394 protein-coding genes, 1 tRNA gene, 1 other RNA gene, 12 pseudogenes and 1 riboswitch (2 of these 409 running past the window's edge) are annotated in these 458989 nt (G+C 63.3%); of the genes and pseudogenes, 223 read left to right on the top strand and 185 right to left on the bottom strand.

Annotation, left to right across the window (positions count from 1 at the left end; genetic code table 11):
* From BcanWU425_RS35670 to pdeM, 4 genes are all read left to right on the top strand, one after another.
* Positions 1-607, top strand: partial view of a methyltransferase domain-containing protein gene (locus BcanWU425_RS35670; RefSeq protein WP_018460030.1) — the 3' portion only. It extends 320 nt beyond the left edge of the window; the window shows 607 of its 927 coding nt (coding positions 321-927); the start codon falls outside the window, past its left edge; its stop codon occupies positions 605-607.
* 114 nt (positions 608-721) lie between these two features.
* Positions 722-1951 carry an ABC transporter substrate-binding protein gene (locus BcanWU425_RS35665; RefSeq protein WP_204513195.1) on the top strand — a complete coding sequence of 410 codons (1230 nt, stop codon included), beginning with the start codon at positions 722-724 and terminating at the stop codon, positions 1949-1951.
* A 272-nt stretch (positions 1952-2223) separates the two neighbouring features.
* On the top strand, positions 2224-4800 hold the full coding sequence (locus tag BcanWU425_RS35660) for a ligase-associated DNA damage response DEXH box helicase (protein ID WP_204513196.1): 2577 nt from the start codon (positions 2224-2226) through the stop codon (positions 4798-4800).
* Positions 4801-4853: 53 nt separating this feature from the next.
* Positions 4854-5525 (top strand): ligase-associated DNA damage response endonuclease PdeM, encoded by a 672-nt coding sequence (pdeM, locus tag BcanWU425_RS35655; protein WP_018460027.1) that lies wholly within the window; start codon positions 4854-4856, stop codon positions 5523-5525.
* On the opposite strand, the gene BcanWU425_RS35650 is transcribed toward pdeM, so the two are convergent.
* Entirely contained in the window at positions 5522-6385 is an 864-nt protein-coding gene (locus tag BcanWU425_RS35650; RefSeq protein WP_204513197.1) for a LysR family transcriptional regulator, read from the bottom strand. The genes pdeM and BcanWU425_RS35650 overlap by 4 nt on opposite strands.
* A gap of 99 nt (positions 6386-6484) precedes the next feature.
* Here BcanWU425_RS35650 and BcanWU425_RS35645 point away from each other — a divergent pair, with 99 nt between their 5' ends.
* A complete protein-coding gene (locus BcanWU425_RS35645; RefSeq protein WP_204513198.1) occupies positions 6485-7396 on the top strand; it encodes a DMT family transporter in 912 nt (303 codons plus the stop codon).
* A 12-nt stretch (positions 7397-7408) separates the two neighbouring features.
* Positions 7409-8185, top strand: a complete 777-nt coding sequence (locus tag BcanWU425_RS35640) for an MBL fold metallo-hydrolase (RefSeq protein ID WP_204513199.1) — start codon at positions 7409-7411, stop codon at positions 8183-8185.
* Between the two features lie 143 nt (positions 8186-8328).
* Here BcanWU425_RS35640 and BcanWU425_RS35635 read toward each other — a convergent pair whose 3' ends face one another.
* From BcanWU425_RS35635 to BcanWU425_RS35620, 4 genes are all read right to left on the bottom strand, one after another.
* Positions 8329-9099 carry a TIGR02186 family protein gene (locus BcanWU425_RS35635; RefSeq protein ID WP_018460023.1) on the bottom strand — a complete coding sequence of 257 codons (771 nt, stop codon included), beginning with the start codon at positions 9097-9099 and terminating at the stop codon, positions 8329-8331.
* Positions 9096-10013, bottom strand: coding sequence for a sulfite exporter TauE/SafE family protein (locus BcanWU425_RS35630; protein ID WP_018460022.1), 918 nt, complete (start codon positions 10011-10013; stop codon positions 9096-9098). The genes BcanWU425_RS35635 and BcanWU425_RS35630 overlap by 4 nt, the downstream gene beginning before the upstream one ends.
* 317 nt (positions 10014-10330) lie before the next feature.
* Positions 10331-13783 (bottom strand): tetratricopeptide repeat protein, encoded by a 3453-nt coding sequence (locus tag BcanWU425_RS35625; protein WP_204513200.1) that lies wholly within the window; start codon positions 13781-13783, stop codon positions 10331-10333.
* A gap of 226 nt (positions 13784-14009) precedes the next feature.
* Positions 14010-14600 (bottom strand): PadR family transcriptional regulator, encoded by a 591-nt coding sequence (locus BcanWU425_RS35620; protein ID WP_018460020.1) that lies wholly within the window; start codon positions 14598-14600, stop codon positions 14010-14012.
* A 200-nt stretch (positions 14601-14800) separates the two neighbouring features.
* Between BcanWU425_RS35620 and BcanWU425_RS35615 the strand changes: the two genes are divergently transcribed.
* The 4 genes from BcanWU425_RS35615 to BcanWU425_RS35600 are packed head-to-tail and all read left to right on the top strand — an operon-like array spanning position 14801 to position 20514.
* Entirely contained in the window at positions 14801-15187 is a 387-nt protein-coding gene (locus BcanWU425_RS35615; RefSeq protein WP_018460019.1) for a nuclear transport factor 2 family protein, read from the top strand.
* Between the two features lie 38 nt (positions 15188-15225).
* Positions 15226-17016: an acyl-CoA dehydrogenase C-terminal domain-containing protein gene (locus tag BcanWU425_RS35610; protein ID WP_204513201.1), complete on the top strand. Its 1791-nt coding sequence runs from the start codon at positions 15226-15228 to the stop codon at positions 17014-17016.
* 57 nt (positions 17017-17073) lie between these two features.
* Complete coding sequence (locus tag BcanWU425_RS35605; RefSeq protein ID WP_018460017.1) at positions 17074-18282, top strand: acetyl-CoA C-acetyltransferase; 1209 nt, start codon at positions 17074-17076, stop codon at positions 18280-18282.
* An 18-nt stretch (positions 18283-18300) separates the two neighbouring features.
* On the top strand, positions 18301-20514 hold the full coding sequence (locus BcanWU425_RS35600) for an FAD-dependent oxidoreductase (RefSeq protein ID WP_085351979.1): 2214 nt from the start codon (positions 18301-18303) through the stop codon (positions 20512-20514).
* Between the two features lie 71 nt (positions 20515-20585).
* Here the strand turns inward: BcanWU425_RS35600 and gstA are convergent, their stop codons facing one another.
* Entirely contained in the window at positions 20586-21200 is a 615-nt protein-coding gene (gstA, locus tag BcanWU425_RS35595; protein WP_018460015.1) for a glutathione transferase GstA, read from the bottom strand.
* A 126-nt stretch (positions 21201-21326) separates the two neighbouring features.
* On the opposite strand from gstA, the gene BcanWU425_RS35590 reads away from it, so the two are divergent.
* From BcanWU425_RS35590 to BcanWU425_RS35580, 3 genes are all read left to right on the top strand, one after another.
* Positions 21327-21821, top strand: a complete 495-nt coding sequence (locus BcanWU425_RS35590; RefSeq protein ID WP_007599417.1) for a MarR family winged helix-turn-helix transcriptional regulator — start codon at positions 21327-21329, stop codon at positions 21819-21821.
* 99 nt (positions 21822-21920) lie between these two features.
* Positions 21921-23291 (top strand): glutamate--cysteine ligase, encoded by a 1371-nt coding sequence (locus BcanWU425_RS35585; protein ID WP_018460014.1) that lies wholly within the window; start codon positions 21921-21923, stop codon positions 23289-23291.
* Positions 23292-23402: 111 nt separating this feature from the next.
* Positions 23403-23975 carry a PAN domain-containing protein gene (locus tag BcanWU425_RS35580; protein WP_018460013.1) on the top strand — a complete coding sequence of 191 codons (573 nt, stop codon included), beginning with the start codon at positions 23403-23405 and terminating at the stop codon, positions 23973-23975.
* A 6-nt stretch (positions 23976-23981) separates the two neighbouring features.
* Here the strand turns inward: BcanWU425_RS35580 and BcanWU425_RS35575 are convergent, their stop codons facing one another.
* The 5 genes from BcanWU425_RS35575 to BcanWU425_RS35555 form a co-directional block, all read right to left on the bottom strand.
* Complete coding sequence (locus tag BcanWU425_RS35575; RefSeq protein WP_085351978.1) at positions 23982-24548, bottom strand: nucleotidyltransferase family protein; 567 nt, start codon at positions 24546-24548, stop codon at positions 23982-23984.
* 8 nt (positions 24549-24556) lie between these two features.
* The gene (locus tag BcanWU425_RS35570) at positions 24557-24904 is read right to left on the bottom strand and encodes an MmcQ/YjbR family DNA-binding protein (protein WP_018460011.1); all 348 of its coding nucleotides are present in this window, start codon (positions 24902-24904) and stop codon (positions 24557-24559) included.
* Between the two features lie 9 nt (positions 24905-24913).
* Positions 24914-25690: a signal peptidase I gene (gene lepB, locus BcanWU425_RS35565; RefSeq protein ID WP_018460010.1), complete on the bottom strand. Its 777-nt coding sequence runs from the start codon at positions 25688-25690 to the stop codon at positions 24914-24916.
* Positions 25687-27114: a metalloprotease TldD gene (gene tldD, locus BcanWU425_RS35560; RefSeq protein WP_026233924.1), complete on the bottom strand. Its 1428-nt coding sequence runs from the start codon at positions 27112-27114 to the stop codon at positions 25687-25689. Before tldD ends, lepB begins: the two co-directional genes overlap by 4 nt.
* A gap of 118 nt (positions 27115-27232) precedes the next feature.
* Positions 27233-27778: an invasion associated locus B family protein gene (locus BcanWU425_RS35555; RefSeq protein WP_204513202.1), complete on the bottom strand. Its 546-nt coding sequence runs from the start codon at positions 27776-27778 to the stop codon at positions 27233-27235.
* 449 nt (positions 27779-28227) lie between these two features.
* Here BcanWU425_RS35555 and coxB point away from each other — a divergent pair, with 449 nt between their 5' ends.
* The 9 genes from coxB to BcanWU425_RS35510 all read left to right on the top strand — a co-directional run bounded on the left by coxB (position 28228) and on the right by BcanWU425_RS35510 (position 35318).
* Complete coding sequence (gene coxB, locus BcanWU425_RS35550; RefSeq protein WP_018460007.1) at positions 28228-29067, top strand: cytochrome c oxidase subunit II; 840 nt, start codon at positions 28228-28230, stop codon at positions 29065-29067.
* A gap of 87 nt (positions 29068-29154) precedes the next feature.
* Complete coding sequence (gene ctaD, locus BcanWU425_RS35545) at positions 29155-30780, top strand: cytochrome c oxidase subunit I (RefSeq protein WP_007605061.1); 1626 nt, start codon at positions 29155-29157, stop codon at positions 30778-30780.
* 60 nt (positions 30781-30840) lie between these two features.
* Positions 30841-31785, top strand: coding sequence for a heme o synthase (locus BcanWU425_RS35540; protein ID WP_085357795.1), 945 nt, complete (start codon positions 30841-30843; stop codon positions 31783-31785).
* Positions 31782-31958 carry a hypothetical protein gene (locus BcanWU425_RS35535; protein ID WP_026233922.1) on the top strand — a complete coding sequence of 59 codons (177 nt, stop codon included), beginning with the start codon at positions 31782-31784 and terminating at the stop codon, positions 31956-31958. Before BcanWU425_RS35540 ends, BcanWU425_RS35535 begins: the two co-directional genes overlap by 4 nt.
* A gap of 5 nt (positions 31959-31963) precedes the next feature.
* Positions 31964-32614 (top strand): cytochrome c oxidase assembly protein, encoded by a 651-nt coding sequence (locus tag BcanWU425_RS35530; protein WP_204513203.1) that lies wholly within the window; start codon positions 31964-31966, stop codon positions 32612-32614.
* Positions 32615-32692: 78 nt separating this feature from the next.
* Positions 32693-33589, top strand: coding sequence for a cytochrome c oxidase subunit 3 (locus BcanWU425_RS35525; RefSeq protein WP_085351973.1), 897 nt, complete (start codon positions 32693-32695; stop codon positions 33587-33589).
* A 98-nt stretch (positions 33590-33687) separates the two neighbouring features.
* Positions 33688-34089: a DUF983 domain-containing protein gene (locus BcanWU425_RS35520; RefSeq protein WP_018460002.1), complete on the top strand. Its 402-nt coding sequence runs from the start codon at positions 33688-33690 to the stop codon at positions 34087-34089.
* Entirely contained in the window at positions 34086-34838 is a 753-nt protein-coding gene (locus tag BcanWU425_RS35515; protein WP_085351971.1) for an SURF1 family protein, read from the top strand. The genes BcanWU425_RS35520 and BcanWU425_RS35515 overlap by 4 nt, the downstream gene beginning before the upstream one ends.
* A 114-nt stretch (positions 34839-34952) precedes the next feature.
* Entirely contained in the window at positions 34953-35318 is a 366-nt protein-coding gene (locus BcanWU425_RS35510; protein ID WP_026233921.1) for a nuclear transport factor 2 family protein, read from the top strand.
* Positions 35319-35409: 91 nt separating this feature from the next.
* On the opposite strand, the gene BcanWU425_RS35505 is transcribed toward BcanWU425_RS35510, so the two are convergent.
* Complete coding sequence (locus BcanWU425_RS35505) at positions 35410-36750, bottom strand: histidine kinase (protein ID WP_204513204.1); 1341 nt, start codon at positions 36748-36750, stop codon at positions 35410-35412.
* Between the two features lie 85 nt (positions 36751-36835).
* Here BcanWU425_RS35505 and BcanWU425_RS35500 point away from each other — a divergent pair, with 85 nt between their 5' ends.
* The 5 genes from BcanWU425_RS35500 to BcanWU425_RS35480 all read left to right on the top strand — a co-directional run bounded on the left by BcanWU425_RS35500 (position 36836) and on the right by BcanWU425_RS35480 (position 42179).
* On the top strand, positions 36836-37480 hold the full coding sequence (locus BcanWU425_RS35500) for a response regulator transcription factor (RefSeq protein WP_204513205.1): 645 nt from the start codon (positions 36836-36838) through the stop codon (positions 37478-37480).
* A 589-nt stretch (positions 37481-38069) separates the two neighbouring features.
* Positions 38070-39488, top strand: a complete 1419-nt coding sequence (thrC, locus tag BcanWU425_RS35495; protein ID WP_018459997.1) for a threonine synthase — start codon at positions 38070-38072, stop codon at positions 39486-39488.
* Positions 39485-40774 carry a M16 family metallopeptidase gene (locus tag BcanWU425_RS35490; protein WP_007599446.1) on the top strand — a complete coding sequence of 430 codons (1290 nt, stop codon included), beginning with the start codon at positions 39485-39487 and terminating at the stop codon, positions 40772-40774. Before thrC ends, BcanWU425_RS35490 begins: the two co-directional genes overlap by 4 nt.
* A gap of 39 nt (positions 40775-40813) precedes the next feature.
* A complete protein-coding gene (locus tag BcanWU425_RS35485) occupies positions 40814-41401 on the top strand; it encodes a GNAT family N-acetyltransferase (RefSeq protein ID WP_007599447.1) in 588 nt (195 codons plus the stop codon).
* A 121-nt stretch (positions 41402-41522) separates the two neighbouring features.
* The gene (locus BcanWU425_RS35480) at positions 41523-42179 is read left to right on the top strand and encodes a hypothetical protein (RefSeq protein WP_018459996.1); all 657 of its coding nucleotides are present in this window, start codon (positions 41523-41525) and stop codon (positions 42177-42179) included.
* 200 nt (positions 42180-42379) lie between these two features.
* Here the strand turns inward: BcanWU425_RS35480 and BcanWU425_RS35475 are convergent, their stop codons facing one another.
* From BcanWU425_RS35475 to BcanWU425_RS35455, 5 genes are all read right to left on the bottom strand, one after another.
* Complete coding sequence (locus BcanWU425_RS35475) at positions 42380-42865, bottom strand: F0F1 ATP synthase subunit B family protein (protein WP_018459995.1); 486 nt, start codon at positions 42863-42865, stop codon at positions 42380-42382.
* A gap of 5 nt (positions 42866-42870) precedes the next feature.
* Positions 42871-43434 carry a F0F1 ATP synthase subunit B family protein gene (locus tag BcanWU425_RS35470; protein ID WP_018459994.1) on the bottom strand — a complete coding sequence of 188 codons (564 nt, stop codon included), beginning with the start codon at positions 43432-43434 and terminating at the stop codon, positions 42871-42873.
* A 60-nt stretch (positions 43435-43494) separates the two neighbouring features.
* Positions 43495-43725 carry a F0F1 ATP synthase subunit C gene (locus BcanWU425_RS35465; protein WP_007599451.1) on the bottom strand — a complete coding sequence of 77 codons (231 nt, stop codon included), beginning with the start codon at positions 43723-43725 and terminating at the stop codon, positions 43495-43497.
* A gap of 53 nt (positions 43726-43778) precedes the next feature.
* Positions 43779-44528, bottom strand: coding sequence for a F0F1 ATP synthase subunit A (locus BcanWU425_RS35460; protein WP_204513206.1), 750 nt, complete (start codon positions 44526-44528; stop codon positions 43779-43781).
* 114 nt (positions 44529-44642) lie between these two features.
* Positions 44643-45017 (bottom strand): AtpZ/AtpI family protein, encoded by a 375-nt coding sequence (locus BcanWU425_RS35455; protein ID WP_018459992.1) that lies wholly within the window; start codon positions 45015-45017, stop codon positions 44643-44645.
* A gap of 390 nt (positions 45018-45407) precedes the next feature.
* Between BcanWU425_RS35455 and BcanWU425_RS35450 the strand changes: the two genes are divergently transcribed.
* Together BcanWU425_RS35450 and BcanWU425_RS35445 are read left to right on the top strand one after the other, a co-directional pair.
* The gene (locus BcanWU425_RS35450) at positions 45408-45938 is read left to right on the top strand and encodes a hypothetical protein (protein ID WP_026233920.1); all 531 of its coding nucleotides are present in this window, start codon (positions 45408-45410) and stop codon (positions 45936-45938) included.
* Positions 45939-46071: 133 nt separating this feature from the next.
* The gene (locus tag BcanWU425_RS35445; protein WP_026233919.1) at positions 46072-46545 is read left to right on the top strand and encodes a secondary thiamine-phosphate synthase enzyme YjbQ; all 474 of its coding nucleotides are present in this window, start codon (positions 46072-46074) and stop codon (positions 46543-46545) included.
* Positions 46546-46606: 61 nt separating this feature from the next.
* On the opposite strand, the gene BcanWU425_RS35440 is transcribed toward BcanWU425_RS35445, so the two are convergent.
* A complete protein-coding gene (locus BcanWU425_RS35440) occupies positions 46607-48232 on the bottom strand; it encodes an MFS transporter (RefSeq protein WP_018459988.1) in 1626 nt (541 codons plus the stop codon).
* A 343-nt stretch (positions 48233-48575) separates the two neighbouring features.
* On the opposite strand from BcanWU425_RS35440, the gene BcanWU425_RS35435 reads away from it, so the two are divergent.
* On the top strand, positions 48576-49247 hold the full coding sequence (locus tag BcanWU425_RS35435; protein ID WP_204513207.1) for a response regulator transcription factor: 672 nt from the start codon (positions 48576-48578) through the stop codon (positions 49245-49247).
* 935 nt (positions 49248-50182) lie between these two features.
* Here the strand turns inward: BcanWU425_RS35435 and BcanWU425_RS35430 are convergent.
* Positions 50183-53023 carry an ATP-binding protein gene (locus BcanWU425_RS35430; protein WP_204513208.1) on the bottom strand — a complete coding sequence of 947 codons (2841 nt, stop codon included), beginning with the start codon at positions 53021-53023 and terminating at the stop codon, positions 50183-50185.
* Positions 53024-53220: 197 nt separating this feature from the next.
* Here BcanWU425_RS35430 and BcanWU425_RS35425 point away from each other — a divergent pair, with 197 nt between their 5' ends.
* The 3 genes from BcanWU425_RS35425 (at position 53221) to BcanWU425_RS35415 (ending at position 55331) form a co-directional block, all read left to right on the top strand.
* The gene (locus tag BcanWU425_RS35425; protein ID WP_204513209.1) at positions 53221-53640 is read left to right on the top strand and encodes an organic hydroperoxide resistance protein; all 420 of its coding nucleotides are present in this window, start codon (positions 53221-53223) and stop codon (positions 53638-53640) included.
* Between the two features lie 36 nt (positions 53641-53676).
* Positions 53677-54708, top strand: a complete 1032-nt coding sequence (locus BcanWU425_RS35420; RefSeq protein WP_204513210.1) for an alpha/beta fold hydrolase — start codon at positions 53677-53679, stop codon at positions 54706-54708.
* Positions 54709-54827: 119 nt separating this feature from the next.
* The gene (locus BcanWU425_RS35415; protein WP_085348235.1) at positions 54828-55331 is read left to right on the top strand and encodes a cytochrome P460 family protein; all 504 of its coding nucleotides are present in this window, start codon (positions 54828-54830) and stop codon (positions 55329-55331) included.
* Between the two features lie 10 nt (positions 55332-55341).
* Here the strand turns inward: BcanWU425_RS35415 and BcanWU425_RS35410 are convergent, their stop codons facing one another.
* The 6 genes from BcanWU425_RS35410 to BcanWU425_RS35385 form a co-directional block, all read right to left on the bottom strand.
* Positions 55342-58851, bottom strand: a complete 3510-nt coding sequence (locus tag BcanWU425_RS35410) for a PAS domain-containing hybrid sensor histidine kinase/response regulator (RefSeq protein WP_204513211.1) — start codon at positions 58849-58851, stop codon at positions 55342-55344.
* A 398-nt stretch (positions 58852-59249) separates the two neighbouring features.
* Entirely contained in the window at positions 59250-60479 is a 1230-nt protein-coding gene (gene hemA, locus BcanWU425_RS35405) for a 5-aminolevulinate synthase (protein WP_085349285.1), read from the bottom strand.
* Positions 60480-60680: 201 nt separating this feature from the next.
* Positions 60681-61742 (bottom strand): MBL fold metallo-hydrolase, encoded by a 1062-nt coding sequence (locus BcanWU425_RS35400; protein ID WP_204513212.1) that lies wholly within the window; start codon positions 61740-61742, stop codon positions 60681-60683.
* 95 nt (positions 61743-61837) lie between these two features.
* Positions 61838-63991, bottom strand: coding sequence for a methyl-accepting chemotaxis protein (locus BcanWU425_RS35395; protein WP_018458162.1), 2154 nt, complete (start codon positions 63989-63991; stop codon positions 61838-61840).
* A 165-nt stretch (positions 63992-64156) separates the two neighbouring features.
* On the bottom strand, positions 64157-64882 hold the full coding sequence (locus BcanWU425_RS35390; protein WP_204513213.1) for an outer membrane protein: 726 nt from the start codon (positions 64880-64882) through the stop codon (positions 64157-64159).
* Positions 64883-65105: 223 nt separating this feature from the next.
* Positions 65106-65426, bottom strand: coding sequence for a hypothetical protein (locus tag BcanWU425_RS35385; protein WP_027570057.1), 321 nt, complete (start codon positions 65424-65426; stop codon positions 65106-65108).
* Positions 65427-65633: 207 nt separating this feature from the next.
* Here BcanWU425_RS35385 and BcanWU425_RS35380 point away from each other — a divergent pair, with 207 nt between their 5' ends.
* Entirely contained in the window at positions 65634-65924 is a 291-nt protein-coding gene (locus tag BcanWU425_RS35380) for a hypothetical protein (RefSeq protein ID WP_018458165.1), read from the top strand.
* A gap of 134 nt (positions 65925-66058) precedes the next feature.
* Here the strand turns inward: BcanWU425_RS35380 and BcanWU425_RS35375 are convergent, their stop codons facing one another.
* Together BcanWU425_RS35375 and BcanWU425_RS35370 are read right to left on the bottom strand one after the other, a co-directional pair.
* A complete protein-coding gene (locus BcanWU425_RS35375) occupies positions 66059-66268 on the bottom strand; it encodes a hypothetical protein (RefSeq protein WP_007605116.1) in 210 nt (69 codons plus the stop codon).
* Positions 66265-66429 (bottom strand): hypothetical protein, encoded by a 165-nt coding sequence (locus BcanWU425_RS35370; RefSeq protein ID WP_018458166.1) that lies wholly within the window; start codon positions 66427-66429, stop codon positions 66265-66267. Before BcanWU425_RS35370 ends, BcanWU425_RS35375 begins: the two co-directional genes overlap by 4 nt.
* Positions 66430-66775: 346 nt before the next feature.
* Here BcanWU425_RS35370 and BcanWU425_RS35365 point away from each other — a divergent pair, with 346 nt between their 5' ends.
* Positions 66776-67045, top strand: coding sequence for a hypothetical protein (locus BcanWU425_RS35365; RefSeq protein ID WP_083926507.1), 270 nt, complete (start codon positions 66776-66778; stop codon positions 67043-67045).
* 18 nt (positions 67046-67063) lie between these two features.
* On the opposite strand, the gene BcanWU425_RS35360 is transcribed toward BcanWU425_RS35365, so the two are convergent.
* The 5 genes from BcanWU425_RS35360 to BcanWU425_RS35340 all read right to left on the bottom strand — a co-directional run bounded on the left by BcanWU425_RS35360 (position 67064) and on the right by BcanWU425_RS35340 (position 73948).
* Positions 67064-68680, bottom strand: coding sequence for an ABC transporter ATP-binding protein (locus BcanWU425_RS35360; protein WP_204513214.1), 1617 nt, complete (start codon positions 68678-68680; stop codon positions 67064-67066).
* 2 nt (positions 68681-68682) lie between these two features.
* Positions 68683-69522 (bottom strand): ABC transporter permease, encoded by an 840-nt coding sequence (locus BcanWU425_RS35355; RefSeq protein WP_018458168.1) that lies wholly within the window; start codon positions 69520-69522, stop codon positions 68683-68685.
* Positions 69519-70490: an ABC transporter permease gene (locus BcanWU425_RS35350; protein ID WP_085349289.1), complete on the bottom strand. Its 972-nt coding sequence runs from the start codon at positions 70488-70490 to the stop codon at positions 69519-69521. Before BcanWU425_RS35350 ends, BcanWU425_RS35355 begins: the two co-directional genes overlap by 4 nt.
* 91 nt (positions 70491-70581) lie before the next feature.
* The gene (locus BcanWU425_RS35345; RefSeq protein WP_204513215.1) at positions 70582-72132 is read right to left on the bottom strand and encodes an ABC transporter substrate-binding protein; all 1551 of its coding nucleotides are present in this window, start codon (positions 72130-72132) and stop codon (positions 70582-70584) included.
* A gap of 265 nt (positions 72133-72397) precedes the next feature.
* Positions 72398-73948: a winged helix-turn-helix domain-containing tetratricopeptide repeat protein gene (locus BcanWU425_RS35340; protein WP_026233517.1), complete on the bottom strand. Its 1551-nt coding sequence runs from the start codon at positions 73946-73948 to the stop codon at positions 72398-72400.
* Positions 73949-74082: 134 nt separating this feature from the next.
* On the opposite strand from BcanWU425_RS35340, the gene mddA reads away from it, so the two are divergent.
* A complete protein-coding gene (mddA, locus tag BcanWU425_RS35335) occupies positions 74083-74868 on the top strand; it encodes a methanethiol S-methyltransferase (RefSeq protein ID WP_018458172.1) in 786 nt (261 codons plus the stop codon).
* Positions 74869-75096: 228 nt separating this feature from the next.
* Positions 75097-75519, top strand: coding sequence for a GFA family protein (locus tag BcanWU425_RS35330; protein WP_026233518.1), 423 nt, complete (start codon positions 75097-75099; stop codon positions 75517-75519).
* A 43-nt stretch (positions 75520-75562) separates the two neighbouring features.
* Here BcanWU425_RS35330 and BcanWU425_RS35325 read toward each other — a convergent pair whose 3' ends face one another.
* Positions 75563-77122: a winged helix-turn-helix domain-containing tetratricopeptide repeat protein gene (locus BcanWU425_RS35325; protein WP_085349292.1), complete on the bottom strand. Its 1560-nt coding sequence runs from the start codon at positions 77120-77122 to the stop codon at positions 75563-75565.
* 427 nt (positions 77123-77549) lie between these two features.
* Between BcanWU425_RS35325 and pcaB the strand changes: the two genes are divergently transcribed.
* The 4 genes from pcaB to BcanWU425_RS35305 all read left to right on the top strand — a co-directional run bounded on the left by pcaB (position 77550) and on the right by BcanWU425_RS35305 (position 81365).
* The gene (gene pcaB, locus BcanWU425_RS35320) at positions 77550-78911 is read left to right on the top strand and encodes a 3-carboxy-cis,cis-muconate cycloisomerase (protein ID WP_204513216.1); all 1362 of its coding nucleotides are present in this window, start codon (positions 77550-77552) and stop codon (positions 78909-78911) included.
* Between the two features lie 113 nt (positions 78912-79024).
* The gene (locus BcanWU425_RS35315) at positions 79025-80281 is read left to right on the top strand and encodes an aminopeptidase (protein ID WP_204513217.1); all 1257 of its coding nucleotides are present in this window, start codon (positions 79025-79027) and stop codon (positions 80279-80281) included.
* Positions 80282-80312: 31 nt separating this feature from the next.
* Positions 80313-80768, top strand: a complete 456-nt coding sequence (locus BcanWU425_RS35310; protein ID WP_231189516.1) for a hypothetical protein — start codon at positions 80313-80315, stop codon at positions 80766-80768.
* A gap of 141 nt (positions 80769-80909) precedes the next feature.
* The gene (locus BcanWU425_RS35305) at positions 80910-81365 is read left to right on the top strand and encodes a cupin domain-containing protein (RefSeq protein ID WP_018458179.1); all 456 of its coding nucleotides are present in this window, start codon (positions 80910-80912) and stop codon (positions 81363-81365) included.
* Positions 81366-81461: 96 nt separating this feature from the next.
* Here BcanWU425_RS35305 and BcanWU425_RS35300 read toward each other — a convergent pair whose 3' ends face one another.
* From BcanWU425_RS35300 to BcanWU425_RS35280, 5 genes are all read right to left on the bottom strand, one after another.
* Complete coding sequence (locus BcanWU425_RS35300) at positions 81462-82511, bottom strand: amidohydrolase family protein (protein ID WP_204513219.1); 1050 nt, start codon at positions 82509-82511, stop codon at positions 81462-81464.
* 117 nt (positions 82512-82628) lie between these two features.
* Positions 82629-83150, bottom strand: a complete 522-nt coding sequence (locus tag BcanWU425_RS35295) for a hypothetical protein (protein ID WP_018458181.1) — start codon at positions 83148-83150, stop codon at positions 82629-82631.
* A 62-nt stretch (positions 83151-83212) separates the two neighbouring features.
* On the bottom strand, positions 83213-84025 hold the full coding sequence (locus BcanWU425_RS35290) for an MBL fold metallo-hydrolase (RefSeq protein ID WP_085358033.1): 813 nt from the start codon (positions 84023-84025) through the stop codon (positions 83213-83215).
* A gap of 122 nt (positions 84026-84147) precedes the next feature.
* Positions 84148-85674 carry a permease gene (locus BcanWU425_RS35285; RefSeq protein ID WP_204513221.1) on the bottom strand — a complete coding sequence of 509 codons (1527 nt, stop codon included), beginning with the start codon at positions 85672-85674 and terminating at the stop codon, positions 84148-84150.
* The gene (locus BcanWU425_RS35280; protein WP_085383890.1) at positions 85671-86420 is read right to left on the bottom strand and encodes an ABC transporter ATP-binding protein; all 750 of its coding nucleotides are present in this window, start codon (positions 86418-86420) and stop codon (positions 85671-85673) included. The genes BcanWU425_RS35285 and BcanWU425_RS35280 overlap by 4 nt, the downstream gene beginning before the upstream one ends.
* A gap of 263 nt (positions 86421-86683) precedes the next feature.
* On the opposite strand from BcanWU425_RS35280, the gene BcanWU425_RS35275 reads away from it, so the two are divergent.
* The 6 genes from BcanWU425_RS35275 to BcanWU425_RS35250 all read left to right on the top strand — a co-directional run bounded on the left by BcanWU425_RS35275 (position 86684) and on the right by BcanWU425_RS35250 (position 93506).
* Positions 86684-87559: a branched-chain amino acid ABC transporter permease gene (locus tag BcanWU425_RS35275; protein ID WP_018458185.1), complete on the top strand. Its 876-nt coding sequence runs from the start codon at positions 86684-86686 to the stop codon at positions 87557-87559.
* A 4-nt stretch (positions 87560-87563) separates the two neighbouring features.
* Complete coding sequence (locus BcanWU425_RS35270; RefSeq protein ID WP_018458186.1) at positions 87564-88715, top strand: branched-chain amino acid ABC transporter permease; 1152 nt, start codon at positions 87564-87566, stop codon at positions 88713-88715.
* Positions 88712-89470, top strand: coding sequence for an ABC transporter ATP-binding protein (locus tag BcanWU425_RS35265; protein WP_018458187.1), 759 nt, complete (start codon positions 88712-88714; stop codon positions 89468-89470). Before BcanWU425_RS35270 ends, BcanWU425_RS35265 begins: the two co-directional genes overlap by 4 nt.
* A 4-nt stretch (positions 89471-89474) precedes the next feature.
* The gene (locus BcanWU425_RS35260; RefSeq protein WP_204513223.1) at positions 89475-90263 is read left to right on the top strand and encodes an ABC transporter ATP-binding protein; all 789 of its coding nucleotides are present in this window, start codon (positions 89475-89477) and stop codon (positions 90261-90263) included.
* A gap of 125 nt (positions 90264-90388) precedes the next feature.
* The gene (locus tag BcanWU425_RS35255) at positions 90389-92227 is read left to right on the top strand and encodes an AMP-dependent synthetase/ligase (protein ID WP_204513224.1); all 1839 of its coding nucleotides are present in this window, start codon (positions 90389-90391) and stop codon (positions 92225-92227) included.
* Between the two features lie 79 nt (positions 92228-92306).
* The gene (locus BcanWU425_RS35250; RefSeq protein WP_026233521.1) at positions 92307-93506 is read left to right on the top strand and encodes an ABC transporter substrate-binding protein; all 1200 of its coding nucleotides are present in this window, start codon (positions 92307-92309) and stop codon (positions 93504-93506) included.
* Positions 93507-93666: 160 nt separating this feature from the next.
* On the opposite strand, the gene BcanWU425_RS35245 is transcribed toward BcanWU425_RS35250, so the two are convergent.
* Positions 93667-94791 (bottom strand): lysozyme inhibitor LprI family protein, encoded by a 1125-nt coding sequence (locus tag BcanWU425_RS35245; protein ID WP_085349300.1) that lies wholly within the window; start codon positions 94789-94791, stop codon positions 93667-93669.
* A gap of 100 nt (positions 94792-94891) precedes the next feature.
* Positions 94892-95623 carry a transglutaminase-like cysteine peptidase gene (locus tag BcanWU425_RS35240; RefSeq protein WP_204513225.1) on the bottom strand — a complete coding sequence of 244 codons (732 nt, stop codon included), beginning with the start codon at positions 95621-95623 and terminating at the stop codon, positions 94892-94894.
* Positions 95624-96243: 620 nt separating this feature from the next.
* Here BcanWU425_RS35240 and BcanWU425_RS35235 point away from each other — a divergent pair.
* Together BcanWU425_RS35235 and BcanWU425_RS35230 are read left to right on the top strand one after the other, a co-directional pair.
* A complete protein-coding gene (locus BcanWU425_RS35235; RefSeq protein WP_445818646.1) occupies positions 96244-104670 on the top strand; it encodes a VCBS domain-containing protein in 8427 nt (2808 codons plus the stop codon).
* Positions 104671-104749: 79 nt separating this feature from the next.
* Positions 104750-106981, top strand: coding sequence for a CHASE2 domain-containing protein (locus tag BcanWU425_RS35230; RefSeq protein WP_018457599.1), 2232 nt, complete (start codon positions 104750-104752; stop codon positions 106979-106981).
* 255 nt (positions 106982-107236) lie between these two features.
* Here the strand turns inward: BcanWU425_RS35230 and BcanWU425_RS35225 are convergent, their stop codons facing one another.
* Complete coding sequence (locus BcanWU425_RS35225; protein ID WP_018457598.1) at positions 107237-108832, bottom strand: ABC transporter substrate-binding protein; 1596 nt, start codon at positions 108830-108832, stop codon at positions 107237-107239.
* A 210-nt stretch (positions 108833-109042) separates the two neighbouring features.
* On the opposite strand from BcanWU425_RS35225, the gene BcanWU425_RS35220 reads away from it, so the two are divergent.
* From BcanWU425_RS35220 to BcanWU425_RS35160, 13 genes are all read left to right on the top strand, one after another.
* Entirely contained in the window at positions 109043-110701 is a 1659-nt protein-coding gene (locus BcanWU425_RS35220; protein WP_204513227.1) for an ABC transporter substrate-binding protein, read from the top strand.
* A 195-nt stretch (positions 110702-110896) separates the two neighbouring features.
* Positions 110897-111850: an ABC transporter permease gene (locus tag BcanWU425_RS35215; RefSeq protein WP_085349306.1), complete on the top strand. Its 954-nt coding sequence runs from the start codon at positions 110897-110899 to the stop codon at positions 111848-111850.
* Positions 111851-111852: 2 nt separating this feature from the next.
* Positions 111853-112755, top strand: coding sequence for an ABC transporter permease (locus BcanWU425_RS35210; protein WP_018457595.1), 903 nt, complete (start codon positions 111853-111855; stop codon positions 112753-112755).
* 2 nt (positions 112756-112757) lie between these two features.
* Positions 112758-113819 carry an ABC transporter ATP-binding protein gene (locus BcanWU425_RS35205; protein WP_085383889.1) on the top strand — a complete coding sequence of 354 codons (1062 nt, stop codon included), beginning with the start codon at positions 112758-112760 and terminating at the stop codon, positions 113817-113819.
* On the top strand, positions 113816-114010 hold the full coding sequence (locus BcanWU425_RS35200) for a hypothetical protein (RefSeq protein WP_018457593.1): 195 nt from the start codon (positions 113816-113818) through the stop codon (positions 114008-114010). Before BcanWU425_RS35205 ends, BcanWU425_RS35200 begins: the two co-directional genes overlap by 4 nt.
* A complete protein-coding gene (locus BcanWU425_RS35195) occupies positions 114007-115422 on the top strand; it encodes an Asp-tRNA(Asn)/Glu-tRNA(Gln) amidotransferase GatCAB subunit A (RefSeq protein ID WP_018457592.1) in 1416 nt (471 codons plus the stop codon). Before BcanWU425_RS35200 ends, BcanWU425_RS35195 begins: the two co-directional genes overlap by 4 nt.
* Positions 115419-116396, top strand: a complete 978-nt coding sequence (locus BcanWU425_RS35190; protein WP_204513228.1) for an ABC transporter ATP-binding protein — start codon at positions 115419-115421, stop codon at positions 116394-116396. Before BcanWU425_RS35195 ends, BcanWU425_RS35190 begins: the two co-directional genes overlap by 4 nt.
* Positions 116397-116493: 97 nt before the next feature.
* Positions 116494-116763, top strand: a complete 270-nt coding sequence (locus tag BcanWU425_RS35185; RefSeq protein WP_007605178.1) for a GlsB/YeaQ/YmgE family stress response membrane protein — start codon at positions 116494-116496, stop codon at positions 116761-116763.
* Between the two features lie 260 nt (positions 116764-117023).
* Positions 117024-118769 (top strand): type I secretion system permease/ATPase, encoded by a 1746-nt coding sequence (locus BcanWU425_RS35180; protein ID WP_085358019.1) that lies wholly within the window; start codon positions 117024-117026, stop codon positions 118767-118769.
* On the top strand, positions 118766-120100 hold the full coding sequence (locus BcanWU425_RS35175; RefSeq protein ID WP_085354331.1) for an HlyD family type I secretion periplasmic adaptor subunit: 1335 nt from the start codon (positions 118766-118768) through the stop codon (positions 120098-120100). The genes BcanWU425_RS35180 and BcanWU425_RS35175 overlap by 4 nt, the downstream gene beginning before the upstream one ends.
* A 100-nt stretch (positions 120101-120200) precedes the next feature.
* A complete protein-coding gene (locus BcanWU425_RS35170) occupies positions 120201-121670 on the top strand; it encodes an AMP nucleosidase (protein WP_204513229.1) in 1470 nt (489 codons plus the stop codon).
* Between the two features lie 85 nt (positions 121671-121755).
* Positions 121756-122022 carry a DUF1488 family protein gene (locus tag BcanWU425_RS35165; RefSeq protein WP_231171036.1) on the top strand — a complete coding sequence of 89 codons (267 nt, stop codon included), beginning with the start codon at positions 121756-121758 and terminating at the stop codon, positions 122020-122022.
* Between the two features lie 239 nt (positions 122023-122261).
* Positions 122262-123632, top strand: a complete 1371-nt coding sequence (locus BcanWU425_RS35160; RefSeq protein WP_204513230.1) for a hypothetical protein — start codon at positions 122262-122264, stop codon at positions 123630-123632.
* Positions 123633-123659: 27 nt separating this feature from the next.
* Here BcanWU425_RS35160 and BcanWU425_RS35155 read toward each other — a convergent pair whose 3' ends face one another.
* On the bottom strand, positions 123660-124748 hold the full coding sequence (locus BcanWU425_RS35155; RefSeq protein WP_204513231.1) for a Zn-dependent alcohol dehydrogenase: 1089 nt from the start codon (positions 124746-124748) through the stop codon (positions 123660-123662).
* 44 nt (positions 124749-124792) lie between these two features.
* A complete protein-coding gene (locus BcanWU425_RS35150) occupies positions 124793-126577 on the bottom strand; it encodes an acyl-CoA dehydrogenase family protein (RefSeq protein WP_204513232.1) in 1785 nt (594 codons plus the stop codon).
* A 231-nt stretch (positions 126578-126808) separates the two neighbouring features.
* Between BcanWU425_RS35150 and BcanWU425_RS35145 the strand changes: the two genes are divergently transcribed.
* A complete protein-coding gene (locus tag BcanWU425_RS35145) occupies positions 126809-127510 on the top strand; it encodes an SDR family NAD(P)-dependent oxidoreductase (protein WP_204513233.1) in 702 nt (233 codons plus the stop codon).
* A 111-nt stretch (positions 127511-127621) separates the two neighbouring features.
* Positions 127622-128452, top strand: a complete 831-nt coding sequence (locus BcanWU425_RS35140) for an enoyl-CoA hydratase (RefSeq protein ID WP_204513234.1) — start codon at positions 127622-127624, stop codon at positions 128450-128452.
* Positions 128453-128505: 53 nt separating this feature from the next.
* Here the strand turns inward: BcanWU425_RS35140 and BcanWU425_RS35135 are convergent, their stop codons facing one another.
* Positions 128506-129129: a GNAT family N-acetyltransferase gene (locus BcanWU425_RS35135; RefSeq protein ID WP_018457580.1), complete on the bottom strand. Its 624-nt coding sequence runs from the start codon at positions 129127-129129 to the stop codon at positions 128506-128508.
* A gap of 79 nt (positions 129130-129208) precedes the next feature.
* Positions 129209-129412, bottom strand: coding sequence for a DUF1127 domain-containing protein (locus BcanWU425_RS35130; protein WP_007599575.1), 204 nt, complete (start codon positions 129410-129412; stop codon positions 129209-129211).
* 110 nt (positions 129413-129522) lie between these two features.
* On the opposite strand from BcanWU425_RS35130, the gene BcanWU425_RS35125 reads away from it, so the two are divergent.
* A complete protein-coding gene (locus tag BcanWU425_RS35125) occupies positions 129523-130422 on the top strand; it encodes a transcriptional regulator GcvA (protein ID WP_204513235.1) in 900 nt (299 codons plus the stop codon).
* A gap of 37 nt (positions 130423-130459) precedes the next feature.
* On the opposite strand, the gene BcanWU425_RS35120 is transcribed toward BcanWU425_RS35125, so the two are convergent.
* From BcanWU425_RS35120 to BcanWU425_RS35110, 3 genes are read right to left on the bottom strand one after another with little or no spacing between them, the layout of a single operon-like run.
* Positions 130460-130873: a Rieske (2Fe-2S) protein gene (locus BcanWU425_RS35120; protein WP_018457577.1), complete on the bottom strand. Its 414-nt coding sequence runs from the start codon at positions 130871-130873 to the stop codon at positions 130460-130462.
* Entirely contained in the window at positions 130873-131982 is a 1110-nt protein-coding gene (locus tag BcanWU425_RS35115; protein WP_018457576.1) for an amidohydrolase family protein, read from the bottom strand. The genes BcanWU425_RS35120 and BcanWU425_RS35115 overlap by 1 nt, the downstream gene beginning before the upstream one ends.
* Positions 131983-132005: 23 nt before the next feature.
* The gene (locus BcanWU425_RS35110; RefSeq protein ID WP_204513236.1) at positions 132006-133064 is read right to left on the bottom strand and encodes an amidohydrolase family protein; all 1059 of its coding nucleotides are present in this window, start codon (positions 133062-133064) and stop codon (positions 132006-132008) included.
* A gap of 169 nt (positions 133065-133233) precedes the next feature.
* Between BcanWU425_RS35110 and BcanWU425_RS35105 the strand changes: the two genes are divergently transcribed.
* Positions 133234-133713, top strand: a complete 480-nt coding sequence (locus tag BcanWU425_RS35105) for a CinA family protein (RefSeq protein WP_204513237.1) — start codon at positions 133234-133236, stop codon at positions 133711-133713.
* A gap of 57 nt (positions 133714-133770) precedes the next feature.
* Here BcanWU425_RS35105 and BcanWU425_RS35100 read toward each other — a convergent pair whose 3' ends face one another.
* The 9 genes from BcanWU425_RS35100 to BcanWU425_RS35060 all read right to left on the bottom strand — a co-directional run bounded on the left by BcanWU425_RS35100 (position 133771) and on the right by BcanWU425_RS35060 (position 142849).
* Entirely contained in the window at positions 133771-134124 is a 354-nt protein-coding gene (locus BcanWU425_RS35100) for a nuclear transport factor 2 family protein (protein WP_018457573.1), read from the bottom strand.
* 10 nt (positions 134125-134134) lie between these two features.
* Positions 134135-135607 (bottom strand): amidase, encoded by a 1473-nt coding sequence (locus BcanWU425_RS35095; protein WP_231189511.1) that lies wholly within the window; start codon positions 135605-135607, stop codon positions 134135-134137.
* A gap of 230 nt (positions 135608-135837) precedes the next feature.
* Positions 135838-136809: an iron exporter MbfA gene (mbfA, locus tag BcanWU425_RS35090; protein ID WP_018457571.1), complete on the bottom strand. Its 972-nt coding sequence runs from the start codon at positions 136807-136809 to the stop codon at positions 135838-135840.
* 62 nt (positions 136810-136871) lie between these two features.
* Positions 136872-138023: an alpha/beta hydrolase gene (locus BcanWU425_RS35085; RefSeq protein ID WP_204513239.1), complete on the bottom strand. Its 1152-nt coding sequence runs from the start codon at positions 138021-138023 to the stop codon at positions 136872-136874.
* 134 nt (positions 138024-138157) lie between these two features.
* Positions 138158-139027 carry an MBL fold metallo-hydrolase gene (locus tag BcanWU425_RS35080; RefSeq protein ID WP_085361661.1) on the bottom strand — a complete coding sequence of 290 codons (870 nt, stop codon included), beginning with the start codon at positions 139025-139027 and terminating at the stop codon, positions 138158-138160.
* Positions 139028-139141: 114 nt separating this feature from the next.
* Complete coding sequence (locus BcanWU425_RS35075; RefSeq protein WP_231189509.1) at positions 139142-140236, bottom strand: serine hydrolase domain-containing protein; 1095 nt, start codon at positions 140234-140236, stop codon at positions 139142-139144.
* Positions 140237-140261: 25 nt separating this feature from the next.
* Positions 140262-140873, bottom strand: a complete 612-nt coding sequence (locus tag BcanWU425_RS35070; RefSeq protein WP_018457568.1) for a glutathione S-transferase family protein — start codon at positions 140871-140873, stop codon at positions 140262-140264.
* A 156-nt stretch (positions 140874-141029) separates the two neighbouring features.
* Positions 141030-141872 (bottom strand): fumarylacetoacetate hydrolase family protein, encoded by an 843-nt coding sequence (locus BcanWU425_RS35065; RefSeq protein WP_085361660.1) that lies wholly within the window; start codon positions 141870-141872, stop codon positions 141030-141032.
* Between the two features lie 128 nt (positions 141873-142000).
* Positions 142001-142849: an MBL fold metallo-hydrolase gene (locus BcanWU425_RS35060; RefSeq protein ID WP_204513240.1), complete on the bottom strand. Its 849-nt coding sequence runs from the start codon at positions 142847-142849 to the stop codon at positions 142001-142003.
* Positions 142850-142985: 136 nt separating this feature from the next.
* Here BcanWU425_RS35060 and BcanWU425_RS35055 point away from each other — a divergent pair, with 136 nt between their 5' ends.
* On the top strand, positions 142986-143462 hold the full coding sequence (locus BcanWU425_RS35055) for a DUF3775 domain-containing protein (RefSeq protein ID WP_018457565.1): 477 nt from the start codon (positions 142986-142988) through the stop codon (positions 143460-143462).
* Between the two features lie 12 nt (positions 143463-143474).
* On the opposite strand, the gene BcanWU425_RS35050 is transcribed toward BcanWU425_RS35055, so the two are convergent.
* From BcanWU425_RS35050 to BcanWU425_RS35040, 3 genes are all read right to left on the bottom strand, one after another.
* The gene (locus BcanWU425_RS35050) at positions 143475-144464 is read right to left on the bottom strand and encodes an NADPH:quinone reductase (RefSeq protein WP_085361658.1); all 990 of its coding nucleotides are present in this window, start codon (positions 144462-144464) and stop codon (positions 143475-143477) included.
* Entirely contained in the window at positions 144461-145243 is a 783-nt protein-coding gene (locus tag BcanWU425_RS35045) for an SDR family oxidoreductase (protein ID WP_085361657.1), read from the bottom strand. The genes BcanWU425_RS35050 and BcanWU425_RS35045 overlap by 4 nt, the downstream gene beginning before the upstream one ends.
* A gap of 127 nt (positions 145244-145370) precedes the next feature.
* The gene (locus BcanWU425_RS35040) at positions 145371-145883 is read right to left on the bottom strand and encodes a CvpA family protein (protein ID WP_018457563.1); all 513 of its coding nucleotides are present in this window, start codon (positions 145881-145883) and stop codon (positions 145371-145373) included.
* A gap of 118 nt (positions 145884-146001) precedes the next feature.
* On the opposite strand from BcanWU425_RS35040, the gene BcanWU425_RS35035 reads away from it, so the two are divergent.
* On the top strand, positions 146002-146763 hold the full coding sequence (locus BcanWU425_RS35035; protein WP_085361656.1) for an SDR family oxidoreductase: 762 nt from the start codon (positions 146002-146004) through the stop codon (positions 146761-146763).
* 64 nt (positions 146764-146827) lie between these two features.
* On the opposite strand, the gene BcanWU425_RS35030 is transcribed toward BcanWU425_RS35035, so the two are convergent.
* On the bottom strand, positions 146828-148420 hold the full coding sequence (locus BcanWU425_RS35030; protein WP_085385072.1) for a GMC family oxidoreductase: 1593 nt from the start codon (positions 148418-148420) through the stop codon (positions 146828-146830).
* Between the two features lie 120 nt (positions 148421-148540).
* Positions 148541-149997: pseudogene (locus tag BcanWU425_RS35025) on the bottom strand (coniferyl aldehyde dehydrogenase).
* Positions 149998-150309: 312 nt separating this feature from the next.
* On the opposite strand from BcanWU425_RS35025, the gene BcanWU425_RS35020 reads away from it, so the two are divergent.
* A tRNA-Met gene (locus BcanWU425_RS35020) sits at positions 150310-150386 on the top strand.
* 117 nt (positions 150387-150503) lie between these two features.
* On the opposite strand, the gene BcanWU425_RS35015 is transcribed toward BcanWU425_RS35020, so the two are convergent.
* Entirely contained in the window at positions 150504-150815 is a 312-nt protein-coding gene (locus BcanWU425_RS35015) for an ArsR/SmtB family transcription factor (protein ID WP_231189508.1), read from the bottom strand.
* 93 nt (positions 150816-150908) lie between these two features.
* On the opposite strand from BcanWU425_RS35015, the gene BcanWU425_RS35010 reads away from it, so the two are divergent.
* Positions 150909-151661: an SDR family NAD(P)-dependent oxidoreductase gene (locus BcanWU425_RS35010; RefSeq protein WP_085361679.1), complete on the top strand. Its 753-nt coding sequence runs from the start codon at positions 150909-150911 to the stop codon at positions 151659-151661.
* Positions 151662-151942: 281 nt separating this feature from the next.
* Positions 151943-152842, top strand: coding sequence for an alpha/beta fold hydrolase (locus BcanWU425_RS35005; RefSeq protein ID WP_231189505.1), 900 nt, complete (start codon positions 151943-151945; stop codon positions 152840-152842).
* Positions 152843-152991: 149 nt separating this feature from the next.
* Here BcanWU425_RS35005 and BcanWU425_RS35000 read toward each other — a convergent pair whose 3' ends face one another.
* Positions 152992-153483 (bottom strand): hypothetical protein, encoded by a 492-nt coding sequence (locus BcanWU425_RS35000; RefSeq protein ID WP_204513241.1) that lies wholly within the window; start codon positions 153481-153483, stop codon positions 152992-152994.
* Between the two features lie 263 nt (positions 153484-153746).
* On the opposite strand from BcanWU425_RS35000, the gene BcanWU425_RS34995 reads away from it, so the two are divergent.
* From BcanWU425_RS34995 to BcanWU425_RS34985, 3 genes are all read left to right on the top strand, one after another.
* Positions 153747-156803, top strand: a complete 3057-nt coding sequence (locus tag BcanWU425_RS34995; RefSeq protein WP_204513242.1) for an ATP-binding protein — start codon at positions 153747-153749, stop codon at positions 156801-156803.
* A gap of 314 nt (positions 156804-157117) precedes the next feature.
* Positions 157118-158335, top strand: a complete 1218-nt coding sequence (locus BcanWU425_RS34990; RefSeq protein WP_204513243.1) for an OpgC domain-containing protein — start codon at positions 157118-157120, stop codon at positions 158333-158335.
* 46 nt (positions 158336-158381) lie between these two features.
* Positions 158382-158870, top strand: a complete 489-nt coding sequence (locus tag BcanWU425_RS34985; RefSeq protein WP_204513244.1) for a DUF2059 domain-containing protein — start codon at positions 158382-158384, stop codon at positions 158868-158870.
* A 49-nt stretch (positions 158871-158919) separates the two neighbouring features.
* Here the strand turns inward: BcanWU425_RS34985 and BcanWU425_RS34980 are convergent, their stop codons facing one another.
* Positions 158920-160122, bottom strand: a complete 1203-nt coding sequence (locus BcanWU425_RS34980) for an ABC transporter substrate-binding protein (RefSeq protein ID WP_231189502.1) — start codon at positions 160120-160122, stop codon at positions 158920-158922.
* Between the two features lie 211 nt (positions 160123-160333).
* Between BcanWU425_RS34980 and BcanWU425_RS34975 the strand changes: the two genes are divergently transcribed.
* Complete coding sequence (locus tag BcanWU425_RS34975) at positions 160334-161947, top strand: acyl-CoA synthetase (protein ID WP_085351829.1); 1614 nt, start codon at positions 160334-160336, stop codon at positions 161945-161947.
* Between the two features lie 10 nt (positions 161948-161957).
* Here the strand turns inward: BcanWU425_RS34975 and BcanWU425_RS34970 are convergent, their stop codons facing one another.
* The gene (locus tag BcanWU425_RS34970; protein WP_204513246.1) at positions 161958-163160 is read right to left on the bottom strand and encodes an MFS transporter; all 1203 of its coding nucleotides are present in this window, start codon (positions 163158-163160) and stop codon (positions 161958-161960) included.
* A 190-nt stretch (positions 163161-163350) separates the two neighbouring features.
* Here BcanWU425_RS34970 and BcanWU425_RS34965 point away from each other — a divergent pair, with 190 nt between their 5' ends.
* From BcanWU425_RS34965 to BcanWU425_RS34955, 3 genes are all read left to right on the top strand, one after another.
* Positions 163351-164154: an MBL fold metallo-hydrolase gene (locus tag BcanWU425_RS34965; protein WP_204513247.1), complete on the top strand. Its 804-nt coding sequence runs from the start codon at positions 163351-163353 to the stop codon at positions 164152-164154.
* Between the two features lie 155 nt (positions 164155-164309).
* The gene (locus BcanWU425_RS34960) at positions 164310-165326 is read left to right on the top strand and encodes an alpha/beta fold hydrolase (protein WP_204513248.1); all 1017 of its coding nucleotides are present in this window, start codon (positions 164310-164312) and stop codon (positions 165324-165326) included.
* 15 nt (positions 165327-165341) lie between these two features.
* Positions 165342-166289, top strand: coding sequence for a fatty acid desaturase (locus BcanWU425_RS34955; RefSeq protein ID WP_204513249.1), 948 nt, complete (start codon positions 165342-165344; stop codon positions 166287-166289).
* 68 nt (positions 166290-166357) lie between these two features.
* Here the strand turns inward: BcanWU425_RS34955 and BcanWU425_RS34950 are convergent, their stop codons facing one another.
* Both BcanWU425_RS34950 and BcanWU425_RS34945 read right to left on the bottom strand, forming a co-directional pair.
* Positions 166358-166591: a hypothetical protein gene (locus BcanWU425_RS34950; protein WP_018459448.1), complete on the bottom strand. Its 234-nt coding sequence runs from the start codon at positions 166589-166591 to the stop codon at positions 166358-166360.
* A gap of 99 nt (positions 166592-166690) precedes the next feature.
* Entirely contained in the window at positions 166691-167710 is a 1020-nt protein-coding gene (locus tag BcanWU425_RS34945) for a helix-turn-helix transcriptional regulator (protein WP_204513250.1), read from the bottom strand.
* Positions 167711-167791: 81 nt separating this feature from the next.
* On the opposite strand from BcanWU425_RS34945, the gene BcanWU425_RS34940 reads away from it, so the two are divergent.
* Together BcanWU425_RS34940 and BcanWU425_RS34935 are read left to right on the top strand one after the other, a co-directional pair.
* On the top strand, positions 167792-168436 hold the full coding sequence (locus BcanWU425_RS34940; protein WP_204514051.1) for a glutathione S-transferase family protein: 645 nt from the start codon (positions 167792-167794) through the stop codon (positions 168434-168436).
* Between the two features lie 17 nt (positions 168437-168453).
* Entirely contained in the window at positions 168454-168888 is a 435-nt protein-coding gene (locus tag BcanWU425_RS34935; RefSeq protein WP_204513251.1) for a DUF6157 family protein, read from the top strand.
* Here BcanWU425_RS34935 and BcanWU425_RS34930 read toward each other — a convergent pair whose 3' ends face one another.
* The 4 genes from BcanWU425_RS34930 to BcanWU425_RS34915 all read right to left on the bottom strand — a co-directional run bounded on the left by BcanWU425_RS34930 (position 168889) and on the right by BcanWU425_RS34915 (position 172709).
* The gene (locus tag BcanWU425_RS34930) at positions 168889-169674 is read right to left on the bottom strand and encodes an enoyl-CoA hydratase/isomerase family protein (RefSeq protein ID WP_204513252.1); all 786 of its coding nucleotides are present in this window, start codon (positions 169672-169674) and stop codon (positions 168889-168891) included.
* 30 nt (positions 169675-169704) lie between these two features.
* Entirely contained in the window at positions 169705-170814 is a 1110-nt protein-coding gene (locus BcanWU425_RS34925) for a cyclic nucleotide-gated ion channel (protein ID WP_204513253.1), read from the bottom strand.
* Positions 170815-170922: 108 nt separating this feature from the next.
* Complete coding sequence (locus BcanWU425_RS34920) at positions 170923-171141, bottom strand: hypothetical protein (RefSeq protein WP_018459453.1); 219 nt, start codon at positions 171139-171141, stop codon at positions 170923-170925.
* A gap of 122 nt (positions 171142-171263) precedes the next feature.
* Positions 171264-172709: a TAXI family TRAP transporter solute-binding subunit gene (locus tag BcanWU425_RS34915; RefSeq protein ID WP_204513254.1), complete on the bottom strand. Its 1446-nt coding sequence runs from the start codon at positions 172707-172709 to the stop codon at positions 171264-171266.
* A gap of 401 nt (positions 172710-173110) precedes the next feature.
* Between BcanWU425_RS34915 and BcanWU425_RS34910 the strand changes: the two genes are divergently transcribed.
* Positions 173111-173458 carry a DUF3307 domain-containing protein gene (locus BcanWU425_RS34910; RefSeq protein ID WP_018458457.1) on the top strand — a complete coding sequence of 116 codons (348 nt, stop codon included), beginning with the start codon at positions 173111-173113 and terminating at the stop codon, positions 173456-173458.
* A 308-nt stretch (positions 173459-173766) separates the two neighbouring features.
* Positions 173767-174165 (top strand): hypothetical protein, encoded by a 399-nt coding sequence (locus BcanWU425_RS34905; protein ID WP_007599645.1) that lies wholly within the window; start codon positions 173767-173769, stop codon positions 174163-174165.
* A gap of 73 nt (positions 174166-174238) precedes the next feature.
* On the opposite strand, the gene BcanWU425_RS34900 is transcribed toward BcanWU425_RS34905, so the two are convergent.
* Both BcanWU425_RS34900 and BcanWU425_RS34895 read right to left on the bottom strand, forming a co-directional pair.
* Positions 174239-174568: a YkgJ family cysteine cluster protein gene (locus tag BcanWU425_RS34900; protein ID WP_018458459.1), complete on the bottom strand. Its 330-nt coding sequence runs from the start codon at positions 174566-174568 to the stop codon at positions 174239-174241.
* A 2-nt stretch (positions 174569-174570) separates the two neighbouring features.
* A complete protein-coding gene (locus BcanWU425_RS34895) occupies positions 174571-175269 on the bottom strand; it encodes a helix-turn-helix transcriptional regulator (RefSeq protein ID WP_007599649.1) in 699 nt (232 codons plus the stop codon).
* 112 nt (positions 175270-175381) lie between these two features.
* Here BcanWU425_RS34895 and BcanWU425_RS34890 point away from each other — a divergent pair, with 112 nt between their 5' ends.
* Together BcanWU425_RS34890 and BcanWU425_RS34885 are read left to right on the top strand one after the other, a co-directional pair.
* Complete coding sequence (locus BcanWU425_RS34890) at positions 175382-175687, top strand: hypothetical protein (protein ID WP_085351693.1); 306 nt, start codon at positions 175382-175384, stop codon at positions 175685-175687.
* A 38-nt stretch (positions 175688-175725) separates the two neighbouring features.
* Positions 175726-176454, top strand: a complete 729-nt coding sequence (locus BcanWU425_RS34885; RefSeq protein WP_204513255.1) for a glutathione S-transferase family protein — start codon at positions 175726-175728, stop codon at positions 176452-176454.
* Positions 176455-176631: 177 nt separating this feature from the next.
* Here the strand turns inward: BcanWU425_RS34885 and BcanWU425_RS34880 are convergent, their stop codons facing one another.
* The 9 genes from BcanWU425_RS34880 to BcanWU425_RS34840 form a co-directional block, all read right to left on the bottom strand.
* A complete protein-coding gene (locus tag BcanWU425_RS34880) occupies positions 176632-177783 on the bottom strand; it encodes an ABC transporter substrate-binding protein (protein WP_204513256.1) in 1152 nt (383 codons plus the stop codon).
* A 78-nt stretch (positions 177784-177861) separates the two neighbouring features.
* Complete coding sequence (locus BcanWU425_RS34875; RefSeq protein ID WP_204513257.1) at positions 177862-178293, bottom strand: acyl-CoA thioesterase; 432 nt, start codon at positions 178291-178293, stop codon at positions 177862-177864.
* Between the two features lie 10 nt (positions 178294-178303).
* A complete protein-coding gene (locus tag BcanWU425_RS34870; RefSeq protein WP_204513258.1) occupies positions 178304-179065 on the bottom strand; it encodes an SDR family NAD(P)-dependent oxidoreductase in 762 nt (253 codons plus the stop codon).
* A gap of 26 nt (positions 179066-179091) precedes the next feature.
* Complete coding sequence (locus tag BcanWU425_RS34865; RefSeq protein ID WP_204513259.1) at positions 179092-180975, bottom strand: feruloyl-CoA synthase; 1884 nt, start codon at positions 180973-180975, stop codon at positions 179092-179094.
* Positions 180972-181781, bottom strand: a complete 810-nt coding sequence (locus BcanWU425_RS34860; protein ID WP_018458466.1) for a crotonase/enoyl-CoA hydratase family protein — start codon at positions 181779-181781, stop codon at positions 180972-180974. Before BcanWU425_RS34860 ends, BcanWU425_RS34865 begins: the two co-directional genes overlap by 4 nt.
* A 254-nt stretch (positions 181782-182035) precedes the next feature.
* The gene (locus tag BcanWU425_RS34855) at positions 182036-182497 is read right to left on the bottom strand and encodes a DUF3237 domain-containing protein (protein WP_204513260.1); all 462 of its coding nucleotides are present in this window, start codon (positions 182495-182497) and stop codon (positions 182036-182038) included.
* Positions 182498-182509: 12 nt separating this feature from the next.
* Positions 182510-183829: a TRAP transporter large permease gene (locus BcanWU425_RS34850; protein WP_018458468.1), complete on the bottom strand. Its 1320-nt coding sequence runs from the start codon at positions 183827-183829 to the stop codon at positions 182510-182512.
* A 2-nt stretch (positions 183830-183831) separates the two neighbouring features.
* On the bottom strand, positions 183832-184341 hold the full coding sequence (locus BcanWU425_RS34845; RefSeq protein ID WP_018458469.1) for a TRAP transporter small permease: 510 nt from the start codon (positions 184339-184341) through the stop codon (positions 183832-183834).
* Positions 184342-184474: 133 nt separating this feature from the next.
* The gene (locus BcanWU425_RS34840; protein ID WP_018458470.1) at positions 184475-185491 is read right to left on the bottom strand and encodes a TRAP transporter substrate-binding protein; all 1017 of its coding nucleotides are present in this window, start codon (positions 185489-185491) and stop codon (positions 184475-184477) included.
* Between the two features lie 214 nt (positions 185492-185705).
* Here BcanWU425_RS34840 and pobA point away from each other — a divergent pair, with 214 nt between their 5' ends.
* Together pobA and BcanWU425_RS34830 are read left to right on the top strand one after the other, a co-directional pair.
* Complete coding sequence (gene pobA / locus BcanWU425_RS34835) at positions 185706-186875, top strand: 4-hydroxybenzoate 3-monooxygenase (RefSeq protein WP_026233588.1); 1170 nt, start codon at positions 185706-185708, stop codon at positions 186873-186875.
* A gap of 234 nt (positions 186876-187109) precedes the next feature.
* Positions 187110-187529, top strand: a complete 420-nt coding sequence (locus tag BcanWU425_RS34830; RefSeq protein WP_018458472.1) for a PaaI family thioesterase — start codon at positions 187110-187112, stop codon at positions 187527-187529.
* A gap of 5 nt (positions 187530-187534) precedes the next feature.
* On the opposite strand, the gene BcanWU425_RS34825 is transcribed toward BcanWU425_RS34830, so the two are convergent.
* Positions 187535-188419 carry a LysR family transcriptional regulator gene (locus BcanWU425_RS34825; RefSeq protein ID WP_018458473.1) on the bottom strand — a complete coding sequence of 295 codons (885 nt, stop codon included), beginning with the start codon at positions 188417-188419 and terminating at the stop codon, positions 187535-187537.
* A 120-nt stretch (positions 188420-188539) separates the two neighbouring features.
* On the opposite strand from BcanWU425_RS34825, the gene BcanWU425_RS34820 reads away from it, so the two are divergent.
* Entirely contained in the window at positions 188540-189163 is a 624-nt protein-coding gene (locus BcanWU425_RS34820; RefSeq protein ID WP_018458474.1) for a pyridoxamine 5'-phosphate oxidase family protein, read from the top strand.
* A 181-nt stretch (positions 189164-189344) separates the two neighbouring features.
* Here the strand turns inward: BcanWU425_RS34820 and BcanWU425_RS34815 are convergent, their stop codons facing one another.
* Genes BcanWU425_RS34815 through BcanWU425_RS34805 form a run of 3 tightly spaced genes read right to left on the bottom strand, consistent with a single transcriptional unit; the run spans position 189345 to position 192890 of the window.
* The gene (locus BcanWU425_RS34815) at positions 189345-190076 is read right to left on the bottom strand and encodes an ABC transporter ATP-binding protein (RefSeq protein ID WP_018458475.1); all 732 of its coding nucleotides are present in this window, start codon (positions 190074-190076) and stop codon (positions 189345-189347) included.
* On the bottom strand, positions 190073-191842 hold the full coding sequence (locus BcanWU425_RS34810) for a branched-chain amino acid ABC transporter ATP-binding protein/permease (protein ID WP_018458476.1): 1770 nt from the start codon (positions 191840-191842) through the stop codon (positions 190073-190075). The genes BcanWU425_RS34815 and BcanWU425_RS34810 overlap by 4 nt, the downstream gene beginning before the upstream one ends.
* Positions 191843-191849: 7 nt before the next feature.
* Positions 191850-192890: a branched-chain amino acid ABC transporter permease gene (locus BcanWU425_RS34805; protein ID WP_026233590.1), complete on the bottom strand. Its 1041-nt coding sequence runs from the start codon at positions 192888-192890 to the stop codon at positions 191850-191852.
* A 176-nt stretch (positions 192891-193066) separates the two neighbouring features.
* Here BcanWU425_RS34805 and BcanWU425_RS34800 point away from each other — a divergent pair, with 176 nt between their 5' ends.
* On the top strand, positions 193067-193588 hold the full coding sequence (locus tag BcanWU425_RS34800; protein WP_007605305.1) for a MarR family winged helix-turn-helix transcriptional regulator: 522 nt from the start codon (positions 193067-193069) through the stop codon (positions 193586-193588).
* A gap of 198 nt (positions 193589-193786) precedes the next feature.
* Here BcanWU425_RS34800 and BcanWU425_RS34795 read toward each other — a convergent pair.
* The 10 genes and pseudogenes from BcanWU425_RS34795 to BcanWU425_RS34750 all read right to left on the bottom strand — a co-directional run.
* Positions 193787-195745, bottom strand: a pseudogene (locus BcanWU425_RS34795) (putative bifunctional diguanylate cyclase/phosphodiesterase); the annotation flags it as partial.
* A gap of 222 nt (positions 195746-195967) precedes the next feature.
* A complete protein-coding gene (locus BcanWU425_RS34790; protein ID WP_085351707.1) occupies positions 195968-197251 on the bottom strand; it encodes a glycerate kinase type-2 family protein in 1284 nt (427 codons plus the stop codon).
* 192 nt (positions 197252-197443) lie between these two features.
* The gene (locus tag BcanWU425_RS34785) at positions 197444-198673 is read right to left on the bottom strand and encodes an ABC transporter substrate-binding protein (protein ID WP_204513262.1); all 1230 of its coding nucleotides are present in this window, start codon (positions 198671-198673) and stop codon (positions 197444-197446) included.
* 239 nt (positions 198674-198912) lie between these two features.
* Positions 198913-200139, bottom strand: a complete 1227-nt coding sequence (locus BcanWU425_RS34780; RefSeq protein WP_018458480.1) for an ABC transporter substrate-binding protein — start codon at positions 200137-200139, stop codon at positions 198913-198915.
* A gap of 121 nt (positions 200140-200260) precedes the next feature.
* Positions 200261-201496 carry an ABC transporter substrate-binding protein gene (locus BcanWU425_RS34775; protein ID WP_026233592.1) on the bottom strand — a complete coding sequence of 412 codons (1236 nt, stop codon included), beginning with the start codon at positions 201494-201496 and terminating at the stop codon, positions 200261-200263.
* Positions 201497-201527: 31 nt separating this feature from the next.
* Positions 201528-202544, bottom strand: a complete 1017-nt coding sequence (locus BcanWU425_RS34770; RefSeq protein WP_026233593.1) for a branched-chain amino acid ABC transporter permease — start codon at positions 202542-202544, stop codon at positions 201528-201530.
* Positions 202545-202546: 2 nt separating this feature from the next.
* Complete coding sequence (locus tag BcanWU425_RS34765) at positions 202547-203425, bottom strand: branched-chain amino acid ABC transporter permease (protein ID WP_007599708.1); 879 nt, start codon at positions 203423-203425, stop codon at positions 202547-202549.
* 12 nt (positions 203426-203437) lie between these two features.
* Positions 203438-204151 carry an ABC transporter ATP-binding protein gene (locus BcanWU425_RS34760; RefSeq protein ID WP_007599709.1) on the bottom strand — a complete coding sequence of 238 codons (714 nt, stop codon included), beginning with the start codon at positions 204149-204151 and terminating at the stop codon, positions 203438-203440.
* Positions 204148-204945 (bottom strand): ABC transporter ATP-binding protein, encoded by a 798-nt coding sequence (locus BcanWU425_RS34755; RefSeq protein ID WP_007599710.1) that lies wholly within the window; start codon positions 204943-204945, stop codon positions 204148-204150. The genes BcanWU425_RS34760 and BcanWU425_RS34755 overlap by 4 nt, the downstream gene beginning before the upstream one ends.
* A gap of 66 nt (positions 204946-205011) precedes the next feature.
* Entirely contained in the window at positions 205012-205878 is an 867-nt protein-coding gene (locus BcanWU425_RS34750; protein ID WP_018458483.1) for an IclR family transcriptional regulator, read from the bottom strand.
* A 126-nt stretch (positions 205879-206004) separates the two neighbouring features.
* Here BcanWU425_RS34750 and BcanWU425_RS34745 point away from each other — a divergent pair, with 126 nt between their 5' ends.
* The 9 genes from BcanWU425_RS34745 to BcanWU425_RS34705 all read left to right on the top strand — a co-directional run bounded on the left by BcanWU425_RS34745 (position 206005) and on the right by BcanWU425_RS34705 (position 219793).
* Entirely contained in the window at positions 206005-208101 is a 2097-nt protein-coding gene (locus BcanWU425_RS34745; RefSeq protein ID WP_204513263.1) for a 3-hydroxyacyl-CoA dehydrogenase NAD-binding domain-containing protein, read from the top strand.
* A 217-nt stretch (positions 208102-208318) separates the two neighbouring features.
* On the top strand, positions 208319-210013 hold the full coding sequence (gene pimA / locus BcanWU425_RS34740; RefSeq protein ID WP_204513264.1) for a dicarboxylate--CoA ligase PimA: 1695 nt from the start codon (positions 208319-208321) through the stop codon (positions 210011-210013).
* Entirely contained in the window at positions 210010-211197 is a 1188-nt protein-coding gene (locus BcanWU425_RS34735; protein ID WP_085351713.1) for an acetyl-CoA C-acyltransferase, read from the top strand. Before pimA ends, BcanWU425_RS34735 begins: the two co-directional genes overlap by 4 nt.
* A gap of 155 nt (positions 211198-211352) precedes the next feature.
* Complete coding sequence (pimC, locus tag BcanWU425_RS34730) at positions 211353-212543, top strand: pimeloyl-CoA dehydrogenase large subunit (RefSeq protein ID WP_085351714.1); 1191 nt, start codon at positions 211353-211355, stop codon at positions 212541-212543.
* Positions 212544-212675: 132 nt separating this feature from the next.
* Positions 212676-213818: a pimeloyl-CoA dehydrogenase small subunit gene (pimD, locus tag BcanWU425_RS34725; protein ID WP_204513265.1), complete on the top strand. Its 1143-nt coding sequence runs from the start codon at positions 212676-212678 to the stop codon at positions 213816-213818.
* Between the two features lie 148 nt (positions 213819-213966).
* The gene (locus tag BcanWU425_RS34720) at positions 213967-214740 is read left to right on the top strand and encodes an SDR family NAD(P)-dependent oxidoreductase (protein ID WP_204513266.1); all 774 of its coding nucleotides are present in this window, start codon (positions 213967-213969) and stop codon (positions 214738-214740) included.
* 368 nt (positions 214741-215108) lie between these two features.
* Positions 215109-216611, top strand: a complete 1503-nt coding sequence (gene glpK, locus BcanWU425_RS34715; RefSeq protein WP_204513267.1) for a glycerol kinase GlpK — start codon at positions 215109-215111, stop codon at positions 216609-216611.
* A 46-nt stretch (positions 216612-216657) separates the two neighbouring features.
* The gene (locus BcanWU425_RS34710; RefSeq protein ID WP_204513268.1) at positions 216658-219105 is read left to right on the top strand and encodes a penicillin acylase family protein; all 2448 of its coding nucleotides are present in this window, start codon (positions 216658-216660) and stop codon (positions 219103-219105) included.
* A 94-nt stretch (positions 219106-219199) separates the two neighbouring features.
* On the top strand, positions 219200-219793 hold the full coding sequence (locus tag BcanWU425_RS34705; RefSeq protein WP_018454707.1) for a GNAT family N-acetyltransferase: 594 nt from the start codon (positions 219200-219202) through the stop codon (positions 219791-219793).
* A gap of 151 nt (positions 219794-219944) precedes the next feature.
* On the opposite strand, the gene BcanWU425_RS34700 is transcribed toward BcanWU425_RS34705, so the two are convergent.
* Together BcanWU425_RS34700 and BcanWU425_RS34695 are read right to left on the bottom strand one after the other, a co-directional pair.
* Entirely contained in the window at positions 219945-220523 is a 579-nt protein-coding gene (locus tag BcanWU425_RS34700; RefSeq protein WP_018454706.1) for a hypothetical protein, read from the bottom strand.
* Between the two features lie 54 nt (positions 220524-220577).
* Positions 220578-221525, bottom strand: coding sequence for a threonine/serine dehydratase (locus BcanWU425_RS34695; protein ID WP_204513269.1), 948 nt, complete (start codon positions 221523-221525; stop codon positions 220578-220580).
* 157 nt (positions 221526-221682) lie between these two features.
* On the opposite strand from BcanWU425_RS34695, the gene BcanWU425_RS34690 reads away from it, so the two are divergent.
* Complete coding sequence (locus tag BcanWU425_RS34690; protein WP_018454705.1) at positions 221683-222312, top strand: glutathione S-transferase family protein; 630 nt, start codon at positions 221683-221685, stop codon at positions 222310-222312.
* 6 nt (positions 222313-222318) lie between these two features.
* Here the strand turns inward: BcanWU425_RS34690 and BcanWU425_RS34685 are convergent, their stop codons facing one another.
* The 3 genes from BcanWU425_RS34685 to metF form a co-directional block, all read right to left on the bottom strand.
* Positions 222319-223326 carry a DUF3592 domain-containing protein gene (locus tag BcanWU425_RS34685; RefSeq protein WP_088930619.1) on the bottom strand — a complete coding sequence of 336 codons (1008 nt, stop codon included), beginning with the start codon at positions 223324-223326 and terminating at the stop codon, positions 222319-222321.
* 448 nt (positions 223327-223774) lie between these two features.
* Positions 223775-227638: a methionine synthase gene (gene metH, locus BcanWU425_RS34680; protein WP_204513270.1), complete on the bottom strand. Its 3864-nt coding sequence runs from the start codon at positions 227636-227638 to the stop codon at positions 223775-223777.
* Positions 227639-227644: 6 nt separating this feature from the next.
* The gene (metF, locus tag BcanWU425_RS34675) at positions 227645-228565 is read right to left on the bottom strand and encodes a methylenetetrahydrofolate reductase [NAD(P)H] (RefSeq protein ID WP_204513271.1); all 921 of its coding nucleotides are present in this window, start codon (positions 228563-228565) and stop codon (positions 227645-227647) included.
* Between the two features lie 399 nt (positions 228566-228964).
* Between metF and BcanWU425_RS34670 the strand changes: the two genes are divergently transcribed.
* Entirely contained in the window at positions 228965-229978 is a 1014-nt protein-coding gene (locus tag BcanWU425_RS34670) for an LLM class flavin-dependent oxidoreductase (RefSeq protein ID WP_085351722.1), read from the top strand.
* Positions 229979-230023: 45 nt separating this feature from the next.
* Here the strand turns inward: BcanWU425_RS34670 and BcanWU425_RS34665 are convergent, their stop codons facing one another.
* Both BcanWU425_RS34665 and BcanWU425_RS34660 read right to left on the bottom strand, forming a co-directional pair.
* Positions 230024-230869 carry a prephenate dehydratase gene (locus BcanWU425_RS34665; RefSeq protein WP_018454700.1) on the bottom strand — a complete coding sequence of 282 codons (846 nt, stop codon included), beginning with the start codon at positions 230867-230869 and terminating at the stop codon, positions 230024-230026.
* A gap of 21 nt (positions 230870-230890) precedes the next feature.
* Positions 230891-231631 (bottom strand): 3-deoxy-manno-octulosonate cytidylyltransferase, encoded by a 741-nt coding sequence (locus tag BcanWU425_RS34660; protein ID WP_204513272.1) that lies wholly within the window; start codon positions 231629-231631, stop codon positions 230891-230893.
* Positions 231632-231850: 219 nt separating this feature from the next.
* On the opposite strand from BcanWU425_RS34660, the gene BcanWU425_RS34655 reads away from it, so the two are divergent.
* The 6 genes from BcanWU425_RS34655 to BcanWU425_RS34630 all read left to right on the top strand — a co-directional run bounded on the left by BcanWU425_RS34655 (position 231851) and on the right by BcanWU425_RS34630 (position 240340).
* Positions 231851-232405: a c-type cytochrome gene (locus BcanWU425_RS34655; RefSeq protein ID WP_018454698.1), complete on the top strand. Its 555-nt coding sequence runs from the start codon at positions 231851-231853 to the stop codon at positions 232403-232405.
* Positions 232406-232614: 209 nt separating this feature from the next.
* Positions 232615-234516: an extracellular solute-binding protein gene (locus BcanWU425_RS34650; protein WP_026232797.1), complete on the top strand. Its 1902-nt coding sequence runs from the start codon at positions 232615-232617 to the stop codon at positions 234514-234516.
* A gap of 14 nt (positions 234517-234530) precedes the next feature.
* Complete coding sequence (locus BcanWU425_RS34645; protein ID WP_085361625.1) at positions 234531-236411, top strand: extracellular solute-binding protein; 1881 nt, start codon at positions 234531-234533, stop codon at positions 236409-236411.
* A complete protein-coding gene (locus tag BcanWU425_RS34640; protein WP_204513273.1) occupies positions 236408-237517 on the top strand; it encodes a microcin C ABC transporter permease YejB in 1110 nt (369 codons plus the stop codon). The genes BcanWU425_RS34645 and BcanWU425_RS34640 overlap by 4 nt, the downstream gene beginning before the upstream one ends.
* On the top strand, positions 237517-238698 hold the full coding sequence (locus BcanWU425_RS34635; protein WP_018454694.1) for an ABC transporter permease: 1182 nt from the start codon (positions 237517-237519) through the stop codon (positions 238696-238698). The genes BcanWU425_RS34640 and BcanWU425_RS34635 overlap by 1 nt, the downstream gene beginning before the upstream one ends.
* Positions 238699-238702: 4 nt before the next feature.
* On the top strand, positions 238703-240340 hold the full coding sequence (locus BcanWU425_RS34630) for an ABC transporter ATP-binding protein (protein WP_204513274.1): 1638 nt from the start codon (positions 238703-238705) through the stop codon (positions 240338-240340).
* A 6-nt stretch (positions 240341-240346) separates the two neighbouring features.
* Here the strand turns inward: BcanWU425_RS34630 and BcanWU425_RS34625 are convergent, their stop codons facing one another.
* A complete protein-coding gene (locus BcanWU425_RS34625) occupies positions 240347-241237 on the bottom strand; it encodes a C40 family peptidase (RefSeq protein WP_204513275.1) in 891 nt (296 codons plus the stop codon).
* Positions 241230-242603 (bottom strand): leucyl aminopeptidase family protein, encoded by a 1374-nt coding sequence (locus BcanWU425_RS34620; protein WP_204513276.1) that lies wholly within the window; start codon positions 242601-242603, stop codon positions 241230-241232. Before BcanWU425_RS34620 ends, BcanWU425_RS34625 begins: the two co-directional genes overlap by 8 nt.
* 202 nt (positions 242604-242805) lie before the next feature.
* On the opposite strand from BcanWU425_RS34620, the gene BcanWU425_RS34615 reads away from it, so the two are divergent.
* The 4 genes from BcanWU425_RS34615 to BcanWU425_RS34600 all read left to right on the top strand — a co-directional run bounded on the left by BcanWU425_RS34615 (position 242806) and on the right by BcanWU425_RS34600 (position 245718).
* A complete protein-coding gene (locus BcanWU425_RS34615; protein WP_018454690.1) occupies positions 242806-243009 on the top strand; it encodes a hypothetical protein in 204 nt (67 codons plus the stop codon).
* Between the two features lie 276 nt (positions 243010-243285).
* The gene (locus BcanWU425_RS34610; protein WP_231189499.1) at positions 243286-244353 is read left to right on the top strand and encodes a metallophosphoesterase family protein; all 1068 of its coding nucleotides are present in this window, start codon (positions 243286-243288) and stop codon (positions 244351-244353) included.
* Between the two features lie 68 nt (positions 244354-244421).
* Positions 244422-244796: a hypothetical protein gene (locus tag BcanWU425_RS34605; RefSeq protein ID WP_231189496.1), complete on the top strand. Its 375-nt coding sequence runs from the start codon at positions 244422-244424 to the stop codon at positions 244794-244796.
* 94 nt (positions 244797-244890) lie between these two features.
* Positions 244891-245718, top strand: coding sequence for a tetratricopeptide repeat protein (locus BcanWU425_RS34600; protein WP_204513277.1), 828 nt, complete (start codon positions 244891-244893; stop codon positions 245716-245718).
* 74 nt (positions 245719-245792) lie between these two features.
* Here the strand turns inward: BcanWU425_RS34600 and BcanWU425_RS34595 are convergent, their stop codons facing one another.
* The 10 genes from BcanWU425_RS34595 to BcanWU425_RS34550 form a co-directional block, all read right to left on the bottom strand.
* On the bottom strand, positions 245793-246767 hold the full coding sequence (locus BcanWU425_RS34595; protein ID WP_018454686.1) for a type II secretion system F family protein: 975 nt from the start codon (positions 246765-246767) through the stop codon (positions 245793-245795).
* A gap of 9 nt (positions 246768-246776) precedes the next feature.
* Positions 246777-247754, bottom strand: a complete 978-nt coding sequence (locus BcanWU425_RS34590; RefSeq protein ID WP_026232794.1) for a type II secretion system F family protein — start codon at positions 247752-247754, stop codon at positions 246777-246779.
* Positions 247755-247770: 16 nt separating this feature from the next.
* Entirely contained in the window at positions 247771-249234 is a 1464-nt protein-coding gene (locus BcanWU425_RS34585; protein WP_204513278.1) for a CpaF family protein, read from the bottom strand.
* Between the two features lie 21 nt (positions 249235-249255).
* Complete coding sequence (locus tag BcanWU425_RS34580) at positions 249256-250524, bottom strand: AAA family ATPase (protein ID WP_204513279.1); 1269 nt, start codon at positions 250522-250524, stop codon at positions 249256-249258.
* Positions 250521-251258 (bottom strand): CpaD family pilus assembly protein, encoded by a 738-nt coding sequence (locus BcanWU425_RS34575; RefSeq protein WP_018454682.1) that lies wholly within the window; start codon positions 251256-251258, stop codon positions 250521-250523. Before BcanWU425_RS34575 ends, BcanWU425_RS34580 begins: the two co-directional genes overlap by 4 nt.
* Positions 251259-251275: 17 nt before the next feature.
* Positions 251276-252751, bottom strand: a complete 1476-nt coding sequence (locus BcanWU425_RS34570; RefSeq protein WP_026232792.1) for a type II and III secretion system protein family protein — start codon at positions 252749-252751, stop codon at positions 251276-251278.
* A gap of 11 nt (positions 252752-252762) precedes the next feature.
* Complete coding sequence (gene cpaB, locus BcanWU425_RS34565) at positions 252763-253560, bottom strand: Flp pilus assembly protein CpaB (RefSeq protein ID WP_018454680.1); 798 nt, start codon at positions 253558-253560, stop codon at positions 252763-252765.
* Between the two features lie 127 nt (positions 253561-253687).
* Positions 253688-254212 (bottom strand): A24 family peptidase, encoded by a 525-nt coding sequence (locus tag BcanWU425_RS34560; RefSeq protein ID WP_018454679.1) that lies wholly within the window; start codon positions 254210-254212, stop codon positions 253688-253690.
* 122 nt (positions 254213-254334) lie between these two features.
* Complete coding sequence (locus tag BcanWU425_RS34555; RefSeq protein ID WP_162496356.1) at positions 254335-254475, bottom strand: hypothetical protein; 141 nt, start codon at positions 254473-254475, stop codon at positions 254335-254337.
* Positions 254476-254548: 73 nt separating this feature from the next.
* The gene (locus tag BcanWU425_RS34550; protein WP_007599783.1) at positions 254549-254713 is read right to left on the bottom strand and encodes a Flp family type IVb pilin; all 165 of its coding nucleotides are present in this window, start codon (positions 254711-254713) and stop codon (positions 254549-254551) included.
* 261 nt (positions 254714-254974) lie between these two features.
* Between BcanWU425_RS34550 and BcanWU425_RS34545 the strand changes: the two genes are divergently transcribed.
* The 4 genes from BcanWU425_RS34545 to BcanWU425_RS34530 all read left to right on the top strand — a co-directional run bounded on the left by BcanWU425_RS34545 (position 254975) and on the right by BcanWU425_RS34530 (position 257922).
* On the top strand, positions 254975-255802 hold the full coding sequence (locus tag BcanWU425_RS34545) for a sterol desaturase family protein (protein ID WP_085351734.1): 828 nt from the start codon (positions 254975-254977) through the stop codon (positions 255800-255802).
* Positions 255803-255954: 152 nt separating this feature from the next.
* A complete protein-coding gene (locus BcanWU425_RS34540; RefSeq protein ID WP_204513280.1) occupies positions 255955-256449 on the top strand; it encodes a pilus assembly protein N-terminal domain-containing protein in 495 nt (164 codons plus the stop codon).
* 256 nt (positions 256450-256705) lie between these two features.
* Positions 256706-257278, top strand: a complete 573-nt coding sequence (locus BcanWU425_RS34535; RefSeq protein WP_085351837.1) for a TadE/TadG family type IV pilus assembly protein — start codon at positions 256706-256708, stop codon at positions 257276-257278.
* A gap of 5 nt (positions 257279-257283) precedes the next feature.
* On the top strand, positions 257284-257922 hold the full coding sequence (locus tag BcanWU425_RS34530; protein ID WP_085351735.1) for a TadE/TadG family type IV pilus assembly protein: 639 nt from the start codon (positions 257284-257286) through the stop codon (positions 257920-257922).
* A 101-nt stretch (positions 257923-258023) separates the two neighbouring features.
* Here BcanWU425_RS34530 and BcanWU425_RS34525 read toward each other — a convergent pair whose 3' ends face one another.
* The 3 genes from BcanWU425_RS34525 to BcanWU425_RS34515 form a co-directional block, all read right to left on the bottom strand.
* Complete coding sequence (locus BcanWU425_RS34525; RefSeq protein WP_007599788.1) at positions 258024-258236, bottom strand: cold-shock protein; 213 nt, start codon at positions 258234-258236, stop codon at positions 258024-258026.
* A gap of 269 nt (positions 258237-258505) precedes the next feature.
* Positions 258506-258793, bottom strand: coding sequence for a translation initiation factor IF-1 (infA, locus tag BcanWU425_RS34520; protein WP_007599789.1), 288 nt, complete (start codon positions 258791-258793; stop codon positions 258506-258508).
* 23 nt (positions 258794-258816) lie between these two features.
* Entirely contained in the window at positions 258817-260358 is a 1542-nt protein-coding gene (locus BcanWU425_RS34515; RefSeq protein ID WP_204513281.1) for a DEAD/DEAH box helicase, read from the bottom strand.
* A gap of 478 nt (positions 260359-260836) precedes the next feature.
* On the opposite strand from BcanWU425_RS34515, the gene urtA reads away from it, so the two are divergent.
* The 15 genes from urtA (at position 260837) to BcanWU425_RS34440 (ending at position 274856) form a co-directional block, all read left to right on the top strand.
* Positions 260837-262159, top strand: coding sequence for an urea ABC transporter substrate-binding protein (gene urtA, locus BcanWU425_RS34510; RefSeq protein ID WP_204513282.1), 1323 nt, complete (start codon positions 260837-260839; stop codon positions 262157-262159).
* Between the two features lie 84 nt (positions 262160-262243).
* Positions 262244-263851, top strand: a complete 1608-nt coding sequence (gene urtB / locus BcanWU425_RS34505) for an urea ABC transporter permease subunit UrtB (protein ID WP_204513283.1) — start codon at positions 262244-262246, stop codon at positions 263849-263851.
* The gene (urtC, locus tag BcanWU425_RS34500; protein ID WP_204513284.1) at positions 263848-265026 is read left to right on the top strand and encodes an urea ABC transporter permease subunit UrtC; all 1179 of its coding nucleotides are present in this window, start codon (positions 263848-263850) and stop codon (positions 265024-265026) included. Before urtB ends, urtC begins: the two co-directional genes overlap by 4 nt.
* Positions 265023-265784 (top strand): urea ABC transporter ATP-binding protein UrtD, encoded by a 762-nt coding sequence (gene urtD, locus BcanWU425_RS34495; protein ID WP_204513285.1) that lies wholly within the window; start codon positions 265023-265025, stop codon positions 265782-265784. Before urtC ends, urtD begins: the two co-directional genes overlap by 4 nt.
* Positions 265785-265787: 3 nt before the next feature.
* Entirely contained in the window at positions 265788-266483 is a 696-nt protein-coding gene (urtE, locus tag BcanWU425_RS34490) for an urea ABC transporter ATP-binding subunit UrtE (protein WP_007599806.1), read from the top strand.
* 30 nt (positions 266484-266513) lie between these two features.
* The gene (locus BcanWU425_RS34485) at positions 266514-267344 is read left to right on the top strand and encodes an urease accessory protein UreD (protein WP_204513286.1); all 831 of its coding nucleotides are present in this window, start codon (positions 266514-266516) and stop codon (positions 267342-267344) included.
* 24 nt (positions 267345-267368) lie between these two features.
* Positions 267369-267671: an urease subunit gamma gene (locus BcanWU425_RS34480; protein ID WP_018454667.1), complete on the top strand. Its 303-nt coding sequence runs from the start codon at positions 267369-267371 to the stop codon at positions 267669-267671.
* Between the two features lie 9 nt (positions 267672-267680).
* Positions 267681-267986, top strand: coding sequence for an urease subunit beta (locus BcanWU425_RS34475; RefSeq protein WP_007599812.1), 306 nt, complete (start codon positions 267681-267683; stop codon positions 267984-267986).
* A 57-nt stretch (positions 267987-268043) separates the two neighbouring features.
* The gene (locus BcanWU425_RS34470) at positions 268044-268583 is read left to right on the top strand and encodes an HD domain-containing protein (protein WP_204513287.1); all 540 of its coding nucleotides are present in this window, start codon (positions 268044-268046) and stop codon (positions 268581-268583) included.
* A 37-nt stretch (positions 268584-268620) separates the two neighbouring features.
* Positions 268621-270336, top strand: a complete 1716-nt coding sequence (ureC, locus tag BcanWU425_RS34465; protein WP_085351739.1) for an urease subunit alpha — start codon at positions 268621-268623, stop codon at positions 270334-270336.
* A gap of 142 nt (positions 270337-270478) precedes the next feature.
* Positions 270479-270778 (top strand): putative quinol monooxygenase, encoded by a 300-nt coding sequence (locus tag BcanWU425_RS34460; protein ID WP_007599815.1) that lies wholly within the window; start codon positions 270479-270481, stop codon positions 270776-270778.
* A 14-nt stretch (positions 270779-270792) separates the two neighbouring features.
* Positions 270793-271410, top strand: a complete 618-nt coding sequence (locus tag BcanWU425_RS34455) for an urease accessory protein UreE (protein ID WP_018454664.1) — start codon at positions 270793-270795, stop codon at positions 271408-271410.
* Positions 271391-272119 carry an urease accessory protein UreF gene (locus BcanWU425_RS34450; protein ID WP_018454663.1) on the top strand — a complete coding sequence of 243 codons (729 nt, stop codon included), beginning with the start codon at positions 271391-271393 and terminating at the stop codon, positions 272117-272119. Before BcanWU425_RS34455 ends, BcanWU425_RS34450 begins: the two co-directional genes overlap by 20 nt.
* A 158-nt stretch (positions 272120-272277) precedes the next feature.
* Positions 272278-272901, top strand: a complete 624-nt coding sequence (ureG, locus tag BcanWU425_RS34445) for an urease accessory protein UreG (protein WP_026232785.1) — start codon at positions 272278-272280, stop codon at positions 272899-272901.
* Positions 272902-273197: 296 nt separating this feature from the next.
* Positions 273198-274856, top strand: coding sequence for a CHASE domain-containing protein (locus BcanWU425_RS34440; RefSeq protein ID WP_018454661.1), 1659 nt, complete (start codon positions 273198-273200; stop codon positions 274854-274856).
* A 7-nt stretch (positions 274857-274863) separates the two neighbouring features.
* Here BcanWU425_RS34440 and BcanWU425_RS34435 read toward each other — a convergent pair whose 3' ends face one another.
* The 5 genes from BcanWU425_RS34435 to BcanWU425_RS34415 all read right to left on the bottom strand — a co-directional run bounded on the left by BcanWU425_RS34435 (position 274864) and on the right by BcanWU425_RS34415 (position 278974).
* Positions 274864-275493 (bottom strand): TetR/AcrR family transcriptional regulator, encoded by a 630-nt coding sequence (locus BcanWU425_RS34435; RefSeq protein WP_026232784.1) that lies wholly within the window; start codon positions 275491-275493, stop codon positions 274864-274866.
* Between the two features lie 67 nt (positions 275494-275560).
* The gene (locus BcanWU425_RS34430; protein ID WP_204513288.1) at positions 275561-276703 is read right to left on the bottom strand and encodes an OpgC domain-containing protein; all 1143 of its coding nucleotides are present in this window, start codon (positions 276701-276703) and stop codon (positions 275561-275563) included.
* A 176-nt stretch (positions 276704-276879) separates the two neighbouring features.
* Positions 276880-277335 (bottom strand): hypothetical protein, encoded by a 456-nt coding sequence (locus BcanWU425_RS34425; protein ID WP_018454658.1) that lies wholly within the window; start codon positions 277333-277335, stop codon positions 276880-276882.
* Between the two features lie 76 nt (positions 277336-277411).
* Entirely contained in the window at positions 277412-277783 is a 372-nt protein-coding gene (locus tag BcanWU425_RS34420; RefSeq protein ID WP_026232783.1) for a DUF883 family protein, read from the bottom strand.
* A 78-nt stretch (positions 277784-277861) separates the two neighbouring features.
* On the bottom strand, positions 277862-278974 hold the full coding sequence (locus tag BcanWU425_RS34415; protein ID WP_026232782.1) for an AI-2E family transporter: 1113 nt from the start codon (positions 278972-278974) through the stop codon (positions 277862-277864).
* Between the two features lie 210 nt (positions 278975-279184).
* Here BcanWU425_RS34415 and BcanWU425_RS34410 point away from each other — a divergent pair, with 210 nt between their 5' ends.
* Positions 279185-280003 (top strand): L,D-transpeptidase, encoded by an 819-nt coding sequence (locus BcanWU425_RS34410; protein ID WP_204513289.1) that lies wholly within the window; start codon positions 279185-279187, stop codon positions 280001-280003.
* A gap of 17 nt (positions 280004-280020) precedes the next feature.
* Positions 280021-280674 (top strand): DUF2865 domain-containing protein, encoded by a 654-nt coding sequence (locus BcanWU425_RS34405; protein WP_204513290.1) that lies wholly within the window; start codon positions 280021-280023, stop codon positions 280672-280674.
* Positions 280675-280722: 48 nt separating this feature from the next.
* Here BcanWU425_RS34405 and BcanWU425_RS34400 read toward each other — a convergent pair whose 3' ends face one another.
* On the bottom strand, positions 280723-282816 hold the full coding sequence (locus tag BcanWU425_RS34400) for a methyl-accepting chemotaxis protein (protein WP_204513291.1): 2094 nt from the start codon (positions 282814-282816) through the stop codon (positions 280723-280725).
* A gap of 273 nt (positions 282817-283089) precedes the next feature.
* On the opposite strand from BcanWU425_RS34400, the gene BcanWU425_RS34395 reads away from it, so the two are divergent.
* Positions 283090-283245 carry a Thivi_2564 family membrane protein gene (locus BcanWU425_RS34395; RefSeq protein WP_007599832.1) on the top strand — a complete coding sequence of 52 codons (156 nt, stop codon included), beginning with the start codon at positions 283090-283092 and terminating at the stop codon, positions 283243-283245.
* 97 nt (positions 283246-283342) lie between these two features.
* Here the strand turns inward: BcanWU425_RS34395 and BcanWU425_RS34390 are convergent, their stop codons facing one another.
* The 3 genes from BcanWU425_RS34390 to cysD all read right to left on the bottom strand — a co-directional run bounded on the left by BcanWU425_RS34390 (position 283343) and on the right by cysD (position 288515).
* Entirely contained in the window at positions 283343-285508 is a 2166-nt protein-coding gene (locus tag BcanWU425_RS34390; RefSeq protein WP_204513292.1) for a malate synthase G, read from the bottom strand.
* 294 nt (positions 285509-285802) lie between these two features.
* Positions 285803-287701: an adenylyl-sulfate kinase gene (cysC, locus tag BcanWU425_RS34385; RefSeq protein ID WP_204513293.1), complete on the bottom strand. Its 1899-nt coding sequence runs from the start codon at positions 287699-287701 to the stop codon at positions 285803-285805.
* 19 nt (positions 287702-287720) lie between these two features.
* Positions 287721-288515: a sulfate adenylyltransferase subunit CysD gene (cysD, locus tag BcanWU425_RS34380; RefSeq protein WP_026232781.1), complete on the bottom strand. Its 795-nt coding sequence runs from the start codon at positions 288513-288515 to the stop codon at positions 287721-287723.
* Positions 288516-288760: 245 nt separating this feature from the next.
* On the opposite strand from cysD, the gene cysG reads away from it, so the two are divergent.
* The 12 genes from cysG (at position 288761) to BcanWU425_RS34320 (ending at position 299978) form a co-directional block, all read left to right on the top strand.
* Positions 288761-290185 carry a siroheme synthase CysG gene (gene cysG, locus BcanWU425_RS34375; protein WP_204513294.1) on the top strand — a complete coding sequence of 475 codons (1425 nt, stop codon included), beginning with the start codon at positions 288761-288763 and terminating at the stop codon, positions 290183-290185.
* Positions 290182-290499 carry a DUF2849 domain-containing protein gene (locus BcanWU425_RS34370; protein WP_007599842.1) on the top strand — a complete coding sequence of 106 codons (318 nt, stop codon included), beginning with the start codon at positions 290182-290184 and terminating at the stop codon, positions 290497-290499. The genes cysG and BcanWU425_RS34370 overlap by 4 nt, the downstream gene beginning before the upstream one ends.
* Positions 290500-290510: 11 nt before the next feature.
* Positions 290511-292166, top strand: coding sequence for a nitrite/sulfite reductase (locus BcanWU425_RS34365; protein WP_018454649.1), 1656 nt, complete (start codon positions 290511-290513; stop codon positions 292164-292166).
* Positions 292153-292668 carry a DUF934 domain-containing protein gene (locus tag BcanWU425_RS34360; RefSeq protein ID WP_018454648.1) on the top strand — a complete coding sequence of 172 codons (516 nt, stop codon included), beginning with the start codon at positions 292153-292155 and terminating at the stop codon, positions 292666-292668. Before BcanWU425_RS34365 ends, BcanWU425_RS34360 begins: the two co-directional genes overlap by 14 nt.
* Positions 292665-293396: a phosphoadenylyl-sulfate reductase gene (locus BcanWU425_RS34355; RefSeq protein ID WP_204513295.1), complete on the top strand. Its 732-nt coding sequence runs from the start codon at positions 292665-292667 to the stop codon at positions 293394-293396. The genes BcanWU425_RS34360 and BcanWU425_RS34355 overlap by 4 nt, the downstream gene beginning before the upstream one ends.
* Positions 293397-293504: 108 nt before the next feature.
* Positions 293505-294518, top strand: a complete 1014-nt coding sequence (locus tag BcanWU425_RS34350; protein WP_018454646.1) for a sulfate ABC transporter substrate-binding protein — start codon at positions 293505-293507, stop codon at positions 294516-294518.
* 87 nt (positions 294519-294605) lie between these two features.
* The gene (gene cysT, locus BcanWU425_RS34345) at positions 294606-295391 is read left to right on the top strand and encodes a sulfate ABC transporter permease subunit CysT (RefSeq protein WP_231190982.1); all 786 of its coding nucleotides are present in this window, start codon (positions 294606-294608) and stop codon (positions 295389-295391) included.
* A 10-nt stretch (positions 295392-295401) separates the two neighbouring features.
* The gene (gene cysW, locus BcanWU425_RS34340) at positions 295402-296313 is read left to right on the top strand and encodes a sulfate ABC transporter permease subunit CysW (RefSeq protein WP_085361616.1); all 912 of its coding nucleotides are present in this window, start codon (positions 295402-295404) and stop codon (positions 296311-296313) included.
* A complete protein-coding gene (locus tag BcanWU425_RS34335) occupies positions 296303-297340 on the top strand; it encodes a sulfate/molybdate ABC transporter ATP-binding protein (RefSeq protein WP_026232778.1) in 1038 nt (345 codons plus the stop codon). The genes cysW and BcanWU425_RS34335 overlap by 11 nt, the downstream gene beginning before the upstream one ends.
* A gap of 90 nt (positions 297341-297430) precedes the next feature.
* Positions 297431-297934 (top strand): CAP domain-containing protein, encoded by a 504-nt coding sequence (locus BcanWU425_RS34330; protein WP_085351841.1) that lies wholly within the window; start codon positions 297431-297433, stop codon positions 297932-297934.
* A gap of 78 nt (positions 297935-298012) precedes the next feature.
* Complete coding sequence (locus BcanWU425_RS34325; protein WP_204513296.1) at positions 298013-299188, top strand: DUF3734 domain-containing protein; 1176 nt, start codon at positions 298013-298015, stop codon at positions 299186-299188.
* 1 nt (position 299189) lies between these two features.
* A complete protein-coding gene (locus BcanWU425_RS34320; RefSeq protein ID WP_085351753.1) occupies positions 299190-299978 on the top strand; it encodes a 3-hydroxybutyrate dehydrogenase in 789 nt (262 codons plus the stop codon).
* Between the two features lie 46 nt (positions 299979-300024).
* Here BcanWU425_RS34320 and BcanWU425_RS34315 read toward each other — a convergent pair whose 3' ends face one another.
* The 3 genes from BcanWU425_RS34315 to BcanWU425_RS34305 form a co-directional block, all read right to left on the bottom strand.
* The gene (locus BcanWU425_RS34315; protein ID WP_027515482.1) at positions 300025-300849 is read right to left on the bottom strand and encodes a sulfite exporter TauE/SafE family protein; all 825 of its coding nucleotides are present in this window, start codon (positions 300847-300849) and stop codon (positions 300025-300027) included.
* Positions 300850-301044: 195 nt separating this feature from the next.
* Positions 301045-302403: a flippase gene (locus tag BcanWU425_RS34310; protein WP_204513297.1), complete on the bottom strand. Its 1359-nt coding sequence runs from the start codon at positions 302401-302403 to the stop codon at positions 301045-301047.
* A gap of 137 nt (positions 302404-302540) precedes the next feature.
* Entirely contained in the window at positions 302541-303380 is an 840-nt protein-coding gene (locus BcanWU425_RS34305; protein WP_204513298.1) for a protein-disulfide reductase DsbD domain-containing protein, read from the bottom strand.
* Between the two features lie 141 nt (positions 303381-303521).
* Here BcanWU425_RS34305 and BcanWU425_RS34300 point away from each other — a divergent pair, with 141 nt between their 5' ends.
* On the top strand, positions 303522-304166 hold the full coding sequence (locus BcanWU425_RS34300; RefSeq protein WP_018454636.1) for a YqgE/AlgH family protein: 645 nt from the start codon (positions 303522-303524) through the stop codon (positions 304164-304166).
* 157 nt (positions 304167-304323) lie between these two features.
* On the opposite strand, the gene BcanWU425_RS34295 is transcribed toward BcanWU425_RS34300, so the two are convergent.
* Positions 304324-305211 carry a TauD/TfdA dioxygenase family protein gene (locus BcanWU425_RS34295; protein ID WP_018454635.1) on the bottom strand — a complete coding sequence of 296 codons (888 nt, stop codon included), beginning with the start codon at positions 305209-305211 and terminating at the stop codon, positions 304324-304326.
* A 201-nt stretch (positions 305212-305412) separates the two neighbouring features.
* Positions 305413-306192, bottom strand: coding sequence for an SDR family NAD(P)-dependent oxidoreductase (locus BcanWU425_RS34290; protein ID WP_018454634.1), 780 nt, complete (start codon positions 306190-306192; stop codon positions 305413-305415).
* Positions 306193-306291: 99 nt separating this feature from the next.
* Here BcanWU425_RS34290 and BcanWU425_RS34285 point away from each other — a divergent pair, with 99 nt between their 5' ends.
* Positions 306292-307029 (top strand): SDR family NAD(P)-dependent oxidoreductase, encoded by a 738-nt coding sequence (locus tag BcanWU425_RS34285; RefSeq protein WP_018454633.1) that lies wholly within the window; start codon positions 306292-306294, stop codon positions 307027-307029.
* A 73-nt stretch (positions 307030-307102) separates the two neighbouring features.
* The gene (locus BcanWU425_RS34280) at positions 307103-307471 is read left to right on the top strand and encodes a CsbD family protein (protein ID WP_018454632.1); all 369 of its coding nucleotides are present in this window, start codon (positions 307103-307105) and stop codon (positions 307469-307471) included.
* Positions 307472-307645: 174 nt separating this feature from the next.
* Here the strand turns inward: BcanWU425_RS34280 and BcanWU425_RS34275 are convergent, their stop codons facing one another.
* Together BcanWU425_RS34275 and BcanWU425_RS34270 are read right to left on the bottom strand one after the other, a co-directional pair.
* On the bottom strand, positions 307646-309334 hold the full coding sequence (locus BcanWU425_RS34275) for an SGNH/GDSL hydrolase family protein (RefSeq protein WP_204513299.1): 1689 nt from the start codon (positions 309332-309334) through the stop codon (positions 307646-307648).
* A gap of 201 nt (positions 309335-309535) precedes the next feature.
* Complete coding sequence (locus BcanWU425_RS34270) at positions 309536-310933, bottom strand: lytic murein transglycosylase (protein WP_204513300.1); 1398 nt, start codon at positions 310931-310933, stop codon at positions 309536-309538.
* Between the two features lie 203 nt (positions 310934-311136).
* Between BcanWU425_RS34270 and BcanWU425_RS34265 the strand changes: the two genes are divergently transcribed.
* Entirely contained in the window at positions 311137-312012 is an 876-nt protein-coding gene (locus BcanWU425_RS34265) for a UTP--glucose-1-phosphate uridylyltransferase (RefSeq protein ID WP_026232775.1), read from the top strand.
* A 106-nt stretch (positions 312013-312118) separates the two neighbouring features.
* Here the strand turns inward: BcanWU425_RS34265 and BcanWU425_RS34260 are convergent, their stop codons facing one another.
* A complete protein-coding gene (locus BcanWU425_RS34260; protein WP_085351759.1) occupies positions 312119-313615 on the bottom strand; it encodes a sensor domain-containing diguanylate cyclase in 1497 nt (498 codons plus the stop codon).
* Positions 313616-313759: 144 nt separating this feature from the next.
* On the opposite strand from BcanWU425_RS34260, the gene BcanWU425_RS34255 reads away from it, so the two are divergent.
* Positions 313760-314029: a DUF7662 domain-containing protein gene (locus tag BcanWU425_RS34255; RefSeq protein WP_018454627.1), complete on the top strand. Its 270-nt coding sequence runs from the start codon at positions 313760-313762 to the stop codon at positions 314027-314029.
* A 12-nt stretch (positions 314030-314041) separates the two neighbouring features.
* Here BcanWU425_RS34255 and BcanWU425_RS34250 read toward each other — a convergent pair whose 3' ends face one another.
* Positions 314042-316918, bottom strand: a complete 2877-nt coding sequence (locus BcanWU425_RS34250; protein ID WP_026232774.1) for an EAL domain-containing protein — start codon at positions 316916-316918, stop codon at positions 314042-314044.
* A 154-nt stretch (positions 316919-317072) separates the two neighbouring features.
* Complete coding sequence (locus BcanWU425_RS34245) at positions 317073-318071, bottom strand: NAD(P)H-quinone oxidoreductase (RefSeq protein WP_018454625.1); 999 nt, start codon at positions 318069-318071, stop codon at positions 317073-317075.
* A 111-nt stretch (positions 318072-318182) separates the two neighbouring features.
* Here BcanWU425_RS34245 and BcanWU425_RS34240 point away from each other — a divergent pair, with 111 nt between their 5' ends.
* Both BcanWU425_RS34240 and rcdA read left to right on the top strand, forming a co-directional pair.
* Positions 318183-318374, top strand: coding sequence for a DUF1192 domain-containing protein (locus BcanWU425_RS34240; protein ID WP_018454624.1), 192 nt, complete (start codon positions 318183-318185; stop codon positions 318372-318374).
* 530 nt (positions 318375-318904) lie between these two features.
* Entirely contained in the window at positions 318905-319414 is a 510-nt protein-coding gene (gene rcdA, locus BcanWU425_RS34235; RefSeq protein WP_007605503.1) for a protease adaptor protein RcdA, read from the top strand.
* Between the two features lie 87 nt (positions 319415-319501).
* Here rcdA and rpmE read toward each other — a convergent pair whose 3' ends face one another.
* Complete coding sequence (gene rpmE / locus BcanWU425_RS34230) at positions 319502-319729, bottom strand: 50S ribosomal protein L31 (RefSeq protein WP_018454622.1); 228 nt, start codon at positions 319727-319729, stop codon at positions 319502-319504.
* A 219-nt stretch (positions 319730-319948) separates the two neighbouring features.
* Here rpmE and BcanWU425_RS34225 point away from each other — a divergent pair, with 219 nt between their 5' ends.
* The 4 genes from BcanWU425_RS34225 (at position 319949) to BcanWU425_RS34210 (ending at position 322924) form a co-directional block, all read left to right on the top strand.
* Entirely contained in the window at positions 319949-321775 is a 1827-nt protein-coding gene (locus tag BcanWU425_RS34225) for an ABC transporter ATP-binding protein/permease (RefSeq protein WP_204513303.1), read from the top strand.
* Between the two features lie 422 nt (positions 321776-322197).
* Positions 322198-322407: a hypothetical protein gene (locus BcanWU425_RS34220; RefSeq protein WP_018454620.1), complete on the top strand. Its 210-nt coding sequence runs from the start codon at positions 322198-322200 to the stop codon at positions 322405-322407.
* Between the two features lie 25 nt (positions 322408-322432).
* Positions 322433-322606 carry a hypothetical protein gene (locus tag BcanWU425_RS34215; protein WP_162847278.1) on the top strand — a complete coding sequence of 58 codons (174 nt, stop codon included), beginning with the start codon at positions 322433-322435 and terminating at the stop codon, positions 322604-322606.
* A 147-nt stretch (positions 322607-322753) separates the two neighbouring features.
* On the top strand, positions 322754-322924 hold the full coding sequence (locus BcanWU425_RS34210) for a hypothetical protein (protein WP_157642917.1): 171 nt from the start codon (positions 322754-322756) through the stop codon (positions 322922-322924).
* A gap of 15 nt (positions 322925-322939) precedes the next feature.
* On the opposite strand, the gene BcanWU425_RS34205 is transcribed toward BcanWU425_RS34210, so the two are convergent.
* The 4 genes from BcanWU425_RS34205 to BcanWU425_RS34190 form a co-directional block, all read right to left on the bottom strand.
* Complete coding sequence (locus BcanWU425_RS34205; RefSeq protein ID WP_018454617.1) at positions 322940-323158, bottom strand: hypothetical protein; 219 nt, start codon at positions 323156-323158, stop codon at positions 322940-322942.
* A 110-nt stretch (positions 323159-323268) separates the two neighbouring features.
* The gene (locus BcanWU425_RS34200) at positions 323269-323715 is read right to left on the bottom strand and encodes a GNAT family N-acetyltransferase (RefSeq protein ID WP_204513304.1); all 447 of its coding nucleotides are present in this window, start codon (positions 323713-323715) and stop codon (positions 323269-323271) included.
* The gene (locus BcanWU425_RS34195) at positions 323715-324743 is read right to left on the bottom strand and encodes a peptidoglycan -binding protein (protein WP_018454615.1); all 1029 of its coding nucleotides are present in this window, start codon (positions 324741-324743) and stop codon (positions 323715-323717) included. Before BcanWU425_RS34195 ends, BcanWU425_RS34200 begins: the two co-directional genes overlap by 1 nt.
* A 4-nt stretch (positions 324744-324747) precedes the next feature.
* Positions 324748-325767 carry a flagellar motor protein MotA gene (locus tag BcanWU425_RS34190; RefSeq protein WP_018454614.1) on the bottom strand — a complete coding sequence of 340 codons (1020 nt, stop codon included), beginning with the start codon at positions 325765-325767 and terminating at the stop codon, positions 324748-324750.
* 216 nt (positions 325768-325983) lie between these two features.
* On the opposite strand from BcanWU425_RS34190, the gene BcanWU425_RS34185 reads away from it, so the two are divergent.
* Positions 325984-327003, top strand: coding sequence for an SAM-dependent methyltransferase (locus BcanWU425_RS34185; RefSeq protein WP_204513305.1), 1020 nt, complete (start codon positions 325984-325986; stop codon positions 327001-327003).
* A 41-nt stretch (positions 327004-327044) separates the two neighbouring features.
* Here BcanWU425_RS34185 and BcanWU425_RS34180 read toward each other — a convergent pair whose 3' ends face one another.
* The gene (locus tag BcanWU425_RS34180; RefSeq protein WP_231189493.1) at positions 327045-327647 is read right to left on the bottom strand and encodes an SRPBCC family protein; all 603 of its coding nucleotides are present in this window, start codon (positions 327645-327647) and stop codon (positions 327045-327047) included.
* A 150-nt stretch (positions 327648-327797) separates the two neighbouring features.
* Here BcanWU425_RS34180 and BcanWU425_RS34175 point away from each other — a divergent pair, with 150 nt between their 5' ends.
* The 4 genes from BcanWU425_RS34175 to BcanWU425_RS34160 all read left to right on the top strand — a co-directional run bounded on the left by BcanWU425_RS34175 (position 327798) and on the right by BcanWU425_RS34160 (position 334726).
* The gene (locus tag BcanWU425_RS34175; protein WP_204513307.1) at positions 327798-328724 is read left to right on the top strand and encodes a LysR family transcriptional regulator; all 927 of its coding nucleotides are present in this window, start codon (positions 327798-327800) and stop codon (positions 328722-328724) included.
* Between the two features lie 247 nt (positions 328725-328971).
* A complete protein-coding gene (locus BcanWU425_RS34170; RefSeq protein WP_085351844.1) occupies positions 328972-330165 on the top strand; it encodes an efflux RND transporter periplasmic adaptor subunit in 1194 nt (397 codons plus the stop codon).
* Between the two features lie 6 nt (positions 330166-330171).
* Positions 330172-333324, top strand: a complete 3153-nt coding sequence (locus BcanWU425_RS34165; protein ID WP_204513308.1) for an efflux RND transporter permease subunit — start codon at positions 330172-330174, stop codon at positions 333322-333324.
* Between the two features lie 262 nt (positions 333325-333586).
* Positions 333587-334726, top strand: coding sequence for an AAA family ATPase (locus tag BcanWU425_RS34160; RefSeq protein ID WP_085361605.1), 1140 nt, complete (start codon positions 333587-333589; stop codon positions 334724-334726).
* Positions 334727-334759: 33 nt separating this feature from the next.
* Here the strand turns inward: BcanWU425_RS34160 and BcanWU425_RS34155 are convergent, their stop codons facing one another.
* The 9 genes from BcanWU425_RS34155 to BcanWU425_RS34115 all read right to left on the bottom strand — a co-directional run bounded on the left by BcanWU425_RS34155 (position 334760) and on the right by BcanWU425_RS34115 (position 344680).
* Positions 334760-335545 (bottom strand): inositol monophosphatase family protein, encoded by a 786-nt coding sequence (locus BcanWU425_RS34155; protein ID WP_018454609.1) that lies wholly within the window; start codon positions 335543-335545, stop codon positions 334760-334762.
* An 85-nt stretch (positions 335546-335630) separates the two neighbouring features.
* Positions 335631-336725: a tetratricopeptide repeat protein gene (locus BcanWU425_RS34150; RefSeq protein ID WP_204513309.1), complete on the bottom strand. Its 1095-nt coding sequence runs from the start codon at positions 336723-336725 to the stop codon at positions 335631-335633.
* Between the two features lie 8 nt (positions 336726-336733).
* Positions 336734-337408: a thiamine phosphate synthase gene (locus BcanWU425_RS34145; protein WP_018454607.1), complete on the bottom strand. Its 675-nt coding sequence runs from the start codon at positions 337406-337408 to the stop codon at positions 336734-336736.
* Between the two features lie 3 nt (positions 337409-337411).
* The gene (locus BcanWU425_RS34140) at positions 337412-338437 is read right to left on the bottom strand and encodes a class I fructose-bisphosphate aldolase (protein ID WP_204513310.1); all 1026 of its coding nucleotides are present in this window, start codon (positions 338435-338437) and stop codon (positions 337412-337414) included.
* A gap of 274 nt (positions 338438-338711) precedes the next feature.
* On the bottom strand, positions 338712-339779 hold the full coding sequence (gene fba / locus BcanWU425_RS34135; RefSeq protein ID WP_007599942.1) for a class II fructose-bisphosphate aldolase: 1068 nt from the start codon (positions 339777-339779) through the stop codon (positions 338712-338714).
* A gap of 67 nt (positions 339780-339846) precedes the next feature.
* Positions 339847-341043, bottom strand: a complete 1197-nt coding sequence (locus BcanWU425_RS34130; protein WP_204513311.1) for a phosphoglycerate kinase — start codon at positions 341041-341043, stop codon at positions 339847-339849.
* A gap of 152 nt (positions 341044-341195) precedes the next feature.
* On the bottom strand, positions 341196-342203 hold the full coding sequence (gene gap, locus BcanWU425_RS34125) for a type I glyceraldehyde-3-phosphate dehydrogenase (protein WP_018454603.1): 1008 nt from the start codon (positions 342201-342203) through the stop codon (positions 341196-341198).
* 147 nt (positions 342204-342350) lie between these two features.
* Positions 342351-344336 (bottom strand): transketolase, encoded by a 1986-nt coding sequence (tkt, locus tag BcanWU425_RS34120; protein ID WP_018454602.1) that lies wholly within the window; start codon positions 344334-344336, stop codon positions 342351-342353.
* Between the two features lie 185 nt (positions 344337-344521).
* Complete coding sequence (locus BcanWU425_RS34115) at positions 344522-344680, bottom strand: hypothetical protein (protein ID WP_204514110.1); 159 nt, start codon at positions 344678-344680, stop codon at positions 344522-344524.
* Here BcanWU425_RS34115 and BcanWU425_RS34110 point away from each other — a divergent pair.
* From BcanWU425_RS34110 to BcanWU425_RS34090, 5 genes are all read left to right on the top strand, one after another.
* The gene (locus BcanWU425_RS34110) at positions 344649-344969 is read left to right on the top strand and encodes a DUF4164 domain-containing protein (RefSeq protein WP_026232773.1); all 321 of its coding nucleotides are present in this window, start codon (positions 344649-344651) and stop codon (positions 344967-344969) included. The two genes, BcanWU425_RS34115 and BcanWU425_RS34110, sit on opposite strands and share 32 nt — an antisense overlap.
* Positions 344966-345349 carry a cell division protein ZapA gene (locus BcanWU425_RS34105; protein WP_007599950.1) on the top strand — a complete coding sequence of 128 codons (384 nt, stop codon included), beginning with the start codon at positions 344966-344968 and terminating at the stop codon, positions 345347-345349. The genes BcanWU425_RS34110 and BcanWU425_RS34105 overlap by 4 nt, the downstream gene beginning before the upstream one ends.
* A gap of 48 nt (positions 345350-345397) precedes the next feature.
* A non-coding RNA gene (gene ssrS, locus BcanWU425_RS34100) (6S RNA) lies at positions 345398-345557 on the top strand.
* A gap of 207 nt (positions 345558-345764) precedes the next feature.
* Positions 345765-346361: a 5-formyltetrahydrofolate cyclo-ligase gene (locus tag BcanWU425_RS34095; protein WP_204513312.1), complete on the top strand. Its 597-nt coding sequence runs from the start codon at positions 345765-345767 to the stop codon at positions 346359-346361.
* On the top strand, positions 346339-347163 hold the full coding sequence (locus BcanWU425_RS34090) for a TIGR00282 family metallophosphoesterase (RefSeq protein ID WP_166517682.1): 825 nt from the start codon (positions 346339-346341) through the stop codon (positions 347161-347163). The genes BcanWU425_RS34095 and BcanWU425_RS34090 overlap by 23 nt, the downstream gene beginning before the upstream one ends.
* Positions 347164-347353: 190 nt before the next feature.
* Here BcanWU425_RS34090 and BcanWU425_RS34085 read toward each other — a convergent pair whose 3' ends face one another.
* The 5 genes from BcanWU425_RS34085 to BcanWU425_RS34065 form a co-directional block, all read right to left on the bottom strand.
* Positions 347354-348697 (bottom strand): cytochrome c, encoded by a 1344-nt coding sequence (locus tag BcanWU425_RS34085; RefSeq protein ID WP_204513313.1) that lies wholly within the window; start codon positions 348695-348697, stop codon positions 347354-347356.
* Positions 348694-350871 carry a xanthine dehydrogenase family protein molybdopterin-binding subunit gene (locus BcanWU425_RS34080; RefSeq protein WP_204513314.1) on the bottom strand — a complete coding sequence of 726 codons (2178 nt, stop codon included), beginning with the start codon at positions 350869-350871 and terminating at the stop codon, positions 348694-348696. Before BcanWU425_RS34080 ends, BcanWU425_RS34085 begins: the two co-directional genes overlap by 4 nt.
* 8 nt (positions 350872-350879) lie before the next feature.
* On the bottom strand, positions 350880-351344 hold the full coding sequence (locus BcanWU425_RS34075) for a (2Fe-2S)-binding protein (RefSeq protein WP_018454596.1): 465 nt from the start codon (positions 351342-351344) through the stop codon (positions 350880-350882).
* A gap of 448 nt (positions 351345-351792) precedes the next feature.
* Positions 351793-353697 carry a sensor histidine kinase gene (locus tag BcanWU425_RS34070; RefSeq protein ID WP_231189490.1) on the bottom strand — a complete coding sequence of 635 codons (1905 nt, stop codon included), beginning with the start codon at positions 353695-353697 and terminating at the stop codon, positions 351793-351795.
* Between the two features lie 366 nt (positions 353698-354063).
* A complete protein-coding gene (locus BcanWU425_RS34065; protein ID WP_083926372.1) occupies positions 354064-354399 on the bottom strand; it encodes a hypothetical protein in 336 nt (111 codons plus the stop codon).
* A 175-nt stretch (positions 354400-354574) separates the two neighbouring features.
* On the opposite strand from BcanWU425_RS34065, the gene BcanWU425_RS34060 reads away from it, so the two are divergent.
* On the top strand, positions 354575-354838 hold the full coding sequence (locus BcanWU425_RS34060; RefSeq protein ID WP_083926371.1) for a hypothetical protein: 264 nt from the start codon (positions 354575-354577) through the stop codon (positions 354836-354838).
* Positions 354804-355193 (top strand): hypothetical protein, encoded by a 390-nt coding sequence (locus BcanWU425_RS34055; RefSeq protein ID WP_231191003.1) that lies wholly within the window; start codon positions 354804-354806, stop codon positions 355191-355193. The genes BcanWU425_RS34060 and BcanWU425_RS34055 overlap by 35 nt, the downstream gene beginning before the upstream one ends.
* 734 nt (positions 355194-355927) lie before the next feature.
* On the opposite strand, the gene BcanWU425_RS34050 is transcribed toward BcanWU425_RS34055, so the two are convergent.
* Together BcanWU425_RS34050 and BcanWU425_RS34045 are read right to left on the bottom strand one after the other, a co-directional pair.
* On the bottom strand, positions 355928-357352 hold the full coding sequence (locus BcanWU425_RS34050) for a methyl-accepting chemotaxis protein (RefSeq protein WP_204513315.1): 1425 nt from the start codon (positions 357350-357352) through the stop codon (positions 355928-355930).
* A gap of 109 nt (positions 357353-357461) precedes the next feature.
* Complete coding sequence (locus BcanWU425_RS34045; RefSeq protein WP_204513316.1) at positions 357462-359210, bottom strand: methyl-accepting chemotaxis protein; 1749 nt, start codon at positions 359208-359210, stop codon at positions 357462-357464.
* A 205-nt stretch (positions 359211-359415) separates the two neighbouring features.
* Between BcanWU425_RS34045 and BcanWU425_RS34040 the strand changes: the two genes are divergently transcribed.
* From BcanWU425_RS34040 to BcanWU425_RS34015, 6 genes and pseudogenes are all read left to right on the top strand, one after another.
* Positions 359416-360162, top strand: coding sequence for a YebC/PmpR family DNA-binding transcriptional regulator (locus BcanWU425_RS34040; RefSeq protein WP_085361596.1), 747 nt, complete (start codon positions 359416-359418; stop codon positions 360160-360162).
* Between the two features lie 71 nt (positions 360163-360233).
* Positions 360234-360761: a crossover junction endodeoxyribonuclease RuvC gene (gene ruvC / locus BcanWU425_RS34035; protein WP_018454591.1), complete on the top strand. Its 528-nt coding sequence runs from the start codon at positions 360234-360236 to the stop codon at positions 360759-360761.
* The gene (gene ruvA / locus BcanWU425_RS34030; protein WP_018454590.1) at positions 360758-361375 is read left to right on the top strand and encodes a Holliday junction branch migration protein RuvA; all 618 of its coding nucleotides are present in this window, start codon (positions 360758-360760) and stop codon (positions 361373-361375) included. The genes ruvC and ruvA overlap by 4 nt, the downstream gene beginning before the upstream one ends.
* A 20-nt stretch (positions 361376-361395) precedes the next feature.
* On the top strand, positions 361396-362430 hold the full coding sequence (ruvB, locus tag BcanWU425_RS34025; RefSeq protein ID WP_018454589.1) for a Holliday junction branch migration DNA helicase RuvB: 1035 nt from the start codon (positions 361396-361398) through the stop codon (positions 362428-362430).
* 128 nt (positions 362431-362558) lie between these two features.
* On the top strand, positions 362559-363476 hold the full coding sequence (locus tag BcanWU425_RS34020) for a metallophosphoesterase (protein ID WP_204513317.1): 918 nt from the start codon (positions 362559-362561) through the stop codon (positions 363474-363476).
* Positions 363477-363545: 69 nt separating this feature from the next.
* Positions 363546-363626, top strand: a pseudogene (locus BcanWU425_RS34015) (acyl-CoA thioester hydrolase); the annotation flags it as partial.
* Here BcanWU425_RS34015 and BcanWU425_RS34010 read toward each other — a convergent pair.
* Both BcanWU425_RS34010 and BcanWU425_RS34005 read right to left on the bottom strand, forming a co-directional pair.
* Positions 363608-365311: a recombinase family protein gene (locus tag BcanWU425_RS34010; RefSeq protein ID WP_085385089.1), complete on the bottom strand. Its 1704-nt coding sequence runs from the start codon at positions 365309-365311 to the stop codon at positions 363608-363610. The pseudogene BcanWU425_RS34015 and the gene BcanWU425_RS34010 overlap by 19 nt on opposite strands.
* 841 nt (positions 365312-366152) lie before the next feature.
* Positions 366153-366313, bottom strand: a pseudogene (locus tag BcanWU425_RS34005) (IS256 family transposase); the annotation flags it as partial.
* Between the two features lie 1406 nt (positions 366314-367719).
* Between BcanWU425_RS34005 and BcanWU425_RS33995 the strand changes: the two are divergent.
* Positions 367720-370824, top strand: coding sequence for an efflux RND transporter permease subunit (locus tag BcanWU425_RS33995; protein WP_007605558.1), 3105 nt, complete (start codon positions 367720-367722; stop codon positions 370822-370824).
* Between the two features lie 1374 nt (positions 370825-372198).
* Here the strand turns inward: BcanWU425_RS33995 and queD are convergent.
* Positions 372199-372560 (bottom strand): annotated as a pseudogene (gene queD, locus BcanWU425_RS33990) (6-carboxytetrahydropterin synthase QueD).
* Between the two features lie 754 nt (positions 372561-373314).
* Between queD and BcanWU425_RS33985 the strand changes: the two are divergent.
* Positions 373315-374256: pseudogene (locus BcanWU425_RS33985) on the top strand (MATE family efflux transporter); the annotation flags it as partial.
* Positions 374257-374294: 38 nt separating this feature from the next.
* Here the strand turns inward: BcanWU425_RS33985 and BcanWU425_RS33980 are convergent.
* Positions 374295-374607: pseudogene (locus tag BcanWU425_RS33980) on the bottom strand (transposase); the annotation flags it as partial.
* 61 nt (positions 374608-374668) lie between these two features.
* Between BcanWU425_RS33980 and BcanWU425_RS33975 the strand changes: the two are divergent.
* Positions 374669-374842: a hypothetical protein gene (locus tag BcanWU425_RS33975; protein WP_204513318.1), complete on the top strand. Its 174-nt coding sequence runs from the start codon at positions 374669-374671 to the stop codon at positions 374840-374842.
* An 836-nt stretch (positions 374843-375678) separates the two neighbouring features.
* Here the strand turns inward: BcanWU425_RS33975 and BcanWU425_RS33970 are convergent.
* The 3 genes from BcanWU425_RS33970 to BcanWU425_RS33960 all read right to left on the bottom strand — a co-directional run bounded on the left by BcanWU425_RS33970 (position 375679) and on the right by BcanWU425_RS33960 (position 381009).
* The gene (locus BcanWU425_RS33970; protein WP_204513319.1) at positions 375679-377079 is read right to left on the bottom strand and encodes an aspartate ammonia-lyase; all 1401 of its coding nucleotides are present in this window, start codon (positions 377077-377079) and stop codon (positions 375679-375681) included.
* A 100-nt stretch (positions 377080-377179) separates the two neighbouring features.
* Positions 377180-378235: a LysR family transcriptional regulator gene (locus tag BcanWU425_RS33965; protein WP_204513320.1), complete on the bottom strand. Its 1056-nt coding sequence runs from the start codon at positions 378233-378235 to the stop codon at positions 377180-377182.
* Between the two features lie 1568 nt (positions 378236-379803).
* A complete protein-coding gene (locus BcanWU425_RS33960) occupies positions 379804-381009 on the bottom strand; it encodes an MFS transporter (RefSeq protein ID WP_231189487.1) in 1206 nt (401 codons plus the stop codon).
* Positions 381010-382001: 992 nt separating this feature from the next.
* Here BcanWU425_RS33960 and tnpA point away from each other — a divergent pair.
* The 3 genes from tnpA (at position 382002) to tnpC (ending at position 384446) form a co-directional block, all read left to right on the top strand.
* Positions 382002-382403: an IS66-like element accessory protein TnpA gene (gene tnpA, locus BcanWU425_RS33955; protein WP_085383740.1), complete on the top strand. Its 402-nt coding sequence runs from the start codon at positions 382002-382004 to the stop codon at positions 382401-382403.
* A complete protein-coding gene (tnpB, locus tag BcanWU425_RS33950; protein ID WP_204513322.1) occupies positions 382400-382747 on the top strand; it encodes an IS66 family insertion sequence element accessory protein TnpB in 348 nt (115 codons plus the stop codon). The genes tnpA and tnpB overlap by 4 nt, the downstream gene beginning before the upstream one ends.
* 45 nt (positions 382748-382792) lie before the next feature.
* Positions 382793-384446, top strand: a protein-coding gene (gene tnpC, locus BcanWU425_RS33945) for an IS66 family transposase (protein ID WP_231189485.1) whose coding sequence is annotated in 2 segments (ribosomal slippage) — positions 382793-383527 and positions 383529-384446 — 1653 coding nt in all. Because the reading frame shifts where the segments join, the coding sequence is not laid out codon by codon here.
* Between the two features lie 48 nt (positions 384447-384494).
* Here tnpC and BcanWU425_RS33940 read toward each other — a convergent pair.
* Both BcanWU425_RS33940 and BcanWU425_RS33935 read right to left on the bottom strand, forming a co-directional pair.
* Positions 384495-384807, bottom strand: a pseudogene (locus BcanWU425_RS33940) (transposase); the annotation flags it as partial.
* A 1189-nt stretch (positions 384808-385996) separates the two neighbouring features.
* Positions 385997-386203 carry a cold-shock protein gene (locus BcanWU425_RS33935; RefSeq protein ID WP_204513325.1) on the bottom strand — a complete coding sequence of 69 codons (207 nt, stop codon included), beginning with the start codon at positions 386201-386203 and terminating at the stop codon, positions 385997-385999.
* 408 nt (positions 386204-386611) lie between these two features.
* Here BcanWU425_RS33935 and BcanWU425_RS33930 point away from each other — a divergent pair, with 408 nt between their 5' ends.
* Entirely contained in the window at positions 386612-386917 is a 306-nt protein-coding gene (locus tag BcanWU425_RS33930; protein ID WP_007605576.1) for a hypothetical protein, read from the top strand.
* A gap of 614 nt (positions 386918-387531) precedes the next feature.
* Here BcanWU425_RS33930 and BcanWU425_RS33925 read toward each other — a convergent pair.
* The 3 genes and pseudogenes from BcanWU425_RS33925 to BcanWU425_RS33915 form a co-directional block, all read right to left on the bottom strand.
* Positions 387532-388736 (bottom strand): annotated as a pseudogene (locus BcanWU425_RS33925) (IS91 family transposase).
* 22 nt (positions 388737-388758) lie between these two features.
* A complete protein-coding gene (locus BcanWU425_RS33920; RefSeq protein ID WP_204513326.1) occupies positions 388759-389622 on the bottom strand; it encodes a tyrosine-type recombinase/integrase in 864 nt (287 codons plus the stop codon).
* A 428-nt stretch (positions 389623-390050) separates the two neighbouring features.
* Entirely contained in the window at positions 390051-390740 is a 690-nt protein-coding gene (locus BcanWU425_RS33915) for an IclR family transcriptional regulator (RefSeq protein WP_085383736.1), read from the bottom strand.
* Positions 390741-390903: 163 nt separating this feature from the next.
* Between BcanWU425_RS33915 and BcanWU425_RS33910 the strand changes: the two genes are divergently transcribed.
* The 6 genes from BcanWU425_RS33910 (at position 390904) to BcanWU425_RS33885 (ending at position 396901) form a co-directional block, all read left to right on the top strand.
* Entirely contained in the window at positions 390904-391695 is a 792-nt protein-coding gene (locus tag BcanWU425_RS33910; RefSeq protein ID WP_007605580.1) for an ABC transporter ATP-binding protein, read from the top strand.
* Positions 391679-392452, top strand: a complete 774-nt coding sequence (locus tag BcanWU425_RS33905; RefSeq protein WP_007605581.1) for an ABC transporter permease — start codon at positions 391679-391681, stop codon at positions 392450-392452. Before BcanWU425_RS33910 ends, BcanWU425_RS33905 begins: the two co-directional genes overlap by 17 nt.
* Positions 392385-393506: an ABC transporter substrate-binding protein gene (locus BcanWU425_RS33900; protein ID WP_231189483.1), complete on the top strand. Its 1122-nt coding sequence runs from the start codon at positions 392385-392387 to the stop codon at positions 393504-393506. The genes BcanWU425_RS33905 and BcanWU425_RS33900 overlap by 68 nt, the downstream gene beginning before the upstream one ends.
* Before the next feature lie 50 nt (positions 393507-393556).
* Complete coding sequence (locus BcanWU425_RS33895) at positions 393557-394822, top strand: CaiB/BaiF CoA transferase family protein (protein ID WP_085383734.1); 1266 nt, start codon at positions 393557-393559, stop codon at positions 394820-394822.
* Positions 394823-394877: 55 nt separating this feature from the next.
* Complete coding sequence (locus tag BcanWU425_RS33890; protein WP_007605586.1) at positions 394878-395705, top strand: citryl-CoA lyase; 828 nt, start codon at positions 394878-394880, stop codon at positions 395703-395705.
* Between the two features lie 167 nt (positions 395706-395872).
* On the top strand, positions 395873-396901 hold the full coding sequence (locus BcanWU425_RS33885; protein ID WP_311979623.1) for an SMP-30/gluconolactonase/LRE family protein: 1029 nt from the start codon (positions 395873-395875) through the stop codon (positions 396899-396901).
* Positions 396902-397130: 229 nt separating this feature from the next.
* Here BcanWU425_RS33885 and BcanWU425_RS33880 read toward each other — a convergent pair whose 3' ends face one another.
* Entirely contained in the window at positions 397131-397346 is a 216-nt protein-coding gene (locus BcanWU425_RS33880; protein WP_231189482.1) for a hypothetical protein, read from the bottom strand.
* A 60-nt stretch (positions 397347-397406) separates the two neighbouring features.
* Entirely contained in the window at positions 397407-397667 is a 261-nt protein-coding gene (locus BcanWU425_RS33875; RefSeq protein ID WP_231189480.1) for a hypothetical protein, read from the bottom strand.
* 546 nt (positions 397668-398213) lie between these two features.
* Between BcanWU425_RS33875 and BcanWU425_RS33870 the strand changes: the two genes are divergently transcribed.
* The 3 genes from BcanWU425_RS33870 (at position 398214) to metE (ending at position 403610) form a co-directional block, all read left to right on the top strand.
* Positions 398214-399428: an EAL domain-containing response regulator gene (locus BcanWU425_RS33870; protein WP_231189479.1), complete on the top strand. Its 1215-nt coding sequence runs from the start codon at positions 398214-398216 to the stop codon at positions 399426-399428.
* Between the two features lie 577 nt (positions 399429-400005).
* Positions 400006-400209, top strand: a complete 204-nt coding sequence (locus BcanWU425_RS33865; protein ID WP_007600001.1) for a 4Fe-4S binding protein — start codon at positions 400006-400008, stop codon at positions 400207-400209.
* A 786-nt stretch (positions 400210-400995) separates the two neighbouring features.
* Positions 400996-401195: riboswitch (cobalamin riboswitch) on the top strand.
* Between the two features lie 99 nt (positions 401196-401294).
* Complete coding sequence (gene metE / locus BcanWU425_RS33860) at positions 401295-403610, top strand: 5-methyltetrahydropteroyltriglutamate--homocysteine S-methyltransferase (protein WP_231189478.1); 2316 nt, start codon at positions 401295-401297, stop codon at positions 403608-403610.
* Positions 403611-404428: 818 nt separating this feature from the next.
* Here metE and BcanWU425_RS33855 read toward each other — a convergent pair.
* Positions 404429-405496 (bottom strand): cytochrome-c peroxidase, encoded by a 1068-nt coding sequence (locus tag BcanWU425_RS33855; protein WP_326952279.1) that lies wholly within the window; start codon positions 405494-405496, stop codon positions 404429-404431.
* Positions 405497-407037: 1541 nt separating this feature from the next.
* On the opposite strand from BcanWU425_RS33855, the gene istA reads away from it, so the two are divergent.
* Positions 407038-408345 carry an IS21 family transposase gene (istA, locus tag BcanWU425_RS33850; protein WP_231189123.1) on the top strand — a complete coding sequence of 436 codons (1308 nt, stop codon included), beginning with the start codon at positions 407038-407040 and terminating at the stop codon, positions 408343-408345.
* Positions 408345-409205, top strand: a complete 861-nt coding sequence (gene istB / locus BcanWU425_RS33845) for an IS21-like element helper ATPase IstB (protein ID WP_231189121.1) — start codon at positions 408345-408347, stop codon at positions 409203-409205. Before istA ends, istB begins: the two co-directional genes overlap by 1 nt.
* Before the next feature lie 868 nt (positions 409206-410073).
* Here the strand turns inward: istB and BcanWU425_RS37880 are convergent.
* Positions 410074-410541: a hypothetical protein gene (locus BcanWU425_RS37880; protein WP_445818645.1), complete on the bottom strand. Its 468-nt coding sequence runs from the start codon at positions 410539-410541 to the stop codon at positions 410074-410076.
* Positions 410542-411179: 638 nt separating this feature from the next.
* On the opposite strand from BcanWU425_RS37880, the gene BcanWU425_RS33835 reads away from it, so the two are divergent.
* Positions 411180-411401: a hypothetical protein gene (locus BcanWU425_RS33835; RefSeq protein ID WP_143273815.1), complete on the top strand. Its 222-nt coding sequence runs from the start codon at positions 411180-411182 to the stop codon at positions 411399-411401.
* Positions 411402-412196: 795 nt separating this feature from the next.
* On the opposite strand, the pseudogene BcanWU425_RS33830 reads toward BcanWU425_RS33835, so the two are convergent.
* A pseudogene (locus BcanWU425_RS33830) lies at positions 412197-413395 on the bottom strand (IS256 family transposase).
* Positions 413396-414462: 1067 nt separating this feature from the next.
* On the opposite strand from BcanWU425_RS33830, the gene nifD reads away from it, so the two are divergent.
* From nifD to BcanWU425_RS33775, 11 genes and pseudogenes are all read left to right on the top strand, one after another.
* Positions 414463-415965, top strand: coding sequence for a nitrogenase molybdenum-iron protein alpha chain (nifD, locus tag BcanWU425_RS33825; RefSeq protein WP_085383728.1), 1503 nt, complete (start codon positions 414463-414465; stop codon positions 415963-415965).
* An 81-nt stretch (positions 415966-416046) separates the two neighbouring features.
* Positions 416047-417606 (top strand): nitrogenase molybdenum-iron protein subunit beta, encoded by a 1560-nt coding sequence (gene nifK, locus BcanWU425_RS33820; protein WP_085383745.1) that lies wholly within the window; start codon positions 416047-416049, stop codon positions 417604-417606.
* A gap of 115 nt (positions 417607-417721) precedes the next feature.
* On the top strand, positions 417722-419365 hold the full coding sequence (gene nifE, locus BcanWU425_RS33815; protein ID WP_231190980.1) for a nitrogenase iron-molybdenum cofactor biosynthesis protein NifE: 1644 nt from the start codon (positions 417722-417724) through the stop codon (positions 419363-419365).
* A gap of 5 nt (positions 419366-419370) precedes the next feature.
* Positions 419371-420753, top strand: a complete 1383-nt coding sequence (gene nifN, locus BcanWU425_RS33810) for a nitrogenase iron-molybdenum cofactor biosynthesis protein NifN (protein WP_085383726.1) — start codon at positions 419371-419373, stop codon at positions 420751-420753.
* Positions 420754-420775: 22 nt separating this feature from the next.
* Positions 420776-421171 (top strand): nitrogen fixation protein NifX, encoded by a 396-nt coding sequence (gene nifX, locus BcanWU425_RS33805; RefSeq protein ID WP_231189477.1) that lies wholly within the window; start codon positions 420776-420778, stop codon positions 421169-421171.
* 10 nt (positions 421172-421181) lie between these two features.
* Positions 421182-421652, top strand: a complete 471-nt coding sequence (locus BcanWU425_RS33800; RefSeq protein WP_231189476.1) for a NifX-associated nitrogen fixation protein — start codon at positions 421182-421184, stop codon at positions 421650-421652.
* Between the two features lie 7 nt (positions 421653-421659).
* Positions 421660-421860 (top strand): CCE_0567 family metalloprotein, encoded by a 201-nt coding sequence (locus BcanWU425_RS33795; protein ID WP_085383723.1) that lies wholly within the window; start codon positions 421660-421662, stop codon positions 421858-421860.
* Between the two features lie 14 nt (positions 421861-421874).
* On the top strand, positions 421875-422159 hold the full coding sequence (gene fdxB / locus BcanWU425_RS33790; protein WP_231189474.1) for a ferredoxin III, nif-specific: 285 nt from the start codon (positions 421875-421877) through the stop codon (positions 422157-422159).
* A 1454-nt stretch (positions 422160-423613) separates the two neighbouring features.
* Positions 423614-425074 carry a M16 family metallopeptidase gene (locus BcanWU425_RS33785; protein WP_231189472.1) on the top strand — a complete coding sequence of 487 codons (1461 nt, stop codon included), beginning with the start codon at positions 423614-423616 and terminating at the stop codon, positions 425072-425074.
* Positions 425071-426450, top strand: a complete 1380-nt coding sequence (locus BcanWU425_RS33780; protein WP_231189470.1) for a M16 family metallopeptidase — start codon at positions 425071-425073, stop codon at positions 426448-426450. Before BcanWU425_RS33785 ends, BcanWU425_RS33780 begins: the two co-directional genes overlap by 4 nt.
* 585 nt (positions 426451-427035) lie before the next feature.
* Positions 427036-429133: pseudogene (locus tag BcanWU425_RS33775) on the top strand (prolyl oligopeptidase family serine peptidase).
* Positions 429134-429410: 277 nt separating this feature from the next.
* Here the strand turns inward: BcanWU425_RS33775 and BcanWU425_RS33770 are convergent.
* From BcanWU425_RS33770 to BcanWU425_RS33755, 4 genes and pseudogenes are all read right to left on the bottom strand, one after another.
* Positions 429411-430439, bottom strand: a complete 1029-nt coding sequence (locus BcanWU425_RS33770; RefSeq protein ID WP_231189468.1) for an aspartate-semialdehyde dehydrogenase — start codon at positions 430437-430439, stop codon at positions 429411-429413.
* Positions 430440-431147: 708 nt separating this feature from the next.
* Positions 431148-432302, bottom strand: a complete 1155-nt coding sequence (locus BcanWU425_RS33765; RefSeq protein ID WP_231189455.1) for a TlpA disulfide reductase family protein — start codon at positions 432300-432302, stop codon at positions 431148-431150.
* A gap of 774 nt (positions 432303-433076) precedes the next feature.
* Positions 433077-434038, bottom strand: a pseudogene (locus tag BcanWU425_RS33760) (IS630 family transposase).
* 238 nt (positions 434039-434276) lie between these two features.
* A complete protein-coding gene (locus tag BcanWU425_RS33755) occupies positions 434277-434867 on the bottom strand; it encodes a hypothetical protein (RefSeq protein ID WP_204513344.1) in 591 nt (196 codons plus the stop codon).
* Positions 434868-435191: 324 nt separating this feature from the next.
* Between BcanWU425_RS33755 and BcanWU425_RS33750 the strand changes: the two genes are divergently transcribed.
* The 10 genes from BcanWU425_RS33750 to BcanWU425_RS33705 all read left to right on the top strand — a co-directional run bounded on the left by BcanWU425_RS33750 (position 435192) and on the right by BcanWU425_RS33705 (position 442221).
* Positions 435192-435512, top strand: coding sequence for an iron-sulfur cluster assembly accessory protein (locus BcanWU425_RS33750; protein WP_085383472.1), 321 nt, complete (start codon positions 435192-435194; stop codon positions 435510-435512).
* 33 nt (positions 435513-435545) lie between these two features.
* Positions 435546-435839, top strand: a complete 294-nt coding sequence (locus BcanWU425_RS33745; RefSeq protein ID WP_204513346.1) for a NifU family protein — start codon at positions 435546-435548, stop codon at positions 435837-435839.
* Between the two features lie 18 nt (positions 435840-435857).
* On the top strand, positions 435858-437051 hold the full coding sequence (gene nifS / locus BcanWU425_RS33740) for a cysteine desulfurase NifS (RefSeq protein WP_231190978.1): 1194 nt from the start codon (positions 435858-435860) through the stop codon (positions 437049-437051).
* Complete coding sequence (gene nifT / locus BcanWU425_RS33735; RefSeq protein WP_085383474.1) at positions 437048-437272, top strand: putative nitrogen fixation protein NifT; 225 nt, start codon at positions 437048-437050, stop codon at positions 437270-437272. The genes nifS and nifT overlap by 4 nt, the downstream gene beginning before the upstream one ends.
* An 860-nt stretch (positions 437273-438132) precedes the next feature.
* Positions 438133-439686, top strand: a complete 1554-nt coding sequence (nifB, locus tag BcanWU425_RS33730; protein ID WP_204513348.1) for a nitrogenase cofactor biosynthesis protein NifB — start codon at positions 438133-438135, stop codon at positions 439684-439686.
* A 15-nt stretch (positions 439687-439701) separates the two neighbouring features.
* Positions 439702-439926 (top strand): 4Fe-4S binding protein, encoded by a 225-nt coding sequence (locus tag BcanWU425_RS33725; protein ID WP_007600032.1) that lies wholly within the window; start codon positions 439702-439704, stop codon positions 439924-439926.
* Between the two features lie 1090 nt (positions 439927-441016).
* Positions 441017-441337, top strand: a complete 321-nt coding sequence (locus tag BcanWU425_RS33720; protein ID WP_204513349.1) for a nitrogen fixation protein NifZ — start codon at positions 441017-441019, stop codon at positions 441335-441337.
* Positions 441334-441573 (top strand): nitrogen fixation protein NifZ, encoded by a 240-nt coding sequence (locus BcanWU425_RS33715; protein WP_085383480.1) that lies wholly within the window; start codon positions 441334-441336, stop codon positions 441571-441573. The genes BcanWU425_RS33720 and BcanWU425_RS33715 overlap by 4 nt, the downstream gene beginning before the upstream one ends.
* 11 nt (positions 441574-441584) lie before the next feature.
* Positions 441585-441944 carry a DUF3024 domain-containing protein gene (locus BcanWU425_RS33710; protein ID WP_085383481.1) on the top strand — a complete coding sequence of 120 codons (360 nt, stop codon included), beginning with the start codon at positions 441585-441587 and terminating at the stop codon, positions 441942-441944.
* Between the two features lie 10 nt (positions 441945-441954).
* Positions 441955-442221: a hypothetical protein gene (locus BcanWU425_RS33705; protein ID WP_085383482.1), complete on the top strand. Its 267-nt coding sequence runs from the start codon at positions 441955-441957 to the stop codon at positions 442219-442221.
* A gap of 1807 nt (positions 442222-444028) precedes the next feature.
* On the opposite strand, the gene BcanWU425_RS33700 is transcribed toward BcanWU425_RS33705, so the two are convergent.
* Positions 444029-444583 carry a peroxiredoxin gene (locus tag BcanWU425_RS33700; RefSeq protein ID WP_007600041.1) on the bottom strand — a complete coding sequence of 185 codons (555 nt, stop codon included), beginning with the start codon at positions 444581-444583 and terminating at the stop codon, positions 444029-444031.
* 531 nt (positions 444584-445114) lie between these two features.
* Here BcanWU425_RS33700 and nifH point away from each other — a divergent pair.
* The 7 genes from nifH to BcanWU425_RS33665 all read left to right on the top strand — a co-directional run bounded on the left by nifH (position 445115) and on the right by BcanWU425_RS33665 (position 452728).
* Positions 445115-446005, top strand: a complete 891-nt coding sequence (gene nifH, locus BcanWU425_RS33695) for a nitrogenase iron protein (protein WP_007600043.1) — start codon at positions 445115-445117, stop codon at positions 446003-446005.
* A 66-nt stretch (positions 446006-446071) separates the two neighbouring features.
* Positions 446072-446797 (top strand): nitrogen fixation protein NifQ, encoded by a 726-nt coding sequence (locus BcanWU425_RS33690; protein WP_204513350.1) that lies wholly within the window; start codon positions 446072-446074, stop codon positions 446795-446797.
* Between the two features lie 694 nt (positions 446798-447491).
* Positions 447492-447824, top strand: coding sequence for a nitrogenase stabilizing/protective protein NifW (gene nifW / locus BcanWU425_RS33685; protein ID WP_085383484.1), 333 nt, complete (start codon positions 447492-447494; stop codon positions 447822-447824).
* A 1140-nt stretch (positions 447825-448964) separates the two neighbouring features.
* Positions 448965-450080 (top strand): electron transfer flavoprotein subunit alpha/FixB family protein, encoded by a 1116-nt coding sequence (locus BcanWU425_RS33680; RefSeq protein ID WP_409363682.1) that lies wholly within the window; start codon positions 448965-448967, stop codon positions 450078-450080.
* Positions 450081-450091: 11 nt separating this feature from the next.
* Positions 450092-451399, top strand: a complete 1308-nt coding sequence (locus BcanWU425_RS33675; protein WP_204513351.1) for an FAD-binding protein — start codon at positions 450092-450094, stop codon at positions 451397-451399.
* A gap of 40 nt (positions 451400-451439) precedes the next feature.
* Positions 451440-451736 carry a ferredoxin family protein gene (locus BcanWU425_RS33670; RefSeq protein ID WP_085383486.1) on the top strand — a complete coding sequence of 99 codons (297 nt, stop codon included), beginning with the start codon at positions 451440-451442 and terminating at the stop codon, positions 451734-451736.
* A 575-nt stretch (positions 451737-452311) separates the two neighbouring features.
* Positions 452312-452728, top strand: coding sequence for a hypothetical protein (locus tag BcanWU425_RS33665; protein ID WP_231189452.1), 417 nt, complete (start codon positions 452312-452314; stop codon positions 452726-452728).
* A gap of 985 nt (positions 452729-453713) precedes the next feature.
* Here the strand turns inward: BcanWU425_RS33665 and BcanWU425_RS33660 are convergent.
* Positions 453714-454127, bottom strand: a complete 414-nt coding sequence (locus BcanWU425_RS33660) for an RMD1 family protein (RefSeq protein WP_231189449.1) — start codon at positions 454125-454127, stop codon at positions 453714-453716.
* 264 nt (positions 454128-454391) lie between these two features.
* Between BcanWU425_RS33660 and BcanWU425_RS33655 the strand changes: the two genes are divergently transcribed.
* From BcanWU425_RS33655 to BcanWU425_RS33645, 3 genes are all read left to right on the top strand, one after another.
* Complete coding sequence (locus BcanWU425_RS33655) at positions 454392-455135, top strand: energy-coupling factor ABC transporter permease (protein ID WP_231189447.1); 744 nt, start codon at positions 454392-454394, stop codon at positions 455133-455135.
* A gap of 67 nt (positions 455136-455202) precedes the next feature.
* The gene (locus BcanWU425_RS33650) at positions 455203-455598 is read left to right on the top strand and encodes a hypothetical protein (RefSeq protein WP_204513352.1); all 396 of its coding nucleotides are present in this window, start codon (positions 455203-455205) and stop codon (positions 455596-455598) included.
* Positions 455586-456107 carry a thermonuclease family protein gene (locus BcanWU425_RS33645; protein WP_204513353.1) on the top strand — a complete coding sequence of 174 codons (522 nt, stop codon included), beginning with the start codon at positions 455586-455588 and terminating at the stop codon, positions 456105-456107. The genes BcanWU425_RS33650 and BcanWU425_RS33645 overlap by 13 nt, the downstream gene beginning before the upstream one ends.
* A 658-nt stretch (positions 456108-456765) precedes the next feature.
* Here the strand turns inward: BcanWU425_RS33645 and sugE are convergent.
* Together sugE and BcanWU425_RS33635 are read right to left on the bottom strand one after the other, a co-directional pair.
* Positions 456766-457080 carry a quaternary ammonium compound efflux SMR transporter SugE gene (sugE, locus tag BcanWU425_RS33640; protein ID WP_204513354.1) on the bottom strand — a complete coding sequence of 105 codons (315 nt, stop codon included), beginning with the start codon at positions 457078-457080 and terminating at the stop codon, positions 456766-456768.
* 92 nt (positions 457081-457172) lie between these two features.
* Positions 457173-458045 (bottom strand): radical SAM/SPASM domain-containing protein, encoded by an 873-nt coding sequence (locus BcanWU425_RS33635; protein ID WP_210350941.1) that lies wholly within the window; start codon positions 458043-458045, stop codon positions 457173-457175.
* An 834-nt stretch (positions 458046-458879) separates the two neighbouring features.
* Between BcanWU425_RS33635 and BcanWU425_RS33630 the strand changes: the two genes are divergently transcribed.
* Positions 458880-458989, top strand: partial view of an IS5 family transposase gene (locus BcanWU425_RS33630; RefSeq protein WP_007605691.1) — the beginning only. Its footprint extends 1237 nt past the window's final position; only the first 110 of its 1347 coding nucleotides appear in the window; it begins with the start codon at positions 458880-458882; the stop codon falls past the right edge of the window.

Below are 458989 nucleotides of genomic sequence, written 5' to 3'. Positions count from 1 at the left end.
CTTGTTCGATCAATACGCCCCGCGCTTCGAGCACGTGCTGATCAACGATCTCGGCTATCGCGCGCCGTCGCTGATCTTCAAGGCGGTGGTGGCTGCCCGCGTCGCCGCGAAGAAGCCCGCCCTGTTCAAGCGCGCCATCGATCTCGGCTGCGGTACGGGGCTCGCGGCCGCCGCCTTCGCCAAACAGGTCGACCAGTTCATCGGCATCGATCTGTCGCCCGGCATGGTCAAGGAGGCGCGAGCCACCGGCCTCTATGCCGAGCTCGAAGTCGCCGACATGATCGAAGGCCTGCGCAGCAGGAGCGAGGCGAGCGCAAACCTCGTCGTCGCTGCCGATGCGTTCGTCTATCTCCCCGATCTCGCACCGGTGCTCGGCGAAGCCAGGCGCGTGCTCGCGCCCGGCGGCGTGCTTGCGTTCACGCTGGAGACCCATGACGGCAGCGGCATCGTTCTCGGCGAAGGCCTGCGCTATGCCCATTCGGCGGAATATGTGCGCGATGCGATGGCGAAGGCCGGCCTCAAGCTCCTCACATTGGAGCAGGCCTCGCCACGCACCGAGAACAACGAACCGGTGGGCGGCCTCGTCGTGGTCGCCGAGAAAACTTGAGTTTAGGCGCTATAAGCGGCGCTTTAAGCGTCATTGCGTCGCAAAGCCGCGACTTCCCACTTGCGAGCCGTGCGGCGATGCCAGCACAATGCGCGCACCAGGGAGAAACAAACAATGACCAGGAATCCATCGCGGCGCGATTTCAGCGCCGCCGCGCTCGCGACCATCGCGGCCTCCACCTTGCCCGCGCCCTCAGTCTGGGCCGCGGAGAAGAAATACGATTCCGGCGCCAGCGACACCGAGATCAAGATCGGGCAGACCGTGCCGCATTCCGGCCCCGGCTCGCTCTACGGCGTGCTCGGTCGCGTCGGCGAGGCCTATTTCCAGATGCTGAACGAAAAGGGCGGCATCAACGGACGCAAGGTCAAATTCCTCACCATGGATGATGCCTACAGCGCGCCGAAATGCGTCGAGGCGACGCGGCGCCTGGTCGAGCAGGAGGAGGTGCTCGCGCTCTACGGCTCGCTCGGCACCGCGCCGCAGACCGCCGTGCACAAATACCTCAACTCGAAGGGCGTGCCGCAGCTGCTGCTCAACACCGGCGCGTCGAAGTGGAATAACCCGAAAGAGTTCAAATGGACGATGGCGGGCTTGCCGCTCTATCCGACCGAGGCGCGGATCCTGGCGCGGCACGTCGCCAGCGTGAAGCCGAACGCGAAGGTCGGCATCCTGTACCAGAACGACGATTTCGGCCGCGACTTCCTCGGCCCCTTCAAGAAGGTTCTGGAAGACGCCGGCGGCACCGCCAAGGTGATCATGGAGCAGACCTACGATCTGACCGATCCGACGGTCGATTCCCAGCTCATCAACCTCTCGAAGTCGGGTGCGGACGTCTTCTACAACATCTCCACCGGCAAGGCCTCGTCGCAGTCTATCCGGAAAGTAGCCGAGCTCGGCTGGAAGCCGCTGCAGCTGCTGTCGGCCGGCTCGACCGGCCGCTCCATCCTCAATGCCGCGGGCCTCGAAAACGCCGCCGGCATCGTCGCCATCCGCTACAACAAGGAAGTCGGCCTGCCCAAATGGGAGAAGGACCCCGACGTCATGGCGTTCGAGGAGCTGCGCAAGAAGTACACGCCGGCGATCGATCAAGACAACACCATCGCCTTCGCCGGCTACGGCCAGGCCGTCACCATGGGCGAGATCCTGCGCCGCTGCGGCGACGAGCTCACCCGCGCCAACGTGCTGAAGCAGGCTTCCAACCTCAAAGGCTTCCACTCGCCTTATTTCCTCGACGGCGTCACTTACGACTACACGCCTGACGATTACACGCCGATGAAGACGCTCTTCATCTCCACCTTCACCGGCAAGGACTGGGACATCTCCGACAAGCCGATGTCGGAGTAGGGGCGCTTTCTTCTCCCCTTGTGGGAGAAGGTGGCGTAGGCGGCCTCCGGCCGCCGTTCTTAAGAACGCCGAAGCGTAGCTTCGGCTATAGCGCCGGATGAGGGGGCTTTCTCCGCGTACTCGAACGATGCTCTTTTGCGGAGAGATACCCCTCACCCCTCTCGCCGCTTCGCGGCGATCCACCCTCTCCCACAAGGGGAGAGGGAACGGCAGTATCGCCCTCGTCGTTCACCCCCTCGACGAACCCGTCCCCACGGCTTACCTGTGATGCCGTGCCGCCCCGCATCCGCAAAATCCCGGCCGAACCTGCCGCGCTGTTGCCCGACCGCTTCAAGGCGTGGTTCGCGGCCCGCGGCTGGTCGCCGCGCGCGCATCAATTGGCGCTGCTGGAAAAGGCGCGCGAGGACCGATCCGCATTGCTGATCGCGCCCACCGGCGCCGGCAAGACGCTGGCGGGATTTCTGCCGACGCTGGTGGAGCTGAGCTCCGCGCCCAAAGCTTCGGCGAAATCGGTGATCTCCACCGGCCGCAGTCTGCAACGCACCGGCGGCCTGCACACGCTCTACATCTCGCCGCTCAAGGCGCTCGCGGTCGATATCGCGCGCAACCTCGAGCGTCCCGTCGCCGAGATGGCGCTGCCGATCAAAATCGAGACCCGCACCGGCGACACGCCAACGTCGCGGCGGCAGCGGCAGCGGCGCTATCCGCCGGACATTTTGCTGACGACGCCGGAGCAGCTTGCGCTGCTGCTGTCCTCCGACGACGCGCCGTTCCTGTTCTCGTCGCTGAAGCGCATCGTGCTCGACGAGCTGCACGCGCTGGTGACGTCCAAGCGCGGCGATCTGCTGTCGCTTGGACTCGCGCGGCTGTGGCGGTTGGCGCCGCAGATGCGGGCGATTGGCCTGTCGGCGACCGCGGCCGAGCCTGAATCGCTGGCGCGCTTCCTGGTGCCGCAGCCCGGCGGCAAGGAAGCGGCGGCCGACATCGTCCTTGCCGGCGGCGCCGCACCGCCGCTGGTCGAGATGATGGACACGCGCGAACGCCTGCCCTGGGCCGGCCACAGTGCGCGCCACGCACTTCCCGAGATCTACGAGCTGATCAAGGCGAACAAGACCACGCTGGTTTTCGTCAACACCCGCAGCCAGGCCGAGATGCTGTTCCAGAATCTCTGGAGCATGAACGACGACAATCTTGCCATCGCGCTGCATCACGGCTCGCTCGACGTCGCCCAGCGCCGCAAGGTCGAAGACGCGATGTCGGCGGGCAAACTGCGCGGCGTGGTCTGTACCTCCTCGCTCGATCTCGGCGTCGACTGGGGCGACGTCGATCTCGTCGTCAATATCGGCGCGCCCAAGGGCTCCTCGCGCCTGATGCAGCGCATCGGCCGCGCCAACCACCGGCTCGACGAAGCCTCGCGCGCGGTGCTGGTGCCCGCGAACCGATTCGAGGTGCTGGAGTGCCGCGTCGCGATCGACGCCATCGCGGAGAATGCGCAGGACACGCCGCCGCTGCGCTTGGGTGCGCTCGATGTGCTGGCCCAGCACGTGCTCGGCTGCGCCTGCGGCGAGCCGTTTTTCTCCGACGAGCTTTACGGTGAGGTGCGCACCGCCGCGCCCTACGCCGATCTCACGCGGCAGGACTTCGACGACGTGGTCGATTTCGTCGCCTCCGGCGGCTACGCGCTGAAGACCTATGAGCGTTTCGCGCGTATCAAGCAGGACAAGGAGGGACGCTGGCGCGTCGCCAATCCCAGGGTGCGGCAGAGCTACCGGATGAATGTCGGCACCATCGTCGAGGACGACATGCTCAAGGTGCGGCTGGTGCGCTCGCGCGGCGGAGGTCAAGGAAAAGCAGGCGGGTCGACCGGCGTGATCGCGCGCGGCGGCAGGCTGCTCGGCGAGATCGAGGAAGCCTTCATCGAGGGTCTCAGCCCGGGCGACACCTTCGTGTTCTCAGGCGAGGTGGTGCGCTACGAAACCCTGGTCGAAGACCAGGTCTATGTCTCGCGCGCCAACGACAAGGACCCGAAAGTGCCGTCCTATATGGGCGGCAAGTTTCCGCTCTCGACCTATCTTGCCGAACGGGTTCGCCGCCTGCTCGATGACGGGCGCGCGTGGGGCGCCTTGCCGGAGCAGGTGCGCGACTGGCTGTCGCTGCAAAAGGACGTCTCGCGCGTGCCGGCGGTGCGCGAGCTGCTGGTCGAGAGTTTTCCCCGCGCCAACAAGCATTACATCGTCTGCTATCCCTTCGAAGGCCGTCTCGCGCATCAGACGCTCGGCATGCTCTTGACGCGCCGGCTGGAGCGCGCCCGCGCCCGGCCGCTCGGTTTCGTCGCCAACGAATATGCGATCGCGGTCTGGGCGCTCGGCGACATGTCCTCCATGATCCGGGACGGCAGGATCGACCTCGACGCGCTGTTCGATCCCGACATGCTCGGCGACGACCTCGAAGCGTGGCTTGCCGAATCCGCGCTGATGAAGCGCACGTTCCGCAATTGCGCGATCATCTCCGGCCTGATTGCGCGGCGGCACACCGGTGAGGAGAAGAGCCGCCGTCAGGTGCTGTTCTCGACCGATCTCGTTTACGACGTCCTGCGCAAGCACCAGGCCGATCACGTGCTGTTGCGCGCCGCCCGCGCCGATGCCGCCACTGGCCTGCTCGATCTGCGCCGCCTCAGCGACATGCTCACCCGCATCCGGGGCCGCATCACGCATCGGGAACTCGACCACGTCTCCCCGCTCGCCGTCCCCGTGATGCTGGAAATCGGCCGCGAGTCAGTCTATGGCGAAGCTGGAGACGAGCTCCTGGCGGAGGCCGCCGACGAGCTCGTCAAAGAAGCGATGGGATAACAGCAGGTTTTGACGTGGGGGCAGGCGCGCTGGTTTCAGGGGATATCGAGGACATGCGCGTTTCGAATGTCAGCATCAGCAGCGTGACCTTCGCGGCCGATCTCTCCGGCGCGCTATTCTGGGAAGAGCAGCGCCTGCTCGTCGTCTCCGACCTGCATCTGGAAAAAGGTTCCAGCTTCGCCATGCGCGGCGTGCTGTTGCCGCCTTACGACACCATCGCGACGCTCAGTCGTCTCGCTGCTGTCATCTCCCGCCATGATCCCCGAATCGTCATCGCGCTCGGCGACAGTTTTCACGATCGCACGGCGCATGGACGGCTGTCGGCGGAGGATCGCGACGCGGTCGCCGCCTTGCAGGCTGGCCGCGACTGGATCTGGATCTCAGGCAATCACGATCCGGCGCTGCCGCGTGATCTCGGCGGCACCGTCGCCGACGAAGTTGCGATCGGTCCGATCACCTTCCGCCACGAGCCGACGGGCGCGAGCGGCGAGATCGCCGGCCATCTGCATCCCAAGGCGCGTGTCTCCGCGCGCGGCCGCTCGATGGAGCGCCGCTGTTTCGCCTGTGACGGCGAGCGTGCCGTGATGCCCGCCTTCGGCGCCTACGCCGGCGGCCTCAGCATCCGCGATGTGGCGTTTGCAAAGATCTTTCCAATGAACGGCTTTGTCGCGCACCTGCTCGGCGACCGCCGCGTCCACGCGATCGCCGCGTCACGGTGCAGCTAAGCCGCTTTCGCCTGCACGTCGTCGCAGAACTCCGCCAGCCGATCTGCCAGCCGCAACGTCGCGGGACTTGCGCCCGGCGCGGCCATCAGCGCCACTTCGGTTCGGTTGATCGGCGCAAAGCCGTCCTTCGCGCTCAGCACGCGGTGGTCGGACTGGATCGCCATCTCCGACAGGATGCTCAAGCCCATGCCGGCCGCGACCGCGGCCTGGATGCCGGCGAGGCTCGATGACGTATAGGACATGTGCCAAATGCGGCCCGCGCTTTCCAGCGCATGGATGGCGCCGGCGCGGTAGAGGCAGCCGAGCGGAAAGCCGATCAGCGGCACGGAGGCGACATCGGCGTGGATCGGATGGCTCTTGCTGGTCACCCAATGCACCTGCTCCGGCCACACCGCAATCGCGCCTTTCTCACCGGCCGAGCGCTTGAACAGCGCGAGATCGAGCTCGCCGCGATCGAGGTCGCGGGCGAGATTCTTGCTCTGGTCGGCGCGCACATCGAGCCGCAGGCCCGGATGCGAGCGCGAGAACGCGCCGAGCAGTTTCGCCAGCCGATACGCCGCAAAGTCCTCGGGGATGCCGAGCCGGATTGCGCCTTCGCCGTCGGGCTGGCGCAGCACGTCGCGCGCCTCTTCCGCAAGCGACAACAACCGCCGCGCATAGGACAGCAGCCGCTCGCCGGCTTCGGTGGGGCGCACGTCCTTGCCGTCGCGATGCAGCAGGACCTGGCCGACATCCTCCTCCAGCCGCTTGATCTGCTGGCTGACGGTCGATTGGGTGCGATGGACGCGCTCGCCGGCGCGGGTGAAGCCGCCGGCATCGACCACCGAGACGAAGCTGCGCAGGAGCTCCAGATCGAGCATGGGCGCCTCCATTCGAAAATCCACTGGCAGTAAGTTAATCATTTAATTTCCAAATGGCAAGTCGGCTCCCTAGATCGAGGGCTCAGGAGAATGTCCCTCATGTCGCTCGCCCCCTCGCTTGCCGTTCCCCGCAGCCGCTTCAACACGCTTCCGCTTGCGATCGGCCTGTTCTGCCTGCTCTGGAGCTACGCCTTCGTCGCCGGCAAGATCGGCGTGACCCATTGCCCGCCGCTGATCCTGCTCGCCGCGCGCTTCTCGCTCGCCGGCATCTTGATCATCGGTGCCACGCTGGTCCGCGGCGACGACTGGTCGCTGTCCTGGCGCGATGCTGCGATTTTCGCCGCGCTCGGCGTCGCCAACAACGCGCTTTATCTCGGCCTCGGCTACACCGGCCTGCAGTCGGTCTCCGCAGGCCTCGGCGGCCTGGTCGTGTCGGCCAATCCGGTGTTCACGGCGGGCCTCGCCACGCTGCTGCTCGGCGAAAGCATGACCTGGCGCAAGGCGAGCGGCCTCCTGCTCGGCATCATCGGCGTGACCTTGATCGTCTGGCACCGCCTTTCGGTCGGCACCGACTCGCTGCACGGCATCGTGTTCACGCTGGCCTCGCTCGCCTCCCTCGTCGCCGGCACCATTTTGTTCAAGCTGCTCGCGCCGAAGGGCTCGCTGTGGATCGGCAATGGCGTGCAGAATCTCGCCGCCGGCATCGTGCTGACGCCGGTGGCGCTCACCTTCGCCGATGTTCATGCCATCGATTTCACGCCGGGCCTGATCGGCGCCTTCGCCTTCCTCGTGCTCGGCGGCTCGATCCTGGCGTACTGGCTCTGGTTTCATCTCCTGAAAGTGTGTGGCGCGACGGCTGCCAGTGCCTATCATTTCCTGATGCCGCCGCTCGGCATGCTGTTTGCGTATCTCGTGCTCGGCGAGCACGTCGAGGCGCGCGATCTGCTCGGAATCATCCCGGTCGCACTCGGCATCTACCTGGTGACGCGGCCCGCCAAATCCGTCTCGTAAGAGGAGTCCATCATGCCCATTTCCATCACCCTGATCGGCGGTCCCACTGCGCTGATCGAGATCGATGGCTTCCGTTTGCTCACCGATCCGACCTTCGATGACGCGCACACCGCCTATCAGCTGCCGCATGTGAAGCTGGAGAAGACGATCGGCCCTGCGCTCAAGGCCGATGCGATCGGCCCGATCGATGCCGTGCTGCTCAGCCACGACCAGCATTCCGACAATCTCGACAATTCCGGCCGCGACTTTCTCAAACATGTGAAGCGCGTGCTGACCACCGAGGCCGGCGCGCAGCGCCTCGGCGGGCATGTCGAAGGTTTGGCGCCGTGGGGCACGGCGCATCTGAAAGATCGTGACGGCAACTCGCTGACGATCACCGCGACCCCGGCGCGTCACGGCCCGGCCGGCATCGAGCCGCTGTCAGGCGACGTCATCGGCTTCGTGGTGTCGTCGAGCCGGACCGACACCACATCGGTCTACATCAGCGGCGACACCACCTGGTTCGACGGCGTCGCCGAGGTCGCGCGCCGTTTCAAATGCGGCGTGGTGATGCCTTTCGCCGGCGCCGCGCAAACGCGCGGGCCGTTCCATCTGACCATGGACACCAACGACACCATCGAGACCGCGCGCGCCTTCCCCGATGCGATGATCGTGCCGGTTCATACGGAGGGTTGGGCGCATTTCCGCCAGAGCAGCGAGGATCTGCGCAAGACCTTCGACGTGCTCGGCTTCGGGACGCGGCTGCGATTGCTCGAGCCCGGCGTGCCGACGGTGGTGCAGGCGCCGTAGCCCCGACTGTCATGCCCCGGCTTGACCGGGCATCCAGTACGCCGCGGCGGTAATTGTGAGAGCGAGTCGCCTAACGCAGGCCTCTGGAATACTGGGTCGCCCGGTCGAGCCGGGCGACGACGAGAGGAGAGAGCGTAGTCTCCTCAATCCTTCCGAAACACGATCGAGGCCATCCATCCCGTCATCAGCGCCATCGCCGCCGTAACCAGCCCGTAGATCAGGCCGTTCTGCCGCGCCGTGGTCGCGACGAACTGCTCGAAGCCGACCTTGACGATCTCGAACGCGGTCTCGGTCTTGCCGATGAACGCGCCGTCGGCAAACAGCTTGATCTCCACCTCATAGGTGCCGATCGGCACCTCCGCCGGCAGTGGAATGCCGGTGCGGAACAGGGTCGGTGTCAGGAACGTCACCGCGCTCGGATCCTCGCGGTAGAGACCGCGCTGGGTGCGCAGGCGGATGAAGGCGGAGCGGAACACGTCGTTCGGCACCACATCGGCATAGTCGCCGCTGACACGCTGGGTCAGCAGCACGTTGTTAAGCCCGATCTGCTGGCGCCGCGCGATCTCGGGCGAGGTGATGACATCGAAGGAGCGGTTGGCAAATAGCGCGAGATAGCTCGGCACCTCCAGGAACTGGCGGTAGTCGGTGTTGATCCAGATCCCGAAGGTGCGCTCCTTGCGCCGCGTCACCATCTCGGCGCGCGGGCCCATCACGGTGACGACGAGATCGTAGCTCTTGCGATCGGCGGGCGTGGAGGCGTCCTTCTCGACCGAGCCGAACAGCACCAGCTCCTCGCCGGAATAATTCGGCGTCACCGTGACGCGATGGTTGGAGACCGACACGATCAGCCGCTCGGCGCGTGCGACGGAGCCGAGCAGCAGAACGAGCAGGACCGCGAGAGCTGTGCGCATCATCCGTTCACCCCCAGCTCGCGGATGGTGAAGAGGTCTTCGGGCCGGATCACCAGCTCGATGGCGAAGCGAACGCCGACCGAGAGGATCAAGAGGCCGAGCAGCAGCCGCAGCTGCTCGCCGCGGATCTTCTGACCGGCGCGTGCGCCGAACTGCGCGCCGGTGACACCGCCGACCATCAGGATCAGCGCCAGCACCGCGTCGACGAGGTGATTGGTCACCGCATGCAGCAGGGTCGCAAACAGCATCGTGACCAGCGTCAGGACCATCGAGGTGCCGATCACCGTCGAGGTCGGCACCCGCAGCAGATAGATCATGATCGGCACCAGGATGAAGCCGCCGCCGATGCCCATGATGGCGCCGATGAAGCCGATCAGGACGCCGATGATCACGACCGGAATGACCGAGAGGTATATCTTGGAACGCTTGAACCGCATCTTCAGCGGCAGGCCATGGATCCAGTTGTGGGTGCGTCGCGGCGGCACCGCGCCGCGCCGGGTCCGCATTAGGGCGCGCAGGCCTTCGGAGAACATCAGGCTGCCGACGGTGGTGAGCAGCACGACGTAGGACAGTGCGATCATCAGATCGAGCTGGCCGAGCGCACGCAGCTGCGTGAAGGTCCACACGCCGAGCGCCGTCCCGGTCACGCCGCCGCATAACAGCACGCTTGCCAGCGCCGGGTCGATCGCGCGTCGCCGCCAATAGGCGAGCGCGCCGGAAAAGGACGAGGCGGCGATGTGGCTCGCGACGGAGGCGACCGCGACCGCCGGCGTGATGCCGATGAAGATCAAAAGCGGCGTCATCAGGAAGCCGCCGCCGATCCCGAACATGCCGGAGACGAAGCCGACCGCCGCGCCCATCGCTAGCACGAGGAAGACATTGACCGGAAGATCGGCGATCGGGAGATAGAGCTGCATCGAGAGACCACGCTTCCCGCGAGACGGATCGATTGCGCGGAATGCTCGCAGGAGGGCAGAACGATTGCCGCGCCCTTCAATAGCGGAATTCGGTGGCCGGCGGGACCAGGAATTTCGGGCGTGGTGAATGGGCTTAGAGAGATCAGATCACGGCTCGCAGCGAACCGAGCATTCCGCCACCTTCTCCGCCGTCATGCCCCGGCTTGACCGGGGCATCCACTACGCCGCAGCTTCTCCGTATCCAACCGACGCCTCTGGAATACTGGGTCGCCCGGTCAAGCCGGGCGACGACAAGAGGAGAAAGCGTACTAAACCGATTAATGCACAGCCGAGGCCGCGCGCTTGGCGGCAACCGGCTTCGGCGCAGGCTTCGCGTTGGCCTGCGGGGCGCTGTCCCAGCCGCCGTTCGGGGCCGCAACATTGACAGCGTCGTCGGGCTGCGGTTCGGCGCTGAAGGTCTGGATCGCGAGCTTGGCGGCGGCGAGCGATTGCGGGTCGAGCCGCTTGGCGACGTCGTCGCGCTTGCCGGCCGCGTCCGCATCGCCCTGGGCGGCGGCGAGCGTGAACCATTTATAGGACTCGGCGAGGTTCTGCTCGACCCCGATGCCGCGGGCATAGAGGATGCCGAGGTTGAACTGGCTGTCGGCGACGCCGCGGTCGGCGGCCTTCCGGAACCACAGTGCCGCGCTCTTGTAATTGGCTCCGCGTCCGCCGCCATCGGCGTCGAGCACCGCGAGATTGTGCATCGCCTTGGCGTTGCCGCGCTCGGCCGCCTGCGTGTAGTAACGGCGGGCGATGTCGGCGTCCTTCTTCACGCCAAGACCCTTTTCGTAGAGTGTCCCGAGGCGGAAGGTTGCGGGCACGACGCCGGCCTGCGCCGCACGGTCGTACCATTTGGCGGCTTCGTCGTAATTCGCGGCCACGCCCTTGCCCTCGGCAAAGCGCACGCCGATCTCGTAGGCCGCGGTCGCATCGCCCTTCATCGCGGCGGTGCGCAAGCCGGGGCCACCGATGCCGTCAGGCAGCTTTTCGGTCGGCGGCACCTGGATCATCGCGAGTTTCGCGCGGCTCGTGCCCGACAGCGCGCCGGTGACGTCGCTCGACGCCGCAGGCGGGGTTGGCGCCGCGGTTTGCGGGATTTCGACCGAAGCGGTGCCGCTCGGGCTCGTCACGGACCCCGGCGCGGCATTGTTCTGCGACTGCTTTCCGATCGGCGTCGGCGAGGTCATCGAGGGCGTGACCTGCTCTGGCGCGGCGGGCTTGTTCTCAATGGACGGCAGGGCTCGCGGCGCGGGCTCGCTCGACGTATTCTCCATCGCCTGCGGCGCTGGCGACGAGCTGCTGCCATCGAGCAGGTTCATCGCCATCTTGAAGGTGCCGAGCACGATCACGACCACGCTCGCGCCGACCAGCAGCGAGCGGATCTTCGAGGTGATGGTCGACCCGCCTTCCTGGCCCTTGTCCTTGGCGCGGCCGGCAGACGCCTTGGCGGCCCGGCCGGTTTTCTCGGGTGGCTGCGCGGCGGCGGCTTGCGCTGCGCGGCGCGCGGCAGCGATGAAGCTCGACGACGACACCGGCTCCTTGGGCGCGGCCGGGATTTCGCTGATTGCGCTTTCGGACGCAGCGATGCGCTCGGACGGCGTGGCGATGCGTGCACCCGGCCTTGTGCCCGGCTCGAGCGGATGATCCGGCGGCAGTTCGGGCGCAAGCGCGGCGCGCGTGGGCGCGGTATGCGGCTCCAGGATTTCGCTGATCGCGCGTGGCGGAAGCGGGGGTGCCATCGGCATCGGTGGCGGCGCCGCCGGCGCGGCGGCTTGGAATTCGCGCGGCGCGGCGGCGAAGGCGGCCTGCGCCGCCTGCGCGGCGGCCGGATTGGGCAGCTCGGGTTTCGGATCGTATTTCGGGTGCTGCTGTTGCTGCGGCCGCGGCTCGCGCGCCATCGGCGCGGGCTCCATGGGAGCGGCCATCGGCATCGGCATCGGCTGCGCCGCAGGGGCGGGCGGTGCGGTGCGCACATTGCGAAGATCGCCCTCGATCATCGAGAGACGATCGACGACGTGGCCAAGGGCGTTGTGGACGGCCTCCAGCGAATCCTGGGTGGTCCGGTTGGTCTCGGCCTGGCTGAAGCGGATGTCGGAGAGCTCGCGCTTGACGAGATCGACCATGCCGGAATCGGCGGGCGGCGCGGAGTTGCGGCTCTCCGCCAGCGCGGAATAGGTCGCCTGCTGCCGCTCCAGGTGGCGCAGGATGTCGTGCAACCCATCCTCGACGCGGCTGAAATTGCCGTTGCGCGGATCGGAGGCGGCCTCGAGCCGCTCCAGCAGATACGAGACCCGCTGTTCAAGATGAGCGAAGGTCGAAGCCGAGTCGTTGCCGACCTGCATGCGATCGAAACGGTCGGACAGGGCGCGGATCGCGCTTTCGAGTTGCTCGCTGCTCTCGGATGGCTGTGGGCGCTCGCGCGTTTCCAGAGCGGCGGTGAGCGCCGCGATGCGCTGTTCCAGCACCGCAAAACTGTCGCCTTGGCCGGACGCACGGGTGACCTGGTCGACCTTGGACGACAGCAGCTGCACGTCGTCCGAGAGCCGTGCCAGCGCTTCGTTGGAGGCAACGTTGGAGACGATGCCACGCAGCGCCGAGATCGCGCCTTCGAGCTGGCGGACCGTGGAAGGATCGTCATTGGCGCGCAGGATCAGATCGAGCTTGGCGCCGAGATTGCGGATCGCCTCGTCATAGCCGGTGAGCTGCTCGGCCGGCGTCAGCGTGCGGAGCACCTGCTTGATCTCGGACAGCGCGTGCTCGATGCCGGACAGGACCTGACCATCGGTGCCGTTGGAGCGGGTCTCGTCGATGCGCCGATGCAGCGAGCGGATCTCGTTCTCGATCGATTCGATCGCGCGGCGCGGCATCGCCTCGGTGATGGCGTTGCGGATCTCCGCAAGCTCGCTGCGGAAAGTGTTGATCGCCTGCTCGGTATTGTCAGGGCGCTGCAGCGATTCGATCTGGCTCGTGATCTTGAGCAGATGGCGCTCGAGCGCAGAGAAATCCGGCCCCGGCTGGGGTGGCGGCGGAGCATAGGCAGGCGCTGGCGGCGCCATCGGGGGCGCGTAAGGAGCTGCGGCGGGCGCGATCGGCGGCGCGGCGCGCGGCGGCATCTGCCTGGGCGTAAAGCCGTCGAGCTCGCTCTGCCGTGCGGTGATCTCGGCCACCGCGACGTCGAACGAAGCGGGGCTCAGGGGCGGTGAGTTGCGATAGACCTGTGCTGCCGCGCGCTCGACCGCATCAGCCTGGCGCTGGCGCGTTTCAACGGGGGCCTGTCGCGGTGCCGGAGCCTGCTGCGGCTTTGAGATTTGCGACAGCCTTGCATCGAGCCGCGAGATCGCGTCGTTGAGCTGGCGCGCAACGCCCTGCTCGCGCGAGACGTCTGGCCGCGAAGTGTCTTGCCGCGAAGGATCTTGGCGCGAAGAATCTTGCCGCTGCGCCGGCTTCGAAATCCGTTCGATCTGCTGGGTGATGGCGTCGAGCCGCTGGTGGATGTCGGCGACTTCGCGGCTTTCCGGGCTCGGCACGTGACTCGGGACTTGGCTCGGAACCTGCTGGGCTTGCGGACGCTGGTCGTAAAGTCCGCGAAAGTTTGGCGGGTTGGTCTCGCCGAGCGTGGAGTTCAGCCAATCGTTGAGTGACATGCCGGCGCGACGCGCAGCAGCTTCGGCCCGCTCCCGGACGGATGGATCAATGCCGTCAACACTCCACGATACGCGCGAATTCATGACTCTGTCCGGTTCCGACTCCGGCGCCCACCCGGCGCCTCCAGTCTTCCCTCGCGTGCCGGTTGCAAAGACAATCGGATTTGGCGCGGGTCGTCTGCCTCGAAAACCGACTTTTGTCTGTTACGGTAAATAACGGGTTAAGGAACCCGTTGACGGTGTCTTAAAGTTGGGCGGCGGGGTGCGGGTGGCTTGCACACAAGCGCGGCCATGACGAAGCAGAGACACCTCAGCCCTTGCCCTCGCGCTTGCCATCCTCCAGCGGCACAACGGTGCCGCTTGCGCTCATCGCCGACAGGGCCTCGAGCGCTTCTTCGCAGAAATCGGCCACCATCTGCTCGTGCCGGGCGCCGAGCTGAAGCAGGAGGAGATTACCGAGGTCGAGCACGCCGGACGCCGCCCCTTCCGGAAAGCGCTTCTTCAGGATGCGCTCGTAGTTCTCGTGGCGATCGCGGTGGTGCTCGAGCCGGGCCATCAGGTCGGTGCGCATGGGCTCGAGGCCGATGCTGTCCAGCGCATGCAGCCGCACCAGGAGGTCATCCTTGATGGAAGGGGGCGTGCTTGGCCGCGCGGCCCAGTGCCGCAGCGCTGTTCGACCCTCCGGAGTCAGCGTATAGATCAGTTTATTGGGTTTGCCGGTTTGCACGACCTCGCGGCCCTGGATGTAGCCGCGGTCGCGCAGCTTGGAGAGCTCGCGGTAGATCTGCTGGTGGTCGGCCTTCCAGAAGAAGCCGATCGAGGAATCAAATGTCTTGGCGAGCTCGTAGCCCGTCATTGGACGTTCCGTCAGGCAAGCGAGGATTGCGTCGCCCAAAGCCATGACCCGGTCCTCCTGTTGTCGATCTTAACCAATTGGCTTGACTTTATGCGCATCGGCGCATATGCGTCAATGTGCATATGAGGCGACCCAATAACGAGGGCAAAACCGCCCCGAAAACCCCAATGGAATCAACCTTCGCGCTACTGTGCATGGGGTTGTTTTCGCGTTTTTTTGCCCGAGCCTTTTAGGGAGGCACCTGAATGACCGGCCTCGAGTCCTGGTACGGCTACATGAAGTCGCATGACCGGGCAGCGCTCTGGGACTTGCTGCATCCCGACGCCGTCTTCGAAAGCCCCGTCGTGCACGCGCCGCAGCGCGGCCGCGACATCACCTTCAAATATCTGGCCAGCGCTGAGAAGGTGCTTGGCGGTCCCGGCTTCAGCTATGTCGGTGAATGGAAGAGTGAGAGCGGCGCCGTGCTCGAATTCAAGACCATGATCGACGGCATCGAGATCAACGGCGTCGACATCATCAGTTTCGACGGCGAGGGCCGCATCACGCATTTCAAGGTGATGGTGCGGCCGCTCAAGGCCATCAACATGCTGCATCGCCTGATGGCCGAGCAGTTGGCCGCCACTCAATCCTAAGCCAACACCGTCACTTCAAGGCCTGCCGGGAGACCACCATGCCGATCTACAAAGCCCCCGTCGAAGACGTGAACTTCCTGCTCAACGACGTCTTCCAGATCGACCGCTACGACAATCTGGCCGGCTTCTCCGATGCGTCGAGCGACGTGCGCGAAGCCATTCTCGGCGAAGCTGCCAAGCTTGCCGAAGAAGTGCTGCAGCCGCTCAATCGCGTGGGCGATCTCGAAGGCTGCAAGCGCGCGGATGACGGTAGCGTCACCACGCCGACGGGATTCAAGGAGGCGTTCAAGCAGGTCGCCGAGGGCGGCTGGCTCGGCCTGTCGGCACCAACCGAGTTCGGCGGTCAGGGTCTGCCGGTGACGCTGAGCCAGGCGGTCAACGAATTCCAGATCTCCGCCAACATGGCGTTCTCGATGTATGGCGGCCTCACCATGGGCGCGACCGCGGCGCTGATCGTCCACGGCACGCCGGAGCAGAAGCAGACCTACGTGCCGAAGATGGTGGCGGGCGAGTGGACCGGCACCATGAACCTGACCGAGCCGCATTGCGGCACCGATCTCGGCATGCTCCGCACCAAGGCGGTGCGGCAGGCCGACGGCAGCTTCAAGATCACGGGCACCAAGATCTTCATCTCGGCCGGCGAGCATGACCTCGCGCCCAACATCATCCACCTCGTGCTTGCCCGCATTGAGGGCGCGCCCGCCGGCATCAAGGGCGTGTCGCTGTTCGTGGTGCCGAAATTCCTGGTCAATGCCGATGGTTCGGTGGGGCAGCGCAACGGCGTGGTCTGCGGCTCGATCGAGCACAAGATGGGCATTCACGGCAATTCCACCTGCGTGATGAACTACGACAACGCCACCGGCTGGCTGATCGGCGAAGAGAACAAGGGCATGCAGGGCATGTTCGTGATGATGAACGAGGCCCGCCTCGGCGTCGCCGTGCAGGGTCTCGCGCAGTCGGAAGTGGCCTATCAGAACGCGGTCGCCTATGCCCGGGATCGCATCCAGGGCCGCTCGCTCACCGGCGCCAAGGCGCCGGACAAGCCGGCCGATCCGATCATCGTCCATCCCGACGTGCGTCGCACGCTGCTGTCGATCCGCGCCTTCAACGAGGCCGCGCGCGCCTTCGTGATGTGGACCGCGCTGAAGAGCGACGTCGCCCATCGCTCCGAGGATCCCAAGGACCGCCAGGCCGCCGACGATCACATGGGCCTGATGACCCCGGTTCTGAAGGGCTTTCTCACCGATTACGGCTTCGCCAACGCGGTGCAGGCGCAGCAGATGTATGGCGGCCACGGCTACATCGCCGAGCAGGGCATGGAGCAGTTCGTGCGCGATGCGCGCATCGCCATGATCTACGAAGGCGCCAACGGCATCCAGGCGCTCGACCTCGTCGGCCGCAAGCTGCCGCGCGAGGGCGGCCGCGCCATCATGGCGTTCTTCGGCGAGGTCATGGCCTTCGCCAAGGAGAACGGCGGCGACGAGGCGATGAAGCCCTACATCACTCCGCTCTCGGCCTCGCTCGGCCATCTCCAGCAGGCCACCACCTGGCTGATGCAGAACGCGATGGCCAAGCCCGACAATGCCGGTGCCGCCGCAACCGATTACCTCAATCTCTTCGGCTTCGTCGCGCTCGGCTATATGTGGGCGAAGATGGCGAAGGTGACGCAAGCCAAGATTGCCGAGAGCGGGACGACGCCCTATCTCTCGACCAAGCTCGTCACCGGCCGTTTTTTCATGGAGCGGATGCTGCCGGAGACCGCCGCCAATCTCGCGCGCATCCAGGCCGGCTGCGCCACCATCATGGAACTGCCGGCGGAAGCGTTCTGAAGCCGCTTTCGCTGCGACCGGATCACGACCACAAGATCATCACATCAGGAGGGCGTCATGCCTGAGGCATTCATCTACGACCACGTCCGCACCCCGCGCGGCCGCGGCAAGGCGGACGGCGCGCTGCACGAAGTCACCGCGCTCGCGCTCGCGACCGTGCCGCTCAAGGCGCTCAAGGACCGCAACAACCTGCCCGAAGATTCCGTCGATGACGTCATTCTCGGCGTGGTCGATCCGGTCGGCGAAGCCGGCTCCGACATCGCGCGCTTTGCCGCGCTGAAGGCGGGCTTGGGCGAAGCGGTGCCGGGCGTGCAGATCAGCCGCTTCTGCGCCTCCGGCCTCGATGCCGTGAATTTTGCCGCAGCCCAGGTGATGAGCGGCCAGCACGAGCTCGTGATCGGCGGCGGCGCCGAATCGATGAGCCGCGTCGGCATCGGTGCTTCCGGCGGCGCCTGGCCGATGGACCCGTCGATGGCAGTGCCGGCCTATTTCATGCCGCAGGGTGTCTCGGCCGATCTGATCGCGACCAAATACGGCTTCTCGCGTGACGACGTCGACGCCTATGCGGTGCAGAGCCAGCAGCGTGCGGCGAAGTCCTGGGAAGAAGGCCGCTTTGACAAGTCGGTCGTCCCGGTGAAGGACATCAACGGCCTCACCATCCTCGCCAAGGACGAGCATATGCGTCCTTCGACGACGATGCAGTCGCTGGCGCAGCTGCAGCCGGCGTTCACGATGATGGCGCAGATGGGCGGCTTCGATGGCGTCGCGGTGCAGTCGCATCCGGAAATCGAACGCGTCAATTACGTGCACCACGCCGGCAATTCGTCGGGCATTGTCGATGGTGCCGGCGCCGTTTTGCTCGGCAGCAAGGAAGCCGGCGGCAAGTACGGACTGAAGCCGCGTGCAAGGATCCGCGCATTCGCCAATATCGGCTCGGAGCCCGCGATGATGCTGACCGGCCCGGTTGATGTCACCGAAAAGCTGTTCGCGCGCTCGGGCATGAAGAAGTCGGACATCGACCTGTTCGAGCTCAACGAGGCCTTCGCCTCGGTTGTGCTGCGCTACATCCAGGCCTTCGACATCGACAACGCCAAGATCAACGTCAATGGCGGTGCGATCGCGCTCGGCCATCCGCTCGGCGCGACCGGTGCCATGATCCTCGGGACGGTGCTCGACGAGCTCGAGCGCACCAACAAGGCGACCGCACTGGTGACGCTGTGCATCGGCGGCGGCATGGGCACCGCGACCATCATCGAACGCGTCTAAGGGCAGGGAGCAACCAGCATGGCTTACAAGAACTTCAAGGTTGAGACCGATTCCGACGGCATCGCGCTCGTGACCTGGGACATCCCGGGCCGTTCGATGAACGTGCTCGACGAGACATCGACCAGCGAGCTCGACGCGATCGTCAAGGCGACCACGGCCGACGCCGTGGTGAAGGGGGTCGTCATCACCTCCGCCAAGGAGGCGTTCTGCGCGGGTGCCGATCTTTCCATGCTCGAGGGCATGAATCAGGCCTACGCAAAAGTGTTTGGGGAGCAGGGCGAGACGGCCGCGAACCAGATGCTGTTCGAGCAGAGCCGGCGCTTCTCGCAGGTGCTGCGCTCGATCGAAACCTCCGGCAAGCCGTGGGCGGCGGCGATCAACGGCCTCGCGCTCGGCGGCGGTTTCGAGATTACGCTGTGCTGCCACTATCGCGTGGCGGCGGAGAATCCCAAGACCCGCCTCGGTCTGCCCGAGGTCAAGGTCGGCCTGTTCCCGGGCGCCGGCGGCACGCAGCGCGTGCCGCGCCTGGTGCCGCCGCAGGACGCGATGACGATCCTGCTCAAGGGCGATCCGGTCACGATCGAGAAAGCCAAGGCGCTGAATCTGATCCACGCCATCGTTCCCGCCGCCGACCTCGTCAAGGCGGCAAAGGACTGGATCAAGGGCGGCGGCAAGGCTGTTGCGCCCTGGGACGAGAAGGGCTTCAAGCTGCCGGGCGGTCCGGTGTTCTCCAAGGCCGGCATGATGATGTTCCCGGCCGGCAACGCGATCTATCGCCGCGAGACCTACGACAATTATCCGGCCGCACGCGCGATCATGAGCTGCGTCTACGAGGGCCTGCAGCTGCCGATCGACGCCGCGCTCCGTGTCGAGTCGCGCTACTTCACCTCGGTGCTGCGCTCGAAGGAAGCGGCTGCGATGATCCGCAGCCTGTTCCTGTCGATGCAGGAGCTCAACAAGGGCGCGCGCCGTCCGAAGGATGTGCCGCCGACCAAGGTGAAGAAGATCGCCGTGATCGGCGCCGGCTTCATGGGCGCGAGCGTCGGCTATGTCTCAGCCCGTGCCGGTCTCGACGTCGTCCTGATCGATCGCGACCAGGAGAGCGCCGACAAGGGCAAGGCGCATGCGCAAAAGGTGATCGAGGAGCAGATCAAGAAGGGCCGCGCCAAGCCCGGCGACGCAGAAGCGCTGCTCGCGCGCATCACGGCGACCGCGGACTATTCCGCGCTCAAGGACGTCGATCTCGTCATCGAGGCCGTGTTCGAGGACCGCAAGGTCAAGGCTGATACCTTTGCCAAGGCGCAGGAGCACATGAAGCCGGACGTGATCTTCGCGTCCAACACCTCGACGCTTCCGATCACCTCGCTGGCGGAATCCTTCAAGGACCAAGGCAGGTTCGTCGGCATCCACTTCTTCTCGCCGGTCGAGAAGATGATGCTGGTCGAGATCATCCAGGGCAAGAACACCGGCGATCTCGCGATCGCGACCGCGCTCGACTACGTCCGGCAGATCGGCAAGACGCCGATCGTCGTCAACGACTCCAGAGGCTTCTTCGCCAATCGCTGCGTCGGCCGCTACGTCGCCGAGGGCAACGAGATGTTCCTCGAGGGCGTGCCGCCGGCGATGATCGAGAACTGTGCCAAGATGGCCGGCATGCCGGTCGGCCCGCTCTCGCTGTCGGACGAGGTCGCGCTCGACCTCGGGCTCAAGATCATGAAGGCGACGGAAGCCGACCTCGGCCCCAACGCCATCAATCCCGATCAGAAGAAGCTGATGGTGGAGATGGTCGAGAAGCAGGGCCGTCTGGGCCGCAAGAACAGCAAGGGTTTTTACGATTACCCCGAGAAGGGCAAGGGCCAGAAGAGCCTGTGGCCGGGCTTGTCCGCGCTGCAGCCCAAGCAGCTCGATCCCGATACCCTCGACGTTGAGGAGTTGAAGCAGCGCTTTCTGGTAGTGCAGGCGGTGGAGGCCGCGCGCACCGTTGAGGACCACGTCATCACCGATCCGCGCGAAGCGGATGTCGGCTCGATCCTCGGCTTCGGCTTCGCGCCGTTCACCGGTGGCACGCTGTCCTATATCGACTTCATGGGCCCGAAAAAATTCGTCGAGCTTTGCCACAAGCTGGAAGCGAAATACGGCTCGCGCTTCACCCCGCCGAAGCTCCTTGAGGAGATGGCCGCGAAGGGAGAAACCTTCTACGGCCGCTTCGCTCCGAAGAAGGCGGCGGCGTGATTCTCTGAACCCGTAGCCGGGATAAAAAATGCGAAAGGCCGGATTTTCGATCCGGCCTTTCGCATGTGCGCTCAGGCAGCCTGGATCAGCCCTTCCTTCTTCATCGCTTCCTGCACCTGCGGCCGCGCCGCGACGCGGGTCTTGTACGCGGCAAGGTTCGGCATCGCGGAGAGGTCGAACTTCATCCGGTCGCCCCAGGTCAGCATCGTGAAGAGATAACCGTCGGCCACCGTGAACTGCTTGCCCATGAGGTAGTCGCGGCCGGCGAGCTGGCTGTCGATGTATTTCAGCTTGCCCATGACGCGGTCCTTGAAGAAGGCCTTGGCCTCGTCGTTCAGCGTCGGCGCGAACATCGGGCCGAAGCTCTTGTGGACCTCCGAGGTGAGGAAGTTCAGCCATTCGAGCAGCTTGTAGCGCTCGGCGCTGCCGTGGGCCGGCGCCAGCGCCTTGGCTGAGGCCTGATCGGCGATCATCTGGACAATCACCGGGCCTTCGGTCACGATCTCTCCGCTATCGAGGCCCAGCGCAGGGACCTGGCCCTTGGGGTTCAGCTTCAGATAATCCTCACCGTTTTCGAGCTTCTTGGCCCGAATATCGACCTTGACCAGTTCATAGGGCAGGCCGGCTTCCAGGAGCGCGATATGGGGGGACAGCGAGCACGCACCGGGCGAATAGTACAATTTCATGGAATTTCCTCCTCTTGTTGCTTGGTTCAGGCGAAAGAACGACTACATGCATCTGCTTGAAATAGTCAAGATTGATGCAGGTGCATCGAATAGGGTAAGAGACGGGCGACGAGCTTGAGCGGGACCATGAAACGCAAACCATCGACCGAGGCGACTTCCGCCTGGATCCGCTTGATGCGGGTGCAGAGCCGTGTGCTCAATTGCGTCGAGCAGGACCTGAAGAAGGCCGGCTTCCCGCCGCTCGCATGGTATGACGCGCTGCTCGAACTGTCACGGGCGCCCTCGGGCGAGCTCCGGCCGGTCGAACTCGAACGGCAGATGCTGATCCCGCAATATTCGACATCGCGGCTGATCGACCGCCTGGTCGACGAAGGCCTCGCCTCGCGGCGTGAATGCAAGATCGACAAGCGCGGCCAGTTCGTGGAGATCACGGAAGCCGGCCGCGAATTGCAGAAGCGGATGTGGGGCGCCTATTCGGCCGCGATCGAGAAATATGTCGGTTCGAAGCTGTCCGATGCGGATGCCGTGAAGCTCAGCGGTCTGCTCGACCGTCTGGGCTGCTCGTGCGGCGAGATGAAACTGCCGCCTGCCCACGTCAACGAAACCACGCCGTTGCGATGATCGCGCGGCAAACCAGCTCGTCCGTGCAGCCGGTGGCTGCGCGGACCATCCCTGCCACCCACGCGCGTTCGATCGAAGCGCTTTTGATTAGAGTCTGATATGGCGCGAGACCAGATCGATATGACGCCGCTGCAATCGCGCGACGAACTCGTCGCGTGGTTCGAGGCTGGTTGCAAGGACCCGTCCGAATTCCGCATGGGCACCGAGCACGAGAAGACGCCGTTCACGCTCGAAGGCCACCGTCCGGTGCCCTACGAGGGCGCGCGCGGTATCGGCGCGCTGCTCGAAGGCATGAAACTCCTGCTCGGCTGGGAGCCGATCATGGAGAAGGGCAACATCATCGGCCTCTACGACGTCACTGGCGGCGGCGCGATCTCGCTCGAGCCTGGCGGGCAGTTCGAACTCTCGGGTGCCCCCGTCGAGAACGTGCACCAGACCCAGAGTGAGCTGATGGCGCATCTGGCGCAGGTGCGCGAGATCGCAACGCCGCTCGGCATCGGCTTCCTCGGCCTCGGCATGACGCCGTCCTGGTCGCGCGCCGACATCCCGGTGATGCCCAAGGGCCGCTACAAGATCATGACCAATTACATGCCGAAGGTCGGCCAGTACGGCCTCGACATGATGTACCGGACCTGCACGGTACAGACCAATCTCGACTTCTCCTCCGAAGCGGACATGGTCAAGAAGCTGCGTGTCTCGCTCGCGCTCCAGCCGGCCGCAACCGCCTTGTTCGCCAATTCGCCGTTTACCGAGGGCAAGCCAAACGGCTTTCTCTCCTTCCGGTCCGAGATCTGGCGCGACACCGACAACGCGCGCGCCGGCATGATGCCGTGGGCATTCGAGGACGGCATGGGCTTCGAGCGCTATGTCGACTACGCGCTCGACGTGCCCATGTATTTCGTCAAGCGCGACGAGGACTACATCGACGTCTCGGGCTCCTCGTTCCGCGCCTTCTTCGATGGCCGCAACAACAATTTGCCCGGGGAACGCCCGACGCTGTCGGACTGGGCCAACCATCTTTCGACGATTTTCCCGGAGGTGCGGCTCAAGCGCTATCTCGAGATGCGCGGCTCCGACGGTGGCCCGTGGGGCCGTCTGCCGGCGCTATCGGCGTTCTGGGCCGGGTTGCTCTACGACGATGTGTCGCTGGATGCCGCCTGGGACCTCGTGAAGCACTGGACCGCGCATGAGCGTCAGGCGCTGCGCGACGACGTGCCACGCTTCGGGTTCAAGTCGCGAATCAAGGACCGCTATCTGTTCGAGATCGCCAAGGAGTGCCTCGTTCTGGCGCATGCCGGCTTGCGCCGGCGCGGCCGGATCGACCAGCTTGGCCGCGACGAGACCAGGCATCTGGAGCCGCTCGATCGCATTATCGATTCCGGCCGCACGCCGGCTGAGGAGATGCTCGACAAGTTCAACGGTCCCTGGAACCGCTCGGTGGAACCGGCCTACGCGGAATACGCGTTCTAGACCCAAGGCAAAACGATCGGACTCGGGCCGTTCATCGCCCGTACAGGTTTGCGGCGATCAAATGGCCAGCTGAAAAACCCGAGCGTCGTCAATAACTCGAAAGCTGTTCCGATGGGGAAGGGCCGCCTGGCCGTCATGGCAAGCGTCCTGGCAGGCGTCGTAGCCTGCGCCGCGTTGCTTTCGCTCGTGTTTGCGAGCTGGCCTGCGCGCGCCCAGACGGCGTTCGACCGGCCAGGCGGAGATTATTTCAGCTCTCCGGTCACGTCGGGCGATCCCGAGGATTGCGCGCTGCTGTGCGAGCGCGACCGCCGTTGCCGCTCGTGGAGCTTCAACTATCCTGACATCGAAGGCGGCTCGGCGGTGTGCTGGCTGAAGAACACGGTGCCTGCGCGCGTGCCGGGAAGCTGCTGCATCTCCGGCGTGCGCGGCGCCGGTGTGATCGAGCCGCGTGTCGAAGGCGTGGAGACCTCCATCGACCGCCCCGGCGGCGATTTGCGCAATTTCGAGATGAAGGACGGCGAAGGCGAAGAAGCCTGCAAGGCCGTCTGCACCGCCGACAACAAATGCCGCGCCTTCACCTATGCCCGCCCGGGCTACACGGGACGCGAAGCGCGCTGTTTCCTGAAAAAGGAGATCAAGCCGCCGCGGCGGAAGGCGGGATTCACGTCGGGCGTGGTGAGATAGCTCGGATCATTCCGGCGCAATCACCGTAAGCTCGGGCCACAACGCCCTCCATCTCGCGGCCTTTACCGCGTAATTCGCTGCGGAGAAATTCGGGCTTGGATTGGGGCGTGCAATCAAGCCGGCCACGTCATCGAAGCCGTGCGGCGCATAAACGTCGAAACCGTCGTCCGAGCGCCGCACGCCCACTTGCGTGTTCTGTGTGAGGAAACGGTCGATACCGTCAGTCGAGCACGACAGCGGCGGATAGGGCAGGCCGTGCTTGGCCGGATACCACAGATGCACGCGTGCCTGGTTGCGGGTCTCGATCTTGACGCCGAGATGATCGAGGCGCGCTTGCAGCTTGCGGATCACGACGTCCTCCGCGTCCCAGGAGGTGTCAGGGTCGAAGTAGAAGACGTCGTAATCGGCAATGCCGTAATCGATCGCACGGCCGGTGAGCACGTTCCAAACCGATTGCACGAGACATCCCGAGACCAGCCACGCATCGGGCAGCGCGAGCTGGTGGAGCTCATCGAGAATCGCGACGTTAATCGGGTTCTTTAGCGCCAGCGCGAGGAAGCGGGCCTCATCCATGACAGTCGTCACGCGCTCACGCGTGCATCATAATCCGCTCGCGCCGCCTTCGAAGCCAGCGCGCGCCAACGCCGCCGCAGCAGCGACTCCACGATCGCGCGCTTTGCCTTGGACAGGCGGATCAGCACTATCGGATAATCGGCGTAGTGATCGGTGAAGTAGAAGATTTTTGGCTGGCTCTCGACCAGCATCGCGCGCTCGTCGACCGGGACGTCCGGCATCACCAGGCTGTCGCCATCTTCCTTCAGACGCGCCAGCATCTTCTTGCGCACCTTTAGTGCGGGCGTGCCGTAGGAGGTACCGTCCTCGACCTCCGGCCACGTCAGTGCGAATTTTCTGACGTCGTCGAAGGTCATGAGATCGGTTCAATGCACGGCGGTGAAAAACCGCGCCATGCGAAATCCGGACAGCCAGGTCCACACCGGCTGGCCCCGGATACCGAGATCCCAGGATCCGAGCACGGCGTCTGCGCGGCCGACCAGATTGTCGATCGGCAACATGCCGACGCCGCCGGAGCGCAAGGGCACGCGGCTGTCGGCGGAATTGTCGCGGTTGTCGCCGAGCACGAAGAGATGGCCTGCCGGCACCGTCACTTCCTGCGTGTTGTCGAGCGGACCGTTGTCACGCATCTTGAAGATCAGATGCGAGACGCCGTTCGGCAGCGTCTCGACATAGCGATAGGCGGGTTCGCTGCCGCCATTGTCGTCCTCGGCGGCACCAACGCCGTCCGGCTTCAACTCGGCGGGGCGATCGTTGACGAAGAGCTGGCCCTGGCGCAGCTGGATGCGGTCGCCGGGCAGGCCCACGACGCGCTTGACCCAGGCCTGCGAGCGGTCGCCGGGCCAGCGGAAGACCACGACGTCGCCCTGCTTCGGCGTTTCCGCGAAGACGCGGCCGCTCTCGGGCAGGTTGATCTGGATCGGCAGCGACGAGGTGCCGTAGCCGTAGGGGAATTTCGAGGCGATCAAGGCGTCGCCGATCAACAGCGTCGGCTCCATCGAGCCCGACGGCACGTAGAACGGCTCGGCCAGCGCACCCTTGGCGATGAACACCGCCGCGACGATGCCGGCGAGCTGCACCAGCTGGCCGCCCCAGCCGCTGCTCTTCCGCTTGGTGGTGACAGTTATCTTCTCGACGCTCATCCGCCTGTTCCACCCACCGTAATGCGTTCCATCAACAGCGACGGCTGGCCGACGCCGACCGGCACGCCCTGACCGTTCTTGCCGCAGGTGCCGATGCCGGTATCGAGCGCGAGGTCGTTGCCGATCATGCGGATGCGATGCAGGTCGGTCGGCCCGTTGCCGATCAGCATGGCGCCCTTCAGGGGCGCACCGATCTTGCCGTTCTCGATCTTGTAAGCCTCGGTGCACTGAAACACGTATTTGCCCGAGGTGATATCCACCTGGCCGCCGCCGAAATTCGCGGCGAAGACGCCGTTCTTCACCGACGCGAGGATCTCGGCCGGATCGCGGTCGCCCGCCAGCATGTAGGTGTTGGTCATGCGCGGCATCGGCACGTGGGCATAGCCCTGGCGGCGGCCGTTGCCGGTCGGCTTCATGTTCATCAGGCGGGCGTTCTGACGGTCCTGCATGTAGCCGACCAGGACGCCGTCCTCGATCAGCACGGTGCGGTTGGTCGGCGTTCCCTCATCGTCGATCGACAGCGAGCCGCGGCGCGAGGCAATCGTGCCGTCGTCGACCACGGTCACGCCCTTGGCCGCGACCTGCTGGCCCATCAGGCCGGCAAACGCGGACGTCTTCTTGCGGTTGAAGTCACCTTCGAGGCCATGGCCAACCGCCTCATGCAGCATCACGCCGGGCCAGCCGGCCCCGAGCACGACGTCCATCTCGCCGGCGGGGGCGGGAATCGATTCCAGGTTGACCAGAGCCTCACGCAACGCGCCATCGGCGGCGTCGCGCCAGTTCTTGCTTTCGATGAATTCGGCGTAGCCGGCGCGGCCGCCATAGCCCTTGCTGCCGCTCTCCTGGCGGTCGCCCTGACCGGCGACGACGGAGACGTTGACGCGCACGAGCGGGCGGATGTCGCGATAGCTCTCGCCGTCGGGCCGCAGGATCTCGACCACCTGCCAGGTCGCGCCCAGGCTGACGCTGACCTGCCGCACCCGCGGATCCTTGTCGCGCAGATAAGCGTCGATCTCGGCGAGCAGTTTGACCTTGGTCTCGAAGCCGGGGGCATCGAGCGGATTGTCGTCACTATAAAGCCGCACGTTGGTATGCGCAGGAGGCGCGGCGAAGCTGCCGGAATAACCGCCGCGCACGGCCGCGACCGCGTCCGCAGCGCGAATCAGCGCCGGCAGCGACACGTCGGAGGAATGCGCGTAGCCGACGGCGTCGTCCTTGACGGCGCGCAGGCCAAAACCCTGCGAGGTATCGTAGGTCGCCTGCTTCAGCCGGCCATTGTCGAACATCAGCGCTTCGGTCTGGCTGTATTCCAGGAACAATTCGCCGTCGTCGGCACCGGCAAGCCCGCGCGCGAGCTCGTTGCGAACCTGGTCGCGGTCGAGATTGGCGCGGTCGAGCAGGGAGGTTGTGGCAGGGTTGGTCATGCGTCCGTCCATTATCGGGGGATGTGAGGGAAGATAATGGTTTCCCGGCACTTCCGCGAGGGCGCCAAGTCTCACATTACGGAAACAATAGGATTCGCGGGCCTAACCGCCCTTCGCACTACGGCAGCTTGTCATAGCCCTCGCCGAGCCCGTTCAGGCTGAGCGGGAAGCCGATGCCTTCTTCCGGGGTCTCGAAGATGATGAAGGTCGCGGTCTTGGCAGTGCGGAGCTGGCCGAGCAGCTTGTCGTCCATGACGACCTCGGCGACGCAGCCATTGGGCAGGCAGCGGACAAAGCCGGCACGGCCTACGTCCTGGTTGTCGAGCTTGAGGCCGAGGCCGGAGGGCAGGAGAACGCCGAGGGGGGCGACCACCCGCATCAGGCGGCTCTTCTGGTCGGCGGTCTTGAGAACGATCACGGTCAGGCCGGCGTTGGAGCGGTCTTCGGCCACCACGCTCTGGATCAGGGCGCATTGCTCGGACTGGGCGCCCGGCGGGGTGTCGCAGCGGATCTGCCAGTCGCCATGGACGGAGCGCACCGCGCCCTGCGCATGGGCGAGGCCCGGAAGCGCCAGGACGACGACCGCCGCCAGCAGAGCGGCCAGCATCGTGAGGCTGCCACCCTGGCTTTTAGCCCGCCTTGCCATGGATCTCGAAAACCCCATCGGGTCGGTCCCTCTGCTCGCCTGGGTCGCTCGCGTCAGGCGGACTGATACGGGAATGACGGCGTCTTGAAGGCGATTCGCAAGCAAATTCCACGCCGCCCCGGCCGCAATCGCCCGCACGAATCAGGTTCCTGTGCGGCTGTGCGCCAAGTGCCTACCGCGGGCAATTCCGCTGTCAAGCGGCAGCATCCCGGGAAATGGTATTTTTGTCTGATGTTACTAGGAAATATCTTGCGGGTGATGGCTGACAGACGAGGCTCAAGACTGCATTGCGATAGATCAAGAATTATGGTTTGAGAGGCTTGATTTCGGCGTTCTAGCGATCTGGCCCCAATTCCTCTTAGAGGTATTCTTGCGCGGCGGTTTGTCAGACGGGGGGATCGAATAAAGCGTTTCCCGAAAATAGGGGAATGCACTTGGGGTGATTTCGTTAGGGGAGCGCGAACGGCATGAAGATGTCGATGGGCCCGGTGGGCCGGCACTTGCTGGGATTGGCCGTGGCGGGTCTGACGCTGGCGACGGGCGGTGCGGCATTTGCCGAGCTGGGGCAGCCGGCTGCGTGGGAGTGGACGCTTCAGCAGTCCGGGTCCCCGGTGATGGACAACATCGTCTGGTTCCACAATTTCCTGTTCGTGCTGATCACGCTGATCACGCTGTTCGTTCTGGCGCTGCTCGTGATCGTTGTCGTGAAGTTCAACGCGAGAGCCAATCCGGTGCCGTCGCGGACCACGCACAACACGCTGATCGAGGTGGCGTGGACGCTCGTGCCGGTGTTGATCCTGGTCGGCATTTCGGTGCCGTCGTTCCGCCTCCTGTTCCTCGAGCTCGACGTGCCGAAGGCGGATCTGACCATCAAGGCGACCGGCAAGCAGTGGTACTGGTCCTACGCCTATCCTGATAACGGCAAGTTCGAGTTCGACTCGCTGATGGCCCAGGACAAGCAGCCCCGTCTGCTCGGCGTCGACAATGAGATGGTGGTGCCCGTCAACAAGGTGGTTCGGGTTCAGGTGACCGGGGCCGACGTGATTCATGCCTTTGCGCTGCCGGCCTTCGGCGTCAAGATCGACGCCATTCCGGGCCGGCTCAACGAAACCTGGTTCAAGGCCACCAAGACCGGCATGTTCTACGGCCAGTGCTCGGAATTGTGCGGCAAGGACCACGCCTTCATGCCGATCGCGATCCGTGTGGTGAGCGACCAGGAGTTCGCCTCCTGGGTCGAGACCGCGAAGAAGAAATATGCGAGCGGCGGCACCAGCACCTACGCCTCCACGGCCGGCCCGACGCAGTGAGCGCCGGGCGCAGGGTTCGAGGAAACTGAAAGCGACATAAGGCGGGACCTCCAGAGGTCCGATCGGGACGCAAGGCAGGATTAGAAAATGGCAACGAGCGCAGCGGCACACGGCGATCACGCGCAAGACCACGGACATGACGAGCACGCCCATCCGACCGGATGGCGGCGCTACGTCTATTCGACCAACCACAAGGACATCGGCACGATGTACCTGATCTTCGCGGTCATCGCCGGCGTTATCGGCGCCGCGATGTCGATCGCGATCCGTGCCGAGCTGATGTATCCGGGCGTGCAGATCTTCCACGAAACGCACACCTACAATGTGTTCGTGACCTCCCACGGCCTGATCATGATCTTCTTCATGGTCATGCCCGCGATGATTGGCGGCTTCGGCAACTGGTTCGTGCCGCTCATGATCGGCGCGCCCGACATGGCGTTCCCGCGCATGAACAACATCTCGTTCTGGCTGCTGCCGGCCTCGTTCGCGCTGTTGCTGATGTCGACCTTCGTCGAGGGCGAGCCGGGCGCCAACGGCGTCGGCGCCGGCTGGACCATGTACGCGCCGCTGTCGAGCTCGGGCCATCCGGGCCCGGCGGTGGACTTCGCGATCCTGTCGCTGCATCTGGCGGGCGCTTCCTCGATCCTGGGCGCCATCAATTTCATCACCACGATCTTCAACATGCGCGCGCCGGGCATGACCCTGCACAAGATGCCGCTGTTTGTGTGGTCGATCCTGGTGACGGTGTTCCTGCTGCTGTTGTCGCTGCCGGTGCTCGCCGGTGCGATCACGATGCTGCTCACTGACCGCAATTTCGGCACGACGTTCTTCAATCCGGAAGGCGGCGGCGATCCCGTGCTGTTCCAGCATCTGTTCTGGTTCTTCGGTCACCCCGAAGTGTACATCCTGATCCTGCCCGCCTTCGGCATGGTCAGCCAGATCGTCTCGACCTTCTCGCGCAAGCCCGTGTTCGGCTATCTCGGCATGGCCTACGCCATGGTCGCGATCGGCGGCATCGGCTTCGTGGTGTGGGCGCACCACATGTACACGGTCGGCATGTCCTCGGCGACGCAGGCCTATTTCGTCGCCGCCACGATGGTCATCGCGGTCCCGACCGGCGTGAAGATCTTCTCGTGGATCGCCACGATGTGGGGCGGCTCGATCGAGTTCCGCGCGCCGATGATCTGGGCGGTGGGATTCATCTTCCTGTTCACCGTCGGCGGCGTCACCGGCGTGGTGCTGGCGAATGCCGGCGTCGACCGCGTGCTCCAGGAGACCTACTACGTGGTCGCGCACTTCCACTACGTGCTGTCGCTCGGTGCGGTGTTCGGAATCTTCGCCGGCTGGTACTACTGGTTCCCGAAGATGTCCGGCTACATGTACAATGAAGGGCTCGCCAAGGCGCACTTCTGGGTCACCTTCATCGGCGTGAACCTGGTGTTCTTCCCGCAGCACTTCCTCGGTCTGTCGGGCATGCCTCGCCGCTATGTCGATTATCCCGACGCGTTCGCGGGCTGGAACCTGGTCTCGTCGGTCGGCTCCTATATCTCCGGCTTCGGCGTGCTGATCTTCCTCTACTGCGTGATCGACGCCTTCGCGAAGAAGGTGCCGGCTGGCGACAATCCGTGGGGTGCAGGTGCGACCACGCTGGAATGGACGCTGCCCTCGCCGCCGCCCTTCCACCAGTTCGAAGTGCTGCCCCGCGTGCAGTAAGCCAATGCTCGCGGCGCCCGTGACGGGCGCCGCGGCTCGACAACCAAGCGAGTCAGTCTAGTGTCCGTCCTCGACCACAACGCCATCGACATCAATCCCCGCATCTCCGAAGCGGAGGTTGGCGATTACATCGCGCTCCTGAAGCCGCGGGTGATGTCGCTGGTGATCTTCACCGCGCTGGTCGGAATGGCGATGGCGCCCGGGCATTTCCACCCGGTGCTGGCCATCACCTCGCTGCTCTGCATCGCGGTCGGCGCCGGCGCGTCCGGCGCGCTCAACATGGCGCTCGAAGGCGACATCGATGCCAAGATGTCGCGCACGGCGAACCGGCCGATTCCGCGCGGCCGCATCACCCGTCCCGAGGCGATGACCTTCGGCATGACGCTCGCCTTCTTCTCGGTGATGACGCTCGGCATCCTGGTCAACTGGATCGCGGGCGCGCTGCTCGCCTTCACCATCTTCTTCTACGTCGTGATCTACACGATCGGCCTGAAGCGCTGGACCGCGCAGAACATCGTGATCGGCGGTGCCGCCGGCGCGCTGCCGCCCGTGGTGGCCTGGGCCGCGGTCACAGGCACGGTCGATGTCGAGCCGCTGCTGCTGTTCGCCATCATCTTCTTCTGGACGCCGCCGCACTTCTGGGCGCTGGCGCTGTTTCGCTCCGACGATTACGCGCGCGCCGGCATTCCGATGCTGCCCAACGTCGCCGGCCCCGACGCGACGCGGCTTCAGATCCTGCTCTACACCATCGTGCTGATCGCGGTCGCGGCCGCGCCCTGGGCGCTCGGCTACTTCGACGCCATCTACGGCATCGTCTCGCTAATCCTCGGCGCCGGCATGCTGGGGTTCGCCATCAACGTCTATATCCGTCGCGAGCGCAGCCAATCGCTGCGGGCGACCCGCAAGCTTTTTGCGTTCTCCATCCTTTATCTGTTCGCGCTGTTTGCGACCTTGCTGGCCGAGGTCGTGTTCCGGGCGCTTGCGCCGATGGTAGGGGGCGCATGATCACAGGGATGGCCGACAAACCCGAGATAGACGGAATCGTCCTCACCGAGGCGCAGAAGAAGAGCCGTCGTCAGCGCTCGATCGCGATCGCACTCGCGCTCGGCGTGCTCGTAGTGCTGTTCTTTGCCGTGACCATGGTCAAGGGGCCGGCCGTGCTCGTCCGGCCGATGTAGGAAACATGGATCAGAAGCCGACCATATCGCGGGATCAGAGCCGGACGGCCACCAAGGGGCGCAGGCCTGCCAGGGGGCTTGGCCGCGACGCGGTGGTCGCCTCGATCTGCGGCGGCGTGGTCGCGCTGATGATCGGCGCCTCCTACGCGGCGGTGCCGTTCTACAACTGGTTCTGCCGCGCCACCGGCTTCAACGGCACGACCCAGGTCGCGACCTCGGCGCCGGCCAGCGGCCCGATCGCACGGAAGATCGCGGTACGCTTCGACTCCAACGTCGCGCCCGGTCTGCCCTGGAAGTTCGAGCCCGAGCAGAGCGAGATCGAGGTCAATATAGGCCAAGTCGTGACCGTCTTCTACACGGTGACCAACCAGGCCGCGCGGACCACCGCAGGCCAGGCCGCCTACAATGTCGCGCCGCTGACGGTCGGATCCTATTTCCAGAAGATCAACTGCTTCTGCTTCACCGAGCAGACCATGGCGGCGGGCGAGAAGCGCGAGATGCCGGTCGTGTTCTATGTCGATCCGTCGATTGCCGACGACCACGAGAACGACGGTCTCAACACGATCACGCTGTCCTACACGTTCTATCCGGTGAAGGATCCGGTGGTGAAGCCGCTCGCGGCCAGCGAAGACGACAAACGCAAGGGAAATCTCTGATCTCCGGACTCACGCGCCGGGGTTGGAAATAAGGGGATAAGTGCCTGACAGGCACGGGATTGAGGAGCAAGACCGCAAATGGCAACGGCGCAAACCAAGCATCACGACTACCATCTGGTCGATCCCTCGCCATGGCCCGTCGTCGGCTCCATCTCGGCCTTCATCATGGCGGTCGGCGCGATCACCTGGATGCACCACATGTTCTCGGCTGCGCCGATCATCTTCGGTGTCGGCACCGTCGGTGTGCTCTACACCATGGCGAGCTGGTGGGGCGACGTGATCAGGGAAGCCCAGTACAAGGGCGACCACACCCGCGTCGTGCAGCTGCATCACCGCTACGGCATGATCCTGTTCATCGCCTCGGAGGTGATGTTCTTCGTCGCCTGGTTCTGGGCCTATTTCAACGCGGCGCTATTCCCGGCCGACGCCGTCCACGCTACCCGCGATGCGGTGTTCGGCTGTGGTCTCGGGACCGCGGCCGGCGCCTGCACCGTGCCGGGCACCTGGCCGCCGCACGGCATCGAGACCTTCGATCCCTGGCATCTGCCGCTCCTGAACACCCTGATCCTGCTCACGTCAGGCACCACGGTGACCTGGGCCCACCATGCGTTGCTCGAGAACGATCGCCAGGGCCTGAAATATGGCCTGATCCTCACCGTCGTGCTCGGCGCGCTTTTCACCTGCGTGCAGGCCTATGAGTACAGCCACGCGGCATTCTCCTTCGGCGGCAACGTCTACGGCGCGACCTTCTTCATGGCGACCGGCTTCCACGGTTTCCATGTGCTGGTCGGCACCATCTTCCTGCTGGTGTGTCTGTTCCGCGCCTACGCCGGCCACTTCACGCCGACCCAGCATCTCGGTTTCGAGTTCGCCGCCTGGTACTGGCATTTCGTCGACGTGGTCTGGCTGTTCCTGTTCCTCTGCATCTATGTCTGGGGACACGGCGCCGAGACCATGGCTCACGGCGCGCACTGAGCGGGCTGGCTTCGGATCGAGAAAGGGCGGCCCCGGGCCGCCCTTTTGCTTTTTTGCGCGCAGGGGTTTCGGCAGAAACTGTGATAGACCCTTTTGCCATGAACGAAGCCGCCGATACGTCCGAGCCGCAAGCCACCGTCCTGCAAAGCGCGCTGCGCGGGCTTGCCTGCAAATGCCCGCGCTGCGGCCAGGGCAAGCTCTATGCAGGCTTCCTGACGCTTGCGCCTTGCTGCGAGCGTTGCGGCCTCGACTACGCCTTCATCGATTCCGGTGACGGTCCGGCGATCTTCATCATCATGCTGGCCGGCGCGATCGTCGTCGGCTGCGCGCTCGTCATCGAGGTCAAGTACCAGCCGCCGTACTGGCTGCACGCGGTGCTGTGGCTGCCGCTGATCCTTGCGACTACCCTGCTGCCGTTGCGCGCGATGAAGTCGCTGCTGATCGCACTGCAATTCCACCATAAGGCGGCGCCGGGCCGGCTGGTCGACCGCGCGAAATGAACGAGACCGCGCGCAAGCCCCGCGTGGCCGGCTTCGCGCTGTTCACGCTTTTCCTGACCGCGGTCTGCGTCACGCTCGGCGTCTGGCAATTGCAGCGCCGCATCGCCAAGCACGAGCTGATCGCCGCACTGACCGAGCGCCTCGCGGAGGCACCGGTCGCTCTGCCGCCGCCGGCACGATGGGCCGCGCTAAGTCCCGCGCGCGATGAATTCCGCCGTGTCAGCTTTACCGCGACCTACGCGCCGTTGCCCGATGCGATGGTCTATTCCTCCGGATCCGCCGTGCGTAAGGACGCGTCGGGCCCCGGCACTTGGGCCTTCCTGCCGGCGCGGCTGCCGAGCGGCGAGACGGTGGTGATCGATGCGGGCTTCGTCGAAAACACCATGCAGGATCGCAGCGTCGAGGATCGCGCGGTCAGGAAGCTCGTCACCGGGCAGGCGGTCTCGTTCACCGGCTATCTGCGCTTCCCCGAGGCACCGGGCTGGCTGACCCCGGTGGAGAACCGCGGCAAGCGGCTGTGGTTCGTGCGCGATCACGTGGCGATCGCGAGCGCGCTGGGCTGGGGCGCGGTTGCGCCGTTTTATGTCGACCTCGAGCAGCCGGCGCCCGAGAACGGCATTCCGCGGCCGGGGCCGCTCGACGTCCATCTCAAGGACGATCACCTGCAATACGCCATCACCTGGTTCACCCTTGCAGGCGCCGTGCTCATCGCCTTCGCCGTGTGGGCAAGAGGGCGGCGGCGGGGCTGAGCTCCGTAGATCCACTTAGGGAACCCGGTATCGCCCGGGGTTTACCATTCAGCGCACATTCACGAGTGTGGTCCTAAGCCGCCAGTAATTTTCCGCGGCAGACAGGATTGCAGCGTGAGTGATTTCGACCAGATGGGAATTGTCGTCGATTGGGTGGATGCCTGCAGGAAGGGCGACCTCGCGACGCTCCTCGACCTCTATGCGGATGACGCCCAGGTCGAATGCACGTGCAACGGCACGCAGCGCTATCGCGGCCGGAGCGAGCTCGAAGCCTATTGGCAGCCGCGGCTCAGCGCTTTCTCGTCGGCCGGTTTCGGGTTGGAGGAAATCCATCCTGCACCCCACGGCGTCGATCTCGAATATTCCGTCGCCGGCGCGCTGCGCATTCGCGCCTCGTTTTGTTTCAGCCCCGACGGCAAGATCCGCACCACGCTGTGCGAGCCGGCGCGACAGAACGCGCAGCTTGGCTGTGCGTGCTAGAGTTTCCGTTCTGATTAATCAGAGCCGAACACCAGATTCTGTTTTGGCGTTTTCTTCACGCGAACCGGTATCCACTTCGCTCGAAAGCGCTTCAATCGCTGACCGGTGCCTCGCGTGCCGGTTCGGCGGGAAGGCGGCAGCGCACATATGTTCTGTCGTCCACGCGCAGCAGTGACAGCGATCCGCTGAGTGCGCGCACGCGCTCATGCATGCCGGTCAGGCCGCGGCCGAACAGATTCCCTTCGGGAAAGCCGCCGCCGTCGTCGGAAATCTCGATGACGACCGTCTCGCCGGCGAAGGTCGCCTGCACATGGGCATGGCTGGCGCCGGCATGACGCAGCACGTTGGTCAGCGCCTCCTGAATCACGCGATAGACGGTTTGAGCCAGCGGCCCGTCGATCGCGTTGAGATTCGGATCGACCGTGTCCGTCAGGTCGATAGACGGCGCCTGCTTGCGAAAATTTCGGAGCAGCGTCTGCACACTGGTCTCCAGACCCAATTCCTCGATGTAGAGCGGTCGCAACCGGTCGAGGATGCGGCGGTTGGTCTGCTGGAGCGCCTCGACCGATTGCAACACCTCCTGCGCCGAACTGCTGAGATTTCCCGCCGGGGGCGAGGCATCGACCAATGCGATCGTGCCGACGCGGATGCCGAACAGCAGCGGACCGAGTTCGTCGTGCAGTTCGCGCGCGAGATCGCGCCGCTCGTCGTCCTGGAGCGAGACCAGGCGGTGCAGCAGGTCGCGATTGTCCTGGCTCAACTGCGCCAGCGTTTCGGCCAGCGCATTGGCCTCCTCGCAGCTTTGCCGGATTTCCGACGGTCCCCCGACCGAGATCGGTGTTGCGTAGTCGCCGCGTCGTAGCCGCGTGAGGCCTGCGCCAAGATCCTGCAGTGGTCGCAGGGCTGATCCCGCAAACACATAGGCGACGACCCCTGTCAGCCCGGTCAGCGCGACGACGAAGCCGGCCAAGGCGAGGAAGCCCACCCAGGTCTCGAACAGCGCTGCGGACAGGTCCGGCACAAACACGATGTCGCCGAAATGCTCGCCGTTGAGGGATACCGGAAATGCGATGTGCAAGTCTGGAATGGAAAGGAGACTGACGAACCATTTTGGTGGGCCATGCGAACCTTGCAGGCCCCTCGACGCAAAGGGAGGAGCAACCGCTCCTGCAGGAAGGAATTGAATATCTGAGGACTCGTCCAGCATCCGGACGAAGTCATCCAGGGTCCTTCGCGGATGGTCGGATGAACGCAGAGCGTTGTTGAGGGCCTCGGCCACGGCTTTGGTCGATCGCTGGGCCGGCTGGTTCTCCTCGGCGAGCTGACCGGTCGTGAAGACGTGCAGCAGGACGCCGCCCATGATCAGCGCCGCCATGAACAGCAGGCCGAGCGGCAGAAACAATTGTGTACTGAAGGACAGCCGTTGCCACATTAGGTCAATTCTAACGCGCGTCAGGGGATTTTGCTCTTTCCATTTGTTCCCGTCGGTTTATGAATCGAAAAACTAGAGAGTTACAATGCAAGATACTGCCAAGCCGGCGACCCGCGTCCTGATTGTCGACGACCATCCCGTGGTGTTGTCCGGTTGCCGCACCCTGTTCGCCTCCGACCATTCGATCCGGATCGACGAGGCGACCGACGCCAAATCCGGGCATCGCGCCTATGTCAGCAGGCGGCCCGACGTCACTGTGATCGACATCAGCCTGCCCGACGTCTCCGGCTTTGAACTGATGCGGCGCATTCGCAAGGACGATCCCGACGCCAAGATCATCATGTTCAGCATGAACGATGATCCAGCCTTCGTGGTGCGGGCGGTCGAGCTCGGGGCCCAGGGCTACGTCTCCAAGGGCGACGATCCCCGGATCCTGCTCAAGGCGGTGCGCAAGGTGGTTGCTGGCGACAATTTCATCTCACCGCAGCTCGCGGAAGCCGTGACGTTTTCCGGCGCGGCGATCAAGGCCAATCCTGCCTCGCAGATGACGCCGCGGGAGCTCGAGATTCTTCGCTTGTTGGGGCGAGGCGACAAGATCGTCGAGGTCGCCGAGGCGCTCGGCATCTCCTACAAGACCGTCGCCAACACCACCTCTCTGCTCAAGCAGAAGCTCGGTGCCAAGAACCATTCCGACCTGATCCGGATCGCGGTGGAAATCGGGATGAACTGACGCCTTGGGGCACCGAACCGGCTGCACCAGGATGCTGCCGGTTCGGCGGGCGGACCGGTCTCGGCGCTCAGCCGGGCAATGCATGGATAGCGCCGACACCATCCGCCGACACAATGAGCGCAGCCGTCGTTCGTTCCCGAACTGTGCTGTCGTTCGGGATATAATGGTAATGCGTGACGCCAAGCTGCTGGCGAACGTTTGCCCGCGCCGAAACGTGTCGGGAAAAACAGGAACATTTTCTCAGACATTCCGTTTTGTCCCTTGACGATATCGTGACAGCCGACGAAAGCTTGCGCGAACAGTTTTTGCGGGTCGGTGACCCCAAGACGCCAAACCGGTCTGCACACAACGACAGACCTTCCAAGAGAGGGCTGCGGCATTGCCGCAGCCCTTTTCGTTGGCAGCGCTTTTCGTTGGCAGCGCTTTTCGTTGGCAGCCTTTTTCCTTGGACGGCCCCAGGCGCGAAGCGGTTTCCTGATGCCGCAAAACACTTTATGGTGGCCCAAAGCCTCTGGCTGTTAACAAGTAATTTCGTAAAATCAAAGGCTTGCGGACCGAGTCCAGGCTCGGCCGGCCTTTGGAGGGCAGTTTGACTCGTTATATCTCGACCCGGGGCGAGGCCCCCGAACTCGGCTTCTGCGACGTGATGCTGACCGGGCTCGCTCGCGACGGCGGCCTGTATGTGCCGGCCACCTGGCCGCAACTCTCGCCTGACGCCATCGCCGGCTTTTTCGGGCGTCCCTATTGGGAGGTCGCGGTCGAGGTGATCCGCCCTTTCGTCGCCGGCGAGATCTCGGACGCCGAGCTCGGCCGTATGGCGAACGAGGCCTACGCCACCTTCCGCCATCCGGCGGTGGTGCCGCTGCGCCAGATGGCGCCGCACCAGTTCGTGCTGGAGCTGTTCCACGGCCCGACGCTCGCCTTTAAGGACGTGGCGATGCAGCTGATCTCGCGGCTGATGGACCACGTGCTCGCCCAGCGCGGCCAGCGCACCACCATCGTGGTCGCGACCTCGGGCGACACCGGCGGTGCTGCGGTCGACGCGTTCGCAGGACTCGAAAATGTCGATCTCATCGTGCTGTTCCCGCATGGCCGCATCTCCGAGGTGCAGCGGCGAATGATGACGACGACGGGCGCGGCCAACGTCCATGCGCTTGCCGTCGAGGGCAATTTCGACGATTGCCAGGCCCTCGTGAAGGCGATGTTCAACAACCATCGCTTCCGCGATGCGACGTCGCTGTCCGGCGTCAATTCCATCAATTGGGCGCGCATCGTCGCCCAAGTGGTCTACTATTTCACCTCCGCCGTTGCCGCCGGTGCACCCGCGCGCGCGGTGGACTTCGTCGTGCCGACCGGCAATTTCGGCGACATCTTCGCCGGCTATGTCGCCAAGCGCATGGGTCTTCCGGTGCGGACCCTGGGCATCGCCGCCAACGTCAACGACATCCTGGCGCGCACGCTGAAGACCGGGATCTACGAGGTGCGCGAGGTCCACGCGACGGCTTCGCCGTCGATGGACATTCAGATCTCCTCGAATTTCGAGCGGCTGCTGTTCGAGGCTGGCGGGCGCGATGCCGCCGGCGTGCGCCGTCTGATGGATTCACTGAAGCAATCGGGACGCTTCGTGCTGCCCGATGCGACGCTGGCCGCGATCCGCGAGGGGTTCGACGCAGGCCGGGCCGACGAGACCGAGACCGCGGCCGCGATCCGCGCCGCCTGGCGCGAGGCCGGCGAGCTGGTCGATCCCCACACCGCGGTCGCGCTTGCGGTCGCCGACCGCGACACCACGGACAGGACGGTTCCCAGCATCGTGCTGTCCACCGCCCATCCGGCCAAATTCCCCGATGCGGTCGAAGCGGCCTGCGGCCAGCGGCCGCAACTGCCGGCCTGGCTCGATGGTCTGATGACCAAATCCGAACACATGAAGGTGATGAAGAACGACCAGACCGAGGTCGAGCGGTTCGTGCTGTCGGTCAGCCGCGCCGCGAAACAGGGAGTTGCCGGATGAGCGTCGAGATTTCCAAGCTTGCGTCCGGCCTCACTGTCGTCACCGACAAGATGCCTCATCTCGAGACCGCGGCGCTCGGCGTCTGGGCCGGCGTCGGCGGGCGCGACGAGAAGCCCAACGAGCACGGCATCTCGCATCTTCTGGAACATATGGCATTCAAGGGCACGACGAAGCGCTCCTCGCGCGAGATCGTCGAGGAGATCGAGGCGGTCGGCGGCGACCTCAATGCCGGCACCTCGACCGAGACCACGTCCTATTATGCGCGGGTGCTGAAGGCCGACGTGCCGCTCGCACTCGACGTGCTCGCCGACATCCTGGCCAATCCCGCCTTCGAGCCCGACGAACTCGAGCGCGAGAAGAACGTCATCGTGCAGGAGATCGGCGCGGCGCAGGACACGCCTGACGACGTCGTGTTCGAGCATCTCAACGAGCTCTGCTATCCCGACCAGCCGATGGGCCGCTCGCTGCTCGGCACTGCGAAGACCTTGCGTGCCTTCAGCCGCGACTCGCTGCGCGACTATCTGTCGACGCACTACCGCGGCCCCGACATGGTGGTGGCGGCCGCCGGCGCGGTCGATCACAAGCAGGTGGTCGCCGAGGTCGAGCAGCGCTTTGCCAGTTTTGAGGGGACAGCGGGTCCCAAGCCGCAACCCGCACAATTCGGCAAGGGCGGCACCAAGGTGGTGCATCGCGAGCTCGAGCAGGCGCATCTGACCTTGGCGCTGGAGGGCGTGCCGCAGACCGATCTGTCGCTGTTCTCGCTCCAGGTCTTTACCAACATCCTCGGCGGCGGGATGTCGTCGCGGCTGTTCCAGGAGGTGCGCGAGAAGCGCGGCCTCTGTTACTCAATCTACTCGTTCCATGCCCCCTATACCGACACCGGCTTCTTCGGCCTCTACACCGGCACCGATCCGGCCGATGCGCCCGAGATGATGGAGGTCGTGGTCGACATCATGAATGATTCGGTCGAGACCCTGACCGAGGTCGAGATCGCGCGGGCCAAGGCGCAAATGAAGGCGGGGCTGCTGATGGCGCTGGAGAGCTGCTCGTCCCGCGCCGAGCAGCTTGCTCGGCATGTGCTGGCCTATGGCCGGCCCCAGACCGCCGAGGAGCTGGTGGCCCGAATCGACGCCGTCAGCGTCGAATCGACCCGGGATGCGGCGCGTGCGCTGCTTTCGCGCAGCCGCCCTGCGGTTGTCGCATTGGGCAGTGGCAGGGGTCTGGACACGGCGGTGTCTTTTGCGGAAGGATTGACCCGGGCACGCGCCAAGGCGCGGCTGCATTAGGAGCCGCGCACGGGTTGATCCGCCCCGGGAAGCATCACCATGGCCCTCTTTCGCCTGCCATCCAGTGGACCCGCCGCTCTCGCGCCGCGCGGCAACGGCCTGTTGCTACGCGCGCCGCAGATGTCGGACTTCCTGCAATGGGCCCATCTGCGCGAGTCCAGCCGCGATTACCTGACCCCCTGGGAGCCGATCTGGCCGTCGGATGATCTCACCCGCTCCGGTTTCCGCCGTCGCCTGCGCCGCTATTCCGAGGACATCGCCGCGGACCGGTCCTATCCCTTTCTGATCTTCCGGGAGCTCGACGGCGCCATGGTCGGCGGCATCACGCTCGCCAATGTCCGCCGCGGCATCGTCCAGGCCGGCACCATCGGCTATTGGGTCGGCAAGCCCCACGCCCAGCGCGGCTACATGACGGCCGCGCTGCGGGTGCTGCTGCCGACGCTGTTCGGCGAGCTCAATCTGCACCGGGTCGAGGCCGCCTGCATCCCGACCAATGCGCCCTCGATCCGGGTGCTGGAGAAGTGCGGTTTCTCCCGCGAGGGACTGGCGCGCCGCTATCTCTGCATCAACGGGGTCTGGCAGGACCATTTGCTGTTCGGCCTGCTGCACGAGGATTTCCGCGGCTGAGCCCGTTGATTGATGCGGCCAAAGTCTCCTTGTTTGCTGCCTTGGGTTCGCCGGTTTTGACGATATAACGGCGCAACCCGGCCGGTGATCGGCCGGGATGTCGTCAGGAGTATGGGTGTTGATGGTGCAGGAGCTTCGGTCATCGCGGAATGCGTTGCGGCGGGGGGCGGCGGTCGCGCTGGCGTTGTCAGTTGCGCTCGTCTCCATCTCGCCGGTCGCGGCGCAGTCGCTGACCGATCGATTCAAGGGCCTGTTCGGCGGCAAGTCGGACGAGCCGGCCCAACCCAAGCCGGCGCCTGCGCCGGGCCAGCCGGCGGCTGATGACGATCTTGATTGCCCGCAGGTCACGGTGCGTGCCGGAGCCTCCACCTACGCGGTCGGTGCCACCGGGAAGCCGGCCGTCGGCAACGAGATCCGCTTCCAGGCCACCATCACCAAGATGGCGCGCGAATGCGCCCGCAATGGCGGCGATATCACGGCCCGGATCGGCATCCAGGGCCGCGTCATTGCCGGACCCGCCGGCGCGCCTGCGAGCGTCGAGGTGCCGCTGCGCGTCGCCGTGGTGCAGGGCGGCGTCGGCGAGAAGGTGATCGCTTCCAAGGCCTACCGGACCACGGTCGGAATGTCGGAGGGCGGCAGCGTGCCGTTCACCTTCGTGGCCGAGGATCTGGTCTACCCGATGCCTTCGGCCAAGGACGCCGATAGCTACATCTTCTATGTCGGCTTCGATCCGCAGGCGCTATCACCCGAGCCGAAGGCGCGGGCGAAGAAGAAGTAACCACGTCAAGATGGTCGTCATGCCCCGCGAAGGCGGGGCATCCAGTACGCCGCGGCTTCTCGATCTATCAGGGCTGTCTCTGGAATACTGGATCGCCCGCCTTCGCGGGCGATGACATCAGATTTGCCGATGCAGTGCCCGACAAACAAAAAAGCCGGCGCTGATCGCGCCGGCTTTTTGATAGGTGAAGGCGATATCCCTCAGTTCAGCTTCTGCCTGACTTCGGTGATGCCCTTGGCGAGCAGATCGTCGGCGACCTGGCCCCTGACCGACTTCGACAGGATCGTGGAGGCGGCCTGGACGGCGGCTTCGGCCGCTGCGGCGCGAACATCGGCCACCGCCTGAGCCTCGGCGAGCGCGATCTTGCCCTCCGCGGTCTTGGTGCGGCGAGCGACGAAATCTTCCACCTTGGCCTTGGCCTCGGTTGCGATGCGCTCGGCTTCGCTCTTCGCGTTGGCGATGATGTCGGCGGCCTCGCGTTCGGCCGAGGCGGTGCGCGCCTTGTAGTCGGCGAGCACCTTGGCGGCTTCCTGCTTGAGGCGCGTCGCGTCGTCGAGCTCGGCCTTGATGCGATCGGCGCGATGGTCGAGCGCAGTCATGGCCTTCTTGAAGACCCCGAGATAGCCGAACACGACCATCAGGATCACGAAGGCGATGGCGACCCAGGTTTCAGGATCGAAGAACATATCGATTAACCCTTCAAGGACGCATCAACGGCGGCATTGACCAATGCGGCGTCCGGAACCACGCCCGTGAGCTGCTGCACGATGGTGCCTGCCGCATCGGCCGCGATGCCGCGGACGTTGCTCATGGCGGTCGCACGGGTCGAGGCGATGGTCTTCTCTGCCTCGGCGAGCTTGGCCGCCAGCTGCTCTTCCAAGGCCTTGCGCTCGGCGTCCGCCTGCGCATTCGCCTTGTCGCGGGATTCGTTGCCGATGGCCTGCGCGCGCGAGCGTGCCGAAGCAAGCTCGTTTTCATAGGCCTTCAGCGCCGCTTCGGACTGGTCCTTCAGCTTCTGCGCTTCGGCGAGGTCGCCCTCGATCTTGTTCTGACGCGCCTCGATCGCACCGCCGACGCGCGGCAGAGCGAGCTTGGACACGATCACGTAAAGCGCGACGAAGAAGATCGCGAGCGACACCAGCTGTGAAGCATAAGTGCCGCTCTCGAACGGCGGAAAACCGCCACCGTGACCGCCTTCGGACCCGGTGTGGGCGCCCGCCGCCGGACTTTTCGCCCCGCCATGACTTTCAGCCATGGAGTACTCCTGTTGCAGTCATGCGCGTCGCCTCGGTTGAAGCGGCGCGAAAAATCGTTCTCAGAGCGGAACGAACAGCAGCAGCAGCGCGATCAGCAGCGAGAAAATGCCGAGCGCTTCGGTCACGGCGAAGCCGAAGATCAGATTGCCGAACTGGCCCTGAGCGGCCGAGGGGTTGCGAACGGCCGCGGCGAGGTAGTTGCCGAAGATCACGCCGACGCCGACGCCCGCGCCGCCCATGCCGATGCATGCGATGCCCGCGCCGATAAGTTTTGCTGCTGCCGGATCCATTTTAGACTCCTTGGAAGAAAGATTGGGTTTTGGGTGGAAATTCCCCGGACCGCTCAGTGTCCCGGATGAATGGCGTCGTTGAGGTAGATGCAGGTCAGGATCGCAAACACATAGGCTTGCAGGAACGCGACCAGAATCTCGAGAGCGTACAGCGCGACCGTGAGCGCCAGCGGCAGCACGCCGCCGATCCAGCCAAGGGCGCCGAGCGAGAAGCCGAGCATGGCGACGAAGCCCGCGAACACCTTCAGCGCGATGTGGCCGGCCAGCATGTTGGCGAACAGACGGACGCTGTGGGAAACCGGCCGCAGGAAGAACGACAGGATCTCGATGAACATCACCAGCGGCAGGATGTAGCCGGGGACCCCGTGGGGCACGAAGATCGAGAAGAATTTAAGGCCGTTCTTGGCAATGCCGTAGATCAGGACCGTGAAGAAGACCAGCAGCGCGAGCGCCGCGGTGACGATCAGATGGCTCGAGATCGTGAAGGTGTAGGGGATAATGCCGACCAGGTTCGAAACGCAGATGAACATGAACAGCGAGAAGATCAGCGGGAAGAACTTCATGCCTTCCGCGCCGGCGGTCGAGCGGATGGTGGAGGCGACGAACTCGTAGGAGATCTCGGCGACCGACTGCAGCCGGCCGGGAACCAGCTGCGTGCCGCTGGCGAGCATCAGGATCGAGATGATCGCGACCGCCACCAGCATGTAGAGCGACGAGTTGGTGAAGGCGATCGTGTGGTTGCCGATATGGCCCAGGGTGAAGAGAGGCTCGATGTTGAACTGGTGGATCGGATCGATTTTCATCAGCGCGGCATCTCTTGGTCTGCCGGGCGATGCCGGCGGGTCTCGGTCTGCCGGTCGGGCCCGGCCCGTACCGGCACGAGCCGGCACGATCATTCCTCTCCTGGTGTGGACCGCCTAAGAACCACCGCGCCTGTTTTGACCCGCGCCTGCCGTTCTCACCACATTCACCACGCCGGCGACGAAGCCCAGCAGCAGGAACACGATGAATCCGAAAGGCGACGTCGACAGCAAGCGGTCGAAACCCCAGCCAATCCCCGCTCCGACAACGACCCCGGCGACCAACTCGGAGGATAACCGAAAACCAAGCGCCATCGCCGAGGCTCTGGCCGCTCTGTCCTCACCGTCACCTGCGGGTTGCTCGGTCTTGACGTGGCGGCCGCGAAATTCGGACAACCGCTGATCAAGATTTCCGAGCCGTTCGGAAAGCGCAGCTTCCTCGGGCGATCTATCGCGATCTCCATTCTCGCCGTGTCCCGTGCCCTGTGTCATGCAACGAAGACCCGAAACGCCGCGGTTGAATGGAAATTACGCCCGCCACCCTCAAAAGCCGCGCGGACCATACTGATGGCCCATAATCAAGTCAAGCCAAGTCACGATTGTGTCCATTCCTGTTATGTATTTGATTTATCTTACAATATCGGCGCGGGCGGCAGCGCTGCACACAGCGTGACGCCGCACCGCAGCAGGTCTCCGCTGGATCGGCGGATGCCGTCGCCATTTCGCCCGGCTGCCGGGATCAAAGGGGGCGCCGTGATCGTTCATGTCAAAGGCGCGTTTTGGGCGGCGGATCGCCTTGCCGGGGTGTAGAATTGCGAGACGTGCCACCTTTATGAGCGCCATCTTTGGACGTGCTACCTGCGCGTCGTGGCGGAGAACGCGATGAGAGCAGCGAATTCATCCACAGCATCATGGCTGGCGGCGGCGGCGTTCGCCGCGGTGTTGACCATCAGCGGCGGCTGCCTCGTCGCGCAATCCGCGCCCGACAGCGAAAACGGCCGCTACAGCATGACGCCCATCCCCGAGGGGGTGCTGCGGCTCGACAGCCGCACCGGCACGGTGTCGACCTGCACCCGCAGCGGCGCCGGCTGGGCCTGCTACGCGGTGCCCGATGAACGTACCGCGCTCGACGCCGAGATCGGCAGGCTCCAGGCCGAAGTCGAGACGCTGAAGGGACGGCTTGCGGCGGGGCCGACCGTGTCAGGCAAGATCGACGAGGCGCTGCCGAAAACGGATCCGCTCAAGAAGGCGGAGCCGCAAGCACCAAAGGCCGCCGAGGGCGAGCGCAGGATCGAGATCCCGCTGCCGAGCGACCAGGACGTCGATCGCGTGATGTCATTCCTGGAAAGGGCCTGGCGCCGGCTGATCGACATGGCCAACCGCGTGCAGAAGGACGTGTCGGGGAAGATTTAGCACGTGGCGAGATGCGGTAGGGTGGGCAAGGCCGCGACGCGCCGTGCCCACCATTTTTGTTTTCGTTGCGTGAGTCGGTGGGCACGCTTCGCTTTGCCCACCTATGGCAGCTTTCCGAATTGAGAGAGTGATGATGACATCAGCCAAATCCATCACGCGCTCGGCGCCATCGTCGGTGCAAGCCACCACCATCGCATCGTCGCTGCTGACCGTGCAGACGCCCGGCCGCGGCTTCACCGATCTCACCGCTGAAGCTGCGAAGTTCGTGGCGGAGGCAGGCGCGCGAGACGGCGCGTTGACGCTGTTCGTTCGTCACACCTCCGCATCGCTGACGATCCAGGAGAACGCCGACCCTTCCGTGCTCGTGGATCTCACCACGGCTCTGTCCCGGCTCGCGCCCGAGAACGCCGGCTGGACGCATGATGCCGAGGGACCGGACGACATGCCGGCGCACGTCAAGACAATGCTGACCCAGACTTCGCTTCATGTGCCGGTCCTGAGCGGCAAGCTCGCGCTTGGCACCTGGCAGGCGATCTATCTGATCGAGCATCGCGCCCGCCCGCACCGGCGCGAGGTGGTGCTGCAATTCCTCGGTAGCAATCAGTAGGCCAAAACAAAACCGGCCGCGGAGACCGCGGCCGGTTGGTGTTGATCTCGATCTGCGTCGATCAGGTCGACTTGATATCGACGTCCTTGGTCTCCGGCAGGAAGAACAAGCCGATCACGACGGTAATCGACGCGAAGATGACCGGATACCAGAGGCCCGCATAGATATCGCCCGTCGAGGCCACGATCGCGAAGGCGGTCGCCGGCAGCAGGCCGCCGAACCAGCCGTTACCGATGTGGTAGGGCAGCGACATCGAGGTGTAGCGGATGCGGGTCGGGAACAGTTCGACCAGCATCGCGGCAATCGGGCCGTACACCATGGTGACGAAGAGCACCAGGACGAACAGCAATCCGACGACCGCGGCCACCTGCGGACGGAAGATGTCGAACGGATGCGCCATCTTCACGATGCCCGCATCTCCGGCCTTCGGATAGCCGGCTCCCTGCACGGCGGCGAGCACTGCCGGATTGCCGTCCTTGGCGTTGGCGTAGGGAACTTCCTTGCCGTTGACCATCACCTTCACGCCGGAGCCTGCCGCACCTGGCGTGGTCGAGTACTTGACCGACGACTGCGACAGGTAGGCACGTGCCGTGTCGCAAGGCGAGGTGAAGACGCGGGTGCCGACCGGATTGAACAAGTCGCCGCAACCTGCGGGATCTGCCACCACGTCGACCTTGACCGACTCGATCGCCTTTTCCAGCGCCGGGTTGGCATTGGTGGTGATCATCTTGAAGATCGGGAAGAAGGTCAGCGCCGCGATCAGGCAGCCGCCGAGGATGATCGGCTTGCGGCCGATCTTGTCGGAGAGCACGCCGAACACGATGAAGAAGCCGGTCCCGAGCAGGAGCGACCAGGCGATCAGCAGGTTGGCGGTGTAGCCGTCGACCTTGAGGATCGATTGCAGGAAGAACAGCGCGTAGAATTGGCCAGTGTACCAGACCACGCCTTGGCCCATCACGCCGCCAAACAGCGCCAGCAGCACGAGCTTGCCGTTCTGCCAGTTGCCGAAGGCTTCCGTCAGCGGGGCCTTCGAGCTCTTCCCCTCGTCCTTCATCTTCTGGAAGATCGGGGATTCGTTGAGGCGAAGCCGGATCCAGACCGAAACGCCGAGCAGCAGCACGGAGACCAGGAACGGAATGCGCCAGCCCCATGCCGCGAAGTCGGGTTCGCCGAGCGCGGAGCGCGTGAACAGGATCACCAGCAGCGACAGGAACAGGCCGAGCGTCGCCGTGGTCTGGATGAAGGAGGTGTAGTAACCGCGCTTGCCGTTCGGAGCATGCTCCGCGACGTAGGTGGCCGCACCGCCATATTCACCGCCGAGCGCGAGGCCCTGGGCGAGACGCAGCGCGATCAGGATGATCGGGGCCGCGATGCCGATGGTGGCAGCGTTGGGCAGCAGGCCGACGATGAAAGTCGACAGACCCATGATCAGGATGGTGACGAGGAAGGTGTATTTGCGGCCGACGATGTCGCCGACACGGCCGAACACGATCGCGCCGAACGGGCGCACCAGGAAGCCGGCCGCGAAGGCCAGCAGCGCGAAGATGTCGCGGGTTGCCGGCGGATAGGCCGAGAAGAACTGCGCGCCGATGATGCCGGCCAGCGAACCGTAGAGATAGAAATCGTACCACTCGAAGACGGTACCGAGCGAGGAGGCGAGAATGACGAACCGTTCGTCCTTCGTCATCCCTCCCGCGCCTGCTTGAGACACAGCCATTGTCGACATGTTGAGTCGCTCCCCGAAAAATCGTTTCCTCGCGCCCTGGATGTCCGGTCATGCCGGATCAACCCAAGCCTTGCCCCCAAGGTAACATTGGCGTGAAACCCGCCCCAATACGACTTTCGGCCTTTCACACTGACGCTCGCCTGACACTGCGAGCCTTCCATCCGGCAACATAGTGCCGGCCTGTGGATTAACCCCGTTGCCGCAAAGGGATAATGTCCACTTGCATGCCACGGCTGGTCGGGAAAGAATTGACCAGGGCCCCGCGCCGGCTTACTGGCCCGGTGCGATTGCCAGCAAGAGAACGATGAACGCTCCCTCGACCCATCTCGTCATTGCCGATGACCACCCATTGTTCCGCGACGCGTTGCGGCAGGCGGTGACGGGCGTCCTGAGCTCGGCCAGGATCGACGAGGCTGGATCGTTCGAGGATCTGACCAAGCTTTTGGAACAGACCTCCGACGTCGACCTGATCCTGCTCGATCTGTCGATGCCCGGAATCTCCGGCTTTTCCGGCCTGATCTATCTGCGCGCGCAATATCCGGCCATTCCGGTGGTGATCGTCTCCGCGTCCGACGACAGCGCCACCATCCGGCGCTCGCTCGACTTCGGCGCCTCCGGTTTCATCCCGAAGCGCTTCGGCGTCGACACCTTGCGCGACGCCATCCTCAAGGTAATGGAGGGCGACGTCTGGGTTCCCGCCGACACTGATCTGTCGGCAGTCGCCGACCCCGACATGACGCGCCTGCGCGACCGGCTGGTGACGCTGACGCCGCAGCAGGTCCGGGTTCTGATGATGCTGTCGGAGGGATTGCTCAACAAGCAGATCGCCTATGAGCTCGGCGTCTCCGAGGCCACCATCAAGGCGCATGTCTCGGCGATCCTGCAAAAGCTCGGCGTCGAAAGTCGAACCCAAGCCGTGATCGCCGCCGCGAAAATCGCCGGCGGCCAATGGAAGCAGGGTACCCCGACGGGGTGAGCCTGTAGCGAGCGCCTCTCGCAGCCTGTAGCCCGGATCAGCGAAGCGACATCCGGGACCGCTAGTGCGGCTAGCTAGCGAAAACCCCGGATATCGCTTCGCTCATCCGGGCTACCTGTGTCGCCCCCGTCAATCCGCCGCCGCAAAAATATTCTACTTTACCGAAATTCGGAAATGGCGTATGTGTCGCCCATCCCGGCTCATCCTTGAGGGGCGATCTTGTGGTCGTCATGTTCGCGAGCCGGGCTTGCGGTGGACGCGGCAGCGTTCGGGTGCGAGAGGCTAAGGGCAGGGCGGATTGCTCTCCGTGAGCCCAAGGCTGCGTTCCGACGAGCGGCGCTGCTAGGCTTCGTCTCGTCTGTAAGTTTTCGGCTCCGTCGACAGGGCTGGGAAAACTGCGGCGAAATGGCGAGCCGTGCGTACGGCAAAACCGTGTGGTCCTGGCCGTCGTTGCTACGGTCAAGCCCTGGCGAATGCGGCATCTGCGTCAACCGGCGCGGTGCCGGTGACTTTCGCTGGGACGAGGGAGGCCAGAACGAACTCGGCTCCCGGGAGAGCACGGCATAAGCCGTCCAACCATCGCGCAGGGAAGGCCGAGTGATTGGCTACACCTGTATGCTGCTGTGCGGTTTCCTTGCGCTACATTTTCGCGCAGCGGACCGCGGGTGCCAGCCGGCACCCGGTCTTCCCTGCGCCCTCTTGGCTTTGAGGGTGGAATGACCAGGCAAAGCTCGGGCGAAACGCGCCGCGAGGACGCGAAGGCATGTCTGCAAGTTGAACCTGAATTGGAGGATGGCGATGCTGCCCTTTGCTCCGTCATTGCGAGCGTAGCGAAGCGTTCCAGCGTCTTACCGCGGAGAGATTCTGGATTGCTTCGCTGCGCTCGCAATGACGCTTTGAGAGAGTGCGCGCCTCACTCCGCACCAGAGTCCGCGTCACAATGTTTGCAACAACTTCTCGGCAGCCTTGATATCCGCTGTTTCCGAGCCCTGGGCGAAGCCTTCATACGCCAATTGAAGCCACCGCTTCGCTTCCTCGCGCCGGCCCCGTTCGGCAAGGAAACCGGCGAGATCGATCGCGGCCCGCAGCTCCCAGGCCTTGGCACCTTTGCGACGACTCAATGCCAGTGATTGCACGAAATGGGCTTCCGCTTGATCGGCCTCGGGCTGGGCTCTGGCCAAGAGAACCCTGCCCTTCATGCGCAGCAGCTCGGGCATGTACAGATGATCGCCGCTTTGCTCGACGAGGCGGATCGCGTCGTCGAGCAGGCGCGCGCTCCGCTCGATCTGCCCAAGCGTCATCAAGCCCTGAACAAGCGCGATGTTGAACGTCGTGGTGAGCAACTCGTAACCGGCATCGTGGAGCTCACGCAGACACGTCCCGATCGTCTCGACGCCTTCGGCGGCATTGCCGCGCCGGATCGCCAGCTCGCCTTTGACGCCGCGGCCGACCGCAAGATAGGGCCCCATGGAGCGCGATTCGGCATGGGCGATGAAGCGGTCGATGTTCTCTTCCGCGGCATCGAGGTCTCCGCTCCAGAGATCGATCGAGACCGCCCAGATCAACGCAATGCAGAGCGTGATCGGATGGTCCATCTGGGCGGCCTCGACGACCGTCTGCCGGGCCAGTTGCATCGCATCCGCGGGGCGGCCCTGCAACCAAAACTCGCGCGCGAGCGAGATGCCGGCCCGGTTGCGGTGATCGAAGCCATAGACGGTGCTGATCCGTTCCGTGCCCGGCCCATGCCAGGCGGTCTCCAGCATCGTCAACGCGTCGCGATGCTCGCCGGCAAGATGCAAGGAGACACCGAGGAGCGAATGGGCGAGGGCGAGGGAGGCGGCATCGCCGAGTGTCCCGGCGACCGTGAGGCTTTGCTGCGCATAGCCGAGCGCGGCGTCGAACTGTCCCATCCGCTCGTGGAAGATATGCATGCGCCCGAGCAGCTGGAGCTGGTTCGGCGCGTCGCCGCGCGCCTCGGCGATCGCAAGGCTTCGGCTCAACGCGGCACGCGCCGCTTCGCTGCCGCCGCGCGTGAACATCAAGGTCAGTCCGAGCGCGGCCTGGATGTGCATTTCCTCGGCGCCGCCGCGCGAGGAAGGATCGAGCGCAAGCAGCGCCCGTTCAGACCAGCGCCGGCACTCGACCAGCAACGACATCGCGAGAAAGATTGGCGCTGCAGCTGCGGCCAGTGCAATGCCGATGCTGGCATCGCCGTCCGTGCCAAAACACCAGTCCAGCGCCGCGCGCACGTTGTGAAGCGCGGAGAAGTGGATCGCGCGCTCGTCGGCGCTCGGCACCGTGGCCCATGTCGTGCCGGCCTGCTCCAGCCATTGCCGGTAATAGGTCGCGTGGCGGGCGGCGAGCGCCGCGTCATCAGGTTCGATCTCGAGCAGATAGGCGCGCGTCGTGTCGAGCAGACGGTAACGCATCATGGCGCCAATCGGCCGCGCCGCGACCATCGACTTGGCCACCAGGCCGTCGATGGCATCGAACAGGCGGGAGCGGTCGACGCGTTCGTCCGGCACGATCTCGAGTGCGGCGTCGATAGTGAAGTGACCGGCGAAAACCGCGAGCCTGCGCAGCACGAGACGTTCGATATCGGACAAGAGCCCGTAGCTCCATGCCAGCGTCGCCTGCAACGTCTTCTGTCGCGGCGGCGCCGTGCGCTGGCCCTGCCAGAGCAGATTGAGGCGCTCGTCGAGCAGTGCCGCGGTCTGCTCCAGGCCGTAGGCTTCGACCCGGCCGGCGGCGAGTTCGATTGCCAGCGCCATGCCGTCCAGCTTGCGGCAGATCCCGGCGACGATCGCTGCATTGGCATCGTCGAGCGCGATCTGCGCGCCACCGGCCGTGGCACGTTCGAGGAAGAGTTGAAGTGCAGGATAAGTCTGCGCCGCGGCCGGCGTCAGACCGGGATGGTCGGGCGGAACGGCAAGCGGCGCCAGCCGATACACCTGCTCGCCCTCGACCCGCAGGGCTTCGCGGCTCGTCGCCAGAATGTAGATATTCGGTGCGGCGTGGAAGATCTCGGCGGCCAGCGGGGCCGCGGCTGCGATGACGTGTTCGCAATTGTCGAGGATCAGCAGCATCCGCTTGTCCCGGAGATGCGCGAGCAGCGCAGGCAGGGGATCGTCGGTTTGCGCCGGCAAGCCCAGCATCAGCAGGATCGAGGTGATCACGAGATCGGGATCGCTCAGCGCGGCAAGATCGACGAAATGTGCGGCGTCGGAGAATGTCGCGAGCAGATCGTGAGCGATGGCAACGGCAACGGCGGTCTTGCCGACACCGCCCGGGCCGACGATCGTGACGAAGCGCGAGCGGATCAGCCTGTCGGAGACGGCGGCGACCGCATCGTCGCGCCCGACCATTCGTTGCAGCCGGTTCGGCAGTTTGACGGGCGGCAATTCCGTTCGCGCTACGGTGCGCCGATCTGCCGCGATAGCCGCCTGCGAGATCGGCGCCACGAAGCAATAGCCGCGGCCGGAGAGCGTGGTGATGTAGCGGGCACCGTCCCTGCCGTCGCCAAGGGCCTTGCGAAGTGCCGCGACGTGAAAGCGCAGATTGGCGTCCTCGACTGTCATGCCGGGCCACACCAGCGCCATCAGATCATACTTGCTGACGACCTGGTTCGGCCGCGACATCAGCGCGAGCAGCGTGTCGAAGGCCTTTGCACCGAGCGGCAGCGCGACGCCGTCGCGCATGATGAGTCTTTCGTGCGGCGTCACAGTGAATGGCCCAAACGAGAGGGTTCCCGTTGCGGTGCCGGCCGGCTCGGTCATGGCGGAATCCTGATCTTTTGGAACGGACCGGATAGCCAGATGATCGCAATCCGGCAAGGCCGTCCCACGCCGCGATCGGACCGCGGATGCAGGTCCTGTGAGGCGCGCGAACCGAGACCTCACAACTTCTCACAAGTCCCAACGGGTGTGTCGCGGCAGCCGCTGCTAGTGAGTTGCGCGATGGCAAGGAGACATTCATGACCCAAGCGGCAAAATTGCTCTACACGGCCCGGACCCGCACCAGTGGCGGGCGGCAGGACGGGATATCGCGCAGTTCCGACGGCCGTCTGGATGTCAAGCTGTCGCCGCCGGGCGGCAACGGCATCGGTACCAATCCCGAGCAATTGTTCGCGGCCGGCTGGTCGGCCTGCTTCGAAGGCGCGATGGAAATCGCGGCCCGCAAGCGGAAGATCGAGCTCCCCAGGAAATGTGCGATCGATGCGGAGATCGACCTCGTGCTCGACGAGGGCGCCTATTCGCTCAGGGCACGCCTCGATGTCAGCCTGCCCGGCCTCGATCGCGAGATCGCGCGCGGCCTCGTCGATGAGGCGCATCAGACCTGTCCCTATTCCAAGGCCGTCCACGGCAACATCGACGTCACGGTCGCACTGATCTGACGCACCACCTCCAACTATCAGAAAGGTAGCAGCATCATGAAACAGATCATCGATCAGCACCGCCGCCAGTTTTTCGGCATCGCCGCGGGAACTGTCGCCGCCGGCCTCGGCGTGATCGGCCTCGCCCGCGCCGAATCGCAAGCGACGCGCTCTTCCGCAACGAATGCGTCGTTCGGCGCGATCAAGCAGATCGATGCCGGCGTCCTCAACGTCGGCTACGCGGAGGCCGGTCCTGCGAACGGCCCCGTCGCGATCCTGCTGCACGGCTGGCCCTACGACATTCACGCCTTCGTCGACGTCGCGCCAATCCTGGCAAAGGCCGGCTATCGCGTCATCATTCCCTATCTCCGTGGTTACGGCTCGACCCACTTCCTCTCCGCCGAGACGCCGCGCAACGGCGAGCCCGCGGCAATGGCAGCCGATATCATCGCGCTGATGGACAAGCTCGACATCAAGAAAGCGGTGGTCGCCGGTTTTGATTGGGGCGCGCGCACCGCCGACATCATCGCCGCGCTCTGGCCGGAGCGCTGCCGCGCGCTGGTCTCGGTCAGCGGCTATCTGATCTCCAGCCAGGCCGCGGGCAACGCGCCGCTGCCGCCGTCGGCCGAGCTGCAATGGTGGTACCAGTTTTATTTCGCGACCGAGCGCGGCCGCGCCGGATACGAGAAGTACACGCATGATTTCGCAAAACTGATCTGGAAGCTCGCTTCGCCGCAGTGGAAGTTCGACGACGCCACTTTCGAGCGCAGCGCGGCGGCGCTGGACAACAAGGATCACGTCGCGATCACCATCCACAATTACCGCTGGCGGCTCGGACTCGCCCAGGGCGAGGCGAAGTACGAGGAGCTCGAAAAGAAGCTTGCCGCAGCTCCCGTCATCAGCGTCCCGGCGATCACGATGGAAGGCGATGCCAACGGCGCGCCACATCCCGATCCAAGCGCCTATGCCAAGAAATTCTCGGGCCGGTACGACTATCGCCTGATCACCGGGGGCATCGGCCACAATCTGCCGCAGGAAGCACCGCAAGCCTTTGCCAAGGCCGTCATCGACGCCGACGGCGGCGCCTGAGGATTTTGGCAGCGCCTCGGTCCGGCAAGGCCGGACCGAGGCCTGACATGCGAACGCAGTTCAATGAAGCGTCAGCGAAAATGAAATCCGAAAAGTCAAAAGTTCCGTCTTCTACGACGATGATCGTGCTTGCCGTGCTCCTCCTCGTCGTTGTCCTGACCTGCGTGCCCTATCTGGTCACGATCGCTTTCGCGCAGGGCCCGGCGGATGCCTCGCCCATCTTCGGCGTCACTGTGCCGGAGGGCTACAAGCAGTGGGAGCTGATCGCGCCGGCCGAGGAGGCGGCTCCCCTGGACGAGCTGCGTGCCGTCGTCGGCAACAGGACCGCGATCGATGCTTATCAAGACAACAAGCTTCCGTTCCCGGACGGCACAATTCTGGTCAAGCGGGCCTGGAAGCGGAAACAGTCGCCCGAATTTGCGTCCGCGACGATTCCCGGTGAAGCCACCACCGTCCAGGTGATGGTCAAGGATTCCAAAAAATATGCCTCGACCGGCGGCTGGGGATTTGGTCGCTTCATCAACGGCAAGCCGGTCGACGAGGCCCAGCATCGCACCTGCTTCGCGTGCCACGAAGCTCGTGTGAAGAGTCGCGACTACGTGTTTACGAGGCTTGCGCCCTGAGTGCGGAGTTTCACTCCGCAGCCACCATCTGCTGCGTGCGCCACTGGCCGAGCAGGGCGCGCAGCGAAGCCGGCTTGACCGGCTTGTTGAGCACCGCAACCTTTTCGTCGCGCGCAGCCATTTGCACGGCGGGGCTGCGGTCGGCGGTGATCAGGATCGCGGGGATGCCGTCACCGAAGCGGCGGCGGATGTCGCGGATCGCGGCGATGCCGTTGCCGCGGTCGAGATGGTAATCGACCAGCAGGCCGGTCACGCGGCGGCCCGCAGTCTCGATTGCGGCGATCGCGGCCTCGGGATCGGCGACCGCGATCACCTCGGCGTCCCACGCCTTCAGCAGCGTGCGCATGCCGTCGAGGATCGCGGCGTCGTTCTCGATGCAGACGATCAGGGTACCCGAGATCGAGGTCCGTGCGAGCGGCGTCGCACTGGTCACGGCCGCGGTGTGAGTGATCGCCTTCGCCGTCGGCACCGTCACGGAAAACACCGAGCCGCCGCCGACATTGGAATCGATGGCGATGTCGTGCTTGAGCACGCGCGCCAGCCGCTCGACGATCGACAGGCCCAGGCCGAGGCCGCGGGCAATTCGCGCGCCCTGCTCCAGGCGGTGGAATTCCTTGAAGATCTCGCCGCGCTTGACCGTCGGGATACCGACGCCGGTGTCGTAGACGCAGATCTTCAGCGTGGCGCCGCGGCGGCGGCAGCCGACCAGCACGCGCCCGCGTGGAGTATATTTGATCGCGTTGGAGATCAGGTTCTGGAGCAGCCGCCGCAGCAAGAGACGATCCGACTCGACGGGCAGCGAACACGGCACGAACACGAGCGCCAGATTCTTCGCGCGTGCGATCGGCGCGAACTCGATCTCCAGCGAGCGCATCAGATCGGCCATCTTGAAGCTCGAGATCGAGGTCGTCATCGCGCCGGCGTCGAGCCTGGAGATGTCGAGCAGCGCGCCGAGAATTTCCTCGATCGCCTGGAGCGATTCGTCGATGTTCTCGACCAGCCGTGTCTCCTCGCCGCTGTGCTGACGCTCGACCAGGCTCGTGACATAGAGCCGCGCCGCGTTCAGCGGCTGGAGAATGTCGTGGCTTGCGGCGGCGAGAAAGCGGGTCTTGGAGATGCTGGCGTCTTCGGCCGCGCTCTTGGCCAGCGCCAGCTCGGAATTCAGCCGGGTCAGCTCCTCGGTGCGGTCGCGCACCCGCTTTTCCAGCGTCGCATTGGCCCTCTCCAGCGCTTCGGCCGCCTCGAACGTGGGCGTGACGTCGGTGAAGGTAATGACGAAGCCGCCGCCGGGCATGCGGTTGGTCAAGATCTCGATCACCATGTGGCGGTCGGGCAGGCGCTCGAGATAAGGCTCGCCGTCGGTGGTGTAAGCCACCAGCCGGCGCTCCAGCATGGCCTCGCGCTCGATCGGATCGGCCGGCTCGCTCACGCCCATGAATTCCAGGATTTCACGCAATGGCGTGCCGAACTGGATGAAATGCGGAGGAACGTTGAGGAGATCGCCGAACTGCCGGTTGGAGCAGATCAGTTGCAGATCGGCATCGAACACCGCGATGCCCTGGCGCACATGGTTAAGCGCGGTCTGGAGGATCTCGCGGTTGAAATGCAGCGCCGCATGGGAATCGTCGAGCAGTTTTAGCGCAGCCTTGGCGGAGACCGTCCGTTTGCGCAGCAGCAGCGACATTACGAGACGCGAGGAGGCTGCGCCGATCGAGGAGGCGATCAGGTGCTCGGCGTGCTGCAGCAGCTCGAAATCGGCGGGCGCCCCGGACTCCAGCCGCACATTGCGCCGCGCGGATAAGGCGTCGAACGAATGCCGCGCGCGGTCAGGCCCGAGATATTGCGCTACCGTGGTCTGGATGTCCTGCACCGTGACCGTGGTGCGCCAGCGGCGGAAATTCGGGGAAATCGGCGCGAGCGTGTTGGGGACGAACAGATCGGCCTGGACCAGCTCGATCGAAGACGGCCGGCGCGCCAGCGACAGCAGCACGTAGGTGAGGATGTTGAGCGACAGCGACCAGACCACGCCGTGCATCAGCGGCGGCAAATCGGCGCCGAACAACGCCTGCGGCCGCAGCGCCTCGATCCCGAACGGGCCGTGCTGGAGCAGCAGGATGCCCGCCGTCGAGGTATCCATGAAGCTCGGGATGAAGAGCGTGTAGAGCCACACTGCGAAGCCGACCAGCATGCCGCCGATCGCGCCGCGCGCGGTCGCGCGCCGCCACAGCAGTCCGCCGAAGAAGCTTGGTGCAAGCTGGGCGATGGCGGCAAAAGACAGCAGGCCGATCGCCGCGAGCTGGGTGTTGCCGAGCGCGCGGTAGTAGAAATAGGCCATCACCATGATGGCGAAGATCGCGAGCCGGCGCGAACGCAACAGGAAGTCGCTGAAATCGGCGCCGCCGGTGCGCCCCTCCGGCCGTCGTTGCAGCACCAGGGGCACCACGAGGTCGTTCGAAACCATGATGGAGAGCGCGACGCATTCGACGATCACCATCGCGGTCGCCGCCGACAGCCCGCCGACGAAGACGGCGACGCTGAGCAGATCCGCGCCGCCCTCCATCGGCAGCGCCAGCACGTACATGTCAGGATCGGCGGCGCCGAACGGGAAGCTGACGAGGCCGGCGAGTGCGATCGGGATCACGAACAGATTGATGGCGACGAGATAGAGCGGAAACAGCCAGCGCGCGCGACCGACCTCGGCGTCCGAGGAATTCTCCACCACGCTGACGTGGAACTGGCGCGGCAGCAGCATGATCGCGCACAGCGACAGCAGCGTCATGGTCAGGAAGTTGCCGATCGACGGCGAATAGTTGATGACGCGCACCGCCTCCGGTGTCTTCATCGCGCGCTCGATCAGTTCGTGCGGCGAGAACATCCAGAACGTGACGAAGATGCCCGCAGCGAGGAAGGCGACGAGCTTGATGATGGATTCGGTTGCGACCGCCAGCATCAGGCCGTGCTGGTGCTCGGTGGCGTCCGTCTGCCGCGTGCCGAACAGCACCGCGAAGGCCGCCATCGCCAGCGTCACGATCAGCGCCACGTCGCCGATGATCGGGATGTGGGAGAAGGCCTGGTCTTCGCTCAGGATGGTTTCGAGCGAGGAGGCGACCGCCTTGAGCTGGAGCGCGATGTAGGGCACCGAGCCGATGATGGCGATCAGCGCGACGGTTGCCGCCACCGCCTGGCTCTTGCCGTAGCGCGCGCCGATGAAGTCCGCGATCGAGGTGATGTTGTGGGCCTTCGCGAGCTGGATCACGCGGCGCAGCACGCCGGCTCCGAGTCCGATCATCAGGATCGGGCCGACATAGATCGCGAGGAAGTCGGTGGAGGTGCGGGTGGCGAAGCCGACCGAGCCGAAGAAGGTCCAGGAGGTGCAGTAGATCGCCAGCGACAGCGGATAGATCAGCCCCGAGGCGCGGCCTCGCCCGGCCGGCGAGCGGCGGTCGCCATGGCTCGCCACCAGGAACAGAAAGCCGATATAGCCGAAGGCGGCGGCGATCACGCCCCAATCGTGCAGCATGGCGAGCGTGCTTCTCCCGGGGCGCGCGCTGGCCGCGCCCAATCTCATTTTCCCTGTAAATCTAGCGCGTTGGACGGGTGGAGGCGACAGCGAAATGCCGTGCCACGGCGGGAACCGGAGTTGTCGTTAAGCGGTGCGCAGTCTTAAAGCTGCGCTGCTTCTGGCTTACCGAGAGAGTCCCCGCGTGGTACCCCCCTCCCTGACCCGCCCCCACAAGGAGGGAGGGAACGGAGAGACCGTCCGCGTTGCAGGAAATTCGAGACCGACCGCTACGCTGTGGGGCTCCCCCGACGTAAGGGAGGCGCAACTCTCTCGCTCCCTTTCCCCCTGTGGGGGAGGGTGGGGAGGGGGAAGCTCCGGGACGGTGAAACTTAGATCGAAAGAGAAGGCGAAGAAGCCTATTCCGCCGCCAGCGACTTCTCGCGGAGCGGCAGACCCAGGCGGTCCCACACCTGCAGCAGGGCTTCGGCGAGTTGATCGATCAGGCCGTCGTCGTGATAGGGCGAGGGCGTGATGCGCAGGCGTTCGGAGCCCTTGGCGACCGTCGGATAGTTGATCGGCTGGATGTAGATGCCGTGCCGTTCGAGCAAGAGGTCGGAAGCCTGCTTGCATTTCTCGGCATCGCCGATGAACAGCGGGACGATGTGGGTGTCGCTCGACATCACCGGCAGGCCGGCGGCGTTGAGGATCGCCTTGACCCGGGCGGCGCGGTCCTGGTGACGCTCGCGCTCCCAGCTTGACGTCTTCAGATGCTTGATCGCGGCGGTCGCGGCCGAGCAGATCGCCGGCGGCAGCGCGGTGGTGAAGATGAAGCCGGGCGCATAGGAGCGCACGGCGTCGATGATCTGACCGTTGGCGGCGATGTAGCCGCCGAGGCAGCCGAACGCCTTGGCAAGCGTGCCTTCGAGAATGTCGATGCGATGCATCACGCCGTCGCGCTCGGCGATGCCGCCGCCGCGCGGGCCGTACATGCCGACGGCGTGGACCTCGTCGACATAGGTCATCGCGCCGTACTTCTCGGCGAGGTCGCAGATCTTGGCGAGCGGGGCGATGTCGCCGTCCATCGAATAAAGACTCTCGCAGGCGATCAGCTTGGGCCGGCTCGGGCCCGCAGCCTTCAACAGCGCTTCGAGATCGGCGAGGTCGTTGTGGCGGAACACGACCCGCTCGCAGCCGGACTGGCGGATGCCCTCGATCATCGAATTGTGGTTGAGCTCGTCGGACAGGATCAGGCAGTTCGGAATGAGCTTTGCGATGGTCGCAATGCCGGTCTGGTTCGAGACGTAGCCGGACGTGAAGAGCAGCGAGGCTTCCTTGCCGTGGAGATCGGCGAGCTCGGCCTCGAGCTGCACCAGCGGATGATGCGTGCCGGCGATGTTGCGGGTGCCGCCGGCGCCGGTGCCGACGCGGGTCGCGGTCTCGACCATCGCGCCCACCACCTTCGGGTGCTGGCCCATGCCGAGATAATCGTTGGAGCACCAGATCACGACGTCGCGCTTGCCCTTGGGCGAGTGCCAGAGCGCATGCGGGAACCGGCCGGCAATGCGCTCGAGATCGGCGAACACGCGGTAGCGCCGCTCGGTGTGGAGACGATCAAGGGCGGAATTGAAAAACTGGGCGTAATCCATCGTCAAACCTGCAGCGGAACCGACCAAAGATCCGCATATCCTTAGAGCTTTTCCAGCTCCAATGTCTATGCGCTATCCCACATTTGGACCTGCGGGGCATTTGGGCAAAATGCCCTATCGTGCGATTTGAAACTTGATCCGGATCAAGTTCGCGCGAGATGCAATGTTGCTCTGCACCATCCGCTGAATTGAAGTCAGCGCTCAGGTCGTCCTGAACTGCAACACGCCGTCCTGCGTCTCGGCCGTCAGCCGGCCCTCGACGATCATGTAATTGACGTGGGCGACCAGTTCGCCGGCAGCGAAACCCATCTGATGTTCGTCCAGAACGTGCTTGTTAAACACCACGGGCACCAGGGCGCGCGAGGTCTGCGGCACCTCGCGGCAGGCTTCCGCGATCAGGCGGCAGCGCTCCTCATGGTGATCGGCGAGCTGCTTGATGCGGGTCTTGAGCCCGTAGAACGGCACGCCGTGGCCAGGCAGCACCAGCACGTCATAGGGGAGAGTCGTGGTGAGGCGGGCGAGCGAGGCCAGATATTCGCCGAGCGAGTTCTGGTCGGGTTCGACCGCCCACACGCTGACGTTCGGCGAGATCTTGCTCAGCACCTGGTCGGCCGAGAGGAACAGCTTGTCGTCGGCGCAGTACAGCATCACCTGGTCGAGCGCGTGACCGCCGCCGGTGATCACCTTGAAGCGGCGCGTGCCGATCACGACGTCCTCGCCATGCGAGATGCGGCGGTAGGACGGCGGCAGCACCGAGACGCGCTTGAGATAGTCCTGGCCGCGGCCGAGCAGTTTTTCGGTGAGCGACTCGTCCATGCCATGGCGGCGGAAGAACAGCCGCTGCGCTTCCTGCCGCTCCTCGGTGCCGCGGTTCTGGTGATAGACCGATTGCAGATATTCGACCTGCGACATCACGAGCGGGCAGTTGAACCGCTCGACGATCCACCCGGCCAGACCGACATGATCGGGATGGGAATGGGTCACGATCAGGCGCGTGATGTTGACGCCCTTCAGCGGCCCGTCGAACAGCTTCGTCCAGGCTTCGATCGTCTCCTCATTGCCGAAGCCGGCATCGATCATGGCATAGCCGTCACCATCGGCGAGCAGGTAGATGTTCACATGGTTGAGGCGGAACGGCAGCTTCAGCCGCGCCCACAACACGCCTGGCTTCACCTCGACGACCTGTTCGGGGCCGGGATGCTGTTCCCAGGGATAGCGCAGGGCGTCGGCGGAGGACTGCACGGTGTCGGTCTTTGCGTTCATCCTACCGGCTTAAACCCGCCCGTCACGGCGCGCCAGCCGAAAAAGAACGCTGGCGCGGCCCGCATAGCGGTCATTCCGGGCTACGGAACGGCGCCTTACGCAGCCCGCATGTTGTTGAGGAACGCGTCGATCTCTCCGCGCAGCATGTCGGCTTCGCGGCGGAGCGCGTCGGAGGCGCCGAGCACTTCGTTCGCCGCTGCGCCGGCTTCCGCCGAAGCCGTGGAGACGCCGACGATGTTGCTGGAAACCTCGCTGGTGCCGCCGGCCGCATGCTGGATGTTGCGGGCGATCTCGCGTGTCGCCGCGCCCTGTTCCTCGACGGCGGCGGCGATCGTCGTAGTGACGTCGTTGATCTCGCCGATGATCCGGCCGATGCCCTGGATGGCGCCGACCGCCGACGTCGTCACTGACTGCATGCTGGCGATCTGGCTACGGATCTCCTCCGTGGCCTTGGCGGTCTGGCTCGCGAGGCTCTTCACCTCGGAGGCGACCACCGCGAAGCCGCGGCCGGCTTCGCCCGCGCGCGCCGCCTCGATGGTGGCGTTGAGCGCCAGCAGATTGGTCTGCGAGGCGATGGTCTGAATCAGGTCGACCACCACGCTGATGCGGCTCGCGCTGTCGGCGAGGCTCTGCACGGTGGCGTCGGTCGCGCCCGCTTCGTCGACCGCCTTCCTGGCGATCGCGGCCGAGGTGACGACCTGCTTGCTGATTTCCTCGATCGAGGACGAGAGCTGCTCGGTGCCTGACGATACGGTCTGCACGTTGACCGAGGTCTCTTCGGCTGCGGAGGCAACCGCGTTCACCAGCGCATTGGACTGGTCTGCCGTGGTCGACATGCTCTGCGCGGTCGATTGCATCGAATTGGCCGACTGCGCGAGATTGTCGAGTGCGGAGCGCACCGTACTCTCGAACCCGGCGATCTTCGCCTCCATCTGCGCCGCACGCTCGGCCTTGGCGATGCGATCCCTGTCCTGCTCGCTCGCAAGCGCCCGGGCTTCGATCATGCTGTCGCGGAACACCGTCAGCGTTTCCTTCATCGCGCCGATCTCGTCGTTCTGCCGGGAGCGGACGATCTCGGTGTCAAGGTCGCCGGCCGAGAGCAACTGCATGGCGCGTTGAAGCTCGCGAATGCGGCGCAGGATGTTGCGGCCGACATAGAGCCAGACGAACAGCGCCGAGCCGACCAGCGTCAGTGCGCCGAGCGCCAGCATCGCGGTGGTCGCGAGCGAGATCTCCTGCCGCGCCTGGAAGGTCGACGCGTTGGTCTCCTTCTGCACACCCTCGACCAGCTGCTGCACGCTGATGCCGAGGCCGACATTGAGCTTGCGGGTCTCGTCCAGGATGGTCTGGCCGTAGTCGATCGCGTCGAGCTCTTTCTGGCGGATCTTGAACACGCCGGACTTGCCTTCGCCGAAGGCGAACAGCTTTTGCACGGTGTCGCGCACCGCCTGCATCGAGGCCATGTTCGGCAGGTCCTCGAGGTTCGACTTGACACGGTCGCGCGTCGCCTTGAACTCCTTCTCGATCGCCTCCAGCGTATCGCTGTTGTTGGCCGACAGCGCCGCCATCATGTCGGCGGCCATCAGATTGCCGTTGGCGGAGATGGTCGCGACCTGGGAGACGGTGCGGGCGGCTTCGGTGGCATCGTCAGCGGAAACTTCCGCCGCACCGAGGATCGCGTTCAGACGCGTCTGCGCATCCAGCATGGCAGGACCGGCCGCACCGACGAAGGTGAGCTGCGCCTTGCGGAGTGCTTCATATTGCTTGTCATGCAGCGCGCCGGTATCGAGCCGCTCGCGCGCGGCTGACACCAGGCTCTGGGTCGCCTCGTCGATGCTCTTGGCGGTGTCGCGCAACGCGGTTGCGATCTGCTTGTCGGCGCCGAGCTCGATGATCTCGCCAAGCTTGGCCATGGCAAGCTGCTGGATCTCCTGCACCTTCTTGGTGCGTTCGTTCAGCGCCTCGTCGGACGGCGACGCTAGCAGGCCCGGCCCCTGCGCCGCGAGCGTTGCGCTTTGCGATGCGAGTTGAAGGCTTGCGGAAAGGCGCGGGATATCGCGGCCGCTCAGGTCCATCATAGTGCTGCCGAGATGGTTGAAGACGAAGCCGGCGCCGGCCGCGATCACGAGACCCATGCCCGCGATCACTGCGAAGGCCGTGAACAGGCTGCCGCGCACGCCCCATGTCGGCATTTTGAAACGAGGCCGGATACCACCAAGCAAACGGCCAAGGCCCAGACGGATCGCCATCGAAATTCCCCCACGCATGATCTTTATGTTTTCGCGGCGGAGTATCCTCGGGGCAGGTTAAAAAATCGCAAGTTGCTCAATTGGTTGCGTTGCGTTCCGCACAGCGAAAAAAGAAGGGCCGGCAACGATGCCGGCCCTTCATCATGATAAGGCTTTGATAACCGTTCAGTAGCGCGCGACCGCCGAGTTGGCCCAGTTGAAGCGGTAGTTGACGCCCGCCTTGATGGTGTGGTCGTCGGTGGTGAAGTTGCCGGTTCCCGCCAGCGGGCCCGCGGTGAAGTGGGCGTCGCCGAAATTGTAGTACTGGTACTCGGCCTTGGCTGACCAGTTCGGCGCGAACATGTATTCGAGGCCGGCGCCGACGGTGTAGCCGTTACGGTGGTCGCCGCTGATGATGAAGCCGGTCGGCACGCCGCCGACGGTCACCTTCTCGTTGTTGTCGGAATAGGCGTAGCCGCCCTTCACGTAGAGCAGGCCCGGACCCCAGGTGTAGCCGACGCGGCCGGTGATCGAGCCGAGACCGCGCTGGTCGTTGGTGTAGGCGACGCCGCCTGGGAACACCGCGCCGACGCTGCCGGAGAGCCAGGAATACTGGCCTTCGACGCCGACAACGAAGTTCGGGTTGAACTGCCAGTCCGCACCGGCCTGCAGACCGCCGAGGAAACGGCCGTTGCCGTTATTGCCGGTGGAGAGGCCGCTGAAATTGTTGTCGCTGGAGAACGCGCCGCCGACATGGCCGCCGATATAGAAGCCGGTCCAGTTGTAAATCGGGGCGGCATAGGCGGGCGCGGGCGCCTTATAATAGTTGCGGTTACCGAGATCGGCACCGACCGCCGGTGCGGCAGCGCCCACCACGAGCAGCGCAACGGTCGCGAACAGAATCTTCTTCATAGTCCAAACTCCAACACTTAAGTCCCCGGCAGTCGCGCTTTCCGCGCCGTCGTTGGTTCTGCAGATAGCTCGCTTTTGACGAAAATGCTGTCACATCCATGGCACAGCGGCAGCCAACGTAACTTATTGGGCTGTAAATGATTTTTGTGCTTAATGTCGGCTTAAGAAGTGCTGAAGGAAAGCTTAACTCGGCGCTATCAGGCTAACTTGCGCGCGCATCTCATTAACCAAGACGGCGCCGCGCCTCATCGCGCATCTGTTCGCGGAATGCAGCGCGCTTTGCGGGCCGGTCTTCCTCGCGCACGTCATGACGATCGAAGACGTCGAACTTCTCCAGGATCGGATAGCGCTCGCTCGCCATCGCGAGCACGCGCAGCACCTTGGTCGCCGACGGCGTCGGGCCGCTCACTTCCCAGCGCCGGATGGTGTCGGCGCCGCCCTTCTCCGGCAATCCGCAGAGCCGGGCCATGTCGGCCGCGGTGAGCTTGCGCTCGAGGACCTCCGAGAGATCGTTGCGGAGTTGCTTCAGTTCGGGACCGGTCATGTCGCCTCAATACACGAAGTCGATGAGGTGAATGCACTAGCGCTGATTCGGGTCCATCCGAAGGCGAGGCACGCGAGCGGGCGTGCTAGTCGTGCGACCGCTCCCCGGCGCCTCCGCCCGCGCACGGAGTTATGAACGGCTGCCTATGGAAATCCGCGGCTGAATGAACAGATGGCAAGGGGCCCACAGCGAATGAAGGGATCAGCCATGACAAGCATCAAACCCGCCATTGCCGCCCTAGTCACCGTCGGGTTGCTTGCCGCGCCGATCGCGGCTGAGGCCAAGAAGCACCGGTCAAGCCGAGCTTACAGCACCGGCGTGGTGGCTCCGAGCTATGGGAGCGCCGGATCGTTGGCAGCACAGCCCAGAGCCTACGGGTCGAGCGGACAGTCGGTTGGGACGGTCACGGCGCCGTCGGTCGGTACGTATAACTGGCCGTCGGTCGGCGTGACCAACGCAGTCCCGACCTGGAGCAACACCAACCCGCCGGTCAGGTAGGCGCGCCTGTCTGGCGAGCCAATGCCGGTCACCTGTGACGGTCGCAAGGCCAAAGAAGATGATAAAGTGCGACCAGCAATGATCATGGCGGTGGACCAGACATTGCGGATCGTTCAGGGAGAGCCCGTCCGATCCTAAATTCCCCGCCCGGCCTGTTGGCCGATCACGCAGCGCCACCCGGCGAGGCGCTCGGCCGGATGCTGGTTCATCCATTCGGCGAGTTGCGGCGCGCCCATCAGGCAAGATTGCATCGAGACGTCGGCGAAGTCGGATGTGGTGACGGTCTGCTCATGACAGTTCGCCGGAGAGGCGAGGTTGCAGAGCACGGCGATGATTTTGATCACGCGAGGTTGCCCCCGTCGCTGCGACGTGCGGCGGCTCCGCCTGATCTCTCGCTCATCGGATCAGTCGGCGGGAAGATGCTGTCGTAGATCGCGCGCGCTTCCTGGATGAGGCGAATGCGCTCGCGCTCGGATTTCGAGACAAACTGAATAATCTGGCCCATGTCGGCTCCAATTAGATCTTCAATCCACCATCACATGATGGAAATCATTTCATGCGGATGTGGGGTGCCGGCTTCGGCTTTGCAGCCATGCGGGCGGTCACGAGGGATAAAAAGCCCGTGACTATTCCGTTCCTGAGGTGGAACGGGGTACCTTCAGCGATGCGCCGATGGCACGGCGCATCCGTTCGGCGGGGACCGCTTCGTAGCATCGTGATGAAGAGTTGAGCCGACGGGATGATGGCACTGCGGCACATTTTCTCGCGCGTGGAGTTGTAAGGTCAGTCAGTGCACGGTCGCCTCGACGAACGGCATTGCGATTGAGAGACCGCGCCCGAAAGGATCAGCCATGACAAGAACAAAACGCACCATTGCTGCACTTATTGCTCTCGGATTGGCTGCCGCGCCACTTGCTGTAAACGCACAAACATCGGGGACGGGTACACCAGGCAGCACGAGCGGACGCACCGGAGCGCCGGTGCAGCAAGGGACCATCGGAAGTTCCGGGCAGACCGTCGGGACCGTGACGGCGCCGTCGATCGGAACGTCCAACCAGCCCTCCGTCGGCGTAACAAACTCAGTCCCCACCTGGAACAACACGAATCCTCGAACGAAGTAGAAACCGCGGTCGGCTGACTTACGCCGGCGCGCGCTCTCTCTGCCCCGGGACTGCTGCGAGCAATTCGCGTGTATAGGCATGCTCGGGCGCGGCGAACAGCTGCGCGGTCGGCTTCAGCTCGACGATGACGCCGCGCTGCATCACGGCGATGCGGTCACAGATTTGCGCTGCGACTCGCAGGTCGTGGGTGATGAACAGCATCGAGAGGCCGAGGCGGGCCTTGAGGTCTTCGAGCAGCCTTAGGACCTGCGCCTGCACGGAGACGTCGAGCGCGGAGACGGCCTCGTCCGCGACGATGATCTCGGGCTCGAGCGCGAGCGCGCGCGCAATGCCGATGCGCTGGCGCTGGCCGCCGGAGAATTCATGCGGATAGCGTTCGAGCGCGCCGGCATCGAGCCCGACCATCTTGAGGAGATCGCGGGCGCGGTCGAACGCCACTTTCGGATCGGTGCCGGCCGCGATCGGGCCGTCGGCGATGATATGACCGACCTTGCGGCGCGGATTGAGCGAAGCGAACGGATCCTGGAAGATCATCTGGATGCGAGGGCGCTCGGCGCGTAGCGCCTTGCCCGCGAGCTTTGTGAGATCGGTCTCGCCGATCCGCACGGTGCCGCGGTCGGCCTCGATCAGCCGCATCACAAGGCGGGCCACCGACGATTTGCCAGAACCGGATTCGCCGACCAGGCCGAGCGTCTCGCCTTTGAGGATGTTGAAATTAACCCCGCGCGCGGCATCGACGCGGCGGTCCTCGCGAAACCAGCCGCCCGAGGTGACGTAGGTCTTGTCCAGTCCGATCACCTCGACCGCCTTGGCCTGGTCGTCCAGGGGGCTGCGGGCGGGTGGGTCCATCGAGGGCACGGCGGCGAGCAGCGCCTTGGTGTAGTCGTGTTGCGGCGCGTTGAAGACCGCCGAGGCGGGGCCTTCCTCGACCACCTTGCCATGGCGCAACACCACGACTTGGTCGGCGATGTCGGCGACCACGCCGAAATCATGGGTGATGAACATCACCGCCATGTTGCGATTGCGCTGGAGGTTGCGGATCAGTTTCAGGATCTGCGCTTGCGTGGTGACGTCGAGCGCGGTGGTCGGCTCGTCCGCAACCAGCACCGCCGGTTCGAGCGCGAGCGCCATCGCGATCATGGCGCGCTGGCGCTGGCCGCCGGAGAGCTGGTGCGGATAGGCGCGCACGATGCGCTCGGGGTCGGGGAGGCCGACTTCGCGCGCCAGCGATAGCGCCTTTGCGCGCCGCTCCCTCGGCGTGAGCAGCCCGTGCGCCTCGAACATCTCCGCCATCTGGTCGCCGATCCGCATCAACGGATTGAGCGCGGTCATCGGTTCCTGAAAAATCATCGCAAGCCGGCGGCCGCGCAGATCGCGCCAGCATTCGTCGTCGAGTTTGAGCAGGTCGCGTCCTTCGAACTGGATCTCGCCGGAGGTGACGGTGACCGTGTCCGGCAACAGGCCCATCAGCGCATGCGCGCACATCGACTTGCCGGAGCCGGATTCGCCGACCACGCAAACGATCTTGCCGGGCCGCAAATCGAGCGAGATGCCGTCGACCGCGAAGGGACGCTCGGCGCCCTTGGGCAATGCGATCCGCAGATTCTTGACGGAGACGGCGGGCGGTGCGGTCATGATCAGCGGCCCTCCCGCGACAGCCGCGGATTGAGCGCGTCGTTGAGGCCTTCGCCGATCAAATTGAGCCCGAGCACCGAGATCAGGATCGCGACGCCGGGAAACACGGTGATCCACCAGGCCTGGCGGATCACGGTGCGGCCGGCACCGACCATGTAGCCCCAGGAGATCAGATTGGGATCGCCGAGGCCGAGGAACGCCAGCGAGGATTCCAGCAGGATCGCGGTCGCCACCATCAGCGAAGCCAGCACGATCACCGGCGACAGCGTGTTCGGCAGGATTTCGCGCAGGATGATCCAGGTGTTGCTCTGGCCCGTGACCACCGCGGCCTGGACGTACTCCCGCGTGCGCAACGACAGCACCTCGCCGCGGACGAGGCGCGCGACCGGCGGCCAGCTTACCAGCGCGATCGAGGCGACGATCGAATAGATCGAGGGCTGCAGGATCGCGACCAGGACGATCGCGAGCGCAAAGCTCGGAATGGTTTGGAAGAACTCGGTGAAACGCATCAGGGCGTCGTCGACCCTGCCGCCGAAATAGCCGGCCATGGCGCCGATCGGAACGCCGACGACCAGCGCAACCAGGGTGGAGACCATGCCGACGAGCAGCGAGACGCGTGCGCCGAAGATCATGCCGGCGAACACGTCGCGGCCGAGTGCATCGGTGCCGAGCGGCACGGTCGCGAGCGTGAACGGCGGCAGAAACGGCCGCTGCACCATGCGCCAGGGCGAGTTCGGGAACAGCATCGGACCGAACAAGGCGACTGAGATCGCAAGGAGCAGGATGATGAGCCCGATGACGCCGCTCGGGCTCCTCAACATCGATTTCCAGAACTGTTTCATGTGGAGAATTCGATGCGCGGGTCGACCAGGCGATAGACCAGGTCGGTGATGAGGTTGAAGATCAGGACAATGGCGGAGCAGATCACGAAGACCCCGAGCAGCAGATTGTAGTCGCGCTGGAGCAGGGCGTCGTACATCAGGCGTCCGATGCCGGGCCAGGCGAACACGGTCTCGGTGATGACGGCGCCGCCGATCAGGGTGCCGGAGTGGACTCCGGCGAGCGTCACGACGGGCAGTAGCGCGTTGCGCAGGACGTGGCGACGCTGGATCACGGCGTCGGACAGGCCTTTGGCGCGCGCGGTCTTGACGAAGTCGAGACGCTTCACTTCGAGCATCGAGGCTCGCGTCATGCGCGTATACGTCGCCATAAAAAACAGGCCGAGCGTCATCGCCGGCATAATCAGGTGCCTTGCGACGTCGACCACATGGGCAGGGCCGGAAAGGTTGGCGCCGACCGTCTCGTAGCCGAAGCTCGGCAGCCAATCCATGGTGACCGAGAACAGCAGGATGCTCATGAGCGCCACCCAGAAGATCGGCATGGCGTAAAAGATCAGCGCAAAGACGGTGATCGCGGTGTCGAGAAAGGTTCCGGCAAAGCGCGCGGCGAAGGTGCCGAAGAGAATGCCGAGCACGAGCGAGATCGCGAAGGCCGTCAGCGTCAGCAGCAATGTCGCCGGCAGCCGCTCGCCGATCAGCTTCGCGACCGGCGCCTGCTGGCGGAAGGAGAAGCCGAGGTCGAGGGTCACGATGCCCTTGACGTAGATGAAGAGCTGCTCGGGCAGCGGCTTGTCCAGGCCGAACTTCTCCCTGAGCTGCTGGACGAAGATCTGGTCGCTGGCGCCGGCCTCGCCCGCCATCACGACGGCGGGATCGCCGGGCGCGAGCCGGATCAGGAAGAAATTGAGGACGACGATCGCAAGCAGGACGATCACGCCCTTCGCGACACGCTGAGCGACAAAGGAGAGCATCTAGAGGATCATATCGGTGGTGTGACCTGGAGCGACAGAGACGGAGCGCCCACCTCTCCCCGCAAGCGGGGAGAGGTGACGGAGGTAGCCCTCACCTGTCGAGCCATGCATCCTTGAAGCCGTCGTTGACTCCGATCCCGGTGGTGATCAGGTTCTTGACCTTGCAGCGCATGATGGTCGGGAATTGCAGCTCGAGCATCCAGGCCACCGGCACGTCCTCGACCAGGATCTTCTGCGCCTTCTCGTAGATCTCCTTGCGCTTGGAGTCCGGCGTTGCCACCGCGCCCTCGGCGAACAGCTTGTCGATCTCAGCGTTGGAGTAACCCTCGACGTTGTTGAACACCTGGCCCTTGGCAATCGCGCTGGAGACGTAATTGCGGCCGACGCCGAGCGCGGGGTCGCCGTACTGGTAGAGGTAGGTGAAGGCGATGTCGTAGTCCCAGTCGCCGATCTTCTGGTTGCCGCCGGCGACGTCGGTGGCGATGGTCTCGATGTTCATGCCGACGTCCTGGAGGTTCTGCTTCACGGCTTCACCCCAGCGCTGCCAGGTCTCGCCATAGGCGAGCGGCAGAAGGCGGATCTTCTCGCCCTTGTAGCCGGCTTCCTTCAGCAGCGCCTTGGCCTTGGCGGGATCGTAAGGGTACTTCGGCACGTCGTCGGTGTAGTATTTGATGGTCGAGGCCGACGGGCCGGTTGCGACCTTGCCGAGCCCGTTCCAGATCACGTCCTTGGCGAACTCGCGGTCGATCGCAAACATGACCGCCTGCCGCACCCGCTTGTCGGCGAGCGGACCCTGCCGGTTGTTGAGCCACAGCCAGGCCAGCGGCGAGAAGAACTCCCAGCCGGCGCCGGTGACGCAGGTGTCCTTCAGCTTGGAGAGCCGGGGCACGTCGAAATTCTCGACCGAGCCGCCGGGCAGCACGTCGACCTTGCCGGTCTCATACGCCACCGAGCGCGCCGCGGCATCGGGAATGATCTGCCAGTAGATCTCGTCGAGATAGGGCTTGCCCTTCTCGTAATAGTTCGGGTTCTTGACCAGGCGGATGAAGGAGCCTTTCTGCCATTCCTTGAACATGAAGGGGCCGGTGCCGACTGGGGCGTTGTTGTAGGGATTGGTCTTCCAGTCGGTGCTTTCATAGAGATGCTTCGGCACCATCGGCATCGAGCCGACCTCGAAGATGCCCAGGAACGGACCGAACGGCTGCTTCAGCGTGAACACCACCGTGTAGTCGTCGGGGGCCTCGACCTTGTCGACCTGCGCGAGGTTGTTGCGAGCGCGCGCATGCGTCTGTTTCAGCATCTCGAGCGAGAACAGCACGTCGGCGGCGGTGAAGGGCTTGCCGTCATGCCAGGTCACGCCCTTCCTGAGCTTGAATGTGTAGGTTTTTGCGTCCTCGCTGACGCTCCAGCTCTCGGCGAGCTCCGGCTGCGGTTCGAGCTTGGGGCTGTAGCGAAGCAGGCCTTCGAAAATGTTGCCCGACACCATCTGCACCGGGCCGTTCTGGACCATCGCCAGCATCAGGCCGGGCGGCTCGGGCTGAATCACGGCATTGATCGCTCCACCCGCCTTCGGCTCTTGCGCCAGCGCGGGGGCCGCAAGGCCGCAAGCCAGGAGGACACCAAGCAACACTCGTTTTGACATGTCGTATCTTTCTCAAGCGAGACCAGCCGCAAACGCTTCGCACGTCGTGGCGCGCAAAGCTACGGCCGGCCCATCCCAGTCCCCATCCGGGATCGAGGCTCACACGGTCTCATTCGGCGCCGCAAGATGAAAGTCTCGACAATGTTCGCACAAAAAATGTACAGCGCGTCCTGTTATGGTGTTTGGCGGCCAATCCGGCGCCGCAGCGCCGCGCGATCCGTCCATCTGCGCCGCAAGCGCGACGCGAACCCGGCATGAGGATCGTCTAGCGCAAGCCCGCCCGCCGGAATCCTTCCAGATAGTGCTCGCGGTCGGCCTCATTGGCCCATGGCAATTGCGTCGAAATCCAGTGCAGCGAGATGTTGGGCTGGGTGCGGCGGAGCTCGCCCAGCGCCATCTCCCCAAGCACGCCGTCTCCGGTCATGCCGGCAGAAACCGCGAGCACGCGGTAGGCGCCGGTGAGATCGCCGCGATGGCGGATTGCCTCGCGCGCGAGCGCGATGGCCTCGGCATAGCGCCGCTCGGTGAAGCGGGCATAGCCGGCGATGCCGTGATAGATCGCCAGGGATGGATCGCGCGGCGACAGCCGCATTGCCCTCTGCGCTGCCTCGAATGAATCCTTCGGCCGCCCGGCATAGGACAGCGCCAGTGCGTAATAGCCCTGCGCCAGCGAGAAGTTCGGATTGAGTGCGAGCGCCTGCTCGAACTCGGACAGTGCGTCCGCGAGTCTTCGCGTCGAGAAGTAGACGCTGCCGAGCGCGGCGTGCGCCCAGGCATCCTCATGGTCGCAGCGCACCGCGGCGAGCGCGGCGGCTTCCGCCGCTGGCGCCACCATGGCAAGCTCGGCCCAGCCGAGATGCACGCCGAACATGTGGTTCGCCGCGAGCACCGACAGCGCCTGGCCGTAGTTCGGGTCGATCCCCACCGCGCGTTCCAGCAGCGCCCGTGCGGTCTCGTGATCCCGCCGCGTCACGCGCCAGTAATGCGACAGCGCCCGCATCAGGAGATCCCAGGCATCCAGGCTCGCGGGGGGCTTGCGATGGGCGCGAAAACTTTCCGCCGCATGGATCTGCGGCTCGATCGCCGCAGCGATCGCATTCGTGATCTCGTCCTGCACGGCGAACACGTCGACCAGCTCGCGGTCGTAGCGCTCGGCCCAGAGATGGCTGCCCGTCGTGGCGTCGTTGAGCTGCGCGGTGATGCGCACCCGGTTGTCCGACTTGCGCACGCTGCCTTCGACGACGTAGCGGACGCCCAGTTCCTCGGCAATCTGCCGGATGTGGACCGCGCGCCCCTTGTAGGTAAAGGACGAGTTGCGGGCGATCACCATGAACCAGCGCTGCTTCGACAGCGCGGTGAGGATGTCCTCGCTGATGCCGTCGCCGAAATAGTCCTGTGCGGGATCGCCGCTCATGTTCTCGAAAGCGAGCACCGCGACCGCCGGACGGTCCGTCAGGACGCGCGGCAGGGCAGCGACGGGCTGCGCGGGTGCAGTCGTGGCTGCCACTTCTTCCCGGACTTCGCCGACGAAACGAAAACCCTTGCGCGGAATGGTCTTGATCAGCCGCTGGCTTGCGCCATCGTCGCCGAGCGCCTTGCGGGCGGCGTTGATCCGGCTGTTCAGGGCGGAATCCGAGATGATCCGATCGCTCCAGATCTGGCTGATCAGGTCATCCTTGCTGACCACACGCGTGCGCTGCGCCACCAGATAGAGGAGGAGATCGAACACCTGCGGCTGCAACGGCACGGCGGCTCCGCTGCAAGTGAGTTCCCGCAGGTCGCCGTCGAGCACGTTGTTTTCAAAGCAAAATCGCACGTTTTTGTCGTCTCAAGCAAAAATCAAAGTCGTCTCAGGCGAAAATCAACCGTCCGCGAAAGTCTTGGGACCTCCGGTGCGGCATGGTGCAGCGACCAATGAAGTGCCGGCGTTTTGGCACAACGGAGCTGTTTATGACCCAAATTGATCATCAGGTTCATCCTATCGGCCCGGTTGCGGGCTCACGCATTTTCAAGTTCATCGCCTTTCTGTACGGAATTGCGGCGTATCTCGTGTTTTTCATCACCATTCTCTACGCCATCGGTTTCGTCATGGGGCTGGTGGTGCCGAAGACCATCGATACCGGGACCGACACGCCCGTGGCCGAGGCCATCATCATCAATCTGCTCCTGATGGCCCTGTTTGCGGTCCAGCACAGCGTAATGGCGCGCCGGCAATTCAAGGCCTGGTGGACGCAGTACGTCCCCAAGCCGGTCGAGCGCAGCACCTATGTGCTGTTTGCGAGCCTATCATTGCTCCTCCTGTTCTGGCAGTGGCGTCCGCTGCCCACGGTCATATGGGACGTCGCGAATCCGGATATCGCTGTGACGATCGTCACGCTGTCGCTGGCGGGCTGGGTCCTGGTGTTCACCTCGACCTTCATCATCAATCACTTCGAGCTGTTCGGCTTGCATCAGGTGACCAATCATCTCGTCGGCAAGGAGGCGTCGCCGCCGCGATTCAAGACGCCGCTGCTCTACAAGTTTGTCCGTCATCCGATCTATCTCGGCTTCATCATCGCGTTCTGGGCGGCGCCGGTCATGACCGCGGGCCATCTGCTGTTCGCCGCCGTGACCACGGCCTACATCTTCGTCGGCATCGCGCTGGAGGAGCACGACCTCGTCGATCTCTTCGGCGACGAGTACCGGCAGTACAAACAACGGGTGTCGATGCTTATTCCCTGGCGCAAGTCGGTATAGCTTGCGCGTCGTTCCGTCGCGTCCGCCGAAAGGAGGACGCGCGGCGGCGCCGAGGCGCGTAACGGATCGTGCCGGACGCAACCTTCAACGTTTCTCGGGGTGAATCCCCTCACCCCGACGCTATCAGTGCGAGCAAAGCTCGTCGCGACCCCGCATTCGTTTTTGCCGAGTTCTCGGCAAACAGGAGCGGGGGGAGGAATCTAAACCATCATCAACGGAGACGACCTAATGAAACATGTTGGAAACTGCTTCTGTGGCGCAGTCACGATCGAGGTCACAGGTGCACCGGAGGCGATGGGCTATTGCCATTGCAGCTCGTGCCGCTCGTGGTCGGGCGGTCCGGTGAACGCCTTCAGCCTGTGGAAGCCCGAAGCCGTGCGCATCAGCGAAGGTGCAGAGAATGTCGAGACCTTTGCGAAGACGCCGCTCAGCCAGCGCAAATATTGCAAGAAGTGCGGCGGTCATCTCATGACCAACCATCCGCCGCTCGGCCTGATCGACGTCTTCACTGCCACCATCCCCACCCTCGCGTTTGCACCAGGCGTCCACGTCAATTACGCCGAGACGGTGCTGCCAATGCGCGACGGACTGCCCAAGCTCAAGGATTTCCCGGCCGAATTCGGCGGCAGCGGCGAGATGATGCAGGAGTAGCGGCGCCCTTCTCCTCTCCCGCAAGCGGGAGACGAGAAATTAGCTACCTCATCCCCGCGCGCCGCAATCCCTCGAGATAATGCTCGCGATCCTCGTCCCGCAGCATCGGCAGCTCGCGTGTGATCCAGGCCAGCGAGATGCCGGGCTGGGCGCGGCGCAAGCCTTCCAAGGCGGAAGCCGCGCGCGCGGAATCCCCTGACATACCGGCGGCGGCCGTCAGCACCCGATGCGCGCCGACGAAATCGGCGCGCTGCCGCATCGACTCGCGCGCCATCTGTGCGGCGCCTTCGTAATCGCGGCCGATGAACCGGGCATAGGCCGCGACGCCGCAATAGATCGCCGCGAGCGGGTCGCGTGGGCTCAGCCGCAGCGCGCGGCGCGCGGCGACATCGCCGTTCTGCCATCGTCCCGCGTAGCACAGCGTCACGCCGTAGAAGGCGTGCGCCATCGCAAAGTTCGGATTAAGGTTCAGCGCCAGCTCGAATTCCGCCAGTGCGTCGTCGAAGCGGCGGCGGAATAAATAAGTGTATGCCAGGCCGTGATGGGCCCAGGCATCCTCACGATCGGCCTCCACCGCCGCGAGCGCGGCGTGCTCGGCGACCGGCACGGTCGCGGCCATCTCAGACCAACCCATATGCGCGCCGAAGATGTGGCTGGTCGCGAGCAGGCCGAGCGCCTTGCCATAGGCGGGATCGAGCGCGACGGCCTTCTCGAGCAGTCCTTGCGCGGCGGCATTATCCTCGCGGGTAATACGCCAGTAATGCGACAATGCGCGCATCACGAGGTCCCAGGCATCCAGGCTTCCCGGCGGCTTCTGCTGGGCGCGAAAACTCTCGGCGGTATAGAGCTGCGGCTCGATCGCGGCGACGATCGCCTCGGTGATCTCGTCCTGCACCGCGAAGATGTCGGCAAGCTCGCGGTCGTATCGTTCGGCCCAGAGATGGCTGCCGGTCGAGACGTCGTTGAGCTGCGCGGAGATACGCACGCGATCGCCGCTCCGCCGCACGCTGCCTTCGAGCACGTAGCGCACGCCGAGCTCGCGCGCGACCTCGTTCATGTGCACGGCGCGGCCCTTGTAGACGAAGGAGGAGTTGCGCGCGATGACGAAGAACCAGCGCAGCTTCGACAGCGCGGTGATGATGTCCTCGCTGATCCCGTCGGAGAAATAATCCTGCTCGCGGTCGCCACTCATATTGGTGAAGGGGAGCACCGCGATCGCCGGCCGGTCCGGTAGCGGCAGCGGGGCCCGCAGAAGCTTCGCTCCGAAATCGGATTCCGGCGCAGTCGCCCCACGCTTGGTTTCGACGTCGCCGACGAAACGAAAACCCTTGCGTGAGATGGTGCGGATCAGCGCCTGGCTCGCGCCGGTGTCTCCGACCGCCTTACGTGCCGCATTGATCCGGCTGGTCAGGGTCGATTCGGAGACGCTGCGCCCGTGCCAGATCTTGTCGATCAGCTCGTCCTTGCTGACCACCCGGTCGCGGTTCTCCATGAGGTGGACGACGAGATCGAAGACCTGCGGCTCCACGGCAACGGGAACCTGCTCGCGGCTCAGCTCGCGCAAGTCGGTATCGAGCAGGTGATCCCGGAACAGAAACTGCACGTCGAAAACTCAGACCTCAAGGCAACATCGGGCAATGATGGACGCAAAACGGATTTCGGCTGATGTCTGTGAGTCCACCGAGGGGCCTGCCCGGTTCACCACGATCGAGTGATGGCAGGCATGCAGTTTACGGGAAGGAATGCAATCTGGATTAGAATAAAGCCGTTTCGGCCGGATTGTCGCGATTTCCTCACGTCGTTGCGAGCGCAGCGAAGCAATCCAGCCTGTCGCCGCGGAGACAGCGTGGATTGCTTCGTCGCAAGGGCTCCTCGCAATGACGGTGTCGAGGCAATGGCGTGCGGCAGCTGCCCACGTTGTCCTGGCCTTCGCGACGGCATCGAATGTGTGACGAATAGTGAATGTCCATTGCCGAACAGTTCCGTGTGCGTAAAGCTGCCCTCACACAAAACACCACGAAGAAACGCCCATGCCCGCTTTTCATGCCTCGACCACCGTGCTGGATTCCATGCTGTTCCGCGATGCCTTCGGCACGCCGCAGATGCGGGAGGTGTTTTCCGATATCGCGACGGTCGCGCGCTATGCCGAGGTCGAGGTGGCACTGGCGAAGGCGGAAGCGAAGTGCGGGGTGATCCCGCAGGAGGCGGCCGATCAGATCGCGGCGCGGACCGATGCTGCCGCGCTGGATTTCGATCTGTTGCGGCAGGAGACCGATGTCGTCGGCTATCCGATCCTGCCGCTGGTGCATCAGATGGTGAAGCAATGCGGCGATGCCGGCCGCTACGTGCATTGGGGTGCGACCACGCAGGACATCATGGACACCGCCCTGGTGTTGCAACTGCGCGCAGGGCTTGAGATCGTCGAACGGGACATCGCGGGCTTGCGCAAGATCCTCGCCGATCTATCGAGGCGCTACCGCGACACGCCGATGGCGGGCCGCACCCATCTCCAGCAGGCGCTGCCGGTCACCTTCGGCTACAAGACCGCGATCTGGCTCGCGATGTTCGACCGCCACGCCGAGCGGATCAGTGAGTTGAAGCCGCGCGTCCTGGTCGGTCAGTTCGCCGGCGCCGCCGGCACGCTGGCCTCGCTCGGCGACAAGGGGTTCGAGGTGCAGGAAGCGCTCTGCGCCGAACTGAGGCTCGGCGTCCCCGCTTCGACCTGGCACGTCGCACGCGACGGTTTTGCCGAGGCCGTGAATTTCCTGGCGCTGGTCACCGGCTCGCTCGGCAAGATCGCGCTCGACATCATGATCATGGCGTCGACCGAATTCGCCGAGGTCTATGAGCCCTTTGTCAAGGGACGCGGCGCTTCCTCGACCATGCCGCAGAAGCGCAACCCGATCTCCTCGGAACTGATGCTCGCGGCGTCCAAGGCGGTGCGCCAGCATGCCGGCCTCATGCTGGATGCCATGGTGCAGGATTTCGAGCGCGCCACCGGGCCCTGGCACGCCGAATGGATGGCGATCCCCGAGAGCTTCGTGCTGACCGCCGGCGCGTTGCACCAGGCGAAATTCGCGCTCGCCGGCCTCATCGTGGATGAAAGCAAGATGAACGAGAATCTCGCCGTCAGCCGCGGTCTGATCGTGGCCGAAGCCGTCATGATGGGGCTTGCGCCGCAGATCGGACGGCAGGAGGCCCATGACGTGGTCTATGATGCCTGCCGGCTCGCCAATGAGAAAGGTCTTACGCTGGCGGACGCGCTGTCTTCCGACGCCCGCGTCTCTGTCAGAATCGACCGTGCCACGATCGAGGCGCTGACATCACCGAAAAATTACCTCGGCCTTGCTCCCGCCATGGTCGACCGGGTGCTGAAATCGGCAACGCGTTGAAAACCAAAATGCGCGAAACTGCCTATCTTTGGGGTGTCGCAAGGCACTCGCGCACTTGTGTCTCGCGATGCTAGACTTAAATTGAGCAAGAGACGTTCGGCAGAGGACCCGGCATGACTGATCAACGCATCACCTCCACTCCCATCGATCCCGTGAAGCTCGACCGGCTGGCCGAGGTGGCGGTGAAGGTGGGCCTGGGCTTGCGGCCGGGCCAGGATCTGCTCTTGACGGCACCTGCGATCGCGTTGCCGCTGGTGCGGCGGATTGCCGTGCATGCCTACAAGGCCGGCGGCGGCATCGTGACGCCCATTCTCTCCGACGAAGAGATGACGCTGGCGCGCTACCGCCACGGCCACGACGACAGCTTCGATCGCGCCGCCAACTGGCTCTACGAGGGCATGGCCAAGGCGTTCTCCAACAACACCGCCCGTCTCGCCATCGTCGGCGACAATCCGATGCTGCTGTCGGGCGAAGATGCTTCCAAGGTCGCGCGCGCCAGCAAGGCCAATTCCATGGCCTATCAGCCGGCGCTGGAAAAGATCGTCAATTTCGATACCAACTGGAACATCATTGCGTATCCAAGCCCATCCTGGGCAAAGCAAGTCTTTCCGAACGATCCTGAAGAGGTCGCGATCGGCAAGCTCGCGGACGCGATCTTCGCGGCGTCCCGCGTCGATCGCGACGACGCGCCGGCCAATTGGGCGAGCCACAATGCGGTGCTGCGCGAGCGCACCAACTGGCTCAACGGCCAGCGTTTCCGCGCGCTCCAGTACTCGGGACCGGGCACTGACCTCACCATCGGGCTCGCCGACGGCCATGAATGGGAAGGCGGCGCTTCGCTCTCCAAGAACGGCATCAGCTGCAACGCCAATATCCCGACCGAAGAGGTCTTCACCACGCCGCATTGCCGGCGCGTCTACGGCCATGTCGTGAGCTCGAAGCCGCTGTCCTACCAGGGCACGCTGATCGACAACATCGCGGTGCGTTTCGAGGACGGCAGGATCGTCGACGCGAAGGCTTCGCGCGGCGAGGAGGTACTGAACAAGGTGCTCGATACCGACGAGGGCGCGCGCCGTCTCGGCGAGGTGGCCCTGGTGCCGCATTCCTCGCCGATCTCGCAGAGCGGACTGTTGTTCTACAACACGCTGTTCGACGAGAACGCGGCCTCGCACATCGCGCTTGGCCAGTGCTACTCGAAGTGCTTCGTCAACGGCGCGCAGCTCACGCCGCAGCAGATCGCCGCGCAAGGCGGCAACCAGAGCCTGATCCATATCGACTGGATGATCGGCTCGGCCGAGACCGACATCGACGGCATTCTCGCCGACGGCAGCAAAGTGCCGGTGTTTCGCAAGGGCGAATGGGCGAAGTAACTACGCAGCCGGGTTGCGCGGCATCGGGCTGTTGTCGATGCTGAAGCGGGTTGAACAACGTCGTGAACGGGCTGCCGTCGGTGGCCCGCACGACGGCGTCGGAGGCCGCCACCGCATCGTAGAGCGCACCGACCGGATCATTCGCCTCGGGCAGGTCGAGGCCCCTGCGGATTTGCTCGCGGGCCTCGTTGACGTCGTCCTCGTCGTCGAGTGTCGCCTCGAGCGCATCCGCCGCCCGCCGCATCTCATGGAGGTCACTGCCGATCTGCCGAGGGCTTTCGATGCCGCCAACGGTGAACCAGGGCTCCTCTTCGGTTGCGAAGGAGACATCGAGGCTGCCGAGCCAGGCGACGACCTCGCCGTGAGCTTTGAGAACCTCCGGGGTGAGGGGCATCGGCAGGGCTCCTTCAGACGCTTCGCGCACTTTGTCGCACCCCGGAAAAGAAGGGTTCATGTGCGCGAAATTGCAGGGAAATTGCGACGTTAACCGTTTCGCGTCTGCAACTTGCGGCTGATTGTCGGGCCCTCCGTAAGAAAGAATTAAAAATCGGCTACTAGCGTTCCCGCCATCTTTGAACAATCCGGGCCGAGATCCGGGCAGGTCATATTTTATCCCCTGAGGAAACAGATGTCGCGCACATTGATTGAAATCAGTCATTGCAATGTAGATCTCGAGCTCCGGCCGATCGAGCCGTCCTGGATTATCGAAGGCAATCCGGTGTCGCGCTCGCACATCCTGTCCACCAGCGCCGACGGCACCGCTTCGACCATCATCTGGGCCTGCACCGAAGGGCGCTTCAACTGGTACTACGATATCGACGAGACGATCATGATCATGGAAGGATCGATCGTGCTCGAAAGCGACGGCATGCCGCCGAAGCGCTACGGCCCGGGCGACGTCATCTTCTTCCGCGACGGCGCACATGCCAAATGGCATGTCGAAGGCCACGTCAAGAAGATCGCCTTCTGCCGCAAGACCAATCCCGTGATGATCGGCTTCCTGATCCGCGTCGTCAACAAGCTCAAGAAGATCTTCGTCGCCACCGGCGAGCGCCGTCCGGCCTCGCTGATGGGCGCAAATTAGAGTTCAAACAGTTCAAGGACGCTTCCCAGCGGTCACGACGGAACAGGGGCCGGGATCAACATCCCGGCCCCTGTTCTCGTCATGGTGCCAATCCCTTTAAGGCAAATCGAGCCGGTAGAAATTGCTCGCGGTCTGCGAGAACAACGCCGTCTTCTCGGTCTCGCTCAGGGGCGCCGCGATACGCTTGAACGTGTTGAAGATCACCTGGTAGCTGCACTGGCCCTTGTCCGGCGGGAAGTTGCTCTCGAACATCGCGCGCTCGGGTCCAAACGCCTCGATGCAGGTTTCGATGTAAGGCCGCCACGCCGCGGCAAGCTCCTTGGATGATGGCGGACTCGCGCGCAAATGGAAGTCGTAGCCGAGCAGGCACATCGCGAGCCCGCCGAGCTTCACCACCACGTTCTCGCATTTGGCGATCTCCCGGATCGAGGCGCGCCATTGCGGAAACACCTCCTCGCGTCGCCCGGCAAAGCGGCCGATTCCGGCCGGGCCGCCGCAATGGTCGAGCACGATCCTGGTGTCGGGAAATGCGCGGGCGAGCTCGGTCAGCTCGCCGATTTGCGGATGGAACAGCCAGGCGTCGAAGCTCAGGTTGAGCGGCGCGAGGCAGGCAAAGCCCTTGCGGAAGGTCGGGTCCTGCAGCAATCCCTGCGGCCGGCTCGCATACATGCCGGCGATAGCAGGATCCTGGTCCCAGGCCGAGGAATGCCGGATGCCGCGGAAGCGACCGTTGCCCGCCGCGATCTCGGCCTCCAACACCGGTTGTGCGGCATCGCCGAGCAGCAGATTGACGTGGCTGACGATGCCGGCGCAAATCGCGGCCTTGCCGTAACCGCCGCTGGCGCTCATCGCGGCGACGCCATTGGCGAACTCGACTTCGCCAACCGGCCGGAACGCTTCGGGCCCGTGCGCGCGATACATCGAGCGGCAATCGACATAGACGGTGGCGATGACGTTGTGGCCGGAGGCGATATCGGCCGCCATCTGCTCGATCAGATAGCGGTGCCCGCGATTCCAGAGATGGTGATGGGGATCGACGATCGGCCGTGAGGGATCGATGATCTCCTCCTGATGCAGCGCGAGCCAGTCCTCGCGCGGCTCGACGAATAGCCCGCTCGTGTTGGCGGGCAAACCGCTTGCAGCCATCGGCGTGCGCTCCCTTGATGTATGCTTCTTGTTTTGGGGAGCCTAGCACCTCGTCCTCGCATGCACCAACGCGCGTTGCGCAATCGCGCCCGTCATCGCGGTACAGCGGCGCCGGCGTCAACCCTTGCGCCGCTTCGCCCTCACATCGACCACCAGCCGCCAATCGGTTGCGGTGGCCGGCTTGACCTCGCCGAGCCAGTGGAAGAAATCCTCGGTGACTTCCGTAAAACTCCAGCGCGTCAGGTCGCCGGCTTCGGTCGTGCCTTCCTGCACGATGTCGGCATCGCGTGGACGGCCGATCTGCTGGCGGAATATGCAGCGGCCGGGATCGAACCATGAAATCCGCCAGGCATCGATGGTCGGATCGTAGACCCGCAGCGTCGTGCCGTACCAATTGCCGGCGATCGGCAAGGCCGGGCTGCCGGCCGGGCGCGGAATGATCCAGACGTCTTGCACGGCGCGGCCCTCCAGCACCCAGCCGAAATGGATTTCGCCGGGCGCGGTGTGTTTCGTTCCATCGGGTCCATGGGCGGTGATCTCGGCGTCCCAATCGCCGACGAAGCGGCCATAAAGCTGGAGTGCCGCCGCGTGCTGGGGGTTCGGTCCGTCCGCGTGCAATAATCTCGCAAAGTCGGTCATGTCGATCTCCCTTTGCGGGAGATCAGCACGACCGGCCGGCGGCCGACTTGGAGAAAATTGCGTCACACCCCGTCGAGGATGATCACCGTCGGCTTCGACGGCAACGCATCTCGGGACATCCGGAAACTTCGTTCCATGCGCCGGTCGATCTCGAACTGCTGGCCGATGCGTTGCATGAAATCGTCGAGCGGGGTGGCGAAGCGGTGCATCGGCAGCACCACCGAGGCGCGCAGCCGCTTGGTGATCTCGGAGACGCCGTCGAGCGACATGGTGTAGGTGCCGTCGATCGGCACCATCACGATGTCGAGCCGCCCGATCTGGGCGAAGTGGCTGTCATCGAGCTTGTGGTGAAGATGGCCGAGATGGCCGATGCAGAGGCCCGCCACCTCGAAGATGAAGATGGAGTTGCCGTCACGGATCATGTCGGCGCCGGCATCGTCGCCGAAATAGCGACGGATGTCGGTCGTGACGTTGCGGATGAAGGTGTCGCCGATGCGCTCCGACACGATGGCCGGCTTGCCGTCCTCGCCCCAGCCATGCAGCACACGAGGAATGCGCTTGTCGGGATATAAAGAGTAGTGCGTGCTGTGGGCCCGGTTCATGGTGACGACATCGGGCAGCCGGCCCACCTGGTAGGCCCCGCTATAGTCGGTGGCGATGCGTAAGCCGCCGGGCGTGTCGATGAAATAGGTGGAATGGCCGGCATAGGTGATCTCGACCTCGGGCGCAGCCGCCGCCTGCCTGAACGCGACCGACATGAGGCGCGGCGCAGCATTCGCCATCGCCAAGCATTCGCTGCGCTGCGACTGCTGGGCGGTGGCAGGTGAGAGGAATGCGCCGAACAGCGCCAGAGCCGCCGAAACCAGTCGCCGCATGAATCCATCCCCGATGACTTCAGGGGAAAGTCTAGCTTGCAATGCAGCGCGTGGCCAACAGCGCGCGATCAACAGCGCGTCAGTGTCGCACCGTCACGCCCGCCCTATGATTCGCGCCTTTACTACTCCCGCCGCGGGCTGAACTTCCAGGTGAGGGCGACGAGGCTCGCGGTGATCAGGCTGCTGACGAGGCCGACGATGGGCAGCGTGAGCACCAGCGCGGCGCTGGCAGCCCAGCCGATCGAGGAGAACGCCTCGGCAAAGGTCGCAAGCCGCGACGAGGTCTGGCGGCGGCGGAATTGGCTGCGCCGGGCTTGCACCCGGAACCAGAGCTGGATTGCGGTGGCGGAGGCCGCACTGACGATGACCGCACCGGCGCTGACCGCGGCCTGGAACGCCGAGGCGAAAGCGAGCGCCGCGATCAGCGGGCAGAAGATGACGCCGATCGCGATCAGCACCACCTCTATCTTGGCGCGGATGACGCTGGACGGCGGCAATGGCGCGGTCGCAACCAGGTCGGGCGCGTCCTCGCCCGAGAGCGTCAGCCAGGCAAGCCCGCCGGCGAGTTGTCCCGCCGCCATGACGATGACCGGCGTGATCAGCGTCAGCGCCGCGGAGCTGTCGGCAAAGTTGCGCCAGAGCAGCAATGCCGGCGGCACCAGATAGAGCAGCTGCATCAGCGTCTGCGAGATCAGCCAGGGATCGCGCCAGAGCAGCGAAAATTCCTTGCGCCGTAGGGCATGCTGCCGCGATCCGCCGCGGAACGGGCGCTCCTTCGCGCTGCGACGGCCGGACGCGCCATAGGCGGCGGCATCGATCGCCGTGTCCGCAAAGCGGCCCGAGAAGATCGCCATGACGCCTCCGAGCAGCATGAGGCCGAGCGCCAGGAGCAGCAGCAGCGCTTCGGCGTCCCCCATCGCCGCCCGCGCCGGCCACCACCAGATGCTGTCGGCATCGGGCGCGTAAGCGGCCAAGCTACCCGAGGTCAGGATGGTGAAGCGCGACAGCGTGCCGTAGGACATGATCGCCGCCACCTGGAGCGCGATCACGAAGCCGGCGCCGATGATGGCGGCGAGGATCTGGGCGACGAACCGTGTCCGCGCCGGACCGATCAGGCGGAACAGCAGGATGGTGACGGCGATCGCGATCGCTGCGGCCGACAGGCCCATCGCGACGACGACGCCGAACGCTGCAAGCCAGCGCGCGCCGCCCCCGAACACCAGCACGTCGATGAAGGGTGTCGAGAACAGCAGCGCCATCACCGTGATGGCGAGCGCGATCGCGGCGATGCGCACCGAGAACAGATTGGCCAGCGTCGCGGGTGAGGACATGATGAGGTCGAGATCGGCGCGTGCGTAGAACACCCGCGTCACCGATTCGATCGCCTGTGACAGCATCAGCGTCCAGGCGAGAAAAATTGTCGCCGAAATCACGATCAGCGAGGATTTGTCGAGCGGCAATTGCAGGTCGGCGAAGCGGCCGATCACCGCCCAGGCCGGGACGTGCAGCAGCGCCGCGAAGAACAGCAGGCCGATCACCGCGGCACGCGTTCGATTGCGCCGCCCGCCGGTCATCATGGCAAGCCATTCGCGCCAGGCGAGCCGGAGCTCGTGGCGGGCGAACCAGGACAGCGCGGTGGCCGAGCTCATGCGGCTTCCTGGAGGGTCACCAGCGCGATGAAGAGATCTTCCAGGCTGGTATCGGCGTGCCCGTTTTGCTGCCGGAGCTCAGTCAGCGTGCCCTCGGCAACCAGGCGGCCGGCTGCGATCACGCCGATGCGGTCGGCCATGCGTTCGGCGACCTCGAGGATATGCGTGGTCATGATGACGGTGCAGCCGGCGCGGACGCGCTCGCTCAGGAGTCCCTTGACATGGCGGGCGGAGACGGCGTCCAGTCCCGTCAGCGGCTCGTCGAGGATGATGAGGCGGGGATCGTGCACCAGGGCGCCGGCGAGGGCGACCTTCTGGCGCATGCCCTTGGAAAAGCCCTCGCAGCGTTCGTGCCGGTGCAGCTCGAGCCCGAGCGAGTTCAGGAGCTCCGTGGCGACCGGTTCCGAGGCCGATGGTGCGATGCCCCACAGACCGGCTACGAACTCGAGATATTCGAGCGGCGTGAGCTTGTCATAGATCATGGGCTCGTCGGAGACCCACGCCATCACCTGCTTGGCGGCGACGGGGTTTTGGAGCGCATCGATGCCGAAGATGGAGACCGAGCCGGCATCGGGCCGCAAAAGGCCTGCAACCATGCGCAAAGTGGTGGTCTTGCCGGCGCCGTTGGGGCCGACCAGCGCATAGAATTCGCCGGCATGGATGGTGAGATCGAGGTTATCGACCGCCAGACGGTCAAAACACTTCGTTAACCCCATGACTTCGAGCGCCGAGTCGTCCCGCTTCATCACGGCCACACCTTGCGGTTTTGCATCGCTCGCGACCATGCCCCGAAGATGTTTCGGCACCGTGAATCGCGCTGCCGCAAATTCCGTCATCCGGATTGGACTAATGGCAAGTCACCGTTTGTTGACAGCGCTTGGCGGTTCAGGCTGAATTGGTGAAGGGACGAATGGCGCGAACGCAGCGAAACGACTGCGTAGCGACTGAACACAAAATGCGGCAAGGCGGTCAGGAAGAACCGCCGGTTGTATCGGGAGGATGCGCGACGATGCTGGATTTCGTTCAGCAGCTGGTCAGCGGTGTTGCGCTCGGCTGCGTCTACGGCCTGATCGCGCTCGGCTTCGTGCTTGTCTACAAGGCCACCGAGGTCGTCAATTTCGCCCAGGGCGATTTGATGATGCTGGGCGGCTTCTTTGCCTTCACCTTCATCGGCATGATGGGGCTGAACTACTGGATCGGCTTTGCCGGTGCGGTGGCGGCGATGGCGCTGTTCGGCATGCTGGCCGAGCGCGTGGTGGTGCGGCCGATCCTCGGCTATCCGCAATTCTCCATCATCATGGCCACCATCGGGCTCGGCTATTTCCTGCGCTCGATCGCAGGCATGATCTGGGGGACCGATGATCTGAAGATCGAGACGCCGTTTAGCCAGGGCGTGCTGCGCATCGGCCCGCTGGTGCTCGCCTACGACAAGCTCTCGGTGATCGCGGCGACCATGATCCTGTGCACGCTGCTCTATCTGTTCTTCAACAAGACCACGCTCGGCACTGCGATGCGCGCCAGTTCCGAGAACATGCTCGCGGCCTATTACATGGGCATTCCGGTCAAGCGCGTGGTGTCGATCGTCTGGGCGATTAGCGCGGCGGTCGCGACCTGCGCCGGCGTGCTGCTGGCGCCGATCACCTTCATCCATTCTAATGTCGGCCTCGTGCTCGGCCTCAAGGCGTTTCCGGCCGCCGTGCTCGGCGGCTTCGGCTCGATCCCCGGCGCCGTGGTCGGCGGCGTCCTGATCGGCGTCATCGAGAGCATGGCGGGCTTCTATCTGGCCGAGGGCTGGAAGGACGTCGCGCCCTACATCGTGCTGCTCGCCGTGCTCTTGCTCAAGCCCGAAGGCCTGTTCGGCCTTCACGTCCGCAAGAAGGTCTGAACGCATGCGCTTCCTGTTCAAGACCGACTACGAGGACGACATCAGGCTGTTTCCGCATTCGGGCTATTACGTCTCATACGGTCTCCTGCTGGCCGTGCTGCTGATCGCGCCCTATGTGCTCTCCAGCTATCTGATGAGCCAGCTCGTCTTCGTCTGCATCTATGCGACCGTCGGCGTGGCGCTGCTGATCCTGACCGGTTTCACCGGGCAGGCCTCGCTCGGGCACGCGGCGTTCCTCGCGATCGGCGCCTACACGGCGGCGTACTTGCAGACGTACAACGTGCCGTTCCCGGTCTACTTCCTCGCCGCAGGCCTTCTGTCCGGTTGCATTGGCGCGTTGGTCGGCTTTCCCGCGCTGCGGCTCCAGGGCATCTACCTCGTCATCGCCACTATCTCCTTCGCCTTGATCGTCGAGGAGATCCTGGCGCGTTGGGAGAGCGTGACCCACGGCAACGAGGGCATGCGGGTGAAGACGCTGTCGCTGCTCGGCGTTGCGGTGCCGCGCGACAGCCCCACTTTCTATTTCCTCTGCCTCGCCGTGCTGGTGCTGACCATCGTCGGTACGCTCAATCTGCTGCGTTCGCCCACCGGGCGCGCCTTCGTCGCGATCCGCGACAGCGAGACCGCTGCGCGCAGCATGGGCGTCAATGTCGCGCTGTACAAGGTGAAGTCCTTTGCGATCTCCGCGGCGATCACCGGCTTCGCCGGCGTGTTGTTTGCGCACAAGCTCTCCTTCATCTCGCCGGAGATGTTCACGCTCCAACTCTCGATCGAGTTCATCATCGTAATCCTGATCGGCGGCACCTTCAGCCTGCACGGCGCGGTGCTGGGGGCAATCTTCATCGTGATGATCGATCCGTTCCTGACCTACCTCAAGGACGACATGCCCGGCATCATCGCCGGCATTGCAGCGACCTTCGGAGCGGGCACGCAAGCCGCAGCCAATGTCCAGTCCAAGGTCGCGGCCTTTGCCTCGCTCAACGGCCTGAAAGGCGCGATCTACGGCATCATCATCGTATTGTTCGTGCTATTCGAGCCGCTCGGGCTTTACGGCCGCTGGCTCAAGATCAAACTCTTCTTCCAGCTGTTCCCGCTCTATAAGCGCGCCACCTTCAAGCGGCAGAAGATCTACGTGAAGTCGGAGCGCAACCGATGAGCTATTTTCGCGCCGAGAACTTGTCCCTGCATTTCGGTGGGCTGAAGGCCGTCGATGCGGTGTCGTTCGCGGTCGAGAAGGGCGAGATCCTCTCGATCATCGGGCCCAACGGTGCCGGCAAGAGCTCGATTTTCAACCTGATTTCGCGGATCTACCGCCCGACCTCGGGTCGCATCTTCTTCGAGGACCAGGACATCACGGAGCAGCCGCCCCACGACATCGCAAGGCTCGGCATCGCCCGCACGTTCCAGAACATCGAACTGTTCGAGAATGCGACGGTGTTGTCGAACCTGTTGGTCGGCCGCCACCGGCATTCGACCACGCAGCTTTGGCAGGAGCTGTTGTTCCTGCCGGGCGTGCGCGCCGACGAGAAGGTGCATCGCCGCAGGGTCGAACAGGTCATCGAATTCCTCGATCTCGAGCCCTACCGCGACAAGCTGATCTCGGGTCTGCCTTACGGCGTGCGCAAGGTGATCGAGCTGGCGCGCGCGCTGTGCTCGGAGCCGAAGCTGATCCTGCTCGACGAGCCGTCCTCCGGCCTCAACGTGGAGGAGACCGACGACATGTCGTTCTGGATCCGCGACCTGAAGAGCGAGCTCGGCGTCACCGTGCTCATGGTCGAGCACGACATGTCGCTGGTCAACCGCGTCTCCGACCGCGTCATCGCCCTGAACTACGGCCGGGTGCTGGCGATGGGCTCGCCCGCCGAAGTGCAACAGCACCCCGATGTCGTTGCCGCCTATCTGGGAGCCTGACGCGATGGATGCCGTGGTAACACCAGACATCATCCTGAAACTCTCCAACATCGAGAGCTATTACGGGCCGATCATGGCCATCCGCGGCATCTCGCTCGAAGTGCCGCGCGGCCGCATCGTCACGCTGCTGGGCGCCAACGGCGCCGGCAAGACGACGGTGCTGAAGACGATCTCGGGCATTCTCGATCCGCAGAAGGGCGCCATCGAGTTCATGGGCAAGTCGATTCAACGCATGGAGGCGGACAGGATCGTGCGGCTGGGCCTCAGCCACGTGCCGGAGGGACGCGAGGTGTTCCCGTTCCTCTCCGTGCGCGAGAACCTGATGATGGGGGCCTATCCGCGCAAGGATCGTAACGGCGTTGCGGACGATCTGGAGCGCGTCTACGGCTATTTCCCGCGGCTGAAGGAGCGCATCAACCAGCCGGCCGGACAGCTCTCCGGCGGCGAGCAGCAGATGCTCGCGATCGGCCGCGCGCTGATGAACCGGCCGACTCTGTTGCTGCTCGACGAGCCCTCGCTCGGGCTGTCGCCGATCCTGGTGAAGGAAATCTTCGCGATCATCCGGCGCGTCAACGAGGAGCAGGGCATGTCGATCCTGCTGGTCGAGCAGAACGCCAAGGTGGCGCTGGAGACGGCGCATTATGGCTATGTACTGGAGATCGGCCGGATCGTGATGAACGACAGCTGCGACCGTTTGATGCATTCGAAGGACATCCAGGAATTCTATCTTGGCGCCAAGGAAGCGGGCGCACGAGGCGAGCGGCGCTGGAAAAAGAAGAAGACTTGGCGTTAGAGGAAGACTTGGCGTTAAGGGAAGACTTGGCGTTAGAAAAAGCCTTAAATACCAATGCCCATCCGCCAATATAGACCGCCGGCAAGGCAGGCAGCGGAGGGGAACGCGACAGGGAGGAGACGTGCATGGCCCGACCGGCGGTGCTGACGGTCGCTGACACGATCGCGAAAAGCTTTTTGCGCGCCGCGGAGACGCGGGGCGACAGGCCGGCTATACGCGAGAAGAAATTCGGGATCTGGCAGCCGACCAGCTGGCGCGAATGGCTGGAGATCTCGAAGGAGGTCGCCTACGCGCTGCATGCCATCGGCGTCAGGCCCGGCGACGTTGCTTCCATCATCGCCAACGCCGTGCCGGAATGGGTCCATGTCGACATGGGCATTCTGTGCGCCGGCGGCGTCTCTTCCGGGATCTATCCGACCGATGCCTCATCCCAGGTCGAATATCTCGTCAACGATTCCCGGACGAAGGTGATCTTCGCCGAGGACGAGGAGCAACTCGACAAGATCCTGGCCTGTCGCGCACGCTGCCCGTCTCTGCGAAGGATCATCGTGTTCGACATGGAGGGCCTCAGCGGCTTCTCCGATGAGATGGTGATGTCGCTCGACGAGTTTCGCGCGCTCGGGCGCAACCACATGGCCGGCCGCGAGGCGCTGTGGCAGGAGATGGTCGACAGTCGTAGCGCAAGCGATCTCGCGGTCCTCGTCTATACATCCGGCACCACGGGTCCGCCCAAGGGCGCCATGCACGCCAACCGTAGCGTCACGCACCAGATGCGGCACGCCAACGATTTCATTCCGGCGCGCGAGAACGAGGACCGGCTGATCTTCCTGCCGCTTTGCCACGTCGCCGAACGGATCGGCGGCTATTACATCTCGGTCGCGCTTGGCTCGGTGATGAATTTTGCCGAGAGTCCGGAGACTGTGCCGGACAATCTGCGCGAGGTGCAGCCGACCATCTTCCTCGCGGTGCCGCGGATCTGGGAGAAATTCTATTCCGCGATCACCATCGCGCTGAAGGATGCGACGCCGTTGCAGCAATGGGTCTACCGCCGCGCCATCGACATCGGCTATCGCATGGTCGATTGCAGGATTGAAGGCAAGCCGCCGCCGCTGCCGTTGCGCCTCGCCAACGGCATCGCTTACCGGCTCGTCTTCCGCAACATCCGACGCATGATCGGGCTCGACCGTTGCCGCATCGCCTTCACCGGCGCGGCGCCAATCGCGCCGGAGCTGATCCGCTGGTATCTCGCGCTCGGCATCGACATTCACGAGGTCTACGGCCAGACCGAGAATTGCGGGGTCGCCACCATGATGCCGGCGGAGCGGATCAAGCTCGGCTCGGTAGGCAAGGCGGTTTCCTGGGGCGAAGTCGCGCTGTCACCCGAGGGGGAAATCCTGATCAGGGGCGACTTCCTGTTCATGGGCTACCTGAACCAGCCGGAGAGGACAGCCGAGACCATCGACCATCGCGGTTGGCTGCATACCGGCGACGTCGGCACCATCGACAATGAGGGCTTCGTCCGCATCACCGACCGGATGAAGGACATCATCATCACCTCGGGCGGCAAGAACGTCACGCCGTCCGAGATCGAGAATCAGCTGAAATTCTCGCCCTACATCTCGGATTCCGTGGTGATCGGCGACAAGCGGCCATACCTCACCTGCCTCGTGATGATCGACCAGGAGAATGTCGAGAAATTCGCGCAGGACCACGACATCCCCTTCACCAATTATGCCAGCCTGTGCCGCGCGGCGGAGATCCAGGACCTGATCTGGCGCGAAATCGAAACGGTCAATGCCAATTTCGCCCGCGTCGAGACCATCAAGAGATTCTATCTGATCGAACGCCAGCTCACCCCGGAGGACGAAGAGCTGACGCCAACCATGAAGCTGAAGCGCGGCTTCGTGAACAAGCGTTATGCCGCCGAGATCGACGCGATGTATCCGGCGCGGGCGGTGGCTTGAACAATCTTGTTTGAATAACAGCGAAGGAGTGAAGGCCCCACCCTTCGCATCATAAGGGCCCCAAGGAGAGGAGACTTCAATGTCGAGATCGTTGAAAACGTTCGGCTTTGCGGCAGGCGCGGTGGTGCTCACCTGTCTGCCTGCCGCGGCGCAGACCAAGGTCACCAATGAGGGCATCTCGGCCTCCGAGATCGTCATCGGCACCCATCAGGATCTGTCGGGGCCGATCAAGGGCTGGGGTGTGCCAGTCTCGAACGGCATGAAGATGGCGGTCGAGGAGATCAACGCCGCCGGCGGCGTCCAGGGGCGAAAGATTCGGCTTGTCGTCGAGGACAGCGGCTACGATCCGAAGAAGGCCGTGCTCGCGTCGCAGAAGTTGATCGAGCGCGACAAGATCTTCGCGATGGTGGGGCCAATGGGCTCGCCGACCGTGCTGGCGGCGCAGGATATCCTGCTCGACGCCGGCGTGCTTCAGCTCTTCCCGCTGACGGCGGCGGAGTTCACGTTCAAGTTCGATCCCGCCAAGCCGCAGGAGCGGCTGAAGTTCAACAATCTGCTGCCCTATGTCGAGAGTACGCGGGCGGCGCTGAAATACATGATGGAGTGGAAGAACTTCAAGAAACCCTGCATCATGCATCAGGACGACGAGTACGGGAAGAACGTGCTCGACGGCTTCAACCAGCAGCTTACTGCCATGAAGGTGCAGCCGGCCTCGATCACGAGCTACAAGCGCGGTGCCTCCGACTTCAGCGCGCAGATCGCCAAGATGAAGTCCGACAGCTGCGACCTCGTTGTGCTCGGCGCTGTGCTCCGTGAGCCCATCGGCGCGATGACGGAAGCCAAGAAGCTCGGCTGGGAGGTCACCTTTCTCGGCGCGACGCCGACCAACGTGATGGAGGTGCCCATGCTCGGCAAGGAGGCGGTCGAAGGCCTCTATGCTGCGTCCGGATTCGAGATTCCCTATGAGGACACCGCAAAGGGCAAGGTGAAGGACTGGCTGGTCAACTACAAGAAGATGTTCAGCACCGATGCCAACACGCAGGCCATCATTGGCTACAATGCGGTGATGACGTTCGCGTTTTACGCCAACAAGGCGGGCAAGGATCTGACCGGCCAGAAGATGCTGGACGCGCTGGAATCGGGCGACAAGTTCCTCGACATCTTCAACTCGCCGCCGACCAAATTCTCCAAGACCGACCACCTCGCCAACACCATCACCCAGGTGCAGCAGGTCAAGGGCGGCCGCTGGGTTCTGGTGAAGGACAATCTGATGTTTTGATTTCTTCGCCTCTTCCCGCATGCGGGGAGAGGCGGGAATTTGCGCAGCAAATCCGGGTGAGGGGGCTCTCCCAAGAGTCTAACTGTCACCGGATTCGCTGAAGCAGCCGCTCACCCCAACCCTCTCCCTGCGAAGAGCGGGAGAGGGAGAGCACACAGCCCTACGATCCTCCACCCGCGGTGCCTGAATTCACCGGGGCCAGTTCGTCTTCCCGGCAGCGCCAGCCATCGGCGGCTTTGACAAATGCAAACGTGCGCTGGATCCGCAGGCGGCGTGTGACGTTGAAGGCGTCCGTGGAGCGCTCCTTGTTGCCGACGCCGGGCTGCGGACGACCCGTTCTGGCATCCCAGCAGGTGCCCGTACAGGTCGTGGCGATCTTGCTGCAGGTGGCGAAGGGCGCCAGCACGGCCATCTCGATCTCGCCCGTGACCTGCGCCTCCTGCTCGCCCACCTGGCTGTCGAGTGCGTAGACGCGGTTGATGCGGAGGAAGTTGCCGCAGGAATTGGCCGCGTGGATTCGCGCGGCGCAGAAATCGACGGCATCGGTGTCGGGCGAGTGGGCTGCGACCTGCCGGCCGAACACCTTCTTCGGATCGCCTTTCGCCGTGCCAATCTCGTCAGCCTTGTGCTTCAGATAGCCGGCGAGACAGTCCTCCGCGGACTCGAGCTCCCCGAGCGGCACGTTCTCCTTGCCAACCAGATTGCATTTGCGATCGCGCTCCCGCGTCCACCGGCCGTATTCGGCGAAGGCAAAGCGCGCCGCGGTCGGATCGAGCTTGCCGATCAGGCCGAGAACCTGGCTGTTCAACTCAGTCTCGGCCAGCGCCAGCGACGGGTCCGCACAGATCAGCGCGCCCGCGGCGGTGTTGGCGGCGAGACAGTCGAAATCCGGATCGCGTACGATCGCTGCGCGCTCATCGGTCACCTTGAGAAGACATGCCTTCACCCGGTCGAAATCTTCGGCGCGGATCGCGGTCTGGCCGACGATGCCGCAACCGAGATTGCGCTGGCGGATCCAGATCGCGTTCTCCTCGATCCCAGGCAGGCGATCGGGCAGGCGGGCAAGCCGCGCCTCGATTCCCGTGCTCAGCTTCTCGGCGGCGGCGGCAAGCTCGGCATCACCGCAGAACAATTGATTGCCGGGATCGCGGATCTGCTGGCAGTTGTTCTTGGCAAACAGCGGCAGCCTGTCGGCGACGGAGCGGTCGGACGGGCTGGATTGCGCGAAGCCTGGAGCCGCCGGCAAGGCCAGCAGCGCAAGCATAGTCAGCACGATGAACCGCATTCCAGTCGCCCCCGCATAGCCGCGGGCATGCTAGCGTCCCGAATCGCGCGGCGAAATGGCTTTGTGGGGTAAGCGTACTTTTTACCGGGCTACAACAAGATCAACGCGCCTCGGCGGCGATCATCGAGAACCGCACGGGCTCGTCGACATATTTCAACACGGCCGACTGGTAGAGCACGAACAGCGGCTGGTAGCTCCGTGCAGCGTCGTCCTCGACCATTGCCATGCGACGGTTGTCGAGCATCAGCCAGTGGCCGTCGAGCCGTGCAGCGGCAATTGCATGCTCTTCGCCGGCCCTGAGGTCGCGCACCACGACGATGCGGAGATCTTCGGCGGCAATGCCCGCGAGCTTAAGAGCGGCGAGCTTGGCAATGGCATAGTCCTCGCAATCCCCGGCGCCACGCGCGAAGGTCGCGAGCGGCGAGCTCCAGACGTCCTCAGAACCGTCATCGGCGGCGCGGATGCCGAGGTTGATGGCGCGATTGGTTTCGCCCAGCCGGGCGCGGCCGTCACGGCTGCGGGCCTGGTCGACGATCGCGAGCAGTTTCAGCGCAGCGGGCGAAGCGCAATTGTTCCGGTCGCCGTCGCACAGCGCGAGCTGCACCATGTCATCGTCGAGCCTGGACCTCAGCGCGAGCCATTTCTCTTGCAGGCTGCCGGCTGAGATGGCGAAGGCGAACACGCCGAACGGCTCGGCGGATTTGCGCACGAGGACGCCGGCTCCCGGCGATAGTAGCGTGCCAGCGCGAAGCTCGGCGGCCGATCCGAGTAGGATCAATCCGCACAGCACAAGGATAGCGCGCCAAGCGCGCGAACGAGCAGCGGTCTCCATCTGACATCCCCTTCCGGCTTCGCCAGGTCCCCCTCGACCTGCACGTGCCGGGCTTTGTTGCTTTCGCGGAGATAGTGCGAGGCGGGCGGTTTTGTTCTGCTTAACGCGCCCGGCTGGGGTCCCAAAACCGGGCAACAGGCTGAAACGGGCCTGCTCATATTGCGTAAAATTTTACGATTCGCCGGCTAGGAGGGCGGCGGTTGCCGCGAAGAGGGACCAATTGCAGGCAGAAGTTGTCGTGGAACTGATTCTCCGCCCTATGGCTAACGGTTGGCTATTTCGCAAGTTCTGTTAGCTGGATCACAGATTTGGCCCCGTATTTGCCGCAGGGTCGTGCGGGGCACCACGAACAAAAGATGACAGAAGTATCTATTGCCAGATTTCTGCAATAGAATACATGAGGTTACTGAAAATGAGCGAAAATAAGCGCTACTTTACTTATGAGTATTTGAAAGATTACTTTGGCTTCCCTGCAGGTGCCCAGCCGTCCGAGAGCATCGACCGCTTGGTGATGCGAAATCACACAAGCAATAGGTGGTTTCGCTAAGGACTTGGTAATGATATGCAAGTTTAGGCGAGCGATACTTACTTAGATTTTAACTCCTTTTTTGGTGCCCGGATTGAATTACGCTGGCAAATTTGACGCCGCGATTTCCTTGGACGGCTTGGGTTCCCGATCGCCCGCCGATGGCCATGTCGATTCCTTTACTGCGAAGGCACACGGCCACGTGCCCGATGGCGCATTCGTGGTTCCCGACCCGAACCTGATCTTCAACGGCGATTTCAAGCGCGCCGGTCTCGATCTCGTGCTGTCCCATGATGGGCACGATTTCGTCGTTCACGATTATTTCAGGGGCGACAAGCGCGCGGCGATCGCCTCGCCCGACGGCGCGCACCTCACCGGCGACGTCGTCAACGCACTCACCGGCCATGTGCAATACGCGCAGGCCGCCTCAGGCATTGCCGCCGCGCAGGTCATCGGCCACGTCACCAAGCTCTCCGGCAGCGCGACCGCGGTCCGTAACGGCGTCTCCGTCATCCTGAACAATGGCGACAACGTCGAGAAGGGCGACGTGGTCTCGACCGGCGGCGACTCGACGCTCGGCATTACGTTCATCGACGGCACGGTGTTCGGCCTGTCCTCCAATGCGCGGATGGTGCTGAACGATATGGTCTACGACCCCAACGGGTCGAACAATTCCTCTCTGCTCAGTCTGGTCGCAGGCACCATCACTTTCGTTGCCGGTGAGACCGCTAAGCACGGCGACATGAAGGTCGACACGCCGGTCGCCACCATGGGCATCCGCGGTACGGCGGTGCTGAGCCAGATCAACTTCGTCGTTCCCGCTGGCGGCGGCGATCCGCAGCCGCAGGCAAGCTTCCAGGTGCTGGTCGAGCCGAACGGCACGACGGGCTCCTACATCCTGTTCGACAAGGTCACGCTGCTGCCGATCGCGACGGTCAACCAGGCCGGCCAGATGATCCAGATCAGCGGCGGCAACGTCTCGATCTCCAATGCGCTGATGTCGCCGGACATCCAGAAGCTGATCACGGACGTGTTCACGCTGAAGTTCACGGACAACAACAGCAACACCAAGCTGACCCAGAACTTCACCGACTCGATCACGCAGACCGGCAACATTGTCTTCATCAAGACGGATACCGGCGCCACCGCGACCGCGACCTTTACGCATCTCCCTGAGCCGGGATCGCAGGGGACCGGCCATAATCCGTCGACCAGCACCCGCATTCCCGGCCCGCCCGTTCGTCAAAGCCTCGATCTCAACGGCAATGTGAAGACGGCGTTCGAGATGATCGAGCGCGCGGGCACGACCGGCGACACAACTCATTACGATACCATCTCCGGTCGCATCACCTTCGTCGATCAAAACCTGGCCGATCTGCCGACGGTGAGCATAGACCTCGGCGATGCGCCGAACTTTGTCTACAAGAACGCCGGCCAGCAGGATGTCACCGGCGCGCTCTCTGCACTCCAGAAGCAGGACATCGCGGCAACGCAGATCCAGCTCAGCGTCGCCGCAGCCGCCGGTAACAACAACAACGGCTCGGCGGTCTGGACCTACACGATTCCCGACCACGTCTTCGACTTCCTCGCGGCGGGCGAAACGTTGACGCTGACCTACAAGGTCCGCGTCAACAATAATTTCTCGGTCAATCCCGAAACGTCGACTATCGACATCACCATCACGATCACCGGCACCAACGACAAGCCGGTGATCACCACCAGCGTTCCGACCATCATCTTCGAAGGCGGCACCAGCGTGCCGGGTGGCCCGCTCACCAGCGATGTTCCCACGTCGGGCACGCTGAGCTTCGACGACGTCGATCTCACCGACAAGCATACGGTGTCGGTGGCGTTGACCAGCGCGACCCTGCCTGACGGCACCGTTCCGCCGGGGCCGCTTGCGGCGTTCCAGAGCGCGATGTCGGTCGCGATCGCGGCGGGCGCCGATAGCACCGGAGACGGCACCGGCACCATCAACTGGTCGCTGGCTGACCTGCCGGTCTATCTCGCCGACTTCATCCCCAACGGTGAGGTGCTGACGCTGGTCTACACCGTGACGCTCAAGGACGCGCAAGGCGCCACCTCCCAGCAGACCATCACCGTCACGATCACCGGCACCGACGCTCCCGCCGTGGTGTGGATCGCGACCGACAAGCCCGGCGCTCCCTCGGGCGGCTTCTGGAAGGATGCGGCCAACTGGGCAACCGGCACGGTCCCGACCATCAATGACGACGTCATCGTCATCACCGACCAGCTGCATGGGCTGACGCCGTCCTATCCGGTGACGATCGACACGGCAGCCTACGCCAAGTCGATCACGATGAACGACTACGACACCGCGGTCGGCCACAAGGCGCCGGAAGTCATCAACAAGAGTGCGTTGACGATTGCGGGCGAGATCAGCCTCAAGGCCGATTCGAAGCTCACCAATTTCACGGCAAGCACGATCTCGGTTGGTGGCAAGGCTGAGTTCCTGGACAGCAGCGTGCTCACCAATGCCGGCTACCTGACGCTCAAGGGCGGCGGCGATTTCGCCAACGGCACCACAATCACCAATTCCGGCACGATCGAGCTGTTCGGCGGCACGCTGAAGACGCTCGCCGGAATTAACAATGCCGGCGGCACGCTGAAGGCCGATGCCGGCACGACGCTGATCGTCGACACCGCCACCATCAGCGGCGGCACGGTCACCATCGCCGGCACGCTGGAACTCGACGGCTGCAGCGTCCTCAAGAACGGCACGCTGAACAATTCAGGGGCGGTCAACGTCAAGGGCACGGCGGATTTCGCCCACGAGACCGTCGCAAACACGTCCGGCGGCACGATCAAGGTGCTGGCGAATGGCTGGCTGACGATCGACCAGGGCTCCGGCGTCGCCAACACCGGCAACGTCACGGTGGACGCCACCGGCAAGCTGACGGTCAACGGCGCCACGATCAGCGGCACCGGCACGGTCACCGGCAACGGTGAGATTGATCTCACCGGCGCTGCGGTGCTGAGCGGCGGCATCCTGAACAACAACGCGGTCTTTAAAGTCAGCGGCAGCGGCAACGCGCTGGACCACGAGACGGTCACGAATGCGAGCACCGGCACGATCGAAGTGCTGGCGAACGGCGCGCTGACGATCGACCAGGGCTCTACGGTTGCGAATGCCGGCAACGTCACGGTCGATGCCAACGGCAAGCTGACAGTCAATGGCGCCACGCTCAACGGTGCCGGGACTGTCACCGGCAACGGCGAGATCGACCTGACCGGCGCTGCCGTGCTGAGCGGCGGCATCCTAAACAACAACGCGGCCTTCAAGGTCAGCGGCAGCGGCAACGCGCTGGACCACGAAACGATCACGAATGCGACGACCGGCACGATCGAAGTGCTAGCGAACGGCGCGCTGACGATCGACCAGGGCTCGACGGTTGCGAATGCCGGCAACGTCACGGTCGATGCCAACGGCAAGCTGACGGTGAACGGCGCCACGATCAATGGTGCCGGCACGGTCACCAGCAATGGCGAGATCGATCTGACCGGCGGCGCGGTTCTGAGCGGCGGCATCCTGAACAACAATGCGGCCTTCAAGGTCAGCGGCACCGGTAATGCGCTCGACCATGAGACGATCACGAATGCGAGCACCGGCACGATCGAGGTGCTGGCGAACGGCACGCTGACGATCGACCAGGGCTCGACTGTCGCGAATGCCGGCAACGTCACGATCGATTCCGCTGGCAAGCTGACAGTTAACGGCGCCACGATCAGCGGTACCGGGACTGTCACGGGCAATGGCGAGATCGATTTGACCGGCGCTGCGGTGCTGAGCGGCGGCATCCTGAACAACAACGCGGCCTTCAAGGTCAGCGGCACGGGTAACGCGCTAGACCATGGAACAATCACGAACGCGAGCACCGGTACGATCGAAGTGCTGGCGAACGGTGCGCTGACGATCGACCAGGGCTCGACGGTTGCGAATGCCGGTAACGTCACGGTCGATGCCAACGGCAAGCTGACGGTCAACGGGGCGACGATCAACGGCACCGGCACGGTCACCGGCAATGGCGAGATCGATTTGACCGGCGCTGCGGTGCTGAGCGGTGGCATCCTGAACAACAACGCGGCCTTCAAGGTCAGCGGCACCGGCAACGCGCTGGACCACGAGACGGTCACGAACGCGAGCACCGGTACGATCGAAGTGCTGGCGAACGGTGCGCTGACGATCGACCAGGGCTCGACGGTTGCGAATGCCGGTAACGTCACGGTCGATGCCAACGGCAAGCTGACGGTCAACGGGGCGACGATCAACGGCACCGGCACGGTCACCGGCAATGGCGAGATCGATTTGACCGGCGCTGCGGTGCTGAGCGGCGGCATCCTGAACAACAACGCGGCGTTGAAGGTCAGCGGCACCGGCAACGCGCTGGACCACGAGACGATCACGAATGCGAGCACCGGCACGATCGAGGTGCTGACGAATGGCGCGCTGACGATCGACCAGGGCTCGACGGTCGCGAATGCCGGTAACGTCACGGTCGATGCCAACGGCAAGCTGACAGTTAACGGCGCGACGATCAGCGGTGGTACGATCAACGGTCTCGGCACGATCGATGTCACCGGCGCCAGCAAGATCGATCAATCGGCGACGCTGAGCACCACTGCCGTGACGGTCGAGAGCGGCGTCATCCTGACGCTGGATGACGTGATAGTTGCGGGCACCGCAATCGCCAATCATGGCACGGTCAAGGTCGATGCAGGCAGCAAGCTGACATTGAACGGTGCGAGCCTGACAGGCGGCGCGCTCACCGTTTCGGGCACGCTGAATTCGACCTGCACAACTGCGATTACCGACGCCAACATCTCGAACAACTATCTGATCGAGGCAACCCTGGGCGCGTTGACGCTGCTGGCGACGACCTCCGCAAGCTCGATCGCGAATGGCGGCATCCTCAGGGCCAATGGCGCCGAGCTCGACATCAACGGCGAAGCCATCGCAAACACCGGCACGCTGGCGGCGATCAATCATGGGACACTGAAGCTGATCGGGATGACGGTGACCGACACCGGCAGCGGTAGTGTCTCGGTCGAGTCCGGCTCGACACTCGATCTTCAGGGCGCGACCATCGACGGCGGCACGGTGACGATTGCCGGTACGCTGGAATCGACCGGCACCAGCGCCATCGACAATGCCGACATTACCAACACCGGCACGATCACGGTCACCAGCGGTACGCTGACGATTGATCCCGCCACGCTTCACGCCATCACCAATCACAATCTCATTCAGGCGAAGGGCGGCGTGCTCGACGTCTCCGGTGAGGATATCTCCAACACCGCGGCTCTTGAGGCGGTCAACCACGGCACGCTGAAGCTGGCAAATCTCACCGTTAGCAACAGCAGTGCTGGGTCGATCACGGTCGACGGCACCTCGAAGCTCTATCTGACCGACGTTTCGATCAACGGCGGCAGCCTGAGCAATGCCGGCAATCTCTACAGCGCCGGCGTCGATACGGTCACGGGCAGCGTCACCAACACCGGCATCATCGAGGTCCAGAGCGGCATTCTCGACCTTGCGGGCGGCATCGCCGGTTCAGGCAAGGTAATCGTCGATGTTGGCGCGACGCTGGAGTTTTCGGGCGCGACCGGTTCGATCCACATCGTCAATTCCGGCTCCATCGTGGGCGCCGGTGGCAATGCGGCGATCCACATCCAGCAGGATACGACCGGTTCGGTGATCAACAATTCCGGCACCATCGGGCCGCCCGCCGCTTCGAGCGTGACCTCCGCGACCGATGCGATCATCGAGATCGGTGGCAGCCTCACGATCAACAACACCGGCCACATCAACGGCAATATCTCGGTCGCCAGCGCGACCTTCAATAACGAGTCCGGCGGCACCTGGACGGTCGCCGGCACGAGCGTCTTCGGCAATGCGTCGTCGATCGTCAATGACGGTGTCATCGATCTCCTCAACGGCGCCTCGATCTCCCTGGGTGGGCCTGGACTCGTCAATCACAGCCACATCGACAGCTGGGGCACGGCGTCGATCTCGGGCACCATCAGCAATACCGGCAGCATCGAGGTCCATGATGGCGAGCTGTCGCTGTTCGGCTTGCTGACCGGCACGGGCTCGGTCACCGTCGATGCCGGTGCGCTGCTGAAGCTCGAAGGCACGGTCGCGCAGACGATCAACCTCGCGGGCGACGGCGCCGCGGTTGAGATCGATACGGATACGTTCGGCGGATCGATCGCGGAGCTGTCCGCGAACGACACGATCGACCTGTCGACGATCAAATACGGGCTCGGCACCAGCGCGGTCTATGTTGCAAACTCCAATCCCGCGACCGGCGGCGTGCTGACGGTGACCGATGCGGACGGCAATCACATCAGCCTGAACCTGGCCGGCGCCGACTACAGCAATGCCCATTTCGCCGGGAGCGACGACGGCACTGGCCACACGCTGATCACGATGACCGATGACCACGCCCCGGCCTTCACCGCCGGCGGCGTGCTGGCGGGGGGCGTCTCCGAGCAGGCGGACGCCACCGGCGACTTCGCCACCTCCGATACCTCAACGCCTGCGACCGGCGCGATTGACTTCACCGACATCGACCTGACCGACCTGCCGTCGGCACAGATCACCGGCCAGGACGTGACCTCGCTTGGCGCCGATCACAGCACTAACCTCACCTCGTCGCTCTCGCTTGACGAGATCGCGGCGCTCAAGAGCGGGCTGACGCTTCTGCCGCAGGCCGGGCTGAACAATGGCATCGTCACCTGGAGCTATTCGATCGCCGACGGCGCGCTGGACTTCCTCGCCAAGGACCAGACCGCGAAGGTGGTTTCTACCATCACGAGCACGGACGATTACGGCGAGACCGCCACAACCGACGTCACGGTCACGATCACAGGCAAGAACGACGCGCCGACCTTGGCCGCGGTCACTACGGATCCGCTCGTCGATACCTCCGCCGCCGACAGCTTCTCGGACGTCACGGGAACGCTGGTCGGAACCGACGCCGACCATGGCGAGACGGCGGGGCTGACCTATGCCGTTCTGAACGCGGATAGTCATGGGACGACGGCTGGCCTGTACGGCTCGCTGACGGTCAACGCGAACGGCACCTACACCTACGTTCCCGATGCGGCTTCGATCAACGCGCTTTCGGAAGGCCCTTGTTCGGACGTCTTCACGATTCAGACCACGGACGCGCAAGGTGCTGTCGGCACGGCATCATTCACGGTTGCCGCAACAGGCGCCAACGACGCTCCGGTGTTGACCGATGGTAGCATCGGGCAGCTCACCGATACGTGCGCAGCGGATAATTTCTCTGACCTCACCGGACAGGTGGTCGGGACCGATGCCGACTCCGGCGATACGCTGACCTACACCTTGCTGAACGCAGATCACCAGGCAGTCGGAGAGGTCACGGGTCACTATGGCGCGCTGGCGCTCAACACGAACGGCACCTACACCTACGTTCCCGATGCGGCTTCGATTAACGCGCTGCCGGGCTGCTTGCACTATTCCGACAGTTTCACGGTCCAGGTCACGGATGCACATGGCGCCGCCTCCACGGCGATATACACGGTGGACCTGGCGGGCGCCAACGACGTGCCAACGCTGTCCGCTCTCAACCTCGGCAAGCTTACGGACACGGCGGCGACCGACACCTTCTCCAATCTCACCGGAAATCTCGCGGGCACCGACGCCGATGCCGACGAGACGGTGACGCTGACCTATTCTGTCCAGGATGCGGATAGTTGCGGGACGGCTCCAGGACACTACGGCGCGCTGACGGTCCACTCTGACGGCAGCTACACCTACGTTCCCGACGCGGCTGCGATCAACGCGTTGCAAGAAGGGCCCTTCGCGGATACGTTTACGGTCCAGACGACGGACGCGCATGGCGCGACCGGCACTGCGATACTCACGGTGGACGTGGACGGCGCGAACGATGCGCCGGTAATGGACGTCAACCAGATCAGCCTCACGCATGACGGCGCTCAAGTCACTGTGCACGGTATCTCGTCCACCGACTCCGATGCGGCTGCCAATGAAACCTTCACGCTCGTTGCCTCCGGCTCCGGTAGCAATTTGAGTCCGGCGTCGACGTCAGATACCTTGGCGCATATCAATTCCGCGCTGCAGACCGTGACCTACACTGATGCAAGTGAAGGTGCGGCCATACAGACGGTCACGCTCACCGTGGCCGACAGTCACAACGCAAGCAATACGGTTAGCCTGCTCTTTGGCACGGCCGGGCAAGATGACTTCATCGGGACAGGCCATCAGGACCAGTTCGTGTTCGCCGCCAGTTCCAACAACGATACGATCACCAATTTCACGCCCGGTCAGGACCATATCGACTTGTCGGCAGTCGTGACCGCCAGCGATTTTGGGGCATGGATGGCGCAGCACGTGGCGGCTTCGCCGACCAACTCCGCTGACACCCTGATCACGATCAACGCTTCGGACACCATCCTTCTGAAGGGTGTCGCCCACCTCCAGGCGAGCGACTTCATCGTCCATGCCTGATTGCTGCATGATGGGCCGCGATCGTCGGCAGGCCCGATCCACGCTGCCGTTCACCGCCAAAGCGTGATATCCAGCCACCATGAAACGTCTCAAGATCCTGCGGCGGTGGTTTGCGCGCAAGTTCGGGTTTGCGCGGCTGATGTGCCTTGCGCTGCTGGTCGTATTTGCCGGCGCTCGGCTCTGGGATCCGCCTCCGATCCAGGAACTGCGGCTGCGCACCTTCGACATGTTTCAATTGATCGATCCGCGCCACAAGACGGCGCGGCCGGTCACCATCGTCGACATCGACGACAAGAGCCTCGCCAAGCTCGGCCAGTGGCCGTGGCCGCGGACGCGGATCGCCGACATGATCCAGAACCTCACCAATCACGGCGCGGTGGCGATCGGCTTCGACGTCGTGTTCTCGGAGGCCGACCGGCTCAACCCGGATCTGGTCGCGAGCCAGATGCGCTACCTGGACGACGCCACCCGCGCCAAGCTGCGCGAGCTGCCGAGCAACGACCAGATCCTCTCCGAAGCGATCAAGCGCTCGCGCGTGATCCTGGGCGAGACTGGGCAGCGGGCGATTTCGTCCGAGGTCGACAAGTCGCTGCCCTTCACCGGCGTCGCGACGGTCGGCGAGGAGGGCGCTGAGCGCTTCCTATTCGAATTTCCCGGGCTGTTGCGCAACGTGCCCGAGATCGAGAAGGTCGCGGCCGGCCGCGGCCTGTTCTCGATCAAGACCGAGCGCGACGGCCTGATCCGGCGCGTGCCGATGATCATGCGCGCCCAGGGCATGGTCATGCCTTCGCTGAGCCTCGAGATTTTGCGCGTCGTCACGGGCACGCCGACCTTGCTGGTTCGGACCGACAAGACCGGCGTGCGGGCCGTGCGTCTCAAGGGCGTGGAGATCCCAACCGACAGGAACGGTCAGCTCTGGGTGCATTACGCGCGCCAGGATCCCTCGATCTACGTCTCGGCCGCCGACGTGCTCGACAATACGGTGCCGCCTAACAAGATCGCCGGCAAGCTGGTGCTGATCGGCACCTCGGCGGTTGGGCTCAACGACATCAAGACCACGCCGGTGTCCTCGACCATGCCCGGCGTCGAGATCCACGCCCAGGTGCTGGAGAGCGTGCTGAGCGGCGCGGTGATCTCCCAGCCGAACTATGCGCTCGGCGTCGAGCTGCTCGCCGCGCTCGTCATCGGCTTGCTCGTCATCATCTTCACGCCGAACCTCGGACCAGTTCGCCTCGTGCTTGCCGGCGCGACCTTCGCCGCTATCCTGATCGGAGTGTCCTGGTTCTTCTATGCGCAGCACCGCTATCTCATCGACTTCACTTATCCGCTGCTCTCGACCACCGCGATCTATCTGACGCTAATCTTCGCCAGCTTCGTGCGCGAGCAGCGCCAGCGCGTGCAGATCCGCGGCATGTTCGCGCAATACATGTCGCCGGTGCTGGTCGAGCAACTCGCGCAGTCACCGGAAAAACTCGTCCTCGGCGGCGAGGAGCGCGAAATGACGATCATGTTCTCCGACGTGCGCGGCTTCACCACCATATCGGAAACCTACAAGCACGATCCGCAGGGCCTGATCGCGCTGATGAACCGCTTCCTGACTCCGCTGACCGACGTGATCATCGATCAGAAGGGCTATATCGACAAATATATGGGCGACGCCATCATGGCGTTCTGGAATGCGCCGCTCGACGATGCCGAGCACGAGGTCAACGCCTGTGAGGCCGCGATCCAGATGTTGGAGAAGATCGACGCGGTGAACAAGGACCGCGAGCAGGAGGCCATTGATGGCGGTCACGTCTACATCCCGCTCAATGTCGGTATCGGTCTCAACACCGGCATCGGCGTCGTCGGCAACATGGGCTCCGACCTGAAGAAGAACTATTCGGTGCTCGGCGACAGCGTCAACCTGGCCTCGCGCCTGGAAGGCCAGTCGAAGGAATACGGCTTTCCCATTATCGTTGGCTCGCGCACCGCGCTCGCGGCCAAGGACAAGTTCGCGATCCTCGAACTCGACTTCATCATGGTCAAGGGCAAGACCGAGCCGGAGGTGATCTATGCCATCGCCGGCCGCGAGGATGTGATGCTTTCAGGCGCCTTCCAGCGCCTGCGCAACGTCACCATCGAAATGCTCGCCTGCTATCGCAGCCGCGACTGGCAGGGCGCGCTGGACGCGATCGACCGCGGCCGCAGGAGCGAGGATGCCGACACGCTGGAAAAGCTGTTCAAGCTCTATGAAGTGCGCATCAAGGAATTCCAGGTCAATCCACCGCCGGAAGGTTGGACCGGGGCCTATGCGCTGCTGACGAAATAAGGGAGGCGCTTGCTAGCGGCTAAACCCTCGGTGTCGTCCCGGCGCAGGCCGGGACCCATACTCCGCAGCAGAAGCTGTACGCCAGATCGGAGTTGGCTGTCGTTGCCGAATTCAACTCGGTGGTTATGGGTCCCGGCTACGCCGGGACGACAGCGGTGTTCGACGCCGCAGGCCGTCGCCTTAATAAGAGGTGTCGTCCTGGCTTTCGCCAGGACGACAGTGGTGTTTGCGGAAGCGGGGTGCCGACCTTGAGCCTCACTCCGCCCCGATCGTCGTGAGATCCTGGAACCAGTGCTGCGCCTGCACGAACTGCTTGACCTTGGGCGACAGCGCATGCGGGTTGGTGTCGTGCACCACCCATACCAGCGTGGCGTCGTCGACGATCAGCGCGTGCGCCTGCGCCAGCAACTCGTCCTGCTTGGCGCTGTCGAAGGTCTGCTTGGCCTCGTCGATCAGCGCGTCGGCCTTCGGGTTTTTGTAGCCGCCCCAGTTGACGCCGACCGGCGCGATCTGGCTCGAATGGAAGAAGCGGACGATGGCGTAGAGCGGGTCAGAGGTGACATAGGCGATGTTGTTGGCGGTGATGCCGGCGTTCATCTCGTCGGCCGCGCCCTTGCGCCAATGCGTATAGAGTGTCTCGAGCTCGACGACCTTGAAATCGATGTCGATGCCGGTCTCCTTGAAGCTCTGCTGCAAAAATTCGTTCATCGGCAGCGACAGCATCTGGCCGGTGCCGCCCTGTGCGATGATGAAGGTCGCTTTCAGCGGCTTCGCCTTGGAGTAGCCGGCTTCCTCGACCAGCTTCTTGGCGGCTGCGACATCGTATTTCAGCTCGAAGCTCGGCTTGCCGAACCAGGGGCTCGACGGATCGACCTGTCCCTTGGCGGGTTTCGCAAGGCCATTCATCAGGCCCACCACGGCTTCACGATCGATCGCGAGGTTCAGCGCCTTGCGCAGGCGGATGTCGGTCCAGGGCGAACCCGGCAGCACGCTCAGATGATAATTCCAGACATGCGGCGTAACGTTGTCGACGAGCTTCATGCCGGCGGCCTTGAGCTGCGGCACGGCATCCGGCGCCGGCGTCTCGATCAGATCGACCTGCCCGGCCAGCAGCGCATTGGTGCGCGTCAGCGCTTCCGGCATCGGCACCAGCACGAGCTTGTCGACCTTGGGAATACGCTTCTTGTTCCAATAATCCGGATTCTTCGTGAGCTCGGCGAGTTCGCGCGGCACCAGTTTTGTCAGTTTGAACGGGCCGGTCCCCGAAGGCTGGCTCGCGAACTTGTCCCAGTCCTTACCGAGCTTCTCGTATTGCGCCGGGCTGGAGACCAGGAACCACAGCATCTGATAGGGAAAGAAGGAATCGACCGTCTTGGTGGTGATCTCCACCGTGAAGTCGTCGATCTTGGCGTAGCTCGCGACCGAAGGCAGGCGGGTCTTGACCTGCGCACTCTGGCGCTTGTCGAATTGCGGCGCCTTGTCATTGAGCACCTTGTCCAGATTCCAGATCACGGCGTCGGCATCGAACTCGCTGCCATCGTGAAACTTCACGCCCTTGCGCAAGGTGAAGCGCCATTTGGTCTTGTTCTCGGCATCGACCCTCCACTCGGTGGCCAATCCCGGCACCAGCTTTCCCGGCCGGTCGGCGACGTCCATCTCCCACGCCACGAGCGGATCGTAGATGGTGTAGGCCGTGAACTGATAGGCGCCCGCGCCGCGATCGGGCTGGCCGGTCGTCAGCGGGATGTCCGCCATCGAGATGCCGTAGCGCAGCACCGTTTCGGCGCCCGCCGGAATCGCGGACAACGCCAGTGCAAGCACGGCGAAACAGGTCGATAGTCGGATACGCATGGGCCAAAGCTCCAAGGAAGAATTCAAGGACAATCGGAGCCAAACCTGCAATCTTGATGCCAGAATAGGCAGCGAGGTGCTTTCGCCGACGTGTCATCACAAGGACTTGTCGTCGCAGGGGCAATTTGCAGAATAAGTTTCCCCATTGGCATAGGCATTGCATACGATTGCATCAAAATTAGTCATCGAAGCCGGAAAAGGATTGAGTCAATGTTGATCAAGAAAAACAAGACCCGCGCGGCGCTGATCGCGTTGCTGGCGCTCAGTAGCGCGGCTGCGTGGCCGCGCGCGGCCACTGCCGAAACCGTGCTGCGCATCGCCATGACGGCTGCCGATATTCCGCGCACGCTGGGCCAGCCCGATCAGGGCTTTGAAGGCAACCGCTTCACCGGCCTCACCATGTATGACGCGCTCACCGGCTGGGACCTTTCCTCGGCCGACAAGGCGAGCGTGGTGATCCCCGGCCTTGCTACCGAGTGGAAGGTCGACGATGCCGACAAGACCAAATGGACTTTCAAGCTGCGGCCGGGCGTCACCTTCCATGACGGCTCGCCGTTCAATGCGGACGCCGTGGTGTGGAATGTCGAGAAGGTGCTGAAGCAGGACGCGCCGCAATTCGACGCCAGCCAGGTCGGTGTCACGGCCTCGCGCATGCCGACGCTGGCATCAGCGAAGAAGGTCGACGACATGACGGTCGAGCTCACCACCAAGGAGCCCGACAGCTTCCTGCCGATCAACCTCACCAATCTCTTCATGGCGAGCCCGGCGAAGTGGCAGGCCTTCTACGACAAGGCGGAGGGCGCCGACGCCAAGGCCAAGTCGCAGGCCGCATGGACCGCGTTTGCCAAGGACGCCGCGGGCACCGGCCCGTGGAAGATGGCGGGCTTCACCCCGCGCGAGCGGCTGGAGCTGGTCAAGAATGCGAGCTACTGGAACAAGGACCGCGTGCCCAAGGTCGACAAGATGGTGCTGTTGCCGATGCCGGAGGCCAACGCGCGCACCGCGGCGCTGCTTTCCGGGCAGGTCGATTGGGTCGAGGCGCCGGCGCCGGACGCGTTGCCCGAGCTCAAGCAGCGCGGCTTCAAGCTCTACGCCAACGAGCAGCCGCACGTCTGGCCGTGGCAGTTCTCGCGCGTCGAGGGCTCGCCCTGGAACGACATCCGCGTGCGCAAGGCCGCGAACCTCTGCGTCGATCGCGAAGGCCTCAAGGACGGCCTGCTCGCGGGGCTGATGGTGCCCGCGACCGGCACGTTCGAGGTCGGCCATCCCTGGCGCGGCAAACCGACCTTCGAGATCAAGTACGACAAGGCTGCTGCACAGAAGCTGATGCAGGAGGCCGGATTCGGCCCGAACAAGAAGCTGACGGTGAAGACCCAGACGTCTGCGTCCGGCTCGGGCCAGATGCAGCCGTTGCCGATGAACGAATATATCCAGCAGGCGCTGGCCGAATGCTATTTCGACGTGCAGCTCGATGTCATCGAGTGGAATACGCTGTTCACCAACTGGCGCCGCGGCGCCAAGGATCCCAGTGCCAACGGCTCGAACGCGACCAACGTCACCTATGCGGCGATGGACCCGTTCTTCGCGCTGGTGCGCTTCCTGCAATCGGGCATGGCGCCGCCGGTCTCGAACAATTGGGGTTTCATCAACAATCCCAAATTCGACGAGCTGGTGAAGAAGGCGCGGCAGACCTTCGATCCCGCCGCGCGTGACGCCGCGCTCGCCGAACTGCACGCGGCCTCCGTCGATGACGCGGCCTTCCTCTATGTCGCCCACGACGTCGGTCCCCGCGCCATCAGCCCGAAGGTGACAGGCGTCGTGCAGCCAAAGAGCTGGTTCATCGACTTCTCACTGGTGTCGATGCAATAGTTCGCGCCTCATACGCAGTGCACCCTCTCCCCTTGCGGGAGAGGGTGGCTTCGCGCAAGCGAAGCCGGGTGAGGGATCTCTTTCCGCGGATGACCCTCTCTCTTTTTCGTTAACACTGCATCCGGGGTTAGAGCCCTCATCCGGCGCTTTGCGCCACCTTCTCCCACAAGGGGAGAAGGGAAGAAAAGAAACAACGTGCTCGCCTATATCGCCAGACGCATCGTCTACGTCATCCCGATCGTCATCAGCGTCGCGCTGGTGTGTTTTCTGCTCGTGCACATCACGCCGGGCGATCCGCTCGTCGCGGTGCTCCCCGCAGACGCCTCGCAGGAGCTCGCCGCGCAGCTCCGGACAGCCTATGGTTTCGACCGCCCGCTGCCGGTGCAGTTCGGGCTTTGGCTGCTCCGCGCGCTTCATGGCGATCTCGGCAATTCCATCGCCACGGGCCGCCCGGTGCTCGCCGAGGTCATGCGCGCGGTCAGCAACACGGTCACGCTGGCGATTGCGGCGGCGATCATCGGCTTCACCATGGGCATCCTGCTCGGCCTGATCGCCGGCTATTTCCGCGAGACCTGGATCGACAAGCTGGCGACCTCCTTTGCCATCGCCGGCGTTTCGGTGCCGCATTACTGGCTTGGCATGGTGCTCGTCATCATCTTCTCGGTCCAGCTGAACTGGCTGCCCGCTGTCGGCGCCGGACCCGGCGGCTCGGCCGCCTGGGCCTGGGACTGGGCGCATTTGCAATATCTCGTGCTGCCAGCGATCACGACCTCGGTGATCCCGATGGGCATCGTCACTCGCACGGTGCGCGCGCTGACCGGCGACATTCTCAGCCAGGACTTCGTCGAGGCGCTGCGTGCAAAAGGCCTGCATGAGCGCGGCGTGTTCCGCCACGTCATCAAGAACGCCGCCCCCACCGCGCTCGCGGTGATGGGACTTCAGCTCGGTTACATGCTCGGCGGCTCGATCCTGATCGAGACGGTGTTCTCCTGGCCGGGCTCGGGCTTCCTGCTCAACTCCGCGATTTTCCAGCGCGACCTGCCGCTGCTGCAGGGCACGATCCTGATCCTGGCGCTGTTCTTCGTCTTCCTCAATCTGATGGTCGACATCGCGCAAGCCGCGATCGACCCGCGCATCAAACGGGGTTAGCGATGAGCGAGCTTCCGTTGTCCGTCACCAGCGATACGGCGCTTCAGTCCGCGCCCGCGACCAAGGCGCGCGGCTATTGGGCGACCGTCGGCCGTCGTATCTGGCGTGACAAGGTCAGCATGGTCTGCGCGCTGGTGCTGCTGCTGATCTTTCTCTCCGCGATCGTTGCGCCGTGGCTCGGTCTGGAAGATCCCTACAAGGGCTCGATGATCCGCCGCCTTCGGCACATTGGCACATCCGGCTACCCGCTCGGCACCGACGAACTCGGCCGCGACATGCTGGCGCGGCTGATCTATGGCGGCCGGTTGTCGCTTCTCATCGGCATTTTGCCTGTGATCCTCGCCTTCTGCATCGGCACCTCGCTCGGCCTCGTTGCCGGCTATGTCGGCGGCAAGCTCAACACCGCGATCATGCGCACGATCGACGTGTTCTACGCGTTTCCGTCCGTGCTGCTGGCGATCGCGATCTCGGGCGCGCTGGGCGCGGGCATCCTCAATTCCATCGTGTCGTTGACCGTCGTGTTCGTGCCGCAGATCACCCGCGTTGCCGAAAGCGTCACGACGGGGGTGCGCAACATGGACTTCGTCGACGCCGCGCGCGCCTCGGGCGCGGGACCGTTCACCATCATGCGCGTTCATATCCTCGGCAATGTGCTCGGTTCGATCTTCGTCTACGCGACCAGCCTGATCTCGGTCTCGATGATCCTCGCGGCAGGCCTGTCGTTCCTCGGCCTCGGCACCAAACCGCCGGAGCCGGAATGGGGCCTGATGTTGAATACCTTGCGGACCGCGATCTATGTCAACCCCTGGGTCGCCGCGCTCCCCGGTGCAATGATCTTCGCGGTCTCGATCTGCTTCAACCTGCTCTCGGACGGCCTGCGCAGCGCCATGGACATCAGGAACTAGCCATGAGCGAAACCAACCTCTCCGTCGCAATGCTGGAGCCGATCGAAGACCTCGGCGGCGTCGCCCAGCCGCTGCTCCAGGTCAACGGCCTCACCAAGCATTTCCCGGTTCGTGGCGGCCTGTTCGCCGCAAAGCGCACCGTGCGGGCGGTCGATAATGTCTCGTTCACCGTCGCCAAGGGCGAGACCGTCGGCATCGTCGGCGAGTCCGGTTGCGGCAAGTCGACCACCGCGCGGCTGCTCATGCATCTGATGCCGCGCGACACCGGTGACATCATCTATGACGGCATGAGCGTCGGCCAGTCGCTCTCCTTGCGCGAGCTGCGCCGCGGCATGCAGATGGTGTTCCAGGATTCCTACGCTTCGCTCAACCCGCGCCTGACCATCGAGGACTCGATCGCCTTCGGCCCAAAGGTGCACGGCATGGCCGACGGCGCCGCGCGCGCGCTGGCGCGCGAGCTGCTGGGCAAAGTGGGCCTGGTTCCTGCAAACTTTGCCAACCGCTACCCGCATGAGATCTCCGGCGGCCAGCGCCAGCGCGTCAACATCGCGCGTGCGCTGGCCCTGTCGCCGCGGCTGGTGATTCTCGACGAAGCCGTCTCCGCGCTCGACAAGTCGGTCGAGGCGCAGGTGCTCAATTTGCTTGCCGATCTCAAGAGTGAGTTCGGCCTGACCTATCTCTTCATCAGTCACGACCTCAACGTCGTGCGCTATATCAGCGATCGCGTGCTGGTGATGTATCTCGGCGAGGTCGTCGAGCTCGGCCCGGTCGACCAGGTCTGGGACCAACCGGCGCATCCCTATACGCGCGCACTTCTTGCCGCGATGCCGTCCTCGGATCCGGACCGCCGCACCGAGACGCCGCCGATCACGGGCGATCCGCCCAATCCGATCGATCCACCCTCGGGCTGCCGCTTCCACACCCGTTGCCCGTTTGCGGAGCCGCTCTGCGCAAATGCGACACCAAAACTCACCGCGCTCGATAGAATGGGCCACGAGGCCGCGTGCTACATGGCGATCCCGGGTTCAGGCCATAGCCGCGCGCCGAAGGAGGAAACCGCATGAGACCGACGACAAAAGAGATCAAGGCGACGGCACAGGTCGCCGGCGTTCCCGTCGACGACGAGATCGCGACGCGCATCTCCAATTCCATCGGACCGGCCTTCGAGGGCTTTGCAGCCATTGCCGGCACGTTGCCGTTCGATCTCGAGCCCGCGCTTTATCCGATCGCGCAGACTGCCAAGGTCTCGAAATGAGCACCGAGCCCGCATTGATGACGCTCACCGAGGTCGCGCGCGCGATCGCGATGAAGCAGGTGTCCTCGCATGAGGTGACGCGTGCGCTGCTGCATCGCATCGCGCAGTGGCAGCCGCACCTCAACGCCTTCATGTCGATCGAGGCAGAGGCAGCGCTGAAGGCCGCCGATGCCGCCGACGCCGAACTCGCCAAGGGGGAAGTCCGCGGTCCGCTGCACGGTGTGCCGCTCGCGCACAAGGATATGTATTACGACGCAGGTCACGTCGCGACCTGCGGCTCGTTGATCCGCCGCGATTTCGTTCCGACCGTCACCTCCACCGCCTTGCAGCGGCTGAAGGACGCCGGCCAGGTTCGCCTCGGCACGTTGCATCTCGCCGAATTCGCCTATGGCCCGACTGGCCATAACGCCCATTACGGCCCGGTTCGCAATCCCTGGAACGCTGCGCACATCACCGGCGGCTCGTCGTCGGGCTCGGGCTCGGCGGTCGCGGCGCGACTGACCTATGCGGCGCTCGGCTCCGACACCGGCGGCTCGATCCGCATGCCCGCGCATTTCTGCGGCGTCACGGGATTGAAGACCACCGTCGGCCGGGTCAGCCGCGCCGGCGCGATGCCGCTATCGCAGTCGCTCGACACGGTCGGCCCGCTCGCCCGCACCGCCGAGGATTGCGCGCTGCTGCTGGCGCTGATGGCCGGCCCTGATCCTGAGGATTCGACCTGCAGTCATGAGCCGTTGTCTGACTATGTCGGCGCGACCAAGGGCTCGCTGAAGGGCCTCAAGGTCGGCGTCCCCTCGTCCTTCTATGTCGATGATCTCGACGGCGAGGTCGCGCGCGTGCTGGACGAGACCGTCGCGGTGCTCAAGCGTGAGGGCGCCGACATCGTCACGGTCGAGCTGCCCGACCAGCGGCAATTGTCCTCGGCAAGCCAGCTCGTGCTCGCAGCCGAAGCCGCCGCCTTCCACAAGCGCTGGATGATTGAGCGGCCGCAGGATTATGGTCCGCAGGTGTTGATGCGGCTCCAGAACGGCCTCGCGGTCCCCGCCATCACCTATCTCGAGGCGATGCGCTGGCGCGGACCTGCGCTCGCTGCGCACAACGCTGCGACATCGGGCGTCGACGCGATGATCGCGCCGGCGTCCCCCGTGCCGGCGCCAACGATCGAGGAGAGCGACGTTGGCGGCGGGCCGAATGCGCCGGCGCTGTTGCAGCGGCTGACGCTGTTCACCCGTCCGGTGAATTACCTCGGCCTGCCGTCGCTCACGGTGCCCTCGGGCTTCACCAAAAGCGGTCTTCCGATCGGCATGCAGCTGATCGGCCGTTCGTTCGATGAAGCGACCTTGCTCACCATCGGCGCCGCGTTCCAGCGCGCCACCGACTACCACGAAAGGCTGCCGAAACTTCCGTCATGACAAAGCTCGTCGAGATCTCAGGCCTTAACATCCGCTTCACCGGGGAGCGCACGGTCTATGCCGTGAACGATCTCAGCCTCTCGCTCGGCGACGGCGAGGTGCTGGGCCTGCTCGGAGAGTCCGGCTCGGGCAAGAGCGTGACCTTGCGCGCGCTGATGCGCCTGTTGCCGAAGAAGCGCACGCAGATCACGGGCAAGGTCAACGTCATGGGCTGCGACGTGCTCGCCATGAACGACGAGCAGCTGTCGTCGTTCCGCGGCCAAACCGTGTCGATGATCTTTCAGGAGCCGGCGCTGGCGCTCGATCCGGTCTACACCATCGGCGCGCAGATCGCCGAAAGCGTGGTGCGTCACGAAGGCAAGTCGTATGCGGAGGGCAGGGCGCGCGCACTCGAAATGCTCGAGGTCGTGCGCATTCCTTCCGCAAAACGGCGGCTCGATGCCTATCCGCATGAGATGTCCGGCGGCATGCGTCAGCGCGCGATGATCGCGCTGGCGCTCGCGTGTCGTCCCAAGATATTGCTCGCGGACGAGCCGACCACGGCGCTCGATGCCACCGTGCAGATCCAGATCCTGCTGCTGTTGCGCGAGCTGCAGCGCGAGTTCGGCATGTCCGTCATCTTCGTCACCCATGACATCGGGGTCGCCATCGAGATCTGCGACCGGGTCGCGGTGATGTATGCCGGCCAGATCGTGGAGCAGGGCACGCTTCGCGACATCGTCCGCTCGCCGGTGCATCCCTACGCCAGGGGCCTGCTCGCCTCGACCGTCCACGGGGCCAAGCGGGGACAGCGGCTCGAGACCATCCCCGGCACCCCGCCGTCGCTGGGCGAGCGGCCGCACAACTGCTCCTTTGCGCCCCGCTGCGCCGCTGCCCAGCCGCGCTGCCTGGAGCAATTGCCTGGGAATGTGGAGGTCGGGCCGGGCCGGGCAGCACGCTGCGTGCTGGCGGAGCCAGTCACCGCGCTGTCATGATATTTGGACCGCCAGCGGGGAACGGGGGAACAGCATTCAGACCTCGTTCATCCCGGTTCCGCTTCCATGGAACCGTTCACGGAGAGGGACCTCATTTATGTACATTTCGAATGAAGGCTTGCTTGTCATCCTGTTCGTCGGCCTCGTCGCTGGTTGGCTGGCCGGCAAGGTGGTGCGCGGAACCGGGTTCGGCATCATCGGCGATATCGTGGTCGGCATCGCCGGCGCGCTGGTGGCAAGCTTCCTGTTTCCGAAGCTCGGCATTCACATCGGCACCGGGCTGATATCGGAGATCATCTATTCCGCCATCGGCGCGGTCATCCTGCTGCTGGTGGTGCGGCTGGTCCGCGGCGGCGGCCGATTCTAATGGCGCCCGGGTTCAATTGATCGAACTTTTGACCTCTCCCCGCCCGGGGAGAGGTGACATGTCTGCAAGAAAAAGCCGCAAGATCGTGAGATTCCGGACTTGCGTGCAAGGTCGGTCGGGGGTGATGTGGGCCATAGGGGTCCCGGGTGTTCGACTGCGTTGAGCGATGAGCGCAAACGCGATGTTAATCCGGGTCAATTACTCCTGAATTTGCCTTTGAAATCAGGGACTTTGGCCCCTACCCGAAAGAGATCAGACTGATGGCAGCCGTTCCCGGCGTCCGCCGCTCAGAGCTCGGTGATGCGCTGCGCGCCTGTCGCACGGCGTTTGTCGGCGTCGGCTTGATGAGCTGCATGATCAACCTGCTCTATCTGACCGGGTCGATCTTCATGCTGGAGGTCTACGACCGGGTGCTGCCGAGCCGCAGTATTCCGACCCTGGTCGGCCTGATCGTCCTCGCCGGTTTCCTCTACATGGCGCAGGGCGTGCTGGACATGATCCGCAACCGGATCTTGGGCCGGGTCGGTACCGCCCTGGACGAAGCCTTGAACAAGCGGGTGTTCGACACCATCGTGCGCCTGCCGCTGCTGGTTGGCAGCCGCAACGAGGGGCTTCAGCCGCTGCGGGATCTCGACAATGTCCGTTCCTTCCTCGGCGGCATGGGACCGAGCGCGTTCTTCGACCTGCCCTGGCTGCCGCTCTATCTCGCCATCTGCTTCGCCTTCCACGTCATGATCGGCGTCACCGCGCTGGTCGGAGCCGTCATCCTGGTCGGGTTGACGCTGGTCACCGAGTTGATGTCCCGCCAGCCGGCGCGCGAGGCGATGGGGCTCGCCGCCCAGCGCAACGATCTCGCCCAGGCCAGCCGCCGCAATGCCGAAGTCATGGTGTCGATGGGCATGGCCGGCCGGATGAACGCGCGCTGGAGCGAGGCCAACGAAAAATATCTCGACGGCAACCAGCGTGCGAGCGACGTCGCCGGCGGTCTCGGCGCGGTCGCAAAAGTGCTGCGCATGATGCTGCAATCGGCCGTGCTCGCGGTCGGCGCCTATCTCGTCATCCACCAGGAGGCGACCGCCGGCATCATCATCGCCGGCTCGATCCTCTCGGCACGCGCGCTCGCGCCGGTCGACCTCGCGATCGCGCACTGGAAATCCTTTGTCGCGGCACGCCAGAGCTGGCATCGTCTGACCCGCCTTCTCGAGCAGATGCCGGCGCAGACGATGCCGACCCAGTTGCAGGCGCCCACCAGCCGCCTCTCGGTCGAAGGTATCGCCATGGTGCCGCCGGGCGACCAGCGCCTCATCGTGCAAGACATCACCTTTGCGCTCGAAGCCGGCAATGGCCTCGGCGTGATCGGACCGAGCGGCTCCGGCAAGTCGTCGCTGATCCGCGCGCTGGTCGGCGTCTGGCAGCCGGTCCGCGGCAAGGTGCGGCTCGACGGCGCGGCGCTCGACCAGTGGTCGTCGGACATGCTTGGCCGCCACATCGGCTATCTGCCGCAGGACGTCGAATTGTTCGGCGGCACCATCGCGCAGAACATCAGCCGCTTCGATCCCGAGGCCACGTCTGACGGCATCATCGCCGCCGCCAAGGAAGCCGGCGTGCACGAGATGATCATCAAGATGCGCGAGGGCTACAACACCCAGGTCGGCGAGCAGGGCACGGCGCTCTCCGCGGGCCAGGCGCAGCGCGTGGCGCTGGCGCGCGCGCTCTATGGCAACCCCTTCCTGATCGTGCTCGACGAGCCCAATTCCAATCTCGATACCGAAGGCGACGAGGCGCTGACCCGCGCCATCCGCGCGACGCGCGAGCGCGGCGCCATCGTCATCGTAGTGGCGCACCGTCCGATCGGCGTGGAAGCGGTTGACCAGATCCTGGTGCTGCGCGACGGCCGCATGCAGGCCTTCGGGCCGAAGGAACAGGTGCTCGCCCAGGTGCTCCAGCCGCGCGTGACGCCGCCGGCGCCGATCAAGATCGTCAGCGAAGGCGGAGCCAAGGCATGAGCACGATGGCGCTCGGCGGCGCGAAGCCTGCCGCGAAGAGGACCGTACGGCAGTCGATCCGGTTTCACTTGATGCTCGGGCTTGGGATCGTGCTGGTCCTCCTGGTCGGCCTCGGCGGCTGGGCTTCGACGGTGCAGATTTCGGGCGCGCTGATCGCGCCGGGTCAGATCGTCGTCGAGTCCAATGTCAAAAAGGTGCAGCATCCGACCGGCGGCGTGGTCGGCGAGGTGCGTGCGCGCGATGGCGACGTGGTCAAGGCCGGCGACATCGTGGTGCGGCTCGACGACACCGTCACCAAGGCGAATCTCGCCATCGTCACCAAGAATCTCGACGCGGCGCAGGCGCGTGCGGCGCGGCTCCAGGCCGAGCAGCGCGGAATCGACAGGATCGACTACCCGCAAGCGTTGCTCGATCGCGGCAACGATCCCGACGTCAAGGCGCTGCTCTCCGCCGAAACCAAGCTGTTCGACGTCCGCGTCAACGGACGCGCCGGCCAGAAGGCGCAGCTGCGCGAGCGCATCCAGCAGCTCAACGAGGAGATCGAGGGCCTCTCCGCGCAGGAGCGAGCCAAGGACAGGGAAATCTCGCTGGTGCAGCAGGAGCTCGTGGGGGTCCGCGATCTCTATGACAAGCACCTGGTGCAGATCTCCCGTCTGACCACGCTCGAACGCGACAGCGCCCGCCTCAACGGCGAGCGCGCGCAATACATCGCCTCGCGGGCGCAGGCCAAGGGCAAGATCACCGAGACCGAGCTCCAGATCATCCAGGTCGACAAAGACATGGTCAGCGAGGTCTCCAAGGATCTGCGCGAGACCAACGACAAGATCGGCGAAATGATCGAGCGCAAGGTCGCCGCCGAGGACCAGCTTCGCCGCGTCGACATTCGCGCGCCGCAGGACGGCATGGTGCTGCAATCGACCGTGCATACCGTTGGTGGCGTCATCACCGCCGGCGACGCCCTCATGCTGATCGTGCCGCAGGCCGACGATCTCCAGGTCGAAGCCAAGGTCAATCCGGTCGATATCGACAAGCTCCAGATCGGCCAGAAGACGCTGCTGCGCCTGTCCGCCTTCAACCAGCGCACCACGCCGGAGCTCAACGGCGTCGTCAGCCGCGTCTCGCCCGACGTCACCACCGATCAGCGCACCGGCCAGAGCTACTACACCATCCGCGTCTCGCTGTCCGCGGAGGAGGTCGCCAAGCTCGGGGACTCCAGGCTGATCCCCGGCATGCCCGCGGAAGCGTTCGTCCAGACCGGTGATCGCACCATGCTGTCCTACCTGATGAAGCCGCTGCACGACCAGTTCATGCGGGCGTTCCGGGAGAAGTGACGCGCGAAAGCGCGTCATCCCATCCGTCATTGCGAGCGATGACGGCGAGGCGTCATTCTTGCTATAGTTCGATTCAGCCCCAGCAACCCGGCGTCGAACAATGCAATCTCCACCTACCATCGCCACCGAATCCTATTCCGACGCTGGCCTCGCCGTCGCCCGCCTCGAAGAGATCTACGAGCGCAACACGAAGTTCCTGCGTGACCGGTTCGAAGCTTACGTCAACGGCGAGTTAATCACGACGCGGGTGCGAGCCTTCTACCCCTTCGTCCGTATCACCACTGCGACGCATGCGCGGCTGGATTCGCGGCTCGCCTACGGCTTCGTCGCGCGGCCCGGTGTGCACGAGACCAGCGTCACGCGGCCGGATCTGTTCCGGACCTATCTCACAGAGCAGATCGGACTGTTGATCCAGAACCACGGCGTCCCGGTCGAAATCGGCGAGTCCAGCGAACCGATCCCCGTTCACTTCGCCTATCGCCGCGACATCAACATCGAGGCCGCCATCACCACCAGCGAGAATTCGCCGGTGACGCGGTCGCTGCGCGATGCGTTCGACGTGCCTGATCTGGCCACCATGGACGATGCCATCGCCGACGGCACTTTCGAACTTCAGCCCGGCGCGCCCGAACCGCTGTCCCTGTTTCGGGCAGCCCGCGTCGACTACTCGCTGCGCCGGCTCTACCACTACACGGGTACGGATCCAGAGTACTTCCAGAACTTCGTGATCTTCACCAACTACCAGTTCTATGTCGACGCCTTCGCGCAGCTTTGCCAGCAGCGGCTTCAGGCTGGCGAGGCGGGCCTCGATGCCTTCGTCGCTCCAGGCAATGTGATCACGCGCAGCGGCGGCGCGACGACGGGCGTTGCGCCCGCGCGCACGCCGCAGATGCCTGCCTTCCACCTGGCCGCGCCCGGCTATCGTGGTATCACCCTGATCAACATCGGCACCGGTCCGTCGAACGCGCGCAACGTCACCGACCATGTTGCCGTGCTGCGGCCCCATGCCTGGCTGATGCTCGGCCATTGCGCGGGCCTGCGCAACACGCAGCGGCTCGGCGACTACGTGCTCGCCCATGGCTATGTGCGCGAGGACCATGTGCTCGATCGTGAGTTGCCGCTTTGGGTGCCGATCCCGGCGCTCGCGGAGATGCAGGTGGCGCTCGAGGAGGCGGTCGAGGACGTCACCGGGCTCGAAGGATTCGAGCTCAAGCGCCTGATGCGCACCGGCACCGTCGCGAGCGTCGACAACCGCAATTGGGAGATCAGCGGGCCCGATGTCATTCGCCGCTTGTCGCAATCGCGCGCGGTTGCGCTCGACATGGAATCGGCCGCGATTGCCGCCAACGGCTACCGCTTTCGCGTCCCTTACGGCACGCTGCTGTGCGTCTCCGACAAGCCTCTCCACGGCGAGATCAAGCTCGCAGGCATGGCCAGCGAATTCTACCGTCGCCGCGTCGGCCAGCATCTCGAGATCGGCTTAAAGGCGCTGGAACGGCTCAAGCAGCAGGAATCCGAGCGACTGCATTCCCGCAAGCTCCGCAGTTTCGCCGAAGTTGCATTTCAGTAGGCCATGGATTGCCTTTGCTGCTGACAAGCAGCGGGATTTTCGGCATTTTCGGCGCGGGGGTCGACGGGACGAATTGATGCCACTCATGCGCGACAGGATCATTGGCCATGATCTCGAACGGCTCGCCTTTCGCTTCACCATGCTGAACGACGGCGAGGTCGTGCAGTGCCAGATCAGCGACGCCGCCATGGACGAGCTTGCGGGCATGCAAGGCACCGAAAGCAGCGCGCGGCAGGCCCAGTTCCTGTCGCTGCGCGAGACCATCGAGCGGCTCGCCTCAGACCTCTACGACGAGGCGCCGCGGGTCAGGGGCCATGTGGTGCGGATCTTCACGCGACATTTGCAGCGATAGTGCCGCTCCAGCCTCCGCAATCATGCTCCAGGACAGTTCATCAGTTGGTCAAGATTTGGTCTTGCCGGGCTTACCTTCCCGCGGCAGCCATTTCGACGAGCGTCAATTCCTCTAAAGCATTCGCTAACCAAGCAACCGTTTCGCGGCAATCTTAAGACCTGCGAAACCAGACGTTATCCAGCTATGAATTGATGGCCCGTAGAGGTTGGGTCACGAAATGGAGCCTCACGAGTGATCGCGTGACAAAAGACATTGTTGGAATCGACGCGATCCGCGGGCCCGGCCATGACGTCAATCCGAACAAGACGCAGCCAGAGAGTTGGCGGCTTGCAATCGCCGTCGCGATCGGATGTGGACTTGTCGGCCTTGCGCTCCGCTACGTTGCCCGGGAACACGCGACCGATGACGCCATTCAGCATCTGATCCCCTGGTATGTCTTTGCTCGCGATCACGGAGTCGCCGGGCTGGCCGAAGCCTTTACCAACTACACGCCGTTCTACAGCTACCTCCTGCTGATTGCCGCCCGATTTGATTGGCTAGGCGAGCCACTTTCCCTCGTGAAAGCGATCTCGGCAGTATTCGAGTTGGGCTGCGCGATCACTGTGGCCCAGATCGTCTGGCGAGCGACAAAGCTGCCGTTGCGAGCTTCCCTGGCCTTCTGCGCTGTCTGGCTTGCACCGACGGTGATCTTCAACGGCGCGGTGTGGGCGGAGAGTGATTCGATCTGGACGTACTTCACGCTGGTTTCCATCGCGCTGTTCATGCGGGACCGAAATGGCGTTGCGTCATTTGCGATGGCATTTTCGGTGAAGGCTCAGGGCGTGTTCCTGGGACCCTTCGTGCTCGGCATGATTCTGCGCCGCAGGATCCACCCGGCATGGCTCGCCACCGTTCCCGGGATCTATGTGGTTCTCGCCATTCCGGTTCTGGTCGCCGGTAGATCTTTGGTCTCCGTGTTCGCGGTCTATCTGGACCAAGCTCACACCTTCAATCGCCTCACCATGAACGCAGCGAACATCTGGGTGCTGGCTGGCGGACTGCCGTACGCGATCGGAGTCGCCGTCGGCATGGTGCTCGCGGCCGCGAGCGGGCTCGCCTTGTCGATCTTCATCGCGCGCTCTCGACGGGCGGGGCCGGAGTTTATTCTGCTCGCCGCCTGTGTATCGCTCATGCTCATGCCGTATCTGCTCCCGAAGATGCACGAGCGGTACTTCTACGCGTTCGAGCTTGCGTCGATCGCGCTGGCCTGCCTCAATCCGCGCTATGTGCCCTTCGCGGTGATGGCTCAGGTCGACGGCGTGTTATCCTATCTCGCGTTCGAAAACGGAATCGTCCTGGGCGTGCTGCCGGCGGCACTCTGCAACAGCCTTCTCGTGTACTACCTCGTGCATGATCTTTGGCGCGGCGAACGTGGATTTCGCTTTCCGAAGCTTGCTTGGCTCGGCTTCATCGCGTCGACCGCGGGATTGTTCTCCTATCTGGTCATCGAAGGGCCCGGTTTGAACATATCGCCCCTGTACCTGCTCGCCACGGGTCTCGTGACAGCTGCGGCGCTGCTGCTCCTGAAAGAGTCGCGTGGCGACTTGGCCGGCCCGGACCAGTTGCCTTAATCCTGGGCGACCCGCGTCATCGAGCCATCAGCTGTCAAACATGATCACGCTGCGCAGCGTCTTGCCGGCCTTCATGTTGGCAAACCCTTCGTTGATCTCGGAGAGCTTCAGCTTGGCCGAGATCCAGTCTTCCAGATGCAGCCGGCCGCGCAGGTAGAAATCCACCAGCCGCGGCATGTCGACGCGAAAATGGTTCGAGCCCATCGATGAGCCCTGGATCCTGCGCTCGCGCAGGAAGTCGAAGCCGTGCAGCTCGATCTTCTGGCCGAACGGAATCATGCCGACGATGGTGGCCGTGCCGCCCGAGGCGAGCATGCCGAAGGCCTGCTCCGCGGTCTCCTTGCGGCCGAGCACCTCGAAGGAATGATGCACGCCGCCATTGGTGAGATCGCGCACCTGCTTCACGACGTCGCCGTCTGCCGGATTAATGATGTCGGTGGCGCCCAGCTTGGTCGCGAGCTGGAGCTTGGCCGGGTTGGTGTCGATGGCAATGATGCGGCCGGCGCCCGCGATCTGCGCGCCGTTGATCGCGGCCATGCCGACACCGCCGCAGCCGATCACGGCCACGGTCTCGCCGGCCGTCACCTTCGCCGTGTTCACGACCGCGCCGTAGCCGGTGATGACGCCGCAGCCGATCAGCGCGGCCAGATCGAGCGGCATCTCCTTGCGGATTTTGACGATCGCGTTCTCGTGCACCAGCATCTGCTCGGCGAAGGACGAGAGGTTGAGGAACTGATGCAGCTTCTCGGAGCGAGCCCATTGCATCCGATTGGACATCCCCGGCAGCAGTTTCACCGTGGTGTCGGTGCAGAGCACCGTGCGGCCCGTGGTGCAGTTGTCGCAGGTGCCGCAGAATACCGAAAGACAGGTGACGACATGATCACCGGGCTTCACATAGGTGACGTCGGAGCCGACCTGCTCGACGACACCGGCCGACTCGTGCCCGAGCACCGCGGGCAGCGGATGCGGATAAAGGCCTTCCATGAAGTGCAGATCGGAGTGGCAGAGACCTGCGACCGAGGTCCGGATCAGGACCTCGCGCGGGCCGGGCTTCGGCAGGCTGACATCCTCGATGACTAGGGGCTTGTTGGCTTCATGGAGGACGGCGGCCTTCATCGAGCACTCCCTATCGCTTTTTTTGCTTCGAACGTGGGTGCAGCCTACGCTGCCAGGACCAGTTCGCCAACCTCGCTCATGCTGCCTGCACGATCGCCGAGCAGCAGCGCCGCGATCTTCTGCTGCACGGCATTTTCCGTCAGCCGGAACGGATCGCTCGGCGACACCCGGTGATCGATCACCAGCCGCGACAACAACAGCCTGCGCGCATCGCCCCGCAGGTCGTGAATACGATGCGCCTCCCAGGCGAGCGCGACGGCACTGGGGACATGATAGAGCAGGCTGGTGGCGCGGCGCGCATCGGCCTCATTGTCGGCCTTTCCCGCGACCTCGCGTGCGAAGCCCACCGCACGATCGGTGAGCGTGTGCAGCCGGTCGCGCCAGGCCTGCGGCACCGAGGGGCTGTCATCGAGGCGAGCATGCAGATCGGCGGCCAGCGCGGATTCGGCGCCGTGGCGGCCGACCGCACGCCTCAGCGCATCGATCGCGACGATGTTGCCGGTGCCTTCCCAGACCGAACCGAGATGCGCGTCCCGGAGCAGGCGGGCGGTCGCGAATTCCTCGATATAGCCGATGCCGCCGCGCATCTCGAGCGCATCGCCGCAGACCTTTCGCGCATCGCGGGTGGCGCGGAATTTCAAGGTCGGCGTCAGGATGCGCAGCAGTGCGGCCGCATCCTGGCTGCCGGCCTCGGCGCGGTCGAGCGCGTCCGCAGTGAGAAAGCTCATCGACAACGCCTGCTCGACCGGCAGCATGATCTTCAGCATCTGGCGCCGACCTAGCGGCAGGTCGATGATGCGGTTGCCGAACACCACGCGGTTTTTCGCCACCGTCATCGCGTCATGGTAGGCCCGCCGCATCAGCGCGGTGGATTTGACGCCATTTGAGAGCCGCGACGAGTTCACCATCTCGGCCATCTGCACGAAGCCGCGGTCGAGCTTGCCGACCGCGTAGGCGATCGCGCCTTCGAGCTTGATTTCACCCGAGGCCATCGAGCGCGTGCCCAGCTTGTCCTTCAGACGCACGATCCGGTAGTGGTTCTGCGAGCCGTCGTCGAGGAAGCGCGGCATCAGAAACAGGCCGACTCCGCGCGTGCCGGGGCCGGCACCTTCGGGGCGCGCCAGCAGCATCACGATCTTTGCGTCGGCGTTCGAGCAGAACCATTTTTCGCCGGTGAGGCGCCAATGGTCGCCTTCCTGCACGGCCGTCGTGGTCAGCGTGCCGACATCGGAGCCGCCTTCCTTCTCGGTCATGAACTGGCCGCCCTGGGTCAGCTTGCTCATGTCGGTCTGGGTTAGTCCGTCGAGATATTTCGCCTTCAGCGCCTCGCTGCCGAAATTCGCGAGCAGCTTGGCGCAGCCGTCGGTTACGTTGATCGGGCAACCCATGCCGAATTCGGTCTGGTTGAACAGGAAGGTGAAGGCGTGCTTGGCGACGACAGGATATTTGTCCGGCCAGCCCATGATGCCCTTGCGGATCGAGAGCGCGTGGATGCCGAACTCGCCGAAGGCGGCCTTCTCCAGCTCGCGATAGGCCGGGTGGTATTCGATCCACTGCACGTCGCGACCGAACTTGTCGCGCTGGTGCAGCACCGGTGTGTGCCGGTCGGCGAGCCGCGCGCATTCATCGAGCACGCCGCCGGCGAGTTCGCCCAGCCGATCGAGATGCGGCTCGATGTGGCGGAATAGCGTCTCCGGTAGATGAATGCGCAGGAGATCGGTGAGTGCCTGATCGGCGCGGTAGAAATTCATGCCGGTGGTATCGGGAGCCAGCAGTCCGGATGGTGCGGCCGCGACCTGTTTTGGCTGCGCGGGGGCCGGCTGTCGCATGATCGTCCTCTTCGTTTCCGCCTTGCGGTCATTTTGCGCTGATTTGGCGCTTGCCGCTTGGGATGATGTCGATCATGCTCCAGTCGCGAAAGCGGATAAAGCCGCAAATTGTCAGGGAGGCATGATCGCCGTGAGGGCGCAATTCGCTCTGCGGAATTGTGATCGTCCCGGCTGGTTGTCCGCGCGGACCGTGCATAGATCAGCGGCTTCCCGTCTTCGAGAGATCACGCCATGGAACACCCGAAATACAAGAAGGCCCTCATCGTCGGCGCCGGCGAAGGCCTGAGCGCCTCGCTGGCGCGGTTGTTGTCCGCCCAGGGCATCCGCGTCGCGCTGGCCGCGCGAAAAATCGAGAAACTCGGCGCGCTCTGCAGCGAGACCGGCGCCAAGGCCTATGCCTGCAACGCCACCGAGCCTGATGAGGTCGAACGCCTGTTTGGCCTGGTCGAACGCGAGATCGGCATGCCCGACGTGGTCGTCTACAACGCCAGCGGCCGCGCGCGCGGGCCGTTCGTCGATCTCGTTCCGGCCGACGTGGCGAACGCCATTGCGGTCAGTGCCTATGGCGGCTTCCTGGTGGCGCAGCAAGCGGCCAGGCGCATGCTGCCGAACCAGCACGGCGCGATCCTGTTCACCGGCGCCTCGGCCAGCGTCAAGGGCTATGCGCAGTCCGCGCCGTTCGCGATGGGCAAGTTCGCACTGCGCGGGCTGGCGCAGAGCATGGTGCGCGAATTGTCGCCGCAAGGCATCCATGTCGCCCATTTCGTGATCGATGGCGGCATCAGGAGCGCAGCGCGCACGGAAGCGCCGGACAAGCCGGATTCGATGCTCGATCCCGATGCCATCGCGGAGAGCTACTGGAACGTGTTGCAGCAGCCGCGCAGCGCCTGGAGCTGGGAGCTGGAGCTGCGGCCCTGGGTGGAGAAGTTTTGAGGCAAGCTGCCGTAGGGTGGGCAAAGGCGCAGAGCGCCGTGCCCACTATCAACGACGAAACAGCAATTGGTGGGCACGCTTCGCTTTGCCCACCCTACAAGGGCGGGAATTATGTCCACGGAAACCACCATCGATACCGGCACCAGTGAACTCCTCTGCGTGATCCGCGATCGCGTCGCATTGATCACGCTGAACCGGCCCGAGGCGCGCAACTCGCTGTCGGACGCGCTGACCCCGGCGCTGCGTACGATGATCCGCTCCTGCGGCGAGAACCCCGATGTCGGCGCGCTGCTGATCACCGGCGCCGGCGAAGCGTTCTGCGCCGGCGGCAACGTCAAGGGCATGGGCGCGCATCGCGACCCGAAGAAGCTGGAGATGTCCTTTGACGACAAGGTCACCGATCTCCAGGAGCGGCAGCGCCTGCTCACCGGCGCGCTGGTGTCGGTGCGCAAGCCGACCATCGCGGCGCTGCCGGGGCCGGCGGTCGGCGCGGGGCTCGCCATCGCCATGGCCTGCGATATCCGCATTGCCGCGCAATCGGCCTTCGTGGCCACCGGCTATGCGCGCATCGCGCTGTCCGGCGACTACGGCATCGCGTGGCTGTTGACGCGCCTCGTCGGCACCGCGCGGGCGCGCGAGCTGCTGTTCACCGGCGATCGGGTCGATGCTGCCAGGTGCGAGGCCATCGGCCTCGTCAACCGCGTGGTGCCCGATGACAAATTGCAGGCGGAGGCCTTTGCACTGGCAAAATCCCTCGCTGAAGGTCCGCGCCTCGCGTTGCGCTACATGAAGGACAATCTCGACGAGGCCCTGCTGTTCGACTTCGAGACCGCGCGCGACCACGAGGCCGAACGTCTGGTTCGCCTGACCACGACCGCCGATCACAAGGAAGCGGTGCAGGCCTTCATCGAGAAACGCAAGGCGGTGTTCACGGGGAAGTAGCGGCGAAAAAAAATGCCCGGCTCTGGTTTTCGCCAGGCCGGGCTCGAGTGGTGTCAGGCCGAGGCTGAGGGGCTATCGGCCTGACGGGAAAGAGCGACGAGGCGCCAGCTCGCGCAGGGAATGTCTTTCGGTGCGACGGAGATCTCCTTGTCGAAGCGCACTAGCTTCCAGTCGTCCGGATGGTTGACGAAGGCGAAGTCCGATTTACGCGCGACCGAGATCATGGCGGCGTTGGAGCGCAGCGTGTCGCCGAACATGTGGTCGGCGCCGAGCGCGGCCGCGCGGCATTCAAGATTCTTCATCAGCACGGTGGCGATGCCGTGGCCCTGCCAGCGGTCGGCAACCGACAGACCGAATTCAAGCGTCGCGGTTTCGGCATGCAGCGCATAGCGCGCTTCGGCGACGATGGTCTCGAAGCCGTCGACCATCATGGTCGCCACCACGGTAAAACGTTCGCGCTCGCCGATTTGAAGGAATTCGTGCAGCAGGCCCTGCGGCAGTTCGCTGATCGCGCCGAAGAAGCGGTTGTATCGGGACCGCGTCGAGAGCGAGCGAAAATAGTGCTGGAGCTCCTCGGTGTCGCGCGGCTCGACGAAACGAACGCGCAGCGCCTCGCCGTGTCGCGTGCGCAGCGTGTCCGAATATTGCTTCAGATCTTCCAGGCGAAGGGTGCTCACGATACGCGCCCCCAAGGGGACCAAAGGGGAAAGGGACCGCCGGCGCCCCACAGTCAGGCGGCGCCGGCCTGGCGGCCAATCAGGCCCGCCAGAAGGGTTTGTCGGCCTCGTAGGCGACATCGCTCCAGGACAGTCCGACGTCCTGAAGGTCGCGCGCGGACCAGTTGGTGAGCTCACGCCGGGTCCGGTAACGCTCGTGCCAGACGTGAAGGGTCTCGCCGATCTGGTGGATCAGCCCTGGTGCATGATGATTTGTCATCGAATTCTGGGTCAAAGTAGACATTGTCAGCTCCTGGAGCTAAGTTGACCGCTAATATCTGCTTGCGGGTGCGTTGCGACAAACGACAATTTGTACTCTTTCGCATGAAATAACGTCATGTATCCTGCTGCCAGATGACTTCCAGATTGCCCTCCCTGAATGGATTGCGGGCCTTTGAGGCCGCCGCGCGCCATCTCAGCTTCACGCTGGCGGCGTCCGAGCTGAACGTGACCCAGACCGCGATCAGCCATCAGATCCGCAGGCTCGAGGAGGAGCTCGGCATCCGCCTGTTCGTCCGGCAGAACCGCGCGCTGGCGCTGACGGCCGAGGCGCGCGACTATCTGCCGGGCGTCCGCGCCGCCTTCAACGACCTCCGGCTTGCCACCGATCGGCTGCTGCGCAAGGACGATGACAAGGTGCTGACGGTCTCGACGCTGGCTTCGCTCGCCGCAAAATGGCTGCTGCCGCGGCTGACCGATTTCCAGGAGCACCATCCCGGCATCGACGTCCGTATCACGACCTCCACCAGCCTCGTCGACTTCCAGCGCGACAATGTCGATGCCGCGATCCGCTACGGGCGCGGCCAGTGGCCGGGCTTGCGCGCCGACTGGCTGATGGCGGACGAGCTGTTTCCGGTCTGCAGCCCGTCTCTGCTGCGTGGCGACAAGCCGTTGCGCTGTCCCGAGGACCTCAAGAGCCACATGCTGCTGCACACCTCCAACGCCAACAGCGACGACTGGCGGCTGTGGTTGACGGCGGCGGGTCTGCCGGCCGACATCGCCAGGCAGCCCGGCATCACCTTCGACATGATCTTCATGACCATCCAGGCCGCGATCGACGGCATCGGCGTGGCGATGGGGCGGACCTCCTATGTCCAGGACGACATCGCCAAGGGGCGACTAGTGGTCCCCTTCAAGATCGCGCTGCCGGCCGATGCCGGCTTCTACCTGGTCGCGCCGGAGGGGCGCCGCGAAGCGCCGAAGCTCGCCGCATTCCGTGAGTGGATGATCGCGGCAACGCGGAATAAGGCCTGAAATCGTGCCGGCGCATGTCCGCGCAACCTGCTTCTCGCTACAGCTCCACCACGACGTAGTCGCTCTCGATCTTCACGGGTATCGTCTCGGCGACATACGGCCCCTTCACCACGCTTGCACCCGGCTCGACATGGGCCGGGTAGGCCTTCACGCGGAAGCGGCGAGGGTCGCAGTAGGACTGGCCGGTGCGGATGTCGAACTCCCAGCCATGCCAGGGGCAGCGAATGATCTCGCCGAGCTTGGTATATTCGATCTCGCCCGGATCCTTCGATTGCGCGAGCCCGATCAAGGGTCCCTCGCACAGCGCAGCGCCCTGATGCGGGCAGCGGTTCATCAGGCCGAAATATTCACCCTTGATGTTGAAAATTGCGATCGGCCGTCCGTCGATCTCCAGAAATTTTCGCGTGCCGGGCGGAAGCTCGTCGACCGCGGCAATCACATGCCGCGCCATCAACTGATCCCGTACAGCTTCTTCGCATTGCCGAGATAGAAGGCCTCGCGGTCGTCGTCGCTGACGCCCGCGGGCAGCACGCGCGACGGCTCGTCGTAATCCCAGTGCGGATAGTCGGTCGCGAACAGTAGCCGGTCCCAGCCGATCCACTTGATGACGTCGAACAGATCCTCGCGCCGCTCCGGATCCTCCATCGGCTGCGTCGTCCACCACACCTGCTCGCGGATATATTCGGACGGCGGCCGCTTGACATGCGGCACCTCGCTGCGCAGGCGCTGCCAGACTTTGTCGAGCCGCCATGCTAGCGACGGCGCCCAGCCGAAGCCGGCCTCGATCATCACCATCTTCAACTTCGGGAAGCGCTCGAACACGCCCTCCAGCACGAGGCTTGCGAGCGCCGATTGCTGGCACTGCGAGTGGCCGACCATCTCCTCGATGTAATAGGAGGGCCAGCCCGACGGCGTGATGGGGTTGCCGCCGAAGCCGAAGGCGTGGACGCCGACGGGAAGGCCGGCCTCTTCCGCAGCCTGATAGATAGGCCAGTAGCGACGCTGGCCGAGCGGCTCGACATTGCGGCTGAGCAGCAGCACCTGCACGAAATTCTTGTCGCCGGCACGCTCGCGGATTTCCGCGGCGGCTGACAGCCCGTCCTCATTGCCGACGACGATGGACGCCTTCAGCCGCTTGTCCTTGCTGGTCCATTTGTCGATCTGCCAGTCGTTGATCGCCGAGCACAAGGCCGCCGAGAGCTCGTGATTGCGGATGCCTTGCCCGGTGTTGAGCGGATTGAGCACACCGAGCTGCACGTTGTTGGGATCGAGCAGCTGCTTCTGCATGAAGGACAGCGAGGAGCCCTGCGGCCCGCCTTCCGGCGGATAGGCGTCGCGGCGCGAGGCGTTGGGCTGGGCCTTCGGATAGGGCGGGCCTTCCATCATGCCCTGATAGGCATGGACGCCGTACACTTCGAGATGATGCTGCCAGCGTTTGGCCAGGTAGGGATAGAGCTCGGCGCGGGTCGCGCGTGCCGGATGGATGTCGCAGTCCGCGATCGCGGTTTTGACGGCCAGTGGGGAAGCGGCTTCGGAGCTTTCGCGGAACTGAATATTCATCGCCTTGCCTCCTTTGGCAGCGGCTAAGTCAGGCGGGGATAGGTCGCATGCGGATTATCGATCATGATCTTGCGCACGAGATCGGGGGTGAGACCTGCGGGCAGCGCCTCCTGGCCGTCGAACTGCCAGTGCGGATAGTCGGTGGAGAATACGACCAATTCGTCGGACTGCATATGATCAAACAGGCGAATTAATGTCGCCTCATCCGGCGGTGCATCGAATGGCTGCAACGAGAAGCGGATGTTGCTGCGCACAATGTCCAGCGGCGCGCGATCAACCCACGGCGTCTCCATCCGCACCCCACGCCAGAACTTGTGCAGGCGCCATAGAAACGGGGAGATCCAGGACACCCCGGATTCAAGCATCACCATCTTCAGCCGCGGATATTTGACGAACACGCCCTCGACGATCAGGCTGGTGAGCTGGGTCTGGAACGCCTGGGCCTGACCGGCATAATCCTCGATGTGGTAGGAACCCCAGCCCACGGCGGTCGGCGGATTGTGATAGGCGGAACCGGCATGAATGCCGATCGGTAATTCCAGCCGTTCCGCCGCCTCGTAGATCGGCCAGAGCGCGCGCTTGCCGAGCGGCGTATCGCCCATCACGAGCATCAGCACCTGCACGAAGCGGCGGTCCGTCGCACAGCGCTCGATCTCGGCGACGGCCTTCTCGACGCTTTGGGTGGGGATCACGATCGAGCCGCGCAGCCGCGGATCGCGATCGAGCCATTCCTTCACGAGCCAGTCGTTCAGCGCGCGGCCGAAGGCGGCCTGCAGATCCTCTGAAAACACCATCTGCACGCCGTAGAGCGGATTGCAGATGGCGTGCGAGAGCTGGAAGGGATCGAGCACATGGCGCTGCATGTCCGCCAGGCTTTCACCCGGCTTGCCGCTTTCGGGGCGCCAGTCGGGCCGCGCCGTGATCGGCGAGTTCTGCGGGTAGGATTGCGAGATGAGATCGACCATGCCGCGCGTCGTCACCTGATCGCGCCAATAGTCGTTCAGGTACGGCAGCAGGCTGGTCAGATGCGGCACGGCCGGATGCACATCGCAATCCACCCCGCCGGCGATCAGGGACGCCATGACGTGTCCTTCACGTTTCCTCGTCGCGTCTTTCCCGCGGGCAGAGCTTGGCCGCTCCGCCCTTTGGCCGCCATTCAAGCAGGCCTGCCCGTTGGCTGCAACTCGGCCAACGGCGCTGTCATATGCTAGAAAGGCCGAGCTCGGTTGCGAAGCAATAAGGGGTCAAGGAATGAAAGAGCTCGTCGGCATTGCGGAACAGGTCGCAGCGAAGCTGATCGCGCGCAAACAGACCATTGCTGTTGCGGAATCCTCGACCGGCGGCCTGATCTCGGCCAGCCTTCTCGCGGTGCCCGGCGCGTCCGCTTATTTCCTCGGCGGGGCCGTGGTCTACACTCGCGATGCCAGGCGCGTGCTGATGGATATTTCGGACGAAGGAAAGGGCTTTCGTTCCTCCTCGGAGCCCTACGCGCAATTGCTGGCCGGGCAGATGCGCAGCCGTTTCAACTGCGATTGGGGCCTGTCGGAGACCGGGGCGTCCGGTCCCACCGGCAATCGCTACGGCGATGCGGCGGGCCACAGCTGCATGGCGGTCGCCGGGCCCGCAGTCGAGGTGATGACGCTTGAGACGGGCAGCAACGACCGCTTGGCCAATATGCAGACCTTTGCAGCGACAGCGCTGAAATTGCTGCTGAAGAATCTGGAGCGGTGAGCTCGCGGCCTCCCGAATATCTGGCTGTGCCGGAGAATGTGTGGTGTGACGCGCTCTTTACCGCGACACGTGCGCCGACACCGCGAGCCACGTCCCGTTCGTCTTCGCCCAGCAATCGGTATAGCGCCCGGTGGCCTGCTGGCCGTCCGCATTGGTGTAGCTCGTTGCCGCGTGGATGATGGCGAAATCACCCATGATACGGATGATGACGTCGTGCTCTCTGAGGTTTCGGATCGCAATCGGCCGCGCCGTCTGCTTCAGGAAGGCCTCGCGATCAACCAGCGTCTTGTCGGGATTGGAGCAGTAGAACTCCGGCGCCAAAATCTCGTCGAAGCGCTTGACGTCGCAATTCTGCACTGAGGCCACATAGTCGCGGTTGAGTGCGGTGAGCTGTTCGAGGTCGTTGCTCATGGGGTTTCTCTCAGTCATTGAACAAGGGCGGCGGCACGAACCCGCCGAACTCGCGTTCGATCAGCTCGGCGAGCTTCAACGGCGTGCGGTCCTCGAGGAAGGGCCCGATGATTTGCACGCCGACCGGCAGGCCACCCTTCGACAGACCGAGCGGAATAGCCGTTGCCGGCAGGCCCGTCAGCGTGGCGATGCCGGGCCACGCAAGCTGGTCCGGATAGGCGTGGTCCTTGCCATCGATGTTGATTCGGCGCTTTTCCTGCTCCGGCGAATGATCATGCGGATAGGCCGGCGTGGGCATGATCGGACAGATCACCGCATCGAATGTCTTGAACAATTGCCGCCATTGCGCGCGCAGGCCGGCGCGGGCGCCCTCGTCGAACACCCAGGCCTGATGCGTGCTGGTGATACCACGCAGCCGTTCGGCAGCGAGGCTCTTGTCGTCGGGTGAGAGCTGCGCTGCACCGGCACGCGCGCCCGCGAGATTGTCCGGCGGAAGGAAGGCGCCGAGGAAGCTCATCAGCATGCGCATGTAGAGGCGAGAAGCCTCCGTGAAGTCCGGAAACAGCGGACTTTCGCGCGCGACGCGCGCGCCCGTGCCCGTCAATTGCCCCGCCAGTTTTTCGATCGCGCCGCGAATATCTGCATTCGCAGGCAGCAGCGGATGGCTGTCGATCACCAGCACCCGGAAATCCTTCAGCGCGCGGTGTCGCGCCTCCGGCAGCGCGAGCTTGTATCCCATGCCCAGGTCCAACGGATCGGGGCCTGCCATCACGTCCAGGAGCAAGGGCAGGTCGACTGCGCTCCGCGCCATCGGACCGATCACCGCCATATCGCGCTCCATCGGGATGGCTGGAAAGGGCGGCGGCGTGTGGCCACGCGTTGGACAGAGATTGTAGGTCGGCTTATGCGCATAGACCCCGCAATGGAAGGCGGGCACGCGCAACGAGCCGCCGATGTCGGACCCAAGCGAGAGTGGTCCGTAGCCTGCCGCGAGCGCCGCAGACGAGCCGCCCGACGAGCCACCCGGCGTGCGGCCGAGATCGAACGGATTGTTCGTCGTGCCGTAGATCTCGTTGTAGCTCTGCCAATCCGCCAAGCCCACGGGGACGTTGGTCTTGCCGAGGATGACGCCACCGGCCTCCTTGACCCGGGCGATCGACAGCGCGTCCTCCGCCGGCTTGAAATCTTTCTGCGGCGTCCAGCCCCAGGTCGTGGGCAGGCCGGCGATGTTGTAGGATTCTTTCACAGTGATGGGGAGACCGAGCAGCGGCTTTCGCTCGCCGCGCGCCAATGCGGCGTCTGCCTCGCGTGCGGCGTCCAGCGCACGGTCGAAATCCCGGAAGCAGATCGCGTTGACCTTGCTGTCGTGCCGTTCGATGCGGTCGATCGCATCCTGCGTGAGCTCGACCGCGGAAACCTTCTTGGCCGTCAGTGCCGCCGACAGCTCGACCGCGCTCTTGAAGCTCCATTCGGATTTGGCCATCCCGCATCTCCTGTTCTTAGCGTGGAACAATGATGCGCAGTTTGGCCCAGCACCGCAACCGCCGTTTGATCGCGATTGACATCTGAGCAAGACGGAACGCGGTGAGCCAAGCAACCACTCGCAGTCATCGCCCGGCTTGACCGGGCGATCCAGTATTCCACCGGCGCCGATTGGACACGGACAGGTCGCGGCGTGCTGGATGCCCGGTCAAGCCGGGGCATGAAGGCGTCCTACGCCGCTCCGATCAATATCCCCACCGCCAGCACGATCGCGCCGCCGAGCACGATCTGGAACACGGCCTGGAGGAACGGCGTGTCCATGTAGCGCGCGCGGATGAAGGCGATCGCCCACAATTCGAAGAACACGACAATTCCGGCGATTCCCGTCGCGATCCAGAATGCGTTGGCCCAGCTATCGGGCACGAGATAGGGCAGGGTGTGCCCAAGCCCGCCGAGCGTCGTCATCAAGCCGCAGGTGAGACCGCGCAGCCAGGGCGAACCACGCCCGGTCAGCGAGCCGTCGTCGGACAGCGCTTCCGCAAAGCCCATGCTGATGCCGGCACCGATCGAGGCGGCGAGGCCGACCAGAAATGTTTGCCAATTCTGATGCGTGGCGAAGGCAGCCGCAAACAGCGGCGCCAGCGTCGAGACGGAGCCGTCCATCAGGCCGGCGAGACCTGGCTGCACATATTGCAGCACGAACATGCGCCGGTTGGTGCGGTCTTCCTCGGCGCGCACGTCTGAACTCAGGATCCGGTCCGTCAGCTTCGCCGCCACCTCTTCGTGGCCCTTCTCGGCCTCGGCCAGATCGCCGAGCAGGCGGCGCACGCCGACATCCTGCGCCTGTTCAGCGGCCTTCACGTAAAAGCGCTCGGCCTGCAATTCCATTGTCTCGACCTCCTTGCGGATGGTGTCGAGCGACAGGTTTTTGGTGAGCCAGACCGGACGGCGGCGCAGGAAGCCTTTGACGTCCTCGCGGCGGATCGGGGGCAAATGCGGACCGAAGCGCTGCTCGTACATTTCCAGCAGCATGTGGCGATGGCCGCGCTCTTCCTCGGCCATCTGTTCGAAGATCTTGGCGGAGTCCGGATAGCGCTCCTTCAAGTCTTCGGCGAAGCTCATGTAGATGCGGCTGTCCTCCTCCTCGGAGGAGATTGCGACCGCAAGCACCTCGCGCTCGGTCAGATCGGCAAAATTCTTCACGGCGGCCCTGTCTGATTAGTTTAGAATAATTCTAAACTATATAGGGCGCTTAGGTTCCCGGGTCAAACCACGCCGCGGCTCTTCGCCAGGAAATCGAGCAGCAGGCGGCTCACCTCGGCCGGCTGCTCCTGCTGCACCCAGTGACCGGCGCCATCGACGAGGTGGCAGCCCAGCAGCTTCGTGCAGGCCCGCGCCTGCATGGCCTCGAATACGCCGGGACGCTGATAGGTGCCCCAATCCTGCTTGCCCGAGATGAAGCAGGAGGGGATGTCGATGTTGCGGCCGGCCAGCAATTGGAGCTGGCTGTTGAATGCGCCCGATGTGCCGCAGCGGTACCATTGCAGGCCGCCCTGGAATCCAGTGCGGCCATATTCGGCGCCGTAGTAGCCGAGCTCGCGGTCGGGCAGCCATTGATTGGCGGCGATTGCGGCCTGCGAGGGCATCTCCTTCGCGACCGTCTCGGCCATGGTCTCGTTCAGGTCCATCACATAATAGGTCGGCAGCTTCGCAAGCTCGTTCGCCGACCAGGATTTCAGCGGATATGGCTTGTTGTCGGTCCAGTCCGCGCTCTTGTGATGATAGTAGGCGCGCAGGAAATCATGCACGCCCTGTGGCGCGCGGTGCATGTCGGCATTGGCCGGGCGTGTCGCATAGTACCATTGATAATGCTTGCGTGGACGCGGCAAGGCGGCGAGCTCGCGATGCACGGGGTCTTCGGCCGCTGGCTTTACCGGCGTGTCGACCGTGTTGAACGGCAGCGGCGGCGCTCCGCCGAATGGCGCGCTCATCATCGTCACCGAACGAAATACGTCGGGCCGCATCAGCGCGCACCAGGCCGCGACTGGGCTGCCGAAATCATGTCCGACCACGTCGACTTGCCTGTAGCCGAACGCCGACACCAGCCCGAGCGCATCCCGCACCAGGTTGAAGAGCGAAAAGGGCGCGAGATCGCCGTCATACTCCGCGCTCCATCCCGTCGTCCGGCCATAGCCGCGCTGGTCCGGCGCGATCACGTGATAGCCAGCCGAGCTCAGCGCCGGCATCACCTTTCGCCAGGAGAAGGCAAGCTCGGGAAAGCCGTGCAGCAGCAGGGTGCAGGGCCGCCCCTTGGTCTCGAAGCCGGCCTCCAGCACATGCATGCGCAGGCCGTTGATATCGTCGACATAGCGTGAGCGGATGCCGGCGGGGAGCGGGATGTCGGGGAGCATTGTCATTTGCTTTCTCCACACGGGTGGAATCGTAAGGTGGGCAAAGGCGCGCTTCGCGCGCCGTGCCCACCATCATTCTACAACGCGTTTGGCATGGTGGGCACGCTTCGCTTTGCCCACCCTACGATTGCGCCATTCGACTACACCGCCGCGCATACGAAGCCACTGCCCTTGCGCCGGATATTCCCAACGGACGGCGAGGGGAAATGCGCGGTGCAGCACAACGTGTCGGTATCGCAATAGCGTTCCAGGAAGCTGCGGCGCGTCGTTGCCGCCTTGGCCTGATCGAGGTCGAACTTGACCGACAGCTCCGGATAGAGCGTCTGCAACGGCGAGTGCATGAGGTCGCCGGAGAACACGGCGTCATCCCTGCCGTGGCCCATCGTGATGGCGATATGGCCCGGCGTGTGGCCCGGCGTCGGCAGAATACGAACGTGGTCGCCGATCTGGTGATCGTTGCCGACAAGCTCGTGGCGTTTGGCCTCGACCACCGGCAGCACGCTGTCGGCGAAGGGCGGCACCTCCGCCTTCGCGTTCTGCTCGGTCCAATGATCGAACTCCTGCTTGGCGAAGACGTAGCGCGCTTTCGGGAAGGTCGGCACCCAGCGGCCGTTCTCCAGACGCGTGTTCCAGCCGACGTGATCGACATGCAGATGCGTGCACATCACGAAGTCGATGTCGTGAGGCGAGAATCCGGCAGCGTTGAGTCCGCGCAGATAGGTGTCGTCGGTCTTCATGTTCCATTTCGGGCGCTGCGGCCGCGGCTTGTCGTTGCCGATGCAGCTGTCGACCAGAATGGTGTGGTGCGGCGTCTTGATCACATAGGACTGGAAGCACAGCATCAATGTGTCGCTGTCATCCAGGGCTTTCGCCTCCCTCATCCACGCGCGGTTCTCGGCCAGCAGCTCCGGTGTCAGCCCCGGCAACATCTCCAGCGCCGGGACGAACGAGGTTTCCTGCTCGATGATGCGATGGATGGTGAGATCGCCGACCGCGTATTTCAGGCTCATGCTCGCTTCCTTGCACTCAGCGTGCGTCACGCACGGACGGAATGACGATGTTGGAGAGGACGTCGATCGCGGCCAGCCCTTCCTTCGGCTGGCCGTATTGGGCAGCGGTGGTCATCATGACGAGGTCAAGCTCAGGCACGATGAAAATGCGTTGTCCGCCCCAGCCGAAGGCGCCAACCCATTTGATTTCCATCCCGCCGGCAGCGAGCGGCCCATCCACCATTGATAGCCGTAGAACAGCGTGCCGCCGAAATAGCCGATCGCCTGGAAGCGCGGCGCGATCGATTGTGCAATCCAATCGGCCGAGACGATTTGTTGGCCGTTCCACTGGCCGCGATCGAGCACGAGCTGGCCGAGCTTGGCGGCATCTCGCGGACGCAAGCGCAGGCCGGCGGCCGCCGCGATCTTGCCGTTCTTCGGGTAGGCCTTCCACTCGAAATCGGTGATCCCGAGCGGCTGGAACAGCACCTCGCGCGCAAACGTCTCTAGCGGCTTGCCCGAGACGCGTTCGAGGATGTTGCCGAGCAGTTCAGTCCCGCCGCCATTATAGGTCCAGAGTACATCCGGCGGTGCGGCGATCGGTCTTGCGAGCACATAGCTGATCGGATCGGCTTCAAAGGTGAGATGCGGCTCGTCGTTGTTCGGATCGGTCCATGCTCGCGCCTCGTCCCATTTCATTCCCGAGGACATCGTCAGCAGATGGCGCAGCGTGATGGCCTCCCAGCCCGCTTGCTTCACCGCCTGATGATCGGGGAAGAACTTGAGCACAGGCTCGTCGACGCCTTCGATCAGCTTGCGATCGATCGCGATGCCGACGAGCAGCGAAACGATGCTCTTCGATGCCGAACGGATGTCGTGCTTCGTCGTCGCGGTGAATTCGCGCTGGCCTTCCGGTTGTCCCCAGGGTTGGTCGTAGCCGGCGAAGTATTGCTCGAAGACGAGCTTGCCGTGGCGCGCGACGACAACCGAATGGACCGAAGTCGCGCGTTGCCCGAGTCGGGCGGCGATGCCGCAAAGTTGCGCGCCGTCCATGCCGACGCTGTCGGGCGACGCAGTCATCCAGCCGTCGTCGGTTGACGATGGCGGTTCGCAGGCGAGGTTTCGCTGTCCAGGCACCATGCCGTCGGCTTGCACGGAAGTGGTTGAGACGGTCAACGCGAGCATGAGGCTCGCGCCGAGAATGCCGAGGCGGGGGAAGCGATCGAGCATCATCCTTCTCCCCGCCGTCGCGATACTACGCCGCTGGCGGCACTGAGATCTTCACGGAGGGCCGCTCCAGCATTTTCTGGTGGAACGCGTCGAGCTTCGGATAGGCCTTGCGCCAGCCGCAATCGGCGAAGCGGAAGTCGGCATAGCCGAGCACGCAGACGAGGCCGATCTGCGAGATGTCGAACGGACCGTTGAGGACATCGGGCATGTTCTCGAAGCGCGCCATGCCGGTCCAGGCCCGGTTCCAATGGTCGTCCGACCACGCCTGCCATTGCAGGCCCTGCGGCCGCACCATCTTCTCGTAGCGGCACAGCAGCATGGAATCGAGCATGCCGTTGATCAGGGAATGATTGGTCTTGGCCTTCCAGCGCCGCGGACCGTAATCGGGGATCAGGCTGCCGCCGGCCATCTCATTGAGATATTCGACGATGACATACGAGTCCAGGATGACGTCGCCGTCATTGGTGATCAGCACCGGCAGCTTTTTCAGCGGCGTGATGCGTGAATAGTCCTCGTTGGCCGTGCCGGGCGCGACGCTCGCCGGCGTGAGTTCGATCTTGTCGATCAGCCCGAGCTCGATCGCGGCGATGCGCACCTTGCGGGCAAAGGGCGAGGCGGGGGAGAAGGTGAGCTTCATGGGACAATTCCCTGCGATCGGTCTTGAGCAAATGGTGTCTCGTCCGTCATGGCCGGGCTTGACCCGGCCATCCACGCGCGTCCGCGTGGATAGACTGTGAGACGTGGATGCCCGGGACAAGCCCGGGCATGACGACGAGTGTGCGCTGGCCGCGGCTTACGCCGCGACGATCTCCTGGCGCTGCTCGCCGAGGCCCTCGATGCCGAGCGTGATGACGTCGCCGACATTGAGGAAGGTCGGCGGCTTCATGCCGAGGCCGACGCCGGGCGGGGTGCCTGTCGTGATGATGTCGCCCGGCAGCAGCGTCATGAACTGCGAGACATAGGAGATGCACTTGGCCATCGAGAAGATCATGGTCTTGGTCGAGCCGGTCTGACGGCGCTGGCCGTTCACGTCGAGCCACATCGGCAGGTTCTGCACGTCCTTGATCTCGTCCTTGGTGGCGAGCCAGGGACCGAGCGGGCCGAACGTGTCGTGCGACTTGCCCTTGGTCCACTGACCCAGGCGCTCGATCTGGAAGGCGCGCTCGGAGACGTCGTTGCAGACGCAGTAGCCGGCGACGTGGTTGAGCGCGTCGGCTTCCGAAACGTATTTTGCGCGCGTGCCGATGATCGCGGCGATCTCGACCTCCCAGTCGAGCTTGGTCGAGCCGCGCGGCTTCTCGATGGCGTCGTTCGGGCCGGACAGCGAGGTGTTGGCCTTCATGAAAATGATCGGCTCGCTCGGGATTTCCGCGCCGGTCTCCTTGGCGTGGTCGCTGTAGTTGAGGCCGATCGCCACGAATTTCGACATGCCGATAACGGGGGCGCCGAACCGCGGCTTGCCGGAGACGGCGGGCAGCGAGGCCGGATCGAGCGCCGCCAGCTTCTTCAGGCTCTCGGGCGAATAGGCCTCGCCGGTCAGGTCCTTCACATGCGCCGACAGGTCCCGCAACTGGCCGGATTTGTCGATCAGGCCGGGCTTTTCCGCACCCTTCTCGCCATAACGAACAAGCTTCATTCTCGTTTCTCCCTGGAATGGACCGATCGGTTAAACAGCTTCATGGAACAGGGCGGCGGGAAATTCAACCGCTCAAAGAGGGCGCATTGCAGCCCTCTCGATTCGGGAGGTTCGTCCGGGGCACGAGACTAGGCCAGCGCCTCGAACCTGAATGCGTCCCCATCCCGCTTGATGTGCCCGGCCGAAAAGTGCCCGCCGATCACCAGCGTCGGGGTGTCGGCAAACCGGCCGAACAATTCGCGCCGCGTCGCGGCAGATTGGCTCTGATCGGAATCCGCGTTCGAGGACCAGCCGAGATGCGCCATCTGGCAGGGATGATGGGCGACGTCGCCCGTCAGCAGTCCCTGCTCGCCGTCCGACCGGATCAGAACGCTCATATGCCCGGGGCTGTGGCCGGGGGTTGGGATCATGCTGATCTCCTCGCTGAGCCGGTGGTCGCTCGCGACCAACTCCGCCCGGCCGGCATCGACGATCGGCTTCACGGAATCGACAAACACGGCCTGCTTGTCCGGCTCGGTGGAGTGGTCGCGCCAGTGCTGGTATTCGGTCTTGCCGAAGACGTAGCGCGCGTTGGGGAAGCTCGGCACCCATTTGCCGTCGACCCATTTCGTGTTCCAGCCGACATGATCGACATGAAGATGCGTGCACAGCACGGTATCGATGCTGTCGGGCGGAAAGCCCGCCGCAATCATCGTCTCCAGGAATGGTGTGGTGCGATTGTTCCAGGTCGGGACGTTGCGGCCCTGCTTGTCGTTGCCAAGTCCGGTATCGACCACGATGCGGCGCGAAGGAGTTTCGAGCACCAGCGAATGGATCGATATTTTCAGCCGGCCTTCTTCCGTGGCGAAATGCGGGATCGGCCAGGGCAGCTTCCGGATTTCATCGTTGGTTGCTGCCGGGAGGATGAAGCGGGTTGAACCCACCGTCTCCATCTCGACGAGTTTGGTGATCTTGACCCTGCCGACTTTCCACTGCATCCGGCGCATCCCCATGTTCTTGTTTGATGTTCTTGCTTTGCGGGGGAACATGCGCAGTTTCGCCCTCAGGCGCAATGGATCATCTGACGCCGTGCGGCGTTATCGCGGGAACCCAGGGAAAGACAAAGGGCCAGCCATGCCAGAGCTTGCGATTTCCGCGGAGAAGGTCGCCTTCATCATCGAAAAGGCGCGTGAATTCGACGTCAAGCAGGCGGATTCCGATCCGGATTCCGGCTCGAATGCGACTGATGACGATGCGGTCGACGTCCTCGAGGATGACGGCTCCGATCCGGTCGTCAACGAACTCGGAAGTTTCATCGTGGCCATGAACGAGGACGAGCAGATCGATCTCGTCGCGCTGACCTGGCTCGGCCGCGGCGACGGCACGATCGACGATTGGGACGATTTGCGCGCACGCGCCGTGGAGGCACGCGCGGAGTATCGCAGTCCCCGGCGCGAGACGGCGCATTATCTGCTCGGTGAGCCGATGCTGGGCGATCTGCTCGCCGACGGGCTCGATGAATTCGGCGTCGACTGGACCGACGGAGACCTGGTGGCCGATTCATCCGCTCCAAGCCAGCGGGACGAAGACGAGATCACCAAGCAGCGGTGATTCCGGCCGATATCAGCGCGCGCAGTCGACCACCACGGTGCCGAGCTTGTCGCCTTTCTCGACGGCGACATGGGCCTGCGCCGTCTCCGACAGCGCAAACTGCGCCGCGACATTGTGGATTCGCGGCCCCGCTGCCAGCCATTTCGAGATGTCGGCCTGCGCCGCCGCAAGCAGCGCCGGCGGCAGCGCGAACAAGACGAGCGAGCGGAGCGTAATGCACTTCTCCATCAGCTCGCGCATCGGCACGGTCGGCGTGCGGTTGCCGTTCGTGGCGTAGACCGCGATTGTCGAATTCATGGCCATCAATTTCAGGGTCGTCGCGATGTTGCCGCCGAAATCGACATCGACCAATTGGTCGACCCCGCGTCCGCCGGTGAAGGCCATGGCCTTGGCAACGACATCTTCGTCCCTGTAATTGACCACGAGATCGGCACCGGCTTGTCGCGCATGCTCGCCTTTTATCGCCGAGCTGACGGTCGCGATCACCTGCGCGCCGCCCCATTTCGCGAGTTGCACGGCGTAATGCCCGACTGCACCCGCGCCGCCGGTGACCAGCACCGACTTGCCGACGATCGGCCCGTCCGCAAACAGGGAGCACCACGCCGTCATTGCGGGAATGCCCAGCGTCGCGCCTTGCGCAAAAGAGAGATTGTCCGGCAACGGCGTCACCAGATGCTCGGCAAGCGCGATATATTCGGCCGCGGTGCCAAAGGCGCGGCCGTTGCGCTGGCCGTTGAACAGCCAGACCCTGTCGCCGATCTTGAACCGCGTCGCGCCATCGCCGATCTGGTCGATAAAGCCCGCGCCATCGCTGTTCGGAATGACGCGCGAAAATTCCTTGGCGCGATAGCCGCCCCCGCGCCGGCCGACATCGGCCGGATTGACGCCGGAGGCTTCCAGGCGAATACGAACTTCGCCTGGACCTGCGACCGGCGTGGCCATCTCACCATAGGTGAGGACGTCCGCCGCCGGTCCTGTCTCCTCGTACCAGACCGCCCTCACAGCGTTCCCGGGAAGGCACCGCCATCGAGCAGAAGGTTCTGCCCGGTGATGAAGCCGGCCTTGGCGCCGCACAGGAATGCGCAGGCGTAGCCGAACTCCTCGGGATCGCCGAAGCGGCCCGCGGGATTGAGCTTGGCGCGCTCGGCCAGAACCTGGTCCGGCGTGATGCCGCGCTTCTCGGATTCCCCCTTCGCGGTGCTGCGCAGGCGATCGGTCTCAAACGGGCCCGGCAGCAGGCCGTTGATGGTGACGTTGTTGATCACGGTCTTGCGCGAGAGGCCGGCGATGAAGCCGGTGAGGCCGGCGCGCGCGCCGTTGGAGAGACCGAGGATGTCGATCGGCGCCTTCACCGCCGCCGAGGTGATGTTGACGATGCGGCCGAACTTGCGGGCCATCATGCCGTCCACCGTCGACTTGATCAGCTCGATCGGGGTCAGCATGTTGGCATCGATTGCCTTGATCCAGTCGTCGCGGGTCCAGTTGCGGAAATCGCCGGGCGGAGGTCCGCCGGCATTGTTGATCAGGATATCCGGCTCGGGGCAGGCCTTCAGCACCGCCTCGCGGCCCGCCGGCGTCGTGATGTCGCCGACGATCTCGGTGACGGTCACACCAGGATAGGCCTTGCGGATGTCGTCGGCCGTCTTCTTCAGGGCCTCGGCGCCGCGCGCGGTCAGCGTGACGTGAACGCCGGCCTCGGCCAGCGAGATGGCGCAGGCGCGTCCGAGGCCTTTGCTGGATGCGCAGACGATGGCGCGGCGGCCTTTGATCCCAAGATCCACTGTTTCACTCCCGTAATGTCAGGCAGGTTTTTAGAGCCGCTATTCTAGCCAACCTTGGCGCCGCTGATAAGGGATTGGCTCGCATCAAAATGCATGCACGCTTGCGCGGCGATGCAAATGCGCCTCATCAGATGCGCCGCTCCTGCTTGAGACGGTCGATCGCGGAGGCCGCCTCCGGCGGCAGCGACTTGAAGCCCATCTGGCCGACCGTCGAGAACAGCGGCCGCAGATGCGAACCGGCGAGGAACGGCGGCTGCCGGTTGGCCGGCACGATCTGGTCGAACACCAGCACCAAGGTGGTGGCGACGAGGCCGACCCTGATGGCGCCGAGCGCGGCGCCGCCGAGGCGGTCGCCGATGCCGGCGTCGCGTATCGTGTCGCTCAGCGCCAGCCGGCCGAGATGTCCAAACAGCATGCCGACCACCACGAAGATGCCGAAGAACCAGATCCAGTTCTGCAGCAGCGGCGCATTCGGATTGCCCGCGACCTGCGGGACGATCAGCGGCATCAGCGCAACCGCGATGGGGGCGGCGAGGAGATAGGCCAGGATCGTCATGGCGCTGCCGAGCAGGCCGGTCCTGAAACCGAAGCCGATCGCGATGGCGAGCGCCGCATAGACGGCGAGATCGAAACTGTTCATGCGCGGGAGCCTGCCATGGAACGAGTGAACGCAGAACCGATCATTCCGGTTTCAGATCGTTAAAATCGTCTGTATTGATGGCCAAAACCGATGACCCCAAAGCTCAGGGACGCGCCCAATGTCAGACCTATTCGACGTCAGTCGAGAAACCATCCTCGTCACAGGTGCGAGCCAGGGCTTGGGGCGGCAATTTGCCCGGGTGTTGGCGGCACATGGCGCGGCCGTCGCGCTCGCGGCGCGGCAGACCGACAAGCTGAAGAGCCTGGAAGACGAGATCCGCGGCAAGGGCGGCCGCGCCGCCGCCGTCGCGCTCGACGTCACCGACATCGCATCGATCGCCAGGGCCGTCGATGCCACGGAAGCCGCGCTCGGCCCGGTCACGGTGCTGATCAACAATGCTGGCATCGCGATCGAAAAGCTCGCGACCGAGCAGACCGAGGCCGATTGGGACGCGGTGATGGGCGCCAATCTCAAGGGCGCCTATTTCCTCGCGACCGAGATCGCGCGCCGCATGATCGCGCGCAAGCAGGCAGGCAACATCGTCAACATCGCCTCCGTGCTCGGCACCGGCGTGCTGAAGGCGGTGTCGCCTTACGCGATCTCCAAGGCCGGCATCATCCAGGCGACCAAAGCGATGGCGCTGGAGCTTGCGGGGCAGAACATCCGCGTCAACGCGCTGGCACCCGGCTACATCGACACCGAGATGAACCACGCGTTCTGGGCGACGCCGCCGGGCGAGCGCCTGACCGAGCGCATTCCCCAGCGCCGCATCGGCGCCGAGTCCGATCTCGACGGCGCGATCCTGCTGCTGGCCTCGAAGGCCTCGCGGTACATGACGGGCAGTGTGGTGACGGTGGACGGCGGGTTCTTGCTGAATTGAGAAGCTGCTATCGTCCCAGCCCCCCATGCGCAATTGCGCACTAGGCCGGGACGACGAGGTAGAGTCACCGCATCTCGCCCCTGATCATATCCGCCGCCTTCTCGCCGATCATGATCGCCGGCGCATTGGTGTTGCCGCCGATCAGTGTCGGCATGATCGAGGCGTCGACGACGCGCAGACCTTCCACGCCGTGCACCTTCAGCGCCGGATCGACCACGGCCATCGCGTCGGTGCCCATCTTGCAGGTGCCGACGGGGTGATAGACGGTGTCGACACGCGCGCGCAGGATGGCGCGGATATCGTCGTCCGTTCTCACATCGGACGTGAACATGTCCTTCTTCTGCAACGCGCGCATCGCGGGCGTCTCCATCAGCCTTCGCGTCGTCTTGAAGCCCGCGACCATCGTCTCGAGATCCTCCGCCTCGCCCAAGAAATTCGGATCGATCAGCGGCGCTGCCAGCGGATCGGCGCTTTTCAGCCAGACGCTGCCACGGCTCTTCGGCCGCAACAGGCAGACATGGCACGAGAAGCCCGCCTCCTTGTGCTTCTTGCGGCCGTGGTCGTCGAGCGTCGCGATGATGAAGTGCAGCTGGATGTCGGGCACATCGAGGTCGGCCCGGGTCTTCAGGAAGCCGCCACACTCGGCGAAATTGGTGGTCATCAGGCCGCGCCGCTCCCGGCGGTATCGTTGGATGGCGCGGAGCAGGGATGGTAGCCGGCCGAGCGACGAATGGACGAAGTGTGGATAGTCGGAGGCGTAGACGAACACGAAATCCGGATGATCCTGCAGATTGCGTCCTACGCCCGGCAAATGATGCACGACGTCGATCCCGTGGGCGGCAAGCGCCTTGCCGTCGCCTATGCCCGACAGCATCAGCAATTGCGGTGACTGGAAGGCGCCGGAGGCGAGGATCACCTCGCGACGGGCGCGTAGCTTCTTTGTCTGCTTGCCCTGGACATATTCGATGCCGACCGCGCGCCCACTTTCGAACAGGATGCGCGTGGCATGCGCCTGCGTCTCGACACGCAGATTGGCGCGCTTGTCCATGTGGGGATGCAGATAGGCGCGCGCCGCGCTCCAGCGCTCACCATTGTGCTGGGTCACCTGGTAGCTGCCGAGCCCTTCGTGATCCTCTTCATTGAAGTCCTCGCGGATGCGGAACTGCGCCTCGCGGGCGGCCTGATGGAAGATGTCGTGGATCGGATTGTCCGCGCGCAGTCTGTTGACATGCAGCGGGCCGCCCTTGCCATGATAGGCGCCGTCGAAATCGGCGTTGTTCTCCGAGCGCTTGAAATAGGGCAGCACGTCCGCATATGACCAGCCGGCATTGCCGAGCGAGGCCCAGTGGTCGTAGTCCCATTTGTTGCCGCGGATATAGACCATGGCGTTGATCGCCGAGGATCCGCCGAGTCCCTTGCCGCGCGGTTGATAGCCGATCCGGCCGTTCAATCCCTTCTGCGGCACGGTATCGAAACCCCAGTTCGCCGCCTTGTATGGCAAAGCCAGTCCGAACGGCGTGGTGATCCGCCAATTGTCGTTCCGACCGCCGGCATCGAGCAGCGCCACGGATGTCCCCGCATCCTCCGACAGCCGCCCCGCCACCGCGCAGCCGCCGGAGCCCGCGCCCACGACGACGAAATCGAATGTGTCCGTCACTGATGTTTCCCCCTGCATTCATTCTTTCCGTCATTGCGAGCGCAAGCGAAGCAATCCAGACCTTTGCCGCGGAGGGATTCTGGATTGCTTCGCTGCGCTCGCAATGACAGGTGCTGAAACCTACGACATGAATCGCATCATCTTCTCCAGCCGCGCGATCTTGCCGCCATAGGGTGGATAGAGGTCGGCGAGGCGGTTGAATTTCGAGCGATAGAACACCGGCTTCAGCTTGCTGAACGTGCGAAAGCCCCATTCGCCATGATAGGCGCCGGTGCCGGATGCGCCGACGCCGCCCATCGGCTGGTTGATCTGCGCGAAGTGGAACAGGCAGTCGTTGATGGTGACGCCGCCGGAGACGGTGCGCGCCAGCACCTCGTCGCGCGCAACGCGGTCCTTGCCGAACCAGTACAGCGCCAGCGGCCGGTCGCTGGCGTTGACGAAGGCGATGGCATCGGCCGGTTCGCGATAGCCGAGCACGGGCAGTACGGGGCCGAAAATCTCCTCCTGCATCACCGCCATGTCTTCGGTTGCGCCCACGATCAGCGTCGGCGGGAATTTGCGGTGCGCCTTCCAGTTGGGATCGTCCGGTTCCGCCGGCTGCAGGATCTTTGCGCCGCGGCCTGCCGCATCCGCGACGAGATTTTCCAGCCGCGCATAATGCCGGTCGGAGATCACGGAGGTGTAATCCTTGTTGGCGGGATCGGTGCCGTACATGCGCCGCATCTGCGCGCGAACTTTTTCGGCGAAGGCCTGCAACGCGCGCTCGGGCACCAGCACATAGTCCGGCGCGATGCAGGTCTGCCCGGCATTGAGCAGCTTGCCGTAGGCGATGCGCTCGGCGGCCTCTTCGAGGTCGGCCGAGGCGTCGATGATAACAGGCGACTTGCCGCCGAGCTCGAGTGTGACGGGCGTCAGGTTACGCCCCGCGGCCTCCGCCACCAGCCGCCCCACCCGGGTCGAGCCGGTGAACACGAGATGATCGAACGGCAGATGCGCGAAGGCCTTTGCGACCTCGTCTTCGACGCCGGTGACGAGCAATTCCGCAGCGTCGAACCGCGCGGCGACCGTCTCCTTCAGCAGCGCTGAGAAATGCGGCACGAGCTCGCTCGGCTTGATGATGACGCGGTTGCCGGCGGCGAGCGCGCCGATGGCGGGCGCGAGCGTCAGCTGCAGCGGATAATTCCAGGGCGCGATGACGCCGACGACGCCGAGCGGCTGCGGCATCAGCCGGTTGCGCGCGGGCAGGAATTGCAGCGCCGTCGAAACGCGCTGCGGCGCCATCCAGCTCTTGAGGTGCTTGGTGGCATGACGGATCTCGGAGAACACCATCATGGTCTCGGCGATATTGGTCTCGACCGCGCAGCGTGACCGAAATCGGCCGAGATCGCCTGCCGGAAGCGCTCCTCGTTGTCGGCGACGACAGTGCGCAACCGCGCCAGCCGGTCGAGCCGCTCGGCGAGGCCAGGCGCCGGCTCGGCCCGCGACCGCTCGACCATGGCATGGAAGGCGTCTTCGAGGCCCCGAAGCGGGGCGCTCGGCGGGGGGCGATCTGAGGGGCGATCCAAGGCGTGGTCCATGGCGTTCTCCCCCATTAAGTGGCGTTTCCGCCTGGTTTTGTTGCCGCAAGCTGGCCCCTTGTGGAACTTCTGGCAAGGGCCGGCCAAATAGGCTGCAAATTCGTCCACCGCGCTGTCATAAAGTCGAAAAAAACGTCCCCACAGCCCTTTCCAAAGGCACCCCGGGTTGGTACATACCGCCCGCACCCAACGGGCTTTGCCCGGGGTTGCCTTCCAAGGAAGCCTTCGGGACGGACGAAGCAAGCCACGCGAACAGCGCCGGCCCTTCATTCACCGTCCCCGGCGCTTTCACGAAGGCAAAGCAACGGTTAACGCGGGGTGGAGCAGCCCGGTAGCTCGTCAGGCTCATAACCTGAAGGTCATAGGTTCAAATCCTATCCCCGCAACCAAGTTCGGACCTTACCGGTCCCGATCCGAAAATGGCCCGCTTCACGCGGGCCATTTTTGTTTTGGCCGCGCTCCGGTGGAAACGTCGGTCGCACCTTGCGCAAGAGTGGGGGAACGGCTCACTCCGGATAGCTCAGGATCATCTTCAGCAACTTCGGAAACCGCGCGTTGATGTCCTCCTCGCGCAGGACATTGCGGTGCTGGACGCCTTGCTTTGACGTCCGGATCAGGCCGGCCTCGCGCAGGATGCGAAAATGGTTCGACAGGGTCGACTTCGCCATGTCAGGGCAGCGCGCCGCCTCGGTGCACGACATGCAATCACTCTGTGCGGCCAGGCTTTTGACGATCCGCAGCCGCATAGGGTCCGCGAGCGCTCCCAGCACCCCAGCCAGTGAAATCTCGCTCCGCGATGGGTGAACGAACTGCACCATGCACAAAATATAGCACCTCCCTTGAACTCATTCAATAGTTCACTAGTATTGAACTATTGAATATCGGCGTCGCGCCGGATGATGGAGAATGTGATGACCAAGAGACTCGAAGGAAAAGTTGCGCTCGTGACCGGCGCATCCAAAGGCATCGGTGCCGAAATCGCCGCGCGGCTCGCAGCCGAGGGTGCGGCGGTCGCCGTCAACTACAGCGCCAGCAAACAGGCCGCCGACAGCGTGGTCGCCGCCATTGTCGCCAAGGGCGGCAAAGCGATCGCCGTTCACGGTAATCTGGCCGATGCCAAGGACGTGAAAAGCGTAGTCGCGGATACCGTGAAGGCGCTCGGTGCGATCGACATCCTCGTCAACAACGCGGGCGTTTACGAGTTCGCGCCGCTCGAGGCCATCACGCCGGAGCATTTCCACAAGCAGTTCGATCTCAATGTGCTGGGCCTCCTCCTGGTCTCAGGAGAGGCGGCGCGGCACTTCAACGCCAATGGCGGAAGCATCATCAACATCAGCTCCGCGGCGTCGACCCTCGCGCCGCCGAACGGCGCCGTCTACTCCGCCACCAAAGCATCGGTGGATGCGATCTCCGCCGTGCTGGCCAAGGAACTGGCGCCGCGCAAGATCCGCGTCAACGCCGTCAATCCCGGCATGATCGTCACCGAGGGGGTCGTGTCCGCCGGCCTGCACGAGGGCGACATGCGAAACTGGATCGAATCCACCACTCCGCTTGGCCGAGTCGGCAAGGTCGAGGAGATCGCTGCCGCGGTGGCCTTCTTCGCTTCGGACGACGCATCCTACGTCACGGGCGAGACGCTTCACGTCGCCGGCGGCCTTCGCTGAATTTGTTGGTTTACAGAAGGAAATGGCACGCCTTGCGCGCGCCATTTTTTGTTTTGGGGGGTCCTCGATCATGCATGTCCTGCTTGGCTGAGCTTGGGTTCGTTCGGACCATGCCGAAGCGCATCCCGTCGCCGTCGGTGGAGCTGCCAAGCGTAAGCGCGATCAGCCCAGAGCATGCCATCCGGGAAGGAACCCAGGATGGCGCCGGGCGTCAACACGAGGACACCGGGCCCGTCCGGTGCTCGCTTGTTGGCTTGCCGTCGTTCGGAAGGAGAGGGCCAATGCAGTTCGAGGATTTCGACGCCGCCGATGTTCAGGCGGACGAGGCCCGGATCTTCATCCGTCGGGCCGGTTCGGGGCCGGCCGTTCTCCTGTTGCACGGATTTCCGCAGACGCATCTGATGTGGCGAGACGTTGCGCCGTTGCTCGCGCAAAACTTCACCGTGGTCTGCGCCGATCTTCGCGGATATGGCCGGAGCGATTGTCCTCCCTCCAGTCCGGACCATGCGCCATATGCAAAACGAGCAATGGCAAACGACATGGTGTCCGTCATGACGAAACTCGGCTTCGACCGTTTCTCGGTCGCGGGCCATGATCGTGGCGGCCGTGTCGCCTTTCGGCTCGCGCTTGATCACCGCGAACGCGTGCAGCGGCTTGCCGTCCTGGATGTCGTTCCTATTGCCGACGCCTGGGAGCGCGCCGACAAGAACCTGACGGTCGGCTATTGGCCGTGGTCGTTGCTTGCGCAGCCTGAACCTCTTCCCGAGCGGTTATTGTCGGCAGCCCCCGACGCCATCATCGACAATGCGCTGCATGGCTGGGGGTCTTCGGCCGGCAGCTTCAGTCCGGCGGTGCGAGCAGCCTATATCGACGCGTTGAGCGATGAGGCGCATGTTCACGCGATCTGCGAGGAATATCGTGCGGCCGCGACACTCGATCACGCGCACGATGTGGCGGACCGTCGTTCCTGCCGCCGAATTGACTGCCCTGTGCTCGTGCTCTGGAGCGGTCGCGGCCCCCTCAACGCGTGGTATGCGAGCGAGGGCGGCCCCTTGGGGCTCTGGCGGGCGTGGGCAGATGACATCGACGGAAAGCCGCTTGATGGCGGGCACTTCTTCCCGGAGGAGCTTCCGCAGCAGACTGCGTACGAGCTGAACCGGTTTTTTGGAGGCGGTGGATAGGACCAGCGTCTTGGCAGTGCTGCTTCCTTCGACAGCACGGTCTTGGCAAGCGCGAGGGCTGCCCCCTTGGGGCGAACGGCGATCGGAAGCAAACATTACGCCCGCGCCAGTCGCGCGGGCGTGATGCGTCTTGCGTACTACAGAATGCGTCAGGATCTGTGCGGACAGACCATCGTCAGATTGAGCAGCGTCGGCTTGTCCGAGCCCTTCTTGTAGTCCCACTCCAGCCGGATCTCGTGCCGGTGCGCGAAAGCGTCGCTGGCTTCGTGGGTGATGATCTTCGTCTTCATCGGGATTGGCGGCTCGGAGTTGAAGCATTTCCGGACGCAGGCATCGAGCAGATCGCATCGCGTCAGCGGAATGACGCCCGGCTCATCCCTGGACAGGGGGACTGTGTTCGGCTGGGTGCTGAGGTCGACGCAGGCCCGGCCCTTTTCCTTGTGCCAGTACTTGGCGCTGCCCTGCGGCCAGTTCGATGCCGGGTTCAGAATCAAATGGTACTGGCCGTATTCCAAGGTCGGCAGGTCGATGTCCTCGGACTCCTTGAGCTTCGCGACGCTCTTCTTCATGTTCGCCAAAGGATAGTAATTGCTATTCATCAAGTCTCGAAATGCCTTGCCGCTATATACCAGTCCGGCCATCGCCTCTTTCCTTCATATGTCTGTTTGTCAAAATCTCTGGTGCGGTGGCCGAAAATACGCGTCACGCTACGGCCGATCACGCTGTTTGTTGTGCGCCCTCAACGCTACCACTCAGGAATGTATTTCGTCCAGAGAGCCTCCATCCCGTAACGTCGCCTATGTCGCAAGCCCAATTGCCATGCACTTTCCTATAGGTATTGTTGGGTCGAACGCCTCGCGGGGATTGGGGTGAGGCTGCCGAGGCAGTGGTTGAAGGCGCTGGAATGCATTGCTTCGCTTGTCAGTCGGCGATTGGTCCGGGCGACCGCTGGTGCTCCAAATGCGGAGCGGCGGTGCGCCAGCCCGTCGACCCCGACAGCGAACGACGCTTTGTGACGATTCTGCGTGCCGACGTCGTCGATTCCACAGGTCTTGTTGCCGAACTGGAGCCGGAGGCGGCGGTGTCGCGCCTCGAGCCTGCTCTTGCGGCGATGAGAGGCGCGGTGCGCCAGTTCGGCGGCATCGTCAGCAAGGAGTTGGGTGACGGGTTGGCCGCCGTCTTCGGCGCCCCGATCGCCGACGACAACCACGCGCCCTTAGCCTGCCACGCGGCCATCGAGCTGGTCCGGCGTGTTGGCAGTCTGGGCGATCCAGGACTTCAAGTCCGGGTCGGCCTGCACTCGGGTCATGTGGTGGCCTACATGGTCGCGAGCGAATTTTCCAAGGTCTACGAGATCGGCGGCGCAGCCCAGCACCTCGCGGCTCGGCTGGAGACGGCAGCCGAGGCGAACCAGATCTATGTCTCCGAAGCCTGCCAGGAGCTGGCGGACGGACACGTCCGCTTTGAATTCCTTGGCCGCAAGGCGCTCCGTGGTTTCGGCGAGCCCCTGCCTGTCTACCGGGTGATGGGTGCGAGTGATCTGTCGAGCTGGCGGGTCCGACGTGCGCGGAGCGTTTCCAGATTCGTCGACCGCACGACGGAGCGGGCGTTGTTGTGGCGCGCTGCGGATAGGGTTGCTGCCGGCCGGCAGACGGTTCTGCTGATGGGTGACGCCGGCATTGGCAAGTCTCGGCTTGCGCATGAATTCGCGCAGGACCTCCGGGCTGGCGGCTGGCGGCTGATCGATGTCGAGTGCAGCCCGAATCTCCAGGGTGCGCCGTACAGCGCGCTCAAGCGCCTGTTGCTCTCGATCCTCGATACGTCAGCAAGAGATCAGACCAAGACGGATGATCCCAGAGACGAATTGCCGGTGGTGCAACAGCGGGCTCTCGACGCGATCCTGGATTTGCCGGTTTCCGATCCGCAATGGGATGAATTGGAGCCTCACGCGCGCGGTCGTGCGATTTCAGACGCAAGCTGTGCGATCATCGAGAGCGTCGCCCGTCGTCAGCGTACGATCCTTTTGATTGAGGACCTGCACTGGATGGATCGGGCCAGCGATGCGGTCGTCGCGACCCTTTCGGGGCTGCAATGCCCTGATTTGCTTGTGCTGCTGACGACGCGGCCCAATGGAATGCCGGTGTGGATCGCGAGCTGCCGCGCGGAAATCGTGGCGATGCGGCCTCTCGATGACAATTCGGGGCTGGCCATGCTCGCGGACATGCTTGGTCCCGCCACGACCAACGAAGACCTGAAGAATCGGATCATCTCTCATACGGCCAACGTTCCGCTGTTCATTGAGGAGGTCTGCCGCAGTTTGAAGGACAGCGGCATGCTTCTTGGCCAGTGGGGCGACCTTTCCCTTGCGCGTCCTGTGGACGAACTCGGCATCCCCAGCAGCATTCAGGGTGTGATCGCGGCGCGGCTGGATCGTGTGTCACGACAGGAACGATCGCTTCTCCAGATCGCCGCGGCGCTTGGACCCCGGGCCGACCAGGCCACACTGCGAAGAGTAGCGGCCGTGCCGGAAGACGTCCTGCAGGATTGCCTCACCGCGCTCGACCGGGCCGAGTTGCTCGTCAGGATCGACAGTGAGTTGGAGGATTCGCTCGAGTTCCGGCACGAGATGGTCAGGCAGGTGACCTACGATTCGATGGTCGAGAAGGTGCGGGAAAGCATCCATGCCAGCATTCTGGCGGCTCTCGAGACCGACGAGGCGTGGACCGACGGTCCGGATACGCTCTGCTATCACGCGACCCGAGCGAAGGATTGGCGGAAGGCTTTTCAGCATGGCAGGAGCGCGGCTCGAAAATGTCTGGTGCGCTCGGCCTTTGCCGAAGCGGTCGATTATTTCGAGATCGCGATGGGTTCTCTCGACAAGATCCCGGTGACGCACGCGCGCGAAACGGACGCCATCGACCTGCGGATGGAGGCGCGATTGGCCTTTGCCGGGTCGGGGCGTGTCGCCGAAGCCCTGGATTTGGGGAGCGAGGCCGAACGGCGAGCCGATGCGATTGGCGATATTGAACGCAAGGTCGCGGCCATGACCATGAGAGCGGGTGCCCAGAATTTCTATGGAACGCCGGTTGAAGCTGTCGCGATCGGGGAAGATGTGGTGCATCTGGCGGAAAGCTCGGGAAATCCCGCTTGGCGTAATCTCGCGCAATACAGTCTCGGGCAGGCCTATTTTCTTTCCGGCCGCTACGATCGCGCCGAGAAGATGCTGGCCACCGCCCGCGTCCACCTTGCGGGTCTGACCGCGAGTGCTCCGATCGGCACGACCCCACGATCTTTGCTCCTGCTTTGCTGCATGATGAACAGCGTCACTCACACGGTGATGGGCCAGATCGATGCCGCCGAGCAGCTCCAGCAGCAAGCCGCAGCGATCGCGGAGGAGACCGGCCGCCCCTACGACCGCGTCGCCGCGGCCTATAGCGGCGGCTGGCTGATGCTCGGCCGCGGCGAGCCGGCGGCGGCCGCGGCCATTCTCGAGGATGGTTTTGTCCTGGCGCAGAAGCACGGCATCCGACTGTTCGTGCCGGTGCTCGCCTGCCATCTCGGCATGGCCTATTTAGAGCAGGGGCTGTTCGACCGCGCGCGCGGCATGCTGACGGAGGCGCGTGAGGAGGCGAAGGCGGTCGGCTATACCTCGGCGGTGCTGCGCAGCTCGATCTACCTGGCGCTCGCCACCCACCGTCTCGGCGACGTACAGGCCGCGCAGAACATGCTGCGCGAGGCGCGCAACACCGCGCGGCAACAGGGGTTCTCCGGGCTGGAGGCGGAGGCCCTGTTCGGCGAGGCCGTGGTGACGCCGCCGTCGGATGCGGAGGCCAAGGCGGCGATCCTGAGCGCCCTGCGCGCGACCATCGCGATCGCCACCGAGAGCGGCGCGCTGCCGCTGCGGCACAAAGCCGAGGCGATGCTCAACGAGATGCAGGCGACGGGTGACGAGCTGAGCTGACGGCAACGGCGGCCGGGGCCGCCATCGCGGCCGAAATCTGCCCGACGTGGCAAATAAATTCAGAAGGCGCCGCAAGGAGTTAGCTACTGTGCATGGGGTTGTTTTCGCCCTTTTATCTTGAAGGGCCCTTCATGGTGCAGCGCGGAGGACGGCACGCTTGTGCGGCCCGCTCCGATGACTATGCCCTTGCGCGCGCAGCAAGGTCGGCTACCGTCGGCCCTGGCCACACGGCCAGGCGACTTTTGATTTCAATTTTTTAGCATCCGATTTTCCGGCGCCGCGACGGCGCGACGCCCACCGAACGAGGCGGGGCCATGATCACACGGGACCAGTCGGCGCTGCTCGCGCCGGTCGAGCGCGACCTGCGGCTCGATCTCTTCCGCGGCATCGGTCTGTGGATGATCTTCCTCGACCACATCCCGCACGACGTCGTGGCTTGGCTGACCTTGCGCAATTACGGCTTCAGCGACGCCGCCGAATTCTTCGTCTTCATCTCCGGTTATCTGGTCGGCTGGATCTACGGGCCGATCGTCGCGGGCGGCTGGTTTCTCGCCGCGCTGAAGCGGCTGTGGCGGCGCGCGGTCGAGATGTACGTCGCCCACATCATGCTGTTCCTGCTGTTCACGGCGCAGATCGCCCGCACCGCGCGCCGCTTCGACAATCCGATGTACGAGCACGAGTTCAACGTGTTCAATTTCCTGTCGCATCCGGACGAGCTGATCGGGCAGGCGATCCTCCTGAAGTACAAGCCGGTCAATCTCGACGTGCTGCCGCTCTACATCACGCTCGTTTTCGCCTCGCCTTTCATCGTGTGGTGCCTGGTGCGCCGGCCGAACCTGACGCTCGCCGCATCCGTGGTGCTCTACGTGCTGGCGCGCTGGTTCGACTGGAACGTCGCCTCCTATCCGCCCGGCACGCACTGGTACTTCAACCCGTTCTGCTGGCAGCTGATGTTCGTGTTCGCAGCCTGGTGCGGCATCGGCCAGATCGACAAGATCGCGCGATGGGTGTGGTCCAGGGCGGCGATGGCGCTGGCCGCGGCCTGGCTCGCCTTCGCGCTGCTGATCGTGATGACCTGGCACGTCCCCGTGCTCGAAGCCATGATCCCGAAATGGATGATCAAGGCGATCTACCCGATCGACAAGACCGACCTCGACATGCTGCGCTTCACGCATTTCCTGGCGCTGGCGATCTGGGTGACTCACCTCATCTCGCGCAAATGGCGGACCCTGCACGGGGCATGGCTGCGCCCCGTGATCCTCTGCGGTCAGCATTCGCTGCCGATCTTCTGCCTCGGCGTCTTCCTGTCGTTCTCGGCGCACTGGATCCTGACGCAATACACCAAGGGGGTCTGGGAGCAGCTCGCGGTCTCCGTCGTCGGCATCGTCATCATGATCGCAGCCGCCTGGCTGCTCGACCGGACGGAACGGGTGCCGAACCTGTTCGTGAAGGTGACGGAGATCGAGGAGGCCGACACCGTCCTGGAAAGCGCGCCTGCGGACAGGTCTGCCGTGGCGCCCGCGGGTCGTTGAGTATCGCCGGCCTGCATTTTCGCGGAGAGATCCAACGGAGAGGTTTATGTCCAGACTTGTGTTGACGATCGCCGGCGCCCTCCTGCTCCTGATCTCGGGTTCATCGGCGCAAGCGCCCTCGCCGGAGGCGATGAGCGCGGCGCGCAAGCTCGTGGTCACCTTGAAGATCGCGGATCAGTATCGCGCGCTGTTGCCGCAGCTCCTGCTCAAGCTGAGGCCCGTGGTCGCGCAGGACAGGCCGGAGATCGAGCGCGACTATGACGCGGTGACGGCGCCCGGCTCCGAGATCTACACCCCGGCCCTCACCTCAATGATCGACCAGGTCGCCGCTCTCTATGCGCAGAGCTTCAGCATTGACGAGCTGCGCCAGATCGAGGCTTTCTATGTCCAGCCAGCCGGGAAGAAGCTTCTGGAGAAGTCGGATGCGCTGGCGCAGGCCAGCGCGCAGATCGGTCAGGACGTCGGTCAGAAGACGGCCGACGAGTTGAAGCAGCGCCTCATCGAGGCGCTGCGACAGAAGGGGCACAAGCTCTGAGCCTGTACCGACAGCGCTAGCGAACCTATGCCTTGTCCGTCCTGTTGGCTCACTTCACAAGAGGGCAGCCGCCGTCCTTCAGGGGCCGGAAGGCCTGGTCGGCAGGGACTTCGGCGAGCAGCTTGTAATAGTCCCACGGGCCTTTGGACTCCTCGGGCTTCTTCACCTGGAACAGATACATGCTGTGCACCATGCGGCCGTCTTCGCGTAAGCTGCCGTTGTCGGTGAAGGCATCCTTCACCGGCAGCTCGCGCATCTTGGCCATCACGGTCTTGGTGTCCCTTGTGCCAGCGGCCTGCACCGCCTTCAGGTAGTGCAGCGTCGCGCTGTAGGTCGCCGCCTGGTTCATCGTTGGCATGCGCTTGACGCGCTCCATGAAACGCTTGCCGAAAGCGCGGGTCTTCTCGTTGAGGTCCCAGTAATAGGCCTCGGTGATGATCAGTCCCTGCGCGAGCTTCAGCCCTAAGCTGTGCACGTCGGAGATGAACATCACGATCGCAGCCAGGTTCTGGCCGCCGGCGACGATGCCGAACTCACCGGCCTGCTTGATCGCATTGATGGTGTCGCCACCGCCGTTCGCCAGCCCGATGATCTTGGACTTCGAGGCCTGGGCCTGCAGCAGGAATGAGGAGAAGTCCGCGGTGTTGAGCGGATGCTTGACGCTGCCGAGCACCTTTCCGCCGGCCGCCTTCACCACGTCGGAGGTGTCGCGCTCGACTGAATGACCGAACACGTAGTCCGCCGTGAGGAAGAACCAACTATCGCCGCCGTTCTTGACGATGGCGCTGCCGACCGTGTGCGCGTTAGCGTAGGTGTCGTAGGTCCAGTGCGCGGTGTAGGGCGAGCAGGACTTTCCGGTAATGTCGGAGCTTGCCGCATCCGTCACGATCATGATCTTCTCATACTGCTTCGACAGCTCCATCACTGCAAGCGCAGTGGCCGAGGTCGGCAGGTCGATGATCATGTCGACGCCCTCGGTCTCCCACCACTTTCGCGCGATGGTGGAGGCGACATCGGGCTTGTTCAGCACGTCGGCGCTGACCATGTCGATCGGCTTGCCGAACATCTGCCCGCCGAAATCTTCGATCGCCATTTTGCTGGCCTCGACATTCCCCTGGCCTCCGATGTCGGAATAGACTGAGGAGAAGTCGGAGAGCACGCCGATCTTGAGCGGTGCCTGCTGGGCGAGAGACGGGCTGATTAGAAACGCAGTCAATCCGGCCGCTAGGGTAGCACGAATAATCCGGCACATGGCATTTCCCCCTAAGTTTTATCGTTGATGCACGAGGCTAGATTTGCCTCCCTGAAGCGTCAACTCTTGCGTAACGGCGCCGCGCTCGCTGGGTGATTTGACGCGGCCGGTCCCGCCGACTACGCTTTTGCAAAGACGAGAACCGTGTGATGCCATGGCCTGACCTGTGCTGGGCGGCCCTCACGCAAAGAGAAAATTCAGGGGAATGGAAATGACCGGCGATATCGCAGCCACCATCTCGAAGGCCCGCGAGCATTCCATCGGCGACCTCCTGCGCCGTGCGGCGGGCCGCGATCCGGGCAAGCTCGCGGTGAGCTGCGGCAATGTGAGCTGGACCTTTGCCGAGATGGACGCGATCTGCAATCGGCTCGGCCGTGGCCTGCTTGGCCTCGGCGTGAAAAAGGGTGACCGCCTCGCCGTGCTCTCGCGCAATTCGCATGCCTTTGCGGCGCTCCGGTTCGCAGTGGCCCGGATCGGCGCGGTGCTGGTGCCGATCAACTTCATGCTCAATCCGGACGAGATCAATTTCATCCTGAAGAGCTCCGGCGCAAAGCTGCTCGCGGCCGGCCCTGATTTCGTCGAGTCCGCGCGCGCGGCCAGCGCCCGGGATTGCGCGGTCGAGAAGATGATCTGGCTGCCGGGTGAGGATCCCGCCACGGCGCCAGCGGGCCTCACCACCTTCGCCGATCTGCTCGATGCCAACGGCTCGTACCTTGAGGCCTTCGTCGACAGCCGCGATCTCGCGCAGATCGTCTACACCAGCGGCACGGAGTCGCTGCCCAAGGGCGCGATGCTGACCCATGAAGCCGTGATGTGGCAGTATGTCAGCTGCATCATCGACGGCGGCATGAGCGTGGACGACAAATTCCTGCACGCCCTTCCGCTCTATCATTGCGCGCAGCTCGACGTGTTCCTGGGGCCGCAAATCTATCTCGGCGCCTCCGGCGTGATCACGGGCAAGCCTGCGGCCGACAACATTCTCTCATTGATCCAGACGCACAAGATCACGTCGTTCTTCGCGCCGCCGACGATCTGGATCGCGATGCTGCGCTCGCCCAATTTCGACAAGACGGATTTGTCCACCTTGCAGAAAGGCTATTACGGCGCCTCGATCATGCCGGTGGAGGTGCTGCTCGAGCTCCAGCGCCGCCTGCCCAGCGTGAAGTTCTGGAATTTCTACGGCCAGACCGAGATCGCGCCGCTCGCGACCGTGCTGGGTCCTGCGGACCAGCTGCGCAAGGCCGGCTCGGCCGGCAAGCCCGTGCTCAATGTCGAGACCCGCGTGGTCAATACGTCAATGGAGGATGTGAAGGTCGGCGAAGTCGGCGAGATCGTGCACCGCTCACCGCATCTGCTCTCCGGCTATTACAACGATCCGGTCAAGACGGCGGCGGCGTTCTCCGGCGGCTGGTTTCACTCCGGCGATCTCGCCACTGTCGATGAAGAGGGCCACATCACCGTGGTCGATCGCGTCAAGGACATGATCAAGACCGGTGGCGAGAACGTGGCGAGCCGCGAGGTCGAGGAGATGGTCTACCGCATCCCCGCCGTGTCCGAGGTGGCGGTGGTAGGCCTGCCCGATCCGCGCTGGATCGAGGCGGTGACTGCGATCGTCGTGGTCAAGAGCGGGGAGAAGCTCGACGAGGAGTCCGTCATCAAGCATTGCGCCGGCCAGATGGCGCATTTCAAGGTGCCCAAGCGCGTCATCTTCGTCGATGCCCTGCCCAAGAACCCGAGCGGCAAGCTGCTCAAGCGCGAGCTACGCCAGCGCTTCGTCGGCGGCGAGACGCTCGACAAGGCGATCCAGAAGAATTTTGGCACGTGAAGCTCGCGCCTCAATACTTCTTCACGTGGGCGCCGAACGCGAACCACAGCGCCATGGAGGCGAGGCCGAAACCGCCGAGCAGCAGGAATGTCGGGCCGTAGCCGATCCATTGCGCGATCCAGCCGCCAAGCGCGGGACTGAGGCTCGCGCCGATGCCCTGCACGGTGATCACGGCACCCTGGCCAAGATTGACGCGGCCGGTGCCGTTGAGTGATCGCGCGACCATGCCTGGGACGGCAACCGTCTGGAGTCCCGTGCCGATGCCGTCGAGCACCTGCATCGGTACGACGCCCCACCATCCGGTGACGAAGAAGGCGAGCACGCCGCGGATGGGCAGGAACATGAAGGAGACGAGGATGATAGGCCAGTAGTTGCGCTTGCTCGCCGCCTTCATTGCGATCAGCGACGTGATGACCATGACGCCTTGCGCAATCACCACGGTGGTCGCGACGAAGCTCGGGCCGTTGGCCTGGCCTTCGGCGACCGCCGCCAGGCCATAGAGCGGCACGATAGCGGCATTGCCGAGATGAAACAGCGCGAGCGCCAGTGCCAGCACCAGCAGCGCGCGGTGCTTGAGCAGCATCGTGAACGCGTCCGGCGCGCTGTCGGGATCGTCCTCCTTGCTGCCGCGCGCGGCGCGATCGTCGATCGCCTTGGCCGGGATCATCATCACACAGGCGATCGCGATGGCGCCGAACACCGCCGCCAGCACGAACACCGAGACATAGCCGAACTTGTAACCGAGATAGCCCGACAGCGCGGCGCCGACCATGTTGCCGGCGTGGTTGAAGGCCTGGTTGCGGCCGTTGAGCGCGTTGAAGCCCTTCTGCTTGGCGATGCCGAGCGTGATGCCGGTGACCGCCGGCACGATCGCGGCGCTCGCCAGCGATTGTGCGATCTGCGAGAACGTCACCGCCCAGAAATTTTGCGAGATCAGGATGATCGCGGAGGCGAGCACCACGCAGATGCCGGGAATCACGACCCACATGCGCTTGTTGCGGCTGGCGTCGATGAAGCCGCCGATCGGCGTGGTGATCAGCATGCCCGCGACATTGCCGATCGTCATCGCGGTACCGATCAACCCGCTCGCCCAGCCGCGCTCCTGGAGGAAGACGCCGACGAAAGGGCCGATGCCCGACTGCATGTCGGCCATGAAGAAGTTGAGAGCGAACAGGGGCCAGATACGAGACGAGGAGGGGGACCGCGATGTCATCGATACCAAAACGTCGTCTCAGCCGGAATACGGCGGGTGGGACATAATCCTTTCAGCCAATCGTTCTGGCGCGGACGAGGCATTAACGAGTGCTGATCGGGTTGGTTCCAGCCCTTGCCCGGAGGCGGGCCTTGCAGTTACGGCCAGCAATTCCTTATTGACGTTGGATTGTCTCTGTTGGGAGTACGGCATGCCTCTCTGGACCTGCGAAACCTGCGGCGCGCAATTCCCGGATGGCGAAAATCCGCCCGCGGCCTGTCAGATTTGCGAGGACGAGCGGCAGTACGTCGGTTGGAAGGGCCAGACTTTCCTCACGCGCGAGGCGCTCTCGGAACGTCACTGCCTGGCCTGGCGCGACGATCTCGGCTTGACCGGCATCGCGCTCGAGCCAAGTTTTGCGATCGGCCAGCGCGCGCTGCTGGTGCCGCTCGCGGACGGCTGGGTGATGTGGGACTGCGTACCGCTGGCGACGCCGGAGGCGATCGCGCATGTGCGGTCGCTCGGCGGGTTGAAGGCGATTGCGATCTCGCATCCGCATTACTATGGCGCGCTCGCCGACTGGAGCGAGGCGTTCGGGGGCGTGCCGGTCTATCTGCACGCCGATGATCGCCAATGGGTGACGCGTCCGCATGCGTCGATCGTGCACTGGACCGGCGAAAACCATCGCATCTCCGACGATGTGCTGCTCCTGCGCACCGGTGGTCACTTCGCCGGCGCCACCATGCTGCACCATGCGAGGGGAGCGGACGGCAAGGGCGCGCTGCTCACCGGCGATATCGCGCAGGTGACGATGGATCGCCGCTTCATCAGCTTCATGTACTCCTATCCGAACTACATGCCACTCAATGCCGCCGCAGTGCGGCGGATTGCGGCTGCCGTCGAGCCGCTGGCGTTCGATCGAATCTACGGCGCCTGGTGGGACCGCAACATCGCCGCAGGCGCCAAGGCTGCATTCGCGGCCTCTGTCGCGCGCTATCTGGCAGCCATCGCCTGAGCCGGCGCGCGACCGGATTTATCTTGCTGATCCACAATAAGTGGACTATAAGTACAGTTATTAAGGCGTGACGCGACGATGCGTCTGCGGGACCGGCATGATCGATGCATCGCTGTTTCCGCGGCGCGCTTGTCGCGTGAGCGGGAGTTCGGTCCATGACGGCAGGGCACGACTACGAGATCTTCGAGGCCGGCGACGTCACGCTCCGGTCCGGGGACGTCGTCCCTTCGCTCAAGCTCGCCTACAAGACCTACGGCACGCTCGGTCCGGACAAGGACAATGTCATTCTCTATCCGACCTCGTTCAGCGCGCAGCACACCGACACCGAGTGGCTGATCGGCCCCGACGGCGTGCTCGACCCCACGCGCTACTTCATCGTGATCCCGAACCTGTTCGGTAACGGCCTGTCGTCCTCGCCGTCGAATACCGCCGCGCCATTCCCGATCGTGAGCTATCACGATGCCGTCGCGGTCCAGCACCGGCTGCTTGCCGACCGGTTCGGCGTCTCGAAGCTTGCCCTGGTCTATGGCTGGTCGATGGGCGGCATGCAGGCCTATCACTGGGCGGCGCTGCGTCCCGATATGGTCGAGCGCGCGGCCGTCGTCTGCGGCAGCGCCCGCTGCGCGCCCTATAATTATGTCTTCCTGGAAAGCGTGAAGGCCGCACTGACCGCCGATCCCGCCTTCCGCGACGGCCGCTTCGTCGAGAAGCCCGTCACAGGCTATCGCGCCATGGGGCGCGTCTACGCGGGTTGGGCGATGTCGCACGGTTTCTATCGCGACGATATCTGGCGCGAAGCAGGCTTCACCTCGCTGGACGATTATCTCGTCCGCACCTGGGACGCGGCGTTTGCCCGGCGCGATGCCAACGATCTCCTGGCTCAGATCGCGATCTGGCAGAACGGCGATATCAGTCGCTGCGCCACATTCAACGGCGATTTCGATCGCGCGCTCGGTGCGATCACGGCCCACATGCTGCTGATGCCCGGTGCGACCGACCGCTATTTCGACGTCCGCGACAACGAGGACGAACTCGTTGGGCTGGTCAATGCGCGCTCTGCGGTGCTGCATCCGATCCCGTCGCTGCACGGCCATCGCGCCGGCAACCCCGTCAACAATCCCCGCGATCAGGCCTTCATCAAGGCCGAGATCGCGGAACTCCTCGGCAAGTAGGACAGGCATCCGATCATGACTGACGCAACTGTTTCAGAGTCCGGCCATCGGCTGAAGCCGCTGACGCCGACGATGCTGCGCGAATTGTCGGTGCGCTCCAATCTTAGAGGTGCCGCGCAAAGCCTCGGTCATTACGGCGTGATCCTGCTGGTCGGCGCGCTGATCTGGATGGTCGCCTCACGCCATGGCGTCCTCTGGGCGCTGCCGCTGATGGCTGTGCAGGGCTATCTTGTCGCCTTCCTGTTCATGGCCGTGCACGAGACGGCGCACAAGACCGCGTTCAAAAGTCGCGGTCTCAACCTCGTGGTCGGCTATCTCTCGGGCTTCATCATCGGCTTGCCCTACGAATATTATTGCCTGTTTCACTGGGACCATCACCGCTACACCCAAGACCCCGAGAGCGACCCGGAGCTCGTCGTCGGCGTGAAGCCGAAATCCGACACGCAGCTCGCGCTCGCCTATAGCGGCGTGCTTCAGGTCGCCGGCCGCCTGTGGCTGATGCTCGGCCATGCCGTCACCGGCAAGGTCGTCGTGCCATGGATCCCCGAGAACAGGCGCGCCATCATCGTCACCGAGGCGCGCGCCTATGTCGCGCTCTATGCGCTGCTGCTCGTGCTGTCGTTGTGGTTCTCGTCGGCGCTGCTGCTCTGGGTCTGGATCGTGCCGTTGATCATTGGGCAGTTCTTCCTGCGTCCCTATCTCTACGCCGAGCACACCGGCTGCGAGCGTACCCGCAGCGCATTCCAGAACACCCGCACCACCTACACCGGCGCGATCGTCAAATGGATCGCGTGGAACATGCCCTACCATGTCGAGCATCACGCCTATCCCTCGATTCCGTTCCACGCACTGCCGAAGCTGAACGGGATCGTCGACGGCGAAATCGTCCATCGTGGCCGCGGCTACATCCGGACGACGCGCGAGACCTGGGCCTGGTTTCGGCGACATAGACAGGCTGGTTAGCGGAAGAAAAATCGACGCGCAAAGCCCCGATCGCGGTGCGATCGGGGCTTTGTCGTGAATGCGGGATATCAGTAGATCCCGTATGCGCAGACGTTCACGACGCGGACGCGCAGGCCGTGGCGGGTCTGGACGACGCGCTCCTGATAGCAATTGTTGACGCCGCTGTTGACGTAGACCCCGCCAAAGCCCCAGCCGTGACCCCAGTGATGGTGGAAGCCGTGGGCCGACGCGGCGGTGGGGGCGAGAGCGGCAACGCCGAGCGAGCCGGCGGCGATCAGACCAAGTGCAAGCTTACGAAACATTTTCATTCTCCGGTTTGGCGTAAGGGCCGTTGTTGTGTCCCTGCATCTCGGTCGAGCCGAAACGCGAATGCGTTCATGCAGCGCGGGGAGAATCGTGTTTCAGGAGTGTTTCGTCGGTCGCGGCACGTCGCGCCGCCGTCCTGTTTTCCGCGCCGCGCGATAGCGCACAGCCATCGCCTCTGTCAGCTCGGCCATCTTCTCGCGCAGGTCAGCCGGCTCCAGCACTTCGGCCTCGGGCCCGAGCCGCAACAATTCGGCGGCGGCATGCCATGACGTCTTGCCGGTCGGCACTCTGGCAATGCGCCAGCCGTCCGAATCCGCGGTCTCTTCGAGCTGCGTACGCGCCCTGACGTAAGGCTGGCTCAGTGCATCGAGCAGTTTCACGCCAAAGGGCGACAGCCGAACGATCGCGACATTGGGATGCATCTCAGCCTCAAGACGCAGCGTTGCATCCCGCCAATAGCCGGCGAGATCGAAACCGGCGGGCCGCTCACACCGATCGTCGAGCGCGGTGCAGTCGAGCACGCGCGCGACGCGATAGGTCCGCACGCTGCCGTCGACCAGACCCGCGAGATACCAGCTGCCCCCTTTCAGCACGAGACCGAGCGGCGCGACGCGACGCTGCTTCTCGGCGCGCCAGCTCTGGTAGCGGATCTTGATCAGTGTCCCGCGCAGGGTCGCGGCGGCGATGGTGCGCAGATGCTTCGGTTCTTCCGCCTCGCCGAACCAGCCCGGCGCGTCGAGGTGAAAGCGCTCCTGCATCCGTCCGGCGTCTTCGCGCAAATTTGCCGGCAGCGCGGCCATCAGCTTGTTCTGTACGGCGATCATCGCCGCATCCAGCCCGAACGCCGCCGCCGGGCCCGGCAATCCCGCCAGGAACAGCGCTTCCGCCTCGCTTTGCGACAGACCGTTCAGCCGCACGCGATAACCGTCGAGCAGGCGATAGCCGCCCTCCGCGCCGCGGTCGGCATAGACGGGGACGCCGGACGCCGCGAGCGCGTCGATGTCGCGGTAGATCGTGCGCACCGAGACTTCGCATGCCTGCGCGAGCTCAGGCGCGGTGACCTGCCTCTTGGCCTGGAGGGTGGTGAGGATCGACAGCATCCGGCTCGCGCGCATGATTCATTAAACCATACCTGACACAGGATGTCAGGTATGGTCCGCTACAACGCCATCGCCAACCGGCAGATGGAGACCGCTATGACCGATCCGAACCGCATCACGTTGTATTATTCGCCGCAAACCCGGGCCACCGGCACGCGGGTGCTGCTGGAGGAACTGGGAGCGCCTTATGATCTTCATGTCCTCAACATGAAGGCCGGCGAGCAGCGCCAGCCGGCCTATCTCGCCGTCAACCCGCTCGGCAAGGTGCCGGCGATCCATCACCGCAACGCGCTGGTGACCGAGCAGGTCGCGATCACCATCTATCTCGCCGATTTGTTTCCGCAGGCGGGGCTGACACCCGCGCTGAACGATCCGCTGCGCGGCCCGTATCTGCGCTGGATCGCCTATTACGGCGCCTCGTTCGAGCCGGCCCTGATCGACAAGTTCATGCAGCGCGAGCCGGCACCGATCACGCAATCGCCGTATGCCGACTATGACATCATGCTCGGCGCGCTCGAGGCGCAGCTGTCGAAGGGGCCGTATCTGCTTGGCGAGCGCATGACGGCCGCCGACGTGCTGTGGGGCGTCGCGTTCAGCTGGACCATGATGTTCGGCATTGTGCCGAAAAAGGACGTGTTCGTCCGCTATGCCGAACGCATGACCTCGCGGCCCGCGTTCCAGCGCATCAACGCGGCGGACGCTGAGATGGCGGCGCAGCATGCTGCGGCGGCTGGAGGTTGAATGAACCGGGGTTGCAGATGACGAAGCCGGTGCACACGACCAACTGCTTCAACACCTTCATCCAGGTTGCTGAAGATTGTCCTGCGCGTACCGGCGAAGAGCCGCCGCTGCGCGCGGGAAAGCCGACGGTGGCGTGCCTGCAATACGGGATGATCGCGAAGGCGCCTTACAAATACAAGTCCGACGACGTGATCTTCGCGACGTCTGCGCCAGGACGCGAACTCGCCGTGAAGGCGACGGAAACGGAAAAGCAGGCGGCCCGTGAAGCGTTCTTCTCCCGGGGGCAGGCGTGCATGAGGGCGTCGAGCCTGGGCAAGCGCTTCGGCTGGGGCGTTCATGCTGACAGTGAGGGCCGGATCGCCATCTACGCCATCGACAGCAAACGTTACGAGGCGTTCGTCCGCGATCCCAAGCTCACGCAGGTACGCGCGATGCGGTCGAAGCGGGCGTAATCAGAATTTAGGCGGCCGCTTCTCCGCGAAGGCCGTGATGCCCTCCTTGATCTCGTCGCCGCGCATGCTGTCGCGGTGACGGTGGTCGGCGGCTTGCTGGTCGAGTTCGCCGCGGGCGAATTCGTTGATGGCGCGCTTCATGCCGCGCATCGCCCGCGGCGCGTTGCCGGCGAGGACGTTGGCGAGCCTATCGACCTCCTCGTCCAGAAACTCGACCGCCACCATATCGGTGAGATAGCCGATCCGCAGCATCTCCGGCGCGCTGATCTTTTGCGCGGTCAGGAACAGCTTCTTCGCATTGTCGACGCCGAGCCGTGTCACATAGCGTTTGATGCCGCTGCTGTAATAGTGCAGCCCGAGCCGGGCCGCGGGCATGAACATCTCCGCGGTGTCGACGCCGATGCGGAAGTCGCAGGCGAGCGCGAGGTCTGTCGCGCCGCCATAGACGCCGCCGTTGAGCCGGCAGATCGTGGGGACGCCGAGATCCTCCAGCCGGTTGACGACCACCTCAAAGGCGGAGCCCGCGCTCTGCTGCTCGTTCGCACTGACCGCGCGCTCGGCAACCGAGTTAAGGTCATAGCCCGCGGAGAAGGCGCGCCCCGTGCCGGTCAACACCAGCACGCGGATAGCACGATCGGCCTCGACCCGGTCGAACAATTTGACCAGCTGGCCGAGATCCTCGGCCTGCAGCCGGTTGAGATGTCGGGGCCGATTGAGGCGAATGGTGGCGCGTGCACCACTGAGTTCGAGCACCGGGCCAGTAGCTGCGTCGGCTATGTCCGACATTCTTGTCTCCATTTATTTGCTTGGCGCCATTTATTTGTTTTCGAGCGTGCGCCGTTTCGCCTCGGCATCGATGGTCTCCGCGAGATCGGGATGCCGCGCCATCAGCACGCGGAAGTCGACGAGGTCGAGCACAAGAAGCCGCGACACCTTGGTGGTCGAGACATTGGCGCCGCGCAGATTGTTGCCGAGCAAGGCCATCTCGCCGAAGAAGGCACCGTCGCCGAGCCGTACCTTCTTGCCGGGCAGGTCGACCTCGACCTCGCCGGCGGCGATGAAATACATGCAGTCGCCCTGCGCACCCTTGCGGATGATCATGGTGCGCGCCGGCAGCTCCATGGTCCGCAGCATGTGGGTGACGTCGGCGATGGCCGCCGGGCCGAGCGCTGCAAAGAACGGCACCTTGCTGACGGATTCCCAGGTCTTGAGGAAATTGTCGCGCCGGGTCTCCGCGGCAAAGCCGGTCGCCAAAATGCCGGTCCAGAGGCCGAACACGCCGAGGCCGGAGATCATCACCAGCGCGGCCACCATGCGGCCCAGCGGCGTCACCGGCACGACGTCGCCATAGCCTGTCGTCGTCAAGGTTGCGACGGCCCACCACAGCGCGGCCGGCACGCTGCCAAACGTCTGCGGCTGCACGTCCCGCTCCAGGAAATATTCGGCGACCGAGGCCAGGAAGACCACCATCAGGAAGATCACGAGCACGCTGGCCAGCGGCCCCGATTCCAGCACCAGCACGCGGCGGAGCTGCCGCAGGCCGGGAATGCCCGGCACCACCTTCAGCACCCAGAGCACGCTGAGCAGCCACGCCGTCCTGGGCTCGATCCCGAGAATCAGCGCGGCCGGCACGGCCAACGCACCGACCGCGTCGACCAGCCCGGCGGAGGAGGACATGTAGAGTGCAAGGCGCCCCTGTCGCGTCATATGGCGCAGCCGGACCACCCATTCGTATACGAAGTACACGAGACAGGTCCAAAGCAGGGCGTCGACCCAGCGATGTGCCGTCTCATAGGCCGGGTTGACCGTCAGGAGCACCATGGCAAGCACGCCGACGGCGACGGCCACATAGGCCGCCCTGGTCATGTTGCGGCCGGCCGTGGCGGCCGCGAACTGGGCCAGAGCGGAGATCAGCGGCTTGGACATGCGGGCAGGCGGCTCAGTTTCGTCTTTGCGGTCCCCGGCTGGAACCTCGCTGCCAAAGTGCCTGCCCGGCTCGAGGCCGTCAACGACGGTCCGCCGGACCACGCGCCGCTACTTGAAATGCGGCGGTTCGTCGTAGCCGCGACGGCTGCTGAAGAACAGCAGCACCATCAAGCCGATGCCGACAAGAACGGAAAAACCGGCCCCCAGCGCCAGCGCCACGTAGCCTTCCGTCGGGATCGGCTCGCCCTCGACCGCCATCGCGGAATAAACGAAATAGCCAACCGCGGCCAACATTCCCAGCAGGAAGATGATGAGGAGTGCACGCATGGCGCGGTCTCCGGTTGATCCGAGAACAAACGGTTGTGGACAGGGACGGTTCCCGGCCTAGGGCCCCCGGTCGCTCGAAGACGTGCCGGCAAGGCGTCGCCGTAGGTCCTCAAATTGATGGGTCAGGCACTCTGAGCTGTCTTCACCACCACGACATTGCTCTCGTCGTGCTGGGAAGGGGCCACATCCTGAGCGGCCTTCTCGCCCGCGCCCGCATGGCGCTTGAGATAGTCGCGGCGCATGCCGATCTCGTCGCGGACGAATTCGTAGCCGAGCTTGAAGGTGTCGAGCCCGTCGGTACTGATCGTGCCGTCTCTGAGGCCGATGACGGCGCCGCGTAAAATGCCTTCCAGCTCGTCCTGGAGACATTCGAGCTGGTCGAGCGAATGCGCATGTTCGATCCGCTCGCCGATGTCGAGGATGGCGGTGGCCAGCTCGCTGGCCTTCTCCGGCGCGATCCGGGTGATCTTGGCGTAGATCGCGGCGAAGATCGAGCCGATGACGCTGAGCGCGGCAGCGCCGAGATACATCAGGTCGCTGTACTTATCCATGAACGACTTGGTGTCGTCGTTGATGTAGTCGGCCGCCCCTTGATGCGCCATCACGAAGGCGTCCTTCTCGACGGAGGCGGGCTCGATCCTAGTGGCAAAGCCGCTGTCGAGCCCGAGCGCGGACTTGTTCTCGTAGACGGTGCGCGCGAGCTCCCCGGCCGTCGTCGGCGACATCCTGGATTGGGCGACCAGCAACCATTCGAGCCCGATCGTGTCGAGATCGTCGCCGGGAATTTCCGGCGATGCAGACAGCGTGCCCGCCGTCAGCGTCTCGCTGGAAATGCCGGGGATCTTGCGCGCCAGCGCTTTCGCCTCGTCGATCGCGTTCAGCGTGAAGCCGCCGCGCCTGGCGACCTGCTCATACGCCTTGTCCCGCACCGCCCGCGAGGCGTGGACGATGGCGACGACTGCGCCAAAGCCGCTCGCCGGCGCGAACAGCTTGTCGAGCGTAGCGCCCTGTGGCGCCATCCGGATCCTCCCCGCGTCCGCACCCTCCGGAACGTCGAGGATACCGCGGACGAAGACGAGCGCGGAGTCGTTGTCGGCGACGACGGCGACCTTCTTCTTCTTCAGCTCGGCGAGCGACTTGATCTTCTTGTTTCCGGGCCCGAGCAGCAGCACGATATCGTGCTCGAGGATCGCGAGCGTGCGTGCCCGCAGCGGCACCTTGGCGTCGGTGCGCAGCACCGCGAGGTCGGCCTGCTTGCGATCGAACTGGGCGATCGCCTTGGCGTTGTCGGCGTTGTTGACGATCTTGATCCGGAAGCGCGAGGCGTTGTTCTTCAGGACGGCGGCGAGCTTGGCTGCGAACAGCGCCTCGTCGCTGTTGGGGGCGCCGACCGCAAAGGTCAGCGTCTCCGAATTGTGCACCAGCATGCGGCCGGCCCAGACGGTGGCAAGCGACAACAGCAGGGTCAGCACGACGTAGAGGAAGACCTGCTGCTGGTTGGTCTTGATCACCTTGGGTCGCCGGGGCGGTGGCTCGATCGGCGATGAGGTCGGGCCCTCAGTACTCATGGCAGCACTCTGGCCTTATGCTTCCGGTGGCGGGCGGCTTGCGGATGTGATCGCTGCGGTCGCCCTGCAATTCGTAAACGTCTGAAAAAAGAACGATATTCTCTACTGGCGATGGTAGCGCGCAGGCCGCGGAATGCAAATTCCGAGCCGAAGGTAACCTTACTCAACTCGGCCCCGGCGATTGGTCATCCTATCACCAGTTAGCCACAGTTGGCGATTTTCCGGTTCCCCCCGGCTGCATTCCGCCGCGGGAGGTGTCATAAATCGCAAGTCCCGGCGATTTGACCGGTCCAGGAAGAGATTGCGCTGAACGCTCCAATTCTTCTTGTCACGTCAACGAGGGCGCCTTGTCGTTTCCACCCCTGTCATCGGCGGTTCCGGTCGAAGCCCTCATTGGTTGGATGTTGCTGCTGACGTTCAAGCACATCATCGCCGATTTCGTCCTCCAGACCGCCTGGATGGCGCACGGCAAGGACCAGAAGCACGGTTGGGCCCTGCCGCTCCTGGTGCACTGCCTGGTTCACCTTGCGGTTGCGCTGCCGCTGATCCTGATCGTGGCGCCCAAATTCTGGTTTGTGGCGCTGATCGACTTCGTCATCCACATCACGATCGACCGCGCCAAGGGCCTCGTCTCAGCCAATTTCGGTGTCGATCTTGCGCATCCCTGGTTCTGGACCCTGATCGGTGTCGACCAGGCCCTGCACCATCTGACTGGCTTCGGCCTCTCCATCTTCATGGCGGCGAACTGACCGCTGGCGGCCTCGGCGCGTAGGTGGTCGTCCATCGGCATCCACAAGAGGTCGTCATGCCCGGGCTTGTCCCGGGCATCCACGATCTTCGCGCCTCTCGGCTTTCCGTGGATGGCCGGGACAAGCCCGGCCATGACGCGGTGGAGGCGTTCGCGCCTGACTCATCGGCTCAGATAGCGCGGCTGGATCCCCGCCCAGCCCATTGATTCGCGGCCCACGCGCAAGGACCCCCGGGTGACTACCGGGCAGCGTGGTTAACCTTTCATTAGAGAATTGCACTGCATCTTCCCAGACGAGGGAGAACTGCAATGTTTTCAAGCCGCGATACCTTTGAAGGCGATTCGTGCCCGGTCCGCGACGAACTCCTTGGCGAGATGTACCGCGCCAGCGAGAGTGGCCTGCCGAGGCTGGTTGAAAGTGTTTCCCCTGACGCGCGCGCCAGGCTGGCGCTGTTCTGCTATCGCCGCAGCCATCTGCACTCGCTGGCGGTCGCGATCGCTGGCAGCTGTAACGAGCGCGACCTGATCGAGAACGGCGGCCGTGTCGGTTCGACGCTCTACGCGCTTGCGCGCGAAGGCGCGGCGAAATCCTCGCCGTCGCTGTCGGGTGGCCGCAAGCCGATCACGCTGTCGACCAAGCCGCTCTCGGTGCTCGCGCCGCTGGACGACGAGATCGACGACGAGATCAGCGAAGCCGTCCCGGCCTAAAGCACGATCGATCGCGCTCTAGCTCTCTATTGGCGTATGATCTCGGCGGAAAACCGCTGCACACTTTTCCGGATCATGCGCCGGCGGCCTCTATCACCGGCAGCCCGAATTTCCGTCGCGCCATCGCGCATTCGGCATCGCCCGGCATGCAGGTGCGGCACACGTCCGGCCGCACTGCATAGATGCCGCACGCGGTTGCTTTTCCAATGTTCCCCTGCAACGCCGAACAGCGATCGCCTTCGCAGCGCATGCCGGACTGACGGTCGTTGACGAGCGCTTCGGGAATCGCGGCAAGCTCCTCGTCGCTCTCGATCGAGAAGCGCGGCCAGTTCGCCGAATAGCCGCAGCAGGCGCCGCAACTCTGGCAACAGCTCGACAGGTCGATGGGGGCGTTCTCATCCATCGTCACGTGTCCTTTGGCGGGCCCCAGACCAGGCTCTGGCGCCATTTCGCGCGCAGCACGTCGCGCCTTTCAGGATATCTCTCGTCGGGATAGCTCGCGTCGACCACGCGGTCGGTGCGGAAGCTGCGGAAGTCGCCGCGCAGCTCGCACCAGGCCGCGAGCAGGCGCACGGCTTCGAGATAGCCGATCGAAATCGGCCAGATCATGCGCTCGCTGGCGCGGCCCTGCTCGTCGCGATAGCGCAGCATGATCTTCTTGCCTTCGTGGATCTGGGTGCGCGTGCGAGCCATGTCCAGGCGGTCCGGCTCCCTGTTCCAGCTCGGCCGGGCCCGGCTTGCCGGCTCCAGCACGAACGGACGCAGGCGCTCAGGGACAGTGTCGGCGATCTTGGCCATCAGATCTTCAGCCGCACGCGCCAGCGCGGGATCGGCATGGCCGGCGACCCATTGCGCGCCCAGCACCGCCGCCTCGATTTCGTCGGGTGTCAGCATCAAAGGCGGCAGGTCAAAACCCTTTTCCAGGATGTAGCCCATGCCGGCTTCACCACGGATCGGCACGCGCTGGCCGATCAGCGTGGCGATGTCGCGATAGATTGTGCGCTTCGAGGTCTCGAGCTCGGCCGCGATAGCGTCCGCCGTCAGCGGCTTACGCGTGCGCCTCAGCACCTGGATGATTTGAAACAGCCGGTCGGCGCGTCTCATGACGGATCTCTTGTCGGTGGTTTTTCAGAAGGCGGCGCGTGGCTGCTGACAGGATGTTGGCAGCAGGGGAGTTCTATACCGGGACAACACGTCGACTGAAGAGGATTTGTCCATGATCATTCCAACTCATTTCGGCCCGGCCGCTGCGCTGTGGCGGACCCCGCCTTTACAGGTCCAGCCTTTGCGAGTCCCGACTTTGCAAGCCCGAGCTTGGTACGCATGGGCGTTCGGCCGCCTCGTATCCCTTGATCTCATGGTCCTCGACCTCCGCCTTGCGCTCGCGACCATGGTGGCTCGCTTCCTGGTCCAGGCCGCGGACGCGCTGGTCCGTCATGTCATGGCCCGCGCCTGGCGGGGGGCCCGTTTCGCAGAAGATATCACGGCTGCTGCCACCATGGTGGCAGCAGCCCGCGGTTAAGTTCCCTCAACTCTTTCGGTCGTTTCAGGAGAGCCTTCATGATCACGCTTTACGGCTTTGGCGCCGGCTTCGGCCTGCCGGAAATCAGCCCCTTCGTCACCAAGACGGAGGTGCAGCTCAAGATGGCGGGATTGCCCTACCGGAAGGAGCGGGCGATGCCACCCGCATCACCCAAGGGGCAGCTGCCCTTCATCGACGATGGCGGCGAGGCGGTGGCCGATTCCACTTTCATCCGCGCCCATATCGAGCGCCGCTACGGCTTCGATTTCGACGCCGGTCTGTCGCTCGTCGAGCGCGCGCAGGCCTGGGCATTCGAACGCATGATCGAGCATCACGTTTATTTTGCGCTGGTCGGGGCGCGCTGGGTCGATCCGGTCAACTTCGCCAAGGGGCCTGCGCATTTCTTCGACGGCGCGCCGGAGCACAATCGCGAGAAGTTGCGCGAGGACGCGCAATTCCGTGTCGCCGAGAACTACCTGCTCTCCGGACTCGGCCGCCACGCGCCCGATGACGACGTCGATCTCGCCGTGCGCTCGCTGTTTGCGCTCTCGGTGCAGCTCGGCGACAAGTCCTATCTGATGGGCAACAAGCCCTGCGGCGTCGATGCCACCGCCTTCGGTGCACTCGCCGGGATCCTGACGCCGTTCTTCGAATCCGCACTGCGCCGTCGCGCCGAAGGATTTCCGAACCTCACCGCTTATGTCGACCGGATGATGGACAGTTACTATTCGGAGTTCGCCTGGACCCCGCTGCGGCAGGCGGCTTGAGGCCTGGAATGAGACTCATCTAGCGCCCCGAGAAAGGTGTGTCCCCTCCCCCACAAGGGAGGAGGGAACTCAGAGAGCGGTGCTGTTGTTCAAACGCGATCCGGCATTACGCTCGCTGCAAACAAAAAGAGCCGGCCCATCGGGCCGGCTTTCGTCGTCTCAATCCTGCCGCTGCGTCTATTTCACCAGCGTGTACTTGCCGTTCTTCACCGTGAGCAGGATGCGCGAGCGCTCGTCGAGGCCGTAGCGATCCTTTTCGGTGAAATTGTAGACGCCTTGGCTCGCCGCAAGCTCCTTCTCCGACAGCAGCGCCTGGCGAATCGCCTCGCGGAATTCCGGCGTGCCTGGCTTCGCCGTCTTGAGTGCCGCCGGGATGATGCGCTTGAGAATCTCGAAGGCGTCGTAAGAGTGACCGGCGAACTGGCTGCGGCTGTTCGGGCCGTACTTGGCTTCATAGGCCGAGTTGAGCGCGAGGCCCGGCTTCTTGGTGGCGGCTTCGTCCGGCTGGTCCTCGGGATCCATGACGGGACCAGAGGCCATCAGCACGCCTTCCGCAGCTTTGCCGGCGATGCGGATGAAGTCCATACTGGCGGCGCCATGGGTCTGGTAGATCAGGCCCTGATAGCCACGCTCGCGTAGCTCGGTCTGCGGCAGCGCGGCCGCGGTGCCGGAAGCGCCGACCAGAATGGCATCGGGATTCGCCGCCACGAGCTTCAGCACCTGTCCGGTCACCGACGTGTCGGGGCGAGCGAAGCGCTCCTCGTCGGCGATGGTTATGCCCATCGGCACGGCCTGCGCCTTCAAATCGTTGAACCAGAGGTCGCCATAGGAGTCGGAATAGCCGATATAACCGACGGTCTTCACACCCTTCGACTTCATGTGGTCGTACAGCACCTTGCCCACGATCGGGATCGGCTGCGGCATCGCCACCGACCACTTCATGCGCTCCGGCGTAATCGGGAACGGCGCCAGGCCGAAATGCGGGATGCCGGCTTCGTTGGCGACGTTGGACACCGCGATGGTCGGCGGCGTCAGCGCCGAGCCCATGATGATGTCGGCCTTGGATTCGGTCACGAAGCGGCGGGCGTTGGTGGTCGCGGTGGTCGGATCGCCGCCGTCGTCGAGTACGATCACCTTCAGCGGCACGCCGCCGATCTCCTTCGGCACGAACTCCAGCGCATTGCGCTCGGGAATGCCCAGCGCTGCGCCCGGGCCGGTCGTGGTGGTGGTGATGCCGATGGTGACCTCGGCGGTCTGGGCCAGCGCGGGCACGGCCGGCAGCGCAAGCGCAGCCGCGGTGACGGCGGCGGTCAGGTAAAAGCGTTTCATCTATTCCTCCCTTTATGTGTTTCTTTGAAAGCAGAAATCGGGGGGTAATTCAGCCCCCTCTTTTGGTGATGTGGCGATTTAGCTCCCGGCCTCGCTCCCCGTGAATTTGGCTACCATTTCCGCAGGAAACGGTGCCGATTTCAGTTTGTCGGGGTTAACGGGGTCGCGCCCGACCAGGACACGGGTCTCGAAACCCTCGATCGCCAGCGCCTCGCCCTTGAAGACGCTGTGCTTCACCTCGAAGCTCGAGCGCTTGATGCTCTCGATCTTGGTTTCGATGGTGATCCAGTCGCCATAAGTCGAGGGGATGTAGAACTTGGCGCGTGTATCGACCATGGGAATGCCCACCAGGCCGTATTTCTTGACCAGGTCCTGCTTGGAGAAGCCGGCGACTTCGAACAGGGTCGACGTCGAATCGTCGAACATCGCGAAATAACGCGGGTAATAGACGATGTTGGCGGGGTCGCAGTCACCCCACTGGATCTGGACGTCGCGCCGGTTCACGAACATATGCCGCGCCCTATTTCGGCGCCATGCGCAGCGAGCCGTCGAGGCGCACCACTTCGCCGTTGAGGTAGGAATTCTCGACCATGTGCAGGGCGAGCGCCGCGAACTCGTCGGCGTGGCCGAGCCGGCGCGGGAACGGGATCGCGGCGGCGAGCGAGTCCTGGGCTTCCTGCGGCAGGTTGGCGAGCAGCGGCGTGAGGAACAGGCCGGGCGCGATCGTCAGCACGCGGACGCCGAACTGCGCCAGCTCGCGCGCGATCGGCAGCGTCATGCCGACGATGCCGCCCTTGGAGGCCGAATAGGCCGATTGCCCGATCTGGCCGTCATAAGCGGCAACGGATGCCGTGTTGATGATGACGCCGCGCTCGCCGGTTGCCTGCGGCTCGAGCTTGGACATCTCGTTCGCGGCAAGGCGGAGCATGTTGAAGGTGCCGATCAAATTGACCTTGATCACCTTGTCGAAATCGGCGAGCGCCATCGGGCCGTCGCGGCCGACGACGCGCTTGGCAACGCCGATGCCGGCGCAATTGACCAGCACGCGCGCGGGTCCATGGGACTTGGTCGCTTGGGCGATCGCAGCCTCAGCGGAAGCCGCATCGGAGACGTCGCAAGCCACAGCCACGCCCTTGATCTCGGCGGCGACAGTTTTGGCGAGCTTGGCATTGAGGTCGCACACCGCGACCCTGGCGCCCTGCGCCGCCAGCTTACGCGCGGTCGCCGCGCCCAGTCCCGACGCGCCGCCCGTGACGATGACAGCCTGATCCTTCAACAACATGGCGTTCTCCCTGGTGCGACGTTTTCTTACCCGACCGATATCACACGGTCCGATGGATTGGCAGCGTAGAGCTCCTCGATCAGCAGGCTGCGATGCTCGAGCACCGCGCGCTGGTTGATCGAGCCCTTGTCGGTGACCTCGCCCTTGTCGATCGAGAGTGGCGTGTCCAAGAGGATCGCGCGCGTGATCCGCGTCGAGGATCCCGTGGCCGCGCTGAGAAAGCGGGTCAGCCGTTCGCGAAATGCCTCGCGCACCAGCCGGTCGCGGGTCGCGACGACGAGATCGTCGGTCGGCAGCGTCGGGTTGATCAGCCGGCAGCCGTCGAGATCGAGCACGACGAGCGCGGAGATCTCGTCTCGGTTGATGCCGGCGATGACGACGTCGCGCACCAGCGGCGCGCAAGCCGCGACGAAGCGCGCGCGCAATGGGCCGACGCTGACCCAGGTGCCGCTGCCGAGCTTGAAATCCTCACCGATGCGGCCGTCGAAATCGAAGCCGGCATTGAGATCATCGGGATCGACGGGCTTGAGGGCATCGCCGAGCTTGTAGAAGCCTTCTTCGTCGAACGAATTTGCGGTGATGTCGGGCTGACGCCAGTAGCCGGGCATCACGTTCGGCCCCTTGCAACGAACTTCCATCTTGCCGTTGTTCGGCACCAGCTTGGCGTCATTGCCGGATACGGGAAGCCCGACATGGCCGGAGCGGCTGGTGCGCGGGTTGACCGACATGAAGAACGGCGCGGTCTCGGTTGCACCGAGGCCGGTCAGCATCGGTACGCGGTAGCCTTTTTCCTTCACCGCGAGCTCGTCGAGGCTGTTCCAGACGAACGGCGACAGGGCCGCGCCCGAGAAGAACATCGCGTGCAGCCGGTCGAAGAATTTTGCGCGCAGCCCTTGGTCGTCGCGCAGATAAGGCAGCAGCGACTCGTAGCCCTTGGGCACGTTGAAATAGACCGTCGGCGAAATCTCCTGGAGATTGCGCACGGTCTCCTCGATGCCTCCCGGCACCGGCTTGCCGGCGTCGAGATACATCGAGCCGCCATTGTAAAGCGTCAGCCCGATGTTGTGGTTGCCGCCAAAAGTGTGATTCCAGGGCAGCCAGTCGATGATGACGGGCGGCTCGTCCCTGAGGAAGGCGAGTGTCTCGCGCAGCATCACCTGGTTGGCGCAGATCATGCGCTGGGTGTTGATGACCGCCTTGGGGTTGCCGGTCGAGCCCGAGGTCAGCAGGAATTTCGCGATGGTGTCGGGGCCGATCTTGCCGTGGACCTCGTCCAGATCGCCGCGGATCGGCGTTGCCATGAGGTCGGCGAGCAAGGTGACGTCGCGGCCCGGCACGCGACCGTAGGACGCGGCGATCTCGGTGCCGAGCGAGACGTTGGCCGCGAGCGCGTCGGCGAACTTGTCGGCGTCCTCGGCGAAGACAAGGCCGGGCGTCAGCAGCTTCATCAGGTAGGAGAGCTTGCCGTAATCCTTCGATACCAGCGAATAGGCCGGCGACACCGGGCAGAACGGAATGCCGGCATAGAACGCGCCGAACGCGAGCAATGCGTGGTCGATCGAATTGCCGGAGAGGATGACGACCGGCCGCTCCGCCGACAGCCCGCGCGCAATGAGCCCTGAGGCGATGTGCCGGCTCGCGGCGAGCAGCTCGGCGTAGCTGATCTTGCGCCAGCCGCGGCCACCTTCGCGCTCGGCCATGAAGACGCGATCGGGCGTCGCGCTCGCCCAGTGATGCAGGCGGTCGGTGATGCGGGCCGGATAATCGCCGAGCGGCTGTTTGGGCCGCAGATAAATCGTGCCGTCGTCGCGCCGCTCGATATTGACGACGGGATCGCCGAACGAAATGGGCCGCAGCGGGGAAGTGCTCGCGCCGCGCTCCATGCTGGAAGAGGACGGCTGCGCGCTCATGATTTCGGCTTCACCTTTGCGGTCTTGTGTTCGAGGAACTCGCGGATCCTGCGTTTTGCCTCTTTGTCGCTCTGCGCCACCGTCGCCATCAGCGATTCCATCAACAGGCCGGTCTGCGGATTGGCCTCCGCGATCATCGGCAGCGCCTGGAGCACGGCGAAGTTGGTCAGCGGCGCGTTGGAGGCGACCTTGGTCGCAAGCTCCATCGCCTTGCCGAGCCCGTTGCCGGCTTCCGTGACATATTGCGCAAAGCCGTAGGAGGTGCCTTCGGTCGCGGAATAGACGCGGCCGGTCAGCATCATGTCCATCATCCTGGCGACGCCGATCAGGCGCGGCAGGCGCACCGAACCGCCGCCACCGACGAAGATGCCGCGCTGCCCCTCCGGCAGCGCGAAATAGGTCGAGGGTTCGGCGACACGGATATGCGCCGCGCAGGCGAGCTCCAGCCCGCCTCCGATCACGGCGCCCCTGAGCGCGGCGATCACAGGCACGCGGCTGTACTGGATGCGGTCGAACACCCGGTGCCACATCTGGGAATGGAGAAGGCCGCCACTGGCATCATGGTCGGTCAGTTCGGAGAGGTCGAGACCGCTGGAAAAATGGTCGCCGATGCCGTGGATGACGACGGCGCCGATATCCTCGGGCAGGGCCGCAAAACACTCGCCGATCTCCAGGATGATGCCGTCGTTGAGCGCATTGCGCTTGGCCGGCCGATTGAGGCCGACGGTCAAAACCCGGTCCGCCCGCTCGATCTTCAAAAGCCCGGCGGCGCCCGCGTCAGCGGTCTCGGCGTTTCCCTGTGTCATTTGCGTCCTTGTCAGAATAGTTATGTTGTATAACGAATTCAGGAGGAGTCAACAAGGGGCTAGGTGCCTCTTGGGTCAGTCAGGCGGGCAAAAGGCGCCCTCCAAATGCGGTGTCGTCCCGGCGGAGGCCGGGAGCCATAACCACAGGGAGAAGTTTGGCCAAGTCGTTCGGTACTCCGACTATTCGCGATCGACAGATCACGCGGTATGGGTCCCAGCCTTCGCCGGGACGACGGCGAAGGGCACTGAAGCCTTCACATCACCTGATGCACGTCGATCACGACTCGATCCGCATGACGCGCTGCTGATCCGACAAAAATGTGCTCCATCAGCCAGCGGTACTTCTCGTGCCCGGTCTCGAACCTCGGCACGGTGCGGAAATAGATCAGTTTGGGATCCACCGGTTCGCCGCGCTTGAGCTTTTGCAACAGCTCGACCGGGCCGAAGCGCATGCCCTTGTTCTCGACATAGACGGTGGCACCGTCGTCGGTTTCGAACGCGTACTTCGCTTCGAGATCAATCAGCTCATTCGGGCGGATGGTCTGGAAGTCCGCGCCGAACGGCAGCACCTTGCCGGTGATCGCACCCGTCACCTCGCCGCCGACGATCGGGATGATGCGGCGAATGCCGATACCGGTCTCGCCGGCGGTGACGACGTCGCCGATGCGTGCGGTGACGGTAAAGACGTATCTGGTTTCCAGCGACGGCGTGGTCATCGCTTCACCTCCTCAATGCGCCATCATCCGCGTCGGCAACCACGTCGCCAGCAGCGGGAAGGCGATCAGGATCACCAGGCGCACCAGGTCTGTCGCCACGAACGGAATCACGCCCTTGAAGATGGTGGAGAAGGAAACGTCCTTCACCACGCTCTTGATGACAAAGACGTTCATGCCCACCGGCGGATGGATCAGGCCGAGCTCGACCGTCATGACGATGATGACGCCGAACCAGATCGGGTCGAAACCGAGATGCATGATCACGGGGAAGATGATCGGCACGGTGAGGATGATCATCGCCATGGCGTCCATCAGGCAGCCGAGCACGAGATACATCACCATGATCAACGCCAGCACGCCGTAGGGGCCGAGACCGAGGCCGGTGAGGAATTCCGTCACCTTTTGCGGGGTCTGCGTCACCGTGAGGAAATAGCCGAAGATCAAGGCGCCGATCAGCACGGTGAACACGGCGGCGGCCGTGCGCGTCGCCTGGAGCAGCGACGCCAGAATCTTCTCGCGGTCGAGCCGGCCGGTCGCCACGCCGATGATGAAGGCGCCGGCGGCGCCGACGCCGCCCGCTTCGGTCGGCGTGAAGCGCGGCAAATAGGGCAGGCCGTAAAGGCCGCCGATGACGAACACGAACAGCAGCACCGGCGCCCAGATGTCCTTCAGGCCGGCGAAGCGCTCGCGCCACGGCAGCTCCTTGCCCTTGGGCAGGAAGTCGGGCCGGAAATAACCGATCAGGAAGATCGTGATCATGTACATGGTCATCGCGAGGATGCCCGGGATGATGCCGGCGATGAACAGCTTGCCGATGTCCTGCTCGGTGATGATGCCGTAGACGGCGAGCACGGTGGAGGGCGGCAGCATCGCACCCAGCGTGCCGCCGGCCGCGATCACGCCGGTGGCAAACGACTGCGGATAGCCGAAGCGGCGCATCTCGGGGTAAGCGACCGCGGAGAAGGTCGCGGCGGTCGCGACCGAGGAGCCGCAGATCGCGGCAAAGCCGCCGCAGGCGCCGACGGTGGCGATGCCGAGTCCGCCGCGCAAATGGCCGACAAAGCCGTTGGCGGCGCGGAACAGCTCGCGACTCATGCCGGAATTGCTGACGAACGAGCCCATCAGCAGAAACATCGGAATGACGCCGAAGGTGTAGTCGGTCACCGTGCGCATCGAGGTCTGGCCGACCAGCTTCAGCGCCGGCGTGGCGCCGACGAGATAGGAAAAGCCGGAGACGCCGACGAGGCCCATGGCCATGCCGACCGGCACGCGCAGCAGCATCAGGGCGAACAGGGAAACGAAGCCGATTACGGCGACGGCATCGGTGCTCATGATTACTCCGTCGCCTTCAGCTTGGGGTCGTGCATCTCTTCGGGATGGAAGATCAACCGGTAGGTGCGGATCGCGATCAGCAGCACGGCCGAGACGTCGCCGATCCAGGCGATCGCGAAGAACGGCCAGGTCGGCATGTGCATGTCGAAGGTCTGGACGTTGTCGTTGTAGGTGCCGCGCACCTTGTCGAACAGCGTCCAGGTCTGCACCGTCACGACGAACAGCAGCACCAGGGTCGCGAACACGTCGATCCAGCGCTGGTAGCGCGGCCCGACATTGCCCCAGACGAGGTCGACGGTGATGTGGGTGCCGCGATAGGAGGTCGCGGCGATGCCCCAGAAGATCAGGATGCCGAGCAGCATGCGGCCGATGTCGAAACTATCGGGGATCGAATAGTTCAGCGTGTTGCGAAGCAACACCGACAGGAAGATGTCGAGCGCGACGATGCCGACGAAAGCCGCTGCAATCCATTCGATCGAATCGATAATACGATCCATCCAGCTGCGCTTCATGGGAGCTTCCTAAGAGATGCCATCCTCGGGCGGGAGAGGGAGAGGACGCGCGATGCGCTCCTCGCGTCTCGACCCGCGTGCAGAACAACGGCGGCGAGATGCATCCCGCCGCCGCATGTGTTTCGACGAAGAACTACTCCGCCAGCGCGTTGTACTTCTTCAGCGAGGCCTTCAGCTCGCTAAGCGCCGCGTCCGGATCCACGCCGGTCTTCTTCGCGCCGTCACTCCAGGTCTTCACCAGCGGCTCGGCGGCCTTCTTCCAGGCCGCGGTCTGCTCGGGCGTCAGCTTGTAGACCTCGTGACCGGACTCCGCCTTGACCTTGTCGATGCCGGCATCCTCGAACTTGCCCCAGTGCTCGCCGACCACGCCTGCCATTTCGACCGTGCAATTCTTGTCGATCGCGGCCTTCTGCTTGTCGGACATCGCATTGTACTTGTCCTTGTTCATGACGAACACGAAGGTCGTGGTGTAGAGCGGCGCCTCCATGTCGTATTTGGTCACCTTGTCGATGCCGAACAGCACCAGCGAGCCCCAGGGGAAGGTGACGCCATCGGCGACGCCGCGCTCGATGATGTCGCGCACTTCGGGCGCGGAGGATTGCACATTGGTGCCGCCGAGCGAGGTGACGAAGTTCGCCATGGTGGCGTGGGCGGGGCGGATCTTCAGGCCCTTCACGTCCTCCGGCATCACGATCTTCTTGGTGCGGGAATGGAAGGAGGAGGGCGAGTGGACGAAGGCGAGGCAGTATTTGACGTCCTTCATCTCCTTCTCGGCGTATTTGCGGTACCAGGCGTCGAGCCCCATCGAGCCGCCCTTGGCATCCGAGATCAGGAATGGCAATTCGCCAGCGCCGATGATCGGGAAACGGCCGGGCTGGTAGCCGGGATTGACATAGGTGACGTCGGCGATGCCGTCGCGCGCCATGTCGTAATGGTCGAACGCCTTGCCCATCTGCTGGGCCGGAAACACCTTGCCCTTGATGGTGCCGCCGGAATCCTTCTCGACCGCAGCAGCCCAGTCCTCCAGCGATTTCTGTAGTGGATGCGAGGCCGGCACCCAGTGCGAGATCTTCAAATCGAAGGTCTTGTCCTGCGCGAACGCAGGGCTCACGCTTGCTGCCAGCAGCAACGCCAGACAGGCTTTCCTCATCACGCGTCTCTCCCTCTTTTGACGGCGGGCTTCGATGGCCCGGTCTCGTTAATTAACATGTTATCTAGTTGGCCGGCGCGTTCAAGCCGGAACTGGCGCGACGTGCCGCCGCGCACTCCCTTTTGCCCAACCGTTATATGATATAATTATCGTGCGCGGACGGCAGCGACAAGCGAGCCACGCCGAAAGCCTACAGGATCGGGAGGAGCAAGTATTGCGGACAAAAGTCGCAATCATCGGGGCGGGGCCGGCAGGATTGTTGCTTGGGCAACTGCTGCATCATTATGGCATCGACAATGTCATTCTGGAGCGGCAGAGCCCGGACTATGTGCTCGGCCGCATCCGTGCCGGACTGCTGGAGGAGGGAACAGTTGCGCTGCTCGACCAGATCGGCGCCGGCGCACGGGCGCATGCCGAAGGGCTGGTGCATGAAGGGATCGAACTCACCTTCTCGGGGCGCCGCCACCGCATCGACATGAAGGCTGCGACCGGCAAGACGGTCATGATCTACGGCCAGACCGAGGTCACGCTCGATCTGATGAATGCGCGCACGGCCGCCGGCCTCACCTCGGTCTACGAGGCCAAGGACGTGCAGCCGCAGGATTTCGACGGCGGTCACCCGCGCGTAACCTACGTGAAAGATGGCGTCACCCACACCATCGATTGCGATTTCATCGCCGGTTGCGACGGGTTTCACGGCGTCAGCCGCGCCAGCGTTCCGGCTTCGGCCATCGAGGAGTTCGAGCGCATCTATCCGTTCGGCTGGCTGGGCATCCTCTCCGAGACGCCGCCGGTCAGCCACGAGCTGATCTATTCCAACCACGCCCGTGGCTTTGCGCTCTGCACCATGCGTTCGACCAGGCGCAGCCGTTACTATGTGCAGTGCGCGCTCGACGACCACGTCGACCAATGGCCGGACGACCGTTTCTGGGACGAGCTCAAGCGCCGGCTCGACCAGGACGCCGCCGACAGCTTGGTCACGGGCCCCTCGATTGAGAAGAGCATTGCGCCGCTGCGCAGCTTCGTCGCCGAGCCGATGCGCTTCGGCAGGATGTTCCTGTGCGGTGACGCCGCCCATATCGTGCCGCCGACCGGCGCCAAGGGGCTGAACCTGGCCGCGAGCGACGCGCATTATCTGTCGAGTGCGTTTCGCGAGTTCTACGACGAAAAATCCAGCGCCGGCATTGATGCCTATTCGGCGAAGGCGCTGGCGCGGGTCTGGAAGGCCGTGCGCTTCTCCTGGTGGATGACCTCGATGCTGCACAAATTCCCCGACACCGGCACCATCGGCGCGCGCATCCAGCTCGCCGAGCTCGACTATGTCACGCAGTCGCAGGCCGCGATGACCTCGCTGTCGGAGAATTACGTGGGGCTGCCGTTTTAGGGCGCGCCGTCATGCCTCGCGAAAGCGGGGCATCCAGTACGCCGCGGCCTCTCCGTATCACGTCACCGTCTCTGGAATACTGGATCACCCGCTTTCGCGGGTGATGACAGGGATAGCGGGGCGACGGCGCCACTCCTTTCAAACACCCGCGCAAATTCTGTTTAAAACTTTGTAGGTGGTGCATCTGTCCCGTCTGCCGCGTTCAATGGCGGGAGCCACCAACGCGAGACGGACATGACCAGCACCGACATTCCCGCCGGCTTCGAGCCGCACTTTCGCAAAGCCCCGCTCACCGATCCTTGGGAGCCGCTTTACTCCAGGAAGACCGACAACGGCGTCACCGTGGGATTGCGGCTGGCGAAACCGCACACCAACGCGCGCGGGCTGATCCATGGCGGCCTGATCGCGGCGCTGGCCGATGCCGCCATGGGCTACAGCTGCGCGCAGGCGACGGGCTGGACGACCTCGTTGGTCACGATCTCGCTGTCGGTCGACTATGTCGGCGCCGGCGAGATCGGCCAATGGCTCGCGGTCGAGGGTGAGGCGATCAAGACCGGCAGCACGATCTGTTTCGCGCAGTGCCTCGCGAAGGCCGACGGCGCCGTGATCGCCCGCGCCAGCGGCACCTTTCGCGTAGTGCCGAAGAAGGGGTGAGGGCGTCACCCGAATTTCCACTCCGCGGTCTCCACCACGAGATCGACGAAGGCACGCACCTTGGCGGAGAGCAGGCGCGAGGTCGGGTAGACGATGTGGATCGGCAACGCCGGCTGCTCGTATTTCGCCAACACGATTCTGAGCCGCCCGCGCCGCAGGCCCTCGGCAGCCTGATAGGCCAGCACCCGGGTCACGCCGCCGCCCGCCTCGGCATATTGCAGGGCGGCGTCGGCGCTGTTGCTGGCGAAGCGTGGATTCGGCGCCACCTCGATGTCGCGGCCGTCCTGCACGAAGCGCCAGTTCGCGGATGGACCGAAGGCGATGGTCTGGTGCCCGAGCAATGCCTCCGGCGTCTTCGGCTCGCCATGGCGCTTGAGATAGCCAGGTGTCGCCACCACGATCCGCCGCATCTCGCCGACCTGGCGCGCGACGAGGGAGGAGTCGGCGAGATGGCCGATCCGCACCGCGACGTCGACGGCATCTTCCACGAGATTGACCAGGTTGTCCGACAGCCGCAATTCGCAGGCGACCTCGGGATAGCGCTTGAGGTAGGCGATCATGACAGGCCCGACATGGAGCCGGCCAAAGCCGACCGGCGCCGACACCACCAGCCGCCCGCTCGGTCGGTTGCGCTCCTCCCGTGCCGAGCCGTCGGCCTCCTCGACATCGGCGAGGATGCGACGCGCGCGCTCGAGATAGCGCGTGCCGACGTCGGTCAGGGTCACTTGACGGGTGGTCCGCTGCAACAGCCGCGCGCCAAGATGCTCCTCCAGCGCCGCGATCAGCCGCGTCACCGCGGAGGGGGACAGCCGCAGTTTTCGTGCCGCCGGCGCGAAGCCGCGCAGGTCGGCGACGGTGACGAAAACATGCATGGCTTCGAGGCGATCCATGGCATTATTGCATATAACGCAACGATGAAGTGTCAAGCGGGATGATTGTTTTAGCCGGCGGGAGGTCCATTTTGGATGGCGAAGACGCAGGGATGCGCCGGGATTTCAGGAGATGTTCCGATGACGGCAACTCACACCTACGCCAGCGACGTGGCGTTCACGCCGGCGGTGAAGTCGATCCAGACCCGAAAGGGATCACGCGAAGGCTATGCCCATGCCGAGCAGCGCGGCTGGCGCACCGAGGTCGATGAGAACCTCGCGGCGTTCCTGGCCGACGCCAACAGCTTTTATCTCGCCACGGCATCGGCCGACGGCCAGCCCTACATCCAGCATCGTGGCGGCCCGAAGGGCTTCTTGAAGGTGCTGGACAAGCAGACGCTGGCTTTCACGGACTACGCCGGCAATCGGCAATACATCACGCAGGGAAACCTGTCTGAAAATCCCAAGGCCTACATCTTCGTGATGGACTACGCCCATCGCCGCCGGGTGAAGATCTGGGGCGAAGCGCGGGTGGTCGAGGACGACGAGGCGCTGACGACATCGCTGATGCCGAAAGGCTATCGCGCCCGGCCCGAGCAGGTGATCCTGTTCAAGATCGAAGCGTGGGATACGAACTGCCCGCAGCACATCCCGCAGAAGTTCGACGCTGGAGATGTGGCGGCGGCGCTGGCGGCAAGGGATGCGAAGATCGCGGAGCTGGAAGCAGAGCTCGCGGCGCTGAAGGGTGACAAGGGGGCAAGCTAGGCCACGATCTTCGTCTCTCCCTGAATCCTCCGATGTCATGCCCCGCGAAGGCGGGGCATCCAGTACGCCGCGGCGCCTCGGTTCAAGCACAGGTCTCTGGAATACTGGATCGTCCGCCCCTGTGCGCAATTGCGCACTAGGCGGACGATGACAGATGAGTTTGAGGAAGCGCGTCTCGAAGTTACAACACACTCGCCCCTTCGTGCTGGAAGCCGAGATAGCTCGCCGCCACGCGCTCATTCGCCGCGATGTCGCTGGCCTTGCCGCTGAGCACGAACTCGCCGAGCTCCATGACATAGGCCTGATCCGCGATCTTCAATGCCGCCTGCGCGTTCTGCTCGACCAGCAGCACGGAGACGCCGGCGGCGCGCAGTTCGGTGACGATGCGGAAAATGTCGGCGACGATGATCGGGGCGAGGCCGAGGCTCGGCTCGTCCAGCATCAGGAGCTTGGGCTCGCCCATCAGTGCGCGGCCCATTGCGAGCATCTGCTGCTCGCCGCCGGAGAGCGTGCCGGCGAGCTGCTTGCGCCGCTCCTTGAGCCGCGGAAACAGCGTGTAGACCCGCTCCATCGAGGCTTTCGCCTTGCTTCTCTCGATGCGGAAGGCCCCTAACTCGAGATTGTCCTCGACATTCATGGTCACGAACAATTCGCGGTGCTCGGGAACGAGGCCAAGCCCCATGGCGACGCGGTCCTCGATGTCGAGCCGCGACAGGTCCTGACCTGCGAATGAAACGCGCCCTTTCAGCGGCAAAATGCCGATGATGGCGGAGAGCAGCGTGGTCTTGCCGGCACCGTTGGCGCCGACGATGGTGACGATCTGGTTTTGGCCGACTTCGAGCGAGACCGAGCGCACGGCCTCGACCTTGCCATAGGCGACATGGGCGTTGGCGACGGACAACAGCGCGCTCATGCCGCCACTCCGAGATAGGCCTTGATCACTTCGGGATTGGTCTTGATCGTGGCCGGCGTTCCTTCCGCGATCTTGGTGCCGAAATCGAGCACCACGATGCGGTCGGCGAGGTTCATGACGAAGCCCATGTCGTGCTCGACCAGCAGGACGCTCATGCCGCCGTCGCGCAGCTCGCGCAGCAGCGTCGCGAGCCGCTCCTTCTCCATGTGGCGCAGGCCGGCGGCCGGCTCGTCGAGCAGCAGCAGCATCGGATCGACGCACAACGCACGGGCGATCTCGACGATCCGTTGCTGTCCCAGTGAGAGCGAGCCTGCGAGCTGATGCATCTGCTCGCCAAGTCCGACCCGCTCGATCTGGCGGGTGGCTTCGGCGAGCAGCTTTGCCTCATCAGTGCGGTCGAGCCGCAGCATCGAGGAGATCGGCCCCGAATGGCCGCGCAGATGGGCACCGATCGCGACGTTTTCCAGCACGGTCATATCAGGCACCAGCTTGACGTGCTGGAAGGTGCGGGAGATGCCGAGCTTGACGATCTCCTGCGGCGGCGCCCTGTCGACCTTGTTGCCGAGCACGGAGATCGAGCCCGAGCTGGCCGACAGCACGCCGGTGATCAGGTTGAAGGTGGTGCTCTTGCCGGCGCCGTTGGGGCCGATCAGCGCGACGATCTCGCGAGCCTGGACGTCGAAGGAGACGTTGTTCACCGCGACCACGCCGCCAAATTGTTTCCGCGCCTTCTCGACCTGGAGCAGGACGCTGGATTGGCCGGGCGAGCGGGTGCGCTGCTCCAGTTTCAGCGAAGTGTCTGGCTTCTTGCCACTGGTACGCTGGGGCAGGAACGACATCAGCCAGGGCCAGACGCCGCCGGGTGCGAGCTGGAGCAACGCCACCAGCATGATGCCGAACACGATGGTCTCGACCTGGCCCGAGCCGGGCAGGATCAACGGCAGGTAGCTCTGCAGCACTTCCTTCAGGACCACGACCAGCGCCGCGCCCAGGACGCCGCCCCAGACATAGCCGGCGCCGCCGACCACGGCGATGAAGAGATACTCGATGCCCGCCTGCGCGCCGAACGGCGTCGGGTTCACCGCGCGCTGAAGATGGGCGTAGAGCCAGCCGGAGAGGCCGGCGAGCACGGCGGCATGGATGAACACCAGCATTTTCGCCCGCGGGGTGTGCACGCCGAACGCCTCGGCCGCGACATGGCCGCGCCGGAGCGCGCGGATGGCGCGGCCGGTGCGGGAGTCCAGCAGGTTCATCGTGAGCAACGCCGAGAGGATCACGGCAACCCAGATCGCGTAGTAGATCGAGCCGGGCGAGAGCATTTTGAACGAGCCGATCGACAGCGGCGGGATCGCCGAGATGCCGTCGTTTCTTCCCAAAAATTCCAGCTTGCTGAAGAGATAGAACAAGCCGAGTCCCCAGGCGAGCGTGCCGAGCGGCAGATAATGGCCGGAGAGACGGACGGTGACGAGGCCGAGCAGCACCGCCAGCAATCCGCTGACCAGCAGCGACAGTGGTAGCGTCAGCCAGGGCGACATGCCGTAGGTTGTCGACAGCACCGCGGTGGTGTAGGCGCCGAAGCCGACGAAGGCCGCTTGTCCAAACGAGGTCAGGCCGCCGACGCCGGTCAGCAGCACGAGGCCCATCGCGACCAGGGCCGCGAGGCCGATATTGTCGAGCAGCACGATCCAGAATGGGGGCATGCCCGGAACAAACGGGATCGCCGCCATGATCAGCGCGAAGATGAGGATGGGGAGCCGGCTCTGCATCTTGGCGTCAGTCCTTCTCTTCCTCGACCGCAGGCGCCGCGAGCGAGCGCAGCAGCAGCACGGGAATCAAGAGCATGAAAACGATCACCTCCTTGTAGTTGGAGGCATAGAAGGACGAGAACGCCTCGACGATGCCGACGACTAGCGCCGCGACGGCGGTGAGGGGGTAGCTGACAAGCCCGCCGATGATCGCGGCGACAAAGCCCTTCAGGCCGATCAGGAAGCCCGAGTCGTAATACAGCGTCGTGATAGGCACGATCATGATGCCCGACAGTGCGCCGATGACGGACGCCAGCAGGAAGGCGATCTGACCGGATAGCGTGGTGCGGATGCCGACGAGCCGGGCACCGAGCCGGTTCACAGCGGTCGCGCGCAGCGCCTTGCCGTAAAGTGTCAACCCAAAGAACAGCCACAGCCCGACGATGAAGGCGATGGTAATGCCATAGACCGTGATGCTCTGGCCGGTGAAGCGCAGCGCACCGCTGGTGAAGGAGCCGGACAGCACGGCAGGTCCGCGCTGGCCTTCGGCGCCGAAGAACAAAAGGCCCAAACCCTGAAGCGCGAGGTGAACGCCCACCGAGGCGATCAACAGCACCAGCACGGAGGTGTGCGCCAGCGGCTGGAATGCGATGCGGTAGAGAAACAGGCCGATCATCGCCACGATCACCAGCGACAGTGCGATGCAGACCGCAACCGGCGGCTTCTGAGCGGCGTAGTAGACGGTCAGCGCCAGCACGATGGCCGGCAGCACGATATTGGTGATGACGCTGCGCAGGATCAGGCGTCCGTGCAGCGCCTTGCGCGCGGCGAACAGGTCGAACGCGAAGGCGCCAATGCCCAGGGCGAGCGCGAGTTTCGCCGTACCCGGCATCTGGCCCGCGGCCAGCGAGGCATAGGTCAGCGCGCCATAGGTGACGAATTCGCCTTGGGGAATGAGGATGACGCGGGTGACGGCGAACACCAGCACCAGCGCCAGGCCGAGCAGCGCATAGATCGCGCCATTGGTGATGCCGTCCTGCAGCAGGAACAGCATGATGGTGGTATTCAAGACCGGACGCTCCCCCTCAAAGATTCAGGACCGGTCCCCTGATTGTGGTGGACGGTCCGCTCACAGCCATTGAACAGCGCTGACGATATTTGATATGGTCCATAACAATTATCAAATATAACATCAAGGGTGGCGAACGATCCTCCCGAACTTAACGGGATTGCGAGCATGAGGCGATGACCGTTTCCAAAACCGCTGAAAAGTCCTCTGAAAAACCCGCCGAGACCGCCAAGGGCCGCAAGGACGCGGCCGACGGGCCTGGTGAAGCCCTCCAGCTCGGCGAGCTCTCGGAGCAGCTCGGCTATGTCCTGAAGCGGGCACAGCTCAAGGTGTTCGAGAACTTCCTGCGCTGCATGGCCTCGCTCCAGCTCACGCCGGCGCAGTTCTCCGTGCTGCTGCTGGTCGAGAAAAACCCCGGCCGTAACCAGACCGAGATCGCCTCCACCCTCGGCATCCTGCGCCCGAATTTCGTGGCGATGCTCGACAATCTCGAGAGCCGCGACCTTTGCGCGCGGATCCGCTCCACCAACGACCGCCGCTCGCACATCTTGGTGCTGACCGACAAGGGCAAGGCCGTGCTGGCCCGCGCCAAGAAGCTCGTCGCCACCAAGCACGAGGCCCGGCTGAACGAGCTGCTCGGGCCGTCCAACCGCGAAGCCCTGCTCGGGATGCTCTCGAAGATCGCCAACGAGTTTTGACGGTTGATTGCCCGGCGACCGGGCATCAAACCCGGAAGCGCGGGCGGGCTGGCGGCGGTTATGCCGCAGAGCGAACCGGTCGGGCATGGCAGGTGTTTTCGCGGACAGGAAATGGCGCTCGATTTCCTCGGCGGGCAACGGAGGGCTGAACAAATAGCCCTGCATTTCCGTGCAGCCCTCCGCTGCGATCCGGTCCCGTTGCTCCTCGCTCTCCACCCCCTCCGCCGTCGTCGTCATGCCCATCCCGCGCGCCAGTGCCGCCACCGCCCGCACGATGCTGAGGGATGCCGCATTGTTTTCCACGCCGCTGACGAAAGACCGGTCGATCTTGATCTTGTCGAAGGGGAAGCATTGCAGATAGGTCAGTGACGAATAGCCGGTGCCGAAATCGTCCATGGCGACCTTGATGCCCAGCGCCCGGAGCTGGTGCAGCGTCGTCAGCGTTCCGTTCCTGTCCTGCAGAAACACGCTTTCCGTGATCTCGATCTCCAGCCGCCGCGGATCGAGGCCGGAGGCCGCCAGCGCGCCGACGATCACCTCCGTCAGGCCCGGCTGGCGGAATTGCACCGCCGAGATGTTGACGGCGACGTGCAGATGGTCCGGCCATCGGCTTGCAGTGCCACAGGCCTGCCGGATCACCCATTCGCCGATCGGCACGATCAGGCCGATCTCTTCCGCAAGCGGGATAAAGCTGTTGGGCGCGACCAGTCCGCGCCGGGGATGTCGCCAGCGGATCAAGGCTTCGAAGCCGCTGATCTCGCCGCCGTCGGTCTTCACGACCGGCTGGTAGTGCAGTTCGAACTGGCCGGCGGCAAGGCCGTTGCGCAGGTCCTGCTCCAGCCCGCGACGGCTTTGCGCTTCTTCGCCCATGGCCGGTTCGAAGAAGCAGTGCATGCCGCGGCCGTCGCTTTTCGCGCGATACAGGGCCAGATCGGCATTGTGCAGGAGTTGCTCGGGCGTCGAGCCGTCGCCAGGCGCAATCGCGATCCCGATGCTCGCGCCCGCAATGGTCTGGTGTCCGTCGAGCCCGAACGGAGCACTCAGCGTCCTGACAACGTCGCGCGCCAGCAGGTCCGCCTCGCTCGAATCGGAAATCGGCGTCTGGAGGATCACGAATTCATCGCCACCCATGCGCGCGACCGTATCGCTGTCGCGCGCGAGCTGCTTGAGGCGGCGGCTGACATCCTGCAGCAGGATGTCGCCGGCCTGGTGGCCCAGGGTGTCGTTGACGGCCTTGAACTTGTCGAGATCGACGTGGTGGATCGCGAACATCCCACCCTGTTCGAGCGCCTGCTTCAGGCGCTGACCGAGCAGGGCGCGATTGGCGAGGTCCGTCAGCGCGTCGTGGGGCGCCATATGCGCGATCTGCAATTCCGCCTTGCGCTGCTCGGTGATGTCTTCATGGGTCGCGACCCACCCGAGATCGGGCATCGGTCGGTGCCTGTTCTTGAAGGTTCGCCCGTTCTGCATCTCGACGATGCTGTCCATGGCCTCGGCTGACATGGCGACATCGGTCCGCCATTTGGCGTATTCCTCCCGCGTCATCGCCGGCACGCTGCCGACCTCGTAGCGTAGGTCGAGGATCTCCTGGAGCGGCGTGCCCGGACGAACGCGGTCGGGCGGCAGGCCGTACATCTCGATAAAGTGCGTGTTGCAGACCACCAGCCGATGGTCGGCGCTGAAGAAGCAGAGTCCGTGCGACATGTTGTTGATCGCGATGTCGAACTGGAAGTTGCGCTCCTGCAACCGCCGACTGAGCTCTTCGCGCTCTGTAATGTCCTCGTGCGTCGCCATGCCGCCGCCGTCGGGCAGGGGATGAATGGTGTAGGCGATGATTCGTCCGTCGGCGAATTGCTGGACCGTCTGCTCGCTGACGACCGAACCCTCGGTGCGGGCACGGACATAGGCGCCGGCTTCTCCGCCGATGCTCAGGCCCAGTTTGAGCCGATGCTCGATCAGGTCCTTGATCGGCGTGCCCGGGTGCACCTGGTCGGGCGAGAGCGCGTACATCTCGCGGTAGCGCGGGTTGCAGAAAATGACCCTGCGGTCGCTGCCAAAGAGGATGATCCCAAGCCACAGATTATTGGCGGCGCACTTGAGCAACTCGCCGAGCACAAGCGGATCAATGCTTGCGACCTCCTGATCACTCTCCGCCATGCGCGTTGCCCCCGGGACGACGCGATTAGAGCAGGCGGTGGTGAATCAGCCCGACAATTCGCCCAATTTCGGGACATGTTCCTGAAACTGCGGCGAACGCGAGGTTAAGGGCGGCGATGCCCGCCCCCTGGAAAAGAGGACACCGACGAGAATTCAGAGATCGTTAACCATGTCGTCCCGCCGAACCGCGCGGGGCGCCGGCGGGATGGCGATGCCGCCGTGTCAGTCGACCAGGATTACCCTGATGTCGTTCACATTGGTCAGCGTGGGCCCCGGCAGCAACAGGTCGCCCGTCGCCTCGAAGAACGTGGTCGCGTCGTTGTTGTCGAGATAGGCCTGCGGCTCCAGCCGCTGCGCCGCCATCTTCGCGAACGTCGCCGCGTCGATCAGCGCGCCGGCGGGATCAGTGGGATTGCCGGCACCGCCATCGGCGCCGTCGGTGTCGCCGGCGAGCGCGGAGATGTCAGGCGTGTCCTTCAAGAGGCCGGCGAGCGCCAGCGCATATTCCTGGTTCGGCCCGCCGCGGCCATTGCCGCGCACGGTGACCGTGAGCTCGCCGCCGGAGAGGATCGCGACCCGCTTGCCCTGCGCGCGGGCCTGAAGCGCCAGCCTGGCGTGATCGGCGGCAACGTCGCGGGCCTCCCCTTCGAGGTCGGCGCCGAGATCGATCGTCTCGTAACCGGCCTCATGCGCGAGTTTGACCGCAGCGTCGAGCGATTGCTTCGGACGTGCGATCAATTCGAAATGCGCGCGCGCGAAGGCGGCATCACCGGGCTTGCAGCTCTCGTTGGCGGGGTCGTCCAGCGCGCGGCGGACGGCATCGTCGATGTCGAGCTTGTACCTGGCGACAATGGCGCGCGCATCATTGAGCGTGGTCGGATCGGGCACGGTCGGACCTGAGGCGATCGCGGAGGGATCGTCATGCGGCACGTCGGAAATCGCAAGCGTCACGATCTCGGCGGCATTTTTGCCGGCGCGCGCCAGCCGCCCGCCCTTGATCCGCGACAGATGCTTGCGCACGACATTCATCTCGCCGATCGGCGCGCCGGAGCGGAGCAGCGCCTTGTTGACCGCCTGCTTCTGCCCGAAGCTGATGCCGTTGACGGGCGCGATCCAGTTCGCCGAGCCGCCGCCGGTGAGCAGCACCAAGAGCAGATCGTCCGGCCCGGCCTCGGCCGCGAGCGCCAGCGTGTCGGCCGCGCCCTTCAGGCCGGCTTCGTCGGGCACGGGATGACCGGCCTCGACCACGCGGATGCGGCGCGTCGGCACGCCGTAGCCGTGACGCGTGGTGGCGATGCCGACGAGGCGTTCCGGTGCGAGCCCGAGCGTGTCGAGATAATGCCGCTCGGCGGCGGCGGCCATCGCGGCCGCGCCCTTGCCGGCGGCGAGACAGATCACGCGTCCCTTTGGCGCGGGCCGCAGGTGCGGCGCCAGAATTGTGCTCGGATGAGCGGCGGCAACGGCGGCGTCGTAGAGCGCGCGGAGCAGGGGGCGTCGGTCGGTCATGACGAAGGGCCTTGAGCGGACAGGAAAGACTGGCGGCGAACGCGCCGCTCACCTGCCTACCGCATCATGCGCCAAAGCGTAAGCCGGCTTTGCCATCATTCGATTGTGCAATCGCGTGATCATAATCGCCGCGCAAGCAAAAACCCCTGCGATGGTTCGCAGGGGGGTTCCGTCGTCGCGTCCTTGATGGGGCTAGCCGCCGACGTCGGCGCTGATCACGTCTCCGAACAGCTCAAACTTCTCGCCTTTGAACTTCTCGAGTTGAAGCTGGCTGATCGGCGCGAAATCGGTCGGCGAGGTGTTGATCTTCACGCCCGGCAGCAGGGCCTCGGTGCGGAAGTCCTTCAGATTCGCCGCTTGCTTCATGACGTTCTCGCGCGTGAGATCGTCACCGCACTGCTTCAAGACCTGAACCAGGGTCTGGGCCACGGCATAGCCGACGATCGTGCCCTTATCGAGCTTGTCGCCCTCGGGGAAGTATTTGGTCATGAAGGCGAGAAAGTCCTTCATGCCGGCATCATTGGCCCACTGCGGATCCGAGACGTCCTTCAGATAATCGGCCGAGATGATGTCCTGGCCGTTCTCGAAGCCGGCAGGCTTCATCACGCTGCCGACGGAGGCAGAGACGTTGTTGAGGAAGTGCAGCGGCTTCCAGCCGATCTCGGCGTTCTTCTTGATCGCCTGGGCTGCGAATTTCGGCGTCGTGATGTTCATGAAGACGTCGGCGCCGGTCGACTTCAGCTTGACGATGTGGTTGTCGATGGTCGGTTCGGAGGTCTCGTAGCTCTCCTCCACGACGATCATCGACGCGGCTTTGGCGCCGAGGCCGTCCTTCAGGCCCTTGAGATAATCCTTGCCGTAATCGTCGTTCTGGAACAGCACGGCGATCTTGGCGTCGGGCTTGTTCTTCAGCAGCCACTTCGCGTAGATCTGCGTCTCGCTCTGGTAGTTGGGCTGCCACCCCATGGTCCAGGGGAAGTTCTGCGGATCGTTCCACTTGGTGGCGCCGGTGGCGACGAAGAGCTGCGGCACCTTCTTCGAGTTCATGTATTTGTGGATCGCCGAGTTCGGCGGCGTGCCGAGCGAGTTGAAGATGAACAGCACCTCGTCGCTCTCGACCAGCTTGCGCGCCTGCTCCACCGTTTTCGGCGGCGAGTAGGCGTCGTCGTAGCTGATGAAGTTGATCTTGCGACCGTTGATGCCGCCTTCGTCGTTGATCTTCTTGAAATAGGCAGCTTCGGTCCGTCCGATGATGCCGTAGGCGGAGGCCGGTCCGCTGTAAGGCATGATGTTGCCGACCTTGATCTCGGTATCGGTCGCGCCGGTGTCGTATTTCTTCTGGGCCGATGCAGTGGAGGCCAAGGCCGCAATGAGCGCGAGCGCCAGTGACGCGGCCGCAAGTTTGCCGGTGACAGCGGGCATTCCTATCTCCCTATTTTCTTGGTGTGTGTGCGTCCCTTTTCTTGTGTTGCCTGTTTTTGGTGACGCAGCCGCAATTCAATACGATTTACCTGATGCCTACAACAGAAAGCCCCTGCGGCGGGGTCGCGGAGGCTGCTTCTTTAGTAGTCAGGGGCGGCCGCGCGCTCGTGTGCGACTGCGAGAAGATACATCCGCTTGAGTTGATGAGCCGATCAGGAGCGAGTTTGAGTTGCGCGGCTTCAGTGGTCGAGCTCGCTCGAGATCACGTCCCCGAACAGCTCCCACTTCTTGCCCTTGAAGCGCATCATCTGGAGCTGCTCGATCGGGGCGAAATCGTCGGCTGCGGTGTTGATCTTGATGCCTGGCAACAGCGTGTCGGGCTGGAAATCCTTCAAGGAGGCGGCCTGCTTCATGACGTTGTCGCGGGTGAGGTCGTCACCGCACATTTGCAGCACCTTCACCATGGTCTGCGCGGCGGCATAGCCGAACACCACGCCGGCATCGAGCTTGTTGGCCTTGGGATCGTATTTGGCGAGGAAGTTGTAGAATTTCTTCATGCCGTCATCGGCATTCCATTGCGGGTCGGAGGCGTCCTTGGTGTAGCTCGCCGACAGGATCCCTTGCGAGATCTCGAGCCCCGCCGGCTCGAGTACGCCGCCGACCGAGGCCGAGACGTTGGAGATGATGTGGACCGGATGCCAGCCGATCTCGGCCGCCTTCTTGATCGCCTGCGCTGCAAATTTCGGGGTGGTGATGCTGACGAAAATGTCGGCGCCGGAGGCCTTCAATTTCACAACGTGCTCGTCGATTGCCGGCTCCGACGTGTCGTAACCGTCTTCCAGCACGATCATCGAGGCCTTGGGTCCAAGGCCATCCTTCAGCCCTTTCAGGTAGTCCTTGCCGAAATCGTCGTTCTGATAGAGCACGCCGATCTTGCCGTCCGGCTTCTCCTTCATGATGTATTTGGCGTAGATGCGCGCCTCGCTGGCGTAGCTCGGCTGCCAGCCCATGGTCCAGGGATATTGCTTCGGATCGTTCCACTTCGAAGCGCCGCTCGCCACGAACAATTGCGGCACCTTCTTCTCGTTCATGTATTTGCGGATGGCGCCGTTGGTGGAGGTGCCGAGCGAGCCGAAGATCAGCAGCACCCCGTCGCTCTCGACCAGCTTGCGGGCCTGCTCCACCGTCTTCGGCGGCGAATAGCCGTCGTCGTAGGAGATGAACTTGATCTTGCGGCCGCCGATGCCGCCCTCGGCATTGATCTTGTTGAAATAGGCTTCCTCGGCCTTGCCGATCGCCGCATAGGCGGAGGCCGGGCCGCTATAGGGCATGATGTTGCCGATTTTGATCTCGGTATCGGAAGCGCCGCTGTCGTATTTCTTCTGCGCCAGGACCGGGCCGCTCATCGCAGTGCACAACGCGAATGCGGCCAGAACGCCCGCAACCTGAAATCGAACGGCAGTCATCTTTCTCCACCCGGAACGGATCGCCGCCGCATTGAACAAGATTGATGCGGGACGTCAACAAAAAGCCCCCGCGATTCGTTCGCGGGGGCTTCTCGATGTGTCGGACTATAGCGTCAGAGCGTCACTCCGTGGCGATGTCGCCGCTGATGATCTCGCCGAAGAGTTCCCACTTCTCGCCCTTGAAACGCTGCATCTGGAGCTGGGCGATCGGGGCGAAGTCGGTTGGGCTGGTGTTGATCTTGACGCCGGGCAGCAGGGTATCCGGTGCGAAATCCTTCAACGAGGCCGCCTGCTTCATGATGTTGGCCCGGGTCAGATCGTCGCCGCACATCTCCAGGACCTTGGCCAGCGTCGACGCCGCGCCGTAGCCGTAGACCATGCTGGTGTCGGACTTGTCGGCACCCGGCATGTACTTGTCGACGAACTCGTTCCACTTCTTCATGCCGGGGTCGTTGGCCCACTGCGGGTCCGTGGAGTCCTTGGCATAGGCCGCCGACAGCACGCCCTGCGAGGCCTCGAAGCCGGCCGGCTTCATCACGCTGCCGACCGAGATCGACACGTTGGTGAGGATCTGCAGCGGCTTCCAGCTCAGCTCGGCGGTCTTCTTGATGGTCTGGGCCGCGAACTTCGGCGTCGCGTAGATCAGCAGGACGTCGGGATTGGCCGCCTTGATCTTGACGATGTGACCGTCGATCGAGGGTTCGGACACCTCGTAGCTTTCTTCCATGATGATCATGGACGCGCCCTTGGCGCCCAGGCCGTCCTTGGTGCCCTTGAGGTAGTCTTTGCCGAAATCGTCGTTCTGATAGAGGATCGCGATCTTGGCGTCCGGCTTTTCCTTCAACAGCCATTTCGCGTAGATCTGCGCTTCGCTCTGGTAGGACGGCTGCCAGCCCATGGTCCAGGGGAAGTTCTTCGGGTCATTCCACTTGGTGGCGCCGGTGGCGACGAACAGCTGCGGGATCTTCTTGGCGTTGAGGTATTTCTGGATCGCGCTGTTCGAGGGCGTGCCGAGCGGGTTGAACACGACGATCACCTCGTCGCTCTCGACCAGCTTGCGGACCTGCTCGACGGCCTTCGGCGGCGAATAGCCGTCGTCATAGGTGACGAAGTTGATCTTGCGGCCGTTGATGCCGCCCTTGTCGTTGATCATCTTGAAGTAGGCTTCTTCGGTCTTGCCGATGATGCCATAGGCCGAGGCCGGACCGCTATACGGCATGATGTTGCCGATCTTGATCTCGGTATCGGACGCGCCGGTGTCATATTTTTTCTGGGCGAATGCGGCGCCGGAGGTGAGAGTGATGACCGCCGTTGCCGTCACCAGCGCAGCGGTTCGCAGTGTTCTTTCAAAAAACAATTCGGGTCTCCTTAGCTTAATCAACGGGTTGTCAGTTCTTTCTGAGCCGGCCGACGAGTTGCTGGCCCATGATCGCAATCTGCCTCGCGCCGTGCGGCACGAGGTAGATGACGGCGAACAGGAGTACGCCGAACACCGCGCCGGAGAGGCCCTTGGAGATGCCCTCCGCCATGTTCGGCACGAAAATGATGAAGGCGGCGCCGACGAACGAGCCGGGCAGCCAGCCGACGCCACCGACGACCATGCCGAGGAACAGCGAGATCGCCAGCGTGATCGTGTAGCTGTCGGGCGCGACGAACTGCACGGCGATGGCGCCAAGCGAGCCGGCAACGCCGGTGATGCCGGCGGACACGCCGAAGGCCAGCGTCTTGTACAGTGCGACGTTGACGCCCATCGAGGAGGCCGCGATCTCGTTGTCGCGGATCGCCATGAAGGCGCGGCCCGACCGGGAGCGCAGCAGGTTGACCGAGAAGATGTAGATCGCGAGCACGACGGCGAGCGAGAAGTAGTAGAGCCAGGTGTCCTGCGACATAGGCAGCCCGAACGGCGCGTCGGGCTTGGTGACGACGAGGCCCTGCACGCCGCCGGTCCAGTGCTCGAGGAAGTTCAGCTTCAGCAGCTGCGGCATCGCGGTGGCAAGCGCAAAGGTCGCGAGCGCGAGATAGACGCCCGACAGCCGCAGCGCCGGCTTGCCGAACAGGTAGCCGAATGCGAAGCAGACCGCGGCGGAAATCGGAATTGTCAGCGCATAGTTGACGTTGAAGTACTCCATCAGCACCGCCGACGTATAAGCGCCCACGGCGTAGAAGGCGCTCTGGCCGAGCGAGAACTGGCCGGAGCCGCCCGTCAGGATGTTCAAGGCCAGCACCGCGAGCCCGTAGATCAGGAGCATCGTCATCTGGAAGATGATGAAGTTCTTGACGAACACCGGCACGATCAACAGCACCGCCAGCACCAACAGAGAGGTGCCCGTGCCCAGCGTCATCGCCCGCTTCGGAACCGCCTCGACGGCCGGGGCTTCCGTGACGACGTCTTCTGCAGCGCTCATGATCAAACTCGCTTGACGATTTGCCGGCCGAACAGGCCAGCGGGTTTGACGACCAGGACGGAAATGATCAGCGCGAGCGCGATCGGAAGCTTCAGCTCGTTGCCGACGCCGGGAATGTAGGTGCCGGCGAGGTTCTCGAAGACGCCGACCAGGAAGCCGCCGACCACGGCGCCGAACGGGCTGGTCAGTCCGCCGAGCACCGCCGCGGCGAAGCCGTAGATCAGCACGCCGCCCATCATATTGGGCTCGAGGAACACGACCGGTGCGATCAGCATGCCGGCGATCGCACCGATCGCGGACGCCATGCCCCAGCCGAGCGCGATCATCCAGCTCGTGTTGATGCCGACCAGTCGGGCCGATTCAGGCACGGAGGCGGCCGCGCGCATGGCGAGGCCGATCTTGGTGTACTGGAAGAAGAAGTAGAGGCCGAGCAGCAGCAGCACGGTGACGCCGATCATGCCGGCCTGGTGGGTCGAGATCAGCTGGCTGCCGAGGAAGGGCGAGGAGCCGAACGGGGTCGGATACTGCTTAATGGTGAAGTCCCAGATCAGGCCGGCCGAGGAGTTGATGATCGCGAACAGCGCGATAAAGCCGGCGACGTTGGTCAGCACCGGCGCCTTGGCGAGCGGCTTGAACAGGATGCGCTCGATCGCGATGCCGCCGACAAAGGACAATGCCAGCGTGATCACGAAGGCAGCCCAATATGGGATGCCCCATTGCATCAGCTGCCAGGAGATGAAGGTCGAGAACATCGCCATCTCACCCTGGGCGAAGTTGAGATGGTCGATCGCCTGATAGATCATGACCACGGCGAGCGCCATGCAGGCGTAGATCGCGCCCGTGGCGATGCCGGCCAGCACTTGGTTGGTGAACAGCTCCATCGTGCCGGCTCCTCAGTAACCCAGGTAGGATTTGCGGATTTCTTCGTTGTTCGCGATGTCCTTGGCGTTGCCCGACATCACGATGCGCCCGGTCTCGATCACATAGGCCTGGTCGGCGAGCTCCAGCGCGAGCTGGGCGTTCTGCTCGACCACCAGGATCGACACCTTGTCCTCGCGGTTGATCTTGCCGAGGATGCCGAACAGGTCGCGCACCACCAGCGGCGCCAGGCCGAACGAAGGCTCGTCCAGCAGCATCAGCCGCGGCCGCAGCATCAGGGCGCGGGCGACCGCCAGCATCTGCTGCTCGCCGCCCGAGAGCGTGCCGGCCTGTTGGGTATGCCGCTGCTTCAGCACCGGGAAATGCGCATACATGCGCTCGATGTCGGAGACGATGCCGGCGCTGTCCTTGCGGGTGATCGCGCCGAGCTGGAGGTTTTCCTCCACCGTCATGGTGGTGAAGGTGCCGCGGCCCTGCGGCACATGGGCGATGCCGAACCGCACGATGCTCTCGGTGGAGCGGTTGTTCAGCGGCTTGCCGTCGAACTCGATGCCGCCGGTTGAGCGCACCATGTTGCAGATCGCGCGCAGCGTGGTGGTCTTGCCGGCGCCGTTGGCCCCCAGCAACGTGGTCAGCGATCCCTCGCTGAGCGAGAAGGACAGACCGTGGAGGGCCTGGACCTGGCCGTAATAAGCGCGCAGGTCCTTGACGTTGAGCAGCGTCGTCATTGGTCCTTGCTCCCGAGATAGGCCTTGATGACGTCGGGATCCGCCTGCACCTGGGCGGGCGTGCCTTCCGCGAGCTTCTTGCCGAAATTCAGCGCGACGACGTGGTCGGCGATCGACATCACGAGGCCCATGTGATGCTCGACCAGCAGCACGGTCATGTGGCGTTCGTCGCGGATGCGGCGGATGAGGTCGCCGAGCACGTAGACTTCCTCGTGGTTGAGGCCGCCGGCGGGCTCGTCGAGCAGCAGGATCTTCGGATCGGCAGCGAGCGCGCGCGCCAGCTCGACGCGCTTCTGCGTGCCGAACGGCAGGCCCGACACGACGGTGTGGGCGACGTCCTCGAGGTCGAGATAGGCGAGGATCTCGTGCACCTTCTTGTTGACGTCGCTCTCGCTGCGGCGAACCCAGGCCAGCCGCAGCGAGTCGCTGATGATGTCGCTGGAGGTGCGGGCATGGGTGCCGACGCGGACATTGTCCATCACCGACAAATTCGGAAACAGCGCCACGTTCTGGAAGGTGCGGCCGATGCCGATCTCCGCGATCCGGTGCGGCGGGCGCGTCAGGATGCTCGCGCCCTCCATCAGGATGTCGCCGGACGACGGCTGGTAGAGCCGCGAGAGGCAGTTGAAGAGCGTGGTCTTGCCGGCGCCGTTAGGGCCGATCAAGCCGAGGATCTGGCCCTTGTGCATGTCAAAGGACACACCATTGAGCGCGACGATGCCGCCGAACACGACGCTGACGTCGCGAACCGCGAGCAGGGGCGATGTCCCCTGCGCGAGCTGTGCCTGCGTCATCTCGTCTCGCCCACTGTGTTCAGTGAGCGAAGGGGCGATGTGAACCGCTCCCGATGATGACAAAGGCTATCTGATCCCCTCGGCCACACGCGCAACTTTCCCTCCTGATTTCAGCTTTTTGCTGACGTCTTTTTTGGAATGCGGCATCAGACCCCCGAGTGCCGCTTCGATGTTCCTTACCATCGCAAGCAGACGCGGTCCAATGTCGTTGATCAAACGCTCTTCCGTGAAGCGGAATGCGGGCGCGCCGCAATTGAATGCGTAAGGACCGGTTCCGTCGTTGAGTCTGAGCGCGACGCCGGCGGCGCCGATGTCGTCGTGCCAGTCGCCGACCGAAATCGCAAATCCATATTTCGCGACCGTCTCGCCGGAGCGTTCCAACCCGTCGCGCATCTTGGGCCAGCGGCTGCCGTAATGTTCGCGCAAGACACGAGACAGTTCAGCGCGATTGTCTTCGTCGAGTGCCCAGAAATAGGCGCGGCCCATCGCGCTGGTTGCAATCGGCACGCGGGAGCCGACGTCCAGTTGAACGCCAACCGTCTCGCTGCCACGGCTCTGCCCGAAATAGATCATGCTGTGCCGGTCGCGGCCGCCGATGGCGACGGCGCCGCCGGTCGCACGCATCATTTCCTCGCGAAACGGCTCGGACAAATGCCGAACGCCGAGATTGGACAACGCGGCGTAGCCGAGCGCCATCGCGGCCGGCGCAAGCTGATATTTCTCGAAGCGGGGAACCGGCGTCAGATAGCCGAGCTTGGTCAAGGTATAGGTCAGCCGCGAAACGGTCGGCTTGGGCAAATTGGTGCGGGCCGCGATTTCCTGATTGCCAAGAAGTCCGTCGCTGGGCTGGAATGCGCGCAATACGTCAAGTCCGCGGGAAAGCGCGACGACGAAATTCCGATCGGTCGCTGTCTTCTTTCCTGTACGCTTCATCCCTGATCTGCTTCTTGCGCGGAGTCGTTGACAAGCCACGTGCTTCAAAATAACCCTGCCGTCAAGATGCGGAATTAAATTCTGCAGTGCGAAATTGAACAAAGTTACCCACCAAGGAGGGACACCGTGAGCGAAGTGGTCAAGCTTGAGCGTCATGACGAAGTCGGGATCGTCACGGTCGACAGCCCTCCGGTCAACGCGCTGAGCGCCGCGGTTCGTGGCGGAATTCTGGAGTGCATCAAGGCCGCGGTCGCCGATCCCGCCATCAAGGGCATTGTGCTGATCTGTGCCGGCCGCACCTTCATCGCGGGCGCCGACATCACCGAATTCGGCAAGCCGCCGAAGCCGCCCGCCCTTAACGACGTGCTTTCCGAGATCGAGAATTCACCGAAGCCGGTCGTGGCCGCGATCCACGGCACCGCGCTCGGCGGTGGCCTCGAGGTCGCGCTCGCCTGTCATTTCCGCGTCGCGGTGAAGGAAGCCAAGCTCGGCCTCCCCGAGGTGAAGCTCGGCCTGCTGCCGGGCGCCGGCGGCACCCAGCGCCTGCCGCGCGCGGTTGGACCGGAGCTCGCGGTCAAGATGATCGTCGGCGGTGATCCGATCGGAGCGGCGGAAGCGCTGAAGAACGGTCTGATCGAGGAGATCGTCGAGGGTCCGGCCGCCGGTGGCGAAGCCTTCGTACGAAAGCTGCTGGCTGAAAAGCGTCCGCTGCGCCGCCTGCGTGACGACGACTCCAAGATCGCGGCGGCCAAGGCCGACCGCTCGATCTTCACCAATGCGGTCGCCGCCATGACCAAGAAGTCGCGCGGCCTGGAAGCGCCGTTCGCGGCGGCCGACGCCGTCGGCTACGCCATCGACCTGCCGTTCGACGAAGGTCTGAAGAAGGAGCGCGAGGGCTTCCTGAAGCTCGTCGCCAGCGATCAGTCCAAGGCGCAGCGTTATGCCTTCTTCGCGGAGCGCGAGGCCAGCAAGATCGCCGGCGTTCCTGAAGGGACCAAGCCGCGGCCCGTGAACCGCGTCGCCATCCTCGGCGCCGGCACGATGGGCGGTGGCATCGCGATGTCCTTTGCCAATGCCGGCATTCCCGTCACCCTGATCGAGACAGGCGAGGAGCAGCTCAAGCGCGGCATGGGCATCATGCAGAAGAACTGGGAAGCGACCGCGGCACGGGGCGGCATCCCGGCGGATGCGCCCGCGAAGCGCATGGCGCTGATCAACGGCGTCGTGGGCATCGAGAACGTCGGCGACGCCGACCTCGTCATCGAAGCCGTGTTCGAGACCATGGCAGTGAAAAAGGAAGTGTTCGGCAAGCTCGACCAGTACGTCAAGCCGGGCGCCGTGCTCGCCTCCAACACCTCCTACCTGAACATCGACGAGATCGCGAAGTCGACCAAGCGTCCGCAGGACGTGCTCGGCATGCACTTCTTCTCTCCCGCCAACGTCATGAAATTGTGCGAGATCGTGCGCGCCGACAAGACCGCGCCGGATGCCCTTGTGACGGCGGTCTCGATCGCGCGCAAAATCGCAAAAGTGCCGGCCGTGGTCGGCGTCTGCGACGGCTTTGTCGGCAACCGCATGCTGGCCCAGCGCGGCAAGCAGTCCGAGAAACTGCTGTTCGAAGGCGCGCTTCCGCAGCAGGTCGACGCCGTCGTGACGAAGTTCGGCATGCCGATGGGGCCGTTCGCGATGGGTGACCTCGCCGGCCTCGACATCGGCTGGCGCTCGCGCAAGGACCGCGGCATCAAGTCGGAGATCGCGGATGCGCTCTGCGAAGCCGGACGCTTCGGCCAGAAGACCGGCAAGGGCTATTACAAATACGAAGCCGGCTCCCGTTCGGCGCTGCCCGATCCCGAAGTCGAGAAGCTGATCGACGAGACGCTGCTTCGTTTGGGCCGCAAGAAGCGCGTCGTCAGCGACGATGAGATCCTCGAGCGCATGATGTACCCGATGATCAACGAGGGCGCGAAGATCCTGGAAGAGGGCATTGCCGCGCGCCCGTCCGATATCGACGTGGTCTGGCTCTATGGCTATGGCTGGCCGATCTACCGCGGCGGCCCGATGTTCTGGGCCGACACCGTCGGCCTCAAGCACATCGCCGATCGGCTCTCCTTCTACGCCAAGGAGACCAACGATCCGAGCCTCGAGCCCGCGCCGCTGCTGAAGAAGCTCGCGGCCGAAGGCAAGACCTTCGCCTCGCTCGCGGCGGGCTCGAAAGCGGCGTGATTGGATTGGCGGTGGCTGTGATGTCTCGTCCCGGGCAACGCTCTCTCCGTTCCCTCCCCCCTTGTGGGGGAGGGTCAGGGACGGGGGCAGCCCCGGGCGCCGGCGTTTGTGGCCACCTCCTTCCCCAACCTTTCCCCACAAGGGGGAAGGGAGCCGGTCCGCTTGTGCCCACCTCACACGGTATCGTCGCGGCCGCCTTGCAGAGTAACGACCCCTAATGACCCATCCCGGCGAACAGTTTTATCCCGAGGGCGTGCGCTGGGACGACACCATCGTCCAGGGCACGCTGCCTGATCTGCTGGCAAAAGCCGCCGCCGAGTACGGCCCGCGCACCGCGCTGGAATTCCGCGACCATCCGATTACCTACAGCGAACTCGCCGCGATGGCTGAGCGCGCAGCCGCCGCCTTCCTGCGCGCCGGCTACGGCAAGAACAGTTCGGTCGCGCTGTTCCTCGGCAATACGCCGGACCATCCCGTGAATTTCTTCGGCGCGCTGAAGGCCGGCGCCCGCGTCGCGCATCTCTCACCGCTCGACGGCGAGATCGCGCTGACGCACAAGGTCTCCGATTCCGGTTCGCGCCTGCTCGTCACCTCTAACCTGGCGGCGTTGCTGCCGACCGCGCTGAAATTCCTGGAGAAGGGCCTGATCGACCGCCTGGTCGTCTGCGAGGACGATAATTGGGGTAAGGTCGGCACGCCGCAGGCTGCGATCCCCAGCGATCCCCGCATCGTCACCTTCAAGGCCTTTGTCGAGGGCGCCACCGCGCCGGCAGAGTGGCCGCAAGTGAGCGCCGACGACGTCGCGCTGCTGCAATATACCGGTGGCACCACCGGCTTGCCCAAAGGCGCGATGCTGACCCACGGCAATCTCACCTCGGCCGTGTCGATCTACGACGTCTGGGGCAAGCCGTCGCGCGCGACGCGTGGCGACGTCGTCGAGCGCGTGATCTGCGTGCTGCCCCTGTTCCACATCTATGCGCTCACCGTCGTGCTGCTGTCCTCGCTCAGGCGCGGCAATCTGATCTCGCTGCATCAGCGTTTTGACGTCGAAGCGGTGATGCGCGACATCGAAATCAAGCGCGCAACCTACTTTCCCGGCGTGCCGACGATGTGGATCGCGATCGCAGCCCTTCCCGATCTCGACAAGCGCGATTTCTCCTCGCTGGCGACGATCGGCTCCGGGGGAGCGCCGCTGCCGGTGGAGATCGCGAGTTTCTTCGAGCGCAAAGTCGGCAAGAAGCTCCGCAGCGGCTGGGGCATGACCGAGACCTGCTCGCCCGGCACCGGCCATCCGCCTACAGGTCCCGATAAGCCCGGCTCGATCGGCCTGATGCTGCCCGGCATCGAGCTCGACGTCGTTTCCCTGGACGATCCCACGAAGGTGCTGCCGCCGGGCGAAGTCGGCGAGATTCGCATCAAGGGCCCGAACGTCACCAAAGGCTACTGGAATAAGCCCGAAGGATCCGCGGAGGCCTTCGTCGACGGCCGCTTCCTCACCGGCGACATCGGCTATGTCGATACCGACGGCTATTTCTTCCTGGTCGACCGCAAGAAGGACATGATCATCTCTGGCGGCTTCAACGTCTATCCGCAGATGATCGAGCAGGCGATCTATACCATACCAGGCGTGCACGAGGTGATCGTGCTCGGTATTCCCGACCAGTACCGCGGCGAGGCCGCCAAAGCCTTCATCAAGCTGAAGACGGATGCAAAGCCGTTCTCGCTCGACGAGCTGCGCGCTCAGCTCGCCGGCAAGCTCGGCAAGCACGAATTGCCGGCGGAGGTCGAATTCGTCCACGATCTGCCGCGCACGCCGGTCGGAAAGCTGTCGCGCCACGAATTGCGCCAGCGGCAGAAACCGTCACAATCCGCCCAACTTGCCACCCAACTTGCATCAGGAGATCGCTCTTGACCGACGCCGTCATCGTTTCCACCGCCCGCACCCCGATCGGGAAGGCCTATCGCGGCGCGCTCAACGCAACCGAGGGCGCAACCCTGCTCGGCCACGCCATCGGCGAGGCCGTCGCGCGCGCCAAGATCGACCCCAAGGAGGTCGAGGACGTCGTGATGGGCGCAGCACTCCAGCAGGGCGCGACCGGCGGCAACATCGCGCGCAAGGCGCTGCTCCGTGCCGGTCTCCCCGTCACCGTCGCCGGCACCACTATCGACCGGCAATGCGCCTCGGGCCTGCAGGCGATCGCGCTCGCCGCGCGTTCGGTGATCTTCGACGGTGTCGAGATCGCGGTCGGCGGCGGCGGCGAGTCCATCTCGCTGGTGCAGAACGACAAGATGAACGGCTTCCACGCGCAGGACCCGGCGCTGCTCGAGATCAAGGGCGAGGTCTACATGCCCATGATCGACACCGCCGAGATCGTCGCCAAGCGCTACGGCATCTCGCGCGAGAAGCAGGACGACTATTCGCTGGAGAGCCAGCGCCGCACCGCCGCGGCCCAGCAGGGCGGGAAGTTCAAGGACGAACTCGCGCCGATCACCACAAAGATGGCGGTGACCGACAAGGCCACCGGTGCAGTCTCGTTCAAGGACGTCACGCTGTCGCAGGACGAGGGCCCGCGCCCCGAGACCACCGCAGAAGGCCTCGCCGGCCTCAAGGCCGTGCGCGGTGAGGGATTTTCGGTCACCGCCGGCAATGCCAGCCAGCTTTCGGACGGGGCCAGCGCGAGCGTGATCATGAGCGACAAGGAAGCGGCGAAGCGCGGGCTCAACCCGCTCGGCATCTTCCGCGGATTCGTCTCCGCCGGCTGCGAGCCGGACGAGATGGGCATCGGCCCGGTATTCGCCGTGCCGCGCCTGCTCAAGCGTCATGGCCTGACCGTCGACGACATCGGCCTGTGGGAGCTGAACGAAGCTTTCGCGGTGCAGGTGCTGTATTGCCGCGACAAGCTCGGCATCGACCCCGACAAGATCAATGTCGACGGCGGCGCGATCGCGGTGGGCCATCCCTACGGCATGTCGGGCGCGCGCCTCACCGGCCACGCTCTGATTGAAGGCCGCCGCCGCAAGGCGAAGTACGCGGTCGTCACCATGTGCGTCGGCGGCGGCATGGGCGCGGCGGGGCTTTTCGAGGTGTTGCAGTAGCCGTCGTCCAGTAACCGTCGTCCCGGCGAAAGCCGGGACCCATACTCCGCAGCAGGAGTGTGGCACGCGAACAACAATGGCCTTCGCAAACCAACGAAGGCCGGTGGTTATGGGTCCCGGCCTTCGCCGGGACGACACATTCACAGGAGGATCCGATGGATCTCGCATTCACGAAAGAAGAGCAGGCGTTTCGCGAGGAAGTGCGGTCATTCTTCCGCGACAACGTGCCGCCGGATACGCGGCGCAAGCTGGTCGAGGGCCGCCACCTCTCGAAGGACGAGATGGTGACGTGGTGGCGCATCCTCAACAAGAAGGGCTGGGGCGTCAGCCACTGGCCCAAGCAATATGGCGGCACCGGCTGGACCTCCGTGCAGCACTATATCTTCAACGAGGAGCTGCAGTCCTATCCGGCGCCGCAGCCGCTCGCCTTCGGCGTCAGCATGGTGGGTCCCGTCATCTACACCTTCGGCAATGAAGAGCAGAAGAAGCAGTATCTGCCGCGCATCGCCAATGTCGACGACTGGTGGTGCCAGGGCTTCTCCGAGCCCGGCTCCGGCTCCGACCTCGCCTCGCTGAAGACGAAGGCCGAGCGCAAGGGCGACAAGTGGATCATCAACGGCCAGAAGACCTGGACCACGCTCGCCCAGCACGCCGACATGATCTTCTGCCTCTGCCGCACCGACCCGTCCGCCAAGAAGCAGATGGGCATCTCCTTCATCGTGTTCTCGATGAAGTCGAAGGGCGTCACGGTGCGCCCGATCCAGACCATCGACGGCGGCGCCGAGGTCAACGAGGTGTTCTTCGACGACGTCGAAGTGCCCATCGAGAACCTGATCGGCGAGGAGAACAAGGGCTGGGATTACGCGAAATTCCTGCTCGGCAATGAGCGTACCGGCATCGCGCGGGTCGGCGTCTCCAAGGAGCGGCTCCGCCGCATCCGCGATCTCGCCGGTAAGGTCGAATCCGGCGGCAAGCCGATCATTCAGGACGCAGCCTTCCGCGACAAGCTCGCGGCCTGCGAGATCGAGCTCAAGGCGCTCGAACTCACCCAGCTCCGCGTCGTCGCCGACGAAGGCAAGCACGGCAAGGGCAAGCCCAATCCGGCTTCCTCGGTGCTGAAGATCAAGGGCTCCGAGATCCAGCAGACCACCACCGAGCTGCTGATGGAGGTGATCGGCCCGTTCGCAGCACCCTATGACGTGCACGGCGACGACGGCTCGAACGAAGCCATGGACTGGACCGCCCAGATCGCGCCGAGCTATTTCAACAACCGCAAGGTCTCGATCTACGGCGGCTCCAACGAGATCCAGCGCAACATCATCGCCAAGGCGGTGCTCGGGCTTTGATCGTACACCATCAACACGCACTCACCGTCACGGCCGGGCCTGACCCGGCCATCCACGCCTAGCGCCACGAAAGAACGTGGATGCCCGGCACAAGACCGGGCATGACGAAATCGATACCGGAGAGCAAAGAACATGGATTTTGATCTGAACGAGGAGCAGCGGCTTCTCAAGGAAAGCATCGACGGCCTCTTGACCGATTCCTACGATTTCGAGAGCCGCAAGAAGTACATGAAGGAGAAGGGCGGCTGGAGCAAAGCGGTCTGGGGCAAGCTCGCCGAGCAGGGCCTGCTCGGTCTGCCCTTCGCGGAGGCCGATGGCGGCTTCGGCGGCGGCGGCGTCGAGACCATGATCGTGATGGAGGCGCTCGGCAAGGCACTGGTGCTCGAGCCTTACCTCGCAACCGTCGTGATCGGCGGCGGCTTCCTGCGCCATGCGGGCAGCGATGCGCAGAAGGCCGCGCATGTGCCCGGCATCGTAGACGGCAGCAAGACGCTCGCCTTTGCCCAGCTCGAGAAGAACTCGCGCTACGATCTCTTCGACGTCACCACGACGGCGAAGAAGAAGGGCGACGGTTGGGTCATCGACGGCGAGAAGTTCGTCGTGCTCAACGGCGAGAACGCAGATACCCTCATCGTCACCGCGCGCACCAGGGGCGAGCGCCGCGACAAGAGCGGCATCGGCGTGTTCCTGGTGCCGGCCGACGCCAAGGGCGTCGCCAAGAAGTCGTACCCGACCCAGGACGGCCTGCACGCCGCCGACATCACCTTCACCGGCGTCGAAATCGGTGCCGATGCGGCGCTCGGCAATCCCGACGACTCGCTCGCGCTGATCGAGCGTGTGGTCGACGAAGCCCGCATCGCGCTCTGCGCCGAAGCGGTCGGCCTGATGGACGAATCGCTCAAGACCACGGTCGAGTACATCAAGACGCGCAAGCAGTTCGGGGTGCCGATCGGCTCGTTCCAGTCGCTGCAGCACCGCGCCTCTGACATGTTCGTCGCCACCGAGCAGGCGCGATCGATGTCGATGTTCGCGACCATGGCGGGCGATTTCCAGGACGCCAAGGAGCGCAGCAACGCTATTGCCGCGGCCAAGGTGCAGATCGGCAAGTCGCTGAAGTTCGTGGGACAGCAGGCGATCCAGCTCCACGGCGGCATCGGCATGACCATGGAGGCGAAGATCGGCCATTACTTCAAGCGCCTGACCATGATCGAGAACTCGTTCGGCGACACCGACTACCACCAGCGCCGCGTGGCGGACGGTGGCGGGTTGATCTAGCTACAAGGTCGCTGTCATCCCCCGCGCAGGCGGGGGATCCAGTACGCTGCGGCTTCTCGGTTCTAGCCGCGCCGTCTCTGGAATACTGGATCGCCCGGGCAAGCCAGGCGATGACGTCTGAATAAGCGGGCTCAACGGAGCAACAACAATGAAGAACACCCCGTTCGATCTCACCGGCAAGGTCGCCGTGGTCACCGGCTCCAGCCGCGGCATCGGCCGCTCCTCCGCCGAGCTGCTCGCAAGGCTCGGCGCCAAAGTGGTGGTCTCCTCGCGCAAGGCCGATGCCTGCAAGGCAGTCGCCGACGGCATCAAGGCGGCCGGCGGCGAGGCCACCGTCATCCCCTGCAACATCGCGCGCAAGCAGGAGGTCGAGGCGCTGATCGCGGGCACGATCAAGCACTACGGCAAGATCGACATCCTCGTCTGCAACGCCGCGGTCAACCCGTATTACGGTCCGCTGCTCGACATCACCGACGAGGCCTTCGACAAGATCATGGGCAGCAACGTCAAGAGCAACATCTGGCTCTCCGCGCTGGCGATCCCGCAGATGGCGGAGCGCGGCAACGGCTCCGTCGTCATCATCTCCTCGATCGGGGGCTTGCGCGGTTCGACCGTGATCGGCGCCTACGGCATCTCGAAAGCCGCCGACTTCGCGCTGTGTCGTTCGCTCGCCGGCGAATGGGGCCCGAAAGGCGTCCGCGTCAACTGCATCGCGCCCGGCCTCGTCAAGACCGACTTCGCCCGCGCGCTGTGGGAAGACGAAGCGAATCTAAAGCGCCGCACCGCCACCACCCCGCTCCGCCGCATCGGCGAACCCGACGAAATCGCAGGCGCAGTGGCCTACCTCGCCTCCGACGCGTCGAGCTTCATGACGGGACAAACGATCGTCATCGACGGCGGCGTGACCACGGCGGCGCCGTAACTTCTGTTCTACTTGCAATTGTACGCCGGGCGCGCTTCACTTTTCCTCCGCTAGAGGGGAGGGTCGCTTCGTGTTGCCCAGAGCGCAACGCGAGGCGGGGTGGGGTGAAGCCGCAAAGGCGGTATCGCTTGCGTCGACGAGACGGCTGCTGCTCAGAATTCGAAGCGCCAACTTCGCGGATAGTCTGTCACCCCGTCCCGGTTCGCGTTCCACTTCGCTGCATGCGAGCCCACCCTGCCCTCCAGGGGGAGGGTGGGAGGACAGCCGTCTTGACCTTCCCGCCCTAATCCGCTCCCTTTGGCGAAACACAATAGCCCCTCACCGGACAACGCCGGGAAAACGCCAAAGAAACCCCAAGGTTTGATTCCATGTCTTTCGTCCTCGCCATCGACCAGGGCACCACCTCCTCGCGCGCGATCGTGTTTCGCGGCGACATTTCCATTGCGGCGAAGGCGCAGGCCGAGTTTCCGCAGCATTTCCCCGCCTCGGGTTGGGTCGAGCACGAGCCCGAGGACATCTGGACCTCGACCGTGACGGTCTGCCGCGACGCGATCGCGCAGGCCGGTATCGGCGCAAAGGACATCGCCGCGATCGGCATCACCAACCAGCGCGAGACCACCGTGGTGTGGGACCGCGCCACCGGGCAGGCCGTGCATCGCGCCATCGTCTGGCAGGACCGCCGCACCGCCGACATCTGCGCGAAACTGAAAGCCGACGGCCGCGAGCCCGTGATCTCGCAGAAGACCGGCCTGATCATCGATCCCTATTTCTCCGGCACCAAGGTCGCCTGGATTCTCGACCACGTCCCCGGCGCACGGGCGCGCGCTGCCCGCGGCGAGCTGATGTTCGGCACCGTCGATTGCTATCTGCTGTGGCGTCTCACCGGCGGCAAGGTCCACGCCACCGACGCCACCAACGCCTCGCGCACGCTGCTGTTCAACATCCACACCGGCCAGTGGGACGACGAACTGCTCGAGATCATCGGCGTGCCGCGCTCGATGCTGCCCGAGGTGAAGGATTCCTCCGCCCGTTTCGGCGAGAGCACGCCGGATTTGTTCGGCGGCGCCATTGCGATCTGCGGCATCGCCGGCGACCAGCAGGCCGCGACCATCGGCCAGGCCTGCTTCCGTCCGGGGATGATGAAATCGACTTACGGCACCGGCTGCTTCGCCCTGCTCAACACCGGCACCACGCCCGTGGCCTCGAAGAACAAGCTGCTCACCACCATCGCCTACCAGCTCGGGGGCAAGCGCACCTATGCGCTCGAAGGCTCGATCTTCGTCGCAGGTTCGGCAGTGCAGTGGCTGCGCGACGGCCTCGGCATCATCAAGCATGCCGCCGAGACCGGACCTCTCGCCGATCAGTCGGACTCCATGCAGAGCGTCTATCTGGTCCCGGCCTTCGTCGGCATGGGCGCGCCGTACTGGAATCCGCGCGTGCGCGGCGCCCTGTTCGGCCTCACCCGCAACACCGGCCCGGCCGAGCTTGCCCACGCCGCCCTGGAAAGCGTCTGCTACCAGACTTTTGATCTCTGGGCCGCAATGCGCGCCGACTGGCCGAGCTCGGAAACTGCAAGCGTCGTGCTCCGCGTCGACGGCGGCATGACCGCATCCGACTGGACCATGCAGCGCCTCGCCGATCTGCTCGACGCGCCCGTCGACCGCCCCGTGATCCAGGAGACGACGGCGCTTGGCGCCGCCTATCTCGCGGGCCTCCAGGCCGGCGTCTATCCCGAACCGACCAAATTCGCCGACAACTGGCGCCTGGAGCACCGCTTCAAGCCGAACATGAGCCAGGCGACGCGCGAGCGGAAGCTGGCGGGATGGGCGAGGGCGGTCAAGGGCGTGCTCGCGAGCGACGAGGGCGAATAACGGGCGCGCACGACGCGCCCAACAACAACAAACGGGAGAAACGACAATGAACACGGATTTCAACCGGGTCGTCCAAAAGCTCTGCGGCGCCGCGATCTGCGCCGCGCTGCTCACCTCGACTTCCCTCGCGCGTGAGAAGCCGGACCCGCTCGGAAGCGCGCGTCAGGTCAAGACCGACGTCGCCGGTCTCAATGCTCCCGCGCAGATTCTGGTCGATGTCTGGGGCATCCCGCACATCTATGCAGACAATGAGCACGACCTGTTTTTCCTGCAGGGCTTCAACGCCGCGCGCGACCGGCTCTGGCAGATCGATCTCTGGCGCAAGCGCGGACTTGGTCTGCTGGCTAAGGATTTCGGCCCGGCCTATGCCGAACAGGACAAGGCGCTGCGGCTCTTTCTCTATCGCGGCGATATGAATGCGGAATGGGCGGCTTACGGCCCCAAGGGGAGGACCTATGCGGAGGCATTCGTCGCCGGGGTCAACGCCTATGTCGCCGATGTGCGCGCGGGCAAGCGCCCGCTGCCGATCGAATTCAGGATCGCCGGTACCAGGCCGGATCCGTGGACGGCGGACGACATCGTCCGCATCCGCAGCCACGGCCTGACGCGCAATGTCGCCTCCGAGGTCAAGCGCTCGTTGGTCGCCTGTGCGGCCGGCCTCGATGCCGATCGGTTTCGCGTCAAGCTCGAGCCGGCCTGGACGACGAAAATTCCCGATGGTCTCGATCCCTGCAGCGTGCCGAAGGCGGTGCTGGCGCCTTACGATCTGGCAACGCGTCCGGTCGCCTTTGCCGCGCCGAAAGATCGCCAGGCCGCACTCGCGCACGATCCCGACAAGTACCTCACCGAGGCCGACCAGCAACGCGACACCATCGGCTCCAACAATTGGGTGATCGCGGCGTCGCGGACCGCGACGGGACGGCCGATCCTCGCCAACGATCCGCATCGCGAGCACAGCGTGCCGTCGCTGCGCTACATCGTCGGCCTCAATGCGCCCGGCCTCTCCGTGATCGGCGCGGGCGAGCCGGCGCTGCCCGGCATCTCGATCGGCCACAACGGCACCATCGCCTTCGGTCTCACCATCTTCAACGTCGACCAGGAAGACCTCTACGTCTACGAGCTCAATCCGCAGAATCCCAACCAGTACCGCTATGGCAGCGGCTGGGAGGACATGCGCATCGTGCACGAGAAGGAGCCGGTGAAAGGCGAAGCCGATCGCGACCTCGAGCTGAAATTCACCCGGCATGGTCCGGTGATCTATGTCGACGACGCCAACAAGCGCGCCTTCGCCGTCCGCTCGATCTGGTTCGAGCCCGGCACCTCGGCCTATTTCGGCTCCTCCGACTACATGACCGCGAAGGATTGGAACGGATTCCTCGGCGCCATGCGGCGCTGGGGCGCGCCGTCGGAGAATCAGGTCTATGCGGACACCAAGGGCAATATTGGCTGGGTTGCCGCCGGCAAGACGCCGCGGCGCGCCAACTATGATGGCCTGATGCCGGTGCCCGGCGACGGCCGCTACGAATGGCAGGGTTTTCTCTCGCTCGACGAACTGCCCAAGGCCTATCAGCCCAAGCAGGGCTTTCTCGCCACCGCCAACCAGATGAACCTGCCGGCGGATTATCCCGTCAGCGAGCGCAAGGTCGGCTTCGAATGGGCGGACAGTGCGCGCTGGCAGCGCATCACCGAGGTCCTGAAGGCCAACAGCAAGGTGACGCTGGCCGATGCCATGGATCTGCAGAACGACGACACCACGATGCTGGGCCGGCGGCTGGTCAAGCTGTTGCAGCCGCTCACTTCGGACGATGCCAACGTGAAGAAGGGCCTCGAACTGCTCAAGCCTTGGGACGCCCGTGATGCCGCCGACAATGCCGCTGCTGCGGTGTTCGAGGTCTGGATCTCCAATCATCTTGGACCGGTACTGCTGAAGACCACGGCGCCCAAGGCTGCCGACCTGATCGCGCCGGAGGCGTCCAGCATTTCGGCGCTTGTCGCCTTTCTGGAATCTCCGGACGCGTCGTTTGGCTCCGATCCCGCCACCGCGCGCGACCAGATCCTGCGCGACAGCCTCGGCGCCGCGGTGGCCGATGTCACAGCCAAGCTCGGGGCCGATTCCTCAACCTGGCGCTGGGGCCGCCTGCACGTCGCAAAATTCGACCATGCTCTGATGCCGCTGGCCGACAAGGCGACGGCCGCTCAGCTCTCGGTCGGTCCGCTGGCCTACGGCGGCGCCGCCAACGTGCCGCGCGCGGCCACCTATCGCCGCACCGATTATCAGCTGTTCGCTGGCGCATCGTTCCGCATGGTGCTCGACGTCGGCAATTGGGATGCGAGCCGCACCATCAACACACCGGGCCAGTCGGGCGATCCCTTCAGCGGCCATTATCGCGACCTCGCGCCGCTCTGGGCGACCGGCCAGTATGTGCCGCTGCTCTACAGCCGCGCCGCGGTCGAGGCTGCAACGGCGGAGGCGATCACGCTGACGCCGCGGTGAATGAGGCGTATCCAGAAATCCCGCCGTCGTCCAGGCTTTCGCCAGGACGACCCGGAATGTGTTGCCGGCGTTCAGCTTCTAAGGGACGCATCCCATGATCCTCCCCGACGGCTATTCCGACATTCCCGCCAGCAAGATCGCTGCCGTCGTCACGCATCTCGAGATGACAGCGCGTCCGCCGCTGCGTGACAATCCTCTTGGCGCATGGACCCTGCGCAAGGTCGATACTCCCGCGCTTCATTGGTATCGCGACCTCCATCGCCGCGTCGGCGAGGAGTGGCTGTGGTTTTCGCGGGCGCGCATGAACGACGGCGAGCTCGCCGCAATCATCCATGCACCGGGCGTCGAGGTATATGCGCTTGTCGTGGACGGCCACGATGAGGGCCTGCTGGAGCTGGACTTTCGCGAGGCCGGCCAATGCGAGCTGGTGTATTTCGGTGTCACCGCAAAACTGATCGGCAGCGGTGCCGCCCGCTTTATGATGAACCGCGCGCTTGAGCTCGCATGGTCACGCGACCTGTCCCGCGTCTGGGTGCACACCTGCACGTTCGACCATCCGTCCGCCGTCGCATTCTACCAGCGCTCCGGCTTCCGTCCGTTCCGCCGCCAGATCGAGATCGCCGACGACCCGCGGCTCGATGGCACGGCGCCGCGGTCCGCGGCAAAGCATGTGCCGATCATCGAATAGGTAGCAGCTGCCTCTCCGCCGTCATTGCGAGGAGCCCTTGCGACGAAGCAATCCAGTCTGGTTCCGTGGGAGATACTGGTTGCTTCGCTGCGCTCGCAATGACGGAGTGTGGCGCTGTCGTCGCGTTTCATTGGGGCTACGCGTGGCGGGATCACCGGATCACGCCAACACTCGGTTCCGGAAGATCATAGGGAGCGAGACGCCGTAATCGCTCGGTCAATGGCTGCACGGGCGGAGCATACAGCTCTCCGTAGCTGGAGAGCAGTGGGAGGCTAGGCTCCCAACGATGGATGACGAACACCACGCGATACTGTTTCGCCGCGGGCAGTCTTTGCTTGTAGTCGGTCTCGATCACCGTCTCGCCATCCGCGGTCAGGAACGTTTCGTTCCACGCCATCTCTGCGTGGCCTTCCGGGTTGGACGGATCGATTTGGGTAAAATCATGAGGATTGAACCGCGCGTCCGGATTCGCCACGAGCACCTCGAGAATTACAGCGTCATCCATGTAACCTCGTAGATTGTCTTCCAATTTCCGCCGGTCCTCACCAGTCAGAGGCACTATTTCATCGCCCCTGCCGGCTTTCCGCAGCAGAGCGTTCACCTCTTCGCTGAAATTGGGGGGATCGTGTGAGTCGATCAATTCCCGGATGAAACGGGCATAGGCAGCATTATCAGCGCTGAAGGAGTAGGCGCCTAGGAGAGTGAGTGAGGGAGGCTGGTCAGCAGTCAAATCGCTCTGCTCCGTGCGGCGATGAGTCCGCGATACCCGATCATGCGAAGCTCGCTAGCTGTTGAAATTCACCGCCGTGGTGTTTGCACCGCAAAGCAGCACCGCGACCCGCTCGCCGGGTGAGGGGCGATAGCGACCGGAGAGCAAGGCGGCAAATGCGGCGGCGCCGCCGGGCTCGGCCACCAGGCGCAGGCTCGACCACAAGGCCGACTGCGCCTGCTTGATCGCGTCGTCGGCGACCAGGACGACCCGCTCGACATGGGCCCGCGCAATCGGAAACATCAATTGTCCGACACGTCGCGGGGCGAGACTATCGGCGGCGATGCCGCCCGCCGGCGCATCGATCGGCGCGCCTGCCGCGAAGGCGGCGTGAAGCGTCGGCGATTGCTCGGGCTCGACCGCCACGATGCGCGTCCTGCCGGCGCTCCAGGCTGCCATGCCACCGATCAGGCCGCCGCCGCCGACTGCAACCAGCACCGTGTCAATGCCCGGTGCATCCTGCTCCAGCTCCATTCCGACACTGCCCTGACCGAGCAAGGTCTCGACCTGGTCGTAGGCATGCACCGCCATGGCGCCGGTCTGCGCGACATGGGTTTCGCTTGCGGCGAGCGCGTCGGCATAGCGGCTGCCCGCAATCACGAGTTTCGCGCCATAGCCTCTGATACGCTCGGCTTTGGCCGGCGAGGTGATGTCGGGCACGAAAATCGTGGCCGGGATGCCGAGCCGCTGCGCCGCATACGCCACCGCCGCGCCGTGATTGCCGCCCGATGCGGCGACGACACCGGCTTCCGGCAGCCGGCGCAACAGCAGATTGGCGAAGGCACCCCGCGCCTTGAACGATCCGGAATGCTGCAGCATCTCGAGCTTGAACGTGACGGGAGAAGCCGGCAGGCCAAAATCGGCGAGATCGGCCTCAACGAGCGGCGTGCGCCGTATGTGCGGACGGATGACGGCCTCGGTCGCCGCGATCCGCTCCCGATTGATGTCCATTGTTGCTGTCATGATGCCGTCCTTGATAACGCATCCGGCAGCCGCTGTCGCGGCGCCGTTGCATGCAGCGCAATGCTCCACTTCCATGATTTTGCTTGCGCCACTGCGGCCTTGCCGTGGAAACTGATCGGCCCTGCCTCGTCCAAAAGCCAGAGAAGAGCGCAAAACCATGTTCCTGATCGGCCAATATGATTCCCCCTTCGTCCGCCGCGTCGCGATTGCGCTGCGGCTTTACGGCCTCGCCTTCGAGCACAGGCCGTGGTCGACCTTCGGCGACGCCGACAAGATCGCGCCCTATAATCCGCTGCGCCGCGTGCCGACGCTGGTGCTCGACAACGGCGAGGCGCTGATCGAGAGCACGTTCATCCTCGATTATCTCGACGAGCTCGCCGGGCCGGAGAAGGCGATGCTGCCGCGCTCCGGCGCCGAGCGCCGGCATCACTTGCGCATCTGCGCGCTCGCGTCCGGCCTCGGCGACAAGGCCGTGAGCCTGCTCTACGAACGCGTGCTGCGGAAGGAGCAGCTTACGCTATGGGTCGAGCGCTGCCAGGCGCAGATCGCGGACGTGCTGAAAGCGCTGGAGGCCGAGCGCGCCAAGGTGACCACGCCGTACTGGCTGGGCGAGCGCATCGGCCACGCCGATATTGTGGTCGCCTGCGTCGTCCGCTTCACCCGCGAGGCCCATCCGCAGTTGTTCGAGCCATCGCGCTATCCGGCGCTGTCGGCGCATGCCGACGCGTGCGAGGCGCTGGCGCCGTTCAAGGAGATTGTGCAGCCCCTGGCACCGCCGAAGGGGTGATCGCCGCTATGCGAACCCGACCTTGATCAGGATCGTCAGGAAGAGGCCGCCGACAACCGCGCAGACCGCGGCACCGATCAGCGGCCCCAGCGCGCCTCCCCGGCTTGCAGGCTCCAGCACGGCTTGTCCGGGCTGGTCCGGATCGTAATAGACCTGGACGCTCTTCCCAGGCCGATATTTCGCCGCGGCCTCTTCGGCGACCTCGCGCAGGCCGGAGATCATGGTGCCGTTCCAATCGACTTCGGTGCCGATGAAGTCGCGCTTGCCGACCCTGTAGGCGTAGCGCAGGTCGATCTGATAGCGGTGGACGAGCTTTGAAGTCGTCGGTCGATTGTCGTGCTCGGTCTTCTCTTCGATGATTTCCTCGATCACGTCGCAATGGGTGACCCTGCCCGACGCGGTCGGCCAGCGCAGGCTGGCGCTCGCCAGCCGGCGCGTCCGGACATAATCGGCGGCGAGGAACACCCCGCCCACGAGCACGATGATCGGCACCGCGAACGCGAACAGCGGGACGCCCTTGTCGGCGTAGAGCACGTGGCCCGCGAACGAATGCGCGGTCAGGGTGGCGGCGATGACGCCGAACACCATTGTGAACGCCACCAGGGCCGCGACGTTCTGCGCGGCGGCAGGCTCCAGCAGCGCCTCTGTCGGTTGCTTCGGATCGACATGGACCTCGACATGGGCGCCGACCGGATAGCGTCCGGTCAGTTTTGCGGCCAGGACCCTCGTCGTGATGACGGTGCCGCCGACAAAGATCTTGTCGCCTTCCAGCTCCTGGCCGCCGGCCTGATATCGATAGCGGATGATGGGCTTGGCGTCGTTCCGATCGTCCGAGGAATGCGCCGTCGGCTGGTCGACCCGGGAGACCGTGATGATGCCCTCCACCTTGTCCCAGCTCCGCGCCGCCACCATCCGGCCCCGCATGCGGATCAGATTGAACAGCGTCAATCCAAACAGCAGCACGGCGATGCCGGCGGCAATCTGTGTCCACATCAATTGTTGGGCGTTCAGCATCCGATTCCCCTGCGCTTCGGCGACGACCGCCATTGGTCGCGGCAAACGCGCTTTGCGTTCGATGCTGTGCGTTGCCCCAGCACATGCCAGGCATTGCTTCACCAATGTCGTCCTGGCGAAAGCCACGACCCATTGCCCCAGCGGGTCATTTGGCGAAGATTGGTCGTTCGGTATTGCCTGCGATGGCCACCAATGGATCACCCGGTATGGATGGCTTTCGCCAGGACGACAGCGAACGTGTGGCACGCGCCGTGATGGCGACTGGCGAGGGAGTATTAAACGGGCACGGTCGGCGATGATGGAATGTTACAGGTGTTTTGCCCGACGCCGCAAGCAATTTCGGTAATATCGAAAAATTATTCGGTGACACCGCAAAAATTATCGAGCTTTTTCAACCCCATGCCTACTGTGCATGGGGTTGATTTCTCGTTTTCTGTTTGGAGGGCGCCTAACCCGCGCCCGCGCGCTTCTTCTGCCAGACCAGGTGCACCGCGCAGGTGCAGCCCGGCGGATGCGACGCAAGCTCCTTCGACGTCTCGTCGTTCGCCGGCGTTGCCGTGAACGCCGCCTTGTCGCTCCCACCCTCTCGCGTCGGGATGTAGTTCAGAATCGGCGCGAGCCAGCGCTCGGTCTCGGCGACGCTCATGCCCTTGCGCGCAGCATAATCCTCGACCTGATCGCGCTCGATCTTGCCGACTCCGAAATAATAGCTCTCTGGATTGGCGAGATAGAGCCCCGACACGGAGGAGCCCGGCCACATCGCATAGCTCTCGGTCAGCTTCACGCCGGCGGTGTTCTCGGCATCGAGCAGCTCGAACAGCGTGGCCTTCTCGGTGTGATCGGGTTGCGCGGGATAGCCGGGGGCGGGACGGATGCCCTGATACTTTTCGAGGATCAACTCGTCGGGGGAGAGCGTCTCGTCCGGCGCATAGGCCCAGAATTCGCGGCGGACGCGGGCATGCATGCGCTCGGCGAAGGCTTCGGCCAGGCGGTCGGCCAGCGCCTTGCACAGGATCGAGGAATAGTCGTCATTGGCCATCTTGAAACGGTCAGCGACCACATCCTCGCCGATGCCGGCGGTGACGACGAAGCCGCCGACATAGTCGGGCACGCCGGTTGTGGCGGGCGCGACGAAGTCGGACAGCGCGGCGTTGAAACGGCCCTCGCGCTTCTCGAGCTGCTGGCGCAGCGTGTGCAGCGTCGCGATCGTCCTGGTCCGGCTCTCGTCGGCATAGAGCACGATGTCGTCGCCCTGCGCATTGGCCGGCCAGAAGCCGACGGTGGCGCGCGCGCGGAACCATTTCTCCTTGACGATCAGGTCGAGCATCTTGCGCGCGTCGCCGTAGAGCGAGCGCGCAACTTCGCCGACCTTGGCGTCGTCGAGGATGGCGGGGAAGCGTCCGGCGAGCTCCCAGGTCTGGAAGAACGGGGTCCAGTCGATATAGGGCACCAGCTCGGCGAGATCGTAGTCGTCAAAGCTTCGGGTGCCGAGGAAGGTCGGCTTCACCGGCTTGTTCGCGGTGAAGTCGACCGGCACGCGGTTGGCGCGGGCGGTCGCCAGCTTCAGCCGCTTCTTGTCGGCCTGGGCGCGCATATGGGCGTCCGAGATCTTTGCGTATTCGGCGCGCACCTCCGCGGCATAGGCCTCGCGCCTCTCGGGCGACAGCAGCGCCGACGCAACACCGACGGCGCGGCTGGCGTCGTTGACATGCACCACGGGGCCTGCGCGATAGCTCGGGTCGATCTTCACCGCCGTATGCACGCGGCTCGTGGTGGCGCCGCCGATCAAGAGCGGCAGCTTGAGGCCTTCGCGCTGCAATTCTGCGGCGAAGAACGCCATCTCGTCGAGCGAGGGTGTGATCAGGCCGGACAGCCCGACGATGTCGGCCTTCTCCGCCTTCACCGTATCGACGATCTTGGCCGCGGGCACCATCACGCCGAGGTCGATGACCTCGTAATTGTTGCACTGGAGCACGATGCCAACGATGTTCTTGCCGATGTCGTGGACGTCGCCCTTGACGGTCGCGAGCACGATCTTGCCGGCGGACGAGGAGCCTTCCGTGCCGATGCCGTTGGCGAGATTGCGCGCCTTCTCCTCCTCCATGAACGGCATCAGCCAGGCGACAGCCTGCTTCATCACGCGGGCCGACTTCACCACCTGCGGCAGGAACATCTTGCCGTCGCCGAAGAGATCGCCGACCACGTTCATGCCGGCCATCAGCGGTCCCTCGATCACGTCGAGTGGCCGCGTCGAGGCCTTGCGGGCCTCTTCGGTATCCTGCTCGATGAATTCGGTGATGCCGTGCACCAGCGAATGTGACAGCCGCTTCGCCACCGGCCATTCGCGCCAGGCGAGATCGGCTTCCTTGGTCTGAGTCTTGTTGCCGCGGAATCTTTCCGCAAGCGCCAGCAGACGCTCGGACGCACCGGGGTCGCGGTTGAGGATGACGTCCTCGCACACCTGGCGCAATTCGGGATCGATATCGTCATAGACGATCATCTGCCCGGCATTGACGATGCCCATGTCCATGCCGGCCTTGATGGCGTGATACAGGAACACCGAGTGCATGGCCTCGCGCACCGGCTCGTTGCCGCGGAACGAGAACGACAAATTGGACACACCACCAGAAATGTGCGCGCCCGGCAGATTCTTGCGGATCCAGCGCGTCGCCTCGATGAAGTCGACGCCGTAATTGTTGTGCTCCTCGATGCCGGTTGCGATCGCGAAAATATTGGGATCGAAGATGATGTCTTCCGGCGGGAAGCCGACGCGGTTCACCAGGATGTCGTAGGCGCGCTTGCAGATCTCGGTCTTGCGGGCGAACGTGTCGGCCTGGCCGACCTCGTCGAACGCCATCACCACGACGGCCGCGCCGTGACGGCGGGCGATCTTGGCCTCGTGAATGAATTTGTCCTCGCCTTCCTTCATCGAGATCGAGTTGACGACCGGCTTGCCCTGCACGCATTTCAGGCCGGCCTCGATCACGGAGAATTTCGAGCTGTCGACCATTACGGGGACGCGGGCAATGTCGGGCTCGGCGGCGACAAGGTTGAGGAAGGTCACCATCGCGGCTTCCGAGTCCAGAAGACCCTCGTCCATGTTGACGTCGATGATCTGCGCGCCGTTCTCGACCTGGTCGCGCGCGACCTGCAGCGCGGCGGTGTAGTCGCCGGCGGTGACCAGCTTGCGGAAGCGGGCGGAGCCGGTGACGTTGGTGCGCTCGCCGACGTTCACGAAGGGAATGGCGTCGGTCAGGATGAACGGCTCGAGGCCGGAGAGCCGCAAGCGAGGTTCGATCTCCGGCACGATGCGCGGCTTGTGCGGCGCGACCGCAGCCGCAATCGCCGCGATATGGTCCGGCGTGGTGCCGCAGCAACCGCCGACGATGTTGACGAGGCCATCGCGCGCGAACTCGCCGACCAGGCGGGCCATGTATTCCGGGGTCTCGTCATACTGGCCGAACTCGTTGGGCAGGCCGGCATTGGGATAGGCGCAAACAAGCGTGTCGGCGACGCGGCCGATATCGGCGATATGCGCGCGCAGATCTTCCGCGCCGAGCGCGCAGTTGAAGCCGATGGTGACGGGCTTGGCGTGCTGGACCGAATGCCAGAACGCTTCCGGCAACTGGCCGGACAGCAGGCGGCCGGACTTGTCGGTGATGGTGCCCGACACCATCACGGGCATGTCGATGCCACGTTCTTCCGTGATCTCGGCGATCGCGTACAGCGCCGCCTTGGCGTTCAGCGTGTCGAAGATGGTCTCGACCAGCAGCAGATCGACGCCGCCGTCGAGCATGCCGTTGATCTGCTCGCCATAGGATTTGCGCAGGTCGTCGAACGTGACGGCGCGGTAGCCGGGATTGGACACGTCGGGCGAGATCGAGGCGGTGCGGTTGGTCGGTCCGATGGCGCCGGCGACGAAGCGCGGCTTGCCGTCCTCGGCCTCGACGCGGCGTGCGGCGTTGCCGGCGAGGCGGGCGCCTTCTCGCGCCATCTCGTAGACGATGTCGGCGAGATCGTAATCGGCCTGGGCAATCGAGGTCGTGGAGAAGGTGTTGGTCGCGACGATGTCGGCGCCGGCGCGCAAGTAAGCGGCGTGGATGTCCTCGATCGCCTGCGGTTGGGTCAGGATCAAGAGGTCGTTGTTGCCGCGCAAATCGCGATGGAAGTTCTTGAATCGCTCGCCGCGGAAGGCGGCCTCGTCGAACTGGAGATTCTGGATCATCGTGCCCATGGCGCCGTCGAGCACGAGAATGCGCTCGCGCGCGGCGTTGAGCAGGGCGGTTCGCTTGGGAGAGGTGGATACGGTCATGGTGTCTTAAGCCGCCTTCTGCGCGCTCTTGGCGCGGATGCCGAGCAAATGGCTGATCGCGAACACGAGATCGGCGCGGTTCATGGTGTAGAAATGGAAGGTGTCGACGCCGTGCTTGGCCAGCTTCTGCACCTGGCCGGCCGCGACGGTCGCCGCCACCAGCTTGCGGGTCTCGGCGTCTTCGTCGAGACCCTCGAATTTCGCGGCGAACCAGTCCGGCACGGAGGTGCCGGCGCGGGTGACGAAATTGCGAGCCTGCTTGAAATTATGCATGGGCATGATGCCCGGCACGATCGGGATGTTGATCCCGCGCGCGCGCACGCGGTCGAGATAGCGGAAATAGAGGTCGTTATCGAAGAACACCTGCGTGATCGCGCGGGTCGCACCTGCATCGACCTTGGCCTGCAGCGTGTCGATGTCATCGTCGAAGTCGCGCGCCTCGGGATGCTTCTCAGGGTACGCCGAGACCGACACCTCGATATCGCCGTGCCGCTTCTTGATGCCGGCGACGAGGTCGGCGGAGCTCTGGTAGCCATCGGGATGGCTAGAATAGGCCGTGCCAATGCCGCCCGGGGGATCGCCGCGCAGGCCGACGATGTGGCGGACGCCGACCTCGTGATAGCGGTCGACGATCTCGTCGATCTCCCCGCGGGAGGCGCCGACGCAGGTCAGATGCGCGGCCGGCAGCAGCGCGGTTTCTTTCAGGATGCGCGAGATGGTCGCGTGGGTCCGCTCACGGGTCGAGCCGCCGGCGCCATAGGTCACCGAGACGAATTTCGGGTCGAGCGGGGCCAGCCGGTTGATGGTGTCCCAGAGATTGCGCTCCATATCTTCGGTCTTGGGCGGAAAGAACTCGAAGGAAATCGCAGGCCGCTTCAGGTACCCGTCTTGCCCGCCGGTGTGGGCAGGCATTGTCGCGTCAGTCATGGGCACCACTCACTCTCCAAGGGCGCGCCGGGTCGTTGGCGGCCGGCGGTCAGGTCTAGATTGCGAAAGGCCAAGATAAGCCAAAGCGGCCGCATCCGACAGCCCATCGGTAATGGGAAGTGGCCCACTTTGGCGGTGTTGGCATAAAATATTCGGTGATTTAGAATCGAAGTGGGAAGCTCGGTTTGGTATAAAAAGATAAATATACCAGCCAAGTAGGGAGAACTTGCGGATTAACTGGCGCAACATATTGAGTGGGCAATATGAAAGTCATGTTGCCAGATTGATCATTGTCCCAACGCCGCGGCGCGGGTCCGGAGCGCGCGGGCCCTGGCCTGCACGTCAGATCTGCGCGCCCTCCCATTGCCGCCGCGCTGCCCTCCACTACGTTAGCGCGCCATGATCCCGCTCTCAGTCCTCGACCTCTCCGTCGTCACCACCGGCACAAAGCCCGCCGCGGCGCTGCGCAACAGCATCGACCTGGCGCGCCATGTCGATGGGCTCGGCTATGTCCGCTATTGGCTCGCCGAGCATCACAACCTCGCCTCCGTCGCGAGCCCGGCGCCCGACGTGATGATCGGGCAGATCGCGGCGGTGACCAAGCACATCCGCGTCGGCTCCGGTGGCGTGATGCTGCCCAATCACGCGCCGCTGGTCGTGGCCGAGCGCTTCAAGATGCTGGAGGCGCTGTTTCCGGGCCGCATCGATCTCGGCCTCGGCCGCGCCCCTGGCACCGACGGCGCCACGGCCTATGCGCTGCGCAGCCGGCTCGACCGTCGCGAAGGCGACGATTTCCTCGAGCGGCTGCACGAATTGATCCTGTGGCAGACCCGGGAATTCCCCTCGGGCCATCCCTATCACAACGTCGTTGCGATGCCCGACGATACGCCGTTGCCGCCGATCTGGCTGCTCGGCTCCAGCGATTATTCGTCGGAGCTCGCCGCGCAAATCGGCATGGGGTTCGCATTCGCCCATCATTTTGCGTCCCACGATGCGATCGATGCGATGGTGCATTATCGCAATCGTTTTCAGCCCTCGGCCTGGAGTGCGAGCCCGCGCGCGATCCTCGCGGTCGCCGTCATTGCGGCCGACACGGATGACGAAGCCGAAAAGCTCGCCGCGTCTTTCGACCTCAACCGCCTGCGCCGGGACCGCGGCCAGTATCTTCCGTTGCCGAGCGTCGAAGAGGCGCTGGCCTATCCCTATACCGACTCGGAGCGCGCCTCGATGCGGCGCAACCGTTCCCGTCTGTTCGTCGGCAGCCGGGCAACCGTGCAGAAGACGCTGCAGCCGTTGATCGATGCGAGCAAGCCGGACGAGTTGATGGTGATTACCGCCGTGTACGATCACGGGGCACGAAAGAAATCATATTCGCTGCTGGCGGAGGCGTTCGGGCTTAAGGCGGTCGGATAAGGCTCTGGTGCTCCGGCTCGCGCTTCGCGCGTCCGGGACACGAATCTATTCCATCGTCGCGCGGAACGGGTGCCCCGGATACACGCCAACGATGCGGAATTCGCGTGAGAAGAATTTCAGCTCCTCGATCGCGAAAGCGAGGCCCTTGTCCGCGGGGTGGCCGTCGACGTCGGCATAAAACTGCGTGGCGAAGAAATTGCCGTCGACCATATAGCTCTCGAGCTTGGTCATGTTGACGCCGTTGGTGGCAAAGCCACCGAGCGCCTTGTAGAGCGCGGCGGGCAAATTGCGCACCCGGAACACAAAAGTCGTGACCAACGGACCGGAGCCCTGTGCGGCCCATTTCGGTTCGCGCGCGAGCACCACGAAGCGCGTGGTGTTGTGGGCCTCGTCCTCGATGTCCTCCGCGAGGATGTCGAGGCCGTAGATCTGCGCGGCGAGGCGCGAGGCGATCGCGGCGACGGACTTGTCGTTACGCTCGGAAATGTCGCGGGCGCTGCCGGCGGTGTCGGCGTGCACGATTGGCTTGATGCCAAGCTTGCGAATGATGCGCCGGCATTGGCCGAGCGCGTGCACGTGGCTCTCGACGCTCTTGATGTCCTCGAGCCTGGTCCCCTTCACCGCCATCAGCTGATGCCGGACCGGCAGAAACCATTCGCCGATGATGAAGAGGCCGGAGGCCGGCAGCAAATGATGGATGTCGGCGACGCGGCCTGCGACCGAATTCTCGATCGGAATCATGCCGAGATCGGCTTCGCCCGACGAGATCGCCGACAAGGCGTCCTCGAAGGTGGCGCAGGGCATCGGCTCGGCGTCGGGATAGGCCTCGACGATGGCGATGTGCGAATTGGCCCCAGGCTCGCCCTGGAATGCGATTTTCAGCTTGCTCATGCTCGGCCTTGTAACAGCGGCTCAGGATTTGGAAAGGATGCTGCGGGCGGTTTCCAGGTCCGCCGGCGTGTCGACCCCGCGGGGCACGGTATCGACAATGGTGAAGTCGATGCGCATTCCGGCCTCGAGCGCCCGGAGCTGCTCGAGCTTCTCCTGCAATTCCAGCGGCGACGGCGGAAGCCGGACGTAGCGCTCCAGCGCGGCACGGCGATAGGCATAGAGACCGATATGGTGGTAGCGCGGTCCGTCGCCGGTCGGCGCGGTTGCGCGGGTGAAATAAAGTGCGCGCATGCGTCTGCCGCCGAGCAAGGTTCCGATCGCCTTCACGACGCTCGGCGCGAGGTCCTCCTCCTCGGTGTGGATCTGCGACGCCAGCGTTGCGATATCCACGGCGGGGTCTTGCAGCGGCGGCAACACCTCGCGGATGTTGTCGATCGTGATGGTCGGGAAATCGCCCTGCAGATTGACCACGATCTCGGCTTTGCCGTCCGGATCGAGCTTCTGCATGGCCTCGTGGATGCGGTCGGAGCCGGACGGATGCTCCGGGCGGGTCATCACGGCCTCGCCACCATGGGCGGTCACGACGGATGCGATCTCCGCGGTGTCGGTTGCGACCGCGACCCGGCCTATCCCGGCCGCTTCGGCACGGCGCATCACGTGCACGATCATCGGCTGCCCCGCGATATCGGCTAGCGGCTTGCCGGGCAGGCGGGTGGCGGCCATGCGGGCCGGAATCAGCACCAGGATGCGGGGATCGATCATCGGTTCAAGGGCCTGGAAACGGGGCGTTTTCCGCGCCGGGAAATGGGGTGGGGACGGGGGTGAAGCCCGCTCGCTTATACGGGTTGCCAGACCCCGGGCAAACCGATATCTCAATGGCAAAACTCGGGGAAACAGTAAGGAACGTTGATTCCCCGAGGCTCGTCCTGGCGGCCGCACTGGGCCGCTCGATCCTTCTTGCGGTGTGGGGCCTGGCCGGAAATGGACTCTTTCGAACTGAACAAGATTCTCGGTGCCGTGCTCGGCACCTGTCTCCTTCTGCTGGTGACGAGCTTCACCGCCAGTGCGCTGTTCTCGCCCAAGATGCCGGAGAAGCCGGGCTTCGAGATCGCCGTGAAGGAAGACGCCGGCCATGGCAAGGAAGGCGGCGCTGCCGCCGCGGCTGCCGAGCCGATCGAAAAGCTGCTCCAGACCGCCTCGGTCGAGAAGGGCGCCGCCGCTGCCAAGAAGTGCGGCGCTTGCCACACCTTCGAGAAGGGCGGCCCGAACCGTGTCGGTCCGAACCTCTATGGCGTCGTCGGCGACCATGTTGGCGAGGGCCGCGGCGGCTTCAACTTCTCGGCCGCGATGAAGGCCAAGGGCGGCACCTGGGACTTCGATGCGCTCAACAAGTTCATCGCGAATCCCAAGGCAGCTGTCCCGGGCACCGCGATGGGCTTTGCTGGCATCCCGAAGGATAGCGAGCGTGCCGACGTGATCGCTTACCTGAACAGTCTCTCCGACAGCCCGAAGCCGCTGCCGACCGCGGCGAAGTAAGGCCTATCGACTTCGATCTTAGTACGCGGCCAGGCTGAAAAGCCTGGCCGTTTGCTTATCCGGGCCTCGCGGCGTTGTTATCGGGGCGTTTGGCCGCAGCGATCGGCCAGCTGGCCCTCCAAGATGAGGAAAAAGCAACATATTCCGTCGAAACCTCGCCTATATTGGGAACTTAAAGGAGTAGCCTCCTTCAAGACAGGAATGTTGATTTGGCCCTTACCCGACGCGATCTCCTGCTCACCGGCACTGCTGCCGCAACGCTCCCCGCCCTTGGTTCCGTAGGGGGCCTTTCCGGCGTCGGCGTGGCACACGCGCAATCCGCCAACGAGCCCACCTGGCGGCACGCGCTGTCGCTGTTCGGACAGATCAAATACCCGGCGGATTTCAAGCGCTTCGACTACGTCAATCCGGAAGCGCCCAAGGGCGGCGTCGCGCGCCAGATCGCCGTCGGCACATTCGACAATTTCAACATCGTCGTCTCCGGTGTGAAGGGGCAAGTCGCCGGTGCCGTGGCGTTCATCTACGAATCCCTCACGACGGCCTCGCTTGACGAAGTCTCGACCGAGTACGGCGCGCTGGCCGAGGCCGTCAGCCATCCGGATGATTTCTCCTTCGTGACTTACCGCTTGCGGCCGCAAGCCAAATGGCACGACGGCAAGCCGGTAACCGCGGATGACGTGATCTTCTCGCTCGATTCCTTCAAGAAGCACCACCCGCAGTACTCGGCCTATTACAGCCATGTGACGAAAGCCGAGAAGGTCGGCGAGCGCGAGGTAAAATTCGTGTTCGACGCGCCGGGCAACCGCGAACTGCCGCAGATCGTCGGGCAGCTCACGGTCCTGCCGAAGCATTGGTGGGAGGGCACGGATGCGCAGGGCCGCAAGCGCGATGTCTCCGCCACCACGCTTGAAGTGCCTCTAGGTTCCGGCCCCTATCGGGTCAAGGAATTCGTTGCCGGGCGGTCGATCGCGCTGGAGCGCGTCAAGGATTACTGGGGGCGCGACCTCGCCGCCAATGTGGGCCGCAATAATTTCGACGAGCTGCGCTATGAGTATTTCCGCGACGCCACCGTGGCGATTGAGGCATTCAAGGCCGATCAGGTCGATTGGCGCACCGAGAACAGCGCGAAGAACTGGGCGACAGCCTACGATTTCCCGGCCGTCACCGAAAAACGCGTGATCCTCGAGGAGTTCGCCAATCGCAGCTCGGGCGTCATGCAGGCCTTCGTGCCGAACCTGCGCCGCGCCAAGTTTAAGGATCCGCGCGTGCGACGCGCGCTCAATTACGCGTTCGACTTTGAGGAGATGAACAAGCAGATCTTCTACGGCCAGTACAAGCGCATCAGCAGTTATTTCGACGGCATCGATGAGCTGATGGCGACCGGGTTGCCGCAGGGCAAGGAGCTCGAGATCCTCGAGACAGTCCGCGCCGAGGTCCCGCCCGAAGTCTTCACCACGGCCTACACGAACCCGGTCGGCGGCAGTCCGGAAGCCGTTCGCGACAATCTGCGCGAGGCGCTGCGCCTGTTCAAGGAAGCTGGCTACGAGGTGCGCGAGCGCAAGCTGATCGACGTCAAGACCGGCGCCCAGTTCTCCCTTGAATTGCTGAACTCGGATCCAAGCTTCGAGCGGATCACGCTGTTCTACAAGCCGTCGCTGGAACGGCTCGGCATTGCTGTCAGCGTGCGGACGGTGGATCCCACTCAGTACGAGAACAGGACGCGCGAGTGGGATTTCGACATCGTCACTAACTCCTGGGGCGAGTCGCAGTCGCCGGGTAACGAGCAGCGCGAATTCTGGTCCTCGAAGACGGCTGACATCGCCGGTTCACGCAACATCACCGGCATCAAGAATCCGGCGGTCGACAAGCTGATCGAGCGGGTGATCTACGCCAAGGGTCGCGACGATCTCGTCGCGGCAACCAAGGCACTCGACCGCGTGCTGCTGTGGAATCACTACGTCGTACCGCAGTGGACTTATACGAAGGTGCGCACCGCGCGCTGGGATCGGTTCGGCCGGCCGGCGGAATTACCCAAATACGGTCAGTCCGGCTTCCCGTTCATTTGGTGGTACGACGCGGACAAGGCGGCGCGGATCGCAAAGAAGTCGTGAAGGGCATTTCTCGCATGGCGCAGCTTTCACGCCGGCATGTGCTGGCCTTGGGTGCCGGTGGCGCGTTCAGCGCCGCCTGGCTCCGGGGCGCGACAGCGTCCGAGATGCCTGCAGAGGCCCACGGCATGTCGGCCTTCGGCGACCTCAAATATCCCGCCGACTTCCATCACTTCGACTACGTCAATGTCGACGCGCCGAAGGGCGGCACCTTCTCGCTTATCCCGTCGGTGCGCGCGTACAACCAGTCCTACCAGACCTTCAACTCGCTCAATGCCTTCATCCTCAAAGGCGATGGCGCGCAGGGCATGGACATGACTTTTGCGCCGCTGATGGTGCGAGCCAATGACGAACCGGACGGGATGTACGGGCTTGCCGCCAGGTCTGTAAATATATCGGCAGACAGGCTGGTCTATCGCTTCACCATGCGGCCAGAGGCGAAATTCCATGACGGCACCAAGCTTACCGCTCACGACGCGGCGTTTTCGCTGACGTCGCTGAAGGCCAAGGGGCATCCGCTGATCATCGTGCAGATGCGCGACATGGTCAGCGCGGAAGCCGTTGACGATGCGACGCTGGTCGTCACCTTTGCCAAGGGACGCGCGCGTGACGTGCCGCTCTATGTGGCGAGTCTGCCGATCTTCTCGAAAGCATATTATGCCTCTCGCGCTTTCGACGAAACATCGCTCGATATCCCGTTGGGCTCGGGCCCGTACAAGGTCGGCAAGTTCGAGGTCAACCGCTACATCGAATACGAACGCGTCAAGGATTGGTGGGCTGCCGACCTGCCCCCCTGTCGTGGCAGCTACAATTTCGACGTCGTGCGCTACGAATTCTACCGCGACCGCGATGTCGCTTTTGAAGGTTTCACCGGCAAGAACTATCTCTACCGCGAAGAGTTCACCGCTCGTATCTGGGCGACCCGCTATGACTTCCCCGCGGTCAAGGAGGGTCGCGTCAAGATGGAGGTCGTGCCCGACGACACGCCGTCCGGCGCGCAAGGATGGTTCATCAACACGCGGCGCGAAAAATTCAGGGATCCTCGCGTGCGTGAGGCACTGATCGACGCCTTCGACTTCGAGTGGACCAACAAGACCATCATGTACGGTGCTTATGCCCGCACGGTATCGCCATTTCAGAACTCGGACCTCATGGCGAGCGATGGGCCTCCGCCGCCGGAAGAGCTGAAGCTGCTGGAGCCGTTTCGCGGCCAGGTTCCGGACGAGGTGTTCGCCGCACCGTTCACGCCGCCCGTCTCCGACGGCTCCGGGCAGGATCGCAGCCTGTTGCGCAGGGCGCAGCGATTGCTGAGCGAGGCCGGCCTGCCGATCAAGGACGGCAAGAGGATGCTGCCGAACGGCGAGATCTTCAGGATCGAATTTCTGTTGGACGAGCCTTCGTTCCAGCCGCACCATGGGCCCTACATCAAGAATCTCGCGACGCTTGGCATCGAAGCGAGCGTGCGCCTCGTCGACGCCGTGCAATACAAGGTACGCCAGGAAGATTTCGACTTCGATATGACGACCCAGCGCTTCAGCATGTCGGCAACGCCGGGCGACGCCATGCGCTCGTTCTTCTCGTCGCAGGTCGCGGCAACGAAGGGCTCGTACAATCTTGCGGGCGTCGCCAATCCGGCCATCGATGCCATGATCGAGAAGATCATGGCGGCCGACAGCCGCGAGGAATTGACCGTCGCCTGCCGCGCCTTCGATCGCCTGTTCCGCGCCGGCCGTTATTGGGTGCCGCACTGGTTCAACAAGACGCACCGGCTTGCTTATTGGGACCAATTCGGTCATCCGCAGAAGCCGCCGCGTTATGCCAACGGCGTCGGCGCTCCCGACATCTGGTGGTACGATGGCGGCAAGGCCGCCAGGCTCGAGCAGGCGAAGCAGCCATGAGCGCCTACATCGCCCGCCGCATCCTGCTGATGATCCCGACCTTGCTCGGGATCCTCTTCGTCTCCTTCATCGTCGTGCAGTTCGCGCCGGGCGGCCCGGTCGAGCGCGTGATCGCGCAGCTCTCGGGCGCGGACACCGGCGGGACCTCGCGCATTTCGGGCGGCGGCGACTTTGCGCAGCGCGCCCCGGGGCAGTTGGGGGCCGGCGGCGACGCCATCAACTCGAAGTATCGCGGCGCGCAAGGCCTCGATCCCGATTTCATCAAGAAGCTGGAAGTGCAGTTCGGCTTCGACAAGCCGGCGCCGGAGCGCTTCGCGCTGATGGTCTGGAATTTCGCCCGCTTCGATTTCGGCAAGAGCTATTTTCGCGACGTCAGCGTCCTGCAGCTCGTCAAGGAGAAGTTGCCGGTCTCGATCTCGCTCGGCATCTGGCTGACGCTGCTGACCTACCTGATCTCGATTCCGCTCGGCATCCGTAAGGCGGTCAGGGACGGGACGCGCTTCGACACCTGGACGTCGAGCGTGCTCGTACTTGGCTACGCGATTCCCGGCTTTCTATTCGCGATCCTCCTGATCATCCTGTTTGCCGGCGGTTCGTTCTTCAACTGGTTCCCGCTGCGCGGACTGACGTCAGACGGCTGGTCGCAGTTTCCGTGGTATTGGAAGATCATCGATTACTTCTGGCATTTGACGCTGCCGCTGATCGCTATGGGGCTCGGTGCGTTCACCACCATGACGTTCCTGACCAAGAACTCGTTTCTGGACGAGATCCGCAAACAATACGTGATGACCGCGCGCGCGAAGGGCTGCAGCGAGAATCGGGTGCTTTACCGTCACGTCTTTCGCAACGCGATGCTGATCGTCATCGCCGGCTTTCCCTCGACCTTCATTCACGCCTTCTTCTCGGGCTCGCTTCTGATCGAGACCATCTTCTCGCTGGACGGACTGGGACTGCTCAGTTTCGAGAGCGTTCTCAACCGCGATTACCCCGTGGTGTTCGGCACGCTCTTCATCTTTTCGCTCGTCGGCCTCGTGATCAACCTGATCTCTGACCTGACCTATATGTGGATCGATCCGCGAATCGATTTCGAGGCGCGGGAGGTCTGATGACGCTGGCCGCCCCCACCACGCCGATCGAAACCACTGCGAAGTCACCGCTCGGCAGTGCCGTGCCGATCACGCGCAAACCGTTCGTGCCGTCGCCGCTCAACAGGCGCCGCTGGCAGAATTTCAAGGCGAACCGGCGCGGCTATTGGTCGTTCTGGATCTTCCTGATCCTATTTGTGGTGTCGCTGTTCGCCGAGCTGATCGCCAATGATCGGCCGTTCCTGATCAAATATGACGGCCACCTTTATTGGCCGTCCGTCGTCACCTATTCGGAAACCACTTTCGGCGGCGACTTCGAAACCGCGGCCGACTATCGCGATCCCTATTTGCAGAAGCTGATCAGGGACAAGGGCGGCAGCATCGTCTGGCCGCTGATCCGCTATTCCTACGACACCCACAATCTCGATCTGCCGACGCCGGCGCCGTCGCGGCCGACCTGGATGTTGACGGAAGCGCAGTGCAAGCCCGTCGTCGAGAAGAAAGGCCTCAAGAGCTGCCGCGATCTCGAATACAACTGGCTCGGCACCGACGATCAGGGCCGCGACGTGGTGGCGCGGCTGATCTACGGCTTCCGCATCTCAGTGCTGTTCGGCCTCTGCCTGACCATCGTCTCCTCCATCGTCGGCATCGCGGCCGGCGCGGTGCAGGGCTATTTCGGCGGCTGGATCGACCTGTTGTTCCAGCGTTTCATCGAGATATGGACTGCGATCCCTTCGCTCTATCTGCTGCTGATCTTGTCGTCGGTGCTGGTGCCCGGCTTCTTCGTGCTTCTCGGCATCCTGTTGTTATTTTCCTGGGTGTCGCTGGTCGGACTCGTGCGCGCGGAATTCCTGCGCGGGCGCAATTTCGAGTATATCCAGGCGGCGCGGGCGCTCGGCGTGTCGAACAAGGTCATCATGTTCCGGCATCTGTTGCCGAACGCGATGGTCGCGACCATGACGTTCCTGCCGTTCATCGTGTCGAGTTCGGTGATGACGCTGACGGCGCTCGATTTCCTGGGGTTCGGACTGCCGCCCGGCTCGCCGTCGCTCGGCGAGTTGCTGTCGCAGGGCAAGTCCAACGTGCAGGCGCCGTGGCTCGGTTTTTCCGGCTTCTTCTCGGTCGCGATCATGCTGTCGCTTTTGATCTTCATCGGCGAGGCCGTGCGCGACGCATTCGATCCGCGCAAGACGTTCAGGTAAGCCAATGGACGCGATCAACCAGCCTTTGCTCAGCGTGCGCGACCTCTCGGTGGCCTTCCACCAGGGGGGCGCCACCACGCTCGCGGTCGACAAGGTCTCGTTCCAGATCAAGCGCGGCGAGTGCCTGGCGCTGGTCGGCGAGTCCGGCTCCGGCAAGTCGGTCAGCGCGCTCTCGATTCTCAAGCTCTTGCCCTATCCAAATGCCTCGCATCCCTCGGGCAGCATCCACTTCAAGGGCCAGGAACTGATCGACCGGTCGGAGCAGGAGATGCGGGAGATTCGCGGCAGCGACATCTCGATCATTTTCCAGGAGCCGATGACCTCACTCAATCCTCTGCACACGATCGAGGCGCAGATCGGCGAGATCATCCAGCTGCACAATCCGACCAGCAATGCCGAGGCGCGCAGGCGGACGCTGGAATTGCTGACGCAGGTCGGCATTCCCGAGCCTGAGACGCGGCTAAAGAGCTATCCGCACCAGCTCTCCGGCGGCCAGCGCCAGCGCGTCATGATCGCGATGGCGCTCGCCAACGAGCCGGACCTCCTGATCGCGGACGAGCCGACCACGGCGCTCGACGTCACCGTGCAGGCGCAGATCCTGACGCTGCTCGCAGAGATCCGCGGCCGGCTCGGCATGAGCCTGCTCTTCATCACCCACGATCTCGGCATCGTGCGCCGCATTGCCGACCAGGTCTGCGTCATGAAGGGCGGCGAGATCGTCGAGCAGGGGCCGGTCGAGCAGGTCTTCAAGAGCCCGAAGCATCCCTATACGCGCGACCTGCTCGCCGCGGAACCGAAGCCGGATCCAGCGCCGCCGCAGCCGGATGCGCCGGTGGTGATGTCGGCCGACGACCTGAAAGTCTGGTTCCCGATCAAGCGGGGGCTGATGCGCAAGACGGTCGGTCACATCAAGGCGGTCGACGGCGTCAGCATCGCTGTGCGCAAGGGCGAGACGCTCGGCGTCGTCGGCGAGTCCGGCTCGGGCAAGACCACGCTGGGGCTCGCGTTGCTGCGGCTGATCTCCTCGAACGGACGCATTGTGTTCCTGGGAAAAGATATCCAGGGCCTGCGCTTCAAGGAGATGCGGCCGTTCCGGCGCGACATGCAGATCGTGTTCCAGGATCCGTTCGGCTCGCTCAGCCCGCGCATGTCGGTCGCCGACATCGTCGCCGAAGGCCTCACCGTGCATCAGCCGCAGCTCTCGCGAGGCGAGCGGGAGGAGCGTGTCGTCAAGACGCTCGAGGACGTCGGACTGAAACCGGATACTCGCCACCGTTATCCGCATGAATTCTCCGGCGGCCAGCGCCAGCGCATCAGCATCGCGCGGGCGGTGGTGCTGGAGCCGGATTTCGTCGTCCTGGACGAGCCGACCAGTGCGCTCGACATGCTGATTCAGGCGCAGATGGTCGATCTGCTGCGTGAATTGCAGCGCCGGCGCGATCTCACTTACATGTTCATCTCGCACGATCTGCGCGTCGTCGCCTCGCTCGCCAGCCATCTGATCGTGATGCGTGGCGGCAAGGTGGTCGAGGAAGGCCAGGCCGCCGAGCTCTTCAAGAACCCGAAGACGGATTACACGCGCGCGCTGTTTGCGGCGGCGTTCCGGCTGGAGACGGCGGAGAACGGGTCCGCGGCGACGTAGCCTCCGTCAGAGCCGCTTGATCGCGGCGACCTCGCTGCCGGCTTGCTTGATCCTTGCGATTGCCGGCTCGATCGGCTCGATCACCGTTGCCATGTGATGCGCATTGGCGTGAACCATGGTGCTGCCATCGCGGACGATGGCGACATGACCTTTCCAGAAAATGAGATCGCCGCGGAGCAAGCTGCTTTGCTCATGGGGCTCCAGCGCGCGGCCGAGGCCGGCCTGCTGCATGTCGCTGTCGCGCGGGCAGCCGATGCCCGCCGATGTCAGCGACATCTGGACCAGGCCGGAGCAATCGACGCCAAGGCTGCTCTTGCCACCCCAGAGATAGGGCGTGCCGACGAAACGCTCGGCGACTGCGACGAAATCCGGCTCGCAATGACCAAGCGGGGCGAGATGGGCCTTCGGCAGATAGTGTCCGTCGCGTGTCATGGCGAAGCTGCCGTCCTCGCGTGCAACCGCGATCTTCGATCCCATCACTAGCGTGTCTGCTGGCGGCAGCTTGATCGAGGGACCGGGGAAGGCAAAGGTTCGTAAAGCACTGACCATATGGGTCGGCGCGGCCGCGGGCTTCATGAGCGCTGCGTCCGGCAGCCAGCCGACATAGCCGTCACCTGAAAGTTGACCCCATGCCCAGCCTTCGCCGTTGCGGTCGTAAACCGTGACGCCCTCGCCGCGCAACGCTTGTGTCATTAGCATCGCGTTCGACGACGGCTGCTCGCGCACGGGCGCGATCGCCTCGATGATCTCGAATTCCTCGCCCGTGACGAAACGATCCGCCTGCACCTTGCTTTCGAGGTATTTCGCGGCGATGTCGCCGCGCGACGGTGTCAGCCTTGGATCGTATCTTGGATCGTGACTTGGATCGTGGCTTAGATCGTGTTCTGGATCACGCATAGCGCTCGCTCAGCAATGTGTAGATCGCGCGCGCGGCCTGGCACTCGCCGCCCTCGGGGCGTGCGGGCTTCGCCGACGGCGTCCAGCCGTAGATGTCGACATGCAGCCAGCTCCTGGCATGCTCGACGAAGCGTTGCAGGAACAGCGCGCAAATGATCGAGCCGGCAAAGCCGCCTGATGGTGCGTTGGTGATAGTGGCGGTCTTGGAGTCCAGCCACGCATCGTATGGCGGCCACAGTGGCATGCGCCACAACGGATCGTTCTCCCTCGCCGCGCATCGTGCGACGTCAGCGGCAAGCGTCTCATCATTGGTGTAAAAGGGCGGTAAATCCGGCCCCAGCGCGACGCGTGCCGCTCCCGTCAACGTGCCGAGATCGATCAGCAGGTCCGGCTTTTCCTCGTCCGCAAGCGCCAGCGCGTCGGCGAGCACCAGCCGCCCCTCTGCGTCCGTATTGCCGATCTCGACCGTGATGCCCTTGCGCGAGGTGAAGATGTCGAGCGGGCGGAAGGCATTGCCCGCGACCGCGTTCTCCACGGCCGGAATCAGCACGCGCAGTCGCACCTTCAGCTTCGCATCCATCACCAAGCGCGCCAGCGCCAGCACGTTGGCGGCGCCGCCCATGTCCTTCTTCATGATCAGCATGCCGCTCGGAGGCTTCAAGTCGAGCCCGCCGGTGTCAAAGCAGACGCCCTTGCCGACCAGCGTCACCTTGGGATGAGCCGGGTCGCCCCAGCCAATGTCGATCAGCCGCGGCGCGCGGCTAGATGCCATGCCGACGGCGTGGATCAGTGGAAAATTCGTCTTTAAGTCGTCACCGATGGTGCAGGCAAAGCTTGCGCCGAATTCGGCGGCGAGATCCTGCGCGGCTGCGGCCAGCTCCTCCGGCCCCATGTCGTTGGCCGGCGTGTTGATGAGGTCGCGCGCCAGCATTGCGGCGTCCGCCATGCGGTTGATGTCAGTCGCGTCGACGCCGTCGGGGGGAACGAGGCTGACCTCGGGGCGATCGGCCTTGCGGTACCGGGCGAAGCGGTAGCTGCCGAGCGCGAAGGCGAGTGCGGCGAGCCGTGCATCGTGCGGTGCATTGGCGAAGCGATAGATGCCCGGCGGCAGCAGGCCGGGCAGGGCGCCCGGTCGGAACAGGTCCCGCGATTTTGCACCCTCGTCCTCGAGCCCGAACAGCACTTGCGCGATCGCGCCATCGGGCGCGGGCAGCGCGAGATAGCCGCCCGGCTTTGCGGTAAAGGCGCTCGCAGTGGCGAACTGGCGTTGCGCCGCCGGTAGCCCCTCGGCGACCTGATCCCAGCTCGACTTGGTGACGAAGGTGATCGGGATGGCGGTAGGCGACGTCTCGAAGACAGAAGGCATTGGCGGGTCCGGATCGTCAGATCGAGCGGGTCATACGAACGGACGAGATTTCGCAGAGTTTTGCCGCCGCCGCAATCAGCTTTGCTGCCACCGTTCGGCGGTCCGCTACTCGCAGCAAAGGGGCCATGCTAGGTTCCGGCAACGGCCGTCAGGTGTGCAGATCTCCGGCGGCCGACGACAAAGCCGGCCGGGAGGAAATGCAATGGAATTTGTGTGGAGCGTGGTCACATTCATCGGGCAGGCGGTCGAGGCGATTTTTGGCTATGTCGAGCATCATCATTGGATATTCGCGTTCCTTGCCGGCGGTTACGTCTTCTATCTCCACGACCGCTCCGTTCACGCGCGGTTCGATGCATTGGACAAGCGCATCGATGAAATTCGCAAGAGGCTCGCTATCGAATATTGATCGGGTGAGCGAAACCACGGGCGAGCCCGTCTCATGCCGAGGACACGATCCACGCGAGCAGCCGCAGGGCTTTACTAGCGCTGCGGTTGTGGCATTATTGCCCAATATTTTAGATTGTGTCGTACGGTTCTGCACGGAGTGCAACAACAGGGGATGGGGTCAATTCTTACCCGGCTCATCATGGCCCGGGCTGATTGATACCGGACTGAACCTGATCGTCGAAGGCATTTCTCTCATCGTTTGCGCGGCGCGGCATTCGCAAATAAGCGACGCAAAATGGATAGATCGTTCGTCATCGTACAGATTTCCGACCTGCATCTGGACGGGTCTGGTCGACTGCTTGCGACCATCGAGACGCTCAATGCCGCAATTCGCGAGAGGATGGCGGACTTCGCGGATGTTCCCGATCGCATCCTGCTGATCACCGGCGATATCGTGGACGACCCGGCGCCGCCTGCGCTCGACGAAGCGCTCGCCGTCATTGCGTCCTTCCGGCAGACCGGGCTGTTCACCGACATCCAGGCAATTGCCGGCAATCACGACGTTAAGCGCCCGAGCCAGCGTGCGGGCCGCCACGACGTCTATGATTACCTGCATTTGCCGCGGACCTCGAAGAGCGTCTACTACCGTCAGGCCGGCCTTGATCTGGTGCTGCTGGATTCCAACCGCGCGAGCCTCACGACGCTCGTGAGCGGCAACGTCGACCAGAGCGCCTATAGCGCCATGGTTTCGGATTCCGCGCGGCTGAGCGCCGAGCTCGCGGGCAGCCTCGGGTCTGGCGGCCGCGCCGATTATGCCGAGCCGGTGGAAAACCTCGTACGTGTGCTGGCGCTGCATCATCATCCACTGCCGCAGGCGACCGGAGAAGGAAAGCGGTTTCTCGGCGTGCCTGACGAGCCGCTGATGTATCTCGCCGCGCCCGCGACCTTCCTCGAGGCGGCGACATCGCTCAACGTCGATCTGGTTCTGCACGGACACCGGCATGTCGAGGGGCTGACGCGCTATTCGATTCCCAATCCGCGCACCACGTCGAACGAGAGCGATGAAGCATTCTGGCGCACGATCTACGTCCTGTCCTGTCCGTCATCGACCGGGCAGGCCGGTGACGACGCCGGCTTCAACGTCATTCATTTCGGCCCGATGTCCGACCCGATGTCCCATGGCGGCCGCACAGAGTATCACTTCGCGATCACCCGCTACTCACGTCCGCGCAAGGATGGTGTCTTCAGGCCGCTCGATTCCAACCTGCCGCACGGCGTGTCGTCAGACTGCCGGCCGGACGGGATTTTTCCCGAGATCCGGCCGTCCAATCGGGCATCGAGATCGACGCATGCACCACGCTGAAACGGAATCAGGTCGCAGCATTCGCGCGCCGGCTCCTGCTGCGCCGCGCCTTCTATGCCGACGACGAGGTGGATTGGGCCAATTTGCTCCACGTCTATCTCCTGACCTCTCATGTCTGGGCCGATCTGGAAAGCAAGTTCTCGAGATCCGCACGCAAGCATGATGTCGAGGCCGCGGTGACGTCACTACTGCGCCGACTGATCGAGCAATCTGCAAATGTGCTCGGCATCGACGACGTTCAGCTCGACGAGCTCCGCGCGAGGCGTCTGGTCAATCGTGACGATCTTCGACGCGAATTGCCGAGGGTCGTGCGTCCGGGCATCGATGTCGAGATCGAGACGCGGCAACGACTGCAATTGCTGCGGGACCTGAACGAGCAGGCGAAGGCGCTCGGCCTCGATGCGGGTCTCGGCGGCGAGGTGCCGCCGCAGGCGCCGCAGTGACGGGCTCGGGCCGGGAGCATTAACCGGCCGTTAGGGTTAACAGTCTATTGCTGGCGCGTTCGGCTCGATCAATCGGCTCGAGAGTCAAAGCGTCATGCGTCAACGGTTCAGTCGTGAACGGTTAAGTCTTGCCCGGCTTCTTGCGTCCACCTCGCTGGTCGCAGCGGTGGCCATGGGCCTCGGCGGCTGCACGGCGGTGTCGAAACTCTCCGACGTCACGGGCTCGGTCGGGCCGCGGGCGGAAGCCGCTCCCACCGATCCCGCGCGCGCTGCTGAAGTCTATGGCGAGCGCTATCGTGCCAATCCCAAGGACGCCGACGCGGCCCTCGCCTACGGCCAGGCCCTGCGCGCCAACGGCCAGCGCGCCCAGGCTGCCGCCGTGCTCGAGCAGGCGACCATCGCCAATCCCGGCAACAAGGCGCTGATGGCCCAATACGGCCGCGCGCTCTCCGACAACGGCAATTTCCAGCAAGCCTTCGACGTGCTGTCGAAGGCGCATTCGCCCGATAACCCGGATTGGCGCCTGCTCTCGGTGCAGGGTACCGCGCTCGATCAGATGGGTCGTCACGAGGAAGCGCGCTCCTATTATGCGAGTGCGCTCAAGATCGCGCCTGGCGATCCCGGCGTGCTCTCCAATCTCGGCCTGTCCTACATGTTGTCGAGAGATCTGCCGAAGGCCGAAGACGCGCTGCGCCAAGCCTATGCCTCGCCGCACGCAAGCGCGCGGGTGCGGCAGAATCTCGGTCTTGTCGTCGGTCTCCAGGGCCGCTTCGCCGAAGCCGAGACCATCGTGAAGGCGGACCTGCCGCCGGACCAGGCTACGGCCAATGTCGCCTATCTCAAGGAAATGTTGACCCGCAGCGACGTCCGGCGTGGTGCGCCGAAGCGGACGCCGGTCGCCTCGCTCGGCCAGCCCGACTGATCAGACGTGATCTTCCGATCTTGATCTTCCAATCTTGAAGGCATCCTCGGACCGTACGCGGTCCACGTCTAAGGTCATTGCATCTCGGTGACCTTGATGCCAGTCGGTCCAAGGATGACGACGAACAGCACCGGCAGGAAGAACAGGATCATCGGTACCGTCAGCTTCGGCGGCAGTGCCGCGGCCTTTTTCTCGGCTTCGTTCATGCGCATGTCGCGGTTTTCCTGCGCCATCACCCGCAAGGATTGGCCGAGCGGGGTGCCGTAACGCTCCGCCTGCTGGAGCGCGAGACATACCGACTTGACGCCCTCGAGCCCGGTGCGCCGCGCGAGGTTCTCGTAGGCGACCTTGCGATCCTGCAAATACGATAGCTCGGCCGTGGTCAGGGTGAACTCCTCCGACAGCGCGATCGACTGGCCCACGATTTCGACTGCGACCTTCCGGAACGCCATCTCAACCGACATGCCGGATTCGATGCAGATCAGGAGCAGGTCGAGCGCATCGGGAAAGGCGCGCTTGATCGAGAGTTGGCGCTTGGAGATCGCGTTCCTGAGAAACAGCATCGGCGCCTGAAGTCCGAGATAGGCCGCACCGACGCAGATGCCGATCTTGATCGGCATGGACTGCTGCATATGCGCGATCAGGAACACGTAGACGACCGAACCGACGAACAGCACGATCGGGGCAACCAGGCGGGCAAACAGGAAGGTGATGTAGGGCGCCTGGCCTCGATAGCCGGCCATGATGAGCTTGTCCCGCGCAGCTTCCTGCGCGAGCCATTTGGTCAGGTTGAAGTCATCGACGACCTTCGAGACGAGCTGCTTCGGCGTCTGGCGCAGCGAGACTTTTTCACTCTTGTGGAGGCGCTCGCGCTCGCGCTGCCGGATGCGCTCACGTTCGTTCGCCACCGCCTTCATGCGCTTGGAAAGGCCCTCGCCGGCGAACAGCGGCATCACCAGCGTATACACGGTGGCGCTGGCGGCAATGGCCGCCAGCAGCATCGTCATGAAGTGGACGTCGTGAAGTTTCGCAACGAGGAACTCTACCATAAGACACCATCAGAAGTCGAAATTGATCATCTTCTTCATCACCATGATGCCGATCGACATCCAGACGACGCAGCCGACCAGCATGAGCTGGCCGGTGGGATGAGTCCAAAGCATCGAGATGTATCCTGGCGTTGTGAGGTAGACGAGGAACATCACGATCGGCGGCAGCGAGCCGATGATGCCGGCCGAGGCCTTGGCTTCCATCGACATCGCCTGGATCTTCTCTTTCATCTTCTTGCGGTCGCGCAGCACCTTGGAGAGGTTGCCGAGCGCTTCGGAGAGGTTGCCGCCCGATTTCTGCTGGATCGAGATGACGATGCCGAAGAAATTGGCCTCGGGCAGCGGCATGCGATCGTAGAGCCGCGTGCAGGCCTCGCCGAGCGGCATGCCGATCGCCTGCGTCTCGATGATGGACAGAAACTCGGAGCGCAGCGGCTCTGGCGCGTCGGCGGCGACCACCTTGATCGATTCGAACAGCGGCAGGCCCGCCTTGATGCCGCGGACGATGACGTCGACGGCATCGGGCAAGGCGGCCAGGAACTTGTTTTCACGGCGCTTCTTCAGGAAGCCGAGCGCCCAGCGGGGCAGACCGAGTCCGCCGGCAAACGCGAAGCCGGCGGCACCGAGCAGGCCGCCGCCGATGAACAAGGCGACTGCGAACAGCACGCCCGCCACGACGGCGGACACGATCCAGAATTTCTGCGGCGCCCAATCGAGGCCGGCCTGCGACAGGCGGACACTGAGCGGTACGCTCTTCTCCTGCTGGCGCCGCGCCTCGAGATCCTTGAGCGAGGTTTCGACCTGCTCGCGGCGCGAGCGCTGCGTCTTCTCGGCGGCGCGGGCCGTGGGCGCCTCGGCCCGCGAGATCGAGGCGCGGCGGCTCTCGGCCTTCCGTTCCCCGGACAGCATTGGATAAAGGAAGACCCAGGCGAGGCCGCCGACGGTGGCGGTGGCAAGGAAGGCGAGGGCAAGGACTTGCATGTTCATGGCTGCGTTGACCTGCTCACGTCGTGGGCGCCACTTCCGCCGCGTCGAGCGCCGCGGCAAGGCGCTTCTCTTCGCCGTAATAGCGGGCGCGTTCCCAGAATTTCGGGCGGCCGATTCCGGTCGACCGGTGCCGGCCGATGATCTTGCCGTTGGCGTCCTCGCCGACCATGTCGTAGAGGAAGACGTCCTGGGTGATGATGGTGTCGCCTTCCATGCCCATCACTTCGGTGATGTGGGTGATGCGGCGCGAACCGTCGCGCAGGCGCGCGGCCTGGACGATGACGTCGATCGAGGCGCAGATCATCTCGCGGATGGTGCGTGAAGGCAGGGAGAAGCCGCCCATCGTGATCATGGATTCGCAGCGCGATAGCGCCTCGCGCGGATTGTTGGCGTGCAGCGTGCCCATCGAGCCGTCATGGCCGGTGTTCATGGCCTGGAGCAGGTCGAACGCCTCGGGTCCGCGGACTTCGCCGACGATGATGCGCTCGGGACGCATACGCAGGCAGTTGCGCACCAGCTCGCGCATGGTGACCTGGCCCTCGCCCTCGATGTTGGGCGGGCGGGTTTCCAGTCGCACCACGTGCGGCTGCTGGAGCTGGAGTTCGGCGGCGTCTTCGCAGGTGATGACGCGCTCGTCGTGCTCGATGTAGTTGGTCAGGCAGTTGAGCAACGTGGTCTTGCCCGAGCCGGTACCGCCGGAGATCAGCACGTTGCAGCGGACGCGGCCGATGATCTGGAGGATTTCCGCGCCTTCCGGCGAGATTGCGCCGAACTTGACGAGCTGATCGAGCGTCAGCTTGTCCTTCTTGAACTTGCGGATCGTGAGCGTGGGGCCGTCGATTGACAGCGGGGGCACGATGGCGTTGACGCGGGAGCCGTCGGCCAGGCGGGCGTCGCAGATCGGCGAGGATTCGTCGACGCGCCGGCCGACCTGGCTGACGATACGCTGGCAGATGTTGAGGAGCTGCTGATTGTCGCGGAAGCGGATACCGGTGCGTTGGATCTTGCCGGCGACCTCGATGTAGACGGTGTCGGCGCCGTTGACCATGATGTCGGCGATGTCGTCGCGCGACAACAGGGGCTCCAGCGGACCGTAGCCGAGGACGTCGTTGCAGATGTCGTCGAGCAGCTCTTCCTGCTCGGCGATCGACATCACGATGTTCTTGATCGCGATGATCTCGTTGACGATGTCCCGGATTTCCTCGCGCGCGGACTCCGAATCGAGCTTGGCGAGCTGGGCGAGGTCGATGGCCTCGATCAGCGCGCCGAAGATGGTCGCCTTGACCTCGTAATAATTGTCCGAGCGGCGGGCTTCCATGGTCGGCGCAGGCTTCGCCGGGGCGAGCGGCGGCGAGGAGATTGCCGGCGGCGGCGGCACGCGCGACATGGCGGGCGCCGAAGCCGGGGCAGGCTCTGGCGACACGGCACCGGGCTTCGGGGCCCGGGCGTCGGCGTCTGTTCCGCTACGCTTACCGAACACTTAAAAACTCCATGCGGCGACCTATTTTCCCCGCAACTTGTCAATCAGGGGTGAAAGCAGGGACGACTTTTGCTTCTTCGTTTCGCTGCGGCCGGTCAGGCGCTGGGCGATCTGAAGGAACATCTCGATCGACTTATGGTTGGCCGAGATCTCCGCGATCATCTGGCCGTTATTGGCCGCCGAGCCGAAGATCTGCGGCTCGAACGGAATCGAGACGACCGGCTGGCTCTCGATCGCCTTGGCGAACTCCGCCGCGGCGATTTCGGGCCGTTTCGGCACGCCGACCTGGTTCAGGCAGTAGAGCGGCGGCCGGTCGTTGGGGCGCGCGGCCTTCAGGAGATCGAACAGGTTCTTGGTGTTGCGCAAATTGGCGAGGTCGGGCGCCGCCACGATCAGGATGTCGTCCGCTCCGATCAGGGCGCGTTTCGTCCAGCCCGACCATTGGTGCGGAACGTCGAGGACGATGCAGGGCATCGTGGAGCGCAACGTGTCGAACACGGAATCGAAGGCGTCGGCGCCGAAATCGTAGACCCGGTCGAGCGTCGCCGGCGCCGCCAGCAGACTGAGGTGGTCGGTGCATTTCGACAGAAGGCGGTCGATGAAGGCGGTGTCGACGCGATCGGGTGAGAATACGGCGTCGGCAATGCCCTGCGGTGGATCCTGGTTGTAGTCGAGTCCGGCCGTGCCGAAGGCGAGGTCGAGGTCGGCGACGACCGCGTCCATCGCGAGATCGCGGGCGATCGCCCAGGCGACATTGTGGGAGATGGTTGATGCGCCGACGCCGCCCTTGGCCCCGACCACGGCGATAATGCGGCCGACGGCCTTGGCTTCCGGCGCCGAGAACAGGTTGCAGATCGAGCGCACGACGTCGATCGCGCCGACCGGCGCGAGCACGTAGTCGCTGACGCCGCGGCGGACCAGCTCGCGGTAGAGCGTGACGTCGTTGATGCGGCCGATCACGACCACGCGGGTGCCGGCATCGCAGACGGTCGCGAGATGGTCGAGCCCGCCCAGGAGGTCGTTGCGGCCGTCGCTTTCGAGCACGATCACGTTCGGCGTGGGGGCCGAGCGGTAGGCTTCCACCGCAGCCGCCATTCCGCCCATCTGGATCTTCAGATGGGCCTTGCCGAGACGGCGATCTTCGCCGGCTGACTGCACGGCGGCCGCCGTTTCCACGGTCTCGCAGAAAGCCTGGACGGAAACGCGGGGCGCCGGCGCAATATGCTCCTCGACCGGTGGGAGCGATGCCTCGGACTGATCTTCTTGGGGCTGGCGAGCGTAGCTGATCATCTGCCGGTGTCGCTGAGTTTGGCCTTGTCGGCCTCAGGATAGGCGACCGCCGTCGGCATTCCCTTGCGATACTTCTCGAACGCGGCGGTCCGCCGCGGCGTGTAGGACGGCGTTTCGGGCCGCGGCTGCTCGAGATCCGACGGATTGTCGACCATCGCTGCGAGGTTGCGCTGATAGGCGCAGCCGTAATTGTAGTAGTCCTTGTTCTCGAACCAGCTCTTGTTCTTCATCGAAGGGCCGATATCTTCCGGCCACAGGCCGCAGGGACCCGCGACTGCGGCGATCTTGGAATAGGTGAGCCGGATCGGCGGCAGGAATCGCTTGTCGTCCGGCGTGTAAGAGCGGGCGTTGATGCCGCGCGGCGGAACGCCCGCCGCCGACAGCATTGCCTGGATTTCGCGCATGGTGTCCGCGACCGGACGCGCGTTGGGCGTGCCGGACGGTACGTCGATCCGGATCGCGCCGGTGCCTTCGTGCATCCAGGCCGACGCGACGCCCATCACGTCGGCGCGCTGGGCGGCGGTCAAGCCGCCGCGGGCATGGCCGACGAAGACGACGATGGAACGATTCTGCTCCTCGATCGCGATCGGATGGCGCTGCTTGTAGTCGTCGGGAATGGAGGCCGTGACCGCTTCGTCATGCTGGCAGCCGCCTAGGGCGAGCGCCATGCCGACGAGCGCGCCGCCGAGGTGGATGGCGCGCCTGCGAATCTGGGGTGGTCTAGTGATCTTCATGAAGTCCCCGTTCCGCCTCAGTCGGTGATGAAGCCGTAGGTGCCGCGGTAGTTCTTGGCCGGTTCGGTCCGGCCGGGCACGCCGTAGATCCGGTTGATGTTGCCGAGCAGTTCGGCCTGCGGATCAGCCGGTGCGGAGAAGCCATCATCCGGCCGCGACAGGTCCTTTTGCGCAACTGCGCGAACGATGTAGGGCGTCACGATCACGACCAGCTCGGTCGCGTTGTTGACGAAGTCGCGGCTACGGAACAGCGTGCCGAGGACCGGGAGCTGCATCAGACCTGGCAGTCCGCTGACCGCTTGCTTGGTCTGCTGCTGGATCAGGCCAGCCATCGCCATCGCGCCGCCTGAGGGAATTTCCAGCGAGGTTTCTGCGCGGCGGGTCTTGATCGAGGGCACCGTGAGCGAGTTGACCGAGGTCGAGGTCACGGCCTGGGACAGCGTGATCGCGTTTTCGTTCGAGAGCTCGGACACCTCGGTCATTACCCGCAGGCTTATCTTGCCCTCCGTGAGAACGACGGGGGTGAAGTTGAGCGAGATGCCGAACTTCTTGAAGCTGATCTGGGTGGTACAGACGTGCGTGGTGGGGTCGCACGCATAGCCCGCAGGCACCGGAAATTCACCGCCGGCAATGAACGTTGCCGATTCACCGGAGATCGCGGTCAGGTTCGGTTCGGCCAGCGTCCGGATCACGCCCGCGGTCTCCATCGCACGCAGCGTGGCCTGCACCGACGGGGCCGCGCCGAACTTCGTGGTCAGGTTATTGCCGTCGACGAGGTTGTGGCCGAGAGCCGTGAACGGATTGGAGTTGCTGAAGCTGACGACCGAGGTGCCGTAGCTGAGGTTGGCGGTGAGGTCGATTCCGAGCTGCTTCACGATGCTGCGCTGCACTTCCGCGACCGTCACCTTGAGCATGACCTGATCGCGGCCGCGGACCACGATCGAGTTCACAACCTTCTCGGGGCCGCCGGCGAGGCGCACTGCGAGGTCGTTGGCCTGCTGGGCTTCGGCTGGATTCGCGGCCGAGCCGGTCAAGATGATGCCGTCGCCTAGCCCGTCGATCTGGATGTCTGAGTTCGGCAGGACCTGCTTCAGCGCGGCCCGCACGCCGTTGAGGTCGCGCTTGACCGCGATGTCATAGGCCGCGATCTGCTGGCCGGCGGAATCGAAGAACACGATGTTGGTCTGCCCGATCGAGGCGCCAATGATGTAGGCACGCTGCGCCGAGCGGACGACCGCGTTGGCGATCTTCGGATCGGCGACAAGCACGTCCTTGATGTCGCGCGGAAGGTCGATCACGATCGACTTGCCGATGCCGAGCGAGAGGAATCGCGCGTTCATCTGACCGTCGGCCGCAGCCTGCGCCACAGGGCGATAGTCGGCGGCGACCACAGGGGTCAGCACCGGGTTGAGCGCGAGCGCGACGGCGGCCGAAAACGACAGGGCGCGGACCACCGGGGTTCGCATCGTCGCCAAATTTGCCCTGCATTTCATGTCGACAGTCCTCATCGTGCCTTCGCCGTCGAGCTTGGGATACCGTACCGAATGATCGAAATGCCCTCGCGCTTCTGTGCGGAGTCATCGAGCGTGATCTCGCTCAGCTTGACATCGACGATGCTGCGCAGCGCCAGCGACAGCGTGCCGCTCTGGCGTGCGGAGGAGAGCGTCGCAGTCTGCGCAGGATTGAGTTCGAGAGTGACGGTCTTGCCGACCACCGCGTTCTGGCCGTCCTTCTCCTTGGGAGCCTGGTCGATGGCCAGGACGCGGATATTGGCCAGGATGATCTCGGACGTGACGACATCGGGAGCGCCGCTGCTCTGGTCCGGGTTCTTGAGACGGCGCGTCAAAAGCACGTCGACGCGGTCGTTGGGCAGGATGAAGCCGCCTGCGCCGGTTTCCGGCGAGATCTCGGTCGAGATCGCCCGCATGCCGGTGGGCAGGATTGCCGCCATGAAGCCGGAGCCTTCGGCCTTGACCAGCTTCTGGTCCCGGATCGGCTCGCCCTGGATGAAGGGAGATCGTGCGATCGAGCCGGTGACCTGGGTTACCCCCTCGGGGCGCTCGTTGCGGCGGATGAAGGTGGCGCTGGCGGTCGCGGACGGCCAGGTCTGCCATTGCACGTCTTCCGGCTTGACGGTCTGGCCGAGGCCGATGTCGTTTTTCGCGACCAGGACGTCGACGGTGGGAAGCTGCGCGACCGGAGCCGGAGGCGGTGCAGAATTGTCCGAGCCGCTCGCCAGATACGCGGCGACACCGCCGGCGCAGATGGCGACCGTCAGGACGACAATGCGTGCCCTATTCATACGCTTCACTTTCCAACAAACGCCGCGACGCTGACGCCGCCGTAATCGGCAGTTGACCAGCTATTCGTCAAAGCATGGTTAATGAGGCGTATCTAAATCGCCTTAACGCCGGGTTTACCCGATGCGTTCAGCGCAATGCGAGGTGAGCGAGGTCGATCGCCTTCACCCATTCGGTCTCCGGGTAGACCATCAGCGCGCTCAGTGCGAGCGCGATGCCGTAGGGAATGCCGCTGTCCTTGGCGTGCAGCCGCGCGAGCCAGGTCTGGCCAGCGAGCCCGTAAGGCAGCGGCCACTGCCGGAACTGGAGCAGGAGCAGCGTCAGCGCCCCGCCGAACAGCGAGGCGTAGAGCAGGAAGTTCATCAGCTGTGCGAACCCGAACCAAAGCGCGACGGAGGCCGCCACCTTGGCATCGCCGCCACCGACCCAGCCCATCGCAAAACAGGTGAAGGCCACGACCAGGACGAGCGCGCCGGCGCCGACATGGCCCAGCATCTCGTAAGGTGCCATGCCACCGGCGAGAGCGAGCGCGAAAAAGCCGGCGACCAGCGCCAGCGATACGCGGTTGGAGATCGTCATCGTGAAGAGATCGCTTGCGGCGGCAAACGCCATCAGGGCCGGGAAGAGCAGAAGGCGCGCAAGGTCGAGGATCATGGGCTGCGTCTTGAGGCCTGGGTGTGCCGCGGAGCTGGCGTCGCCGGATTCTAGCCGGCAGTGCTAAACAAACCGAAAACGGCGGCGGCGGTCTTGAGGGGTAGAACCAGCCGAAGGCGTGCTCACCAGAGGGAGGCGATGCGTGCGGCGAGCGCGACGGTCGCAAGCAGCAGGGCCAGGCAGACCCAGTAAGCCGGCGAGCCGGTCTGCGCCGCCTCGGCCGCGTTCGCCGCGACCACGGCATCGGTTCTGTACTTGCTCAACGCCACTGGAACTCGCCGTCTGAAAAACAAAGGCCCCGGAAATCCGGGGCTTTTGCAGTCGTTCGTCGATCGCCTACTTCAGCGAGCTGCTGATCGAGGTGAACTTGGCGTTCAGCGTGGTGCCGAGATTGTTGACGACGGTGATGATGGCCAGCGCGATGCCGGCGGCAATCAGACCGTATTCGATGGCGGTGGCGCCGGATTCATCTTTCGCGAAACGCGCAATCAGGTTCTTCATGAACAAAACTCCATCTGGGGTGGGATCGCCTCGTTCGGCGGTGTGCTTGACGCAACGACCATGAGATCCGAGCTCTTTCGGGAGAGTTAATTCGATCGGGCAAACGCGCTTGCCGCTGGCCAGAGTGAATTTCGCCTTAAGGCAGCCAGCTGCAATTCGTTCCGGTTCCGGATGTGCAGCAAGCGCAGCACCGGCTTCACCCTCCCTTAAATTTGGGGGAGTACGCGTAGGCGGGACCAGCAATTCGCAAGAGAGGCGACAATGTCGAGCCTGCCCATGGAAATCGCCCTGATGCTTGGCGAGACCATCGCGAAGGTGATCCCCGCGACCTTCGCGCTCGCGGTGGTCTTCACCGTGCTCGAGCATGTCTGGGCCTGCAATCCCGGCGTGCCGTGGTGGCGCAAGCGGGAGATCGTCACGGACATCTGCTACTGGTTTATCGTTCCGGTGTTCGCACGTGTCATGCGGATCGGCCTTCTGATCGTCGGTGCGAGCTTCGTCTTCAACATCCATGATGCCGACGGGCTCATCGCCTTCTACGACAACGGCCACGGCCCGCTGGCGCTATTGCCGCTCTGGGTCCAGGCCATGCTGTTCCTGGTGCTGTCCGATTTCATGCTGTACTGGCTGCACCGGTTGTTCCACGGCGGTGGGTTCTGGAAGTACCACGCGATCCACCACTCCTCGGAGGAGATCAGCTGGATTTCTGCGGCCCGCTTCCATCCCGTCAATCTCGTGCTCGGTACCATCGCGGTCGACGTCGTGCTGCTGATGGCCGGCATTTCGCCGAACGCCATGGTCTGGCTCGCCCCGTTCACGACCTTCCATTCGGCCTTCGTGCACGCCAACCTGAACTGGACCTTCGGGCCGTTCAAATATGTGTTGGCGACGCCGGTGTTCCACCGTTGGCACCACACCGCGCTAGCAGAGGGCGGCGACACCAATTTTGCCGGCACGTTCCCGATCTGGGACTTGCTGTTCGGCACTTTCCGCATGCCCGAGGGGCAACTGCCGCAGGATTACGGCAAGGATGAAGCCACCATGCCGAAGGAAATCGGAGGGCAGCTTGCCTATCCGTTCCGCCGCTAGGTTCTCGAGAGCCGCGAACGCCAGTCCGTTCAAACAATAGTCCGCGAGTTTGCGGAACGTTCACGAATTGAGGGCAGGTTAGCCGGGTCGGGCACCGGCTCGGCTGTTATCTGATCGCTTCTGCCGGTTTGTGACGTCCCGGGGGTAAGAGTATGCGTAAACAACTGCTGCGCCGTCATGCGCGCGTCTGTCTTCTGGTTGCGACAGCGGTGCTGGCATCGCCGGCTGCCGTCATTGCCGAGTCCGCCGATACCATCGCCGTCAATGTCGACCAGGCCAAGCTGGTGCGGCTGCCTGGCAAGGTGGCAACCATCGTGGTCGGCAATCCCCTGATCGCCGACGTCACGCTCCAGCCCGGCGGCATGATCATCGTCACCGGAAAGGGCTATGGCGCCACCAATTTCATCGCGCTCGACCGCGGCGGCGAGATCCTGGTCGACCGCCAGGTCCAGGTCGAAGGTCCGAGCGACCGGCTCGTTACCGTCTATCGCGGGATCGAACGCGAGTCCTACAGCTGCGCGCCGCTTTGCCAGCGCCGCGTGACGCTCGGCGACAGCGACACCTACTTCAACAGCACGATGAGCCAGGCCGGTTCGTTGAGCAGCTCGGCGAGCGGCAGTGCCGGTGCGGGCGCCAAGACGAACTGACTAAGGCGAACTGAGCAAGACGAACCAAGTAAGACCAACCAGCAAGTTTGATTGGCGGATTTGGGGGCAAGGATCGTCCCCGCCCGCCGCACGCGCGCGAGTTTCTCTTTCCGTGTCCTCGTCTCCCTGGTCCGGGTCGTTCGCGGTTAACGCGCTCTTAACGGCCCGGGCCGCCGGGTGCGGATCGCCTGAAACACTTAAACAATCAGTTTCCGCTATTGAACATGGCAGATGATTGCTGCTGCTGGGGAATTTGATGCCTTCGCCTGCACCTACGAGATTCACGCTCCTCGCCACGTTGCGCCGGTTTCGTGGCAGCCGCCGCGGCTCCGCAGCCGTCGAGTTCGCGCTCGTTGCGCCGATGTTCTTTGCGTTGCTGTTCGCCATCATCGAGTCGGCGCTGATGTTCCTGGCGAGCCAGGTGCTCGAGAGTGCCTCGCAAAACTCTGCGCGCGTGTTGCTGACCGGGCAGGCGCAATCCGGCACGCTCACGGCCTGCGCGGTCTCCGGCGTCAGCACACCCTGCTCGCAAACGACGTTCAAGGCTTACGTCTGCAGCCAGATCCCGGCGCTGTTTGATTGCACCAAGCTCTACGTCGACGTCGTGAGTACAAACTCGTTCGGAGCGCTGAGCCTCACCAATTATGGTGATTCCTGCAGCTTCAATCCAACCGGCGTGCAGTACAGTGCCGGGGCCGCCAACCAGGTCGTCGTGGTGCGGCTGTTCTATCAGTGGCCGCTCTTCGTCACTGGCCTTGGCTTCAACATGGGCTGCAACAACAAGCGGCTGCTGATTGCGACCGCGGCCTTCAAGAATGAACCCTTCTGAGACAGATGGATCCGAGCGGACAGATGCAGGCGATTGCGAATATCTGGAGGAATGCCCGTAGCTCCGTGCGCGACTTCGTCGCCGACACGCGTGCGATCGCGGCGACCGAGTTCGCGGTCATCGTGCCGCTGATGCTGGTGATGTTCTTCGGGACCGTCGAATTTTCATCGGCCGTGGCGATCAATCGCAAAGTCACAATGATTGCACGGACTCTGTCCGATTTGACGTCGCAGTCGACATCGGTCGACGATGGCGACATGCAGGACACGTTCACGGCAAGCATATCGATGATCATGCCGTACGACGCTACGCTCGTGAACGGCACGGTCCTTCAGATCTATATCGACTCAAGCAAGGTCGCCAAGATTCAATGGAGCAAGTCCGCCACCATTGCCAACGGTGCGACGCAGGCCACGCTGACGGCTCCGCCCCCGACTCTGGTAGCTGGCACCACGGTCACCTCGATGATTCCGCCATCGCTCTTGATCGCGTCGACCTACCTTATCTTCAGTCAGGCGAGTTACGTCTACACGCCTTCTGTCAAATTCGTCCTGAAGACGGGCATCACGCTGAGCGATGTCTCCTACACGCGGCCGCGCCAGGTCACCTGCGTTCCTTACACGGGTGTAAAGTCGCCGTGCTGAAATACGAGAGCAGATCCTGGAATAAAAAAAGGCCGGGCATCGCGCCCGGCCTTTTCATTGATTGGTTCGCTCGAGCCGATCGGGGCCCGTAAGCGGTAGGCTCAGCCGGCGGAGCGGAGGTTGTCGGCTGCCGACTTGCCGGAACGGCGGTCGGCGACGATCTCGTAGGAGATCTTCTGACCTTCGCGCAGCGTGCCGAGGCCTGCACGCTCCACAGCGCTGATGTGAACGAACACGTCCTGGCCGCCATCGTCGGGCTGGATGAAGCCGAAGCCTTTGGTCGCGTTAAACCACTTCACGGTTCCCATGCTCATGGGGGTAGTCCCTTCTCAGATAACACAATGTCAGAGCCCGCTTGCGCGGACAGGTTAGATCGAATTTTTGGAAGGGTCGTCAGCGTGTCTGAACCGGCTGTACCGGTGGATGCTAATGTCGTCCGGCCGAAAATCGATTAAGTCATTTTATTGGAAACAGACACCCAAAACAATGCTGACGTGCACGATTTTTTGATCCGCCGTGATGGTCACGGCGGATCAGCATACGCATCGGAATTACAGGTCCGCGCTCGCGCGCTGGGCCCCCGCTAGCGGCGGCGGAACTGGCCGCCGCGCTGTCCGGGACGCGGAGGTCCGCCCATCCCGCTCGGACGTTCGTCCTTGTGGCGGAAAATCAGCCGGCCCTTTTCGAGGTCATAGGGCGACATCTCTACCGTCACGCGGTCGCCCGCCAGAGTCTTGATGCGGTTCTTCTTCATCTTGCCGGCGGTGTAGGCGACGATCTCGTGTCCGGCGTCGAGCTGCACGCGGTAGCGCGCGTCGGGGAGGATTTCGGTGACCAGTCCTTCGAACTGGATCAGCTCTTCCTTAGCCATGAATTTCTCCAGGTCGTGGACGGCTAGTGCGAATGGGGTTTGCGGTTCGGTTGGCCGTTCGGCCGACTCTCGCGGCGCAAAAAGGCAACGCCTTGTATCCCATCAGACGCCCCGGCGCTATGCGCGGAACGCTGTTCCGGACGGGCGTTTGGCGAAGAATGCGCCTTGCCTCCGGAGCGGCTGCGAGGAGCTGCCTTCGCGCCACTGCCCGGCCTTCCGTCGCCCTGCTTGGCGGCACTGTGGTGGCGCCCGTCCGCATGCCTTTCGTCAGCACGGCGACCGTCAGCGTGGCGTCCCTCACCATGCCTTGCGCCTTGCGGACGCTGGCCCGGGCGGCCCGGCCGACCCTGTCGTTGCTGCTGCGGGGGAGGGCCCGCATCGCGGCGGCCGGCGTCGGTGCGGCGATCCTCACGCGGCAGCGCCACTTTGATCAGCCGCTCGATGTCGCGGAGATAGGCGAGTTCCTCGCCGCCTGCGACCAGCGAGATCGCGGTGCCCTCGGCACCCGCGCGCGCGGTGCGGCCGATGCGGTGCACATAGGTCTCCGGCACGTTGGGCAGATCGAAATTGATGACGTGGGTGATGCCGTCGACATCGATGCCGCGGGCGGCGATATCGGTGGCGACCAGGGTACGGATCTCGCCGGTGCGGAACAGAGCGAGTGTCCGTTCGCGGTGGTTCTGCGACTTGTTGCCGTGGATGGCGCTGGCGGGGATGCCGGCCTTCTCGAGCGTCTTCACCACCTTGTCCGCGCCGTGTTTGGTGCGGGTGAAAACCAGCGCGCGGTTGACCTGCTCCTGCTTCAACAGCTGGGCGAGGAACGCCGGCTTGGCGGAGAAGTCGACCTGGATGATGCGCTGCTGGATGCGCTCCACGGTCGAGGAGACCGGGGTCACCGCGACGCGGGCGGGGTCGCGCAGCATGGCGTCGGCCAGCTCGGCGATGTCCTTCGGCATGGTGGCCGAGAAGAACAGCGTCTGCCGCTTGATCGGCAGCTTGGCGACGATTTTGCGGATGTCGTTGATGAAGCCCATGTCGAGCATGCGGTCGGCCTCGTCGAGCACGAGGAATTCGACGCTGCCAAGCTTCAGTCCGTTGCTCTGCACGAGGTCGAGCAAACGGCCGGGGGTGGCGACCAGCACCTCGACGCCCTGCATCAGCGAGCGGACCTGACGGCCCATCGGCACGCCGCCGATGGCGAGCGTCGAGGACAGGCGGATGTGACGGCCATAGGCGTTGAAACTGTCGAGGATCTGGCCGGACAGTTCGCGGGTCGGCGACAGCACCAGGACGCGGGTCGTCTTCGGCTGCGGCTTGATGCGATTCTCGAGCAGGCGGTGCAGGATCGGCAGCGCGAAGGACGCGGTCTTGCCGGTTCCGGTTTGGGCGATGCCGACGACGTCGCGGCCGGTCAGCGCGGTCGGAATTGTCTGGGCTTGGATGGGGGTGGGGGTGACGTAGTTCTCTTCGGTGAGAGCACGGGCGATGGGCTCGGCGAGGCCGAAATCCTGAAACGAAGTCAAAAGATGGGTTCTTTCCATGTCAAAAGCGGGCGCCCGGCGCATTCGGCGCGGCGCGCGCAAAAGGGTGTCGAGTGGGACACCTGCGTGTTTGGGGTGTCGGATGGCTTGATGGATGGGGCAAGCCAGACGCCCGTAAGGGCTTAAGAACACGCGGCTCGCAACGGTCTCCTGATTCGCAAGAGACCTCGACCTCATATGGAACATTGAGGCGGCGCTTTCAAGGCACGCCCCACAGAAACGGCGATCGCGGTGCAGAAATAGTTATGCCGGAAATTTAGCCAGAGTGACAAATTTGCTCAGAAAATAACCTGCCTGCCGCATTCGCATACATTCGAATTGCTCAATGTTTAGGCGGCGCGGCATGTGCGATACTTCGTTTTATGTCAATTTCACCAGCAGAAACAACCGGTTGAAGGGTGTCTAATCCATGGCACGGTTCTTGCGAATCCGTTAATCGCAGGCGGCCGTTGGGGCCGTTTCGCAGCGTTTTTCACGTCTGCGTCAGGGAGATGAGACACTCATGCATAGCAAATCCACTCACGATATAGCGGCGCCATTTAGCCGCCGTGGCGTTCTCGCCGCGGCCGCCGGACTGATGCTTGGTCTGGCTTCCATTTCTGGTGCGAAAGCCGCGGACGACACCATCAAGGTCGGCGTGCTTCACTCCCTCTCCGGCACCATGGCCATCAGCGAAACCACGCTGAAGGACACCATCCTCTTCCTGATCGACGAGCAGAACAAGAAGGGCGGCGTCAACGGCAAGAAGCTCGAAGCCGTGGTCGTCGATCCCGCTTCGAACTGGCCGCTGTTCGCCGAGAAGGCGCGCGAGCTGATCACCAAGGACAAGGTCTCGGTCGTGTTCGGCTGCTGGACCTCGGTGTCGCGCAAGTCGGTGCTCCCGGTGTTCAAGGAGCTGAACAGCATCCTATTCTACCCCGTGCAGTACGAGGGCGAGGAGAGCGAGCGCAACGTGTTCTACACCGGCGCCGCGCCGAACCAGCAGGCAATCCCCGCCGTCGACTATCTGATGAAGGACGAGAAGGTGAAGCGCTGGGTGCTCGCGGGCACCGACTACGTCTATCCGCGCACCACCAACAAGATCCTGGAAGCCTATCTGAAGTCCAAGGGTGTCGCCCAGGAAGACATCATGATCAACTACACGCCGTTCGGTCATTCCGACTGGCAGACGATCGTGGCCGACATCAAGAAGTTCGGCTCGGCCGGCAAGAAGACCGCTGTGGTCTCGACCATCAACGGCGACGCCAACGTTCCTTTCTACAAGGAGCTCGGCAACCAGGGCATCAAGGCGAAGGACATCCCGGTCGTCGCATTCTCGGTGGGTGAGGAAGAACTCGCCGGCATCGACACCAAGCCGCTGCTCGGCCATCTCGCCGCCTGGAACTATTTCCAGTCGATCAAGTCGCCGGAGAACGAGAAGTTCATCAAGGCGTGGCAGACCTACACCAAGAATCCGAAGCGCGTGACCAACGATCCGATGGAAGCGCACGTGATCGGCTTCGACATGTGGATCAAGGCGGTCGAGAAGGTGAAGTCGACCGATCCGGACAAGGTGATCGATGCGCTCCCCGGCATCGAAGCCAAGAACCTGACCGGCGGCACCTCCAAGATGCTTCCGAACCATCACATCACCAAGCCGGTGTTCATTGGCGAAATCAAAGCCAACGGCCAGTTCGACGTGGTGTGGAAGACCCCGGGTCTTGTCGCGGGCGACGCCTGGTCGAAGGAGCTCGACGGCTCCAAGGACCTGGTCGGCGACTGGGTCGGCAAGAAGTGCGGTAACTTCAACACCAAAAGCAACAAGTGCCTCGGTTCGGGCTCCTGATCCGGATCTGACGCTCCATTGCACGATCGGAGAAGGCGGCGATCCCGCCGCCTTCTCCACCCTTTTCTGCCGGGGTCTTTCACAGTGCCAGCCAATTTGTCCGCCCGCCTCTGTTCGCTCCTGCTCTCGTTCTTCCTGATCGCGTTCGCACTGCCGGCCTTGGCCGGCCCGTTCGAGGATGCGGTCGCCAAATTCGCCAACGACGATTATTCCGACACGGAAGAGGCGATCGGCGTGGTCGCAAGCAGCGGCAATACGCTGGCCTTTCCGATCATCAGCGCGCTCCAGGACGGCCGGCTCATGGCCGACCCTGATAGCAAGAAGGTTTACGTCAGCGGCACCGACGGCAAGTCGATCGATGCCGCGACCGGTCAGGCCGTGGCCAGCGTGCCCGACAGTGCGAGCGCGGTCCGCCTCAACAACCGCCTTCGCCGCAGCGTCGATGCGGCGATCGGCAGCCTGACGCTGCAGTCACCCGACATCGGAGCGCGGCTCCAGGCCGCGCAATCCGTCTTCAAGTCGCATGAGGAGACGTCGCTCGAAGCGGTCGATGGCGCGCTCGCCAAGGAAACCAACCGATCCGTCAAGGCTGCGCTGGGCGACGCCCGCGCGGCGATCCTGTTGTTCAAGCCGGATGCCACCGAGCTCGAGAAGCTCGAAGCCGTTGCCACCATCAAGGCGCGCGGCGACCAGGAGGCGATGGCGCTGCTGACCGGCATGGGCGACCAGCCGGCCTCGGTGACCAAGGCTGCCGCGAGCGCAATCGGCTCGATCCAGAGTTCGCTCGCGGTCTGGTCGATGGTGCAGAATGCCTGGTACGGCCTCTCGCTCGGTTCGGTGCTGCTGCTTGCTGCGATCGGGCTTGCCATCACGTTCGGCGTGATGGGCGTCATCAACATGGCCCATGGCGAGATGGTGATGATCGGGGCCTACACCACCTTCGTGGTGCAGGAGGTGATCCGTACCCGCTATCCCGTCCTGTTCGACTATTCGCTGCTGATCGCCGTGCCGCTCGCCTTCCTGGTGGCCGGCGCGCTCGGCGTTGTGATCGAGCGCAGCATCATCCGCTTTCTCTATGGCCGTCCGCTGGAGACGCTGCTGGCGACCTGGGGCCTGTCGCTGGTGCTGCAGCAGGCCGTGCGCACCATGTTCGGCCCGACCAACCGCGAGGTCGGCAACCCCTCCTGGATGAGCGGCGCGTTTGAGATCGGCCAGATCACGGTCACCTATAACCGGCTCTGGATCCTTGTCTTCACGCTCGCGGTGTTCGTCATTCTGCTCGCGATGCTGCGCTACACGGCACTCGGGCTCGAGATGCGCGCGGTGACACAGAACCGGCGCATGGCGGCTTCGATGGGCATCGCCACTTCGCGGGTCGACGCGCTGACTTTTGGTCTCGGCTCGGGCATTGCGGGCATCGCCGGCGTGGCGCTGTCGCAGATCGACAATGTCAGCCCCAATCTCGGCCAGAGCTACATCATCGACAGCTTCATGGTCGTGGTGTTCGGTGGCGTCGGCAATCTCTGGGGCACGCTGGTCGGCGCCTTCACGCTCGGCATCGCCAACAAATTCCTGGAGCCGGTCGCCGGCGCCGTGCTCGGCAAGATCGCCATCCTCGTTCTCATCATCCTGTTCATTCAAAAACGGCCGCGCGGCCTGTTCGCGCTCAAGGGCCGCGCGGTGGAAGCATGACCCCTCACATGCTGACGCGATCGCTGGACCGCGGCGCGACCATCTTCCTTGCCATCGTCGTGGCCTGCGGCATCCTCATCCCGCTCTCCAACCTGCTGCTGCCCGCAGGTTCGTTCCTGCAAGTGCCGACCTATCTCGTCGCGCTCTGGGGCAAATATGTCTGCTACGCGATCCTGGCGCTCTCGATCGACCTGATCTGGGGCTATTGCGGCATCCTCTCGCTCGGTCACGGTGCCTTCTTCGCGCTCGGCGGCTACGCGATGGGCATGTACCTGATGCGGCAGATCGGCAGCCGCGGCGTCTACGGCAATCCGATCCTGCCGGACTTCATGGTGTTCCTGAACTATTCGAAGCTGCCCTGGTACTGGTACGGCTTCGACATGTTCTGGTTTGCCGCGCTGATGGTGCTGATCGTGCCGGGGCTGCTCGCCTTTTGCTTCGGCTGGCTCGCCTTCCGCTCGCGCGTCACTGGCGTGTATCTGTCAATCATCACCCAGGCGATGACCTATGCACTGCTGCTCGCCTTTTTCCGCAACGATTTCGGCTTCGGCGGCAACAACGGCATGACCGACTTCAAGGACATCTTGGGCTTCAACGTGCAGGCCGAGGGCACGCGTGCTGCGCTGTTCGCGCTGAGCTGCCTGGCGCTGATCGCCGGCTTTCTGATCTGCCGCGCCATCGTCTCGTCCAAGCTCGGCAAGGTGCTGATCGCCGTGCGCGATGCGGAATCGCGCACTCGCTTCCTCGGCTACCGGGTCGAATCCTACAAGCTGTTCGTGTTCACGGTGTCGGCCTGCATGGCCGGCGTCGCCGGCGCGCTCTATGTGCCGCAGGTCGGCATCATCAATCCGAGCGAATTCGCGCCGGGCAATTCGATCGAGGCGGTGATCTGGGTTGCGGTCGGCGGCCGCGGTACGCTGGTCGGCGCTGCGCTCGGCGCCGTCGTCGTCAACTACGCAAAGACGTTCTTCACCTCCGGTATGCTCGCGCCCTACTGGCTGTTCATGCTGGGTGCCATGTTCATCCTGGTGACGCTGCTGCTGCCTAAGGGCATCGTCGGCACCTTCAACGCCTGGTGGGACTCGTCGAGGGAAAGGCGCGACGCCGCGACCATTGCGAGCGCCGCGGCCGAAGACGGCGTCACCGAACCCAAAATGGCGGAGGAGGCGCGATGAACGTCATGGACACCCGCGCGACCTCCGCAATGCTGTATCTCGACGGCGTGCACGTCTCGTTCGACGGCTTCCAGGCCATCAACAACCTCTCGCTGACGCTCGAGCCCGGTGAGATGCGCGCCATCATCGGCCCGAACGGCGCCGGCAAGACCACGATGATGGACATCATCACCGGCAAGACCAAGCCCGACGAAGGCACCGTGCTGTTCGACGGAGTCACCGATCTGACGCGACTGGACGAGACCCGCATCGCCGAGCTCGGCATCGGCCGTAAATTCCAGAAGCCGACCGTGTTCGAGAGCCAGACCGTGCAGGACAATTTGCTGCTCGCGCTCAATGTCGACCACAGCGTCAAGGGTACGCTGTTCTGGCGCGGCAGCCGGGCGGAGGCCGAGCAGATCGACAAGGTGCTGGAGACGATCCGCCTCACCGATGCCCCCAACCGTCTCGCCGGCAGCCTCAGCCACGGCCAGAAGCAGTGGCTCGAGATCGGCATGCTGCTCGCCCAGGATCCGAAACTACTGCTCGTCGACGAGCCCGTCGCCGGCATGACCGACGTCGAGACGCATCTCACCGCCGAGCTGCTCAAGGAAATCAACAAGACCCACACCGTGATGGTGGTCGAGCACGACATGACATTCGTGCGCGAGCTCGGCGTCAAGGTCACTTGCTTGCACGAGGGTACCGTGCTCGCGGAAGGCACCATCGACCAGGTCTCGTCCAACGAGCGGGTCATCGAAGTTTATCTGGGGCGCTGAGCGATGCTTGAGGTCAAGGACATCAACCTGTTCTACGGCGCGGCGCAGGCACTACGGGGCGTGTCGATTGCGGCCGAGCCCGGCAAGGTCACCTGCGTGCTCGGGCGCAACGGCGTCGGCAAGACCTCGCTCTTGCGCGCCATGGTCGGGCAATACCCGATCTCCTCGGGCGCCATCGTGCTCGACGGCAACGATATCACGGGCCTGAAACCGTATGAGCGCGCGCGGAAGGGTATCGGCTTCGTGCCGCAGGGGCGCGAGATATTTCCGCTTCTGACGGTCGAGGAGAATCTCAAGACCGGCTTCGGGCCGCTCAGGCGCGAGGACAAGCACATTCCGGACGACGTGTACTCCCTGTTTCCGGTGCTGCAATCCATGCTCGGACGGCGTGGCGGCGATCTCTCCGGCGGCCAGCAGCAACAGCTCGCGATCGGGCGCGCGCTGGTGATGCGGCCGAAGCTGCTGCTGCTCGACGAGCCGACCGAGGGCATCCAGCCCTCGATCATCAAGGACATCGGCCGTGCCATCTCGTACCTGCGCAATCTCGGCAACATCGCCATCGTGCTGGTCGAACAATATCTCGACTTTGCCTGCGAACTCGGCGACAGTTTTGCGGTGATGGATCGCGGCGCGGTGAAGTTCACCTGCGACCGCTCCAATCTCGACGCGAGCGAAATCAGCCGCCAGATGGCGCTGTAGGCCATTCTGCCGCGACCGGCTGGGGGGCGGATGCGCAGCGACGTTCTAACGGCATCTTCGGTGTTCGACGCCAACCGTGCCCGCGGCGCGGTGCGCTTCGACGTCCACGCGCGCGACGGTGTGACACGTCGCGGGATATTGCATGAGTCCGGCTCCCTGCGCGTGCGCTTCCCTTCGCCGGAGGACGAGGGGCTCTCCGGCGTGTTCGTCAACACGGCCGGTGGTGTCGCCGGCGGCGATCGCTTCGACATCGAGATCGCTGCCGCAGATGGTTCGAAGCTGACGCTGACGACGGCGGCCGCGGAAAAGGTCTATCGCGCGCCAGGGCAGGCGGCGGAGCTCAATATAGCGCTGAAGGTTGCCGCAGGCGCACATCTCGGCTGGCTGCCGCAGGAGACGATCCTGTTCGACCGCGCGCGCGTGCGTCGTCGCTTCGACATAGACCTCGATGCGACTGCCTCGCTCCTGCTGTGCGAGATCGTGGTGTTCGGCCGTACCGCGATGGGCGAACGGATGGAGCAGGGTGAGTTCGTCGATCGCTGGCGGCTGCGTCGCGGCGGCAAGCTAGTGTTCGCCGAGACCGTCAGGCTCGACGGCAATATTGGCGCAAAGCTTGCGCGATCGGCGGTGGCCAAGGGCGGCGCTGCGATTGGCACGGCGCTGATCGTGCCCGGCGACGAGGCCCTGATCGAGCGCATCCGCGAGGCCTCGAAATCCTTCGCCAGCGAGGTCGGGATATCCGCCTGGAATGGCTTTGCAATGGCGCGGTTCTGTGCCCAAGATGCGGCGCGTCTGCGCGCAGACATGATGACCGTGCTGGCGCGCACCGGCGCGGCGCTGCCGCGGCTCTGGTTGAATTGACGAAGTGAACGGAAGAGATTTCGTATGAACCTGTCTCCTCGCGAAAAGGACAAGCTTCTGATCTCGATGGCGGCGATCGTGGCCCGCCGCCGGCTGGATCGCGGCGTCAAGCTCAACCATCCGGAGGCGATCGCGCTCATCTCCGATTTCATCCTCGAAGGCGCGCGGGATGGCCGCACCGTCGCCGAGTTGATGCAATCGGGTGCGCAGGTTCTCACCCGCGACCAGGTGATGCCGGGCATTCCCGAGATGATCCACGACATCCAGGTCGAGGCGACGTTTCCGGACGGGACCAAGCTCGTCACTGTGCACGAGCCGATCAGGTAGGAGCGAAGCATGATCCCCGGCGAACTCTTCATCCAGGACGGCGAGATCGAGCTCAACGCCGGCCGCAAGACGGTGACGTTGACGGTCGCCAACACCGGCGACCGCCCGATCCAGGTCGGCTCGCACTACCATTTCTTCGAGACCAACCCGGCCCTGAAGTTCGACCGCAAGAAGGCCCGCGGCATGCGCCTCGACATCGCCGCCGGCACCGCGGTCCGCTTCGAGCCCGGCCAGACCCGCGACGTCCAGCTCGTCGCGGTGGCCGGCAAGAAGACCATCTACGGCTTCCGCGGCGACGTGATGGGGAAGCTGTGAATTCCACAGGAACGAGCGTGGCGCGGCACGGTTGAGGCGAAAACGGAGGACTTTGCCATGCTGTCACCTGTCCGCCTCGTCTCCGAAGCCGCCGAACTCGCCGCGCGCCGTCACAACGGCATGGCGCGCAAGGGCCGCGGTCATGAGCCTTACATCAACCACCTCGCCGAGGTCGCGAACCTGCTTGCGACCGCGACCGACGGCGCCGACGCCGAACTCGTTGCAGCCGGCTGGCTGCATGATGCGATCGAGGACACCGACACCACGCGCGAGGAGCTCGCGCAAAAAATCTCCGACCGTGTCGCGTCGCTTGTCGACGAGTGCACCGACGATATGAGCCTGCCGAAGCCGGAGCGGCGGCGGCGTCAGGTGCTCGACGCACCGAAAAAATCGGCTGGCGCCAGGCTGATCAAGATCGCCGACAAGATCAGCAATATCGGCGCGCGCGTACATTCGGATCCGACGGCCGAGGAACGTGACGATCTCGTCGATTACACCGACTGGGCCGAGCAGGTTGTCGCCGGTTGCCGCGGCGGTAACTCTTGGCTCGATACGACCTTCGACGACATGGTGCTCACAGCGAGAACCTCTCTGTGAGCACCGATCCAGAATTCAAACGCAAACGGGGCTTGTGATGTCCGTCAAAATAAAGCGTTCCGTCTATGCCGACATGTTCGGCCCGACCACCGGCGACAAGGTGCGGCTGGCCGACACGGATCTCATCATCGAGGTCGAGAAGGACTTCACCAGCTACGGCGAGGAAGTGAAGTTCGGCGGCGGCAAGGTGATCCGCGACGGCATGGGCCAGTCGCAGGTCACCAACAAGCAGGGCGCGGCCGACACAGTCATCACCAATGCGCTGATCGTCGATCACTGGGGCATCGTGAAGGCCGACGTCGCGATCAAGGACGGCATGATCGCCGGCATCGGCAAGGCCGGCAATCCCGACATCCAGCCCGGTGTCACCATCATCATCGGCCCCGGCACGGACGTGATCGCGGGTGAAGGCAAGATCCTCACCGCGGGCGGCTTCGACAGCCACATCCATTTCATCTGTCCGCAGCAGATCGAGCACGCGCTGATGTCGGGCGTCACCTCGATGCTAGGGGGCGGCACCGGCCCCTCGCACGGCACGTTCGCCACCACCTGCACGCCGGGGCCGTGGCACATGGGGCGGATGATCCAATCGTTCGACGCATTCCCGGTCAATCTCGGCGTCTCCGGCAAGGGCAACGCCTCGCGGCCCGCCGCGCTGGTCGAGATGATCAAGGCCGGCGCCTGTGCGCTGAAGCTGCACGAAGACTGGGGCACCACGCCTGCCGCGATCGACAATTGCCTGTCGGTCGCCGACGACTACGACATCCAGGTGATGATCCACACCGACACGCTCAACGAATCCGGCTTCGTCGAGGATACGATCAAGGCGTTCAAAGGCCGCACCATCCACGCCTTCCACACCGAGGGCGCCGGCGGCGGTCACGCCCCCGATATCATCAAGGTCGCAGGGCTGAAGAACGTGCTGCCGTCCTCGACCAACCCGACGCGGCCCTTCACGCGCAACACCATCGACGAGCATCTGGACATGCTGATGGTGTGCCACCACCTCGATCCCTCGATCGCGGAAGACCTGGCGTTCGCCGAAAGCCGCATTCGCAAGGAGACCATCGCGGCCGAGGACATCCTGCATGATCTCGGCGCGCTCTCGATGATCTCCTCGGACTCCCAGGCCATGGGCCGCCTCGGCGAGGTCATCATCCGGACCTGGCAGACCGCCGACAAGATGAAGAAGCAGCGCGGTTCGCTGCCGCAGGACAAAGGCAAGGACAACGACAATTTCCGCGTCAAGCGCTACATCGCCAAATACACGATCAATCCCGCGATCGCCCATGGCGTTTCGAAGCTGATCGGCTCGGTGGAGAAGGGCAAGCTCGCCGATCTCGTGCTGTGGTCGCCGGCCTTCTTCGGCGTCAAGCCGGATTGCGTCGTCAAGGGCGGCATGATCGTCGCCGCTCCCATGGGCGATCCCAACGCCTCGATCCCGACCCCGCAGCCGGTGCATTATCAGCCGATGTTCGGCGCCTTCGGCAAGGCGCGCACCGCGTCCTCGGTGGTGTTCACCTCGAAGGCCGCCATCACCGGCGGCCTCGCGCGTAAGCTCGGCATCGACAAGAAGCTCTATGCGGTCCAGAACACCCGCGGAAAAATCTCGAAGAAAAGCATGATCCACAACGACGCCACGCCCAATATCGAGGTCGATCCTGAGACCTATGAGGTCCGCGCCGACGGCGAGCTTTTGACCTGCGCCCCCGCCGAGGTGCTGCCGATGGCGCAGCGATATTTCATGTACTGAAATAGCGACTCAACGCATGTCCCAGAACCATGTCCTGGTCGCATATCCGGGAGCGGCTTTTCCGGGTTTTGCCTTCGATCCCGCCTGGTCTAAGGTCCCGCCCGGTATCTGAAGCCCAGAAGAAAAGCCGGGAGGATTTCTCGTGATCTACGTCGTCGCCACCTTGACCATCAAGCCTGAAACGCGCGCCGAATTCATTGCAGCCGCCACCGCCTGCATCAAGGAGACGCGGAAAGAGCCCGGCAATATCGCCTATGATCTGCATGAGAGCGTCACCGATCCCGCCAAGATGGTGTTCGTCGAGCAGTGGGAGAATGCCGAGGCGCTGGTGCCGCATCGCGCCATGGAGCACATGAAGACGTTCGGCCGCGTCGCGGTGAAGTGTTTTACGGCGCCGCCGAAGATCGAAGTGATCACGCCCGAGAAGGTCGAGACACGGTAACGGGGTAAACGCGCATGATCCGGGCGACGCAGGTCAGGGGACAACACCGCTTCGCGGAAGCGCCGGCGGATACGGTCGTGCTCGATTTCGACGATCGACACCGCCGCCGCATGGCAATGACGGGGACGCGGGGACTCGAGTTCCTGCTCGACCTGGAGAATGCCGTCGCACTGCGCGGCGGCGATGCGCTGGTGTTGGAGGACGGCCGGCTGGTCGAGGTGGTCGCTGCGCCCGAGCCGCTGCTCGAGATCCGCGGCCACGATCCGCACCACCTTATTCGTGTCGGCTGGCATCTCGGCAATCGCCATCTGCCGACGCAGATCATGGCCAAGAGCCTGCGCATCCGCCGCGACCACGTCATCGAAGCCATGGTGAAGGGCCTCGGCGCGCGCGTGATCGAGATCGAGGCGCCGTTCGATCCCGAAGGCGGCGCCTATGCGGATGCCGGACATGCGCATGGACACGACGACCACGCGCATCACGATCACGGCCACGATGATCATCACGGTCATGATCACCATCATGATCATGCCGCACATGGCGACGGTCACGATCACCATCACCACCACGACGAGCATTGCGATCACCCCGACCATCACCACGGCCACAAGCATGCTCATGACCACAAATGAGCCGGTCGCGGCCCGCGACCTCGCGGAGTGCGAGGCGGCGGCGCTGTACCGGTTGATGACCTGGCTGTCGCCGGCGTTTCCCGTCGGGGGCTTTTCCTACTCCAGCGGCATCGAATGGGCGGTCGAAGCCGGTGACATCAACGACACCGCGTCGCTGGCGGACTGGCTCGATGCGATGCTTCGCGATGGCTCTGGCTTCTGCGATGCGACGTTTCTGGTCCACGCCTATCGCGCCACTGAAGCGGGCGAGGGCGACACCTTGGGCGATATCGCCGAGCTCGCCGCGGCCTTCGTGCCGTCGCGCGAGCGGCAGCTGGAGACGACATCGCAGGGCCGTGCCTTCATCGACATCGCCCGCGCCGCGTGGGATGCAGACGGGCTGGATGCGATGGTTGCGGCATGCCGTACGCCACTGGTCTATCCCGTTGCCGTTGGCGTGGTCGCTGCGATGCACGGCGTGCCGCTGGCGCCGACGCTGCACGCCTTCCTGCATGCGCTGGTCTCGAACTGGATTTCCGCGGCCAGCCGGCTCATTCCGCTCGGCCAGACCGACAGCCAGCGCGTGCTGGTGAGGCTGGAAGCCGCGGTTGCCGCGACGGCGAATCGTGCGCTGAATGCGACATTGGACGATGTCGGCGGCGCGACGTTCCGCGCCGACCTCGCCAGCGTGCGGCACGAGACGCAATATACGCGGCTGTTCAGATCTTGAGCGGGTTCGTCGCTTTCACTGTCGTCCTGGCGAAAGCCAGGACCCATAACCACGGGTGCGCGTGGTTATGCACAGATGTGGCTGCAGCGTGCCGTGACAATCGGATTCAGTGGTAACGGGTCCTGGCTTTCGCCAGGACGACGATAGGAAAAAAAGCAATGGCTACATCTCACGGCCCCTTGCGTGTCGGCATCGGCGGTCCGGTCGGATCGGGCAAGACTGCGCTGATGGACCTGCTCTGCAAGACCATGCGCGAGCGCTACGACATCGCCGCGATCACCAACGACATCTACACCAAATGGGATGCGGAATTCCTGGTACGCTCGGGCTCGCTGACGCCGGATCGCATTGCCGGGGTCGAGACCGGCGGCTGCCCGCACACCGCGATCCGCGAGGACGCCTCGATGAATCTCGCCGCGGTGGCGGATATGCGCGCCAAGTTTCCCGGACTCGATCTCGTGCTGATCGAATCCGGCGGTGATAACCTCGCTGCCACTTTTTCCCCGGAGCTCGCCGATCTCACCATTTACGTCATCGACGTGGCGGCCGGCGACAAGATCCCGTCCAAGGGCGGCCCCGGCATCACCCGGTCCGACCTCCTTGTCATCAACAAGATCGACTTGGCGCCCCATGTCGGCGCCTCCCTGGAAAAGATGGAGACGGACGCCAGGCGGATGCGCGGCGAGCGGCCGTTCGTCATGACCAACCTGAAAAAGAGCCAGGGGCTGGACCGCATCATCGGCTTCATTGAGGCCAAAGGCGGCTTGAAACGGGCCGGCTGACCGGCGCGACGACCTAACGCAGGCGTTTCCCCCGTTAACACCGTGGGCAGAGCCGTGTCCGCGGAACAAATTTCGGTCACGGCAATTGATTACCTCCGGTGCCCGGAGCAAATCCAACTCGGCCGGACCATCGGCGGGCCGATTTAAGCTTCTCAGGCGACCAAGTTGCGTACCGATGCCTCCTCCTTCATTATCTCGGCGATTGGGGTTCACCCTGTTTCGGCACGTGCCCGTTCGAGCGGCGTCCATATGCTCCGTATTTATTGCCGACCTCCTGCTTTCGCCTGAGTAGTCGCGTGGTCCGGCTGGGTTTCATCATCGGCTTCATTGCTCTTCTCGGGGCCTTGCTCTCCGGGCTTGCGGCTTATCGCGTCCACGACCAGGAGCTGGCGCTGGACCGGATCGCGCTGGCGCGCGCGATCGATGTCCATGCGAGCCTGGTCCAGGACCGGCTCACCGAGCGCGAACTGCTCGCGCGGGTTGCCTCCGGCCTGTTCCGGGCGCCGTCGGTGCTCAAGCCCAACATGCTCGAGCCGCTGCGCTCGGCCATCTACGCCTTCAAGACCGATTTCGTGGTGGCGGGCTGGGTCGCCCGCCTGAAGCCGAACGAGCTTGCCGCAGCACAAGCCGCGATCGCGAGCGCCGGCTTCCCCAATCCGCGAATCCGCAGCTATGAGGACAAGCCGATCGATCCGGCAGGTGTCACCCAGCCGATCGATGTGCTGATGGATCTCGAGCCGCGCAGCAACGAGACCAAGGGGCTGCCCGGCCGCAGTTACGACCAGGATCAGGTGCGCGGCGCCATGCTGGCGCGCGCCAGAGTGGAGAAGAGGTCGGTTGCCTCAGAACCGGTTGCCCTCCTGCGTGGCGACGGGTCGATCGGCATCATTGTGGCGGCTCCCGTCATCCCCGAGGGCGCGACGGAGCCGGCGGGCTTCATCACATTTTCCTATGAGCTCTCTTCCCTGATGCTGACCAACGACGACATGTCGTTGTTCGCGGTTGCGCTGAAGGATCCGCGCCGGGAGGGTGGCGAGTTGGTCGCCAACGATCAAGGCGTGGTCTCGGCCCGCCCGACAGCGGCCGATGGGCCGGCGCCGTCGGCGACGCGCACGGTGAGCTTCGGTGGTCGCGACTGGCAGCTCGGCTATTACGCCAAGACCAATTCGGCGCGCCGCGCCGAGCAGACTGCGATCATCGTGGCGGCGATCGGCCTTGCGATCACCGCGATGGTGTGCGGCCTGTTCGGCTATGTCGCCTACAACAATTTGCGGCTCAGCCGGGAAATCCAGGTCAGAATCGGCTTCGAGCGCCGGCTGACGGCTGTCATCGACGAGCTCAACCATCGGGTCAAAAACATCCTGGCGGTGATCCAGTCGATCGTGACCCGCACGCTGCGCCATGGCTCCGACATCGATGTCGCGCGCGAGCTCCTGATCGGCCGCATCCACGCCATGTCCAACGTCGTCTCGCTGCTCAGCGAGAGCCAGTGGCAGGGTGTCAAGCTGAAGGGCCTGTTCGAGGCGCGCGCCATCCCGCATGCCGACCGCATTGCCGTCACCGGTCCTGATATCGCAGTCAGCGCGCGCGCGGCGCAGAGTCTGTCGCTGCTGTTCTTCGAGCTCGCCTCGCACTCCGACGAGGGCCTGTCGCTGGTCGGCAAGCATCCGCACATCACTGCCAATTGGACGGTGACGAACGAGGGGTCCGGCGAGGTCTTCTATTTCCGCTGGGAGGAGTTCAACACCAGCGAAGCGACGCGCCGCCCCGATTCCGACTTCGGCCTGATCCTGCTCGACCGCGTCGCGCCCGAGGCGCTCGGCGGCACCGCCAAGCGCTATTTCACCGACGTCTCCTATGTCTACGAGCTGACCGCGCCGATGGAGACGGTCGAGGACATGACCGAGCGCGACCGCACCGACAAGCTGTCAGCACCGATCCGGCCTGCGCGGTAATTCGAGGCTAGCTCTTCGGCCGCAGCACGAGGTCAACCAGGGTCCGCGCGTAGGCCGGCGTGATCGGCGCGATGCCGAAGACGTAGCGGTAGAACAGGCTGCCATAGATCGCGTCGTAGAGATCCTGGGGCGGTGCTTCCGCCAGAATGCTGCCGTCGTTCTGGCCCGCGGCGATCATCTCGATCAGCGCGTCGCGGCGGAATTGCAGGTAGCGGGCGTAGAACAGCTCCGCCGAGCCGGTCTTGGAGATGCATTCGGAGATGACGGCGAGCTGGACCTTGCCGAACTCGCCCTGGAGGGCTTCGGCATAGGCGGCGGCATGGCGGCGTGCGCGCGCGGCGGGGCTGCCCGAGCTTGCATGCGGCAGCGGCAGCATCTGCGCGGCATGGTGAAGAAAGGCGTCGATCAGCAAGGCTTCGCGCGACGGCCACCATTTGTAGATCGTCATCTTGGAGACGCTGGAGTGGCGCGCGATCGCGTCAATGGTGGTGGCGGCAAGGCCGGTAGTGGCCATCAGCGCATAGGCGCTTTGGAGAATGGCGTTGGTGGTCTCGATCGACCTTGGCCGGCCGCGCCGGGGCGCGCCGTCGGCTCCCTCATCCCCGCCATTCGCCATCACCACGCCCGGCCTCCCCATGCAATCCGCTGCCGCTCCGCATAGCCCAGCCGTAATGGCCGGCCTAGGGGAATCGGAAGGTGCCGGGTTAGGCCTGTTGCCGCAAGGCCGCGGGCAGGTCCTGCCGCTTCGACCAGGCGATGTAACATGCGACCGCGGCCATCGCCGCGAAGCCGGCCAGGCTCACGGCAATCTGCATCACCACCAAATTGGCGCCGGTGATCAGGATGAGATGGCCGGCAAACGACAGGAACACGCCGACGCAGAACACCGCGAGCCATTCCTCGCCGCATCTGATCACCGCCTGAAGCGGCTTCAGTCGCAGGCCGGGATGATCGGCCGGGACGAAATATGTCGCGAGGAAAGCGAGCGCGAGGAAGTGGACCACGCGATAGGGGGCGAGGTCTTCCTTGTCGGTCGGCGTGATGGTGTTGAGCACGATATCCGGCAAATAGGCCGCTAGCGTCGGCGAGTGTCGCATCAGCGTGATTGCCATCGCGAATACGAGATAGGCGCCTGCGAGCACGCGCAGCCAGGACAGGCCATGCAGCGCGCGGCCCGACGTGCCGGTCACGGCAAACCAGCCGCCCAGCACCATCAGCATCTGCCAGCAGAACGGGTTGAAGGTCCACTCCTGGTCCGGATAAACCCGGAAATTCCAGCCGAACCAGCGCGCCGCAACGTACAGCGCGACCGACGCCGCCAGCGTCAGGTTCGGACGCCGCAACAGCCCCCACAGCGCGAGTGGAAGGAGGGCCATCAGCGGGATCATCAGCTGAAGAAGATCGAGGTTCAGCGGCTCTTCCTGAAGCACCAGTCCGCGTATCAGGATCCGCAGCGGATGCTCGATGATGCCCGAGATGTTGTATTCGTTGATGATCTCGGGCGCCATCGATTGCGAGGCGACATAGGCGATGGCGTCGATGTAGATCACGAACAGGACGACATAGGCGGCGTAGAGCCGCCACATGCGCTGGAAGATGCGCGTCGCCGCGACGACGTAGCCGCGCTCCAGGGCGATCTTGCCGTGAATGATGGCCATGCCATAGCCGGCCACGAACACGAACAAGTCTGCGGCGCCGCTGAAGCCGAAATTGCGCAGCGTCAGCAAATTGACGACGTTGTTCGGGATGTGGTCGACGAAAACCGACCAGTTGGCGATACCGAGCGTCAAATAGAGCCGGGGGTCGTGTTGAAATGCGGCGAGGTTCGCCTGGACGGACGGTTTCATCGAAAAAATGGCTTTTGGAATCAGGGGCGCTGCTTTTAGCGGCAACCGCCTGCCTATCCGAGTAGCGTTTGCGTGATGGCGCAGGCAAACGGCGCGAAATTGGCGCGGGGCCGCCGGTGCCGATTGGATAGGCGCGTTCGCGGGACCCGTGACGAAATTTTCTAACCCGGTAGCTGCTACTCGGCAGGCTCAGCCGAGGCCTCGTCGGGTACGCCGGCGCGGCTCGCCATGAGTCCGAGGGCGACGCCGCCGATCGCCAGGATCGGCAACAGCCGCTTGATCCCGATGGCGCGAACGATCTGGAGACCGGTGGCGAGCAGCATGGGGTCCGCGAGCATGCTCGAGGCCGCCGATTTCGTGGCGCGCTCGGCCGCGATATGAGCTTGCTTGCGCAGCTGCCGTTTGTAGACCCAATAGCTCACCGCCGCGGTGAGGGTCAGCAGAAAGAAAATGCCCGCACCGGCGAGGCAGGCCTGCACCGGACCATATTTGTTGAGCACCGAAATGAATGCCGCCGCGCACAGGAAGCACGTGGTGATGAAGAGTGCGAACGCCGCGCCTGCTGCCAGCGAGGTCAGCCGCACAGTGGTGCCGGTGGATGCGCTGATCCCGTCGATGATGCGCTGAAACATGGTCTTGCTCCTCAGATCCCCACAAGCCGGCACCGGCGGCGCCGCTGCGCCACCGTCTCGATACCCGTTCGCGATCTCAGCGACGCCAGACCGCGCCGATCAGGAAGCCGATGCCGAGCGCAAGCCCGACGGTCGCGAGCGGCCGCTGCGTGATCGCGTCCTCCAGCGTCTCCTCGATCGAGCCGTAGGCCTCCTGTGCCGCGCCCATCATCGCGCTGCCGCGTTCCGACATGTCGTCGATCGCGGAATCCACGTTTTCGCGCGCTTGGCTATAGCCGCGGCGGGCTTGCTTGCTGGAGGAGTTGGCAAAAGTATTGAGCGCGTCGGTGATCTGATCAGTGAGGGCGGCGATATCGCTTTTCACGGCTGCTACATCCTTCTCGAGGCGTTCTCTGGTGGCTTTGTCGGTCCAGTCTCTCATCCCGGCTTCGGCATTGGTGGTGGACATCAGGGGCTCCGGGCTGTTGACGGTTGAGACAGCCGGGAAACGTTTCGTCGTGGTGTAAGTTCCGTTCACGGAAACCGGTCAGTCCTGCGGGAGCTGCGGCGAATCCTCAGGCAACAGATGCTCCTTCAGGATCAGGGCGACGATCAGCAGCGGCGACGACAGGAACGCGCCCATCGGGCCCCACAGCCAGGTCCAGAACGCCAGCGCCAGCAGCACCGCGAGCGCATTGAGCGCCAGCCGCCGGCCGATGATGGTCGGCGTGACGAAATGTCCCTCCAGGAAGGTGATGCCGCCAAAGGCGAGCGCCGCCATCAGGCCGCCGCTGACGGTCGGGAAGGTGACCAGCCCCACCACGACCAGAATGGCGAACATGGCCACCGGTCCGATGATCGGAATGAAATTGAGGGTGGCCGCCAGCGCGCCGAGGCCAGCCGGATTGGGCATTCCGGTGAGGGCGCAGACGATTCCGGCGGCGACGCCGACGCCGACGTTGATCAGGGTCACAGTCAAAAGGTAGTTGCCGAGATGGACCTCGATCTCGTTGAGGATGCGAAGCGTGCGCAGCCGTGCGTCGTGATCGCTGAAGGTCATGATCATTGCCCGTCGCAGGTCGCGCCAGCTGGCGATGAACAGGATCAGGGTGACGAAGAACAGCAGGAATTCGGTAAAGGTCGGTGACAGGAATTCAATCGTTGGCTGCACCCACTCGAATTTCGGCATCTGGAAGCTTGGCAATCCCTCCGAGCCGCCGAGCATCGTCTGCAGCTCTCGCCACAGCGCCAGCGGCCGGTCGAACACGTGGACCTTGTCTTTCAACTGCGCGCCGAGTTCGGGCAGGCGCGAGCTCCATTCCATCGCCGGCGAGGCGATCAGCGCGACGATGAAGCCGACCACGGCGGTCACCGCGAACACGATCAAGACGGCGGCAAGCCCGCGCGGCACTTTCCGGTACTCCAGAAAGGTCGCTGCCGGCGAGAGCATCGTGCCGGTGACGAACGCCATCACGACAGGCAAAAAGAACGCCTTTCCGACATAGAGCACCGCGACGATTGCGATGAGGAGCAGTCCGGCGAGCGAGAAGGCGACGAGTTCGGTGCGGCGGATCACCGGCGGGAGTTCGCCGTGGCTCTCGGGAAGCGGAGTGCCTTCGCCATTGCCGGGAGTCATACGTTCACTGGGAAGGACGCGCACAATACCTCTCCGGCACGGAGACTTCAGTCCTCGCGCCCATGACCAGGGGAGAACGTCCTCGCGCCCTGCGGGTTCCATCGCGGCTTCGCGAAGAAGCGCTCGCTTGACTGTGACGTCGCTGCTGCATCCCGCCGCGGAACTTGTAGCGGTTGGACCGCGTTGAACAAACCAGCGCATCACCCTGATGCAGGCATCCACACGGGGCAGCACATGACGAAGTTCTCTGCAGTCCGACGCCGCTTATCGCAGCGCCGCATCACCGCTTTTGCCTTTGCAACCGCTTTGCTGGCAGTGCCGTTCGGCGCCGCAAGCGCACAGACGCTGGGCTACACCTATCCGCAAGATCAGGCTTACCCGCAGGACCAGGGCTATTCGCAGGGTTATGCGAGCCCAAGCTATGCGAACCAGGGCTATGCGAACCAAGGCTATGCAAGTCAGAACGCGCAAGCGCCCGACGAGGATGCCGCGCTGCCAGATCGCCTGCGCAGGCAGATTGTCAGCTTCGACCGCAGCGAGCCGGCCGGCACCATCGTCATCGATACCAACAATACTTACCTTTACTATGTGCTCGGCCAGGGCCGCGCGATCCGTTATGGCGTCGGCGTCGGCCGCGAGGGCTTCACCTGGTCGGGCGTGCAGAGCGTCAGCCGCAAGGCGGAGTGGCCGGACTGGCATCCGCCGGCTGAGATGATCGCGCGCCAACCCTATCTGCCCCGCTTCGTCGCTGGTGGCCCCGGCAATCCGCTCGGCGCGCGTGCGATGTATCTCGGGTCGAGCGAATACCGCATCCATGGCACCAACGATCCCACCACGATCGGGAAGTTCGTTTCGTCCGGTTGCATCCGCATGACCAATGAGGATGTCACCGACCTGTTCGGCCGTGTCAATGTCGGCGCCAAGGTGGTCGTGCTACCGAAGAACGCGCCGCTGATGGCGAAAGGCAGTGATTCCGTGCGCAAGCGCCCAGCCGTGACCGCGCTGCCCTCAGGCCGGCAGGCGCTGAACATTTCGAATTCGGCCGTGAACTAAGGGTCGAGTGAGGTCACATGAAGAGACGTTCGATCGGCAAACTCGCCGGGGGCGCGGCGGCGTTCGTCGCCATTGCCTCCTTCGGCCTCGCGCTGACGCCATCCGCCCATGCGGAGGACTTTTTCTCGGCGCTGTTCGGCGGCTTCCGCGGACGGCCGGCGCCCGAGATTCGCATGCCTTTCCAGACCGATGACACGCCGCGCTACGACCCGCCGCGCCAGCGGGCCTCCTACGGTGGCGGCACGGCCTATTGCGTGCGCGGCTGCGACGGACGTTATTTCCCGGCGCAGGGAAACGATTCCGAGAGCAAGGCGCAATCCTGCAAGAGCTTCTGCCCGGCCTCGGAGACCTCGCTGGTCTATGGCGGCAACATCGACGACGCGACGACGGATAAGGGGAAATCCTATTCCGACCTGCCTAACGCGTTCCGCTATCGCAATGAGATTGTCGCAGGCTGTACCTGCAACGGCAAGGATCCGGTCGGGCTCGCTCAGGTCAAGGTCGACGACGATCCCACCTTGCGCAAGGGCGACATCGTCGCGGGCGCGGACGGCCTGGTGGTCGCCAGCCGCAATGCCAACGACCGCCGCGGCGTCGCGATGAATTTCTCGCCGCTGCCCGAGTCGGTTCGCGCAAGATTCCGCCAGGTGCCGGTGGTGGCGAAGGAATAGGCCTCAACGTCGTCCTGGCATTCGCCAGGACGACACCAAGAGTGTGGGCTATGCCGCCCGGATCTTGCCGAGGAAGTCGCTGACGTCATGGCCGAGCTGGCGGCTCTGGCTCTCCAGCATCTCGGAGGCGTGTTTCACGTTGTCGGCGGCAGCGGCAGCAGCGTCTGCATCGGATTTGACGCCGGTGATGTTGTCCGAGACGTTCTTGGTGCCCTGCGCCGCAAACTGGGTGCTGCGGGTGATCTCTTGGGTGGCCGCTCCCTGCTCCTGCACGGCGGCGGCGATTGCGGTCGCGACCTCGTTCACTTCGCCGATGATGCCGCCGATGGTCTGGATGGCGCTGATGGCGTCGGCCGCGACCTTCTGGATGTCGGCGATCTGCTCGGAGATCTCCTCGGTCGCCTTCGCCGTCTGGCTCGCCAGCGACTTCACCTCGGAGGCGACCACGGCAAAGCCGCGACCGGCCTCGCCGGCGCGGGCCGCCTCGATCGTGGCGTTAAGCGCGAGCAAATTGGTCTGCTGCGCAATGGTGTTGATCAGGCCGACGACCTCGCCGATGCGGCCGGCCGACTTTTGAAGTCCCTGCACCGTGCCGTCGGTCTCGCGCGCCTGGGTCACGGCGCGGCTGGCGATGCCCGCGGCATGCGCGGCCTGCTGACTGATGTCGTTGATCGAGGCGCTCAGCTCTTCGGCGGCGGCGGCGACGCTGTCGACGCTCATGGAGGCGTCATTGGAGGCCTTGCCGGCGATCTGCACGCGGTCGTTGGTCTGCCGCGACACCGCGGAGAGATCGCCCGAGGTCTTGCGCATCTCGCCAGAGGCTTCGCTCAATTCGCCGAGCGTTTTGCGCACCGCGCCCTCGAACTCGCCGACATAGGTCTCGACCGCGCGCTGGCGCGCGGAGGCGCCCGCATTGCGTTCGCGCTCCTGCGCCTCGATCGTGAGCTTGTCGTTGGCCTGCTGCTTGAAGGTCTCCAGCGCGCCGGCAAGCGCGCCGATCTCGTCGTTGCGGTCGAGATAGCCGCTATCGACGGCAAGGTCGCCGCCGGCGACCTTCAGCATGGCGTCCCGGATGGTGTTGAGCGGAGTGATGACGCGGCGGCTGACCAGCATGATCGCGCCGACGGCAAGCCCCACGGCGAGCGCCAGCAGCGTAAGCTGCACGATCAGTGCGCGCTGTGCGGCGCCGCGCTGCTCCTGCGTGTGGATCTTGGCAGCATCGAGCGCACCTTCTGCCACTGTGACGGCGCTCGCCATACGGGCGACCGTGAGCGGGCTCCATTGGTTCGCCGTCATCTCGGGCTTCTCACCCTTGACCAGCGCGTCCGTGAGACGGTCGCGCAAGGCCAGATATTGCGGCTCGAAATACGAGGTCTTGGCGGAGGCCATCGCGGAGGCGAGCCCCGACGGCAACTGCATGCCGGACGTCGACAGCTCCAGCGCCTTCCACATCGCGCTCGTGCCGCCGACATGTTGGGTATAGGCGTAGCGGCCCTCCGTCGTGATCTTGCCGGCGGCCAGCCCGGTCGAGACGATCAGCGATGCTTCGCCTGCGGTGTTGCGGAGCAGCCAGGCGTTCTGCTTGATCGACAGCAGCTGGTCGATCGCGGCGTCCAGGTGATTGACCGTAGCGGCCAACGTGTTCGAGAGCTTGTCGAGCGTGTCGAGCAGGCCCTGCGTTGTCTCCATATATTCCTTGGGCAGACCGGCGCGGCGTTGGTCCTTCGGCTTGGCTACATCCTCCCAGAACTGCTTCTGCTCCTCGATCAGCAGCTTGTAGAGGCGCGCAAGCTCCGGTACCAGCGTGCCTGATTGCGGAAAGTCCATGGCCGGCAGCAGCTCGATCGCGCGCGCCATGGCGGGCATTTGGGCATCGCGCAGCGCGCGCAGATATTTCTCGATCTCGCCGTCCATCGGCTCGGTCGCATTCAGGAGGCGGACCGTGGTCGAGCGGTCGGTGCGCAGATTGTGCATCGCCTTGAACAGATCGGCGGACGTGTCGGCGATCTGCGAGATGCGGTTGGCGGTCTTCAGGCGATCCCAGGACTCGTAGGCGGTGAGCGAGAGCGCGATCACCACGCAGATCGACGTGATCGCGATCACCGCCTTCAGCAGCGCGGATACGGTCAGACGATTCAGCATCGAAGTCCCCCAATTCCCAATACAAAGTTCGTAAAGGCGCCCCGGCAACAGCAGAAAAAGGGGCCCGTCAGACAAGGCAATCGCATGCCGTTTGCGGCTCAGGGCCCAAACGGTTTCCGCATCTGAAAGGAAAAGGGTAAAGTTTTCAGCAGGCCGGCTGATCGTAGAAGTACGTATTTACTAGAAGTTGCAAAGGGTTGCGTCGATGGAACCAAGCCACGAGCTGCGCGTTAGGAGACTGTCAGCAATTTTGCCTAAAGGGGGGTCCTAGCGATGCTGGTCGGCGTACTCGTCACCTTTCTCGTCGTCATTCTCGTACTTTACCTCATCAACATGCTGCCGATGGACGGCCGCGCCAAGCAGATCGCGCGCGTCGTCGTCATCATCATCGGCATCGTCTCGCTGCTGAAATATCTGGCAGTGTTTTAGCCGGGCGCTTAGCTAGCGCAACGAAAAAGCCCCGGCGCGAGCCGGGGCTTTTGGTGTTCTAGTCGGGTCGGCAGGCCGCCTTGTCAGCCAGGCGTTGTCAGCCAAGTACTTTGGCCTCGCGGCGGCGGGCGGTGAGGATGTATTCGGTGTAGCCGTTCGGCTGCTCGCGTCCCTTGAAGATGAGGTCGCTGGCCGCCTTGAAGGCTGTGCCGTCGAAGGCGGGCGCCATCGGCTTGTAGATGGGATCGCCCGCATTCTGCTTGTCGACGACCACCGCCATGCGCTTGAGCGATTCCATCACCTGCGCCTCGGTGATCACGCCCTGATGCAGCCAGTTGGCGAGGTGCTGGCTGGAGATGCGCAAGGTGGCACGGTCTTCCATCAGGCCGACGTCGTGGATGTCAGGCACCTTCGAGCAGCCGACGCCCTGGTCGATCCAGCGCACGACATAGCCCAGAATGCCCTGGCAGTTGTTGTCGATCTCCTGCTTGACGTCGTCGGGCGCCCAGTTCGACTTCGACACGGGGATGGTGAGGATGTCTTCGAGCTTTGCCCGTGGGCCGCCCTTGGCGAGCTCCTGCTGGCGCGCGGTGACGTTGACCTGGTGGTAGTGCAGCGCGTGCAGCGTCGCGGCGGTCGGCGAGGGCACCCAGGCGGTGGTAGCACCGGCCTGCGGATGGGCGAGCTTCTGCGCCAGCATGTCCGCCATCTTGTCCGGCGCGGCCCACATGCCCTTGCCGATCTGGGCATGGCCGGGCAGGCCACAGGTCAGGCCCATATCGACGTTCCAGTCCTCATAGGACTTGATCCAGGGCTGCGCCTTCATCTCGTTCTTGCGGATCATCGGACCCGCCTCCATCGAGGTGTGGATCTCGTCGCCGGTGCGGTCGAGGAAGCCGGTGTTGATGAACATGATGCGCTTGGAGGCGCGCTGAATGCAGGCCTTGAGGTTGACGGTGGTGCGCCGCTCCTCGTCCATGATGCCGACCTTGAGCGTGTTCTCGGGCAGCGACAGCATCTTCTCGACGCGGTCGAAGATCTCGCAGGTCAGCGACACCTCGTCGGGGCCGTGCATCTTCGGCTTGACGATATAGGCCGAGCCGGTGCGGCTGTTCTTGACCTTGGAGTTGCCTTTCAGATCATGGACAGCAAGAAGCCCGGAGACGGCGGCGTCGAGCAAGCCTTCCGGAATCTCCTCGCCCTTGTCGTCCAGCACCGCGTCGGTGAACATGTGGTGACCGCAATTGCGCATCAGCAGCAGGCTGCGGCCATGCAATTTCACTTCGCCTTTGCCGTCAGGCGTCTTGTAGCTGCGGTCGGCATTGAGCGAGCGCGTCAGCGTCTTGCCGCCCTTCTCGAAATCGGCCGACAGCGTGCCGTTCATCAGGCCGAGCGTGTTGCGATAGACCAGCACCTTGTCCTCGGCATCGACGGCAGCGACCGAGTCTTCCATGTCGAGAATCGTGGAGACGGCGGACTCCATGACCATGTCCGCGACGCCGCCCGGATCGTCCTTGCCGATCGCGCTGGTGCGGTCGATTTTTACCTCGACGTGCAGGCCGTTGTTGACGAGCAGTACCGCGCTCGGTGCGGCTGCGTCGCCCTGGAAGCCTGCGAATTGCGCGGCGTTCTTCAGGGCGGTGGCGTTGCCGCTCTTCAGCTTCACCGCGAGCTGGCCCGCGACCACGCTATAGGCGGTGACGTCGGTGTGACTGCCGGTCGCCAGCGGCACGGCGGCATCGAGGAACGCTTTTGCCTTGGCGATCACCTTGTCGCCGCGCGCCTTGTTGTAGCCCTTGCCGCTCTCGGATGGATCGTGCGGGATCGCGTCGGTGCCGTAGAAAGCGTCATAGAGCGAGCCCCAGCGCGCATTCGCCGCGTTCAGCGCATAGCGTGCGTTGGTCAGCGGCACGACGAGCTGCGGGCCGCAGATCTTGCCGATCTCCTCGTCCACATTGGCGGTCTCGACCTTCTGCGTCGCCGGCTCCGGGAGGAGATAGCCGATCTCCTTCAGGAAGGCGGTATAGGCGTTGAGGTCGAACGCCTTGCCCTTGTTGGCCCGGTGCCAGTCGTCGATCTTGGCCTGCAACGTGTCGCGCACCGCCAGCAGCGCGCGGTTCTTCGGCCCCAGCTCCTTGATGATGGCGGCGAGCCCGGCCCAGAACGCATCCGGCGCGATCCCCGTCTTCGGGGCCGCTTCCTTGGCGATGAAATCGAACAGGACGGGAGCGATCTTCAGTCCGTGGGCGTCGACGCGTTTCATGATGGGCTTTCTTGTTGGAAATGGCTGTTTTTGGCTGCTTTTGACCCGACAGCAGCAAAATGCGCTCCAAGGAGCGGCTTTCGGGGTCTTATTAGCCCCAAAATCGGGGCCGTGAGAAGGCCCCCAAAAGTTGTCAAAATGTCAAGGCGAGGTGGGCGGCCCACGCACGGTGTCATTCCCCGCGAAGGCGGGGAAATCCAGTACGCCGCGGCCTCTCGCCTGAATCACTGCTGTCGGTGGAATGCTGGGTCGCCCGGTCAAGCCGGGCGACGACAGCGGAGCAGCAGCCCGGCTTCAAATATTCGCGGCGAGGTCCACGAGTTCGTCGAACAGCACGCCGGTCGTCTTGAGCATCTGTTCGATCTCGTCCGCCGCCTCGGCGACCGTCCGCGTCGAGGTGTCGATCACGAGCTCGGCGGCCTCGGGCCGCTCGTAGTCGGTGCCGATACCGGTGAACGACGCGAGCGTGCCGGCGCGGGCCTTCTTGTAGTGGCCCTTGGGGTCGCGCTCCTCGCAAATTTCCGCCGGCGTCGCGACGTAGATCTCGCGGAACGACGTGTCGGCGATGCGGCGCGCGGTGGCGCGGTCCTCGCGGGCGGGCGAGACGGCGGCGACAATGGCGATGTGGCCGTTACGGGCGAGATGCGTCGCGACTTCGGCGAGGCGGCGGATGTTCTCGCTGCGATCGGCGGCCGAGAAGCCGAGATCGCTGTTGAGCCCGGCACGCAGCGTGTCGCCGTCGAGCAGGATCGGTGAGCCGCCATTGCTGAACAACCGCCGCTCCAGCGCCTTGGCTAGAGTCGACTTGCCGGAGGCGGGGAGGCCGGTGAGCCAGACCACGGCGCCGTTGTGACGATAGCGCGCGGAGCGTTCGTCGGGCCGCAGCGCGGATTCCACCGGCACGATGTCGACGGGCAAGGCGCGCTGGCCGGCATCGACCGACAGCACGAGACCGCCGCCGGCGATGCGCCCGGACACCTCGATCACGAGACGGCCGGTGCGCGGATTTTCCGTGTAGGGATCGGTGGCAATCGGATTCGAAAGGGATATGTCGATCTCGCCGACATGGTTGCGGCCGATTGCCTTGTTCTCGACGCTCGACAGCTCACCGGGATCGACCGCCTTCTCGATGGCGACGACGGTGGCACGGCTTTCCTTCGGTCCGCAGCGAACCAGGAGCTGGTCGCCCTTGGCCAGCGGCTTGTCGTGCAGCCAGAAGATCCGCGCGCGCAGCCGTCGTGTCTCGCGCGGCGCGCTGTTGGCATGCGCGATGATGTCGCCGCGCTCGAGGAACAGCTCGCGGTCGAGCGTGATGCCGACCGAGCGGCCCGCACCCTGGCGGCCTGCGACCGGCGTCACCGGCCAGCTCTCGACCGTCTTGATTCTGGCGATCTTGCCGGCGGGCATGATCACGATTTCGTCGCCGGCAACCAGGCTGCCGGATTCGATCCGGCCCGCCACGATGCGGCGATCGTCGAATTTGTAGATCGCCTGCACCGGCAGCCGCAGCGCCAGCGCTTCCAGCGGCCGGGCCGGCTCGAGCCGGTCAAGCGCTTCGACCACGGTCGGACCCTTGTACCAGCCGATGCGGTCGGTGCGCTCAGCGACGCCGTCGCCCTCGCGGGCGGAAATCGGGATCACGGCCGTGGGCTTCACACCGAGGCCTTGCAGATGCGCCGAGATCTCGTCGCTGATCTCCTTGAAGCGCGCTGCGGAGAAGTCGACGCGGTCCATCTTGTTGACGACGACCGCGACCTGCTTCACGCCGAGCAGATGCAGGAGATAGCCGTGCCGCCTCGTCTGGTCGCGCACGCCTTCGAGCGCGTCGATGATCAGCACCGCGCCGTCCGCCTGCGAGGCGCCGGTGATCATGTTGCGCAGGAATTCGGCGTGGCCGGGCGCGTCGATCAGTACGATGTCGCGCGAATTGGTGCGGAAGCGGATCTGCGTGGTGTCGATGGTGATGCCCTGGTCGCGCTCGGTCTGGAGCGCGTCGAGCAGAAACGACCATTCGAACGGCATGCCGCGCCGCGCGCTGACGGCCTTGAGCATGTCGAGCTTGCCGTCGGGCAGGCTGCCGGTCTCGTGCAGCAGGCGGCCGACCAGCGTCGACTTGCCGTGGTCGACATGGCCGACGATGACGATGCGGACCTGCGGACGCGTGGTGCCGTTCGGGGTGACGATCATGTTCATACGACGCTCGCGTCCTTGATCAGAGATAGCCGGCGACGCGCAGGCGCTCGAAAGCGTCCTCGGTCTCGTGGTCGAGCGCGCGGCCGGAACGTTCCGGCACCTTGGTCTGCTCGAGTTCGATCAGGATCTCGTCGATAGTCGACGCGTTTGAGGCGACCGGATTGGTGATGTCCTGATCGCCCAGCGAGCGATAGCGTTTGCCGTTTTGCGACAGATACAGCGGGATGATCGGGATGTTCTCGCGCTTGGTGTAGGCCCAGATGTCGGACTCGGTCCAATGCAGGATCGGATGGATGCGCAAATGCGCGCCCTGCGGCGGCGACGCATTGAAATGATCCCAGAACTCCGGCGGCTGGTCGCGCACGTCCCAATTACCCTCCAAGCCGCGCGGCGAGAACACGCGCTCCTTGGCGCGCGTCGCCTCCTCATCGCGGCGAATGCCGGCGATCAGACCGTCGAAACCGTATTTGGCGAGCGCCATCTTGAGGCCCTCGGTCTTGCGCGCGGCGGAACGGGCGGCGGGCGGCAGCGTTGGGTCGACGGCATCAATCGGCGGGCAGGGCTCGACGCGCAGATCGAGATCCCATTCCTTGCCGTAGTGATCGCGGAAGCGATACATCTCCGGAAACTTCTTGCCGGTGTCGACATGGAGGGCCGGGAACGGCAGACGGCCGAAGAACGCCTTGCGCGCCAGCCAGATCATGACATTGGAGTCCTTGCCGAGCGACCACAGCAGGGCGATCTTCTTGAGGCGGCCGAAGGCTTCGCGGAAGATGTAGATGCTCTGGGCCTCGAGCTGGTCGAGATGGTCCATGCTCGGGGCAAGGTCAGAAGAAAAATCTTGCGCGGGCACGCGCTCGGCGAGAGCGGGGCTGCTCAGCCCGCCAGCAGTGGAATTGTCCTTGAGAAGATGCATCTCTGCCACTTTGCGTTTGGAGGCGAAAATTCTATAGTTGCGGTGCAAGAGAGAAGAAAAAATTTTCTCTTTGCGCGCTTGAAACGACACATATATAGAAAATAATTCCAGTCAACCCCGCATGTGGGGTAAGCGAGTATCGTATGCGGTTCTTGCCCGTGTTCCTCGATCTCAAGGCCGGTCCGGTGGTCCTCATCGGTGCGGGTGAGCTTTTGCGCGCCAAGCTGCGCGTGCTGGCCGCTGCCGGTGCGCGCATTCGCGTGCATGCGATCGATGGCAATCACGACCTGGGTCTGAGCTCCGAGGACGCGGCGCGTATCGACATCTCGGCCACCGATCCGCTGACCGCCGATCTCTCGGGAATCATCGCAGTGGTTTGCGCCGGCGCCGGCGATGTCGGCGTGGCGATGTCGGTCCGCGCCAAGGCGCTCGGCCTGCCGGTCAATGTCATGGACGATCTTGAGCATTCGAGCTTCATCTTTCCGGCGATCGTCGATCGCGGCGATGTCGTGGTCGCCGTCGGCACTGGCGGCACGTCGCCGGTGGTGGCGCGGCGCGTGCGCGAGAAGATCGAGGCGCTGCTGCCGGCGCGCATCGGCGAGCTCGCCGAGTTCATCGGCGGCTTCCGCAAATCCATCAACGAACGTATTGCCGAGTTTCCGCTGCGCCGCCGCTTCTGGGAGCGCGTCATCGACGGCCCGATCGGTGCCGCCGTATTGGCCGGCCGCAAAGGCGAGGCGGACGCAGCGCTCAAGGCGATTTCAGATCCATCCGCGTTCGCGCGGGCCGACAAGCCGGAAGGATCCGTCGCGCTGGTCGGCGCCGGGCCTGGCGATCCGGATTTGCTCACCATCAAGGCGTTGCGCGCGCTCCAGGATGCCGACATCGTCTTCCATGACGAGCTGGTCTCGCCTGAAATTCTCGACCGCATCCGCCGTGACACCACGCGCGTGCCGGTCGGCCGCCGCGTCGGCAAGCCCGGCATCGGGCAGGACGCCATCAACAAGCGCATGATCGAGGCCGCGCAATCCGGCCAACGTGTGGTGCGGCTGAAGGGCGGCGATCCCTTCGTGTTCGGCCGCGGCGGCGAAGAAGTCGAAGCGTTGCGTGCCGCCGGCATTGCCTATTCGATCATTCCCGGCATCACCGCAGGTCTCGGCGGCGCCGCCGATTTCGAGGTGCCGCTCACCTATCGTCACGAAGCAACGCGCATCACCTTCCTCACCGCGCACAAGGCGCGCGACGCGGAAGTCGTGGACTGGTCGACGCTGACCGACGCCAGGATGACCGTCGTGGTCTACATGGGCATGACGGCTGCGCCAGCCATACGCGCCGGCCTCTTGGCCGCCGGCCGTTCGCCGGAGACGCCGGTCGGCGTGTTCGCCCGCGTCACGCGTCCCGATGCGCAAGGCGCGATTGGTACGCTGCGCGATCTGCCTGAACTGGTGCGACGGACAAATGGCGGCCCTGCCATTCTCATCATCGGCGATGTGGTCCGGCATGCCGGCTCGCTTCGCCGCCAAACCCCAAAACAAATCACCTCTGACCTATTGGATGCAGCCGAATGACCTCCCCGCTTGAACAGAAGAAGATCAAGATCGCCGGCCCCTCCGTCGTGACCGCCAACCGCACTTGGGACGGCATCGTGGTTTACCGCACCGCCGCCAAGAGCTGGTCCGCGGACCTGTCGGAAGCCGCGATCGTGCGCAACTCCGACGAGGCGAAGGCGTTGCTTGCGGAATCCGTTGCCGATGACGTCGGCGCGATCGGCCCCTATATCGCGCCGGTACAGGTCGGTGCGGACGGCAAGGTCGAACCCGGCAATCTGCGCGAACAGATCCGCCGCACCGGCGTGACCATCGGACAGCCGGTTCAGGTTTAAGGCGCTTTCTTATGTATGCTTACGATGAAATCGACCGCACGCTCGTGAACGAGCGCGTCTCGGAATTCCGCGACCAGGTGAAGCGCCGCCTCTCTGGCGAGCTCACCGAGGACGAGTTCAAGATCCTGCGGCTGCAGAACGGCGTCTATCTGCAACTGCACGCCTACATGTTCCGCGTCGCTATCCCCTACGGGACGCTGGCGTCGAACCAGCTGCGGGCGCTCGCCCACGTCGCGCGCAAATACGACCGTGGCTACGGCCATTTCACGACGCGGCAGAACATCCAGTTCAACTGGATCAAGCTCGCCGAATTGCCGGATGCGCTGGCCGATCTCGCCGAGGTCGGCATCCATGCGATGCAGACCTCCGGCAACAACATGCGCAACGTCACCTCGGATCAGTGGGCCGGCGTCGCGCCCGGAGAGATCGAGGATCCCCGCATCTGGTCGGAGCTGATCCGCCAGCACACCACGTTGCATCCGGAATTCTCGTTCCTGCCGCGCAAGTTCAAGATCGCGATCACCGCGTCGGACCACGACCGGGCCGCGATCAAGATCCACGACATCGGGCTGAAGCTGATCAAGAACGAGAAGGGCGAGACCGGCTTTGAGGTGCTGGTCGGTGGCGGGCTCGGACGCACGCCGTTCATCGGCAAGACCATCAAGCATTTCGTCCACGGCCGCGACATTCTCAGCTACATCGAGGCGATTCTGCGCGTCTACAACCAGTACGGCCGCCGCGACAACATCTACAAGGCGCGCATCAAGATCCTGGTGCACGAGCTCGGCATCGAGAAGTTCTCGCGCGAGGTCGAGGAGGAGTGGCAGCACATCCGCAACTCCTCGCTCCAGATCGACGACGAGGTGGTCGAGGACATCCGCTCGCGCTTCACCTATCCTGCCTACGAGAAGCTGCCGCACATGCCGGACGAGCTGCGCCAGGCCGCGGCCGATCCCGATTTCGAGGCATGGCGCAAGAACTCGGTGGCCCCGCACAAGGCCCAGGGCTATTCCATCGTCACGATCTCGCTGAAGCCGATCGGCGCGCCTCCGGGCGATGCCACCGCCGAGCAGATGGATGCGCTCGCCGATCTCGCCGACGAATACTCCTTCGGTGAGATCCGCGTCGGCCACGAGCAGAACCTCGCTTTGCCGCATGTCGCCAAGCGTGACTTGCCGGCGCTGTGGAAGGCGCTCGACAAGCTCGGGCTGGCGACGCCGAACGTCAATCTGATCACTGACATCATCGCCTGCCCGGGTCTCGACTATTGCTCGCTGGCCAATGCGCGCTCGATCCCGATCGCGCAGGAACTGACGCGGCGCTTCGCCAATCATGAGCTGGCCAATCTGATCGGCCGGTTGCACATCAACATCTCCGGCTGCATCAACGCCTGCGGCCATCACCATGTCGGTCATATCGGCATTCTCGGCGTCGAGAAGAACGGCGAGGAGGTCTACCAGATCACCATCGGCGGGCGCGCCGACGAGAGTGCCGCACTCGGCAATCTGATCGGCCCCGGCGTCAAGTTCGACGAGGTCGCCGACGTCGTCGAGGACATCGTGGAAGCCTATCTGGCGCTGCGCGAGCGGCCCGAAGAGCTGTTCATGGACACCGTAAAACGCCTCGGCGTCGAACCCTTCAAGGAGCGCGTTTATGCCACTCGTTAACGGCGGAAAGATCGCCGACGACAGCTTCGTCAAGCTCGCCGTCGACACGCCGCTGCCCGAGGGCGGCGACATTCTGGTGCCGGCCGAGCGTTTCGTCGGCGAGGCGGATGCGTTGCTCAAGCGGACCGGCAAGGTCGGTGTGATCTGGCCGAACAATCGCGACATCGCCGAGCTGGTGCCCTATCTCGGCAAGATTGCCGTCGTCGCGCTGGTGTTCCCAACCTTCCGCGACGGACGCGCCTACAGCCAGGCGCGGCTGCTGCGCGAGCGTTACAATTACCGCGGCGAGTTGCGTGCGACGGGCCAGATCCTGCGGGACCAGTTCGTGTTCATGCTGCGCGCTGGCTTCGATTCCTTCGACGTCAAGAAGCAGGCCGACGCGGAAGCGTTCATGCAGACCGCGAAGCGCTATTCGGTCTTCTACCAGCCCACCGGCGATGGCCGCATCACGGCGCTGCACCGGCGCATGCAGCTGCGTCATTCCGAGGGTGTCGGCACGTGAACGCAATCGCGTCTCCAATTTCGGCAATCTCCGCCTCGGCGCTGCCCTCGGCGGAGGACCTCGATCGCGCCTTGCGCGATGCCTCGCCCGCCGAAATCATCGCCGCTGCGCTGAAGACGGTCGGGCGCGACAAGCTTGCGCTGGTGTCGTCCTTCGGTACGGAATCGGCGACGCTGCTCAAGGTGATGGCGGATGTCGATCCGGCGATCCCGGTGATCTTCCTCGACCCCGGCTGGCTGTTCGAGGAGACGCTGGCCTATCGTGATACGCTGATCGCGACGCTGGGCCTGAAGGACGTCCGCTCGATCAAGCCTGCCGAGGAGACGCTGTCGCGCGAAGATCCCGACCGCGACCTCTGGTTTTCCGATCCCGACGCTTGCTGCCGTATCCGCAAGGTCGAGCCGCTGGCGCGGGCGCTGAAACCGTTCGATGCATGGCTCAACGGCCGCAAGCGCTTCCAGGGCAACTCGCGCGCCGACATCCCGGTGGTCGAGGACGACGGTACGCGGTTGAAGTTCAATCCCTTCGCCAATGTCTCGCGTGAGGAACTCGAGGCGATTTTCGCCCGCGCCAAATTGCCGCGTCATCCCCTGGTCGCGTCGGGATTTCTATCGGTTGGGTGTATGCCTTGCACGAGCAGAACGGCCGAAGGCGAGGATGAGCGTGCCGGTCGCTGGCGTGGCCGGGCCAAGACGGAATGCGGCATCCACACGATGAAGACTTCATAGCAAAGTTACGCTGCCCGGCTACGAACAAGAAAATCCGGTTCCGTTGACTTAAGCGCGTTTCGCCCCGAGTTATGCCTGCCATCGATGACGCCGACGTCATTGATGTGAATGGAGATGGACATGATGCGTCGTATCGTTCCGCTCGCGGCAGGACTGCTCGTGACAGGCTTGTTGGCAAGCGCGGCTCTTGCCGCTGACATCACTCTGCTGAACGTCTCGTACGATCCGACGCGCGAGCTCTATGTCGAGTTCAACAAGGCCTTCGCGAGTGCCTATCAGAAGGAAACCGGCAAGAGCGTCGAGATCAAGCAGTCGCATGGGGGCAGCGGTTCGCAGGCGCGCGCCGTGATCGACGGATTGCAGGCCGACGTGGTGACGCTTGCGCTCGCCTACGACATCGACGCCATCGCGGGCAAAGGCCTCACGACGGCCGACTGGCAGAAACGGTTGCCGCAAAACTCGTCGCCCTATACCTCGACCATTGTGTTCCTGGTCCGCAAGGGCAATCCCAAGGCCATTAAGGACTGGGACGATCTGCTCAAGCTCGGCGTCGCCGTGATCACGCCGAACCCGAAGACGTCAGGCGGCGCGCGCTGGAATTATCTGGCCGCCTGGGGCTTTGCGCAGAAGAAATACGGCTCGGCGGACAAGGCCAAGGATTTCATCGGAAAGCTCTATCAGCAGGTGCCGGTGCTCGACACCGGTGCGCGCGGCGCGACCGTGACCTTCGTCGAGCGCGGCGTCGGCGACGTGCTGCTCGCCTGGGAAAACGAGGCGTACCTGGCGCTCAAGGAATTCGGTCCGGAGAAATTCGAGATCGTGGCGCCGCCGCTCTCGATCTTGGCGGAACCGCCGGTGACGATCGTCGATAAGGTTGCCGATAAAAAAGGCACCCGTAGTGTCGCCGATGCCTACCTGCAATATTGGTACACCAAGGAAGGTCAGGAAATCGCGGCGCGCAACTTCTATCGTCCGCGCGATCCCGAGATCGCCAAAAAACATGAAAACTCCTTCGCGAAGGTCGAGCTGTTCACGATCGACGAACTTTTCGGCGGCTGGACCAAGGCGCAGAGGGAACATTTTGCCGACGGCGGCGTCTTCGATCAGATCTACAAGAACTGATCGGGCGCTGTCGGCGGGGCTTAAATAGGGGGCCTGGTGAGCGCAATCGCAGCACGACGCCGGACATTGCCGGGCTTCGGTCTCACCATGGGGCTGACGCTATCCTGGCTGTCGATCATCATCCTGATTCCGCTCGCTGGCCTGTTCCTGAAATCGCTCGAGCTGAGTCCCGAGCAGTTTTGGAACATCCTCTCCAGCCGCCGCACCCTGAATGCGTTGCGCGTGTCCTTCGGACTCGCCTTCGCAGCCGCCTGCGTCAATCTGGTGATGGGCAGCATCATCGTCTGGGCGCTGGTGCGCTACCGCTTCCCCGGTCGGCGGCTGTTCGATGCCATCGTCGACGTGCCGTTCGCGCTACCTACGGCGGTTGCCGGCGTCGCGCTGACCGCGTTGTTCGCCGAGAAGGGCTGGCTCGGCGCGCCGCTTGCGGCGGCCGGCATCAAGGTGGCGTTCACGCCGGTCGGCATCTTCGTCGCCATGATCTTCATCGGTATCCCGTTCGTGGTGCGCACGGTGCAGCCGGTGCTCCAGGATCTCGACCCAGAGATCGAGGAGGCCGCGGGCAGCCTTGGCGCGAGCCGCTGGCAGACCATCATTCGCGTGATCCTGCCCTCGCTCGGTCCGGCGCTGCTCACCGGACTCGCGCTCGCCTTCGCGCGTGCGGTCGGCGAATACGGCTCGGTGATCTTCATCGCCGGCAATCTGCCCAACGTCTCCGAGATCGCGCCGCTGCTGATCGTGATCCGGCTCTCCGAATTCCGCTATGCCGATGCGACCGCCATCGCGGTTGTCATGCTGGTCGTGTCCTTCGTCATTATCTTCGCGGTCAACCGGCTCCAGCGCTGGGCGCAGAGCCGGATTCCGGTGCGGTGAGGACGGGGCCATGACGATGCAGATCGCAGATTCCGTCCCACTCCCGGCCTCCGACGCCAAGGCACGCGCGTACGCAGCCGCCGCGCGGAACAACCTTCGCACCGAACCGCGCGCGGTCCGCATCGTCATCATCGCGCTGGCGATGACCTTTCTATCAGTCTTCGTCGTGTTGCCGCTGGTCGTGGTGTTCGCGCAGGCCTTCTCGAAGGGAATTGGCGCTTATTTCGCCGCGCTGACCGACCCGGAGGCGCTGTCCGCGATCAAGTTGACGCTGTTGGTTGCTGCAATTTCCGTCGGCCTCAATCTCGTCTTCGGCCTGGTCGCGGCTTGGGCGATTGCAAAATTCGAATTCTCGGGCAAGACCTTCCTGATCACGCTGATCGATTTGCCGTTCTCGGTCAGCCCGGTGATTTCGGGCCTCGTCTTCGTGCTGCTGTTCGGCGCGCAGGGCTATTTCGGCGGCTGGCTGCGCGATCACGACATCCAGATCCTGTTCGCGGTGCCGGGCATCGCGCTTGCGACCACCTTCGTGACCTTCCCCTTCGTGGCGCGGGCGTTGATCCCGCTGATGCAGGAGCAGGGCACGCAGGAGGAGGAGGCCGCGATCTCGCTCGGCGCCTCGGGCCTGCAGACCTTCTTCCGCGTCACGCTGCCCAATATCAAATGGGGCGTGCTGTACGGCGTCCTGCTCTGCAACGCGCGCGCGATGGGCGAGTTTGGCGCGGTCTCCGTCGTTTCCGGCCATATCCGCGGCGAGACCAACACGATGCCGCTCCTGGTCGAGATTCTCTACAATGAATATCAGTTCGTCGCGGCGTTCGCGATCGCCTCGCTGCTCGCGATGCTGGCGCTGATCACGCTGGTCGCGAAAACCGTTCTCGAAAATCATCTCGACGAAGGACATGACGCAAGTGAGCATTGAAGTCAGGAATCTCGTCAAGAAGTTCGGCAGCTTCAAAGCTCTCGACGGCGTCGACCTCAAGGTCAATGACGGCGAGCTGCTCGCGCTGCTCGGTCCGTCTGGCTCCGGCAAGACCACGCTGCTGCGGATCATCGCGGGGCTGGACTGGCCCGATTCCGGGGAGGTATCTTTCAACGGCGAGGACGCGCTGGCGCAGGGCGCGCGCGAGCGGCACGTCGGATTCGTATTCCAGCACTACGCGCTGTTCCGCCACATGACGGTGTTCGAGAACGTCGCCTTTGGCCTCCGCGTGCAGCCGCGCGCGATCCGCAAGGACGAAGCGACCATCCGTGCGCGCGTCAAGGAGCTACTCGATCTCGTGCAGCTCGATTGGCTCGCCGACCGCTACCCGAGCCAGCTCTCCGGCGGCCAGCGCCAGCGCATCGCGCTGGCCCGCGCGCTCGCGATCGAGCCACGTATCCTGCTGCTCGACGAACCCTTCGGTGCGCTTGATGCCAAGGTGCGCAAGGAGCTGCGTAAATGGCTGCGCTCGCTGCACCACGAGATCAACGTCACCTCGATCTTCGTCACCCATGACCAGGAGGAGGCGCTCGAAGTCGCCAACCGCGTCGTGGTGATGGACAAGGGCAAGATCGAGCAGATCGGCTCGCCCGATGACGTCTATGAGAGCCCGGCGACCGCCTTCGTCCACAGCTTCATCGGCGAATCCATCGAGCTTCCGGTCCTGATCGCCGACGGCGTCATCAGGCTCGGCGACCGGCCGCTTCAGCTCGCGGCAGACGGGCTTGCGCCTGGCGCGTCAAGACTGTTCGTGCGGCGGCACGACATGCTCGTTGGCCCGCCCGGCAGCGGTGCCTTCGAGGGCGCCGTGCAGCACGTCCGGAATTTCGGTCCCGTGCAGCGGGCCGAGGTGGCATTATCAGGTGGAGAGACCATCGAGATCGACGCTCCGCGGGACAGGGAACTGCGCGCCGGCGACACGATCGGCCTGGAGCCCCGCCGCTACCGGATATTTGGGGGCGCCTGAGCGGGGTCAACCGGTCAATTTTTCCTCAATATTCACCTTTCAGCCACGGTTGGTATGCAACAACGGCGCCTGATTTGGGGGCTCCTGTTCATGCGCGTCGCGGCCGCGATATCAATCCTTTTGCTGCTTGCCGGCTGCGCCGGCAACGAAGCACCGGTCCAGCAGCCCTCAATGTATGCCGATATGGCTGTCCCGGGCGCAAAGCTCGACGCGCAGGCCGCAGCGATCATGATCTCGCAATACCGCCAGAACAACGGGCTCGGCACCGTCGTGATCGACCCCGAACTGATGCGGCTTGCCGAATCCCAATCGCAGGCGATGGCGGCGGCCAACAAGATGGACCATGACGTCCGCGCGCCGCTGGCCAAGCGCCTCAGCGCCGGCGGCTATCCGGCGACCGTTGCGGTCGAGAACGTCTCGGCCGGCTATCATACGCTGGCGGAAGCGTTTTCCGGCTGGCGCGACTCGCCCCCGCACCGCGCCAACATGCTCAAGAGCGGTGTCACAAAATTAGGCATCGCGGCGGGCTATGCTCCCGGCACCAAATACAAGGTGTTCTGGACCATGATCCTGGCCTCGACGGACGCCCGATAAGCCAGACTTGATCCCGGGATACATTGACGCCGCGGCAGACTGTCGCCACGGTCGCTCGCCATCTGCTAGTGTTCCCGCATGACCGATCATAGTCCAGAAGTCGCAACAATCCCCGCAAACGCGCAACGTGTCCTGGTCCTCCAGGGCGGCGGCGCGCTCGGCTCCTATCAGGCCGGCGCCTATCAATCGCTCTGCCATGCCGGCTTCGAGCCGGAATGGGTCGCCGGCATCTCGATCGGCGCGATCAACGCCGCGATCATCGCCGGCAATGAAGGGCAGACGCGCGTCAAGCGGCTCAAGGAATTCTGGGAGATGGTCTCCGCGCCGGTGCCGTGGAAGCCGATCGGCAAGAGCGACCACAGCCGCGAACTGTTCAACTCGACCAGCGCCGCATTGATCGCGACCTTCGGCGTGCCCGGCTTCTTCACGCCGCGCATCCCGCCGGCGCCGCTCTGGCCGCCCGGCAGCCCGCAGGCCGAGAGCTATTACGACACCGCCCCGCTGAAGAAGACGCTGGAGCGTCTGGTCGATTTCGACCGCATCAACGATCTGAAGACGCGGCTGTCGGTCGGTGCGGTCGGCGTTACCTCCGGCAACTTCAAATATTTCGACAATTTCGAGTTCAGGAAGCTCGGCAAGAAAATCGGACCCGAGCACATCATGGCCTCCGGCGCGCTGCCGCCCGGCTTTCCGTCCATCGTGATCGACGGCGAGCATTATTGGGACGGCGGCATTGCCTCCAACACGCCGCTCGACTACGTGCTGGACGCCGAGACCGACCGCGATCTCCTGATCTTCCAGATCGACCTGTTCAGCGCCCGCGGCGATCTGCCGACCTCGCTACTCGAGGCGACCGAGCGCGAGAAGGACATCCGCTTCTCGAGCCGCACGCGGATGAACACCGACAAGAACAAGCAGGTGCACAACGCCCGCAGGGCCGTGCGCGACCTGATTTCCAAATTGCCCGATTATCTCAAGAACGACCCTTCCGTGGAATTCCTTGCCAAGGTATCGCGCGAAAGCACCGTGACTGTGGTGCACCTGATCTACCGCAGCAAGAACTACGAATCCTCGTCCAAGGATTACGATTTCTCGCATGTCGCCATGGTCGAGCATTGGGAAGCCGGCGTGCGTGACGTGCATCTGTCGATGCGCCACAAGGATTGGCTCGAGCGGCCGCAATCCGGCGAGACCATGGTGACCTACGATCTCACGGGGGACGTCACTGCGCCCCCGCCAAGAAGGAGCGAATAATATGGGTAGTCTGTCAGGCAAGAACGCCGTCGTGACCGGGTCGACCAGCGGCATCGGACTTGCCTATGCGCGCGCCTTCGCCGCCGCCGGCGCCAATGTCGTCATCAACGGGTTCGGCTCGCCGGAGGACATCGAGAAGGAGCGCGCCAAGATCGAGTCCGATTTCGGCGTGAAGGCGGTCTATTCGCCGGCCGACATGACCAAGCCGGCCGAGATCGCCGGGATGGTCGCGCTCGGCGAGAAGAGCTTTGGTTCGGTCGATATTCTCGTCAACAATGCGGGCATCCAGTTCGTCTCGCCGATCGAGGAATTCCCGCTGGAGAAATGGGATCAGATCATCGCGATCAACCTGTCCTCGGCGTTCCATGCCATTCGCGCCGCCGTCCCGGGCATGAAGAAGAAGGGCTGGGGCCGCATCATCAATACCGCTTCCGCGCATTCGCTGGTCGCCTCGCCCTTCAAGTCGGCCTATGTCTCGGCCAAGCACGGCATCGCCGGCCTGACCAAGACCGTGGCGCTCGAGGTCGCGACCAGCAAGATCACCTGCAACTGCATCAGCCCCGGCTATGTCTGGACGCCGCTGGTGGAGAAGCAGATCCCCGACACCATGAAGGCCCGTAACCTCACGCGCGACCAGGTCATCAACGACGTGCTGCTCGACGCGCAGCCGACCAAGGAGTTCGTCACCTCCGAGCAGGTCGCAGCCCTCGCGCTGTTCCTGTGCGGCGACGATGCCGCGCAGATCACCGGCACGAATCTGTCGATCGACGGCGGCTGGACCGCGGAGTAGACCGCGATCGCTGGCGAATGGCGGAGCCGAGCTCCGCCATTTTCGTTCAGTGCGTCCAGGCCAGCGCCGTCTCGAATGCCGAGGACAGGTGCAGCTCCGCGAACATGATCTTGCCGGCGACCACGAACAGCACGCTGGCGAGTGTAAGGCGCAGCACCGTCTCGGGCACGCGCGTCGCGCTAAAGCTGCCGACGACGATGCCGGGCAGCGAGCCCAACAGCAGCACGCCCATCAGCGCCCAATCCACGTCGCCAAGCGCCCAGTGCCCCATTCCGGCGATCAGCGTCAGCGGGACCGCATGGGCGATGTCGGAGCCGACGATGGTCGCCACCGGCAGGCGCGGATAGAGCAGCAGCAGAACGGTGACGCCGACCGCGCCCGCGCCGACCGATGAAATCGAAACCAGCACGCCGAGCACGATTCCGGTGACGACCGTCGCAATCGCAGTGGTGCGGTCATCGACCTGCTCCAGACGCCGACGATAGCGCTCCATGATCGATCTGCGGAAGATCAGCGAGGTCGCGGTCAGCAGCAGCGCGAAGCAGAGCACGAGGTTGACGAGATTGCGCTCGGAGTCGCTCTTGAGGTCGAGCTTCCACAGCACGAGCAGCGTCAGCGCGCTCGCCGGAAGGCTGCCGCAGGCGAGCCGCAGCACCGCCGGCCAGTGCACGCTGCGCGACCAGCCATGCACCACGCTGCCGCCGGTCTTGGTGGCGGCGGCATAGAGCAGGTCGGTGCCGACCGCGGTCGATGGATGAATCCCGAACAGCAGGATCAGCAGCGGCGTCATCAGCGAACCGCCGCCGACGCCGGTCATCCCGACCAGCAGGCCGACGCCGAAACCAGAGGCGACGTAGAGTGGATCGATCATGTCCAGGGAATCTTAGGTTTATCTCGTCAGTTGGGCAATACGACGTAGAATAAACTTTCCCTGCGGTGCAACCGCTTGGGCCAAATAAGAAAAATCGTGCTGTGCCCTTGGCAATAAATAGGTGTTTCGCGTTGTTCCGGGGCATGCTTCGAAGCAGCCGTTCCCCGAGAGCAGCACGCGAAGGCAGTCGGAAGTCTATTTCCCAAACGCCAGCACGTGCAGGCCGAGCCGCTGTCGCACGATCCAGAACAGCAGCACCGTCTCGAAACTGAGCGAGATCGAGGTCGCGGCCGCCGCGCCATGGCCGCCGAAGCGCGGCACCAACGCGATGCAGAGCACCAGGTTCATCGCAAAGGCCAGCGCATAGGCCAGCGCGCAGAGCTTCTGCTGGCCGAGCATGTTGAGCAGCCGTTCGACCGGGCCGATCGCGGCACGGACCACGAGGCCAATCGCGGCGACGAACATGATGTCGTAGCCGATCACGAATTGCGGCCCGAACAGCCAGAGCAGGGGCTTGCCGAGCGCGAGCAGCACGATGGTCGCCGCCAGCGACGGCCAGAACGTCCAGTTGATGGCATGCGCCACGTAAGCCGACAGCCGCGCCTTGTCGCCAGCCGCGTTGTATTCGGCGAAGCGATGCGCGGTCGTCGCCGACATCGCGTAGTGGATGAAGGAGACCAGCGCCAGCGTCTTCACCACGGCAAAATAGACGCCGACCTCGTCGGAGGGGCGGAACTGCTGAAGCACCAGCACGTCGGTATAGGACAGCAGCAAATAGAAGCTTTCGACCAGCAGGATCGGCAGCGACACGGCGAGCCAGCCGCCGACGTCGTAGGCCTTGGGGCCCGCCTCGATGTGATCGGCGAGCTTGCGGTTCAGCACCACCATCTGCCCGGTCATCGCGATCCACACCGCGCCTGCGCTCGCGATCATCGCGGCAACCGCGCCGAGATGATAGCCGAGCAGGAAGGCGCAAGCCGTGATGCCGATGATCAGTGTCTGGCGGATGATGAATTGCGGCATCAGGCCGAGTTGCATCCAGTCATGCGAACGGGCGATGCCGTCCTGGGTGTTGGCGACGACGAAAGCGGGCAGCGTCATGCAGCCGATGTAGAGCGGCAGCACTTCGGCGGGATCGATCCAGGGCGAGAGCAATTTGACGATGCCCGCGAGGCCGAGCGAGACCAGCGTGGAGGCGCAAAAGGTCAGCCAGCGGCTGCCCGAGAGAAAGCCGCGCAGCAGCGCATGCTCGCCACGGCTGCGGTATTCCGGAATGATCTTTTGCGCGGAGGCCGAGATGCCAAAGTCCATCATGCTGCCGAGCAGCAGCACCCAGGTCCAGACATAGACATAGACGCCGTAGTCCGACGTCCCCATCCAGCGCGCGAGCAGGACCTGCGAGAAATATGCAAGGCCGGCGCTGATCACGCGGATGAGGAAGATGGTGCCTGCGAGCCGCCGCGTCAGCGACGCTTCGCTCGACCCGCCCGTCAATTTGTCGCGCAGCCGCGCGATGAGGCCGGCAGGTCCGGTCGTTGCGGGTTCTGCATCCATCACGGCCAATTCGAAGGATCCCGAGGCGCACACGAATGCTGCGGCAGACTTGCCGCAGTAGCCCTGGGGATTAGCAACCATTCGTTAAGATTCGGTTGGATCAAAGATGTCGTCCGGGCGAATGCCAGGACGACCACTCACTCCAGATTGGTATTGAACTCGTACGACTTCTCCGGTCCGACCAGCGTGAACTTCAGCGCTGCGCCGCCGGGCTGGGCGCCCGGCGGCAGGCCGTCGAGCTCGAAAGAAAATCGCTTCACGCCCGGTGGGCTGGGCTCGACCGGTGCCGGGATGGGCAGCGCCCAATCGGGCGTCGGACCTTCCACGAACAGATTGACGGTGCGCGCATCCGGAACGACCACGTCGACCACCACATTCTTGGGTCCGTCACGCTTGACGTCGCGGATGGTGAGCGGGTTGGGATCGCCGATGGTGGCAGGCTTGGGCACGGTGTCGAGCGCTGCACGCAAATTGGCGTCCTCGGTCGAGGCGACGCTGTTGAAGCCAAGCTCGGCGCGGGCCTCGACGGGAATGCAAAGCTTTTCGCACACCGCATAATTGATCTCGGCGCGCAACGTCACTGGCTTGTCGGCCGCCTTGGCGATGATGCGCAGGGGCAGCACGATCTGGTCGTGATAGCCGATCGAATGGCCGCCCGCGCCGTCGTCGAATTTCTGCGGGGCCGGCCACATCACCGTCACCGCTTCGACATTGTCGGATTTCGAGAAATCGAACCGCGGCGGAACGCCGGAATCGCCCGGCATGCGCCAATAGGTTTTCCAGCCGGGCTGGATCTGGAAGGCGATACCGCCGAGCAGGACGGCGCCGCTGCGCGATCCTGCCAGCAACCGCACCGCGGAATGTCCGTCGCGCTGCCACGGCGATGCGTCGTCGGCACGGGCCGCAAGCGCCAGCGACGACGCGAGCAGGGTTGTCGCGACGCCAATCGCCGCACGCCGGGGAACTCTTGTCAGCATGGTACGTCTTTACAGGGTCGCCCCGCGGCAAACCATTGAATTGCTTGTGATGGATGCACTTGAATCAAGTCCCTGAAAGCCTTGATTTGACAGCGGCCCGGCCCGACATCAGGATAGGAATGAAACCGGAGTGCTTCACCGATGGCTCCCACAGGCAAGAGGACGGGCGAAAGCACCCGCAAGCCAGCCCCCGCGCTCCCGAGTTCGGCGGGCTACCTCGACGGCCAGCTGTTGATCGCCATGCCCGTGATGGGCGACGAGCGCTTCGAGCGCTCGGTGATCTATCTCTGCGCCCACTCCGCCGAAGGCGCGATGGGCATCATCGTCAACCACCCGGCCGGCAGCATCGACTTCCCCGAGCTGTTGCAGCAGCTCGGCATCATCAACAAGGGCGAGCACATCAAGCTGCCGGAGAATGCCGAAAGCATGAAGGTGCTGCGCGGCGGTCCGGTCGATACCGGCCGCGGCTTCGTGCTGCATTCCAGTGATTTCTACATCGAGAACGCGACGCTGCGGATCGACGACGGCGTCTGCCTCACCGCGACCGTCGACATCCTGCGCGCGATCGCCAACGGCTCCGGCCCCAAGCACGCCATCCTGGCGCTCGGCTATGCCGGCTGGGCGCCGGGCCAGCTCGAGACCGAAATCCAGAGCAATGGCTGGCTGCATTGCGACGCGGATTCGGATTTGATCTTCGGCGACGACGTCGACGAAAAATACGGACGCGCGCTGCGCAAGATCGGCATCGATCCTGGCATGCTCTCGAACGAGGCGGGGCACGCGTAGCGCCTCAGTGTCGTCCTGGCGAAGGTCAGGACCCATTACCCCAGGCTGCAATTGTTGAAGCAGGCTGGCAACCACCAGCCTTCGCCGAACTGGACATCGGTGGTAATGGGTCCTGGATCGGCGCTGCTTCGCTCGCTGGTCCAGGACGACTGGAGAACTACTCCGCCGCCTGCTGCTGCACCGTTGGCTCCGTGCCCGCCACCGTCGCGCGGCGCATGTCACGGGGCTGCGACTGGTCGTAGCGGCGGACGCGGTGCATGGTCTGGCGGTTGTCCCACATCACGAGGTCATGCAGCTTCCATTTGTGGACGTAGACGAACTCGCTTTGTGTGGCGTGCTCGTTGAGATCGCGCAGCAGCAGCCTTCCCTCGGGGACGCTCATGCCGACAATCTTGCCGGCATGCGATGAGAGATAGAGCGACTTGCGGCGATGGACCGGGTGGGTGCGCACGAGACGTTGCATCACCGGCTTGAACATCTCCTTCTCCTCGTCGGTGTATTCTGTGAAGCCCAGCGATCCCCGCGAATACATCAGCGAGTGCTCGCAGACGAGATCCTCGATCTCCGCCTTGGTCTCGTCGTCGAGCGCGTCATAGGCCGCCCGCATGTCGGCGAATTCGGTATTGCCGCCCTTCGGGTTGAGCACGCGGGCCGACAGCAGCGAGAATTTTGCCGGGATAGGGCGGAACGAGCTGTCGGAATGCCACAAGCAATTGCCGAGGTTGAACAGGTGCGCGCGGCTGTCCTTTGCCAGCGGCTTGCCGTCCTTGCCGAGATTGGAAACGTCGTTCAGGCCCGATTGGAGCCGGTAGTCCTTCTCCTTCGTGACCGTGCCGCCGCGCGCGTCCTCGCGCTGGCCGAAGTTTAGCGCAAAGGCCATCTGCTGTTCGTCGGTGATGTCCTGGTCGTGGAACACCAGCACTGCATATTTGTCCATGGCGGCTTCGATCTCGCGCGCCTCGGCCTCGGTGAGAGGTTGCCGCAGGTCGAGGCCCGAGACCTCGCCGACAAAATGTTTGTGAAGCTGCCGGATGGCGATCGTCATGACGTTTCTCCCGCGAACCGCGAGCGGTTGGTCCCGCTCTGTCGAGGAAAAAGTTACTCCCGTAACAAGCGATGTCAACGCTGGGCGCGCATAGCTGCCCGTAGCCCGGATGGAGCGAAGCGTAATCCGGGGAGTCTTCCTGCGATGTGAGAACCCCGGATTGCGCTGCGCTCCATCCAGGCTACGCACCTTTGGTGCCGCTTACGCGTTGCGCGCCATCAGGCCGCCGTCGACAGGGATGACCGCGCCGGTGAGGAAGGACGCTGCCGGCAGGCACAGGCTCAGAGTCATGTGCGCGACCTCTTCCGGATCACCGTAGCGGCCGAGTGCCGTGCGGCGCTTGGCGTAGATGGTCTTGTGCTCTTCCGAGATCCGGTCGGTGATGGCGGTGCGGATCGGCCCCGGGCAAATGCAGTTGACGGTGATGCCCTCGCGGCCAAGCTCCACCGCGAGCGAGCGGGTGAGGCTGGCGACGCCGCCCTTCGCCGCCGAATAGGGGCCGTGCAATGCGGTGGCGCCGAGCGCCTCGGTCGAGGCGATGTTGACGATGCGCGGGCTCTTCGACTTGCGCAAGTGAGGCAGCGCGGCGCGGATGATGCGCGGATGCGCCGTCAGCATCACCGCGAGGCCCTTGGCCCAGGCTTCCTCATAGGCGTCGTCGTCGATCGCGACGCGCACGGAGATGCCGGCATTGTTGACGATGATGTCGAGTCCACCGAAATGTGCAGCGACGTCGCCGACCACGCGCTTGATCTTATCGCCGTCGGCAACGTCGAGCTTCCAGGCTTTCGCGGCGCCGCCGCTTGCCACGATCTCCTTCGCGACGGCCAGCGCGCCCTGCTCGTCATAATCGGTGACGGCAACGTTCGCGCCCTCAGTGGCAAACACGCGCGCCGTCGCGCGTCCCATGCCGCTGGCCGCGCCGGTAACGAGAACGGTCAGGCCCTTCACGGACCGGCTGAGTTGTTTGAAATCGGCCATGCTGTTTCCTCTGAGCCCTGCTTGTTCTTGTTGTGATTGACAAGGCTGTCATCGATCCGCAGACAGGTCAAACAAGCAAGACAATGAGGGAGGCCAGCGATGACGAACGAGCTCGATTTCTCAGGCAAGCAGGTGCTGGTTGTCGGCGGATCCAGCGGCATCGGCAACGGCATTGCGCAAGCCTTTCGCGTCAGGGGCGCGCAGGTTGCGGTCTGCGGCACGCGTGCTCACGCGAAGGAATATTCGCAAGCTGAAGGCTCGGATCTCACCGGTCTTTCCTATGCGCAGCTCGACGTCGGCAATGCCGGAGCGGTCGAAGCGTTCAAGCCGTCGTTCGATCGGCTCGATATCCTGGTGCTCGCACAGGGCGCGGTGCTCTATCGCCGCGGCGAGTTCGAGATGGCGGGCTTTCGCAAGGTCGTCGAGGTCAATTTGATGAGCCTGATGGCCTGCGCCACGCGCTTCCATCCCATGTTGCGGGACGCGCGGGGATCGCTGATTATGGTGTCCTCGACCGCGGCCTATCATTCCACCATGGGCAATCCCGCTTACAACGCGTCGAAGACCGGCGCGGTCGGACTAACGCGGACGCTGGGCGAGGCCTGGGCCGAAGATGACATCCGCGTCAACGGCATCGCGCCCGGTCTGGTCGACACCAAGATGACGAAGGTGACGACCGACAATCCCAAGCGGCTCGAAGGTGCACTTTCACGCATTCCGCTGCGGCGATTGGGCACCCCGGCTGACATGGCGGGCGCGGCGCTGTTCCTGGCATCGCCGCTGTCGTCCTACATCATCGGCCAGACATTGGTCGTCGACGGCGGGCTGATTCTCTGAGTCCAATTTCAAGTCAGATGGAACTGCGCCGCTCCTGATCGGTTACTTGGGCTGACCCCCGAGGAGGAGCATCATGGATAAGGATCGGATTGTCGGATCGGCCAAGGAATTCGCCGGACGCGCGGAAGGCGCTATCGGAGATTTGGCTAGCGATACGCAGACACAGGCGTCCGGCAAGGCACGTGAAGCCGCCGGCAGTGTGCAGAATCTTTACGGCCAGGCCAAGGATGCCGTACGTGACGCCACGGACACCGCGGCAAGCTATGCCAAGGACGCCTACGACAAGCCGGCCGAAACCTTGCGTGACGGCTCGCAGGCGATTGCCCAGAAGGTGCAGGACAACCCGATGGGCGCGCTGCTGGTCGCCGGCGGCATCGGCTTTGCACTGGCACTGCTGATGGCGCGGCCTTCGCGCCGCCCGCCGCCGCGCTGGCGCTACTAGGCTAAAGCCAACGCGCGATAAGCATCAGGGCCCCGGACGCAGCGCGGCGCGTACGCCGCGTTGCCGAGCCGGGGCCCATTCTTTTTGTGACTGTCGGACGAGCTGGGTCCCGGCTCTGCGCAGCAGCGTTTCCCGCTGCAGCGCGTCCGGGACACGAGAGCTCAGCTTAGAAAATTATCGGAACACTTCCGCCGATCGCCCGACGTTGCCAGGCGGACGCGGGATCGCAGGGTTGGGATTCGGATTGCGCGGCGCCGGCGCCAATTGACGCGGCGGGGGCGGCGGCGAGCCAAAGCCGAAGAAATCGCGCATCGATGGCGCTGCCTGTGCCGGTTGCTGCGGCGCCGGTGGCTTCTTCGGCGCAAGCTTTGGCGGGGCGATCGCCGCGGCCGCACCCGGCGTACCGCCATCGGGTGTCGTCGTGGCGACCGGCGTATCGCCCTTGGCCTGCTCGCGGCCGACTTCGCGGCGCGGCCAGGCATAATCGTCGGCGCGGCCGGCGGGCGCAGCCAGTGGCTCGCCCTTCACCATCGTCTTCGCAGCGAGCGCATCGACGGCGGCAGGACGTGAGCCCGGCCCACCCAGCAATTGATCGGTCGAGATCGAGGCCGCAACCAGCGGCACGATCGGACCGGCCAGCGGCCGCGGCGCGGGCTTGCCGGGTTCGGCACTGGTGTCGGGGGTCGCCGGTTCGCTCGGCAGCGCGATCGGGCCGGAGCGCCCGGCGAGCAGGCGGGTGATCTCGCGCTCGACATAGTGGGCGAGCTTGCGCGCGCCGGGTTTCGTGAAATAGACGCCGTCACCGCTGCGGAGCTGACGGATCTGGCCTTCGAAGTCCGGGCCCTTCTGCAAGAAGCGGCCGGCTTCGTCGACAAAGCCGTCCCAGACGTCGACATAGGTGATGCCGGCCTTGGCCGCGCCTTCGCGATAGAGCGAATCCAGGAACAGCATGTCCGCAGTGCCCTTGGGGCCACGGATGGCGGGCAGGCCGACCCAGAGCACCGGCACGCCCTTGGACTTGAGGACGTTGGCGAGCTCCTCGATCTTCTTGCCGTAGAGCTCGACCCAGCGCTCGTCGCGGAATTCGTAAAGGCCGTTCGGGTTGCGCGCGGTCTTCTCGGGCGCGGCGACCGCCGGTGCGTCAGCGTTGTCGGCATCATCCTGGGGCAGGTCGGCATCGGCCGGCTTGTCATCCGGCTTCGCGGCGGTGTCGCCGGGCTTGGCATCGGCAGGCTTGGCCGGTGGTTTGCCGCGCGCGCCCTTGTCGTTCTTCTTGTCCTTGTCCGTCGCCTTGTCCGATTTATCGGGTGCTGCCGCCTCGCGGATCGCGATGCGGTCGTTGAGGCCGAGCATCACCACGATCACGTCGGGCTTCTCGGTCTCGAGAATGCCCTTCGCAGCAGCGGTCCAGTCCGAGGGCTCGCCTTTGGGCTGGTACTTGATCAGGCCCGACGTGGTCTTGTGCTTGCGGATCACGCCCATGTCGGGCTGCTCGGTGTAGGCGTCCTCCAGGCCGTAGGCGAGCCAGTCAGCCATGGCGTCGCCGATCACCAGCACGTTCCTGTCGGGAATGGTGTCGCGCTTGGCCGGCGCCGGTGCGCGCGAAAAATCCTGGCGCGGCGCTTGCGGCTGTTGCTGCTGGAACGGCGCGAAGAAGTCGCCGCCGAACCATCCGCCGCCTCCGCCTCCGCCGTTGCGCGGCGGCGGCGGAGCCGAGCGCTGCGGCGGGCCGCCGAAGCCGGGGAAGTTGAAGAACTGCGCCGAGGCGGGTCCCGCGACCGACACCAGAATCGCAAGCGCCGTCCCCAGCGCGATCAGCGGGCCAGTCTCGGTCAGCACCTTGAACAGGGACTTCTTCGACATGCGATCTCGGCACGTGCAATAGGGATCAGGACAGGCTCGATATAATAACGGAATCGGGCGCCAAACGGGCAGATTCTCTTTCAGATTCTCTTCAGATCCTTGAGATCCGTGCCCAGAATTATTGGCCCATACACGGCGAACCGCCGCCCCGGTCAAGACTGCCGGCCAAAATCCCTGTTCAGGGTTACTTTCGGCGCGATTTTATTGCCCGCGCAGCCGATTCAGCGCGTCAGAGGAGGCAAATCCGTCCGCGGGGACCCCGATCGAGGCCTGGAAGTTGCGCAGGGCTTCCCGGGTCTGGCCGCCGAACTGGCCGTCCGGGGTGCCCTTGTAGAAGCCGCGCTGGGCCAGCAGCTGCTGGAGTTCCAGCCGCTCGGTCCGGGACAGCTCCCGTTCCTGCCGCGGCCAGGGCTGAACGAACGGCTGGCCGCCGCGGAGGCGATCGGCGAAATGGCCAATCGCCAGCGCATAGGCCTCGGCCGGGTTGTACTTCATGATGACCCGGAAGTTCTGCAGCATCAGGAAGCCGGGCCCTTGGGCACCGGCCGGCGCCAGCAGATAGGCCTTCTCGGCTGGATGCGGGAAGGGCTGGTTGGTCGGGCGCTTGAGGCCGAGCTTCTCCCACTGCGCTACCGTCATCGCCTTGGCGCGGTCGGCCAGCATGTAGTTGAAGCCTTGGGGCACCACGACCTCGTAGCCCCAGGTCTGGCCGGCCTGCCAGCCGTCCTTCTTCAGATTGTTGGCGGTCGACGCAATCAGGTCGGAGGGATTGTCGACGACGTCACGCCGGCCGTCGCCGTCGCCGTCCACGGCAAAGCGCTTGAATGCGGTCGGCATGAACTGGGTCGGGCCGAAGGCGCCGGCCCAGGAGCCGCGCAATTGTTCGGGCCTGAGATCGCCGCGGTTGAGGATCTCCAGCGCGGAGAGGAATTCGTCCTTGAAGTAAGCCTGGCGGCGGCCGATGCAGGCGAGCGTCGCGGTCGATTGCAGCACGCTGCGGTCGCCCATCTGCGTCGAGTAGTTGGACTCGATGCCCCAGATCGAGGCGATGACATAACGATCGACGCCGGTGGCTTTTTCGGTGGCCTCGAACTGCGCCTTGTATTTGGCCAGGACCTCGCGGCCCTTGGCGAGGCGGTTGTCGTTCACGAGGATGTCGAGATAATCCCAAATCGACTTGGTGAACTCGGGCTGCGAATCCATCAGGTCCATGATGCGCAGATCGGGCGCGAGGCCTGCCGTGAAGCGCTGGAAATTTTCCTGCGTGATGTTGCGCCGTGCGGCATCGGGCCACATGCCTGCGACGCAATTGTTGAAGTTACCCGCGGCCTCTCGGATCGCGGCGGCTGTCATCAGCGGATGCCCGGAGGCGCCATCCTCGCCGGTCCAAGGTTGAACTCCCGTTTGAGCGCCGCTGGGCCCGGGCGCTGCTGGCGAAGGCGCCTGGTTCGGGCCGGAGAAAATACCGCCGAACAGATTGGACAAACCGTTCTGAGCCTGCGCGCTGGCGGGAAGTGGGAACAGCAGGGCGGTCGCAATCATCGTCGCACCGGTCACGGACCCGCCCCGTTTTGCCAGCCCTGCCATTGATTGCATCATGTCCACACCTGTCCGGCCAAAATCCGCCCTCAGGAGGCCTGGTTACGGTTGCCAACAGCTTAACAAAGGTGAAATTTTGATGGTGGCCTTTTTCTTAACTCTGTGAGGATGAGGCCCCACATCCGCCTTTGTTGGCGGCTGCAAACAAGCTAGCAAGATGCCATTGCTCCCTTCACGTGTTCCTCAGGTATTCGATCAATCCCATGAAAATCCGCAAAGCCGTATTTCCCGTTGCCGGCCTCGGCACCCGCGTCCTGCCCGCCACCAAGGCGATGCCGAAGGAAATGCTGACGATCGTCGACAAGCCGCTGATCCAGTACGTCTATGACGAGGCGAGGGAAGCCGGCATCGAGCACTTCATCTTTGTCACCGGCCGCAACAAAAGTGTCATCGAAGATCATTTCGACCGGATGTTCGAGCTCGATGCGACGCTGGCCGCGCGCGGCAAGAAGACCGAGCAGGACGTTCTGGCGCAGAACCAGCCGGAGGCCGGCGCCGTCAGCTTCACCCGCCAGCAGGCGCCGCTCGGCCTCGGTCACGCGGTCTGGTGCGCACGCGACATCGTCGGCAACGAACCGTTCGCGGTCGTGCTGCCGGACGAACTCGTGCTCAATTCGCCCGGCTGCCTGAAGCAGATGATCGACACCGCCAGCAAGCTCGGCGAAAAATCCAACGTCATCGCGGTCGAGGCGGTGCCCGACCATCTGACCCATCAATACGGCATCTGCGGCGTCGGCAAACGCACCGGCAAGATGTTCGAGGTCGACGGCATGGTCGAGAAGCCGGCCAAGGGCACCGCGCCCTCCAACCTCTCGATCACCGGCCGCTACATCCTGCAGCCGGAGATCTTCAAGATCCTGGAGACCCAGGAGCGCGGCGCCGGCGGAGAGATCCAGCTCACCGATGCCATGATCGGCCTCGCCAGATCGCAAAGCTTCTACGGCGTCGAGTTCGAGGGCGAGCGCCATGATTGCGGCTCCAAGCCCGGCTTCCTCCGCGCCAACATCGCGTACGGACTGAAGCGGCCGGAGCTGCGTGACGGGCTCATTGCGGAAATGAAGAAGTATTTGGGGCAGTAGCGCTCCGCTCGTCATTGCGAGGAGCGAAGCGACGAATCAATCCAGGCTGTCTTCGCGGAGACAGTCTGGATTGCTTCGCTTCGCTCGCAATGACGGAACGAAACCCTCACGCCACCAGCGACAGCTTCGGCAAGCTTGCGACCACCGACTGGTTGCGGCCGCCGGCTTTTGCGGCGTAGAGCGCCTTGTCGGCGGCGGCGACCAGGATCGGCCAGTCCATGCCGGTGGTGGGAACGAGGCTCGCGATGCCGCAGGACACCGTCGAGCTCGTGTGGTCGTCGGACCATCCCTGCACCTTGGCGCGGATCTTCTCGGCCACCAGGAGGGCGTCCGTGACCGAGGTGCCCGGCAGCAGCACGGCGAATTCCTCACCGCCATAGCGCGCGGCGCAGTCGCCGGCGCGGCTCACCGAATCGGAAATGCAGATGGCGATGCCGACCAGCACCTGGTCGCCGGCCTGGTGGCCGAACGTGTCGTTGTAGGCCTTGAAGTGATCGGCATCGATCATCAACAGCGCGATCGGCGTCTGCTGCCGCATCGCGCGGCGCCATTCGACGTCGATCACCTGGTCGAACTTGCGGCGGTTCTTCAGGCCGGTGAGCGCGTCGGTCGTCGCCATCTCCTCGAGCTTGCGCTCGGCCTCGGCGCGCCGGCCGATCTCGCGCGCGAGCACCAGCGTCGATGCCAGCATGAACAGGCTGAGCGCCACGACCACGGCGCCGATGCGGTAGGCTTCCCTCTGCCAGAGCTCGAACACGGTGTTCAGTGGCTTACCTGCCACCACGAATAGCGGGCTGGTCCCACCGCTGCGGACATAGAGCCGCGGCGTGCCGTCGATCGGCCCCTGTCCGGCGAATGCGCTGCCGACCTTCAGATTTTCGGCCTTCCAGACCGGCCGGTCGGCCAGATTCGTGCCGATCACGTCGAGATCAAACGGCCGCCGCATCATGACGGTACGGTCGCGCCTGAGCACGGTGATGGTATCGTCGGGATCGAGGCTCAGCCGCTCGAACAATTCGTGGAAATAGCTGAAGCGGATCGATCCGGCGACGACGCCGAGAAAGCCGCCGTCGGTATCGCTGATGCGCCGGCTCAGCACGATCGAATAAGCGCCGCGGAACAGCATGGGACGGCTGATGAAGAGCCCGGCTTGCGGATTGTCCCGATGGGCCTTGAAGTAATCCTCGTCGCCCCGGTTCACGACAACGGGATCGAGCGTCGAGGCGTCAATGGTCAACCGGCCGTCGGCGTCGAACACCTGGATCGCGCCGAAATGCCTCGCCGTGGTCGAATGGTCGAACAGGATGAGGTGACGGATCGGCTTCGAGACCGTGGCGATTTCCGGCAGCAGCATGTTGCTGGCGACCGCCTTAAGGGCCAGATCGTAGATCTCGATGTTGCGGCTGACGTCGGACTCGATGGTCGTCGCCAGGTTTTCCAGCGTCTGGCGGGCGAGCGCCTCCTCGCCGCGGCGCATGTCCAGCATGACGTTGACGCAAATGGCGGAAAAGCCGATCACCGTCACCACGGACGAGATGATCAGCAGCTTCGCCGAAAGCCGCCATGGCCGGCGGGCCGTGACGTCGCGCCATCGAGACAACATCGTTTGCTCCCGACACCAGTGAATGCGCCCGAAAGCTTGAGTAGTGTTTAAGCCGGGACGGCGCTGCCGGAATGAGTTAAAAATTGGTTTCCGCGGCTCACGTTTTTGGGCAAAGCGGAGCTTCGACCAGCGAAGAGGACAGCGGTGAACGACTACGACGCGTTGCGCGATTATCTGATGCGGCAGAAGCAGGCGGAATTCGTGCTGACCTATGAACAGATCGAAGAGATTATCGGCGCGGCCCTGCCGCGCGCGGCGAATCGTGCCTCATGGTGGGACAGCCTGCGCAGCCCGGATATCCAGATGCCGCAACGCGAAGCCTGCCTCGCCGCGGGTTTCAAGGCGATGCGGATGCCGGACGGTGCGAGCGTGCGGTTCACCAAGCTGAAGAGTGACCGGCGCAGGCCTGGGTGAGGCGAAGGGAAGCTAGCTCGCCGCTTCCAGGCGCACTTCCGTGAGCAGGCGCATCGCGGCGTCGGCATCCATGGGTTCGCCAAAGGCAAACCCTTGCGCGTATTCGCAGCCCATCTGGTAGAGCTCGACCGCGTCGGAATCGGTCTCGGCACCTTCGGCGACCACGTCCATGCCGAGGTCGTGCGCGAGCGCGATGATGGACTTCAGGATCACCGGGCGGGTGCCGCGGTTGGTGGTGCGCACGAAGGACTGGTCGATCTTGATGGTGTCGAACGGGAAGCGCTGCAGATAGGCCAGTGACGAATGGCCGGTGCCGAAATCGTCGAGCGACAGCCCGGTGCCGAGTTCGCGGATGCGCGTCAGCATCTGCGCCGCGTGCTCCGGATTCTCCATCACCAGCGATTCCGTCAGCTCCAGCTTCAGCGTGCCGCGCGCGACCGAGGAGCGCGACAGCACGGTGCGGATGTCGTGGATCAGATCGTGGCGCAGCAATTGCCGCGAGGAGACGTTGACCGATGCGAAGATCGGCTCGCGCGAGCGCATCGCGCGCTGCCAGATCGAGAGCTGCTTGGCGGTCTGGTCGAGCACGAACATGCCAAGGTCGATGATCAGGCCAGTCTCTTCCGCGATGGTGATGAATTCCGAGGGCGCCATGCGTCCGAGCTTGGGATGATCCCAGCGCACCAGCGCCTCGAAGCCGGCGACCGAACGGTCTTCAAGCCGCACGATCGGCTGGTACAGGATCGTGAGCTCCTGCCGCTCGATGGCGCGGCGCAGTTCGCTCTCCAGCGTCAGCCGGTCGGTTTTTCGCGCGCGCATCGCGGACTTGTAGACGTCGATGCGGTCGCCGCCGATGCGCTTGGAGTGATACATCGCGAGCTCGGCGTCCTTGATGATCTCGTCCGTGAGCTGAACTTGCGGATCGGACAGGGCGAGGCCGATCGAGGCCGTGAGAAAGATCTCGCGTTCGTTGAAGGCGATCGGCGCGCGGATGGTCTTGCGGATGGTCTCGGCGAAGGCGGTGATGCGGGCGGGGTCCTGCTCCGAGAGCAGGATCAAGCCGAACTGGTCGCCGGCGAGCCGCGCCAGCGTATCCTGCGGCTTCAGGATGCGGGTGAGGCGGCGGGCCAGCGTCAGCAGGATGGAATCGCCGACCGCGATGCCGACGGAATCGTTGACCTGCTTGAAGCGGTCGAGGTCGATCACCATCAGCGTCGGCCGCAGCGTCGGCATGGTCTTGGCGAAATGCGCGACGGCGCCGAGCCGGTCCATGAACAGCTTGCGGTTGGGCAGGCCGGTGAGATTGTCATGCACCGAATCGTGCAGCAGGCGCTCCTCGGCGTTGCGCAGCTCGGTGACGTCGGTGAGGGTGCCGACCACGCGCGAGACCTCGCCGTCGGAGCCGACCACCGGGCGCGCCTTCAGCGCGAACCACATGAAGTGACCGTCCGGCGTGCGCAGGCGGAAATCCTGCACCAGGCGGCCGCGGCGCTGGTCGAGCACGCTGTCGAGCGCGGCGCGGAAACGGTCCTGGTCGAGCGGGTGCAGCACTTCGAGCCAGGAGGCGGCCGGGCCTTCAAGCGTGCCGCGCTTGAGGCCGAGCAGGGCCTCGGTCTCAGGGCTGGTAAAGACCTTGTCGGCGGACACGTCCCAGTCCCAGATCAAATCGCCGGAACCGGCCAGCGCCAACGCGCGGCGCTCGATGTCGGAGACGACGCCGGTGGTGGCGCCGCCGCCCGCGAACGCATGCTGCATCACCGTGAAGCCGATCAGCATCACGATCAGCACGAGGCCGCCGAGCAGGGCAGGGCCGACGATGTCGTTGGTGACGGAGCCTGCGACCGTCATGCCGGCCGCGACCACCCAGACCACCAGCAGGAACCAGGTCGGGATCAGCAGCACCGCGCGGTCGAAGCCGTGGGTGGAGAGATAGACGATCAGCGCGAAGCCGGCGAAGGCAATCAGCACCAGCGAGATGCGCGCGATGCCGGAGGCCACCGCAGGGTCGAACAGGGCCAGCGCAACGAGAGAGCCCAGGAACGCGAGCCAGCCCACCGTGATGTGCGAATAGCGCACGTGCCATCGACTGAGATTGAGATAGGCGAACAGGAACACCAGCAGCGTCGCCGCCAGGATCGCCTCACCCGCCGCGCGCCAGATGCGCTCGGCGTTGTTCGACATGTCGAGCACCTTGCCCCAGAAGCCGAAATCGACGCCGATATAGACCAGCACCGCCCAGGCCAGCGCCGCGGCGGCCGGGAACATGATGCTGCCCTTGACCACGAACAGGATGGTCAGCACCAGCGCCAGCAAGCCGGAGATGCCGATCACGATGCCCTGGTACAGCGTGAATGAGTTGACCTTGTCCTTGTAGGATTCCGGCTCCCACAGATAGAGCTGCGGCAGCTTGTCGGTGCGCAGCTCCGCGACGAAGGTGACGACGGCGCCGGGATCGAGCGTGACGCGGAAGACGTCGGCGGTCGGGCTCTCCTGTCGCTCCGGCCGGTCGCCGGTCGAGGGCGTGATGGTCGCGATGCGCGACAGCCCGAGGTCGGGCCACAGCAGCCCCGAGGAGACTATACGGTAATGCGGGGCGACGATCAGGCGGTCGAGCTGGTCGTCGGTGTTGTTGGCGAGCGCGAACACCACCCAGTTCTGGCCGCCTTCGCGGGCGCGCACCTCGATGCGGCGGACGATGCCGTCGGTGCCGGGCGCGGTGGAGACCTGGATGCGGTCGGCGTCGCTGCGCTGATGCTCGAGCACACCGGTGAGGTCGATCGCGGGCGCGTCACCGCGGACGCTGACAGCGTCCAGCGCGCGCGCCGGGAACGCGCAGACGAGAATCATGAGGCCCAGCGCTATGGGCGCGAGGCACCTGATCAGACGCAAGGTCAGTTCTCCGCGTTCGACGCAAACTCTTCGGTGCAGGCTCTTCGGTGCACGGCGTTTTCCGAACGGAACAAGGTGGTTCGGTGCGTCGCGATAGATGCCACGAAAGCGAGGAAAATCAAAGGGTTTCCGGCTTGCCCTGTGGGCCGTTGGCCTAGACCTCCAACACAATTTTGCCAATATGTGCCGAGGTTTCCATCCGCCGGTGCGCGTCGGATGCTTTTTCCAGCGGGAAAGTGCTGTCCATCAGCGGCTTGACGCGGCCTTCGCGCAACAGCGGCATCACTTTCGCCTCGATCGCGGCCACCATCGCCGCCTTGTCCGCATTACTACGGGGGCGCAGCGTCGAGCCGGTATGGGTCAGGCGCTTCACCATCACCTTGGCGATGTTGACGGTGACCTTGGGCCCGTTGAGGGTCGCGATCTGCACGATGCGGCCGTCGAGCGCTGCGGCGTCATAGTTGCGATCGACATAGTCGCCGGCGACCATGTCGAGGATCAGATTGGCGCCGGCATTGTTGGTCTCCGCCTTGACCACGGCGACGAAGTCTTCGGTCTTGTAGTTGATGGCACGATCCGCGCCGAGCTTGAGGCATGCATCGATCTTGTCCTGCGATCCCACGGTGACGATCACCTTGGCGCCGAAAGCTTTTGCGAGCTGGATCGCCATGGTGCCGATGCCGGAAGAGCCGCCGTGGATCAGCAGCGTCTCGCCGGCCTTCAGGGCGCCGCGCTCGAACACATTGTGCCAGACCGTCATCAGTGTTTCCGGCAGTGCGCCGGCTTCCTTGATCGACAGCGACGGCGGCACGCTCATCGCCTGACCGTCCTGCGCGATGCAGTACTGCGCATAACCGCCACCGGCGACCAGCGACATCACCTTGTCACCGATCTTGTGCCGCTTGGCGTTGCTGCCGACGGCCACCACTTCGCCGGCGATTTCGAGGCCGGGCAGGTCGCTGGCGCCGGGCGGCGGCGGATAGGCGCCGGAGCGCTGCGCGACGTCGGGCCGGTTGACGCCGGCGGCCTGCACCTTGACCAGGATCTCGTCGGGGCCGGGCTGCGGCAGCGCCCGTTGTTCCGGCACCAGCACTTCCGGTCCGCCGGGTTTCGAGATGGCGACCACGGTCATTTGCGCGGGCAGCTTGTCCATGATGTGTCCTTGAGCAAAGGTGCGGGATGGAACGAGGCCATTGCTTAGCCAGCGGGGTGCAGGCTGGCAACCGCCTCAGCCGCTTGTGAGGCGAACGCAGGAGGAACCAGGATGGCGATGGAAGACGACGACCGCCCGCGCAAGAAGATCAGCCATGACATCGGACAGGATCTCTCACTCTTGTCGGTGGAGGAACTGACCGACCGCATCGCGCTGCTCAAGGGCGAGATCGCAAGATTGGAAGAAGCCGCAACAAAGAAGCGCGCCTCGCGTGATGCGGCCAACAGCGTTTTCAAGAAGTAGCGGATTGGAAGAGGAGCGCCAGCCACTTCCACGGCGTCATGGCCGGGCATAGCCGTCCGAAGGACGGCGTCGCTTCCGCTCGCCTGTGTCCCGGCCATCACGTTCTTGATCTTTCGCCGAAGGAGAGGACGTGGAAGCCCGGGGCATGACGGGCAGTTTGTTCCGCGGGCCCACTCGGCCACTGACCGACATGGCTAACGAACCCTCAAGATAATCGCTCGTTTACTCCACATTAAGCTTTCGAGTTTATGACTGGGAACTGTCCTTGTTTGGACACCGAGTGGCTCCTGTCCACTCTGTTTGACGCCTCCCTGTTATCAACTTTCAAAGCCGCCGGTTTTCCGGCGGCTCTTTTTTTGCGCCCAGCTCCGCCTTTTTGCGTCTCGCCGCGGTTGAATTCCGGGCAAAGACCCGCGGAAACCATATCCGCGCTTGTCACTGGACTCGGCGTCTCGCCCGCGCAATGATTTGTTCATCATAAGCCGGTGCCAAAGCCGGGCAGTCAGACAGTTGCGTAAGGGGCGTTAACCATGGAACGTTTGCAAGCCGAAGGCGCTCTCGTTCAACTCAGCGAGCGGTTCACCAATTCTGCGGCGTTCGGCGTCCTGTTCCGTGAGGGCATGGACCTGGTCGAGGAGACCGCCGCCTATCTCGATGGCGCCGGCCGCACCGAGGCCAAGGCGCTCGATCGTGCCGTCAGCCTCACCTATGCGACCGAGAGCATGCGCCTGACCACCCGCCTGATGCAGCTCGCCTCGTGGCTGCTGCTGCATCGCGCCGTGAAGGAAGGCGAGATGACGCTGGGCCAGGCCAATCGCGAAAAGACCAAGGTCAAGCTCTCCGCCGCCGATCCCGGCTCCACCGACACCATCGAGAAGCTGCCGTCGCAGCTCCAGGATCTGATCCATCGCTCGATGAGCCTCCAGACTCGCGTGCGCCGCCTGGACACCACCATCCACACCCCGCCGGTCGATCATTCCTCGATCGGCAACCCGCTGGTGCCGCACCTCAACGCATTGAAGGCGGCGTTCGAGCGGTAAGCTCCCGTCACTGCGACGAGCGCCCCAAAACAAAAAACGCCCCCGGCTCTCCGGGGGCGTTTTCGTCTCCAGCCTCGAGGGGCCGGATCAATCCTTTTTGAGAAAGCCCGAAAACTTCTTCTGGAAGCGCGAGACGCGGCCACCGCGATCCAGCAGCTGCGCGTTGCCGCCGGTCCAGGCCGGGTGCGACTTGGGGTCGATGTCGAGGTTCAGCGTGTCGCCTTCCTTGCCCCAGGTGGAGCGGGTCAGGTACTCGGTTCCGTCGGTCATCACGACCTTAATCGTATGATAGTTCGGGTGAATTTCGGCTTTCATGGCAATTCCTCGGCGCCCCGGCGCCTCACTTGAGTGGCTATCGAATGACGGATTTGGCGCGGTCTATACCCCACAGGCCCCTGTAAAACAAGCCATTGCAAGCCTTTTGAGGCCCTTAGGAGACCGGATGGCCCCCTAAGGGACATCCCGGATTTGCCACTCCCGCTCGCCCGGCCTATCTGGAGCGGAGCACCTCTCTTTGTCTTTTGGTCGGATCTCATGAGCGCAGTAGAACGGCTTGAAACCGGGCCCGCAGAAGCCCCGTCGATCGAGGCCGACCTGATCGAGGCGCCGGCGAAGAGCCGCGCGAAGCTGCGGCCGCTGCTGGCGCTTGCGCCCTATGTCGCCCGCTATCGCAGCCGGGCGGCGCTGGCCTTCGTCGCGCTGACGATCGCGGCGCTGACCACCCTGCTGGTGCCGGTCGCGGTGCGCAGGATGATCGATTTCGGCCTGACGCCTGAAGGCATCGAGCTGATCAACAGCTACTTCTCGGTGATGATCGCCGTCGTCGCCGTGCTCGCGCTGGCGAGTGCCGCGCGCTACTACCTCGTGATGACGATCGGCGAGCGCATCGTCGCCGATCTCAGGCGCGACGTCTTCGCCCATCTGCTCTCGCTGTCGCCGGCCTTCTTCGATTCCGCGCGCAGCGGCGAGCTGGTGTCCCGCCTCACCGCCGACACCACGCAGATCAAATCCTCCGTCGGCGCCTCGGTCTCGATCGCGCTGCGCAATCTGATGATGTTCTTCGGTGCCGCGGCGATGATGGTGATCACCAGCCCGCGTCTGTCGGGATTCGTGCTGCTGGCGATTCCCCTGATCGTGCTGCCGCTGGTCGCCTTCGGGCGCTGGGTGCGGCGGCTGTCGCGCAACGCGCAGGACACGCTGGCCGAGGCCTCCGCCTATGCGAGCGAGCTGGTCGGTGCGATCCGTACCGTGCAGGCCTATACCAGCGAGAGCCTCGCCGAGAGGCGCTTCGGCGGCGAGGTCGAGCAGGCCTATGAAGCCGCGCGCACCTCCACGCAGGCGCGTGCGGTGCTCACCGCCATCATCATCTTCATCGTGTTCGCAAGCGTGGTCGCGATCCTCTGGATCGGTTCGCACGACGTGCTGACCGGCACCATCACGCCGGGCCGGCTCGGCCAGTTCGTGCTCTATGCGGCCTTCGCCGCGGCCGGCCTCGGCCAGCTCAGCGAAGTCTGGGGCGAGATCTCGGCGGCATCAGGCGCTGCCGAGCGCCTGTTCGAGATCCTGCATGTGCAGCCCGACATCACCGCGCCCGCGTCGCCGCGCGCGCTGCCGGTGCCGGCGCGCGGCGAAGTCGGCTTCGACCAGGTCAGCTTCGCCTATCCGGCGCGGCGCGACGTCAATGTGCTCGATGCCGTGTCGTTCGCCGTGCGTCCCGGCGAGAAGGTCGCGATCGTCGGTCCGTCCGGCGCCGGCAAGAGCACGATCTTTCATCTCTTGTTGCGCTTCTACGATCCGCGCAGCGGCGCGATCTCGCTCGACGGCGTGCCGGTCAAATCCGCCGATCCCCGTGAATTCCGTTCGCGCATTGCGCTGGTGCCGCAGGAATCCAACGTGTTCGCGGCCAGTGCCCGCGACAACATCCGCTTCGGCCGGCCCGATGCCACCGATGCCGAGGTCGAGCGCGCGGCCGAGCTGGCGCACGCCGCCGAGTTCATCCGCCGCCTGCCCGAAGGTTTCGACACCCCGCTCGGCGAGCGCGGCGTGACGCTGTCCGGCGGCCAGCGCCAGCGCATCGCGATTGCGCGCGCGATCCTGCGCGATGCGCCGCTGCTGCTTCTGGACGAAGCCACCTCCGCGCTCGATGCCGAAAGCGAGACGTTGGTGCAGACCGCGCTGGAAGAGCTGATGCGCCACCGCACCACGCTCGTCATCGCGCACCGCCTCGCAACCGTCTTGTCGTGCGACCGCATCCTGGTGATGGACCAGGGCCGGATCGTCGAGCAGGGCACGCATGCGGAGCTCGTCGCTGCGAACGGGCTCTATGCCAGGCTGGCGAGGTTGCAGTTCGAGGGGGCGTGAGGCGAGGTAGTCTGGACTGCCGCTTCATTCAGGCTGTCATCCCCCGCGCAGGCGGGCGATCCAGTACTCCGAGACGGAAGTGATCAAGCGATAAGCCGCGGCGTACTGGATTCCCCGCCTCCGCGGGGAATGACAGCGGAGCTTTTGGCGAGAGCGTCGCACCACGTGGTCTCCCTTCGTAGCCGGGTCGATAGCGGACATTTGTCGATCTGATCGGCTGCGCGATTCGAATCGGCCACATCGTAAGGTGATCGATGGAAGCGGCGCTGCTGGCTGTCGCAGAACATGGGCGTCGTCGTTTTGATGAGTTTCGGAATGCTCGTCGTTGGCTTCCGGAATTTCGGACAGCGTTGGCGCGCCCGGAGGGAGTGGACGGCCGCGGCTGCTGAAGCTAGGGTTCGGGCCGACCCAGGAGACGCCAAATGCCTTATTCGACAGCCGACCAGACCCGAGGCGAGCGCAACGGCAAGCTTGTCGCCGACGTCTTCTGCGCGCTCTTGCTTGCTACCTTTTCCGTGGTCTTCTTCGGTTGGCTCGGCGGTCTGGCCGCCTTCATTGTCGTCGAAAGTTGCCTGCTCGCAATCGATTGGGTGGTTCCTAGCAAGAACGATGCGGCAGGCGTTGTTCGTTGAGCTGACGGAGTGGACGGTGTTGTGAATGATTGTTCTGATCGGTCCGGTACTGTTCATCCTCCTCATCCTGTTCGCTATTCGACAGCAAAAGCGCGGCCTTGCGGGGTGGAAAGCGGCGCTGCTTGTTGTCGCTGGTAGCGGCGTCATCGTTGTGCTGAGTTTCGGATTGCCCATCGTGGGCTTCCGGAATTTCGGATAGGGCAGCCCGCGCCCCTGAGCCGAGTGGATGAACCTTGCAGTTCCCCCGGATGTGGCGCCTAATCAGGTATCGCCGGCCAAAGGCTCGTCCGTAGGCGTCGGTGCCTGAGAGATGATTTGTGCTCCCGCCTCATTGGGAGTGCGCCTCATGGCCCCGCCATTCAGCAAGGAAACCCACGAACTTTTGGAGCGGGCGCAGCGAGCGATCGATGAGTCGATCCGGCTTCGCGAAGACAGCCAACGCGCGATCCGCCAAGCCGAAAGCTGGCAGTTCGAGCTTGAACTCCGCTTGAGCCGAGAGCGCACCGCGGCGAGTTGACGGCAGCACTGCTTATCAGCACTTCGGCGACAGCGCCGGCACGTTCGGCCATGGCCAGTTCTTCCAGCTCCCGTCCTCATCAACGCAGGCCGATGGCCCAAGGCCATTCGTCGGAGCACTCGTCGTCTTGACCGGCGTGGCGAGGTGCTGGTCGACATAGCTCGTCGAAACATATCCGGCGACGATGACGCCGAGCAGGACCGAAGACCCCTTGGCCAGATCGCTCAATTTCATCGGTCATCTCCATCCGCTTGCCGGCGCAACTTGCGGGCACAACGACTAGCTGACGTCCTGGGATCCCGACGTGACGGCCGTCACGCGTCCAGAATCAAGATCGCCAGAATCTAAGGTTGCCAAATCATCTTCAGCACCGGACGTCCCGAGGTCGGGTTCACCTCGTCGCCGGCATGCGCGAAGCCTTTGCGCTCGTAGAAGCGGATGGCGCGGCTGTTGTCCTTGTTGACAAGCAGCGTCACGCCCGCCGGTGACAGGCGCTTGGCCTCATCCACCAGCAGCCGCGCCGCGTCCGAGCCCCAGTGCGCGGGATCGACCACGAGCTGGTCGAGATAACCGTCGCCGTCGATGGTGACGAAGCCGGTCAGCGCGCCGTCCTGCTCCGCGACCACGATCGAAGCCTTCGGCACCAGCTTCTTGCGCCAGCGCTCGCGCCACCAGTCCAGGCGGGCCGCGAAGTCGATCTGCGGATAGGCCTGCTGCCAGGTGCGATGCCACAGGTCAATCGAGGCGGCCTCGTCCTCGGGACGGTAAGGGCGGAGGTGGAGGGCGCTCACTACCGCTCCGTCAGCTTCAGCTCGATGCGGCGGTTGCGCTTGTAGGCTTCCTCGGTGTTGGCCGTGTCGAGCGGCTGGAATTCGCCGAAGCCGGCGGCGACCAGGCGCTGGGCCGGCACGCCGAGCGAGATCAGGTACTGCACCACGGAGATCGAGCGCGCGGCCGAGAGGTCCCAGTTCGACTTGAAGTTCGGACCGTTGACCGGGCGCACGTCGGTATGGCCGTCGACACGCAGCACCCAGGGGATCTCGTTCGGGATTTTCTTGTCGAGATCGATCAGCGCGGTTGCGAGCGTGTCGAGCTCGGCGCGGCCTTCGGGCAGCAGCACCGCCTGTCCGGTGTCGAAGAACACTTCGGACTGGAATACGAAGCGATCGCCGACGATGCGGATGTCGGGGCGGTTGCCGAGGATGGCGCGCAGGCGGCCGAAGAATTCCGAGCGATAGCGCGACAATTCCTGCACGCGCTGCGCCAGGGCGACATTCAGGCGAGAGCCCAGGTCGGCGATGCGATTTTGCGATTCCTTGTCGCGCTTCTCGCTAACGTCGAGCGCCTCTTCCAGCGCGGCCAATTGCCGCCGCAGCGCGCTGATCTGCTGGTTCAGCACCTCGATCTGCGCCAGCGCCCGGGCCGAAACCGCCTTCTCGGAATCCAGCGCCTTGCCGAGCTCGGAGGACTTGCCTTGCGCATCGTTGCCGGCCGCGGCGAGCCCCTCATAGAGGCCCTTGATGCGGTCGCGCTCGCTCTCGGCCGAAGCGAGGCCGGCTTTCAGTGACGAGACCTGGTCGTCGAGCGTGAGCTTGCCGAGCTTCTCCAGCGACAGTAATTCGTTGAGCTGCGCGATCTTGGCGTTGAGCTGCTCCAGCGCCTTGTCCTTGCCGGTGACCTCCTGCGACAGGAAGAACTGCACGACCAGGAACACCGACAGCAGGAACACGATCGACAGCACCAGCGTCGACAGCGCGTCGACGAAGCCGGGCCAGTAGTTGAAGGAGGTATCGCCGCGGCGACCGCGCGCCAGTGCCATGTCGCTAACCCTTCTCGGGCTGACGCGCGATGCGCTCCAGCAGGCGCCGGATCTCGCGGTTCTGCTCGCCCTGGCCGTCGGCCCATTCGCGGATCATCTGCTGCTCGGTCCGCATATGCGAGACCAGCGCCTGGATGGCTTCGGCGAGGCTCGCCATCGCCGCGGTGGTGCCGCGGCTGCCGCTGCCTTCCTCGAGCACGGAGCGTAAGCGCTCGACGACGGCCTGAAGCTCGCCGCTGGCAATGCCACCGCCAGTGCCGGCAACAGCCACCTCGCCGCTGCCATATTCGCGCACGGTGGTGGCAAGCCAGTCTTCGAGGTCGGTGTAGAAACGGTTCTGCGCCTGGCTCGATTGCAGGTCGAGGAAGCCCAGGATCAGCGAGCCGGCGAGGCCGAACAGCGAGCTCGAGAACGAGATGCCCATGCCGCCGAGCGGGGCGGCCAGCCCCTCTTTCAGCGTGTCGAACAGGGCGCCGGAATCGCCGCCGACCTTGAGCCCGTCGATCACCTTGCCGACCGAGCCGACCGTCTCGATCAAGCCCCAGAACGTGCCGAGCAGGCCGAGGAAGACCAGCAGCCCGGTCATGTAGCGGGAGATGTCGCGGGCCTCGTCGAGGCGGGTCGCGATCGAATCGAGCAGGTGCCGCATGGTGGTCTGGGTGATCGACATCCGCCCGGTGCGCTCGCCGCCGAGGATCATCGCCATCGGCGCCAGCAGCTTGGGGTGGCGGGCGGGCGCAAGGCCGGGATCGGCGATGCGGAAATTGTTGACCCAGGAGACTTCGGGATACAGCCGGATCACCTGGCGGAAGGCTAGGATGATGCCGATGAACAGCACGCCGCCGATCAGGGCATTGAGCCCGGGATTGGCGAAGAAGGCCTGAATGATCTGCTTGTAGAGCACCACCCCCACCAGGGTGCAGAGCACCAGGAAGACCAGCATCCGCACCAGGAAGACGCTGGGCGAGGATAGCTTGGTGTATTCGATGTCGAGGGAGGAGCGGGGCGAGGCGCCTGGCGGCATGGCCGGTATCATCCGTTAACTTGCTTGCGGCGCGCACTATGGCACAGCGCCAGCCCAAAAAAAGCGCCGGATGCGCCGATTTCGGGGAGAGCTGGGGAACCCAAGGCTGAAACCGGCTTTGGTAAGGACGTACTTTGCAAATCGTCGGCATTCCACAGGTTCAAGTCGCACTTTTCCCCTGGCGCCAAAACCCGCCGCCCAAGACGGAGTCGTCGCATGAGCGTCGTGTCCGCGATCATCGGGACTGCCGAACGGGTGCCGTTGCCTGATGTCGTGATCCGCGCGGCGATCCAGCGCCTGTGCTCGCGCACGGTGACGCGCCTGTCCGCGCTGGGCGGGGCGGACGATGCCGCCTTCGCCGGGCGGATGATGCTGCGGCCGATCGCCGAGGACGCGGATGCCGGGCACGACGAGGTGCCCGCTTCGTTCTTTGCGAAGGTGCTCGGCCCCAACCGCAAATACTCCTGCTGCTTCTACAAGACCGACGCGACCACCTTGCGGGAGGCCGAGGAGGAGGCGCTGCGCCAGACGGCCGAGCATGCCGCTCTCGCCGATGGTCAGACCATCCTCGAGCTCGGCTGCGGCTGGGGCTCGCTGTCGCTGTGGATGGCGCGGCAGTTTCCGCACGCCAAGGTGACGGCGGTGTCGAGCTCGCAGGCGCAGCGCGCCCATATCGAGGAAGAGGCGCGGCTGCGCGGTCTTCTTAATCTGCGGGTGGTCTGTGCGGACATCAACGTGTTCGCGCCCGACGGGCAATTCGACCGCATCGTGTCGGTCGAGATGTTCGAGCACGTGATGAACTGGCGCAAGCTGATGACACGCCTGCGATCATGGCTCGCGGCGGAGGGGCGGTTCTTCATGCACATCGTCGCTCATCGCTCCGGCTCTCACCTGTTCGACCGGGCCGATCGCGACGACTGGATCGCGCAGCGCGTCTCCACGGGCGGGCTGATGCCGAGCCATCACCTCGTCAGGCAATTCGACGATATCTTCACGGTCGAGAAGGAATGGTGCTGGAGCGGCACGCACTATCAGCGCACCGCCAACGACTGGCTCGCAAATTTCGACGCGCATCGCGACGCCATCGAGGCGGCCTTACGCAACATCCATGGCGAGGAGACCGCCCAGCGAATGCGACGCTGGCGCTGGTTCTTTCTCGCGACCTCGGGCCTGTTCGGCTATGCCGACGGAACCGAGTGGGGCGTCAGCCACTACCGGATGAAGGCGGCGGGGTAGCGCGCGGACGCGTGATGCCGCGCACGCTCCCGGGTAACCGGTCAGTTGCCCTCAGAGACCCATTTCAGCGTCGCCAGCCACAGATCGTGGCCACGATGCAGCAGGCTCTCATCGGTCTCTCGCAGGTGGGCGGCGTCTTTGCCCACACCAACTTCATCCGTTGTGACCAGGCAGCTCGCGCCTTGCGGGGCCAGATACCAGGTATGGTAGAAGCTCGGCTTCGTCCCCGGCGCGTAACCGTACCAGCCGAGGCGCGTATGCGGCACATATTCCTGCACCCTGCTCTCGACCGACAGGCCAAACGTGCTCCAGCGCCACGTCGTGCCGTCGCCCAGAACTTTCGCGCCCTCGGGAAGCTCGACGCCGTTGGAGTTGGGATACCAGCGCGGCCATTTCCTGGCGTCCACGATGTGGCCCCAGATCTTCTCGCATGACGCGTTGATGAGAAGCTCGTTGTGCGAAAACAGATCGGCAGTCGCGGGATTGAAGCCTTCCGGCCAATGAATCTCCCGCGCGCGCATCGCGAGGTCTTGCTTCATCGTCATGATCGCTTGCTTCTTTGTGCCGGTGTGAACGGCGTTCGTCTGCGCTCCGGCAGGAGCTGCGATCGAAAGCAGAGACGCCGTGGACGCGCCCAGCAGCATCCAGCGCGCGCAAGATTCAGTGTTCGGAATGTAAAGCCGTTTCGTCATGTTCGCCTCCGCATGTTCGATGGCGACACCGATGACAGATCGTGATTGCTGATCCAATTTCCGTTATGTCAGAATAGTCATTCATACAAATCAGGAATTGCGATGCCCTTCGATGGACGGTTGCTGTCGGGTGTTACGGTCCTCTCGGCCGTGATCGAGGCCGGCACCATCGCGCGCGCGGCCGATGCGCTGGGCCTCACCGCCTCTGCGGTGAGCCGCGCCATATCGCGCCTGGAAGCGCGCGTCGGGGTCAGGCTGCTCGAACGCACGACGCGCTCGCTCTCGTTGACAGACGAGGGGCGACGATTTTACGAGCGCGTCGGACCGCACCTTGCCGGCATCGAAGAAGCGGCGATCGAGGCATCGGGCTCCGCCGGCATCGTGCGCGGGCGGCTTCGGGTGAACGTCGATCCGTTCTTCTCGCGTATCGTCCTGTCATCCCACATCAGGGAATTCCTGGAGCAATATCCCGAAGTGTCGCTGGAGCTTCTGATGCGTGACGCGGTCGGAGATCTCGGGGCTGGCGGCTTCGATTTGGCGCTGAGGTTCGGAGACCCCCCGAACGGTTCGTTGGTCGCGCGCAAGCTCGTCGAAACCCGAGTTCTCACGGTTGCGGCGCCGGCTTACGTCGCCGAGCACGGCCGGCCACGGCATCCCTCCGAGGTGGTAGACCACGATTGCATCGGTTTCTATGACGCGGCAAACCAGCGACCTTTCGATTGGGAGTTTCGCAAGGGAAAGGAGATCCTTCCGGTCAAGGTATCCGCCCGCGTTCTGGTCTCGGATGTCGGCGCCATGCTTTCGGCCTGCGAAGCCGGCGCAGGCATCGCCCAGATTCTCCAGCTCGGCAGCAGCCACCTCGTGGAAAGCGGAGCGTTGATCAACCTGTTTCCCGAATGGTCCGGGGAGATGTTCCCGCTCTATGCGCTGTTTCCATCACGCCAGCATCAGCCCGCGAAAGTGCGGAGCTTCATCGACTTCTGCCTCGGCGTGATTGCAAGGGAGAATGCCTCAACCGGTCCGGCGTAGAGAGCACACACTCTGATTGCGATCTTCTGTCGCAGCGCGTGGCGATGGAACCTGACTCACAATCTGGTGAGAGATAAAAAACGCCGTGAACTCAGCAGCCTAGGCCGTGTGACATTGGGCCGCCCGCAAGGTGCGTTGCGTCGCAGCACGTCCGCTCTATTTTGACCGCATCAGCCGCGTGCTATGGCCCAGAACGGGCCTCGCGCCGAGCGTGATCGGTTTCAACAATATCGGGGCACCCCATTTCATGTCAGGACTTCGCGCGCGATCGGCATGCGTTGCAATGATGCTCGCGGCCTTTACGCCGCTGTTGGCGGGCTGCGACGAATCCAGCTCCGCCATTTCAGCCGCCCAGCCCAACGACCCCGACGTCAGCATCGTCATCGTCAAGCCGCAGCCGCGTGCCGTGGTGCGCGAGCTGCCGGGCCGCATTGCGCCGACGCGCGTCTCCGACGTGCGGCCGCGCGTGTCCGGCATCGTGGTCGAGCGCCTGTTCCGGCAGGGCAGCGAGGTGAAGGCCGGCGATCCACTGTATCGGATCGATCCGCGTCCGTTCGAGGTCGAGGTGATGGCCAACGAGGCTGCGGTCGCCAAGGCCGAGGCCGCGTTGATGCAGTCCCAGCAGCAGGCGCGCCGCATCGCCACGCTCACCAGCCAGCGCGCCGCGCCCGAAGCCGAGAACGAGAAGGCGATCGCGGCCGAGCGCCAGGCCCATGCCGAGGTCGAGGGCCGCAAGGCCGATCTCGCGCGCGCAAAGCTCAATCTCGACTATGCCACCGTACGCGCGCCGATCGACGGCGTCGTCGGTGCCGCCCTGGTCAGCGAGGGCGCGCTCGCGGTTCAGAACGAGACCAATCTGGCCACCATTCAGCAGCTCGATCCGATCTACGCCGACTTCACCCAGTCGGTGAACGAGCTCAACCAGCTCCGCCGCGCCTTCGAGAGCGGTGACCTCGAGCGCATCGCGCCCGACGCCGCCAAGGTGCATCTCGTGCTCGACGACAACACCCTCTACTCGCTCGACGGCAAGTTGCTGTTTTCGGATGCCAAGGTCGACGCCAATACCGGTCAGGTGACCTTGCGTGGTGAGTTCCGCAATCCGAAGCGCGAGCTGCTGCCGGGCATGTATGTCCGCGTCCGCATCGACCAGGGTCTCGATAGCGATGCGATCGCCGTGCCGCAGCAGGCGATTCAGCGCAATGGCGGCGGCGGCAGCGAGGTGTTCGTCGTCAAGGACGACAATCGCATCTCGGTGCAGCCGGTGCGCACCGGTTCGGTGCAGGACGGCATCTGGTTCGTCACCGACGGCCTGAAGGCTGGCGACAAGGTCGTGGTCGAAGGCTTCCAGAAGTTCGCCGCCGGCGACAAGGTCAAGCCGCAATCCTGGTCGGAAGCGGATGCGACCGCCGACAACCGGCACGCCCAGAAGCTGATGCGGTAATAGACCATGGCGAGCTTCTTCATCGACAGGCCGATCTTCGCCTGGGTCGTCGCGCTGTTCATCTGTCTGGTCGGCGCAATTTCGATTCCGCTGTTGCCGATCGCGCAGTACCCGATCATCGCGCCGCCCTCGATCTCGATCTCGACCAGCTATCCCGGTGCCTCGCCCGAGAACCTCTACAACAGCGTCACGCGGCTGATCGAGGAGGAGCTCAACGGCGCCTCCGGCATCCTCAATTTCGAATCGACCAGCGACTCGCTCGGCCAGGTCGAGATCATCGCCAATTTCGTGCCGGGCACCGATACCAGCGCCGCCTCGGTCGAGGTGCAGAACCGCATCAAGCGCGTCGAGGCGCGGCTGCCGCGCGCGGTGATCCAGCAGGGCATTCTGATCGAGGAGGCCTCCAGCGCGGTGCTCCAGATCATCACGCTGAACTCGACCGACGGCAGCCTGGATGAGGTCGGCCTCGGCGACTTCATGATCCGTAACGTGCTGGGCGAGATCCGCCGCATCCCCGGCGTCGGACGCGCCACGCTGTATTCGACCGAACGCAGCCTGCGCGTCTGGGTCGACCCGGCAAAGCTGGTCGGCTATGGCCTGACCGCCGACGACGTCAACAAGGCCATTGCCGCGCAGAACGCGCAGGTCGCTTCGGGCAGCATCGGCGCCGAGCCGTCGACCTCGACCCAGCGCACCTCCGCGCTGGTGCTGGTCAAGGGCCAGCTCTCGTCCCCGGATGAATTCGGCACCATCATCCTGCGCGCCAATGCCGACGGGTCGACCGTGCGGCTGCGCGATGTCGCGCGGATCGAGGTCGGCGGCCTCAGCTACCAGTTCAACACCCGTCTCGATGGCAAGCCGACCGCCGGTCTTTCCGTGCTGATGTCGCCGACCGGCAATGCGCTGGCGACCGCGAGCGCCGTCGAAGAGAAGATGAAGGAGCTGTCTCGCTTCTTCCCGGCCAATATCGGCTACGAGATTCCATACAACATCACGCCCGTGGTCGAGGCCTCGATCAAGAAGGTGTTGTCGACGCTGGTCGAAGCCATCGTGCTGGTGTTCGTGGTGATGTTCCTGTTCCTGCAGAACATCCGCTACACCATCATTCCGACCATCGTGGTGCCGGTGGCGCTGCTGGGCGCCTGTACCACGCTGCTGCTCGCCGGCTATTCCATCAACATGCTCTCGATGTTCGGCATGGTGCTCGCCGTCGGCATCCTCGTCGACGATGCCATCGTCGTAGTCGAGAACGTCGAGCGCATCATGGCCGAGGAGGGGCTGCCGCCCAAGGAAGCGACGCGGAAAGCGATGTCGCAGATCACCGGCGCCATCATCGGCATCACGCTGGTCTTGATGGCCGTGTTCGTGCCGATGGCGTTCTTCCCGGGCTCGGTCGGCATCATCTACCGCCAGTTCTCCGTGACCATGGTCGCAGCGATCGGCTTCTCGGCCTTCCTCGCGCTGTCGCTGACGCCGGCACTGTGTGCGACGCTGCTCAAGCCCGTCGCGGCCGGTCATGGCCATGCCAGGAAGGGCGTGTTCGGCTGGTTCAACCGCATGCTCGACAGCAGCAAGGAGGGTTATTCCCGCACCGTCGGCTTCTCGCTGAAGCGCACCGGCCGCTTGATGCTGGTCTATGTCGCGCTGCTCGCCGGCCTGTCCTGGGCCTTCGTCAATCTGCCCGGCGGCTTCCTGCCCGTCGACGACCAGGGCTTCGTCACCACCGACGTGCAGACGCCGTCGGACTCGTCCTACGGCCGGACCGAGGCGGTGATCGAGAAAGTGGAAAAATACCTGGCGCAGCGTCCGGGCGTCGACAACGTCACCTTCCTCACCGGCTTCAGCTTCTCCGGCCAGGGCATGAACACCGCGCAGGCCTTCATCACCCTGAAGGACTGGTCGGAACGCGGGCCGAAGGATTCTGCGGCCGCGATCGTCGCCGACATCAACCGCGATTTGTCGTCGTCGATCCGCGACGCAAAAATCTCCGCGCTGCAGCCGCCGCCGATCGACAATCTCGGCAACTCCTCGGGCTTCTCGTTCCGTCTCCAGGACCGCGGCCAGAAGGGTTATCCGGCCTTGATGCGCGCCGCCGATCAGTTGATCGCGGAGGCCAATGCGAGCGCTGTGCTTCAGAAGGTCTATGTCGAAGGCCTGCCCGAGGCCGGCGTGGTCAATCTCGTGATCGACCGCGAAAAGGCGGGCGCCTTCGGCGTCACCTTCGAGGACATCAACAATACGATCTCGACCAATCTCGGCTCGAACTACATCAACGACTTCCCGAACCGCGGCCGCATGCAGCGTGTCGTGGTGCAGGCCGATGCCCGCGACCGCATGCGGACCGAGGACATCCTCAACTACAACGTCAAGAACAGCCGCGGCCAGCTCGTGCCATTCTCGTCCTTTACCACCGTGGAATGGGCGCGCGGACCGACGCAGATCGCCGGCTTCAACTACTATCCGGCGGTGCGCATCTCCGGCGAGGCGAAACCCGGCTTCACTTCAGGCGATGCCATCGCCGAGATGGAACGGCTCGCCGGCAAGCTGCCGCGCGGCTTCGGCTATGAATGGACCGGACAGTCGCTCCAGGAGAAGCTGTCGGGCTCGCAGGCGCCGTTCCTGCTCGGGCTCTCGGTATTCGTGGTGTTCCTGTGCCTGGCCGCGCTCTACGAGAGCTGGACCATTCCGCTCGCGGTGCTGCTCACCGTGCCGCTCGGCATCGTCGGCGCCGTGGTCGCAGCGATGCTGCGCGGCCTGCCAAACGACGTCTATTTCACCGTCGGCCTGATCACCATCATTGGCCTTGCGGCCAAGGACGCGATCCTGATCATCGAGTTCGCCAAGGATCTTCGAAAAGAAGGCAAGCCGCTGGTGGACGCCACCATCGAGGCCTGCCGCCTGCGCTTCCGCCCGATCCTGATGACCGGCCTTGCCTTCATCTGCGGCGTGCTGCCGATGGCCATCGCCCATGGCGCCGGCGGCGCCAGCCAGCAGGCGCTCGGCAGTGTCGTGATGGGCGGCATGATCGCGGTAGTGATCCTGGCGCTGCTGATGGTGCCGGTGTTCTTCGTCTCGGTGCAGCGCGTGCTGGGCGGGGATCGGGAGAAGGCGGCGAAGCAGGGCGAGATGTACGGGCCGCCGGCGCCGGCCAAGCTGTAAGGTGAGGTGTCATGCCCCGCGCAGGCGGGGCATGCCGTACCCCGCGGCCTTTCCGTATCCGAGCGGCGTCTCTGGAATACTGGATCATCCGCCTTCGCGGATGATGACCGTCGGGTTTGCGCTGGTGAGAGTCGGCCATTGAACGCCGGATCGGTCGGCTTGATTTCTCGGAGGCCTCAATCCAGACTGCACCCCTGGATTGAAACATCGTATTCGCACCTTACTGCGAATGCGGAGATAGCCCGCCGATTGAGAGCATGTGATGCGTCCGACCGACATTGCGATCTCGAACTATCGCTCCATTCGGCGGCTCTCCATACCCATCCATCCACTGTCGGTGTTCGTCGGCGAAAATGGAGTCGGCAAGTCCAATCTCTACAAGTCCTTGTCGCTGTTGCGCGACGCGGCGACCGGTCAGATCACCCGCACGATCGCCGATGAAGGCGGTTTGAATTCGGTCTGCTGGTCCGGCATACGCAAGCGAGGCGAAGACGGGCGGCTGCGGCTGTCGGCGACATTCGACGGCATGAGATATTCCATCGAGCTCGGATTTCCCAGCCCGCTTCAGGCGGCGTTTTCCGGCGAGCCGATGATCAAGGCCGAAACGATCGAAACGACGCGCGGCAAACGCACGGTCAAGCTGATGGAGCGGATAAACTCGCTCATCAGCGTCCGCGGCGAGAGTGGCGCCTGGAACGCTCACAAGGATGCGGTGCTGCCGTCAGAGACCGCGCTTGCGGCTTTTTCCGATGGCAAGCAATGCCCGGAAATCGACCTGATCAGAAATGCAATGCTGGGCTGGCGATTCTATCATGACTTTCGCACTGATCCGGCGTCACCGATACGAAAGCCTTGTCTGGCGATCGCAACGCCCTCGCTCAGCGCCGATGGCATCGATCTGGCTGCCACCCTGGCGACCCTCTATGTCATTCGGGAAGACGCCAACGACCTGCAGGACGCGATCCAGGATGCATTCCCGGGTGCCGAACTCCGCGCATGGGAAGAAAATGGCAGGTGTGAATTCGATCTGCAATTGCCGGATATGCCGCGGCCGTTCAGGGCTCATGAACTATCCGACGGGACGCTGAAATACATCTGCCTGCTCGCGGTATTCATGGGCTATCGGCTGCCGCCGTTCATTGCGCTGAACGAACCCGAGACCAGCCTGCATCCGTCGCTGCTTGCGCCGCTGGCCCGGCTCATCGCCAAGGCATCGCGCCGCGCCGACATCTGGATTGTCACCCATTCGGAACAGTTGATGGACGCACTGCGAAGCGAGAGTTCGGTCCCGCTCCGCCGGGTGATCAAGTCGAAAGGCGCCACGGCGATCGAGGGCCTGACCATCGGCGGTGAATATCGCGACGACGAAGCCGACGAGGACGATGAGGACGACGATTCCTAACCGTCGTCGATCGAGCCGTCGTGCTGCTGCGGCCTACTTCCGCAAGATCTTCACCAGTTCCCCGTGCACGTATTCATTCCCGCACACGACATTGCCTGTCACCAGCGCGTCGCCCGGCGTATCGATGTCGGTGATCGTTCCGCCCGCTTCGCGCAGCATGATCAGGCCCGCCGCGATGTCCCAGGATTGCAAATTGCGCTCCCAGTAGCCGTCGAGGCGGCCGGCGGCGACGAAGGCCAAGTCGAGCGAGGCGGCGCCGAAGCGGCGCAGGCCGGCGACGCGCTCCTGCATCGCGGTCATCTCGCGACGGAATTCCTCGTGGTCGCCGCGGCCGATATGAGGCAGGCCGCAGGCCACCACGCATTCGTTGAGCTGACGGCGGCCGGCTACGCGCAGCCGCTGGTCGTTGAGGAAGGCGCCCTTGCCGCGCTCGGCGATGTAGAGCTCGTCATTGGCGGGATTGTAGATCACGCCGGCGATGATCGTGCCCTCGCGCGAAAGCCCGATCGAGATCGCGAATTGCGGGATGCCGTGCAGGAAGTTGGTGGTGCCGTCGAGCGGATCGACGATCCAGGTATGGCTCTTGTCGGAGCCCTCGCGTGTTCCGCCTTCCTCGCCGATGAAGCCGTAGCCGGGCCGCGCCTTGGCGAGGTCCTGGTAGAGGATCTCCTCGGCGCGCTTGTCGGCCAGCGAGACGAAATTCGCCGGTCCTTTCAGCGAGACCTGGAGATGCTCGATCTCGCCGAGATCGCGCTTGAGGCTGCGGCCGGCGCGGCGCGCGGCCTTGACCATGACGTTGATAGTTGCGGAATACAGCATGAGCTTCCGGTCTTGATCGGGGGAAATGGCGCGAAATCGCGCCTGTTTGAGGGATGGGGTGCCCTGCGGGGGCCTCAACGTCAAGTCATTTGGCCCCGAGCCATTTCCTGGCGGCGGCCTCGGCCTTGGCCCGGTCCTCGGCCGGCAAATCGGACAATTGCTTGTCCAGCTCCGGATCGCCCTTGCCGGAGGTCTTGGCCACCAGATGCCATTTGAAGCCCTCGACCTTGTCCACGGCCGTGCCCATGCCGTTGATCAGCACCCAGGCCAGCCGGTTCTGCGCGATCGCGCTGCCCTGGCGGGACGCCTTGCGGAGCAGGGCGACGGCCGCCGGCTGGTTCTTCGGCGTGCCTGTGCCGTTGAACAGCGCAATGGCGTATTCGACCTCGGCATCGACATTGTCGGTCAGCGTGGCGACCTGGAGCAGACGCACCGCCCGTTCCAAATCCTTCGGCACGCCAGTGCCTTCCTTGTAGAAGGTCGCGAGCGCGTATTGCGCCTCGGGCAGGCCGGCATCAGCCGCCTGGCGCAGCAGCTCGGCGGAGCGCTTGACGTCCTGCGGCAGGGTCTGGCCGTCGAGATAGAGCAGCGCGAGATTATAGGCCGCCTTGGGTTCGCCGAGCTTGGCGGCGGACGCCATCAGCTTGACCGCCTCATTTTTGTCGACCGGGCCGCCGCGGCCGGTCATCCTGAGCATGGCGAGCGCGAACATCGCTTCGCGGTCGCCGGCGTCGGAGGCGCGCTTGTACCATTGCAGCGCCTTGGTGTAGTCGCGTCGGATGCCCATGGCGTTGGAATAGAGCTCACCCAGCATGGTCATCGCTTTGGCATCGCCGGTTTCGGCACGGGCCGTGGCGAGTTCGAAGGCGGTCTTGTACTGGCCGCGCTGATAGGCGCCGTACACCAGATCGACGTTGGCGTTGTCGGTCGGCGGCGCCGGAATCACGGTCGCGGCCGGAGCAGGCTTTGGGGACGCGGAAGGTTTGGGGGAGGCTGAAGGTTTGGGTGCCGGCGGCGCTTCCTTCTTCTTGGTGATGGTGTGCAGCGTGGCCTTCGGCTTGTCTTTGGTTTTCTCGGCCGAAGCGCCCGGCGTTGCCACCGGCGGCGTGATCTGGAGCTGCGCGGCCGCGGGCGCCGTCAGCAGCAGCGTGGCCAGCATGATGATGCGCGGGAGCTTCATGTCGGGCGCTAGCCGTGCTCCTGGTCTGCAAGCGCAGTCGCATGAGCCTTCTTGATCGCAGCGTCGGCCTCGATCAGCGCAGCCTTGGGTCCGCGCGGATCGGCCCAGATGAAGTCGCCCACCAGCACGAAATCGGCGCCGCTGGCGGCGAATTCGTGGGCCTCCTCCAGCGAGATGGCAAAGCCGACGCAGGGCGGTTCGAACAGCTCGGCCCACCAGTCCAGCCGCTCAGCGATCGCTTGCGACGACGGCCGCTGGCCCTTTGCGTCGGGTTCGCCGAACAGCACGTAATCCGCGCCAATCTCGCCCGCATCCATCGAATGGTGCCGCGTCGTCAGCCCGCCAACGCCCGCGATGCGATCGGGCTTCAGCGATGGCAGCGCCTCTTTCAGCGCGGCGATGCCGGGCAGATGCGCGCCGTCGGCGCCGCCGCGTGCGACGAGCTCAGGATGGCCATCGACAAGCAGCGCCGCGCCCGCTTTCTGAGCCGGCGGCGCCAAGGCCTTGATCCGCGAGATCATGGTGCGCTGATCGGTCTGCTTCAGCCGCAGCAGCACGGCCGCGACATCGGCGGCGGCGAGCAGGCCGGGCAGCTCGGCGAGGAGCGAAGCGGGATCGTCGACGACAGGCGTCGCGAGATAAAGGCGCGGCGCCGGGCGCGGCGGAGGAGATTTGTTCGACAAGATCTAGGCCGCTTTCTGTTCCAGGCTGCTTTGCCATTCGCCTTTGCAGGCGAGGCCATTCATGCGCGCGCGGTGACTGAATGCGCTTTGTCCGGCCGCGACGTTTTCGGCCTTGCCCGACCAGGCCTTCTGCGGCGCGGCCTGGAGTGCGCGACCATAGGAGAAGGTCAGGCCCCAGGGCAGCGGGCCGAGCTTGTGCATGGCGTTGAGATGCGCCGTTGCCTCTTCATCCGATTGGCCGCCGGAGAGGAAGGCGATGCCGGGCACCGCCGCGGGCACGCACGCCCTGAGCAGCCGTATCGTCTTCTCCGCGACCTCCTCGACGCAAGCCTGCTTCGCGCACTTCTTGCCGGAGATGGCCATGTTCGGCTTCAGCACCATGCCCTCGAGCGCGACGCGCTGCACGCGCAATTCCTGAAACGTCTTGTTGAGCACACGGCTCGTCACCTCATAGCAGCGATCGATGTCGTGATCGCCGTCCATCAGCACTTCGGGTTCGACGATCGGCACGATCTGCGCGGCCTGGCACAGCGCTGCGTAGCGCGCCAGCGCGTGGGCGTTGACGCTGATCGCAGTCATGGAAGGGATGCCACTGCCGATGTCGATCACCGCGCGCCATTTGGCGAAACGTGCGCCGCGCTCGTGATATTTCTTCAGCCGTTCGGCGAGCTTGTCGAGCCCGACGGTGACGAGCTCGCCCGGACACATCGGCAGGGCTTGGGTGCCTTCGTCGACCTTGATCCCGGGGATGGCGCCGCTGCTCTCGATCAGCTTGACCAGGGGCGTGCCGTCCTTCGCGTTCTGCCAGATCGTCTCGTCATAGAGGATGACGCCGGAGATGTAGCGGCTCATGGCTTCGTTCGAGCGGAACAGCATCTCGCGATAGTCGCGGCGGTTCTCTTCGGTCGATTCCACGCCGATCGCGTCGAAACGCTTCTTGATGGTGCCGGAGGATTCGTCGGCGGCAAGGATGCCCTTGCCGGGCGCGACCAGGGCGGTCGCGATCCTGTTCAGCTCAGTCAGATTCATCGAGATGTCCTCCCAAAACGATTCTGCCCTTGCCGGTGAAAATAGACCGTTCTCGGGCAAATGCCGAGTTAACGTTCGTCGCAGGGTAAGGGCTGGGGCAGCGTTGGGCCGGCCGGGCGACTCTTCACCTCGCCCTGCTTGCGGGGAGAGGTCGGATCGCCCTTGCGATCCGGGTGAGGGGGGTACAGGTCCCGCAGTCATCTCATCTGCCGAGAGAGCCCCTCACCCCAACCCTCTCCCCGCGAAGCGCGGGGAGAGGGGAGGATAGAGCAGCTTACGCCACCTTCGGGGCGAGCTCGCCCTTGGCGTAGCGCTTGGCCATCTCGGCCGTGGTCAGCACCTTCTTGATCTTGGAGGCTTGGCCCGCGGTATTGAATTCCTGGAGCCGCTGCTTGCACAGCTTGGTCATCGCTTCCATCGCGGGCTTCAGGTACTTGCGCGGGTCGAACTCTTCCGGATTGTCCTTGAGCACTTTCCGGATCTGGCCGGTCATCGCCATGCGGTTGTCGGTATCGATGTTGATCTTGCGCACGCCGTTCTTGATGCCGCGCTGGATCTCGGCAACGGGCACGCCCCAGGTCGGCTTCATCTTGCCGCCATAGGCGTTGATGATGTCCTGGAGGTCCTGCGGCACCGAGGAGGAGCCGTGCATGACGAGATGCATGTTCGGCAGCTTGCGGTGGATCTCCTCGATCACGTTCATGGCGAGGATGTCGCCGTCGGGCTTGCGGGTGAATTTGTAGGCACCGTGGGACGTCCCCATCGCGATCGCCAGCGCGTCGACCTGGGTCTCCTGGACGAACTTCACGGCTTCATCCGGATTGGTCAGGAGTTGGTCGTGGCTGAGCTTGCCCTCGGCGCCGTGGCCGTCTTCCTTGTCGCCCATGCCGGTCTCGAGCGAGCCGAGCACGCCAAGCTCGCCCTCGACCGAGATGCCGCCGAGATGGGCCATGTCGGTTACGGTCTTGGTGACGCCGACATTGTAGCCCCAGTCACCGGGGGTCTTGCCGTCGGCCTTGAGCGAGCCGTCCATCATCACCGAGGTGAAGCCGGCCTGGATCGCGGTCATGCAGGTGGCCGGCTCGTTGCCGTGGTCGAGATGCACGCAGACCGGGATGTGCGGGTAGATCTCGGTCACCGCGTCCATCATGTGCTTGAGCATGACGTCGTTGGCGTAGGAGCGCGCACCGCGCGAGGCCTGGATGATGACGGGCGCGTCGACCTGGTTGGCCGCGTCCATGATCGCCAGCGCCTGCTCCATGTTGTTGATGTTGAAGGCCGGGACGCCGTAATCGTTCTCCGCCGCATGGTCGAGCAATTGACGCAACGTGATCCGAGCCATCTGTGTTTTTCTCCCGTTTGGGCCTGCAAGGCCACTGCTTGAAGGCGGCTGACGACTTGCCGACCGATTACTTGGTGCGCAGAACTTCGACGCCGGGCAGGGGCTTGCCTTCCATCCATTCAAGAAATGCGCCACCGGCGGTCGAGACATAGGTGAACTGACCGGCCACATGGGCCTGGTTGAGGGCCGCCACGGTGTCGCCGCCGCCCGCGATCGAGACCAGCTTCTTGGCCTTGGTGCGCTCGGCGGCATGCTTGGCGGCGGACATCGTGCCGCGGTCGAACGGCTGCATCTCGAACGCACCAAGCGGTCCGTTCCAGACCAGCGTCGCCGCATCGTCGATGGCGGCATGGACACGTGCGATCGACTGCGGACCGACGTCGAGGATCATGCCGTCGGCCGGGATCGCGTCGAGGCCATAGGCGTGCGACGGCGCGTTGGCCGCGAAATGATAGGCGACGGTAGCGTCGACCGGCAGGATGATGGCGCAGTTGGCGGCTTCGGCCTTTTCCATGATGCGCAACGCGGTCGCGGCGAGATCCTTCTCGGCCAGCGACTTGCCGATGCCGACGCCCTGGGCGTGCAGGAAGGTGTTGGCCATGCCGCCGCCGATCACCAGCGCGTCGACCTTGGTCACGAGGTTTTCGAGCAGGTCGATCTTGGTCGAGACCTTGGCGCCGCCGATGATAGCGATGACAGGCTTGGTCGGTGAGCCCAGCGCCTTCTCCAGCGCGACCAATTCGGCCTGCATGGTGCGGCCGGCATAGGCGGGCAGCTTGTGGCCGAGGCCTTCGGTCGAGGCGTGGGCGCGGTGCGCGGCCGAGAACGCGTCATTGACCCAGATGTCGCCGAGTTTTGCGAGCTCCGCGACAAAGGCCGGATCGTTCTTCTCTTCCTCTTTGTGGAAGCGGGTGTTTTCGAGACAGAGGATGTCACCGTCCTTCAAGCCGGCAACGGCCTTGACCGCGGGCTCGCCGATGCAGTCGTCGGCGAAGGCGACGGGCTTCTTCACCACCTTCGACAGCGCCTCGGCCACGGGCTTGAGCGAGTCCTTGGCATCGCGCCCTTTCGGCCGGCCGAAATGCGCGAGCAGGATGACCTTGCCACCCTTGTCCGAGATTTCGGTGATGGTCGGCGCGACGCGCTCGAGCCGGGTTGCGTCGCTGACGCGGCCGTTCTCCATGGGCACGTTGAGGTCAACGCGCAGCAGCACGCGCTTGCCCTTCACATCGACGTCGTCGAGGGTGCGGAATGATTTCGTCATCGGAGGCCCTTGTCCCGGGCGCACCGCGGCGCGTAGTGCCGCCGTGCAGAACCGGGACCCAAATTGCGGCGAGTCCCGCGGTTAGTTAAACGGGCCCCGGCTCTGCGACGCAGCGCTTCACGCTACGTCGCGTCCGGGACACGAGAGCGGAGTTAGATCACCTTCGACATCGCGACGGCGGTATCCGCCATACGATTCGAGAAGCCCCACTCGTTGTCGTACCAGGACATCACGCGCACCAGCGTGCCGTTCTGCACCTTGGTCTGGTCCATGTGGAATGTCGAGGAGTGCGGGTCGTGGTTGAAGTCGATCGAGACGTTCGGCGCGGTGGTGTAGCCGAGAATGCCCTTGAGCTGCTGCTCGGAGGCACGCTTCATCGCCTCGTTGATTTCCTTCGGATCGGTGGCGCGCTTGGCCACGATCTTGAGATCGACGACCGAGACGTTCGGGGTCGGCACGCGGATCGCGACGCCGTCGAGCTTGCCCTTCAGTTCCGGCAGCACGAGGCCGATCGCCTTGGCGGCGCCGGTCGAGGTCGGGATCATCGACATCGCAGCCGCGCGGCCGCGATAGAGATCCTTGTGCATGGTGTCGAGAGTCGGCTGGTCGCCGGTATAGGCGTGGATCGTGGTCATGAAGCCGGTCTCGATGCCGACGAGGTCGTTCAGCACCTTGGCGATCGGCGCAAGACAGTTGGTGGTGCAGGAGCCGTTGGAGACGACCAGATGTTCCCGGGTCAGCGTGTCGTGGTTGACGCCGTAGACGATGGTGGCGTCGGCGCCGTCGGCGGGCGCAGAAACGAGAACGCGCTTGGCGCCGGCAGTCAGATGCGCGGAGGCCTTGTCCTTCGAGGTGAAGATGCCGGTGCATTCCATCGCGATGTCGATGCCGAGATCTTTCCAGGGCAGCTTCGAGGGATCGCGCTCGGCGGTCACCTTGATCTTGTTGCCACCGAGGCTGATCGTGTCGCCATCGACGGTCACGGTGCCGGGGAAACGGCCATGGACGCTGTCGAAGCGAAGCAGATGGGCGTTGGTCTCGACCGGGCCGAGGTCGTTGATGCCGACGACCTCGATGTCCTTGCGGCCGGACTCAGCGATGGCCCGCAGGATGTTGCGGCCGATACGGCCAAAACCGTTGATTCCGACGCGGACTGCCATGTTTCGTCTCCTTCAATGACCGTTGTCATCCCGCACAACGCGCTAGCGCGCCTGCGAGGGTTTTTTTAGGGCGGACGCCCGGTTCGGCCGGGCGGGGCTTGATCATATGGGACGTTAGGTAGTCCTTTTTTTCGGCAATCTCAACTCTCAGGAAACGCGTTTCAGAACGGCGTTAACCGCGGCCTCGGCGGTAATGCCAAAGTGCTGGAATACCTTGTTGAGAGGGGCGCTGGCGCCGAAGGAGTGCATGCCGATAAACTCGCCATCCTGGCCGATCACGGCGTCCCAGCCCCAGCGCACGGCGGCCTCGATTGCGACCTTGATGGGGGCATTGCCGATGATCTCGTCGCGGCGCTCCTTTGGTTGCGCTAGCAGGAGCTCGAGCGAGGGAACCGAAACCACCCGGGTCGGAATGCCGCGCTCGGCGAGCTGCTTCTGGGCGGCCACGGCCATCTCCACTTCGGAGCCCGAGGCGAACAGCGTCGCCTTGGCTTCGCCCTGGGCGGCCACCAGCTCGTAGGCACCGAACCGGCAGGGGCTCTCGTTCGGTGCGGTGGTGCGCAGTTGCGGCAGGTTCTGACGGGTCAGCGCCAAGACTGTCGGGCCGTCGATGCGGTTGAGCGCGAGCTCCCAGCACTCGGCAACCTCGATGGAATCGCACGGACGGAACACGCGCATGTTGGGAATGGCGCGAAGTGCTGAGAGATGCTCGACCGGCTGGTGGGTCGGGCCGTCTTCGCCGAGGCCGATGGAATCGTGGGTCATGACATAAACGACCCCGGTCCCCATCAATGCGGCGAGCCGCATCGCGGGCCGCGCATAATCGGTGAACACCAGGAAGGTCGCGCCGTTCGGCGCAAAACCACCGTGCAGGAAGATGCCGTTCATCGCCGCGCACATGCCGTGCTCGCGGATGCCGTAATGGATGAAGCGGCCCTTCGGCGTCTTGGCCGAGAACGCGGTTGCGGACTTCGCCTTGTTGTTGTTGGAGCCGGTGAGGTCGGCCGAGCCCGCCAGAAATTCCATCGGCATCGCGCCGGCAATCACTTCGATCACGGCTTCGGAGGATTTGCGGGTCGCCGCATTCATCGGCTTTTCCAGCAGCTCCTTCTTGTAGGCGCGCACCGCCTTCGCGAGCGCGGCCGGGCGCTCGTGGCGCAGGCGACGCTCGAACTCGGCGCGCTTGCGGCTGCCGAGTTCACCGAGCCTTGCTTCCCATTCCTGTCGTGCCGCCGCGCCGCGGCTGCCGGCCGCGCGCCAGGCCTTGAGCACGTCGTCGGGCACCGAGAACGGCTCCAGCGAAATGCCGAGATTTTCCTTGGCGGCCTTGAGCTCGTCGGCGCCGAGCGCTTCGCCGTGCACCTTGTTGGTGCCGGCCTTATGCGGGGCGCCGAAGCCGATGGTGGTGCGGCAGGCGATCAGCGTCGGCTTGTTTGATTTCTGCGCGCGCGTGATCGCGGCGGCGATTGCAGCCTGGTCGTGGCCGTCGATCTTTTCGGCGGCCCAGCCCGCCGACTTGAACCGCTTCACCTGGTCGACGGAGTCGGAAAGCGAGGTCGGGCCGTCGATCGAAATGCCGTTGTCGTCATAGAGCACGATCAGCTTGTTGAGCTTCCAGTGCCCGGCCAACGCGATCGCTTCCTGCGACACGCCTTCCATCAAATCGCCGTCGGAAGCGATCACATAGGTATGGTGATCGACAATCTTCTTGCCGAACTCGGCGGCGAGCATCTTCTCGGCGAGCGCCATGCCGACGGCGGTGGAAATGCCCTGGCCGAGCGGACCGGTGGTGGTCTCGATGCCCTTGGTGTGGCCGTGCTCGGGATGTCCCGGCGTCAACGATCCCAATTGGCGAAAGTCCTTGAGCTGGTCGATCGTCATCTCTGGGCTGCCGATCAGATACAGCAGCGAATAGATCAGCATCGAGCCGTGCCCGGCCGAGAGCACGAAGCGGTCCCGGTCCGGCCAGTCCAGCGCGGCGACGTCGAATTTCAGGAATTGCGTGAACAGCACGGTCGCCATGTCGGCGGCGCCCATCGGCAGGCCCGGATGACCCGATTTCGCCTTCTCGACGCCGTCCATGGCAAGGCCGCGGATCGCATTGGCCATACGGTTGTGATCGACCTGCGTCATGTCTGAAAATCCGTCTGAAATGAGGCGCTTGTGGCTGGATTTGGCCGCGCCGGAAGGAGCCTTTCGGCCGCTGGGGTCGCGGCTGGGATAGCATCTCGGTTCCGACAGGCCAAGGCAATCAAACGCCGGTTTGGCCGCAAAAGTTGCTTAGCAGTGCATAGGTTTCGCGGCGGCGTTGCGATTCCCTAGCTTGCCACGTAAATTTCTGCTTCTAACCGCTTGCCGAACCGAGTCTTTTGCCGGACGGCAAGCCCCAGGAAAAGCCCAAAGGAAAACCCCGAGGGCAAGGCCACAGGTTCCGCCGCTGACTGCATGAACGATCGCGTATCCAACAGCTCTGCCATGACCGAGTCCTCGGCCGTCGAGATCGAGATCGCGACCCGCAGGCTCATGGCGGCGCTCGACTCGCTCGAAAGCGCGGTGGAGCGGCGGCGCGATGCCGATCGCGACGAGAACGAGCTCGCGGCGCGGATTCAGGCGCTCGGCGCGGACCGCTCGCGGCTTGCCGATGAGCTCGACGGCGCGCTGGTGAAAGCACGCAAGCTCGAGCGCTCCAGCCGCGAGATCTCCGATCGGCTGGATTCCGCGATCGTCACGATACGGTCGGTGCTCGATACCGGAGAGGACGGATGAGCCACATCAACGTCACCATCAACGGCCGGCAATACCGCATGGCCTGCGAGGAAGGCCAGGAGGTGCGGCTGCTCAAGCTCGCTGAAAGCCTGGAGACGCGGATTCAGTCGCTGCGCGGAAAGTTCGGCGAGATCGGTGATGCCAGGCTCACCGTGATGGCGGCGCTGACCGTCTGCGACGAACTGGTCGATGCCGGCAACCGCATCCGGACCATGGAGCAGGAGCTGACCGAACTGCGGGATTTCCGCAACGCCGCCGTCGAGCGCGCCCGGTTGACCCAGACCGCGGTCGTGAACGCACTGAACTCTGCCGCCGAGCGCATCGAGAAGTCGACCCAGGTCCTGAACCGGACCGTCGGCAACGGGATCGCCATCGGCTGATCGTTCACCGGGCTGGCGATTCGTCAGCATCGTTGTTACATTGCCCGAGCGGGGCTGCGACGCGCGTCAGGAGCCATTATCCCCGGGGCCTTATCGATCCTTTAGGGAACTGTCCCTGGCCGAGCCCGTGGGCTCGGACATATGGTGCCCACCTACTTTCGTAGGGAACTCCGGGATCGAGTGCTTCAACGGCGTTCGCGGCTTCGCACTTTTGTTTTTCTTCTTCTGGTTCGTACCCGTCGAAATTGCGTCCCCGACACGCTCGCGGTTCAGTCTCGGTGTCATGCCCCGGCTGGACCGGGGCATCCAGTACGCCGCGGCGTTGAGGTTCTAGCACTGGCGTTTGTGGATACTGGATCGCCCGCCTTCGCGGGTGATGACAGCGGGACTAGTTCTGCCTCGGGGGAACACGCGCATGTCGAATTCAAAAGCCGAACTCCGTGCCAAAGCCCTCGCGGCGCGCGACGCGCTGAGCGAAAAGAAACGCATCGCCGCCGCCGCCAAGCTCGCCAAGCGCGGGCTGCCGTTCCAGCTTCTGCCTGGCAGCATCGTATCGGGCTATTCGCCGATCCGCAGCGAGATCGATCCGATGCCGCTGCTGAAGCAGCTCGCCGAGCAGGGCGCCAGGCTCGCGCTGCCTTGCGTCACCGCGCGCGGCCAGGCGCTGATCTTCCGCATCTTCCATCCGAACGATCGCCTGATGCTCGGCCCGCTCGGCATTCCCGAGCCGTCGCCTGGGGCCGCTGAAGTCATTCCCGACATCATGCTGACGCCGCTCGCTGCCTTCGATCGTCTCGGCCATCGCATCGGCTATGGCGCGGGGCACTACGACCACACCTTCGCGCATCTGCGAAAAACCAAGACCATCGTCGGCATCGGGCTCGCTTTTGCAGCGCAGGAGATCAAGGCGGTTCCGGCACTAGCCCACGACGTGGCGCTGGATTATGTGCTAACGGAATCGGACGTATTCGATTTCCGGAGTTCTGAAGTTGCGCATTCTCTTCGTGGGTGATGTCGTCGGCCGTGCCGGGCGCAATGCCATCGCCGAATATCTGCCTGGCATGGTCAAGGACTGGTCGCTCGATTTCGTCGTCGTCAACGGCGAGAATTCCGCCGGCGGCTTCGGCATCACGGAAGCGATCTATCAGGAGTTTCTCGACGCCGGCGCCGACGCGGTGACGCTCGGCAATCACTCCTGGGATCAGCGCGAAGCCCTAGTGTTCATCGAGCGCGCGGAGCGCCTGGTGCGGCCGGCGAACTATCCGCGCGGGACGCCCGGCCGTGGCGCCGCGTTGGTCGAGACCAAGAACGGCAAGCACGCGCTCGTCGTCAACGCTTTGGGCCGCGTCTTCATGACCCCGTTCGACGATCCCTTCGCGGCCCTCGAGCGCGAGCTCGGCGCCTGCCCGCTCGGCATTGCCGCGGACGCCATCGTCGTCGACTTCCATTGCGAGGCGACCAGCGAGAAGCAGGGCATCGGCTTCTTCTGCGACGGCCGCGCCAGCCTCGTCGTCGGCACCCACACCCATGTGCCGACCGCCGACCACCAGATCCTGTCGGGCGGCACCGCCTACATGACCGATGCCGGCATGACCGGCGACTACGATTCCATCATCGGCATGCAGAAGGAGGAGCCGTTGCGCAGGTTCACCTCCGGGATCCCCTCAGGCCGCTTCGAGCCGGCAGCGGGTGCTGCGACGCTCAGCGGCGTTGCGGTCGAGACGGATGACGCGACGGGGCTTGCGCTCCGTATTGCGCCGGTGCGCGCCGGCGGCAGGCTGGAGCCGACGACGCCGAAATTCTGGCTGAGCTGAATTGCAGCGGCAGATCCCGCTGCACCTTCTCCCCTTGTGGGAGAAGGTGGCGCGAAGCGCCGGATGAGGGGTCGCTTCCGCGAATTCAAATGCGAGTTGGACGCGTGGAGACAACCCCTTACCCGGCTTCGCTTCGCGAAGCCACCCTCTCCTGCAAGGGGAGAGGGTGCAGCGTCAGTCGGCGCGAGTATTACTCCGCCGTCTGCTCCCGCAATTCCGCAACATCCTTCGCCGTCAGCTTCGAGCCCTTTGCGCCGAACCGCGCTGTCACGTAGTTCGCCACCGCCGCGATCTCGTCGTCGCTATAGGCGTTGCCGAACGCCGGCATCGACAGCGCGCCGTCTGGCGTGTCGCGCTTGGTGCCCGACAGCACGATTTGCGCGACGTTGGTGGCGGCGGGGTCGTTGACAGCCCAGGTGCCGGTCAGCGTCGCCATAGGCGAGACCGGGCTCTCGCCGCTCCAGCCATGGCAACTCGCGCAGGCGCTGGCGAACACCATTTTGCCGCGCGCATCCGCCGTGACGCCGTCCTTGTGCGAGGCGGGTGCGACGGGCGCGGTGGTTGCGGGCAGGTCAGGCGAGGGCTGCGGCGGTACGCTGCGCAGATAAGCGACGATGCTGCTTATGTCCTCAGGCGCGAACTGGCTAAAGCTGTGGTCGACCGCTTCGCCCATCGGACCCGAGGCCGAGCCGTGGCCCGGCGCGTGGCCGAGCGACAGATAGGAGACCAGGTCCTCGTCACGCCAGCTGCCGAGGCCGGTGGCCTTGTCCGAGGAGATGTTGAAGGCGCGCCACCCCGCCGTGATCGCGCCTGCGAATTTCTTGCGGTTGTCCAGCGCAAAGCCGAGATTGCGCGGCGTGTGGCATTCGCCGCAATGCGCCAGCGCCTCCACGAGATAGGCGCCGCGATTCCACTCCGGGCTCTTCGACGTATCGGGCGCAAAGCGCGTGTCCGGATTGAACACGGCCGACCAGACAATCATCGCCCAGCGCTGGTTGAACGGGAACGACAGCGTGTTCTCCGGCGGCTTCGCACGCACCGCCGGCAGGCTGAACAGATAGGCCTTCACCGCCAGCACGTCCTCGTCGGTCATGTAGGTGTACGACGTGTACGGCATCGCCGGATAGAGCCGGGCGCCGTCGTGGCGCTTGCCGCGCTGGACCGCGTTGAGAAAATCCTGGTCGCTGTAATTGCCGATGCCGGTGTCCTTGTCCGGCGTGATGTTGGTGGAATAGAGCGTGCCGAACGGCAGCTTGAAGCCGAGCCCGCCGGAATAGTCCGTCCCGCCGGGCTTGGTGTGGCAGACCATGCAGTCGGCCGCCTTCGTCAGATATTCGCCGCGTTCGACCATGCCAGCCTTCTCGAGCTTGGCCGGCACGCCGGCCGGCTTGCCCGCGCGGTAATCCGCCAGCGCCACCTTGGTGCCGCCGGCAAAGTCGAGCGGGCCGGGGCCGCGGATGAACCAGACGCCGAGTCCCGCCAGCACGATGGCGATCACGACCAGGCTTGTGAGGATACGCATCTTGCCGCTCATGCCTTTTTCCCCGCAGCCAGCAGTTTCCGATCGATTGGCAGGCGCCGCAGCGCAACGCCGGTTGCCGCGTAGATAGCGTTGCGCAGCGCCGGCGGTCCGGCATTGACACCGGCCTCACCGATGCCGCCGGGCGCCTCGCCGCTCCTGACGACGAAGACCTCGATCTTCGGTGTCTCATTGATGCGCATCATGCGGTAGTCGTGGAAGTTCGACTGCTGCACGCGGCCCTTCTCGATGGTGATCTCGCCATAGAGCGCGGCGGTGAGGCCGAACACCAGGCCGCCCTCGATCTGCGCCTTCACCGTGTCGGGGTTGACTGCGATACCGGTGTCGACCACCGAGACGATGCGGCGGAGCGCGATCTCGCCGATATCGTCGATCTCCGCTTCCACCACGGTGGCGAGGAAGCTTGCAAACGACGGCTGGACGCAGACGCCGCGGCCGACGCGCGGTGGCAGCGGTTGGCCCCAGCCGGATTTCTCGGCGGCAAGATTGAGCACCGCGAGCATGCGCGGATTCTTCGTCAGCATCGAGCGGCGGAATTCGACCGGATCCTTGCCGGCCTTGCGCGCGAGTTCGTCCATCGCGCATTCGACCGCGAACACGTTGTTGTTCGGACCGACGCCGCGCCAGAAGCCGGTGGGCACCGCCGGCGGTTCGGCGCGGACATATTCGACATGGAAGTTGGTGAAGTCGTAGGGTGCATCCACGGCGGCATCGACCGCGTCGATGTCGATACCCTTCTGGAACGCCGGCGGCAGCCAGCGCGCCAGCACGGCGGAACCGGCGACCTTGTACTTCCAGGCCGCGACCTTGCCGTCGACCAGCGACGCCGTGACCTGGTCGCGATAGACCGGACGGTAGACGTCGTGCTGGATGTCCTCCTCACGGGTCCATATCACCTTGACGGGATAGTCGACCTGCTTTGCGATCTTCACGGCGGCCACCACCATATCCGGCTCGAGCTTGCGGCCGAAGCCGCCACCGAGCAGATGCTGGTTGACAATCACCTTGTCGACCGGGAGGCCCGCAGCCTTCGCCGCCTCCGACTGCACGCGCGTCATGATCTGCGTGCCGGTCCAGATCTCGCAGGCATCCGGCCTGACGTGAACGGTGGCGTTGATCGGCTCCATCGAGGCATGCGCAAGGAACGGCAGTTCGAAGCTTGCCTCGAACCTGTCGCCGCTGGCGAGCCCCTTGGCGATGTCGCCGACCGATTTCGCGACCACGCCGTCCTTCTCGCTGACGGCGCGCAGATGCTGCCAGACGTCCCTTGTGCTGAGCTTCGCGTTCGGTCCCTCGTTCCACTCGATCTTGAGCGCATCGAGGCCCTTCTTTGCGGCCCACATGTGATCCCCGATCACCGCGACCGCATCCTCGAGCACCACGACCTTGCGTACGCCCGCAATTTTGACCGCCGCGCTGTCGTCGACCTTGCCGACCTTGCCGCCAAAGACCGGGCAATTGGCGATCGCGGCGATCTTCATGCCGGGCAGGATCGCGTCGATCCCGTAGACGACCTTGCCATTGACCTTGTCCGGCGTGTCGAGCCGCTTCAGCGGCTGGCCGATGATGACGAAGTCCTTGGGGTCCTTCACCCGGACGTCCTTCGGCGGCGTTTGGCCCTGTGCGGCCAGTGCCAGTTCGCCATAGCCGAGCTTGCGGCCGCTTGCGGCATGCACGACCTCGCCTTTCGATGTCGTGCAGCTTGCCGGCTCGACCTGCCATTGCGCCGCTGCGGCCTGCACCAGCATCGCCTTCGCGCTGGCGCCGGCGGCGCGCAACGGATTCCACCAGGCGCGGATCGAGGTCGAACCACCCGTGGCCTGCAGGCCGAACGCCGGATTGGCGTAGAGCTTGTCGTTGGGCGGCGCGTGCAGCACCGCAACCTTTGCCCAATCCGCGTCGAGCTCTTCGGCCAGGATCATCGCAATCGAGGTATAGACCCCCTGGCCCATCTCGACTTGCGGCATCAGGAGCACGGTGCGGCCGGTGTCTTCGACCCGGATGAAGGCGTTCGGCGCGAATTTGCCGTCGGTCGTGTCCTTCGGCTGCTCCGGCTCGTTGACGGCGGCGCGGAGCGGCAGATGGAAGGCGAGCAGGAAGCCGGTGGCGAGACCGCCGGTCAGAACCGCACGGCGGGAGACGTCAGGAAGAGTCTTGTCGGTGATCATGGCGGACCTCACGACTGACGGCCGGAGGCGGCTTGCTTGATGGCCTCGCGGATGCGCACATAGGTGCCGCAGCGGCAGATGTTGCCGGCCATCGCGGCGTCGATGTCGGAATCGTCAGGGCTGGGCGTTGCCGCCAGCAGTGCCGCCGCCGACATGATCTGGCCGGACTGGCAGTAGCCGCACTGGATCACTTCGGCATCGAGCCAGGCCTTCTGCACCTTTGCGCCCGCTGGCGTGCTGCCGACATGCTCGATCGTGGTGATGGCGCGGTTCGCGACCGCGCTGACCGGCAAGACGCAGGAGCGGACTGCCTTGCCGTCGACGTGCACGGTGCAGGCGCCACACTGCGCAATGCCGCAGCCGAACTTGGTGCCGGTCATCCCAAGGACGTCGCGCAGCACCCACAGCAGCGGCATGTCAGGTGGCGCGTCGAACGATTTCGTTTCGCCGTTGATGGTGAGAACAGTTGCCATATGCATCCCCTTGCTCGCTCGATCGCTTGCGGCGATCTAGTCAGCGAATTTGCGCGCACAATAATCATATCGATGCGAAACGATGAAGCGTCGACATGTCCGGCAATGCATTTTTGCGCAGTGAGCGCGTCAGGCCATGACGTTCACGAATTTGTGCGGCGATCACTGCAGTAATTTTGGGCTAATTGATATGATAATCGTCATTTTCTGACGCATTTTGCTCACAAGCGTCATTGATGGCTACAGATGATCGTGCGAATGCGCAAAATCATGCGATGACGAAACTCGTGCGATTATGGAAGTCGATCGACGGCGCGGACTTCTGACGCCATCAATTGCAGCGACTCATTGTTGTGCCCTCTCCCCTTGTGGGAGAGGGCAGCGACGCTGGTAGACGCAGGCTCATTCGGGTGAGGGGTCCGTCTCCGCGTACGGGCGCCGTTTTGGATCAAGCGACAAAGGGAAGCCTGATCGTGAACGAGGCACCGCCATGCTCCCGATTGCTCGCTGATATGAACCCGTTGTGTGCTTCGATAATGGTGCGCGCAATGGACAAGCCCATGCCCATGCCTTCCGCTTTACTGCTGTAAAACGGCTCGAAAACCTGTTTCAATTTGTCTTCTGGAATGCCGGGTCCGCGATCTGACACGGATAGCTCGGCGAATTGATCGACGCGCGCAGTCCGGATGCTGATAGTGCGGCTTTCGTGAGACGTGTCCTTCATAGCCTCGACCCCGTTCAGCACAAGGTTCAAAATGACTTGTTGAAGCTGAATGCGGTCGCCGAGGATCGGTAGCGCATCGGGCGTGATCACGTTGACCATTTCGAATTTTCGGCTGACGGTTAGCGCCAAAAGAAATCTGACCGTCTCTTGCACAACCTCATTGAGGTCCAGTTGCTTCAATTCGAACGGCGCCTTTTTTAGGAGGCTGCGCATCCTGCGAATGACCTCGGTGGCACGCCGGTCATCCTGTAGAATATCGTTCACAATTTCCCTGAGTTCAACGACATCGGAAAGTGCAGCGATATCGGGACGCTGCGATTGCAGGATCGCGGCTGCGGTTTCGGCGTTCGTCAGAATAGACCCAAGCGGCTGGTTGATCTCGTGAGCAATCGAGGCGGTCAGTTCGCCAGCGGTCGCGAAGCGATTAACGTGGGCGAGTTCAGTCATGCGCTGTCGCGACTGTACTTCGGCGAATTGACGACGGCGATGCTCACGTAGCAGGATAGCAATAAGCCCGGCTTGTATGAGAAAAACCGCGACGACGGATGCGATCAGCCATAAATACCGTTCCCACACCGATGGCTCGCGGAAGTAGACCGTGCTGCCGGGCGGCAGGTGGCTGTCGCTGATCCCGAACCGCTGCATTTGCCGCCAATCGAACCTTGGCAGCTCGAATTGGCTGGGTGCGACCTTTACGTCGCCAGCTTTTTCACCGTTTAGAATACGGATTGCCGCCGCGGCTGCGATAGTCATGCCCTTCTCAGTCGAATGCATGGAGCCGCCGACAATCGAGCCATCAAAAAATCCGTCAAGATAAGAAAATATGGGAGCATTGGCGGCAGCCGAGAGCCTGTGCAATGCGGCAGCGCCCTCATGTGTAACACCCGCCGCATCAACGCTCATCAGATGCCAGAAGATGGCGCTGTGAGGTGGAAGATGTGCCGCGTCTTTCAGGATATCTTCAAATGACAGCTTGTTATACCATCGTAGTTCAACCCGCCCGCTGAACGGTGCGAGTTCTCGCTCCAATACCCCTTGCCAAAATGTTTCATTGGGCGAAGCCCCATTCACGACGGCGATCACTTTCGTGTCGGGCAACACCTTCAGAATAGTTTCGATGGCGGCAGGAAAATTATGAGCCGCAGCGGCCACGGTGTCATACTCGGTCAGCTTGTCGTATTGGACCCGTCGCGCCTCGACGGAAGTAAACATCATTGGTGTCTTGGGGAAAAGCTGAGCGCGATACCGCTGCACAAACTCGGCAGCTGGCGCACCGAGGGCGACAATGAGGTCGGGAGGTTTGGCCCCGTACAATGCTTGGAGGTAACCGATAAAGGGTGCGAGCGCCTTGTCGTCGTCCACACGGGCGCTTAGCAGCGAGTGGTCCTGAAAGTCGATTGGGACTTTCGATTGCTTGATCATTTGAGGGCGAAGAAACTCAGCGAAATCGGTCCACGGTTTGAAGCGGAGGCCGAATGATTGCAGCATCAAAACGCGCTTGGGCTCAGGATCAGCCGCCCCACCCGGCCCCAGTGTTGCCAGCAACAATGCGACGACCAGCGGGGCGGCGAAGGTCCGCCTGCAAAAGGATCGCCAGGATAGTGAGAACAGGCAAAACCGCATTGCCATCCTAGTCCCCTCGGTCCCGGAGCCTAATGGCACGGCCGAATGTTTAATAGGCCGAAAAACGGCTGTCGGCGGCTTGGCCGGGGAGAGCGATCGGGACTGGACCCAGCGGCAGCGGACCGCAACGATTCCGGGGACAATGAATTCCAGCCGAAATCTTGGTTTTACTGCACGCGCTAACGGTGGCTGAAAGTTGAAGCTCGGGGTTCGCCCGAGCTTCAACAGGAGCAAGCCATGCGAAGCCCGAAGCCGTTCACCGTCTATCAGCCGGTCCCGGCTAAAGCCCGAAGCCGCTCTTCACCGTTCACGCCTATTCGCTCGATCAGGCGCGGACTTGAGCGCGAGACGATGGAAGTCGCGGTCGACGGGTTAATAGGCGCAAATATAGTTTCCGTAAGCATCGTAGCAACTGCGGCGGTACGCAGCAGTGCCAACGGCAGCCGCGCCTACCGCTGCCGCTCCTACACCGTAGCCCCGATAGCCGTAGCCGCGATAGCCGCCCCGATAGCCGTAGCCACGGTAGCCTGCGCCGCGCACCGCAACAGCGCCGCCGCCTCGCGGTCCTCGAACTGCGACCGCACCGCCGCGATAACCGCCGCCACCCCGATAGGCACCTCCGCCGCGCCGAGCCTCGGCATCATCGGGGATCAAGCAGGCGGTGAGCAAAACGAAAGCGGCAAGAGAAGCAAGAATGAAGCGGAGCATGACAGAAACCCTTCCATGAATTCCTTAAGCCCCGCTCGCGAGATTGCGGCTCTCTCCGCGCAGGAGCTTGATGTAGATCAATCGAACCCGCGCACTGCGGCGACTACGCTGTGTTCTGCCGCACCTGAGAAGGCGATGAGCCTCAGTTGCGCAAGTTCCAAGAGAGAGGTCCGCCATGCATCCGAGCAAGCATCTTTCGATCAGGTCAGCGACTGTTGCCGGGATTGCTGCCAGCGCCCTGTTGGGCCTTGCAGGTCTCACGCTCAATCCAGGCCCAGCCAATGCGGTCGTGTATTGCCAATACACTGCCTACCCAGCGGGTTGCGTTGCTCGGGCAGGCGTCGTGCTCAGGCCCCGCCCGGTGGCGCGCGCCGCAGTCCGTCATAACGCCGGCGGCAATGCGAATGGTGGCGTCAATCGTGTCGGAGCCAGGCGGTAAAGGCCGGTTTCGCAAGCCAGGAAGAAGCCGCCATCGCTTCGTCCCGGTGGCGGCTTTGCTTTGTCTGGCGGGGATAGGCCACGGTACCGACGGGGCGGCTTTAGGCATGAAACACACTTGGTACGTCACTTTTGAAGTGCCGCTGGATGGCACACTGTCAAGACGGCGACATCCGCGGCTAACCAACACGTTTGAAAGCGAAGCAGCAGCCAAGGATTTTGCGCGAACCAAATTCAACGACGGACTGATCGTCAGTGCAGGGACTGTCATCCCTCACTTTCCGAGAGTGTCGATCCCATCGGCCGAAATCCCAACGTGGCTCGAAGCACCGAACCAAGTTGATCCAGATCAATAACTAGGCCACCGACGCTGGTGACATGCTCTAAGGGGCAGCAACCGGGAGCCTGACCATGAATGAACGTTCGGAGCCGAAACAGGTCTGTCGTCGCAACGCACTAACCTTCCTTGGATACGCAGGGGTGTTTGGGCTTGTGGTTTCGTCCTCAATTTTGGCGGCCTCAGAGGCTGTTGCTCAAACCACTGCGCCAGCCGCCGCGCCTACCACGCCGCCAGCGGACGCGCCGAAGTCAGGCACAGAACGCCGCCAGGAGCGGCGCAGCGGGCGAACAGAGCGCCGCCAGGAACGCCGCACGGGACGCACAGAGCGGCGCCAAGAGAGGCGTACGGGACGCGACGAGCGACGGGACGCTCGCGACGGCACCCCGGCCGCCACGACGACCACCGAGCAAAAGAAGTAGTCCGTTCATTGCCAAGCACAGCTACCGGGCCGCCCAAGCGTAGGCCCGGAAGGCCGTACAGCGCGCGGCCAGCGCCGTCTACGGAAAGCGGGGCGGGGCTATCGAAATCGGCTTCTCTCGCGAGGGGAGAAGAGGAGGGGATTTCGGAATAATAGCAGTATACGCCTGTTTTGCCCGACGGCGCAAGCGCTTCAGAGGCGCCTGGATCGACGGATTCATCTGGCGCTTAAGCCGTTGATTCTACTCGCCCCGGCTACTGTGCATGGGGTTGTTTTCGAGGTTTTTGATTCAGGGAGGCCATGCGCCCGCCGCAAGCGCGTCGCGAGGACCCTCAGCTCTGCCGAAAGCCCATCCGGAAGGCGCCCCAGTGCTTGCCGCGGATCATGATCGGCGAGGATAAATCCTTCATCAGCACGAACTGCCCGCCGCCCATGTCGCGGCGATAGGTCTGCAGCAGGAACGGCTTGGTGTTGGCCGCGACCTTCTGCACCGCGCGATCGGTGAACAGGCGGCGGTTGCGGCAATTGGCGTTATTCCAGACCGGGTCCTTGCCCTGCGGCAGGCGGTAGTTCGGGTTGTGCGTCGGCAGATAGCCGCCCTTGGCCCAGGCGACGCAGAACACGATGCGGGGATCGGATTTCTGGATCGGGTCCTGGATCGCGGGCAGCACGCGGTCTGTGAAGTCGACATAGTTGGTGTTGTACTGCTTGGGATCGGTGCCGGGGATTTCCCGATAGTTCTCGTCCATGAACTGGTCGAGCGTGATCTCGCCGCGGCCGATGGCGGCTTCGAACTCGTCCGAGATCCGCTTTGCGGTCTCGACGACAATTCGGATCAGCGGCGCATCCGATGTCTCGACGCCGCTGTCGGCGATCAGCGCGATCAGCCCTTCCGACGTGTCGAGCAGTTTGGTCACGCGCTGATCGGCGTTCTTGAGATCGCGTGAGGAGAGATCGACGCCCTTGGCGAGTTCGTTGAGCTCGCTGATGACGGTGTCGCAGTGTCCGAGGTTGGAGGTTGCCGCGCGCGTGACGCTGCCGATCTCCGCTTCCACCGAGGCGAAGCCCTGCTGAACCCGCGAGATGATGCCGGAGATCCGCTGGGCGCCTTCGCCGGCCGTCTTCGCGCGCTGCGAGGCATCGCTGCTCTCGCCGATCAGACCTTCGATCTGGCCGTCGAGATCGCGCACGGTGTCGGAGATCTGGTGCGTGGCCTGGCGGGTGGCTTCCGCGAGGTTCTTGACCTCGCTTGCCACCACCGCGAAGCCGCGGCCGGCATTGCCGGCGCGTGCCGCCTCGATGGTGGCATTGAGCGCGAGCAGATTGGTCTGCTTCGCGATCGCCTCGATCGAGCCGGACACTTTTGCCACTTGTGCCAGCGCGGAGCCGACGGCGCTCAAGCGCGCCTCGATCCGCTCCACCGCTGCAACGAGCTCGGAGATGTGGCTCACCGCGGCATCGACTGCGCCGCGCGACTGCGCGATCTCGCCGACCGCCGCTGACGTGGTCGTTTGCACCGCCTGTGACGCATTGGCGATGTCGTGATTGGCCGACACCATCGTTTCGGCAGTTTCCTGGAGGTGGTGGAAACGTTCCGACTGGTTCGCGACGCGGCTTGCGACTTCCTGGACGTTGCCGGCGATGTCAGCCAGTTCCACGCCGAGGCCGCCGATGCGGTCGGCGAGCTGATCGATCAGCCGTTCGGAAAGTGTTCGGTTGGAGCCGGTGTCCAGTACTGCAAGTTGTACGACGGACATGTCTTGAGAGTCCTCCAGTCAGAGCCATTCGCCGGCTCTCCGCGGCATTCCCATTCCAATATCGATCTTAGGAGGTGATTCGCGCTTTGGCGTCTTGCCTGAGCGCGCACTAGAGCTTGTAGGCCGTCCTGAATCCGCCCCAGTGCCGGCCTTGCACGCGGATCGGAACGTCGATCTCGCGCATCATCACCGTATTTCCGTTGCCCATGTCGCGTGCATAGCTCTGCACCAGATACGAGCGCAGGTTGCGAGCGGCAGCCAACCCCGCCGGATCGTTGAACATCCGCCGGTTGCGGCTGTTGGCCGTGTTCCAGGCGGCATCACCCGGCCGCTGCGGATGCGAATAGATCCTGTTGTGCACCGGCAGGAAGCCGTTGCGATCGACCATGGCGCAGAATGCCATGCGCGGGTCCTTCGCCAGAAAGGCTTCCTGGAACGCCGGCAGCGCGCGGTCGGCCCAGTCCAGATATCTGGTGCGGTACTGCTGCGGATTGGTTCCGGCGATTTCGGCATAATCGGTGTCGAAGAGGTCGTCGATCTTCACCTCGCCGCGGGCAACCGCCTGCTCGAAGATCGCGGTCAGCGCGTTACCCGCCTCCATGGCGCGGGTGACAAACTCCGTGTTCTCCTCGTGGATCGACCACAGCCTGTCCTCGATCTTCTCGCGGAGCTCGTCATTGGGACTAACGAATTGCGCGCGGGCACCGGCCTTGGATTGCTCGACCACGCGCAGGCGGCAGGCGCCGACGCCTTCGAGGGTGCCTTCGACCATGGCTTGCGATGCAAGGCGGCCCGCGTCCGCGCCGCCGATCAGCACGCCGTCCATCGCTATCTCGTAGACCGGCAGCACGCCGCGGGCGGTTTTTAGCTTGAGATGGCAGGGCAGCCGCTCGGTCTTGCGGCGGTCATCGTGCTCGCTCTGGCGCAGCAGCACGGCGCAGCGCGATTTCAGTTTCTGTGCGAAGGCGGTCACGGCCTTGCCTGCGCTGGCGACGCTCTCGCCGTGGCTCTCGGCCGCCTTGGTCGCAGCATCGATCTCGGCTGCGCTTTCGCCGACCGAGATGATGAACTGCGACGCGCTGGTCGCGTTGCCGGAGACTTCGCTGGTGGTGGCGTTCTGTTCGGCGACCGCGCCGTTGACGGTCTCGAACACCGGGCGGATGGCCTCAATCGCCTGCGAGATGCGGTGCACCGCATCCGCGGAGCCGGCGGCGTCGCGCTGCAGCGCGTCGATCTTCTTGGTGATTTCCTCCGTCGCGCCCTGGGTCTGCACCGCGAGTGCCTTGACCTCGGTGGCGACGACCGCAAAGCCTCTTCCCGCGGCGCCCGCGCGCGCGGCCTCGATGGTCGAGTTGAGCGCGAGCAGCGTCGTCTGCCGCGCGATCTGTGCGATCAGATTGACCACGTTGCCGATGGCGGCCGAGGATTCGCGCAAGCGATCGACATTGGCGCGGGTTTCCTGTGCCGCGGCGCTGGCCTCGTCGGCGAGCTTGCCGGCCTCGCGAACCTGCGCCCCGATGCCCAGCGCCGACTGGGTGAATTTGTCGGCGGCATGGGCGAAGGTGGAGGCATTCGATTGCGCGGCGTTGGTCCGGCCGGTCAGGGCGTCGGTGCGGTCGCGGATGGCGGCAAGTGTCGTGGCGGTCGCCTCGGCGCCGCCGGCCACCGAATTGGCGGCGCGCTCGAGCTGGCGAATCATGGCGCCCAGTTCGAGTTCCAGCAGTTCCAGGATTTCCTTGGCCGAATCGCTTTCGACGGCCGCGGCAGGCTCGGAATGGGCCGCCGGCTGCGCAGCCTGCGGGGCAGCCGCAGGTGCAGCCATGTCCGGCAGACGCTTCCGAAATAGTCCGAATGCCATCAGGTCTCTCTTGTCGCGGGACGGTCGGAGGCTATTTTCGCAGGCTGGAATGAAATCAGGGTTAACGATGCCTGACATCTAGGCACGGGCCCGTACGGTGTTACCTTAAAGTCGTAGAGCCTCTTTCTTTCCAAGGGGGTGGCGGCCTATAAGGCCGCGCTTCCCACGCTCACCTTGGCGCACGAGTCCCTAGAGAAGATCACGCATGGCCGGACATTCCCAATTCAAGAACATCATGCACCGCAAGGGGCGGCAGGATGCCCAGAAGTCGAAACTGTTCGGCAAGCTGGCACGGGAAATCACCGTCGCGGCCAAGCTGGGGACGCCCGACCCCAACATGAACCCGCGCCTGCGTGCCGCCATCACCGCGGCGCGCCAGGAGAACATGCCGAAGGACAATATCGAGCGCGCCGTCAAGAAGGCGCTCGGCAGCGACAGCGAGAATTATGACGAGATCCGCTACGAGGGTTACGGCCCAGGCGGCGTTGCCGTCATCGTCGAGGCGCTGACCGACAATCGCAACCGCGCGGCTTCCGACATCCGCTCCTTCTTCACCAAGTCCGGCGGCAATCTCGGTGAAACCGGCTCGGTCTCCTTCATGTTCGACCGAACCGGCATCGTCGAATACGACCGCAGCATCGCCTCCGACGATGCGGTGCTGGATGCCGCGATCGAGGCCGGCGCCGACGACGTGATCTCGAGCGAAGGCGGCCACGAGATCTACGCCTCGACCGAAGGCTATCGCGACGTCGCCAAGGCGCTGGAGGCCAAGTTCGGCGAGCCGCGCAAGGCCGCGCTGATCTGGAAGCCGCAGAACACGGTCGCAGTCGACGACGAGACGGGCGAGAAGCTGCTCAAGCTGATGGACCTGCTCAACGAGCACGACGACGTCCAGCACGTCTACGCCAATTTCGAGGTGTCGGACGCGCTGCTGGCGAAGATGGGCGGGTAGGGGGGCACTTCCCCTGTTACTTCCGTTCTGTTTCTGTTTCCCCCACGGCGGCCAGCCGCTATCACTGGCTCATGACGACGCTCCCGATTCGTGGCCCCGTTCGCATCATCGGCATCGACCCTGGCCTGCGCCGCACCGGCTGGGGCGTGATCGAGGCCGAGGGCAACCGCCTGATCTACGTCGCCTGCGGCTCGGTGGAGCCGCCGGACGATTTGCCGCTGGCGAGCCGGCTGCTCGCGATCCATGAGGGGCTGGCCGCCGTCCTGTCCAGTCACAAGCCGATGGAAGCCGCGGTCGAGCAGACTTTCGTCAATAAGGACGGCGTCGCGACGCTGAAGCTCGGCCAGGCCCGCGGCGTCGCCATGCTCGCGCCTGCGATGTTCGGCATCAGTGTTGCCGAATACGCGCCGAACCAGGTGAAGAAGACGGTGGTCGGCGCCGGCCACGCCGACAAGCAGCAGATCGCGATGATGCTCAAGATTTTGCTGCCGAAGGCCGATCCGCCGTCCGCGGACGCCGCCGACGCGCTCGCCATCGCCATCACCCATGCCCATCATCGCCAGAGCACCGCGCTGCGGCTGAAGGTGGCAGGCTTATGATCGGCAAGCTCAAGGGCCTGATCGATTCCTACGGCGAGGATTTCGTCATCCTCGACGTCGGCGGGGTCGGTTATCAGGTGCATTGCTCGACGCGCACGCTGCAGCATCTGCCCTCGCCGGGCGAGGCCGCCGTGCTGTCGATCGAGACCTATGTTCGCGAGGATCAGATCAAGCTGTTCGGCTTCCGCAGCGACCAGGAGCGCGAATGGTTTCGCCTGCTTCAGACCGTGCAGGGCGTCGGCGCCAAGGTCGCGCTCGCTGTGCTCGGCACGCTTGGGCCGTCCGACCTCGCCAACGCGATCGCGTTGCGCGACAAGGCTGCAGTGGCGCGCACGCCGGGTGTCGGCCCCAAAGTCGCAGAGCGCATCGTCACCGAGTTGAAGGACAAGGCGCCGGCCTTTGCCAATGTCGATCCGGCGGTCGTGCACCTCGCCGGCGCCGTCGACGACCAGCGCGCGCCACGGCCCGTGGCGGACGCGATCTCCGCGCTGGTCAATCTCGGCTACGGCCAGCCGCAAGCTGCCGCGGCCATTGCATCTGCATCGCGCAGCGCGGGTGAGAATGCGGAGACCGCGCAGCTCATTCGCCTTGGCCTGAAGGAGCTCGCGAAGTGAGCGATCCTAAGGCCAACCGCATGGTCACGCCCGAGCGCCGCAGCGACGATGTCGGCGACACTGCGCTGCGTCCGCAATCGCTGTCCGACTTCGTCGGCCAGCAGCAGGCGCGCAAGAATCTGTCCATCTTCATCGAGGCGGCGCGCAAGCGCGGCGAGGCGCTGGATCACGTGCTGTTCGTCGGTCCCCCCGGCCTCGGCAAGACCACGCTGGCGCAGATCGTGGCCAAGGAACTCGGCGTCGGCTTTCGCGCGACATCAGGCCCGGTGATCGCCAAGGCCGGCGATCTCGCCGCGCTGCTCACCAATCTCGAAGAGCGCGATGTGCTGTTCATCGACGAGATCCATCGCCTGAGCCCGGCGGTGGAAGAAGTGCTCTATCCCGCGATGGAGGATTTCCAGCTCGACCTCATCATCGGCGAGGGTCCGGCGGCGCGCTCGGTGAAGATCGAGCTGTCGAAATTCACCCTCGTCGGCGCCACTACCCGCGCCGGCCTGCTCACCAATCCCTTGCGCGACCGCTTCGGCATTCCGGTCCGGTTGAATTTCTACACCATCGAGGAGCTGGAAAGCATTGTCACCCGTGGTGCCCGCGTGCTCAACGTCGGCATGAGCGCGGATGGCGCCAACGAGATCGCGCGACGCGCGCGTGGCACGCCGCGTATCGCCGGCCGGCTGCTGCGCCGCGTGCGCGATTTTGCTTCGGCGGCCGATGCCGACAGGATCGATCGCAAGATTGCCGACCACGCGCTGAGCGCGCTCGAGGTCGATGCCGCCGGCCTCGACGCGATGGACCGCCGTTACCTCACGACCATCGCGCAGAACTATGGCGGCGGCCCGGTCGGCGTCGAGACGATGGCCGCCGCTCTGTCGGAGCCGCGCGATGCGATCGAAGACATCATCGAGCCCTATCTGATCCAGTGCGGCTATCTGCAGCGCACTCCGCGCGGCCGCCTGCTCACCTCGCACGCCTTTCGCCATCTCGGCATCAGCGAGCCATCGCGCGATGCGGCGGCACAGTTCGGCCTGTTCGGCACCGACGAGAGCGACGACTGATCTGCGCAAGTACGGACGGTCGGGCCGTCATGAATTTCCGGTGATTTCGTGCAGAGGGTCTGCACAAAAGCACCCCATTTCCGCTTCAATAGGGTCGCATCAACAAGCTGCATCACGATCAGGCTGCCATGATCACGCGCCGTCACCTCATCCGTTCCATCGGCGGACTGTCCGCCCTCGGCGCATCGACCGCGGCCTATGGCGTCGGCGTCGAGCCGGTGCTGCGGCTTCGCGTCACCCGCTATCATCCAACCCCGCGGCAATGGCCGGCGGATTTCCCGCTGAAGATCGCCGTGATCGCCGACATCCATGCCTGCGATCCCTGGATGTCGCTGGAGCGGATCGAAGCCATCGTCGATCGCACCAATGCGCTGAATGCGGATATCATCGTGCTGCTCGGCGACTATGTTGCCGGTCTGCACCAGGTCACGCGCATCATTCCGGCGAGCGAATGGGCCAAGGTGCTGGCCGGCCTGAAAGCGCCGCTCGGCGTCCATGCCGTCATGGGCAACCATGACTATTGGGCGGACAGGATCGTCCAGCAGGCTGGACACGGGCCGACGGTCGCGCATCGCGCGCTGGAGACGGCCGGCATTCCCGTCTACGAGAACGACGTCGTGCGGCTCGCCAAGGATGGCCGTGCATTCTGGCTCGCCGGCCTTGGCGATCAACTCGCCTTTCTGCCGGCGCGACGCTTCCGGAGCACGGGACGCTTCGGCGCCGACGATCTCGACGCGACGCTTGCCAAGGTCACCGACGACGCGCCGATCATCCTGCTCGCGCATGAGCCCAATATCGCGCCGCGCGTGCCCGCCCGCATCGCGCTGCAACTGTCCGGCCACACTCATGGCGGCCAGGTCCGCCTGCTCGGTTGGTCGCCGGCGGTTCCGCCACAGCACGGCCTCCGGCTCGCCTATGGCCATGTCCGGATCAAATGCGACGTCATCATCTCCGGCGGCCTCGGTTGCAGCATCATGCCGCTCCGCGTCGGCGTGCCGCCGGAGATCGTCGAGGTGACGCTGGGGCGTGGGCCGGCGGTGGTCTAGCCGCGCTTGCGCAGCCGGCCGTTTTTGCGCAAAACGGGCTGGTTACCGAAAAGCGAAGAGGCTCGCGACGTGACAGCTCATCTCGACGGCGAGATCCGCGACGGCCGCCACCATATGCAGGTCCGCGTCTATTACGAGGACACGGATTTCCCTGACTTGCCATTGTCGTAGTATGCAAACGTGCTGATCTCTCGCTCCTTGCTGCGGTTTTCGCGAAAAAGGTTCCTTCCGTAAAGCGCGGAGCTGTTCAGGTAGGGCGTATATTCGTAGGGCATCCGCTTGCGAACCGGATGCACTACTATGCATTCAATCAAGTTGCGGAAGGCAATGCGAGTTTCGATCGCCTTCGGATTGGTTTTGAGCGCGGTGATAAGCCTTCTAACCTCCGAGGAGTATCGGTCACTGAATTTCGGGCGATCGAAGCCAACTATATTTTCGCCGCCACCGCCCAGCAGCCGCAAGCGCTCTTCAACGCTTTCCCGCTCCAGGTCGCACTCATCGATCCGCTTGAGCAATTCGTCCGGCTTGCGGCGGCTATTTGCGATGGCATAAGAGAGGCGTTCGATCTCGGTAGTCAATACGCGGCGTCGACGCTCTAGCTTATTGTGTTCGCTGCCATTGTTCCGATCGTTTTTGCGCTCCTCCTTCCAAGTACGCATCGCCTCTTCAATGGCTTTCGGCGAAAGCAATTTCACCTGGATTTTTTCGGAGGCATCCTCGAGCAGAACGTCCATATCAAAGCTACGGGTGTGCTCGCAGGTGCCCCGCTGATGCGCGCTCGCGCATGCCGCGCGCGGCGCACCGTTACGCGAGGATTGAGCGATTCGCATATGGCCATTGCAGACGCCACACCGGAGCACACCGGCAAGCGGGTGCTCATTGTTGCGCGGACTCACGGCGCGACGCCGCGGCTGGCCAGTCGGTCCGAACATAGATACCGCGCGCACCCTACGAACCTTCTGCGCCAGATCCCAGAGCCCTTGCGGAACGATCCGCAGCTCTGGCTTTTTGACGATAATGTGGCGTTCTGCTGGATTGCGGCGCTTCTGTTTCTTCTGCGTCTCTGGGTTAAGAATTGTCGAGCGAACGTTCCAATGTATCTCGCCGATGTATAGTTCGTTGCCGATAATGCCGCGACCATGCCGACCGCCTGTGATGCACTGATGGTTCCAGGTGGTGCGACCCGCCTTGTTCTTGTGACGAGTTGCCCCTGGTGAGGGCACGCCTTCGCGGGTGAGGTCAGCGGCGATAGTTCGGGTCGAGCGGCCCGCTGCATATTCTTTGAAGATGCGGAGCACAATCTTTGCTTCGTTCTCATCGATTACGCGCTCGCCGGGCGCGCCCGGCCTCGGCCGATAACCATAGGCGTATGAGCCCGGAATTCTTCCGTTCGCAACAGCGTTGTCATGGCCGCGCCGAACCTTTTCGGCGAGCTGCGGCTTGTAAATCGTGTTGTACAGACTTGCGATGCTAATGTCAGTGGCGGTCGCGTAGACTCCTTTCTGATCCATCAACTCAACGCCGTTGAACTCGAAAACCTGCTTGAGACGCTGGATGGTTGCGGGATCGCGCGACAAGCGGTCGAAATGCTCAACGACGACTACGTCAAACTGCTGGCTTCGCACACCGTTGAGCAAGCGCTGATAGCCGTCCCGCGCACCTTCGGTAAGACCAGATTTTGCGGCATCCACAAACTCGCCGACGACATCGAGGTTGTTGCGCAATGCGACCTTGCGGCAGAGTAACAGCTGACCGTCAATCGAGCTCGCCTTTTGCATGTCGCTCGAATAGCGCGCGTATATTACGGCCGTTTTCTTCGATGACGGTGTCGTCATGCCGGTCCTCTATCGGCTGCCCCGAGCCATGATTTTCATCCCGTGCGATCTGACGTCCGATGGCGCGCGCCAACTCAAACCAGATTTCCTCATTGTCCGGATTATCCCAGCTCTGAGGATGGGAGGGGGCAAGCGGTCGAATGGTCGCTCGTTGTCTTCGGAAAGATCGGATGCGGGTAGGCATTTGCAAACTCGCGAGCGGAAGCTAGCGTAAATTTCCGCGCTGCGCTACGGCCAAGCCGCAGCGATTACTCGCAACGCGTCCCTCATGCTGGCTTCGGCAGCGTCGAATGAAAATGAAATTCGTCAAGTGCCGCAGCGTGCGTGAGGGCATTCCTGGCGATGAGGCGCGTAGTCCAGAGCAGAAATGCTAAGCAAAGCAGAGTAAAAATACTTGCGGGTGGCGGCGGCGTAAGTTTGTTATCGGGTGCGGGTGCGGGTGCGGGTGCGGGTGCGGGTGCGGGTGCGGGTGCGGGTGCGGGTGCGGGTGCGGGTGCGGGTGCGGGTGCGGGTGGGTGCGGGTGCGGGTGCGGGTGCGGGTGCCCGGTGCGTAGGAGCCGTCCTCGGTTCCCCACAGATTGTAGTGGCTGCCGCAGAGCCCCGGCGAACTGTAACGTTCAGCCCAGACGCGGTGGTCCGAGCCCAAGGAGCCTTCGATGATTGGGTCTTTTCTTATTCCGCTTGTTCGATCGCTCTTGCGTCGAGGCTCCAAGAGCTAGCAATCGCGTCTTCGTGAGCTCCGCAGTAAGGCGCGAAAAGCACTGTCAGAAATACTCGTGTTCCTCAGCATGCTGTAACTGGCGCTCGGGCAACCGGTTCGCCGGCAAGAGGGCCGGGCCGCTCAGCTGGCGGCCGGAAGGCTGACGCTCGAATCATCGCTCAAAGGCGCGATGGTTTTCAGCGTCATGTAACGGGCGCGCTGGACGGCCCATTGTCGTTCTGTTCGAGCAGGACCGCTCCAATGAGGCGAACCATGGCCTTCTCCTTGGGGAACATGCCGACATATGTCCAAACCGGTTCACAGCCCTGCTGCACCACATCGAGAAAGACGCTCTGCTTCGGGCGTTTCGACGACAAAAGCCCGCAGGCCGGCGCGGAGGTCGATGGGATAAGGGAGGCAAAGTACGAAGAGGGGCTCACGGACCAATCCGCGATCTCTGCGCACGGGTCCACACTGTCCCTACCGGCTACAGCCGGTGCGGCGCGTCTACATCCCCAAGCCGACGGGGTAGGCGGCCTCTCGGTGTGCCGGCCGCTAGAGGACAAGATCGTCCAAAGCGCGGTGGCCGAGGTGTTGAGCGCCGCCTATGAGGTCGAATTCCTCGGGTTCTCCTACGGCTTCCGGCCGGGGCGGAATCCTCAGATGGAGCTTGATGCCCTGCATCCGGCTATCATGACATATCCAGTGTCTTCGATTCGGTCGACCACGAGTGGCTGCTGCGGATGGTGGCGCACAGGATTGCCGATCCTCGTATCCTGCAGCTCATCGAGCTGCGGCTGCGAGCTGGCGTTCTTGAGAGCGGCGAGAAGCAAGACACACACCGCAAAGGGCAGGATCAGTGCGCTCCTTTCCAACATCTTCCTGCATTACCTCCTCGATCGCTGGGTCGACCACTGGAGCGGTCGCCATGCACGCGGTCGCGTTGTGACCGTGCGCTTTGCGCACGACTTCGTCATCGGCTTCGAGAGCAAGGCAGATGCCCAGGAAATGCTCTTGGCCCTCAAGGCGCGACTGGCCGGCGCTCCATGCGGACAAAACCCGGTTGATCGAGTTTGGCGCGGTTCGCGGCCCTCCCGCGTCAGCCGCGCAGCGAGCGGTGGCCGAGACCTTCGCCTTCCTGGGGTTCACTTACTTTGCGGGCGGACCCGAGATGGCCGGTTCATCGTGAAGCACAAGACCGAAGGAAAACGCCTGTGCTCTCGGACAACATCACAAGTCTCGCGCGGCTCATGCGGGCGCCGCTCGTCGACAAACGTTGGTATAGGTTATGCAACCCGTTCTATATCCCCCGCTTACCTCTGTAGAGTTGAGCTGCCCGTCGGCTTGTCTGTAGTTTCAGCGTCGAAGCTGGATCGTCCGAAGGGTGGGGCGGCGCGAAATCCTAAGCTGAGTTGATAAGTGTTGGAGGTCCATCAGCACATTGTGTGCTTCCTCCAGAAGCAAGACCCAGTGATCTTGGACATCGGCTGCTACGACGGAGCTGACTCTTTACATTGTCTGCGGCTTTGCCCAGAGGCTCAGCTCTACTGGTTCGAGCCGGACCCCCCGGGGCGGTTGCTAGCTTAAGAGAAACATGGGGCTCTACCCTGAGAAGGTGCCCCCTAGCCACAGTCGCCGCGTTGATGACTGTTGCTGTAGCCTGGCTTACTGGCGAATTTCCGTCAGTCTATTGAATGCGAGCATCGCGATGGCATTTACCGAGCTCTTCATCAAACGTCCGATATTGTCTATCGTCGTCAGTCTCCTGATCCTGCTGACCGGCATTGGTGCGGCCACCGTTTTGCCAATCCGGCAGTATCCTAAGCTGACCAACACGGTCGTCAATATCACAACCTCTTATCCTGGCGCCTCCGCCGACATGATCCAGGGGTTCATCACCACGCCCCTTGAGCAAGCGCTCGCTTCGGCCGAAGGCGTTGATTACATTACGTCCTCCTCGGTGCTCGGTGCCTCGACGATCCAGGTCTATATCAAGCTCAATTTCGAGCCCAACGAGGCGCTCACTGAAGTGCTCTCCAAGGTCAACTCGGTCAAATATTTAATCCCTAAGGAATCGAACGATCCGGTCGTCACCAAATCTGCCGGTCAGACTACAGCTGTCATGTATATCGCCTTCTCCAGCGAAGAACTGACGGCCAGCGCGATCTCCGACTATCTCTCGCGCGTGGTGCAACCGATTATGTCAACTGTAGACGGCGTCGCAGCGGCAGACATCCTCGGCGGCCAGAGTTTTGCGATGCGGTTATGGCTCGATCCCGCGAGAATGGCGGGCCACGGCGTGTCGCCAGCTGATGTTTCGGCTGCAATCGCGGCCAACAACTTCCAGGCTGCGGCCGGCCAGACTAAGGGCTATTTCACTCTCTCCGACGTCACGGTCAACACTGATCTGCGGAGTGTTGATGACTTCAAGCGCATGATCGTCAAAGCCAACGACGGCGGCTTTGTGCGCATGGAGGACATCGCGACAGTCGAGCTTGCGGCGCAGAGCACAAACGCCAGCGTCGCGATGAACGGCGAACACGCGATCTTCGTCGCCGTGCAGGCGAGCCCAGAAGGTAATCCACTGAACATAGCGCGAGGCGTTCGGGCACTGCTTCCAGAAATGAAGCGCAGCCTGCCGCCATCGCTGAAGATGGAAGTGGCCTACGACTCCACCAAGTTCATCCAATCATCGGTAGACGAGGTGGAGAAGACGCTCCTTGAGGCGGTCGCGATCGTGGTGTTGGTGATCTTCCTGTTCCTGGCCTCCCTGCGGTCTGTCATCATTCCGGTCGTCACCATTCCGCTGTCCATTATTGGCGTCTGCGGTATGATGCTGGCGCTGGGGTTCTCATTCAATCTGCTGACCCTCCTTGCGATGGTGCTTGCGATCGGTCTTGTGGTTGATGACGCAATTGTCGTGGTGGAGAACGTTCATCGCCATATGGAAGAAGGTGCGTCGCCCGCGCAGGCCGCTACGAACGGCGCGGGCGAGATCGTCGGCCCCGTCCTCTCCATGACGATTACGTTGGCCGCCGTGTACGCGCCCATCGGCTTTCTCGGCGGCCTCACCGGCGCGCTGTTCCGCGAATTCGCGTTTACACTGGCGGGTTCGGTGATCGTGTCGGGCGTGATCGCGTTGACGCTGTCGCCCATGATGTGCGCGGTCTTCCTGAAGAGCGCTGAAGAGGGGCGGTTTGCAAAGTTTGTGAATCGTGTGTTCAGCGCTATGACGCGCTGGTACGGCCGCAAGCTCGACCGCTCGCTCGACTATCGCCCGATTACCGGGCTGTTTGCGCTGACCATGCTGGGCCTCGTCGCCTTTCTGTATATGCACACTTCCAAGGAACTCGCACCCGAGGAGGATCAGGGCATCGTATTCGCACTGACAAAAGCGCCGAAATACGCCAATATTGATTACCTGGATTATTACGGCGCCAAGCTCGACAAGGCACTCCAGAAGTTTCCCGAGACGGATTTTCGCTTCGTGCTCAACGGCATCAGCGGTCCGCAGGGCGGCATGGCCGGGATGTTGCTTAAGCCCTGGGCCGAGCGCAAGCGCTCATCGATCGCGCTGAAATCGCTGGTCCAGGCCGAGCTGTCCAAACTGGAAGGCATCAACGCATTTGCCTTTAGCTTGCCGCCGCTTCCGGGCGGTTCCGGCGGCTTACCAGTGCAGATGGTGATCAAGTCGACGCTCGGTTTCCAGTACATCTACGAGCAGATGTCGGAGCTGAAGGATGCCGCGCGCAAGAGCGGTCTGTTCATGGTCAGCGACTCTGACCTTGAGTTCAACCAGCCGGGGGTGCGAATCAAGGTCGATCGATCCAAGGCGAGCGACCTTGGCATCACCATGCAGAACGTCGGTAGCGCGCTCGCGACCCTCCTTGGCGGAAACTACGTCAATCGCTTCAACCTGCAGGGCCGCTCCTACGAAGTGATCCCGCAGGTGCCGCGCGAGAAACGCCTGACGCCGGAATCACTTGGGAGCTATTATGTCAAGACAGCGGCGGGCTCGATGCTGCCGCTATCGACCGTGGTCTCCATCGAGACTGCGACCAATCCGAACGCACTCACCCACTACAACCAGCTCAACTCCGCGACCTTCCAAGCCGTACCGATGCCCGGAGTCACGATCGGTCAGGCTGTGGACTTCCTCGACGTCGAGGCAATGAAACTGCCCGCAGAGTTCAGCCACGACTTCCTCGGGGACGCCCGTCAATATGTGCAGGAGGGTAACAAACTAGTCATCACCTTTGCGTTTGCACTCATCGTCATTTTCTTGGTGCTCGCGGCGCAGTTCGAAAGTCTGCGCGATCCCCTCATCATCATGTTCAGCGTTCCCATGGCAATCGCCGGCGCCTTAATCCCGCTATTCTTTGGCTTGGCGACGATGAACATCTACACCCAAATCGGACTGTTGACATTGGCTGGGCTGATATCCAAGCACGGTATTCTGATGGTCCAGTTCGCCAATCAGCTGCAGCTCAAGGAGAGACTCGATTCCCGCTCGGCCATCGAGATGGCGGCGCGCGTCCGCCTCCGCCCAATCTTGATGACCACCGCGGCGATGGTCACGGGCCTCTTACCTTTGTTGACCGCAACGGGTGCTGGCGCCGCGAGCCGCTTCTCGATCGGGCTCGTGGTCGTCGCGGGCATGTCCATCGGCACGCTGTTCACGCTTTTCGTGCTGCCGGCGCTCTATGTCGCGATCGCGTCGGATCACCGCGCCGACGCGAGTTCCGATCACGTCCAGAACGCCGCCGAGCTCACCTTCATCGGAGCATCCGATGCCCACCTGGCCAAGCGATGATCCTAACGATCAACTCGGGTTTGCTCGATCGCGCCGCTAGCGTAGCGGCGCTGCTCGCCGACCGCGGTAACTTGATCGCACTGGGTGCCTGCAATTCATGGCGGCGGACAGGAAGGATGATCCGCGGCTGCTGCGCTTCGTCTCGATCTACTGCTTGCCCGAGGTGAAGGACTACATCGCGACCAAATACGGCCGCTTCATTGTGCAGATGTGGTGAGCGACGGATGCCTGGGAGGGTTTCACGGTCCCTTGCGCGTCCGGAGCTTCAAGCCGGTGGTGCGAAGCTTGGGGGGAATCATGTGTTCGGCGAAGAGCGCGTCACGGATCCGTTTCTGCTCCGACAGGCGGATGCTGTTGTTACCTGACCGAGCAGGCCACCGCCACGTGATTTGCCGGACATCACGGCAGCATAACTCGCAAGATTGACGTCGCCCGGGACAGGGACAGAATCCATGTTCCCCGAATGGGTGGTGTACCCATTTTTCAATTGGTTCTTGGTGGAGAATTATTCACTTCCTGACCGCGCTGCAATTGCTGTCTGAAAAGAGACCGCTGATGTGCTGCAGGCTTAGATAGTTGCCAAGAAATTCAGTCCCCGCCAATTTTGGGCGCGAAACGAGCCGGCCAAGACGCGATAGTCCGGCGATTACGCGAGCGCGGCCGCCATTTCGGCTAAGGTTTGGGGATCGGAGGTTCCCGGGATGAACCCCCGGTCGGTGCGGGCCTGACTGCACTCTATCGGATGCGGCGGGGCGAGGCATCGGTTCCTGTGGACAGCTGTTCGCCCGGTTTACGTCCGCAGCTATTGGTTGGGTGGAAATAACCAGTCGGCCAAGGGATGCATCCGTGACCAGTCAGCGCGGACGCTCGAGTCCGGCACCTCGCCAGCGTCAATTGAGGCTTCGCCCGTCGAAGCGTCGAACGGGGGGTATTGACGGCGATGTCTATGGCACGCTCGCGCACATGCGGGCTTGCGCGATCTTGCATCCACCCGTGCTCCTCGCATTGGCGGCTAGCGCCGACCTGCTGCAGCACCAAGTCGCCCAGCCGCAGCGTCCTGGATGGCGGGTCGTCTCGCCGGTACAATCAGCATCGAATTCGCTCCTGAGGACGAATCCCTCAGATCGTTCCGCGGTTAGCACAACGCGGGATTCCGAATCGTTTGGCCGGAAGCCTTTCGAATGCGGTCACGTGATGGGTGTCCTCATAGCCAAACCGGGCGCTCCGGTCGGATCCAAGGGCTCTTCTGTGAGCGCGGAAATCTGGCCGCGGGCGTGGCGGATGAAGAGCCGAATCGCAGATCGAGCAAGTCCGCTTCTGAGCCGAAGAACGACAGGCGCGCCGCATCGACACAGTCCCAAATGAGCGCCGAATTCAGCGATCGGGCCCGTCATATTCCGCCCAACTATCCGTCGTCTCGTACACCCTCACGCTCGAGAGTTGGGCGAGGCGCGGTTTCGCGTGCTCCCAGATCCAGATGGCGATATTTTCCGCCGTCGGATTTCCAGTCCCGGGACGTCGTTCAGGCAATGGTGATCGAGCTTCTTTATAAGAAGGCCAAACGCTTCCTCCAAGTTCAAGAAATCCATTACGAATCCGGTGTGCGGATCGACGGCCCCGTTCAGCACGACCTCGACGCGATAGGAATGACCATGCACCCGATGACAGCGATGTGTCTGCGGGACGTTTGGAAGTCGGTGCGCTGCCTCGAACTTAAATGCTTGGGATATCTTCATGTGATGCCGAGTGTTTGTGGGACTGCACGCTAAGCCGCCATTTCGGCTGAGCCAGACAGTACGCGATAGCCCGCCGCTCGACGGCGTCAGGGTGGTCTTTCGATCGAAGCAGAAATTGTCCAAGCCACGCTCATCGAACCGGTCTGGCAGGCTGCCGGTTGCGGCCATACGAATTTTCAGTTCGTGTCCGCGAGTGACGGCCAGCGCGGCGCGATTTACTGACGCAAATCAAGTCACCACGCTGGCCGGGGCCGGCAGCCTGCCGTTCGTCTCGATCGCGCTGAGGAACCCGATATCGTGTACAGATTGCAGGACATCATCGAACCACCACAGTGGTTCTGAGCACGTTCATTGCTTGTGCCATGCAGATGATGGAGCGTCTACTACAAGATCCGGTAGATGCCAAAACCAACTTGAGGCTCTAGGGTCTGGCCGCGTTTCCCCGCCGATCATCATCCCGAGAAGTGAACGCAACCGGCACGATGCTCAACCAAAGGGCGGAACGGCACAATATGACTAGCAGAACCTGGGGGCGACCCTTGAACACCTCAGTCAGTATTCGCTACAACTGACGGGAGGCGTATGCCCAGGCAAAAATCAGCTTTGAAAACGTCAACCTATCCAGGCGATCACGGCTTGCCAGAGCAGATCCGGAGAGGATTGCGCTGAGTACGCCATCGTCGAATTTGGAAAAGTTCACTTGTCCGTGAATGGACCGAATACAGAATTCGCCCTCGACAGCAAGCGCAATGTGATGCCAAAGAAAAAACAGCACGTCGATCTATCGGACCAGAATCTCTTGAGTCTTATCCTGCGGCTCGCCATTCCGTCTGTTGTTGGATTATCGATCCATGCGCTGCAGCAGGTCGTCAATGCGATCTTTGTTGGCGCCCTAGGCGCGCAGGCGATCGCAGCTGTTAGCATGACCTTGCCGATCGTGGTCCTGCTCGCCGCAGCCGGACAGGGGATCGGTGTTGGAGCAGCGTCGTTCATATCTCGTCATCTGGGCGCTCGTGAGTACCTAGAAGCGAGTCGAGGCGCAAGCACGGCACTCGCGCTGGCCGCTCCGATCGGTATCATAGTCACCCTCACTCTGCTTCCAAATCTGCCAGGGATATTTGCAACGCTCGGAGCAACCCCAACCATCATGCCCGTGGCGCTCGACTACGCGGGAACGGTTTTGTTGGGGTACACCCCGATGCTACTAAATACCGTCAGCGGGTTCATTGTAAGAGCCGAAGGCTATACACGATTTAGCATGTGGGTGATGATGACCGCGTTTATCCTGAACGCTGTGCTTGATCCCGTCTTCATATTTTCACTTGACCTTGGCGTGCGAGGCGCAGCCCTCGCAACGCTGGTGTCTCAGATCTCTGCTGTCGGACTGTATATCGTGTATTTTACGAAGCTTGGCGGGACGGTTCTCGTCAGGATATCTCACATATCATTGCGAGCAGATCGCATCAGACAGCTCGCGTTGGTAGGCGCGCCGGCGACAATGACGAGTATCTTATCTGCTCTTGCCGTTATGCTCTTGTACGGAGCTGCTGCGCCGTTCGGCGACGATTCCATCGCCGCGGTTGGAATAGCTGTGCGCATCTTGATAGTCGGCGCACTGCCTATCACCGGGTTCTGTATTGGCGCTCAAGCTATCCTGGGTTTCGGTTGGGGCGCACGCGACTATGCTCATATATTGAGGGCTGCGAAGTTCATGCTCTTCGTGACGATCGCATTCTCGGTGCTGTATTCTGCTGCCTTGCGGAGCAGATGCTTGAGTTTGGCACGACTTGTTCGATGGGGTTCAGGTCGGGTGAGTATTTTGGCAGGAAGAGGAGCTTTGCTCCGGCGAAGCGGATGAGCTGACGCACGGCTTTGCTTTTGTGGCTGCCGAGATTGTCCGGGACGACGATGTCGCCGGGCCGAAGGGTCGGCAGGAGAACCTTCTCCACATAGATCCGGAAGCTCACGCCATGATTAGTCCCTCGATGAACCATCGCGCATCGATCCGGTCATGGCGCAGGGCCGCCAGAAAGGTAATGGTTTTCCAACCCATCTGGCCCCGAGCAACGCTGCCGGTCTCATCGACCCGCTTCATCCAGCCGATCGCCGTGCTGATCGCCACTCCAAAACTGCTTGGCGGCCCGATTGCGCGCCCTAACGGCCAAATTAAGGGCGTCAGCTCTTACGGCATTGATATCGGCCAGAGGCTGGAAGTCGAAGCGCCCCAAGGCAGTGGCAATGTGGTCGGCCGTGAAGCGGGGGTGATCTCAATCGAGAACTGACTGTCACACCAGTAACATGCGGCGTTTCCGAATTGGTGAATGGAAATGCGAACCCCTTTGCGCTTTGCCACTCTATGGCAAGCAGCTAAATGCAATGGCGCCAATACAAAAGGTGATGCTAACTTTTGCTACAAACCAGGTAAACACTGGCACGGTCATCGACAAGGCCTACAGCCAGAGCATCTTGATTGATCTTACCTTATACTCAAACCGAATGTCGCATACGACATAAACAACGGCTGGGAGTGGGGAAACTTCAGCTGGGCCCAGTCGAGACGACGGATGAGATTCTGACGCGCGCAGCTGCCTCTCGGCATCGGATGGATTTCGCGTGCCTCAGTGCCGTCTTGAGTACGGCAGCGAACGAAAAAATGTTGGGCCCGTGTTCGAACCTGCGGGACTCGATCACGCATCGTGAATGTACCATCAGGTGAATCAGGCCGTAACCAGCTATCGGAGAACTTGCACATCTTGATCGGGCTACCGGCGGAACAGGATGTGAAGATTGGCGGAGGCCGGGACGGCCCCACGCGAATGGTTAGAATACGTTATCGACAATGTCTTACGTGTTTGCTGACTTTGCCGATCACTGCCCCTGGCGCTTCGGCCAGGCGCGTCCGTATAAGCACGACTTGAAGAGAGGCCGGAGCACTGACCTATGAACAAGCGGCCTCTCGATCGCGGCGCATCGTCTCATCCGCCGCATCGGGTTGGAGACAGGGCGATGGCGAGTTGGCTGTGGCATGACCTTCGTAGGTTGATCCTCTGGCCTTGTGCATCGACTCGCGGCATGCTCGTGAGCCCTTCGCGTACAAGGGCAAGTGCAGAATCGCGGCTCATGCGGCATTCTCGCGATAACGGGTGCTCTCGTGCAGCATCTGCAAAACCGCGCTACGGTTCAGAAGCCCGCGGTCGATCGCGATTTCGATGAACGGCCGCGTTTGCTCAGCGGCTGTAAGCACAAGTGTCGATACCTGTTCATAACCAAGGCGCGGTACGAACACGGTCGCAAGAGCCGAAGATTGCATCAAATTGCTGAGCGACCGTTCCCGGTCTGCCCGGATCCCCGAGATGCATTGGTCGGCAAATATTCTGGCCGATCGCGTCAAAAGCTCGATCGAATCGAACAGGCGCGAGGCGATGACTGGCTCGAAGTGATTGATTTCGAGTTGGCCGCTCAACGCTGAGAGAGATACTGCGGCGTCGTTGCCCACGATAGCGAACGCAACTTGCTGGATCATCATTGGTAGGACTGGATTGAGTTTACCTGGCATGATCGAAGAACCGGGCTGGAGAGCGGGCAACCGCAATTCGCCAAGCCCCGTATTTGGCCCAGAGGAAAGGATGATCAGGTCAGAGGCGATTTTCGCCATTACCTCTGCTGCGATGCGGATTTCCGACGACACGCGTGCGAAGGCGTCGGCGTTCTGCATGGCATCGAACATGTCGTCGCCTGGGCGTACCGCGTGGCCCAAGATTGCCGCAAGATGTCCATAGACGGCACGGCGATAGCCCGGCACTGCTCCGAGCCCGGTGCCAATCGCAGTGCCTCCGAGGGGAAGCACCATCAATTCCTGGCGCGCTACGGACAGCTTCAAGGAGAGCCGCTTGATCGCCGATGCGTAACCGCCGAACGCCTGACCGAGCGTCATCGGCTGGGCGGCCTGCATGCATGTGCGGCCGACGCGCAATACGTCAGCGAATACAATGGCCCGCTCCGAAAGAGCGGCCGCCACCTGTTCCAGCGCACCCACCAGATCGCCGGACTTTTCGTGCGCCGCCAACTTGAGCGCCGAGGGCAGCACGTCGTTCGTCGACTGGCAAAGGTTCACGTGATCATTTGGGTGGATCACGTCGTACCGGCCGGGCTTTTCACCGACAATTTGCAGGGCCCGGTTCGCCAGAACCTCGTTCATGTTCATGTTGATCGATGTGCCGCCGGAGCCTTCGAGCAAATCGATGATAAACTGCCCATCGTGTTTACCAGCAATGACCTCGTCCGCAGCCGCGATTAGTGCTCCTGCTACTTTGGCGTCGAGGGCTCCGAGCTCACGGTTCGCCGCCGCGGCGGCGCGCTTGATGCGCGCTAGTGCCCGAAGAAGTGCCGGCTGATCACCGAGCTTCTGGAGTGAGATGTCGAAATTCTCGCTCCCACGTAGGGAGGCCAATCCGTACAGGGCGCGCAGCGGCAGCTCGCGCGTTCCTAGACTGTCTATTTCGGTGCGAGTCGCTGACATCTCTGATCCCGGGTTCCGGACGCTACGCAAACAACTTTCTCCGAACACGGGCGAGAGTTAAAGCTAAAATCGGAGATGTTATGGAGGCTAATAAGTATGATTAATTAGGGTTATGTGTTCGTCGAGAGTCTCCGGGTGGGCCACCCGCAACGCACCGGCAGGCGGCGTCCTCGTGAGCGAGCGGATCCAACACGATGCTGCCGACGGAACGAGCCATCCAAGGAATTTGAGCCGCGATCTGGGGCAAGGTCCAGTTCCGCAGGAGCACACGAGCATCATCCGCTATTCGCGCAGCCAACGTGTCTAATCCGCCTTGCTTAGTCACCAACGCGATCGTGCGCGAGAGGCCGGTCGCCGGCAATGGCATGACTTCGAGCGCCGGCCGATGGACGGCAGCCTGCAATATGCACAGGGGTGTTGTAATCGCCACGCCCATGCCATTGGCGACCATCGAGAGTAGCGAGTCCGACGTGTCGAACGACATCGTCTGCGGATGCTCTATCCTTAGACGCCGGAGATGACGTTCAATTTGCGTTCCCATGTGCGAACGCGCGGTGTAGCGGATAAGTCGGTGCTCGAGTAGTAGGTCGTCCAGTGGACGATCGCGAAGAGTATCCGCCCAAGCAATCGGTGCTACCAGGAGGAATGGCTCGCGCAATAGGGGTAAGTGGGTAACTTCGTCAACGCCCTCCATTGGATCCGATGTGACAGCTGCATCGATCTCGTTGCGCATCAATGCCTCTGCGTGCGCGGGTACCAGCCCCGAATACGCGCTCACGCGAAGCGCGATTGAACCCGCCATGAGGCTGCGGACCAACAGTGGTCCCACTGTGGACGCGAACGTGTCGATCATCCCGAGCCGAAGGTCCTCGCGTTCGGGACGCGCTGCGGCGGCCCGCATTTCCTCGACAGCTCGTCCGACGCGCAGGGTTATCTCGCGCATGTGGGTGAGCAGAGCTTGCCCCGCCTCCGTGGGCTCAAGGGGACGACGATCGCGACGGACGAGGGACGCGCCAATATGCGCCTCCGCGCGCTTCATCGCTTGTGAAACGGCCGATTGAGTGATGCCAAGTCTGAGGCCGGCCGCGCTCATGCTGCCCTCTTCGATGACGACGGCCGCGACTTCCAGTACACGCAAATCAGGCAAACTAAACATAGGAAGCCTACGCTAATGGATTTTTATCGGGTGAGCCACTAGTCCGTTTTCTCAGTTGCGGCGAGTCAATCTACTCGACAGGTTGGTGCACCGGAAACTCGCGCTTACTGCGCAAACAGCCGATTCCAAAGCCGCAGCGGTGGAACTGTTCGACGACACTTCATTTATCCACATTTCCAACCGCTCCAATTTCGGCGCAGAGTTCGATCCGGTGTGTCTGGAGAGTCCGCGCCAGATGACAACATTTCCGGGTGGCGGATCGGCGGCCCTGGCCAGGTCGCCACCCAATAGTGCAAGTTCGGTCAAGTAGAATGCGGGGGCTCCAAGGCGACCTCGTCGAATGCCGACGTCCTTGATGAGTTCATCGAGCAATACGATCTCGGTGTCTGTGAAGGCGATCTTCGGTGATGCGTCCGGGCCGTACGATTGAGCATGATGAGCCAGAGGACGCGCCAGCTGAGAGGGCAGACGACCGCCATCAAACTAGCGAGCCGCTCCGCGGTCCGCAGTTTTGAGTCCTCCGCACTGCAGCCCGATTTTAGGAGCTTCTGGAACAGCTCGATTTTCGTGCACGCACCTATTGGATCATGGACGTAGCCGCGCCTTCTCTCTTATCAACGATGAGTGCGCCGCCTTTGTGCATGAGGTCAGAAGTTGACGCGATGGCCGCCGCGCATGAGCTCCCTCTTGAGCCTGTGGTTTTGGCCGACGCGGGCATCGATGTGTAGGTGCCTGCGAGTTCGCGGATATGGGTATCCGCAGACACGTCCGACCACCGGCCGATGATCCAATGCGACGGCCATCCCGAAACGAGTGAAGCGACCTGCCACAATGCGCTCAAGAGCGTAATCTTGATCTAGAGGCCGCGCCGATCTTGAGTCTCGTCTTCGGCACCATCATGCGAGTTCATTGACAGTAAGCCCAGTTCTAGACCATGGCTTTGAGATCCCAGTGGGTCTAAGGACGCAATTGATCGAGTCGCTGGTTGGAATGCCATTGTGATGCTGGTGAGCGCTCAATCAGGAAAGCACGCAAGTAGACGTCATCAGCTTGCTCATTTCGCGCAGGAAGGCGATGATGGCTCAGCTGCTCGGCAGCGCCTCGGAAGAGCCAGCAAAGAGCGCCTTCGGTTGAGCGCGATAGGACCGATCATCGAGAAGCGCGTCACACGCCAGCGTGAGGACGCTCACGGGATGAAGAAGGCGAGCTTGCCCGTCTGTCCGGTAGCGTCAATTATGATGCTAGAATGCGGGGTAATCTCAGGACAGAGACATTGTTGTGGAAAGAATGCAAAAGTGTCCCGCAGTGCGGTAGACCGCTCGACCGAATGCTCCTCGCAATGCCGCAACGGCGCAATCCCCCGAGATGTTCGCGTACATAGCCAAAAACTTCGATGCCGAGTTCCTCAACGAGTTCTCGGGCAAGGCCTGGCGTGGTGTTTCACCCCCTTCGGCCGGTCCGCCGGGCTGCACGAACATTTTGGTCCAACGCTCGCGCACCAGCGGAAGGTTCGTGCGACATTCGTGGTAGGGCACGCGGCGATCCGCGCCGTGCGCACGGCTGCGGCGTTATCCATCAAGCAACGCCCCCTTTTTTAGGTCACCCTCTGGGGCCGCTTGCGGGAGAACTATCAGCAGAGGGATGATGATGACCATACCAGCTGCCAGCATCACTCCTGATGGGCCGGCTACAGTCAACACCTGGGCGCCAAGGACGGCTCCGGAGCCGATGGCCGAATTGATGACCGCCGAGTGCATCGCGGCAGCAGTCATCACTGTCGAACCGGCGGCGCGCAGGATCCAGGTCTGGAGTCCCGCGAACAGCGCCGCGACGGCCGCGCCCCAGATGACCAGCAAGACAAGGACCCGGCCTGTCCCCAACTGGGGACCAAACCATCCAAGGCCAACGAGCGCCAGACACAGAGCAAGCAGCCCCGCAGTGATGATGGGCTTCATGAAGCGGTCGATGAGGACGCCCGCCAGGATGTTCCCCAGGAATCCTGCTCCGCCAAAGCCGAACAACAGCGCGCCAATCATGACTTGGGCAACATTTGGAATCTCGTTGAGGAATGGTTCTATAAATGTGTACGCCCCGAAATGCGCCGCCGCCATGAATGTCGTTACGGCATAGATCCCCAACAGGTCATGCCTGCGGCAGACTGATCCAAGCTCTCTCCATCCCGCTGGCGTCCCGGCCTGCATTTTCGGAAGAACTGCCACCATCAGGGCTGAGGTGATCAGTCCGATGGCGCCAATCAATCTGAACGCTGCACGCCATCCGCTCACCTGACCGACGAAGTTCGCGAGCGGCACGCCAACAACGGTCGCCATCGAGATCCCGCCGAATACGATTGCCGTCGCAACACCCATACTGCGGGACGGCGCAATCTTAGACGCAACCACAGCCGCCATGGCCCAATAGAAACCGTGAACGACAGCGCCCACCGTGCGTGCCAGCAACAACCCTTCGAAAGTGTGAGACATCGTCGCCGCAAACGTTGTTGCGGAAAGGATAAGAGTCAAGGCGATGAGTAGCGGCTTGCGAGGAAACTTCTGAAGCAGAACGGGTGACAACAGACCGCTGGCAGCACCGATCCAGGCATAGAGGGCCACCGTGAGCCCGACCGCTGCCTGATCTCGTCCGAGGTCGCGAGCAATCTGAGACAACAGCCCGATAGGTGCTATCTCTGCCAAGACGATGTGAAACGAGGCGATGCCTAGCACGATGACGGCGAGCCAGATGCGGAGCGAAGATTCTGTGCCGTCACTCGTCATTATTAAACATCACTGTACGAAGGATCCGCCCGTTTGATTTGTCGATGATCAGCCGCTGCTTGTACGCATTTTTCATCCATGGACGTGGCGCCGCATGGCACGGGCGTCTCTCCGGATGTTAATCGACCTGCATCGGTGGTATCCGATCGTTACGGTTGCATGGGTCGTTCTCTCCATCAACTGCGAGAGTTGATAGTTGACACACGACAAACGGCACTCGGTGTCCTCGACTGGCGTCCTGAGTGGGACTGTCGTTCCGGCCGGGGTCGTGAAAGAGGGCCTGACCTTACTCGAAGAGCTGCGTCGCTCGCCACCAGGCGCTGCGCTTCGCCAACCCCGCCAAACGAACGGTGCAATAGCATCGTGATGCCTTTCGTGCGTTCGGACGGCCTGCAGATTGCCGAGCTGCCAACACCGAGGAGGAGGTCTCACTCACGATGTCCCGGCACTGCTTCGGCAGCTTTAGCAGGGCGCTCGCGGATCATGATCTCCGGGAAGCCGCGATTGCCTCGCCTGCGTACGCGCGCGCTGGGTGTCAATCGGCCCTTTAATTGCGGTTTGTTGTCAAACTTACATTTCTGAACTCGCCCACGGCACGGTGGTAGTGCTCGCGCCGTCGGAGCTGGTCCGGATTGCGGAGACGGCGCGGGCCGGCTGATACGTGCATTGGATCGCCGGGGCTGGTTGAGGTCTTCGCTGGGATCATGGTCCTTTCCAAGTCGCGCAGCGCCTCATGATGATGTCGGGGTCGGGCGCCTCAACGTTTGCAGCGGAGTGCGGACGAGCCGCCACCGCCTGATTGACCGAGGCCGCCACAACACCGTCCCAGCGAGACATCGCCAGTCCGGCAGACCGGACCAGGAACTCTACAAGATCGGATCAGGCTTCCTTCCCCTGGCCCCAGTCGAACGATGGTATTCCTCCGTTGAGGGCCGCCTTGTTTGACGGACGCGAACGCTGCAGGTCCTAGGGGTAATCCTAGGAGAAGCGCTATGACGGTTTCGAGGGCGGAGGTGATCACATCGGTCGAGCGGCGACGCCGGTGGTCGCAGGATAAGAAGGAACGGCTTGTTGCAGCATCGCTCGAGCCCGGAGCCTGCGTTTCCGAGGTGGCTCGCATGGCTGGCCTTCATGTAAGCCAGCTGTTCAGGTGGCGCAAAGAGCTTTGCAAGCACGCTGAAGCGAGTATAGCGCCGTTCGTGCCGGTCGAGATTGGGCCGTCTGTGCCGCCGCGGGAGGTGGCCGAAGCGCCGCTGACGACGACGGCGGCGCGTCGACGGAAGAGCCTGGGCATCATCGAGATCGACCTTGGTAGCGGGCACCGCATCCGGGTCGATGGCGACGTTGATGGAGACGCACTACGTCGCGTTCTCGATGCTTTGGTACGCCGATGATCCCGGTTCCGACGGGCGCGCGCGTGTGGCTTGCGACAGGCTACACGGACATGCGCCGAGGCTTTCCAACGCTGGCACTCCAGGTGCAGGAGGTGCTGCGCAAGGACCCGCTCAGCGGTCATCTGTTTGTCTTCCGCGGTCGCCGAAGCGATCTTGTGAAGGTGATCTGGCACGATGGCCAGGGAGCATGCCTGTTCACTAAAAGGCTGGAGGGAGGGCGGTTCATCTGGCCTTCGGTTGCGGGCGAAGCAGTGACGATCTCTCCGGCGCAGATGAGCTACCTGTTGTCCGGAATCGATTGGCGCAACCCGCAAGAAGCCCAGCGTCCGACGCGGATCGGATAGCCGTTTTGGGTTTGAATCTGCTGCTTGATCTGATTCAATGGCTTCATGATATCGAAGCCGGACGAACTTCCATCGGACCTTGTGAGTGCCCTGGCGGCGCTGCAGGCCGAGCGTGAGGCGCGGCTGCTCGCCGAGGCGGTGGCTGCCAGTGCGCGGGCGGAGCTGTCGGACAACGCGGCGCTGATCGCGCATCTCGAGCTGCGGATCGAGAAGCTCAAGCGCGAACTGTACGGGCGGGGCTCCGAGCGCACGGCGCGTCTGATCGAACAATTGGAATTGGAACTCGAAGAACTCGCCACCACGGCGAGCGAGGATGAGCTTGCGGCTCAGGCCGCGGCGGCGAAGACCCAGAGCGTGCGCGCCTTCACGCGCAAGCGGCCGGTACGCAAGCCCTGGCCGGACGACATCGAACACGAGCGCATCGTTATCGAGGCTCCGACGAGCTGCGCCTGCTGCGGCGGATCGCGGCTGGCGAAGATCGGCGAGGATGTGACCAAGACGCTGGAGGAGATCCCGCGCCGCTTCAAGGTCATCGAGACAGTGCGCGAGAAGTTCACCTGCCGCGATTGCGAGAAGATCAGCCAGCCGCCGGCGCCGTTCCATGCCACGCCGCGCGGCTTCATCGGCCCACAATTGCTGGCGACGATTCTGTTCGACAAGTTCGGCATGCACATCCCGCTTAACCGCCAGAGTGCGCGCTTTAAGGCCGAGGGGATCGACCTGCCATTGTCGACGCTGGCCGACCAGGTCGGCCACGGGACCTTCGCCGTCATGCCACTCTCTCCACTTGATCGAACGCCATGTGCTTGCTGCCGAGCGCCTGCATGGCGACGACACCACCATCCGCATCCTGGCGAAGGGCAAGTGCAAGACCGGTCGGATCTGGACATATGTGCGGGATGACCGGCCCTTCGCCGGGCCAGCGCCACCGGCGGCGGTCTATTACGCCTCGAGCGACCGTCGAGGCGAGCATCCACAGAAGCATCTGGCCGCCTTCACCGGTATCCTGCAAGCTGATTGCTACAACGGCTTCGAGCCGTTGTTCGATCCGCAGAAGAAGGTGCTGCCGATTACGCCGGCGTTTTGCTTTGCCCATGCGCGGCGGGGCTTCTTCGAGCTGGCCGACATCGAGAAGAACGCCCGGGAAGGCCACAGGGGCAAACCGGTCTCGCCGATCGCGTTGGAGGCGGTCAGACGCCTCGACGCGTTGTTCGAGATCGAGCGCGCCATCAACGGCCGCGGCGCCGACGAGCGGCGCGCCGTGCGCCACGAAAAGAGCAAGCCGCTTCTCGAGGACATGCATGCCTGGCTGCTCCTCGAGCGCGAACCCCTCTCGCGCTCCTCCGAGGTCCTGAAGCCCATGAATTACATGCTCAGGCGCTGGGCCGACTTTGCCCGCTTCCTCGACGATGGCAGGATCTGCCTCACCAACAACGCCGCCGAAAGAGCGTTGCGCGGCATCGCCTTGGGAAGGCGCAATTGGACCTTCGCCGGCAGCCTGCGCGGTGCCGACCGCGCCGCCATCATGCTGACGATGATCACCACCTGCCGTCTTAACGATGTCGATCCCAAGGCCTGGCTCGCCGATATCGTCGCCCGTATCGCCGATCTTCCCGTATCGCGTCTGGACGAACTGCTGCCCTGGGAATGGAAGCTCCTCCGCCAAGGCGACACTCCCGCCGATCAGCAGGCTGCCTGATCTTTACGCAACGCCCTTCATAGAGCTCGTCGCGCTCGCGCGCATGCGTCAATCAGGCGGCCTTCGTCGTGTGCGTACGAACGATGTGCCGTAGACCCAGATACAGTGAAGAAGGATGGCGAGTTTGCGCGCGATGGCGACCTTTGCCTTTCGCATGCCAATCCGCTTAGCGAGCTTCATGCCCCAAGCCCTAAGAGAGGACCATTTCTTCGTTCGATGAAGCAGGACGATCGCCGCCTCGTACAGGCAGGTTGGGAGAAGACGGTCGCCCCATCGTGATATCTTGCCCAGTTTCGCCAGAGTGGTTGCGTCGAGGCGTAAGACCCAGATAGGCGCCGACGCTTGGTGCCGATCGGAAGCGCGATGTTTCAAGGTGCCGTCGCATGCGCTGGTTCATTAGGAGGACGGATCGAGCTTTAGCATTGATGCTAGCAGCCGCTCCGGCTTTGAATCCTCAAGTGGGCTTCAACGCGCGATGCCAACGGGCCGTATGTTGGTCCGTGCGAAGCCCGAATGATGGACGGAAGCGTTCCGCGGTTAAATAAATTAGACTACGAGGGGCGCGGATCGGTGGTGGACGCCCGAAATGTCCCGGCTCAGCAAAATCCCCTTGGAATTCCGATAGGTGAGTTCGGCATTGCCTTCGCGCATCTCAAAATTCGATTTTCAGTTCTAGCCGGTTCGCTGCCAAGAGGATTGCCAACCTCCACGACGAGAGGCTCTAGGGCGGAGAGCGATCCCATAATGGCGTGGCGACTGGACGAGCACTCACCAAAGATGGCCCCGCCCAATTAAGGTAAATTCAATCCAGCCCTGCCCCGACACTTATTGATGTGAAGGTAAACGATCATCGCCGCTGCGTATCATTTCTCGGCGAGATCATCCAGCACTTGAAGGGCGACTACGCGGTTTCAGCTTCAGCGTACGCGCCAGGCGTGTGGCTGAGCAAAGAACGCGGCGACCGCATGCACAACCGCGGCCGCAGGTGCGGCGTCGTGATCCCCGAAGGCTCCTGATGGAGGGCGTTGAGGAGCCTGCCCACAATCTACGAATTGCCTGCTTGTGAGCCCTCGAGGCTGGCGACCTTGACCGGATCCAACGTCCGGCGAAGGGAGCTCGCGCAGCAATAGCCTTATGTCGTAGCCCTCTCGAACCGCTCGAGAGTCCTTGCTTAGCTTTCCCATCCCTTCGTTGGTCCACACTGTTGAACTCGCGCCGCAGCATGGTATCGGGTTTGATCAGCGCCGGCGCCACCACCTCCAGTCCAGGATGATCGGCGAGGATGACCTTCCGACCAATAAGCCGCTCGCGAGCGCCTTCAAATCGCGCTATGACGAGCGGGCGGACTGACTGTTACCCGTCTACCAAACGGGACAAAGAGGCGTTGCGCTAGCGAGCATCGCTAGCTACGTTCTCTTGTATTCGGACCCGCGAAACGTCGAAAATTGGCGAGAAATGAAACGACCCCAGTGCTTAAAGCGGCTGGGGTCGTTCCGAGGTAAGCGCCAGACTTGGGAGGGGGGCTGAGGCCAGACGCCTACGACATGAAATCAGACACGCAGATCTTCCGCACTGCTTTTACCGCGCCTCGGGTCGACTTTAAGCTCGTAAGAGACTGCCTGCCCTTCCCGCAGGTCAGAGACGCCAGCGCGCTCCAGGGCGCTTATGTGTACAAAAATGTCTTGGCCGCCCCCATCCGGCTGAATGAAGCCGAAACCCTTCGTCGCGTTAAACCATTTCACAACACCCCTCGCCACTCCCATCTCCTATTTGAGCAATACTGTAGGGTAGTTCTGGTCGGACCATTCGGGCGATTCGCGCATTGACGCACAATCTCCGCTGCTTCGGCGTCAGCGTAGTTCGCTTGAGGAGTTCGAGTATGGCGAGCCTGGGCGATCATGCTTTCATGCCAGAGACCAGGCACAGCCGACGGGTTTGACCCAGGTCGCATCTTTCTGATCTTCCATCCTGTTGCGTCACTTGGGTGACGAAGGTTACGTGGGAAGTTCTCCTAGCAGGGAAGCCGCGAATTTCATCGGCCCAGATGGCTCATCGGCCACTATTTTGAGGACAAGCAGCGGCCTCGCAACTACCAAAAGGGGTAGCTGGACGAGCGTACCGCACCAAATTAGCATGCTCCCATGACTGTTCGGAGAACATGGAAGATGAACTGGAAGAACGAACTGGAGGCGCTGGTTCAACAATCCGCGGCACTCGTAGAACGCGCACGGAGCGTAGCGCCTATTCCAAAGCTGGTAGCACCCATCGCGCCAATCGCAAAAGCTTCCCCGCCCGATTCTGCCCGGCGGTTGAGCTGGAACACCTCCGAGCGAGAGCACATCAGCAAACGAGTTGCGAATTTCAGGGCGCATCAAGAGCGCGTGCGCCGCGAGCGCGACGAATATTTTTCCCGCACGATGCAACGGACACGAGATCTCGCGAGAGGCCACGGCTCCGACGAACAGATGTAGGCGGTCGGACAGTCGCGCAACTTTGCTAACAATCCGCCAAATCGCGCCAGAAGAGTCGACTGCGGCCGACCACCGGCTGGGAACGGCGAGTAGCCGTGAGAGTCGTACGAGGCTCCAAAAGACGCCCGTCACAGCCCATCTGAGGATTGCCGCGCGCTGAGGATTGCCGCGTCGTGTCCTCACGCCATAGGTTGCTCTCGTACTGGATGCGCTGGGGGCAACCACGCGATCGTTGTAGTGGCGCCGCCGACGCCCACACGAATCTGGCGCATGGATTTTGCACCGCCGAGGAAGGCGTGGGTGTTGACCCTGCCCCTCGGGCTTAATCCAGTTTGACGTTCGTTCTGGCCGAAGACGAGGACCAGAGCATGCAGCACGTTCGAGATCGGAAGGCCCGATCTGCTGGCTCGGCGCGTGAGGCAGAGACACGAGATGTGCGCGTCGGGGAAGAGTTGAGATCAGACGCGCTTCACTGGAGATCGCGATAGGCATTTTGCTGCATCGGACCGTTGTTGTCGCGGAGTGTGAAAGCACGGAGTCGACATCGTCCGCGATGATCGAGACGCCGGGAGCGAAATGACGAATGATGATCGTCGTGCACGGCATGACTTGGCTCACGATGTGTCGCATCGGAACGGTGATGTTCGAGGGCTGGAGCATCTGAAGCTGTGTCGAAAGCGCTCAATGATGCGCATCACGCCACCACAATCGGGCCAGGCAGGAACTTCGGCCCAGGTTTGAGCTTCCAAATCCACAGGCGGCGGCTCGCTGTCGTTTGGGGCTGTCTCATGATCGAGAAGTTCGCGGCAAAAGGCGAGCTTGGCAGCGCGATGGCGTTTGGCCATGAAGCCGAAGTGGCGGATGCGATGGAAACCGTCGGGCAGCGTATGAAGCAGGAAGCGGCGAATGAACTCGTCGGGCTTGAGCTTCATAATCTTTGTCGCGCCGTCCTGGCGGTAATCCTTCCATGTGAAGGCAACATGATCGTTGTCGGGTGCGACGAGCCGGCTGTTGGCGATCGCGACGCGATGGGTATAGCGGCCGAGATAGGCCAGCACCTGTGCGGGTCCGCCGAAGGGCCGCTTGGCGCAAGCGACCCAGTTGACGCGCTGCATGGCTTTGATGCGACCAGCGAAAGCGTCGAGTTCGGCAAGAGAAGCAAGATCGCCGAAGAAGCGCAAGGCGCCGGCGTTGAAGACCCCGATCAGGCGTTTGAGAAAAAGCCAGCGAAAGAGCCGGGACAGCGGTTTGACGGCCAGGAAGAAGTTCGGTCGGCTGGCGATCCAGCGTGTTCCATCAGGTGACGGGCCGCCGCCCGGCACGACACAGTGAATGTGGGGATGATGCGTTAGCGCTTGTCCACAGGTGTGCAGGACCGCGACGCCGCCGATCTCCGCGCCGAGCCGGCGCGGATTGGCAGCAAGCGTCGGTCATCGCCTCGGCGGCGGCCTTAAACAGGATGGCATAGACGACCGCCTTGTTTTGGAAAGCAATCGCGGCGATCGGTGCAGGAAGCGTAAAGACGACGTGGAAGTAGGGAACCGGCAGCAGGTCGGCTTCTCGCGCGGCACGGCACGCGGCTCGGGCTGGCCCCTGACACTTCGGACAATGCCGATTCCGGCAGGAATTATAGGCGATCCGCGTCATGCCGCAGTCATTGCAGGCCTCGACATGGCCGCCGAGCGCCTTGGTTCATCACCCGCCGCTCGACGCGACCGAGATGACCGGCATGGTCACGACGATAGGCGTCGCCATGCCGGCGCAAGATATCGGCAATCTCGATGGCGGGTCGGTGCGGGCGGACGTCGGGGCGGGTCATAAGCCGGATCCCGGAGCCGTTGTCATGCCGGTGGCGTCACCTCCAGCGACACGCGGTCGAGCGGGCTCTGCGTCGCCCGGATCGTATGGGTGGCGACCTGCGTGTAGCGCGCCGTCGACGACGGTTTATTGTGCCCGAGCAGTACCTGGATGATCCGGATGTCGATTCCGTTCTCCAGAAGATGTGTCGCGAAGCTGTGGCGCAGCGTGTGCAGCGTGACGCGCTTGGTCAGGCCCGCAGCCTTGACCGCCGAGCGGCAGGCGGCATGCAACACGGTCGGATCAATCGGGTGACCTTCGTCACGCCCAGGGAACAGATAAAGCCGCGGCCGGGCGAGCCGCCAGTAGGTGCGCAGGATGCCGAGCAGTTGGGACGACAGCATCACGTTGCGATCCTTCGCGCCTTTGCCGTGGCGCACCTGGATGACACCGCGGGTGCTGTCGATGTCTTCGATCCGCAGTCCCGCGACCTCGGAGGCCCTGGGGCCGGCCGCATAGGCGGTGGTGAGCGCGGCGCGGCTCTTCAGGCTCGACACCGCCTCGAGGAACTGCACCACTTCGTCGGCGCTGAGAACGACCGGCAGCTTGCGGGGCTCTCGCGCATAGGGAATGCGCTCGGGGATGAGCGCCTCGCCGAGCGTGACGCCGTAGAAAAACCGTAGCGCACAGACGATGATCTGGTTCAGCGCCGGCCATGAGATGTCGGTCGAGACCAGATGCACCTGGAAGGCCCGGACGTCTTCCAGCTCCAACCGCTCAGGCGATCGGCCGAAATAGCGGCTGAACTTCGAAACCGCGCTGATGTAGGATCGCTGCGTCGCCGGCGACAGATTGCGGACTGTCATATCCTCGATCATGCGGCGGCGAAGAGGGCTCAAATCGGCCATCTCAATACCCTGTCTGAGGGGGGCTCCAACACCCACATCCTCTCCGCCAGGAGGCGATCTACGCCACCTCGCCACGCACGCTGAGACAGCGGCTTCGTTCAATCCCAAATCGATTCGGTCTAACCCCATCCGGCTTTAGGCCGCACAATCCGCGAAACGTCCTAACCGCGCTTGCATCGATGTCGGCGCGCCGCAGCTTGGCCGTCAGGCCATGACGGCTCCAGAACACGCGCACCAGCACACATCACACGAGCAGCGTAATAGCCTTGAAGAAGCCTCCCTCCTGATGTCCGTGTAGGGATGGGTGGCGTCGAGATCGAGGATGATCTGCAGGCCTCAACAATGCGAGAAATGCGCGCTACGCTCAGGAGAGGCCATTGCGGCACCCGCTGAGCTGTGCGTTATAAACAGAACGCTGCCATTGTAGCTCAGCGCTCAGTTGCAGGCAGCAAACCAATCAGCGCTTTAGCCTCGGACTTCAGCACTTCAACGGCAGATTTCCGAGCATCTGCATCAAAGCGAGTGCGAATGGCGGAGACTGAGAGCGCGCCCCGCAATTTGCCATAGACATCGATGACGGGCACCGCTGCGGCCGCAACCTCAGGATCACGCTCGCCGATCGAGACGTAGAAGCCACGATCTCTGATCTTCTTTCCACCAGCTAATGCAAAATCGCGGTAAGCGGTAAGAACGCGGCCCGCAGCGCCACGATCAATCGGCAATCGTTGTCCTTCTTCGAGGTGATGCCGGACGGAACGCGGAGAATTAACGCGATAAAGGCAAATGCGCTCGTCGCCCTCCGCGATGTAGAAGGATGCGGTCTCTCCGGTTGCTTCGACCAGACGATGGAGCGAGGGTCTGATCAGGTCACCGAGGTCCAGCCCACGCTGATAGAGCGCCCCAAGGCGCCATAGCTCCGGTCCGGGTCGAAATAGGCGGTCGGTCCCCCGCACCAGGAATCCGTCCGCTTCCAGGGATGCGGCAAGGCGAAGGACCGTGCTCTTGTAGAAGTCCGTCGCCTCGGCAATCTCGGTCAGCGTCATAGCTGCGCGCTCAGGACCGAAGGCCTTGAGGATCGCCAGGGCGCGCCCGACCGCATCAACCCCTGTCTTTGCCATTGATACAGCCTCGTGTTCTGTTCTGCAGAACAGATATCCAGAATGGATAGAAAGTCCAGTGTCCCATGCTCATCTGCGTTCTGTGTTGCAGAATGCAATTGACTCCGGATAGAGCAAAAGTTACCTGTTTTGAGGCTTAGAACAGGTTCTGCGGAGCGAAACAATGGAAGGGCAGCCGGCACTTGCCGTCGACCTGCGCGACGTAATGATTCGCTTCGGCGACTTCACCGCCGTGAAAAGCATGAACCTCCAGGTCGGCGAAACCGAATTCGTTGCAGTGGTCGGGCCGACCGGCTGCGGAAAATCGACCATTCTCAATACTGTCACCGGACTGCTGAAGCCGGCCGCCGGCGAGGTTCGCATTTTCGGCAAATCGCTTAGGGGCCTGAACGGTCAGTCCGGCTACATGCTGCAACAGGAAGGGCTGCTGCCCTGGAAAACAGCCCAGGACAATGTCGGCCTCGGGCTGGTGTTTCAGGGAAGCTCGATCGCGAAAGCGCGCGAGCAGGCGCGGCCCTGGCTCGCCAAGGTTGGCTTGAAAGGGTTCGAGGAGCGCTATCCGCACCAATTGTCCGGCGGCCAGCGCAAGCGGGTCGCCATGACGCAGACCCTGATCATGGAGCCGAAGATCGTCCTGATGGATGAGCCTTTCTCCGCGCTGGACGTTCACACGCGCCGCCTCATGCATCGCATCCTGCTCGAGCTATGGCAGGCGGACCGGCGCTCACTCGTTTTCATCACCCATGACCTCGATGAGGCGATCACGCTGGCGGACCGCGTCGTTGTGATGTCTGCCGGTCCCGCGAGCCGCATGGTTGGCGATGTCAGGATCACGCTGCCTCGTCCCCGCGACGTCTCGGCGCTACAGACCACCGACGAGTTCGTCGCGCTTTACCGTGAAATCTGGTCGCTGCTCGGCGCCGAAGTGGAGAAAAGCTATGCCACGCAGGGGTAAGGTCGCTCTCACGCAGTTCGCCATCGTGCTTGGGCTGATCCTGATCTGGGAATTGGGCGTGCGGGCCGGGTTGATCGACCCGTTCTTCTTTCCGGCCCCGTCGACACTCATCGCAAGGATCGGAGAGTGGATGTCAACGGCCGACTTCTGGACCGATGTCAGCATAACACTGCTGGAGACGGTCCTGTCTTTCCTGGCTGGTATCGGGATCGGCACGGCGCTTGGTATCTGGTTGGGCTTAAGCCCGTTTGCGGCCGAGGTCGTTCAGCCCTTCATCAAGATGTTCAATGCGATCCCGCGCATCTTGCTGGGGCCCATTTTTGTCATCTGGTTCGGATTGGGCCTCACCTCCAAGGTCGCGCTGGGCGTGACGCTGGTTCTCTTCGTCGCTTTTTTCAACACCTTTCAGGGCGTTCGCGAGGTCAATCCGGTCGTGCTCGCGAATGCGCGCCTGCTACGTGCATCGAAGTCCTCCCTGCTGCGCCATGTCTACCTGCCGTCCGCCACCACGTGGATCCTGTCGAGTCTGCGGGTATCTGTCGGCATGGCCGTGATGGGAGCGGTGGTCGCCGAATATCTCGGTTCGTCCGCAGGATTGGGGCACCTGATTGCGCAGGCCGAGGGCGTCCTTGATGCCGCCGGTGTCTTCGCAGGGATCATCGTCCTCTCCGCTTTCGTCATCGCGCTCGATGCCATCGTCGACCGGGTGGAAAAGCGGCTGCTGGTCTGGCGGCCGGCACCTGCCCACGAAGTTTGATCGTAGCGCTCCCATTCTCACGGAGGTTCCCATGCACGCTTTTCCGAGACTGATGGTGGTTATCGCGGCAGCTGTATTGCCGCTCATTTCAGCGCATGCCGCCGAGCCGGAGAAGACAAAATTGAAGATCGCAGTGGGATCACAGATCCTCAACTATATGCCTCTCGAGCTTGGTGTGAAGCTCGGTTCGTTTAAGGACCAGGGCCTTGAGGTGAGCGTCGAAAACTTCCAGGCCGGTGGTTCGAAGGCTTTGCAGGCGCTGGTCGGCGGTTCGGTGGACGGGACAGTCGGCTTTTACGATCACACCATTCAGATGCAGGCGCAGGGCAAACAGATTTCCTGCGTGTTCCTGCTCAATGACATTCCCGGCGTGTTGCTCGGTGTCCGCAGCGGCCTCGCTGACAAGGTCAAGTCCGGTGCCGACCTGAAGGGCCTCAAGCTCGGGATCACGGCGCCGGGGTCATCGACCGACACCATGGCGCGCTACTACATCAAGAAATCTGGGTTGGGTCCGCGCGACGTGAACATTATCGCGGTCGGCAGCGGGGCACCCGGCATGGTGGCGCTCGAGGCCAGGAATATCGACGCGCTCGTCTATTTCGACCCGATTGCGACCCTTCTCGCGCGCAAAAAGAGTGCGACGCCGCTGTTCGACGCGCGCACACTCGAAGGCTCAAAACAGGCCTTTGGCGGAATCTATCCGACCGCCTGTCTCTACCTGCAGCAGACCTTCATCGACAAAAATCCAGAAACGGTCCAGCGCCTCGTCAACGCCTTGCTCAAAACCCACCGCTGGATCAACACGGCGTCGACGGAACAACTCGTCGACGCGATGCCTCCTGCATACAAGACCGACAATCGCGAGGTGAACATCGAGATCATGAACGCGTCGAAAGCGCTGTTCTCGCCAACCGGTCAGATGGACATCGACGCGGCCAAGGTCCCGCTCGCTGTCCTAGGCGACTTTGATCCGAAGATCGCAGCCGCAAAGATCGACCTCATCAAGACCTTCACGAATCGATTCGCGGAACGTGCTGCGCAGCAACTGAAATAAGTTGCGTACTAAGCGCTCGCTATCGGATCACCTACAAGAAGGCTCTTCAGATGTCTCTGCCGCTAACCGGTATACGCGTTCTCGACCTGTCAAACGTGTTGGCGGGTCCGTTCTGTGGTTACCATCTTGCGCGCCTTGGCGCGGAGGTCATTAAGGTGGAAAATCCGAACGGCGGCGACCTGGCGCGGCGCCTCGGCGCGGATCCGCAAAGAGCGGAGCGCCTGCAGGGACTCTCGTTTGTCGCCGTGAACGCCGGCAAGCAATCGATTGCACTGGACCTGAAATCGGAAGCGGGCCGCGAGGTGTTCTTGCGACTGGTCAAGGAAGCCGACGTGGTGCTCGAAAACTTCCGGCCGAAGGTGATGGAACGCCTTGGCCTCGGCTTTGATGTGCTTGTCGGGCTGAACCCGCGTCTGGTCTACTGCGCGATCTCCGGCTTTGGGCAGAGCGGACCGTGGTCCGCCCGTCCGGCCTATGACCAGATCGTCCAGGGTCTTTCCGGAGCGATGAGCGTCACCGGCGATATAACCTCGGCTCCCCTGCGCACGGGCTTTCCGATCTCGGACACGATTGCGGGACTGACTGCTGCGTTTGCCATCGCCGCGGCTCTGGTCGACCAGCGGCATAGGCAACGGGGTCGGTTCATCGACGTGTCCCTGCTCGAGGCCACCGTTGCGGCGATGGGATGGGTCGTCTCCAACCACCTGAACGCCGGGGTCGAGCCGCAGCCCATCGGCAACGAGAACTTTACCGCGGCTCCCTCCGGCACGTTTCGCACCGCGACGGGCCCGCTGAACATTTCCGCCAACGAGCAGAAGCAGTACCAAGCCCTATGCGACCTGATCGACCGACCGGACCTGAAGGCGGATCCACGCTTTGCTGGACGCGAGATGCGCAAGGTCAACCGCGCTGCGCTGAGCGCGGAGTTGAACAAGGCATTGAGTTGCAAGCCCGCTGAGGAATGGGAGGCCCAAATGAATCTGGCTGGTGTCCCTGCCGGCCGTGTGCTGACGGTCTCGCAAGTGTTGCAGCAGCCACAGGTCCTTGAGCGCGGATTCGTCGAGACTTTGGCGCCAGAACAAGACGGTGCGCAGCCGTTACGAATCACGCGGCCGGGGTTCCGGCTGGATGAGGAGTTTTCGGTGCCTTCACCACCTGCGACGCTCGGAGCAGACACTGAGCGATGGCTGCAGCGGCTCGGCTATTCGTATGCGGAGGTTGAGCAACTGGTCTCAAGCCGAGCCGTCGGGACGCCAAAGCAAGGAGAGGCTGATTTCCTGCCCGTCCGCGTAGCCACGGACGGACCGATATCATGACATCGGACGGCTTGCGTCGGTTGGCAATCGGCAGGTTGAAAGGACGGAACTGGAAATGAGCGAAGAAGAACTGAGACAGCAAGCGGCCAGTTGGTGGCGAACCTCCATTTGCGATATCGCGCCAGGTCGCATCGCCTATCGGGGTTATCCAATTGAAGATTTGATAGGCCGCGTTTCCTTTCCCGCCATGATCTGGCTGATGTTGCGTGGCAATCTGCCGACGCCAGCACAGGAGCAGCTGCTGCAAGCTGCGCTGGTTGGATCCGTTGACCACGGTCCGCACGCGCCCTCCATTGCAATTGCCCAAATGGCGGTGAGCTGCGGCCTGCCCCTGAATGGCGCAATGGCCTCGGCAATCAACACGCTCGATGACGTGCATGGCGGAGCAGGGGAGCAGGCTATCGAACTCTACGAGGATGTGCTGCGACGGCGCCAAGGGCGAGAGATCGAGCAGGCCGCTGGCGCTGCAATCGACCATTTCACCGCAACCCGCAGCAAATATCTGCCGGGCTTCGGCCACCGGTTTCATCCAGTCGACCCGCGCGCGGCCCCGCTATTGGCGCTGGTGGATGCCGCAGCTGACGAGGGCAGTGTCGGCGGCGATTATGCCAAGGCCGCTCGCGCGATCGAGCGGGTGATGCAACAGCGCAAGAGCATGCTCATTCCGATGAACATCGATGGCGCGACGGCGGTCATTTACGGCGAACTGGGCTTCGCCTCTCCGCTCGCGCGGGGGATCTTCTGCTTGTCGCGCGCGGTCGGAATCCTGGCTCACGCCTGGGAGCAAACTGGGCGCAACGATCGCAACAAGGGCCCAATGCCCAAGCAGTTCGGCTACAAATACGAGGGCCAGCCGCGTCGCAGGCTGGAAGGCGCATCATAAGCATCTCGAAAACCCGCCCAAGCTGATGGAGACCAGCGTGTTCTCGTCGATGCCGGCGGAGTTTCGTCGCCCGGGTGTTTCTTCGGAATGGGCAGACGCGAACCGCGGGGCATATCCAGTAGATTGTTTCATCGAGGGACCGTCGTTCGACCAGTCCGGGAATCTCTATGTCGTCGAGATCCCCTTCGGCCGCATTTCCGGATTTCACCGGAGGGCGTCTGGTCTTTGATCATCGAATACGACGGCTGGCCGAACGTCTGAAGGTTGCTCCGGACGGCCGGGTGCTCGTGTCCGACTATATCAACGGTCTCCTGGAGCTCGATCGACAGAGAGGGACCATCCGGCCGTTGCTGGGCCACCGCAATTCCGAGTCCTTCAGAGGCTGCAACGACCTGCATATCGCGACCAAACGCGACATCTATTTCACCGATCAGGGCCAGACTGGATTGCACGATCGTACCGGCCGGGCATTTCGACTGTGCCCTGACGGCCGGATCGACTGCTTGATTTCTAATGGCCCGGGCCCGAATGGCCTGGTGCTCAGTCCGGACGAGACCGTAATGTACGTTGCAATGACGCGCGACAATTGCATCTGGCGCGTACCGCTGATGCGTGATGGCGTGGGGAAAGTCGGACGATTCAGCTGGTTCTTCGCGACGAGCGGTCCTGACGGACTGACGGTCGATCAAAAAGGGAGGCTCTTTGTCGCGCATGATTCCCTCGGCCACGTCTTCGGTGGGGCCAAACGGCGAAAGCGGTCCGCTTGCATCCAGTCCTGCGCAGGGTGGAAGCTGCACGAATGTCGTATTGGACGCGGCACTCGGCGCATTGCTCATTACGGAATCTTCTACCGGATCAGTGTGATGGCTGATCTCGCTCACCTTCCTCGAAATTCGCCAGCAGGAGTGGCAAGGTGGTGCGGAATCTTTTCACGCGCCGGTCCGCCGCACCAAGCTGCAGGAATGAGTGTGGTAGACGACTGGCTAGCCAGTCGCCGAGAGAATGTAATTGGTGACGAATGGATGGCGTTTGTGTGCGGTGATCTCAAACCAGAGCCGGTAATCGCACTGCATGGGAAGCGCAAAAGAAGGATTCGTAATGCTGGGTCGGGCTCCGCCCGGAACGGGCCGCCGCCGACCTGTCGCCTTTTGGTCGGGCGGGTCGCGGTATCGCTTCCCACAACGCAGAATGATTGATCGCCGATATTTTCGAACGTTCTCGCCAAGAAGGCCGAAGAGGTAACCGCTCGCGGTGGGAGTCAGCACCGCATCAGCGTCAAGGTTCTCGATCATGCTTGGCCGCGACGCACGCGTGAAGCGTTCGTTTTGAGAAGGAACAAGCCCAGGATTTACTGCTTGAAGGACTTTACCGATAGCACGCTAGCCCAGAGCGCTTCAAGTGTGTGGCGCAGAGGTCGTACTACTGTCAGAGCCTCTTGCGCGCGCGCAATCCTCCAACCCGATATCCCCTCTCCTCGTAGAAGTGGCGTACCCGTTCTAGGGCCGGATAACCATCCGGAGGCAACGCAACCTCAATCATCTGCCAGCCGCGTCGCTTCGCCTCCGAATCTACCGCCTCGAGCAGATGCCGACCGCAGTCAGAGCTCCGGAAGTCACGAGAAATCCATAGCTCCTGAAGCACGCCGTACGCTCCGGCTGCTCTCACGGCCTGTACGGCCGAGATGCTAGCTACCCCTACAATCTACCCGGTGCCTTGTTCCTCAACGACAAAAATGAAGCCCTGTTCGGGATCCTGAATCAGGCGCAACGCCGCCTGCTTCGCGCCTTGAAGGCTGAACTCCGGTCCGGGGCCACCTAACTCGGAAAGTAGCTCTTCGACCGCTTTTGCAACCGCGTTCTCATCTCCTGGCACGCTCTTGCGCAAAGCCGTGCCCGCGCTGGACGTGCCTTGCCCTTCAGCGCCAACACGAACACCTGACTTAGCCCTCTGGAGGAAATTCATGCTCAGGAGGATACAGAAAACGCAATTGAGAGCAACTATCTGGCTCGGTAGGAAGCAGCACGTCCACACTCGCTATAGGCAACAGAGCTGAGGTAATTGCAAGCCATTGCCGTTCTCAGAATCGACTGCGGCTTGAGCAGCTGCGAACTCATGATGGGCTGCCTTCGATTGGAAAACAATCACCAAACGGCACACGCCGGTCATGTCGATCAAACGTTCGTAAGAGTGATTGCCGATCGTCGCTCACGAACTACTCTATTCAATAAATCGTGCGCCACGATGATCGCAGCGCCATAGAGCGTCAGCTCGGTCCGTCCGAAGGAGAGATTCCCACCTCGCGTACGACATCGTACAAAGTTGCGCGAAGCGCGACAGGTATCATACGCGTGCGCCCGACAAAATCGTCTGAGCAAGATCGCGAAAGATTTTGCACACTAATGCACTATCTTAAGCTTATCTCGAACAATCGAAAGATATCGGGAAGCACAGCTTGTTTGGACCTTCGCTCCTCGTTTAAGGCACCGTCACGGAACGGGAGTGGTTGCGATGGAACATGGGCAGGCCGAACTGGTCGGAGGGAAACCTGTAATCTTCGGGCAACGTAAGGTGCGGCCGCGGGCATGCCTGGCCGTCGGCAAGCGGCATCTGCGCGCCTTTCTACGGGATGTGCTGGAGGATATGGGATTTGTTATCAGCGAATGCAGGACTGCTGACGAGTTGCCGCATGTACTCCGCACGGAGTTCCCTGATCTGATCCTGCTCGGCATTGGCTCGGACCGCATCGAGCCTGGACGATTGCTCGAGATACTGGTGCGCGAAGAATTTGCAGGCCGAGTGCTGGCGTTCGGAGCGCGCGAGTCGATCATCATGGCGGCAGTGCAGCAGGTCGGCAGTGAATATGGACTTGCTATGCTGCCGCCGCTCAGGGCGCCGTTTGCAGCCGACACGTTGCGCGATCGGATCGGCATGCTCTTGCCAAGAGAGCCGGCGCCCCGTCCCGCGGTCCATGTCGGAGAAGCCTTACACGCTGGCTGGCTTGAGCTCTGGTATGAGCCGAAGTTTGACGCGTGTACCCTTAGCCGCCGCGGCGCCGAGGCGCATGTGCGAATGCGGCACCCGACCTGGGGCGTTGTTCCACCGGCCTATTTCATCACGGAACCTCACGATCCGCATTTTAGGAACTTGTCGCAGTTCGTGATCGACCGCGCGATCAAGGATTGGCAGTATCTTCTGGAGCAGCAAACTTCGATCGATCTCTCCATCAATCTTCCGGCAGCATTCCTGATTGACCCGCAGGCGGTACGCGATCTCTGTCGGCGCATGCCGTCGCACGCCGCTTTCGGCGGTTTGACGATTGAAATCGAGAGCGTGGAAGCGATCCAGAACCTAGATCTCCTGGTCGAGGTTGCGCGTGAGGTTCGCTTTCACAACATTGGCCTTGCAATCGACAATGTCGGTGCCAATTGGCCGCAGCTGATGGGGATGACAAAATTCCCGTTCCTGAAATTGAAAGTGGATCGTCAGTTCGTCGGCGGCTGCGCGAATGGGCCCCTCAAGCGAACGGTGTGCCGCCATATCGTCGATCTCGCCAAAGAGTACAATGTGCGCACCGTCGCCGAAGGTGTGGAGAGCCAGGCTGACCTAATCGCTGTGGCCGAACTCGGCTTCGACCTTGCGCAGGGCCATCTGTTCGGAAAAGCCATGCCACTGAAGCAATTTGCACAGTCATCTTTCAACCCTGCTGCAGCTCGTCTAAAATAGTTGCGAGTGGCTGAGTGCGGCCAAGCGACGCTCACGAGCACCGCCATGCCTACTCGGCACCAGGCATGAGGCTGAGTGCAATTCGGTCTGCAGGGCCAGTGTCGCTCGTCCCGCCGCCACTTCCTTTCCCTCCGAAGCTTGTTATACCACAAGCCCGTTTTGGCAAGCCTCCAGCGAGTCCTCCGCGCAGCTAGCGTTGCAGCCATGAGCGAGGCTTGCACAAACCTCCAGTCGGGGTGTGTGACCGGAGGTTTGCCGAGATCCAACGTAGACCTGCGTCCGTTGGCGGTTTTTTGTCGCCGCCGGTTGAGGAAGCGTCAGCCTCGCTTGCCCCCGCGCTGACGTGCCAAACAAACCGACGGACGCTTCCAGCGTCAAGTCGCGACTGACGCTCGGAAGAGGGCCCGAGGGCTCGTAGCCTGAAATTGAAGCGACCTGTTGCTGTCGCAGATGCAACATGGTCTCAGACCCGGGACAGCCGAATTGGGCAGATTGCCCAACATTGAGCGCGTCTGCGTTTGGCACGGCATTTGAAAGGGATCGCCCATGGCATCGCTCGCCTAAGGAGTCGGAAGGCATGGCTTACAAGATCGTCGCTTCGCAATGCACCGTTTGTGGCGCATGTGAGTTCGAGTGTCCCAACGCGGCGATCAGTCTGAAGCGCGACATTTACGTTATCGATGCCAAAAAATGTACGGAGTGCGAGGGCCATTGCGACACGCCGCAATGCGCGGTGGTCTGTCCGGTCCCTGACACCTGTGTCCCGTCCAAGACAGGATAGGCAGCCCGCGACCAAAAGGCCTCATCGCTCGATTTCGCGAACGAAGTTGTAGATGTGGGACCTTGAGGAGACCACGACCGCATGGGGCGCATCGAGGTCGATTAACATCGTTATGAGCTTAAGACGCTGAGCGACTCCGAGGAACCCCTCAAAGGGCTCTGTCGGAGGACACCGTCGAAATTGTCACGAACAAGGACAAGGCCCTCGATGCTCAGTGGCCGCGTTAAGGCCTATCATCGCAGGCCGCGAGTCGAGGCGAGGCAGACCGGCGTCGAGCAGCCACGGACGCATCGAAGCCGGCGCAAAAGTCGCTCAGCACGTGAACACCTATTGCACCGAGAAGATCATCTTGGCCAACCTCACGGAGGCGGACGACCTCGTGCCTGGTCGCGGGCCGCCGAACACCAAGGAGCCGACCTGATCATCCGTGCGGTCCTGGAGCAATCCGGCTTTCGAAATGTCTAGGGAGCCTCGTGGGCTGTGACCAAACGGATGCCGGCCGAGGATGATCGCACCTTCCTGACGCGCTGGTTCGAAAAGCTGCTGACGGAAAAGGTCGCCTCCTCGCGATCACACAGATACCGAAAGCTGCCCGGGTTCGTTCCGGTCGTGGAGCTCAACCGTTACGCGAGCAAGGAGCGAATGCATTTCACAAGCGGAGCCTCCACAGATCCGGGCGTGTTCACCAGGCCGCGAGCAAGACCGTCGTGCCCGCCTAGTGCGCTCGTAATCGCTTGGGCAATATCGCAGCGAGAATCGGTAGGTTGACGCATCGATCCTCGTGCGCATAATTCAAGCCGTCGCGGTCTCCGGATTTCGTTTGATCTGGAGCTAAGAGGGAAGCCGGTGCAATGCCGGCGCTGCCCCCGCAACTGTAAGCGGCGAGCCGCTGTCCAACGAAGTCACTGAAGCCATGCGGCTTCGGGAAGGCCGGACAGCAGCGACGACCCGTGAGCCAGGAGACCTGCCTCGACAAGATATCGTCCACGGGCGGGGCGTCCCGGTGTGCGCCAAGCAGTTGTCGCTCACGCGATGTTCGCTGTCTGCGTCCGCCATGGCCTTTGCCCCAACATGGGGTCTAAGCTATGTCAATCCTTTCGCTTCCCGTTGCCACACTGGGGACGTCACGCATCGGCCCACGACGCGAACTCAAATTCGCGCTCGAGAGCTACTGGGCGGGAAAATCCAGCGAAGCCGAGCTCCTCGAGGCGGGGAGTGGACTTCGTGCCGCTAATTGGGCACGGCAGAAATCCCGCGGTGCGACCGTCATTCCTTCGAATGACTTCTCGCTCTACGACCATGTGCTCGATACCAGCCTAATGGTCGGCGCCATTCCCGACGTTTACGGCTGGAACGAAGGTCCTGTGTCGCTCAAAACCTACTTCACCATGGCGCGTGGCGCTCAAGACGGTGGTCACGCTCAGCATGGGCCCGGCGTAGCCGCACAGGAGATGACGAAGTGGTTCGATACGAACTACCACTACATGGTGCCGGAATTTCACCAGGATCAGATCTTTACGTATGCCTCTCGGAAGCCGATCGAGGAATATGAGGAGGCAAGAAGCCTCGGCTATCAGACGCGGCCCGTCCTAGTGGGCCCAGTCACTTTCCTGAAGCTCGGCAAAAGCGTAAATCCCGCATTCAATCCGCTGTCGCTGCTTGATCGCCTCCTCCCCGTCTATGTCGATGTTCTCCGCGAACTAGCCTCGCGCGGCGCTGAATGGGTCCAGCTCGACGAGCCATGCCTAGTGATGGACGTCGACGAAGCATCTCGGGCGGCTGTCCGCCGGGCCTATGCTCATTTCGCTAAGGCCGTGCCGGCCCTTAAAATCATGCTGGCCACATACTTCGGGGCTGTCGGCGACAATCTTGAAACAGTCTTGGCCTTGCCCGTTGCCGGGCTTCATGTCGACCTGGTTCGTGCACCTGACCAGTTGGACGCGATTGTCGCCAGAGCCCGTAGAGATCTCGTGGTCTCGCTCGGTGTCGTTGATGGTCGCAACGTGTGGCGTTCTAATCTGCCGGCGCTACTCGACCAACTTGCTCCCATGGTCAAAAAACTGGGCAGGGACCGTGTTCAGATTGCCCCCTCCTGCTCGCTGCTTCATGTTCCGACCGACATTGAGCTAGAGATCGATCTCGATCCCAATCTGAAGACGTGGTTGGCGTTCTCAGTGCAGAAGATCAAGGAACTTTCGATACTGGGCAAAGCGCTGGCTGGCTATGCTGCCGACGTGGCCGATGAACTCACGCTCTCAGAGGATGCATCCGTCACTCGCGAAACATCGCCGAAGATCCACAGTGCGAACGTCGCCGGACGAATGGCCGCGATCGACGATAGCATGCGTCGCCGTCGCAGTGCGTTCACCCAGCGCGCCGACGTCCAGCGCGTCGCCTTCGCATTGCCAATGTTTCCAACCACAACCATCGGATCCTTCCCGCAAACGGCGGACGTCCGCAATGCGCGTGCAGCTCATGCGCGGGGAGCGCTGAATGACACGCAGTACGAGCAGCTTCTGAAAGCGGAGACAGCCCATACCGTGCATTGGCAGGAAGATATCGGCCTGGACGTGCTCGTACACGGCGAGTTCGAGCGCAATGACATGGTTCAATACTTTGGCGAGCAGCTGTTGGGTTTCGCATTCACCAAGCACGGCTGGGTTCAGTCTTATGGCTCGCGGTGCGTTCGTCCTCCTATCCTGTTTGGAGATGTCTCCCGCCCGAAGCCCATGACCGTTAAATGGTGGCGACATGCGCAGTCTCTGACCAAAAAACCCGTCAAGGCTATGCTGACCGGACCGGTGACGATCCTGAACTGGTCGTTTGTCCGTGACGACATCCCGCGGAGCGAGACATGCCGACAGATCGCTCTCGCGATCCGAGACGAGGTCATCGACCTTGAGGCAGCTGGAGCGACCATGATCCAGATCGACGAGGCTGCGTTGCGGGAGGGATTGCCGCTGCGCAAATCGCAGTGGAAGGACTATCTCGATTGGGCAGTGGACAGTTTCCGCGTTTGCTCCTCCGCTGTCGCTGACGGAACTCAGATCCATACGCACATGTGCTATTCCGAGTTCAACGAAATCATCGATGCGATCGCAGCAATGGATGCCGACGTCATTTCAATCGAGGCGTCGCGCTCCAAAATGGAATTGCTCGACGCTTTCAAGAGCTACAAATATCCTAGTGAAATTGGGCCGGGCGTCTATGACATTCATTCACCGCGCATTCCCGCAGCAGCCGAGATCAAGCAGCTGATTGTGTTGGCGCGGCAGCGGGTTTCCGATCGGCAGCTCTGGATCAATCCCGACTGCGGACTGAAAACGCGAAGATGGGAGGAGGTGCGTCCCGCGCTCGTCAATATGGTGGCCGCCGCACGCGAGTTGCGGGCCGAGGCATGATCGTACGGAGCGTGTCGCCAACGTATCTGTGAATAAGATGAACGCGCTTTGGGAGCTCGCGATATCCTTGCGAGCTTCCAAAGTGTCCAGCGCCTACGAATGCCGGTTTGCCCCGGCGGAGGCGATCGCATACAGCGGCGACAAGCCCGAATCCGGCGGACGACCGCATGCCGGCCATACCGATTAGGTGACATATTCCAAGTCACTTACGCTCGACGCGAACCGCAGTCCTATCGCTTCATTTATCCATCCCATGGATGCGTCCCATCACAACAATCTATTTTACCGCCCTTGCGGAGTTTCATACCTAATTTGCGCCTTCGCGCGGTCTTCGGGAAGATTTGCTGGTATCGGCGGTGCCAAATACTGGCGCGTGACGGCAAACTGACGGTTGAGTTTCAGGGCTCGGCAGTCAAACCGCCTGCGCGATGGATCCCAGCTCCATCAAGGGGCTGCCCGTGCCAACCGGACAGCTGGCAAGTGGTGAGCAAGTCCTGAAGTTTACGACAGGAGCGGAAGGCAAGCGGCTCGATAAGTTGTGCAGAGCGATATCCGCTTCTCCCTGTTTGACGGCGAATGCCCTCGTCGTAAGTCGATCGCCGGTAGTCCTCCCTACCGACGAAAGCTGGAACGATGCGGAAAGCAGCGTCGCTCCCGCGTGACTTTCGCCCGGCCTCGCATTGAGGCCGGGCGGCTTTTTATGTGCCTGCTTATCAGTGACAGCAGGGGATCATTCATTTTGGCGTCATTGCGGGACCCCGGGCTCTTGGAGCGCATCTGTTGCTGTTCGGCAGGGAATGAGGCCGGTGCTGCTAAGCCTATCTGTCTATTGAAGGCTTTGGTGTCGTGTTGGTGCGCGTCGGCAGTATCGGATACTCGATCTTAGGCAGCCGACCGGTCAGCGAATTCAGAAATGCGACAATGTCGTTTTCCTCCCTATCGCTAAGCTTGGCGCCGAGCTGGATGTCACTCATTAGGGCAACAGCTTGCTTCAGGCTCCAAACCTGGCCCGAATGGAAGTAAGGGGCTCGCAACGCGACGTTCCGCAATGGCGCCGCGCGGAAGACATATTCGTCGCCAGCCGCCCAGGTAACCGCGAATCGGCCCTTATCGGCGTCCGGAAGCACGCTTGCGTCCGGCTTTTTCATCACGCCGAACGGGAAGTAGGCCTGTCCGCCGAGATTGATTCCATTGTGGCAAGAGGAACATCCCTTCGCCATAAACAGTGCCAACCCTGACTTCTGCTGATCATCGAGAGCACGTGTATTGCCCTCCAGATACTGGTCGAACGGAGCCGCAGGTGTAATGAGAGTCGCTTCAAAAGCCTCGATCGCCTTCGCAAAATTTTCAAAGGTGACCGGTCTCGCTTCGTTCGGAAAGGCGTTGTTGAACAGCGCGACGTAGCTGGGCATTGAGTTCAAGATACCGAGCACATGATCCGGAGTCGCATTCATTTCGGCACTCGCCTGCACCGGGCCGGTGGCTTGCGCCTTGAGGTCCGCGGCGCGTCCGTCCCAGAATTGCGCCGCATTGAACACTGCGTTGTAGACGGTTGGCGCCCGACGTAGGCCGACCTTCCAGCCGTGACCAACGGAGGTCGGACCGGCATCGACTCCGCCGGTGCCGAGATTGTGGCACGTATTGCAGCTAATGATCCCGCTCGCCGATAGACGCGGATCGAAGAACAGCATCTTGCCAAGCTCGACCTTTCCATGCGTCACCGGATTGTTTTTTACCGCAGGAATGACCGAGGGGATCGGATGGAAGATCTGCTTGGCGTTTCTCATCAGATCATCGTCGGCGTTAGCTCCTGACGACATCAACAGCCCAATAGCGAAAATAGATGCTTCAGCGACAAGCCGAAGCTCCGGGATCAACATGTTCATACACCGCCTCATTAGTTCTGATTGTTAAACAAGGAAACAGTCGAAAGCGATGCCACGCGTTCCTCGACGGTCCGGCGCAGCATGCAGCGGATCCTCAAGCGAGGCTGCATCAAAATGTACGACTTTGAGGAGCCCGCCGCGGCGTTCACGCAAGGGCTTGAGGGGAAAGTTGATGTATCCGTCTTACACCCATGGCCGCGCTCAGCGCTCACGGTGTCATTGGACAATTAGCAACTGCGGTGCCAGTTGCGTCCGAGATGCAAGTTGCTGATTTAGTTGTAGAACGGGTCCGGACGAACAAACAAACTAGGATGTCTTGGTTTGATCACTACATTCAGTGTCACAGATGCCACAAGTGCCAGGCCGGGCTAGAGTGATCGCAGATACCTTTGTGGTGAGGTTCGCTTGCCAGCCGCACGCGGGAACGGCGGTAACAAGACCTACGCAGCTGGGCGAGACACTGAGCCGAGGCGCCTGGCGGTGCGCATCGTTCACGATTTCGCCGAGCCCTGCCGACTGAAGCCTCTCCGACTCATATCCGGGCCGCTCTGGCGCGCCGCCGCCGCGAAGCCCGGCTCGTTCGTAAAGGACGAGCCTCCGAACCGAACATGGACAATTCCACCTGAGGTTCGCTGGCATGGCAATTGCCGTGCTCAAGTCTGAAAGGCGCGGCTGCCCAGAGTTTGACGGCGCGACCGTCCGATTGATCGCTACTCCAATTCGACAGGTGACCAGCCTGACCCCTGATCCGGCGGGTGTTGGTTGGATTACCAAGTCGGCCCACTCACGGGCTGCTGCTCGGTTTTGAAATCCTGCGCGCTGGGGCAAAATAAGCTGAACTTCTGCAGGAGCAACCGCTACTTCGTGCTCTTGCGTTGAATGATGCCGATACAAGAGGACACGCTGGGAGGAGATCGTGACATCAGTCCGCAGATGGCCCAAGTCCTAAGAGTTATCGGCGTGTTAGCGAGGAAGAACGTGATTGAGCACTTGTCCATGGCTGGTTCAAGTTGGATACGGTATCCGTGATGACTTCGATTGACGAGCGCTTGAATGAGATCAGATCCGTACGGAATGACATTTGGCGTTGTCGCAGAAGGCTTCAAAGCGAGCTAGATGATCTCCAGCGTAAGATGCTCGAAGAGCGTCTGCTTGAGCGGCATTCTGCCTTTGAACGGCTTGTCTCGGCCACGTTTCCTTTTACATTGAGATTGTGAAGCAAAATTTTGGGACCTGTGCCGCGGGAGCATTCCGCTTAAATAGCGTCCGCTCACAGAGCGCCTGCGCCTGGGTCAGGAATGTAGCGCTCCGGCGCCGCGGGCCGTCGCGCCTCTCATGGCCGCCGCCGACCTGAAAAGCTCGGCCCATAGCCTTGGTTCACCGACGTGCTGCCCGCTGCGCACCGACAATGAAATCGGTCCGGCCCCGTCCAAGGGCACTGCCGGGGGATACCGCTCGCCTCGCTGTCGCGCGCCATGGAAAACTGCCCCCTCGGCGCCATGAGGAATTGCCCCCTCCTTGGGTAGCCAAGGAGAGAGCAAATGAACGAGGAGCGAATCACTAGAGGCTCGTCGTGGAGTGATCCACGGGGGCAGGTGATGAAGACGCCGGATGACGTGGCGGAGATGTTGCGCCTGAGGGCGTGCGGGTGGGGTGTGAAGCGGATTGCGCGGCAGTTGGGCTGCAGCCATCACACGGTGAAGGACTACGTGGCGGCGGGCGGGGTGAAGCCGTTTAAGTCGCCCGAGAGGCCGCAACGGCTCCATGGCCTTGAGGGCTGGCTGCGCGAGAGGTTCATTCGCCATCGTGGCAATGCAGACGTGGTGCGCCAGGATCTATTGAATGAGAAAGGCGTGACAGTCAGCCGGCGAACGCTGCAGCGCGCGGTGCGGCCTTATCGGCAGGCGCTGAAGGCGGAGGCGCTTGCGACGACGCGGTTCGAGACACCTCCGGGTCGCCAGCTGCAAATCGACTTCGGGGAGCGCCTGGTCGAGATCGGCGGAACGAAGGTCAAGGCATTCGTGTTCGTGGCGACGCTCGGACATTCGCGACGGCTCCATGTGCGAGCGTTCCGTGCCGAGAAGCAAGAGCACTGGTTTGCCGGGCTCGAGAGCACATTCACCACCTTCAGCGGTGTACCCGAGGAAGTGCTGATGGATAACCCACGCGCACTTGTGGTGCGCCACGACGCGGTGAGCCGGTCGGTTCAGTTCAACGACAGGCTGATTGCCTTCTCGAAGCACTGGGGCTTCCGTCCTCGGGCCTGCGCACCATATCGGGCACGCACAAAGGGCAAGACGGAGAATGGCGTTGGCTATGTGAAGAAGAACGCGATCGCAGGTCATTCGTTTGCAAGTTGGGAAGCGTTTGAGGCCCATCTCGCCAGGTGGGAGCGAGAGGTTGCGAACGTCCGTATCCACGGCACGACCGGCGAAGCACCGATCATCCGCTTCGCACGAGACGAGGCCCACCGGCTAAAACCGCTCGGCGGGCGGCCTTCGTTCGGATCCTTGCGCGAGCTAACCCGGATCGTCGGCAATGATTGTTCCATCGAGATCGACACCAACAGTTACTCGGTACCTTGGCGCCTTATTGGTGAGCGCGTCGCGGTGACCGTCGCGGCTGGCGAGGTGCGGATCCGCCATGGCGTGCACCAGGTCGCGGTTCACGAGCAATCGAAGGGGCGCCGGCTGCGGATCGTCGATCCGATCCATCTCGATGGTGTTGCCGGGCGCAATGGCGCGGTCCGCCGCCCGGAGATTGCAGCGGCGGTGCAGGAATCGTCTCCCCCGCATTCATTGTTGCGTCCGCTTGCCGAATATGAAGCCGTGATCGGGGGAAGCTTCTGATGACGCGCGCAAAGAAGGCAACCGAAGCACCGACTGATCCCCTTGATGCCATGCTGGCGCGATTGCAGCTCTCCGGCATCCGCGATCAGCTCGACAGCCTGCTCGACGAGGCGGCGCGCGCGAACCTGTCGGCCCGTGAGACGCTGATCCTGCTGTGCGAACGTGAGATCGCGCGCAAGGATCATCGCCGCATCGATATGGCGCTGAAGCTTGCACACTTCCCCGCCGTGAAGGAGCTCACAGGCTTCGACTTCGAGGCGCAGCCCTCGATCGATCCCAAGCAGATCCGCGATTTGGCCGCGTCACGTTGGATCGCCAACGGCGAGAATGTGCTGCTGCTCGGCCCGCCGGGCGTCGGTAAGACGCACTTGTCGATCGCACTCGGGCGAGAAGCGATCCTGGCCGGTTACACCGTGCAGTTCACCACGGCGACGACGCTCGTCGCGGGCCTGGCCAAGGCGCATGGCGAGCGGCGCCTGGACGAGAAGCTGCTCGCGCTGGCGAAGCCAAAGCTTCTTATCGTTGACGAGCTCGGCTATCTGCCGCTGGAGCCGGACGCCGCGCATCTGTTCTTCCAGCTGGTCAGCCGCCGTTACGAAACCGGTGCCATGCTGATCACGTCGAACCGCAGCGTTGCCGAATGGGGCACCGTGTTCGCCGATCCCGTGGTCGCCACCGCGATCCTCGACCGGCTCCTGCACCACAGCCACGTGCTGACGATCCGCGGCGACAGCTACCGGCTCCGCGCCAAACGGAAGAGCGGCCTCATCAAGGCGCCGCCCGCCGGTGACGGCCCTCCGGTCGGCTCCGCCTCCCTCCGTCCCGTCACCGGCGGAAACGACCATCAAACAACATCATGAAACCGAGGGTGGGGGCAGTTCTTCATGACGCAAAGGGGGCAGTTCCGGATGGCGTTTGACACCTCGCTTCTGCGACACCGCAGTCACCTGAGTAACGTTGATCCGGCAGAGCGATCGAAGGAGCTTGAATCGCCCGTAGCGTCAGATTGTACAGAGCAGGGAACGATGTTTCAGTTCAGGTGCAGTCGAATGATAAGACCCGCTCTCGCTTTTGTACTATGTTCCGCTCTCGAGTGGATCGGGCTAGGTAGGGGGGCGGTTGCGGAAACAAGGCGGTACGCTTGCACGATCACTGCCGCCGATCGAGAGCCGGCCGGAGTTCGGAATGAGCGGGTTATTCTCACCGTTCAATATGGCTGCCGGATCGCAGGTGGTCTCTTGACCGACGCGGGGATCACAGCAGTGTCGGTCAGCGAGTGGGCTGCTGACAAAAGGACATACTTGGCCTCAATGGAATTTCACCACGCGCTGGAGGGAGTTGCACTTGGGCAACTCTCCGAGGCGACCGACTTCTCTAGCATGGAAGGCGAGCAAGACATTGGGGTCGCAACTTCCGGCACGACAGTTTTCACATTCGCATCTGGTTCATTGGCCGACCTTTCAGGGAAGACCCTTAAATTCACGACAAAACCCACCGGCCTACGTAGCTTCGAGTTGGAGTTCACAGATTGGCCAGAATCTCTTCTATGGAAGTGACGCGTGTCTTACGCTGAATTCCGCAGGCTCCATACTCTTAAGCACACATATATGTGCTCCCCGGTCTATATATGCGGTTCCCCAAGACGAGCACACCCGCAACAGGTTAAGCCAAAACTCCGAAGACACTCGAGCGCGGTAGAGCGTTCAAATTGACCTTCACGCGGTCCGATCAGCAGCTCTTTTGGCCGCCGATCCGCATATGGGACGATCTGGCCTCGCATGGCAGCGCCTGCGCGACACGGAACCTATCAAGACGGAATAAACGCAGCTCGATCATGAGCACGAAGAAGAAGTTGCCGGCCAACCGCCTCTCGAACGCGGACGAGTACCAACTCAAGGCAGCCCTCATTGTACACTGAAGCGGTTGATGGCGGAGCGGGAGATCACTCAGACCGAAGCCGCGAAGCTCGTCGGCGTGAAGCAGCCCAACATCTCCAAGCTGCTTCAAGGGCAGTTCAGGTTGGTTTCCGTGGAGAAGCTGCTGCGCATGCTGGCGGCGTTCGATCAGGACGTCGAAATAAAGATAAAGCCACATCGGAAGCGTGGCGAAGGGGGCCGGATCACGTTTATTCGGGCCTAAGAGCTGCCGAAATGGAGGGTTCATGACATCTAACCCGACGGCGGCAAAAGCGCTCATGAACTCACCCTGCAGTGCCCGATCTGCAATCGAGATTCGGCTGACTGAATCCTTCGCCCCCGCTGTTCTCGCCCGAGACCCGCCAGCGTTTCCAGGACCAACTGGGAAGGACGCGAAGTCGCCCGAGAGACCAAAGCGCTTCAGCAGGAGCGCGAGAAGCTCAAAAGGGAAGATTAACGGGTCGAGCGCTAGGTCGTGAACCGGCGCGGCGGCTTAGTGCAGCAGCCAACTCGTCCCTAGAGAAGCGAAAGGCGCGCGAGGCAGAGCGATCGATTCGGAGGAGATGATCTCCGCTTGCTCGACGGGCATCTTCCATCCAGAGGGCAGACATCGTTAGAGCGGGATCCCGGCTGGAGTCTTCGCCAGCCCAAGCACCGAATGCCGTGACATGGCGTCCAATGCGGATTTCGAGGACAATCGGCACTGACACGGAGAATCAATTTAGCTGAGCGCGGTCAAGCCAATGACGACGTTCAGGATTGCCCCAGGCGTAGTGACGCCGAACCTAGAAGGCGATGATGGTTGGGAGAAGGTACCAAGTGGGATCATTCCAACCAGCCCAACGGACATGCTGATCAAAGCGGAAAGCGCGACGACATCCCGAGCTGCCGGTGCTCGGTGATGTTCAAGGTGAGCGATTGGGCGATACTTTCTTCTTCCCTCCCTCGAGCTTCAATGCGGCAAGTAACCGGTCTTTGGCGGCGTCGATTTTCGAAGTGGAGCCGTTCATACTCCTCGCGAAGCGCGGCATCGACGAACAGGGTCCGTCACGGAAGCCGAAGCTGATCATCTTGAAGAACGCCGGCGCCGACCCCTGGGCTTTCGGGATCGCTCACGCCCGATGGCCGGTTCTAACGTGAACTTCTCCTCCATCTCATTCAGGACGCAAAATGACTGAAACAACCGCGAGAAAGGCGACAGCAGCAGTTGATCCGGTCCGGACACGTCCTCCTGTGGGTCGTCCGCATAGATTCCACCCTGGATTTTCTTGTCGATGCTGGTCCCGTAAGCCCAGCACGAAATATAAACGCTCAGAATGGCAACCTGGATAATTGGATTTGCATTCGACAGCGCCGTGATGGGTATGTCCTTGAGCGCAAGTCCCACGAACCCAAGCGCTATTATCCCGTAACAGTGGTGATGCACCAATTTACAAGCGTTGCAATGCGTGAAATCCGCACCTGAGCACTTCGGTCGGAGGTCTTGGCCTTTTTACCATAAATTACCTGGGCAAGAAAAATACCGTTCAAGTGGACCATCGGCGCGCTGCTCTGCAAAAATGCTGGCGGAGCGCGTTAGCAAAACTGGTTTCAATGGCGATTGATATACCACGCAACGGAGGTAAGCGTAAGGAAGTTCGATCCTGTCCTGGAACGAGAAAGGATAAATCGACCAGTGGTCCGCATTCGACCTGCCTTATCTCGACTGCCGACACTTGCGAAGCTGCCGGCCTTTCCGTGAATCCGCTCAAACTGTCTGACGCGTCAGAATCCGATGTTCCCCTTTGTCGAACTACGCCGAACGCAAAAACCTGCAGATTGTTTGATGCGGAAGCGCCCTGTGTGGTAGCCGGCAAATTGAAATCCGGGGATCGTGTCCCGTGGCGTGGTGTAGCTGGCGGGGGACACCGCGTTCGCCGGCAAGAGCCGGGCAGGTCAGCTGGCGATCGCCGGAAGGCTGACGGTTGGATCATCGCTCAACGGCGCGATGGTTTCCAGCGTCATGTAGCGGGCCCGCTGGACCGCCCACTCGTCGTTCTGCTCCAGCAGGATCGCGCCGATGAGGCGGACGATGGCGTCTTCATTGGGAAAGATGCCGACCACCTCGGTCCGCCGCTTGATCTCGCCGTTGAGACGTTCGATCGGGTTGGTGGAGTGCAGCTTGGTGCGATGCTGCGGCGGGAACGTCATGTAAGCGAGCACGTCGGTTTCGGCCTCGTCGAGAAAGCCGGCAAGCTTGGGCAGCTTGGGCCGGAGCTGATCGGCGACCTTGCGCCACTGCGCTCGCGCGGCCTCGGCATCGTCCTGGGCAAACGCGGTGGCGATGAAGGCGGAGACGACACGCCGGCCGCTCTTGCCGGCATGCGCCAGGGCGTTGCGCATGAAGTGGACGCGGCAGCGCTGCCAGCTGGCGTTGAGCACCTTGCCACGGTGGCCTTGATGTCCTCGTGGGCGTCGGAGACGACCAGCTTGACGCCGCGCAGGCCGCGGCGGGCGAGCTTGCGCAGGAACGCCGTCCAGAACGTCTCGGCTTCGGAAGGACCGATGTCCATGCCGAGCACTTCGCGGCGGCCGTCGCTGTTGACGCCGACTGCGACGATCACCGCGACAGATACGATGCGGCCATTCTGGCGCACCTTCACGTAGGTGGCATCGATCCACAGATACGGCCAGTCGCCCTCGATCGGACGGGCGAGGAAGGCCTTCACCTTGTCGTCGATCTCGCCACACAGCCGGCTCACCTGGCTCTTGGAAATGCCGGTCATGCCCATCGCCTGCACCAGATCGTCCACCGAACGGGTCGAGACGCCCTGCACATAGGCCTCCTGCACCACGGCGGTGAGCGCCTTCTCGGCCATCCGGCGCGGCTCCAAAAAGCCCGGGAAGTAGGAGCCCTTGCGCAGCTTGGGAATGCGCAGCTCGACCGCGCCGGCACGGGTCTCCCAGATCCGGTCGCGGTAGCCGTTGCGCTGGGCCAGACGCTCGGAGCTCTTCTCGCCATAGGCCGCCCCGGTCTGGCCCTCCATTTCCAGCTCCATCAGGCGCTGGGCGGCAAAGCCGATCATCTCGCGCAACAGATCGGCATCAGGGGTCTTCTCCACGAGCGTGCGCAGGTTCATCATGTCTTCGGTCATCGGTGGTTCCTCGGTTGCGTTGGCGTGTCGCAACCCGATCCTACCGGAGAACTGCCGGTGACCACCGCAAAGCCGCCCGCCCGCTACGGCGCAATTTGAAGGCGCGCGTCCGGGCGGCTTTGCTCTACCGAGCTACACCACCACTGGGGACGCGACCAATCCGGGCAAGCCCACGGTGACCGTTTGCGGAGTTTAAGCTACCGCCCTGCTTGGGAATTGATCAGCTTACGTGCTCTCCACGGCGTCAGCTGTTCGCCCCTTCGAGCGCGCCTCTCCGCAGTATCAAACAAAAGAACGCCGGAGCGAGAGACCATGCGGAAATGGAAGAGGACTGCTGCTGGGCAACTGAGTTCTTGTGGAGACATCTGCAGCAGGTGGTGGAGCGCACGATGCGATTCTTGCTCGGGGTGGGATCGAGAGCACGATGGGCACATCTAACCGCGCTGGAATCCGCTTCGAACGGATGGTGTATGCGATCGTTGGATCGGCGCGTACGAAGCAAGGCTGCGCATTGGAGTGACGTCGGCGCGGCCAGACTCCAGCCACGCCGCTGGTGCAGAGCGTATCCGATTGTTTTGTTTCAGACAGGGCGTTGCGGTTACGCTTGTTGGTGGCAGACAGGGTCAGGTTTATAACAATCCGCATCCGGCAGCTATCTAGCTCTATAAACGTTGCTTTTTTTATTCAACCGGCGCTGGCACACTCGTTGCAGACCCCTCGCAGGAGGCGGCTGTTAGTCCTTTGCATCCCATGCACAGGGACATGCCCCGTGATCGCACGCGAGTGAATAAAGAAGCCGATATGACCAACCGCTGGAGAGCAGGCATGACTTCACCGAGAAGCGTCTTGGTCATCGATAGACAGCGTCACACATGGCGCTCCTAACCGCTCAGCCGAGATGAGCTACATGATCGTGAACGACCGCTGCGGCATGAACGTCGCGAAGTTGCGATCGGTAGGACCGCCCACGCAGATTGCACGCTTACCTGAACGCCGGATCGGAAATCCGTCGGCCGACCGCAAAAGCGTCGCTTCTTGTTGAGACCACAATCGAAAAGGAAACCTGTATGAGCCGAGCACCTACCCAAGATGTTGCAGAGATCAAGGCGCGCAACAAGCAGCTAATCGATGAGGTGTTGACGGTCTACCCCGAGAAGACCGCCAAAAGGCGCGCCAAGCATCTCAGTGTTCACGAGGCGGGGAAGTCGGATTGTGGAGTCAAATCGAATATCAAGTCCATTCCCGGCGTGATGACCATCCGCGGCTGCGCCTATGCGGGCTCCAAGGGCGTGGTCTGGGGACCCATCAAGGACATGATCCACATCAGCCACGGTCCGGTCGGCTGCGGTCAGTACTCGTGGGGCTCGCGGCGCAACTACTACGTCGGGACGACCGGCATCGACACGTTCGTGACACTGCAGTTCACCTCCGATTTTCAGGAGAAGGACATCGTGTTCGGTGGCGATAAAAAGATCACGAAACTCATCGATGAGCTCCAGGAGCTATTTCCTCTCAACAGGGGCATCACCATTCAGTCCGAATGTCCGATTGGCTTGATCGGTGACGATATCGAGGCGGTCTCCCGAGAAAAGTCGAAGGAATATGGCGGCAAAACCATCGTGCCTGTGCGCTGCGAGGGCTTCCGCGGCGTGTCGCAATCGCTCGGCCATCACATCGCGAACGACGCCGTTCGGGATTGGATCTTTGACAAGAGCGCCCCAGAGACCAGCCCTAAATTTGAACCGACGCCATATGATGTTGCGATCATCGGCGACTACAACATCGGCGGCGACGCATGGTCGTCACGAATCCTGCTGGAAGAAATGGGCCTACGCGTCATCGCCCAGTGGTCCGGGGATGGATCTCTCGCTGAATTGGAGGCGACGCCGAAGGCAAAGCTCAACATACTGCATTGCTATCGCTCGATGAACTACATCTCACGGCACATGGAGGAAAAATTCGGGATTCCCTGGTGCGAGTACAACTTCTTCGGTCCTTCCAAAATCGCGGAGTCGCTGCGAAAAATTGCAAGCTTCTTCGATGAGAAGATCAAGGAAGGCGCCGAACGCGTCATCGCGAAATATCAGCCGCTTGTCGATGCTGTGACCGCGAAATACCGGCCGCGGCTTGAAGGCAAGACGGTAATGCTGTTCGTGGGCGGCTTACGTCCTCGCCACGTCATCGGCGCCTATGAGGACCTCGGCATGGATGTTGTCGGCACGGGCTATGAGTTCGGGCACAACGATGACTACCAACGCACCGCCCAGCACTACGTCAAAGATGGCACGCTGATCTACGACGATGTCACCGGCTACGAATTCGAGCGCTTCGTCGAAAAGATCCGGCCAGACCTGGTCGGCTCCGGTATCAAGGAAAAATACGTCTTCCAAAAAATGGGCGTGCCGTTCCGCCAAATGCATTCCTGGGACTACTCGGGTCCTTACCACGGCTATGACGGCTTCGCGATCTTCGCCCGCGACATGGACATGGCGATTAACTCCCCGATCTGGGGGAAGACCACCGCGCCGTGGAAGGACGCTCCGCAGCCGAGCCTCATGGCAGCGGAATAGGAACGCCGACCCCGGGCCGTTTCTTTCCGCAGAGGAGGGGAAGGGCAGGAGAACGAACGCAAGAACCCACAGAGTACCATGATGACACAGAACGCCGAACACATACTCGACCACTCGGAGCTTTTCCGGGGAGACGAATACAAGCAGATGCTGGCCAAGAAGAAGGCGCTATTTGAGAATCCGCATGATCCCGCCGAAGTCGATCGCATCAAAGAATGGTCCAAGACATCCGAGTACCGCGAGAAGAACTTCGCCCGCGAGGCGCTAACCGTTAATCCGGCGAAGGCTTGCCAGCCGCTGGGCGCGGTGTTCGCCGCCCTCGGGTTCGAGCGCACACTGCCGTTCGTCCACGGCTCACAAGGCTGCGTCGCGTATTATCGCAGCCATCTGTCACGGCACTTCAAGGAGCCGACCTCGTGCGTCTCCTCGTCCATGACGGAAGACGCGGCCGTGTTCGGGGGGCTTAACAATCTTACCGACGGGCTTGCCAACAGCTATAGCATGTACAAGCCGAAGATGATCGCGGTCGCCACGACCTGCATGGCGGAAGTCATCGGCGACGACCTCAATGCCTTCATCAAAACATCAAAGGAAAAAGGTTCTGTCCCAGCGGACTACGACGTACCATTCGCTCACACTCCTGCGTTCGTCGGCAGCCACGTTACTGGCTACGACAACACGCTCAAGGGCATCCTCGAGCACTTCTGGGATGGCAAAGCCGGCACGGCCCCAAAACTCGAGCGCAAAGCGAACAACACGATCAACTTCATCGGTGGCTTCGACGGCTATACTGTCGGAAACGTCCGTGAGATAAAGCGGATCTTCGAGCTGATGGGCATCGGCTACACCATCCTCGCGGATAACAGTGACGTGTTCGATACCCCGACGGACGGCGAGTTCCGCATGTATGATGGGGGCACTACACTAAAGGATGCCGCGAACGCAGTCCACGCCAAGGCAACCATTTCCATGCAGCAATATTGCACGGAGAAGACGTTGTCCTTCATCAAAGGGCACGATCAGGAGGTCGTCGCTTTCAATCACCCGCTGGGCGTCAGCGCCACGGACGATTTCCTGATGACACTGTCGCGTATCACCAACAAGGCAATTCCAAATGCGCTGGAGCAGGAGCGCGGGCGTCTGGTAGACGCAATGGCTGATTCCAGCGCGCATGTTCACGGCAAGAAGTTCGCGATCTACGGCGATCCAGACCTCTGCTATGGTTTGGCCGCATTCCTGCTGGAGCTCGGCGCTGAGCCGACCCACGTGCTGTCGACGAACGCGAGTAAGGCGTGGGAGCTGAAGATGCAGGCGCTGTTCGCGAGCTCGCCCTTCGGTAAAAACTGCCGCGCCTTCCCAGGCAAGGATCTCTGGCACATGCGATCGCTCCTGTTCACAGAGCCGGTCGATTTCCTGATCGGTAACACCTACGGCAAGTATCTCGAGCGTGACACCGGAACGCCGCTAATCCGCATCGGCTTTCCCATCTTCGATCGCCATCATCACCATCGTTATCCAGTGTGGGGCTATCAGGGGAGCATGAATGTGCTGGTCAAGATTCTCGACAAGATCTTTGATGAGATCGATCGAAAGACCAGCTCGGTTGGCAAGACAGACTACAGCTTCGACATCATACGCTAAGGCGAGCTCCCCGCCTCATCGTCCGCAGAAACAGCGGCGCTGCGGCGGGGATCACAGGTTCTCCGCCGGTCATCCTTGTGGTCTGCGGTGTGTTAACATCCCCGAGAGAGACACCATGACTTCGCTTCCCACGACCATACAGGACGTCTTTAACGAACCGGGCTGCGCCAGGAACGCGAGCAAGTCGAAGGTCGAGCGTAAGAATGGTTGCACCAAGCAGCTCAAGCCGGGCGGCGCCGCCGGCGGATGTGCCTTCGATGGCGCCAAAGTCGCGCTGCAGCCCTTCACCGATGTCGCCCATCTTGTGCATGGTCCAATCGCCTGTGAGGGCAATTCCTGGGACAATCGTGGTTCGGTCTCGTCCGGCTCCGATCTGTGGCGCAGAAGCTTCACCACAGATATGAGCGAGACCGATATCGTCTTCGGCGGCGAGAAGCGGCTGTACAGGGCAGTGAAGGAGATCACAGAGAAATACAACCCGCAGGCCATCTTCGTCTACCAGACATGCGTGCCCGCAATGATCGGTGACGACATCGATATGGTCTGCAAGGCGGCCTCCGCCAAATTCGGCAAGCCGGTCATTCCCATCAATTCACCGGGATTTGTCGGGTCGAAGAATCTTGGTAACAAGCTTGCTGGCGAAGCACTGCTGGAGCACGTCATCGGTACCGGAGAGCCGGATTACACGACATCGTATGATATCAACATCATCGGTGAATACAATCTGTCCGGCGAGCTTTGGCAGATCAAGCCCCTGCTCGATGAGCTCGGAATCCGGATCCTGTCCTGCATCTCGGGGGACGGCAAGTATCGCGAGGTCGCTTATTCGCACCGGGCCAAAGCCGCGATGATGGTTTGCTCAAGGGCAATGATCAACGTCGCACGCAAGATGAGGCAGCGCTACGGCATCCCGTTTTTTGAAGGCTCCTTCTACGGTATTGAGGATACCAGCGATTCACTCCGCCAGATCGCGCGCATGCTGATCGAAAGTGGCGCGCCGGCTGAGCTGATGGAACGCACGCAAGCCCTGATCGCACGCGAAGAGACCAAGGCCTGGGCTGCGATTGAACGTTTCAAGCCGCGCTTTGCCGGCAAGAGGGTTGTTCTCATCACCGGCGGTGTGAAATCCTGGTCGATGGTGGCCGCCTTGCAGGAGGCCGGGCTTGAGATCGTCGGCACGTCCGTGAAGAAATCGACCAAGAAGGACAAGGAACGTATCAAGGAATTAATGGGCCAGGACGCCCATATGATCGAGGACATGTCGCCTCGCGAGATCTACAAGATGCTCAAGGACGCAAAAGCCGATATCATGCTCTCGGGCGGCAAGTCGCAATTCGTCGCACTAAAGGCGGCGCTGCCGTGGCTCGATATCAACCAGGAGCGCTGCCACGCCTATATGGGCTATGTCGGGATTCTCAAGCTCATGGAGGAGATCGAGAAGGCGCTCTACAATCCGATATGGGATCAGCTCCGCCAAGCCGCGCCATGGGATGAGTTCGACCGGAATCTTCAGGCAAGGACGGCTGCCCAGATGCATGCGCAAGCCGAGGATCCAGTTCGGGACCCGAGCAGGAACAGCGTCAGGACGATAAATTTTTCCAATCAAGCTGAGGCCAGCGAGGGTGAGAGCGCGATTGCGGCGCATGGCCCGAAGCTCGCCGAGCCCACCAAGCCGTTCACCAGTTCCAGCGGGCGGTGCATTGCTCGTAAGGACATTCCGTCCGATCTCCAGCCGGCGGCATTGCAGGCGGCGGAGTAGGGGACATGGCGATCGTCACTACCTCGAAGAAAGCCTGTTCGGTCAATCCGCTCAAGATGAGCCAGCCGATCGGCGGCTCATTTGCCTTCATGGGGTTGCGCGGCGCGATGCCGCTTTTGCACGGCCCGCAAGGTTGCGCCTCCTTTGGGCTGACGCTGTTCGTGCGCCATTTCAATGAAGCCGTGCCGATGCAGACAACTGCTATGAGCGAGGTTGCGACCGTGCTCGGCGGCCACGAGAATCTCGAACAGGCAATCCTCAATATCTACAATCGCATCGCGCCCGAGATCATTGGCATCAATTCAACTGGGGTCACCGAAACCAACGGCGATGACGTCGAAGCCTTCATCCGGTTGATCCGACAGAAGCACCCGCAGCTCGAAAAGCTCCCCCTTGTCTACGTCTCGACTCCGGATTTCAAGGATGCCTTGCAGGATGGCTGGGGCAAGACGGTGGCGCGGATGATCGAGGTGCTTGTGACTCCGTTCGACCCAGCGAGACCGCGCGATGCGTCCCGCGTTAACGTGCTACCTGGGTGCCACCTCACGCCCGGCGACCTCGACGAGCTTCGCACGATCTTTGAGGATTTCGGTCTCAAGCCCTCCTTCCTGCCGGACCTTGCAGGTTCGCTGGACGGCCACATCCCCGACGAATTCACGCCGACTACGATCGGGGGGATTGGAGTGGACGAAATTGCGACCATGGGGCAGGTGGCCTGGACGATCGCGATCGGCGCGCAAATGCGCCGTGCGGCCGAGACCATGCAGGTGCGGACAGGCGCGCCGTTCCGTCTATTCGAGCGGCTCTGTGGCCTTATCCCAAACGACGAATTTATGGCGTTCTTGAGCCAGATCACTGGCCGGTCAGTACCCTCGAAGTATCGCCGGCAGCGTGGACAGCTGGCAGACGCCATGCTGGATGCTCATTTCCATATCGGCGGCCGCAAGCTCGCGATCGGCGCCGAGCCGGACTTGCTATTTGATCTCTCCAGCTCGCTCCATGAGATGGGGGCGCAGGTCACTGCTGCGGTGACGACGACGAACTCACCGGTGCTGCAGCGAGTCAGGACCGAGGACGTCCTGATCGGCGATCTGGAGGATCTTGAAGAGCTTGCCAGGACGCGTGACTGCGACCTTTTGATTTCCCATTCACATGGTCGCCAGGCGGCTTCGCGACTCAATGTTCCATTCTTCCGGGTGGGCTTTCCCATGTTCGATCGCCTTGGCGCTGCGCACCTCACAATGGTTGGTTATCGCGGCACGCGCGACCTGATCTTTGACATCGCCAATCTCATTATCACCGACCGAGAGATCAACCATCGGCCGACGCCTGACAGCTGGCGATTCACCAACTCTGGCCTGCAGGTCGTTTCGCCTCGGTTGCATTGAGCAGGGAGAGAAAACAACACGGATGAAAGTTGCATTTGCCACTCAGGACTTGAAGCATGTCGATGCGCACTTCGGCTGGGCCAAGAACATCGCGATCTACGAGGTCAGCCCGGAGGGGCATCGGTTTATTGAGGCGATCCAGTTCGGTGGTGACCTCACGGAAGACGGCAATGAGGATAAGCTAGCGCCCAAGATCGAGGCGATCAGGGACTGCGCAATCCTCTATGTTGCGGCGATCGGCGGCTCGGGTGCTGCACGAGTGGTCGCGAGCAAGATCCATCCGATGAAGGTGCTGCAACCAGAGCCCATCGACGAACTTTGCGTCAAACTCGAAACCGTGCTGAAGGGCTCGCCGCCGCCCTGGCTGCGGAAGCTGCTCGCCAAAGACCCGGAACGTACAGTGGATTTCGAAACCTGAAGGAACGAGGATGGGAGATACGTCCGAAGTCACTCCAGCCCCCGCGGCGGCGGAGCGGCCATTTCTGAAAGAGCTCGTCAAGATCTGGCGCGCCCAGGACTCCCACGGTGCCTGGGAGGACAAGGAGGATCTCGATTTGCTCGAACCCTACGTTCTCGATAAGCGCAAGCGCCGTGCGCTGCCGATCGTCGGCAATCCCGCCCCCGAGACGACATGGCGGCTGGAGCTGTTCTTTCACGCGGTTGCGCTCTCGATCGAGAAGGCGACCGGAGTGATGATCTCCCCAATGCTGAAGATGCACAACGAAGGGTTCGGTCGGATCGTCTTGATCGGCGGCCGGCTCGTTGTCGTGAGCAAGCAGCTGCGCGACGTACATCGCTTTGGTTTCGGCCATCTCTCTGATCTCGCTGATCAAGGCGACAAATTCGTCAACAGTGGCGTTGAGATAATCCGTAAGTTTCCGGAAGTGGCAAATTATTGAGGCAAGCATGAGCGATGTTGAAAGCCTGAAAGCGGAAATAAAGAAACTGTCGGCCAAGGCGACCCAAGCCAAGATGGACCTCCACGACCTCTCCGAGGAGCTGCCGGTCAACTGGCCCTCGATCCTGAGCGTGGCCCACAACGCCCACGCTGCCTTCAGCGAGCTCGAAAGCAAGCGTCAACATCTCCAAGCGCTTGAAAAAGCATAACGGACCCGAAGCCAATGTCATTCAGGACCCGCGACGGTCGCAATTGGAGGCCGGACTACCTGGTTTCTATCGATCCCAAGAAGTGCATCGGCTGCGGCCGCTGCTACAAGGTTTGCGGCCGCGAGGTTATGACGCTGAAGGGGCTATGCGAGGATGGCGAAATCATCGATCTCGATGAGGAGGACGATGAGCTCGAAAAAAAAGTCATGGTGTTGAAGGAGGAAGGCGCTTGCATCGGCTGCAGCGCCTGCGCCCGGGTGTGTCCAACAAACTGTCAGACCCACACACTAGCTGCTTGAATTAGCTTTCTTCCGCGATGTCGACGAGTCAGTGGTCAGATACAAGCTGGTAGGGAACGCCAACATCCAACCTGTCCTACTTGCGTGAAGCCGGCAGTTGCCAACTCGGGCGTGACCTCGCATGGGCCAGCTGACCGTTCGTCCGTTCCATGGGTATGGGGAGATATCGCAATACGAGCGCGCTCGACGCGCTCACGCGGGCTGCAGTTGCCGGCCGGCGAATGCAGTTGATGAGCTGGGGCAGCTTCGGTTGCGGCATTTCGTCCGTCGACTGGTACGGAAATCCCTCGAGGTCAAGCTTCAGTCTGCCATCGCTCCTCAGCCTGCCGATCGACGCAGTCAGCCGGACCTTACGGGCCCGCCACCCCTCAGCGTAATCGAAGACAGTGCTCTTTAGCGATGAAGTGTTCAGGCGACAACTCGCCATATTCGCGCGGGCAAACTATACGCACCTAAGAAGGTTTCGGCGCTGTGAGTCCATTACACTCGGGAGTCCACTGTCGCAGCAAGTCCATAGCGCGCCGCTTTCGAGAGCGTCGTTGAAGCGCCCCTTCTTCCCGGGGACTATTGCTCCCTTCTGAAGCATCCAAACGAGACCGTTCTTGCGGAGGACCTCTCAATCGCCTTCCCGGCGAGGCACTCGTTCGCCATTCACAAACCCTTAAAAAATGCACGTTTTTTAATAGATCAGGACCTCTGGTAGTGAAGCGGACCCATCCGGGGCTACGGCCATGTGATCAGCTATCTTGAAGACGGCGACTGGGCCGTGCTTACTCGCTTGATGGCCATCAATCTAGGTTTCAAAGACGCCGTTGCCCACCGCAGACTATGCCGCCGCTGGGTCGCGGGCACTGCGTCCATATCGTCTATGATGCGGATCGACTGTGGACAGGGTCGCACCCCGTCTAAAGCACGCGCGGCTGACGCGGCTTAAACCCGAAACTCTGATTCCTGAGCTGGTGCGCACGCTCCAATTCTCTTGTGGTGTAGCCGCTGAGCTGCTCGACGATCCCTCTCAGCTAGATCGTCAGTTGCTCGACATGTTCGGGCTCGTGTCCTGACGCGCGAAAGAGCCGTGTGGGTAAAGAGGCATGGAAATCGTTTCCTAATAGCCTTGGTTCGGCACACTGCGACCAGCCGTTCGAGGCCCTTCGAAACGAAGTCGTGCAGGGGTGCTCAGAAAAGTGGGGCAACGGCGAGGCAGCGAGTTGTCGTGTGTGCAACGTCGTGTTCGCAACATGTTTCGCGGATACCAAACAGAGTGCGGGTTGGCTTTCGAAGAGAAGACACGCTTTGCGCCGCGCTTGCGCCCAGCTGACTGCGCCGGCCGGTGCGCAGAAGAGTCACGAGATTGGCCCGACATTTGCTCCGCTGCTTACCACGGCGTGCGGCTCACCTGCTTTGTCGCGATGTCCGCTGCAGAACGTGGATCTCCACTGACCAAAGGCCATCACATGAAAAATTCCAGGTCCCTGACATTGATTGGCGCGGCCACTTTTGCCCTGGCCTCGATGACCCCTACCGCGCCGGCGGTCGAATATAGAGCGGAAAATAGTCAGGATCCTAGTTCCGGCGGCGTTCCTGCGAACAGGAGCGTTCTTGCCCAGATCACACACAGCTGGGAACGACCAGCGAGCTTCACGCTTCAGAATGGCCTGCAAGTCGTGGTGATCGTCGATCACCGCACACCGGTGGTGACGGAGATGATCTGGTACAAGGTTGGCTCCGCCGACGAGAAGTCGGGCAAGTCCGGGCTCGCGCACTTCCTCGAGCACCTGATGTTCAAGGGAACGGCCAACCATCCGGCCGGCGAATTCTCGCAGACCGTGGGGCGGATCGGCGGCAACGAGAACGCCTTCACCTCCCTCGATTACACCGCCTATTTCCAGCGCGTGCCGCGCGAGCAGCTCGCGCGGATGATGGACTTCGAAGCCGACCGCATGACCGGCCTGATCCTGAAGGATGAGAACGTGCGGCCCGAGCGCGAGGTCGTGCTGGAAGAATTCAACATGCGCGTCGCCAACAATCCGGACGCGCGGCTGAACGAGCAGATCATGGCCGCGCTCTATCTCAACCATCCCTACGGCCGGCCGGTGATCGGCTGGCACCAGGAGATCGAGAAGCTCGATCGCGAGGATGCGCTCGCCTTCTACCGCCGCTTCTATGCGCCGAACAACGCGATCCTGGTGATCGCCGGCGACGTCGAGCCCGCCGACATCCGCCCGCTGGTCGAGCGCAATTTCGGCGCCATCCCGGCGCAGCCCGCGATCCCGGCGCGCCGCGTCCGCCCGCAGGAGCCGGAACCCGCGGCGCCGCGCACCGTGACCCTGGCCGATCCGCGCGTCGAGCAACCCGGCTTGCGACGCTATTACCTAGTGCCCTCGGCGACCACGGCTGCGGCCGGCGAAAGCGCGGCCCTCGACGTGCTGGCGCAGCTGATGGGCAGCGGCAGCAATTCCTATCTCTACCGCGCGCTCGTGGTGGACAAGCCGCTCGCGGTCTCCGCCAGCGCCAGCTATTCGAGCATCTCGCTCGACCCGACCCAGTTCGCGATCTCGGCTTCGCCCAAATCCGGGGTCAGCTTCGCCGAGGTCGAGCAGGTGGTCGACGGCGTCATTGCCGACATCGCGCAGAATCCGATCCGCGCCGAGGATCTCGAGCGGGTCAAGACCCAGCTCATCGCCGAGGCGATCTACGCCCAGGACAACCAGGCGGTGCTGGCGCGCTGGTATGGCGGCGCACTGACCACGGGCCTGTCGATCGAGGACATCCGGAGCTGGCCAGATCGCATCCGCGCCGTCACCGCCGAGCAGGTCCGCACCGTCGCGCAGAAATGGCTCGAGAAGAAGCGCTCGGTGACGGGCTATCTGATCAAAGACACCGCGACCACCAAGCGCGAGGAGAAGCGTTCGTGACCTATCCCTTCCTTCGACGCGTTGCATTCTCCTTTGCCACCGGCGCGGCACTCGCGCTCGCTACCGTCTCGCCGTCACAGGCGGCGGCGAAGATCCAGCATTTGACCTCGCCGGGCGGCATCGAGGCCTGGTTCGTGCAGGATGCGACCGTGCCGCTGATCGCCATGGAATATTCCTTTGCCGGCGGTTCGGCCCAGGATCCCAAGGACAAATCGGGCGTCGCCAATCTGGTCGGCGATCTCCTCGACGAAGGCTCCGGCGATCTCGATTCCAAGACCTTCCATGAGCGGCTCGATCGCCGTGCCATCGAGCTCTCTTTCAGCGCCACCCGCGACACGTTCCGCGGCAGCCTGCGCATGCTGCGCGACAACAAGGACGAGGCCTTCGACCTGCTGCGGAGCGCGCTGACCTCGCCGCATTTCGAAACCGCCGATGTCGAACGCATTCGCTCGCGGGTGATCTCAGGCCTGCGCTGCGAGACCACCAACCCGACCTCGCTGGCGAGCCGCAAATTCCTGGAGGTTGCTTTCGGCGATCATCCCTACGGTCGGCAGTCCAACGGCAACCTCGACAGCGTTCCGACCATCACGGTTGCCGACATGAAGGATTATGTCGGCCGCGTGCTCGCCAAGGACACGCTCAAGATCGCGGTGGTTGGTGATGTCGATCCGACAACCCTCGGCAAGCTGCTCGACCACACGTTTGGCAGCCTGCCCGCCAAGGCCAATCTCGTGCCGGTCCCCAACGTCGAGGCCGCCAAGCCACCGCAACGCGCCTTCGTGACGCTCGACGTGCCCCAGACCGTGATCACCTTCGGCGGTCCCGGGGTGAAGCGCAGCGATCCGAACTTCATGGCGGCCTATGTCGTCAACCACATCCTCGGCGGCGGCGGGTTGTCCTCGCGGCTGCATCGTGAGGTCCGCGAGAAGCGCGGGCTGGCTTATTCGGTGTTCGAATCGCTGCTCTGGATGGAGCATTCGGCGATCTTCATCGGCAACACCGGCACCCGCGCCGACCGTGCCGGCGACACCATCGATGCCATCGACAAGGAGGTGCGCCGCATCGCCGAGGAGGGCCCGACGCAGAAGGAGCTCGACGAGGCCAAATCCTACCTCAAGGGCTCGCAGATGCTGGCGCTCGACACCTCCTCGAAGCTTGCGCAGGCTTTGCTGCAATATCAGCAGGACAAGCTGCCGATCGACTACATCGAGAAGCGCAACGCTGTCGTCGATGCGGTCACCCTGGACGACGCCAAAGCGGCCGCAAGGCGCCTCTGGAGCCAGGGCTTGCTCACTGTCATCATCGGCCGCTCTCCACCGGCAGCAGCCGAGTCGACGACCGCCCCACCGGCCTCGAAGCCGGGGGCCCCCAATTAACTTTTCAATGAGTTCGGGCGGCGGAGCCGCGAAAGCGGACAGTGAAACTCCTGTGCTCAGTATAAAGTGTCACCTATGTCTCGGGCCGCTCAGAACAAGCGGCGGCCCCAGACCAAAAGTTCCGTTTAAGGGCGAGGTGGTCCGGCGCTGCGAGAAGCCCACATCATTCTCCATCTGGGCCCTAGCGTCGCCGGAGTCGGTTTGCTCGCGAAGAGCATGTCACTTCCCGCAGAGACTGCTGGAGTGAGAGATTAGGCGTTTGTGAGCGACGGCGAATTGGATCTGATGAAGCTTTTGTTGCCCGGCAAGCCGCGCGATGGAAAGGCCTTCCGTGGCGAGAGCTCGAACCCCTATTGAAGGCGGGCGTTTGGTTAGCACCTTTCGAACCTCTGGCAGCTCGCCCGCTGCATTTCAGTTGCGCAAGTCTTAACACCAATCGCCGCGACTGCGGCGCAACATTCAGTCGAGAGCCTCGAAGCTCGCGCGGCGTCGGGTTGTAGACGTAGAAGTCGTGATGCAACGTTCGTAATGCGAAGCCTTGAACCCTATCGAAAGTGCGCGTCAGCGCCAAACTTGGAGTGAATCGTGGTCAAGAACGGTGTATCGTTGAAGTCGCGGATTGAAAGGCCAACGGCCTCGATTCCAGATGATGATCCCTATCTATGGTTGGAACAGATCGAAGGCGAGCGTGCGCTCGGATTCGTCGAACGGCAGAACCGGCTGACGCTGGACAAATTCGGTGGACCTGCTTTCGAACCCGATCGTGACACGCTCGCGGCGATCTACGACCGGCCGGACAACATCCCCTATGTCAGCCGGTGCGGCGGCCTGCTCTCCAATCTCTGGAAGGATGCCGGCAATCCGCGCGGGCTGTGGCGGCGGACCACGATGGACTTCGCAAAGGCGAGCCTGCCCGGGAAACCCTGCTCGACATCGACGAGCTCGCCCGCCGGGAGGACGCAGACTGGCTCCTGAACTGGTCGAGCTCGCGGCCGGGCGCGGCGCAGGTGATCCTGGGCCTGGCGCGCGGCGGCAGCGACACCGTGAGCTTGCGCGAGTTCGACCGCAACACCAAAAGCTTTATGCCCAACGGGTTGGTAGTGGCGGAAGCCAAGGGCGGCGCAGCCTGGGTCAAGCCGATACCGTGCTGTTGTCCAGCGCCTTTGGCGAGGGCATGGTGACAAGTTCGGGCTATGCGCGGACGGTGCGGCCGTGGCGACGCGGCGAGCCGATCGAATGCGCACGCGTGGTGTTCGAAACGACGCCCCATCGCATGAGCGCCTATTGCCACGTCGACTTCACCGCTGAGACCCCACGGGTCTGGTTCATCGACCGGCTGGACTTCTTCAACTTCGACGTCTGGCTCGGCACCGAAGATGGGGCAACCGTCAAGCTCGATCTTCCCTCCGACATCTGGCTGCAGATTCGCCGCGACTGGTTCGTGATCAAGCTGCGCTCGGTCTGGACGATCGGCGGCGTGACGCACGCGCCGGACACCGTGCTTGGCATCTAGCTATCGGCCTTCCTCGCCGGCGACCGCAATTTGCGGTGGTGCTCGCACCAGACCCGCGCCGCGCTTGGCAGGGTTTCTTCTGGGCCCGACGGCAAGCTCCTTCTCTCCCTTCTCGACGAGTTGCGGCCAATGTTCGAGATCTGCACGCCGTCAGCGGCGGCCTGGAGTCGCGAGACGCTGAGCGAACTTCCCGGGATCGGCGTCATCGAGGTCAGGCGCTTCGATTCCCATGAGTCCGAGAGCAATGGCGACCCGCTCGCCAATGCCCAGGATCCGCTGACGCCCCCGTCCCTGATGCTGCTCGAGCGAGGCATCGCGAGCCCGACGGTGCTGAGGCCGGCGCCGAAGACATTCACGTCCGAGGGGCTCCTGGTCACTCAGCACGGAGCGATCTCGATCGATCGCGCGCGCACTCCTTATGTGCAGACCGGTCCCACTGGGGAGACAGGTGATGCGCCGGTCTACATGACCGCCTATGGCGGCTTCGGGCTCTCGGTGAAGCCCTTGCTACAATTCGTCGCTCGGCAAGCTGTGGCTGGAGCGCGGCGGCACAACGGTGCAGGCCAATTTGCGCGGCGGCGGCGAATTCGGCACGCGCTGGCACGATGCTGGCCGGCTCGCCGGCAAAAAACTGTCACACGATGATTTTGCCGCCGTGGCCGCCGATCTTGTTCGCCGCGGCGTAACCAAGCCGAAGCGCATCGGGGCGCAAGGCGGATCGAACGGCGGCATCCTCATCACCAACATGCTGAGACGATACCCGGAACGCGTCGGCGCGCTGTTCTGCACCATCCCACTGATCGACATGCGCCGCTACAGCAAGCTGCTCGCTGGCGCGAGCTGGATCGCGGAATATGGCGACCCCGATAAGCCTGCGCAGTGGGAGTGGCTGAAGACTTATTCCGCCTATCACAACGCAAAGCGCGGCCAGCCCTATCCGCCAATCCTGATCGCGACCACGCGGCGCGACGATCGCGTCCGTCCCGGGCACGCGCGCAAGATGGCGGCAAAGCTCCAGGTCATGGGCTATGAAGCTTATTTCTACGAGCCGGCGGCGGCGGACACGGGTATGGCGAGGACAACAAGGAGCGCGCCGGCTTCGATGTGCTTGGCTTTGAATTTCTGAAGAGCAAGATTGGCTGGCAGAACGGGGAGGCGTCAGCGAGCTAACGCAATTTCTCAATGACGTGCGATATCGACCAGGGGGCAAACTGACCGACGTCCTCAACTCCCGCACGACCGATTCGAGATCCTGCGCGCTTAAACCAACGCATGCTGGAGTTCCGTTTCTCTTCACCAACTCTATGGCCTCACCTTGCCTCACGGATGACTGTTGCCGCTGTGCGCGTCGTATCGTTCGCGGCCCGCTAAGGATTGAGGTTCACGACGCTGCCCGAGGCGTTTGCGTCCATCTAAGCGTAGACCTGTCGGCTCGGCGTGCGCCTGATTACGGGTCCGGCAACAGCTCTGCAATCTGCACCGCGTTGAGCGCAGCGCCCTTGAGCAGCTGGTCCGCCGCCACGAACATCGAGATCGAATGCCCGGAGGGGTCGCTGAGGTCCTTGCGGATGCGGCCGACCAGGACGTCGTCCTGGCCCGTGGCGTCGATCGGCATCGGGAAGTAGTTCTTGGCACGGTCGTCGACGACCTTGACGCCGGGCGCTCGCGCCATGATGGCACGGACCTGATCCTCGCTGATCGGCTTCTCGCATTCGAAGGTGATGGCTTCGCAATGAGCCCGCAGCACCGGCACGCGCACGCAGGTGACGCCGATCGCGATCTTGTCGTCCTCGAAGATCTTGCGGGTTTCGTTGATGACCTTGGTCTCTTCGTCGTTGTAGCCGGTGTCGGGGTCGATCGCCGTGTTGTGGTTGAAGAGGTTGAAGGCGTAGGGATGCGGCATCACTTTCGGCGTATAAACCTGGCCGTTGAGGTTGGCGCGGGTGGACTCGACCAGCTCGTCCATGGCGGCGGCGCCGGCGCCGGAGGCGGCCTGGTAGGTCGAGATGATCACGCGCCTGATGCGGTTGGTCTGGTGGATCGGCCATAGCGGCACCAGCGCCGTGATGGCGGCGCAGTTCGGGTTGGCGATGATGCCCTTGTGGTCGCGGATGCGGTTCGCATTGATCTCGGGGATTACCAGCGGCACGTTCGGGTCCATCCGGAAGGCGGAGGAGTTGTCGACGACGACGGCCCCCGCCTTGACGGCGATCGGCGCGTACTTCTTGGAGATGCTGCCGCCGGCGGAGAACAGGGCGATGTCGACGCCTTCGAAGGCGCGTTCGGTCAGCTCCTCGATGACGACGTCTTGCCCGCGGAACGACACCGTCTTGCCGGCCGAGCGGGCGCTGGCCAGCGCCTTGAGCTTGCCGACGCGAAAGCCGCGCTTGTCCATGGTGGCGATGAATTCGGCGCCCACCGCACCGGTGACGCCGACAATCGCGACGACGGGATCGTTACTCACTTTGTCCTCCATTGATTTGAGAATTCAGACAACAAAAAAGCCCCGGACCAACGAGGGCGGGGCTTCGGTAGAGTGGATTGCGTTCTAGTCGACGACTATACGCGCACGCCTCCCCGGGCCCCGAAGGCCGTGGTGGTTTTAGTGGTGCGTTTGGTGATCGTGAACATGACGGCGACTTATGCGGTATCGTTGTCGCAAAAATTGATGCTGAAGAGCCACGGATCAATGGCTTGAAGCATTCGAGATCGGACATTCGCAAGTCGCCTTCAGTACTATCTGAACCCCACCTCCATTTCAGGAACAAGAAGTTCTGTTTCGGTCTATCGTAGCCCAATAGTGCACTGGGTCAGCATATGCAGTTGCGCAACCGTAAGAATACCGTCAGATCGAACGCACGCCCGCTTGCATTTAAGAAGGGGACCGTTCGTACTGCAAGGCGAACATAACTGCGTGAGTAATGCGCGATGTGAATAACCGATTGAAGTCTCGAGCTACAAGATCGAGCATGTAAAACGCGCCAGCGGCATCCCTTGAATGCAAGCAGTAACGCGACACCCAGCAAAGACGGGCCGCAGAGCGTCGCATCGCTTGTTGTGGGCTAGGCGTTCCTTGTGACTTGCGTTCGCAATCGCCTAAATGATCCTAGACGTTCTGCTGGTCGCGAGCGCTTCGAAGGCGCTTACTTACCCCCGATCGTGCATCTTCGATTAACATCTCTCTTCATGTCTCCTCCTGCGGCTGTACTTTGGGTCCAGGAGACGCTTCCTGCGAAATCGAACAAGACCCGCTGCAAACCTTCTCACCCCTGTAGTTGGCCAAGCTTTGCAACAACCGCGGCATATGATACTGTTTCGCACCTTTCCTCATTTCGTTCGGCATTGCTTTCGGATCGTCTAGCAATGTCATTGCCCGCTCGATCAGCTCGATCGCGCGTTGCTCGTCACCACTCTCGTAATAGTACTGAGCGACCATCCTATAAGAAGAAACGGTGAGGCCGTCGCTGGCGTGCACAGAATTGAGGATATGTTCCGACACATCACCGCCGAGCGCAAAGCGTTCCGCACGCGGAAGGTGGGCCCTATCGTTCTCCGGATCAAAGATTTGCGTCATCACGGCAATCAGCTCACGCACAGCCTCTGACTGTTTCTCAATCGCATCTCGAACCAGTTGGCGTAAGACCTGGAACCCGGTCGCCGTGTCGTGCATTTTGTGAAGCAACAGATCCGCATGAATCTGCCGCAAGTGGCGATTGTCCGGCATCGCGGCAATGCCCTCTTCGACCGCTGAGAGCGCCGTCTGCCAATCCTTTGCTTCCATCGCCGGTCGAACTGTCTGAAGGATTGAGAGTTCGCGAGCTATGCGTTCGTTTGTTGCAATTCGTTTCGCATCAGCGGCTTTAGCTTGATAGCTGCCGCGCCAAGTGCCATTGATAATTTTCGGCAAGACCTCGTCGAGTTGGATCGGATGACCGATGAAGGCAATGTGGCCGTCACGGTCGACGACGAACGATGTCGGAACCCCAAGAGAAGAGCTGGCATCCATCCAAAGCTTGTTCATTTCGCCTGTACTGTCGAACCCAATTCGATAGTTCAGATTTGAGAACTTTTCAGTCAACCATGCGTCCAGCTTGGTGCGAGCCTCATCCGCCGTTGGTGCTTGTTCCGTAGCTGCGACTCCGACGATCTCAAGCCCTTCGTCTTTGTATTTTGCTTGCAGCTCTATGAGATGGGGCATCGCCCCCACACATGGGCCGCACCAACTTGCCCAGAATTCGACGATGTACACTTTCCCTGGCCGGAAGTTCGTGAGGGGCTCGCCACGCAGCCAGTTCTCGACTTTGAGCGAAGGAGCCGGGGACGCCATGCACAGCACCATGATTGTCTCCAAAGTTAGTTGTTGCGCGACCTTGTCGCTGCATTGAATTAGCAATCATCGTGCCAGGCTCTCCGCGCGCACTAAGCACATGAAAAATCGTTGAAAACATCATACGCCCAATAGAGTCCCCTGTATGTGACCTGACATGCTTTGCGTCAGCGTCACGGGCACGCATCGCGCTCTTCGTCCCACCAAAACATTGTCATGCGAATGTGCATCCGCGAGCCGCGCCGTCGGCTCGCTTGCGGCTGCATTGGAGGAATACGCCACACAGCAGTATTCGCCTTGATGCTGTCGCCGCACTGCATGGCATCGCTACAGTAGAAGACGCACAAAAGAGCCTGTTCGTAACGGCATCAGGTATGCACCGCTTGCGAAGCGGTTTGCGGCCGGTATCATTCGCAATGAAATTTGGCGACATCCCGGGACGTGGCTCAATGGTGCGAGGCCGCGTCGGCCGCCATCCCCTGCGGAGAAATTGCGTCTGGTATCAGGGGCTCGCGTCAATCGTGTAATCACTGCGGCGCGGCAATCAGGATGGAACTGCGTATTGCCCCATGGAGGAATGTTCCCGAATTCGCGGATGGCGCCGGCTTTCTGCGGCACGGAGATCGGCCAGCCGCGGAGCGTCCCGATCGCCGGGCGGGCGTTCCTTGAACATCAGCATAGTGATCGCTCCTCGCGCGACATCTGAGCGCCGCTCAGGCCGGCAAAGGCCTGGAGCGCAACGCCAAAGACGATCCACCACCGTGGATCAGCCCTCTGAAATGACCGCTAGAGCGTTAGCCGATCAGGTTGCAAGTACCCTGCGGCCACGAAGTACTTTGTGGAATCTGCGGGCGTGTAGGTGTCGACGATGCGACCAATAGCTTCCCAGAGACCATTGACCGTACGTTCGGCGGCCTTTCGCAAATTTGCTTTGAGCTTGGCGAATGCGTTCTCGATCGGGTTGAGGTCGGGGCTGTAGGGCGGAAGTTAGAGGAGCGTTGCGCCGGGGGCTTCGATCATCTGGCGTATGCGCAGCCCTTTATGGCTGGAGAGGTTGTCCATGATGACAATCGGTCTTGCGGAAGTTCCGGGATGTGCACCTTTTCCACACGTAAGTCTCGAAGGCATCACGGTTGATAGGCTATCGAGCATCCAGGGCGCGATGATACCGCGCGTCGTTAAAGCGGCCCCGCAGGTTGTTGTTTTCCAGTGGCCGTGCGGAACGGCAGCTCGCAGACGTTTGCCGCGCTGGCAGCGGCGATGTGTTCGCGCCATGTTGGTCGACGCCCAGGTCTCATCAATGAAGACGAGCCGCTCCCGATCGAGCTTGCCTTGGCTCGCACGCCAGGCTTCCCGCCGCGTCAAGACATCCGGGCGATCCTGCTCTGTGGCATGGGCGGTCGTTTTTTGCGCGTGATGTTGTGGCGCTCGAAGAAGCGCCGGATCGTCCCATAGCCAAAGGAAAGACCTTCCTTGCTCAGGCTGTCACGCAATTCCTCGATGGTGATGTCAGGGGTTGCCTTGAGCAAGGCCATAATCCTCGTCTGATGGGCATCGATCCGATGGGACTTGCGATCGCCGCCCTGAGCCCTTGGCTGGGCATCCCCTTGCTCCCGCTGGCGTATCCGCCACCGGCTGACGCTCGCCGCGCTTACTCCAAACCGCTCGGCAGCATGCCGGCCGGAGACGCCGCCCGCAAGGGTGCCAAGCACTCGTTCACGAAGGTCCATCGACAGCGGCTTCGCCATGCCCGCCGGCGTCCCGTCCCGGCGGGTAGCTTGAATCACCAAAACGCTGATTTGTGAATCCCCAACGATTCAGTCAGGTGGGCTAACGCTCTAGCAGAGTGGCCGCGTGATCCCCCAAACGTAGACCGAGAAGCGCATCACGAGGGTTTGTCAAAGCCAGTCCCACGCGATGCGGCTGCAGTGACTCTCTTTGCGGCAGACTCGTCGAGCTGGCGAGAGAGGGTCTTGAGGCGCTTTCTCAGACGGGGCGGTTTTCGCTTCTGTTCTTTACTGGTTCCATTTTAGTCAGCCCGTCCTCGTATGAGATCTCCCTGTATGATCCGCCGATGTCCTTGGCCGCGTCGAGCAAGTAATCGAGCCTACCGGCTGTACCGAGCTTCTTGATGTCATTCTTATCGACGCCGGCGAGGTCCATCATTTCTTTCCACACAGTGGATTCGTCGCAAGGCAGAATGCGGAAGGTGATGTCACCTATCTTGGTGCGGTACTTCGCGAGCAGATCAATGTTGTTGCAGAACATGAAATAGCTGCCGTTGGGGCTCAGCCTGCCATCCAGCACCTTCGCGGCCTCGGGTAGATACGCGAAGGAATGCAGATATCCGGCAAGCACTGGGATGGTCGGTTCACCTTCCTGCGCGATTGCAAGAACTTGTTCGATGGAATAGTCCGGCGGTCGCTTTTCGTCGGCAAGCTGGGCTTGGAACTTCAGCGCGATGTCGCCTCGAAATCCAAATCGCCTCGACTTCGTTGTTTCGCTCTTAAGCACCGCATTCAGCAACCGCCCCTCCTTGTCCAGCGGGCCAAGAGCGGTGTTGTCGATCGAGGTCATGGAAGGCTCCTCATCAAGTGTGGTGTGCACGCGTCGCCCAATGCGACGTGTCCGCGACCTTCATGCAAGTTGTTTGCCGTCCCCCTGTGTCTGCCGCGACGTAGAGCGTAAGCGGCGTTTTGGCGCGATGTGCATGGTTACGTGCTGGCAGTATCACGAGGTCTCGGCTGGATCACGTCGCGATGATGGAAACCCGCCTGTCGCGAATCCGACAAGTCGCAAATCGAATGCTGGGTCCCGCAGAACAAGCTGATCCCAGCTGCATTTCGACTGGCATGGGATTTGCGATTTGTGCCTTGCGACAGAAGCGAGAGCGAGCCAGAGATGATCCACCTGACGGATAGCGCCATCAAGGCACTGAAGGCCGCAATCTCCTCGACTGCGCAGCCGACAAACGGTTTGCGGATCATGATCGAAGGCGGCGGCTGCCAGGGATTCACATATAAAATGGGTCTTGCTCATGAGCCGAGCTCCGATGAGACAGTGTTCGAGCAAGGCGGGATAAAAGTGTTCGTCGACAACGCAAGCCGGGAGCATCTCAACGGCACCACAATCGATTTCGTGGTGTCCCTCGAAGGATCAGGGTTCCGCTTCGATAACCCAAATGCCAAATCGAGCTGTTCCTGCGGCAAATCATTCAGCTGAGTCGCCTTGGGACCAATGGAAGGAGCATCGAACATGGGCCTGAAGGCTGAACGGATGAAGCAGTGTTCGACTATCGAGCCTGCCGATCGCGAGCGGATCGTCCGCGCCGTGCTCGATGAGAGTCGGCCAAGCCTCAGGCGCGATGGGGGAGATTGTGAGCTCGTCGCAATAGACGGCAATAAGATCATGGTCAGGCTCGCTGGCGCTTGCATGGTATGCAAGCTTGCGGGCACGACGCTCGCGACCATTCAGGCGCGCCTGATCGAGCGGCTCGGCGAGTTTGTCCGCCTGATCCCGCTCCCCGGAGCTGCGAAAGTGAGGCATTAAGTGCAGAGCGAACTCTCCGTGCGGCCGATTTACCTCGACAATAACGCCACGACCCCTGCACATCCCTTGGTGGTTGCCGCGATGCTGCCGTTCTTCTCTGGGCAATTCGGCAATGCGTCCTCCGGGCATGCATTCGGCATTGAGGTTGCGCCCGCATTGACGCAGGCGCGCCGAAATGTGCAGGCTCTCATTGGCGCGGCATTCGATCACGAGATCGTTTTCACCTCCGGCGCGACGGAATCTGACAACACTGCGATCCTGTCCGCGCTCGCCGTGCAGGAAGGACGCGACGAGATCGTCACAACGGCCGTTGAGCATTCGGCCGTGCTGTCTGTTGCCCAGGAGCTGGGCCGACGAGGAATCAAGATCCACGTCATTCCGGTCGATGCAAGCGGTCGATTGGACATCGAGAGTTATGGCAACGCCTTGTCGGAGCGTACGTCAATCGCCTCGATCATGTGGGCCAATAATGAGACCGGTACGATCTTTCCGGTGAAGTCCCTCGCCAAGATGGCGCGCTCAGTCGGCGCGCTCTTTCACACCGATGCAGTCCAGGCCGTCGGGCGCATTCCAATTGACCTGAAGACGACGGATATCGATATGCTGTCGCTCTCCGGCCACAAGCTGCATGGTCCGAAGGGCATCGGCGCGCTGTACGTGCGCAATGACATTAAGTTCCGGCCGCTGATCTTCGGCGGCGCGCAAGAGCGGCGTCGCCGCGCTGGCACCGAAAACGTCCCAGGCATTGTTGGGCTCGGCAAGGCGGCGGAACTCGCGGCGGCACACCTCATACAAGATCAGATCCAGATTTGCGCGCTTCGCGACCGGCTGGAGCGCGGCATTCTCGCGCTCGGCGGTTGCATCGTGCTCGGTGATATCAAAAACCGCCTGCCAAATACCTCTAACATGGCCTTCGAGCGTCTCGAAGCGGAGGCCATCGTCCACCACCTGAATCGTGACGGAATTGCCACCTCACTCGGTTCAGCCTGCGCGTGCGGCTCGATGGAGCCGTCTCATGTCCTGCGCGCGATGAGAGTACCACCGACCTTTTTGCGCGGTGCGGTGCGCTTCTCGCTCTCGCGAGACACGGCGCCGGATGAGATCGGTCGTGTGCTGAAAGTCCTGGCGCACATTATTTCCAAACAGAGAGCCTTGTGGCGTGCGTGTCAGGAGCGTGCGGGCGAGAGTTCGCAACCTGCAGAGCCCCTATGAAGGTCATGATTCGTCGTTCGCCCGAGACAGGCCTTTCGATTTATGTACCCAAGAAAGATCTTGAGGAACCGATCGTCGATTGGGAGCACGAGACGCTGTGGGGTGGTTGGGTCAAAATCGCAAACGGCTGGGTGCTCGACCTACCGGAGATGGCGAGCGACACCACCCTACCAATCACCATAAACGCCAAGAAGCGCGGAGGCGAAGCAACCGAAAAATGAACGCTCCGTGTCTACGGACGTCGTCAAACTGGGATGTCCAGGGAAGTCTTGGCGGGCGCGGTGCGCGCGTACCGGTAAACGCGACAGCCCATGCAGCCTTGTTCGGAACCAAGATCGTGCTGCCGCGCGGGCCAAAGGCAGTATCTTGGCCGGGGCGCAGCATCGAGGCATCCGACCAGCGCAATGGTCTTGATGGGGAGGCCTTCGCGACCTCCCCCTTTTCGGCGACCGCCAGGCCGCTCGTTGCATTCCGCGCGTCTTAACAGCGTCGGGCCAATGGCTGGACTCGATAAGGTTCAGCTTTGAATGGTTGAGTCGCGCGCCGGCCCAGATCGCAGGCTCAGAAGTATCAACCTTCGTGATGATCCCTGACCCTGGCGAGCGGGCGTTTCTCTTCACCTGGTTGACAATGCCCTTCCGGAACATCACGCCGGGGTCCGCGTGATCTTCCATGGCATAGGTCAGTCACAGGACCGCTTTCTCTGCTTCTAGGCTCGCCTTATCAACCTGTCCTTCAAAGCGCCCGGAACGTCTTTTGCGGATTGTGCTTTGCCTAGGCGTCACATTCTGACGGAAGATCAACTTTCAAACGACGCCACCCGCTTGCCGCTTGCCGAAGCCATAGCTGAGCAGCCTGCCGGGCCTCAAAACAATGGTGTCAGCGCTGTTGTGATCGCAATCCCTGTCAGCTTTCCAACATGAATTGGTAAAGCTAACAATCGACCAGGGCTTAGCTAAGTGCTTGAAAGCGAACTGTTAAATTCATTCCGCAGGAATGGCACGCCAGTTGCTCTTGGCTTTCCAGAAAGACTCTGGGGATGCTTGCCGAAAGGGTTCGGCTTGCGAAGAGAATTGGAACAATGAGTACTTCAGCGCAACACCAGGTATCCTGCGGCGGCGACATCAGCGAGACCTTGCAAGTCATGGCGACGCACAAGGGCTGCGGTACGATCGGTGGCAGCGGTAAGGCAAGCTGCGGATCTCAGGCTGGCATCGCCAATCTGCCAATTGAGATCTGGGAAAAGGTGAAGAACCATCCGTGTTACAGCCAGGAGGCGCACCACCATTATGCCCGCATGCATGTCGCCGTCGCACCCGCCTGCAATATCCAATGCAATTACTGCAATCGTAAGTACGATTGCGCCAACGAATCGCGTCCTGGCATTGTCAGTGAAAAGTTGACGCCGATGCAGGCCGCCAAGAAGGTGCTGGCGGTCGCTTCCGCGATCCCTCAGATGAGCGTGGTCGGCGTTGCCGGTCCTGGCGATCCGCTCGCGAACCCGGAAAAGACATTCAGGACATTCGAGCTCGTCAATAGGCTCGCGCCAGATCTCAAGCTGTGCCTCTCGACGAACGGCCTTGCGCTACCCGATCATGTCGACACAATCGCGAGACTCAAGGTCGACCACGTGACGATCACGATCAACATGATCGATCCCGAAATTGGTGCAAAGATCCATCCGTGGATCTTTTACGGCCACAAGCGCTGCACCGGCATTGAAGCCGCAAGAATACTCAGCAATCGACAGCTCCAAGGGCTGGAGATGCTCACCGCGCGCGGCGTCCTGTGCAAGGTCAACTCGGTGATGATCCCCGGGATTAACGATCAGCATCTGGTCGAGGTTAACAAGGCCGTGAAGTCGCGCGGCGCCTTCCTGCATAACGTGATGCCGCTGATATCGTCGCCGGAGCATGGGACCGTCTTCGGCCTCAGGGGGCAACGCGGCCCGACTGCACAGGAAGTGACAGCATTGCAGGATAGCTGCGAAAGCGAGATGAACATGATGCGTCACTGTCGCCAGTGCCGGGCTGACGCCGTCGGACTGCTCGGGGAGGACCGTGGCGCGGAGTTCACCATGGAAAAAATCATGGCGATGGACATCAAATACGACGAGCAGGCCCGGAAGGAGTATCAGGCTAAGGTTGAGAAGGCGCGCACCGCGAACCTTGTGGCCAAGCAGGAGGCGCTTGCGCGGCTCGCCAGCGCGTCCAGCAAAATCAAGGTGCTGGTGGCGGTTGCAACCAAGGGCTCGGGATTGATCAACCAGCACTTCGGTCATGCCAAGGAGTTCCAGGTCTACGAGCTCTCGACTTCAGGCGCGAAATACGTTGGTCATCGAGCAATCCATTCCTATTGCCAAGATGGTCATGGCGAGGACAGCAAGCTCGAAATCGCCATCGGCGCCATCAAGGATTGCCACGCCATATTCGTGTCAAAGATCGGCGGCTGCCCGAAGGCCGAATTGATCAAGGCCGGCATAGAGCCGGTCGATCGGTACGCCTACGAGTTCATCGATGGCTCGGTCACCGGCTGGTTCAAACTCTATCTCGATAAAGTCAATGAGGGGAAGATCAATCACGTTGAAAGGGTCAATGCGGCGGCCTGCTCCAACGCGCTGACTTCCGCCGCCTGAGGATGGGTTCAAATAATGCCGTTCAAGATCATCGCGTCGCAATGCACGGGCTGTTCGGCGTGCGAAACGCAATGCCCGAACCTCGCTATTTCCGAGCGAGCCGGCGTTTTCCTGATTGATCCTGAGAAATGCACCGAGTGCGCCGGCTACTTTGACGAGCCACAATGCGTGGCGGTTTGCCCCGTTGACAATACATGCGTGCTCGACGCGGCGCTGCCGCGTCACCAGGAGCCTGCTTAAGGGCCACGATGGATGTCATGACGACACTAGCGGTTCAGAAACTCGGGCGGTTGATGCTCCGCATTAACGGCCGGCGGCCGCGGCCGTTGCCTTCTCAAACCGGATGGAAGGCTCGCCCTGGTCGCCAAGCTATTCGCCAGCTACCAAGCCATATTCTGGCGACGCGGGCATCGGCGGGACTGCGTCAAACGATTTCTGTCCGCCCGAAGCCCGCTCTCCTGAGCGTCGCGGATCGAATTCGCTGGACGCGTCTTCCGCGACATCGATCCAGTCCCCTGCAGCCATCCTTGAATCGGCGACATTCATGCTCAAGTCGTTCTTCAGTCCGCCATCCGAGAGAAACGAGGGCGTCCTCACCGACTCCTGCGTTGGTCGTGCGGTGTCGAGCTGGCCTAGCATCATCTCAGGGCGGGCAGGGTGATCCTATCAACATGCCGAAAATCGACCTGCGCCAAGCCAACGCGTTCGCACCCGATCACGTGATGCGGAGAAGCGGTTTCCTGCCGAATGGCGCTCGCGGCGCCGGCAAGCCCGAGTTTGGCCGCTATGGCCCTGGCGTGCGCCGTCCTGTTCTCGTTCAACGCTCTTGCGCCTGCTTGCGTCTCGGGCAACTCGAGAACCGACGCAGCTGTCAAAGGACTGGTGGGGCTCGCTTCCACGCACAAGGTCAGCGCCGAGGTGTTTTTATGGGATGCTTGAGCCTATGGACGGGACCGTGAATGGTGACGTCCACGATGCCCTCAGTTGCCGGGGTAATCAGGCCGACTCCGCCGGCTGTGCGCATCGGGCTGAAACACGCGGCTCGCGGCCGCTCAACCATGCCTCCGTCGATGACGGACGCGCGTGCCGCATCGAGGGCTTGTTCAACATCAACCATGGGCTCACGGATAGTTATCTCGAGCATCTGGACTTGAAGTTGCGGGCGTTGATGTTGCTGCACCGGGGGTCTCGATAGGCTCATGCAATCCGTGATCGCAAGTCGCGCCGCCGTGCGGGGATCGACGCGGTTGATCGGGGATAATGATAAGGGGGTCCGTGAGGCAGGGCGTTGGCGAGACGTTGTATCGAACTGTGGAACGGGGACGACAGCATGAGCAACATCGCCCGCGATAGTGAGATCGTCGAGCTGACGGACACCCCCTTGTTTGATTATGGCGACAAGGTGCGGGCCAACCGCACCATCCGCAACGACGGCACCTATGTGGGCAAGGAGATCGGTGAGGTTCTGGTCAAGAAAGGTGAGCTTGGCTATGTCGTCTCGATCGGCACGTTCCTACAACAATTTTATATCTATGGGGTCGAATTCCTCGGCTCCGGCTATCGCGTCGGCATGAAAGGCAAGGAGCTCGATCTAGTCAGGCGAAGCCACGAAGGCGAGGGGCCTTCCTTGCCAGGAGCGGCATCCCGATGATCGAACCAAGACTGCCAAGATACCACTCAGGCCAACGTGTCAAGGCGGCGATAGATCTGCTCAACGACGGTTCCTTTCCGGACGCGTCGCCGGAAGAGTGTCTGGTCAGCGTCGGGCACGTTGGTGAGATCGTCCAGATCGGTCGCCATACGGAAGCGAACCTATTCATCTATATGGTCGACTTCGGCAAGCAGTTGGTGGTTGGCTGCATCGAGGAAGAAATCTCTGCATTCTAGGAGGTTGAGGAATGAACGCGGCAATCATCAGAAGACATCATTCCGGCTTGCCTGCGCATCCCAACGAGCTCGATCGATGGCGAATCGTGCGCGCACTCACGAAGCGCGAGCGCTACCGATATGTCTCGCCAGAGGTGACTGCGGTTCCTGGCGGCTATCTGGTCGAGAGCCCGTGTTGCTCAGGCAATATCAATGCGGAGGGCGGCCTCGTCGAGGTCGCCCTGCTGCGCCACGACAGGACTGGGGCGGCATGGCAGCTGTTCCGCAAAGATCACCGTAAGGGCGTCTGGGAGTGGCATTCGACCCATCAACGGCTTGGCTTGGCGACAACGGTTCTGAATACCGATCCTGAACGTTTATTCTGGCGATGAGGATTTGTGGATGGTGCGCCAAGGCGAATTGACGATGATCGAGCAGACGCTCGCCGCTATTGACATAGGCTCTGAGCCCTGCCTGACGCTCCGGCAGAAATTTCCACATCTTGCCTGGATTTGTTGCGACGCCTCCGACATGACGCACACCCCGTTCCGCCGGTTTGGCCAATTCGACCTGCATTTACTCGACTGCGGAGATCAATGTGCACAGATCACGAATGATCCGCGGCGCGCCAGCGGCATTGTGCTGGCCAAGCGCTCTGCCATGTCATAATCAAGCAGTCGCGTGCCGGTGCCAGCTCACAGGGCGCTAAGCCCGCGGGTTGTTTGCCATGCCGTCGTGCTAGGCCTGGCGAAATATCACGATCAGATCGCTCGCTCGTTCATCGGGTCCATGGCACGGGGCAGGCGATGGTCTCGCATCTTGTTCGCTGAGGATGGAATTGCCTGGCTATCTCTACGTGGCCTCTTCGATCAAGGATACTGCGGCGGTCAAATGAGGAAGAGCAAGCCGTGCTCGATCAGCTGACGAAGCAAACCTCAGCCGTCGCAGGATTCGCATTTGTGAGTACTCGACCTAGGTCCGCAGAAGCCCAGAAAGTATGAGAGGACGTTTATTCTTCGCGCGGTAACGCCGTACACGCGCGGTGAAGGCCGGTTCATGATGCGCGGGAGCACCACGATTGTCCTGGCCGATCCAGCGCTACTCCATCAATACTGGCGCCTGAATATTGCTCTACGAAACTTCTTGGTGAGTGAAGTTGATGTACTTGAGCAAGAAGCGCTTTCGAGTTGTTTTTTGAAGGACCGAATCGAGCATCCCTGTCTCGATAGCTTGCTTCCATGTTGAAGCGCCTGACGTGCGTCGGGAATCGGGTTTGTCACGCGGATAAAGATACAGAAGGACAGAGAACAAATTCGCGTGTAGTTCATGTTCTTATCTGGAAGATAAAAAGCCCGCTTGAATAGTTGCCGATGGTCATTGATATGGTAATGGGAAGCTAGTTGCGTCGTTTTTCAAAAACAAGGCGCTGCAGATAAATGTGCAAAGCGAAATCGGAGAACGTCACGTGGCGAAAAGCACCAAGCGCAAAGAATATAGTAAGGATGAGGTCAGCTGCTCAAGGCGCACTCAAGGGCGCGCACCCCTGTAGCTAGGGTTTCAAAGCTTATGAAGCGATCCGAAGGCTCCCTAAGGCAGAAAGCGTCTACCTTGGGGATTGGCTTGGGTCACCAGCGCTGAGATGGGATTCAGCTTCGGAAATCGACCGGCGTGATGATCGAGACCGTCAGGCGGCGTGCGATTGCTGGCCAGTTGGTCGTCTCAGGCTCGGCGCCGACGGTTAGGTCGCGCGGCGAACGAGCTGACCGGCTTCTCCGTCGATCCGGTTACTTGACCTAAACCCAACCGATTGTCGTGTTCAATCAGCGACTCAAGCGAATCGCTCGTCGCAACGTGCTGCTTAGGCGCTGAATATAGATTTGCCGGGCCCGGAAAATACGGTGTGCGAGCGCGTCGACCGACGGCAGGCACACGTCGTTCGCGCTAAGCCATATGCCGCTGCGTCCACCCTTCTCAAGGCGCGGCGACTGAAACCTAGAATGCCCCAAGAGGGAGAGATTGGTACCCTGTTTCTGACCTCGTGGGCGCTGGATCGCGCCCTTGAAGTTGCTTGCCGGTAAGCCGCAGACAAAAGAGAACCGCGGTCCCGGCCTACGACGAAGTAGAAGGAACTCCGGCGGGAGATGTGCGTCCGGCAGGCGCAGAAGCGTACAAGCGTTTGTATGTTCATGGGCAGCCGCGACGGCATCCGCTTGTGTTCGGGATGATGTGAGGGCAAAGCGGCCGTGAACGCTGTTCATCGTCGTGATCGAGACCGTGGATATCGCCGCCGCGACTGCCGCGCCGATATCGCGGCGGCGGCGTCAGAGTTCATGACCGGTAAAGAGAACTGAATTGCGGGTCGCACTCGCTAGCAGTGTTTGCGGCAGCATCGTCTCACCTGAAATCATCGAAGAACGATTGCGTCTGACGTCCCGCGGCCGGAACGCTCGTCCAACTGCACGATCGATATGTTGCCTCAGGCAATTTTAAGCGTGTCGCCACCGATTTCGCGGTTGCAAGGGCAGAGCTCATCAGTCTGTATCGCATCCAGAACACGTAACGTATCGGTGGGGCTGCGGCCGACATTGGGGCTAGTCGCGTAGACATGCTGGATCGTGTTCTCAGGATCGACGATGAAGGTATAGCGATGTGCGATGCCATCACGCGAGCGCACTCCAAGGCCATCGACCAGTGCGCCCTTGGTGTCGGCAAACTGCCAGATGGATAGACGGTGCAGGTCCTTATGGTCACGCCGCCAGGCGAGCTTGCAAAACTCGTTATCGGTCGACCCACCAAGCACGATTGCGTCGCGATCGGCGAAATCCTTCGTCAGGCGGGCAAACTCGGCGATTTCGGTTGGGCAGACGAATGTGAAATCCTTCGGGTAAAAGAAGATGACTTTCCATTTGCCGGGGAAACTTCTCTCAGTCAGCGTCTCGAAAGCGCTTTGCCCGTCCTCCTCCTGCAGGTGAAAGCCGGGCTTCACGCCTATGATGTCGAACGGCGGCAACTTACTTCCAATTCCAAGCATATTGTCCTCACAACATCGGGTCACACGGAACAGCGTTCCGCGACTGAGCAAGCAATATGCCACCCGATCTGGCGGCAAGTGCCCGCCATACCCGTCGTGGAACATTCGCCTTTGATGGTGGCGATGTCCTCGAGCCCGATCTGCAATATGTCCGTCTCCTCAATCGTCTCGGGCGTAAGACGCCAGATTTCCCGTTTGTGCTCCTTGGCCGGCGCTCGTAGTGGAATCGGAGCGCAGAGGCTTTGTCGGGTTTCTGTCAGAGCCTTTGCGGCTGTCCGGTCCGCCACAGCACGCCGGCGTCCGAGGCCACGCTGTTAGTTGAGGGTAATCAAAGGCTTAATGCAGGTGCGAAGGAAATGGCACGCCAGTTGCTAACTGGATGGAGCAACAACGAGCGAGGGCTGAGGGCACGCCGACGCTGATGGCGAGCGATGGCCTCCTTCCCGAAACTCGTGTGCCCATGGTTTCTACGAGAGAAACAGGCTCGCGCATTCGGCGCGAAAAATTGGCAATCGGTTGATGGAGAGCAACATGTCTTCGCTGAGACAAATCGCGTTTTATGGCAAGGGCGGCATCGGCAAATCGACGACGTCGCAAAATACGCTGGCGGCCCTTGCTGAGCTGGGCCAAAGGATTCTGATCGTCGGCTGCGATCCCAAAGCGGACTCGACTCGCCTCATCCTGCACGCCAAAGCGCAAGACACCATTCTGAGCCTGGCGGCGAATGCCGGCAGCGTCGAGGACCTCGAAATCGAGGACGTCATCAAGCTCGGCTACAGGGACATTCGATGCGTCGAGTCCGGTGGTCCGGAGCCGGGGGTCGGCTGCGCCGGACGCGGCGTGATCACGTCCATCAACTTTCTGGAAGAGAATGGCGCTTATGAGGACATCGACTACGTCTCTTACGATGTGCTCGGCGACGTCGTCTGCGGCGGCTTCGCGATGCCTATCCGTGAGAATAAGGCACAGGAAATCTACATCGTGATGTCCGGCGAGATGATGGCGATGTATGCCGCCAACAACATCTCCAAGGGCATTCTGAAGTATGCGAATTCCGGCGGCGTGCGTCTCGGCGGCCTGATCTGCAACGAGCGGCAGACCGACAAGGAGCTGGAGCTTGCCGATGCTCTTGCCAAGAAGCTCGGCAGCCGGCTGATCTACTTCGTGCCGCGCGACAATGTCGTGCAGCACGCGGAGCTGCGCCGAATGACGGTGCTGGAATACGCGCCGGACTCCAAGCAGGCGGATCACTATCGCAATCTCGCGACCAAGATCCACAATAATGCCGGACAAGGCGCTATCCCGACGCCAATCAGCATGGACGAGCTCGAAGATATGCTCATGGAGCACGGCATCATCAAGCCCGTCGACGAGAGCCAGGTCGGCAAGACCGCTGCCGAGCTTGCCGCTATTTCGGCATAGTTCATGTTGTCGGCCTTCTCGATCCGGGAAGGCCGACCTCGTCCACTCAGAAGCTGTGCGAAAGTTATGATCGGCAAAGGAAAAACGGCCGGCACGATCTCATCTCGCGTATCGGTAGCTCACGTCGCCGAGCAGCGCGATGCGAGTGAGCTCTACAAGCTTCTGACGGGGCGCCATCCGGCAGAAGTCGACATCAGTGACAATGATGACTTCGATCGCCATGTGCTCGCTTGCATTCTGGCCACATCAGCTATGGATCGCGGCCAACTTCCCGAACGTGCTGACTTGACCAACCAGGAGCTCAATGCGCTCTTGGTGCAATACTTCCCATCCGCCCCGGTCAGGAGTTGTACCTGGCGCGAACAGTCCGCCTTACCGGCTCTTGACGAGACAATCATGGTACGCGACCTCCTGCTTGCGCAACGTTCCACTCATGGCGAGGTTGGCGGCTGGCTCGCGACGATGATCGCGCGGCGCGCCATGGAGCCTAATCACTTATGGGAAGATCTCGGCCTGCGGAAGCGGGATGAATTGTCCCGTGTCCTCATGCGCCATTTCGGGCCGCTGGCGGCTCGCAACACGAAGAACATGCGCTGGAAGCGCTTCTTCTATCGCATGCTATGCGAAGATGACGGCCTGGTGATGTGTACCACGCCGGTCTGCACGGAATGCAATGATTTTGATCTTTGCTTCGGCGAAGAGAGCGGGGAGAGCCGGATGGCCGGACGTCGGCGGGATCATCTGCGCCGCCTTGATGACACCGTCCAAGCCGTCCCAAGCTTGAAAGGCTGAGTTCATTATTGATACCCTCTTTGGCGCCATTGCGGGAGTATTCTACGAGCTTTCGGCCACCTGTCGCATGGGGGGTGAAAACAGGCCGGGGCAAACGATTGCGCGCACCCGACCTAAGGCCGAGGCGGCGTCTGATGATCGCGGGTTGATATCTGGCGGAGCCGACAATGCGCCGCTGAAGGAAGTTGCCGTCGCACCCAGACAGCTCTGTTGCGGTGATACCGGCGTACTGCTATCCGAACTGGAAAAAGCCGCGGTCGTCGTTGCAGCCGCTGCGCCCCGTACCATCCCGCTCAACAAGGCGATTGTCGACGAGCATGTCTTTACCAATGCACCCGGCATCCACGACCACGGGCTGTTAAAGGACCCGGCGCAGCTACGAGGGGCTAGGCCCGGGGCTGCTCGCCGCTCCTCCCGGGTTGTGATCGGAAAGCATTCAGGGTTCGCCCCGATCACCTTGCTGCTGTCGTGCAGCTTTCTTTCGGCGCCGAGCAAAGCGAAACCATCCTCGCGCCCGTCCGCAAGCATGCGATCGAGCACCAAGGTTTGGTGTGCAGGAAACGGTGTTGGCGATCTGGCGCGACATTCACGAGAGCTCGCTCGTCAACAGCGAATCAGCCACGCGCGTCGCGCGATCGGGTTGAAACATTCCGGCCTGGTCGTTTCTGGGCGCGGATCGAGATGGAGGTTGAGAATGACGACTGATGGCATCCTTGCGCGATTGAACAAGGCCTCGGCCGCAGAGGATTTTTTTTCACTCCTCGGCGTCGAGTACGATGCGAAAATCGTCGATGTGGCGCGGCTTCACATCCTGCGTCGCATGGGCCAATATCTCGCAGGCGAGGAGTTGACCGGTGCATCTGATCCTGAGATCGCCGCGCGTTGCAAGGCCACGCTTGAGCGCGCCTATGCCGACTTCGTCACGTCCACCCCGATCGAACAGCGCGTATTCAAGGTGCTGAAGGATGCGGCCGCACCACAAGCGAACAAGCATCCAGCATTGGTCCAGCTCGATTTGTTGGAGTGAATTGAGCTCATATGTCGTGCTCTGGACCGTGAAGGTCCCGAGAGCCTGACAGCAAGCCATGGTTTTGAATTCAAGCGGAAAGTTACAGTCGCGGCCTCGCGGATCCGCAGCTTGAGCACCTCGGCTCGTTAGAGGCCAATCACGACTCACCGCTGATATTTCCATCCTTTTAAGCTGGTACGCATGCTGTACCTATCTCCTGCAATCATGCGCCGGCAGCGGGACCGCACACGTCGCGACGAAAGCTCACCAAGGTTCGGATGAGTGTCTTCTGTCGCATTCCTGACACGGGTCAGTACGGTCTCGAATGTTTCGATCTCGTGAGATGCCGCCTCCTTCGATAAGATTCTGAAATAGCGATCAATTTTCATCGCCTGCGCAAATTGGTACGACAATTGCTGACATATGCTCAGCTAGTCTGGAGAAGCGCATGCTCGTCTTGGTCCGCATCGATTTTGTTTTTGACGCCGCGCCGGTTCGCGCGCGCTGCCTGCCGGCACCATAATGCGTCGCGACGCCAAAGCGATGGTCGCATACCTGGCGGAGCTGAAAGCTGCGTTTGATTCGTGCGCCCCCGTTGGCCGATCCCTGGCCGAGGTTTCGCGGGGGGAGCCGTTGCTCAACAGCGCCGGCCGTGCGGCGCCGTTGACCGGGCGCCTTGAGCGCCGCCCCTCCTGTCTTCGCGAGGAGTTGCGTGCCTGTCGCTATGATCGGCAAGAAACAAGGGCACTCGGAGCAATGGGATCGCGCTTCCATCGGCAAGCACGCGGCCGACAATCGTACCAGCCGAGCCCCTCGCAGCTCCTCGATCTGTTGCACCTCTGTTGCATCTCTAAGATGAGGAGGACCAATCGATCGGCGCGCCTGACCGGCCGGGTCGGTGCCTTAGCAGTGCCCGAAACCAAACCGTCGCCCCAGTATGCCGAATCCGGAACGAACCCGAAGCGCATGCTTCCGGGCTCGTGGCCCAGGTCCAGCAAGGGCTGTGTCGGCCCCGCGCTGCTGCCAGGCGGTGCTGACGCGATGCTGGCCGGCATCTGGCCCGACGCTTAACTGAAGAAATCTTCAAGCGCGAATTCCAACCTGGAGGCGGAGCATGCTCCGCTGGCGAGCCGCAACTGAATGCGAATGGGAGTACAGATGATGAGCACCGCACCGAAAAGTGCAGCTCCGGCCGCGGGTGGTGGTCGCGCGGCGACCAAGAGGGAGCTGCCCGAGCGATTTAAGCCGTATAAGCACGTCTGGGTTTTCATCGAGCAGGAACGCGGGGTCGTGCACCCCGTCTCATGGGAGCTGATGGGTGCCGGCCGCCGGCTCGCCGACAAGCTTAATGTTGACCTCGCCGCGGTTGTCATCGGGCCGGTTGGGGAGACAACGCAGCAGGCGGTCGCCGAATCCTTCTGCTACGGCGCCGATCTCGCCTATATCGTCGCGGACAATCTCTTGGCCGATTATCGCAACCAGTCCTATACCAAGGCCCTGTCAGAGCTGGTCAACACTTACAAGCCGGAAATCCTACTCCTAGGGGCAACAACACTCGGCCGTGATCTCGCCGGCTCAGTGGCCACCACACTGCTCACCGGCCTAACTGCCGACTGCACAGAACTCGATGTCGATGCCGACGGCTCGCTTGCAGCGACCCGGCCGACGTTTGGCGGCTCACTGTTGTGCACGATCTACACACTCAACTATCGTCCACAGATGGCAACCGTCCGGCCGCGCGTGATGCCGATGCCCGAGCGCGTGACAGGCGCCGTCTCGCGCGTCATCTCGCATCCGCTCGGGCTTGTAGAAGAAGATATCGTCACAAAAGTCCTGTCCTTCCTGCCAGACCGCGATTCTACAAAGTCCAACCTTGCCTATGCCGACGTGGTCGTCGCTGGAGGGCTCGGTCTGGGATCGCCTGAAAATTTCCAACTGGTACACCAGCTCGCGGACGTGCTTGGCGCCGAATATGGCTGCTCGCGGCCGCTGGTCCAGAAGGGCTGGGCCACCTCCGACCGACAAATCGGCCAGACCGGGAAAACCATCCGGCCAAAGCTCTATATCGCGGCCGGCATTTCCGGCGCTATCCAGCATCGCGTCGGCGTGGAGGGCGGCGACCTCATCGTTGCCATCAACACTGACAAGAACGCTCCGATCTTCGACTTTGCCCATATCGGCATCGTCACCGACGCCATTCGACTGTTGCCGGCGTTGACCTCTGCATTCCGCGCGCAGCTATCGCCGCACTCGCACGACCGCATCGCTGGCTAGGGGAGCTTGTTATGATTCAGGAAAGATTCGACGCCATCGTCGTCGGTGCTGGCATGGGCGGGAACGCGGCGGCGCTTACAATGGCCGAGCGGGGTCTGAAAGTGCTGCAGCTGGAACGCGGCGAGTATTCCGGGTCGAAGAACGTGCAAGGGGCCATCCTTTATGCCGACATGCTGGAGAAGCTGATTCCGAATTTCCGAGAAGATGCGCCGCTTGAGCGGCATCTAGTCGAGCAACGCTTCTGGATCCTGGACGAGCGTTCGCACACCGGGATTCACTATCGATCCGATGATTTCAACGAGGAGAAGCCGAACCGCTACACCATCATCCGCGCTCAGTTCGATAAATGGTTGTCGCAGAAGGTCCGCGACGCCGGCGCTACCGTGCTGTGCGAGACCACGGTGACCGAGCTCCTCCAGGATTCCCATGGCAGGGTCGTCGGGGTGCGCACAGACCGCGATGGGGGTGAAATCCATGCAGATGTTGTCGTGCTGGCCGAGGGGGTGAACGGAGTGCTCGGGACGGGCGCGGGCTTAAGAGGGCGGCCGAAACCGGACAAGGTCGCACTCGCGGTTAAGGAGATGCATTTTTTGTCACGCGAGACAATCGACGCTCGCTTCAATCTCAAAGGCGACGAGGGGCTCGTCATCGAAGCGGTCGGAACCATCTCCCGCGGCATGACCGGTATGGGCTTCATCTATTCCAATAAGGAATGCATCTCGCTCGGTATTGGCTGTCTTGTTGCCGACTTCCAGCGTACCGGCGAGACGCCTTACGGCCTGCTCGAGGGTTTCAAGCGTCACCCATCCGTCGCGCCGCTCATCGAAGGTTCGGAGGTCAAGGAATATTCTGCGCACTTGATCCCCGAAGGTGGGTACAGGGCAATCCCGCAGCTTTGCGGGGAGGGCTGGGTGGTCGTCGGAGACGCCGCCCAACTTAACAACGCCATCCATCGCGAGGGGTCCAATTTGGCGATGACGTCGGGCCGTATCGCGGCGGAAGCGATCTGCCTTATCAGATCGCGAAAAGATCCGATGACGGCCAAAAATCTTTCGCTTTACAAGAAAATGCTAACTGATTCTTTCGTGATCAAGGACCTGAAGAAGTACAAAGATATGCCGGCACTCATGCATACCCACTCGCAGAACTTCTTTCTCACATATCCGCAGCTCTTCTCCAAGGCGATGCAGGATTACGTGCGCGTCGACGGCACACCAAAGCTCGAGAAAGAGAAGCTGATGCTGAGCTCGTTCATCAAGGCCCGGTCTTGGAGTGGGCTGTTTAGCGATGCCCTGCGCATTGCCCGGGCCTGGCGGTGATCCAAACCTAAGACAATGACGAACGACGGAGCCAGAAACAATGCCGAGCGAGCCATCCCAACGTGTCGAGGATAAACTATTCTACAACCGTTATCTCGTTGATTCCGGCCGCGCCCACATCAAGGTACGTCCGCACACCACGCCATCCTCGCGGCTCTTGTCGATGCTGAAGGCCTGCCCTGCACGGTGCTACGAGCTCAACGATAAAGGTCATGTTGAGGTGACAGTCGATGGGTGTATCGAGTGCGGCACCTGCAGGGTGATCTGCGAAGAAAGTGGTGATATCGAGTGGAGCTACCCACGCGGCGGTTACGGTGTCCTGTTCAAGTTCGGTTAAATCTTCAGGTGAGAGCCCTGCCACGGCGGCTACGTCGTTCTCGCGATGCAACGAGATCACGCGCGAAATCGGCGTTAACCCGGTCACGTTCAACCGGTGTCCCAATCTTCCATCTACCCGGCGGGCCCTTGCATGGTGGACAAACGCAGTTTCCGGTTTCCGGTATAATATTCCCGAAGATAGCCAAAGCGAGCGGATCCGAAGCAAGGGTGCAAACGCAACGTCGTCCGTCTCGGATCTGGTCCACGGTCTGGTTGTCTTCCGGAATATCTGGCCGGTTTCGTCCTCCCTGGAAGGTTGGCGGTGATCCGCCCGCCGCCACCGCCTCGCTGCCTATCACCTACTGACGGAATGTTGGAAGCAGGCCTTCGCTCGGCCGTAGCACGACCCGACAACATGCCATCCCGCGCCTTGTAGACGAGAAAAGCACGAGCGCATCACGAAAATAGCGCATTCTGAGTCCTTCGCGCGACCGCTGGTTCCGCGTTCGTCAGGCGGACTGCGCGCATGCACCACACAACTTTGCACTTTCATTCCGCTGTATCGCCGGGATATATCGTCCGCCGGAGAGCATGATGATGGTTCGGGTACAAAAGAGCAGGGCAGGAGCTAACGCGTGGCGAGCAGATGCAGGGCGTGAGAGTTCGATTGCCGACATCCAGGCTCGCATAGTCGAAGTGAGAAGCTTGCCGCGCGAGAAGCTCGCGGATGCGGCGTTCATGCTCTCGATGAATGCACGAAGCCAGCGCGAGTTGATACGAGAGGCAATCGAGAAGCGCGCCGCGGTCGAGTTGGACTTTGATCCGCCGGCGAAAGGGGATTTGGCGACCTATCTCGCCAATGATGTGGTCTCGACCTTACGCGACCACGTTTCTGAACTTCCCACCCTGATGGACCTCTTGGTTCAGCGAGCGCCTGACCGTCCATCGGGAGGAGGCCGTTTCGCTGCTCGCCGCAATCGTTCGCGAACAGCGGCTCGAAGGTGTCCTTGAAGGCCTCAGGCTCGCCGGCCTTCTGAACGAGCCAGCTAAGCATCGCCATGGCGGGTTCTGTTCAGAAGTGGATTTGGGGGAAGTTGCCGCCCGCACGTGAGTGGCGAGGGCGCTTTGAGGACAATCCCTGCAGATGGAATGTCTATAGGCAACCGGGACGTCGGATATCTCGGCGCCTGCTTGCGAGGTCAGAACCGCTTGAAATTCGCGGCGCAGTTCCTTGTCGTCCGTTTATCGCTGACGCGGAGCTGCCATGCACGCTCCATGGCAGTACCGAGCGCGTATAGCTCGGCGACCGTCGCCTTAGTCAACCCGAGGACCGCGGTTCGGAGCTTTCATGTTCAGTTGTAGCACGCGCGGTGCGCTGCGCTCCTCGATCACGGAGCCTTTCGCTAACAGCCAAGCAAGGGAAATCACCGAAAGCGATGTCGACCGAGCCGCGGCGATGTGTCAACGCGGCGAAAGGCGTTCGCTCTTAGCGAGGCGCTCTGGTGAAATCGACCGTCCTTGTTCCGGTCGTCACTGGCCGCGCGCTGGCGAACGACGGGGGAAGCGCAAGTATTCCGCGAGCTACTCGGCAACAGCGGACAAGCTCAGTTGCGGTCCGCCGCAAACTGACAAAGGGTCTTCTCGGATCACGCTGGATCGTCGGGGTGAACGCTCTGCCGCGCGTCTGCCATACACGCATGATCGTTGATCGATTTTCCGGAGAATTGCGCCGGAAGTCGCCTCGCCTATTTGCTCGGTCGCGAGCCGCACCGGGATTTCGTCGAACCTCGCGTGCACGAGCACGGCGAAGGCTTCGCCAAAACACGCCGCCGCGTGCGCCGAACAGCGTGTTCCTCGCAACTACCCGGCCTGATACGTTAGTGAGCCCGCTCAAAGGCTAGGAAAGCGCCTCGCCTGCTGTGACCAGCCGCACTTCACTGAGCTGCTGCAATAATCTGACCGCATCCAATCGCAACTTTCGTCGCGATCAGCACGACTATAACCTTCCAGACGCAGCGAGCGCCGTGTCTCGATGATGTCCGTCGGGGCGTTGGCCGTCCGGAATGGCCCGCAGGTTGCGCTGGAGCATCTCAAGACGCTCCTTCAATTCGTATTGGTTAGTCAGCCGCGAATAGAGCCGCTCCAGCGCCGGCTTGCCCCAGAGTGCGTCGGGCTTCTCGGCAATGGCTGCGCGGCCCGCCACATGCTGCTGGACCAGGAGCGCATCGCCGATCAGCTGGAGAATGCCCTTGGGTCCTCGCGCGGTCGGCCGCGCTCGGCTAGTTCGAGTGCAAAGGGTGTCTTCGCGCCGGCGGCCGCAGGATTTCCAATTCAAGAAGGGAGGTAGAACGATTGTTCGAAACGGCACAGGTTGAGCAAAGACGGGGCACCGATGTGTGTTCAATTTCATCCAGAGTATGTCAGCTAGCTCACACCGCGAGCCTTGTGGGGACGGAAAACGTTTCAACGCGCAATCAGAGGCTTAAGCGCGGTGGCGGGGGTGGCATAGCTGTTGCTATCAAAGTCCCGCAGACCGAGCGGAGGCTGTGTGCACACCCGGTCCGATATGGCGGAAGCAGGACGTTAGCAGTCGACCGAGGTGCGGAAACTGAAATGCCGTTTCGAGCGGTCTACCACACAAGGCCGGAGTGGAAAGGCAAGAGGGACCTGGACCATGCATATCGAACCGGGAATAGTAACAGGCGCCAAGCTTGTGCTAAGCTGCGTGCTAGGCCTTGCGACGTGCTGCGTCGCCGCCAAGCTTCTGGTCGAGACTATGCGCGAGCGGGGCGCTCTGTCATTTGCCCTGCAAGCCATCGCCGCGACGCTTGTGTTCATGTTCTTCGAGAGTCTGCCGCACTTTGCTGTTGGGGTCTCCGAGGTGCGTTTCGTCCCCGGCTCGATGCTGTTTCTGTTGTTCGGCGCGGCGGCGGCTGCTTTTGGTCTTGCGCTCGGCCTGTTGCTGGAAAACATACTCTTTGTTCCGGCCGACCTGCCGCAATTTGGTATGAATGCCACGACGCTTCTGGTGCCGCTGTTTGCGATCCAGGCGCTCGCCAATCGCCTCATCCCGTCCAACACCGCGCATCGCGATCTGCAGTACAGCAAGGCGCTTGCCCTCTCGACGGCGTATCAGTCTGGTATCGTTGTCTGCGTCACGTTTTGGGCCCTCTACGGCGCGGGCTTCGGCGCCGCCAATCTTTATAGCATCGCATGGTTCGCGGTTTCCTACGCACTTGTGGCCCTGGTCCAGGTAGGGGTTGAGATGGCTGTGCTGGCGCTCGCGAAACAAGTTGGGCGGCGTGACTGCGGGCGGAGTCGTCGCCAACCGCCTGTAGAAGGCATGTTGCCGTTGATAACAACGATGGCCCTCGGAGCGCCCGTTTTGCTCCAGCGATGCATACACTTTCCCTTATAGTTGCCGTGAGCAGCGACCGCGGACGGCGCGTGCTCGCTGCTATCGGTGCCAGAAAGGCGGCGAGCTTATGCTCATTTCGGACAAGGCCACCAGGAATTCGTATGACGCGGACTTGCGGGCAGCGGTCTGCGCTTGCTTGATGGCTAATCAGCGTACGCGCACGACGGATTTCGTCCTGCCGGTGCGCGATGCAGTCGAGGCGGACTGCCGCAATGACGTGGAGCAATGGCCCCATTCGGTCAGCGCAGCAGGCGCGTCACAAACCATCGTGGGCGAGGTTGGACGCGAGGGAGGTGTTGCGCTGCTCATTCAGGGAGATTCATCTGTCGAGCGAGCTTACCTATTCAACATTAGCACCCTTCTGGGCACTGCGATCGAGCGCCTTTGGCCACTTGCCTATGCTCTGCTGCGCTCGGCCGGAATGTTCGCAGTTCGGAAAAGAAGATCGCTATGCCCGGATTGATCGTGGTGTTGACCATGTTCGCACTGTGCAGCATCGTGTTGGCCGGCCAGTTGACCGGGCGGGCAAAGGTCATCAACACCGACACCGTTGAAATCAACAGGACTCGCGTTCGGCTCTGGGGCATCGACGCGCCGGACAAGTCCCAAATGTGCAGAGATATCAACGGCAATCCATATCGATGTGGCCTCAGGGCCGTGCGCGACCTTGAAGGCTTCATTGCAGAGCGCGAAGTCAGTTGCCTGTCAGTGCTGCAGGATGAGTCTGGACGGACGATTGCGACCTGTTCAGCTGATGGCATGGATGTCGGAGAATGGTTGGTGCGCAATGGTCTCGCGTTCGATCAGACGCAATCTTCCACAGGACCATACCGGGCCGCGCAACGCGCCGCCGATCGTGCCGGACTGGGCTTATGGTCGGGCAGCTTTGCCGTACCTTCGTTATATCGAGCGTGCATTCGGTTGGGTGGTCGACCAGCCAGCTGTTCGGACGACACGAATGCACATCCTTGATGGCTGGCCCCTACACCAGAATACGCCGCAATCGGCTCCCGCGTGAGGTGACAGTCACGAGCGAGCTGGCTCGATCGGGAGTAAGTCCTCAACACTGCCGCCCAACCATGCGACGAGTAGGATGGTCTCGTACTCTTAGGCGGGATGGTCGGAACCAGTTCGGAGCAAACGAAGACGCTCTGCCGATCATATCGTCCTGTGATGCACCTTCTCCCCTGCAGCTCCGTAGAGCAGGCATCGCATGACTCGAGCAAGCGACCTTTCTTGGCCCGCGCCCCGGCGCATCAGCGGCATACCTGGATCCATTACTGTTCTATTCGTATTCGCGAGTTCGGAGGCGAATTGTTCGTGCCGCTCCGGGTGTTACATCGTGCCAGACGCCATGGCCGTGGGCACGCCGATTGTCGACGGGCGTATCGTCCTCACCATGGGCGTTCGCGTTGCGACACTGAGGCTCGCGGTCAACAGGTCTCGGCCCAGAGGGCCTGCATCGGCATCCGGTTCACGGCGACTTTCTTCGGCCATCATCACTGCTCCCTTCTCGGCGCCGCGCCCCTCGGCGGTGCGCTGGAACGCGCCCAGGTCGACAAACACGGCGGCCAGTCTCTGCGATCGTTGCGGCGCTGACCTGCTGTTGGTCAATGCTTCGATGTTTTCGTCAGGACACGAGCTTCAGCCCGACAATGCCGGCCACGATCAGTCCGATGCTGGCAAAGCGAAACGCGGCGGCCGGCTCCCCGAACAGGATGATGCCGAGCGCCGCGGTGCCGACCGCACCGATGCCGGTCCAGACCGCATAGGCAGTTCCAATGGGCAGCGTCTTCAGAGCAAGGCCGAGCAGGATCACGCTGCCAGCCATGGCCGCGAGCGTGAGCACGGACGGAACAAGCTTGGTAAAGCCCTGAGTGTATTTGAGTCCGATTGCCCAGGCGACTTCCAGGAGACCCGCGACCAACAAAATGCTCCAGGCCATGGCAACCCTCCGTTCATGGCGGGGTCGTCCCCGCGGCTGATGTGATGATGAGCGGCAAGGCCGTCCTCGCCTGGGCTCCCGATTCGTTTCGATCAGTCAGGGTCAACTGCTCTCAAGGATGAGCATTCCGACCTCAGTGGCTCGGCGAATTCACACGATCGACAAAGTAGAAAACCGTCCGCGCCGTTCATGCGACTGGTAATCCTGCAAAAAGCCGCCCCTTCGAAGAGATCCTTGTGTCTGTCGCGGAGAAGGTTGCCCAGAACGTGGCGTCGCTCAAAATCCATGCAGCAGAAGGTAACGTCGCCGTTTGGCAGAAGAACATTCCGATATTGCCGTTCGTCTGGACATCTCAACGCTCCAAGGATTGGCTGTCGTGCTTCAACCATCCTAAGCTCGCCGCTCCCAGGCCTGCTGCGCGGGGGACGCGAGCGAACGAGCGCTTCGTCAGGTATTATGTCGAGTAGTTCAGGATGCACCTCGCCCATGACTATGAAGAGCAGTGACGAAATGCCGGCATCAACAAGTTGGCGCATCAAATCGACATAGTTGCGTCTGACGAGACCACTGTCCATATGCGTGCCGTCGTCAAAAACGTGCACCAGGAAACCGCGGAACTGCAACGCACGCAAGCGTCTTAGATCCCGCCCATTCATTCCTACGAGGGTTGTGAAAATCCGGATTCCATGGCCACACGCGTAGGCATGCTCAACCATTTCGGTGCAAGCCGGATTGAGCCAAGGCTCCGAATACCCGGAAAAGCTGATGTCCACAGTTGCTGGTACGCGCGCCAGGCATCGCTTGAAATCCTGCAAAGAAAGATGCTTCACGTCGGATATAGCTCTTTGCCGTTCGGCGAACTTGTCCTGCGGGCAATAAGAACATCCGACGACACAGCCCGTTGTCGTGGTTACCTCCAAGACCCTGCCGCCACTAATTGCAGAGCGCAGCTCCTGTGCAGTCATCGATTGTATATTATCCACGTCCGCGCTCCGCCATTGGGAACAAAGAGATCTTGAGGGGGCACCCTCGCGTTGCATCCCTCATGTCGGTTCGCTCATGCATCATCCTCGGTTCGTCGCCCATCACCGCGACACTTCACGGTCGCAAGCCGCGGCCGCGATAGATGAAGACAGCGCCGACGGCTCACTCACCCTAGCGCCCCCAGTCCAGCAGGATCCGGTGGCTGCCGAGTGCACATGCATCGACGGCGTCGATCTAACCTCTCGCTTGTTCCAACAAGCATCACTCATGCCATTGGCGGTATTGTCCATAAGCCGACACATCCGCGATAACTGTCTTCGCAATGGCACAACGGAGGCGCAACTGCGATCGAAAGCGTACAATATGACGCTATGTACGATTCAAGCTCTCTCGAAATGAGTTGAATGGCCGCCTTCCTATGAAATGTGAGGCCGTTGCCGCCGCCCCGAGGGCCATGTCATCATCATCGACGTGCATCGGGACCGGCCGCGCGAAGTGCCGACTGGGAGTGCACTTTGCCGCAGTCAAGCGTGCGAATTCTTTACACGACTTCATGCAGCAAGTCGTGAATTTCAATAGTTGGAAACGCTATACAAGGGAGCGGCGTCGTCATGCTCTCCCATGCTCGGGAGGCGGCTGGATAAATAGTCGTCCGTGAACAAGGCTCTAAGCGATTGAGCAGGAGTCAGTTTTCCGGTTGCGGCGGCATTTGAGATTGCAGGGATTGGGGGCTTGAGGCCCCCAAATCTTGCAATTGTCGTTTGTGGATTCCCTTTCGCTGCGGACCATGATTCTGTGGTGCATCGGAGGGGCCGATGCGACCGAAGAAGCACAGGACGACGGGATCGAACGATCTGTTCCGGGCGCGGCTGGACCAGATCATCAACATGAAGCACGAGCTGGTTCAGCTCGCCGGCAAGATCGA

This window comes from Bradyrhizobium sp. WU425 (assembly GCF_021052305.1).
Taxonomy (GTDB): domain Bacteria; phylum Pseudomonadota; class Alphaproteobacteria; order Rhizobiales; family Xanthobacteraceae; genus Bradyrhizobium; species Bradyrhizobium canariense_D.
The sequence above is the reverse complement of the archived record's forward strand: the minus strand, read 5'-3'. Positions and strand labels throughout refer to the sequence as shown.

What these genes read in the sequence shown, in the direction of transcription:
- BcanWU425_RS35665 (WP_204513195.1), top strand. Translation starts at nt 722, where the DNA reads ATGACCAGGAATCCATCGCGGCGCGATTTCAGCGCCGCCGCGCTCGCG.
- pdeM (WP_018460027.1), top strand. Translation starts at nt 4,854, where the DNA reads ATGCGCGTTTCGAATGTCAGCATCAGCAGCGTGACCTTCGCGGCCGAT.
- BcanWU425_RS35650 (WP_204513197.1), bottom strand. Translation starts at nt 6,385, where the DNA reads ATGCTCGATCTGGAGCTCCTGCGCAGCTTCGTCTCGGTGGTCGATGCC.
- BcanWU425_RS35645 (WP_204513198.1), top strand. Translation starts at nt 6,485, where the DNA reads ATGTCGCTCGCCCCCTCGCTTGCCGTTCCCCGCAGCCGCTTCAACACG.
- BcanWU425_RS35640 (WP_204513199.1), top strand. Translation starts at nt 7,409, where the DNA reads ATGCCCATTTCCATCACCCTGATCGGCGGTCCCACTGCGCTGATCGAG.
- BcanWU425_RS35635 (WP_018460023.1), bottom strand. Translation starts at nt 9,099, where the DNA reads ATGATGCGCACAGCTCTCGCGGTCCTGCTCGTTCTGCTGCTCGGCTCC.
- BcanWU425_RS35630 (WP_018460022.1), bottom strand. Translation starts at nt 10,013, where the DNA reads ATGCAGCTCTATCTCCCGATCGCCGATCTTCCGGTCAATGTCTTCCTC.
- BcanWU425_RS35625 (WP_204513200.1), bottom strand. Translation starts at nt 13,783, where the DNA reads ATGAATTCGCGCGTATCGTGGAGTGTTGACGGCATTGATCCATCCGTC.
- BcanWU425_RS35620 (WP_018460020.1), bottom strand. Translation starts at nt 14,600, where the DNA reads ATGGCTTTGGGCGACGCAATCCTCGCTTGCCTGACGGAACGTCCAATG.
- BcanWU425_RS35615 (WP_018460019.1), top strand. Translation starts at nt 14,801, where the DNA reads ATGACCGGCCTCGAGTCCTGGTACGGCTACATGAAGTCGCATGACCGG.
- BcanWU425_RS35610 (WP_204513201.1), top strand. Translation starts at nt 15,226, where the DNA reads ATGCCGATCTACAAAGCCCCCGTCGAAGACGTGAACTTCCTGCTCAAC.
- BcanWU425_RS35605 (WP_018460017.1), top strand. Translation starts at nt 17,074, where the DNA reads ATGCCTGAGGCATTCATCTACGACCACGTCCGCACCCCGCGCGGCCGC.
- BcanWU425_RS35600 (WP_085351979.1), top strand. Translation starts at nt 18,301, where the DNA reads ATGGCTTACAAGAACTTCAAGGTTGAGACCGATTCCGACGGCATCGCG.
- gstA (WP_018460015.1), bottom strand. Translation starts at nt 21,200, where the DNA reads ATGAAATTGTACTATTCGCCCGGTGCGTGCTCGCTGTCCCCCCATATC.
- BcanWU425_RS35590 (WP_007599417.1), top strand. Translation starts at nt 21,327, where the DNA reads ATGAAACGCAAACCATCGACCGAGGCGACTTCCGCCTGGATCCGCTTG.
- BcanWU425_RS35585 (WP_018460014.1), top strand. Translation starts at nt 21,921, where the DNA reads ATGGCGCGAGACCAGATCGATATGACGCCGCTGCAATCGCGCGACGAA.
- BcanWU425_RS35580 (WP_018460013.1), top strand. Translation starts at nt 23,403, where the DNA reads ATGGGGAAGGGCCGCCTGGCCGTCATGGCAAGCGTCCTGGCAGGCGTC.
- BcanWU425_RS35575 (WP_085351978.1), bottom strand. Translation starts at nt 24,548, where the DNA reads ATGGATGAGGCCCGCTTCCTCGCGCTGGCGCTAAAGAACCCGATTAAC.
- BcanWU425_RS35570 (WP_018460011.1), bottom strand. Translation starts at nt 24,904, where the DNA reads ATGACCTTCGACGACGTCAGAAAATTCGCACTGACGTGGCCGGAGGTC.
- lepB (WP_018460010.1), bottom strand. Translation starts at nt 25,690, where the DNA reads ATGAGCGTCGAGAAGATAACTGTCACCACCAAGCGGAAGAGCAGCGGC.
- tldD (WP_026233924.1), bottom strand. Translation starts at nt 27,114, where the DNA reads ATGACCAACCCTGCCACAACCTCCCTGCTCGACCGCGCCAATCTCGAC.
- BcanWU425_RS35555 (WP_204513202.1), bottom strand. Translation starts at nt 27,778, where the DNA reads ATGGGGTTTTCGAGATCCATGGCAAGGCGGGCTAAAAGCCAGGGTGGC.
- coxB (WP_018460007.1), top strand. Translation starts at nt 28,228, where the DNA reads ATGAAGATGTCGATGGGCCCGGTGGGCCGGCACTTGCTGGGATTGGCC.
- ctaD (WP_007605061.1), top strand. Translation starts at nt 29,155, where the DNA reads ATGGCAACGAGCGCAGCGGCACACGGCGATCACGCGCAAGACCACGGA.
- BcanWU425_RS35535 (WP_026233922.1), top strand. Translation starts at nt 31,782, where the DNA reads ATGATCACAGGGATGGCCGACAAACCCGAGATAGACGGAATCGTCCTC.
- BcanWU425_RS35530 (WP_204513203.1), top strand. Translation starts at nt 31,964, where the DNA reads ATGGATCAGAAGCCGACCATATCGCGGGATCAGAGCCGGACGGCCACC.
- BcanWU425_RS35525 (WP_085351973.1), top strand. Translation starts at nt 32,693, where the DNA reads ATGGCAACGGCGCAAACCAAGCATCACGACTACCATCTGGTCGATCCC.
- BcanWU425_RS35520 (WP_018460002.1), top strand. Translation starts at nt 33,688, where the DNA reads ATGAACGAAGCCGCCGATACGTCCGAGCCGCAAGCCACCGTCCTGCAA.
- BcanWU425_RS35515 (WP_085351971.1), top strand. Translation starts at nt 34,086, where the DNA reads ATGAACGAGACCGCGCGCAAGCCCCGCGTGGCCGGCTTCGCGCTGTTC.
- BcanWU425_RS35505 (WP_204513204.1), bottom strand. Translation starts at nt 36,750, where the DNA reads ATGTGGCAACGGCTGTCCTTCAGTACACAATTGTTTCTGCCGCTCGGC.
- BcanWU425_RS35500 (WP_204513205.1), top strand. Translation starts at nt 36,836, where the DNA reads ATGCAAGATACTGCCAAGCCGGCGACCCGCGTCCTGATTGTCGACGAC.
- BcanWU425_RS35490 (WP_007599446.1), top strand. Translation starts at nt 39,485, where the DNA reads ATGAGCGTCGAGATTTCCAAGCTTGCGTCCGGCCTCACTGTCGTCACC.
- BcanWU425_RS35485 (WP_007599447.1), top strand. Translation starts at nt 40,814, where the DNA reads ATGGCCCTCTTTCGCCTGCCATCCAGTGGACCCGCCGCTCTCGCGCCG.
- BcanWU425_RS35480 (WP_018459996.1), top strand. Translation starts at nt 41,523, where the DNA reads ATGGTGCAGGAGCTTCGGTCATCGCGGAATGCGTTGCGGCGGGGGGCG.
- BcanWU425_RS35475 (WP_018459995.1), bottom strand. Translation starts at nt 42,865, where the DNA reads ATGTTCTTCGATCCTGAAACCTGGGTCGCCATCGCCTTCGTGATCCTG.
- BcanWU425_RS35470 (WP_018459994.1), bottom strand. Translation starts at nt 43,434, where the DNA reads ATGGCTGAAAGTCATGGCGGGGCGAAAAGTCCGGCGGCGGGCGCCCAC.
- BcanWU425_RS35465 (WP_007599451.1), bottom strand. Translation starts at nt 43,725, where the DNA reads ATGGATCCGGCAGCAGCAAAACTTATCGGCGCGGGCATCGCATGCATC.
- BcanWU425_RS35460 (WP_204513206.1), bottom strand. Translation starts at nt 44,528, where the DNA reads ATGAAAATCGATCCGATCCACCAGTTCAACATCGAGCCTCTCTTCACC.
- BcanWU425_RS35455 (WP_018459992.1), bottom strand. Translation starts at nt 45,017, where the DNA reads ATGACACAGGGCACGGGACACGGCGAGAATGGAGATCGCGATAGATCG.
- BcanWU425_RS35450 (WP_026233920.1), top strand. Translation starts at nt 45,408, where the DNA reads ATGAGAGCAGCGAATTCATCCACAGCATCATGGCTGGCGGCGGCGGCG.
- BcanWU425_RS35445 (WP_026233919.1), top strand. Translation starts at nt 46,072, where the DNA reads ATGACATCAGCCAAATCCATCACGCGCTCGGCGCCATCGTCGGTGCAA.
- BcanWU425_RS35440 (WP_018459988.1), bottom strand. Translation starts at nt 48,232, where the DNA reads ATGACGAAGGACGAACGGTTCGTCATTCTCGCCTCCTCGCTCGGTACC.
- BcanWU425_RS35435 (WP_204513207.1), top strand. Translation starts at nt 48,576, where the DNA reads ATGAACGCTCCCTCGACCCATCTCGTCATTGCCGATGACCACCCATTG.
- BcanWU425_RS35430 (WP_204513208.1), bottom strand. Translation starts at nt 53,023, where the DNA reads ATGACCGAGCCGGCCGGCACCGCAACGGGAACCCTCTCGTTTGGGCCA.
- BcanWU425_RS35425 (WP_204513209.1), top strand. Translation starts at nt 53,221, where the DNA reads ATGACCCAAGCGGCAAAATTGCTCTACACGGCCCGGACCCGCACCAGT.
- BcanWU425_RS35420 (WP_204513210.1), top strand. Translation starts at nt 53,677, where the DNA reads ATGAAACAGATCATCGATCAGCACCGCCGCCAGTTTTTCGGCATCGCC.
- BcanWU425_RS35415 (WP_085348235.1), top strand. Translation starts at nt 54,828, where the DNA reads ATGATCGTGCTTGCCGTGCTCCTCCTCGTCGTTGTCCTGACCTGCGTG.
- BcanWU425_RS35410 (WP_204513211.1), bottom strand. Translation starts at nt 58,851, where the DNA reads ATGCTGCACGATTGGGGCGTGATCGCCGCCGCCTTCGGCTATATCGGC.
- hemA (WP_085349285.1), bottom strand. Translation starts at nt 60,479, where the DNA reads ATGGATTACGCCCAGTTTTTCAATTCCGCCCTTGATCGTCTCCACACC.
- BcanWU425_RS35400 (WP_204513212.1), bottom strand. Translation starts at nt 61,742, where the DNA reads ATGAACGCAAAGACCGACACCGTGCAGTCCTCCGCCGACGCCCTGCGC.
- BcanWU425_RS35395 (WP_018458162.1), bottom strand. Translation starts at nt 63,991, where the DNA reads ATGGCGATCCGTCTGGGCCTTGGCCGTTTGCTTGGTGGTATCCGGCCT.
- BcanWU425_RS35390 (WP_204513213.1), bottom strand. Translation starts at nt 64,882, where the DNA reads ATGAAGAAGATTCTGTTCGCGACCGTTGCGCTGCTCGTGGTGGGCGCT.
- BcanWU425_RS35385 (WP_027570057.1), bottom strand. Translation starts at nt 65,426, where the DNA reads ATGACCGGTCCCGAACTGAAGCAACTCCGCAACGATCTCTCGGAGGTC.
- BcanWU425_RS35380 (WP_018458165.1), top strand. Translation starts at nt 65,634, where the DNA reads ATGACAAGCATCAAACCCGCCATTGCCGCCCTAGTCACCGTCGGGTTG.
- BcanWU425_RS35370 (WP_018458166.1), bottom strand. Translation starts at nt 66,429, where the DNA reads ATGGGCCAGATTATTCAGTTTGTCTCGAAATCCGAGCGCGAGCGCATT.
- BcanWU425_RS35365 (WP_083926507.1), top strand. Translation starts at nt 66,776, where the DNA reads ATGACAAGAACAAAACGCACCATTGCTGCACTTATTGCTCTCGGATTG.
- BcanWU425_RS35360 (WP_204513214.1), bottom strand. Translation starts at nt 68,680, where the DNA reads ATGACCGCACCGCCCGCCGTCTCCGTCAAGAATCTGCGGATCGCATTG.
- BcanWU425_RS35355 (WP_018458168.1), bottom strand. Translation starts at nt 69,522, where the DNA reads ATGAAACAGTTCTGGAAATCGATGTTGAGGAGCCCGAGCGGCGTCATC.
- BcanWU425_RS35350 (WP_085349289.1), bottom strand. Translation starts at nt 70,490, where the DNA reads ATGCTCTCCTTTGTCGCTCAGCGTGTCGCGAAGGGCGTGATCGTCCTG.
- BcanWU425_RS35345 (WP_204513215.1), bottom strand. Translation starts at nt 72,132, where the DNA reads ATGTCAAAACGAGTGTTGCTTGGTGTCCTCCTGGCTTGCGGCCTTGCG.
- mddA (WP_018458172.1), top strand. Translation starts at nt 74,083, where the DNA reads ATGACCCAAATTGATCATCAGGTTCATCCTATCGGCCCGGTTGCGGGC.
- BcanWU425_RS35330 (WP_026233518.1), top strand. Translation starts at nt 75,097, where the DNA reads ATGAAACATGTTGGAAACTGCTTCTGTGGCGCAGTCACGATCGAGGTC.
- pcaB (WP_204513216.1), top strand. Translation starts at nt 77,550, where the DNA reads ATGCCCGCTTTTCATGCCTCGACCACCGTGCTGGATTCCATGCTGTTC.
- BcanWU425_RS35315 (WP_204513217.1), top strand. Translation starts at nt 79,025, where the DNA reads ATGACTGATCAACGCATCACCTCCACTCCCATCGATCCCGTGAAGCTC.
- BcanWU425_RS35305 (WP_018458179.1), top strand. Translation starts at nt 80,910, where the DNA reads ATGTCGCGCACATTGATTGAAATCAGTCATTGCAATGTAGATCTCGAG.
- BcanWU425_RS35300 (WP_204513219.1), bottom strand. Translation starts at nt 82,511, where the DNA reads ATGGCTGCAAGCGGTTTGCCCGCCAACACGAGCGGGCTATTCGTCGAG.
- BcanWU425_RS35295 (WP_018458181.1), bottom strand. Translation starts at nt 83,150, where the DNA reads ATGACCGACTTTGCGAGATTATTGCACGCGGACGGACCGAACCCCCAG.
- BcanWU425_RS35290 (WP_085358033.1), bottom strand. Translation starts at nt 84,025, where the DNA reads ATGCGGCGACTGGTTTCGGCGGCTCTGGCGCTGTTCGGCGCATTCCTC.
- BcanWU425_RS35285 (WP_204513221.1), bottom strand. Translation starts at nt 85,674, where the DNA reads ATGAGCTCGGCCACCGCGCTGTCCTGGTTCGCCCGCCACGAGCTCCGG.
- BcanWU425_RS35280 (WP_085383890.1), bottom strand. Translation starts at nt 86,420, where the DNA reads ATGAAGCGGGACGACTCGGCGCTCGAAGTCATGGGGTTAACGAAGTGT.
- BcanWU425_RS35275 (WP_018458185.1), top strand. Translation starts at nt 86,684, where the DNA reads ATGCTGGATTTCGTTCAGCAGCTGGTCAGCGGTGTTGCGCTCGGCTGC.
- BcanWU425_RS35270 (WP_018458186.1), top strand. Translation starts at nt 87,564, where the DNA reads ATGCGCTTCCTGTTCAAGACCGACTACGAGGACGACATCAGGCTGTTT.
- BcanWU425_RS35265 (WP_018458187.1), top strand. Translation starts at nt 88,712, where the DNA reads ATGAGCTATTTTCGCGCCGAGAACTTGTCCCTGCATTTCGGTGGGCTG.
- BcanWU425_RS35260 (WP_204513223.1), top strand. Translation starts at nt 89,475, where the DNA reads ATGGATGCCGTGGTAACACCAGACATCATCCTGAAACTCTCCAACATC.
- BcanWU425_RS35255 (WP_204513224.1), top strand. Translation starts at nt 90,389, where the DNA reads ATGGCCCGACCGGCGGTGCTGACGGTCGCTGACACGATCGCGAAAAGC.
- BcanWU425_RS35250 (WP_026233521.1), top strand. Translation starts at nt 92,307, where the DNA reads ATGTCGAGATCGTTGAAAACGTTCGGCTTTGCGGCAGGCGCGGTGGTG.
- BcanWU425_RS35245 (WP_085349300.1), bottom strand. Translation starts at nt 94,791, where the DNA reads ATGCGGTTCATCGTGCTGACTATGCTTGCGCTGCTGGCCTTGCCGGCG.
- BcanWU425_RS35240 (WP_204513225.1), bottom strand. Translation starts at nt 95,623, where the DNA reads ATGGAGACCGCTGCTCGTTCGCGCGCTTGGCGCGCTATCCTTGTGCTG.
- BcanWU425_RS35230 (WP_018457599.1), top strand. Translation starts at nt 104,750, where the DNA reads ATGAAACGTCTCAAGATCCTGCGGCGGTGGTTTGCGCGCAAGTTCGGG.
- BcanWU425_RS35225 (WP_018457598.1), bottom strand. Translation starts at nt 108,832, where the DNA reads ATGCGTATCCGACTATCGACCTGTTTCGCCGTGCTTGCACTGGCGTTG.
- BcanWU425_RS35220 (WP_204513227.1), top strand. Translation starts at nt 109,043, where the DNA reads ATGTTGATCAAGAAAAACAAGACCCGCGCGGCGCTGATCGCGTTGCTG.
- BcanWU425_RS35210 (WP_018457595.1), top strand. Translation starts at nt 111,853, where the DNA reads ATGAGCGAGCTTCCGTTGTCCGTCACCAGCGATACGGCGCTTCAGTCC.
- BcanWU425_RS35205 (WP_085383889.1), top strand. Translation starts at nt 112,758, where the DNA reads ATGAGCGAAACCAACCTCTCCGTCGCAATGCTGGAGCCGATCGAAGAC.
- BcanWU425_RS35200 (WP_018457593.1), top strand. Translation starts at nt 113,816, where the DNA reads ATGAGACCGACGACAAAAGAGATCAAGGCGACGGCACAGGTCGCCGGC.
- BcanWU425_RS35195 (WP_018457592.1), top strand. Translation starts at nt 114,007, where the DNA reads ATGAGCACCGAGCCCGCATTGATGACGCTCACCGAGGTCGCGCGCGCG.
- BcanWU425_RS35190 (WP_204513228.1), top strand. Translation starts at nt 115,419, where the DNA reads ATGACAAAGCTCGTCGAGATCTCAGGCCTTAACATCCGCTTCACCGGG.
- BcanWU425_RS35185 (WP_007605178.1), top strand. Translation starts at nt 116,494, where the DNA reads ATGTACATTTCGAATGAAGGCTTGCTTGTCATCCTGTTCGTCGGCCTC.
- BcanWU425_RS35180 (WP_085358019.1), top strand. Translation starts at nt 117,024, where the DNA reads ATGGCAGCCGTTCCCGGCGTCCGCCGCTCAGAGCTCGGTGATGCGCTG.
- BcanWU425_RS35175 (WP_085354331.1), top strand. Translation starts at nt 118,766, where the DNA reads ATGAGCACGATGGCGCTCGGCGGCGCGAAGCCTGCCGCGAAGAGGACC.
- BcanWU425_RS35170 (WP_204513229.1), top strand. Translation starts at nt 120,201, where the DNA reads ATGCAATCTCCACCTACCATCGCCACCGAATCCTATTCCGACGCTGGC.
- BcanWU425_RS35165 (WP_231171036.1), top strand. Translation starts at nt 121,756, where the DNA reads ATGCGCGACAGGATCATTGGCCATGATCTCGAACGGCTCGCCTTTCGC.
- BcanWU425_RS35155 (WP_204513231.1), bottom strand. Translation starts at nt 124,748, where the DNA reads ATGAAGGCCGCCGTCCTCCATGAAGCCAACAAGCCCCTAGTCATCGAG.
- BcanWU425_RS35150 (WP_204513232.1), bottom strand. Translation starts at nt 126,577, where the DNA reads ATGCGACAGCCGGCCCCCGCGCAGCCAAAACAGGTCGCGGCCGCACCA.
- BcanWU425_RS35145 (WP_204513233.1), top strand. Translation starts at nt 126,809, where the DNA reads ATGGAACACCCGAAATACAAGAAGGCCCTCATCGTCGGCGCCGGCGAA.
- BcanWU425_RS35140 (WP_204513234.1), top strand. Translation starts at nt 127,622, where the DNA reads ATGTCCACGGAAACCACCATCGATACCGGCACCAGTGAACTCCTCTGC.
- BcanWU425_RS35130 (WP_007599575.1), bottom strand. Translation starts at nt 129,412, where the DNA reads ATGTCTACTTTGACCCAGAATTCGATGACAAATCATCATGCACCAGGG.
- BcanWU425_RS35125 (WP_204513235.1), top strand. Translation starts at nt 129,523, where the DNA reads ATGACTTCCAGATTGCCCTCCCTGAATGGATTGCGGGCCTTTGAGGCC.
- BcanWU425_RS35120 (WP_018457577.1), bottom strand. Translation starts at nt 130,873, where the DNA reads ATGGCGCGGCATGTGATTGCCGCGGTCGACGAGCTTCCGCCCGGCACG.
- BcanWU425_RS35115 (WP_018457576.1), bottom strand. Translation starts at nt 131,982, where the DNA reads ATGAATATTCAGTTCCGCGAAAGCTCCGAAGCCGCTTCCCCACTGGCC.
- BcanWU425_RS35110 (WP_204513236.1), bottom strand. Translation starts at nt 133,064, where the DNA reads ATGGCGTCCCTGATCGCCGGCGGGGTGGATTGCGATGTGCATCCGGCC.
- BcanWU425_RS35105 (WP_204513237.1), top strand. Translation starts at nt 133,234, where the DNA reads ATGAAAGAGCTCGTCGGCATTGCGGAACAGGTCGCAGCGAAGCTGATC.
- BcanWU425_RS35100 (WP_018457573.1), bottom strand. Translation starts at nt 134,124, where the DNA reads ATGAGCAACGACCTCGAACAGCTCACCGCACTCAACCGCGACTATGTG.
- BcanWU425_RS35095 (WP_231189511.1), bottom strand. Translation starts at nt 135,607, where the DNA reads ATGGCCAAATCCGAATGGAGCTTCAAGAGCGCGGTCGAGCTGTCGGCG.
- BcanWU425_RS35085 (WP_204513239.1), bottom strand. Translation starts at nt 138,023, where the DNA reads ATGACAATGCTCCCCGACATCCCGCTCCCCGCCGGCATCCGCTCACGC.
- BcanWU425_RS35080 (WP_085361661.1), bottom strand. Translation starts at nt 139,027, where the DNA reads ATGAGCCTGAAATACGCGGTCGGCGATCTCACCATCCATCGCATCATC.
- BcanWU425_RS35075 (WP_231189509.1), bottom strand. Translation starts at nt 140,236, where the DNA reads ATGCTCGATCGCTTCCCCCGCCTCGGCATTCTCGGCGCGAGCCTCATG.
- BcanWU425_RS35070 (WP_018457568.1), bottom strand. Translation starts at nt 140,873, where the DNA reads ATGAAGCTCACCTTCTCCCCCGCCTCGCCCTTTGCCCGCAAGGTGCGC.
- BcanWU425_RS35065 (WP_085361660.1), bottom strand. Translation starts at nt 141,872, where the DNA reads ATGAAGCTTGTTCGTTATGGCGAGAAGGGTGCGGAAAAGCCCGGCCTG.
- BcanWU425_RS35060 (WP_204513240.1), bottom strand. Translation starts at nt 142,849, where the DNA reads ATGCAGTGGAAAGTCGGCAGGGTCAAGATCACCAAACTCGTCGAGATG.
- BcanWU425_RS35055 (WP_018457565.1), top strand. Translation starts at nt 142,986, where the DNA reads ATGCCAGAGCTTGCGATTTCCGCGGAGAAGGTCGCCTTCATCATCGAA.
- BcanWU425_RS35040 (WP_018457563.1), bottom strand. Translation starts at nt 145,883, where the DNA reads ATGAACAGTTTCGATCTCGCCGTCTATGCGGCGCTCGCCATCGCGATC.
- BcanWU425_RS35035 (WP_085361656.1), top strand. Translation starts at nt 146,002, where the DNA reads ATGTCAGACCTATTCGACGTCAGTCGAGAAACCATCCTCGTCACAGGT.
- BcanWU425_RS35015 (WP_231189508.1), bottom strand. Translation starts at nt 150,815, where the DNA reads ATGGTGCAGTTCGTTCACCCATCGCGGAGCGAGATTTCACTGGCTGGG.
- BcanWU425_RS35010 (WP_085361679.1), top strand. Translation starts at nt 150,909, where the DNA reads ATGACCAAGAGACTCGAAGGAAAAGTTGCGCTCGTGACCGGCGCATCC.
- BcanWU425_RS35005 (WP_231189505.1), top strand. Translation starts at nt 151,943, where the DNA reads ATGCAGTTCGAGGATTTCGACGCCGCCGATGTTCAGGCGGACGAGGCC.
- BcanWU425_RS35000 (WP_204513241.1), bottom strand. Translation starts at nt 153,483, where the DNA reads ATGGCCGGACTGGTATATAGCGGCAAGGCATTTCGAGACTTGATGAAT.
- BcanWU425_RS34995 (WP_204513242.1), top strand. Translation starts at nt 153,747, where the DNA reads ATGCATTGCTTCGCTTGTCAGTCGGCGATTGGTCCGGGCGACCGCTGG.
- BcanWU425_RS34990 (WP_204513243.1), top strand. Translation starts at nt 157,118, where the DNA reads ATGATCACACGGGACCAGTCGGCGCTGCTCGCGCCGGTCGAGCGCGAC.
- BcanWU425_RS34985 (WP_204513244.1), top strand. Translation starts at nt 158,382, where the DNA reads ATGTCCAGACTTGTGTTGACGATCGCCGGCGCCCTCCTGCTCCTGATC.
- BcanWU425_RS34980 (WP_231189502.1), bottom strand. Translation starts at nt 160,122, where the DNA reads ATGTGCCGGATTATTCGTGCTACCCTAGCGGCCGGATTGACTGCGTTT.
- BcanWU425_RS34975 (WP_085351829.1), top strand. Translation starts at nt 160,334, where the DNA reads ATGACCGGCGATATCGCAGCCACCATCTCGAAGGCCCGCGAGCATTCC.
- BcanWU425_RS34970 (WP_204513246.1), bottom strand. Translation starts at nt 163,160, where the DNA reads ATGACATCGCGGTCCCCCTCCTCGTCTCGTATCTGGCCCCTGTTCGCT.
- BcanWU425_RS34965 (WP_204513247.1), top strand. Translation starts at nt 163,351, where the DNA reads ATGCCTCTCTGGACCTGCGAAACCTGCGGCGCGCAATTCCCGGATGGC.
- BcanWU425_RS34960 (WP_204513248.1), top strand. Translation starts at nt 164,310, where the DNA reads ATGACGGCAGGGCACGACTACGAGATCTTCGAGGCCGGCGACGTCACG.
- BcanWU425_RS34955 (WP_204513249.1), top strand. Translation starts at nt 165,342, where the DNA reads ATGACTGACGCAACTGTTTCAGAGTCCGGCCATCGGCTGAAGCCGCTG.
- BcanWU425_RS34950 (WP_018459448.1), bottom strand. Translation starts at nt 166,591, where the DNA reads ATGTTTCGTAAGCTTGCACTTGGTCTGATCGCCGCCGGCTCGCTCGGC.
- BcanWU425_RS34945 (WP_204513250.1), bottom strand. Translation starts at nt 167,710, where the DNA reads ATGCGCGCGAGCCGGATGCTGTCGATCCTCACCACCCTCCAGGCCAAG.
- BcanWU425_RS34940 (WP_204514051.1), top strand. Translation starts at nt 167,792, where the DNA reads ATGACCGATCCGAACCGCATCACGTTGTATTATTCGCCGCAAACCCGG.
- BcanWU425_RS34935 (WP_204513251.1), top strand. Translation starts at nt 168,454, where the DNA reads ATGACGAAGCCGGTGCACACGACCAACTGCTTCAACACCTTCATCCAG.
- BcanWU425_RS34930 (WP_204513252.1), bottom strand. Translation starts at nt 169,674, where the DNA reads ATGTCGGACATAGCCGACGCAGCTACTGGCCCGGTGCTCGAACTCAGT.
- BcanWU425_RS34925 (WP_204513253.1), bottom strand. Translation starts at nt 170,814, where the DNA reads ATGTCCAAGCCGCTGATCTCCGCTCTGGCCCAGTTCGCGGCCGCCACG.
- BcanWU425_RS34920 (WP_018459453.1), bottom strand. Translation starts at nt 171,141, where the DNA reads ATGCGTGCACTCCTCATCATCTTCCTGCTGGGAATGTTGGCCGCGGTT.
- BcanWU425_RS34915 (WP_204513254.1), bottom strand. Translation starts at nt 172,709, where the DNA reads ATGAGTACTGAGGGCCCGACCTCATCGCCGATCGAGCCACCGCCCCGG.
- BcanWU425_RS34910 (WP_018458457.1), top strand. Translation starts at nt 173,111, where the DNA reads ATGTTGCTGCTGACGTTCAAGCACATCATCGCCGATTTCGTCCTCCAG.
- BcanWU425_RS34905 (WP_007599645.1), top strand. Translation starts at nt 173,767, where the DNA reads ATGTTTTCAAGCCGCGATACCTTTGAAGGCGATTCGTGCCCGGTCCGC.
- BcanWU425_RS34900 (WP_018458459.1), bottom strand. Translation starts at nt 174,568, where the DNA reads ATGGATGAGAACGCCCCCATCGACCTGTCGAGCTGTTGCCAGAGTTGC.
- BcanWU425_RS34895 (WP_007599649.1), bottom strand. Translation starts at nt 175,269, where the DNA reads ATGAGACGCGCCGACCGGCTGTTTCAAATCATCCAGGTGCTGAGGCGC.
- BcanWU425_RS34890 (WP_085351693.1), top strand. Translation starts at nt 175,382, where the DNA reads ATGATCATTCCAACTCATTTCGGCCCGGCCGCTGCGCTGTGGCGGACC.
- BcanWU425_RS34885 (WP_204513255.1), top strand. Translation starts at nt 175,726, where the DNA reads ATGATCACGCTTTACGGCTTTGGCGCCGGCTTCGGCCTGCCGGAAATC.
- BcanWU425_RS34880 (WP_204513256.1), bottom strand. Translation starts at nt 177,783, where the DNA reads ATGAAACGCTTTTACCTGACCGCCGCCGTCACCGCGGCTGCGCTTGCG.
- BcanWU425_RS34875 (WP_204513257.1), bottom strand. Translation starts at nt 178,293, where the DNA reads ATGTTCGTGAACCGGCGCGACGTCCAGATCCAGTGGGGTGACTGCGAC.
- BcanWU425_RS34870 (WP_204513258.1), bottom strand. Translation starts at nt 179,065, where the DNA reads ATGTTGTTGAAGGATCAGGCTGTCATCGTCACGGGCGGCGCGTCGGGA.
- BcanWU425_RS34865 (WP_204513259.1), bottom strand. Translation starts at nt 180,975, where the DNA reads ATGAGCGCGCAGCCGTCCTCTTCCAGCATGGAGCGCGGCGCGAGCACT.
- BcanWU425_RS34860 (WP_018458466.1), bottom strand. Translation starts at nt 181,781, where the DNA reads ATGACACAGGGAAACGCCGAGACCGCTGACGCGGGCGCCGCCGGGCTT.
- BcanWU425_RS34855 (WP_204513260.1), bottom strand. Translation starts at nt 182,497, where the DNA reads ATGACCACGCCGTCGCTGGAAACCAGATACGTCTTTACCGTCACCGCA.
- BcanWU425_RS34850 (WP_018458468.1), bottom strand. Translation starts at nt 183,829, where the DNA reads ATGAGCACCGATGCCGTCGCCGTAATCGGCTTCGTTTCCCTGTTCGCC.
- BcanWU425_RS34845 (WP_018458469.1), bottom strand. Translation starts at nt 184,341, where the DNA reads ATGAAGCGCAGCTGGATGGATCGTATTATCGATTCGATCGAATGGATT.
- BcanWU425_RS34840 (WP_018458470.1), bottom strand. Translation starts at nt 185,491, where the DNA reads ATGAGGAAAGCCTGTCTGGCGTTGCTGCTGGCAGCAAGCGTGAGCCCT.
- BcanWU425_RS34830 (WP_018458472.1), top strand. Translation starts at nt 187,110, where the DNA reads ATGACCAGCACCGACATTCCCGCCGGCTTCGAGCCGCACTTTCGCAAA.
- BcanWU425_RS34825 (WP_018458473.1), bottom strand. Translation starts at nt 188,419, where the DNA reads ATGGATCGCCTCGAAGCCATGCATGTTTTCGTCACCGTCGCCGACCTG.
- BcanWU425_RS34820 (WP_018458474.1), top strand. Translation starts at nt 188,540, where the DNA reads ATGACGGCAACTCACACCTACGCCAGCGACGTGGCGTTCACGCCGGCG.
- BcanWU425_RS34815 (WP_018458475.1), bottom strand. Translation starts at nt 190,076, where the DNA reads ATGAGCGCGCTGTTGTCCGTCGCCAACGCCCATGTCGCCTATGGCAAG.
- BcanWU425_RS34810 (WP_018458476.1), bottom strand. Translation starts at nt 191,842, where the DNA reads ATGCAGAGCCGGCTCCCCATCCTCATCTTCGCGCTGATCATGGCGGCG.
- BcanWU425_RS34800 (WP_007605305.1), top strand. Translation starts at nt 193,067, where the DNA reads ATGACCGTTTCCAAAACCGCTGAAAAGTCCTCTGAAAAACCCGCCGAG.
- BcanWU425_RS34790 (WP_085351707.1), bottom strand. Translation starts at nt 197,251, where the DNA reads ATGACCGACCGACGCCCCCTGCTCCGCGCGCTCTACGACGCCGCCGTT.
- BcanWU425_RS34785 (WP_204513262.1), bottom strand. Translation starts at nt 198,673, where the DNA reads ATGCCCGCTGTCACCGGCAAACTTGCGGCCGCGTCACTGGCGCTCGCG.
- BcanWU425_RS34780 (WP_018458480.1), bottom strand. Translation starts at nt 200,139, where the DNA reads ATGACTGCCGTTCGATTTCAGGTTGCGGGCGTTCTGGCCGCATTCGCG.
- BcanWU425_RS34770 (WP_026233593.1), bottom strand. Translation starts at nt 202,544, where the DNA reads ATGAGCGCTGCAGAAGACGTCGTCACGGAAGCCCCGGCCGTCGAGGCG.
- BcanWU425_RS34765 (WP_007599708.1), bottom strand. Translation starts at nt 203,425, where the DNA reads ATGGAGCTGTTCACCAACCAAGTGCTGGCCGGCATCGCCACGGGCGCG.
- BcanWU425_RS34760 (WP_007599709.1), bottom strand. Translation starts at nt 204,151, where the DNA reads ATGACGACGCTGCTCAACGTCAAGGACCTGCGCGCTTATTACGGCCAG.
- BcanWU425_RS34755 (WP_007599710.1), bottom strand. Translation starts at nt 204,945, where the DNA reads ATGACGCAGGCACAGCTCGCGCAGGGGACATCGCCCCTGCTCGCGGTT.
- BcanWU425_RS34750 (WP_018458483.1), bottom strand. Translation starts at nt 205,878, where the DNA reads ATGAAGCGTACAGGAAAGAAGACAGCGACCGATCGGAATTTCGTCGTC.
- pimA (WP_204513264.1), top strand. Translation starts at nt 208,319, where the DNA reads ATGACCCATCCCGGCGAACAGTTTTATCCCGAGGGCGTGCGCTGGGAC.
- pimC (WP_085351714.1), top strand. Translation starts at nt 211,353, where the DNA reads ATGGATCTCGCATTCACGAAAGAAGAGCAGGCGTTTCGCGAGGAAGTG.
- pimD (WP_204513265.1), top strand. Translation starts at nt 212,676, where the DNA reads ATGGATTTTGATCTGAACGAGGAGCAGCGGCTTCTCAAGGAAAGCATC.
- BcanWU425_RS34720 (WP_204513266.1), top strand. Translation starts at nt 213,967, where the DNA reads ATGAAGAACACCCCGTTCGATCTCACCGGCAAGGTCGCCGTGGTCACC.
- glpK (WP_204513267.1), top strand. Translation starts at nt 215,109, where the DNA reads ATGTCTTTCGTCCTCGCCATCGACCAGGGCACCACCTCCTCGCGCGCG.
- BcanWU425_RS34710 (WP_204513268.1), top strand. Translation starts at nt 216,658, where the DNA reads ATGAACACGGATTTCAACCGGGTCGTCCAAAAGCTCTGCGGCGCCGCG.
- BcanWU425_RS34705 (WP_018454707.1), top strand. Translation starts at nt 219,200, where the DNA reads ATGATCCTCCCCGACGGCTATTCCGACATTCCCGCCAGCAAGATCGCT.
- BcanWU425_RS34695 (WP_204513269.1), bottom strand. Translation starts at nt 221,525, where the DNA reads ATGACAGCAACAATGGACATCAATCGGGAGCGGATCGCGGCGACCGAG.
- BcanWU425_RS34690 (WP_018454705.1), top strand. Translation starts at nt 221,683, where the DNA reads ATGTTCCTGATCGGCCAATATGATTCCCCCTTCGTCCGCCGCGTCGCG.
- BcanWU425_RS34685 (WP_088930619.1), bottom strand. Translation starts at nt 223,326, where the DNA reads ATGCTGAACGCCCAACAATTGATGTGGACACAGATTGCCGCCGGCATC.
- metH (WP_204513270.1), bottom strand. Translation starts at nt 227,638, where the DNA reads ATGACCGTATCCACCTCTCCCAAGCGAACCGCCCTGCTCAACGCCGCG.
- metF (WP_204513271.1), bottom strand. Translation starts at nt 228,565, where the DNA reads ATGACTGACGCGACAATGCCTGCCCACACCGGCGGGCAAGACGGGTAC.
- BcanWU425_RS34670 (WP_085351722.1), top strand. Translation starts at nt 228,965, where the DNA reads ATGATCCCGCTCTCAGTCCTCGACCTCTCCGTCGTCACCACCGGCACA.
- BcanWU425_RS34665 (WP_018454700.1), bottom strand. Translation starts at nt 230,869, where the DNA reads ATGAGCAAGCTGAAAATCGCATTCCAGGGCGAGCCTGGGGCCAATTCG.
- BcanWU425_RS34660 (WP_204513272.1), bottom strand. Translation starts at nt 231,631, where the DNA reads ATGATCGATCCCCGCATCCTGGTGCTGATTCCGGCCCGCATGGCCGCC.
- BcanWU425_RS34655 (WP_018454698.1), top strand. Translation starts at nt 231,851, where the DNA reads ATGGACTCTTTCGAACTGAACAAGATTCTCGGTGCCGTGCTCGGCACC.
- BcanWU425_RS34645 (WP_085361625.1), top strand. Translation starts at nt 234,531, where the DNA reads ATGGCGCAGCTTTCACGCCGGCATGTGCTGGCCTTGGGTGCCGGTGGC.
- BcanWU425_RS34640 (WP_204513273.1), top strand. Translation starts at nt 236,408, where the DNA reads ATGAGCGCCTACATCGCCCGCCGCATCCTGCTGATGATCCCGACCTTG.
- BcanWU425_RS34635 (WP_018454694.1), top strand. Translation starts at nt 237,517, where the DNA reads ATGACGCTGGCCGCCCCCACCACGCCGATCGAAACCACTGCGAAGTCA.
- BcanWU425_RS34630 (WP_204513274.1), top strand. Translation starts at nt 238,703, where the DNA reads ATGGACGCGATCAACCAGCCTTTGCTCAGCGTGCGCGACCTCTCGGTG.
- BcanWU425_RS34625 (WP_204513275.1), bottom strand. Translation starts at nt 241,237, where the DNA reads ATGCGTGATCCAGAACACGATCTAAGCCACGATCCAAGTCACGATCCA.
- BcanWU425_RS34620 (WP_204513276.1), bottom strand. Translation starts at nt 242,603, where the DNA reads ATGCCTTCTGTCTTCGAGACGTCGCCTACCGCCATCCCGATCACCTTC.
- BcanWU425_RS34615 (WP_018454690.1), top strand. Translation starts at nt 242,806, where the DNA reads ATGGAATTTGTGTGGAGCGTGGTCACATTCATCGGGCAGGCGGTCGAG.
- BcanWU425_RS34610 (WP_231189499.1), top strand. Translation starts at nt 243,286, where the DNA reads ATGGATAGATCGTTCGTCATCGTACAGATTTCCGACCTGCATCTGGAC.
- BcanWU425_RS34600 (WP_204513277.1), top strand. Translation starts at nt 244,891, where the DNA reads ATGCGTCAACGGTTCAGTCGTGAACGGTTAAGTCTTGCCCGGCTTCTT.
- BcanWU425_RS34595 (WP_018454686.1), bottom strand. Translation starts at nt 246,767, where the DNA reads ATGGTAGAGTTCCTCGTTGCGAAACTTCACGACGTCCACTTCATGACG.
- BcanWU425_RS34590 (WP_026232794.1), bottom strand. Translation starts at nt 247,754, where the DNA reads ATGAACATGCAAGTCCTTGCCCTCGCCTTCCTTGCCACCGCCACCGTC.
- BcanWU425_RS34580 (WP_204513279.1), bottom strand. Translation starts at nt 250,524, where the DNA reads ATGATCAGCTACGCTCGCCAGCCCCAAGAAGATCAGTCCGAGGCATCG.
- BcanWU425_RS34575 (WP_018454682.1), bottom strand. Translation starts at nt 251,258, where the DNA reads ATGAAGATCACTAGACCACCCCAGATTCGCAGGCGCGCCATCCACCTC.
- BcanWU425_RS34570 (WP_026232792.1), bottom strand. Translation starts at nt 252,751, where the DNA reads ATGAAATGCAGGGCAAATTTGGCGACGATGCGAACCCCGGTGGTCCGC.
- cpaB (WP_018454680.1), bottom strand. Translation starts at nt 253,560, where the DNA reads ATGAATAGGGCACGCATTGTCGTCCTGACGGTCGCCATCTGCGCCGGC.
- BcanWU425_RS34560 (WP_018454679.1), bottom strand. Translation starts at nt 254,212, where the DNA reads ATGATCCTCGACCTTGCGCGCCTTCTGCTCTTCCCGGCCCTGATGGCG.
- BcanWU425_RS34550 (WP_007599783.1), bottom strand. Translation starts at nt 254,713, where the DNA reads ATGAAGAACCTGATTGCGCGTTTCGCGAAAGATGAATCCGGCGCCACC.
- BcanWU425_RS34545 (WP_085351734.1), top strand. Translation starts at nt 254,975, where the DNA reads ATGTCGAGCCTGCCCATGGAAATCGCCCTGATGCTTGGCGAGACCATC.
- BcanWU425_RS34540 (WP_204513280.1), top strand. Translation starts at nt 255,955, where the DNA reads ATGCGTAAACAACTGCTGCGCCGTCATGCGCGCGTCTGTCTTCTGGTT.
- BcanWU425_RS34535 (WP_085351837.1), top strand. Translation starts at nt 256,706, where the DNA reads ATGCCTTCGCCTGCACCTACGAGATTCACGCTCCTCGCCACGTTGCGC.
- BcanWU425_RS34530 (WP_085351735.1), top strand. Translation starts at nt 257,284, where the DNA reads ATGGATCCGAGCGGACAGATGCAGGCGATTGCGAATATCTGGAGGAAT.
- BcanWU425_RS34525 (WP_007599788.1), bottom strand. Translation starts at nt 258,236, where the DNA reads ATGAGCATGGGAACCGTGAAGTGGTTTAACGCGACCAAAGGCTTCGGC.
- infA (WP_007599789.1), bottom strand. Translation starts at nt 258,793, where the DNA reads ATGGCTAAGGAAGAGCTGATCCAGTTCGAAGGACTGGTCACCGAAATC.
- BcanWU425_RS34515 (WP_204513281.1), bottom strand. Translation starts at nt 260,358, where the DNA reads ATGCGCCGGGCGCCCGCTTTTGACATGGAAAGAACCCATCTTTTGACT.
- urtA (WP_204513282.1), top strand. Translation starts at nt 260,837, where the DNA reads ATGCATAGCAAATCCACTCACGATATAGCGGCGCCATTTAGCCGCCGT.
- urtC (WP_204513284.1), top strand. Translation starts at nt 263,848, where the DNA reads ATGACCCCTCACATGCTGACGCGATCGCTGGACCGCGGCGCGACCATC.
- urtD (WP_204513285.1), top strand. Translation starts at nt 265,023, where the DNA reads ATGAACGTCATGGACACCCGCGCGACCTCCGCAATGCTGTATCTCGAC.
- urtE (WP_007599806.1), top strand. Translation starts at nt 265,788, where the DNA reads ATGCTTGAGGTCAAGGACATCAACCTGTTCTACGGCGCGGCGCAGGCA.
- BcanWU425_RS34485 (WP_204513286.1), top strand. Translation starts at nt 266,514, where the DNA reads ATGCGCAGCGACGTTCTAACGGCATCTTCGGTGTTCGACGCCAACCGT.
- BcanWU425_RS34480 (WP_018454667.1), top strand. Translation starts at nt 267,369, where the DNA reads ATGAACCTGTCTCCTCGCGAAAAGGACAAGCTTCTGATCTCGATGGCG.
- BcanWU425_RS34475 (WP_007599812.1), top strand. Translation starts at nt 267,681, where the DNA reads ATGATCCCCGGCGAACTCTTCATCCAGGACGGCGAGATCGAGCTCAAC.
- BcanWU425_RS34470 (WP_204513287.1), top strand. Translation starts at nt 268,044, where the DNA reads ATGCTGTCACCTGTCCGCCTCGTCTCCGAAGCCGCCGAACTCGCCGCG.
- ureC (WP_085351739.1), top strand. Translation starts at nt 268,621, where the DNA reads ATGTCCGTCAAAATAAAGCGTTCCGTCTATGCCGACATGTTCGGCCCG.
- BcanWU425_RS34455 (WP_018454664.1), top strand. Translation starts at nt 270,793, where the DNA reads ATGATCCGGGCGACGCAGGTCAGGGGACAACACCGCTTCGCGGAAGCG.
- BcanWU425_RS34450 (WP_018454663.1), top strand. Translation starts at nt 271,391, where the DNA reads ATGCTCATGACCACAAATGAGCCGGTCGCGGCCCGCGACCTCGCGGAG.
- ureG (WP_026232785.1), top strand. Translation starts at nt 272,278, where the DNA reads ATGGCTACATCTCACGGCCCCTTGCGTGTCGGCATCGGCGGTCCGGTC.
- BcanWU425_RS34435 (WP_026232784.1), bottom strand. Translation starts at nt 275,493, where the DNA reads ATGGGGAGGCCGGGCGTGGTGATGGCGAATGGCGGGGATGAGGGAGCC.
- BcanWU425_RS34430 (WP_204513288.1), bottom strand. Translation starts at nt 276,703, where the DNA reads ATGAAACCGTCCGTCCAGGCGAACCTCGCCGCATTTCAACACGACCCC.
- BcanWU425_RS34425 (WP_018454658.1), bottom strand. Translation starts at nt 277,335, where the DNA reads ATGTTTCAGCGCATCATCGACGGGATCAGCGCATCCACCGGCACCACT.
- BcanWU425_RS34420 (WP_026232783.1), bottom strand. Translation starts at nt 277,783, where the DNA reads ATGTCCACCACCAATGCCGAAGCCGGGATGAGAGACTGGACCGACAAA.
- BcanWU425_RS34410 (WP_204513289.1), top strand. Translation starts at nt 279,185, where the DNA reads ATGACGAAGTTCTCTGCAGTCCGACGCCGCTTATCGCAGCGCCGCATC.
- BcanWU425_RS34405 (WP_204513290.1), top strand. Translation starts at nt 280,021, where the DNA reads ATGAAGAGACGTTCGATCGGCAAACTCGCCGGGGGCGCGGCGGCGTTC.
- BcanWU425_RS34400 (WP_204513291.1), bottom strand. Translation starts at nt 282,816, where the DNA reads ATGCTGAATCGTCTGACCGTATCCGCGCTGCTGAAGGCGGTGATCGCG.
- BcanWU425_RS34395 (WP_007599832.1), top strand. Translation starts at nt 283,090, where the DNA reads ATGCTGGTCGGCGTACTCGTCACCTTTCTCGTCGTCATTCTCGTACTT.
- BcanWU425_RS34390 (WP_204513292.1), bottom strand. Translation starts at nt 285,508, where the DNA reads ATGAAACGCGTCGACGCCCACGGACTGAAGATCGCTCCCGTCCTGTTC.
- cysC (WP_204513293.1), bottom strand. Translation starts at nt 287,701, where the DNA reads ATGAACATGATCGTCACCCCGAACGGCACCACGCGTCCGCAGGTCCGC.
- cysD (WP_026232781.1), bottom strand. Translation starts at nt 288,515, where the DNA reads ATGGACCATCTCGACCAGCTCGAGGCCCAGAGCATCTACATCTTCCGC.
- cysG (WP_204513294.1), top strand. Translation starts at nt 288,761, where the DNA reads ATGCGGTTCTTGCCCGTGTTCCTCGATCTCAAGGCCGGTCCGGTGGTC.
- BcanWU425_RS34370 (WP_007599842.1), top strand. Translation starts at nt 290,182, where the DNA reads ATGACCTCCCCGCTTGAACAGAAGAAGATCAAGATCGCCGGCCCCTCC.
- BcanWU425_RS34365 (WP_018454649.1), top strand. Translation starts at nt 290,511, where the DNA reads ATGTATGCTTACGATGAAATCGACCGCACGCTCGTGAACGAGCGCGTC.
- BcanWU425_RS34360 (WP_018454648.1), top strand. Translation starts at nt 292,153, where the DNA reads ATGCCACTCGTTAACGGCGGAAAGATCGCCGACGACAGCTTCGTCAAG.
- BcanWU425_RS34350 (WP_018454646.1), top strand. Translation starts at nt 293,505, where the DNA reads ATGGAGATGGACATGATGCGTCGTATCGTTCCGCTCGCGGCAGGACTG.
- cysT (WP_231190982.1), top strand. Translation starts at nt 294,606, where the DNA reads ATGGGGCTGACGCTATCCTGGCTGTCGATCATCATCCTGATTCCGCTC.
- cysW (WP_085361616.1), top strand. Translation starts at nt 295,402, where the DNA reads ATGACGATGCAGATCGCAGATTCCGTCCCACTCCCGGCCTCCGACGCC.
- BcanWU425_RS34330 (WP_085351841.1), top strand. Translation starts at nt 297,431, where the DNA reads ATGCGCGTCGCGGCCGCGATATCAATCCTTTTGCTGCTTGCCGGCTGC.
- BcanWU425_RS34325 (WP_204513296.1), top strand. Translation starts at nt 298,013, where the DNA reads ATGACCGATCATAGTCCAGAAGTCGCAACAATCCCCGCAAACGCGCAA.
- BcanWU425_RS34320 (WP_085351753.1), top strand. Translation starts at nt 299,190, where the DNA reads ATGGGTAGTCTGTCAGGCAAGAACGCCGTCGTGACCGGGTCGACCAGC.
- BcanWU425_RS34315 (WP_027515482.1), bottom strand. Translation starts at nt 300,849, where the DNA reads ATGATCGATCCACTCTACGTCGCCTCTGGTTTCGGCGTCGGCCTGCTG.
- BcanWU425_RS34310 (WP_204513297.1), bottom strand. Translation starts at nt 302,403, where the DNA reads ATGGATGCAGAACCCGCAACGACCGGACCTGCCGGCCTCATCGCGCGG.
- BcanWU425_RS34305 (WP_204513298.1), bottom strand. Translation starts at nt 303,380, where the DNA reads ATGCTGACAAGAGTTCCCCGGCGTGCGGCGATTGGCGTCGCGACAACC.
- BcanWU425_RS34300 (WP_018454636.1), top strand. Translation starts at nt 303,522, where the DNA reads ATGGCTCCCACAGGCAAGAGGACGGGCGAAAGCACCCGCAAGCCAGCC.
- BcanWU425_RS34295 (WP_018454635.1), bottom strand. Translation starts at nt 305,211, where the DNA reads ATGACGATCGCCATCCGGCAGCTTCACAAACATTTTGTCGGCGAGGTC.
- BcanWU425_RS34290 (WP_018454634.1), bottom strand. Translation starts at nt 306,192, where the DNA reads ATGGCCGATTTCAAACAACTCAGCCGGTCCGTGAAGGGCCTGACCGTT.
- BcanWU425_RS34285 (WP_018454633.1), top strand. Translation starts at nt 306,292, where the DNA reads ATGACGAACGAGCTCGATTTCTCAGGCAAGCAGGTGCTGGTTGTCGGC.
- BcanWU425_RS34280 (WP_018454632.1), top strand. Translation starts at nt 307,103, where the DNA reads ATGGATAAGGATCGGATTGTCGGATCGGCCAAGGAATTCGCCGGACGC.
- BcanWU425_RS34275 (WP_204513299.1), bottom strand. Translation starts at nt 309,334, where the DNA reads ATGTCGAAGAAGTCCCTGTTCAAGGTGCTGACCGAGACTGGCCCGCTG.
- BcanWU425_RS34270 (WP_204513300.1), bottom strand. Translation starts at nt 310,933, where the DNA reads ATGATGCAATCAATGGCAGGGCTGGCAAAACGGGGCGGGTCCGTGACC.
- BcanWU425_RS34265 (WP_026232775.1), top strand. Translation starts at nt 311,137, where the DNA reads ATGAAAATCCGCAAAGCCGTATTTCCCGTTGCCGGCCTCGGCACCCGC.
- BcanWU425_RS34260 (WP_085351759.1), bottom strand. Translation starts at nt 313,615, where the DNA reads ATGTTGTCTCGATGGCGCGACGTCACGGCCCGCCGGCCATGGCGGCTT.
- BcanWU425_RS34245 (WP_018454625.1), bottom strand. Translation starts at nt 318,071, where the DNA reads ATGGACAAGCTGCCCGCGCAAATGACCGTGGTCGCCATCTCGAAACCC.
- BcanWU425_RS34240 (WP_018454624.1), top strand. Translation starts at nt 318,183, where the DNA reads ATGGCGATGGAAGACGACGACCGCCCGCGCAAGAAGATCAGCCATGAC.
- rcdA (WP_007605503.1), top strand. Translation starts at nt 318,905, where the DNA reads ATGGAACGTTTGCAAGCCGAAGGCGCTCTCGTTCAACTCAGCGAGCGG.
- rpmE (WP_018454622.1), bottom strand. Translation starts at nt 319,729, where the DNA reads ATGAAAGCCGAAATTCACCCGAACTATCATACGATTAAGGTCGTGATG.
- BcanWU425_RS34225 (WP_204513303.1), top strand. Translation starts at nt 319,949, where the DNA reads ATGAGCGCAGTAGAACGGCTTGAAACCGGGCCCGCAGAAGCCCCGTCG.
- BcanWU425_RS34220 (WP_018454620.1), top strand. Translation starts at nt 322,198, where the DNA reads ATGCCTTATTCGACAGCCGACCAGACCCGAGGCGAGCGCAACGGCAAG.
- BcanWU425_RS34215 (WP_162847278.1), top strand. Translation starts at nt 322,433, where the DNA reads ATGATTGTTCTGATCGGTCCGGTACTGTTCATCCTCCTCATCCTGTTC.
- BcanWU425_RS34210 (WP_157642917.1), top strand. Translation starts at nt 322,754, where the DNA reads ATGGCCCCGCCATTCAGCAAGGAAACCCACGAACTTTTGGAGCGGGCG.
- BcanWU425_RS34205 (WP_018454617.1), bottom strand. Translation starts at nt 323,158, where the DNA reads ATGAAATTGAGCGATCTGGCCAAGGGGTCTTCGGTCCTGCTCGGCGTC.
- BcanWU425_RS34195 (WP_018454615.1), bottom strand. Translation starts at nt 324,743, where the DNA reads ATGGCACTGGCGCGCGGTCGCCGCGGCGATACCTCCTTCAACTACTGG.
- BcanWU425_RS34190 (WP_018454614.1), bottom strand. Translation starts at nt 325,767, where the DNA reads ATGCCGCCAGGCGCCTCGCCCCGCTCCTCCCTCGACATCGAATACACC.
- BcanWU425_RS34185 (WP_204513305.1), top strand. Translation starts at nt 325,984, where the DNA reads ATGAGCGTCGTGTCCGCGATCATCGGGACTGCCGAACGGGTGCCGTTG.
- BcanWU425_RS34180 (WP_231189493.1), bottom strand. Translation starts at nt 327,647, where the DNA reads ATGCTGCTGGGCGCGTCCACGGCGTCTCTGCTTTCGATCGCAGCTCCT.
- BcanWU425_RS34175 (WP_204513307.1), top strand. Translation starts at nt 327,798, where the DNA reads ATGCCCTTCGATGGACGGTTGCTGTCGGGTGTTACGGTCCTCTCGGCC.
- BcanWU425_RS34170 (WP_085351844.1), top strand. Translation starts at nt 328,972, where the DNA reads ATGTCAGGACTTCGCGCGCGATCGGCATGCGTTGCAATGATGCTCGCG.
- BcanWU425_RS34165 (WP_204513308.1), top strand. Translation starts at nt 330,172, where the DNA reads ATGGCGAGCTTCTTCATCGACAGGCCGATCTTCGCCTGGGTCGTCGCG.
- BcanWU425_RS34160 (WP_085361605.1), top strand. Translation starts at nt 333,587, where the DNA reads ATGCGTCCGACCGACATTGCGATCTCGAACTATCGCTCCATTCGGCGG.
- BcanWU425_RS34155 (WP_018454609.1), bottom strand. Translation starts at nt 335,545, where the DNA reads ATGCTGTATTCCGCAACTATCAACGTCATGGTCAAGGCCGCGCGCCGC.
- BcanWU425_RS34150 (WP_204513309.1), bottom strand. Translation starts at nt 336,725, where the DNA reads ATGAAGCTCCCGCGCATCATCATGCTGGCCACGCTGCTGCTGACGGCG.
- BcanWU425_RS34140 (WP_204513310.1), bottom strand. Translation starts at nt 338,437, where the DNA reads ATGAATCTGACTGAGCTGAACAGGATCGCGACCGCCCTGGTCGCGCCC.
- fba (WP_007599942.1), bottom strand. Translation starts at nt 339,779, where the DNA reads ATGGCTCGGATCACGTTGCGTCAATTGCTCGACCATGCGGCGGAGAAC.
- BcanWU425_RS34130 (WP_204513311.1), bottom strand. Translation starts at nt 341,043, where the DNA reads ATGACGAAATCATTCCGCACCCTCGACGACGTCGATGTGAAGGGCAAG.
- gap (WP_018454603.1), bottom strand. Translation starts at nt 342,203, where the DNA reads ATGGCAGTCCGCGTCGGAATCAACGGTTTTGGCCGTATCGGCCGCAAC.
- tkt (WP_018454602.1), bottom strand. Translation starts at nt 344,336, where the DNA reads ATGACGCAGGTCGATCACAACCGTATGGCCAATGCGATCCGCGGCCTT.
- BcanWU425_RS34110 (WP_026232773.1), top strand. Translation starts at nt 344,649, where the DNA reads ATGAACGATCGCGTATCCAACAGCTCTGCCATGACCGAGTCCTCGGCC.
- BcanWU425_RS34115 (WP_204514110.1), bottom strand. Translation starts at nt 344,680, where the DNA reads ATGGCAGAGCTGTTGGATACGCGATCGTTCATGCAGTCAGCGGCGGAA.
- BcanWU425_RS34105 (WP_007599950.1), top strand. Translation starts at nt 344,966, where the DNA reads ATGAGCCACATCAACGTCACCATCAACGGCCGGCAATACCGCATGGCC.
- BcanWU425_RS34095 (WP_204513312.1), top strand. Translation starts at nt 345,765, where the DNA reads ATGTCGAATTCAAAAGCCGAACTCCGTGCCAAAGCCCTCGCGGCGCGC.
- BcanWU425_RS34085 (WP_204513313.1), bottom strand. Translation starts at nt 348,697, where the DNA reads ATGAGCGGCAAGATGCGTATCCTCACAAGCCTGGTCGTGATCGCCATC.
- BcanWU425_RS34080 (WP_204513314.1), bottom strand. Translation starts at nt 350,871, where the DNA reads ATGATCACCGACAAGACTCTTCCTGACGTCTCCCGCCGTGCGGTTCTG.
- BcanWU425_RS34075 (WP_018454596.1), bottom strand. Translation starts at nt 351,344, where the DNA reads ATGGCAACTGTTCTCACCATCAACGGCGAAACGAAATCGTTCGACGCG.
- BcanWU425_RS34070 (WP_231189490.1), bottom strand. Translation starts at nt 353,697, where the DNA reads ATGGCAATGCGGTTTTGCCTGTTCTCACTATCCTGGCGATCCTTTTGC.
- BcanWU425_RS34065 (WP_083926372.1), bottom strand. Translation starts at nt 354,399, where the DNA reads ATGCTCCGCTTCATTCTTGCTTCTCTTGCCGCTTTCGTTTTGCTCACC.
- BcanWU425_RS34060 (WP_083926371.1), top strand. Translation starts at nt 354,575, where the DNA reads ATGCATCCGAGCAAGCATCTTTCGATCAGGTCAGCGACTGTTGCCGGG.
- BcanWU425_RS34055 (WP_231191003.1), top strand. Translation starts at nt 354,804, where the DNA reads ATGGTGGCGTCAATCGTGTCGGAGCCAGGCGGTAAAGGCCGGTTTCGC.
- BcanWU425_RS34050 (WP_204513315.1), bottom strand. Translation starts at nt 357,352, where the DNA reads ATGTCCGTCGTACAACTTGCAGTACTGGACACCGGCTCCAACCGAACA.
- BcanWU425_RS34045 (WP_204513316.1), bottom strand. Translation starts at nt 359,210, where the DNA reads ATGGCATTCGGACTATTTCGGAAGCGTCTGCCGGACATGGCTGCACCT.
- BcanWU425_RS34040 (WP_085361596.1), top strand. Translation starts at nt 359,416, where the DNA reads ATGGCCGGACATTCCCAATTCAAGAACATCATGCACCGCAAGGGGCGG.
- ruvC (WP_018454591.1), top strand. Translation starts at nt 360,234, where the DNA reads ATGACGACGCTCCCGATTCGTGGCCCCGTTCGCATCATCGGCATCGAC.
- ruvA (WP_018454590.1), top strand. Translation starts at nt 360,758, where the DNA reads ATGATCGGCAAGCTCAAGGGCCTGATCGATTCCTACGGCGAGGATTTC.
- ruvB (WP_018454589.1), top strand. Translation starts at nt 361,396, where the DNA reads ATGGTCACGCCCGAGCGCCGCAGCGACGATGTCGGCGACACTGCGCTG.
- BcanWU425_RS34020 (WP_204513317.1), top strand. Translation starts at nt 362,559, where the DNA reads ATGATCACGCGCCGTCACCTCATCCGTTCCATCGGCGGACTGTCCGCC.
- BcanWU425_RS34010 (WP_085385089.1), bottom strand. Translation starts at nt 365,311, where the DNA reads ATGACGACACCGTCATCGAAGAAAACGGCCGTAATATACGCGCGCTAT.
- BcanWU425_RS33995 (WP_007605558.1), top strand. Translation starts at nt 367,720, where the DNA reads ATGGCATTTACCGAGCTCTTCATCAAACGTCCGATATTGTCTATCGTC.
- BcanWU425_RS33970 (WP_204513319.1), bottom strand. Translation starts at nt 377,079, where the DNA reads ATGTCAGCGACTCGCACCGAAATAGACAGTCTAGGAACGCGCGAGCTG.
- BcanWU425_RS33965 (WP_204513320.1), bottom strand. Translation starts at nt 378,235, where the DNA reads ATGTTTAGTTTGCCTGATTTGCGTGTACTGGAAGTCGCGGCCGTCGTC.
- BcanWU425_RS33960 (WP_231189487.1), bottom strand. Translation starts at nt 381,009, where the DNA reads ATGACGAGTGACGGCACAGAATCTTCGCTCCGCATCTGGCTCGCCGTC.
- tnpA (WP_085383740.1), top strand. Translation starts at nt 382,002, where the DNA reads ATGACGGTTTCGAGGGCGGAGGTGATCACATCGGTCGAGCGGCGACGC.
- tnpB (WP_204513322.1), top strand. Translation starts at nt 382,400, where the DNA reads ATGATCCCGGTTCCGACGGGCGCGCGCGTGTGGCTTGCGACAGGCTAC.
- BcanWU425_RS33930 (WP_007605576.1), top strand. Translation starts at nt 386,612, where the DNA reads ATGAACTGGAAGAACGAACTGGAGGCGCTGGTTCAACAATCCGCGGCA.
- BcanWU425_RS33920 (WP_204513326.1), bottom strand. Translation starts at nt 389,622, where the DNA reads ATGGCCGATTTGAGCCCTCTTCGCCGCCGCATGATCGAGGATATGACA.
- BcanWU425_RS33915 (WP_085383736.1), bottom strand. Translation starts at nt 390,740, where the DNA reads ATGGCAAAGACAGGGGTTGATGCGGTCGGGCGCGCCCTGGCGATCCTC.
- BcanWU425_RS33910 (WP_007605580.1), top strand. Translation starts at nt 390,904, where the DNA reads ATGGAAGGGCAGCCGGCACTTGCCGTCGACCTGCGCGACGTAATGATT.
- BcanWU425_RS33905 (WP_007605581.1), top strand. Translation starts at nt 391,679, where the DNA reads ATGCCACGCAGGGGTAAGGTCGCTCTCACGCAGTTCGCCATCGTGCTT.
- BcanWU425_RS33900 (WP_231189483.1), top strand. Translation starts at nt 392,385, where the DNA reads ATGCCATCGTCGACCGGGTGGAAAAGCGGCTGCTGGTCTGGCGGCCGG.
- BcanWU425_RS33895 (WP_085383734.1), top strand. Translation starts at nt 393,557, where the DNA reads ATGTCTCTGCCGCTAACCGGTATACGCGTTCTCGACCTGTCAAACGTG.
- BcanWU425_RS33890 (WP_007605586.1), top strand. Translation starts at nt 394,878, where the DNA reads ATGAGCGAAGAAGAACTGAGACAGCAAGCGGCCAGTTGGTGGCGAACC.
- BcanWU425_RS33885 (WP_311979623.1), top strand. Translation starts at nt 395,873, where the DNA reads ATGTCGTCGAGATCCCCTTCGGCCGCATTTCCGGATTTCACCGGAGGG.
- BcanWU425_RS33875 (WP_231189480.1), bottom strand. Translation starts at nt 397,667, where the DNA reads ATGAATTTCCTCCAGAGGGCTAAGTCAGGTGTTCGTGTTGGCGCTGAA.
- BcanWU425_RS33870 (WP_231189479.1), top strand. Translation starts at nt 398,214, where the DNA reads ATGGAACATGGGCAGGCCGAACTGGTCGGAGGGAAACCTGTAATCTTC.
- BcanWU425_RS33865 (WP_007600001.1), top strand. Translation starts at nt 400,006, where the DNA reads ATGGCTTACAAGATCGTCGCTTCGCAATGCACCGTTTGTGGCGCATGT.
- metE (WP_231189478.1), top strand. Translation starts at nt 401,295, where the DNA reads ATGTCAATCCTTTCGCTTCCCGTTGCCACACTGGGGACGTCACGCATC.
- BcanWU425_RS33855 (WP_326952279.1), bottom strand. Translation starts at nt 405,496, where the DNA reads ATGAACATGTTGATCCCGGAGCTTCGGCTTGTCGCTGAAGCATCTATT.
- istA (WP_231189123.1), top strand. Translation starts at nt 407,038, where the DNA reads ATGAACGAGGAGCGAATCACTAGAGGCTCGTCGTGGAGTGATCCACGG.
- istB (WP_231189121.1), top strand. Translation starts at nt 408,345, where the DNA reads ATGACGCGCGCAAAGAAGGCAACCGAAGCACCGACTGATCCCCTTGAT.
- BcanWU425_RS37880 (WP_445818645.1), bottom strand. Translation starts at nt 410,541, where the DNA reads ATGAGCGCTTTTGCCGCCGTCGGGTTAGATGTCATGAACCCTCCATTT.
- nifD (WP_085383728.1), top strand. Translation starts at nt 414,463, where the DNA reads ATGAGCCGAGCACCTACCCAAGATGTTGCAGAGATCAAGGCGCGCAAC.
- nifK (WP_085383745.1), top strand. Translation starts at nt 416,047, where the DNA reads ATGACACAGAACGCCGAACACATACTCGACCACTCGGAGCTTTTCCGG.
- nifE (WP_231190980.1), top strand. Translation starts at nt 417,722, where the DNA reads ATGACTTCGCTTCCCACGACCATACAGGACGTCTTTAACGAACCGGGC.
- nifN (WP_085383726.1), top strand. Translation starts at nt 419,371, where the DNA reads ATGGCGATCGTCACTACCTCGAAGAAAGCCTGTTCGGTCAATCCGCTC.
- nifX (WP_231189477.1), top strand. Translation starts at nt 420,776, where the DNA reads ATGAAAGTTGCATTTGCCACTCAGGACTTGAAGCATGTCGATGCGCAC.
- BcanWU425_RS33800 (WP_231189476.1), top strand. Translation starts at nt 421,182, where the DNA reads ATGGGAGATACGTCCGAAGTCACTCCAGCCCCCGCGGCGGCGGAGCGG.
- BcanWU425_RS33795 (WP_085383723.1), top strand. Translation starts at nt 421,660, where the DNA reads ATGAGCGATGTTGAAAGCCTGAAAGCGGAAATAAAGAAACTGTCGGCC.
- fdxB (WP_231189474.1), top strand. Translation starts at nt 421,875, where the DNA reads ATGTCATTCAGGACCCGCGACGGTCGCAATTGGAGGCCGGACTACCTG.
- BcanWU425_RS33785 (WP_231189472.1), top strand. Translation starts at nt 423,614, where the DNA reads ATGAAAAATTCCAGGTCCCTGACATTGATTGGCGCGGCCACTTTTGCC.
- BcanWU425_RS33770 (WP_231189468.1), bottom strand. Translation starts at nt 430,439, where the DNA reads ATGGAGGACAAAGTGAGTAACGATCCCGTCGTCGCGATTGTCGGCGTC.
- BcanWU425_RS33765 (WP_231189455.1), bottom strand. Translation starts at nt 432,302, where the DNA reads ATGGTGCTGTGCATGGCGTCCCCGGCTCCTTCGCTCAAAGTCGAGAAC.
- BcanWU425_RS33755 (WP_204513344.1), bottom strand. Translation starts at nt 434,867, where the DNA reads ATGACCTCGATCGACAACACCGCTCTTGGCCCGCTGGACAAGGAGGGG.
- BcanWU425_RS33750 (WP_085383472.1), top strand. Translation starts at nt 435,192, where the DNA reads ATGATCCACCTGACGGATAGCGCCATCAAGGCACTGAAGGCCGCAATC.
- BcanWU425_RS33745 (WP_204513346.1), top strand. Translation starts at nt 435,546, where the DNA reads ATGGGCCTGAAGGCTGAACGGATGAAGCAGTGTTCGACTATCGAGCCT.
- nifT (WP_085383474.1), top strand. Translation starts at nt 437,048, where the DNA reads ATGAAGGTCATGATTCGTCGTTCGCCCGAGACAGGCCTTTCGATTTAT.
- nifB (WP_204513348.1), top strand. Translation starts at nt 438,133, where the DNA reads ATGAGTACTTCAGCGCAACACCAGGTATCCTGCGGCGGCGACATCAGC.
- BcanWU425_RS33725 (WP_007600032.1), top strand. Translation starts at nt 439,702, where the DNA reads ATGCCGTTCAAGATCATCGCGTCGCAATGCACGGGCTGTTCGGCGTGC.
- BcanWU425_RS33720 (WP_204513349.1), top strand. Translation starts at nt 441,017, where the DNA reads ATGAGCAACATCGCCCGCGATAGTGAGATCGTCGAGCTGACGGACACC.
- BcanWU425_RS33715 (WP_085383480.1), top strand. Translation starts at nt 441,334, where the DNA reads ATGATCGAACCAAGACTGCCAAGATACCACTCAGGCCAACGTGTCAAG.
- BcanWU425_RS33710 (WP_085383481.1), top strand. Translation starts at nt 441,585, where the DNA reads ATGAACGCGGCAATCATCAGAAGACATCATTCCGGCTTGCCTGCGCAT.
- BcanWU425_RS33705 (WP_085383482.1), top strand. Translation starts at nt 441,955, where the DNA reads ATGGTGCGCCAAGGCGAATTGACGATGATCGAGCAGACGCTCGCCGCT.
- BcanWU425_RS33700 (WP_007600041.1), bottom strand. Translation starts at nt 444,583, where the DNA reads ATGCTTGGAATTGGAAGTAAGTTGCCGCCGTTCGACATCATAGGCGTG.
- nifH (WP_007600043.1), top strand. Translation starts at nt 445,115, where the DNA reads ATGTCTTCGCTGAGACAAATCGCGTTTTATGGCAAGGGCGGCATCGGC.
- BcanWU425_RS33690 (WP_204513350.1), top strand. Translation starts at nt 446,072, where the DNA reads ATGATCGGCAAAGGAAAAACGGCCGGCACGATCTCATCTCGCGTATCG.
- nifW (WP_085383484.1), top strand. Translation starts at nt 447,492, where the DNA reads ATGACGACTGATGGCATCCTTGCGCGATTGAACAAGGCCTCGGCCGCA.
- BcanWU425_RS33680 (WP_409363682.1), top strand. Translation starts at nt 448,965, where the DNA reads ATGATGAGCACCGCACCGAAAAGTGCAGCTCCGGCCGCGGGTGGTGGT.
- BcanWU425_RS33675 (WP_204513351.1), top strand. Translation starts at nt 450,092, where the DNA reads ATGATTCAGGAAAGATTCGACGCCATCGTCGTCGGTGCTGGCATGGGC.
- BcanWU425_RS33670 (WP_085383486.1), top strand. Translation starts at nt 451,440, where the DNA reads ATGCCGAGCGAGCCATCCCAACGTGTCGAGGATAAACTATTCTACAAC.
- BcanWU425_RS33665 (WP_231189452.1), top strand. Translation starts at nt 452,312, where the DNA reads ATGATGGTTCGGGTACAAAAGAGCAGGGCAGGAGCTAACGCGTGGCGA.
- BcanWU425_RS33660 (WP_231189449.1), bottom strand. Translation starts at nt 454,127, where the DNA reads ATGAAATTGAACACACATCGGTGCCCCGTCTTTGCTCAACCTGTGCCG.
- BcanWU425_RS33655 (WP_231189447.1), top strand. Translation starts at nt 454,392, where the DNA reads ATGCATATCGAACCGGGAATAGTAACAGGCGCCAAGCTTGTGCTAAGC.
- BcanWU425_RS33650 (WP_204513352.1), top strand. Translation starts at nt 455,203, where the DNA reads ATGCTCATTTCGGACAAGGCCACCAGGAATTCGTATGACGCGGACTTG.
- BcanWU425_RS33645 (WP_204513353.1), top strand. Translation starts at nt 455,586, where the DNA reads ATGCCCGGATTGATCGTGGTGTTGACCATGTTCGCACTGTGCAGCATC.
- sugE (WP_204513354.1), bottom strand. Translation starts at nt 457,080, where the DNA reads ATGGCCTGGAGCATTTTGTTGGTCGCGGGTCTCCTGGAAGTCGCCTGG.
- BcanWU425_RS33635 (WP_210350941.1), bottom strand. Translation starts at nt 458,045, where the DNA reads ATGACTGCACAGGAGCTGCGCTCTGCAATTAGTGGCGGCAGGGTCTTG.